General features: G+C 52.4%; 429 protein-coding genes, 4 tRNA genes, 4 rRNA genes, 1 other RNA gene and 13 pseudogenes (2 of these 451 only partly in view). 290 read left to right on the forward strand and 161 right to left on the reverse strand.

Features of this window, described 5'->3' with window-relative positions; translation table 11 throughout:
• From bcsC to U0026_RS01080, 4 genes are all read left to right on the forward strand, one after another.
• Positions 1–2,706, forward strand: the 3' portion of a protein-coding gene (gene bcsC / locus U0026_RS01065) for a cellulose synthase complex outer membrane protein BcsC (protein WP_062778791.1). It extends 600 nt beyond the left edge of the window; only the last 2,706 of its 3,306 coding nucleotides appear in the window; its start codon lies off the left edge, out of view; it ends in the stop codon at positions 2,704–2,706.
• A gap of 148 nt (positions 2,707–2,854) precedes the next feature.
• Complete coding sequence (gene hmsP, locus U0026_RS01070; RefSeq protein WP_062778793.1) at positions 2,855–4,873, forward strand: biofilm formation regulator HmsP; 2,019 nt, start codon at positions 2,855–2,857, stop codon at positions 4,871–4,873.
• Between the two features lie 142 nt (positions 4,874–5,015).
• Positions 5,016–6,302, forward strand: coding sequence for a dicarboxylate/amino acid:cation symporter (locus U0026_RS01075; protein WP_062778795.1), 1,287 nt, complete (start codon positions 5,016–5,018; stop codon positions 6,300–6,302).
• Positions 6,303–6,589: 287 nt separating this feature from the next.
• Complete coding sequence (locus U0026_RS01080; protein WP_062778796.1) at positions 6,590–8,080, forward strand: M16 family metallopeptidase; 1,491 nt, start codon at positions 6,590–6,592, stop codon at positions 8,078–8,080.
• 333 nt (positions 8,081–8,413) lie between these two features.
• On the opposite strand, the gene kdgK is transcribed toward U0026_RS01080, so the two are convergent.
• On the reverse strand, positions 8,414–9,343 hold the full coding sequence (gene kdgK / locus U0026_RS01085; protein ID WP_062778798.1) for a 2-dehydro-3-deoxygluconokinase: 930 nt from the start codon (positions 9,341–9,343) through the stop codon (positions 8,414–8,416).
• Positions 9,344–9,563: 220 nt separating this feature from the next.
• Between kdgK and pdeH the strand changes: the two genes are divergently transcribed.
• Positions 9,564–10,331: a cyclic-guanylate-specific phosphodiesterase gene (gene pdeH, locus U0026_RS01090; protein WP_062778800.1), complete on the forward strand. Its 768-nt coding sequence runs from the start codon at positions 9,564–9,566 to the stop codon at positions 10,329–10,331.
• Positions 10,332–10,396: 65 nt separating this feature from the next.
• Positions 10,397–12,439 (forward strand): AsmA family protein, encoded by a 2,043-nt coding sequence (locus U0026_RS01095; protein ID WP_062778802.1) that lies wholly within the window; start codon positions 10,397–10,399, stop codon positions 12,437–12,439.
• Positions 12,440–12,531: 92 nt separating this feature from the next.
• Here the strand turns inward: U0026_RS01095 and U0026_RS01100 are convergent, their stop codons facing one another.
• From U0026_RS01100 to U0026_RS01110, 3 genes are all read right to left on the reverse strand, one after another.
• Entirely contained in the window at positions 12,532–13,848 is a 1,317-nt protein-coding gene (locus U0026_RS01100; RefSeq protein ID WP_062778804.1) for an MFS transporter, read from the reverse strand.
• Positions 13,849–14,111: 263 nt separating this feature from the next.
• On the reverse strand, positions 14,112–15,074 hold the full coding sequence (gene yhjD, locus U0026_RS01105) for an inner membrane protein YhjD (protein WP_228552176.1): 963 nt from the start codon (positions 15,072–15,074) through the stop codon (positions 14,112–14,114).
• A gap of 138 nt (positions 15,075–15,212) precedes the next feature.
• Complete coding sequence (locus U0026_RS01110; protein ID WP_062778807.1) at positions 15,213–16,112, reverse strand: LysR family transcriptional regulator; 900 nt, start codon at positions 16,110–16,112, stop codon at positions 15,213–15,215.
• A gap of 118 nt (positions 16,113–16,230) precedes the next feature.
• Here U0026_RS01110 and U0026_RS01115 point away from each other — a divergent pair, with 118 nt between their 5' ends.
• Together U0026_RS01115 and U0026_RS01120 are read left to right on the forward strand one after the other, a co-directional pair.
• A complete protein-coding gene (locus U0026_RS01115) occupies positions 16,231–16,989 on the forward strand; it encodes an SDR family NAD(P)-dependent oxidoreductase (protein ID WP_062778809.1) in 759 nt (252 codons plus the stop codon).
• A 351-nt stretch (positions 16,990–17,340) separates the two neighbouring features.
• A complete protein-coding gene (locus tag U0026_RS01120; protein WP_062778811.1) occupies positions 17,341–17,967 on the forward strand; it encodes a response regulator transcription factor in 627 nt (208 codons plus the stop codon).
• Here the strand turns inward: U0026_RS01120 and U0026_RS01125 are convergent.
• Positions 17,923–18,387, reverse strand: a complete 465-nt coding sequence (locus U0026_RS01125; protein ID WP_062778813.1) for a lysozyme — start codon at positions 18,385–18,387, stop codon at positions 17,923–17,925. The genes U0026_RS01120 and U0026_RS01125 overlap by 45 nt on opposite strands.
• A 56-nt stretch (positions 18,388–18,443) precedes the next feature.
• Positions 18,444–18,986, reverse strand: a complete 543-nt coding sequence (locus tag U0026_RS01130; RefSeq protein ID WP_062778815.1) for a GNAT family N-acetyltransferase — start codon at positions 18,984–18,986, stop codon at positions 18,444–18,446.
• A 136-nt stretch (positions 18,987–19,122) separates the two neighbouring features.
• On the opposite strand from U0026_RS01130, the gene U0026_RS01135 reads away from it, so the two are divergent.
• A complete protein-coding gene (locus U0026_RS01135) occupies positions 19,123–20,715 on the forward strand; it encodes an STY4199 family HEPN domain-containing protein (protein WP_062778816.1) in 1,593 nt (530 codons plus the stop codon).
• A 72-nt stretch (positions 20,716–20,787) separates the two neighbouring features.
• Here the strand turns inward: U0026_RS01135 and U0026_RS01140 are convergent, their stop codons facing one another.
• The 3 genes from U0026_RS01140 to U0026_RS01150 form a co-directional block, all read right to left on the reverse strand.
• On the reverse strand, positions 20,788–21,615 hold the full coding sequence (locus tag U0026_RS01140) for a bestrophin family protein (RefSeq protein WP_241973928.1): 828 nt from the start codon (positions 21,613–21,615) through the stop codon (positions 20,788–20,790).
• A gap of 62 nt (positions 21,616–21,677) precedes the next feature.
• On the reverse strand, positions 21,678–22,094 hold the full coding sequence (locus U0026_RS01145) for a hypothetical protein (RefSeq protein WP_062778820.1): 417 nt from the start codon (positions 22,092–22,094) through the stop codon (positions 21,678–21,680).
• Between the two features lie 564 nt (positions 22,095–22,658).
• Positions 22,659–23,750, reverse strand: coding sequence for a YncE family protein (locus U0026_RS01150; RefSeq protein ID WP_062778822.1), 1,092 nt, complete (start codon positions 23,748–23,750; stop codon positions 22,659–22,661).
• A gap of 402 nt (positions 23,751–24,152) precedes the next feature.
• On the opposite strand from U0026_RS01150, the gene fhuE reads away from it, so the two are divergent.
• A complete protein-coding gene (gene fhuE / locus U0026_RS01155) occupies positions 24,153–26,291 on the forward strand; it encodes a ferric-rhodotorulic acid/ferric-coprogen receptor FhuE (RefSeq protein WP_241973929.1) in 2,139 nt (712 codons plus the stop codon).
• 808 nt (positions 26,292–27,099) lie between these two features.
• On the opposite strand, the gene U0026_RS01160 is transcribed toward fhuE, so the two are convergent.
• Together U0026_RS01160 and U0026_RS01165 are read right to left on the reverse strand one after the other, a co-directional pair.
• Positions 27,100–27,804, reverse strand: a complete 705-nt coding sequence (locus U0026_RS01160; protein ID WP_001067855.1) for an IS6-like element IS26 family transposase — start codon at positions 27,802–27,804, stop codon at positions 27,100–27,102.
• Between the two features lie 63 nt (positions 27,805–27,867).
• Positions 27,868–28,002 (reverse strand): annotated as a pseudogene (locus tag U0026_RS01165) (helix-turn-helix domain-containing protein); the annotation flags it as partial.
• Positions 28,003–28,063: 61 nt separating this feature from the next.
• Here U0026_RS01165 and U0026_RS01170 point away from each other — a divergent pair.
• Positions 28,064–29,233, forward strand: a pseudogene (locus U0026_RS01170) (IS3-like element ISKpn38 family transposase); the annotation flags it as partial.
• A gap of 17 nt (positions 29,234–29,250) precedes the next feature.
• Here U0026_RS01170 and U0026_RS01175 read toward each other — a convergent pair.
• Both U0026_RS01175 and U0026_RS01180 read right to left on the reverse strand, forming a co-directional pair.
• A protein-coding gene (locus U0026_RS01175; RefSeq protein WP_126440740.1) for an IS3 family transposase occupies positions 29,251–30,398 on the reverse strand; the annotation gives its coding sequence in 2 pieces (ribosomal slippage) (positions 29,251–30,161 and positions 30,161–30,398; 1,149 coding nt in all).
• Positions 30,399–30,457: 59 nt separating this feature from the next.
• Positions 30,458–31,960 (reverse strand): annotated as a pseudogene (locus U0026_RS01180) (DUF4158 domain-containing protein); the annotation flags it as partial.
• Between the two features lie 65 nt (positions 31,961–32,025).
• Here U0026_RS01180 and U0026_RS01185 point away from each other — a divergent pair.
• The 11 genes and pseudogenes from U0026_RS01185 to U0026_RS01240 all read left to right on the forward strand — a co-directional run.
• Entirely contained in the window at positions 32,026–32,730 is a 705-nt protein-coding gene (locus U0026_RS01185) for an IS6-like element IS26 family transposase (RefSeq protein WP_001067855.1), read from the forward strand.
• 51 nt (positions 32,731–32,781) lie between these two features.
• A pseudogene (gene istA, locus U0026_RS01190) lies at positions 32,782–33,780 on the forward strand (IS21 family transposase); the annotation flags it as partial.
• Between the two features lie 429 nt (positions 33,781–34,209).
• Positions 34,210–34,731, forward strand: a complete 522-nt coding sequence (fecI, locus tag U0026_RS01200) for an RNA polymerase sigma factor FecI (protein WP_016236495.1) — start codon at positions 34,210–34,212, stop codon at positions 34,729–34,731.
• Entirely contained in the window at positions 34,728–35,681 is a 954-nt protein-coding gene (gene fecR / locus U0026_RS01205; RefSeq protein WP_004118237.1) for a ferric citrate uptake sigma factor regulator FecR, read from the forward strand. Before fecI ends, fecR begins: the two co-directional genes overlap by 4 nt.
• Positions 35,682–35,767: 86 nt before the next feature.
• On the forward strand, positions 35,768–38,092 hold the full coding sequence (gene fecA / locus U0026_RS01210) for a TonB-dependent Fe(3+) dicitrate receptor FecA (RefSeq protein ID WP_062779787.1): 2,325 nt from the start codon (positions 35,768–35,770) through the stop codon (positions 38,090–38,092).
• A 44-nt stretch (positions 38,093–38,136) separates the two neighbouring features.
• A complete protein-coding gene (gene fecB, locus U0026_RS01215; RefSeq protein WP_004118241.1) occupies positions 38,137–39,039 on the forward strand; it encodes a Fe(3+) dicitrate ABC transporter substrate-binding protein FecB in 903 nt (300 codons plus the stop codon).
• Positions 39,036–40,034, forward strand: a complete 999-nt coding sequence (gene fecC, locus U0026_RS01220; protein WP_062779789.1) for an iron-dicitrate ABC transporter permease FecC — start codon at positions 39,036–39,038, stop codon at positions 40,032–40,034. The genes fecB and fecC overlap by 4 nt, the downstream gene beginning before the upstream one ends.
• Positions 40,031–40,987: a Fe(3+) dicitrate ABC transporter permease subunit FecD gene (gene fecD, locus U0026_RS01225; protein ID WP_004118246.1), complete on the forward strand. Its 957-nt coding sequence runs from the start codon at positions 40,031–40,033 to the stop codon at positions 40,985–40,987. The genes fecC and fecD overlap by 4 nt, the downstream gene beginning before the upstream one ends.
• On the forward strand, positions 40,988–41,755 hold the full coding sequence (gene fecE, locus U0026_RS01230; RefSeq protein ID WP_004152282.1) for a Fe(3+) dicitrate ABC transporter ATP-binding protein FecE: 768 nt from the start codon (positions 40,988–40,990) through the stop codon (positions 41,753–41,755).
• 98 nt (positions 41,756–41,853) lie between these two features.
• Complete coding sequence (tnpB, locus tag U0026_RS01235) at positions 41,854–42,147, forward strand: IS66 family insertion sequence element accessory protein TnpB (RefSeq protein ID WP_062779791.1); 294 nt, start codon at positions 41,854–41,856, stop codon at positions 42,145–42,147.
• Between the two features lie 49 nt (positions 42,148–42,196).
• A pseudogene (locus tag U0026_RS01240) lies at positions 42,197–42,455 on the forward strand (IS66 family transposase); the annotation flags it as partial.
• A gap of 22 nt (positions 42,456–42,477) precedes the next feature.
• Here the strand turns inward: U0026_RS01240 and U0026_RS01245 are convergent.
• The 3 genes and pseudogenes from U0026_RS01245 to U0026_RS01255 all read right to left on the reverse strand — a co-directional run bounded on the left by U0026_RS01245 (position 42,478) and on the right by U0026_RS01255 (position 45,436).
• Positions 42,478–42,906, reverse strand: coding sequence for an EAL domain-containing protein (locus tag U0026_RS01245; protein WP_309401587.1), 429 nt, complete (start codon positions 42,904–42,906; stop codon positions 42,478–42,480).
• A gap of 111 nt (positions 42,907–43,017) precedes the next feature.
• Positions 43,018–44,022 carry an IS110-like element IS4321 family transposase gene (locus U0026_RS01250; RefSeq protein WP_000427623.1) on the reverse strand — a complete coding sequence of 335 codons (1,005 nt, stop codon included), beginning with the start codon at positions 44,020–44,022 and terminating at the stop codon, positions 43,018–43,020.
• Positions 44,023–44,425: 403 nt separating this feature from the next.
• Positions 44,426–45,436 (reverse strand): annotated as a pseudogene (locus tag U0026_RS01255) (zinc-binding alcohol dehydrogenase family protein).
• Positions 45,437–45,788: 352 nt separating this feature from the next.
• Here U0026_RS01255 and lacI point away from each other — a divergent pair.
• From lacI to U0026_RS01275, 4 genes and pseudogenes are all read left to right on the forward strand, one after another.
• Complete coding sequence (gene lacI / locus U0026_RS01260; RefSeq protein ID WP_016809493.1) at positions 45,789–46,871, forward strand: DNA-binding transcriptional repressor LacI; 1,083 nt, start codon at positions 45,789–45,791, stop codon at positions 46,869–46,871.
• A gap of 120 nt (positions 46,872–46,991) precedes the next feature.
• Positions 46,992–50,066, forward strand: a complete 3,075-nt coding sequence (gene lacZ, locus U0026_RS01265; protein WP_039184234.1) for a beta-galactosidase — start codon at positions 46,992–46,994, stop codon at positions 50,064–50,066.
• Between the two features lie 51 nt (positions 50,067–50,117).
• Positions 50,118–51,371, forward strand: a complete 1,254-nt coding sequence (gene lacY, locus U0026_RS01270) for a lactose permease (protein ID WP_039184238.1) — start codon at positions 50,118–50,120, stop codon at positions 51,369–51,371.
• 65 nt (positions 51,372–51,436) lie between these two features.
• Positions 51,437–51,577: pseudogene (locus U0026_RS01275) on the forward strand (maltose acetyltransferase domain-containing protein); the annotation flags it as partial.
• A gap of 14 nt (positions 51,578–51,591) precedes the next feature.
• On the opposite strand, the gene U0026_RS01280 reads toward U0026_RS01275, so the two are convergent.
• Positions 51,592–52,289, reverse strand: a protein-coding gene (locus U0026_RS01280; protein ID WP_241973930.1) for an IS1 family transposase whose coding sequence is annotated in 2 segments (ribosomal slippage) — positions 51,592–52,040 and positions 52,040–52,289 — 699 coding nt in all. Because the reading frame shifts where the segments join, the coding sequence is not laid out codon by codon here.
• Positions 52,290–52,381: 92 nt separating this feature from the next.
• Here U0026_RS01280 and U0026_RS01285 point away from each other — a divergent pair.
• The 3 genes and pseudogenes from U0026_RS01285 to U0026_RS01295 all read left to right on the forward strand — a co-directional run.
• Positions 52,382–52,746: pseudogene (locus U0026_RS01285) on the forward strand (Tn3 family transposase); the annotation flags it as partial.
• 78 nt (positions 52,747–52,824) lie between these two features.
• Positions 52,825–53,829: an IS110-like element IS4321 family transposase gene (locus U0026_RS01290; protein ID WP_000427623.1), complete on the forward strand. Its 1,005-nt coding sequence runs from the start codon at positions 52,825–52,827 to the stop codon at positions 53,827–53,829.
• Positions 53,830–54,221: 392 nt separating this feature from the next.
• Entirely contained in the window at positions 54,222–55,859 is a 1,638-nt protein-coding gene (locus U0026_RS01295; protein ID WP_338418577.1) for a TrlF family AAA-like ATPase, read from the forward strand.
• 207 nt (positions 55,860–56,066) lie between these two features.
• Here U0026_RS01295 and U0026_RS01300 read toward each other — a convergent pair whose 3' ends face one another.
• Entirely contained in the window at positions 56,067–56,564 is a 498-nt protein-coding gene (locus U0026_RS01300; protein WP_062778825.1) for a GNAT family N-acetyltransferase, read from the reverse strand.
• A 101-nt stretch (positions 56,565–56,665) separates the two neighbouring features.
• Between U0026_RS01300 and U0026_RS01305 the strand changes: the two are divergent.
• Positions 56,666–56,881, forward strand: a pseudogene (locus U0026_RS01305) (transposase); the annotation flags it as partial.
• Between the two features lie 205 nt (positions 56,882–57,086).
• Here the strand turns inward: U0026_RS01305 and U0026_RS01310 are convergent.
• From U0026_RS01310 to U0026_RS01325, 4 genes are read right to left on the reverse strand one after another with little or no spacing between them, the layout of a single operon-like run.
• On the reverse strand, positions 57,087–57,548 hold the full coding sequence (locus tag U0026_RS01310) for a hypothetical protein (protein WP_062778827.1): 462 nt from the start codon (positions 57,546–57,548) through the stop codon (positions 57,087–57,089).
• Positions 57,541–59,637 carry a hypothetical protein gene (locus U0026_RS01315; protein WP_126440952.1) on the reverse strand — a complete coding sequence of 699 codons (2,097 nt, stop codon included), beginning with the start codon at positions 59,635–59,637 and terminating at the stop codon, positions 57,541–57,543. Before U0026_RS01315 ends, U0026_RS01310 begins: the two co-directional genes overlap by 8 nt.
• Positions 59,634–61,355: a hypothetical protein gene (locus U0026_RS01320; RefSeq protein ID WP_062778831.1), complete on the reverse strand. Its 1,722-nt coding sequence runs from the start codon at positions 61,353–61,355 to the stop codon at positions 59,634–59,636. Before U0026_RS01320 ends, U0026_RS01315 begins: the two co-directional genes overlap by 4 nt.
• A gap of 1 nt (position 61,356) precedes the next feature.
• Positions 61,357–62,667 (reverse strand): site-specific integrase, encoded by a 1,311-nt coding sequence (locus U0026_RS01325; RefSeq protein ID WP_062778833.1) that lies wholly within the window; start codon positions 62,665–62,667, stop codon positions 61,357–61,359.
• Positions 62,668–62,832: 165 nt separating this feature from the next.
• Here U0026_RS01325 and U0026_RS01330 point away from each other — a divergent pair.
• The 4 genes and pseudogenes from U0026_RS01330 to U0026_RS01345 form a co-directional block, all read left to right on the forward strand.
• Positions 62,833–62,946: pseudogene (locus U0026_RS01330) on the forward strand (IS30 family transposase); the annotation flags it as partial.
• 304 nt (positions 62,947–63,250) lie between these two features.
• Positions 63,251–63,808: an OsmC family protein gene (locus U0026_RS01335; protein ID WP_016246490.1), complete on the forward strand. Its 558-nt coding sequence runs from the start codon at positions 63,251–63,253 to the stop codon at positions 63,806–63,808.
• 155 nt (positions 63,809–63,963) lie between these two features.
• Positions 63,964–64,533 carry a TetR/AcrR family transcriptional regulator gene (locus tag U0026_RS01340; RefSeq protein ID WP_062778835.1) on the forward strand — a complete coding sequence of 190 codons (570 nt, stop codon included), beginning with the start codon at positions 63,964–63,966 and terminating at the stop codon, positions 64,531–64,533.
• A gap of 16 nt (positions 64,534–64,549) precedes the next feature.
• Positions 64,550–64,888: a carboxymuconolactone decarboxylase family protein gene (locus tag U0026_RS01345; RefSeq protein ID WP_016246488.1), complete on the forward strand. Its 339-nt coding sequence runs from the start codon at positions 64,550–64,552 to the stop codon at positions 64,886–64,888.
• 29 nt (positions 64,889–64,917) lie between these two features.
• Here the strand turns inward: U0026_RS01345 and U0026_RS01350 are convergent, their stop codons facing one another.
• A complete protein-coding gene (locus U0026_RS01350; RefSeq protein ID WP_016246487.1) occupies positions 64,918–65,247 on the reverse strand; it encodes a thioredoxin family protein in 330 nt (109 codons plus the stop codon).
• 219 nt (positions 65,248–65,466) lie between these two features.
• Between U0026_RS01350 and U0026_RS01355 the strand changes: the two genes are divergently transcribed.
• The 3 genes from U0026_RS01355 to U0026_RS01365 all read left to right on the forward strand — a co-directional run bounded on the left by U0026_RS01355 (position 65,467) and on the right by U0026_RS01365 (position 68,177).
• Positions 65,467–66,573 carry an alkene reductase gene (locus U0026_RS01355; protein ID WP_016246486.1) on the forward strand — a complete coding sequence of 369 codons (1,107 nt, stop codon included), beginning with the start codon at positions 65,467–65,469 and terminating at the stop codon, positions 66,571–66,573.
• A gap of 65 nt (positions 66,574–66,638) precedes the next feature.
• Positions 66,639–67,340, forward strand: coding sequence for a DsbA family oxidoreductase (locus tag U0026_RS01360; RefSeq protein ID WP_062778837.1), 702 nt, complete (start codon positions 66,639–66,641; stop codon positions 67,338–67,340).
• Between the two features lie 63 nt (positions 67,341–67,403).
• Positions 67,404–68,177, forward strand: coding sequence for an SDR family NAD(P)-dependent oxidoreductase (locus tag U0026_RS01365; RefSeq protein ID WP_016246484.1), 774 nt, complete (start codon positions 67,404–67,406; stop codon positions 68,175–68,177).
• A 137-nt stretch (positions 68,178–68,314) separates the two neighbouring features.
• Here U0026_RS01365 and U0026_RS01370 read toward each other — a convergent pair whose 3' ends face one another.
• On the reverse strand, positions 68,315–69,160 hold the full coding sequence (locus U0026_RS01370; RefSeq protein ID WP_062778838.1) for a DMT family transporter: 846 nt from the start codon (positions 69,158–69,160) through the stop codon (positions 68,315–68,317).
• Between the two features lie 721 nt (positions 69,161–69,881).
• On the opposite strand from U0026_RS01370, the gene U0026_RS01375 reads away from it, so the two are divergent.
• The 5 genes from U0026_RS01375 to U0026_RS01395 all read left to right on the forward strand — a co-directional run bounded on the left by U0026_RS01375 (position 69,882) and on the right by U0026_RS01395 (position 74,978).
• Positions 69,882–71,081, forward strand: a complete 1,200-nt coding sequence (locus tag U0026_RS01375; RefSeq protein WP_126440954.1) for an MFS transporter — start codon at positions 69,882–69,884, stop codon at positions 71,079–71,081.
• Between the two features lie 45 nt (positions 71,082–71,126).
• A complete protein-coding gene (locus tag U0026_RS01380) occupies positions 71,127–71,615 on the forward strand; it encodes a cysteine hydrolase family protein (protein ID WP_016246481.1) in 489 nt (162 codons plus the stop codon).
• Positions 71,616–71,887: 272 nt separating this feature from the next.
• On the forward strand, positions 71,888–72,667 hold the full coding sequence (locus U0026_RS01385; RefSeq protein ID WP_016246480.1) for an MBL fold metallo-hydrolase: 780 nt from the start codon (positions 71,888–71,890) through the stop codon (positions 72,665–72,667).
• Positions 72,668–72,795: 128 nt separating this feature from the next.
• Positions 72,796–73,770: a GlxA family transcriptional regulator gene (locus U0026_RS01390; protein WP_034496757.1), complete on the forward strand. Its 975-nt coding sequence runs from the start codon at positions 72,796–72,798 to the stop codon at positions 73,768–73,770.
• A 95-nt stretch (positions 73,771–73,865) separates the two neighbouring features.
• On the forward strand, positions 73,866–74,978 hold the full coding sequence (locus U0026_RS01395) for an HNH endonuclease (protein ID WP_255265585.1): 1,113 nt from the start codon (positions 73,866–73,868) through the stop codon (positions 74,976–74,978).
• A gap of 181 nt (positions 74,979–75,159) precedes the next feature.
• On the opposite strand, the gene U0026_RS01400 is transcribed toward U0026_RS01395, so the two are convergent.
• Entirely contained in the window at positions 75,160–75,471 is a 312-nt protein-coding gene (locus U0026_RS01400; RefSeq protein WP_062778840.1) for a helix-turn-helix domain-containing protein, read from the reverse strand.
• Between the two features lie 99 nt (positions 75,472–75,570).
• Here U0026_RS01400 and U0026_RS01405 point away from each other — a divergent pair, with 99 nt between their 5' ends.
• On the forward strand, positions 75,571–76,140 hold the full coding sequence (locus U0026_RS01405; RefSeq protein ID WP_073971225.1) for a hypothetical protein: 570 nt from the start codon (positions 75,571–75,573) through the stop codon (positions 76,138–76,140).
• Complete coding sequence (locus U0026_RS01410) at positions 76,134–77,516, forward strand: DEAD/DEAH box helicase (RefSeq protein WP_062778843.1); 1,383 nt, start codon at positions 76,134–76,136, stop codon at positions 77,514–77,516. Before U0026_RS01405 ends, U0026_RS01410 begins: the two co-directional genes overlap by 7 nt.
• A 149-nt stretch (positions 77,517–77,665) precedes the next feature.
• Here the strand turns inward: U0026_RS01410 and gorA are convergent, their stop codons facing one another.
• Positions 77,666–79,021 (reverse strand): glutathione-disulfide reductase, encoded by a 1,356-nt coding sequence (gene gorA, locus U0026_RS01415; RefSeq protein ID WP_062778845.1) that lies wholly within the window; start codon positions 79,019–79,021, stop codon positions 77,666–77,668.
• A gap of 105 nt (positions 79,022–79,126) precedes the next feature.
• Positions 79,127–79,969 carry a 23S rRNA (adenine(2030)-N(6))-methyltransferase RlmJ gene (locus U0026_RS01420; protein WP_062778847.1) on the reverse strand — a complete coding sequence of 281 codons (843 nt, stop codon included), beginning with the start codon at positions 79,967–79,969 and terminating at the stop codon, positions 79,127–79,129.
• A gap of 203 nt (positions 79,970–80,172) precedes the next feature.
• On the opposite strand from U0026_RS01420, the gene prlC reads away from it, so the two are divergent.
• Complete coding sequence (prlC, locus tag U0026_RS01425; protein ID WP_062778849.1) at positions 80,173–82,215, forward strand: oligopeptidase A; 2,043 nt, start codon at positions 80,173–80,175, stop codon at positions 82,213–82,215.
• An 8-nt stretch (positions 82,216–82,223) separates the two neighbouring features.
• Entirely contained in the window at positions 82,224–82,976 is a 753-nt protein-coding gene (gene rsmJ, locus U0026_RS01430) for a 16S rRNA (guanine(1516)-N(2))-methyltransferase RsmJ (protein ID WP_062778851.1), read from the forward strand.
• A gap of 148 nt (positions 82,977–83,124) precedes the next feature.
• Here the strand turns inward: rsmJ and U0026_RS01435 are convergent, their stop codons facing one another.
• A complete protein-coding gene (locus U0026_RS01435) occupies positions 83,125–84,324 on the reverse strand; it encodes an NAD(P)/FAD-dependent oxidoreductase (protein ID WP_062778853.1) in 1,200 nt (399 codons plus the stop codon).
• Positions 84,325–84,554: 230 nt separating this feature from the next.
• On the opposite strand from U0026_RS01435, the gene U0026_RS01440 reads away from it, so the two are divergent.
• Positions 84,555–85,058: an RrF2 family transcriptional regulator gene (locus U0026_RS01440; RefSeq protein ID WP_062778854.1), complete on the forward strand. Its 504-nt coding sequence runs from the start codon at positions 84,555–84,557 to the stop codon at positions 85,056–85,058.
• A gap of 123 nt (positions 85,059–85,181) precedes the next feature.
• Here U0026_RS01440 and dtpB read toward each other — a convergent pair whose 3' ends face one another.
• Both dtpB and uspA read right to left on the reverse strand, forming a co-directional pair.
• Complete coding sequence (dtpB, locus tag U0026_RS01445) at positions 85,182–86,654, reverse strand: dipeptide/tripeptide permease DtpB (protein WP_062778856.1); 1,473 nt, start codon at positions 86,652–86,654, stop codon at positions 85,182–85,184.
• Positions 86,655–86,910: 256 nt separating this feature from the next.
• Complete coding sequence (gene uspA, locus U0026_RS01450; protein ID WP_062778858.1) at positions 86,911–87,348, reverse strand: universal stress protein UspA; 438 nt, start codon at positions 87,346–87,348, stop codon at positions 86,911–86,913.
• A 380-nt stretch (positions 87,349–87,728) separates the two neighbouring features.
• On the opposite strand from uspA, the gene uspB reads away from it, so the two are divergent.
• Positions 87,729–88,064 (forward strand): universal stress protein UspB, encoded by a 336-nt coding sequence (gene uspB, locus U0026_RS01455; RefSeq protein ID WP_062778860.1) that lies wholly within the window; start codon positions 87,729–87,731, stop codon positions 88,062–88,064.
• Positions 88,065–88,116: 52 nt separating this feature from the next.
• Here uspB and pitA read toward each other — a convergent pair whose 3' ends face one another.
• The gene (pitA, locus tag U0026_RS01460) at positions 88,117–89,604 is read right to left on the reverse strand and encodes an inorganic phosphate transporter PitA (RefSeq protein ID WP_062778863.1); all 1,488 of its coding nucleotides are present in this window, start codon (positions 89,602–89,604) and stop codon (positions 88,117–88,119) included.
• Between the two features lie 230 nt (positions 89,605–89,834).
• On the opposite strand from pitA, the gene U0026_RS01465 reads away from it, so the two are divergent.
• The 4 genes and pseudogenes from U0026_RS01465 (at position 89,835) to U0026_RS01480 (ending at position 93,944) form a co-directional block, all read left to right on the forward strand.
• A complete protein-coding gene (locus U0026_RS01465) occupies positions 89,835–91,037 on the forward strand; it encodes a BaiN/RdsA family NAD(P)/FAD-dependent oxidoreductase (RefSeq protein ID WP_062778865.1) in 1,203 nt (400 codons plus the stop codon).
• 142 nt (positions 91,038–91,179) lie between these two features.
• A pseudogene (locus U0026_RS01470) lies at positions 91,180–91,503 on the forward strand (TnsA endonuclease N-terminal domain-containing protein); the annotation flags it as partial.
• A 51-nt stretch (positions 91,504–91,554) separates the two neighbouring features.
• Positions 91,555–92,252, forward strand: a protein-coding gene (locus U0026_RS01475; protein ID WP_095033700.1) for an IS1-like element IS1B family transposase whose coding sequence is annotated in 2 segments (ribosomal slippage) — positions 91,555–91,804 and positions 91,804–92,252 — 699 coding nt in all. Because the reading frame shifts where the segments join, the coding sequence is not laid out codon by codon here.
• Between the two features lie 21 nt (positions 92,253–92,273).
• Positions 92,274–93,944 (forward strand): ATP-dependent nuclease, encoded by a 1,671-nt coding sequence (locus U0026_RS01480; RefSeq protein WP_000642528.1) that lies wholly within the window; start codon positions 92,274–92,276, stop codon positions 93,942–93,944.
• Positions 93,945–94,112: 168 nt separating this feature from the next.
• Here U0026_RS01480 and copM read toward each other — a convergent pair whose 3' ends face one another.
• The 4 genes from copM to silR all read right to left on the reverse strand — a co-directional run bounded on the left by copM (position 94,113) and on the right by silR (position 97,441).
• Positions 94,113–94,463 carry a CopM family metallochaperone gene (gene copM / locus U0026_RS01485; protein WP_000647571.1) on the reverse strand — a complete coding sequence of 117 codons (351 nt, stop codon included), beginning with the start codon at positions 94,461–94,463 and terminating at the stop codon, positions 94,113–94,115.
• Positions 94,464–94,610: 147 nt separating this feature from the next.
• Entirely contained in the window at positions 94,611–95,042 is a 432-nt protein-coding gene (gene silE, locus U0026_RS01490) for a silver-binding protein SilE (protein ID WP_000790485.1), read from the reverse strand.
• Positions 95,043–95,286: 244 nt separating this feature from the next.
• Complete coding sequence (gene silS / locus U0026_RS01495) at positions 95,287–96,768, reverse strand: copper/silver sensor histidine kinase SilS (RefSeq protein WP_000555736.1); 1,482 nt, start codon at positions 96,766–96,768, stop codon at positions 95,287–95,289.
• Positions 96,761–97,441 (reverse strand): copper/silver response regulator transcription factor SilR, encoded by a 681-nt coding sequence (gene silR / locus U0026_RS01500; protein ID WP_000697968.1) that lies wholly within the window; start codon positions 97,439–97,441, stop codon positions 96,761–96,763. Before silR ends, silS begins: the two co-directional genes overlap by 8 nt.
• A 189-nt stretch (positions 97,442–97,630) precedes the next feature.
• Between silR and silC the strand changes: the two genes are divergently transcribed.
• The 7 genes from silC to U0026_RS01535 all read left to right on the forward strand — a co-directional run bounded on the left by silC (position 97,631) and on the right by U0026_RS01535 (position 107,299).
• Positions 97,631–99,016 (forward strand): Cu(+)/Ag(+) efflux RND transporter outer membrane channel SilC, encoded by a 1,386-nt coding sequence (silC, locus tag U0026_RS01505; RefSeq protein ID WP_327030272.1) that lies wholly within the window; start codon positions 97,631–97,633, stop codon positions 99,014–99,016.
• 27 nt (positions 99,017–99,043) lie between these two features.
• Positions 99,044–99,397: a cation efflux system protein CusF gene (gene cusF, locus U0026_RS01510; RefSeq protein ID WP_001246155.1), complete on the forward strand. Its 354-nt coding sequence runs from the start codon at positions 99,044–99,046 to the stop codon at positions 99,395–99,397.
• 113 nt (positions 99,398–99,510) lie between these two features.
• Positions 99,511–100,803 (forward strand): Cu(+)/Ag(+) efflux RND transporter periplasmic adaptor subunit SilB, encoded by a 1,293-nt coding sequence (gene silB / locus U0026_RS01515; RefSeq protein ID WP_000157620.1) that lies wholly within the window; start codon positions 99,511–99,513, stop codon positions 100,801–100,803.
• A gap of 10 nt (positions 100,804–100,813) precedes the next feature.
• Positions 100,814–103,960, forward strand: a complete 3,147-nt coding sequence (silA, locus tag U0026_RS01520; RefSeq protein ID WP_000574029.1) for a Cu(+)/Ag(+) efflux RND transporter permease subunit SilA — start codon at positions 100,814–100,816, stop codon at positions 103,958–103,960.
• A gap of 86 nt (positions 103,961–104,046) precedes the next feature.
• Positions 104,047–104,487 (forward strand): DUF411 domain-containing protein, encoded by a 441-nt coding sequence (locus U0026_RS01525; RefSeq protein ID WP_000758228.1) that lies wholly within the window; start codon positions 104,047–104,049, stop codon positions 104,485–104,487.
• Positions 104,488–104,613: 126 nt separating this feature from the next.
• Positions 104,614–107,061, forward strand: coding sequence for an Ag(+)-translocating P-type ATPase SilP (silP, locus tag U0026_RS01530; protein WP_062779793.1), 2,448 nt, complete (start codon positions 104,614–104,616; stop codon positions 107,059–107,061).
• A gap of 40 nt (positions 107,062–107,101) precedes the next feature.
• Entirely contained in the window at positions 107,102–107,299 is a 198-nt protein-coding gene (locus tag U0026_RS01535) for a DUF2933 domain-containing protein (RefSeq protein WP_000843494.1), read from the forward strand.
• A 33-nt stretch (positions 107,300–107,332) separates the two neighbouring features.
• On the opposite strand, the gene U0026_RS01540 is transcribed toward U0026_RS01535, so the two are convergent.
• Positions 107,333–108,070, reverse strand: coding sequence for a peptidoglycan DD-metalloendopeptidase family protein (locus U0026_RS01540; RefSeq protein WP_000287501.1), 738 nt, complete (start codon positions 108,068–108,070; stop codon positions 107,333–107,335).
• 288 nt (positions 108,071–108,358) lie between these two features.
• On the reverse strand, positions 108,359–108,808 hold the full coding sequence (locus U0026_RS01545; protein ID WP_001023257.1) for a copper resistance protein: 450 nt from the start codon (positions 108,806–108,808) through the stop codon (positions 108,359–108,361).
• A 234-nt stretch (positions 108,809–109,042) separates the two neighbouring features.
• Here U0026_RS01545 and pcoA point away from each other — a divergent pair, with 234 nt between their 5' ends.
• The 7 genes from pcoA to pcoE all read left to right on the forward strand — a co-directional run bounded on the left by pcoA (position 109,043) and on the right by pcoE (position 115,894).
• Positions 109,043–110,860, forward strand: a complete 1,818-nt coding sequence (pcoA, locus tag U0026_RS01550) for a multicopper oxidase PcoA (protein ID WP_000925240.1) — start codon at positions 109,043–109,045, stop codon at positions 110,858–110,860.
• A gap of 5 nt (positions 110,861–110,865) precedes the next feature.
• A complete protein-coding gene (gene pcoB / locus U0026_RS01555) occupies positions 110,866–111,756 on the forward strand; it encodes a copper resistance outer membrane transporter PcoB (protein WP_001378118.1) in 891 nt (296 codons plus the stop codon).
• 39 nt (positions 111,757–111,795) lie between these two features.
• Positions 111,796–112,176: a copper resistance system metallochaperone PcoC gene (gene pcoC, locus U0026_RS01560; RefSeq protein WP_000025662.1), complete on the forward strand. Its 381-nt coding sequence runs from the start codon at positions 111,796–111,798 to the stop codon at positions 112,174–112,176.
• A gap of 55 nt (positions 112,177–112,231) precedes the next feature.
• Positions 112,232–113,110 carry a copper resistance inner membrane protein PcoD gene (gene pcoD / locus U0026_RS01565; RefSeq protein WP_229692861.1) on the forward strand — a complete coding sequence of 293 codons (879 nt, stop codon included), beginning with the start codon at positions 112,232–112,234 and terminating at the stop codon, positions 113,108–113,110.
• Positions 113,111–113,164: 54 nt separating this feature from the next.
• Positions 113,165–113,845, forward strand: a complete 681-nt coding sequence (pcoR, locus tag U0026_RS01570; RefSeq protein WP_001188930.1) for a copper response regulator transcription factor PcoR — start codon at positions 113,165–113,167, stop codon at positions 113,843–113,845.
• A complete protein-coding gene (gene pcoS, locus U0026_RS01575) occupies positions 113,842–115,242 on the forward strand; it encodes a copper resistance membrane spanning protein PcoS (RefSeq protein WP_001211180.1) in 1,401 nt (466 codons plus the stop codon). The genes pcoR and pcoS overlap by 4 nt, the downstream gene beginning before the upstream one ends.
• A 217-nt stretch (positions 115,243–115,459) precedes the next feature.
• Entirely contained in the window at positions 115,460–115,894 is a 435-nt protein-coding gene (pcoE, locus tag U0026_RS01580) for a copper resistance system metallochaperone PcoE (protein WP_000723069.1), read from the forward strand.
• A 333-nt stretch (positions 115,895–116,227) separates the two neighbouring features.
• On the opposite strand, the gene U0026_RS01585 is transcribed toward pcoE, so the two are convergent.
• A complete protein-coding gene (locus U0026_RS01585; RefSeq protein ID WP_062779631.1) occupies positions 116,228–117,094 on the reverse strand; it encodes a LysR family transcriptional regulator in 867 nt (288 codons plus the stop codon).
• A 99-nt stretch (positions 117,095–117,193) separates the two neighbouring features.
• Between U0026_RS01585 and U0026_RS01590 the strand changes: the two genes are divergently transcribed.
• From U0026_RS01590 to U0026_RS01630, 9 genes are all read left to right on the forward strand, one after another.
• Positions 117,194–117,700 carry a phenolic acid decarboxylase gene (locus U0026_RS01590; RefSeq protein WP_062779633.1) on the forward strand — a complete coding sequence of 169 codons (507 nt, stop codon included), beginning with the start codon at positions 117,194–117,196 and terminating at the stop codon, positions 117,698–117,700.
• A 382-nt stretch (positions 117,701–118,082) separates the two neighbouring features.
• Positions 118,083–119,222 carry a UDP-4-amino-4-deoxy-L-arabinose aminotransferase gene (gene arnB, locus U0026_RS01595; RefSeq protein WP_062779634.1) on the forward strand — a complete coding sequence of 380 codons (1,140 nt, stop codon included), beginning with the start codon at positions 118,083–118,085 and terminating at the stop codon, positions 119,220–119,222.
• A gap of 1 nt (position 119,223) precedes the next feature.
• Positions 119,224–120,204 carry an undecaprenyl-phosphate 4-deoxy-4-formamido-L-arabinose transferase gene (gene arnC / locus U0026_RS01600; protein WP_062779636.1) on the forward strand — a complete coding sequence of 327 codons (981 nt, stop codon included), beginning with the start codon at positions 119,224–119,226 and terminating at the stop codon, positions 120,202–120,204.
• Positions 120,204–122,189 carry a bifunctional UDP-4-amino-4-deoxy-L-arabinose formyltransferase/UDP-glucuronic acid oxidase ArnA gene (gene arnA / locus U0026_RS01605; RefSeq protein ID WP_062779637.1) on the forward strand — a complete coding sequence of 662 codons (1,986 nt, stop codon included), beginning with the start codon at positions 120,204–120,206 and terminating at the stop codon, positions 122,187–122,189. Before arnC ends, arnA begins: the two co-directional genes overlap by 1 nt.
• Complete coding sequence (gene arnD, locus U0026_RS01610) at positions 122,186–123,088, forward strand: 4-deoxy-4-formamido-L-arabinose-phosphoundecaprenol deformylase (protein WP_062779639.1); 903 nt, start codon at positions 122,186–122,188, stop codon at positions 123,086–123,088. The genes arnA and arnD overlap by 4 nt, the downstream gene beginning before the upstream one ends.
• On the forward strand, positions 123,085–124,740 hold the full coding sequence (gene arnT, locus U0026_RS01615; protein ID WP_062779640.1) for a lipid IV(A) 4-amino-4-deoxy-L-arabinosyltransferase: 1,656 nt from the start codon (positions 123,085–123,087) through the stop codon (positions 124,738–124,740). Before arnD ends, arnT begins: the two co-directional genes overlap by 4 nt.
• Positions 124,737–125,075 carry a 4-amino-4-deoxy-L-arabinose-phosphoundecaprenol flippase subunit ArnE gene (gene arnE, locus U0026_RS01620; RefSeq protein ID WP_062779642.1) on the forward strand — a complete coding sequence of 113 codons (339 nt, stop codon included), beginning with the start codon at positions 124,737–124,739 and terminating at the stop codon, positions 125,073–125,075. Before arnT ends, arnE begins: the two co-directional genes overlap by 4 nt.
• Complete coding sequence (gene arnF / locus U0026_RS01625) at positions 125,075–125,461, forward strand: 4-amino-4-deoxy-L-arabinose-phosphoundecaprenol flippase subunit ArnF (RefSeq protein WP_062779644.1); 387 nt, start codon at positions 125,075–125,077, stop codon at positions 125,459–125,461. Before arnE ends, arnF begins: the two co-directional genes overlap by 1 nt.
• Before the next feature lie 174 nt (positions 125,462–125,635).
• On the forward strand, positions 125,636–126,826 hold the full coding sequence (locus U0026_RS01630) for an MFS transporter (protein WP_062779646.1): 1,191 nt from the start codon (positions 125,636–125,638) through the stop codon (positions 126,824–126,826).
• A 33-nt stretch (positions 126,827–126,859) separates the two neighbouring features.
• Here the strand turns inward: U0026_RS01630 and U0026_RS01635 are convergent, their stop codons facing one another.
• Together U0026_RS01635 and U0026_RS01640 are read right to left on the reverse strand one after the other, a co-directional pair.
• Entirely contained in the window at positions 126,860–127,417 is a 558-nt protein-coding gene (locus tag U0026_RS01635; protein ID WP_062779648.1) for a DcrB family lipoprotein, read from the reverse strand.
• 73 nt (positions 127,418–127,490) lie between these two features.
• A complete protein-coding gene (locus tag U0026_RS01640; protein ID WP_062779650.1) occupies positions 127,491–128,156 on the reverse strand; it encodes a 7-cyano-7-deazaguanine/7-aminomethyl-7-deazaguanine transporter in 666 nt (221 codons plus the stop codon).
• 181 nt (positions 128,157–128,337) lie between these two features.
• On the opposite strand from U0026_RS01640, the gene tusA reads away from it, so the two are divergent.
• Positions 128,338–128,583 carry a sulfurtransferase TusA gene (gene tusA / locus U0026_RS01645; protein ID WP_061282604.1) on the forward strand — a complete coding sequence of 82 codons (246 nt, stop codon included), beginning with the start codon at positions 128,338–128,340 and terminating at the stop codon, positions 128,581–128,583.
• A gap of 198 nt (positions 128,584–128,781) precedes the next feature.
• Positions 128,782–130,677, forward strand: a complete 1,896-nt coding sequence (locus U0026_RS01650) for a bifunctional metallophosphatase/5'-nucleotidase (protein ID WP_062779652.1) — start codon at positions 128,782–128,784, stop codon at positions 130,675–130,677.
• Between the two features lie 122 nt (positions 130,678–130,799).
• Here U0026_RS01650 and zntA read toward each other — a convergent pair whose 3' ends face one another.
• Together zntA and U0026_RS01660 are read right to left on the reverse strand one after the other, a co-directional pair.
• Positions 130,800–133,001, reverse strand: a complete 2,202-nt coding sequence (gene zntA, locus U0026_RS01655) for a Zn(II)/Cd(II)/Pb(II) translocating P-type ATPase ZntA (RefSeq protein ID WP_062779654.1) — start codon at positions 132,999–133,001, stop codon at positions 130,800–130,802.
• Between the two features lie 78 nt (positions 133,002–133,079).
• Positions 133,080–133,706 carry a lysoplasmalogenase gene (locus U0026_RS01660; RefSeq protein WP_062779656.1) on the reverse strand — a complete coding sequence of 209 codons (627 nt, stop codon included), beginning with the start codon at positions 133,704–133,706 and terminating at the stop codon, positions 133,080–133,082.
• A 141-nt stretch (positions 133,707–133,847) separates the two neighbouring features.
• Here U0026_RS01660 and U0026_RS01665 point away from each other — a divergent pair, with 141 nt between their 5' ends.
• From U0026_RS01665 to U0026_RS01690, 6 genes are all read left to right on the forward strand, one after another.
• Positions 133,848–134,204, forward strand: coding sequence for a DUF2500 domain-containing protein (locus U0026_RS01665; RefSeq protein ID WP_062779658.1), 357 nt, complete (start codon positions 133,848–133,850; stop codon positions 134,202–134,204).
• 282 nt (positions 134,205–134,486) lie between these two features.
• Positions 134,487–134,966 (forward strand): Hcp family type VI secretion system effector, encoded by a 480-nt coding sequence (locus U0026_RS01670; RefSeq protein WP_062779660.1) that lies wholly within the window; start codon positions 134,487–134,489, stop codon positions 134,964–134,966.
• A gap of 11 nt (positions 134,967–134,977) precedes the next feature.
• The gene (locus U0026_RS01675) at positions 134,978–135,859 is read left to right on the forward strand and encodes a hypothetical protein (protein ID WP_153741977.1); all 882 of its coding nucleotides are present in this window, start codon (positions 134,978–134,980) and stop codon (positions 135,857–135,859) included.
• Position 135,860: 1 nt separating this feature from the next.
• Positions 135,861–136,370: a hypothetical protein gene (locus tag U0026_RS01680; protein ID WP_126440955.1), complete on the forward strand. Its 510-nt coding sequence runs from the start codon at positions 135,861–135,863 to the stop codon at positions 136,368–136,370.
• 39 nt (positions 136,371–136,409) lie between these two features.
• Positions 136,410–137,300, forward strand: coding sequence for a hypothetical protein (locus U0026_RS01685; RefSeq protein ID WP_241973934.1), 891 nt, complete (start codon positions 136,410–136,412; stop codon positions 137,298–137,300).
• 1 nt (position 137,301) lies between these two features.
• Positions 137,302–137,805: a hypothetical protein gene (locus U0026_RS01690; protein ID WP_062775563.1), complete on the forward strand. Its 504-nt coding sequence runs from the start codon at positions 137,302–137,304 to the stop codon at positions 137,803–137,805.
• Positions 137,806–137,857: 52 nt separating this feature from the next.
• On the opposite strand, the gene U0026_RS01695 is transcribed toward U0026_RS01690, so the two are convergent.
• Together U0026_RS01695 and rsmD are read right to left on the reverse strand one after the other, a co-directional pair.
• Entirely contained in the window at positions 137,858–138,139 is a 282-nt protein-coding gene (locus U0026_RS01695; RefSeq protein WP_062775564.1) for a DUF1145 family protein, read from the reverse strand.
• Positions 138,129–138,725: a 16S rRNA (guanine(966)-N(2))-methyltransferase gene (rsmD, locus tag U0026_RS01700; protein WP_062775565.1), complete on the reverse strand. Its 597-nt coding sequence runs from the start codon at positions 138,723–138,725 to the stop codon at positions 138,129–138,131. The genes U0026_RS01695 and rsmD overlap by 11 nt, the downstream gene beginning before the upstream one ends.
• Positions 138,726–138,904: 179 nt before the next feature.
• Here rsmD and ftsY point away from each other — a divergent pair, with 179 nt between their 5' ends.
• The 6 genes from ftsY to livJ all read left to right on the forward strand — a co-directional run bounded on the left by ftsY (position 138,905) and on the right by livJ (position 146,366).
• Positions 138,905–140,551, forward strand: coding sequence for a signal recognition particle-docking protein FtsY (ftsY, locus tag U0026_RS01705; protein WP_062775567.1), 1,647 nt, complete (start codon positions 138,905–138,907; stop codon positions 140,549–140,551).
• A gap of 2 nt (positions 140,552–140,553) precedes the next feature.
• On the forward strand, positions 140,554–141,222 hold the full coding sequence (gene ftsE / locus U0026_RS01710) for a cell division ATP-binding protein FtsE (protein WP_062775568.1): 669 nt from the start codon (positions 140,554–140,556) through the stop codon (positions 141,220–141,222).
• Positions 141,215–142,273, forward strand: a complete 1,059-nt coding sequence (gene ftsX / locus U0026_RS01715; protein ID WP_062775570.1) for a permease-like cell division protein FtsX — start codon at positions 141,215–141,217, stop codon at positions 142,271–142,273. Before ftsE ends, ftsX begins: the two co-directional genes overlap by 8 nt.
• A gap of 253 nt (positions 142,274–142,526) precedes the next feature.
• Positions 142,527–143,381, forward strand: a complete 855-nt coding sequence (gene rpoH, locus U0026_RS01720; RefSeq protein ID WP_062775572.1) for an RNA polymerase sigma factor RpoH — start codon at positions 142,527–142,529, stop codon at positions 143,379–143,381.
• Between the two features lie 332 nt (positions 143,382–143,713).
• Positions 143,714–144,919 carry a 4-aminobutyrate--2-oxoglutarate transaminase gene (locus U0026_RS01725; RefSeq protein ID WP_412099050.1) on the forward strand — a complete coding sequence of 402 codons (1,206 nt, stop codon included), beginning with the start codon at positions 143,714–143,716 and terminating at the stop codon, positions 144,917–144,919.
• A 343-nt stretch (positions 144,920–145,262) separates the two neighbouring features.
• Positions 145,263–146,366 carry a branched chain amino acid ABC transporter substrate-binding protein LivJ gene (gene livJ / locus U0026_RS01730; protein ID WP_153741984.1) on the forward strand — a complete coding sequence of 368 codons (1,104 nt, stop codon included), beginning with the start codon at positions 145,263–145,265 and terminating at the stop codon, positions 146,364–146,366.
• Between the two features lie 87 nt (positions 146,367–146,453).
• Here the strand turns inward: livJ and panM are convergent, their stop codons facing one another.
• Complete coding sequence (gene panM / locus U0026_RS01735; RefSeq protein WP_062775577.1) at positions 146,454–146,825, reverse strand: aspartate 1-decarboxylase autocleavage activator PanM; 372 nt, start codon at positions 146,823–146,825, stop codon at positions 146,454–146,456.
• A gap of 443 nt (positions 146,826–147,268) precedes the next feature.
• On the opposite strand from panM, the gene livK reads away from it, so the two are divergent.
• The 10 genes from livK (at position 147,269) to ugpQ (ending at position 157,427) form a co-directional block, all read left to right on the forward strand.
• Positions 147,269–148,378: a high-affinity branched-chain amino acid ABC transporter substrate-binding protein LivK gene (livK, locus tag U0026_RS01740; RefSeq protein ID WP_062775578.1), complete on the forward strand. Its 1,110-nt coding sequence runs from the start codon at positions 147,269–147,271 to the stop codon at positions 148,376–148,378.
• 54 nt (positions 148,379–148,432) lie between these two features.
• Complete coding sequence (livH, locus tag U0026_RS01745; RefSeq protein WP_062775580.1) at positions 148,433–149,359, forward strand: high-affinity branched-chain amino acid ABC transporter permease LivH; 927 nt, start codon at positions 148,433–148,435, stop codon at positions 149,357–149,359.
• A complete protein-coding gene (livM, locus tag U0026_RS01750) occupies positions 149,356–150,636 on the forward strand; it encodes a branched chain amino acid ABC transporter permease LivM (RefSeq protein WP_062775581.1) in 1,281 nt (426 codons plus the stop codon). The genes livH and livM overlap by 4 nt, the downstream gene beginning before the upstream one ends.
• Positions 150,633–151,400, forward strand: a complete 768-nt coding sequence (gene livG / locus U0026_RS01755) for a high-affinity branched-chain amino acid ABC transporter ATP-binding protein LivG (protein WP_035892174.1) — start codon at positions 150,633–150,635, stop codon at positions 151,398–151,400. Before livM ends, livG begins: the two co-directional genes overlap by 4 nt.
• Position 151,401: 1 nt before the next feature.
• On the forward strand, positions 151,402–152,115 hold the full coding sequence (gene livF, locus U0026_RS01760) for a high-affinity branched-chain amino acid ABC transporter ATP-binding protein LivF (RefSeq protein ID WP_126440957.1): 714 nt from the start codon (positions 151,402–151,404) through the stop codon (positions 152,113–152,115).
• A gap of 325 nt (positions 152,116–152,440) precedes the next feature.
• Positions 152,441–153,757, forward strand: coding sequence for a sn-glycerol-3-phosphate ABC transporter substrate-binding protein UgpB (gene ugpB, locus U0026_RS01765; RefSeq protein ID WP_062775583.1), 1,317 nt, complete (start codon positions 152,441–152,443; stop codon positions 153,755–153,757).
• Between the two features lie 130 nt (positions 153,758–153,887).
• A complete protein-coding gene (gene ugpA, locus U0026_RS01770) occupies positions 153,888–154,775 on the forward strand; it encodes a sn-glycerol-3-phosphate ABC transporter permease UgpA (RefSeq protein ID WP_062775585.1) in 888 nt (295 codons plus the stop codon).
• Positions 154,772–155,617, forward strand: a complete 846-nt coding sequence (gene ugpE, locus U0026_RS01775; protein ID WP_062775587.1) for a sn-glycerol-3-phosphate ABC transporter permease UgpE — start codon at positions 154,772–154,774, stop codon at positions 155,615–155,617. The genes ugpA and ugpE overlap by 4 nt, the downstream gene beginning before the upstream one ends.
• Positions 155,618–155,619: 2 nt before the next feature.
• A complete protein-coding gene (locus U0026_RS01780) occupies positions 155,620–156,690 on the forward strand; it encodes a sn-glycerol-3-phosphate import ATP-binding protein UgpC (RefSeq protein WP_062775589.1) in 1,071 nt (356 codons plus the stop codon).
• Positions 156,687–157,427 carry a glycerophosphodiester phosphodiesterase gene (ugpQ, locus tag U0026_RS01785; protein ID WP_062775591.1) on the forward strand — a complete coding sequence of 247 codons (741 nt, stop codon included), beginning with the start codon at positions 156,687–156,689 and terminating at the stop codon, positions 157,425–157,427. The genes U0026_RS01780 and ugpQ overlap by 4 nt, the downstream gene beginning before the upstream one ends.
• Before the next feature lie 8 nt (positions 157,428–157,435).
• Here ugpQ and U0026_RS01790 read toward each other — a convergent pair.
• Positions 157,436–157,750 (reverse strand): annotated as a pseudogene (locus U0026_RS01790) (DUF2756 family protein); the annotation flags it as partial.
• Positions 157,751–157,871: 121 nt separating this feature from the next.
• On the opposite strand from U0026_RS01790, the gene ggt reads away from it, so the two are divergent.
• From ggt to U0026_RS01810, 4 genes are all read left to right on the forward strand, one after another.
• Positions 157,872–159,611, forward strand: a complete 1,740-nt coding sequence (ggt, locus tag U0026_RS01795; protein ID WP_062775593.1) for a gamma-glutamyltransferase — start codon at positions 157,872–157,874, stop codon at positions 159,609–159,611.
• 196 nt (positions 159,612–159,807) lie between these two features.
• A complete protein-coding gene (gene tssD / locus U0026_RS01800; protein ID WP_062775596.1) occupies positions 159,808–161,802 on the forward strand; it encodes a type VI secretion system tube protein TssD in 1,995 nt (664 codons plus the stop codon).
• On the forward strand, positions 161,799–162,479 hold the full coding sequence (locus U0026_RS01805; RefSeq protein ID WP_062775598.1) for a DUF2931 family protein: 681 nt from the start codon (positions 161,799–161,801) through the stop codon (positions 162,477–162,479). The genes tssD and U0026_RS01805 overlap by 4 nt, the downstream gene beginning before the upstream one ends.
• 21 nt (positions 162,480–162,500) lie before the next feature.
• On the forward strand, positions 162,501–163,184 hold the full coding sequence (locus tag U0026_RS01810) for a DUF2931 family protein (RefSeq protein WP_062775600.1): 684 nt from the start codon (positions 162,501–162,503) through the stop codon (positions 163,182–163,184).
• Between the two features lie 52 nt (positions 163,185–163,236).
• On the opposite strand, the gene yhhY is transcribed toward U0026_RS01810, so the two are convergent.
• Positions 163,237–163,737, reverse strand: coding sequence for an N-acetyltransferase (gene yhhY, locus U0026_RS01815; RefSeq protein ID WP_062775602.1), 501 nt, complete (start codon positions 163,735–163,737; stop codon positions 163,237–163,239).
• A 267-nt stretch (positions 163,738–164,004) separates the two neighbouring features.
• Here yhhY and U0026_RS01820 point away from each other — a divergent pair, with 267 nt between their 5' ends.
• The 5 genes from U0026_RS01820 (at position 164,005) to gntU (ending at position 168,974) form a co-directional block, all read left to right on the forward strand.
• Positions 164,005–165,036 (forward strand): oxidoreductase, encoded by a 1,032-nt coding sequence (locus U0026_RS01820; protein WP_062775603.1) that lies wholly within the window; start codon positions 164,005–164,007, stop codon positions 165,034–165,036.
• 126 nt (positions 165,037–165,162) lie between these two features.
• Positions 165,163–165,858 (forward strand): pirin family protein, encoded by a 696-nt coding sequence (locus tag U0026_RS01825; protein ID WP_062775605.1) that lies wholly within the window; start codon positions 165,163–165,165, stop codon positions 165,856–165,858.
• Between the two features lie 102 nt (positions 165,859–165,960).
• The gene (gene gntR, locus U0026_RS01830; protein WP_062775606.1) at positions 165,961–166,956 is read left to right on the forward strand and encodes a gluconate operon transcriptional repressor GntR; all 996 of its coding nucleotides are present in this window, start codon (positions 165,961–165,963) and stop codon (positions 166,954–166,956) included.
• Between the two features lie 147 nt (positions 166,957–167,103).
• Positions 167,104–167,637, forward strand: a complete 534-nt coding sequence (gene gntK / locus U0026_RS01835) for a gluconokinase (protein ID WP_062775608.1) — start codon at positions 167,104–167,106, stop codon at positions 167,635–167,637.
• Positions 167,634–168,974, forward strand: a complete 1,341-nt coding sequence (gene gntU / locus U0026_RS01840) for a gluconate transporter (protein ID WP_062775610.1) — start codon at positions 167,634–167,636, stop codon at positions 168,972–168,974. Before gntK ends, gntU begins: the two co-directional genes overlap by 4 nt.
• A gap of 130 nt (positions 168,975–169,104) precedes the next feature.
• Here gntU and U0026_RS01845 read toward each other — a convergent pair whose 3' ends face one another.
• Complete coding sequence (locus tag U0026_RS01845) at positions 169,105–169,698, reverse strand: YhgN family NAAT transporter (RefSeq protein ID WP_062775611.1); 594 nt, start codon at positions 169,696–169,698, stop codon at positions 169,105–169,107.
• A 231-nt stretch (positions 169,699–169,929) separates the two neighbouring features.
• Between U0026_RS01845 and asd the strand changes: the two genes are divergently transcribed.
• From asd to glgP, 6 genes are all read left to right on the forward strand, one after another.
• Entirely contained in the window at positions 169,930–171,036 is a 1,107-nt protein-coding gene (gene asd / locus U0026_RS01850) for an aspartate-semialdehyde dehydrogenase (protein ID WP_062775612.1), read from the forward strand.
• A gap of 253 nt (positions 171,037–171,289) precedes the next feature.
• Positions 171,290–173,476 (forward strand): 1,4-alpha-glucan branching enzyme, encoded by a 2,187-nt coding sequence (gene glgB / locus U0026_RS01855; protein ID WP_062775614.1) that lies wholly within the window; start codon positions 171,290–171,292, stop codon positions 173,474–173,476.
• 2 nt (positions 173,477–173,478) lie between these two features.
• Positions 173,479–175,455 carry a glycogen debranching protein GlgX gene (glgX, locus tag U0026_RS01860; RefSeq protein ID WP_062775616.1) on the forward strand — a complete coding sequence of 659 codons (1,977 nt, stop codon included), beginning with the start codon at positions 173,479–173,481 and terminating at the stop codon, positions 175,453–175,455.
• Positions 175,456–175,536: 81 nt separating this feature from the next.
• Positions 175,537–176,832, forward strand: coding sequence for a glucose-1-phosphate adenylyltransferase (glgC, locus tag U0026_RS01865; RefSeq protein ID WP_062775617.1), 1,296 nt, complete (start codon positions 175,537–175,539; stop codon positions 176,830–176,832).
• Positions 176,832–178,265 (forward strand): glycogen synthase GlgA, encoded by a 1,434-nt coding sequence (gene glgA, locus U0026_RS01870; protein ID WP_062775619.1) that lies wholly within the window; start codon positions 176,832–176,834, stop codon positions 178,263–178,265. The genes glgC and glgA overlap by 1 nt, the downstream gene beginning before the upstream one ends.
• 17 nt (positions 178,266–178,282) lie before the next feature.
• The gene (gene glgP / locus U0026_RS01875; protein WP_062775620.1) at positions 178,283–180,730 is read left to right on the forward strand and encodes a glycogen phosphorylase; all 2,448 of its coding nucleotides are present in this window, start codon (positions 178,283–178,285) and stop codon (positions 180,728–180,730) included.
• 144 nt (positions 180,731–180,874) lie between these two features.
• On the opposite strand, the gene glpD is transcribed toward glgP, so the two are convergent.
• Positions 180,875–182,383, reverse strand: coding sequence for a glycerol-3-phosphate dehydrogenase (gene glpD / locus U0026_RS01880; RefSeq protein WP_062775622.1), 1,509 nt, complete (start codon positions 182,381–182,383; stop codon positions 180,875–180,877).
• A gap of 201 nt (positions 182,384–182,584) precedes the next feature.
• Here glpD and glpE point away from each other — a divergent pair, with 201 nt between their 5' ends.
• The 3 genes from glpE (at position 182,585) to U0026_RS01895 (ending at position 184,648) form a co-directional block, all read left to right on the forward strand.
• Entirely contained in the window at positions 182,585–182,914 is a 330-nt protein-coding gene (gene glpE, locus U0026_RS01885) for a thiosulfate sulfurtransferase GlpE (RefSeq protein WP_062775623.1), read from the forward strand.
• A 127-nt stretch (positions 182,915–183,041) separates the two neighbouring features.
• Complete coding sequence (gene glpG, locus U0026_RS01890) at positions 183,042–183,872, forward strand: rhomboid family intramembrane serine protease GlpG (RefSeq protein WP_062775624.1); 831 nt, start codon at positions 183,042–183,044, stop codon at positions 183,870–183,872.
• Between the two features lie 17 nt (positions 183,873–183,889).
• A complete protein-coding gene (locus tag U0026_RS01895; RefSeq protein WP_062775627.1) occupies positions 183,890–184,648 on the forward strand; it encodes a DeoR/GlpR family transcriptional regulator in 759 nt (252 codons plus the stop codon).
• 77 nt (positions 184,649–184,725) lie between these two features.
• Here U0026_RS01895 and U0026_RS01900 read toward each other — a convergent pair whose 3' ends face one another.
• The gene (locus U0026_RS01900) at positions 184,726–186,093 is read right to left on the reverse strand and encodes a glycoside-pentoside-hexuronide (GPH):cation symporter (protein WP_062775629.1); all 1,368 of its coding nucleotides are present in this window, start codon (positions 186,091–186,093) and stop codon (positions 184,726–184,728) included.
• A 178-nt stretch (positions 186,094–186,271) separates the two neighbouring features.
• Complete coding sequence (malT, locus tag U0026_RS01905) at positions 186,272–188,977, reverse strand: HTH-type transcriptional regulator MalT (RefSeq protein ID WP_062775631.1); 2,706 nt, start codon at positions 188,975–188,977, stop codon at positions 186,272–186,274.
• A gap of 621 nt (positions 188,978–189,598) precedes the next feature.
• Here malT and malP point away from each other — a divergent pair.
• Positions 189,599–191,989, forward strand: coding sequence for a maltodextrin phosphorylase (malP, locus tag U0026_RS01910; protein ID WP_062775633.1), 2,391 nt, complete (start codon positions 189,599–189,601; stop codon positions 191,987–191,989).
• A gap of 9 nt (positions 191,990–191,998) precedes the next feature.
• Positions 191,999–194,083, forward strand: a complete 2,085-nt coding sequence (gene malQ, locus U0026_RS01915; RefSeq protein WP_062775635.1) for a 4-alpha-glucanotransferase — start codon at positions 191,999–192,001, stop codon at positions 194,081–194,083.
• A gap of 54 nt (positions 194,084–194,137) precedes the next feature.
• Here the strand turns inward: malQ and gntT are convergent, their stop codons facing one another.
• From gntT to gntX, 3 genes are all read right to left on the reverse strand, one after another.
• Positions 194,138–195,454, reverse strand: a complete 1,317-nt coding sequence (gntT, locus tag U0026_RS01920; protein ID WP_062775637.1) for a gluconate transporter — start codon at positions 195,452–195,454, stop codon at positions 194,138–194,140.
• 443 nt (positions 195,455–195,897) lie between these two features.
• Positions 195,898–196,473 carry a Fe-S biogenesis protein NfuA gene (gene nfuA / locus U0026_RS01925; RefSeq protein ID WP_062775638.1) on the reverse strand — a complete coding sequence of 192 codons (576 nt, stop codon included), beginning with the start codon at positions 196,471–196,473 and terminating at the stop codon, positions 195,898–195,900.
• A 58-nt stretch (positions 196,474–196,531) separates the two neighbouring features.
• A complete protein-coding gene (gene gntX / locus U0026_RS01930) occupies positions 196,532–197,206 on the reverse strand; it encodes a DNA utilization protein GntX (protein ID WP_073971132.1) in 675 nt (224 codons plus the stop codon).
• 37 nt (positions 197,207–197,243) lie between these two features.
• Here gntX and bioH point away from each other — a divergent pair, with 37 nt between their 5' ends.
• The gene (gene bioH / locus U0026_RS01935) at positions 197,244–198,020 is read left to right on the forward strand and encodes a pimeloyl-ACP methyl ester esterase BioH (protein WP_062775640.1); all 777 of its coding nucleotides are present in this window, start codon (positions 197,244–197,246) and stop codon (positions 198,018–198,020) included.
• A gap of 116 nt (positions 198,021–198,136) precedes the next feature.
• Positions 198,137–198,406, forward strand: a complete 270-nt coding sequence (locus U0026_RS01940; protein WP_062775642.1) for a YdgH/BhsA/McbA-like domain containing protein — start codon at positions 198,137–198,139, stop codon at positions 198,404–198,406.
• A 46-nt stretch (positions 198,407–198,452) separates the two neighbouring features.
• Here the strand turns inward: U0026_RS01940 and feoC are convergent, their stop codons facing one another.
• The 5 genes from feoC to greB all read right to left on the reverse strand — a co-directional run bounded on the left by feoC (position 198,453) and on the right by greB (position 204,740).
• Positions 198,453–198,689: a [Fe-S]-dependent transcriptional repressor FeoC gene (gene feoC, locus U0026_RS01945; RefSeq protein WP_062775643.1), complete on the reverse strand. Its 237-nt coding sequence runs from the start codon at positions 198,687–198,689 to the stop codon at positions 198,453–198,455.
• A 9-nt stretch (positions 198,690–198,698) separates the two neighbouring features.
• A complete protein-coding gene (feoB, locus tag U0026_RS01950) occupies positions 198,699–201,017 on the reverse strand; it encodes a Fe(2+) transporter permease subunit FeoB (protein WP_062775644.1) in 2,319 nt (772 codons plus the stop codon).
• A 28-nt stretch (positions 201,018–201,045) separates the two neighbouring features.
• Positions 201,046–201,273 (reverse strand): ferrous iron transporter A, encoded by a 228-nt coding sequence (feoA, locus tag U0026_RS01955; protein WP_062775646.1) that lies wholly within the window; start codon positions 201,271–201,273, stop codon positions 201,046–201,048.
• 558 nt (positions 201,274–201,831) lie between these two features.
• Positions 201,832–204,168, reverse strand: coding sequence for a Tex family protein (locus tag U0026_RS01960; RefSeq protein ID WP_062775648.1), 2,337 nt, complete (start codon positions 204,166–204,168; stop codon positions 201,832–201,834).
• Between the two features lie 98 nt (positions 204,169–204,266).
• Positions 204,267–204,740, reverse strand: coding sequence for a transcription elongation factor GreB (gene greB / locus U0026_RS01965; RefSeq protein WP_062775650.1), 474 nt, complete (start codon positions 204,738–204,740; stop codon positions 204,267–204,269).
• Between the two features lie 231 nt (positions 204,741–204,971).
• On the opposite strand from greB, the gene ompR reads away from it, so the two are divergent.
• Positions 204,972–205,691 carry an osmolarity response regulator transcription factor OmpR gene (ompR, locus tag U0026_RS01970; protein WP_001157751.1) on the forward strand — a complete coding sequence of 240 codons (720 nt, stop codon included), beginning with the start codon at positions 204,972–204,974 and terminating at the stop codon, positions 205,689–205,691.
• Positions 205,688–207,040 (forward strand): two-component system sensor histidine kinase EnvZ, encoded by a 1,353-nt coding sequence (gene envZ / locus U0026_RS01975; RefSeq protein WP_062775652.1) that lies wholly within the window; start codon positions 205,688–205,690, stop codon positions 207,038–207,040. Before ompR ends, envZ begins: the two co-directional genes overlap by 4 nt.
• A gap of 123 nt (positions 207,041–207,163) precedes the next feature.
• Here envZ and pckA read toward each other — a convergent pair whose 3' ends face one another.
• Positions 207,164–208,780 carry a phosphoenolpyruvate carboxykinase (ATP) gene (pckA, locus tag U0026_RS01980; protein WP_062775654.1) on the reverse strand — a complete coding sequence of 539 codons (1,617 nt, stop codon included), beginning with the start codon at positions 208,778–208,780 and terminating at the stop codon, positions 207,164–207,166.
• Positions 208,781–209,148: 368 nt separating this feature from the next.
• Between pckA and U0026_RS01985 the strand changes: the two genes are divergently transcribed.
• Entirely contained in the window at positions 209,149–210,864 is a 1,716-nt protein-coding gene (locus U0026_RS01985; RefSeq protein ID WP_062775739.1) for a DUF4153 domain-containing protein, read from the forward strand.
• Positions 210,865–211,024: 160 nt separating this feature from the next.
• Here the strand turns inward: U0026_RS01985 and hslO are convergent, their stop codons facing one another.
• From hslO to U0026_RS02005, 4 genes are all read right to left on the reverse strand, one after another.
• Positions 211,025–211,903, reverse strand: coding sequence for an Hsp33 family molecular chaperone HslO (gene hslO / locus U0026_RS01990; RefSeq protein WP_062775656.1), 879 nt, complete (start codon positions 211,901–211,903; stop codon positions 211,025–211,027).
• Positions 211,904–211,925: 22 nt separating this feature from the next.
• Positions 211,926–212,327, reverse strand: coding sequence for a ribosome-associated heat shock protein Hsp15 (gene hslR / locus U0026_RS01995; protein WP_062775657.1), 402 nt, complete (start codon positions 212,325–212,327; stop codon positions 211,926–211,928).
• A gap of 2 nt (positions 212,328–212,329) precedes the next feature.
• The gene (gene yrfG, locus U0026_RS02000; protein ID WP_062775659.1) at positions 212,330–213,007 is read right to left on the reverse strand and encodes a GMP/IMP nucleotidase; all 678 of its coding nucleotides are present in this window, start codon (positions 213,005–213,007) and stop codon (positions 212,330–212,332) included.
• Between the two features lie 66 nt (positions 213,008–213,073).
• Positions 213,074–215,221 carry an intracellular growth attenuator family protein gene (locus tag U0026_RS02005; protein ID WP_062775661.1) on the reverse strand — a complete coding sequence of 716 codons (2,148 nt, stop codon included), beginning with the start codon at positions 215,219–215,221 and terminating at the stop codon, positions 213,074–213,076.
• Between the two features lie 304 nt (positions 215,222–215,525).
• On the opposite strand from U0026_RS02005, the gene nudE reads away from it, so the two are divergent.
• Positions 215,526–216,086, forward strand: coding sequence for an ADP compounds hydrolase NudE (nudE, locus tag U0026_RS02010; protein WP_062775663.1), 561 nt, complete (start codon positions 215,526–215,528; stop codon positions 216,084–216,086).
• 69 nt (positions 216,087–216,155) lie between these two features.
• On the opposite strand, the gene mrcA is transcribed toward nudE, so the two are convergent.
• On the reverse strand, positions 216,156–218,708 hold the full coding sequence (gene mrcA / locus U0026_RS02015) for a peptidoglycan glycosyltransferase/peptidoglycan DD-transpeptidase MrcA (protein ID WP_062775665.1): 2,553 nt from the start codon (positions 218,706–218,708) through the stop codon (positions 216,156–216,158).
• Positions 218,709–218,828: 120 nt separating this feature from the next.
• Between mrcA and U0026_RS02020 the strand changes: the two genes are divergently transcribed.
• From U0026_RS02020 to trpS, 12 genes are all read left to right on the forward strand, one after another.
• On the forward strand, positions 218,829–219,617 hold the full coding sequence (locus tag U0026_RS02020; protein WP_062775667.1) for a hypothetical protein: 789 nt from the start codon (positions 218,829–218,831) through the stop codon (positions 219,615–219,617).
• Between the two features lie 176 nt (positions 219,618–219,793).
• The gene (locus U0026_RS02025) at positions 219,794–220,150 is read left to right on the forward strand and encodes a hypothetical protein (RefSeq protein ID WP_126440959.1); all 357 of its coding nucleotides are present in this window, start codon (positions 219,794–219,796) and stop codon (positions 220,148–220,150) included.
• Positions 220,137–220,601, forward strand: a complete 465-nt coding sequence (locus tag U0026_RS02030) for a HofO family protein (RefSeq protein WP_126440960.1) — start codon at positions 220,137–220,139, stop codon at positions 220,599–220,601. The genes U0026_RS02025 and U0026_RS02030 overlap by 14 nt, the downstream gene beginning before the upstream one ends.
• Positions 220,588–221,037, forward strand: a complete 450-nt coding sequence (locus U0026_RS02035; RefSeq protein ID WP_073971133.1) for a HofP DNA utilization family protein — start codon at positions 220,588–220,590, stop codon at positions 221,035–221,037. The genes U0026_RS02030 and U0026_RS02035 overlap by 14 nt, the downstream gene beginning before the upstream one ends.
• Positions 220,931–222,145, forward strand: a complete 1,215-nt coding sequence (hofQ, locus tag U0026_RS02040) for a DNA uptake porin HofQ (RefSeq protein ID WP_241974040.1) — start codon at positions 220,931–220,933, stop codon at positions 222,143–222,145. The genes U0026_RS02035 and hofQ overlap by 107 nt, the downstream gene beginning before the upstream one ends.
• Before the next feature lie 280 nt (positions 222,146–222,425).
• Complete coding sequence (aroK, locus tag U0026_RS02045) at positions 222,426–222,947, forward strand: shikimate kinase AroK (protein WP_062775673.1); 522 nt, start codon at positions 222,426–222,428, stop codon at positions 222,945–222,947.
• 58 nt (positions 222,948–223,005) lie between these two features.
• Complete coding sequence (gene aroB, locus U0026_RS02050; protein WP_062775675.1) at positions 223,006–224,100, forward strand: 3-dehydroquinate synthase; 1,095 nt, start codon at positions 223,006–223,008, stop codon at positions 224,098–224,100.
• A gap of 84 nt (positions 224,101–224,184) precedes the next feature.
• Positions 224,185–225,501 (forward strand): cell division protein DamX, encoded by a 1,317-nt coding sequence (gene damX / locus U0026_RS02055; RefSeq protein WP_062775676.1) that lies wholly within the window; start codon positions 224,185–224,187, stop codon positions 225,499–225,501.
• Positions 225,502–225,625: 124 nt separating this feature from the next.
• Positions 225,626–226,453 (forward strand): adenine-specific DNA-methyltransferase, encoded by an 828-nt coding sequence (dam, locus tag U0026_RS02060; RefSeq protein WP_062775678.1) that lies wholly within the window; start codon positions 225,626–225,628, stop codon positions 226,451–226,453.
• 39 nt (positions 226,454–226,492) lie between these two features.
• Positions 226,493–227,170, forward strand: a complete 678-nt coding sequence (gene rpe / locus U0026_RS02065) for a ribulose-phosphate 3-epimerase (RefSeq protein WP_062775680.1) — start codon at positions 226,493–226,495, stop codon at positions 227,168–227,170.
• On the forward strand, positions 227,163–227,924 hold the full coding sequence (gene gph, locus U0026_RS02070) for a phosphoglycolate phosphatase (RefSeq protein ID WP_062775681.1): 762 nt from the start codon (positions 227,163–227,165) through the stop codon (positions 227,922–227,924). Before rpe ends, gph begins: the two co-directional genes overlap by 8 nt.
• Positions 227,917–228,921, forward strand: coding sequence for a tryptophan--tRNA ligase (trpS, locus tag U0026_RS02075; RefSeq protein ID WP_062775683.1), 1,005 nt, complete (start codon positions 227,917–227,919; stop codon positions 228,919–228,921). The genes gph and trpS overlap by 8 nt, the downstream gene beginning before the upstream one ends.
• Before the next feature lie 67 nt (positions 228,922–228,988).
• Here trpS and U0026_RS02080 read toward each other — a convergent pair whose 3' ends face one another.
• From U0026_RS02080 to tsgA, 5 genes are all read right to left on the reverse strand, one after another.
• The gene (locus U0026_RS02080; protein ID WP_073971134.1) at positions 228,989–229,162 is read right to left on the reverse strand and encodes a DUF4223 family protein; all 174 of its coding nucleotides are present in this window, start codon (positions 229,160–229,162) and stop codon (positions 228,989–228,991) included.
• Between the two features lie 239 nt (positions 229,163–229,401).
• Positions 229,402–230,775, reverse strand: coding sequence for a siroheme synthase CysG (cysG, locus tag U0026_RS02085; RefSeq protein ID WP_062775685.1), 1,374 nt, complete (start codon positions 230,773–230,775; stop codon positions 229,402–229,404).
• 270 nt (positions 230,776–231,045) lie between these two features.
• Entirely contained in the window at positions 231,046–231,372 is a 327-nt protein-coding gene (nirD, locus tag U0026_RS02090; RefSeq protein ID WP_062775686.1) for a nitrite reductase small subunit NirD, read from the reverse strand.
• Entirely contained in the window at positions 231,369–233,912 is a 2,544-nt protein-coding gene (gene nirB / locus U0026_RS02095; protein WP_062775687.1) for a nitrite reductase large subunit NirB, read from the reverse strand. The genes nirD and nirB overlap by 4 nt, the downstream gene beginning before the upstream one ends.
• 867 nt (positions 233,913–234,779) lie before the next feature.
• A complete protein-coding gene (tsgA, locus tag U0026_RS02100; RefSeq protein WP_062775689.1) occupies positions 234,780–235,961 on the reverse strand; it encodes an MFS transporter TsgA in 1,182 nt (393 codons plus the stop codon).
• A gap of 277 nt (positions 235,962–236,238) precedes the next feature.
• Between tsgA and ppiA the strand changes: the two genes are divergently transcribed.
• The 3 genes from ppiA to argD all read left to right on the forward strand — a co-directional run bounded on the left by ppiA (position 236,239) and on the right by argD (position 238,773).
• Positions 236,239–236,811 (forward strand): peptidylprolyl isomerase A, encoded by a 573-nt coding sequence (gene ppiA / locus U0026_RS02105; RefSeq protein ID WP_062775690.1) that lies wholly within the window; start codon positions 236,239–236,241, stop codon positions 236,809–236,811.
• Between the two features lie 96 nt (positions 236,812–236,907).
• The gene (pabA, locus tag U0026_RS02110) at positions 236,908–237,471 is read left to right on the forward strand and encodes an aminodeoxychorismate synthase component 2 (protein ID WP_062775692.1); all 564 of its coding nucleotides are present in this window, start codon (positions 236,908–236,910) and stop codon (positions 237,469–237,471) included.
• Positions 237,472–237,555: 84 nt separating this feature from the next.
• Entirely contained in the window at positions 237,556–238,773 is a 1,218-nt protein-coding gene (argD, locus tag U0026_RS02115; RefSeq protein WP_062775694.1) for a bifunctional acetylornithine/succinyldiaminopimelate transaminase, read from the forward strand.
• Here argD and U0026_RS02120 read toward each other — a convergent pair.
• Together U0026_RS02120 and crp are read right to left on the reverse strand one after the other, a co-directional pair.
• Positions 238,766–240,841: a YccS/YhfK family putative transporter gene (locus tag U0026_RS02120; RefSeq protein ID WP_062775741.1), complete on the reverse strand. Its 2,076-nt coding sequence runs from the start codon at positions 240,839–240,841 to the stop codon at positions 238,766–238,768. The genes argD and U0026_RS02120 overlap by 8 nt on opposite strands.
• Positions 240,842–240,893: 52 nt before the next feature.
• The gene (crp, locus tag U0026_RS02125; RefSeq protein ID WP_039332728.1) at positions 240,894–241,526 is read right to left on the reverse strand and encodes a cAMP-activated global transcriptional regulator CRP; all 633 of its coding nucleotides are present in this window, start codon (positions 241,524–241,526) and stop codon (positions 240,894–240,896) included.
• Between the two features lie 304 nt (positions 241,527–241,830).
• Here crp and U0026_RS02130 point away from each other — a divergent pair, with 304 nt between their 5' ends.
• A complete protein-coding gene (locus U0026_RS02130; RefSeq protein WP_062775696.1) occupies positions 241,831–242,235 on the forward strand; it encodes an OsmC family protein in 405 nt (134 codons plus the stop codon).
• 59 nt (positions 242,236–242,294) lie between these two features.
• Here the strand turns inward: U0026_RS02130 and U0026_RS02135 are convergent, their stop codons facing one another.
• The 3 genes from U0026_RS02135 to U0026_RS02145 are packed head-to-tail and all read right to left on the reverse strand — an operon-like array spanning position 242,295 to position 244,453.
• On the reverse strand, positions 242,295–243,158 hold the full coding sequence (locus tag U0026_RS02135) for a phosphoribulokinase (RefSeq protein WP_062775697.1): 864 nt from the start codon (positions 243,156–243,158) through the stop codon (positions 242,295–242,297).
• 57 nt (positions 243,159–243,215) lie between these two features.
• Positions 243,216–243,434 carry a YheU family protein gene (locus tag U0026_RS02140; RefSeq protein WP_062775699.1) on the reverse strand — a complete coding sequence of 73 codons (219 nt, stop codon included), beginning with the start codon at positions 243,432–243,434 and terminating at the stop codon, positions 243,216–243,218.
• Positions 243,431–244,453 carry a hydrolase gene (locus tag U0026_RS02145; protein ID WP_062775700.1) on the reverse strand — a complete coding sequence of 341 codons (1,023 nt, stop codon included), beginning with the start codon at positions 244,451–244,453 and terminating at the stop codon, positions 243,431–243,433. The genes U0026_RS02140 and U0026_RS02145 overlap by 4 nt, the downstream gene beginning before the upstream one ends.
• A 248-nt stretch (positions 244,454–244,701) precedes the next feature.
• On the opposite strand from U0026_RS02145, the gene mdcA reads away from it, so the two are divergent.
• The 8 genes from mdcA (at position 244,702) to mdcH (ending at position 251,751) form a co-directional block, all read left to right on the forward strand.
• Positions 244,702–246,357 (forward strand): malonate decarboxylase subunit alpha, encoded by a 1,656-nt coding sequence (gene mdcA, locus U0026_RS02150; protein ID WP_062775702.1) that lies wholly within the window; start codon positions 244,702–244,704, stop codon positions 246,355–246,357.
• Complete coding sequence (locus tag U0026_RS02155) at positions 246,357–247,214, forward strand: triphosphoribosyl-dephospho-CoA synthase (RefSeq protein WP_062775703.1); 858 nt, start codon at positions 246,357–246,359, stop codon at positions 247,212–247,214. The genes mdcA and U0026_RS02155 overlap by 1 nt, the downstream gene beginning before the upstream one ends.
• 9 nt (positions 247,215–247,223) lie before the next feature.
• Positions 247,224–247,523: a malonate decarboxylase acyl carrier protein gene (gene mdcC / locus U0026_RS02160; protein WP_062775705.1), complete on the forward strand. Its 300-nt coding sequence runs from the start codon at positions 247,224–247,226 to the stop codon at positions 247,521–247,523.
• Positions 247,516–248,349 (forward strand): biotin-independent malonate decarboxylase subunit beta, encoded by an 834-nt coding sequence (locus tag U0026_RS02165; RefSeq protein WP_062775706.1) that lies wholly within the window; start codon positions 247,516–247,518, stop codon positions 248,347–248,349. The genes mdcC and U0026_RS02165 overlap by 8 nt, the downstream gene beginning before the upstream one ends.
• The gene (gene mdcE / locus U0026_RS02170; protein ID WP_062775708.1) at positions 248,349–249,149 is read left to right on the forward strand and encodes a biotin-independent malonate decarboxylase subunit gamma; all 801 of its coding nucleotides are present in this window, start codon (positions 248,349–248,351) and stop codon (positions 249,147–249,149) included. The genes U0026_RS02165 and mdcE overlap by 1 nt, the downstream gene beginning before the upstream one ends.
• 124 nt (positions 249,150–249,273) lie before the next feature.
• Positions 249,274–250,233, forward strand: a complete 960-nt coding sequence (locus U0026_RS02175; protein WP_062775710.1) for an AEC family transporter — start codon at positions 249,274–249,276, stop codon at positions 250,231–250,233.
• A gap of 3 nt (positions 250,234–250,236) precedes the next feature.
• Entirely contained in the window at positions 250,237–250,854 is a 618-nt protein-coding gene (locus U0026_RS02180) for a malonate decarboxylase holo-ACP synthase (RefSeq protein WP_062775712.1), read from the forward strand.
• Positions 250,855–251,751: a malonate decarboxylase subunit epsilon gene (mdcH, locus tag U0026_RS02185; RefSeq protein ID WP_062775714.1), complete on the forward strand. Its 897-nt coding sequence runs from the start codon at positions 250,855–250,857 to the stop codon at positions 251,749–251,751.
• Positions 251,752–251,834: 83 nt separating this feature from the next.
• Here mdcH and U0026_RS02190 read toward each other — a convergent pair whose 3' ends face one another.
• Positions 251,835–252,767, reverse strand: coding sequence for a LysR family transcriptional regulator (locus tag U0026_RS02190; RefSeq protein WP_062775716.1), 933 nt, complete (start codon positions 252,765–252,767; stop codon positions 251,835–251,837).
• Between the two features lie 16 nt (positions 252,768–252,783).
• Positions 252,784–254,688 carry an ABC transporter ATP-binding protein gene (locus tag U0026_RS02195; protein WP_062775718.1) on the reverse strand — a complete coding sequence of 635 codons (1,905 nt, stop codon included), beginning with the start codon at positions 254,686–254,688 and terminating at the stop codon, positions 252,784–252,786.
• A 132-nt stretch (positions 254,689–254,820) separates the two neighbouring features.
• On the opposite strand from U0026_RS02195, the gene kefG reads away from it, so the two are divergent.
• From kefG to slyD, 4 genes are all read left to right on the forward strand, one after another.
• Complete coding sequence (gene kefG / locus U0026_RS02200) at positions 254,821–255,372, forward strand: glutathione-regulated potassium-efflux system ancillary protein KefG (protein WP_062775720.1); 552 nt, start codon at positions 254,821–254,823, stop codon at positions 255,370–255,372.
• On the forward strand, positions 255,372–257,177 hold the full coding sequence (kefB, locus tag U0026_RS02205; RefSeq protein ID WP_062775722.1) for a glutathione-regulated potassium-efflux system protein KefB: 1,806 nt from the start codon (positions 255,372–255,374) through the stop codon (positions 257,175–257,177). The genes kefG and kefB overlap by 1 nt, the downstream gene beginning before the upstream one ends.
• Positions 257,178–257,187: 10 nt before the next feature.
• Positions 257,188–257,388: a YheV family putative zinc ribbon protein gene (locus U0026_RS02210; RefSeq protein WP_062775724.1), complete on the forward strand. Its 201-nt coding sequence runs from the start codon at positions 257,188–257,190 to the stop codon at positions 257,386–257,388.
• A gap of 95 nt (positions 257,389–257,483) precedes the next feature.
• Positions 257,484–258,092 (forward strand): peptidylprolyl isomerase, encoded by a 609-nt coding sequence (gene slyD / locus U0026_RS02215; RefSeq protein WP_062775726.1) that lies wholly within the window; start codon positions 257,484–257,486, stop codon positions 258,090–258,092.
• A gap of 96 nt (positions 258,093–258,188) precedes the next feature.
• Here slyD and U0026_RS02220 read toward each other — a convergent pair whose 3' ends face one another.
• Complete coding sequence (locus U0026_RS02220) at positions 258,189–258,407, reverse strand: protein SlyX (protein ID WP_061282479.1); 219 nt, start codon at positions 258,405–258,407, stop codon at positions 258,189–258,191.
• A 232-nt stretch (positions 258,408–258,639) separates the two neighbouring features.
• Between U0026_RS02220 and fkpA the strand changes: the two genes are divergently transcribed.
• The 11 genes from fkpA to bfr all read left to right on the forward strand — a co-directional run bounded on the left by fkpA (position 258,640) and on the right by bfr (position 266,847).
• Positions 258,640–259,461 carry an FKBP-type peptidyl-prolyl cis-trans isomerase gene (gene fkpA / locus U0026_RS02225; RefSeq protein WP_062775727.1) on the forward strand — a complete coding sequence of 274 codons (822 nt, stop codon included), beginning with the start codon at positions 258,640–258,642 and terminating at the stop codon, positions 259,459–259,461.
• Between the two features lie 165 nt (positions 259,462–259,626).
• The gene (locus U0026_RS02230; protein WP_062775729.1) at positions 259,627–260,349 is read left to right on the forward strand and encodes a helix-turn-helix transcriptional regulator; all 723 of its coding nucleotides are present in this window, start codon (positions 259,627–259,629) and stop codon (positions 260,347–260,349) included.
• Positions 260,349–260,735, forward strand: coding sequence for a sulfurtransferase complex subunit TusD (gene tusD / locus U0026_RS02235; RefSeq protein WP_062775730.1), 387 nt, complete (start codon positions 260,349–260,351; stop codon positions 260,733–260,735). Before U0026_RS02230 ends, tusD begins: the two co-directional genes overlap by 1 nt.
• Positions 260,735–261,094 (forward strand): sulfurtransferase complex subunit TusC, encoded by a 360-nt coding sequence (tusC, locus tag U0026_RS02240; protein ID WP_062775732.1) that lies wholly within the window; start codon positions 260,735–260,737, stop codon positions 261,092–261,094. Before tusD ends, tusC begins: the two co-directional genes overlap by 1 nt.
• A gap of 7 nt (positions 261,095–261,101) precedes the next feature.
• A complete protein-coding gene (gene tusB, locus U0026_RS02245; protein WP_062775733.1) occupies positions 261,102–261,389 on the forward strand; it encodes a sulfurtransferase complex subunit TusB in 288 nt (95 codons plus the stop codon).
• Between the two features lie 123 nt (positions 261,390–261,512).
• Positions 261,513–261,887: a 30S ribosomal protein S12 gene (gene rpsL, locus U0026_RS02250; protein WP_003023654.1), complete on the forward strand. Its 375-nt coding sequence runs from the start codon at positions 261,513–261,515 to the stop codon at positions 261,885–261,887.
• A 95-nt stretch (positions 261,888–261,982) separates the two neighbouring features.
• Entirely contained in the window at positions 261,983–262,453 is a 471-nt protein-coding gene (gene rpsG, locus U0026_RS02255; RefSeq protein ID WP_052282782.1) for a 30S ribosomal protein S7, read from the forward strand.
• 96 nt (positions 262,454–262,549) lie between these two features.
• Positions 262,550–264,664, forward strand: a complete 2,115-nt coding sequence (fusA, locus tag U0026_RS02260) for an elongation factor G (RefSeq protein WP_062775735.1) — start codon at positions 262,550–262,552, stop codon at positions 264,662–264,664.
• Positions 264,665–264,733: 69 nt separating this feature from the next.
• Entirely contained in the window at positions 264,734–265,918 is a 1,185-nt protein-coding gene (gene tuf / locus U0026_RS02265; protein WP_126440962.1) for an elongation factor Tu, read from the forward strand.
• Between the two features lie 185 nt (positions 265,919–266,103).
• Positions 266,104–266,298: a bacterioferritin-associated ferredoxin gene (gene bfd, locus U0026_RS02270; RefSeq protein WP_035894970.1), complete on the forward strand. Its 195-nt coding sequence runs from the start codon at positions 266,104–266,106 to the stop codon at positions 266,296–266,298.
• 72 nt (positions 266,299–266,370) lie between these two features.
• A complete protein-coding gene (gene bfr, locus U0026_RS02275; protein WP_062779449.1) occupies positions 266,371–266,847 on the forward strand; it encodes a bacterioferritin in 477 nt (158 codons plus the stop codon).
• On the opposite strand, the gene U0026_RS02280 is transcribed toward bfr, so the two are convergent.
• Complete coding sequence (locus U0026_RS02280; RefSeq protein ID WP_062779451.1) at positions 266,831–267,307, reverse strand: prepilin peptidase; 477 nt, start codon at positions 267,305–267,307, stop codon at positions 266,831–266,833. The two genes, bfr and U0026_RS02280, sit on opposite strands and share 17 nt — an antisense overlap.
• Positions 267,308–267,686: 379 nt before the next feature.
• Between U0026_RS02280 and rpsJ the strand changes: the two genes are divergently transcribed.
• The 31 genes from rpsJ to U0026_RS02435 all read left to right on the forward strand — a co-directional run bounded on the left by rpsJ (position 267,687) and on the right by U0026_RS02435 (position 282,559).
• Positions 267,687–267,998 carry a 30S ribosomal protein S10 gene (gene rpsJ / locus U0026_RS02285; protein ID WP_001181005.1) on the forward strand — a complete coding sequence of 104 codons (312 nt, stop codon included), beginning with the start codon at positions 267,687–267,689 and terminating at the stop codon, positions 267,996–267,998.
• Positions 267,999–268,030: 32 nt separating this feature from the next.
• Positions 268,031–268,660, forward strand: a complete 630-nt coding sequence (gene rplC / locus U0026_RS02290; RefSeq protein ID WP_035894971.1) for a 50S ribosomal protein L3 — start codon at positions 268,031–268,033, stop codon at positions 268,658–268,660.
• A 10-nt stretch (positions 268,661–268,670) separates the two neighbouring features.
• Positions 268,671–269,276 (forward strand): 50S ribosomal protein L4, encoded by a 606-nt coding sequence (gene rplD, locus U0026_RS02295; protein ID WP_062779447.1) that lies wholly within the window; start codon positions 268,671–268,673, stop codon positions 269,274–269,276.
• The gene (rplW, locus tag U0026_RS02300; RefSeq protein ID WP_004868363.1) at positions 269,273–269,575 is read left to right on the forward strand and encodes a 50S ribosomal protein L23; all 303 of its coding nucleotides are present in this window, start codon (positions 269,273–269,275) and stop codon (positions 269,573–269,575) included. The genes rplD and rplW overlap by 4 nt, the downstream gene beginning before the upstream one ends.
• 17 nt (positions 269,576–269,592) lie before the next feature.
• Entirely contained in the window at positions 269,593–270,414 is an 822-nt protein-coding gene (gene rplB / locus U0026_RS02305; RefSeq protein WP_062779445.1) for a 50S ribosomal protein L2, read from the forward strand.
• Positions 270,415–270,430: 16 nt separating this feature from the next.
• Positions 270,431–270,709, forward strand: coding sequence for a 30S ribosomal protein S19 (rpsS, locus tag U0026_RS02310; protein WP_001138115.1), 279 nt, complete (start codon positions 270,431–270,433; stop codon positions 270,707–270,709).
• Positions 270,710–270,723: 14 nt separating this feature from the next.
• Positions 270,724–271,056: a 50S ribosomal protein L22 gene (rplV, locus tag U0026_RS02315; RefSeq protein WP_062779443.1), complete on the forward strand. Its 333-nt coding sequence runs from the start codon at positions 270,724–270,726 to the stop codon at positions 271,054–271,056.
• 17 nt (positions 271,057–271,073) lie between these two features.
• On the forward strand, positions 271,074–271,772 hold the full coding sequence (rpsC, locus tag U0026_RS02320; RefSeq protein ID WP_062779440.1) for a 30S ribosomal protein S3: 699 nt from the start codon (positions 271,074–271,076) through the stop codon (positions 271,770–271,772).
• Positions 271,773–271,784: 12 nt separating this feature from the next.
• Positions 271,785–272,195 carry a 50S ribosomal protein L16 gene (gene rplP / locus U0026_RS02325; protein WP_035894979.1) on the forward strand — a complete coding sequence of 137 codons (411 nt, stop codon included), beginning with the start codon at positions 271,785–271,787 and terminating at the stop codon, positions 272,193–272,195.
• Positions 272,195–272,386, forward strand: coding sequence for a 50S ribosomal protein L29 (gene rpmC, locus U0026_RS02330; RefSeq protein WP_002919754.1), 192 nt, complete (start codon positions 272,195–272,197; stop codon positions 272,384–272,386). Before rplP ends, rpmC begins: the two co-directional genes overlap by 1 nt.
• Positions 272,386–272,640, forward strand: a complete 255-nt coding sequence (gene rpsQ, locus U0026_RS02335; RefSeq protein ID WP_062779438.1) for a 30S ribosomal protein S17 — start codon at positions 272,386–272,388, stop codon at positions 272,638–272,640. Before rpmC ends, rpsQ begins: the two co-directional genes overlap by 1 nt.
• A 163-nt stretch (positions 272,641–272,803) precedes the next feature.
• The gene (gene rplN / locus U0026_RS02340; protein ID WP_000613954.1) at positions 272,804–273,175 is read left to right on the forward strand and encodes a 50S ribosomal protein L14; all 372 of its coding nucleotides are present in this window, start codon (positions 272,804–272,806) and stop codon (positions 273,173–273,175) included.
• A 10-nt stretch (positions 273,176–273,185) separates the two neighbouring features.
• Positions 273,186–273,500: a 50S ribosomal protein L24 gene (rplX, locus tag U0026_RS02345; protein ID WP_062779436.1), complete on the forward strand. Its 315-nt coding sequence runs from the start codon at positions 273,186–273,188 to the stop codon at positions 273,498–273,500.
• A gap of 14 nt (positions 273,501–273,514) precedes the next feature.
• Positions 273,515–274,054, forward strand: coding sequence for a 50S ribosomal protein L5 (gene rplE / locus U0026_RS02350; RefSeq protein WP_003031123.1), 540 nt, complete (start codon positions 273,515–273,517; stop codon positions 274,052–274,054).
• Positions 274,055–274,068: 14 nt separating this feature from the next.
• Positions 274,069–274,374, forward strand: coding sequence for a 30S ribosomal protein S14 (gene rpsN / locus U0026_RS02355; RefSeq protein ID WP_003031125.1), 306 nt, complete (start codon positions 274,069–274,071; stop codon positions 274,372–274,374).
• Between the two features lie 30 nt (positions 274,375–274,404).
• Positions 274,405–274,797, forward strand: coding sequence for a 30S ribosomal protein S8 (gene rpsH, locus U0026_RS02360; RefSeq protein WP_062779434.1), 393 nt, complete (start codon positions 274,405–274,407; stop codon positions 274,795–274,797).
• Between the two features lie 12 nt (positions 274,798–274,809).
• Positions 274,810–275,343 carry a 50S ribosomal protein L6 gene (rplF, locus tag U0026_RS02365; RefSeq protein WP_062779432.1) on the forward strand — a complete coding sequence of 178 codons (534 nt, stop codon included), beginning with the start codon at positions 274,810–274,812 and terminating at the stop codon, positions 275,341–275,343.
• 9 nt (positions 275,344–275,352) lie between these two features.
• A complete protein-coding gene (gene rplR, locus U0026_RS02370; protein WP_052284889.1) occupies positions 275,353–275,706 on the forward strand; it encodes a 50S ribosomal protein L18 in 354 nt (117 codons plus the stop codon).
• Positions 275,707–275,720: 14 nt separating this feature from the next.
• Positions 275,721–276,224 carry a 30S ribosomal protein S5 gene (rpsE, locus tag U0026_RS02375; RefSeq protein ID WP_052284890.1) on the forward strand — a complete coding sequence of 168 codons (504 nt, stop codon included), beginning with the start codon at positions 275,721–275,723 and terminating at the stop codon, positions 276,222–276,224.
• A gap of 3 nt (positions 276,225–276,227) precedes the next feature.
• Positions 276,228–276,407, forward strand: a complete 180-nt coding sequence (gene rpmD / locus U0026_RS02380) for a 50S ribosomal protein L30 (RefSeq protein WP_062779430.1) — start codon at positions 276,228–276,230, stop codon at positions 276,405–276,407.
• A gap of 3 nt (positions 276,408–276,410) precedes the next feature.
• Complete coding sequence (rplO, locus tag U0026_RS02385) at positions 276,411–276,845, forward strand: 50S ribosomal protein L15 (protein ID WP_052284891.1); 435 nt, start codon at positions 276,411–276,413, stop codon at positions 276,843–276,845.
• A 7-nt stretch (positions 276,846–276,852) separates the two neighbouring features.
• A complete protein-coding gene (gene secY / locus U0026_RS02390) occupies positions 276,853–278,184 on the forward strand; it encodes a preprotein translocase subunit SecY (RefSeq protein ID WP_062779428.1) in 1,332 nt (443 codons plus the stop codon).
• A 31-nt stretch (positions 278,185–278,215) separates the two neighbouring features.
• A complete protein-coding gene (gene rpmJ, locus U0026_RS02395; protein ID WP_000868187.1) occupies positions 278,216–278,332 on the forward strand; it encodes a 50S ribosomal protein L36 in 117 nt (38 codons plus the stop codon).
• A 146-nt stretch (positions 278,333–278,478) separates the two neighbouring features.
• A complete protein-coding gene (rpsM, locus tag U0026_RS02400; RefSeq protein ID WP_062779426.1) occupies positions 278,479–278,835 on the forward strand; it encodes a 30S ribosomal protein S13 in 357 nt (118 codons plus the stop codon).
• 16 nt (positions 278,836–278,851) lie between these two features.
• Positions 278,852–279,241 (forward strand): 30S ribosomal protein S11, encoded by a 390-nt coding sequence (gene rpsK, locus U0026_RS02405; RefSeq protein WP_062779424.1) that lies wholly within the window; start codon positions 278,852–278,854, stop codon positions 279,239–279,241.
• Positions 279,242–279,273: 32 nt separating this feature from the next.
• On the forward strand, positions 279,274–279,894 hold the full coding sequence (rpsD, locus tag U0026_RS02410) for a 30S ribosomal protein S4 (RefSeq protein ID WP_062779422.1): 621 nt from the start codon (positions 279,274–279,276) through the stop codon (positions 279,892–279,894).
• Between the two features lie 25 nt (positions 279,895–279,919).
• Entirely contained in the window at positions 279,920–280,909 is a 990-nt protein-coding gene (locus U0026_RS02415; protein ID WP_062779420.1) for a DNA-directed RNA polymerase subunit alpha, read from the forward strand.
• 40 nt (positions 280,910–280,949) lie between these two features.
• Positions 280,950–281,336 (forward strand): 50S ribosomal protein L17, encoded by a 387-nt coding sequence (rplQ, locus tag U0026_RS02420; RefSeq protein WP_001216372.1) that lies wholly within the window; start codon positions 280,950–280,952, stop codon positions 281,334–281,336.
• A gap of 104 nt (positions 281,337–281,440) precedes the next feature.
• Positions 281,441–281,812 carry a DnaJ family domain-containing protein gene (locus tag U0026_RS02425; protein ID WP_062779418.1) on the forward strand — a complete coding sequence of 124 codons (372 nt, stop codon included), beginning with the start codon at positions 281,441–281,443 and terminating at the stop codon, positions 281,810–281,812.
• Positions 281,812–282,237, forward strand: coding sequence for a Zn(2+)-responsive transcriptional regulator (gene zntR, locus U0026_RS02430; protein ID WP_062779416.1), 426 nt, complete (start codon positions 281,812–281,814; stop codon positions 282,235–282,237). The genes U0026_RS02425 and zntR overlap by 1 nt, the downstream gene beginning before the upstream one ends.
• 58 nt (positions 282,238–282,295) lie before the next feature.
• A complete protein-coding gene (locus tag U0026_RS02435; protein ID WP_073971238.1) occupies positions 282,296–282,559 on the forward strand; it encodes an alternative ribosome-rescue factor A in 264 nt (87 codons plus the stop codon).
• Here the strand turns inward: U0026_RS02435 and mscL are convergent.
• From mscL to def, 5 genes are all read right to left on the reverse strand, one after another.
• The gene (gene mscL, locus U0026_RS02440) at positions 282,512–282,922 is read right to left on the reverse strand and encodes a large-conductance mechanosensitive channel protein MscL (protein WP_062779415.1); all 411 of its coding nucleotides are present in this window, start codon (positions 282,920–282,922) and stop codon (positions 282,512–282,514) included. The two genes, U0026_RS02435 and mscL, sit on opposite strands and share 48 nt — an antisense overlap.
• Positions 282,923–283,067: 145 nt before the next feature.
• On the reverse strand, positions 283,068–284,444 hold the full coding sequence (gene trkA, locus U0026_RS02445; protein WP_062779413.1) for a Trk system potassium transporter TrkA: 1,377 nt from the start codon (positions 284,442–284,444) through the stop codon (positions 283,068–283,070).
• A 21-nt stretch (positions 284,445–284,465) separates the two neighbouring features.
• Complete coding sequence (rsmB, locus tag U0026_RS02450; protein WP_062779411.1) at positions 284,466–285,755, reverse strand: 16S rRNA (cytosine(967)-C(5))-methyltransferase RsmB; 1,290 nt, start codon at positions 285,753–285,755, stop codon at positions 284,466–284,468.
• A gap of 54 nt (positions 285,756–285,809) precedes the next feature.
• The gene (gene fmt, locus U0026_RS02455) at positions 285,810–286,757 is read right to left on the reverse strand and encodes a methionyl-tRNA formyltransferase (RefSeq protein WP_062779409.1); all 948 of its coding nucleotides are present in this window, start codon (positions 286,755–286,757) and stop codon (positions 285,810–285,812) included.
• 14 nt (positions 286,758–286,771) lie between these two features.
• A complete protein-coding gene (gene def, locus U0026_RS02460; protein WP_062779407.1) occupies positions 286,772–287,281 on the reverse strand; it encodes a peptide deformylase in 510 nt (169 codons plus the stop codon).
• 130 nt (positions 287,282–287,411) lie between these two features.
• On the opposite strand from def, the gene dprA reads away from it, so the two are divergent.
• From dprA to U0026_RS02490, 6 genes are read left to right on the forward strand one after another with little or no spacing between them, the layout of a single operon-like run.
• Positions 287,412–288,536: a DNA-protecting protein DprA gene (dprA, locus tag U0026_RS02465; protein WP_062779405.1), complete on the forward strand. Its 1,125-nt coding sequence runs from the start codon at positions 287,412–287,414 to the stop codon at positions 288,534–288,536.
• Positions 288,508–288,981 (forward strand): DUF494 family protein Smg, encoded by a 474-nt coding sequence (smg, locus tag U0026_RS02470; protein WP_062779404.1) that lies wholly within the window; start codon positions 288,508–288,510, stop codon positions 288,979–288,981. Before dprA ends, smg begins: the two co-directional genes overlap by 29 nt.
• Before the next feature lie 26 nt (positions 288,982–289,007).
• On the forward strand, positions 289,008–289,562 hold the full coding sequence (locus U0026_RS02475) for a DNA topoisomerase family protein (RefSeq protein WP_073971237.1): 555 nt from the start codon (positions 289,008–289,010) through the stop codon (positions 289,560–289,562).
• On the forward strand, positions 289,555–290,127 hold the full coding sequence (gene tsaC / locus U0026_RS02480) for an L-threonylcarbamoyladenylate synthase type 1 TsaC (protein ID WP_062779400.1): 573 nt from the start codon (positions 289,555–289,557) through the stop codon (positions 290,125–290,127). The genes U0026_RS02475 and tsaC overlap by 8 nt, the downstream gene beginning before the upstream one ends.
• A gap of 3 nt (positions 290,128–290,130) precedes the next feature.
• A complete protein-coding gene (gene aroE / locus U0026_RS02485) occupies positions 290,131–290,949 on the forward strand; it encodes a shikimate dehydrogenase (protein WP_062779399.1) in 819 nt (272 codons plus the stop codon).
• Entirely contained in the window at positions 290,946–291,203 is a 258-nt protein-coding gene (locus U0026_RS02490; protein ID WP_062779397.1) for a DUF1488 family protein, read from the forward strand. Before aroE ends, U0026_RS02490 begins: the two co-directional genes overlap by 4 nt.
• Here U0026_RS02490 and U0026_RS02495 read toward each other — a convergent pair.
• Positions 291,179–291,733 carry a gamma carbonic anhydrase family protein gene (locus tag U0026_RS02495; protein WP_062779395.1) on the reverse strand — a complete coding sequence of 185 codons (555 nt, stop codon included), beginning with the start codon at positions 291,731–291,733 and terminating at the stop codon, positions 291,179–291,181. The genes U0026_RS02490 and U0026_RS02495 overlap by 25 nt on opposite strands.
• Before the next feature lie 476 nt (positions 291,734–292,209).
• Between U0026_RS02495 and U0026_RS02500 the strand changes: the two genes are divergently transcribed.
• The 6 genes from U0026_RS02500 to rrf (U0026_RS02525) all read left to right on the forward strand — a co-directional run bounded on the left by U0026_RS02500 (position 292,210) and on the right by rrf (U0026_RS02525) (position 297,494).
• Positions 292,210–293,749: ribosomal RNA gene (locus tag U0026_RS02500) — 16S ribosomal RNA — on the forward strand.
• Between the two features lie 86 nt (positions 293,750–293,835).
• Positions 293,836–293,910: transfer RNA gene (locus tag U0026_RS02505), tRNA-Glu, on the forward strand.
• A gap of 217 nt (positions 293,911–294,127) precedes the next feature.
• Positions 294,128–297,037, forward strand: a 23S ribosomal RNA gene (locus tag U0026_RS02510).
• 97 nt (positions 297,038–297,134) lie between these two features.
• Positions 297,135–297,250 (forward strand): 5S ribosomal RNA (rrf, locus tag U0026_RS02515).
• A gap of 14 nt (positions 297,251–297,264) precedes the next feature.
• Positions 297,265–297,340: transfer RNA gene (locus U0026_RS02520), tRNA-Thr, on the forward strand.
• A 38-nt stretch (positions 297,341–297,378) separates the two neighbouring features.
• Positions 297,379–297,494, forward strand: a 5S ribosomal RNA gene (rrf, locus tag U0026_RS02525).
• The 16S, 23S and 5S rRNA genes sit together here with 2 tRNA genes alongside, the layout of an rRNA operon.
• Before the next feature lie 378 nt (positions 297,495–297,872).
• Here rrf (U0026_RS02525) and U0026_RS02530 read toward each other — a convergent pair.
• The 3 genes from U0026_RS02530 to U0026_RS02540 all read right to left on the reverse strand — a co-directional run bounded on the left by U0026_RS02530 (position 297,873) and on the right by U0026_RS02540 (position 302,677).
• A complete protein-coding gene (locus U0026_RS02530; RefSeq protein ID WP_062774075.1) occupies positions 297,873–298,094 on the reverse strand; it encodes a hypothetical protein in 222 nt (73 codons plus the stop codon).
• Positions 298,095–298,414: 320 nt separating this feature from the next.
• Complete coding sequence (locus U0026_RS02535; RefSeq protein ID WP_062774076.1) at positions 298,415–301,525, reverse strand: efflux RND transporter permease subunit; 3,111 nt, start codon at positions 301,523–301,525, stop codon at positions 298,415–298,417.
• A gap of 12 nt (positions 301,526–301,537) precedes the next feature.
• Positions 301,538–302,677, reverse strand: coding sequence for an efflux RND transporter periplasmic adaptor subunit (locus tag U0026_RS02540; protein ID WP_062774079.1), 1,140 nt, complete (start codon positions 302,675–302,677; stop codon positions 301,538–301,540).
• Between the two features lie 348 nt (positions 302,678–303,025).
• Here U0026_RS02540 and U0026_RS22730 point away from each other — a divergent pair, with 348 nt between their 5' ends.
• From U0026_RS22730 to U0026_RS02550, 3 genes are all read left to right on the forward strand, one after another.
• A complete protein-coding gene (locus tag U0026_RS22730) occupies positions 303,026–303,394 on the forward strand; it encodes a TetR family transcriptional regulator (RefSeq protein WP_373859501.1) in 369 nt (122 codons plus the stop codon).
• On the forward strand, positions 303,319–303,678 hold the full coding sequence (locus U0026_RS22735) for a hypothetical protein (protein ID WP_373859504.1): 360 nt from the start codon (positions 303,319–303,321) through the stop codon (positions 303,676–303,678). Before U0026_RS22730 ends, U0026_RS22735 begins: the two co-directional genes overlap by 76 nt.
• Positions 303,679–303,772: 94 nt before the next feature.
• Positions 303,773–304,606 carry an MBL fold metallo-hydrolase gene (locus U0026_RS02550; protein WP_062774081.1) on the forward strand — a complete coding sequence of 278 codons (834 nt, stop codon included), beginning with the start codon at positions 303,773–303,775 and terminating at the stop codon, positions 304,604–304,606.
• Positions 304,607–304,676: 70 nt separating this feature from the next.
• On the opposite strand, the gene fis is transcribed toward U0026_RS02550, so the two are convergent.
• From fis to acuI, 12 genes are all read right to left on the reverse strand, one after another.
• The gene (fis, locus tag U0026_RS02555) at positions 304,677–304,973 is read right to left on the reverse strand and encodes a DNA-binding transcriptional regulator Fis (RefSeq protein ID WP_000462905.1); all 297 of its coding nucleotides are present in this window, start codon (positions 304,971–304,973) and stop codon (positions 304,677–304,679) included.
• 25 nt (positions 304,974–304,998) lie between these two features.
• Complete coding sequence (gene dusB / locus U0026_RS02560) at positions 304,999–305,964, reverse strand: tRNA dihydrouridine synthase DusB (RefSeq protein WP_062774083.1); 966 nt, start codon at positions 305,962–305,964, stop codon at positions 304,999–305,001.
• Positions 305,965–306,282: 318 nt separating this feature from the next.
• Positions 306,283–307,023, reverse strand: a complete 741-nt coding sequence (locus U0026_RS02565; RefSeq protein ID WP_062774085.1) for a carbonic anhydrase — start codon at positions 307,021–307,023, stop codon at positions 306,283–306,285.
• A gap of 141 nt (positions 307,024–307,164) precedes the next feature.
• Positions 307,165–308,046: a 50S ribosomal protein L11 methyltransferase gene (prmA, locus tag U0026_RS02570; RefSeq protein WP_062774087.1), complete on the reverse strand. Its 882-nt coding sequence runs from the start codon at positions 308,044–308,046 to the stop codon at positions 307,165–307,167.
• A gap of 10 nt (positions 308,047–308,056) precedes the next feature.
• Positions 308,057–309,508, reverse strand: coding sequence for a sodium/pantothenate symporter (gene panF, locus U0026_RS02575; RefSeq protein ID WP_062774089.1), 1,452 nt, complete (start codon positions 309,506–309,508; stop codon positions 308,057–308,059).
• Positions 309,498–309,743 (reverse strand): YhdT family protein, encoded by a 246-nt coding sequence (locus U0026_RS02580; protein ID WP_062774091.1) that lies wholly within the window; start codon positions 309,741–309,743, stop codon positions 309,498–309,500. The genes panF and U0026_RS02580 overlap by 11 nt, the downstream gene beginning before the upstream one ends.
• Before the next feature lie 110 nt (positions 309,744–309,853).
• Positions 309,854–311,203, reverse strand: a complete 1,350-nt coding sequence (gene accC / locus U0026_RS02585; RefSeq protein WP_062774092.1) for an acetyl-CoA carboxylase biotin carboxylase subunit — start codon at positions 311,201–311,203, stop codon at positions 309,854–309,856.
• Positions 311,204–311,213: 10 nt separating this feature from the next.
• The gene (gene accB, locus U0026_RS02590; RefSeq protein WP_062774094.1) at positions 311,214–311,672 is read right to left on the reverse strand and encodes an acetyl-CoA carboxylase biotin carboxyl carrier protein; all 459 of its coding nucleotides are present in this window, start codon (positions 311,670–311,672) and stop codon (positions 311,214–311,216) included.
• Positions 311,673–311,694: 22 nt separating this feature from the next.
• Positions 311,695–312,147, reverse strand: a complete 453-nt coding sequence (gene aroQ, locus U0026_RS02595; RefSeq protein ID WP_052283991.1) for a type II 3-dehydroquinate dehydratase — start codon at positions 312,145–312,147, stop codon at positions 311,695–311,697.
• Positions 312,148–312,381: 234 nt separating this feature from the next.
• Complete coding sequence (gene msrQ, locus U0026_RS02600) at positions 312,382–312,981, reverse strand: protein-methionine-sulfoxide reductase heme-binding subunit MsrQ (RefSeq protein ID WP_062774096.1); 600 nt, start codon at positions 312,979–312,981, stop codon at positions 312,382–312,384.
• Positions 312,981–313,979, reverse strand: coding sequence for a protein-methionine-sulfoxide reductase catalytic subunit MsrP (gene msrP / locus U0026_RS02605; protein WP_062774098.1), 999 nt, complete (start codon positions 313,977–313,979; stop codon positions 312,981–312,983). The genes msrQ and msrP overlap by 1 nt, the downstream gene beginning before the upstream one ends.
• 77 nt (positions 313,980–314,056) lie before the next feature.
• Complete coding sequence (acuI, locus tag U0026_RS02610; protein WP_062774100.1) at positions 314,057–315,031, reverse strand: acrylyl-CoA reductase (NADPH); 975 nt, start codon at positions 315,029–315,031, stop codon at positions 314,057–314,059.
• A 216-nt stretch (positions 315,032–315,247) separates the two neighbouring features.
• Between acuI and csrD the strand changes: the two genes are divergently transcribed.
• From csrD to tldD, 8 genes are all read left to right on the forward strand, one after another.
• On the forward strand, positions 315,248–317,188 hold the full coding sequence (gene csrD, locus U0026_RS02615; protein ID WP_062774102.1) for an RNase E specificity factor CsrD: 1,941 nt from the start codon (positions 315,248–315,250) through the stop codon (positions 317,186–317,188).
• A 304-nt stretch (positions 317,189–317,492) separates the two neighbouring features.
• Positions 317,493–318,536 carry a rod shape-determining protein MreB gene (gene mreB / locus U0026_RS02620; protein ID WP_000913396.1) on the forward strand — a complete coding sequence of 348 codons (1,044 nt, stop codon included), beginning with the start codon at positions 317,493–317,495 and terminating at the stop codon, positions 318,534–318,536.
• Between the two features lie 68 nt (positions 318,537–318,604).
• Positions 318,605–319,609 carry a rod shape-determining protein MreC gene (gene mreC / locus U0026_RS02625; protein WP_062774104.1) on the forward strand — a complete coding sequence of 335 codons (1,005 nt, stop codon included), beginning with the start codon at positions 318,605–318,607 and terminating at the stop codon, positions 319,607–319,609.
• Complete coding sequence (gene mreD, locus U0026_RS02630; protein WP_062774106.1) at positions 319,609–320,097, forward strand: rod shape-determining protein MreD; 489 nt, start codon at positions 319,609–319,611, stop codon at positions 320,095–320,097. Before mreC ends, mreD begins: the two co-directional genes overlap by 1 nt.
• Positions 320,098–320,104: 7 nt before the next feature.
• The gene (locus U0026_RS02635; protein ID WP_062774108.1) at positions 320,105–320,698 is read left to right on the forward strand and encodes a Maf family protein; all 594 of its coding nucleotides are present in this window, start codon (positions 320,105–320,107) and stop codon (positions 320,696–320,698) included.
• Entirely contained in the window at positions 320,688–322,157 is a 1,470-nt protein-coding gene (rng, locus tag U0026_RS02640) for a ribonuclease G (protein ID WP_062774109.1), read from the forward strand. Before U0026_RS02635 ends, rng begins: the two co-directional genes overlap by 11 nt.
• A gap of 31 nt (positions 322,158–322,188) precedes the next feature.
• Positions 322,189–325,995, forward strand: a complete 3,807-nt coding sequence (gene yhdP / locus U0026_RS02645) for an AsmA2 domain-containing protein YhdP (RefSeq protein ID WP_062774111.1) — start codon at positions 322,189–322,191, stop codon at positions 325,993–325,995.
• Between the two features lie 225 nt (positions 325,996–326,220).
• Positions 326,221–327,666 (forward strand): metalloprotease TldD, encoded by a 1,446-nt coding sequence (gene tldD, locus U0026_RS02650; RefSeq protein WP_062774112.1) that lies wholly within the window; start codon positions 326,221–326,223, stop codon positions 327,664–327,666.
• A gap of 52 nt (positions 327,667–327,718) precedes the next feature.
• Here tldD and U0026_RS02655 read toward each other — a convergent pair whose 3' ends face one another.
• Positions 327,719–328,333, reverse strand: coding sequence for a YagU family protein (locus tag U0026_RS02655; RefSeq protein WP_062774114.1), 615 nt, complete (start codon positions 328,331–328,333; stop codon positions 327,719–327,721).
• Between the two features lie 224 nt (positions 328,334–328,557).
• Positions 328,558–329,484 (reverse strand): HTH-type transcriptional activator AaeR, encoded by a 927-nt coding sequence (gene aaeR / locus U0026_RS02660; protein ID WP_062774115.1) that lies wholly within the window; start codon positions 329,482–329,484, stop codon positions 328,558–328,560.
• Positions 329,485–329,613: 129 nt separating this feature from the next.
• On the opposite strand from aaeR, the gene aaeX reads away from it, so the two are divergent.
• The 5 genes from aaeX to U0026_RS02685 all read left to right on the forward strand — a co-directional run bounded on the left by aaeX (position 329,614) and on the right by U0026_RS02685 (position 334,640).
• Positions 329,614–329,817, forward strand: a complete 204-nt coding sequence (gene aaeX, locus U0026_RS02665; RefSeq protein ID WP_035891204.1) for a p-hydroxybenzoic acid efflux pump operon protein AaeX — start codon at positions 329,614–329,616, stop codon at positions 329,815–329,817.
• Between the two features lie 7 nt (positions 329,818–329,824).
• A complete protein-coding gene (gene aaeA / locus U0026_RS02670) occupies positions 329,825–330,757 on the forward strand; it encodes a p-hydroxybenzoic acid efflux pump subunit AaeA (protein WP_062774117.1) in 933 nt (310 codons plus the stop codon).
• 5 nt (positions 330,758–330,762) lie between these two features.
• Complete coding sequence (gene aaeB / locus U0026_RS02675) at positions 330,763–332,730, forward strand: p-hydroxybenzoic acid efflux pump subunit AaeB (protein WP_062774118.1); 1,968 nt, start codon at positions 330,763–330,765, stop codon at positions 332,728–332,730.
• Positions 332,731–332,881: 151 nt separating this feature from the next.
• On the forward strand, positions 332,882–334,336 hold the full coding sequence (locus U0026_RS02680) for an NAD-dependent succinate-semialdehyde dehydrogenase (protein ID WP_062774120.1): 1,455 nt from the start codon (positions 332,882–332,884) through the stop codon (positions 334,334–334,336).
• A 28-nt stretch (positions 334,337–334,364) separates the two neighbouring features.
• A complete protein-coding gene (locus tag U0026_RS02685) occupies positions 334,365–334,640 on the forward strand; it encodes a barstar family protein (RefSeq protein WP_062774121.1) in 276 nt (91 codons plus the stop codon).
• A gap of 54 nt (positions 334,641–334,694) precedes the next feature.
• Here U0026_RS02685 and yhcN-B read toward each other — a convergent pair whose 3' ends face one another.
• The 3 genes from yhcN-B to argR all read right to left on the reverse strand — a co-directional run bounded on the left by yhcN-B (position 334,695) and on the right by argR (position 336,181).
• Positions 334,695–334,961 carry a DUF1471 family stress response protein YhcN-B gene (gene yhcN-B / locus U0026_RS02690; protein ID WP_062774123.1) on the reverse strand — a complete coding sequence of 89 codons (267 nt, stop codon included), beginning with the start codon at positions 334,959–334,961 and terminating at the stop codon, positions 334,695–334,697.
• Between the two features lie 110 nt (positions 334,962–335,071).
• Positions 335,072–335,335 (reverse strand): peroxide/acid stress response protein YhcN, encoded by a 264-nt coding sequence (gene yhcN / locus U0026_RS02695; protein WP_062774125.1) that lies wholly within the window; start codon positions 335,333–335,335, stop codon positions 335,072–335,074.
• Between the two features lie 375 nt (positions 335,336–335,710).
• Positions 335,711–336,181 carry a transcriptional regulator ArgR gene (argR, locus tag U0026_RS02700; protein WP_062774127.1) on the reverse strand — a complete coding sequence of 157 codons (471 nt, stop codon included), beginning with the start codon at positions 336,179–336,181 and terminating at the stop codon, positions 335,711–335,713.
• A gap of 455 nt (positions 336,182–336,636) precedes the next feature.
• On the opposite strand from argR, the gene mdh reads away from it, so the two are divergent.
• Positions 336,637–337,575: a malate dehydrogenase gene (mdh, locus tag U0026_RS02705; RefSeq protein ID WP_062774128.1), complete on the forward strand. Its 939-nt coding sequence runs from the start codon at positions 336,637–336,639 to the stop codon at positions 337,573–337,575.
• Between the two features lie 55 nt (positions 337,576–337,630).
• Here the strand turns inward: mdh and degS are convergent, their stop codons facing one another.
• The 3 genes from degS to zapG form a co-directional block, all read right to left on the reverse strand.
• Positions 337,631–338,698, reverse strand: a complete 1,068-nt coding sequence (degS, locus tag U0026_RS02710; protein ID WP_062774355.1) for an outer membrane-stress sensor serine endopeptidase DegS — start codon at positions 338,696–338,698, stop codon at positions 337,631–337,633.
• Positions 338,699–338,788: 90 nt separating this feature from the next.
• The gene (gene degQ, locus U0026_RS02715; protein ID WP_062774130.1) at positions 338,789–340,165 is read right to left on the reverse strand and encodes a serine endoprotease DegQ; all 1,377 of its coding nucleotides are present in this window, start codon (positions 340,163–340,165) and stop codon (positions 338,789–338,791) included.
• A gap of 139 nt (positions 340,166–340,304) precedes the next feature.
• Complete coding sequence (gene zapG, locus U0026_RS02720) at positions 340,305–340,703, reverse strand: Z-ring associated protein ZapG (RefSeq protein WP_062774132.1); 399 nt, start codon at positions 340,701–340,703, stop codon at positions 340,305–340,307.
• Positions 340,704–340,901: 198 nt separating this feature from the next.
• Here zapG and zapE point away from each other — a divergent pair, with 198 nt between their 5' ends.
• From zapE to sspB, 5 genes are all read left to right on the forward strand, one after another.
• On the forward strand, positions 340,902–342,026 hold the full coding sequence (gene zapE, locus U0026_RS02725) for a cell division protein ZapE (RefSeq protein WP_062774134.1): 1,125 nt from the start codon (positions 340,902–340,904) through the stop codon (positions 342,024–342,026).
• Between the two features lie 328 nt (positions 342,027–342,354).
• Positions 342,355–342,783 carry a 50S ribosomal protein L13 gene (rplM, locus tag U0026_RS02730; RefSeq protein ID WP_052284015.1) on the forward strand — a complete coding sequence of 143 codons (429 nt, stop codon included), beginning with the start codon at positions 342,355–342,357 and terminating at the stop codon, positions 342,781–342,783.
• Between the two features lie 15 nt (positions 342,784–342,798).
• Positions 342,799–343,191, forward strand: a complete 393-nt coding sequence (gene rpsI, locus U0026_RS02735) for a 30S ribosomal protein S9 (RefSeq protein WP_062774136.1) — start codon at positions 342,799–342,801, stop codon at positions 343,189–343,191.
• Between the two features lie 294 nt (positions 343,192–343,485).
• Complete coding sequence (sspA, locus tag U0026_RS02740; protein WP_062774137.1) at positions 343,486–344,124, forward strand: stringent starvation protein SspA; 639 nt, start codon at positions 343,486–343,488, stop codon at positions 344,122–344,124.
• A gap of 4 nt (positions 344,125–344,128) precedes the next feature.
• On the forward strand, positions 344,129–344,626 hold the full coding sequence (sspB, locus tag U0026_RS02745; protein WP_062774139.1) for a ClpXP protease specificity-enhancing factor: 498 nt from the start codon (positions 344,129–344,131) through the stop codon (positions 344,624–344,626).
• Positions 344,627–344,720: 94 nt separating this feature from the next.
• On the opposite strand, the gene U0026_RS02750 is transcribed toward sspB, so the two are convergent.
• From U0026_RS02750 to gltB, 3 genes are all read right to left on the reverse strand, one after another.
• A complete protein-coding gene (locus U0026_RS02750) occupies positions 344,721–345,797 on the reverse strand; it encodes a PDDEXK nuclease domain-containing protein (RefSeq protein WP_062774141.1) in 1,077 nt (358 codons plus the stop codon).
• A gap of 203 nt (positions 345,798–346,000) precedes the next feature.
• Positions 346,001–347,419, reverse strand: coding sequence for a glutamate synthase small subunit (locus U0026_RS02755; RefSeq protein WP_062774142.1), 1,419 nt, complete (start codon positions 347,417–347,419; stop codon positions 346,001–346,003).
• 9 nt (positions 347,420–347,428) lie between these two features.
• Positions 347,429–351,889, reverse strand: coding sequence for a glutamate synthase large subunit (gene gltB / locus U0026_RS02760; protein WP_073971103.1), 4,461 nt, complete (start codon positions 351,887–351,889; stop codon positions 347,429–347,431).
• A gap of 683 nt (positions 351,890–352,572) precedes the next feature.
• Here gltB and U0026_RS02765 point away from each other — a divergent pair.
• From U0026_RS02765 to mtgA, 3 genes are all read left to right on the forward strand, one after another.
• On the forward strand, positions 352,573–353,499 hold the full coding sequence (locus tag U0026_RS02765) for a TIGR01212 family radical SAM protein (RefSeq protein WP_126440963.1): 927 nt from the start codon (positions 352,573–352,575) through the stop codon (positions 353,497–353,499).
• A 293-nt stretch (positions 353,500–353,792) separates the two neighbouring features.
• Positions 353,793–356,132: an aerobic respiration two-component sensor histidine kinase ArcB gene (gene arcB, locus U0026_RS02770; protein ID WP_062774146.1), complete on the forward strand. Its 2,340-nt coding sequence runs from the start codon at positions 353,793–353,795 to the stop codon at positions 356,130–356,132.
• Between the two features lie 231 nt (positions 356,133–356,363).
• A complete protein-coding gene (gene mtgA, locus U0026_RS02775; protein ID WP_164717426.1) occupies positions 356,364–357,077 on the forward strand; it encodes a monofunctional biosynthetic peptidoglycan transglycosylase in 714 nt (237 codons plus the stop codon).
• Between the two features lie 61 nt (positions 357,078–357,138).
• Here mtgA and npr read toward each other — a convergent pair whose 3' ends face one another.
• From npr to U0026_RS02830, 11 genes are read right to left on the reverse strand one after another with little or no spacing between them, the layout of a single operon-like run.
• A complete protein-coding gene (gene npr, locus U0026_RS02780; protein ID WP_062774149.1) occupies positions 357,139–357,411 on the reverse strand; it encodes a PTS phosphocarrier protein NPr in 273 nt (90 codons plus the stop codon).
• Complete coding sequence (gene rapZ, locus U0026_RS02785) at positions 357,408–358,262, reverse strand: RNase adapter RapZ (RefSeq protein ID WP_062774151.1); 855 nt, start codon at positions 358,260–358,262, stop codon at positions 357,408–357,410. Before rapZ ends, npr begins: the two co-directional genes overlap by 4 nt.
• Positions 358,263–358,295: 33 nt before the next feature.
• The gene (ptsN, locus tag U0026_RS02790; protein ID WP_062774152.1) at positions 358,296–358,784 is read right to left on the reverse strand and encodes a PTS IIA-like nitrogen regulatory protein PtsN; all 489 of its coding nucleotides are present in this window, start codon (positions 358,782–358,784) and stop codon (positions 358,296–358,298) included.
• Between the two features lie 56 nt (positions 358,785–358,840).
• A complete protein-coding gene (hpf, locus tag U0026_RS02795; protein WP_052283605.1) occupies positions 358,841–359,128 on the reverse strand; it encodes a ribosome hibernation promoting factor in 288 nt (95 codons plus the stop codon).
• A 22-nt stretch (positions 359,129–359,150) separates the two neighbouring features.
• On the reverse strand, positions 359,151–360,584 hold the full coding sequence (gene rpoN, locus U0026_RS02800) for an RNA polymerase factor sigma-54 (RefSeq protein WP_062774154.1): 1,434 nt from the start codon (positions 360,582–360,584) through the stop codon (positions 359,151–359,153).
• A gap of 44 nt (positions 360,585–360,628) precedes the next feature.
• On the reverse strand, positions 360,629–361,354 hold the full coding sequence (gene lptB / locus U0026_RS02805; RefSeq protein ID WP_062774155.1) for an LPS export ABC transporter ATP-binding protein: 726 nt from the start codon (positions 361,352–361,354) through the stop codon (positions 360,629–360,631).
• Between the two features lie 6 nt (positions 361,355–361,360).
• The gene (gene lptA / locus U0026_RS02810) at positions 361,361–361,915 is read right to left on the reverse strand and encodes a lipopolysaccharide ABC transporter substrate-binding protein LptA (protein WP_062774157.1); all 555 of its coding nucleotides are present in this window, start codon (positions 361,913–361,915) and stop codon (positions 361,361–361,363) included.
• Positions 361,884–362,459 carry an LPS export ABC transporter periplasmic protein LptC gene (lptC, locus tag U0026_RS02815; RefSeq protein ID WP_062774158.1) on the reverse strand — a complete coding sequence of 192 codons (576 nt, stop codon included), beginning with the start codon at positions 362,457–362,459 and terminating at the stop codon, positions 361,884–361,886. Before lptC ends, lptA begins: the two co-directional genes overlap by 32 nt.
• Positions 362,456–363,022, reverse strand: a complete 567-nt coding sequence (kdsC, locus tag U0026_RS02820) for a 3-deoxy-manno-octulosonate-8-phosphatase KdsC (protein ID WP_062774160.1) — start codon at positions 363,020–363,022, stop codon at positions 362,456–362,458. Before kdsC ends, lptC begins: the two co-directional genes overlap by 4 nt.
• Before the next feature lie 15 nt (positions 363,023–363,037).
• The gene (kdsD, locus tag U0026_RS02825) at positions 363,038–364,024 is read right to left on the reverse strand and encodes an arabinose-5-phosphate isomerase KdsD (RefSeq protein WP_062774360.1); all 987 of its coding nucleotides are present in this window, start codon (positions 364,022–364,024) and stop codon (positions 363,038–363,040) included.
• A gap of 14 nt (positions 364,025–364,038) precedes the next feature.
• Positions 364,039–365,013 (reverse strand): calcium/sodium antiporter, encoded by a 975-nt coding sequence (locus U0026_RS02830; protein WP_062774161.1) that lies wholly within the window; start codon positions 365,011–365,013, stop codon positions 364,039–364,041.
• 188 nt (positions 365,014–365,201) lie between these two features.
• On the opposite strand from U0026_RS02830, the gene mlaF reads away from it, so the two are divergent.
• The 7 genes from mlaF to murA all read left to right on the forward strand — a co-directional run bounded on the left by mlaF (position 365,202) and on the right by murA (position 370,024).
• Positions 365,202–366,014, forward strand: a complete 813-nt coding sequence (gene mlaF / locus U0026_RS02835; RefSeq protein ID WP_062774163.1) for a phospholipid ABC transporter ATP-binding protein MlaF — start codon at positions 365,202–365,204, stop codon at positions 366,012–366,014.
• 7 nt (positions 366,015–366,021) lie between these two features.
• A complete protein-coding gene (gene mlaE / locus U0026_RS02840; RefSeq protein ID WP_062774166.1) occupies positions 366,022–366,804 on the forward strand; it encodes a lipid asymmetry maintenance ABC transporter permease subunit MlaE in 783 nt (260 codons plus the stop codon).
• Positions 366,805–366,808: 4 nt separating this feature from the next.
• The gene (mlaD, locus tag U0026_RS02845) at positions 366,809–367,363 is read left to right on the forward strand and encodes an outer membrane lipid asymmetry maintenance protein MlaD (protein WP_062774168.1); all 555 of its coding nucleotides are present in this window, start codon (positions 366,809–366,811) and stop codon (positions 367,361–367,363) included.
• 18 nt (positions 367,364–367,381) lie between these two features.
• Positions 367,382–368,017, forward strand: coding sequence for a phospholipid-binding protein MlaC (mlaC, locus tag U0026_RS02850; RefSeq protein ID WP_062774170.1), 636 nt, complete (start codon positions 367,382–367,384; stop codon positions 368,015–368,017).
• Positions 368,017–368,307, forward strand: a complete 291-nt coding sequence (mlaB, locus tag U0026_RS02855; RefSeq protein WP_062774172.1) for a lipid asymmetry maintenance protein MlaB — start codon at positions 368,017–368,019, stop codon at positions 368,305–368,307. Before mlaC ends, mlaB begins: the two co-directional genes overlap by 1 nt.
• Before the next feature lie 137 nt (positions 368,308–368,444).
• Positions 368,445–368,699 (forward strand): BolA family iron metabolism protein IbaG, encoded by a 255-nt coding sequence (gene ibaG / locus U0026_RS02860; protein ID WP_035891140.1) that lies wholly within the window; start codon positions 368,445–368,447, stop codon positions 368,697–368,699.
• A 65-nt stretch (positions 368,700–368,764) separates the two neighbouring features.
• On the forward strand, positions 368,765–370,024 hold the full coding sequence (murA, locus tag U0026_RS02865) for a UDP-N-acetylglucosamine 1-carboxyvinyltransferase (protein WP_062774173.1): 1,260 nt from the start codon (positions 368,765–368,767) through the stop codon (positions 370,022–370,024).
• A 42-nt stretch (positions 370,025–370,066) separates the two neighbouring features.
• On the opposite strand, the gene sfsB is transcribed toward murA, so the two are convergent.
• Together sfsB and ispB are read right to left on the reverse strand one after the other, a co-directional pair.
• The gene (gene sfsB, locus U0026_RS02870) at positions 370,067–370,339 is read right to left on the reverse strand and encodes a DNA-binding transcriptional regulator SfsB (RefSeq protein ID WP_062774175.1); all 273 of its coding nucleotides are present in this window, start codon (positions 370,337–370,339) and stop codon (positions 370,067–370,069) included.
• 192 nt (positions 370,340–370,531) lie between these two features.
• On the reverse strand, positions 370,532–371,503 hold the full coding sequence (gene ispB / locus U0026_RS02875) for an octaprenyl diphosphate synthase (protein WP_062774177.1): 972 nt from the start codon (positions 371,501–371,503) through the stop codon (positions 370,532–370,534).
• Positions 371,504–371,759: 256 nt separating this feature from the next.
• Here ispB and rplU point away from each other — a divergent pair, with 256 nt between their 5' ends.
• The 4 genes from rplU (at position 371,760) to cgtA (ending at position 374,618) form a co-directional block, all read left to right on the forward strand.
• Positions 371,760–372,071 carry a 50S ribosomal protein L21 gene (gene rplU, locus U0026_RS02880; RefSeq protein WP_062774179.1) on the forward strand — a complete coding sequence of 104 codons (312 nt, stop codon included), beginning with the start codon at positions 371,760–371,762 and terminating at the stop codon, positions 372,069–372,071.
• Between the two features lie 19 nt (positions 372,072–372,090).
• On the forward strand, positions 372,091–372,348 hold the full coding sequence (gene rpmA / locus U0026_RS02885; protein WP_052283637.1) for a 50S ribosomal protein L27: 258 nt from the start codon (positions 372,091–372,093) through the stop codon (positions 372,346–372,348).
• 113 nt (positions 372,349–372,461) lie between these two features.
• Positions 372,462–373,427: a DMT family transporter gene (locus tag U0026_RS02890; RefSeq protein ID WP_062774181.1), complete on the forward strand. Its 966-nt coding sequence runs from the start codon at positions 372,462–372,464 to the stop codon at positions 373,425–373,427.
• Between the two features lie 15 nt (positions 373,428–373,442).
• The gene (gene cgtA, locus U0026_RS02895; RefSeq protein ID WP_062774183.1) at positions 373,443–374,618 is read left to right on the forward strand and encodes an Obg family GTPase CgtA; all 1,176 of its coding nucleotides are present in this window, start codon (positions 373,443–373,445) and stop codon (positions 374,616–374,618) included.
• Positions 374,619–374,749: 131 nt separating this feature from the next.
• On the opposite strand, the gene dacB is transcribed toward cgtA, so the two are convergent.
• The gene (gene dacB, locus U0026_RS02900) at positions 374,750–376,183 is read right to left on the reverse strand and encodes a serine-type D-Ala-D-Ala carboxypeptidase (protein WP_062774185.1); all 1,434 of its coding nucleotides are present in this window, start codon (positions 376,181–376,183) and stop codon (positions 374,750–374,752) included.
• A 246-nt stretch (positions 376,184–376,429) separates the two neighbouring features.
• Between dacB and greA the strand changes: the two genes are divergently transcribed.
• Entirely contained in the window at positions 376,430–376,906 is a 477-nt protein-coding gene (greA, locus tag U0026_RS02905) for a transcription elongation factor GreA (protein WP_062774187.1), read from the forward strand.
• Between the two features lie 154 nt (positions 376,907–377,060).
• On the opposite strand, the gene yhbY is transcribed toward greA, so the two are convergent.
• Positions 377,061–377,354 (reverse strand): ribosome assembly RNA-binding protein YhbY, encoded by a 294-nt coding sequence (gene yhbY / locus U0026_RS02910; RefSeq protein ID WP_035891263.1) that lies wholly within the window; start codon positions 377,352–377,354, stop codon positions 377,061–377,063.
• 125 nt (positions 377,355–377,479) lie between these two features.
• On the opposite strand from yhbY, the gene rlmE reads away from it, so the two are divergent.
• From rlmE to U0026_RS02940, 6 genes are all read left to right on the forward strand, one after another.
• A complete protein-coding gene (gene rlmE / locus U0026_RS02915; RefSeq protein WP_062774188.1) occupies positions 377,480–378,109 on the forward strand; it encodes a 23S rRNA (uridine(2552)-2'-O)-methyltransferase RlmE in 630 nt (209 codons plus the stop codon).
• Between the two features lie 99 nt (positions 378,110–378,208).
• A complete protein-coding gene (gene ftsH / locus U0026_RS02920) occupies positions 378,209–380,140 on the forward strand; it encodes an ATP-dependent zinc metalloprotease FtsH (protein WP_062774190.1) in 1,932 nt (643 codons plus the stop codon).
• A gap of 91 nt (positions 380,141–380,231) precedes the next feature.
• Entirely contained in the window at positions 380,232–381,080 is an 849-nt protein-coding gene (folP, locus tag U0026_RS02925; RefSeq protein WP_062774191.1) for a dihydropteroate synthase, read from the forward strand.
• Positions 381,073–382,410 (forward strand): phosphoglucosamine mutase, encoded by a 1,338-nt coding sequence (glmM, locus tag U0026_RS02930; protein WP_062774193.1) that lies wholly within the window; start codon positions 381,073–381,075, stop codon positions 382,408–382,410. The genes folP and glmM overlap by 8 nt, the downstream gene beginning before the upstream one ends.
• A 223-nt stretch (positions 382,411–382,633) precedes the next feature.
• Positions 382,634–382,966: a preprotein translocase subunit SecG gene (gene secG / locus U0026_RS02935; protein WP_062774195.1), complete on the forward strand. Its 333-nt coding sequence runs from the start codon at positions 382,634–382,636 to the stop codon at positions 382,964–382,966.
• Positions 382,967–382,979: 13 nt separating this feature from the next.
• Positions 382,980–383,066 (forward strand) — tRNA-Leu (locus tag U0026_RS02940).
• A 226-nt stretch (positions 383,067–383,292) separates the two neighbouring features.
• Here U0026_RS02940 and argG read toward each other — a convergent pair.
• Entirely contained in the window at positions 383,293–384,636 is a 1,344-nt protein-coding gene (gene argG, locus U0026_RS02945; RefSeq protein ID WP_062774196.1) for an argininosuccinate synthase, read from the reverse strand.
• A 339-nt stretch (positions 384,637–384,975) separates the two neighbouring features.
• Here argG and U0026_RS02950 point away from each other — a divergent pair.
• The 12 genes from U0026_RS02950 to mtr all read left to right on the forward strand — a co-directional run bounded on the left by U0026_RS02950 (position 384,976) and on the right by mtr (position 398,852).
• A tRNA-Met gene (locus U0026_RS02950) sits at positions 384,976–385,052 on the forward strand.
• Between the two features lie 207 nt (positions 385,053–385,259).
• Positions 385,260–385,712 (forward strand): ribosome maturation factor RimP, encoded by a 453-nt coding sequence (rimP, locus tag U0026_RS02955; protein WP_062774362.1) that lies wholly within the window; start codon positions 385,260–385,262, stop codon positions 385,710–385,712.
• 28 nt (positions 385,713–385,740) lie between these two features.
• Entirely contained in the window at positions 385,741–387,228 is a 1,488-nt protein-coding gene (gene nusA, locus U0026_RS02960; protein WP_062774198.1) for a transcription termination factor NusA, read from the forward strand.
• Between the two features lie 24 nt (positions 387,229–387,252).
• A complete protein-coding gene (infB, locus tag U0026_RS02965; protein ID WP_062774199.1) occupies positions 387,253–389,946 on the forward strand; it encodes a translation initiation factor IF-2 in 2,694 nt (897 codons plus the stop codon).
• An 89-nt stretch (positions 389,947–390,035) separates the two neighbouring features.
• Complete coding sequence (rbfA, locus tag U0026_RS02970; RefSeq protein WP_062774200.1) at positions 390,036–390,437, forward strand: 30S ribosome-binding factor RbfA; 402 nt, start codon at positions 390,036–390,038, stop codon at positions 390,435–390,437.
• Complete coding sequence (gene truB, locus U0026_RS02975) at positions 390,437–391,381, forward strand: tRNA pseudouridine(55) synthase TruB (protein ID WP_062774202.1); 945 nt, start codon at positions 390,437–390,439, stop codon at positions 391,379–391,381. Before rbfA ends, truB begins: the two co-directional genes overlap by 1 nt.
• A gap of 152 nt (positions 391,382–391,533) precedes the next feature.
• On the forward strand, positions 391,534–391,803 hold the full coding sequence (rpsO, locus tag U0026_RS02980; protein ID WP_062774204.1) for a 30S ribosomal protein S15: 270 nt from the start codon (positions 391,534–391,536) through the stop codon (positions 391,801–391,803).
• 348 nt (positions 391,804–392,151) lie between these two features.
• Positions 392,152–394,281 (forward strand): polyribonucleotide nucleotidyltransferase, encoded by a 2,130-nt coding sequence (pnp, locus tag U0026_RS02985; protein WP_062774205.1) that lies wholly within the window; start codon positions 392,152–392,154, stop codon positions 394,279–394,281.
• Positions 394,282–394,392: 111 nt separating this feature from the next.
• Complete coding sequence (gene nlpI, locus U0026_RS02990; protein ID WP_062774206.1) at positions 394,393–395,277, forward strand: lipoprotein NlpI; 885 nt, start codon at positions 394,393–394,395, stop codon at positions 395,275–395,277.
• Positions 395,278–395,382: 105 nt separating this feature from the next.
• Positions 395,383–395,463, forward strand: a complete 81-nt coding sequence (gene yrbN / locus U0026_RS02995; RefSeq protein ID WP_085954934.1) for a protein YrbN — start codon at positions 395,383–395,385, stop codon at positions 395,461–395,463.
• Entirely contained in the window at positions 395,456–397,462 is a 2,007-nt protein-coding gene (locus U0026_RS03000; RefSeq protein WP_062774208.1) for a DEAD/DEAH family ATP-dependent RNA helicase, read from the forward strand. Before yrbN ends, U0026_RS03000 begins: the two co-directional genes overlap by 8 nt.
• Before the next feature lie 145 nt (positions 397,463–397,607).
• Positions 397,608–398,852: a tryptophan permease gene (gene mtr, locus U0026_RS03005; protein ID WP_062774209.1), complete on the forward strand. Its 1,245-nt coding sequence runs from the start codon at positions 397,608–397,610 to the stop codon at positions 398,850–398,852.
• Between the two features lie 273 nt (positions 398,853–399,125).
• On the opposite strand, the gene U0026_RS03010 is transcribed toward mtr, so the two are convergent.
• The 3 genes from U0026_RS03010 to ubiU all read right to left on the reverse strand — a co-directional run bounded on the left by U0026_RS03010 (position 399,126) and on the right by ubiU (position 402,192).
• Positions 399,126–400,133 (reverse strand): luciferase-like monooxygenase, encoded by a 1,008-nt coding sequence (locus U0026_RS03010; protein WP_062774211.1) that lies wholly within the window; start codon positions 400,131–400,133, stop codon positions 399,126–399,128.
• Between the two features lie 176 nt (positions 400,134–400,309).
• On the reverse strand, positions 400,310–401,188 hold the full coding sequence (locus U0026_RS03015) for a U32 family peptidase (protein ID WP_062774213.1): 879 nt from the start codon (positions 401,186–401,188) through the stop codon (positions 400,310–400,312).
• Between the two features lie 8 nt (positions 401,189–401,196).
• Positions 401,197–402,192 (reverse strand): ubiquinone anaerobic biosynthesis protein UbiU, encoded by a 996-nt coding sequence (gene ubiU / locus U0026_RS03020; protein WP_062774214.1) that lies wholly within the window; start codon positions 402,190–402,192, stop codon positions 401,197–401,199.
• Positions 402,193–402,412: 220 nt separating this feature from the next.
• Here ubiU and ubiT point away from each other — a divergent pair, with 220 nt between their 5' ends.
• Both ubiT and U0026_RS03030 read left to right on the forward strand, forming a co-directional pair.
• Complete coding sequence (gene ubiT, locus U0026_RS03025) at positions 402,413–402,937, forward strand: ubiquinone anaerobic biosynthesis accessory factor UbiT (protein ID WP_062774216.1); 525 nt, start codon at positions 402,413–402,415, stop codon at positions 402,935–402,937.
• A complete protein-coding gene (locus U0026_RS03030) occupies positions 402,931–403,434 on the forward strand; it encodes a GNAT family N-acetyltransferase (RefSeq protein ID WP_062774217.1) in 504 nt (167 codons plus the stop codon). The genes ubiT and U0026_RS03030 overlap by 7 nt, the downstream gene beginning before the upstream one ends.
• On the opposite strand, the gene U0026_RS03035 is transcribed toward U0026_RS03030, so the two are convergent.
• A complete protein-coding gene (locus U0026_RS03035; protein ID WP_062774218.1) occupies positions 403,421–403,705 on the reverse strand; it encodes a GIY-YIG nuclease family protein in 285 nt (94 codons plus the stop codon). The two genes, U0026_RS03030 and U0026_RS03035, sit on opposite strands and share 14 nt — an antisense overlap.
• 54 nt (positions 403,706–403,759) lie before the next feature.
• Here U0026_RS03035 and U0026_RS03040 point away from each other — a divergent pair, with 54 nt between their 5' ends.
• On the forward strand, positions 403,760–404,185 hold the full coding sequence (locus U0026_RS03040; protein WP_062774219.1) for a YhbP family protein: 426 nt from the start codon (positions 403,760–403,762) through the stop codon (positions 404,183–404,185).
• Here the strand turns inward: U0026_RS03040 and U0026_RS03045 are convergent.
• Together U0026_RS03045 and U0026_RS03050 are read right to left on the reverse strand one after the other, a co-directional pair.
• Positions 404,182–405,627 carry a Cu(+)/Ag(+) sensor histidine kinase gene (locus U0026_RS03045; RefSeq protein WP_062774221.1) on the reverse strand — a complete coding sequence of 482 codons (1,446 nt, stop codon included), beginning with the start codon at positions 405,625–405,627 and terminating at the stop codon, positions 404,182–404,184. The two genes, U0026_RS03040 and U0026_RS03045, sit on opposite strands and share 4 nt — an antisense overlap.
• The gene (locus U0026_RS03050) at positions 405,617–406,300 is read right to left on the reverse strand and encodes a copper/silver response regulator transcription factor (protein WP_062774223.1); all 684 of its coding nucleotides are present in this window, start codon (positions 406,298–406,300) and stop codon (positions 405,617–405,619) included. Before U0026_RS03050 ends, U0026_RS03045 begins: the two co-directional genes overlap by 11 nt.
• 174 nt (positions 406,301–406,474) lie before the next feature.
• Here U0026_RS03050 and U0026_RS03055 point away from each other — a divergent pair, with 174 nt between their 5' ends.
• The 5 genes from U0026_RS03055 (at position 406,475) to U0026_RS03075 (ending at position 413,394) form a co-directional block, all read left to right on the forward strand.
• Complete coding sequence (locus tag U0026_RS03055) at positions 406,475–407,860, forward strand: Cu(I)/Ag(I) efflux RND transporter outer membrane protein (protein WP_062774224.1); 1,386 nt, start codon at positions 406,475–406,477, stop codon at positions 407,858–407,860.
• A 23-nt stretch (positions 407,861–407,883) separates the two neighbouring features.
• A complete protein-coding gene (locus tag U0026_RS03060) occupies positions 407,884–408,228 on the forward strand; it encodes a copper-binding protein (RefSeq protein ID WP_062774226.1) in 345 nt (114 codons plus the stop codon).
• A gap of 5 nt (positions 408,229–408,233) precedes the next feature.
• A complete protein-coding gene (locus U0026_RS03065; RefSeq protein WP_062774227.1) occupies positions 408,234–409,475 on the forward strand; it encodes an efflux RND transporter periplasmic adaptor subunit in 1,242 nt (413 codons plus the stop codon).
• A 10-nt stretch (positions 409,476–409,485) separates the two neighbouring features.
• Complete coding sequence (locus U0026_RS03070) at positions 409,486–412,629, forward strand: CusA/CzcA family heavy metal efflux RND transporter (RefSeq protein WP_062774229.1); 3,144 nt, start codon at positions 409,486–409,488, stop codon at positions 412,627–412,629.
• A 126-nt stretch (positions 412,630–412,755) separates the two neighbouring features.
• A complete protein-coding gene (locus U0026_RS03075) occupies positions 412,756–413,394 on the forward strand; it encodes an NAD-dependent epimerase/dehydratase family protein (protein WP_062774230.1) in 639 nt (212 codons plus the stop codon).
• An 18-nt stretch (positions 413,395–413,412) separates the two neighbouring features.
• On the opposite strand, the gene dolP is transcribed toward U0026_RS03075, so the two are convergent.
• The 4 genes from dolP to U0026_RS03095 all read right to left on the reverse strand — a co-directional run bounded on the left by dolP (position 413,413) and on the right by U0026_RS03095 (position 417,176).
• On the reverse strand, positions 413,413–413,988 hold the full coding sequence (gene dolP / locus U0026_RS03080) for a division/outer membrane stress-associated lipid-binding lipoprotein (RefSeq protein WP_062774232.1): 576 nt from the start codon (positions 413,986–413,988) through the stop codon (positions 413,413–413,415).
• A 155-nt stretch (positions 413,989–414,143) separates the two neighbouring features.
• Positions 414,144–414,734 (reverse strand): DnaA initiator-associating protein DiaA, encoded by a 591-nt coding sequence (diaA, locus tag U0026_RS03085; protein WP_062774233.1) that lies wholly within the window; start codon positions 414,732–414,734, stop codon positions 414,144–414,146.
• A gap of 19 nt (positions 414,735–414,753) precedes the next feature.
• Positions 414,754–415,140, reverse strand: coding sequence for a YraN family protein (locus tag U0026_RS03090; RefSeq protein WP_062774235.1), 387 nt, complete (start codon positions 415,138–415,140; stop codon positions 414,754–414,756).
• Entirely contained in the window at positions 415,098–417,176 is a 2,079-nt protein-coding gene (locus U0026_RS03095) for a penicillin-binding protein activator (protein ID WP_062774237.1), read from the reverse strand. The genes U0026_RS03090 and U0026_RS03095 overlap by 43 nt, the downstream gene beginning before the upstream one ends.
• A 62-nt stretch (positions 417,177–417,238) precedes the next feature.
• Between U0026_RS03095 and rsmI the strand changes: the two genes are divergently transcribed.
• Entirely contained in the window at positions 417,239–418,102 is an 864-nt protein-coding gene (gene rsmI, locus U0026_RS03100) for a 16S rRNA (cytidine(1402)-2'-O)-methyltransferase (protein ID WP_062774239.1), read from the forward strand.
• Between the two features lie 165 nt (positions 418,103–418,267).
• Here rsmI and U0026_RS03105 read toward each other — a convergent pair whose 3' ends face one another.
• The 10 genes and pseudogenes from U0026_RS03105 to U0026_RS03150 form a co-directional block, all read right to left on the reverse strand.
• Entirely contained in the window at positions 418,268–419,041 is a 774-nt protein-coding gene (locus U0026_RS03105; protein WP_062774241.1) for a DeoR/GlpR family DNA-binding transcription regulator, read from the reverse strand.
• Between the two features lie 110 nt (positions 419,042–419,151).
• Positions 419,152–420,195 (reverse strand): galactitol-1-phosphate 5-dehydrogenase, encoded by a 1,044-nt coding sequence (gene gatD / locus U0026_RS03110; RefSeq protein WP_062774242.1) that lies wholly within the window; start codon positions 420,193–420,195, stop codon positions 419,152–419,154.
• Positions 420,196–420,304: 109 nt separating this feature from the next.
• On the reverse strand, positions 420,305–421,678 hold the full coding sequence (locus tag U0026_RS03115; RefSeq protein WP_062774244.1) for a galactitol-specific PTS transporter subunit IIC: 1,374 nt from the start codon (positions 421,676–421,678) through the stop codon (positions 420,305–420,307).
• A 4-nt stretch (positions 421,679–421,682) separates the two neighbouring features.
• Positions 421,683–421,967 carry a PTS galactitol transporter subunit IIB gene (gatB, locus tag U0026_RS03120; RefSeq protein ID WP_062774245.1) on the reverse strand — a complete coding sequence of 95 codons (285 nt, stop codon included), beginning with the start codon at positions 421,965–421,967 and terminating at the stop codon, positions 421,683–421,685.
• 29 nt (positions 421,968–421,996) lie between these two features.
• Entirely contained in the window at positions 421,997–422,461 is a 465-nt protein-coding gene (gatA, locus tag U0026_RS03125; protein WP_062774247.1) for a PTS galactitol transporter subunit IIA, read from the reverse strand.
• A gap of 13 nt (positions 422,462–422,474) precedes the next feature.
• Entirely contained in the window at positions 422,475–423,746 is a 1,272-nt protein-coding gene (gene gatZ, locus U0026_RS03130; RefSeq protein ID WP_062774249.1) for a tagatose-bisphosphate aldolase subunit GatZ, read from the reverse strand.
• A 176-nt stretch (positions 423,747–423,922) separates the two neighbouring features.
• Positions 423,923–424,738: an HPr family phosphocarrier protein gene (locus U0026_RS03135; RefSeq protein WP_062774250.1), complete on the reverse strand. Its 816-nt coding sequence runs from the start codon at positions 424,736–424,738 to the stop codon at positions 423,923–423,925.
• A gap of 10 nt (positions 424,739–424,748) precedes the next feature.
• Positions 424,749–426,161, reverse strand: a pseudogene (locus U0026_RS03140) (PTS fructose transporter subunit IIC).
• Positions 426,162–426,171: 10 nt separating this feature from the next.
• On the reverse strand, positions 426,172–427,086 hold the full coding sequence (pfkB, locus tag U0026_RS03145) for a 1-phosphofructokinase (RefSeq protein WP_062774252.1): 915 nt from the start codon (positions 427,084–427,086) through the stop codon (positions 426,172–426,174).
• Between the two features lie 23 nt (positions 427,087–427,109).
• The gene (locus tag U0026_RS03150) at positions 427,110–427,964 is read right to left on the reverse strand and encodes a tagatose bisphosphate family class II aldolase (protein ID WP_062774254.1); all 855 of its coding nucleotides are present in this window, start codon (positions 427,962–427,964) and stop codon (positions 427,110–427,112) included.
• A gap of 315 nt (positions 427,965–428,279) precedes the next feature.
• Here U0026_RS03150 and U0026_RS03155 point away from each other — a divergent pair, with 315 nt between their 5' ends.
• Both U0026_RS03155 and U0026_RS03160 read left to right on the forward strand, forming a co-directional pair.
• Positions 428,280–429,110, forward strand: a complete 831-nt coding sequence (locus U0026_RS03155) for a DeoR/GlpR family DNA-binding transcription regulator (protein WP_062774255.1) — start codon at positions 428,280–428,282, stop codon at positions 429,108–429,110.
• Between the two features lie 10 nt (positions 429,111–429,120).
• Positions 429,121–430,071: a sugar kinase gene (locus U0026_RS03160; RefSeq protein ID WP_062774256.1), complete on the forward strand. Its 951-nt coding sequence runs from the start codon at positions 429,121–429,123 to the stop codon at positions 430,069–430,071.
• A gap of 162 nt (positions 430,072–430,233) precedes the next feature.
• On the opposite strand, the gene garD is transcribed toward U0026_RS03160, so the two are convergent.
• The gene (gene garD / locus U0026_RS03165) at positions 430,234–431,805 is read right to left on the reverse strand and encodes a galactarate dehydratase (protein WP_062774258.1); all 1,572 of its coding nucleotides are present in this window, start codon (positions 431,803–431,805) and stop codon (positions 430,234–430,236) included.
• Between the two features lie 413 nt (positions 431,806–432,218).
• Here garD and U0026_RS03170 point away from each other — a divergent pair, with 413 nt between their 5' ends.
• The 13 genes from U0026_RS03170 to tdcG all read left to right on the forward strand — a co-directional run bounded on the left by U0026_RS03170 (position 432,219) and on the right by tdcG (position 449,319).
• Positions 432,219–433,559: an MFS transporter gene (locus U0026_RS03170; protein ID WP_062774259.1), complete on the forward strand. Its 1,341-nt coding sequence runs from the start codon at positions 432,219–432,221 to the stop codon at positions 433,557–433,559.
• A 26-nt stretch (positions 433,560–433,585) separates the two neighbouring features.
• Positions 433,586–434,356 (forward strand): 2-dehydro-3-deoxyglucarate aldolase, encoded by a 771-nt coding sequence (gene garL / locus U0026_RS03175; RefSeq protein WP_062774261.1) that lies wholly within the window; start codon positions 433,586–433,588, stop codon positions 434,354–434,356.
• Between the two features lie 30 nt (positions 434,357–434,386).
• Positions 434,387–435,277, forward strand: a complete 891-nt coding sequence (garR, locus tag U0026_RS03180; RefSeq protein WP_062774262.1) for a 2-hydroxy-3-oxopropionate reductase — start codon at positions 434,387–434,389, stop codon at positions 435,275–435,277.
• An 84-nt stretch (positions 435,278–435,361) separates the two neighbouring features.
• Complete coding sequence (garK, locus tag U0026_RS03185) at positions 435,362–436,507, forward strand: glycerate 2-kinase (RefSeq protein ID WP_062774264.1); 1,146 nt, start codon at positions 435,362–435,364, stop codon at positions 436,505–436,507.
• 32 nt (positions 436,508–436,539) lie between these two features.
• An RNA gene (gene rnpB, locus U0026_RS03190) (RNase P RNA component class A) lies at positions 436,540–436,921 on the forward strand.
• A 557-nt stretch (positions 436,922–437,478) separates the two neighbouring features.
• The gene (locus U0026_RS03195; protein WP_062774265.1) at positions 437,479–438,804 is read left to right on the forward strand and encodes an SLC5/6 family protein; all 1,326 of its coding nucleotides are present in this window, start codon (positions 437,479–437,481) and stop codon (positions 438,802–438,804) included.
• Between the two features lie 16 nt (positions 438,805–438,820).
• Entirely contained in the window at positions 438,821–440,125 is a 1,305-nt protein-coding gene (locus U0026_RS03200) for an L-cysteine desulfidase family protein (RefSeq protein ID WP_062774266.1), read from the forward strand.
• A 680-nt stretch (positions 440,126–440,805) separates the two neighbouring features.
• On the forward strand, positions 440,806–441,729 hold the full coding sequence (gene tdcA, locus U0026_RS03205; protein ID WP_062774267.1) for a transcriptional regulator TdcA: 924 nt from the start codon (positions 440,806–440,808) through the stop codon (positions 441,727–441,729).
• Between the two features lie 100 nt (positions 441,730–441,829).
• A complete protein-coding gene (gene tdcB, locus U0026_RS03210) occupies positions 441,830–442,819 on the forward strand; it encodes a bifunctional threonine ammonia-lyase/L-serine ammonia-lyase TdcB (protein ID WP_062774268.1) in 990 nt (329 codons plus the stop codon).
• Between the two features lie 102 nt (positions 442,820–442,921).
• Positions 442,922–444,253, forward strand: a complete 1,332-nt coding sequence (tdcC, locus tag U0026_RS03215; protein ID WP_062774269.1) for a threonine/serine transporter TdcC — start codon at positions 442,922–442,924, stop codon at positions 444,251–444,253.
• Between the two features lie 30 nt (positions 444,254–444,283).
• Positions 444,284–445,492, forward strand: a complete 1,209-nt coding sequence (gene tdcD, locus U0026_RS03220) for a propionate kinase (protein ID WP_062774270.1) — start codon at positions 444,284–444,286, stop codon at positions 445,490–445,492.
• 34 nt (positions 445,493–445,526) lie between these two features.
• A complete protein-coding gene (pflB, locus tag U0026_RS03225) occupies positions 445,527–447,821 on the forward strand; it encodes a formate C-acetyltransferase (RefSeq protein ID WP_062774271.1) in 2,295 nt (764 codons plus the stop codon).
• Positions 447,822–447,954: 133 nt separating this feature from the next.
• Positions 447,955–449,319 carry an L-serine ammonia-lyase gene (gene tdcG, locus U0026_RS03230; RefSeq protein ID WP_062774272.1) on the forward strand — a complete coding sequence of 455 codons (1,365 nt, stop codon included), beginning with the start codon at positions 447,955–447,957 and terminating at the stop codon, positions 449,317–449,319.
• A 47-nt stretch (positions 449,320–449,366) separates the two neighbouring features.
• Here tdcG and U0026_RS03235 read toward each other — a convergent pair whose 3' ends face one another.
• Together U0026_RS03235 and U0026_RS03240 are read right to left on the reverse strand one after the other, a co-directional pair.
• Positions 449,367–449,525, reverse strand: a complete 159-nt coding sequence (locus U0026_RS03235) for a hypothetical protein (RefSeq protein ID WP_164717427.1) — start codon at positions 449,523–449,525, stop codon at positions 449,367–449,369.
• Between the two features lie 24 nt (positions 449,526–449,549).
• Positions 449,550–450,251 (reverse strand): pirin family protein, encoded by a 702-nt coding sequence (locus tag U0026_RS03240; protein ID WP_062774273.1) that lies wholly within the window; start codon positions 450,249–450,251, stop codon positions 449,550–449,552.
• Positions 450,252–450,355: 104 nt separating this feature from the next.
• On the opposite strand from U0026_RS03240, the gene U0026_RS03245 reads away from it, so the two are divergent.
• Positions 450,356–451,252: a LysR family transcriptional regulator gene (locus U0026_RS03245; protein ID WP_062774274.1), complete on the forward strand. Its 897-nt coding sequence runs from the start codon at positions 450,356–450,358 to the stop codon at positions 451,250–451,252.
• 113 nt (positions 451,253–451,365) lie between these two features.
• On the opposite strand, the gene U0026_RS03250 is transcribed toward U0026_RS03245, so the two are convergent.
• The 3 genes from U0026_RS03250 to U0026_RS03260 all read right to left on the reverse strand — a co-directional run bounded on the left by U0026_RS03250 (position 451,366) and on the right by U0026_RS03260 (position 453,310).
• A complete protein-coding gene (locus tag U0026_RS03250; RefSeq protein WP_062774275.1) occupies positions 451,366–451,731 on the reverse strand; it encodes a DUF805 domain-containing protein in 366 nt (121 codons plus the stop codon).
• 130 nt (positions 451,732–451,861) lie between these two features.
• Positions 451,862–452,848 (reverse strand): glutathione S-transferase family protein, encoded by a 987-nt coding sequence (locus U0026_RS03255; protein WP_062774276.1) that lies wholly within the window; start codon positions 452,846–452,848, stop codon positions 451,862–451,864.
• Between the two features lie 69 nt (positions 452,849–452,917).
• Complete coding sequence (locus U0026_RS03260) at positions 452,918–453,310, reverse strand: DoxX family protein (protein WP_062774307.1); 393 nt, start codon at positions 453,308–453,310, stop codon at positions 452,918–452,920.
• A gap of 327 nt (positions 453,311–453,637) precedes the next feature.
• Here U0026_RS03260 and U0026_RS03265 point away from each other — a divergent pair, with 327 nt between their 5' ends.
• Positions 453,638–453,808, forward strand: coding sequence for a hypothetical protein (locus U0026_RS03265; protein ID WP_156484207.1), 171 nt, complete (start codon positions 453,638–453,640; stop codon positions 453,806–453,808).
• A 15-nt stretch (positions 453,809–453,823) separates the two neighbouring features.
• Here U0026_RS03265 and U0026_RS03270 read toward each other — a convergent pair whose 3' ends face one another.
• From U0026_RS03270 to U0026_RS03305, 8 genes are all read right to left on the reverse strand, one after another.
• A complete protein-coding gene (locus U0026_RS03270; protein ID WP_062774309.1) occupies positions 453,824–454,105 on the reverse strand; it encodes a YqjK-like family protein in 282 nt (93 codons plus the stop codon).
• Positions 454,102–454,500, reverse strand: a complete 399-nt coding sequence (locus U0026_RS03275; protein WP_062774311.1) for a phage holin family protein — start codon at positions 454,498–454,500, stop codon at positions 454,102–454,104. Before U0026_RS03275 ends, U0026_RS03270 begins: the two co-directional genes overlap by 4 nt.
• Positions 454,501–454,502: 2 nt before the next feature.
• Entirely contained in the window at positions 454,503–454,808 is a 306-nt protein-coding gene (locus tag U0026_RS03280; RefSeq protein WP_062774313.1) for an ElaB/YgaM/YqjD family protein, read from the reverse strand.
• Positions 454,809–454,834: 26 nt separating this feature from the next.
• Positions 454,835–455,203 carry a DUF1090 domain-containing protein gene (locus U0026_RS03285; protein ID WP_062774364.1) on the reverse strand — a complete coding sequence of 123 codons (369 nt, stop codon included), beginning with the start codon at positions 455,201–455,203 and terminating at the stop codon, positions 454,835–454,837.
• Between the two features lie 147 nt (positions 455,204–455,350).
• A complete protein-coding gene (gene mzrA, locus U0026_RS03290; RefSeq protein ID WP_062774315.1) occupies positions 455,351–455,719 on the reverse strand; it encodes an EnvZ/OmpR regulon moderator MzrA in 369 nt (122 codons plus the stop codon).
• Between the two features lie 2 nt (positions 455,720–455,721).
• Entirely contained in the window at positions 455,722–456,384 is a 663-nt protein-coding gene (yqjA, locus tag U0026_RS03295) for a DedA family general envelope maintenance protein YqjA (RefSeq protein WP_062774317.1), read from the reverse strand.
• 291 nt (positions 456,385–456,675) lie between these two features.
• Positions 456,676–457,452 (reverse strand): transcriptional regulator ExuR, encoded by a 777-nt coding sequence (exuR, locus tag U0026_RS03300; protein WP_062774319.1) that lies wholly within the window; start codon positions 457,450–457,452, stop codon positions 456,676–456,678.
• A gap of 128 nt (positions 457,453–457,580) precedes the next feature.
• Positions 457,581–458,885 (reverse strand): MFS transporter, encoded by a 1,305-nt coding sequence (locus U0026_RS03305; protein WP_062774322.1) that lies wholly within the window; start codon positions 458,883–458,885, stop codon positions 457,581–457,583.
• A gap of 472 nt (positions 458,886–459,357) precedes the next feature.
• Between U0026_RS03305 and uxaC the strand changes: the two genes are divergently transcribed.
• A complete protein-coding gene (uxaC, locus tag U0026_RS03310; protein ID WP_062774324.1) occupies positions 459,358–460,770 on the forward strand; it encodes a glucuronate isomerase in 1,413 nt (470 codons plus the stop codon).
• A gap of 15 nt (positions 460,771–460,785) precedes the next feature.
• Positions 460,786–461,373, forward strand: partial view of a UxaA family hydrolase gene (locus U0026_RS03315; RefSeq protein WP_062774326.1) — the 5' end (the start) only. Its footprint extends 900 nt past the window's final position; only the first 588 of its 1,488 coding nucleotides appear in the window; the start codon lies at positions 460,786–460,788; the stop codon falls past the right edge of the window.

Genomic DNA, 461,373 nt, shown 5'->3' on the forward strand with positions numbered 1-461,373 from the left:
TTTGCTGTACTTGAGCAGATGGCGAAATCATCGAGCGGACGTGGGCCGGCAAGCGATCTTTGGTTTAATGCCATAAAAGACAGTCCAGCCAGCCCTGCCAGCGTGCAGGCGTTGCAACGTTACCTGATGATTTTCAATACCGGCGAATCGGCCGATAGCGCCCGCGGGATGCTGGCGGAACAGCAAAAACAGATGGCCGATCCGGTATTGCGTGAGAAGGCTGAACAGCAGGTGAAAGCGGACGAAGCGCAAGCCAGCAAACCGCAGTCCTGGCAGCTTTATTGGCCGCTTATCCGCAAAGGTGATGCGGCGCTGAAAACCAACAATCTGGCGCAGGCACAGAGTGCTTATCAACAGGCGCGCCGGCTTGACGCCACGGATAGCTATGCGGTGCTTGGGCTGGGTGATGTGGCACTGGCCAGAAAAGATAGCGCGGGTGCTGAACGTTATTATCAGCAGGCGTTGCGTTTGGACAGAGGCAATAGCAGCGCGATACGCGGGCTGGCGAATATCTATCGGGCGCAATCGCCAGAGCGCGCCACGGCCTTTATCAACGGCCTCTCAGCCAGCCAGCGACGCAGTATTGATGATATCGAACGTAGCCTGACCAACGACCGGCTTTCACAACAGGCTGAAGCGTTTGAGAATCAAGCACGCTGGGCGCAGGCCGCTGAGTTGCAGCGTCGTCGGCTGGCGCTGTCACCGGATGATGTCTGGATAACCTATCGACTCTCGCGTGACCTGGTGAACGCCGGGCAGCGCGCCGAAGCCGATAACCTGATGCTCAATCTGGCGCGCAAAAAACCGACCGATGCTGAGCAGGTCTATGCCTATAGCCTGTACTTGTCTGGTAATGGGCAAGATCAAGCTGCGTTGACGCACCTGGCGGCGTTACCGGCGTCACAGTGGACGGATAATATTCGTGAACTGGATACGCGGTTACGCAGCGATCAGCTTATCGCCCAGGCCAACCGTCTGCGTGATGGGGGTCAGGAAGCACAAGCGATTGCGCTATTAAAACAGCAGCCTGAGTCTGCGCGCCTCCACGCGACGCTCGCCGACTGGGCGCAGCAGCGGGGCGATAACGCTACCGCGCTGGCGGAATACAATGCCGTGTTGGCAAACGATCCGCAGAATGAAGATGCACGCCTTGGGTTGGCTGAGGTGTATGCCGCAAGTGGTAACAGAATGGCGGCACGCCAGCAGCTGGCCGCCTTGCCTGCCGAAGGCGAGCGTTCGCTGGGAACCCAACGCCGTATTGCGCTGGTCAGCGCCCAATTGGGCGACACGGCTGCGGCGCAGAAAATGCTCACCGCCATGGTGCCACAGGCGAAATCTCAGCCGCCGTCAATGGACAGTGCGATGGTGCTGCGTGATGCGGCGCGTTATCAGGCGCTGGACGGCAATCCGCAACAGGCACTGGAAACCTACAAAGACGCGATGGTCGCTGCGGATATCACGCCAGTGCGACCGCAGGATAATGACAGCTTTACCCGTCTCACGCGTAATGACGCGAAAGATGACTGGCTTAAGCGCGGCGTGCGCAGCGATGCCGCCGATCTCTATCGCCAGCAGGATCTGAATGTCACGTTACAGCATGATTTCTGGGGTTCCAGCGGCACGGGCGGTTACTCCGATCTGAAAGCGCACACCACCATGTTCCAGGTGGATGCCCCGCTCTATGACGGGCGCATGTTCTTCCGCTCGGATCTGGTGAATATGGATGCCGGAACCTTCTCCAGTAAAAATAATGCGTATAAAGAACAGTGGGGGACGTGTGACCTCGCCACCTGTTACGGTTCGAAGAACCAAAGTGACAGTGGCGCAAGCGTCGCCATTGGCTGGAAAAATGACACCTGGGACGCGGATATCGGCACCACGCCAATGGGCTTCAAGGTGGTGGATGTCGTCGGTGGGCTGAGCTACAGCAACGATCTTGGGCCGGTGGGCTACACGCTGAACGCGCACCGTCGCCCAATTTCCAGTTCGCTGCTGGCGTTTGGTGGACAGAAAGATAACAGCAGTGGCCTGCATCCGGGCACCACCTGGGGTGGTGTTCGTGCTGACGGCGGCGTGGTTAGCATGAGTTATGACAAAGGTGAGGCCAACGGTATCTGGGCATCACTGGGCGGCGATCAGTTGACCGGCAAAAACGTGGCGGATAACTGGCGCGTGCGCTGGATGACCGGCTACTACTACAAAGTGGTCAACGAAAATAACCGCCGGGTCACGGTGGGGCTGAATAATATGATTTGGCACTACCAGAAAGACCTGAGTGGCTACACGCTGGGTCAGGGCGGTTACTATAGCCCTCAAGAGTACGTGTCCTTTGCAGTACCGGTAAACTGGCGTCAGCGGACGGAAAACTGGTCGTGGGAGCTGGGCGGTTCGGTGTCCTGGTCACACTCGCGAACTAAAACTGAGCCGCGCTATCCACTGTTGAACCTGATTCCTTCGCAGGGGCAAAGTGCCGCCAGTGAAGCGACGAACGGCGGTGGCAGTAGCCAGGGCTTTGGTTATACGGCGCGGGCGATTGTTGAGCGGCGGGTAACATCCAACTGGTTTATCGGCGCGGGTGTCGACATCCAGCAGGCTAAGGACTACACGCCAAGCCATGCGCTGCTCTACGTGCGCTACTCTGCCGCAGGCTGGCAGGGCGATCTCGATATGCCACCACAACCTCTGGTACCTTACGCCGACTGGTAGCTATATCAGCAATCATATAAGTGTTCGTCTTATATAACCCGGTTACATACCGGGTTATAATCTTTGTGTCAGGGTCTATTTTGACTTTGGCGCCAGCCTCGTTATTCTCAATGCCTGAGCAATACGTTCGTATCTGTGGAGAGCTCTTTTGCGCGTCAGCCGTTCACTTACCATAAAACAAATGGCGATGGTTGCAGTCGTAACCATGTTGTTTTTATTTATCTTTTGCTCAATCTTGCTGTTCCATTTCGTCCAGCAGGATCGCTATAACACGGCTGCTCAACTTGAGAGTATCGCGCGTTCTGTGCGCCAACCGCTGTCCGCTGCCATCCTTAAGGCGGATATTCCAGAAGCCGAAACCATTCTTGAGCGTATTCAGCCCGCCGGGATTGTCAGCCGTGCGGACGTGGTGCTGCCGAACCAATTCCAGGCGCTGCGCATGAGCTTTATCCCCGAACGTCCGGTGCCGGTGAATATCACTCGTATCTTTGAATTACCCGTACAAATTTCGCTGCCGCTTTATTCACTAGAACGCCCGGCGAACCCGCAGCCGTTGGCCTATCTGGTGCTTCAGGGTGACTCTTATCGCATGTATAAATTCGTGATGAGTGCGCTGGCAACGATAGTGACCGCTTACTTCCTTTTAGTACTTATTTTGACCGTCGCGCTCACCTGGTGCATCAATCGGTTGATTGTCAGGCCGCTGCGCAAAATTGCTTATGAAATTCACGATCTACCGGGGGCGGATCGCATCGGTCACCAGTTGACGTTGCCGCCTCTGCATCATGACGATGAAATCGGTACGCTGGTGCGCAGCTATAACCGCAATCAGCAGGCATTATTGCGACAGTATGACGAACTTAGCGGCCAATCGACGCGTTTTCCCGTCTCAGACCTGCCGAATAAAGCCTTTTTGCTGGGCCTGTTGGAGCAGAGTCTGGCGCGTAAATCACCGGTAGCGCTACTGACCATTGCCTGTGAGACCCTACAGGATACGGCTGGCGTATTGAAAGAAGAGCAGCGCGAGATGCTGCTGCTCACGCTGGCGGAGAAAATTAAGCAGGTCATTTCGCCCCGCATGGTGCTGGCGCAGATAAGCGGCTATGACTTCGCTATTCTGGCCTACGGCGTTAAAGAGCCGTGGCATGCCATTACATTAAGTCAGCAAGTACTTACTATTATTAATGAACGTCTGCCGCTGCAAGGCATCCAGCTTCGACCGAGTGCCAGTATCGGCATCGCGATGGGAAGCGATGGCCTGACGGCAGAACAGTTCTACCGCCGTTCCATCTCGGCCGCCTTCACCGCACGCCGGAAAGGGAAAAATCAGATTGAGTTTTTCGACCCTGACCAGATGGCGAAAGCGCAGAAACGGCTGACGGAAGAGAGCGATATTCTGACGGCGCTGGATAACCAGCAGTTTTCAGTCTGGCTACAGCCACAGGTTGACACCGTCACCGGCAAAATCTGTAGCGCTGAGGTGCTGCTGCGCCAACGCCAACTCGATGGTAGCTGGGCGCTGCCCAACGATCTTATCGACAATATTGAATCCTGCGGACTGATGGTCACCGTCGGTCATTGGGTGCTGGAAGAGTCGTGCCGTCAGCTGGCGGCGTGGCAATCGCGCGGCATAATGCTGCCGTTGTCGGTGAATATTTCTGCGTTACAGCTTCTGCACCACGATATGGTGTCCGACATGCTGGCGCTGCTAAATCACTACCGCATTGCACCAGGCACGCTGGTGCTGGAAGTGACGGAAAGCCGTCGGATTGATGACCCGAAGGCGGCAGTGGCCATTTTGCGCCCGCTGCGCAATGCCGGAGTGCGTATTGCACTGGATGATTTTGGCATGGGCTATGCCGGACTGCGTCAGCTACAACACATGAAATCTGTCCCGGTCGACATCTTAAAGATCGACAAAATCTTTATTGATACGCTGCCGGAAGATGCCAGCATGGTGGCGGCAATTATTCAGCTTGGGCGCAGCCTTAACCTGAAGATGGTTGCTGAAGGTGTTGAAAATAAAGAACAATATGAATGGCTGAAAGCGGCGAAGGTCGATATTCTGCAAGGCTTCCTGTTTGCGCGCGCGGTGCCGGCAGAGGTCTTTGAGCAGGATTATTTAAGCGAGGAGAAATCACTGCTGCCGGGTGTAATTGACGAGTGATTGTGCGTGTCAGCTCAAGGTTTTAACAATTAAGTATCAAAATCACGTACAAATATTTCGATTATGTTTCTTGGATGTTATTTTGTGCCCACAGGTAAAATTAACCCCTAGTTTTCCTGTGGCTATAGCTTAAGGACATCCTATGAAAACCTCTTTCTTCAAAAGCCTCTATTTTCAGGTGCTGTCGGCGATAGTGATCGGTGTATTAATTGGTCACTACTATCCGGAGCTGGGCGCGCAAATGAAGCCGCTCGGCGATGCCTTCGTTAAACTGATTAAAATGATTATTGCCCCGGTTATTTTTTGTACTGTCGTGACCGGGATTGCTGGCATGGAAAGTATGAAAGCGGTAGGGCGAACCGGTGCCGTTGCGCTGCTCTACTTCGAAGTGGTCAGTACTCTGGCGCTGATTATCGGTCTTGTCATCGTTAACGTCGTACAACCGGGTGCCGGGATGAACGTTGACCCTGCAACGCTTGATGCAAAAGCGGTGGCAATGTATGCCGAGCAGGCTAAAGACCAGGGGATTGTTGCCTTCCTGATGGATGTGATCCCATCGAGCGTCATCGGTGCGTTTGCTAGTGGTAACATTCTGCAGGTTCTGCTGTTTGCGGTGATGTTTGGTTTTGCGCTGCACCGTCTGGGCAACAAAGGCCAACTGATCTTCAACGTTATCGAAAGCTTCTCGCAGGTTATCTTCGGCATTATCAATATGATCATGCGCCTGGCGCCGATTGGTGCGTTCGGGGCGATGGCCTTCACCATTGGTAAATACGGCGTCGGTACACTGGTGCAGTTAGGGCAGCTTATTATCTGTTTCTACATCACCTGTATTCTGTTTGTGGTGGTGGTGCTGGGTTCTATTGCCCGCGCGACCGGCTTCAGCATTTTCAAATTTATCCGCTATATCAAAGAAGAACTGCTGATTGTGCTGGGGACATCATCCTCTGAATCGGCGCTGCCGCGCATGCTTGATAAGATGGAAAAACTGGGTTGCCGTAAATCGGTGGTGGGGTTGGTTATCCCAACCGGCTACTCGTTTAACCTTGATGGGACATCTATCTACTTAACGATGGCGGCGGTGTTTATCGCTCAGGCGACCAACAGCCATATGGATATCTTCCATCAGATAACCTTGTTGGTGGTGCTCTTACTCTCCTCGAAAGGGGCGGCTGGGGTCACCGGCAGCGGATTTATCGTGCTGGCGGCGACCATCTCTGCGGTGGGGCATTTACCGGTAGCTGGGCTGGCGCTGATTTTGGGTATCGACCGCTTTATGTCAGAAGCGCGTGCGCTGACCAACCTGATTGGTAACGGTGTGGCAACCATCGTGGTGGCGAAGCGTGTGAAACAACTTGATGCAAAACAGCTCGACGACGTGCTCAATAACCGTCCGACCGCCAACAAACCGCACGAATTATCCTCTTAATCTTATCACTTAAGCCCGTACTCCCTTGCTGGAGTGCGGGCTCCTGCGCATAATTAGGCGGCGTCATTCATTGACCCTGACAGCCTAAGTCTATCGTAATTTTTATTTTACTTAGCTATGCAACGTTTATACGATTATGTGGTCTAACTGACGTATTTACTTCAATATTTTTTGATAACGGCCTCAGTGCGGTTATATTTTATTCCCTAAAGGGATAGGGCGGCAACTGGCGTTGCGGCAGCCTGAGCCCTTTAGGAAGTCACCAGGAATGTTCATCAGGGGTTCACATGCAGGGCACAACAATTCGACTTTTAGCCGGTGGTTTGCTGATGATGGCAGCAGCCAGCTGTGTGCAGGCAGAAACGCTCCAGCCGGACCCGGCCTGGCAACAAGGTACGCTGCCTAATGGTTTCCAGTGGCAGGTACTCGCTACGCCACAACGTCCGAGTGACCGTGTAGAGATCCGGCTCTCGGTTGATATTGGTTCGCTGAACGAAAGCGCTCAGCAGAGCGGCTACAGCCACCTTATTCCCCGTATTGCGCTGACCCAAAGTGGCAGCCTGCCTGCAGCGCAGGTGCGCTCGATGTGGCAACAGGGAATCGATCCAAAACGCCCGCTACCGCCGGCGATTGTCTCTTATGATTACACCCGTTTTAACCTGAGCCTACCGAATAACCGCAGCGATTTGCAAAAAGAAGCGCTGGTCTGGCTGGCAAGCTCGCTAGGCAAGCCGGTGATCACCGCTGACACCATTGGCCGCGCGCTGGCGGAGCAGGATATGGTTGCCACCTGGCCGCAGGACACGAAAGAGGGCTGGTGGCGTTACCGTCTGAAAGGTTCCACCATGCTGGGACACGATCCGTCCGAGCCGCTGAAGCTGCCGGTTGATGCGAAGCAATTAGCCGAATTTTATCAGAAATGGTACACCCCGGACGCTATGACCCTTGTCGTGGTGGGGAATGTCGACAGCCGTTCGACGATCGAACAGATCGGCAAGATCTTCGGCGAGCTGAAAGGTAAGCGCGAAACGCCAGCCATTGTACCAACGCTGTCACCGCTACGCCCGGAAGCCGTGAGTATTATGACTAATGCGGTAAGTCAGGATCGTTTATCTATTATGTGGGACTCGCCGTGGCAGCCCATCCGCGAGTCAGCGGCCCTTCTGCGCTACTGGCGTGCTGACCTGGCGCGTGAAGCCTTGTTCTGGCACGTTCAGCAAAAGCTGAGCCGTACTAATATGAAAGACATTGGACTGGGCTTCGATTGCCGCGTGCTTTACCTGCGCGCGCAGTGCAGCATTAACCTGGATTCTCCGGGTGAAAAGCTCAACGGTAATCTGGGGCTAGTGGCACGAGAGCTTGCCGCTATCCGCGAAGATGGCCTGCCGCAAGACGAATTTGATGCGCTGATTGCGCAGAAAAAACTCGAGCTGCAAAAGCTGTTTGCCACTTATGGGCGAATGGATACTGATGTGCTGATTAACCAGCGACTGCGTTCACAGCAAAATCAGGTTGTGGACATTGCGCCTGAGCAGTATCAAAAGCTGCGCCAGAGTTTCCTTGATTCGCTGTCGCTGGATATGCTCAATATGGATCTGCGTCAGCAGCTGTCGCAGGATATGGCGCTGATTCTGCAACAGCCTACCGGTGAGCCTGAATTTAATATGAAGGACTTGCAGGAGACCTGGAACAAAATCATGCTGGCGTCAAAACCGGAAGCGGCAGCGGTGGTGGATGAAGGGCATCAGGATGTGACGGATATTCCGCCTGCGCAGTAAGTGTGACGGGGGTTCCCCCTCACCCTAACCCTCTCCCCACAGGGGAGAGGGAACCGATCTAGCGCATGGTACGCCCGGCTTTCCCCCTCGACCCTTTGTGGGGTATACGAGTACATGGCACGGTCGCTTTTCTCCCTCGCCCCTTTGGGGAATATTCGAGTACATGGCACGGTCGTTTTTCTCCCTCGCCCCTGTGGGGAATATTCGAGTACACGGCACGGTCGTTTTTCTCCCTCGCCCCTATGGGGAGAGGGCCGGGGTGAGGGGAAACCCACCCACCAGACGAAAAAAAACCTCTTCCGAACCGGAAGAGGTTTTTTCATATCCGAAACCTTACGCTGGCATCGCATCGCGCGGAATAATCGCCCCGCGGTGCTGAATCACGGTGCTTGCCGTCTGGTGCCCACGTTTCGCTGCAGCAACCGTATCGCCACCGGTTAAGCGCACGGACAAATAGCCTGCGCTAAACGAGTCACCTGCGGCGGTGGTATCCACCACTTTCTCTTTCGGCAACTTAACCGCCGGGACATCAACCAGCGCCTCGCCGACAACCGCAACCAGGCAAGAATCCGCGCCGCGCTTCACAACTACCTCGCTAACGCCTGCGGCATGGGTGCGGGCAATCACTTCATCCACCGGCTTTTCGCCCCACAGCGCATCTTCGTCGTCGAGCGTCAGGAAGGCGATATCAGTGCATTCCAGCATCTGCTGGTATACCCGTTGAGTCTCTTCTTTGCTGGCCCACAGGCGCGGACGGTAGTTGTTATCAAAGATAACTTTCCCGCCGTTAGCGCGACAGGTTTTCAGCAGCGTCAGTAGTTTCTCACGGCTAGCCGGGCTTAAGATAGCCAGGCTAATACCGCTCAAATAGAGGTAGTCAAAACCGGCCAACTGTTCGCAGATAGCGGCAGACTGCTCGCTCTCCAGCCAGAATTTAGCGGCTGCTTCGTTACGCCAGTAGTAGAAAGTACGCTCGCCGGTATCATCGGTTTCGATGTAATACAGACCCGGCATGCGATCGCTCATTCGTTGAATCAGGTCAGTGTTGACGTTCTCCGCCTGCCAGGCATCCATCATCTGTTGGCTGAAGGTATCAGTACCCAGCGCGGTGACGTAATTGACGCTGAGTTCAGCAGGGGAGACCTGACGCGCGATATAGACGGACGTGTTTAAGGTGTCGCCGCCGAAGCCGCGGTTAACTTGTGCGCCCTTCTCGGACAGTTCAATCATGCATTCGCCAATCACGGCAATTTTTTTAGACATAGTCATCAACCTGAATCGGTAAATTTTCGGTAGTGTGCGCTGCGGTCAATCAGTGGTCAACTATATTAAAACATCGTTCCATTATTTTTTTTGAGCTAGCGCGTGTTACGGCGTATTTGTCCCCTACGCAGAAAAATAAAATGGCTCAGTCTGAACATAAAGTTATCAAATACCCCGCCGATAACCTTATGACCAGACCCTCTATTCACAGGAAGCTTAAATGACGTTAAAGCAGGTGAGCCAGCGGGCGAGAGTTCCTGATACGGAGCTAGAAAGCCTACAGCAGCTGCGTTATTGGCAAGAGTGTGAGCGTGTCTATACCTACCAGCCTATCTACACCACCCAGGGTCGCCTGATGGCGATAGAGGTGCTAACGATAGTGACCCATCCCTCTGAACCCCAAAAGCGTATCGCTCCGGATCGTTACTTCGCCGAAGTCTCTATTGGCCAGCGCATCCATGTCATCAAAGAACAGGTGGCAATGCTGGCAAAAAGGAAACAATTCTTTATACAGAACAAGGTGCTAGCCTCGGTCAACGTTGATGCACTAACGCTACTGGAAATGCGCCAGGATAGGATCCTGAAAACGATGATTGAGACGCTGCCCTGGCTGCGTTTTGAACTGGTGGAACATATGGCGCTGCCGAAGGATTCGTCGGCCTCACTGCGCGAATTTGGCCCGCTGTGGTTAGATGACTTTGGCACCGGTATGGCCAATTTCTCGGCGCTCAATGAAGTGCGTTACGACTACATCAAGGTGGCACGTGACCTGTTCATCATGCTGCGTAAAACGCCGGAAGGCCGTAAGTTGTTTATCATGCTGCTGCAATTGATGAACCGTTACTGTGAGGGCGTCATTGTTGAGGGCGTAGAAACACTGGAAGAGTGGCGTGAGGTGCAAAACTCACCCGCCGCCGCTGCGCAAGGCTATTTTCTCTCTCGGCCCGTTCCCATGGACACCCTCGAAAACGTGTTAACCGTTCTGTGAATCGTCCGCTTCCCTTTGTCTGGACTATAGTTTTATAGGCAAGGTCATCAGGAAAGGGGACAAGAATGACAAAAACAACCAGGGTTATTGCCTGGACAGCAGGGATTTTCTTGTTGTTGATCGTGGTCGTCATCATCGTTATCGCGACGTTCGACTGGAACCGTCTTAAGCCGACCATCAACCAGAAGGTCTCAACGGAGCTGAACCGGCCCTTCGCCATACGCGGGGATTTGGGCGTCGTGTGGGAACGTCAGAAAGAGGAGACCGGCTGGCGCAGCTGGGTTCCCTGGCCGCATGTACACGCCGACGATATTATTCTTGGCAATCCAGCGGATATTCCCGATGTCACGATGGTCCACCTGCCGCGCGTAGAGGCCACGCTGGCACCGCTGTCGCTGCTCACCAAAACGGTCTACCTGCCGTGGATCAAGCTCCAGCAGCCCGATGCGCGTCTCATCCGTCTGTCAGAAAAAAATAATAACTGGACGTTTAACCTCGCCAGTAGCGGCGAGAAAGATCCCAATGCGCAACCCTCATCATGGTCTTTCCGCCTCGATAATATTCTCTTCGATCGTGGACGGATCGCCATTGACGATAAAGTCAGCAAGGCCAATGTGGAGATCATGGTCGATCCGCTGGGTAAACCGTTGCCGTTTAGCGAAGTCACCGGGACGAAGGCCAAAGGTGACAACGCCAAAGCCGGCGATTTTGTTTTCGGCCTGACGGCGAAAGGGCGCTACAACGGCCAGCCGCTCACCGGTACTGGTAAAATTGGCGGGATGCTGGCTCTGCGCAGCGAAGGCACTCCCTTCCCGGTACAGGCAGATTTCCGTTCCGGCAATACGCGAGTGGCCTTCACAGGCACGGTAAACGATCCGATGAAAATGGGCGGCGTCGATTTACGGCTGAAGTTTGCCGGTGATTCGCTGGGAGCGCTGTATGAGCTGACCGGCGTACTGCTGCCGGATACTCCGCCGTTTGAAACCGACGGGCGTCTGGTGGCGAAGATCGATACCGAAAAATCATCGGTGTTTGAATATAGGGGATTCAATGGTCGTATTGGCGACAGCGACATCCACGGCTCGCTGACCTACACCACCGGCAAACCGCGTCCGAAGCTGGAAGGCGATCTGGAATCGCGCCAGCTACGCCTTGCCGATCTGGGGCCGCTGATTGGCGTCGATTCTGGTAAAGGTACGAAATCGACAGAGGTGAAAAAGGATATTCAGCCTGCGGGCAAAGTATTGCCTTACGATCGCTTTGAAACCGATAAGTGGAATGTGATGGATGCCGATGTACGGTTTAAGGGGCGTAAAATCGAGCATGGCAGCACGTTACCGATAAGCGACCTCTCAACGCACATCATCCTCAAAAATGCTGACCTGCGTCTGCAACCGCTGAAATTTGGCCTAGCGGGCGGGACTATCTCATCGAACATTCACCTTGAAGGCGATAAAAAGCCGATGCAGGGACGGGCGGACATTCAGGCGCGCAGGCTTAAACTGAAAGCGCTGATGCCAAACGTTGAGCTGATGCAGAAGACGCTTGGCGAAATGAACGGTGATGCGGATATTCACGGCGTCGGCAACTCGGTGGCGGCGCTGCTGGGTAGCAGTAACGGTAATCTGAAGTTGCTGATGAATGACGGGCTGATCAGCCGCAACCTGATGGAGATCCTTGGGCTGAACGTCGGTAACTTTATCATCGGCCAAATCTTCGGCGATGACGAGGTTAGGGTGAACTGTGCCGCGGCAAATCTGGATTTGGTTAACGGTGTGGCACGTCCGCAAATTTTCGCTTTCGATACGGAAAATGCCGTGGTCAACGTGACCGGTTCTGCCAGCATGGCTTCTGAGCAGCTTGATTTGACTATCGATCCGGAAAGTAAGGGATTTCGTATTATCACCCTGCGCTCGCCGCTTTATGTGCGAGGCACCTTCAAAAATCCGCAGGCGGGTGTGAAAGCCGGGCCGCTGATTGCGCGTGGTGCGGTGGCGGCAGCTCTTGCTACGTTGGTGACGCCGGCTGCGGCGCTGCTGGCGTTGATCTCGCCATCGGAAGGGGATGCGAATCAGTGTCGGAACATTTTGTCGCAGATGAAGAAATAAAAATGCCGGGTAGCGCTCACGCTTACCCGGCCTATAAAACCTTCAGCTTCCGTAGGCCGGGTAAGGCGTAGCCGCCACCCGGCATTCATTGACTACAGCGACTGATGTTTCGTTTCGTGCGTCAGCAGCAGTGCAATCAGCGTCAACGCTGCCATGGCCGCCAGATAAACTCCGACGTAGAACAATCCATAGGTGCTCTGCAACCAGGCTGCGATATACGGTGCGACCGATGCGCCGAGAATGGAGGCCACGTTATAAGAGAACGATGCCCCGGTATAGCGAACTTCCGTTGGGAACAGTTCTGGCAGCAACGCGCCCATTGGACCAAAGGTCAGACCCATCAGGCTTAACCCTACCAACAAATACAGCATGATCAGCGATGGATTGCCGGAGCCCAGCAGCGGCTCAAAGAAGAACAGGGCAAAAGCGATAATCAGGCAGGTGATGACAATCATGCTTGGGCGACGACCAAAGCGGTCAGCCAACAGGCCTGCAATCGGCACCATCACGCCAAAACCGATAACTGCTAACATCAGCATCCACAGCACTTCATTGCGCGGCAGACCCAGCCCGTTAGGGGCGGCGGCGGTGCTGTAGGTCATCGAATAAACGGTCATGATATAGAACAGCGTATAGGTCGCCAGCATGATGAAGGTGCCGAGCACCGTCACCCGCACGTGCTTGCTGAGCAGCGTACCCATCGGCACTTTGACCTGTTTTTTGGCCGCGGCGACTTTGGCAAAGACCGGCGTTTCATGCAGTGAGACGCGCACATAAAGGCCAATCAGCACCAGAACTGCAGAGAAGATAAACGGAATACGCCAGCCCCAGCTCATAAACTGCTGGTCAGTCAGAAGCCAGGAGAGCAGCAGGAAAGTACCGTTAGCGAAGAAGAAGCCAATGGGTGCGCCCAACTGTGGGAAAGAACCGTACAGCGCACGCTTGCGCGGCGGCGCGTTCTCGGTGGCTAGCAGCGCAGCACCACCCCATTCACCACCCAACCCCAGACCCTGACCAAAACGCGCCAGTGCCAGCAGCATCGGTGCCAGAATACCAATGGATTCATAGGTTGGCAGCAGGCCAATCAGGACGGTAGAGATCCCCATCGTCAGCAGCGAAGCCACCAGGGTGACCTTGCGCCCAACGCGGTCACCAAAGTGGCCGAAGAGCGCGGAACCGATAGGGCGTGCGACGAAAGCGATAGCGAACGTCGCCAGCGATTGCAGCGTTGCCGCAGTCGGATCGCCCTGTGGGAAGAAAATATGCGGGAACACGATGACCGCGGCGGTGGCATAAATATAGAAGTCGAAGAACTCAATGGCGGTGCCAATGAGTGAGGCCACGACGACTTTATTACGCGAGTTAACCGGAGCGGAAGTCTGTTCGTTATCGAGTGTTGTGCTGGTCATAGTCTTTTCTAATATTTATAGCGAACGAAGGGCCATATTAGACATAGCAAAAGCGACATTTCAATGTGTAACGAGATTGTAAAAAGAGGCAAAGATAACGAAAGAGTGGATAATTTTTATACCAGAAGAATATGAAACATGAAATGCTTCACATTTTTTATGGAATGGATGATAAAACTGGTTTTTGGTTAAATAAAAGTTACGGCCTGGATTTATATGCTGCAATGGCGAGTTGGGCCGAAATTTTCGGCCCAAGCTTGCGTTTAGCGGTGGGTTTTCCCCGGCATTCTTGGGTCATCTTTGTATTCTGCGGTGGCAATCCACGCCGCGCAGAACAGGGTCAGACGTGCAAAGAAGTAGAAGAATGCCATCAGCCCAAGCACGGAACCAAACGCCGCGCCGGACGGGGATTTTACCAGCGTTGGCAGCGTCCAGGTCATGATGATTTTGATCACCTCAAATCCGATAGCGGCGATTAACGTGCCGCGAATCAGCGCCTTCTTACGTGGACGATGGCGCGGCAGTCGCCAGAAAATCCAGAAGAACAGCAGGTAGTTGGCAAAAATTGAAATAGCCAGGCCAATCAGTCGCCAGGCGGGTTTAAGCCATTCGATGTAATCGAGATACAGCGCCGAGATAATCAACTGCTGGGCTGAACCGGCGACCGAGGTGATCGACAGCGTGATAATCAATGCGATAAGCAGACCAATCAGTGACACGAAATCGCGCAGATACTTAATCCACAGTTTTTCCTGATCCTGCGGCGTGCGCTCCCAGACGTCACGCGACTGCGCACGAATCGCCTCGCGCAGGTTACCCATCCAGTTCACGCCGGAATAGAGCGCAACGCCAAGCCCGACCAATCCGACGGTAGTACGCTGCTGCACGGCGGTATTAATGGTGCTTTTAAGCGTTGCGGCAAGCGTTGGATCGCTAACGTTTATGAGGATCTTATTGAAGATATCCTGCAATAGCGTGGGGTGTGACGCGAGGATAAACCCGGCGGCGGCGAACGACACCATCATAATGGGGATCATTGAGAGGAATGAGAAATAGGTAATCGCGGCACCAAACTGATTCCCCATCCTGTCGTTAAAGCGCTCGGCGGCGCGAATCAGGTGAGCGATAATCGGGCGGCGCTGGATCTTCTGCGCCGTGTTGGTGACGGTATCCAGCGCTTTGCTGGCCTTTTGCTGTAGACGTTTGTCGTTATTTTCCGACGTCATCAGGGAGATTTTCCTTTTTATTGCTTTTACTTAAGTATAGAGCAAAACCCGGCGGCGCTGCGCTTGGCCGGGCTACCGTATCTACAGGATGTAGCCCGGCCAAGCGCAGCGCCGCCGGGGCAAACTCCGATACCGAATTCAATCAACGTAATCCTGCAACACGCCAGTTAACCATTCCATCAACAGATGCACCCGACGCGAAAGATTTCGGCGATGCGGGTAAATCAGCGACACCGGCATGGGCTCGGCGCGGTGCTGCGGCAGGATCTGCACCAGCTTGCCGCTGCGCAACGCATCTCGCACCCCAACGCGTGGTACCTGAATAATTCCGAGTCCTGCAAGGCATGCTGCGTGGTAAGTCTCAGTGCTGTTCACCGTCAGCACGCCACCGGTTTTCACCCACTGCGTGCCGTTATCCCTCGCCACTTCAAACCCTTGCGGACGGACGCCAAGATTGGTTGTGTAGTGTACCAGCGCATGGTTACTGAGATCCTCCAGAGACTCCGGGTAGCCGAAACGCGCCAGATACGCCGGGCTGGCACAGTTGATGATGGCAAGCTTGCCAAGCGGTCTGGCGATTAGCCCGGAGTCCTTGAGCGTACCGACGCGAACCACGCAATCAAATCCTTCGCGAATGACATCTACCAGACGGTCGCTGCTGCTCAGTTCCATTTCCAACCCCGGATACTGCTGCAAAAATTCCGGTAGCCTGGGGATAACCACATTTTTAGCAATAGCGACCGGCATATCCACGCGTAGTCGCCCACTCACGCTGCTGGGATCGCTCTGGAACATGCTGTCCAGTTCATCGAGGTTACTCAGCAGATCTTTGGCGCGCTCGTAGTACACCATTCCGTCTTGGGTCAGCAGCACGCGACGGGTGGTGCGGTGCAACAGACGGCAGCCCAGATGGTTCTCCAGCGCCTGTATTTGCCGCGATACGCTACCTTTAGGAAGACCTAATGTGTCCGCCGCACGGGTAAAACTCTCCAGTTCAGCCACGCGGATGAACAGTTGCATTGCGTGAATTTTATCCATCGTAACAGCCTATTGTTGTTGTAGATGAGACAGTGAAGCGTAATGAGCGATATTTATTGTTCTTGTATCACCTAATAAGCTTGTTCTCAACGTACACACCATCGGAAGTGAGGTTCTTATGACCCAACGTATAGCGTTAGTGACAGGCGGCAGCCGTGGATTAGGTAAAAATGCGGTGCTTAAGCTTGCCGCAGCCGGCGTGGATATTATTTTTACCTACCATAGCCAGCATGATGCGGCACTGAAAGTCGTCGCTGAAGTAGAGCAAACAGGCGCGAAAGCGGTAGCATTGCAGCTAAACGTCAGCGAAGTTGCAAGCTTTAACGATTTCGCCCAACAGATGAAGGATCGGTTGCAACAGGTATGGGGACGAGAGAACGTTGATTATTTAGTGAACAATGCAGGAATCGGCCTTTATGCGCCGTTTGCTGAAACTTCAGAAGCGATGTTTGACGAGCTAATGAACATTCATTTTAAAGGACCGTTTTTCCTCACTCAGCAGCTCCTGCCCTTAATCGCCGACGGTGGACGGATCCTCAATGTTTCCACTGGCCTTGCGCGTTTTGCGCTACCGGGTTACGCAGCCTATGCGTCGATGAAGGGGGCGATGGAAGTTCTGACACGCTATCAGGCCAAAGAGCTGGGCGCACGTGGGATTTCGGTCAACAGCATTGCTCCTGGGGCGATTGAAACCGACTTTGGCGGAGGGCATCTGCGCGATAATGAAGAACTCAATCGCTATGTGGCTTCACAAACCGCGCTGGGGCGAGCCGGTTTACCGGATGACATTGGCGATGCCATTGTGGCGCTGCTTAGCGACAACCTGCACTGGATGACTGCGCAGCGTATAGAGGTATCGGGCGGGATGTTCCTGTAACGTCCGTTACGCCATGCCCGCAAACGTGCAGGATGCTAATCGTGCGAAAATAAGTCCTATTCAGGACTTATTTCTTTTTGGGTTTCCCGCCATGACTGAAATGATCTATATTTCCCCCATTAAATATTATTCAAAACCCCCAGTATTAATCCTTTTCTTAATGATAATGTGATGAGTGATGTGAATGCGTAATGGCCACCCGTCGGTTGTAAGCATTCATAATTATGATATTTAGATTATCCAATATCTACGTAGAATGCCCCAGGCCAAACGGCGAGTTCTTATTTTATGCCGCGAGGATTACTCTTCCGGTCATTAGAGAACAGTTTATTTTTTAATGGGGAATCCGTTATGCAGGTAGTCATCTTTGACAGGCAGTCAATATTTATTCATGGAATGAAAATTAGCTTACAGGAACATATTCCAGGAATTGATATTTTTGCCGTTAGTCAGGCAGATGACCTGTGGCGGCAGTTATTACGCCATCCGGATGCACTTTTGATCCTGGACGGTGAAATGGACCACGGCTTTTGCCAGTGGGTGTTGCAGGAAAAACATCAGCAGTTTCCTGACTCCAAAGGCATTATTGTTGTCAACGAGTACAATCGAAGCTGGCTGAACGACATGATGGCCTACAACGTCCAGGCCATTATTGCCCGTGATGCCAGTATTGAAGTCTTTGTGCAGACTATCAAAAGCGTGATGCGCGGATTGATGTGTTTACCGGGCGATTGGCGCATGGAATACGAACAGGAAAAACGCGGGTTGGATAATCTCAGCCAACGCCAGCGGGAGATATTAGCGCTGCTGGCGAATGGTGAATCCAACAAAGAGATTAGCCGGACCTTAAATATCAGTGCGGGTACCGTCAAGGCGCATCTGGAATCATTATACCGACGCCTGGACGTGAAAAATCGGACTCAGGCGGCCATGTTACTCAATAACCGGGATGCTTCGCAGACGGTCGTTCTGGAATAAGGCGGACTCGGCCTGGCGCTGTACGGTCAGGCCGCTTTGCCTCTCACCCTCACGCTGCCACTCGGCTAGCGCTTTGTTGATATCTCCCTGATTAATCCAGTAGACGATGTGCGATTGCTGAACGCCTTCCGGCCCGAGGCTAAATGCGAGCGAGAGCAAGGCATCGAACTGGCTTTGAGTCAGCGGCACGCGAATACATTGGCGGAGTACCTGCTGGTAATAATCCACATCTGCTCGAAAAATAGTCTCAGCCTGTTGCGGGGTGAGTGGTGTATCAAAGTACTCACGATCGCGGATGAGGTGGCCGTAACCAATCAACCACAAGTTATCGGCATCTTGATATTTTTCGAGCGAGAGGCCTTGATAACGTTTAATAAAATCAAGGCCATACAGGCTGGGGTATACGGCAGAAAGTGACATCTTTTATCCTCAATAAACAGGAATCAAAGTGTAAAAGAATGCCCTTTGCGCGGCTATTAGCCGGATGTCGGCGAATTATCATACTCATGACTAAGTAGGCCAAAAAGCCAATCGTTGTGCCATTTTCCCGAAAGCAGGTAGCTTTCACGTAGCTCGCCTTCCAGCTTGAAGCCCATTTTCTCGAGCGTGTGGCGGGAGGCGATATTCCCTACGGTCACCGTTGCGGTCAATCGACGCACTCCACCCTGGCTGAATGCATAATCACATACCGCTCGTAGTGACTCGGTACCATAGCCTTTTCCCTGCGCCTGGGGGGCAAATAAAAAGCCGACTTCAGCGCAGTCTGCCTCCCGATGAATATAGCCCGTGACGCCGAGCGGAATATTCTGCTTATCGCGCACCACGAGACACAGCCAATGTGCCGCCCCCGGTTCCCAGGGTAACAGGCGGGAATTGAAGGTTTCGCGGATTTCGTGCTCGCTTCGGTTATCCGCTACATAGCGCATCACTTGGGGATGCTGCTGTAGCGCCAGAAAAAACGGCCAGTCACTTTCAGTAATAAGAGAACAGTCTAAACGTTTGGTGGTGAGCGCGATCATAGTTTCACATTCTCAACGCGAGGTCAGGACTGTTAATTTGCCTGATTTGCTCTATGGGGTAACGACAAAAATAACAAAATAACAACATGTTAATCCTAAGGTGAAATTGCCTTGTTGTTGATTAAGGAAAGGGAAGATGCCGATGTCATCGCATCAGGTTAGCCAGCAATTTGAGCATTGCCTGAGCGTGATCCGCCAGGCCTCTATCGAAATTCTGACCTTACTGAAAATGAGGGTCACCGAAGGCAAGGATCCTCGCTGGTTCCTCGAGCAGCTTGATCAGGCTCGTCTGAACCTCGGTGGCTGGGGGATAGTGGCAAAGCGTTTGCAGATTAACGACAGCCAATTGAGCGAATTTATGCTTCAGCTGCGCCATCTTCAGCAAGGGATCGCTTCGTACGAACAGGGGCTTGCAGCGACGGAAAACCAGCTGATTGCCGCCCAGCGCTTCATCGTGACCCTTGAACAGGTTAAACAGCAGCAGCCGTTGCTGACGTTTACCACGAGTTATGCCAGCGATGCCTATCAGCTTCAGGAAATGGCGGAGCGGCAGATTCGTACCATTGAGCTGGTGATTAATGGCTTGATTACCCAGATATGGCCAGATGCCCCGCATCTTCACCATTATCTCAAATCCCATTTCGGTGCGCAGGATGTGGCGCGCTGGCAGGCGCGAAGCCCATCAGGTGAGATCCTGGACGGTATGTCGTTTAGCGAGCGGGCATTACTGATTGTCGATAAAAAGGCGTTCGCTCGTCACTACGCCTCGCTGTTTAACTCAGGCGCGGCGCTCACTTTCCTTGCCGAGCAGCGGCTGACGCTACATACCTTTCTGGATGATATCCGGCGGATGCGCAATAAATTGTTGGCTCAGATGCCGCTCACCGAGATGGAATGTCTACTGCTTGAACACTACACGCAGCAGATCACCGCACCGGTGCAGCGTGCTTATGAGCAAGGGCGCGTTCGGGTGAACCCTGCCAGCCTGATGACTGCGGACGGTAGCGAAGTTCAGCACTTCTGGGAACAAGCCACGGAAGTGGCGCAGGCCTGGGGGCCGGATGCGCGGTCAATCGCTGATGGTATTGAAAAGCAGTACCGCAAAATACAGGCGCGAACGGACGCGCGCGAAAAACTTATCGCTGGCGTGCTGTGGGGGGCAGTCGGGGTGACGGTGCTCGGTATTACGCTCGGCGGTATGAGTATTATGATGTCATCCCCGCAAACCCGGACATCGGTTGAGTCGCAGGAGGATATACACATGCGCGAGCCGGCGGTGAGTCTGCCTCCTTCACCGCGCGAAATTCTGGCGCGCCGTGGCATAACCTGGGACAACAACGGGCTGCGTTCGGCGATCGATCGCAATGATATTGAGGTGAGCACGTTGTTTTTACGCGGCGGCATGAACTGGCAACTGAGCTGGACGGATCTCGCGATGTCGTCGCAAAACGAAGCGGTATTGAACTTGTTATTGCGCTACCGGCAGCAAATGGATGAACCGAAGCCTTGTCGACGCTTTATCAATACGCTGACCCACGAGCTGTCACAGGGCGCGCAGTTGACGGCCATTCGTAAATCCTATCTGCAAACGTTTTGTACGCAACCTGCGGTAGTGGCGCGGCAGCGGCTGGCGGTAGAGAACGCCGAGAAGCGCAGCCGGGCGGTTGGCGATGCGCAAAGCAAGAAAGGGTTGCTGATACACAAATCTATCTATGACGTGATTCGATAAGCAAGGTGCGCTACGCGAAATTTGCTAAGTACACCCCCGTACCTCAGCGCCTTTCACGCAGCGCAATTCGAATCAAATCAGCCGGTAATGTGCATCAGGCTTCATTTTTACCGGCACGGTGCTGTCTTTGAGCATTTCACGCAGATCGATTTCTATCGCATTGCAAATCGCACTGAGCGGCAGATCGTTATCCTCGGTGCCGAACGGGTCTTCCAGTTCGGTGGCGATAGCATCAAGCGCTAGCAGGGCATAGGTCGTAAAAATAGAAAACAGCAGCGTCAGAAAGCCGAAATCGTGGATCAGCAGTAGTGGATAGACGGCGCAAAAAATACCGACCGTTCGATGCAGCAGCAGCGAGTAGGCATAGGGGATGGGGGTATTACTGATTCGCTCGCAGCCGCCCTGAATAGTGCTTATCTGATTGAGGTAAGTATTGAAATTACGATAGACGAATTCATTCGGACGATGCAGATAAAGCCACTGTCCGATATCCTGCAATAGCGCGTTACAAGGCGTGGTGAGGTGTTGATAATCCAGCGCGCGTGAGACCGGTACTGGCCCGTGACGTAATTTGGCTTTTAGCGTCATGCAATAGGTGACCATTAAATCAAGCACCACCTGTTTTTCTTCCCGACGGGTTTGCGTGGTGTTGATTATCTCCCGCATAAGCGAACGGTTGACGATCAACAGATCGCCCCATAGCTTCCGGGCCTCCCAATAGCGTAGCCATGCCGTATTATTGCGAAAACCCAGGAACACCGATATCGAAATAGAAATGCCGATGAAATAGAACGAACTCTCTTTGGCAATAATCCCGCGCAAATGTAATAACGGTAGCGTGAACAGATAGACGATGTTCAGGACGATAAAAAAACACAGCTGCGGCGATATTTTTCGCATAATCGATCCGCGCCATGAAAACAATTTCCTGAACCAGGTTTGCTCCGGCCTGACGATCATGATTACGCCTTATCCTGCGATAGCGCTAAAATAGTGTCGTAAACCACCTGCAGGCGTTCCAGATAGTGTGCAAAGACCTGAGTTTTATCATTCACAGGAATGGTGTGGTCAAGATTGCCGTGCACGTCAATACAGGAGCGTTGAAGTTCAATGTTGCCAAGTTCTTCCGACACGACCTGAAAATCGATCCGCACTTCGCCAAACACCCGTGAGCGGATGATGTTGATATTGACCCCACCAAAAACATTCACGCTTAATCGACCTTTTTCACTCGGTTGAATCTGATGGTGATAAAGGCGCTCGGTAGCAGTAATTTGCGTGATTAACTCCATGGAATAGGTATTCCAGTATTTATCCATTTTGTTTTTATGACTGAAAATTTGGTTGGATTTTTCTTCCAGAGAAATCGAGCTATTCATTATCGTATGCTTATTAATAGAAGGCGTTGGTAAATATTTGATGTAATAGATGAACGTAATCTGGCGTTATCGGTAGTACATCGACCGGGCTTTAAATCTCCACGGATATAAAATACCATAATTCCACGAGCTGCGTCGGGTCGTTGGACGTCAATAATAAAGTAGTTAGTCCGTGCCTATTATTGGTTAGCGGTGTAATCAATCGGGGTTATGTTTTTTGTAAAACCGTCAACAGGTTAATAAATACGATAACATTATGAGTGCCAAGCGTATTTTCCCCAGAGAGATCCCTGGTAAATTTTTATAATTTAACGAATAGGCTAATGTAGTGCTCTGAAAGGGAAATTAGCACTGTTCGGTTCCCTCGCCCCTTTGGGGAGAGGGTTAGGGTGAGGGGCTGTCTGGATCGGAAAAGGAAATTAAATTCACTTTAATAACAGTGTATTAACCCTCACCCCAGCCCTCTCCCTTAAAAAGGGAGAGGGAGCACACCGTGCCTGACCTTATTTCTGGGGATACCTCAGGGGTGTCCCCTCCCTACTGGAAGGGGGACGAACTGAGATATTAATCCAGCTGAATACGCGCGACGCTATCCAACCCTTTGGTTGAATAATCCTTGTTGAAATCCTGTTTGAGCGTAACGAACAGCGTTTTGCCATCGTCTGACAGCAGCAGGCTGTTTGGACGGCTGGTGAAGTCCCAGGTCTGCTTCACGGCGTAGCTGGTGGCATCCAGACGCAGCACTTTTTTCGATTCGCGCTGGCTGATAAAGATCTCATTACGTTGTGCGTCGAACTTAATGCCCAGCGCGTCGCCTTCGATGCGCTTCACGACTTTGCCCGTGTGCTCATCAAATACCAGCGTGGTTTTGGCTTTGGAGTCGTCGGTGACGAACAGGCGACCGGTTTTCGGATCTTCAGCCATATTCAGCAGCAGGTACTCTTTGCCATCGCCCGGCGTCCAGCGTTGTTCAATTTTGTGGCTTTCTGGATTAATCACCAGCACTTCACCGGCACCGTTGGTGGCGTAAATACGCTTCGTCAGCGGTGAATAGATAATACCGGTGACCCATTTACCTGCGTTATCAATACGCCCCTTCAAGGTCATGGTTTTGGCATCAACAATCGAGATGAAACCAGGCTCTGCGACGCGTCCGATAAACAGCAAGCCGTCGTGGAACAACACTTCACGTGCGCCCGTTGGGTCGCCATCCTTATCTTTTTTGCCGTCCAGCACTAAACGCTGAAGCACTTTCCCGCTTTTCGCATCGACCTTCGATACCGCACCGTCCAGTGAGTTAGTGGTGTAGAACACCTTGCCGTTGTCATCGACGGCCATGCCAAAGTTTTTCAGGTCGGTATGCGTTGTGCCTTTGGTGGCAAGCGTCTGCGGGTCGAGGCGGTAAATCACGCCTCCGTTGACGTCTTTGAAGCTTTGCGCGCTGGCAACATACAGCGCATTTTCTGCTGACACATACGCCATTTCATACAGGCCATCGCCCAGCTCACGCTGGTCTACGGAGGCGGCTGTTTTCAGCGCAGCAGCGTTCTCAGCGGGCTGTGCATTTTCGGCAGCGGCGGGCAGTGCGGTCAGAGTAAAAGCGGCAATTAACGCGGCGGAGAGTGCCGTTTTACGCGGGCTGAATAACGATACCATTCGAAACTCCATCATTGGATAAGCGATTCCCGGAAGAGGTCACCCTGGACGGGATAGTTTTAATAAGAATGAGAATAATAATTATTTATAAGAAATGAGCAAATCAGTTACGTGTGCCGGGCGGTAATATCTGCCTGCTTGAGGCTTTTCATTCCGATTTTTTTACGGTGACATGGCTGGAATATCTATGTAATAAACTGATATATAACATGTATACATTTGCTTACATTTAACTGACGAAACAGCCTGTGTTATTTAAAGCGAGTAATTATCATTAGCGTTCTCATTTGTTGCCGTTATTGCTTTTTATGCAGGTTAAATGCTTACAGAAATACTGGGTATTTTTCGTGGCTTTGGGCACAAGGGCTTCACTCACAATTACAAGATCTGATGGGAATACTTATGCATTTTTATGGCAGGGAAATCAGCGGCAGACCGTTTACCGTTTCACTTTTGGCGCTGGTCATTCACGGTTTTATTCAGCAAGCGCATGCGGAAGAAAAAAGCCAGGAGATGGTGGTGTACGGCAGTGCTGAAAGTGCGGCGGATGAACAGCAGGATTATGCGGTGAAAACCACCCATGCGGGCACCAAAATGGAAATGGCGCCGCGCGATATTCCGCAGTCCGTTACCGTGGTGACGCGCCAGCGGATGCAGGATCAGGATTTGCAAACCGTGGACGATGTGCTGACCAATGCCACCGGCGTCTCCTCGCAGCAGATAGACTCAGAGCGTACTTACTTCTACTCACGCGGCTTTGAAATCACCAACTTCTCTTACGATGACATTCCAACCTCAATTGGCGATGCGTGGAACTATGGCGATGCGGCGGCCGATACCGCTATCTATGACCGCATTGAAGTCGTGCGTGGAGCCAATGGTCTGATGACCGGTGCCGGTGACCCGGGGGCAACGGTGAATATGGTGCGTAAACGGGCCGACAGCAAAACGGCGACCGGAAACATCAGCGCCAGCTACGGTAGCTGGAATACCCAGCGCTACGTGGCCGATCTCTCAACGCCGCTTAACGCAGACGGCAGCCTGCGTGGCCGCATCGTCACTGGCTATCAGGATCAGGACAGCTGGCTCGACCGCTATCATAAAACCAAGAAATTCCTCTACGGCGTAGTGGATGCCGACCTGACCGAAAACACCACCGTGTCATTGGGCTGGGACTACCAGAAATCCAACACCGGCAACCCGACCTGGGGCGGCTTACCGAGCCTATTCAGCAACGGCACGCGGACCCATTATGATCGCAGTACTAACACGGCGGCAGACTGGACGCGCTATCAGGTCGAATCACGCAAGGTCTTCGTCGACCTGACCCACAACTGGGATAACGGCTGGTCATATCGCTTTAATGGCACCCATGGTGAGCAAACCTTCAACGATACGCTGTTATACGTGATGGGTAATCCGGATGCGGATACCGGAGAGGGCACAACCGGCTGGGGCAGCAAAGACAAAGGCAAACGTACCGTTGATTCTTTCGATACCTACGCCAACGGGCCGTTCACGCTGCTGGGGCGTCAGCATCAACTGATGGCCGGCGCGAGCTACAGTCGTCAGCATAATGCAACCTCCAGCCAGGACGGGTCGATGGAAGCTAGCCAGATGGGCATCTTCGACAACAACTGGAACGGTAGCGTGTCGCAGCCGACGTGGGGCGACTGGTATCAGAATGCCAATGATATCGTCCGCCAAAAATCGGCCTACACCGCGGTACGCTTGTCACTGGCCGATCCGCTTTCACTGATTCTTGGCGCGCGTTACACCCAGTACAGCACCGATGGCAGCAGTGGCGATATGCGCAAGTACAACACCACGCCGTATGGCGGCCTGGTTTATGATCTGACCGAAAGTCTGTCAGCCTACGCCAGTTATACCTCGATTTTTGCGCCGCAAACCAAGCGTTCCGTTGACGGTAAATGGCTGTCGCCGATTACCGGTAAAAACTACGAAACTGGCCTGAAGGCCGACTGGATGGACGGGCGCTTAACCACCAACGTTGCGGTGTTCCGTATCGAGCAAGAAAACGTCGCGGAAGCGCTGAGTGGCGTATTCGTCAACGGCAGCAGCGAGCAGGCGTATCGTGCGACCAGCGGTGCGGTGAGTAAAGGCGCGGAGTTTGAGGTTAATGGCGCGGTGACTGATAACCTGCAACTGACCTTTAGCGCGACGCGCTTTGTCGCCCAGGATAGCGATGGTCGTTACAACAGCTTTGCGCCGCAAACGCAGCTCAAACTGTTCAGCCGTTATCGGGTTCCGGTTATGCCAGAGCTGACGATAGGCGGTGGGGCAAACTGGCAAAATGGCGTGTACAAGGACGTGACCGGGCCAGATGGCGAGACGCAGCGCCTCCATCAGAGCAGCTACCCGCTGGTGAGCCTGTTTGCCCAGTATCAGGTGACTAAAGCGCTGGCGGTGCAGGCTAACGTCAACAACCTGTTTGATCGTGAGTATTACTCTTATCTGGATGATTCAGCGGTCTACGGTGAGCCGCGCAATGTGTCAGTCAGTATGAGCTACGCGTTCTAATTTACACGGTGGTGCCTGATGGCGCGCAGCTTCCAGGCCATCCGACGTCAGTGTAACGTGGGGGGGAGCCCGGCCGAGTGTAGCGACGCCGGGATTGTGCACCTAGCCCCGGGGGCGGCGTAGACGCCTTGCCCGGGCTACGAGAGACCGTGGCGCATAAAAAAGCCAGATGTAGGCCGGATAAGGCTAAGCCGCCATCCGGCAACCCGCGCCGCTGTGCCTGCTACCATAAAAAAAGCCAGACCGAAGTCTGGCTTTTTATCATCAGTGCTCCACGCTTAGCGCATGGTGACGCAATACCCATACATGATTAAAATGTAGAAAAATTGGAAAGCCTTGTGGGAGAAGGCTTGCATGGGTGGTAATGGTTTTTCCAGAGTTTTGCATTCGACATTCCCTCTTCCTTTTTGTTGGTAAGCTCAAATCAAAAAATGCCACAACTGTTTCGGCACACAGGTTGTTCATGTTGATTAGCTATTAACCTGGATTGTTTCTCTATGTTCATGGTGTTTTTCACGAGGGATCGCATCACTAGTCCCTGAGTTCATAATGCTATCATTTGCTTGGGAGGGTTCCTGGCCGTTTAGCAGCTTATTATTGTTCTATTTAATTGTTATTTTTGCTTCATATCAGGCCATAGAATCTGGTCAAGGATAGATTGATCTCACAGCGAATTGCGGACATTGGACTTTCCAACCTTACAAGGTAATCTAGTTTTCAAGGTTAGCGACCTTGCACAGTCGCACTAATAAAAAGGGCACTGTTGCAAAGTTAGCGATGAGGCAGCCTTTTGTCTTATTCAAAGGCCTTACATTTCAAAAACTCTGCTTACCAGGCGCATTTCGCCCAGGGGATCACCATAATAAAATGCTGAGGCCTGGCCTTTGCGTAGTGCACGCATCACCTCAATACCTTTGATGGTGGCGTAAGCCGTCTTCATGGATTTAAATCCCAGCGTGGCGCCGATTATCCGTTTCAGTTTGCCATGATCGCATTCAATCACGTTGTTCCGGTACTTAATCTGTCGGTGTTCAACGTCAGACGGGCACCGGCCTTCGCGTTTGAGCAGAGCAAGCGCGCGACCATAGGCGGGCGCTTTATCCGTGTTGATGAATCGCGGGATCTGCCACTTCTTCACGTTGTTGAGGATTTTACCCAGAAACCGGTATGCAGCTTTGCTGTTACGACGGGAGGAGAGATAAAAATCGACAGTGCGGCCCCGGCTGTCGACGGCCCGGTACAGATACGCCCAGCGGCCATTGACCTTCACGTAGGTTTCATCCATGTGCCACGGGCAAAGATCGGAAGGGTTACGCCAGTACCAGCGCAGCCGTTTTTCCATTTCAGGCGCATAACGCTGAACCCAGCGGTAAATCGTGGAGTGATCGACATTCACTCCGCGTTCAGCCAGCATCTCCTGCAGCTCACGGTAACTGATGCCGTATTTGCAGTACCAGCGTACGGCCCACAGAATGATGTCACGCTGAAAATGCCGGCCTTTGAATGGGTTCATGTGCAGCTCCATCAGCAAAAGGGGATGATAAGTTTATCACCACCGACTATTTGCAACAGTGCCGGCCATTTTGTGGCGTGTTTTTCTGGCCGGAGGTTCCGGGTATTTCAGGTACCGCCTGACAGTCCGCTCAGAGCAACCAACCTGAGTGGCAATATCAACAATATACGCACCCTGCTGGCGCATTTGCTTTATCATGTAAAAGTCCTCATGAGCATGGGGAGTGCGGACGAATTCCTGGACCTTCAGGGGTTAATTTATGCATTCATACGAGGACCGGATCCGGGCCGTCGAACTCTATTACCGGTACGGAAAGAAAGCCTCCGTTGTCGTCATGGAGCTGGGATATCCTTCCACAAAACAGCTGGGCCGTTGGGTTCGGATTTATGAAGAGAAGGGCGATTTACCCAGGGAATTAAAGCCAAGAGAACGCTATTCACGGACACAGAAAATTGCTGCTGTTGAGCATTATCTTACTCACGGTGGTTGCCTGTCGTACACTCGCCGAGCCATCGGCTACCCCAGTAACGAAATTCTAAAGCGCTGGATTGAAGAGTTTTACCCAAATGCGCGTCCCCTGGTCATTCGCTCAGGCACAAACAAATGCTTCAGCCCGGAAGAGAGGTCTCAGGCCGTCCGGGAGCTCTGTAACCGACGTGGAACCGCGCGTAAAGTTGCACAAAGCATAGGCGTCAGCGTCCCGGTCCTGTACAAATGGAAGAAAGACCTTATCAGTGACGAGGCTTATCAATCCATGCGCAAACGAAAGGCAGCCCCTCAAGATAAAAATCAGGATGCTTTACTCGGTGAAATCCAGCGACTCAGGCAGCAGGTTCATCAGCTGCAGCTCGAACGTGACATACTGATAAAGGCGAATGAACTGATAAAAAAAGATCTGGGCATCAGCTTTCTGACACTGAAAAACAGGGAGAAAACCCTGATAGTTGATGCCCTTAAGAAAAAGTACCCCGTTGCTGAGTTGCTAAGCGTTCTGCAACTTGCCCGCAGCTGTTATTTTTACCACAAAGCCAGCAAACGTCTGTGCGATAAGTATGCGGAAATACGCGTGATCATGGCCGATATCTTTGAGGAGAATTACCGCTGTTACGGCTACCGGCGCCTTCACGCGATGCTTCGCGGTAACAACAGGGTTATTTCTGAAAAGGTTGTCCGCAGACTGATGGCAGAAGAGCAGCTCGTTGTTAAGCGCACCAGGCGACGACGATACAACTCTTACTGTGGCGAAATCGGCCCGGCACCGGAAAATTTACTCGCCCGGGATTTTAGTTCCTGCAGGCCAAATGAGAAGTGGCTGACCGATATTACGGAGTTCCAGCTTCCGGCTGGAAAAGTCTATCTGTCGCCGGTTATCGACTGCTTTGATGGCCAGGTTGTAAGCTGGTCGATAGGAACACGCCCGGACGCGACTGAATCGCCACGGATAATCTAGACACTTCCTAGCCGTTGATAATACTGGTTTTCATATTCTGTCGGTGACATCTGATCGCTGGAACCATGCCGACGCTTACTGTTATAAAACATTTCGATGTAATCAAAAATATCGCTGCGGGCTTCTTCCCGCGTTCCGTAGCTCTTTTTCTTTATCCGTTCGCGTTTCAACAACTGGAAAAAGCTTTCTGCAACCGCATTATCATGGCAGTTACCGCGACGGCTCATGCTGCCCTCCAGGCCGTGTGATTTCAGGAACGACTGCCACTCATGGCTTGTGTACTGACTGCCCTGATCCGAATGAACCAGCACCTGTTTTTGGGGATTACGGCGCCATACAGCCATCAGCAGTGCGTTCAGGACAATGTCCTTTGTCATCCGGGATTGCATGGACCAGCCGATAATTTTGCGTGAGAACAGATCAACAACCACGGCAAGATACAGCCAGCCTTCGTGGGTCCTGATGTAGGTTATGTCCGTTACCCAACGCTTATCCGGAGCATCCGGATTGAACTGTCGCTGGAGCCTGTTGGGCGACACGATACTGGGCTCGCCTTTACGTGCCCGCGGGCTCCGGTATCCGACCTGAGCCTTTATCCCGACACGTTTCATCAGTCGCCAGACTCTGTTCACTCCGCACTGTTGCCCGCTGTCCCGCAGATCCAGATGGATTTTGCGATAACCATAGACGCATCCCGATTCCAGCCAGAACTGTTTAATCTGTCCTGTCAGTCTCAGGTCTGCCTGATGGCGTTGTGAATGCGGCTGCTGAAGCCAGGCGTAAAAACCACTGGGATGAACATCCAGCACCCGACAGAGCAGGCGAACAGGCCAGCAACAGGTGTTGTCACGGATAAAGGCGTACCTCAGTCGGACAGCTTTGCGAAGTACGCCGCGGCTTTTTTTAATATGTCCCGTTCGTCGGTAACCCGCTTCAGCTCTTTCTGGAGACGGCGGATCTCGGCCTGAGCATCTGACTGTTCTTTATTAGCGGAAGAATCCGGACCGTACTTCTTTATCCAGGCGTAAAGGCTGTGGGTGGTGATATCGAGACGTGTTGCAACGCTGGCAACAGAATAACCGCGATCAACAACCTGTTTGACTGCTTCAGTTTTAAACTCTTCGGGATAACGCTTACCGCTCATGGGCACCTCTCTTTAAGCCATCTTAAATGACTCTGAGGTGTCTGTTAAACCCGTGGCGATTCAAAACGTGATGCCACCGTTTTCCAGGTTTCATCCAACCGTGCTGCCAATTGCACCGATGCTTTACTGCCATTGGTGGGGTGACCCAATGCCCGGCACACTGGAACCCGCTGCGCCTGCCATTCCTCCCCCTGAAGAAGTTTTTGGCGCGGATCACCCCAACGATCGCTGTTTTCCAACCAGATGTCACGACGGCGTAGCGCATCCTGAAGTCGCTCCAGCAGACACAACGAGTAACCCGCTCGCTGTATCCGACCTTCAGCATCGTACACCAGGCGTTTCCAAGGGCCTGAAATGATATGCTCAGGTGCATCGTCCAGGATCCGTTTTTTCGAGCCGTTTAGCTCTGCCAGGTAATGGATGGCCGCGAGGGTATGTTCACCGTCTGGGGCCGCCCGGAAGTGCAGATCGCGCAGTAGTGCGGGCAAAAAACGCCTTACCCGTCCGTACTGCTCCACCATTTCATCCTGAAAGTTTGTATCCTGGGGGCGGGCCAGTTCATTCACTTTTTCCACTGACTCTGCCAGTCTGGCGACAGGTACACTGCTGAATATGGTCTTTCGCAGCAAATCATCACCAGTATCTTCATCAAGTAAAAGTGCACATGCCCGCGCCAGCAACAACGCCGCACGGTCAAGATCCTTGAGCGTCCTAAGTCGCTTTTTCTGCCCGGTTTTCTTCGCCTCCCTGGTAATATTGAGGATCAGCATATCCAGCACGTCAACGGCCTCGTCCAGCGCCGAGATTTCTTGCGCTTTCACGAACGCGGTAAGGATAGCCAGCCGCCGTTCTTCTGGCATTCTGCTGATATATTTCACCGATGCCATTCCGGCATAGCGTGCCAGGTTGCGGAGCTGTATGGCAGGCAGCCCAGTGAAATTCAGGCAGGAAAATTCCAGGCTGCGCAGGCGAGTGTAACGTTCAAGTGCTTCAGTGAATGCGGGGCCGCTGATAGTGACAGGGCCTCTTTTTAGGTGCTCCATCACTGAGAGTCGCTGTCCTTCGGGGATTTCAAGTAACCCAGCCAGTTGTGCGGCCTGCCAACGGTTTGGCAGCGCGGCCAATTTTCGCCATAAGCGGCGGGTCGCACGCTCACGGATTTCACCAATGACCCTCGTAAGGGTGGATGCGGCTGGCAACAACACTTTATTTTGAAGCAACCACGCGGTGGCAAAATCGAACATCAGTCCGGGGCGTTCATTACTGAGCCATGCACGAGTATACAGCAATCGCTTCAGTCTGAACGACCACGGGAAATCACCGAAATCATGATAGCTGTAGTGCTGCCTGATAAGCCCGTGGTGCTCCCAACGTGTATTTTCCCTTTGAGCATAGCGGGAGATGATCTCTGGATAGCGGATGTTAAGTTGCCTTGCGACATAAAACTGGACACCGGGCGGTATTTGCATGAGATCGGGCAAGAAGGTTCCCAGAAAGCGGGCGGTTGTGAGTTGAAGGGCAATCCCCAACCGGTTATGCCTGCCCCTACGTAGGTTGATGAAAGGGCACTGTTGCAAATAGTCGGTGGTGATAAACTTATCATCCCCTTTTGCTGATGGAGCTGCACATGAACCCATTCAAAGGCCGGCATTTTCAGCGTGACATCATTCTGTGGGCCGTACGCTGGTACTGCAAATACGGCATCAGTTACCGTGAGCTGCAGGAGATGCTGGCTGAACGCGGAGTGAATGTCGATCACTCCACGATTTACCGCTGGGTTCAGCGTTATGCGCCTGAAATGGAAAAACGGCTGCGCTGGTACTGGCGTAACCCTTCCGATCTTTGCCCGTGGCACATGGATGAAACCTACGTGAAGGTCAATGGCCGCTGGGCGTATCTGTACCGGGCCGTCGACAGCCGGGGCCGCACTGTCGATTTTTATCTCTCCTCCCGTCGTAACAGCAAAGCTGCATACCGGTTTCTGGGTAAAATCCTCAACAACGTGAAGAAGTGGCAGATCCCGCGATTCATCAACACGGATAAAGCGCCCGCCTATGGTCGCGCGCTTGCTCTGCTCAAACGCGAAGGCCGGTGCCCGTCTGACGTTGAACACCGACAGATTAAGTACCGGAACAACGTGATTGAATGCGATCATGGCAAACTGAAACGGATAATCGGCGCCACGCTGGGATTTAAATCCATGAAGACGGCTTACGCCACCATCAAAGGTATTGAGGTGATGCGTGCACTACGCAAAGGCCAGGCCTCAGCATTTTATTATGGTGATCCCCTGGGCGAAATGCGCCTGGTAAGCAGAGTTTTTGAAATGTAAGGCCTTTGAATAAGACAAAAGGCTGCCTCATCGCTAACTTTGCAACAGTGCCAAATGGCCAAACTCAGGCCGTTCATGGACTATATCGACATGCGTCTGGCTGAGAATGTCTGGAACGGCGAGGTCATCCTCGCGGAAATCAAAGCGATGGGTTATACCGGCGGACGCTCCATGTTGCGTTACTACATCCAGCCAAAACGTAAGATGCGGCCATCGAAGAAAACGGTTCGCTTCGAAACTCAGCCCGGTTACCAGCTCCAGCATGACTGGGGAGAAGTTGAGGCTGAGGTTGCCGGGCAACGATGCAGGGTTAACTTCGCGGTTAACACGCTGGGGTTCTCACGTCGCTTCCATGTCTTCGCGGCACCAAAGCAGGATGCTGAACATACCTATGAGTCACTGGTCCGCGCCTTCCGCTACTTCGGCGGCAGCGTGAAAACCGTGCTGGTCGATAATCAGAAAGCCGCAGTGCTGAAAAATAACAACGGGAAGATGGTGTTCAACTCCGGGTTCCTGCTGCTGGCCGATCACTATGGCTTCCTGCCACGGGCATGCCGTCCACGAAGGGCCAGAACCAAAGGTAAGGTGGAGCGGATTGTGAAATACCTCAAGGAGAACTTCTTCGTCCGGTACCGCCGGTTCGACAGCTTCGCCCAGGTTAATCAGCTACTGGAGCAGTGGATGGCTGACGTTGCCGACAGGCGGGAATTTCGCCAGTTCAGGCAGACACCGGAACAGCGCTTCACGCAGGAACAGGAGCATCTGCAGCCGTTGCCGGATACGGACTTCGATACCAGCTACTTCGATATCCGTCATGTCTCCTGGGATGGCTATATCGAGGTTGGCGGAAACCGTTACAGCGTGCCGGAAAGCCTGTGTGGCCAGCCGGTATCAATACGGATCTCGCTGGATGATGAACTGCGGATCTACAGTAATGAGCAGCAGATGGCATCGCACCGTCTCTGTTCGGCTGCATCCGGCTGGCAGACCGTGCCGGAGCATCACGCCCCGCTCTGGCAGCAGGTCAGTCAGGTGGAACCCGAAATCTGATTTATTCAACAAAGCCGCACCAAATCATCACTCGAAGATATTCAGGCATGGTACATCCGCGGCAAGCCCCTAATTTGTACTGAGGGGCAAAGTGAAAAAAGTTACTTTTTGTTGAAACGACAGTTAGCAATAACCCCCGCTTGCGGGGGCCATACCCACCAGGAGCAAACGCAGAAAGCCCGAGATACTTCTGCTGTACCGGGGGCTGGCGACATTTCAGGCAACACTCATAGTTGACCACATCATGATGTCATTCTGACCGACAGATGCCAGAAGCAGAGGATCCATCCCATTTTATACCTACCTTATAACACTTAGAAAAACAACATGTTAAAAATGTTTATTGGAAACAATTTTATTTCCAATTGTAATGATAACCATTCTCATATTAATATGGCTACGTGATAATTAACTTTTGATGCACTCCGCATGTCTGACCGTGCCACTACCACAGCTTCCTTAACGTTCGAGTCGCTTTATGACACCCATCACGGCTGGTTGAAAAGTTGGCTGACGCGCAAACTCCAGTCTGCCTTTGATGCAGATGACATTGCCCAGGACACTTTTTTGCGGGTAATGAGCAGCGAAACGCTCTCGACGATCCGCGATCCTCGCTCTTTCCTGTGCACTATCGCCAAACGCGTGATGGTGGACCTGTTTCGCCGAAACGCGCTGGAAAAAGCGTATCTGGAGATGCTGGCGCTTATGCCGGAGGGGGTAGCGCCTTCACCTGAGGAACGCGAAAGCCAGCTCGAGACCCTACAACTCGTCGACAGCATGCTGGACGGGCTAAACGGAAAAACACGTGAAGCGTTTCTGCTTTCGCAACTGGATGGCCTGACATACAGCGAGATTGCGCACAAACTCGGTGTTTCCGTCAGCTCCGTGAAAAAATACGTGGCGAAAGCCGTCGAGCACTGCCTGCTGTTTCGTCTGGAGCATGGGTTATGAATCCTTCGTTAACCGATTCCCGCCGTCAGGCGCTGCGTTCAGCTTCCCACTGGTATGCCGTGCTAAGCGGCGAGCGCGTCAGCCCACAACAGGAAGCGCGCTGGCAACAGTGGTATGAACAGGATCAGGATAACCAGTGGGCCTGGCAGCAGGTTGAAAACCTGCGCAACCAGCTTGGCGGTGTGCCTGGCGACGTTGCCAGCCGGGCGCTGCACGATACCCGCCTCACCCGCCGTCACGTGATGAAAGGATTACTGCTGTTGCTCGGCGCTGGCGGAGGCTGGCAACTCTGGCAGTCGGAAACCGGCGAAGGTCTGCGGGCAGATTACCGCACCGCCAAAGGCGCAGTCAGCCGTCAGCAACTGGAAGATGGCTCCCTGCTCACGCTGAATACCCAAAGCGCGGCGGATGTGCGTTTTGATGCGCATCAGCGCACCGTCCGGCTCTGGTACGGTGAAATCGCCATTACTACCGCGAAAGATGCGCAGCAACGCCCCTTCCGCGTCCTGACCCGTCAGGGCCAACTCACCGCTTTAGGGACAGAATTTACCGTCCGCCAGCAGGATAATTTCACGCAGCTTGACGTGCAGCAGCACGCCGTGGAAGTGCTTCTCGCCAGTGCCCCCGCGCAAAAACGCATCGTGAACGCTGGTGAAAGCCTGCAGTTCAGCGCCTCTGAGTTTGGCGCAGTGAAACCGCTGGATGACGAGAGTACAAGCTGGACGAAGGGCATCCTGAGCTTCAGCGATAAACCGCTGGGTGAGGTGATAGCCACGCTAAGCCGTTACCGCAACGGCGTGCTGCGCTGCGATCCCGCCGTTGCCGGGCTGCGCCTGAGCGGGACGTTCCCGCTGAAAAATACCGATGCGATCCTGAACGTTATCGCTCAAACGCTTCCCGTTAAAATTCAGTCTATTACGCGGTACTGGATAAACATTTCACCGCTGTAAGAAAAATAATTCTCATTTCGATTGTCCTTTTTACCCTTCTCGTTCGACTCATAGCTGAACACAACAAAAATGATGATGGAGAAGGTATGACGCCGTTACGCGTTTTTCGTAAAACAACACCTTTGGTTAACGCCATTCGCCTGAGCCTGCTGCCGCTGGCCGGTCTCTCGTTTTCCGCTTTTGCTGCACAGGTTGATATCGCACCGGGATCGCTCGACAAAGCGCTCAATCAGTATGCCGCACACAGCGGAATTACCCTCTCGGTTGACGCCAGCCTGACGCGCGGCAAGCAGAGCAACGGCCTGCACGGAGATTACGACGTCGAGAGCGGCCTGCAACAGCTGCTGGACGGCAGCGGACTGCAGGTAAAACCGCTGGGAAATAACAGCTGGACGCTGGAGACCGCGCCCGCGCCAAAAGAAGATGCCCTGACCGTGGTCGGCGACTGGCTGGGCGATGCGCGTGAAAACGACGTATTTGAACATGCTGGCGCGCGTGACGTGATCCGCCGTGAGGATTTCGCCAAAACCGGCGCAACCACCATGCGTGAGGTGCTTAACCGCATCCCTGGCGTCAGCGCGCCGGAAAACAACGGCACCGGCAGCCACGACCTGGCGATGAACTTTGGCATCCGGGGCCTGAACCCACGCCTCGCCAGCCGCTCGACCGTCCTGATGGACGGCATCCCCGTCCCCTTTGCCCCTTACGGTCAGCCGCAGCTTTCACTGGCTCCCGTTTCGCTCGGCAACATGGATGCCATTGACGTGGTGCGCGGTGGTGGTGCGGTGCGTTACGGACCGCAGAGCGTGGGCGGCGTGGTGAACTTTGTTACCCGCGCCATTCCGCAGGACTTTGGTATCGAGGCGGGGGTGGAAGGTCAGCTCAGCCCAACCTCTTCACAAAACAACCCGAAAGAGACGCACAACCTGATGGTGGGCGGCACAGCGGACAACGGTTTTGGCACCGCGCTGCTCTACTCCGGCACGCGCGGCAGTGACTGGCGCGAGCACAGCGCCACCCGCATCGACGACCTGATGCTGAAAAGCAAATATGCGCCGAATGAGGTGCACACCTTCAACAGCCTGCTGCAATATTACGATGGTGAAGCCGACATGCCCGGCGGCCTGTCCCGCGCGGATTACGACGCCGATCGCTGGCAATCCACCCGCCCGTATGACCGCTTCTGGGGCCGTCGCAAGCTGGCGAGCCTGGGCTACCAGTTCCAGCCGGACAGCCAGCATAAATTCAACATTCAGGGGTTCTACACCCAAACCCTGCGCAGCGGCTACCTGGAGCAAGGCAAACGCATCACCCTCTCGCCGCGTAACTACTGGGTGCGCGGTATTGAGCCACGCTACAGCCAGAGCTTTATGATCGGCCCTTCCGCGCACGAAGTGGGCGTGGGCTATCGCTATGTGAATGAATCAACGCATGAAATGCGTTACTACACCGCCACCAGCAGCGGGCAGTTGCCGTCCGGCTCAAGCCCTTACGACCGCGACACGCGTTCCGGCACCGAGGCGCACGCCTGGTATCTGGATGACAAAATCGACATCGGCAACTGGACCATCACGCCGGGTATGCGTTTCGAACATATCGAGTCATACCAGAACAACGCCATCAAAGGCACGCACGAAGAGGTGAGCTATAACGCACCGCTTCCGGCGTTGAACGTGCTCTATCACCTGACTGATAGCTGGAATCTTTATGCAAACACTGAAGGCTCGTTCGGCACCGTACAGTACAGCCAGATTGGCAAGGCTGTGCAAAGCGGCAATGTGGAACCGGAAAAAGCGCGAACCTGGGAACTCGGTACCCGCTACGACGACGGCGCGCTGACGGCGGAAATGGGGCTGTTCCTAATTAACTTTAACAATCAGTACGACTCCAACCAGACCAACGACACCGTCACTGCACGTGGCAAAACGCGCCATACCGGGCTGGAAACGCAGGCACGTTACGACCTGGGTACGCTAACGCCAACGCTTGATAACGTTTCCGTCTACGCCAGCTATGCGTATGTGAAAGCGGAAATCCGCGAGAAAGGCGACACCTATGGCAATCAGGTGCCATTCTCCCCGAAACATAAAGGCACGCTGGGCGTGGACTACAAGCCGGGCAACTGGACGTTCAATCTGAACAGCGATTTCCAGTCCAGCCAGTTTGCGGATAACGCCAATACGGTGAAAGAGAGCGCCGACGGCAGTACCGGCCGCATTCCCGGCTTCATGCTCTGGGGCGCACGCGTGGCGTATGACTTTGGCCCGCAGATGGCAGATCTGAACCTGGCGTTCGGTGTGAAAAACATCTTCGACCAGGACTACTTCATCCGCTCTTATGACGACAACAACAAAGGCATCTACGCAGGCCAGCCGCGCACGCTGTATATGCAGGGGTCGTTGAAGTTCTGATGTGTTAACGCCCGGCTTGCCGGGCTTTTAGCTGGAATGTGACTATGTTGGCATTTATCCGTTTTCTTTTTGCAGGCCTGCTGCTGGTGATCGGCCACGCCTTTGCCGCCACGGTTCAGGACGAACACGGCACGTTTACACTCGATAAAACGCCACAACGGATTGTGGTGCTGGAACTCTCGTTCGCCGATGCGCTGGCCGCCGTGGACGTCAGCCCGATCGGTATTGCCGACGATAACGATGCAAAACGCATCCTGCCCGAAGTGCGTGCGCACCTGAAACCGTGGCAGTCCGTCGGAACGCGCGCGCAGCCGAGCCTGGAAGCCATTGCTGCCCTGAAACCAGACCTGATCATTGCCGACAGCAGTCGCCATGCGGGGATTTACACCGCCTTGCAGCAAATCGCGCCGGTACTGCTGCTTAAGTCCCGCAACGAAACCTACGCTGAAAATTTGCACTCAGCGGCTATCATCGGCGAAGTGGTAGGTAAAAAACGAGAGATGCAGGCGCGTCTGGAACAACATAAAGAGAAGATGGCGCAGTGGGCCAGCCAGCTTCCCACAGGGACACGCGTGGCCTTTGGCACATCACGCGAACAGCTATTCAACCTGCATACCCAGGAGACCTGGACCGGCAGCGTGCTGGCTTCTCTGGGGCTGAACGTTCCCGCTGCGATGGCGGGCGCGTCCATGCCGTCCATCGGCCTGGAGCAACTGCTGGCGGTCAATCCTGCCTGGCTGCTGGTTGCCCACTATCGCGAAGAGAGCATTGTTAAACGCTGGCAACAAGATCCGCTCTGGCAGATATTAACCGCCGCGCAGAAGCAGCAGGTTGCTTCAGTCGACAGTAACGCCTGGGCGCGGATGCGCGGTATTTTTGCCGCAGAGCGTATTGCCGCTGACACGGTAAAAATCTTCCACCATCAGCCGCTTACCGATGTGAAATGACCGCGCTAAAACACCCGGTGCTGCTGTGGGGGCTTCCCGTTGCAGTACTTATTATTATTTTCTGGCTGAGTCTGTTTTGCTACTCGGCCATTCCTGTTTCCGGAGCAGACGCAATCCGCGCCCTGCTGCCTGGACACACGCCAACGCTACCAGAAGCGCTGGTGCAAAACCTTCGTTTGCCGCGAAGCCTGGTCGCCGTTCTGATCGGCGCAAGCCTGGCGCTCGCGGGCACGCTGCTGCAAACCCTGACCCACAACCCAATGGCCTCTCCTTCACTGCTCGGCATTAACAGCGGCGCGGCGCTGGCTATGGCGCTTACCAGCGCGCTGAGTCCGACGCCGGTTGCAGGCTATTCCCTGTCGTTCATCGCGGCATGCGGGGGCGGCGTGAGCTGGCTGCTGGTCATGACCGCAGGAGGCGGGTTTCGTCATACCCAGGACAGAAACAAACTGATCCTCGCGGGTATCGCGCTGTCGGCCTTTTGTATGGCCCTGACCCGCATCACCCTACTGCTGGCCGAAGATCATGCTTACGGCATCTTTTACTGGCTGGCAGGCGGAGTGTCCCACGCCCACTGGCAGGATGTCTGGCAGCTCTTGCCGGTGGTGGTCACTACAGTCCCTGTCGTGTTGCTGCTGGCGAATCAACTGAACCTGCTCAACGTCAGCGACAGTACCGCCCATACGCTGGGAGTGAACCTGCCGAGACTACGTTTGATAATCAATATGTTAGTGCTGCTTCTGGTTGGCGCGTGCGTCAGTGTGGCAGGTCCGGTGGCGTTTATCGGCCTGCTGGTGCCACATCTGGCGCGCTTCTGGGCAGGCTTCGATCAGCGCAACGTACTGCCGGTGAGCATGCTGCTGGGGGCCACGCTGATGCTGATGGCAGATGTACTCGCACGCGCGCTGGCCTTCCCCGGCGATCTGCCCGCAGGCGCAATGCTGGCGCTGATTGGCAGTCCTTGCTTTGTCTGGCTGGTGAGGAGGCGAGGATGAAAATTGCGCTGGTCATTTTCATCACCCTTGCCCTGGCAGGCTGTGCGCTGTTATCACTCCATATGGGGGTGATCCCCGTGCCGTGGCGCGCGCTGCTGACCGACTGGCAGGACGGACGCGAGCATTATTATGTATTGATGGAGTACCGACTGCCGCGCTTGCTGCTGGCACTGTTTGTCGGTGCAGCCCTCGCCGTGGCGGGCGTGCTGGTACAGGGGATTGTGCGTAACCCGCTAGCATCACCGGATATTCTCGGCATTAACCATGCCGCCAGCCTTGCCTCTGTGGGAGCACTGCTTCTTATGCCATCACTATCCGTGATGGTGCTGCCGCTGCTGGCCTTTGCGGGCGGTATGGCGGGGTTGATCTTGCTGAAGATGCTGGCAAAGACCCACCAGCCGATGAAGCTGGCGCTCACCGGCGTGGCGCTTTCCGCCTGCTGGGCGAGCCTGACGGATTACCTGATGCTCCTGCACCCGCAGGATGTAAACAGTGCCCTGCTGTGGCTGACGGGTAGCTTATGGGGGCGCGACTGGCACTTTGTGAAGATTGCCGTGCCGTTGCTCATTCTGTTTTTGCCGCTGAGCCTGCGCTTTTGTCGCGATCTCGACCTGCTGGCGCTGGGCGATGCACGAGCAGCCACGCTCGGCGTGTCGGTTCAGCGCACCCGGTTCCAGGGGCTGATGCTGGCTGTCGCGATGACAGCAACCGGCGTGGCCGTCTGTGGCCCGATAAGTTTTATTGGTCTCGTCGTGCCGCACATGGTGCGCAGGATCGCCGGCGGGCGTCACCGCTGGCTGATGCCCGTTTCGGCCCTGACGGGCGCGTTGTTGCTGGTCATTGCCGATCTGCTGGCACGAATCATTCATCCGCCGCTGGAGCTTCCGGCAGGCGTGCTGACCGCCATTATCGGCGCACCGTGGTTTGTCTGGCTGCTTGTGAGAATGCGATAAATGAGATTACGTACTGAAAATCTGACCGTCAGCTATGGCGCACAAACCGTGCTGGATGGACTTTCTCTCGCCCTGCCTGCCGGAAAAATCACGGCCCTGCTCGGCCCTAACGGTTGCGGGAAATCGACGCTGTTGAACTGTTTTTCTCGCCTGTTAACACCAGACTCTGGCGAGATATTGCTTGATGAAAAACCCATAGCCGGTTTTTCCGCCCGCCAGCTGGCTCGCCGCCTGGCTTTACTGCCGCAACACCATTTATCCCCCGAGGGGATCACTGTACGGGAACTGGTTTCCTACGGCCGCAGCCCGTGGCTGTCGTTGTGGGGGCGACTCTCCGCGGAAGACAACGAGCGGGTCAACGTGGCAATGAGTCAGACCCGGACGCGCAATCTGGCTGACCGCAGGTTAACCCAGCTTTCCGGCGGCCAGCGCCAGCGTGCGTTTCTGGCGATGGTGCTGGCACAGGATACCCCACTCATTCTTCTTGATGAGCCTACGACCTACCTCGATATCAATCATCAGGTTGAACTGATGCGCCTGATGGTTGAACTCAAAAGGCAGGGGAAAACCGTAGTGACGGTACTCCACGATCTGAATCAGGCCAGCCGCTATTGCGATCATCTGGTGGTACTGGCAAGCGGTCGCGTGATGGCGCAAGGTGCTCCGGAAGCAGTGATGAAACCAGAGCTTCTAAAGACGGTGTTCAGCGTAGAAGCGGAAATCCATCCCGAACCGGTATCTGGCAGACCCATGTGTGTGGTGAAGTAGTCTGGCGAAGTCATAAGGATCATCACAGGACAGATAAAGGAAGTGATAACCACCTGCCAACAGGCACCAAAATCTGGCTGGTTGCCGGTATCACCGACATGCGCAACGGCTTCAATGGTCTCGCCGCAAAGGTGCAGACGATGCTGAAAGATGACCCGATGTCCGGCCATGTCTTCATCTTCCGGGGCCGCAGCGGCAGTAAGGTCAAACTGCTGTGGTCCACCGGCGACGGGCTGTGCCTGCTGACCAAACGGCTGGAACGCGGCCGCTTCGCCAGGCCCTCTGCCCGCGATGGCAAAGTGTTCCTGACCCCGGCGCAGCTGGCAATGCTTCTGGAAGGCATCGACTGGCGGCAGCCTAAAAGACTGCTTACGTCCCTGACCATGTTGTAGGCCTCTTTATCCTGGTTGTCGTTGAATAAGCCTGGTAAAATGCGGGCTTATGAACAACACCTCCCCCTGACGACATCCTTCTGCTGAAACAGCGCCTGTCCGAACAGGAAGCGCTGAACCGCGCCCTGCTGGAAAAGCAGGCCGACCGGGAGCGCGAAATAGACCATCTGCAGGCGCAGCTGGATAAGCTTCGCCGGATGAACTTCGGCAGTCGTTCTGAATAAATCTCCCGCCGCATCGCGCAGATAGAAGCCGACCTGAACCGGCTTCAGACAGAAAGCGATACGCTGACGGGTCGGGTTGCCGATACGGGCCGGGCCCCGTATCGTTTTAACCCTGAATATTCATCGCAGATATTGTTTCGGGTTTTCCGGTATACCAGCCCTGAACTAGGTAACCGGGGCCAAGAGAACGGACGAATTCAAACTGTCCTGGCGTTTCCACCCCTTCAAACATCAGTGGTTTGCCAGTACCACGTAACCCTTTCACCACAGAAACAAGTAGCGCTCGCTTCACCGGGTCATCAATATTGGCAATAAAAATACGGTCTATTTTTATCTCATCGAAATCCAGTACCGTCAGCCATTCAATATGGGGGCCGCTTGGAAAACGGAATCTATGGTCACTCCCGTTTTTGCAACACCGATTTTGACGACAAGTTGGCTTGCTTGAATCTATCCGGCGTCTGAATGGGATTTTATTCCCGCGCCTTGATGAGTTCCGCGCCTGATGAACCTCCAGAAAATATACGGCTTCAATGAGCCTTTCCGTTTTACAGGTTCCTCAACAGGCCGGTGGGCCGTTAGTATCATCAATATCAGTATTCGCAAAACCAGATCAGTAATTCTTTAAACCGGTGTATTTCTGCCGTTATGCTACATAAGTTTGCTGTCGTGCCGTTAGGGCCCAGGCTATTCTGGCCAGCTTGTTTGCCAGAGCACAAGTGACGACAAAGTTGCTTTTCCGGCACAGTAAATCCCTGACCCAATCGGCCAATTTGCCAGACTGGTGTTCCAGTTTTTGTATGAATACCCTGGCACATTGAACCAACAAAGTTCGGATCTTTTTATTACCTCGCTTACTAATTCCCAGCAATGTCGTCCTACCTCCCGTGCTGTACTGCCGAGGTACAAGCCCTGTTGCCGCCGCAAAGTCACGGCTGCTGGCGTACTGCTTCCCGTCGCCAATCTCAGTTGAAATAGTACTCGCTGTCAGTGTTCCGACGCAGGGAATGCTCAGCAAGCGCTGTCCAACCTCATCTTCGTCCAACTTTCGTTTCAACTGGGATTCCAAATCTTTAATCTGCTCAACAAGATAGTGATAATGCTGTTGTAATTTCAGCAATAACTGGCTGAGGTAAAGAGGCAAACTATTATCCTCAAGAATGGTACTCAGTCGGCTAATAACGGCAGCTCCTCGGGGAACGCTAATGCCAAATTCCAGCAGAAAAGCATGCATTTGATTGGTTGTTTTTACCTTATCCTGAACCAGGGATTCACGGACACGATGCAGAGCCCGCATTGCCTGCTGAGATTCCGTTCTGGGCTGCACAAAACGCATAGACGGACGCGATGCAGCTTCACAAATAGCTTCGGCGTCGACAAAGTCGTTTTTATTGCTTTTAACGAACGGGCGGACAAATTGTGGTGATATCAGCTTTGGGGAATGCCCCAACTCTTCCAACTTGCGTGCCATAAAGTGAGAACCGCCACAGGCTTCCATTGCGATGGTTGTAGCGGGGCATGTCGCCAAAAATTCGATCAACTTTGGCCGGGTAAATTTTTTACGGTAAACAGCCTTCCCGCGACGATCCTGGCAATGAATATGGAAAGAGTTTTTACCCAGATCGATACCAATGAGCGCAATGTTTTCCATGATAGTTCTCCGAATGAAAGCCTGTCCTCAGCATAGTACCGGGAAGGAGGGAGTGACCATCTCATTAAATATCCTACGTTAAGCCTGTTTTTTGAGCTGGCATGACGGGCAGCTATGAGCGAAGTATAGTCATTCGCCCTATCTCTTTTGTCGCACTTTCAACAAGGGGGTCGCTTGGAAAGCGGAACGAGGTCAGTCTCCGCCCGGACTGCTCAGCTCTTTAAACAGCAAAAGAGAGGCATCTTATGAGAAGGGATTGTTCAGTATGTCAGGGCAGACTGCTTTTTCATCCGCAGGTACTGAGGGTAAATGCTCAATTCCGGTACGATTCTTACTCTATAGCCAGACAGAATTCAGCATTGTGCTGAACCCGAATCTTTTTTTACTCTGACAGGCCTGTTCATCAGAACCCTGAAAAAACAATTTTCCCGTTCACATTTTTATTTTCCATGTCCTCATGAGCCCGGCGAAGTGCTTTAGCATTCAGCCTGCCATACTCTGCCAGCAACGGAGGTTTGAGCTTACCGGAATCCAGCATGCATGAGAGTTTGTTAAGAATATCATGTTGTTTAGACATGTCCGCAGTAGCATGCATGGGGCGGGTAAACATTGCCTCCCAGTGAACAGAAACGCTCTTAAATTTGATCAAACGCAGATCCAGTGGTTCAGGGTCGTCGATGAGTCCGATACGGCCTTGTGGGGCAATAATTTCGGCCATATTTTCCCAGGCAGATGGCGTGGTGTACGTTGAGAAAATCCGGGTAATGGGAGGGAGTCCAGCAAGGCTGGCAACCTGTGGCGCAAGCGCACATGAATGATCCAGGACATAATGCGCACCAAACCCGCGAACCGCTCTGACACTCTCCTGCCGGGAGGCAGTCCCGATGATGTTCACCCGACTCAGAGTGCGGGCAAGCTGTATAGCCATACAAGGGACTCCGCCCGCACCGCCAAGCATCAACAGGGTCTGATCAGCATCTCCGTTCACTGACAACTGCAGACGATCAAATAACATTTACCAGGCTGTCAGACCGGTCAGAGGAACCGACGCTGCAGCTTCAAAACTTAGTGCTGCCGGCTTTATCCCCGTAATGCGTTCGTCAACCAGCTGAAACTCTGCGTTGGCTCCCTGGCGATCGAGCACACCGGCATAGAAAACGTGGTCACCTGGCCTGAACAGCGTCACATCTGGTCCGGTTGCTTCAACAACACCGGAAGCGTCGTATCCCATAACTACCGGATTGCCTGCAGAGGGACTGATGTTTCGCCGGCTTTTCAGGTCCCGTGGGTTAACCGCGACCGCCCTGACTCTGATCAAAAGATCACGCCCCTTGGGCATGGATGGGTGGGGAAGCGACAAATCTTCAATAACGGATGTACTTTCCCCGGGTTGCCAGAAACCAACGGCTTTCATTCTGTCTCCTTAAAAAGGTCAGTCACCAGATAAATAAATGTAAAAGTGTGCGGAACGCGATACCCGCCAGTGCCCCCGGCAGTGCAAATCGAAAAATACGCGGAAAGCGGGCGCTGGGTAATGCTGTCAACCTGTTGATGACTATTTTAATCTGTAGTCATTCAATCCTTGTAACATCAGGATGATCCTGGTGTCAGTGAAAATACGAAATCAACACGTTGGTATCATTACCCACCTGTGAACTGACGTCGGCATTTTGAATCTCACTTCGGCGTGCCCCCTCCGAATGGCGCAAAACATTTCGTGGTATGGCATGATAGCACCCGAAGAGAGTCAATTCAGGGTGGTAAATGTGAAACCAGTAACGCTATACGATGTCGCAGAGTATGCCGGTGTCTCTTATCAGACCGTTTCCCGCGTGATGAACCAGGCCAGCCACGTCTCTGCGAAAACGCGGGAAAAGGTGGAAGCGGCGATGGCGCAGCTGAACTACATTCCCAACCGCGTGGCACAACAACTGGCGGGCAAACAGTCGTTGCTGATTGGCGTTGCTACCTCCAGTCTGGCCCTGCACGCGCCGTCGCAAATTGTCGCGGCGATTAAATCTCGCGCCGATCAACTGGGTGCCAGCGTGGTGGTGTCGATGGTAGAACGAAGCAGCGTCGAAGCCTGTAAAGCGGCTGTACATAACCTTCTCGCGCAACGCGTCAGTGGTCTGATCATTAACTATCCGCTGGATGACGAGGATGCCATTGCTGTGGAAGCTGCCTGCGCTAATGTTCCGGCCCTATTTCTTGATGTCTCTGACCAGACTCCCATCAACAGTATTATTTTTTCCCATGAAGACGGTACGCGACTGGGCGTGGAGCATCTGATCGCATTGGGTCACCAGCAAATCGCGTTGTTAGCCGGTCCATTAAGTTCTGTCTCGGCGCGTCTGCGTCTGGCGGACTGGCATAAATATCTCACACGCAATCAAATTCATCCGATAGCGGAACGGGAAGGCGACTGGAGTGCCATGTCCGGTTTTCAACAAACTATGCAAATGCTGAATGAGGGCATCGTTCCCACTGCGATGCTGGTTGCCAACGATCAGATGGCGCTGGGCGCAATGCGCGCTATTACCGAGTCCGGGCTGCGCGTTGGTGCGGATATCTCGGTAGTGGGATACGACGATACCGAAGACAGCTCGTGTTATATCCCGCCGTTAACCACCATCAAACAGGATTTTCGCCTGCTGGGGAAAACTAGCGTGGACCGCTTGCTGAAACTCTCTCAGGGCCAGGCGGTGAAGAGCAATCAGCTGTTGCCCGTCTCACTGGTGAAAAGAAAAACCACCCTACCGCCCAATACGCAAACCACCTCTCCCCGCACGTTGGCAGATTCCTTAATGCAGCTGGCACGACAAGTTTCCCGACTTGAAAGCGGGCAGTGAGCGCAACGCAATTAATGTGAGTCAGCTCACTCATTAGGCACCCCAGGCTTTACACTCATGTGTCCGGCTCGTATGTTATGCGAAAATGTGAGCGGATAACAATTCACACAGGATACAACTATGACAATGATTACGGATTCACTGGCCGTCGTATTACAACGTCGTGACTGGGAAAACCCTGGCGTTACCCAACTTAATCGCCTTGCGGCACATCCCCCTTTCGCCAGCTGGCGTAATAGCGAAGAGGCTCGCACCGATCGCCCTTCCCAAGAGTCGCGCAGCCTGAATGGTGAATGGCGCTTTGCCTGGTTTCCGGCACCAGAAGCGGTACCAGAAAGCTGGCTGGAGCGCGATCTTCCTGACGCCGATACTGTCATCGTCCCCTCAAACTGGCAGATGCACGGTTACGATGCGCCTATCTACACCAACGTGACCTATCCCATTGCGGTCAATCCACCGTATGTTCCCACGGAGAATCCGACGGGTTGTTACTCGCTCACATTTAATATTGATGAAAGCTGGCTACAGGAAGGCCAGACGCGAATTATTTTTGATGGTGTTAACTCGGCGTTTCATTTGTGGTGCAACGGGCGCTGGGTCGGTTACGGACAGGACAGTCGTTTGCCGTCTGAATTTGACCTGAGCGCATTTTTACACGCCGGAGAAAACCGCCTCGCGGTGATGGTGCTGCGCTGGAGTAACGGCAATTATCTGGAAGATCAGGATATGTGGCGGATGAGCGGCATTTTCCGTGACGTCTCGTTGCTGCACAAACCGACCACACAAATCAGCGATTTCCATGTTGTTACTCACTTTAATGATGATTTCAGCCGCGCTGTACTGGAGGCAAAAGTTCAGATGTACGGCGTGCTGCGCGATGAGCTGAGGGTGACGGTTTCTTTGTGGCAGGGTGAAACACAGGTCGCCAGCGGCACCGCGCCTTTCGGCGGTGAAATTATCGATGAGCGTGGCGGTTATGCCAATCGCGTCACGCTACGTCTGAACGTCGAAAACCCGGCGCTGTGGAGCGCCGAAATCCCGAATCTCTACCGTGCGGTGATTGAACTGCACACCGCCGACGGCATGCTGATTGAAGCAGAAGCCTGCGATGTCGGTTTCCGCGAGGTGCGGATTGAAAATGGCCTGCTGCTGCTGAACGGCAAGCCGTTGTTGATTCGCGGTGTTAACCGTCACGAGCATCATCCTCTGCATGGTCAGGTCATGGATGAGCAGACGATGGTGCAGGATATCCTGCTGATGAAGCAGAACAACTTTAACGCCGTGCGCTGTTCGCATTATCCGAATCATCCGCTGTGGTACACGTTGTGCGACCGCTACGGCCTGTACGTGGTGGATGAAGCCAATATTGAAACCCACGGCATGGTGCCAATGAATCGTCTGACCGATGATCCGCTCTGGCTACCCGCGATGAGCGAACGCGTAACGCGAATGGTGCAGCGCGATCGTAATCACCCGAGTGTGATCATCTGGTCGCTGGGGAATGAATCAGGCCACGGTGCTAATCACGATGCGCTCTATCGCTGGATTAAATCTGTCGATCCTTCCCGCCCGGTACAGTATGAAGGCGGCGGAGCCGACACCTCCGCAACCGATATTATTTGCCCGATGTACGCGCGTGTGGATGAAGACCAGCCCTTCCCGGCTGTGCCGAAATGGTCCATCAAAAAATGGCTTTCGCTGCCTGGAGAACTGCGTCCGCTGATCCTTTGCGAATATGCCCACGCAATGGGTAACAGTCTTGGTGGCTTCGCTAAATACTGGCAGGCGTTTCGTCAATACCCCCGTTTACAGGGCGGCTTCGTCTGGGACTGGGTCGATCAATCACTGATTAAATATGATGAAAACGGCAACCCGTGGTCGGCTTACGGCGGTGATTTTGGCGATACGCCGAACGATCGCCAGTTCTGCATGAACGGTCTGGTCTTTGCAGACCGCACGCCGCATCCAGCGCTGACAGAAGCAAAACACCAGCAGCAGTTTTTCCAGTTCCGTTTATCCGGGCAAACCATCGAAGTGACCAGCGAATACCTGTTCCGTCATAGCGATAACGAGCTCCTGCGCTGGATGGTGGCGCTGGATGGCAAGCTGCTGACAAGCGGTGAAGTGCCTCTGGATGTCGCTCCACAAGGAAAACAGTTGATTGAACTGCCTGAACTACCGCAGCCGGAGAGCACCGGGCAACTCTGGCTAACGGTTCACGTAGTGCAACCGAACGCGACCACATGGTCAGCAGCCGGGCACATCAGCGCCTGGCAGCAATGGCGTCTGGCGGAAAACCTCAGCGTGACACAACCCTCCGCGCCCCACGCCATCCCGCAACTGACCACCAGCGAAACGGATTTTTGCATCGAACTTGGTAATAAGCGTTGGCAATTTAACCGGTTGTCAGGTCTTCTTTCACAAATGTGGATCGGCGATGAAAAACAACTGCTGACGCCGCTGCGCGATCAATTCACCCGTGCACCGCTGGATAATGACATTGGCGTAAGTGAAACGACCCGCATTGACCCTAACGCCTGGGTCGAACGCTGGAAGGCGGCGGGCCATTACCAGGCCGAAGCAGCGTTGTTGCAGTGCACGGCAGATACACTTGCCGACGCGGTGCTGATTACCACGGTCCACGCGTGGCAGCATCAGGGGAAAACCTTATTTATCAGCCGGAAAACCTACCGGATTGATGGAAGTGGTCAAATGGCGATTACCGTTGATGTTGAAGTGGCGAGCAATACGCCACATCCGGCGCGGATTGGCCTGACCTGCCAGCTGGCGCAGGTAGCAGAGCGGGTAAACTGGCTCGGATTAGGGCCGCAAGAAAACTATCCCGACCGCCTTACTGCGGCCTGTTTTGACCGCTGGGATCTGCCATTGTCAGACATGTATACCCCGTACGTCTTCCCGAGCGAAAACGGTCTGCGCTGCGGGACGCGCGAATTGAATTATGGCCCACACCAGTGGCGCGGCGACTTCCAGTTCAACATCAGCCGCTACAGTCAACAGCAACTGATGGAAACCAGCCATCGCCATCTGCTGCACGCGGAAGAAGGCACATGGCTGAATATCGACGGTTTCCATATGGGGATTGGTGGCGACGACTCCTGGAGCCCGTCAGTGTCGGCGGAATTCCAGCTTAGCGCCGGTCGCTACCATTACCAGTTGCTCTGGTGTCAAAAATAATAATAACCGGGCAGGCCATGTCTGCCCGTATTTCGCGTAAGGAAATCCATTATGTACTATTTAAAAAACACAAACTTTTGGATGTTCGGTTTATTCTTTTTCTTTTACTTTTTTATCATGGGAGCCTACTTCCCGTTTTTCCCGATTTGGCTACATGACATCAACCATATCAGCAAAAGTGATACGGGTATTATTTTTGCCGCTATTTCTCTGTTCTCGCTATTATTCCAACCGCTGTTTGGTCTGCTTTCTGACAAACTCGGGCTGCGCAAATACCTGCTGTGGATTATTACCGGCATGTTAGTGATGTTTGCGCCGTTCTTTATTTTTATCTTCGGGCCACTGTTACAATACAACATTTTAGTAGGATCGATTGTTGGTGGTATTTATCTAGGCTTTTGTTTTAACGCCGGTGCGCCAGCAGTAGAGGCATTTATCGAGAAAGTCAGCCGTCGCAGTAATTTCGAATTTGGTCGCGCGCGGATGTTTGGCTGTGTTGGCTGGGCGCTGTGTGCCTCGATTGTCGGCATCATGTTCACCATCAATAATCAGTTTGTTTTCTGGCTGGGTTCTGGCTGTGCATTCATCCTCGCCGTTTTACTCTTTTTCGCCAAAACGGATGCGCCCTCTTCTGCCACGGTTGCCAATGCGGTAGGTGCCAACCATTCGGCATTTAGCCTTAAGCTGGCGCTGGAACTGTTCAGACAGCCAAAACTGTGGTTTTTGTCACTGTATGTTATTGGCGTTTCCTGCACCTACGATGTTTTTGACCAACAGTTTGCTAATTTCTTTACTTCGTTCTTTGCTACCGGTGAACAGGGTACGCGGGTATTTGGCTACGTAACGACAATGGGCGAATTACTTAACGCCTCGATTATGTTTTTTGCGCCACTGATCATTAATCGCATCGGTGGGAAAAACGCCCTGCTGCTGGCTGGCACTATTATGTCAGTACGTATTATTGGCTCATCGTTCGCTACCTCAGCACTGGAAGTGGTTATTCTGAAAACGCTGCATATGTTTGAAGTACCGTTCCTGCTGGTGGGCTGCTTTAAATATATTACCAGCCAGTTTGAAGTGCGTTTTTCAGCGACGATTTATCTGGTCAGTTTCTGCTTCTTTAAGCAACTGGCGATGATTTTTATGTCTATTCTGGCGGGCAATATGTATGAAAGCATCGGTTTCCAGGGCGCTTACCTGGTGCTGGGTCTGGTGGCGCTGGGCTTCACCTTAATTTCCGTGTTCACGCTTAGCGGCCCCGGCCCACTTTCCCTGCTGCGTCGCAAGGTGAATGAAGTCGCTTAAGAAATTAATGTCGGATACGGCGCGAGCGCCTTATCCGACCAACTTATCAGGACGGAATGTTAAAAATGAACATGTCGATGACAGAAAAAATAAAAGCAGGCAAGCTATTTACCGATATGTGCGAAGGCTTACCTGAAAAAAGACTTCGTGGGAAAACATTAATGTATGAGTTCAATCACTCGCATCCATCAGAAGTTGAAAAAAGGGTAATGACTCCAACTTATTGATAGTGTTTTATGTTCAGATAATGCCCGATGACTTTGTCATGCAGCTCCACCGATTTTGAGAGCGACAGCGACTTCCGTCCCAGCCGTGCCAGGTGCTGCCTCAGATTCAGGTTATGCCGCTCAATTCGCTGCGTATATCGCTTGCTGATTACGTGCAGCTTTCCCTTCAGGCGGGATTCATACAGCGGCCAGCCATCCGTCATCCATATCACCACGTCAAAGGGTGATAGCAGGCTCATAAGACGCCCCAGCGTCGCCAGAGTGCGTTCACCGAAGACGTGCGCCACAACCGTCCTCCGTATCCTGTCATACGCGTAAAACAGCCAGCGCTGACGTGATTTAGCACCGACGTAGCCCCACTGTTCGTCCATTTCAGCGCAGACAATCACATCACTGCCCGGTTGTATGCGCGAGGTTACCGACTGCGGCCTGAGTTTTTTAAGTGACGTAAAACCGTGTTGAGGCCAACGCCCATAATGCGTGCACTGGCGCGACATCCGACGCCATTCATGGCCATATCAATGATTTTCTGGTGCGTACCGGGTTGAGAAGCGGTGTAAGTGAACTGCAGTTGCCATGTTTTACGGCAGTGAGAGCAGAGATAGCGCTGATGTCCGGCAGTGCTTTTGCCGTTACGCACCACCCCGTCAGTAGCTGAACAGGAGGGACAGCTGATAGAAACAGAAGCCACTGGAGCACCTCAAAAACACCATCATACACTAAATCAGTAAGTTGGCAGCATCACCCATTTTTGTGCATTACGTCGCATGTATATTCCTCGTTAAAATACAGGCGGGGCTGAATAAAGGTGAGGCTCGCAATGCCCTTGCGCGAGCGGTCTTTATGCATCGGCTGGGTGAAATCAGAGATCGGGGGCTGGAGAATCAGAGCTATCGAGCCAGCGGTCTGACGTTGCTGACTGCGGCGATCTCACTGTGGAATACGGTATATATAGAAAGAGCGATAGATTCTTTGAGACGAAAAGGGATCCCGATTAATGAGCAACTGATTACCATCTGTCACCACTGGGATGGGAACATATCAACCTGAGCGGGGATTACGTCTGGAGAACGAACCTCAAACTGGGACAGGGTAAATACCGCGCATTACGCTCAGTGAATAGTAATATGTACAAAAAACAGGCTTAGCGTAGGATAATTAATGAGATGGTCACTCCCTCCTTCCCGGTACTATGCTGAGGACAGGCTTTCATTCGGAGAACTATCATGGAAAACATTGCGCTCATTGGTATCGATCTGGGTAAAAACTCTTTCCATATTCATTGCCAGGATCGTCGCGGGAAGGCTGTTTACCGTAAAAAATTTACCCGGCCAAAGTTGATCGAATTTTTGGCGACATGCCCCGCTACAACCATCGCAATGGAAGCCTGTGGCGGTTCTCACTTTATGGCACGCAAGTTGGAAGAGTTGGGGCATTCCCCAAAGCTGATATCACCACAATTTGTCCGCCCGTTCGTTAAAAGCAATAAAAACGACTTTGTCGACGCCGAAGCTATTTGTGAAGCTGCATCGCGTCCGTCTATGCGTTTTGTGCAGCCCAGAACGGAATCTCAGCAGGCAATGCGGGCTCTGCATCGTGTCCGTGAATCCCTGGTTCAGGATAAGGTAAAAACAACCAATCAAATGCATGCTTTTCTGCTGGAATTTGGCATTAGCGTTCCCCGAGGAGCTGCCGTTATTAGCCGACTGAGTACCATTCTTGAGGATAATAGTTTGCCTCTTTACCTCAGCCAGTTATTGCTGAAATTACAACAGCATTATCACTATCTTGTTGAGCAGATTAAAGATTTGGAATCCCAGTTGAAACGAAAGTTGGACGAAGATGAGGTTGGACAGCGCTTGCTGAGCATTCCCTGCGTCGGAACACTGACAGCGAGTACTATTTCAACTGAGATTGGCGACGGGAAGCAGTACGCCAGCAGCCGTGACTTTGCGGCGGCAACAGGGCTTGTACCTCGGCAGTACAGCACGGGAGGTAGGACGACATTGCTGGGAATTAGTAAGCGAGGTAATAAAAAGATCCGAACTTTGTTGGTTCAATGTGCCAGGGTATTCATACAAAAACTGGAACACCAGTCTGGCAAATTGGCCGATTGGGTCAGGGATTTACTGTGCCGGAAAAGCAACTTTGTCGTCACTTGTGCTCTGGCAAACAAGCTGGCCAGAATAGCCTGGGCCCTAACGGCACGACAGCAAACTTATGTAGCATAACGGCAGAAATACACCGGTTTAAAGAATTACTGATCTGGTTTTGCGAATACTGATATTGATGATACTAACGGCCCACCGGCCTGTTGAGGAACCTGTAAAACGGAAAGGCTCATTGAAGCCGTATATTTTCTGGAGGTTCATCAGGCGCGGAACTCATCAAGGCGCGGGAATAAAATCCCATTCAGACGCCGGATAGATTCAAGCAAGCCAACTTGTCGTCAAAATCGGTGTTGCAAAAACGGGAGTGACCATAGATTCCGTTTTCCAAGCGGACCCCTCAAACGTCGAAAGACCGCCAGGATGAAGGGCTGTTAAAAGATGCCACGAAAATTACCGTCGGCTTTCGAAAAGACGGTGGCCGTTTTCGAATCACCTGGTCTAACACCGACAACATCTACGGCATAGAGGAAGAGACCGCGCCCGGAATCTGGAGCACTTCGGAGGGAGACATAGCACAACGATTTCCTGTCAGGATTTACAGCCAGAAACAGATATTCGAACTGGCGAAGCATCCCCAGGCACTCTTGCAGGTTGTCGATGATGCCCCAGCGGTCAATCATCGTGATTGGCAGCTTAAGTGGGAGGAATTGCTTTCCAAATATCTCTCGATTCGCGCCCAGGAGCGTGAAGTTCAGGCCGGACTTCAGGAGGAATCCGTAACCAAAGGTCAGCTTGAGGACGTCAAACGCAAGCTCGATGTTTTTGAAAAGGCGGGCCACGCGGATGTCCTGAAGACTTACCAGCTCAGACAGAACCAGAGTAAGGCTATGGACTCTTGGGGAAAGACCTGGGAAGGTTCCGCCGAACAGGTCCGGGATATTTCAGGAAGTCTGTTGCCACCAGAATTGGATTTACAACATTTCGACGTTGGGAATGCGGATGACAAAGAACTCATCGATAACGTCGAGGGCATCCGTGCGACTTTTGAGAAGCTCCAGATAGAGATGAATTCAATCGCGCAGCGGATTGATGATGCGAAGAGCGCATGGAATCAAGCGCGGCCAGACTTGAGAATATCGAAAAAAATCACAACGGCGAACCAGGAATACACCGACCTCCTCGGTCAACTCAGTGCAGCAGATGCGGGCGATCCATCTGCATATAGTGTTCTGGTTAAGCAGCGGCAAGATTTCGAAGATAAGCTCAAAGGATTCAACAAAAAGAGAGAAACTCTTGCGCAACATCAGAAGAGCGCAGAAGAGTGCTTGGTCAAGCTCCATGAGCATCGGGCCATGATAACCAAGCTTCGCGAGGACTTTCTCAAGGAGACCCTCGTCGGCAATTCATATGTACAGATCAATGTCATTCCGTTTGGAAACAAGCTCACGGTTGAGGAAGAATTCCGTAACCTGATCGGCCGCGGCAGTGGCGGCTTTGATCGCGATATTGGGGTAGTTGACGGGGATGAGGGCTTGCTGGCTAATCTAACGCAAGAGCAATCCAGAACTATGGATGAAAAAATTGAGACATTGAAATCATTGCTACTTGCAATCCATGCAAACGATACTATAGCGGTGGCTTCCTCCAAAGATCGACGCTTTGTATCCCACATTCAGGGGCTAACTCCGGAACAGATAGATCGAATTCAATGCTGGTTTCCAGGTGATTCTCTGGATATCAGATATAGCCTTAAGAATGGCGAGAGCTTCAAACCCGTAGAGCAAGGATCTCCGGGTCAAAAAACGGCTGCTCTCCTTGCATTTATCCTTTCATATGGCAATGAGCCTCTCGTACTTGATCAGCCTGAGGACGATCTTGACAACCACTTGATCTATGACCTGATCGTGACGCAATTGCGGGAGATCAAACAGAAACGGCAGGTTTTAGTGGTCACGCACAACGCCAACATCGTTGTGAATGGTGACGCGGAAAACGTCATTGCCCTTGATATTAGGTCTGGCCAAACCAGAATTGTGACGCAAGGGGGTCTTCAAGAGCCTTCCATACGCGATGAGATATGCCGAGTGATGGAAGGTGGCAGAGAGGCCTTTACCCAAAGATATAAAAGAATCAATGCAGTAATCACATAAAAAGGCGCTGCACTCGGACGGCAATTCCGCTGCGCTCAATTGCCGCCGATGCTTGATCGTTAACGTCCGCTCCTGGCACAAAGTTGACAGCTAAAAGTTGGCAACTCTGCCTTTGGCGAGGAGCGGATTTTGAAATGTTTAGCTTCGTACTCAATTTCATTGTATTAAAGATGTATGCCCGTTGTTACATAGGAATGTTTGGGCTGATTATGCTTTTACATATAGATCTAGGAAATAATCGCCCCTTCCACTTTTGTATGAATGACCGATTTTTGAAAAATTATACTTTACGAACAAATGCTGCATACGAGTATTAATTTGACGAACAGTGGCAAAGCATCCCTTGTCTGATAAATTCTCAGATATGTAATGACATATTGATTCCATTAATTTACTTCCTAGTTGTAGTCCTCTCATTTTTTCATTGACGTAGACCCATCCTAACTCAAAATCGTATTTTTCTTGCTCGGAAACTCCAGCCTTTTCAAAAGAACCTAATTTATACCCTGCTCCTGGACGCTTAATTGCACCAATACCAACGCATCGTTCCTTGGTATAGATAAAGAACAGATGCTCAGCATCCAATATCCTTCCACTTAGCCCCACAGGATCGACTTCCGACCCCTCGATTACTAGTTTTTCAAATGTTTTTAACTCATTTGCGTCGCAATTTTTAGGGCTCTTGGCTATTAATATTACTTCCATCTTCGAGACTCTCTTTACATATAATTGACTAATTTAAACTATGAATATTACGCTTTTTTTATCCATTTAAAATATAAAAAGTAACAGTGAGTAAGCGATTTTATTTTTGTGATCCTCAATCCCCCTGGCAGCGTGGTTCAAATGAAAATACGATTAGATTGCTCAGAGAGTATTTTCCAAAAGGAACAAGCCTTTCAGTTCACAGCCAGCAAAGATTAAATAGTATTGCTAGGCAACTTAACGAGAGGCCGACAAAAACACTAGACTTTGAATCACCCGCAGAGCGATTTAACCAGTGTGTTGCATCCATTGCTTGAGCTCACAGCACAGGACTGCCTGTCAGATTAGGTTTTACTCTGCGCCATAGCTGTGTCAGCACAAATACAGCTTACAACTCCTCCAATTCTTAAAATATAGTCCAAAATTTTTACGGAGTGGAGGTTGATCAGCTATTTAAAATGTTAAATTGAGAACGTCAGATTAAATTTGCTATACACATTAACTGTGTTTTACAGTACTTTACTATTTGAGTAGGGTAATGTTTTTTCTTTTCGTCTCAATAAGTTCTGAATTTAGTCTGTCAATTATTTTTTCAAGTTCCAATATATGATGTAATGCATCTCTTAAAGAACTCATTTGCTTGTATTGGTCCGCGGCAATTTGTGCATTAAAAGTTTTCAATGCAATGTTTTCATCTCGGAATTTGTTTTTTAATCGTTCCGCTTCAAGTGCTTTCTGCTTCCATTTTTTTTGTTGATTTTTTGGACTGCTTACGGCAAAGGGAGAATTACTCTCTTGCTTGATTTTCGTGATTTTTTCAATAATTTCAGGGTAGTAATATGCACTTCCATTACCGAGGCCAGATTCAACCTCTACAGCACGAACACTAAGTTTCCGAGATTGTAAAATTCTCTTTGGCTCGCCACATAAAATTCGGTCTAAGGCTGTCTCAAGTCTTAAGAGTGTGTTGTCTTTCTTATTCATCTGTCCTGATCTCTATTTCAGGTTGATAGGGTCGATATTCTATTGAAAAGTCAGACATCACTTTCTCAGCCGCACGAATTTGCGTAATGCAATGAGTATAAACCGCCATTGATACTCCTGTGTTTTCAGTTAGGTATAAGACTAAAGTTTCATGTTTGCTTTTCCACCATGCTGCCTGCTCGCTATCTATAATACTTCCATGTGTACTGCAATCTACGCAGAATGCAGGGTTGACGACCCCATCCATCTCACAGTCATATCCATTCTTACAATAGCCATGTAGCGTTCCGTGCAAAGTGATTTTTTTATCTTTCACCAGTTTATAAACTTGATCCCAACTGTTAAACATGACTGGTAAATCATCCCTCAATTTAAGAATATCTTTCCCATGACTTCCAGAGAGTACTTCAGTACCATGAAACCAAGACCAGTACTTTTGGGTAATTTGCTCATTACCTATTGTATCTATCATTTTCTGTAATTCTTGGTCAGCTTCTACTTCATCCAGGCGTGAAGGGATACCACCTTCGCAATACCATTCAGACATCTGTAGATAGAGATGCTTAAATTGTTGTTTGATGGCTATAGCATTCCCCAATCTGTTTTTAATTGTAAAAAAAGCAAGAGTTCTTCTGAATTGATGAGGGGAAAGTTTCCAGTGTATTCCAACATGAACATGGTTCTTAATCTTTTCTTGGCTATTGGGGTTGGCTCGAAGACATTCTGCATAATCTTTTTCCGAAACTATTGCACCAGCATATTTGGAGAAATTCCTAAGCCGTAAAATCCAGCACGATATTCTTTTGGGGTCAGTAGAGCGCTGCCCTTGGGAAAGCCAAAGGCATTGTGCAAGTTCTTTGTCCCTCTCGGTTAATGCTTCTTGTAGCAAGAACTCTCTTAAATGTTTTGTTAATACGCTCATAAGTTCCACCGCTTTTTGAACGATAGGAGCTACAACCCACTCAGTATGCTTTTCCCCTATTTTATGGGTTTTCCCTTTTAGAAAATGAAAGGTTCTACCGCTGTATATAGCATTGTAATAACTATCCGAAGTTAGCTCAAAAAGTTCACTTTCGCGCATACCGGAGAATGCTGCGCAGCAAACAAAACAAGCGGCCGTAAGATTCCCGCGCTGCAGATGCCACCAGGCTCCATTAGCATCGGTCGGCCGGTCAGGGTATTCACCAAGAAGTTCTGAAATGATATCGGATGGTTTGAAGGGGGAAAAATGGGAAGTTTCTTTGGCAAAATGATGCCTAAATTCAGGGGTACCTTCTTGAACCGTTAGCCATTTCCATTGTCCCGATTTTATTTTATTATGAACTTCTTGTTCTCCTAGTTTGTAGTTTTCCTGAAGACGTCGCTCCGTTTCACCCAGCTTGTCTCTATGTTGCCACGCAGTTTCGACGAGATTTACCGCATTGTGTAATAATTTATCTGCGATACCTTCCGGTATGGCTAATGTCTGTTCTCTTTCGGTTGCTTCTTCTCGGCATATCTTTTTACTTAAAGGTGTTGGTTTGAATATTATTTCAGGGTAATCAAATCCCATCCAAGGGAACATCTGATGAGCTTGTTGAAGAGCAGAAAGTATATGAACTATTGTTCCTGCGCTCATTCTTTCACCTTCAAGGAAAGATAAATATTTTTCCCATGTTGCAGGTTCGCTTATGCGAGAAATGCTGTCGAGATTATTTAACATAAGAAAATTATAACTTTTCTTCAAACCTGATGATCTGGAAATGATTGTTGATGTTTTTGTGGGGGAACTGTATTTCATATTTTTTGTAAATAACCAACCATAACAGATAAGTTTCATTTCGTATAATAGTGATGAATGAGACTTAAGTTCGGAGAAATTAATTTGTTTATGTGTTAAGTTTTTAGTTATTATTAAAGGGGAGCAATTCCAGATAATATCACCAAACTTGGCAGCTATACTCCCCTTGTCATCCATACAAATAGCAACATCATTTAACTCTTTGAAGCATTGAGCTCTATGAAGAGAGACTACATCACAAGTTTCTGGACAATGATTCTCATTAATATTGTCAGGCAAATAGATTTCCAGAGTATGTTTTCTCATCATGCTTCCTTACTATTAAATGGGTAAAGAAATGATTGATCTTGCCATAAAGGATGAGGCCCCTCGTCCAGCAATTTTTGAGTTGCTTTTGAAAGGGTTTTTTTATCAATATTCAGCAATATCTTTTCTATTAATGTCAAGACAGAGTCATAATTTTGGTGGAAATGGTAGTGATTAACGTGCTTATAAATACTCTCTTCTATACATTCTTTAAAACTTAATAAACACCAGATGTCAGTAGGTTCGGCAACAATAACTTGATGAGGGCAGGAGAAGCATATCAACAGATCTGAGCAGGCAAACTTTTCTGTAGAAATTAAGTCATGTCTTTGTGCTCGTTGTAAAAATCTTTTCGCTTGTTCCCCAAACGGGTTTTTGCAATAACTACCATGGGCTTGTCGCATCGGGGGTGACTTCATTTTAAGCATGTTTTCATATGTTAAAATTTCAACATTAAGTTCATTTTTTATTCTTGATTTTGATTGCTGTACGTTTCCACCATGCTTTGCTTTATCTGCTAAAATAGATACTGTCTCTTGGATCATTGACTGATTTTCGTATTCATTTCCTTCAGAGTAATATCTGCGGGTCGTTTGCGGTAAATTCCCTAAGAGAGATGCACTCTGTATGTGAGAGTGATGTAATTGTATCAATTGACTGCCAGTTGCACGGAACCTCGATACAATAGGTGTTAAGCTAAATCCTTTATCATCGGTTAAATTAAATGTCTCATACAGGAATTTATTGAAGTTTTGCATATGATATGCTGTTAATCGAGCGGTACGATTAAGTGACGCAGTCTGAAAAAGTAAATTGCTACTAACTGAAATTGCTTTTGAAACTTTAAGAAGTTGGTTGAAAAATTCCAGTGAATATTTTGGGACGTTTAGTTGTCCGTGATCTCCAATTTGAACTGTGATAACTCTAAATGCTCGGCGTTTAAATGCGGGCATTTGGTACCAAACTTCATTTAAATTGTTTTTTGTTATTCTGGGCCTTTCAATTGCAAGCAGTGTAGTAGTGTTGGCCCAAGTATAGTATGACATTAAATATACACCACAAGTCATTAATTGACTGATGCTTCCATATATAGAGTATACTCTCCCTTCCCATATAAAATTCATTGGCGTATTATTTTTACCTTGTGACATATAAATCTTTGGCTTCTGAAGAAATTGTTTGGAAAGTTGTTTGAAAAAAGCCCGTAGCAATGGAAGTAATTTTTTTAAATCGTTATCGCTGTAGGATTTATATGACTCTGACTGAGATCTTCCTAATGTTGGGAGTTCATCAAACCATCTCTCAGGTAAATCAAGCAAAGCGAAAAGTTTCTTAGTGGTACTTATTGCAGTAGTGTATGAACTGTTTTTTATTTCCCCACATTTATTTTTATATATAAGGTAATCACTATAAGCGAACACGGATTTATTAGTAAAGGTTGGGTGATTGTTTGCATCGCAAAAATAGATGTATTGTCTAAAAGCCTCAAACAAAGAAAATTTTGAAGCCGGAGCATAGCTGCTATCTTTGAAAGCAATGTATATACTTTCAGCGCTAATTTCTCTGGGTACAACAACGCATTCCCCTCTTAGAATAGTGCGAAATGACGGGAAATATAAATAGTTGTAGCGATTGAAATATAGATTTTTTAAACAGTTACCTCCGTCAGTAACTTGTATTGATAAAATTTCATCAGAAAGAGGGGGTCTTTTTTCAATCATTTTAATTGCCCCTTATGGCATTATCCATCACTGAATCCAGCAGTGAGAAGACATATTTGAACATTTCATTTTTTTTCAAGTAGCGGATATATTTAAATGTAGTTCTTTCGTTATTATGCCCCATCCATCCCATAATGCAGTCAAGAGCCTCTCCCTCGGTAAGACTACTTTCCAGCAGGTCTTGTAGTCTGTATGTGGCATAAGTACTTCGGAGGTCATGAAACCGATAGCGAAAGCCAGGCTCTTTTTTAGCGAGTTCATTCCTGAATGCTACCCATCGTGAGTTTAGAACTTCTGGTTGGCTGCAATTTCCTTGCTGACTGATAAAAAGAGGTTCAAATCGAGAGGCTTTCTTAAGGGATTTCTTAATATTGTCCGAAATTTTGACCCTAGATATTTCTTGCTTGGCTATTTTTGCATGTAATTTTGAAAGTCTTTTTTGCCTTCTTTCTGACAAGGCGTAGCGTTGTAATGCGTTTAATAGGGGAGAGGGTACTTCTATCGTCCTTTTTTTTCTGAATTTTGTCTCAACCCCATTTTGAGGGCCAATGGTGATCATATAACGCAACTTTAGTTCGTTGGCGGGCCTAGCTTGAGACAGTGCTTCAATTGTGAGGCTGCACACTTCACGAAGTCTCAATCCACTTTTACAAGCAAGCAAAACCATAAGCATAAATTCGGTAGATTGATGACACAGGTTCGATGAAAGTAAGGAAAGATGTTCTTGAGATAATGGCGTTAATGACTGAACTTCGGCATTGGCGACTTTGGGGACACGGATACGTAAATCGCTTGTTTGCACGCTAACTTTCGGTCGAAGATGAGCTAGTACATCATTGTTCCTACGTTCAACAAACTCAATGGTAAAAGGAGCTTCTTTTTCATCTGAAATAACAAGGTGATGATTTTCAATTGTCCATAGATAAAATTGAACCACATGCCCTATATAAGTATTTGCTGTTGTGAAAGCGAGAGTCCCTTCTTTAACAGCATTTAATAAGTCATTGGTGCGGAAGCGGTATGTGGGCTTCAAACGCTTAACTGGAGGGAAATGATTCCATTCAAGCTCTTCACGTTCTAGAAACGACCAGTAACGAAGCAGTGCCCTGGCAGAAGAGCTTATATCTTCTAACCTTTTGACTGTCTTAAGATCCAAAAACCACAAATTTACAATTTCAACAAACTGACCATGTTCATTGTAAAGCGTAGGCAGGCTGCCTATTTCAATGCCATCGCAATAATCTATTGAGTCGAAACTGATTTTTGCCCTAGCACCATGTGTGACTCTGGCAGAATGTATAATTCGGGCCATCACCTTTGCTCCCAAAATTCAACTCTAGATAAGTTATCACCTTGCTTAATATAGTACAAAAATTGACCTAAACTTCGGGTGGATGTGATATGTACTTCAGTTGATGCGTTCCATGCCTCTTGGTGGGAAGAGTTGTCGGTGGGAATTGCGGTGTAGGTTTACGATAGCCAGCAAAGGCTAAACAGTGTTGCCAGACAGCTCAACGAGAGGCCGAGAAAAACGCTAGACTATGAATCACCCGCAGAGCGGTTCAATCAATGTGTTGCGTCCATCAGTTGAACTCACAGCCGATAACGGACATAGTAAGTACAACTGAGGTGATAATAAACTGGAGTAGGTCGGTGGCAATCGACGTGATATCCAGGCAGGGTTGGTTTTTTTGAGGTTTGAACCGCAATGAGCTATTTGCGCTCAATAAAGTAATCAAATGATTACCTTGAAATTAAACTTTTAGCTGGGGCTTCCAGTCCCCTTTTTCATAAAAGAGTGGACAAAGATAGTTTCTCACACTAACCTACCTACTAGTTGATTGGTTGTCGGTAACGATAACTACACTCTTTCTTAATAAATCCCTGGAGCCATTATGTCTACTACCGTTAAACCTTCTGCAGCCGCAAATGCTATCCGCAATACCCGTGAAGCCGTTCGCCTTCAGCCTGGCCTGGGTAATCTGACTTTCCAGATGAAAGCCCGTTCCAACGGCGGGTTAACCGTTCGCACGGAAACCGGCGCCACTATTCAGAACGGTATTGTTGATGACAGCCGTGTGGGTAAATTCTCCAATATCGGGGATGAACCTGCAGGTTTACTGGGTACCGATACCGGTATGAGCCCGACCGAATACATTATGCAGGCGCTGGCGGGTTGTTATACCGCAACCCTGACTATGATGGCTGCTGAAAAAGGTATTGACCTCGAAGGCATTGAGTTGGATCTGAATTTTGATATTGACCTCAATGGCTTCCTGGGTCTCAACAGCAGTGTGCGTAAAGGTGCTAAAGCCATTCGCGTTGATGTTCACCTGACGAGCAAGACCGCAAGTCGCGAGGAATTAGAAGCGCTGGTCAGCGAAATGAAAAATACTTCCCCTATCCATGACACGCTGGCTAACCCTGTAGAAATGATTACACGCTTAGTGTGAATGATTGATTTGATGTCAAAAACGTAACGATGCCATCCCGAAAAGCAGGATGGCCGTTACCCTCAGGACAGAACAATAATTAGTCAGTGATACACCTTGCTACCCCAAAAATGCAGGAATATAATCTACCAACTAGTAGATTATATGGAGCAATTATGACAACCATGACGCGGGAAAGGCTGCTCAGTGAGGCCGAATATCTGATGCGCGAAAAAGGCTATTCGGCATTCAGTTATGCTGATTTGTCTAAAATTGTCGGCATTACCAAGGCCAGCATTCATCACCATTTTCCGACCAAAGATATTCTGGGCGAAGAAGTGGTGATTCAGGCATTGGCGGATACTCAACGCATGTTTGAACAGATTGAGGCCTCAGAAAAAACAGCCGCGCAAAGAATAGCTGCTTATGTTGACCTTTTTGCCCAGAGTCATCGCGCATCATTGTTACCGCTGTGCTGTGCATTGTCAGCTGAGACAGCCAATCTGCCCAGCAATATCACTGACCAGACGTCGCGCTATTTCGATATGCAGATTGAGTGGCTGATGAGCGTTGTTTCACGTGGAATTGCTGCCGGTGAGATTGCGCCGCAAGGTGAAGCCTCTGACCTGGCTTTGATGATCATTAACCTTTGCGAAGGTGCAAGCGTCGTGGCCCGTGCTACGGCGAGGCCAGAAGTTTTTAGTAGCAGCCTCAAATACATAAAGCTGCTCCTTAATACCCGTTAATCCGGAGATTGACAAAATGTTAGACTGGAACAATTACCGCACAGATTTAATGCAACGCCTGGGTGAACTCGGCAAGCTAACCCCGGATACCATGAAAGGCGTGGTTGCTCTGGGAAATGCAGGCAACAAAACAGATCTTCTGGGTGCTAAAGTTCGCGAACTTATTGCACTGGCGTGCGCAGTTACCACGCGCTGTGACGGTTGTATTGCCTTCCACGCTGACGCTGCCGTTAAAGCCGGCGCAACGGATGCGGAAATCGCCGAAGCACTGGGCGTTGCGATCAACCTTAATGCGGGCGCGGCTGTCATTTATTCAGCACGTACCCTGGATGCAGTAAGCCAGGCTCGCGGTTAAGCGTTAAATATTTCCTCTTTAAAAGGGCATTATTGCCCTTTTTTAATGTCCGCAATTGCCTGCGCATATACCGCAGGCGATTTCACACCCGGTATGCGTTTTACCAGTTGTCCTTCATGAAATATCAGTACCGACGGTAGTCCCCATATTTCATATTTGGTCGTCAACACCGGCGCCTGATCGACATTGACCTTTCCTGTCTGGATATCATCATCGAGCCGTTCTACAAACAGACTGAACATCTCTTCGCTTGCCTGGCAGGGCGGACACCACGGAGCAGAAAAACGCACGACTGATATCCCCTCGTACTGTTCTATCTGCCGGAAATTATCTTCGTTATAAGATGTTAAGTTACGCATGTTGATGACCTCAATGAGTTCGCGGGCGTTTACGCAGGTGGCCGTTGCGTTAAACAAGTATCGTAATGGTTTTCGTTGACCTACCTACTAGATGGTTGGTATAGTGCCAGCCATCAGATGTTTACGCAACTGCAATCCGACGATGTTCAGTCGGTGAGTCTGCCGGACGTTGTCATTCCCCTGTGGGGATAAACCATTTTTGTCTTTGTGAGGTACACGATGAGTAAGCTGTTCACCCCCTACAACCTGTCTGGCATGACATTAAAAAATCGTGTGATCATGGCGCCGATGACGCGCACCCGCACCATGAATGACGTACCGGACGAGGTCGTGGCTTTGTATTATGCACAGCGTGCTTCCGCTGGTCTGCTCATCACCGAAGGTATGCCTGTTTCAGAAGAAGGCCGTGGCTATCTCTATACTCCGGGCATTTACAATGACGCACACGTTCAGGGCTGGCGTAAGGTGACGAAAGCGGTTCATGCCAAAGGTGGCCGTATTTTCGCCCAACTCTGGCACGTCGGCCGTATGTCTCACACCACTCTTCAGCCGGGCCACATTGCACCGGTTTCAGCGGGCACCGTTCAGGCGGTCAATACCACTGTTTTTGCGCTGACCGAATCCGGCGAGCCGGGCCCGGTTGTGCCAAGCCAGCCACGCGCACTGGAAACCCATGAAGTGAAACGCATCACCGCCGACTTTGTACATTCCGCGCGTCTGGCAATGGAAGCCGGTTTTGACGGCGTGGAAATCATGGCGGCGAACGGGTTCATCTTTGACCAGTTCCTCAGCAGCGAATTAAACACCCGCACCGATGAATACGGCGGCTCCGTGGAAAACCGTCAGCGCTTCCTGCTGGAAACTATTGATGCCGTGGCTGACGCGGTGGGTAACAGCCACGTTGCCGTGCGCCTTTCTCCCTTCGGCCGTATTTATGACCTCGCGCCGTATGAGGGGGAAGAGGAAACCTGGGAAGCCATCACTGACGCTCTCGGTCAGCGCGAACTTGCCTATGTGCACCTTTACTATCAGCCGGTGTACACCAAAGCCCCGCTGCCGGAAGAATTCCGCCGCCGTTTCCGCAACTCTTTTAAAGGCACCATTATCGCTGCAGGTGGTTTCACTCGCGATATCGCCGAACAGGCACTTGAAGCCGATGAGCTGGATTTAGTGGCGTTTGGCGTCCCTTACATCGCCAACCCTGATCTGGTCGAAAGAATGCAAAACGGCTGGCCGCTGGCAGAAAGTGACCGTACCACGTACTACGGCGTCAGTGGTTCTCCGGAAAAAGGCTATACCGATTATCCGGTCTGGCAGGCTGAATAAATCCAGTGCAGGCGCCGTTCTTCAGGAAGTTAACGCGTCTGTCCCACAATCTTTGAGGAGTCATCATGAAAACGCTTAAACCTACTCTCACCATTGATATCTGGTCAGATTTAGTCTGCCCGTGGTGCTGGATTGCTAAAAAACGATTTGAACAGGGGCTGAACAGTTTTGAGTTTCACGATCAGGTGGTGATCCGTCATCACAGCTACCGTCTGGCTGGCGGTAGCTCAACAATGCCTTTCAGAGAGGCCATCGTGAAAAAGCTGGGTAGCCAGCATTCGGCAGAACTGATGATGAATCAGGTGGAGACCGCCGGTAAATCTGAAGGCCTCACCTACAACTTCGACACCATGATGTTTGGTGATACCGAAGATGCTCACACCCTTCTGACTGCCGCGCGTAAAGCTGGAATAGCGGATGCCGTCGAAGAACGCTTTTACCGCGGCAGTATCACTGAGGGTCGCTCTCTCTTCGACCGTAATGAACTGGTTGCACTGGCCGTTGAAGCGGGCATGGCAAAAATCGACGCTGAAGCCGCTCTTGAAAACGACGATTTCCGTGCTTCCGTTGCCGGAGATGAAGCTCATGCACGCTCCATCGGCGTCAGCGGTGTCCCGGTCTTTGTGATGAACGAAAAATACGCTATCAGCGGTGCTCAGAGCGCAGATAACTTTTTGAACGCCCTGCGTCAGGTATGGGATGAGCAGCAAACTGAGTTTTCAGCCACTGCGGGTCAGACCTGCGGAACCGAAGGCTGCAGCATTTAGCCCGTCAACCGTCGGCACTGACCGTGCCGTCAACTTCTTACCTGTAAATAGAGGAGTATGAAAATGAGTGAATTTTTTAAAGGTAAAAAACTACTCGTCGTCGGCGGCACCAGTGGCATGGGACTGGCTGTCGCACGCATGGTGCTCGAAGCAGGCGGTAGTGTTGTTCTGACCGGCAATAAAAAAGACAAAGCGGAAGCCGTGCAAAAAGAGCTGAGCCCACTGGGCCCGGTTGCGGTTATTGCGGCAAACCTGATGACCGAAGAGGGCATGGAAACCATTCGTCAGGAAATCAACACCAACCACCGAGATATCAGCCTGATGGTCAATGCTGCCGGGATTTTCATTCCCAAAGATTTCACCGAGCACAGCTTTGCCGATTACGACATGTATCTTTCGCTTAACCGCGCCACGTTCTTCATAACGCAGGACGTCGTAAAGAACATGCTGGCGGCGAAGCTGGAAGGATCTATCGTCAACGTCGGGTCGATTGGCGCACAGGCTGCGCTGGGTGACTCGCCGTCTTCTGCCTATTCCATGGCAAAAGCGGGTCTGCATGCCCTGACGCGTAATCTGGCGATAGAGCTGGCCAGTGCCGGGATTCGAGTGAATGCCGTATCACCGGGAATCGTGCATACGCCAATTTATGAAGGGTTCATGGATAAAGCCGACATCGCCGATGCGATGAAGTCTCTGAACGACTTCCATCCGTTGGGGCGTGTCGGGACAGCGGAGGATGTAGCCAATACCATGCTGTTCCTGCTGTCTGATAAAGCATCATGGGTCACCGGAGCTATCTGGGACGTCGATGCCGGCATCATGGCCGTCAGACGCTAATCAAAGCACGTTCAAATGAGCCGCCCCTCACCGGGCGGCATTTTTTTGCAGGCCTGACGCTGGATCCCCCGCGCCTGACTATCGCATCGGAAAATCACAATATCCGCCAGACCGCTACTTCCACCAACCGTCGAGGGTCAGACTGTCGGTTTCTTTTCCTGAGTCACCATCACTATACCAACCAGTACGGCGAGGGCTGAAAATACCATTCTGGAAGTCAACGATTCACCGAGAAACACGACCCCTCCCAGCATGGCAAGGCAAGGGACGCTGAGCTGAAGTGTGCTTGCCGTAATCGAGGCGAGGGAGGGTAAAAGGGTGTACCACAGCACGTAGGCTCCGGCTGATGCGACGGCTCCTGATAGCAATGACAGACTAATTCCCGCGGCATCGTAGTGACCCTCTTTTATAGACAGCACTGAAAGAATGAGCGCCATTGGAACGGCCATAACAAAGTTTGCCGCCGTGGATGCACCCGCGTTTTGTGTCTTCCTCCCCGTTATCGAATATGCAGCCCAGGCTAACCCGGCCACAATCATCAGAACCGCGCTAAAAATGGGGGGCGCTTTAGCTCCGGGTAACAAAAGTATGGCAATGCCCGCTAATGCGAGCATAAGACCGCTTGCTCGCAATACTGACAGTGACTCTCCCTTAAATAATCCGTACATCACCATCGCAAACTGCACGGCACCAAAAAGTAACAACGCCCCGGCGCCCGTATCGAGGTGGATGTAGGCGACTGAAAAGAGAACCGCATACACCATCAGATAGAACCCACTTAATGGACGCCATACGGACAGGGAGGTGCGGGTGTGAAGAAACAGAAAAGGCAGCAGAACCAACGCACCGCTAAGCAAGCGTAAGCTGCTGAAGGAAAAAGGGTCAATATGTCCACCCTTGAGTGCCAACCGGCAAAGAATAGAGTTTGCCGCGAAAGCCAACATGGCCAGACATACTTTCAGGGCGAGTGCAGTTTTAGCCATTCAGTGAATCCTCAGGAAAAAATTTAGCTACCAATTAGTTGGTAGTTTACATTGGATTTTGAAAGATTAGAAAGCACAACTTTCGGTACTCGCATTCTCACGAGAACGTCTAACTTCAGACATCATCGTCGTGTGTTTCGGATGGCTAGAGTTAAATAACGTCATGTAAAATACGTTGCCGATAATATCATTTCATGGGTTGCATGTTATTTGTCAAAAAGAGGTTTCAGTCCAGATAAAATGAGTGGTTTAGCTGTGTACATCCTACATTGTAGTTCCATCGACTTCTGGTGATTTAAGTCTATACAGATTGTCTTACGTCTGCTGATCGCTCACAGCTGACCTCCCGCACAGTTAGCTATTCCGCTTAGTGCCAGGAGCGGACACCCAGATAAAAAAGCATATTAACGTTGAATGATTTCCTGGATGGCATTGGCTGATTAGGTCTTTACTCGACCGCATGACATATTGGCCCAATTTCATTGATTCCTGGCGTGCAGCCCACTCACTGACTACTCATCACTCTCCCTATAATGGCAACGTCAGCAGGCCATTAGCTCATCTTTCTCATGAAAAATCGCCTTGTTCAAACCTGATCGCCATCCTGACCCAGCATCTTTCTGAGTGACGCAACCTTAACTCAGTCAGTAATAGTCACTGAGACTGAAATTGTATTGATGCTTAATTTCGTGTCTTTCGGAGCTTCAAAAAAATGAGGAATATGCATCGACAGGTCCTGATACTTGCAGGTTCTCAGGCCATCTTTCAATCCATAGCGGTACTGATAATGACTATCGGTGGGCTTGCAGGTGCGCTTCTTGCCCCCGGCCCCGCGCTGAGCACCGTACCGCTCGCAATGGCAAGTCTTGGCACTGTGTTAGTGATGTTTCCTGCATCGTTATGGATGAGCCGGATAGGCAGGAAAACCGGCTTTATAACCGGTGCTCTGAGCGGAATTATGTCGGCTATTATTTCCATGGCGGCAATGATCCAATATTCCTTCATTCTGCTGTGTATTGGTATGTTCTTTCTGGGGATTTATCAGGCGTTCGCTCAGTTTTATCGCTTTGCCGCCGGTGAAGTCGTTCTCCCGGCATTCCGGACTAAAGCTATTTCGCTGGTATTGGCTGGAGGTGTCGTTGCCGCTCTGCTTGGCCCGTTTCTGGCAAGCTTCGGAAGCGCATTTTTTAGCGTTTCCTATGCAGGGTCATTCCTCTTTATGGGAATAATGGCTTCGGTGGGTCTGTTGCTATTATCACGTTTACAGATACCGGTTCAGTCAATGGAAGCTTCTGAACACGTTATCGCGAGGTCATGGAAAAAAGTCGTTTTTCAGCCCGCTTATCTTGTTGCCCTTTTTTCCGGCGCGTCAGGATTTGGAATTATGGTACTGGGCCTGACCGCGACACCTATCGCGATGAAGCACTACGATTTTGACTTGCCTCAAATTGCTACCGTGATACAGCTCCACATACTGGGCCGGTTTGTACCGTCATTCTTCACCGGAAAACTGATCGACCGATTTGGCGTCATTAACATTATGCTGGCGGGCATTCTTCTCATGCTTGCTTACCTTGCTCTGGCGTTTTCAGGCGTCACCTGGGGAGTGTTTACGGGTGCATTAATATTGATGGGAATCGGTTGGAACTTTCTCTATGTCGGCGGAACCAGCTTATTGGCAACAACTTACACTACAGAGGAAAAGGGGGTTGCGCAGGCGACCAATGACATGAGCGTCTTTATCTTCAGCCTGATTTGTTCGCTGGGTGCCGGCCCACTGCTAAATGCTTATGGCTGGAAAACCATGCACCTCCTTTTAGTACCCTGGGTCCTGTTTCTTATGGTGCCGCTACTGTGGCTCGCTGTGCGTAAAAAACGTCAGGATAACGCTGAGAATGAGGTCACTTTACCACTGCAGTAAATTGACTCTGTGAACCTTCCAACCAATAAACCCCAAGGACTCAACATGAAAAATGCTCTGATTGTTATTGATATTCAGAATGATTATTTCCCGGGCGGAGCCTTTCCGCTTGAGGAGCCTGAGCTAGCCTGTAAAGCTGCAATGACTGCGATTGAAAAAGCGCGCAAAGAAGGTTGGCTTATCGTCGGCATCCAGCATATTGCAACGCCCGAAGCTCCTTTCTTCAAACCTGACAGTAAAGGCGCGAACATTCATCCGGATGTTGTTGCTGCACTGGGAAATGCACCCGTGATTATCAAGAAAGAGGCAGACAGCTTCTTCGAAACCAGCCTTGAGCAGTTGCTACGTGAGAATGGCATCACTGATATCTATCTTACCGGCATGATGACGCAGCACTGTGTCACACATACTGCGCTTTCCCCGCAAGCTCAGGGCATGAAGATGCATATCATTGCGCAAGCATGCGCTGCACCCACCAAAGCTCTGAGCGATCTTGCCCTGTTCGGACTGAGTGCACGCTGCAATGTGAGTTAACCAACTGATTTTGTTAAGTACAGGCCTATCCAGGGGATGTGTTTTTTCAGATAACACATCCCTTTTTTATTTCATTTGAACCGTCATTGGGTTGTAACGGAATACCACTAAACCCTGCGCATTACGATTGACCTGATTTCATCGGTTAATGACCAGAGAGCATGTCACGACCTCTCCCTTCCTCATTTTATAGTAAGCCCACTCGCATCCCCCCGGCAGCACAACAGCCAATACGGTGGGTGAATAAATCTGATTAATGACTGGAGCAATAAATGAAATTAACGCAAATCCGCAACGCCACGCTGGTACTGGAATATGCCGGTAAAAAATTCCTTATCGATCCTATGCTGGCCGAAAAAGAAGCCTGGGACGGCTTTGCTGGAAGTGCACGCCCACATCTGCGTAATCCAATGGTGGCCTTGCCTGTGGCCGTTAAGGATTTACTGACGGTTGATGCCGTTATCCTGACTCACACCCATACCGATCACTGGGATGAGGCTGCCCAGCAGGCTATTCCCAAAGACATGCTTATCTACACGCAGGATGAAAAAGATGCGGCACTTCTCCGCTCTCAGGGCTTTCTCAACATTCGCGTTCTGAAAGAGGAAAATCATTTCGTAGACGGCATGACTATTTACAAAACCGACGGCCAGCATGGCAGCAACGAATTGTACGCTGATGCCCAGTGGGGTGAGCTACTCGGTGATGCATGTGGGCTGGTCTTCACTCACCATGATGAAAAAACGTTGTATATCGCGGGTGATACTGTCTGGGTTAAGCCTTACGCAAAAAACCTGCAACGTTTCAAACCGGAGATTGTGGTGCTGAACACCGGTTATGCGGTAAATGACCTTTACGGTCCGATTATCATGGGCAAAGAGGACACACTGCGCACACTGAAAATGTTGCCCAATGCCACCGTCGTGGCGTCTCATATGGAATCGATTAATCATTGCCTTCTTACCCGTGCGGAACTTCGCGAGTTCACGCTTGAACATGGTATTGAAGATAAGGTTCTGATTCCCGCAGACGGCGAGACAATGGCTTTCTGACAGGCCATCCCACCTGACCTGATGAGGAATGCCATTACTACTGGTCACCTGTTATTGTTTGGTCAGTTAAAATAAGCGTTTTAGCCGCCGGTAAGCCGGTGGCTATCATTTACGGTAAGGTTAACGTTATGTCTGCACTGACGGTCGCCGTGATTGCCACGGCCGGATTTAGCCCATTTCACTTTTCAGTCCCTTGTATTATTTTCGGGCAGTCTATGCCGCAACCGGATTTATTCTGCGTCGAAATCTGCGCTGAAAACCCTGGCGTTGTTATGTCTGATATGGGCCTGTCCATCAACGTGGAGCATGGACTTGAGCTGCTGGACACCGCAGACATTATTATCGTGCCTTACTGGAATCATCCGGAAGAAAAACCATCTCAGGCCCTGCTGGATGGGTTAATAAAAGCATGGCAGCGTGGTGCAGAAGTGGTGGGACTTTGTCTCGGTGCTTACGTACTTGCCTATTCCGGCTTACTGGATGGGCACCGTGCTGCCACACACTGGGAATACGAACAGGACTTTATTGAACGATTTCCTGCTGTCCATCTGGACAGCAACTCGCTGTATACCAGTGATGAACGTCTGATTACCTCAGCGGGCACCGCCGCCGGTATTGATTGCTGCCTGAATATTATCCGTGACCATTACGGTTCTGCTATAGCTAACCGGGTGGCAAGAAGAATGGTTGTTCCACCTTACCGGGAAGGTGGCCAGGCCCAGTTTATTGAACGCCCGGTCCCGGTATCGACCCGGGATAGCAAAATGAATGAACTGATAGAGTATCTGCGCCGTAACCTGGACAAGCCTCATGATCTCGACTCACTTGCCGGGTTTGTCAGCATGAGTCGACGAACGTTAACGCGTCATTTTTTCAGGGCAACCGGAACGACGCTTGGCGATTGGCTGAACGCGGAACGCCTTCAGAGAAGTCAGGAGTTACTGGAAACGACAAACATTAGTATTGAACGTGTATCCGAAATGGTGGGTTTTCAGTCGCCAGTCTCATTTCGTCAGAGCTTCAAAGCGAGATTCAGCGTCAGTCCAAGCGAATGGCGTAGAGCTTTTCGAGGGCCTGCGCCTGTTGATGTCGACGTGAAGTGAGAGCCAACCCCTACCAGTTTAAATCCTCTTAGCTAGAAGGTTTGTATCACGTCCGTTCCTCGCTCATAACCGCCTGATGCTATGCGGGGGATTTAGTGTCAGAATTGGATATTGCTATTCTCATGATATGTTCGTTGACGGAGAACACTTTGAACCAGAGCAAAGATGGATACCCACAGGGCCCATTAGTACGAGCTGTGTGGGACTGCTGTGATGAGCTTTATCAGAAACTAGGTCGAGCACCCTCGCGACAGGAATTCAATGATGAAATTGGCAAACGCGAACCTCATCGCATAGGTATTAGCACCCATTCCCGCCAGTGGGGAGAATGGATGCGTCATCATAATCTCTCAACGTATGTTGTTGATGTGCCAGGTATAATTCCTGAAGAAATGCATTATCCGCAATATCTCCGCGTATGGTATGCCGTGACACAACTAAATTCCGCTTCTGCTAAAAATATTGTTCAGTGGATCCGTAACAGCAACGCCCCCCTGAAAGAGAGCGAGATTCGTATTCAACTGGATGCATTAACCGTTAATAGCAACTCCCGATATCGATATCTTGGTAGCCGAAAAAGCGCCCGGACTGACCTGGGTAGCCCATACGACTTGTTATTTCGTAGCGGAAACCTACGAAATACACGGTATGAACAGTATGTGCAGGAGCTGCACGGCATATGGGACATTGGCGATGATGGTAGGACGCCAATTCAGATTGCCGCCCCAAGGCCAGGCGATCGGATGGTAGTTGAAGCGAGAGATGAATTATTCAATGAATTGCCTGACGATGAAGGTGACTTTCGCCTCAAAGCACTACGTGAGGTCATTATTCGAGAAGGGCAACCAGTATTTAGACGAAAGCTCATTGAAGCTTATGAGGGTAAATGCGCAGTAACGGGCTGTTCAATCCAAGTGTTGCTTGAAGCTGCACATATCACCCCCTACGCAGGAGCTTGGCATACCCGTGCTCAGCATGGCCTGTTACTGAAAACAGATATCCATACTCTATTTGACCGTGGTTTGCTCTGGATTGATACCGAGTTGAAAATAAGGATATCAGAACAGTTGGCCGGGACAGAATATGCAGAGTTAGATGGCCGATATCTCAGGTTACCTAAAGATAAGCAAAACTGGCCGTTAACAACTCATCTGATAAATCATCGGCAATATTGGATTGAAAATCGTAATGATGTTGAAAGTGCTTAACGCTACTACTGTCTGCATCTCGCTCAAAGCTGCCCGTCAATTTGGGTTTCTCTGTCCCAGTTTTTTTGGAAACGACCAAATAATTTGCAAACAGGTAGTCAAGTAAAATGAACTAGTGATCAATTGGATGCGAATATCTAAGATGCTTAAATAATATTCCGAAATAAGCCCTGTAAATAATCTAAGACTGATTTTTCTTCAACAAAGTAATCAATTCGGTTTGTTGCTCTTCTGTCATGTTAGCGATCAGACGAGCTAGCTCCGCTGTCGTTTCGTTCTCACAAAAGAAGTAGTTAATCGGTACCCCAAGCTCATCAGCCATACGTTTGAGAGTATCAATGTCAGGAGTATGTCTCCCCTTCTCGTAATGATTCATGCGGCCGCTCGCTGAACTTGGCTCCATGCCAATTCGGATACCCAATTCTTTCTGAGTGATCCCGGCTTTCGTTCTGGCTGCTTTGAGCCTCTCAGGTATCGGGTTTGGGTGAGCCACGTAGTCATCATCATTGCCTTAGAGTGCTTAGATTGTCTAAGTTTCGTTGGTTTCTGTATACTTAGCAATTCTAAGTTTCCTGATTTGGATTTTTTGACAATGAAGTCTGCAGTGAAATTGCACCCGTATATTTATAATTTGTTGATAGAAAAAGATTTTGATGAGTTCGGTGCTATCCATCTCAGGGACGCTTTGCTGAAAACTACAGATGACTATGCTGATGTGACAGAAGCCAGAAAATTCATTCGCCGACAACTTCTTCGGTTAGAGGCATTAGGATTCATACATAAAATTGAAAATAGTGGTAAGCATTCGAAGAACTTGTACAAGAAAACGGACAGCTTTTATTCAACTACTTTCATACCAAGAAAATTGCCGAAAAACTCACGCCTTATAGTTGTGCCTGAAGAAGTGAAACCTTCAGTTTCGGATGTCGATCTTTTCTTAGTAGACCTGAGGAAAGAAAAAATTGTCCATGAGGCCAAACTTGCCGTCATTCTTAGTGAAATTGAAGAGTACCAGTCCCTGATGGTGCGTTTCCCTAACAGAAAGGGATGCTTTATGGGTCTCTATCAGCAGGCAAAAAATCAGTCCGCAGTTTTGCTTGGCAGGGTTACTGCATTATCAAATGTGCTTGGGCAGCATAACGATGAGCATCGTATATGTTAAGGGAATGGCAGAAACAATGCGCTGACGCAGCGATAGAAAAATACAAATCGGGATCACCTCACTTCCTATGTCTTGCCAGCCCTGGTGCTGGGAAAACTATGATGGCTGCTGAAGTTGCCAGGAGAATGCTGGAGCTTAATCTGGTAGATCTCATCATATTCTTCGCACCTTCATCTGCCGTGGTTTCATCCGTTGAAAGTACGTTCTCTAATATTCTTGAAAGGAACTTCAATGGCGGCCTTGGGGCAGTTGGCGCAGCGTATACTTATCACAGCCTGATGTATTTCGATAAGACCTTCTGGGATTCTTTGCAGAGACATCGTGTGTTGGTCATTTTCGACGAAATTCACCATTGTTCGGGGGATTCTTTGGATAATGCCAACATGTGGGGTGGCGAAATTCTTACTCAAGTTCAACTCTGTGCCAGTTACACCATGGCACTAACAGGAACCCCATGGAGAACAGATAATACGCCTATAGTACTTTCCAAATACACTGATCCGGATGGCGAGATCTGTTGTGATTATGTATATGGCTTACAACAAGCTATTGTCGACAATGTTTGTCGTAAGCCTAAAATTGTACTGATAAATAGTAATAATTTAGTTTTTTCTTCAGATGAAGTAGTAAAAAATTTTAGTTCCATCTCAGATTTGTTGAGTGAAACCATTACTTCTTACCAATCTATAATTTGGCATCCAGATGCAATGAAGTATGTGCTCAAAGCTGGGTGTGAAAAACTTCGTGAAATACGAAAAGTTAATTCCGATGCAGGCGGTTTGATTGTTGCTTCTTCAGTTGAGCATGCATACCAGCTACTGAGCATTTTAGAAAGCGAGTTTGCCCAAACGGCAACCATTGTGACGTACCATGATCGAGATGCTCTTTCTAAGATAGCGTATTACAGGCACTCGGCAACCCAATGGATTGTTAGTGTTGGCATGATTAGCGAAGGTACCGATATCCCCAGGCTTCAGGTCTGTTGCCACCTAAGTACTATCAAAACTGAACTTTATTTCAGACAAGTGTTGGGTAGGATCTTACGAGTGAACCAAAGCAAAAATCAGGAAGCTTGGTTATTCACACTGGCAACTGATGAACTGACTTTATTCTCCAATAGATTGGCTGAAGATTTACCGGAAGACTATAAAATTTTGCAGCAACAATCGGATGATTGGTCGTTTTCAGCTCATGGGTCTGTATCTCAAAATTTTATGCAAAGAAATAGTAAAAATAAAGTTGGAGAGGTAGATATCAAAATGGATTTCGGCGAAATGAATACTTCAGATTTTGCTATTTCAGATAATTCAAAGCAGCTGAAAATGGGTTCACTATATCAACAAGTGATTGATGCGTTTTTATTCTCAACAGTGTAGTTTTTGGATCGATATAAAAGAATTCAACTATATCAAGATAGTTATTTGAAGATTAACAAGAATATGAAACATAAATAATAGCCATAAAAAAACTGGCTTCAAAAGCCAGTTTTCCAGATTTTTAAAGGTGTGGAGATGACTTTCCTACACTAACCCCTCATGGTAACAAACTCTTCCGATCCTGTCGGGTGAATCGCCACGGTATTGTCGAAGTCTTTTTTCGTCGCGCCCATTTTCAGCGCCACGGCGAAGCCTTGCAGCATTTCATCCATGCCGAAGCCGATGCCGTGAATGCCGACAATCTTCTCTTCTGGCCCCACGCAAACCAGCTTCATACGGCACGGCTGGCGGTGTGAGGTGACGGCGGTGTACATCGCGGTGAAGGAGGATTTGTAGACCTTCACGGCGCCGTCGCCGTACTGCTCACGCGCCTGCGGTTCGGTTAACCCGACGGTGCCGATTGGCGGATGGCTAAAGACCACGGTCGGAATATTGCTGTAGTCCAGATGCTCGTCCGGCTTGTTATTAAACAGGCGCTCAGACAGGCGACGGCCTGCGGCAACGGCGACTGGCGTCAGTTCAACAGCGCCGGTGTTATCGCCAACGGCGTAAATACCTGAAACGTTAGTGTTCTGGAATTTATCGACGACGATATAGCCTTTATCGTTGGTTTTCACACCCGTTGCTGCCAGGTTGAAATCATCGGTAGCAGGTTCACGACCAATCGCCCAAATCAGGCAATCGACGGTCTGGCTGCGGCCATCTTCCAGCTCCAGGGTCAGGCTGCCATCGGCATTTTTGACCACGGCTTTCGGCAAGGCGTTAGTGTGCAACTGCGGGCCTTCGGCGTTCATCACTTCAACCAGCGTCTCGACGATCAGCGGATCGAAGCTGCGCAGCGGCGCATGTTTACGCACGAACAGGTGAGTCTCAGCGCCCAGACCATTAATCACGCCCGCCAGCTCAACGGCAATATAGCCCGCGCCAACGACCGCAACGCGTTTTGGCAACGCGGGCAGTTCGAAGAAACCGTTGGAGTCGATACCAAATTCAACGCCCGGAATATTCGGGTGGCTTGGACGACCGCCGGTGGCGATCAGGATATGATCGGCGGTGATCGTTTCCCCATTCACTTCAATGGTTTTCGCATCGACGAAGCGCGCAAAGCCTTTAATCACATCGACATTGTTTTTACCCAGTACGTTGTCGTAAGAGGTATGAATACGGTCAATGTAAGCGGTACGGCTGGCAATCAGCTTGTCCCAGTCGAAGTTATTGATTGTGGTATCAAAACCGTAGTCAGGGCCATACAGGTTGATGGCTTCGCGAATTTGCGCGGCATGCCACATCACTTTCTTCGGCACGCAACCGACGTTGACGCACGTACCGCCCAGGTCTTTGGCTTCAATTAACGCGCATTTCTGGCCATACATGGCCGCACGGTTAATGGAGGCGATACCGCCACTGCCGCCGCCGATGGCGATGTAATCGTAATGTTTGGTCATGGGCGCTCCTCAAACGTTCAATGTCGGACGGGTGAGCGTCATGCTCCCCGTCAAAATATTCGCGATTGTATACCTGAAGTTAATAGGTTCCACCGATGTCTGCGATTACTCCGGCACAATCCAGTTGACCAGCGTATGGCCGATTCCGGTTGGAACCAGTTTGCTGTGCAGCCACGGCAGCACGTTATTCATCTGCGCTTCCAGCTTCCACGGTGGGTTAATCACAATCATGCCGGAAGCGGTCATGCCGCGCTGATCGCTGTCTGGACGTACTGCCAGTTCAATCTGCAAAATTTTACGGATGCCGGTGGACTCAAGATCTTTGATCATGCGTTTGATCTGCGCGCGCAGCACAACGGGATACCACAATGCGTAGGTGCCGGTGGCAAAACGCTTATAGCCTTCGTGAATACCCGCAACGACCGCCTGATAGTCAGATTTAATTTCGTACGGCGGATCGATAAGGATCAGGCCGCGACGAGAAGCGGGTGGCAACTTGGCTTTCAACTGCTGGTAGCCATCGGATTTTGCCACACGTGCGCGGTTATCTTTCTGGAATTCGGAACGCAGCAGCGGGAAGTCGCTTGGGTGCAGCTCGGTCATCTCCAGGCTGTCCTGCTCACGCAGCAGCTGGCGGGCAATCAGCGGGGAGCCCGGGTAGTAGCGCAGCTGGCCGCTACGGTTGAAGTGTTCCAGCACGGAGATATACGGCTTCAACTCTTCCGGCAGATCGTCTTGCTGCCAGATACGGGCGATACCTTCCAGATATTCACCGGTACGCTCGGCGTGCTCGCCGCTCAGCTGATAGCGGCCTGCACCGGCGTGAGTGTCCAGATAGAGAAACGGCTTATCTTTCTCTTTGAGTGATTCAATGATCAGACTCTGAACGGTATGTTTTAGGACGTCGGCGTGGTTGCCTGCGTGAAAGCTGTGGCGATAACTGAGCATGGATGCAGAGATTCCGGGAATTAAACAAGATAGCTGATAGTTTACCGCAGAACGGGGCAGATTACCGCTATTGCGCTCTATCCTGCGTGGGAGAGGATATCATCCGGTGCTAACATTGAAATTCACCTGACTATCCCCCATTCTAGATCCATCGCTAAAGCGCCGTTGAGTGCTTCATTTATTTCTTAGACCAGGATGTGCATATGACCAATCCATTACTGACGCCCTTTGAACTTCCGCCGTTTTCCCAAATTCAGCCAGAGCATGTCGTTCCTGCCGTCACGAAGGCGCTGAACGATTGCCGTGAAAATGTTGAGCAGGTGGTTGCACAGGGCGCGCCGTACACCTGGGAAAACCTCTGCCAGCCGCTGGCGGAAGTGGACGATGTGCTGGGGCGAATCTTCTCGCCAATCAGCCACCTGAACTCGGTCAAAAACAGTCCTGAGCTGCGTGAAGCCTATGAGCAGACGCTGCCGCTGCTGTCAGAGTACAGCACCTGGGTTGGGCAGAATGAAGGGCTGTACAAAGCCTATCGCGACCTGCGCGATGGCGATAACTACGCCACGCTGAGCCAGGCACAGAAGAAAGCGGTGGATAACGCACTGCGTGATTTTGAACTCTCCGGTATTGGTCTGCCAAAAGACAAACAGCAGCGCTATGGTGAAATCGCCACTCGCCTGTCTGAACTTGGCAACCTGTACAGTAACAACGTGCTCGATGCCACCATGGGCTGGACCAAGTTAGTCTCCGACGAAGCTGAACTTGCCGGGATGCCGGAAAGTGCGCTGGCGGCAGCAAAAGCGCAGGCCGAAGCGAAAGAGCAGGAAGGTTACCTGTTGACGCTGGATATCCCAAGCTATCTGCCGGTGATGACCTACTGCGATAACCAGGCGCTGCGTGAAGAGCTGTACCGCGCCTATTCCACCCGTGCGTCCGACCAGGGGCCGAACGCGGGCAAATGGGACAACAGCCCGGTGATGGAAGAGATCCTCGCGCTGCGCCACGAACTGGCACAGCTGCTGGGCTTTGAAAGCTATGCCTTTAAATCACTCGCCACCAAAATGGCCGAGAACCCACAGCAGGTGCTCGATTTCCTGACCGACTTAGCCAAACGCGCGCGCCCGCAGGGTGAAAAAGAGTTAGCTCAGCTGCGCGCCTTCGCTAAAGCCGAATTTGGTGTCGACGAACTGCAACCGTGGGATATCGCTTACTACAGCGAAAAACAGAAACAGCACCTGTACAGCATCAGCGATGAGCAGTTGCGCCCGTACTTCCCGGAAAACAAAGCGGTCAACGGCCTGTTCGAGGTGGTTAAGCGTATTTACGGTATCACCGCCAAAGAACGTACCGATGTCGATGTCTGGAACCCGGAAGTGCGTTTCTTCGAACTGTACGACGAGCACAACGAACTGCGCGGCAGCTTCTACCTCGACCTGTACGCGCGTGAGCATAAACGCGGCGGGGCGTGGATGGATGATTGCGTCGGCCAGATGCGTAAACTCGACGGTACGCTGCAAAAACCGGTCGCTTACCTGACCTGTAACTTCAACCGCCCGGTTAGCGGCAAGCCTGCGCTGTTTACCCACGATGAAGTGATTACCCTGTTCCATGAGTTCGGTCACGGTCTGCATCATATGCTCACCCGTATCGAAACCGCCGGTGTATCTGGCATCAGCGGGGTACCGTGGGATGCGGTCGAACTGCCAAGCCAGTTTATGGAAAACTGGTGCTGGGAGCCGGAAGCGCTGGCGTTTATCTCCGGCCACTTTGAGACTGGTGAACCGCTGCCGAAAGAGCTGCTGGATAAAATGCTGGCGGCAAAAAACTATCAGGCGGCGCTGTTCATTCTGCGTCAACTGGAGTTTGGCCTGTTCGACTTCCGCCTGCATGCGGAATTTAGTCCACAGCAAGGGGCGAAAATCCTCGACACCCTGGCTGAGATTAAAAAGCAGGTCGCCGTGGTACCAGGCCCGACCTGGGGCCGCTTCCCGCACGCGTTTAGCCATATCTTCGCTGGTGGCTATGCGGCTGGGTATTACAGCTATCTGTGGGCTGACGTGCTGGCGGCGGATGCCTTCTCTCGCTTTGAGGAAGAGGGGATCTTCAACCGTGAAACCGGCCAGTCGTTCCTCGATAACATTCTAACGCGTGGGGGTTCTGAAGAGCCTATGGAGCTGTTCAAACGCTTCCGTGGCCGCGAACCGCAGCTGGACGCGATGCTGGCACATTACGGCATCAAAGGCTGAAGACTGGCGTGAAGATTTGTTTACTGGATGAAACGGGCGCCGGAGACGGCGCCTTATCTGTTCTGGCCGCCCGCTGGGGGCTAGAGCACGATGAAGACAACCTGATGGCGCTGGTGATGACACCGGAGCACCTGGAGCTGCGCAAGCGCGATGAGCCGAAGCTTGGCGGGATCTTTGTTGATTTCGTCGGCGGTGCAATGGCGCACCGGCGTAAATTTGGCGGTGGTCGCGGTGAAGCGGTGGCGAAAGCCGTTGGTGTCAAAGGCGATTATCTGCCGGACGTCGTGGATGCGACGGCTGGGCTAGGGCGCGATGCGTTTGTGCTGGCGTCGGTGGGCTGCCATGTACGCATGCTGGAGCGTAACCCGGTGGTGGCGGCCTTACTTGATGATGGCTTAGCGCGTGGTTATGCCGATGCGGAAATTGGCCGCTGGTTGCAGGATCGTTTGCAGTTGATTCACGCTTCGAGTCTAACGGCGCTAACGGATATTACCCCGCGTCCGCAGGTGGTGTACCTCGACCCGATGTTCCCGCATAAGCAGAAGAGTGCGCTGGTGAAAAAAGAGATGCGGGTGTTTCAGTCGCTGGTGGGGCCTGATTTGGATGCTGATGGGCTGTTGGAACCGGCGCGTCAGTTAGCGACCAAACGCGTGGTGGTGAAGCGCCCGGATTATGCGCCGCCGTTGGCGGATGTCGCGACACCGAACGCGGTAGTGACCAAAGGGCATCGGTTTGATATTTATGCGGGGACGGCGGAGTAGTTTTCCCCTCACCCCGGCCCTCTCCCCAAAGGGGCGAGGGAGAAAACCATCGCCTCTTCGGGATAGGCAGAAAACCTAATTAGCGTGCGCGCTCAATCGGTCCCCTCGCCCCTTTGGGGAGAGGGTGAGGGGGCGTCCTCGCTTATGCTTAAACAAACGGGGCCAGCGGGTCGGCAATCTCAAATGCCACCGCGCGGTCTGCCTTCGGTGGGTAAATCAGTTCGCTCACAATCGACACCTTCAACTTCTTCGCCTCTTCACGCGTCAGTTTCACCTGTTGATCCCAGCCTTCGCTGTAAACCGCACCCCATGCGCCCAGATCCAGACAGGTGACGTACATCTCCTGACGATACGGCAACGGCTCGACGTTCAGCAGGCTGGCCGCGACGTTGTTCCCGGCAAATTTGCCCAGCAGAATCGCGTGCTGGCAGGTCATCAGCGCATGGTTGCCTTTATCATCGGTGGCGGCGTAAGCCACATCGCCGGTGGCGTAGATATCCTCATGACCCAGCACCTGAAGATTGGCATTTACGTGCAGGCGACCCTGACGATCGCGCGGCGCATCAATTTGCGTCGTCAAACCGTTAGCCTGGACACCTACAGTCCAGATAACCGTCTGTGAGGCAATAATCTGACCGTCTTTTAGCGTCACGCCAGAGGCATCAACGCTTTCCACTTCGGTATTCACCATCCACTCAACGCCAAGCTCCGCAGAAGCCTCGGCAATAACATCGCGCAGTTCCTGACTCCAGCGCGCACCCGGCTGTGCACCGCGTTCAACTACGACTACTCTGGTCTTAGCATCTGCACCGAGGATTTCACGCAGACGACCCGGAAGTTCCAGCGCCATTTCAATCCCGGTGAAGCCACCGCCGCAGACCACCACGGTATTACGCGCTTCGCTCTCCGGCTGCTGGGCCAACGCCTGCAAGTGTTGCTCCAGTACATTCGCGCTCTCCAGTTGGTCGAGGTCGAATGCATGCTCTGCGGCACCTGCAACTATGTTGCGGTTCACATTGCTGCCGCTGGCCAGTACCAGACGGTCATAGCGACGCAGGCGAATCTCGCCGTTAGCATCTTTCCAGCTCACCTCTTTAGAAGCCGGGAGAATTTGCTCGACGGTACCGCGCAGGAAGTTAACGCCGGTAACGTCGAATAATGGTTGCAGTGGTGCAACCAGCGTCTGGACAGCGCTTTCATAAAAACGGGGACGCACGCGCAGCTCAGGCTGTGGCGCAATCACCGTAATATCAATGTCCTGCTGATTTTTATCTGCCAGACGTGCGGCGCTCAGTGCGGCCCACATGCCGGCAAAGCCAGCGCCTACGATCAGAATTTGTTTACGCATTGTATGTTCTCATTGGTGACTACGAATTATTGACTCGGATTTTATTAGTCGTAGTTAAGGATTGCAACGGGGTTCTGCATAACACCGGTTTTGAATGCGTGAATTTTGCATTATCTATCTGATATTTAACTGATTAAAAATTACAAAAATAGATTAAACACTGAGCATCTAGAATCTGTATTCTGAAAAAGCTACAATTAACTCAGATTAATTTTGGCTGAGATAAGTGAATGGCATTCTACAGTTCTGGGGTTGAGTACGGCATCCATAGCCTGATGTGTATGGTGGACAGCAAAGGCGATGCTCGCGATATGAGCGTGCGTGAAATTGCTGAGCTGCAAAGCGTGCCCTACGATTACCTGGCCAAAATCTTCACGCGTCTGTCTAAGGCCGGACTGGTACGTAGCATTGAAGGGAAGGGCGGCGGTTTCCAACTGGCGAAACCAGCGGAACACATTACGGTGCTGGATGTGGCGAACGCCATTGACGGTGACAAGCGTATTTTTGAATGCCGTGAAATTCGCCAGCGCTTAGCCGTTTTTGAAGAACAGCCGCCAGAGTGGGCTTGCGAAGGGATTTGCGGCGTGCGCTCGGTCATGGATATGGCACAGCAGCGGATGGAAGAAGCGTTAGGTCAGCACACCATTCTCGACCTGGCGCGCAAGATGTACCGCAAAGCGCCGGATACTTTTGTGGTTGAAGTGCAGGATTGGATTGCTGCGCGAAAAGCGTAGTCAGGTAGCCCGGCCAAGCGCAGTGCCGCCGGGAAACTCCCGGAGTCGGCGCCATCGCACCTCGTCCGGGCTACAGTGAAATGCAGGCCGGATAAGGCGTTAGCCGCCATCCGGTAATGATCATTACTGTTCGCCATCCGGCGTATTAATCATCCGATTTAGCCACGGCACCATCATCGCCATCACCACCGTTACCGCCAGCGTCACCAGACCGATTTTGCTGAAGACGTTGGTGTAGATTGGCAGCGTCTGTAGCGGGTCGGTAATATTGTCCGGCACGGCGGTGAAGGTGGCGACGTAGCCACCCATCAGGAATGCGGCGGCTTGGGTCAGGAACCACATCCCGAGAATAAAGCCCATCAAATGCTGCGGTACCAGCGCGGCGACCATCGCCAGCCCCAGGGCGCTAATCAGCAGTTCTCCCAGGCTCTGGAACAGATAGACCAGCACGATAAACCACGGTGAGGTCAGCCCCTGCGCATCGGCAAACCACATTCCCGCCGCCGCAGCGGTCAGAAACCCGAGCGAGCACAGGAACATACCGAGCGTAAACTTCATCGGCATGGTCAGGTCTTTGCCTTTGTTACCCAAACGCGTGTAGATAGCAGCCAGAAGCGGGCTGGCAACCACCACCCAGAACGGGTTTAGCGCCTGGAAGCTCACCGGATTAATGGCGAAACCGAGTATTTCATGATGAACGTTATTGATAGCGAAGAAGTTCAGTGAGGTCGGCATCTGCGCGTACAGAATGTAGAACAGCACGGCTTCCAGCATCAGGATAAACGCGACGAACATTTTGTTGCGCCCGGTTTTATCGAGCTTGAAGGCCTCGCGGAAGAAGAAAATCGTCACTACCAGGGAGAGAAAAATCAGCACCAGGTTGGCGATTTTAACGTTGTGCATCAGCCAGGCGCAGAGGTAAATCATGACCACAGTGCCCGCCAGTACCAATAGCAGATTACGCAAATTCAGCGGCTTGTGGTCCGGCTCGGAACCGATGTCTTTCACCATTCCACGACAGGCGAAGTAAACCAGCAGAGCGACGATCAGCCCCGCCCCGCAAAGGTTGTAGGTCACCGCGTAGCCGTACTTTTCAGCAATGACTGGTGCCAGCGATAGCGACAGCAGCGAGCCAATGTTAATCGACATATAAAACAGGGTGAACGCGCCATCCAGGCGGGTATCTTTCGGCGGGTAGCACTTAGACAACAGGCTTGCCGGGTTGGCCTTAAACAACCCGTTCCCCACCGCAATGGTCCCCAGTGCGATAAAAATCAGGTTAGGTTTTAGCAGCGACATCCCGGCCATAAAGTAGCCAATTGCCAGCACGACAGCACCCAGTACCAGCGTGCGTTTGGTACCGAGAAGATGGTCGCCGACATAGCCGCCAATGGAAATCAGGCCATACACCAGGGCGGCAAACGCGCCGAAGGTAATAAACGCCTGTTCTTGGGAGAACCCAAGCTGTTTAACAAAGAAAACGGCCAGGATGCCCTGAACGCCGTAATAGCCAAATCGCTCCCATAACTCCACAAAGAAGATCATGAAGAATGGGCGGGGCTGTTGTAGTAAGCCTGTCGGTGCGGGTGAGGTCATCTTTCTTCGCCTTTTTATCCTGTCCGGAAAAGTATGAACGCGTATGCCAAAACGCGCTGAAAAAGTCCTGTGGTGCGCAATGATGTGATTATTTTATAAGTTGACGGATTATTATATGGCTATAAAGCGGTTGAATTGGTTGATCAATCTAACATTGTGTTAATTTTTTGGATTTATATTCTTTGAGAGGAGTGGGGTGTGGCGGGAAGAAACAAAAACGCCCGCATATGCGGGCGTTGGTCAGCAAGGAAAAAGGTTATTCGTCTTCTTCGTCGCGTAGCGGAACAATCAGCATATCGACGTGAACGGTATTGATCAGCTGGCGAGCAGACGACATCAGCTTGCTCCAGAAGTCCTGATGGTGACCACAAACCACCAGATCCATATCGTATTTCTTGATGGCATCAACCAGCACCTGACCCAGGTCGCCGCTACCACTCAGGGTTTCGGTGATAGGGTAGCCTGCGCCGGTAGACAGTTCGCTCAGCGCGTGGTGAGTCTCTTCAGAGATACGTTTTTGCATATCGCCCAGATTGACGTCGATAAGACCGGTGTAGAGGTCTGAATAGTTCACATCGACATGAATCAGTGAGACTTTCGCATTGTAGGGACGAGCCATTGATACCGCTTTTTCAACCAGCACTTTGCTCTCTGGTGAAAGGTCGACCGCGATAAGAATATGTTTGTAAGCCATAGTGTTACTCCTTCCATAAAGTTGTCGATGACTGTTGGACCAGACAGCCCATGCGCTGTCCCTTGCCCGCGTCCTGCGTGCCACATGCGCGGGGTTTGCCCTTAAAGACCTAATTGTAGTAGATATTTCTACCTTATCTTGGCCTTTAGGCGCCGTCAATGCATCCGGTTCGCCAATTAGTTAAACAAATTTTTCCGTGTTACGTATTGATAACGATTAACCTTGTGGTAAAAAATTTAACTGATCTCCTACACTATTAGATAAGCCGGTCGAATAATTAAACGTGATCGGTATCGCACTCTTTCATTGAGCGGTTATTGGGTATGGTAAGCGGGATGTTCCTGGAGAGGTCTTTGGGAATTGGTCGCCGGGGAGGCGTTATGATCAGCACGATTGCGCTGTTTTGGGCCCTGTGTATCGTTTGTGTTGTGAATATGGCACGTTACTTCTCATCGTTACGTGCATTATTGGTTGTACTACGTGGTTGCGATCCCTTGCTTTATCAGTACGTTGATGGCAGTGGTTTCTTTACCTCCCACGGCCAACCTGGCAAGCAGGTACGCCTGGTCTGGTACATTTACGGCCAGCGTTATCGCGATCATCATGACGACGAATTTATCCGTCGTTGCGAGCGGCTGCGTCGGCAATTTATTTTGACCAGCTCCCTTTGCGGGCTGGTATTTATTAGCTTGATTGGCCTGATGATTTGGCACTAAGCAAAAAAAAACGGGCCAGTTTCCTGACCCGTTTCTTCTTTGTGTCTGACGCTTAGATAAGCTTCAGAGACAACCAGTACAGTACACCAGACAGAATAATCGACGCAGGCAGCGTGAAGACCCAGGCCATCAGAATGTTGGTCACGGTCTTTCTTTGCAGCCCACCGCCGTCAACCACCATGGTACCTGCCACAGAGGACGACAGTACGTGGGTTGTTGAGACCGGCATCCCGGTATAACTTGCCAGACCGATGGACACCGCAGATGTCATCTGCGCCGCCATGCCCTGTGCGTAGGTCATACCTTTCTTACCGATTTTCTCACCGATAGTGGTCGCTACACGACGCCAGCCGATCATCGTACCGCAGCCTAACGCCAACGCGACGGCCATGATAATCCACACTGGAGCGTACTCAATGGTGCTCAGCATGTCGGTTTTCAGCTTTTTCAGCAGGCGCTGGTCGTCGGCATTCACTTCCGGCATCTTCGCCACTTTATCCGTGGTATCAGAGATGCACAGCATGATGCGACGCAGCTGACCGCGCTGTTCTACCGAGAGCTTATCGTAGCTTTCGATATTAGCCAGCATCGCTTTGGTGCGATCGAGCGCGTTGAGGGTATTCGTCGGATGACAGTGGAACTCAACCGCGGCCAATGCTTCTGGCGTCAATTTCTCAGCGTTGTTTGCGACTTTCAGCAGCAGCTCAGGGCGCTGTTGGAAGAAGATTTCAACGTTGTTGACCGCATCGCGGGTACGGGTGATTTCGTAACCGGAGGCGTTCATATTGACCACGAAACCTGCCGGGGCGACGCCAATCAACACCAGCATTACCAGACCAATGCCTTTCTGACCGTCGTTTGCGCCGTGGGAGAATGCCACGCCAATCGCCGAGATGATCAGAGCAATACGGGTCCAGAATGGCGGTTTTTTCTTACCGTCTTTCTTTTCACGTTCAGCAGGAGTCAGGTGGATACGGGCGCGTTTTTTGGTTCCGCTCCAGTAACGACGCAGCAGGAAAATCAGGCCACCAGCCACAACCAGACCCACGATTGGTGAAATGATCAATGAACCGAAAATATTAATCACTTTCGGGATATTGAGCGCTTCAACCACAGAGGTGCCGGTCATCAGCGCATTGGTTAAACCAATCCCGATGATAGCGCCAATCAGCGTGTGGGAACTGGACGCAGGCAGACCGAAGTACCAGGTGCCGAGGTTCCAGATAATCGCAGCCAACAGCATGGAGAAGACCATGGCAAGGCCGTGTGCGGAGCCCATATTGAGCAGAAGATCCGTCGGTAACATATGCACAATCGCATAGGCTACACTCAGACCGCCCAACAGAACGCCGAGGAAGTTAAAGATTGCTGCCATTGCAACCGCAAGCTGCGAGCGCATGGCACGAGTATAAATCACTGTGGCAACCGCGTTAGCCGTATCATGGAAACCGTTAATGGCTTCATAGAAGAGAACAAACACAAGTGCCAGAACTAATAACAGCCCGGTATGTAAATCCAGGCCAGCGAACAAATGTAACATAGGACGTTACGCCATTTTGAGGTCATGAACGCGCGGCATTATCAGGGACATTGGCTGCGCGGGCAAAGTGAAATCTCTATTTTTTTTGATATTTATCTGCAAGCTGTCAGTGGCTGCAAATAATTATTTCCCTTGTATCAATCAGATAAGTCGGCTTTGTGGATATTTCACTGGTATGACATCCGTGAAAAATTTACACTTCCCGACAATACCTATGTTGAGGATAGTGCGTGGAAAGGTTTGATGCCATTGTAGTGGGTGCCGGAGCGGCAGGAATGTTTTGTGCAGCCATGGCTGGGCAGGCAGGCCGCCGCGTTTTGCTGCTGGACAACGGTAAAAAACCGGGGCGTAAAATCCTGATGTCCGGTGGTGGTCGCTGCAATTTCACTAATCTTTATGTCGAGCCTGCGGCTTATCTCAGCCAAAACCCGCATTTTTGCAAATCTGCGCTGGCGCGTTATACCCAGTGGGACTTTATCGACATGGTCGGCAAACACGGCATTGCCTGGCATGAAAAAACCTTGGGCCAGCTGTTCTGTGATGATTCTGCCGAGCAGATAGTGACGATGCTGGTGGCCGAGTGCGAGAAAGGTAACGTCACCACTCGCCTGCGTAGCGAAATCCTCAGCGTTACCCGTGATGATGCAGGTTACACCCTGCAACTTAACGGCGATGTCGTTTCGGCAGATAAGCTGGTGATCGCCAGCGGTGGCCTGTCGATGCCGGGACTGGGTGCCTCGCCTTTAGGCTATAAAGTCGCGGAACAGTTCGGACTCAACGTTCTGCCAACGCGCGCCGGTCTGGTGCCCTTTACCTTACACAAACCGATGCTGGAACAGTTCCAGGTGCTGTCTGGGGTTTCCGTACCGTCGGTGATTACCGCCGAAGACGGCACCGTCTTCCGCGAGAGTCTGCTTTTCACCCATCGTGGCCTTTCCGGCCCGGCAGTGTTGCAAATTTCGAGCTTCTGGCAAGCGGGCGAATTCGTCAGCATCAATCTCTTACCTGATATCGATCTGGCGGCGTTCCTCGACACTCAACGCGCTGAGCACCCAAATCAAAGCCTGAAAAACACGCTGGCGATGCAGCTGCCAAAACGACTGGTTGAATGTCTGCAACAGCTTGGGCAGGTTCCTGACGTCACTCTGAAGCAGCTCAACGCACGCGATCAGCAGGCGCTGGTTGAAACGCTGATTAACTGGCGCGTCCAGCCAAACGGCACCGAAGGCTATCGTACGGCGGAAGTGACGTTGGGCGGTGTAGATACCAATGAACTGTCGTCGCGCACCATGGAAGCGAAGAAAGTGCCGGGGCTGTTCTTTATTGGCGAAGTGATGGACGTCACCGGCTGGCTGGGCGGCTATAACTTCCAGTGGGCGTGGTCGAGCGCCTGGGCGTGTGCGCAGGCGCTGGCTGATGTCCGAGGACAATAAAGTTGTACACAAAGCACTAAAGTTGTAACCATTCTCAAAAAACGACGCTAATGTTGTATACTTACTGAATGTGTGGTTATAGGGTTGGAGACTATAAAATGCACATATAGGTACGTATCAATGTCGTTTTTAGGGTACGATCATGGCTAGGGGTAGGCGTCTCAAATCCTATTTGGATTATGAAAATGCGCTAGGTGACGGCATAGGAGTGGGCTATGGCCAAAGTTATCAGCCCTGGCTTAGAGCTCAGGACGTTAAATCCCGTGGAAACCGTTCGATAGTCTTTGGCCTTAAGACGTTTCGAAACCATCATCTCCTTTCTTCTGTCGAAAGTAACTTTTTCTATCTGGCTGAGTTTAATGACTCGGTGATTGATATCCGGGAACAATTCCCACTCTTTCCTCTCCGGCTTACCCAACAAATAGCAAATCATCTACATTTTCAACATCCTATGGTGAGGGGGGTGATGCTGCCAACTTACTGATTTAGTGTATGATGGTGTTTTTGAGGTGCTCCAGTGGCTTCTGTTTCTATCAGCTGTCCCTCCTGTTCAGCTACTGACGGGGTGGTGCGTAACGGCAAAAGCACTGCCGGACATCAGCGCTATCTCTGCTCTCACTGCCGTAAAACATGGCAACTGCAGTTCACTTACACCGCTTCTCAACCCGGTACGCACCAGAAAATCATTGATATGGCCATGAATGGCGTTGGATGCCGGGCAACCGCCCGCATTATGGGCGTTGGCCTCAACACGATTTTCCGCCATTTAAAAAACTCAGGCCGCAGTCGGTAACCTCGCGCATACAGCCGGGCAGTGACGTCATCGTCTGCGCGGAAATGGACGAACAGTGGGGATACGTCGGGGCTAAATCGCGCCAGCGCTGGCTGTTTTACGCGTATGACAGGCTCCGGAAGACGGTTGTTGCGCACGTATTCGGTGAACGCACTATGGCGACGCTGGGGCGTCTTATGAGCCTGCTGTCACCCTTTGACGTGGTGATATGGATGACGGATGGCTGGCCGCTGTATGAATCCCGCCTGAAGGGAAAGCTGCACGTAATCAGCAAGCGATATACGCAGCGAATTGAGCGGCATAACCTGAATCTGAGGCAGCACCTGGCACGGCTGGGACGGAAGTCGCTGTCGTTCTCAAAATCGGTGGAGCTGCATGACAAAGTCATCGGGCATTATCTGAACATAAAACACTATCAATAAGTTGGAGTCATTACCGAAGGAATGAAGGCTGACAAGAATGACATGAACTGTTTCAGCCTAAGAGAAGGGGACGGCCGTTTTGAAATAGCCTGTGAATTTGATGACCTGCCCGATTTTATCATGATCGACGACAGGGTGCAGACCACGCTCGCCTCAGAACATCTGCTGAATGAGGACGGCAATTTTGAAATCGTCAAAACGTTTAAAGCAACGACCTCAGGAAAACCGGAGCAGACCTGCATCCGCTGCATCCACCCGGATGAGGAGCCCCTGAGAAATTTACTGGGCATGAAAATTTCTGAGCTCAAGGCGGTGGGAAAAGAAGTTGAAAAAAATGTGGCGGATAAACGCACTGCATCGTTATGGCGTCAGGCCATCAGGGAAGCCGCAGCCCCCTATACCTGTTCGGAAATTATGCTGGATGTCGATAAAGAGTTCGGAACCGACACAAAATCATTATGGGGTAAGATCCTCGATTTGCTGCCCACGTATGCGATTTTCAAAGCCGACAGGGAAAGCAGCGACGGGGATTCCGAAGCTAAAAACCCCTTACAGCAGGCCGTAAAAGACGCTCAGGCTGCGCTGCAGGACAAAATTACAGCGCTGGAAAATGAGATTCAGGACAGCGTCCTGGATGTCGCACAGAGAACGCTGGATAAATTACGTGAAATGGCCCCCGAACTCGCCAGTGAACTGACTCCACGATTTAAGGAGAAACCCAAGTGGACCTTCAATTTCACCCTGGACGGGGAAAATGGCATCCCCATCAATAAGCGCGGCAGCGGGATAAGGAGGCTTATCCTGTTGAATTTTTTTCGGGCTGAGGCTGAAAAGAATGTCGCGGGGACGCCCAGAAATGTGATTTATGCCATAGAGGAGCCTGAAACGTCACAGCATCCGAACTATCAGATGATGCTGATGAAAGCGTTACTGGCACTGGCAGGCCAGCCGCACCGTCAGATTATCGTCACCACCCATGTCCCGGCGCTGGCCGGATTAATCCCTGTCGAAGGCGTACGTTATGTTACCCGAAATGAGGCGGGTGAACCCGTAGTAAAAATGCCGGATGACGCAGTGCTGAAGGAAGCCACTGAAAGCCTGGGGGTGCTGCCAGAGACCGGTATGGAAAGGGCGCAGGGGATTGTTCTGGTAGAGGGAAAGTCGGATGTTACTTTCCTGAGGCATGCGGCCAGTTCATTAAAACAGTCAGGTGCGCTGCCAGCCTCTCTGGAGGACGTGAAAATAGTGCCAGTCCTCATAGGAGGGTGTGGTAGCGTCAAACACTGGGTTACATTGAATCTGGCCAAAGATCTGGGGCTTCCCTGGTGCGTATTTCTGGACTCCGATATTGGGGGAGACCCTGCACAGGTTCTGTCCATCCAGAAGCGTAAAAAAGAAGTAGAGGAGGCCGGTAAGGTATTTTTCGCTACGCGCAAACGTGAGATAGAAAACTATCTGTGCCCGGATCTTATCGAGGAAATTACTGGTGTAGCCGTCACGTTTACGGACACCTGTGACGCTAAAAAAATAATCGGCCGGGCTGTGGGAATGAAACCCGATAATGTACTAGATAAATTCTGGCCTCAGATGACATCAGAAAGAATCATCTCAAGATCAACCTATCATGACGGAACGCAGGAGAGAAGCGAGCTGGTTGAGATCCTGAGCGACATTGTATCCATGACGAGATAATGTATTAAATAAGCATCTCAGGTGCATATATTCCGGTCCTCAACAAAGGACCGGAGTACAGAGTAGTAAAAACCCGAAATTAATCGGGTTTGAATTATATAAAGATTAACCGACTCCCGCGCCCAGGAACGATGTAAAATCACGCTTGTCGTGACATTTCTACAATGTTTACTTTTGACTATCAAGCCATTTATTCATCTGCTCAATTTCACCTTTTTGAGCTTTAATGATGTCCTGCGCGAGCTTTCTCATTTTCGGATCTTTTCCGTATTTGAGCTCGGTCTCAGCCATTGCTATTGCCCCTTCATGGTGCGCTACCATGCCTTTCGCAAAAGCCTTGTCGGGATCGGACTCATTTACGGCAGCCATCATTTTGTCATGCATGTCTTTCATGCCAGCCATATATTCCTGTGACGAAGCCGAGGTAGACATATCAGTCATTTTCATTTCTGAATGTTCTGCTGAAATCGCTGGCAGGGATAACATTAATACTGCAAATAAAGTGTTTCTGGCTTTCATAAAAAATATCCTTTTAGCGTTGATGCCCGTTAACTGTAGCAGAATCTGATAAAAATGCCCCCTGTAGGGGGCAAAGATGTTGCCATATATCCGGTTACGGAAAAATCTATCAAGGAAATAAGGACAGCACAGATACTTCCCTCGCCGTCAGCCTGCACTGAGCATGCGACGATGCGCTTCGGCCATGGCCTGATGTGGGCCAGACTGACCGTTATTCATAAATTCATGGGCAACTGCAGCTCTTTCATGCTCATTCATTGCCGCTAATGACTTCGACGGCCCGGTAGGGGAAACGGTCTGACTTCCCATCATCCTCTGATGACTTTCCACCATTTTCTGGTGCGCATCCGCCGACCCGTTCGTCATGGTTTCATGAGCAATAATGGCCTGTTCATGCTGGTCCATACCGGCCATACGAGGTGCAGTCCCCTGGATCCCGACAGGAGCCGCAGCAGACTGCATCTGGTGAGCAGGTGCCTGTGCATTGTTGACCCGCTCATGGATATTCACGGTTTCAGTGGCCCAGGCCGAAGAAATTAAGCCAAAGCCCAGCAAGGATGCTAATACGATATTTTTCATGATAACTCTCCATTTCTTAATTAGTGATGTCCGGGGGAGTACAACCGGTGTTTTCAGTTCCATAACTGAAACAGGTTCGGAAGTGTTTATTTCTCCGGGAGGGGACTGGATATTCATTTCCTGGCGTCCACTGACGCCGGATATTGATAAAGCAATCCAGCCTTCCTGATAAGTTGCACTAATTATATCGAATGGCTTCTGTTTGCTGCATGACAGGCTAATGACATCTTTGTCATTTAAATCTTTATTCCCAGCACTGGGTGTCCGGAATCATTTTCTCCAGTCTGGGCACGGATAAGATAAAACGCGTTGAGTGTACGTCCGATTCCACCTGCACTCTTCCGTGATGTGCTTCCACGATTGACTTCACAATCGCAAGGCCGATGCCGCTGCCTTCTCCTTTTCGTTGTCTGGACGGATCCACCCGATAAAAACGGTCAAACAACCTTGATAAATGCTCTTCAGGGATTGGTTTCCCCGGATTTTCAATCACAAGGTCAAAAAAGCTCTCCTGCTCTCTTATTGAGACGGTGATTGCCTGTCCCTCCGGGGTATAACGCAGGGCATTGGATAACAGATTATTGATCGCCCTTCTGAACATTTGTGGATCTCCCTCAACCAGGCAGGGCATCCCGTTAAATTTGAGCGTGATATTGCGTTCTTCGGCCCAGGCTTCGAAAAACTCGAAGACTTTCATGACTTCCGCTCTGAGGTCAAACATGACCCTGTCAGGTATCAGCTGATTATTATCTGCCTGTGCCAGGAACAGCATATCGCTGACCATTTTGGTCATCCGGTTATACTCTTCAAGACTGGAATAGAGGACATCCTCAAGTTCCCTCTGTGTTCGATCCTGACTCAGTGCGATTTCAGTCTGCGTCACCAGATTGGTGATGGGCGTTCTGATCTCATGCGCGATATCGGCAGAGAAATTGGCCTGGCGGGTAAAGACATCCTCAATCTTTCCAATCATATGATTGAACGAGATAACCAGTTGCTCCAGCTCAATGGGAACGCGTGTCGGTTCCAGTCGCGCATCAAGATTCTCGGAGGTGATGTTTTTAATGGCATTGCTGACATTACGAAGGGGCAGGTGCCCCTGACGGACAGCGATTCGAATGATCAGAACAATCAACAGGCTTATCACGACGGCAATCGCAATCAGGTTCTTTTTCAGCGCATCGAGGTAATGGAGATGGAAATTAATGGATAGGCCAGTCAGCATGACATAGTTCTGCTGTTTGCCCTGAAATATCGCCTGACCAGAGGAGGCGATAATCCTGTATGTTTCCATCTTCATTTCGGACCCGGTATCCATCGGTCCCGCAGGATCCTCCACCGTCCAGAGAAAGACATCCCGTGCGCGGCTGTGCTCGCTAAAATCTGCTGAATTCACTGCCGGGCGTAGTGCCGCCCCCTGAGCTGAGCTAAAGAGCACTTCCCCCCTGGGATTGAGGAGCAAAAGGGCAACGTTGCGGTAGCTGGCAATTGATTCCTTTATTTTGCTTATTTTTTTATCATCCGGATCCACCGGGGACTGCAGTATACGGTTCAGTGTGGTGCTGATTTGTTGAAGATCGCTGACATCCTGCTCGGCAAAATGATTTTCAACAGAATGCAGCATAAACCAGGTGAATGCGATAAAAGCCAGTATCGTGGACAGGCTGATAAAAAAGGTCAGCCGCAGAGCGAGTGAGAAAGGGCGTCTGGAAGGTTTGCTATGCATCCGGGACCTCCAGCATGTAGCCCACGCCCCGGACTGTCTGGATCAGCTTTGTCTCGTAATCGTTGTCTATTTTAGCGCGGAGTCGCTTTACTGCGACATCGATCGCATTAGTGTCGCTGTCAAAATTCATGTCCCAGACCTGAGAGGCAATCAGGGAGCGGGGAAGAACCTCTCCCTGATGGCGAATGAAGAATTCCAGCAGGCTGAACTCTTTACTGGTGAGCACAATGCGGTTTCCGGCGCGACTGACTTTTCTGGATACGAGATCAATCGAGAGGTCAGCCACCTTAAACTGGCTTTCCGTGATCATCGTGTTTCCCCGCCTCAGAAGGGTTCTCACCCGGGCGAGCAGTTCGGCAAACGCAAAGGGTTTAACCAGATAATCGTCCGCACCCAGTTCCAGTCCTTTGACCCTATGTTCGATCGTGCCGAGGGCTGTCAGCAGTAAGACCGGCATACCCTTTCCGGCAGTGCGCAGCATGCGGATGATATCCCAGCCGTTCACATCAGGTAGCATGATATCCAGAATGACTAAATCATACTCGGCTGTCATGGCGAGATGATATCCGGTAAGACCATTATCAGCGTGATCCACTACGAACCCTGCCTCTGTAAGCCCTTTGCTGAGATATTCACCTGTTTTAATTTCGTCTTCGACGATCAATATTTTCATCTTGCTCCCCGGCTGGCTGCTAATGTCATTCTATTGCGCCCACGATCGTTATCAACGGATTACAGCAAAAATGACAACATTGTCATTATCCTGTCACCCGGCAAACAGAGAGCGTTAGGTAAAGTACCCCTATCAATACTCTGGACTTCATTTGAACCATTTACCAGGTCTGCCTGGACGAGAAGCGTTATGTTCAAATTAAAATTACTCAGCATTAGCACGATATTCATCCTGGCAGGCTGCGTGTCGCTTGCGCCTGAATATCAGCGGCCCGCAGCACCGGTACCCCAGCAGTTTTCACTGTCCCATAACAGCCTGACGCCAGCGGTAAATGGCTATCAGGATACGGGCTGGCGTAACTTTTTTGTCGATCCCCAGGTTACCCGGTTGATCGGTGAAGCTCTGACTAATAACCGTGATTTGAGAATGGCTGCCCTGAATGTTGAAGAGGCCCGAGCCCAGTTCAACGTCACGGATGCAGATCGTTATCCCCAGCTGAATGCCTCATCCGGGATAACATACAGCGGTGGTCTGAAAGGTGACAAGCCGACCACACAGGAGTACGACGCGAGACTGGAGCTCAGCTATGAGCTCGATTTTTTCGGCAAACTTAAGAACATGAGTGATGCTGATCGCCAGAACTACTTTGCCAGCGAAGAAGCCCGTCGGGCCGTACACATCCTGCTGGTATCCAACGTTTCACAAAGCTATTTCAGCCAGCAACTGGCGTACGAACAACTTCGTATTGCGCGGGAAACGCTGAAAAATTATCAACAGTCCTATGCTTTCGTTGAGCAGCAGCTCGTGACCGGGAGTACGAACGTTCTGGCACTTGAACAGGCGCGAGGACAAATCGAAAGTACCCGCGCCGAAATAGCCAAACGAGAAGGCGATCTGGCTCAGGCAAACAATGCCCTGCAACTGGTGCTGGGAACGTACCGCGCACTTCCGTCAGAAAAAGGGATGAAAGGCGGGGAGATAGCCCCAGTAAAATTGCCACCAAATCTGTCTTCACAAATTTTGCTGCAGCGACCGGATATTATGGAAGCGGAATATCAGCTGAAAGCGGCTGATGCCAATATTGGCGCAGCGCGAGCGGCCTTTTTCCCCTCAATTACCCTGACCAGTGGTCTTTCCGCAAGCAGTACGGAGCTGTCCAGCCTGTTTACGTCAGGAAGTGGAATGTGGAATTTTATCCCTAAAATTGAAATTCCTATATTTAATGCTGGCAGGAATAAAGCCAATCTGAAGCTGGCTGAAATTCGCCAGCAACAGTCGGTGGTTAATTACGAACAAAAAATTCAGTCAGCCTTTAAGGATGTTTCCGACACGCTTGCGCTGCGCGACAGCCTTAGCCAGCAACTTGAGTCACAGCAGCGTTATCTTGATTCACTTCAGATAACTCTCCAGCGTGCCAGAGGATTGTATGCAAGTGGTGCTGTCAGTTACATCGAAGTGCTGGATGCAGAACGTTCCCTCTTCGCTACCCAGCAAACCATTCTCGATCTTACCTATTCCCGGCAGGTTAACGAAATTAATCTGTTTACCGCGCTGGGTGGCGGTTGGGTAGAGTAAATTTATTTAATTAATCAGGAAATTAAAATGCGTAATTCACTTAAAGCCGTTTTATTTGGTGCCTTCTCTGTCATGTTTTCTGCCGGTCTTCATGCTGAAACACATCAGCATGGCGATATGAATACTGCCAGTGATGCTTCGGTACAGCAAGTTATCAAGGGCACCGGTGTCGTTAAAGACATTGATATGAATACTAAGAAAATCACCATTTCGCATGAAGCAATTCCAGCGGTGGGCTGGCCTGCAATGACCATGCGCTTTACTTTTGTTAATGCAGACGATGCTATTAATGCCCTGAAAACAGGCAACCATGTCGATTTCTCGTTTATTCAGCAGGGCAATATCTCCTTACTCAAAAGCATTAACGTGACGCAGTCCTGATTGGCTGTCCGGAGCGATTACATCCTGTGCGCCTGTACATTCACATAGGTATATGTGTGAGTTAACCGTCAGGCGCATATGCCAGGTGTTTTGATTTTTTAGCGGAAAATTGTATGGCTTCTTTAAAGATAAAATATGCTGCAATAATTATCAGCAGCCTCATAGCAGGGGGGCTGATATCGGTTACTGCCTGGCAGTATGTAAACTCAGCACAAAAGACAGAAAAAACAGAACAAAAGGCACCGGAACGAAAGGTGCTTTTCTGGTATGACCCAATGAAACCGGATACCAAATTTGATAAACCCGGAAAATCGCCCTTTATGGATATGGACCTGGTGCCAAAATATGCTGATGACAGTGGCGATAAAAGCAGTGGCGGGATCCGTATCGACCCAACCCAGGTTCAGAATCTGGGATTAAAAACGCAAAAAGTCACGCGAGGAATGCTGAATTATTCTCAGACAATCCCGGCTAATGTCAGCTATAACGAGTATCAGTTTGTTATTGTGCAGGCGCGTTCTGACGGGTTTGTCGAAAAAGTCTACCCCATGACGATTGGCGATCATGTGAAGAAGGGGACGCCACTTATCGATATTACCATTCCGGACTGGGTGGAAGCACAGAGTGAATTCCTTCTGTTATCCAGCACCGGTGGTACTTCCACGCAAATTAAAGGCGTTCTGGAACGGCTTCGCCTGGCAGGTATGCCGGAAGAGGATATTCAGAGACTGCGTTCTACCCGGAGCATTCAGACCCGTTTTACCATTAAAGCACCTATTGATGGTGTCATTACTGCATTTGACCTGCGCACCGGCATGAATATTTCGAAAGATAAGGTGGTGGCTCAGATTCAGGGAATGGACCCGGTCTGGATCAGCGCTGCAGTGCCAGAATCTATCGCCTATCTGCTGAAAGATACGTCGCAGTTTGAAATTTCGGTACCGGCTTATCCGGATAAAACATTCCATGTCGAAAAATGGAATATTCTTCCCAGCGTGGATCAGACAACCCGTACGCTTCAGGTCCGTCTCCAGGTTTCTAATAAGGATGAGTTTCTCAAGCCGGGCATGAATGCCTATCTGAAACTGAATACCAGAAGCCAGGAGATGCTGCTGATACCAAGCCAGGCCGTTATCGATACCGGCAAAGAACAGCGCGTGATTACTGTTGATGATGAAGGCAAGTTTGTGCCGAAACAGATCCACGTTCTGCATGAGTCACAGCAACAGTCCGGCATCGGCTCCGGCCTGAATGAAGGCGATACCGTGGTGGTCAGTGGCCTGTTCCTCATTGACTCTGAAGCCAATATTACGGGCGCACTGGAACGTATGCGCCACCCTGAAAAAACAGAAAGCAGTATGCCAGCAATGTCTGACCAGCCTGTAAATATGCATTCAGGGCACTGAGGAGACGACGATGATTGAATGGATTATCCGGCGCTCTGTCGCCAACCGTTTCCTGGTCATGATGGGGGCCCTGTTTCTCAGCATCTGGGGCACATGGACGATTATTAACACGCCTGTCGATGCCTTGCCTGACCTGTCAGATGTGCAGGTCATTATCAAAACCAGCTATCCCGGCCAGGCCCCGCAGATTGTAGAAAACCAGGTCACCTATCCACTTACCACCACCATGCTGTCCGTGCCTGGCGCAAAAACCGTGCGTGGTTTTTCACAGTTCGGTGATTCGTATGTGTATGTCATTTTTGAAGACGGCACCGATCTGTACTGGGCCCGTTCCCGCGTGCTGGAGTACCTGAACCAGGTACAGGGAAAACTGCCCGCCGGTGTGAGTTCTGAAATCGGTCCGGACGCCACGGGGGTGGGCTGGATATTTGAATATGCCCTTGTCGATCGCAGCGGAAAACACGACCTTTCAGAACTGCGTTCTCTGCAGGACTGGTTCCTGAAATTTGAGCTGAAAACCATCCCGAACGTGGCTGAGGTCGCTTCGGTTGGCGGCGTGGTGAAACAGTACCAGATTCAGGTCAATCCGGTAAAATTGTCTCAGTATGGTATCAGCCTGCCCGAAGTGAAACAGGCCCTTGAATCGTCTAACCAGGAGGCCGGTGGCTCATCCGTTGAAATGGCCGAAGCTGAGTATATGGTCCGTGCCAGCGGTTATCTTCAGAGCATTGATGATTTTAATAACATCGTCCTGAAAACAGGCGAGAACGGCGTGCCGGTTTATCTGCGGGATGTTGCCCGCGTGCAGACCGGGCCTGAAATGCGGCGTGGTATTGCCGAGCTGAACGGCCAGGGCGAAGTCGCTGGCGGCGTGGTGATCCTGCGGTCGGGTAAAAATGCACGCGACGTTATCACGGCAGTGAGGGATAAACTTGAGACGCTGAAGGCCAGCCTGCCGGAAGGCGTTGAAATCGTGACCACCTACGATCGCAGCCAGCTCATCGACCGGGCGATTGATAACCTCAGTTCCAAACTTCTGGAAGAGTTTATCGTGGTGGCCATCGTCTGTGCCCTGTTCCTGTGGCACGTACGTTCTGCCCTGGTGGCGATTATCTCTCTGCCGCTTGGTCTGTGTATCGCCTTTATCGTCATGCACTTCCAGGGACTGAACGCCAATATCATGTCGCTGGGAGGGATAGCGATTGCCGTCGGTGCGATGGTGGATGCCGCCATTGTGATGATTGAGAATGCGCATAAGCGGCTTGAGGAGTGGGATCATCAGCATCCGGGTGAGCAGATTGACAACGCCACCCGCTGGAAGGTGATTACCGATGCCTCCGTTGAAGTGGGACCCGCACTGTTTATCAGCCTGCTGATCATCACCCTGTCCTTTATTCCTATCTTTACCCTGGAAGGTCAGGAAGGACGTCTGTTTGGCCCGCTGGCATTCACGAAAACGTACTCCATGGCGGGCGCGGCCGCGCTGGCCATCATCGTCATTCCGATTCTGATGGGATTCTGGATCCGGGGGAAAATTCCTGCAGAGACCAGTAACCCCCTGAACCGGGTACTGATCAAAGCGTATCATCCATTGCTGTTGCGGGTTCTCCACTGGCCAAAAACAACCCTGCTGGTTGCGGCCTTGTCCATTTTCACCGTTATCTGGCCGCTGAGCCAGGTGGGCGGTGAGTTTCTGCCGAAGATTAACGAGGGCGACCTGTTGTATATGCCGTCGACCCTGCCGGGTGTCTCTCCGGCTGAAGCTGCAGCGCTCCTGCAGACGACGGACAAGTTAATCAAAAGCGTTCCTGAAGTGGCCTCTGTATTTGGCAAGACCGGTAAAGCAGAGACCGCCACGGATTCCGCACCGCTCGAAATGGTTGAAACCACGATCCAGCTCAAACCTGAGGATCAGTGGCGTCCAGGCATGACGATTGACAAGATTATTGAAGAACTCGACAGGACCGTCCGTTTACCGGGGCTGGCAAACCTCTGGGTGCCGCCAATCCGTAACCGTATTGATATGCTCTCAACCGGGATCAAAAGCCCGATAGGTATCAAGGTGTCCGGAACGGTTCTGTCCGATATCGATGCAACGGCGCAGAGTATCGAAGCGGTCGCCAAAACCGTACCCGGCGTAGTGTCTGCTCTCGCAGAGCGACTGGAAGGCGGGCGCTACATTGATGTGGATATCAACCGGGAAAAAGCCTCCCGCTACGGAATGACGGTGGGCGATGTGCAGCTGTTCATCTCATCAGCCATCGGCGGCGCGACGGTAGGGGAAACGGTTGAAGGCGTGGCCCGGTACCCGATTAATATCCGCTATCCGCAGGATTACCGGAACAGCCCGCAGGCCCTGAAACAGATGCCGATCCTGACCCCGATGAAGCAGCAGATCACGCTGGGCGATGTTGCGGATATTAAGGTCGTTTCCGGGCCGACTATGCTGAAAACGGAAAATGCCCGTCCAGCCAGCTGGATTTACATTGACGCGCGCGGCAGGGATATGGTGTCGGTGGTTAATGACATTAAAACGGCGATCAGTCAGAAAGTGAAACTGAGACCGGGTACCAGCGTGTCATTCTCCGGACAGTTTGAACTGCTTGAGCATGCCAACAAGAAACTGAAGCTGATGGTGCCGATGACGGTGATGATCATCTTCATCCTGTTGTATCTGGCATTCCGCCGGGTTGATGAAGCCCTGCTGATCCTGATGAGCCTGCCGTTCGCCCTGGTTGGCGGGATATGGTTCCTGTACTGGCAGGGCTTCCATATGTCTGTCGCAACCGGAACGGGGTTTATCGCTCTGGCCGGGGTGGCAGCAGAGTTTGGCGTGGTCATGCTGATGTATCTGCGTCATGCCATTGAAGCGCACCCGGAATTGTCCCGTAAAGAGACGTTCACACCGGAAGGCCTTGATGAAGCCCTCTATCATGGTGCCGTACTGCGTGTCCGGCCGAAAGCCATGACCGTGGCGGTGATCATTGCGGGTCTGCTGCCAATACTCTGGGGAACCGGTGCAGGTTCAGAAGTCATGAGCCGTATCGCGGCACCCATGATTGGTGGGATGATCACGGCTCCGCTGCTGTCCCTGTTCATTATTCCTGCCGCCTACAAATTAATCTGGCTGCGCAGACATAAAAAAAGCGTGTCCTGAACCTGAAAGGGCACCCCCTGTGGGTGTCCTTCTTTACTGATTCACCCTGACGTCAGGGTTTAAATCGATAATATACAGAGGTGAGTATGAAAAAAGTGGTTCTGATGGCGCTGGCTCTCGGCCTTTCACTGCCCGCGATGGCGAGTGAAAAAGTGATTGATATGTACAAATCTGAAAACTGTGGCTGTTGTTCCCTGTGGGGCAAGGCGATGGAAAAAGACGGGTTTGAAGTACGAACTCACGTCATGAATGATCAGGCGCTGTCAGCCCTGAAAGAAAAGCATGCTATTCCTGCAGGACTGCGAAGTTGTCATACCGCGGTTGCCGGTAATTTGATCATTGAAGGCCATGTGCCTGCGACAACGATACATAAGGCAATGCAGTCTGGTTCAGGTATATACGGTCTCGCCACCCCCGGTATGCCAGCAGGAAGTCCTGGAATGGAGATGGGAGCCCGAAAAGAGGCTTACGATGTTATCGCATTCTCACCGGATGGAAGTAAAAAAGTCTTCCAGCGAATCGAATAGTCAGCGGAACGGCTGATAACGGGACGCCGGCAGCAGGCACTCTTATGCCGGCGGCATTCGTGGTAATCGCATCCATGACATACCCTGAAGACAGAAGATGCTTCGGTATGCATAAGGAGAGTTACTGTGAAAAATGACAATGCAGTGCAACACAACAACCAGACTGCTTCTGAGCAGACATTATCCCCGGACGAGGGCCACGTATTGCATAAGGTGAGAGATCCCGTGTGCGGGATGGACATCCTGCCCGACAGGGCGCACAGCAGCATTCGATACCAGGACCATCAACTTTATTTCTGCTCCGCCAGCTGTGAGAGTAAATTTAAAGCCCATCCCGATCGTTATCTTACCGAAGATGCCAGTGAACATTCCCATCACCATCACCACGATCATCACGAAGTCAGCCCTGATCAGATAAAACAGCCTCACCACCAGGCGGAGAAAGAGAATTCTGAAGGTGTGTGGACATGTCCGATGCACCCGGAGATACGCCGCAGTGGTCCCGGAAGCTGTCCTGTCTGTGGAATGGCACTGGAGCCGCTCGTAGCTACGGCATCCACGGGGGCAAGTGATGAACTTCGCGACATGACAAGACGCTTCTGGCTGGGGTTGTTGCTGGCGTTTCCGGTTCTGGTACTCGAAATGGGATCTCATCTGTTTCCCGCCTTGAGGAATACAGTACCGCCACAGTACAACACATGGCTGCAGCTGCTTCTGGCCTCTCCTGTCGTGTTGTGGTGTGGCTGGCCATTCTTCGCCCGGGCCGGAATGTCGTTACGTAACCGCTCCCTGAATATGTTTACCCTTGTTGCAATGGGCACCGGCGTAGCCTGGGTGTACAGCGTCATTGCAACCGTCTTCCCCTCCTGGTTTCCTGCATCGTTCAGAAACATGGATGGCCTGGTGGCCGTTTATTTTGAAGCCGCAGCAGTTATTACGGTGCTTGTTCTGCTGGGACAGGTTCTTGAGCTGCGGGCACGGGAACAAACCTCAGGCGCCATTACTGCGCTTCTGAACCTTGCCCCCAAAACCGCCAGACGGCTGGATCATGACGGTCATGAAACGGATATTAATGCGGAAGATGTCCTGCCTGGCGATAAGCTCCGCATCAGACCAGGAGAGAGTATTCCGGTCGACGGTATCGTGATCGAAGGCAAAACAACCGTTGATGAATCGATGGTGACCGGGGAATCTATGCCGGTTACCAAAACGGAGGGTGACCCTGTCATCGGGGGGACCATTAATCAGACAGGGAGTCTCATCATCCGTGCAGAGAAAGTCGGTGATGAAACAATGCTCTCACGAATTGTTCAGATGGTCGCTGATGCACAGCGTTCGCGTGCCCCCATCCAGAGAATGGCTGACAGCGTTTCAGGCTGGTTTGTTCCTCTGGTGATACTTATCGCGGTTGTTGCTTTCGTGATCTGGTCTGTCTGGGGGCCCGAGCCCAGGATGGCGCACGGTCTCATTGCGGCTGTGTCGGTCCTGATTATTGCCTGTCCCTGCGCGCTGGGGCTGGCCACGCCGATGTCGATAATGGTGGGGGTGGGCAAAGGAGCCCAGGCCGGGGTGTTAATCAGGAATGCCGAAGCCCTTGAGCGTCTTGAAAAAGTGGACACGCTGGTTGTCGACAAAACAGGCACGCTCACGGAAGGTTCGCCTACGGTGACAGGGATTATCAGTCTCAATCCGGGTGGGGAAACATCTCTTTTGCGTGTAACAGCCGCAGTGGAAAAAGGCTCGCAGCATCCGCTGGGTATGGCAGTAGTTAAAGCAGCACAGGAAAAGGGGATCGCAATACCCGCAGTCACTCATTTCGATGCACCGTCGGGTAAAGGTGTCTCAGGCGATGTCGAAGGTCAACGGGTTGTTATTGGTAATGAACTGGCTATGCAGGAAAACAGTATCGTTATTGATAATCAAAAGGCCGTTGCGGATACGTTGCGGATGGAAGGCGCTACCGTTATCTATGTGGCCACAGACGGGGACCTTGCAGGCCTGATAGCTATCTCGGATCCCGTGAAAACAACCACGCCGGATGCGCTTAAAGCTTTGCGTCAGGCGGGGATCCGCATCGTTATGCTCACCGGGGATAACCAGCTTACTGCTGAAGCAGTCGCACGGAAACTGGGAATAGATGAGGTTGAAGCCGGAATTCTGCCGGATGGCAAAAAAGCAGTGATAACCCGACTGAAAGAGTCTGGCCATGTGGTTGCGATGGCCGGAGACGGTGTGAATGATGCCCCGGCGCTGGCAGCGGCTGACGTGGGTATAGCCATGGGAACGGGTACAGATGTGGCAATTGAAAGTGCCGGAGTCACCCTTCTCAAAGGCGACTTGATGATACTGAACAGGGCCCGTCATCTGTCAGAGATCACCATGAAAAATATCCGTCAGAATCTGTTTTTTGCATTTATCTACAACGCACTTGGCGTGCCTGTGGCTGCAGGTCTGCTTTATCCTGTGTATGGAATACTGCTGTCGCCAGTTATTGCGGCGGCGGCCATGGCTCTTTCCTCCGTCAGCGTCATTGTGAATGCGTTGCGTCTGAAAAGTGTCAGGCTCGGGAAATAACACTGAGTGAAGGGTCAGTTACGAACAGAAGGAGTCCAGTATGAAAAGTACCACCTATGCGCTTATTGCTGTCGCCGCGATCGCGGCATTTGCCCTCCTGCGCGAACACTGGTCACATGTGGCAGGTTACTGGCCATATCTGTTATTGCTGGTCTGCCCGCTAATGCATCTTTTCCACGGCCACGGAGGGCATGGAGATCATCAACATCACGGAAGTGAAAACGATAAAAAAAATTAATCCGGCAGACGGGGCCGCGTCGCGGTCCCGTTATCAGTCCAGGTATCGTTCGTAGTCTCTGGCATGCGCAAAGGCATGCTGTTCGAGTTTGTTATCAGCGGGTGCCGCTGCCCGGAACGCCAGAGAGTTAACAGGGTTGTTATTGATGACCAGCTCGTAATGCAGATGAGGACCGGATGAACGTCCGCTGTTACCGGATAACGCAATAGCACCTCCCCGTGTAACCCTGGCCCCTTTAGTAACGAGTATTTTATTGAGGTGGAGATAGCGAGTTTTAACACCGGCTTTTCCCGTTACTTCAACAAAATATCCCATGGTACTGTTGTATTCGGCCCGGGTGATTTTTCCGTCGATGACGCTGACTATTTTCGTGTTCATGGGCATGGAATAATCAATGCCATTATGGGGACTCACTTTTCCCGATACCGGGTTAAGTCTTGCAGGATTGAAAGGCGAACTGAGTCTTGCTGTGGCCGGTAACGGATAATCGAGACTGCCTTTCCCGGAAGTATCGGAAAGGTTATAGAACTTTTTATCTGATATACGATACGCCGTGTAATTAAATGAACCGGACGTAAATTTATAGGCCACGACACGTGATTTTCCCGCTTTCTTTTGCAGTACGAGTTTTAATGATTCATTTTTTTTCAAATGCCGCAGATTAAACCGGGAAGGCAAGGAGCGCTGAAGAGTAGCGATCTCGTTCGATTCCAGCCCCGAGCGGGTGGCTGAAAGGTAGGCATTTTCTTTTACGACATCGGTAGAATACATTTACTGGAATTCGCCGTTAGCATGAACACTGCGGCGTATGCTAGGGGTTTTCAGGAGGCGTGTCATCTGTCAGTTAATCGGGAGCACCGTTGATGGTCGTCATTTTTGTAACATATCTTGTTTCCCGTTTGCTCCTGAAGCTCTGGGAACTGTATGACCAGCCCGACGGTGATGATTAACGGGACTGAAACAGGTTACGGCAGAGCAATATGGGGCTCATGTCCTGCTACGTAACCCGTCAGTAAAGCCCTGCTGCGCACCTGACGCTAAGCACTAACCCGCCTGCAGTTACCTGGTCGAATACAGCCCGCGAAGCTTTCTTGCCTGCGTCTGATGTGCTTCCGCACCGGCATTATTGACCTGCTCATGCACGAGAGCGGCTTTTTCTCCGGCATTCAGTTCGTTAAAAGAAGAAGACGAGGTCTTTGAATTTGCATCACTGCCGGACAGCATTTTTTTATGTTCCTCAATCATTTTCTGATGCGCATAGGACGCGCTGTTGTTCATAAATGAATGAGCAACAATGGCCCTTTCATGTTCATTCATTTCAGAGAATGAGGGCGTGTTGTTTTTATTAACCCTGTCCGGTAAGTTTTCATGCGTCGAGGAATTCACATGACTGACGGCTGAGGCATTATTAACAAATCGATGTGCTTCATGGGCAATATCACTGGACTGAGCAAAAGCTGCCCCACAAAATAAAGCTGTAAACGCAGTGGTCGTGATTAATATATTCATGTGTAATTACCTTCTGAGGTACATAAAAGATGTCCTTATGATCATATATAAAAATAATCAACCTGTGGGGAAGATGACGTAAATGTAATACAGCTATGTACATTACACGATTGTAATGAATTTGTTTCTTAAGGTGTGCTAGATTCATTTCATTGTAAGTGGATGAACCAGTAATTTAATTTAAATCGGTTCTCGAATTCTGTCAGTAACCATACTTTAAATAAGGGAATGCGCATGCTGTTGAAAACGTCTCGACGAACTTTCCTGAAGGGGTTAACCCTCTCTGGCGTAGCCGGAAGTCTTGGCGTATGGAGTTTCAATGCGCGTTCCAGTCTGAGCCTGCCAGTTGCCGCATCCCTGCAGGGTACTCAGTTTGACCTGACCATTGGTGAAACGGCCGTCAATATCACGGGCAGTGAGCGTCAGGCCAAAACAATCAATGGAGGCCTGCCGGGGCCCGTTCTTCGCTGGAAAGAAGGTGACACCATTACCCTGAAGGTCAAAAACCGTCTTAATGAACAGACGTCCATTCACTGGCACGGCATTATTCTTCCGGCCAATATGGATGGTGTTCCGGGGCTGAGTTTTATGGGCATAGAGCCTGATGATACCTACGTTTACACCTTTAAGGTTAAGCAGAACGGGACTTACTGGTACCACAGCCATTCCGGTCTGCAGGAACAGGAGGGGGTATACGGTGCCATTATCATCGATGCCGGGGAGCCAGAACCGTTTACTTACGATCGTGAGCATGTGGTCATGTTGTCTGACTGGACCGATGAAAATCCTCACAGCCTGCTGAAAAAATTAAAAAAACAGTCGGATTACTACAATTTCAATAAACCAACCGTTGGCTCTTTTTTCCGCGACGTGAATACCAGGGGGCTGTCAGCCACCATTGCCGATCGGAAAATGTGGGCTGAAATGAAAATGAATCCGACTGACCTCGCGGATGTCAGTGGCTACACCTACACCTATCTCATGAACGGGCAGGCCCCGCTGAAAAACTGGACCGGACTGTTCCGTCCCGGTGAAAAGATACGCTTACGGTTTATCAACGGCTCGGCAATGACCTATTTCGATATCCGTATCCCCGGGCTGAAAATGACGGTCGTGGCTGCAGATGGCCAGTATGTAAACCCGGTTACCGTTGACGAATTCAGGATTGCCGTTGCCGAAACCTATGATGTCATTGTGGAGCCTCAGGGTGAGGCCTATACCATCTTCGCACAATCCATGGACAGGACCGGTTACGCTCGAGGGACACTGGCCACGAGAGAGGGGTTAAGTGCTGCCGTTCCCCCCCTCGATCCCCGTCCTCTGTTGACCATGGAAGATATGGGTATGGGGGGAATGGGACATGATATGGCAGGAATGGACCACAGCCAGATGGGAGGCATGGATAACAGCGGAGAGATGATGTCTATGGACGGTGCTGACCTTCCGGATAGCGGGACATCCTCCGCGCCCATGGATCACAGCAGCATGGCCGGTATGGATCATTCCCGGATGGCCGGAATGCCGGGTATGCAAAGTCATCCTGCGTCAGAAACGGATAACCCACTGGTTGATATGCAGGCGATGAGCGTCTCTCCGAAATTAAATGATCCGGGTATTGGTCTTCGAAATAACGGAAGAAAGGTTCTCACGTACGCGGATTTGAAAAGCCGCTTTGAGGATCCTGACGGACGTGAACCTGGCCGTACCATAGAACTGCATTTAACCGGCCACATGGAAAAGTTTGCCTGGTCATTTAACGGAATCAAGTTTTCAGATGCCGCACCGGTGCTGCTGAAATACGGTGAGCGGCTCAGGATCACGCTGATCAACGATACCATGATGACTCACCCCATTCACCTGCATGGTATGTGGAGCGATCTGGAAGATGAAAACGGTAATTTCATGGTTCGTAAACACACAATAGATGTTCCCCCTGGTACAAAACGCAGTTACAGAGTGACAGCAGATGCGCTTGGCCGCTGGGCGTATCACTGCCATTTGCTCTATCACATGGAAATGGGAATGTTTCGTGAAGTCCGGGTGGAGGAATGATGCGAATGAAGAGAAATTTGAAGGCCATACCTGTTCTGGTCGCCGGTTTGTTTACCTCACAGCTTTCTATTGCGGCGGGCTCCGTCTCTGCAGATCCCCACGCCGGGCACGACATGTCTGCCATGCAGATGCCAGCAGATGAGAATTTCACTGAGATGACGTCAATGGAGCCCATTGTAACTGAGAGCAGAACGCCAATTCCGCCTGTTACCGATGCCGACCGGAAGGCTGCATTCGGCAATTTACAGGGGCATGCGATTCACGACAGTGCGATTAATTATCTGGTTCTGCTGGATCAACTGGAATGGCAACGGTCGGATAACACCAACAATTTCAGCTGGAGTGTTAACAGCTGGATTGGAGGCGACACAGATCGGATTTGGCTAAAGAGTGAAGGTGAACGAAGCAATGGGGAAACGGAGGCGGCTGAAGCGCAGTTACTCTGGGGACATGCGGTTGGCCCATGGTGGGATTTGGTTGCGGGTGTCAGGCAGGATTTCAGACCTGCTTCTGCCCGGACCTGGGCTGCTGTCGGTTTTCAGGGGCTGGCACTCTATAATTTTGAGTCTGAAATTACGGGTTTTGTCAGTAATGGCGGAAAAGCAGCCCTTCGTCTGGGAGGAGAATACGACGTTTTACTGACTAACCGGCTCATACTCCAGCCATCCTATGAGGTGAATTTCTACAGTCAGGATGATGAATCGCGGGGTCGCGGCAGGGGACTGACTGACACAGAGCTGGGGCTCCGGCTGCGCTATGAAATACGCCGTGAGTTTGCACCCTATATAGGCGTTTCCTGGAATCAACTTTACGGGAAAACATCCGATATGGCGAAAAGAGAAGGTGAGAAAGACCATCAGGTAGTATTCCTGGCGGGAGCCAGAATCTGGTTTTAACGCACTGATATAAAACACTCAACTAAACAGGTAAATAAAATGTCGATTTTAAATAAAGCCATTCTTACAGGTGGCCTCGTTATGGGCGTTGCTTTCTCTGCTATGGCCCATCCGGAATTAAAAAGCTCTGTGCCACAGGCTGATTCAGCCGTAGCGGCCCCGGAAAAGATTCAGCTTAATTTCTCGGAAAATCTGACCGTGAAATTCTCAGGTGCAAAATTAACGATGACGGGTATGAAAGGCATGTCATCACATTCTCCGATGCCGGTCGCGGCAAAAGTGGCGCCAGGCGCTGACCCTAAATCGATGGTCATTATTCCGCGAGAGCCTTTACCCGCTGGCACTTATCGTGTTGACTGGCGCGCGGTTTCTTCAGATACGCACCCTATTACCGGTAATTACACCTTTACAGTGAAGTAATATTATGAACGACCTGATTATGATTGTTATTCGTTTTCTTCTTTATCTGGATTTGATGGTAATATTTGGATTGCCATTTTTTCAGATATATGGAATAAGCGGTGTCAGACATGAAACCTATAACCTGACTAATTTCAGGTCGTTTATAACTTTTGCTGTTGTTACAGGCATCATTCTTACTGGCATTAATATGCTCCTGGTATCTAATGCCATGAGTGGAGTAACTGACCTCAGAGAATTATCCATCCATGTTATCGAGATGGTGATAGAAGAAACTGATGTGGGTATTAGCTGGATTGTCAGGCTCTGTGCCCTGTTTACCACACTCGGTGCTTTGTTCCTTTACACTAATAAGAGAGTATTGTCCTGCCTGCTGATGACGATGAGTGGGGGCGTGGCGCTGGCTACACTTGCCTGGGGAGGACACGCCGTTATGCATGACGGTCTGCATTACTATCTCCATTTACTGAGCGATCTGACCCATCTCGGCGCTGCAGGTGCCTGGACAGGTGCTCTGGTTGCATTTGCTATCCTGCTGATGCGCAGAAACGAGCATAATGCACAGAGCGTCATTGTGATATCTGACTCCCTGGCAAAATTTGCCACGGCAGGAACGGTGATTGTTGTAGCCCTGATCCTGAGTGCGCTGGTCAACTATCTGTATATTGCTGAGGGTAACTTAACTCCCTTATTCAACAGTTCCTGGGGGAGGATATTGCTTGCCAAGACGGCTCTGTTTGTTCTGATGCTTCTTCTGGCTGCAGCAAACCGGTTTCACCTGGGTCCCCGGCTTGAAGTTATGGTCAGGGAAGGGAATTATGATCGCAGCGTTGCCCTGATGCGAAACAGCATCCTGACAGAATTCGTTGTTGCGATTATCATTCTGGGCGCCGTAGCGTGGCTCGGAATGCTTGCTCCGTCTCAGGTCAGCTAGGGGACAGCCAAAGCTCATGCGTGAGATTTTTACTTTCATATCAGCGAGTTGACCATGCAGCGTATTTTAATCGTTGAAGACGAACAAAAAACAGGTCGTTACCTGCAGCAGGGACTGGTTGAGGAAGGCTATCAGGCCGATCTCTTTAATAATGGCCGCGATGGTCTCGGGGCCGCGTCGAAGGGACAGTATGATTTGATAATACTGGACGTGATGCTGCCTTTCCTCGACGGGTGGCAAATCATCAGCGCACTGAGGGAGTCCGGGCACGAAGAACCGGTCCTGTTTTTAACCGCAAAGGACAACGTGCGGGACAAAGTGAAAGGACTGGAGCTTGGCGCAGATGACTACCTGATTAAGCCCTTTGATTTTACGGAGCTGGTTGCACGTGTAAGAACCCTACTGCGCCGGGCACGCTCGCAGGCCGCAACAGTCTGCACCATCGCCGATATGACCGTTGATATGGTGCGCCGGACCGTGATCCGTTCGGGGAAGAAGATCCATCTCACCGGTAAAGAATACGTTCTGCTTGAGTTGCTGCTGCAACGCACCGGAGAAGTGTTACCCAGGAGTCTTATCTCGTCCCTGGTCTGGAACATGAATTTTGACAGTGATACGAATGTGATTGATGTCGCCGTGAGACGTCTGAGAAGTAAAATTGATGATGACTTTGAGCCAAAACTGATCCATACCGTTCGCGGTGCCGGATATGTCCTGGAGATCAGAGAAGAGTGAGGTTCAAAATTTCCCTGACCACACGCCTGAGCCTGATTTTTTCTGCGGTGATGCTTACGGTATGGTGGTTATCAAGTTTTATCCTGATTAGCACCCTTAATGGCTATTTCGATAATCAGGACCGCGATTTTCTGACAGGTAAACTTCAGCTCACCGAAGAGTTTCTTAAAACAGAGACGTTCAGGAACAAAACGGATATTAAGTCATTATCAGAAAAAATAAACGATGCGATGGTGGGGCACAATGGCTTATTCATTTCTATAAAAAACATGGAAAATGAAAAAATTGTTGAACTCTATGCCAAAAATTCTGTTGTTCCAGCGGTCCTGCTTAATAAGTCGGGTGATATTCTCGACTATATGATCCAGACGGAAGAAAATAACACCGTGTACCGCAGTATCTCGCGGCGGGTTGCCGTGACGCCGGAACAGGGTAAAAGCAAACATGTCATCATTACGGTTGCCACGGATACTGGGTATCACACCCTGTTTATGGACAAACTCAGTACCTGGCTGTTCTGGTTCAATATCGGTCTGGTCTTTATTTCTGTTTTTCTGGGCTGGCTGACCACACGTATTGGTCTGAAACCGCTACGGGAAATGACCAGTCTGGCTTCCTCCATGACCGTACACAGCCTGGATCAGCGTCTAAATCCCGATCTGGCTCCGCCGGAAATCTCTGAGACCATGCAGGAGTTCAATAATATGTTTGATCGCCTGGAGGGGGCATTCCGGAAACTGTCAGATTTCTCGTCTGACATCGCGCATGAGCTGCGCACACCAGTCAGTAATCTGATGATGCAGACGCAGTTTGCACTGGCTAAGGAAAGGGATGTTTCGCATTACCGCGAAATTTTATTCGCTAACCTGGAAGAACTGAAAAGGTTGTCACGAATGACCAGTGACATGCTTTTTCTGGCACGTTCAGAGCATGGTCTGCTGCGGCTGGATAAACATGATGTGGATCTGGCAGCCGAACTGAATGAATTACGTGAGTTGTTCGAGCCCCTGGCAGACGAAACAGGAAAGACAATCACGGTTGAAGGAGAGGGCGTTGTTGCCGGAGACAGCGATATGCTCCGACGTGCTTTCAGTAACCTGCTTTCCAATGCAATCAAGTATTCTCCCGATAACACCTGTACAGCGATACACCTTGAGCGTGACAGTGACTGTGTGAACGTGATGATTACGAATACGATGTCCGGCCAGGTTCCCGCTAATCTGGAACGTTTGTTTGACCGGTTCTATCGCGCAGACTCATCAAGGTTCTACAACACGGAAGGCGCGGGGCTGGGATTATCAATTACAAGGTCGATCATTCATGCTCACGGCGGCGAGCTGTCAGCAGAACAGCAGGGGCGTGAAATTGTGTTCAAAGTGCGCCTGTTAATGGATTAATCCCGTTGTTCAGGAGAAACCTGGAAGGTGACAAAATTGTCATCATTCAGTCACGCGATAAACAGAGGCGGTTTTTTATAATTATTCATAAATCAGGAGCAGCGTGATAACACAATCACCTGGTTCCTGGAGTGATGATTAACCCGCCCTGAGATCAACTGCTTTCTCTGTTATAAGCCATTGATTGTTTGGGTATGTAAACACCGGAGACCCAACCATGAAAAAGATTCTCGTATCATTTGTTGCCATTATGGCTGCCGCTTCATCTGCCATGGCTGCAGAGACAATGAACATGCATGACCAGGTAAATAATGCACAGGCACCTGCCCACCAGATGCAGTCATCTGCTGAAAAAAGTGCAATTCAGGGAGACAGCATGACAATGATGGATATGAGCAGTCACGATCAGGCCGCAATGTCCCATGACATGATGCAAAACAGCAATTCTGCTGCCCACCAGGACATGGCTGAAATGCATAAAAAAATGATGAAAGCTAAACCCGGAGCTACCAACGAAACAGCAAAGTCATTTTCTGAAATGAGCGAGCATGAGAAGGCCGCAGCTGTACATGAGAAGGCGAATAATGGTCAGTCTTCCGTTGTTCACCAGCAGCAGGCTGATAAGCATCGCAGTCAGATCACCCAGAATTAACCCGCAGCTCCACTTGTTAGACCCTCATTTGACGCCGAAGTCACTGGCTTACGCTCCCGTCCGGGAGCGTTTTTTTTCCCATATATCAAACTTTAACTCTGAAGAGGTGGAAGTATCTGACCAACACTGTCACGTAACGCCAGATAACTACAAAAACACCTTTTTCCTCCTGTAAATTGCAGTTCCTGCAAGAACATCAAGGCATAATGTTGGAACAGCGTGTGATACACACTTAGCATCATGTTTTGTATGTGTTTTTTTAAAACTTTACAACTTTAAAGTCTTTTTCAGGTTAAAGGATACAACTTTAATGTCTCTACACAGCTGAGTAAGCTATTTTTCCTGCTGGCTAAACAACGCCAGCAGCATCTCCACCTGTTCATCAAGCGGGGCCAAATCCTGTTTGACGATCAGATGCAGCGGCGTGGCGCGTCGGACGCCATGACGCAACGGTAGCGGTTTTAAAATACCCTGCGCCAGTTCCGCCTGAATCCTCTCCTCCGGCAGCCAGCCATAACCTACCTGATACATCACCGCATCAATAGCCGCATCAATCGTCGAGAACGTCCACGCGTCGCGCCCGGCCTGGCGGTCGTTATCGCTATCGGCAATACGGATAAGCGGCCAGGGGCGGAGCTGCTCATCATTAAACGGCGTTTCGTTCTCAAATAGAGGGTGATCGCGGTGGGCGACGGCGACGAAATCAATATTCATCAGCCACTCTCCGCGCCCGGTAATATCCTGGCGGCGGGTCAGCACCATCACGTCAGCTTCGGCCTGAATGACGTCGTTGCCGTGGGCGTTCTCAAGCACCTCCGTCAGTCGTACCTGAGTCTGCGGATACCGCTGTTGAAACTGACGCAGAATGGCGAACAGCCGCTCGCGCGGGAAGATGCTATCGACCACTAAATCCAGCCGGGTACGCATCCCCTCACGCAGCGTGGCAGCGCGAGTCTCGACCCAGGCAAAGGCTTTGAGCAGTGGCTTGACCTGGTTTAGCAGTAGCTCACCCGCCGGGGTTAACACCGCGCGACGACCTTCCGGTACCAGTAGCGCCACGCCTAAGCGTTCTTGTAATAGCGCCAGGTTATAGCTGACGGATGACTGGCTGCGGTTTGTCTCATCGGCGGCTCTGGCAAAGCTGCCCAGCTCCACCACTTTTTCCAACAGCGCCCATTGTTCCAGGGTGGTTTTGTGCATAATTGATTTAAAATTTAGATGGGTTTCATTAAAACATAGCGTTATTCATTCGATTTTTAAAGTAATAAGATCTCTGCATCGACACAAGGAGATTTCATTATGAGCAACTTTGATAAACATGATTTGAGCGGTTTCGTTGGCAAACATCTGGTCTATACCTACGATAACGGCTGGAACTACGAAATTTATGTGAAAAACGACAGCACTCTGGATTACCGCATTCACAGCGGCCTGGTTGCTAATCGTTGGGTGAAAGATCAGCAGGCGTACATTGTTCGCGTAGGTGAAAGCATCTATAAAATTTCCTGGACTGAACCGACCGGCACCGATGTCAGCCTGATTGTGAACCTTGGCGACAAACTGTTCCACGGCACCATCTTCTTCCCTCGTTGGGTGATGAACAACCCGGAAAAAACGGTCTGTTTCCAGAACGATCATATTCCGCTGATGAATGCCTATCGTGATGCTGGCCCGGCGTATCCGACCGAAGTGATTGATGAATTTGCGACAATTACCTTCGTCCGTGACTGCGGTGCCAATAATGATAGCGTGATTGACTGTGCCGCCAGTGAATTACCAAAAGATTTTCCGGCTAATTTGCGTTAATAGTTAAGCAAAGCTACATGCATTATTTATTACACTAATATGCAACGAAAGTTAATTTACTCACTAAATAAAATTCTCGTTTAGACAGCGTTGAATAATGTTACGTTGCGCCCAGCTATTATGTAGGCTGGGCGCTTTATTTTTAAATTTCATTCTATTTAACAAATTGATAAGTAATCAGTTTTGTTTATTAATCATTTATTGCGTCCACCCTCTCTCCTTTCTTAATCTTATCCTAAGATAACACTGTTACTTTTACCGCAATCGAATGTTGCTGGTTTAAATATCATGTCTATCCATTCCTGATTTTAACAAATAACTATCGTTACGTTTTATTCACCAGTCAGGCGTACTCATTTGAGTAATAGGATAAGGACCCTTCATGAGTGATTTTCTACCGTTTTCACGCCCCTCAATGGGTGATGCGGAATTTGCTGCGATAAAGGACGTGCTGCAATCCGGTTGGATAACCACTGGGCCAAAAAATCAGGCGCTGGAAGAGGCGTTTTGCACCTTAACGGGTAACCGTTTTGCGATTGCTGTTAGCTCCGCGACCGGTGGGATGCACGTGACGCTCATGGCGCTTGGTATTGGCCCCGGTGATGAAGTTATCACACCGTCTCAGACCTGGGTTTCTACGCTCAATATGATCGTCTTGCTCGGTGCGACGCCGGTAATGATCGATGTCGATCCCGACACGCTAATGGTGACGCCGCAGGCCGTCGAAGCTGCCATTACCCCGCGCACCAAAGCAATTATCCCCGTGCATTATGCAGGTGCACCGGCTGATATCGATGCTATTCGCGCCGTTGCACAGCGTAAGGGCATTCCGGTGATTGAAGATGCCGCGCACGCGGCGGGTACTCACTATAAAAACCGCCACGTCGGCTGGCAGGGAACGGCAATTTTCTCCTTCCATGCCATCAAGAACATGACCTGTGCCGAAGGCGGCCTGATTGTTACCGACGATGAAGATCTGGCGAATCGCATTCGCAGCCTGAAATTCCACGGTCTGGGCGTCGACGCCTACGACCGACAAACTCTGGGGCGCGCGCCGCAGGCCGAGGTGATAAGTCCGGGTTTTAAATACAACCTGGCCGATATCAACGCTGCGCTGGCGCTGGTACAGCTGGGGAAACTGGGTCAGGCCAATCAACGCCGCAGTGAAATTGCCGCACGCTATACCGCTGAGCTTGCCGATACACCATTTCAGCCGCTCGCTGTTCCTGAATGGTCGCATCTGCACGCCTGGCATCTGTTTATTATCCGTGTTGATGAGCAGCGCTGTGGCATCAGCCGCGATGCGTTAATGGAACAGTTGAAAGCCAAAGGTATTGATACCGGCCTGCATTTCCGCGCGGCCCACACCCAGAAATATTACCGTGAGCGCTTCCCGCAAGTGTCGTTGCCGAATACCGAATGGAACAGCGCGCGCATCTGTTCGATCCCACTGTTCCCGGATATGACCGATGACGACACCACTCGCGTGATTACCGCGCTCCATCAGTTAGCAGGACGTTGATATGTTTGAATATCCGAAAGTAAAAAAAGTCTCGGTGGTGATCCCGGTATACAACGAGCAAGAGAGTCTGCCGGAGCTGATTCGCCGTACCGACGCGGCCTGCCTTCTGTTGAACCGGGATTATGAAATTCTGCTGGTCGATGACGGTAGCGCGGATGACTCCGCACGTATGTTGGTGGAGGCGGCCGAAGCGCCAGACAGCCATGTTGTCGCGGTACTGCTTAACCGCAACTACGGCCAGCACTCGGCGATTATGGCCGGCTTCAGCCACGTGACCGGCGACCTGATTATTACGCTTGATGCCGACCTGCAAAACCCGCCGGAAGAGATCCCGCGTTTGGTGGAAAAAGCCGACGAAGGCTACGACGTGGTCGGTACCGTTCGGCAAAACCGCCAGGACAGCGTGTTCCGCAAAACTGCCTCGAAGATGATCAATCGTCTGATCCAACGCACCACCGGTAAAGCGATGGGCGATTACGGCTGCATGCTGCGTGCCTACCGCCGCCATATCATTGATGCGATGCTCAACTGTCATGAGCGCAGCACCTTCATCCCAATACTGGCGAACACGTTCGCCCGTCGTGCCGTGGAAATTCCGGTACATCACGCCGAACGCGAGTTTGGCGACTCGAAATACAGCTTTATGCGCCTGATTAACCTGATGTACGACCTGGTGACCTGTTTAACCACCACGCCGCTGCGTCTGTTAAGCGTGGTCGGCAGCGTTATCGCCGTGCTGGGTTTTGCCTTCTCACTTCTGCTGGTTGTCCTGCGTCTGACGCTCGGCGCGGAATGGGCGGGCGATGGCGTGTTCATGCTATTTGCCATTTTATTCATGTTTATCGGTGCCCAGTTTATCGGCATGGGCCTGCTTGGGGAGTATATCGGGCGCATCTACAACGATGTCCGCGCGCGTCCCCGCTACTTTATTCAACGTGTTGTTCGCCAGGAAAGCCTGGTTTCTGAAGAGGAAGATCGCTAATGAAAGCTGTTGTTTTTGCCTACCATGATATGGGGTGTACCGGGATTCAGGCTTTGCTGGACGCCGGTTACGATATCGAGGCGATTTTCACTCATCCGGATAACGCCGGTGAAAACCATTTCTTCGGTTCCGTCGCGCGTCTGGCGGCTGAGCAGGGCATTACCGTTTATGCGCCGGAGGACGTGAATCACCCGCTGTGGGTTGACCGTATCCAGGCGATGGCGCCGGAGGTGATTTTCTCCTTCTACTATCGCAACCTGATTGGCAACGACATTCTGGGGCTGGCGCCAAAGGGCGCGTTTAACCTGCACGGTTCGCTGCTGCCAAAATACCGTGGTCGTGCGCCGCTGAATTGGGTGCTGGTTAACGGTGAGAAAGAGACCGGAGTCACCCTTCATCGCATGGTTCAGCGCGCTGATGCCGGCGATATTGTGGCCCAGCAAGTGGTGACGATTACCGATAGCGATGTTGCGTTGTCGCTGCACCGTAAGCTCTGTTCTGCCTCACAAATGCTGTTAGGCGACGTACTGCCGAAAATCCGCAGCGGTCAGACGCAGGAATGCGCGCAGGACGAGACTCAGGCTACCTATGTGGGACGTCGTACGCCGGAAGATGGTCGTCTGGACTGGGAAAAACCGGCGCAGGTACTGCATAACCTGGTGCGTGCGGTCAGCGACCCGTGGCCGGGCGCGTTTGGGTTTGTCGGTACTTGCCAGTTTATTGTCTGGAGCTCGCGTGTGCGTAGCGATCTGCCTGCCGCGAAGCCGGGTACCGTACTCTCCGTTGCGCCGCTGGTGATCGCTTGTGGCGAAGGGGCGCTGGAAATCGTGACCGGGCAGAGCGCTAACGGCGTTTATATGCAGGGCACCCAACTTGCACCAGCAATGGGCCTGGTGGCAGGGGCGCTGCTCTCCAGCCGTCCGTTTACCGCCGTCAAGCGCCGCACCCGTGTACTGATCCTCGGGGTGAACGGTTTTATCGGTAACCATCTGACGGAGCGCCTGTTACAGGACGACAATTACGAAATTTACGGCCTGGATATTGGTTCTGATGCGATTGGCCGTTTCCTCGATTGCCCGCGCTTCCACTTTGTCGAAGGGGATATCAGCATCCACTCCGAATGGATTGAATATCACATCAAGAAATGTGATGTGGTGCTGCCGCTGGTGGCGATAGCTACGCCAATTGAGTACACCCGAAACCCGCTGCGCGTGTTCGAGCTGGATTTTGAAGAGAACCTGAAGATTATCCGTGACTGCGTGAAGTACAACAAACGCATCATCTTCCCGTCGACCTCGGAAGTTTACGGTATGTGTACCGACGACAGTTTTGATGAAGACACGTCAAACCTGGTGGTGGGGCCAATCAATAAGCAGCGCTGGATCTACTCGGTATCCAAGCAGTTGTTGGATCGCGTGATCTGGGCTTACGGTGACAAAACGGATCTCAAATTTACGCTGTTCCGCCCGTTTAACTGGATGGGGCCGCGTCTGGACAACCTGAACGCCGCGCGTATCGGCAGCTCTCGTGCTATTACCCAGCTTATCTTAAACCTGGTGGAAGGATCGCCGATTAAGCTGATTGAAGGTGGCAAGCAGAAACGCTGCTTCACCGATATCAGCGATGGTATTGAAGCGCTGTTCCGCATTATCGAAAACAAAGATGGCCGCTGCGACGGGCAGATTATCAATATCGGTAACCCGGATAACGAAGCGAGTATTAAGGAGCTGGCGGAAATGCTGCTCAACTGCTTCGAGCGTCACCCGCTGCGCGACCGCTTCCCACCGTTTGCCGGTTTTCGCGAAGTGGAAAGCAGCGACTATTATGGTAAAGGTTATCAGGACGTTGAGCACCGTAAGCCGAGCATCCGCAACGCTAAACGTTTACTCGACTGGCAGCCGACGATAGAGATGCAGCAAACGGTGGAAGAGACGCTGGACTTCTTCCTGCGCACGGTTGAATTAACGGATGAAAAAGCATCATGAAAAAAGTCGGTTTGCGCGTTGATGTGGATACTTTCCGCGGGACGCGTGAGGGCGTACCACGACTGATGTCGGTGCTGAAAAAACACCGCGTGCAGGCCAGCTTTTTCGTAAGCGTTGGGCCGGACAATATGGGGCGCCACCTGTGGCGCCTGATAAAACCGAAGTTCTTGTGGAAGATGCTGCGCTCACGCGCGGCCTCGCTGTATGGCTGGGATATTTTGCTTGCTGGTACCGCCTGGCCGGGAAGACGCATCGGTGCGGCCAATGCGGAGATTATCCGCAATGTGGCGCAGGTGCATGAAGTCGGTTTGCATGCCTGGGATCATCATCGTTGGCAGCAGTGGAGCGGGGTGTGGAAAGAACAGCCGCTGGTGGATGAAATTAGCCGCGGGTTGCGCGAGCTAGAGGCGATTCTGGGCCGTCCAGTCTCCTGTTCCGCCGTGGCGGGTTGGCGTGCCGACCAGCGCGTGGTGAAAGCCAAAGAGTCGTTCGATTTTCTCTATAACAGCGACTGCCGCGGCACGCAGCCGTTTCGCCCACAGTTGAGCGACGGTACGTTGGCAACGGTACAAATACCGGTCACCTTACCGACCTGGGATGAAGCGGTGGGAACGCGGGTTAGCGCCGACAACTACAACCGCTGGCTGCTGGAACAGATCCGTCTCGATACGGGGACTCCGGTGTATACCATTCACGCTGAGGTGGAAGGCGGTGTCTGCGCCGAACAGTTTGATGACCTGCTGACCCTGGCGGCAAAGCAGGATATTCACTTTTGCCCACTGAGCCAGCTTTTACCGGATGACTTTAGTCAACTGCCGGTTGGCAAGGTGGTGCGTGGAGAAATTGCCGGTCGCGAAGGCTGGCTGGGTTGCCAACAACTGTTGAGTCCTGATGTATGAAATCCCTGCGCTATGGAATCTCGTTAGTAGCATTGTTCGTACTGTATTACCTGGTCCCACTCAATTTCCGTCTGCTGTGGCAGCCGGATGAAACGCGCTATGCGGAAATCAGCCGTGAAATGCTGGCGACCGGTGATTGGGTCGTTCCTCATTTTCTCGGGCTTCGTTATTTCGAAAAACCGATAGCCGGTTACTGGATTAACAGTATTGGCCAGTGGCTGTTTGGGCACAATAATTTTGCCGTCCGCTTTGGCGTGGTGTTCTCCATTACCGTCTCTGCGCTGCTGGTGGTTTGGCTTGCGTGGAAAATCTGGCGCGACCAGAAGGTGGCGCTGCTCTCCGGGGTGATTTTTTTAACTGCGTTTCTGGTCTACGGAATTGGTACTTACGCCGTTCTTGACCCGATGATCACCCTGTGGATGACGCTGGCGATGTTCAGTTTCTGGCTTGCGGCATCGGCCAAAAATACCGGTCAACGGTTCTGGGGTTACGTGCTGCTGGGTATCGCCTGCGGCATGGGGGTGATGACTAAAGGTTTCCTGGCTCTGGCGGTGCCGGTGATTGGCGTACTGCCGTGGGTGGTCGCCCAAAAACGCTGGCGGGAAGTGCTGACCTGGGGCTGGCTGTCGGTGCTGGTTTGTGTGCTGACCGTGCTGCCGTGGGGGCTGGCGATTGCTGCGCGCGAAGGCGATTTCTGGCGCTATTTCTTCTGGGTGGAACATATTCAACGTTTCGCGCAGAGCGATGCTCAGCATAAAGCGCCGTTCTGGTATTACCTGCCGTTCCTGATTGCCGGAAGCTTGCCGTGGCTGGCCCTGCTGCCGGGGGCGCTCAAGCGTGGTTGGCGCGAGCGTGAAGGGCAAGGCGGGGCGTTCTATTTGCTGGGCTGGGTGGTGATGCCGCTGCTGTTCTTCAGTATCGCCAAAGGTAAGTTGCCGACCTATATCCTGCCGTGTTTTGCTCCGTTAGCTATTCTGATGGCGCGCTATGCGGTAGATGTGGCGAAAACCGGCGGGCGAGCGCTGCGGGTAAACAGCATTATCAATATCGTTTTCGGTGTGGTTGGCCTGGTGGCGGTAGCGGTGGTGTCACCGTGGGGGCCGATGAAACACCCGGTATGGATGCCGATTGAACTGTATAAATGCGTGCTGGCAGCGATCGCGTTCTTTGTCTGGGCGCTGATGGGCTGGCTGTCGATAAAACCGGGAGCTCAGCGCTGGACGCTAGCGGCGCTCTGCCCATTGGGGCTGGCGCTATTGGTCGGTTTTGCGATTCCTGACCGCGTAACCAACAGTAAACAGCCGCAGTTCCTGGTGGATATCGTCAGCGAATCGCTGGCCCCGAGCCGTTATGTGCTGAGTAACAGCGTAGGCGTCGCCGCAGGGCTTGCCTGGGAGCTCAAACGTAGCGATGTGATGCTGTACGGGCAGCAGGGAGAGCTAAAATATGGCCTCTCATACCCTGATGCAAAAGGTCGCTATATCTCCACGGATGATTTTCCGCAGTGGCTGGAAGCGCACCGCCAGGAGGGGCCAATTTCGCTGGTGCTGCTGTTGTCCCGCAATGCACAGGTGGCGGATTTACCGCTGCCAAAACCGGATGAGGTATATGTGATGGGCCGAAACGTATTTATTCAGTACCGTCCGCAATGATGGTCTGGGCTTGCCTGTTGCTCGCCAGCCTGTTGAGCTGCGCCGGGCAACTGTGCCAAAAACAGGCAACGCGGCCCGCCCCGAAAGGTCAGCGTGGACGCCATTTACTGACCTGGCTTGTGCTGGCGCTGGCGCTACTTGGGCTGGGAATGCTGCTATGGCTGCTGGTGCTCCAGCAGATCCCGGTCAGCGTGGCCTACCCGATGCTGAGTCTGAACTTTGTCTGGGTGACGCTGGCGGCGCGCGCCATCTGGCGTGAACCGGTCAGTCGCCGTCACTGGGTTGGCGTGGGGCTGATAATGGTCGGCATTATGCTTGTGGGGAGCAGCGTCTGATGGGGCTTTTCTGGGCATTAATGAGCGTGATGCTGGTGAGTGTTGCACAGCTAACGTTGCGTGTGGCTATGACCACGCTGCCATCGGCGGAGCAGCCGTGGGCATTGTTGTTGCACCTACTGCACGTGGGCGACGGTACGCTAATGTTATTGTTGGGATTACTGGGCTACGTGGCCTCGATGGCCTGCTGGTTCTTTGCCCTCAAGCGGCTGCCGCTGGCGAAAGCCTACGCGCTGCTCAGCCTGAGCTATATGGTGGTGTGGCTCGCTGCCATCTGGCTGCCGGGCTGGCATGAGCCGTTCTCCTGGCGCGGGCTTCTGGGTGTTGTGGTGATAGTTGCCGGTGTGATAACTATCTTTTGGCCGAATAAAGCCTCGTGTCGCTGAGCGTGCGTTACTTCCCCGGGGGCGGCGTAAACGCCTTGCCCGGGCTACCGGTGCTTCGTCTGCGGGCGCTACGCTGTAGCCCGGCCAAGCGCAGCGCCGCCGGGAAAACTCGCAATGCCCTGCTGACAAAATATGCAATAATGCCCTTTTCGTTGCACCTATAAAGGATTATCTATGTCTGCGGCCGACGCAGAGGGGCAGCTTAGCGGCTTGCGTCTCAACCTGCGTATTGTCTCCGTCGTTATCTTTAACTTCGCCAGCTATCTCACCATTGGCCTGCCGTTGGCGGTGTTGCCCGGCTATGTCCATGACGTCATGGGATTTAGCGCTTTCTGGGCGGGGTTGGTTATCAGTCTGCAATATTTTGCCACGCTGCTCAGCCGTCCTCATGCCGGACGCTATGCGGATCAGCTCGGGCCGAAAAAAATCGTCGTCTTTGGCCTGTGTGGCTGCTTCCTCAGTGGGCTGGGATATCTGCTGGCGTCATTGGGTAGCGACTGGCCGCTTATCAGCCTGGTGCTGCTGTGTTTAGGTCGCGTGATTCTCGGTATCGGCCAGAGTTTTGCTGGCACTGGCTCCACCCTGTGGGGCGTAGGCGTGGTAGGCGCGCCGCATATTGGACGAGTGATCTCGTGGAACGGAATTGTCACCTACGGAGCGATGGCACTGGGCGCGCCGCTGGGCGTGCTCTGCTATAGCTACCTTGGCCTGCAAGGATTGGCGCTGGCGATTATGGCGGTGGCCGCGGTGGCGATTCTGGCGGCACTGCCGCGCGACGAAGTGAAAGCAGCGAAGGGCAAGCCGATGTCGTTTCGCGCCGTGCTGGGCCGCGTGTGGCCTTACGGGATGGCGCTGGCGCTCTCATCTGCCGGGTTTGGCGTTATCGCCACCTTTATCACCCTGTTTTACGATGCCAAAGGCTGGGATGGTGCGGCCTTCGCGCTCACCCTGTTTAGCTGTGCGTTTGTCGGCACGCGCCTGCTGTTCCCTAACGGCATTAACCGGCTGGGCGGGTTGAATGTGGCGATGATCTGTTTCTCGGTCGAGATTCTTGGCCTGTTACTGGTGGGTTTTGCGACGATGCCACTGCTAGCGAAAATTGGTACATTTCTGGCGGGAGCGGGTTTCTCACTGGTTTTCCCGGCGCTTGGCGTAGTGGCGGTAAAAGCTGTGCCACAGCAAAACCAAGGGGCGGCACTGGCGACCTACACCGTCTTTATGGATTTGTCGCTGGGGATAACCGGGCCGCTGGCCGGGCTGATGATGGCGTATATGGGCGTGTCGACTATCTATATCGCGGTGGCGGGGTTGGTGGCGTTAGCCTTATTGCTGGGATGGCGATTAAAAAAATGGCCCCTGGCGTAACGACGCGAGAGGCCATGTCATCATCATACTGACTTAGTTGATCACTAAAGTATTAATGATGCTTTCAGCAGCGGTTTGCGCCTGCTGCTGATTGTCCGCAGGCAGGGTGACCTGAAGGGTCAGCAGTTTGCCGTCGACTTTACCGAGAACCACGGAAGAGTAAGCGGTCTGCCCTTTAGCAGAAATGATGCTGTCGAGCTGCTGAAGGGTATGGCCTTTCACGTCGATAGATTTATTAGTGACAACCTGCAACTGCGGATCGCGGTTGCGCTGCTGTTCTTCCAGGCGTTTTGCCATCACCGCCAAATCTTCGTTGGTGCCGTCACCCACGATAACGATGACCGCTTTCTGGCCGGTCGCATCAGAGTAAACGTGCATGTTGTTGCTTTGCGTACCCAGCTTGCCGCTCTGATCGCTCATACCGGCGGGCAGCGTGAAGCCGACCTTACCGTCTAACAGGCTGATGGCCTGCCCGGCGGCGTCACTTGCGGTAGCCGAACCCTGTGCAGGGGTGCTGGTATCGCTGTTATCACAGGCAGCAAGACCTGCAACCAGCAGGCCAATACCAACATATTTCACCAATTTGCGCATTGACTTCTTCCTTTCGATAAACAGCCACTAACGGCTCATTCATCTATCTTATCACAACCAATGTCATGAACTCTTAGCCGGGCTGTGCTGCGGATAAATCAGATTTATCTGCCAGCCTTTTCATCAGCATATTCAACAACACGCCGTACATCGGCAGGAAGAATGCAATGCTAATCAGCACCTTAAAGGTATAGTCCACAAGGGCGATTTCTACCCAGTGCGCCGCCATAAAAGGATCGGTGCTGCGCCAGAAGGCGATAAAGAAGAATGCCAGTGTGTCACTGATATTACCGAACAGCGTGGAGGCCGTTGGGGCCAGCCACCAATGGCGGCTTTGACGCAGACGGTTAAACACGTGGACATCAAGGATCTGCCCCAGTGCGTAGGCCATAAAACTTGCGGCGGCAATACGAGCAACGAACAGATTGAAGTGTGCCAGCGCGCCAAAGCCCTGCCACTCACCCATGTAAAACAGGGCAGAAATGACGTAGGAGATCATCAGCGCTGGGATCATCACGGCGAACACAATGCGTCGTGCCAACGGTGCGCCAAAAATCCGCACGGTGAGGTCGGTGGCCAGGAAAATAAACGGAAAGCTAAACGCGCCCCAGGTGGTGTGGAAGCCGAAAATAGAGACCGGCAGCTGCACCAGATAGTTACTGGAGGTGATCACCAGTAAATGGAATAGCGATAGCCAAACCAGCGCATGACGGCGCTGTATGGAGGTAAAGGGAGCCATATTGTACCTTTTTAGTGGTTGGGGTGAGGGAACCCAATAAACTGCAAACCTATTGCAGGGGCGGAATAATACTGCTTTCCCGCCTCATTGCAATGGTTGTTTTTCGCGCAATCGTTAACCTGGTTGCGTTGCGAGCCTGTCAGCGTAAACTAAGGCCGTTTTTTCTGACCACGAGATTCTCATGACCGATTTGTTTTCCAGCCCCGACCACACCTTAGATGCGCAAGGGCTACGCTGTCCGGAGCCGGTGATGATGGTGCGCAAAACCGTGCGCACGATGCCGGTGGGTGAAACGCTGTTGATTATTGCCGACGATCCCGCAACAACGCGTGATATACCCGGCTTTTGTCGTTTTATGGAACATGAGCTGATTGCCGAGCAGACCGAATCGCTGCCGTATCAATATCTGTTGCGTAAAAGTCATTAATACAGGCTGCGCCTGAAACAACGTACAATTTATTGATTTTTAGTTGTTTAAAAGGCGCGGCGGCAATCCAACTCCATCGAACGGCTTAAGCTTGAGCTGTCTCTCAGTTTCATTGTTTGCCCTGTAAAGTTGCTAGTAAAAATATTGATGTGAATCGCATAATTTCCCCTCGATTCCCTTTCGGCACATCAAATAACAATGAAAAAATCGTTTCTTGCGCTTTTACTTTGCTTAGGTACCTCTGCGGCGATGGCTGAACCCGTCAATATCACGATCCTCGGCACCTCCGATCTGCATGGCACTTTTGTCCCGTGGGACTACTCCACGGATACCGAAAATCTGGCAGGTAGTTTGAGCCAGATTGCCACCCAGATACGTCAGGTGAGAAAGGAACAGCCCAACGTCATTCTGGTCGACGCGGGGGACACCATTCAGGGTAACTTTGTCGAAACCTTTAAGAACGACAAAACCAGCCCGATGATCCTCGGGTTTAACGCCCTGGACTATGACGTCTGGGTGATGGGTAACCATGAATTCGATTTCGGCCTGAAATCGCTGTCGACCTCGCTAAATCAGTTTAAAGGCACGGCGCTTGCCGGGAATATCCTGTGGGATAGCGGAAAAACCTATCTGCCTGCGTATAAGATTATTGAACGCCAGGGCGTGAAGATTGGTGTTATCGGCATGGATACGCCGATGACCGCCGAGTTTGCTAAAGGTACCGATCGGGTAAAAGGACTCAACTTTACCGATCCGGTTGGCGCGGTGAAGCAGACCATCCAGCAGATTCAGGGGCAGGTGGATGCCATCGTGCTGGTGGCGCATATGGGGATCGATAACGAGAACCAGCGGCCAGGCACCGGCGTGGGCGATATTGCCCGTGCCAACCCAGAACTGGCGGCTATCGTCGCTGGGCATATGCATGTGAAAGTGGATAAAGAGGTGATTAACGGCGTTATTGTCACCGAACCAGATAAATATGGCCGCGCGCTGTCGCGTATCGACCTGCAGTTTGAGCAGCACAACGGCAAGTATGTGCTGATCAACAAAGACAGCTACACCTATTCCATTAAAGGAATGAAATCGGATGAGCCTCTGGAAGCGATTTACCAGCCTTATCATAAGATATTGCGCGCTAACGCCAATCGGCCGATTGCCCAACTAACGGGTCAGGATCTGGTGCCGCCAGACGCGGTGAAGGGCATTCCGCAGGTGCATATTCAGGATACCGGCATCAGCAAGCTGTATCAGGAGGCCAGCCGTCATTACGCGCCAAAAGCGCAGGTGATTGCGCTGCAAATTGATAACGACCGGCCGAAATTAAACGTCGGCACCATCACGGCAAAAGACATTGCCTTCAACTATCAGTATGCGGGCGGTGAAATCACCGTTTATCAACTGACGGGCAAAGAGTTGAAAAAATATATGGAATGGTCGGCGGGCTACTTTAATCAGCTCCATGATGGCGACGTGACCTACAGTTTTAACCCGCAGCGCCGGGCCTCTAAATATTCCACCAATGATTTCTTCGACGGTGTGACCTATAAGATCGACCTGCGTCAGCCTGTCGGGCAGCGTATTCGCGACCTGAAGATGGTGGATGGTTCGCCGGTGACGGACAGCACGCCAATTCGCCTGGGGATGAACAGCTACCGCATGGGGCACCTGACGCAAAAAGGGGGTGCACTGGAGGGGATGCAGTTCCCGGTACTGTCGGATACGAAAGCGGAATATGGTGAAGAAGCGGGTACGATCCGCAATCTGACTATTCGTTATCTGAGTGAGGTGAAAAAGGGTCAGTATCAGGGGCAAGCGGTGCAGCGCTGGCAGTTGGTCGGTCTGGAAGGTTATGACCGCGAACGTAAGATCGTCGAAAAACTGCTGAATGACGGCAAAATCAGCGTCCCAACCAGCGATGATGGGCGTTATGGCAACGTCGCATCGTTCAATGTGAAAGGGCTGTTGTTTAGCGACCCGCAGGCGAAAAAACAAAAGCAGGCAGCGTTACAGGCCGAGCTGGCGGCGGCTAACTCGCCGGTAGCGAAAAAGCGAGTGAGCGATGAGCTGGTGATTCTTGAGGCGGTTAACCCTTAGGCGTTTGAACCGGGGGTAAACCTGATGCCTGATGGCGCGCAGCTTTCAGGCCTACAGGATAAGGGTTATCCACTTGTAGGCCGGGTAAGGCGGAGCCGCCACCCGGCATCATGGTTGCACGGCTATTTCCTGCGCAGCAGGCGCAGCGCGTTGAGCGTCACCAGCACGGTTGCGCCGGTATCCGCCAGCACTGCCAGCCACAACCCGGTCATCCCCAGCAGGGTGGTGATAAGGAAAATCCCTTTCAACCCCAGCGCAATGGTGATGTTCTGACGCACGTTGGCGTGGGTGGCGCGTGCCAGACGAATCATCTGTACCAGCCCGATTAAACGGTTGTGAGTCAGCGCCGCATCGGCGGTCTCAAGCGCCACGTCAGTGCCGCTGCCCATCGCAATCCCCATCGCCGCCGCTTTCATCGCCGGGGCGTCATTGATACCGTCACCGACCATTACCAGCGGGCCTTGTGCGTTTAGCGCCGTCACTTCTTTGACCTTATCGGCGGGCAGCAAATTGGCGCGGTACGCCATGCCCAGCTCGTCGGCAATCGCTGCCGCAGCACGTGGGTTATCGCCGGTGAGGATAATCCCCTGAATCCCCAGTTCCCGCAGCCCTTCAACCGCCTGACGGGCATCCTCACGCACGGTGTCGCGCAGTGCCAGAATCCCCAGCAGGGTATCGTCGCGGGTCACCAATACAACGGTGTTACCCTGGCTTTCTAGCTGCTGAATCTGTTCAAGCTGCGCGGCTGCCGGGAATTTCCCTGCCGCGCAGATAACGATGCGTTGCCCGTCTACCTCTGCTTCTATCCCGGAGCCAACCAGCGTACGCTGTGACGTTGCCTGTGGGATGTTCAGATTACGCTGCTGCGCCTCACGCACTACCGCCTGCGCCAGCGGATGGGTGGAGCCTTGTTCAACGGCTGCGGCTATCGCCAGCAGGGTTCCTTCATCCAGATCGGACGTTGGAATAATCGCTGTGACCTGTGGTTTGCCAAGCGTTAAGGTACCGGTTTTATCAAACGCCATTTGCGTAACGCGACCCAGTTGTTCCAGCGCCGCGCCGCCTTTAATCAGTGCGCCATAACGCGCTGCGGTAGCAAGACCTGAAGTGATCGCTGCCGGTGTCGAGATGACCAGCGCACACGGGCAGCCAATAAGCAGCAGAGTCAGACCTTTGTAAATCCACTCTTCCCATGAGGCGGAGAGCAGCAGCGGTGGAACCAGAGCGACCAGCAACGCAATCGCCATAATCACCGGAGTGTAGATGCGGCTGAAACGATCGATAAAACGCTCGATAGGGGCGCGGCGTTCTTCCGCTTCTTCAATCAGACGTAGAATACGGTCGATGGCACTGTCACCAGGCTTCGAGATAACGCTAAGCTGTACCAGACGATCGGCGCTGGTGGCCCCCGCAGGAACGCTTTCCCCCGCGTTGCGTTCAACCGGAATTGACTCGCCGGTTAAAGCGCTTTCATCAAAGCTGGCAAACGGCGTGATGAGTTTACCGTCAGCAGGCAAACGCCCACCGGCCGCGACTTCAATCACATCGCCCGGCTGTAAATCTTTTTGTGCAACGGTTTCGCGTTGACCATCACGTACCCGTACGGCAGTATCCGGTTTCAGCGCCATCAGCGCGCTCACGCCCTGACGTGCGCGGTTTGCCGCCCAGCCTTCGAGTCGTTCGCCGATTAAAAATAGCAGCAGTACCATCGCGGCTTCTGCCGTCGCACCGATAAACAGCGCGCCGATGGCGGCCACGCTCATCAACGTTTCAATCGCAAACCAACTGCCGCTTTTAATCAAACGCAAAGCCTGACGGGCAATGGGGAACAGGCCGACGAGGGTGGTGGCGATAAATGCCAGATTACCGAGCGGATGGTTGAACTGCTCAAGCCCCCAACTGATCGCCATCATCACGATAAGTGCTATCAGTGGCAGGTTTTCTTGCAGACGAGAGGCTTTGGCTTCAGGTTGATCCTGGTCTTCGCCGCGCAGCGTGTAGCCTGCGGCAGTGACGGCTTTTTCAATTTGCGCGCGGACATCTTCATCGGCATCGACCAGCAATTTTTCGGTGGCAAAGAGTACTTTGGCCTGCTTTACCCCAGATACCTGGCGGGCGGCGGTTTCCACCTTACGCGCGCAGGCAGCACAGTCCATCCCGTTAATTACCCAGCTGTAACGTGCGGCAAGTTCGGTTTCGACCGTCGGCTCTGCCGTGGCGCACTGGCTGTCACAGCAGCAATCGTCCTGCGCTTGTGGGGCAGGAGCGAGCTTGAATGAGGAAAACTGTGGGGCTTTTTTGTCATGCGTCTCTGGAGTCGACATCGTATCCTCCGGTTAATGATCGTTGTTTCATTAAGCGCAGCATACACTCTGGAGTCGACTCCAGAGTCAAGCGAAGAACTACAAATAAAGTGCGCGAACGATAAAGAAATGTCCGGCAAAGTAGCAGGCGGCGTAAATCGCGGTATCCGCACGGAAACGGCGACGATAATGACTCCCCAGCCACACAATGTTACCGAGCAGCAGTAGCGAAGCACCGAAGAACCCGGACAGCGCGGTATCGGTTGGACGCAGGAACCACAGCTCGCCCGCTACCCACACCATCACCAGCGTCATACCCACAAATGCCAGCACCGGTAGCTTCATTTCTTCAAGCCGCGTCCAGATGACCGCCAACAGCAGCACGCCAATCACCAGTAATATCAGCGGCAGCGGCCAGAAGAAGGTAAAGGTCAGTTGTCCGGCAAACCAGATGGTATAAAGCAGGTGCGAGAGGAAAAATGCTCCAATGGCATAAAGCGTCCGTTCGCGAGGGAGAAGCGTAAGCGCATCACCGACCAGCGAAGCGCACAGACCCGCCAGCACCAGATAGCTGATGGCGTTGAACATCGGTGCCTGCCAGGCAAGCAGGAGCAGTAGGATTAAGGTGATAGGCTTGAACACCCAGCGCTGCCAGGTTGGGCCACGGTAGGAGGCATCCACGTAGAGCCATCCGGAGAAAACAACTGCGATAAACGACCAAAGCATATTAAGTCCCTGTATCCGCTATCATTAGTAGGCATTGTGTCGCTAGCCCTGAATGTCCAGTGTAGTAGTGTGGACGACCAGATGACAATGGCTGGATGCGTCGTTTACTATGATTTGCGTAAATTCTTATGAGAACCTGATATGAGTAAGATGCCTCTGTTTTTTGTTGCCGTAGTCGCGGTTATCGTCATTGCCGCCTCTTTTCGTTACGTTCAGCAGCGCCGGGAAAAAATGGATAACGACGCCGCGCCGCTGATGCAAAAGCAGGTGGTGGTGAGTAACAAGCGGGAGAAGGTGCTGAATGACCGCCGTTCACGTCAGCAGGCAGTGCTGCCCGCGGGCAGTGAAATGCGTTACGACGTCAGCTTTAAACCGCAGCAGGGCGGTCTGGAGATGAGTTTTCGCGTCGAGGCTGAGCAGTATCATCAACTGACGGTGGGGGATAAGGGGACGCTGAGTTATAAGGGTTCGCGCTTTGTTGGATTTGTAGTGGAGTAAGGAGCGTTATCGTGACTTTGGGCGATACCGCCCAAGTGACGAAATGATTTTATATACTGATAACTATATTAACTCTTTGTGATGTATTGAAGTTAAATATACCAATCTCATTTTTTCTTTTGCTTTACTTTCTTTTGTAGTTAAAAGTATAGGAATAACCACTATTTTTTTATACGCTATAGGTGTTTTTTTTATCAGGCGTAAGTCACGCTGTAATTTCAATATTGTTAACGTTATTTATTATGGTGAGTTATTATTCGTATCTATGAGTAAGGGTATTATATGGCAAATACAATCTGGTTAACTTTGAATGGTCAATCCCAAGGGTTAATTTCAGCAGGCTGTGCAACGGTTGATTCAATTGGCAATAAAGCTCAGATAGCACACTGCGATCAGATTATGGTGATGGAAATTTCACATGGAATGACGCGTGAGCAGAATGTAGGGCACCAGTCATTAACATTCGTAAAACCTATAGATAAGGCTTCACCTTTGCTGGGAAAAGCGATCAATGAAAATGAAACGCTGACCTGTGACTTTAGTTTCTATCGGACCAACCGGATGGGGTTTAACGAGCTTTATTACACAATAAAGTTGACCAATGCCAGAATTTCAAGCATCCACCTGCATGTCCCACACACTATTGATGATAGCGCAGGACAACCCGAGGAATCGATCGAGTTGTCTTATGAATCAATTAATTGGGAACACCATGTCGCGGGCACCAGTGGATATAGCTTTTGGGAAGATCGTGTTTATTAAGGGAGTGCTAGATGGTGGGTTATACCGATTGGATTGATAAAAATGCGAATGACCTTCTACGGGGGAACAACCGGGAGCTTGTCCGTCGTTTTGAGGATGATATCCGAGCATTCAAAGAGCGATTAGATAAAGATGCGCAACACATCATGTTGCTAACGCTTGAGGAAGCGCAGAGTGTTATCGACGATCTGCTAAGAAGCGATGGTATGTCTCGGGTTACCACTTATGCAGGGAATATTAAAGATGCGGCGGGCGGCACGACCAATATTTTAAAACTGTTTTCGTATCGGGATGCTGGCAGGATTGTATTCACGCTTAAGGGGCGGGGGATTAAAGCTATTCAATACTCTTATGGCGGGAAGATGTATGTGAAAATTACTGGCTATCCCTCTCTACGACGGATTCTTAACGGTACCCGTTATGGCATCAACCACCCAAAAGTTCTGGAGCTAGGTATTGGTAAGGCCGGACTCCGAGCCGGATTGATTACTGGGGCAAGGTTTTGCATCTGGTTTTCGGCTTGCTGGCGGTTGATAGAGTTAATCTTCCGATCCGATCATGATGTTGCCGCCTTTTTGGGGAATATCACCATGGATGTGGCTAAGGTGGTGGTGACTATTTTTTCTACTGAGGTGATTATGGGGGGAGTATCTATTTTTTCTGGTTTTTTACCGGTAAGTTTGGTTGTACCAATATGGGGGGGGATTGTTATTGTTGTTATGCTTGGTGTAGGTATTGTTGTAGGTCTTGACTATCTGGATAAGAGATATAAGTTATCAGAGAAACTCATAAACTGTATTCGTACTGGTTTTAAAGAAAGACAAAGAATTGAAGATTATAATTTACGAAATAGTACGCCGTTCACTAACTCAATACTTCGCGGGTTTTATTAAGATGAACGGTTTTACTCAAATGATAAATGTCGACAATCTAAAAAAACGCGGGCAACTTTTTACTGCTGGTTGTGTCTGCATCGGATTTACATGGTTAGCCTACTGCAGCAGCATAACGGGTGTTATGGATTTATTGGTGTCAAGGAGTATTGTTTATTATCACTGGTATTACCCTTCAATAATTTTATTCATCCCGACAATGGTTTATTTTGATTTTTTGTTTATATTTGCTTTCCTTTCGTATAATTTAAAGTTGCCAGCAATACTTGGAAAGGGATTGCTTGTTTCATATTACTACGCTGGTGCGGCATTTATAATGGGTAATGTAATATCATTTGTTGTTATGTTTTATCCTCTTGGTACAAATTACGTTCAATGTTTACGTTCTGGCCCAATGGCTGGAACGTATTACACCAAAACAGAGCAGATTTGCGATCAACTGAAAATTGCACAAGAAAATGAAAATTATTTTGCCATTCAAATGCTAAATGACAAGTTGGACTCTATTTGATTCCATGAATGGTAATTATTTAACCCTCAAAGTTTAGGTGTGAGCAAAGTGGAAAACTATTCAAACTGGGCTGATAAGAATGCACAAAGCATTCTTCGGGGAAATAACTGGCAACTTGCGAAACGTTTTGAGGATGATATCCGAGCATACAAAGAGCGATTAGATAAAGATGCGCAACACATCATGTTGCTAACGCTTGAGGAAGCGCAGGGTGTTATCGACGATCTGTTAAGAAGTGATGGTATGTCTCGGGTTACCACTTATGCAGGGAACATTAAAGATGCGGCAGGCGGTACGGCGAATATTTTAAAACTGTTTTCATATCGGGATGCTGGCAGGATTGTATTCACGCTTAAGGGGCGGGGGATCAAAGCGATTCAATACGCTTATGGCGGGAAGATGTATGTGAAAATTACTGGCTATCCCTCTCTACGGCGGATTCTTAACGGTACCCGTTACGGCATCAGCCACCCTAAAGTTCTGGAGCTAGGTATTGGTAAAGCCGGGCTTCGAGCTGGATTGATGACTGGGGCAAAATTTTGCATCTGGTTTTCGGCTTGCTGGCGGTTGATAGAGTTAATCTTCCGATCCGATCATGATGTTGCCGCCTTTTTGGGGAATATCACCATGGATGTGGCTAAGGTGGTTGTGACGATTTTTGCGACTAAAGTGATTGCTGGGGCCGTGGCGCTATTCACAGGGGCATTACCTGCAAGTTTGGCTGTGCCAATATGGGGTGAGATTGTTATTGTTGTCGCTATTGGAATATTAATTACTGGTCGATTGAATCGTCTCGATAAAAATAATGATTTATCTGAGAAATTGATTGAGTGTATTCGTAGTGCATTAATAGAACAACAACGGATCGAAGAGTGGAATAATAAACACTCATTGGGTATTGGTAAGGATATATTGCGAGGGGAGTATTAACTTGGACTTACATACACCCATAAAAAAAAGGCTTATAATTTTGATGGGTATGGCGTTTATTTCTTATGGACTTTATGATGCCTACGAAATAGCAATTGATGATATTATGGGGATTGTGAAATCAAGAAGCATTGTCTACCTTAACTGGCGTTCAATACCTATTTTTCTTTTTCTTCCTACTGGCATTTATTATGTTTTTTTCTATTTGTGCGCAGTTTGCTCAAGGGGCCTGATGCCCTACAGGTTTCTCTACCGTGGGTTGATTATTGCTCTGGCATATGGAGGTATCGCCCTTGTGTTAGGTACCGTTCTTTCAATCGTGCTAAACATCTACCCACTCAGTACTGATTATACTTACTGTGATGGTAGCGGGGCATTTTCAGGTATCTACTACGCAAAAAATAAATCAATTTGCGAGCAAATGAAAAAAGCTAGGAAGAGTGGAGGAGTCAAAGCGGTAAATGAACTGAATGACAAACTCGATTCCATCCCTCCACATGAATAGAAACGTTGTGGCGCTTAACGCCCGATAAGTTCATCCTCATCGGGCCTTCCCATTATTTTTTCTTCTTCAGATCCGCGCTAATTTTCTTCTGCCATATCAGCAGTTCAAACACGCCGAACAGGAAGATGCGTACCTTCTCGCCACGCGTCATCTGCGGACCGTCTTTGGGCATCGTAGACTGCAATAACGCCATCTGCATGCCGTGCATCAGCACCATAAAGATCAGCGCGACGTTGACGAAAATATTCAGCGGGCGCGGGAACGGCTGGAATAAATTCAACAGCAGGAATCCCCATACGCAGAGCATCAACAAACGACCCAGATTAATCAGCATCCTTTTCTCCCTGCACTTCACGATGATAGAGGCGATATGCCACCTGCCCGGCAATTTTTTCCCGATGCAGATCCCAACTGGCGGGAACCGGTGGCAGGCCGTTTTCCACTTCGCTTTCTACGTAGATTAGCGCGTTATTCGCCAGCCAGCCGTTTGTTTCCAGCAGGTTTAACGTCTCTTCAAGTAATCCTTTACGAAACGGCGGGTCGACAAACACCACATCGTGCGGCGTCCCGTTTTGGGCAAGGAAAGTGAGAGTGTTGGTGTTCACCACTTTTCCCTGCGTTGCCTTGAGCGTCGCGAGATTTTTTTGCAGTTGCTGAGCAACGTGGCGCTCCATCTCCAGCAGCGTCGCGCTGGCGGCGTAGCGAGAGAGGGCTTCGAGCCCCAGCGCACCGCTTCCAGCGAAGAGATCCAGGCAGCGGGCGTCAACCATCGACGGGGCCAGCCAGTTAAAAAGGGTTTCACGCACGCGGTCGGTGGTGGGTCTAAGACCTGGGCTGTCGGGGACAGGAAGTTTACGGCCGCGCCACTGCCCGCCAATAATGCGGATCTGGCCACTGCCGCCGGAGGTTGGTTTTTTCATTTGCTCGCTCTGATCGCTCTTTCAGCCTGCTATTCTAGCGATCTGGTCGGCCGGGTGAAAGCGGTGAAGCCAGGGAAGTTAAGTGGTAGACTAACCGACTAATTTCATCATTATTTCAGCCTTCGCGTCGATTATGGCGAAGTGGCGCCATCAATTAGCAACGGGGAGTGTGGTCGCAAATGGCAAAAGAGAAAAAACGTGGTTTTTTTTCCTGGCTGGGCTTTGGTCAAAAAGAACAGGATCAGGTTGTTGAATCAGAAGAAAAAATTGAAGAGCAGCCGACGGTAGACGAGTCGGCTGTTGTCGCTGAAACACCGGTTGTTGAAGAGACTCCAGCAAACGTCGAGTCGGAAACGATCGCTGAAGAGACACCTGCGCCGCATACGGTTGACGAGAGTGAAGTTTTCGCCGCCGATGTCGTTGAAGTGACCGAGCAGGTTGCCCAGAGTGAAGCCTTACAGCCAGTGGCTGAAGACGCTACGCCGGTTCTGGTGGAAGAACTGCCGGTCGTGGAAGACAACGTGCCAACTGCCGTTGAAGAGCCGCTGGTAGCTGAAGATGTCGCGCCCGTGCTGGTGGAAGAACTGCCGGTCGTGGAAGACAACGCGCCAGCCGCTGTCGAAGAGCCGACGGTAGCTGAAGATGTCGCGCCGGTTCTGGTGGAAGAACTGCCCGTTGTTGAAGATAACGCGCCAGCCGCCGTTGAAGAGCCGCCGGTAGCTGAAGATGTTACGCCCGTACTGGTTGAAGAACTCCCGGTTGTTGAAACCGTTGCGCCAGAAGAGATCGCAGAAGCCGAGCTGACTGACGAAGAACTCGAAGCCCAGGCACTGGAAGCCCAGCCGCAAGCTGAAACTGTGGAAGAAGAGTCCGTAGCCCAGCAGCAAGAACAGGAAAAACCGACGAAAGAAGGTTTCTTCGCGCGTCTGAAACGCAGCCTGTTAAAAACCAAAGAAAATCTCGGTTCCGGATTTATCAGTCTATTCCGCGGCAAGAAAATAGACGACGATCTGTTTGAAGAGCTGGAAGAGCAGTTGCTGATTGCCGACGTCGGCGTGGATACCACCCGTAAGATCATCGCCAGCCTGACGGAAACCGCCAGCCGCAAACAGCTGCATGATGCCGAGGCGCTTTACGGCTTGCTGAAAGATGAAATGGGTGAAATCCTCGCAAAAGTGGACGAACCGCTTAATATTGAAGGCAAAACCCCGTTTGTTATTTTAATGGTGGGTGTGAACGGTGTGGGTAAAACCACCACCATCGGCAAGTTGGCGCGTCAGTTCGAGCAGCAGGGCAAAACGGTGATGCTGGCGGCAGGCGATACCTTCCGTGCGGCCGCCGTTGAGCAACTCCAGGTTTGGGGTGAGCGTAACAACATTCCGGTGATTGCCCAGCATACCGGTGCGGATTCCGCTTCGGTGATTTTCGATGCCATTCAGGCGGCGAAAGCGCGTAACGTCGATGTGTTGATTGCAGATACCGCCGGGCGCTTGCAGAACAAGTCGCATCTGATGGAAGAACTGAAGAAAATTGTCCGCGTGATGAAAAAACTGGACGTCGATGCGCCGCATGAAGTGATGCTGACGCTTGATGCCAGTACCGGGCAGAATGCTATCAGCCAGGCCAAACTGTTCCATGAAGCGGTGGGCCTGACCGGCATCACGCTGACCAAACTCGACGGGACTGCCAAAGGTGGGGTGATATTCTCCGTGGCAGACCAGTTCGGCATCCCGATTCGTTATATCGGTGTCGGCGAACGTATTGAGGACTTACGTCCGTTTAAAGCGGGCGATTTTATTGAGGCACTTTTTGCCCGAGAGGATTAATCATGATTCGCTTTGAACACGTCAGCAAAGCCTATCTCGGCGGGAGACAAGCGCTGCAGGGTGTCACTTTCCACCTGCAGCCAGGCGAGATGGCATTCCTGACCGGTCATTCCGGTGCAGGTAAAAGTACTTTGCTGAAGCTTATCTGTGGGATTGAGCGGCCAAGCGCCGGGAAAATTTTATTTGGCGGCCATGATATCAGCCGCCTGAAAAACCGTGAGGTGCCGTTTTTGCGTCGCCAGATCGGTATGATTTTCCAGGATCACCATTTGCTGATGGACCGTACCGTGTTTGATAACGTGGCAATCCCGCTGATTATCGCGGGTGCTAGCTACGATGACATTCGTCGTCGCGTCTCGGCGGCGCTGGATAAAGTCGGTCTGCTCGATAAAGCGAAAAACCTCCCGATTCAGCTCTCCGGCGGTGAACAGCAGCGCGTAGGGATTGCCCGCGCGGTGGTGAATAAACCCGCCGTACTGCTGGCGGATGAACCGACCGGTAACCTTGATGATGCGCTATCGGAAGGTATTCTGCGCCTGTTTGAAGAATTTAACCGCGTCGGCGTAACGGTGCTGATGGCCACGCACGACCTGAACCTGATCTCGCGTCGTTCGTACCGCATGCTGACGTTGAGCGAAGGTCACTTGCATGGAGGCCTGACGAGTGAATAAGCGCGATGCAATCAACCAGATTCGCCAGTTCGGCGGTCGTCTTGACCGTTTCCGTAAATCGGTGACGGCCTCTGGCGATAACGGACGTCAGGCACCAAAGCGCGGCAAGCCGGCACCTAAACCGAACTCGCGTAAAACCAACGTTTTCAACGAGCAGGTACGTTACGCCTGGCAGGGCGCCGTTCAGGATCTGAAAAGCAAACCGCTTGCCACCTTCCTGACGGTGATGGTTATCGCCATCTCACTGACGCTGCCAAGCGTGTGTTACATGGTCTACAAAAACGTCAATACCGCGGCTTCACAGTACTATCCGTCACCGCAGATCACCGTCTATCTGGAAAAAACGCTGGATGACGATGCGGCCGCCAGAGTCGTGGGGCAGCTTCAGGCCGAACAGGGCGTCGATAAGGTCAATTACCTTTCGCGCGATGAAGCATTGGGTGAATTCCGGAACTGGTCGGGCTTTGGCGGTGCGCTGGATATGCTCGAAGAGAACCCGCTGCCCGCTGTGGCGGTGGTGATCCCGAAAATCGACTTCCAGACAACCGATGCTTTAAATACCCTGCGTGACCGTGTGGCGCAGGTGCAGGGCGTTAACGAAGTGCGTATGGATGACAGCTGGTTCTCCCGTCTGGCGTCGATAACCGGTCTGGTAGGGCGTGTGTCGGCAATGATCGGCGTACTGATGGTGGCGGCAGTCTTCCTCGTCATTGGTAACAGCGTGCGTCTGAGCATCTTCGCTCGTCGTGACAGCATCAACGTGCAGAAACTGATTGGTGCGACGGATGGCTTTATCCTGCGTCCGTTCCTTTACGGCGGTGCGTTGCTCGGCTTCTCCGGCGCATTCTTGTCGTTGATTTTGTCGGAAATTCTGGTGATGCGTCTGTCATCGGCAGTCACCGAAGTGGCGCGGGTATTTGGCACGCAGTTTGAGCTAAGCGGCCTGTCGTTTGACGAGTGTTTGCTGTTACTGCTGCTGAGTTCAATGATTGGCTGGGTGGCAGCGTGGCTTGCCACAGTACAACATTTACGCCACTTTACCCCCGATTAAAAAAGTTCTGTTATAATCATCCCCTGCGACGACTTCCGTCCGCGGGGGATGTGTTATAAACCCCATCTTTCTGCCCTCGCGGCTATCGCGTGTCACATTTTGTGCGTAATTTGTTCACACTGTTGCACTGAACTTGTGGATAAACTCACTGTCTGATAAAAGAGCGGATGTTATTCTCGCAGCTAGAGCCTGGCATGTTTGTTGCGTATGTCGACAAGCCTCCGCCAGCATGAAGTGAATTGAGAGGATTTGAATGATCAAAGATATGCGTAATTTAGCGTTAGCCCCTGTCGGTAACCTGGAATCTTATATCCGGGCTGCGAACACATGGCCGATGTTGACGGCTGATGAAGAAAAGGCGCTGGCTGAAAGACTGCATTATGAGGGCGATCTGGAAGCAGCGAAAACGCTGATCCTGTCACACCTGCGCTTTGTTGTTCATATTGCTCGTAATTATTCGGGCTATGGCCTTCCGCAGGCAGACTTGATTCAGGAAGGTAACATTGGCCTGATGAAAGCAGTGCGTCGCTTCAACCCTGAAGTGGGTGTGCGCCTGGTCTCCTTTGCCGTGCATTGGATCAAAGCCGAAATCCACGAATACGTGCTGCGTAACTGGCGTATTGTGAAAGTCGCCACCACCAAAGCACAGCGTAAGCTGTTCTTTAACCTGCGTAAAAACAAGCAGCGTTTGGGCTGGTTTAACCAGGATGAAGTTGAGATGGTAGCGCGTGAGCTGGGCGTCTCCAGCAAAGACGTGCGCGAAATGGAATCTCGTATGTCGGCACAGGACATGGCGTTTGATATGTCTTCCGACGACGATTCCGAAAGCCATGCTGTGGCACCGGTGCTCTATCTGCAGGATAAATCGTCCAACTTTGCCGACGGCATTGAAGACGATAACTGGGAAGAGCAGGCAGCGAACAAGCTGACCGACGCGATGCAGGGCCTGGACGAACGTAGCCAGGACATCATCCGCGCCCGCTGGCTGGACGAAGACAACAAGTCTACGCTGCAAGAACTGGCCGACCGTTATGGCGTTTCCGCCGAGCGTGTTCGCCAGCTTGAAAAGAATGCGATGAAAAAACTGCGTGCGGCTATCGAAGCCTGATTTTTTCAACGCGCCCAATGAACCCTCGAATGTAAATTCGGGGGTTTTGTTTTTTGTAGGCCGGATAAGGTACAGCCGCCATCCGGCAATCTGCGCCGATCTGCCCGATGGCGCTACGCTTATCGGGCCTACGGGTTCGTCACTCCGATAATCCCACCGTCATCACGCTTTCCTCTGTTTATTTCCCTTTTACCGCTGGCGCTAATGAAGCCGATGGCAAAGACTAAATAAGCGCTATGTATTTTTCCGTCTTTTAACGGCAGGGGGTATACGTGAGTAACGAGTCACTGAATCATCGGCGTTTACAGGCCACGCCACGCGGTGTTGGCGTGATGTGTGGTTTCTACGCGGAACGCGCGGAAAACGCCACGCTGTGGGATATTGAAGGTAATGAGTATATTGATTTTGCCGCCGGGATTGCGGTGCTCAATACCGGTCACCGTCATCCGCAGGTGATTGCGGCCGTCGAGAACCAACTCAAGGCATTCACCCATACCGCCTACCAGATTGTCCCCTATGAAAGCTATGTATCATTAGCAGAACGTATTAATGCCGTAGCGCCCATTGAAGGAGATGCTAAAACGGCATTCTTTAGCACAGGCGCGGAAGCGGTAGAAAATGCGGTGAAAATTGCCCGCGCCTACACTAAACGTCCAGGACTGATTACCTTTGGCGGCGGCTTCCATGGACGCACCTTTATGACCATGGCGCTGACCGGCAAAGTGGCGCCTTATAAAATCGGCTTCGGCCCGTTCCCCGGCTCGGTTTACCATGGAATCTACCCGAATGCTGCCCACGGTATTACTACGGAGATGGCGTTAAAAAGCCTGGCCCAGATTTTTAAAGCGGATATTAGCCCGGATCAGGTCGCCGCGATTATTCTTGAGCCAATCCAGGGGGAAGGGGGCTTTGTTGTCGCACCTGCTGATTTTATGCAGGGATTGCGCGCGCTATGCGATACCCACGGCATTTTGTTGATTGCCGACGAAGTGCAGACCGGCTTTGCCCGCACCGGTAAGCTGTTTGCGATGGAGCACCATAGCGTTAAGCCCGATCTCATCACTATGGCAAAAAGCCTGGCAGGGGGATTCCCGCTCTCCGGCGTCGTTGGGCGTGCGGACGTGATGGATGCTCCCGCTCCCGGTGGGCTTGGTGGTACCTACGCCGGTAATCCGCTGGCGATTGCGGCTGCGCTCGCGGTACTGGACGTGATTGAAGAAGAGGCACTGTGTACTCGGGCAAATCATCTGGGCCAGCATCTGATTGAAGTATTGAATGCCGCGCGCGTGAGCTGCCCGGCGATTGCCGATGTGCGCGGTGTGGGTTCAATGGTGGCGGTCGAGTTTATTGACCCGCAAACCCAGGAGCCGTCGCCGGAGTTCACCAAACTCGTTCAGGAACGCGCGCTGGCTGAAGGCGTGCTGCTGCTGAGCTGTGGTGTCTACGGTAACGTGATTCGCTTCCTGTATCCGCTCACCATCCCTGAGAAGCAGTTCCAGCAAGCGCTGGAGGTGATTCGTCGGGCATTAACCGAATAATTGAGCCCTTCCCGGCGGCGCTGCGCCTGGCCGGGCTACATTGCCTGCAACAAAATGAAATCACTTTCCGTAGCCCGGCCAAGCGCAGCGCCGCCGGGGATACACCCAACATTTCATCCACCCCGGCTCGCCGTTTTTTGTCATTTTTACGTTACAAATCCGTCAAAATAAACGTTTCAAATCCATAAAAATGGGGTATGTTTTAGCAGAGTATGCTGCAAAAGCACCCGCATACTCCCACTATACTAATATCTTATACTCACCGTAATAGTGATGTAAGAATAATGTGCTAAATAACAACATCACAACAAATGCAATAACCATAACAATGGGGAACCTCAGGATGAATATGAAGGGTAAAGCGTTACTGGCAGGATGTATTGCACTGGCATTCAGCAATATGGCATTAGCAGAAAATATTAAAATTGCTGTCGTGGGGGCAATGTCTGGCCCGGTTGCGCAGTATGGCGATCAGGAATTTAGCGGTGCAGAACAAGCAGTATCCGACATTAACGCCAAGGGCGGCATCAAAGGCAACAAGCTGGAAATCGTCAAATATGATGATGCCTGTGACCCGAAACAAGCGGTGGCTGTCGCGAACAAAGTGGTCAACGACGGCATCAAGTACGTCATCGGTCACCTGTGCTCCTCTTCCACCCAGCCTGCGTCCGATATCTATGAAGACGAAGGTATTCTGATGATCACACCGGCGGCGACTGCACCGGAGCTGACCGCGCGTGGTTATAAACTGATTCTGCGCACCACCGGTCTGGACTCTGACCAGGGCCCAACGGCGGCAAAATACATCATCGACAAAGTGAAGCCACAGCGCATTGCTATTGTGCATGACAAGCAGCAGTACGGTGAAGGTCTGGCGCGTTCGGTGCAAGACGGTCTGAAGAAAGGCGGCGCGAATGTGGTCTTCTTTGACGGTGTCACTGCCGGTGAAAAAGATTTCTCCACCCTGGTGGCGCGTCTGAAGAAAGAAAATATCGACTTCGTGTACTTCGGTGGCTATCACCCGGAAATGGGGCAGATTCTGCGTCAGGCTCGTGCGGCTGGCCTGAAAACCCAATTCATGGGTCCAGAAGGTGTAGCGAATGTGTCGCTGTCTAACATTGCCGGTGAATCTGCGGAAGGCCTGCTGGTGACTAAGCCGAAGAACTACGACCAGCTTCCGGCAAACAAACCGATTGTCGATGCGATCAAAGCCAAGAAACAGGATCCAAGCGGAGCATTCGTCTGGACGACTTACGCGGCGCTGCAATCTCTGCAGGCGGGTCTGAACCATTCAGACGATCCGGCTGAGATTGCCAAATACCTGAAGGCCAGCACCGTTGATACCGTGATGGGGCCGCTGTCATGGGATGAGAAAGGTGACTTGAAAGGCTTCGAATTCGGCATCTTCAACTGGCATGCCAACGGTACGGCGACCGACGCTAAGTAATATTTGAGCTTTCCCGGCGGCGCTGCGCTTGGCCGGGCTACCGATCCTTCGTAGCCCGGCCAAGCGCAGCGCCGCCGGGATCGGGCTCTACTCTTTAACCCAATCTTCACCTTGTAAAACAAACCCTAACGCTTTAGCAAATGCCGCCATTTCCAGACTCGCCTTCGTTAGAACCCAACGACTAATCTGCGGATTATCAGCCATCACTTCTTCCACCAGATACTGACCCACACCACGACGGCGGGTAATTTCGCGTACGCATAAATCCTCCATAACGCCCTGTGTTTCGCCAAGCGTCACGCGCACGGCGGCGAGCAGACGCTCGTTAAAGCGAGCGGCGTAAAGACGGTGCGCGTCATCAAGAGACCGCTCGTCAGGGATGGAAGTGGGCCAAATCTTACTCAGGCAGATTGTGTCCTGGTCGCTAAAGGTCTCTAAACGGATGATGGTCAGTTTCATTTGCGGCTTGCTCGAATCTAAAAAATTGCGGCCAGTGTACTCAATTTATTCTGCTGGAGGCTTTCTCTTTTTGGCGCTTCAGACAGGTGATTAATTTTTCGATACTCGCTCAGGCAGTTTGAAACATTATGGATCGAAAAATACCCAGTATTTTAACCTGATAACCAGCGTTTTATTCGGCCCTTTATGTCGTTATTTTATGCTGAAAAGTGGACTTATTTTTGTTTATCTATGGTAAAAATCAGAATATTATCTTTTCTTAATAGACTGAAAAATAGAGAATTTAGTCTGTATTTGGTCAAAAAGCTTCGCTAACCCATTAAAGATAATGGCAAAAATAGCGTTGTATAGTAAAAGTACAGAATGCTTTTTAACCATGTAATTACAAAATATATACACGCCACGACGTGTAAACACGACATCACGAATGGGGATCCCGAAGTATGAAAAGGAATACAAAAACAGTAATCGCAGGGATGATCGCGCTGGCTATGTCTCAGACGGCGATGGCTGACGATATCAAGGTTGCGGTGGTTGGGGCGATGTCCGGCCCGGTCGCGCAGTGGGGCGATATGGAGTTCAATGGCGCACGTCAGGCCATTAAAGACATCAATGCCAAGGGCGGTATCAAGGGCGACAAGCTGGTCGGCGTTGAGTACGACGACGCCTGCGATCCAAAACAAGCGGTGGCGGTGGCCAACAAAATCGTCAACGACGGCATTAAATACGTTATCGGCCACCTGTGTTCTTCCTCCACGCAGCCAGCTTCAGATATCTATGAAGACGAAGGCATTCTGATGATCTCTCCGGGGGCGACCAACCCAGAGCTGACTCAGCGCGGCTATCAATACATCATGCGTACCACAGGTCTCGACTCTTCTCAGGGGCCGACGGCTGCAAAATATATCGTGGAAAAAGTAAAGCCTCAGCGCATCGCTATCATCCACGACAAACAGCAATACGGTGAAGGCCTGGCGCGTTCTGTTCAGGAAAGCCTGAAGGCAGCGAAAGCCAATGTCGTCTTCTTCGACGGCATTACCGCCGGTGAAAAAGATTTCTCCGCGCTGCTCGCCCGTCTGCAAAAAGAGAACATCGACTTCGTGTATTACGGCGGCTACTACCCGGAAATGGGGCAGATGCTGCGCCAGGCGCGTTCGGTTGGCCTGAAAACCCAGTTTATGGGCCCAGAAGGTGTGGGTAACGCTTCGCTGTCGAACATTGCGGGCGATGCGGGTGAAGGCATGCTGGTGACCATGCCAAAACGTTATGACCAGGATCCGGCAAACAGCGCTATCGTCGATGCCCTGAAAGCGCAGAAGAAAGATCCAAGCGGCCCGTATGTTTGGATCACATACGCTGCCGTCCAGTCTCTGGCTACCGCCATGGAACGCACCGGCAGTGATGAGCCGCTGGCGCTGATTAAAGACTTAAAAGCGAACGGCGCGAAAACCGTGATTGGGCCGCTTTCCTGGGATGACAAAGGCGATCTGAAAGGATTTGAATTTGGTGTCTTCCAGTGGCATGCCGACGGCTCGTCCACGGTGGCGAAGTAACCTTCATTTTCCCCTGGCGGGCGTAGATCCGCGGGGGTAGCAAAAGGCTAATTTATGTCAGAGCAAGTTCTCTACTTCGTGCAGCAGATGTTTAACGGCGTAACGCTGGGAAGCACCTATGCACTGATCGCCATCGGTTACACCATGGTGTACGGGATTATCGGCATGATCAACTTCGCCCACGGCGAGGTGTACATGATCGGTAGTTATGTCTCCTTTATGATCATAGCCGCGCTGATGATGATGGGCATCGACACCGGCTGGCTGCTGGTTGCCGCGGGCTTCGTCGGGGCAATTGTGATTGCCAGCGCCTATGGCTGGAGCATCGAACGGGTGGCCTACCGCCCGGTGCGTAGCTCCAAGCGTCTGATTGCGCTGATCTCCGCTATCGGGATGTCAATCTTCCTGCAAAACTACGTCAGCCTGACTGAAGGCTCACGCGACGTGGCGCTGCCAAGCCTGTTTAACGGCCAGTGGATTGTTGGCAGCAGCGAGAACTTCTCTGCATCTATCACCACTATGCAGCTGGTTATCTGGATTGTGACCTTTGTTGCCATGCTGGCGCTGACGCTGTTTATCCGTTATTCACGCATGGGGCGCGCTTGTCGTGCCTGTGCGGAAGACCTGAAAATGGCCAGCCTGCTCGGCATTAACACCGACCGCGTGATTGCGTTGACGTTTGTTATCGGCGCGGCAATGGCGGCGGTGGCGGGCGTGCTGCTGGGCCAGTTCTACGGCGTGATTAACCCATACATCGGTTTTATGGCCGGGATGAAAGCCTTTACTGCCGCCGTACTTGGTGGCATCGGTAGCATTCCAGGGGCGATGATTGGCGGGCTGATCCTTGGCATCGCAGAAGCGCTGTCGTCGGCGTATTTGAGTACTGAATACAAAGACGTGGTGTCGTTCGCGCTGCTGATCGTGGTGCTGCTGGTGATGCCGACTGGCATCCTGGGTCGCCCGGAGGTAGAGAAAGTATGAAACCGATGCAATTTGCGATGGCGCTGCTGTCGGCGGCGATGTTCTTTGTGCTGGCGGGCGTCTTTATGGGCGTTCAACTGCAACTCGACGGCACCAAACTGGTGGTCGGTAGCGCGGCGGATATCCGCTGGCAGTGGATCTTTATCGGCACGGCGGTGGTGTTCCTGTTTCAGATGCTACGCCCGCTGTTCCAGAAAGGGCTCAAAAGCGTCTCCGGGCCGAAGTTTATTCTGCCCGCGATCGACGGCTCAACCGTAAAACAAAAGCTGTTCCTGATTGCGCTGCTGGTGATTGCCGTGGCGTGGCCGTTTATGGTGTCGCGCGGCACGGTGGATATTGCCACCCTGACCATGATTTACATCATCCTCGGCCTGGGGTTGAACGTGGTGGTGGGGCTGTCTGGCCTGCTGGTGCTGGGTTACGGCGGCTTCTATGCCATAGGTGCTTACACCTTTGCGTTGCTGAACCATTATTACGGTCTGGGTTTCTGGACCTGTCTGCCAATAGCTGGGCTGGTTTCGGCAGCGGCCGGCTTCCTGCTCGGCTTCCCGGTACTGCGGCTGCGCGGTGACTATCTGGCGATTGTGACCTTAGGCTTTGGTGAAATTGTCCGTATCCTGCTACTTAACAATACCGAAGTGACCGGCGGCCCGAATGGTATCAGCCAGATCCCGAAACCGACTCTGTTCGGTCTGGAGTTCAGCCGCAGCGCCCGTGAAGGCGGCTGGGATACCTTCAGTAATTTCTTTGGCATGAAGTACGACCCGTCCGACCGCGTGATTTTCCTCTATCTGGTGGCACTGCTGCTGGTGGTCTTCTCGCTGTTTGTGATTAACCGTCTGCTGCGTATGCCGCTGGGGCGTGCGTGGGAAGCGCTGCGTGAAGATGAAATTGCCTGCCGCTCGCTGGGCTTAAGCCCGACGCGCATCAAGCTGACCGCCTTTACCATCAGTGCCGCGTTTGCTGGTTTTGCCGGAACGCTGTTTGCTGCGCGCCAGGGCTTTGTCAGCCCGGAATCGTTCACCTTTGCCGAGTCGGCCTTCGTGCTGGCGATTGTGGTGTTGGGCGGTATGGGCTCGCAGTTTGCGGTGATCCTCGCGGCCATCCTGCTGGTGGTATCGCGTGAGCTGATGCGTGACTTCAATGAATACAGCATGTTGATGCTCGGTGGATTGATGGTGCTGATGATGATCTGGCGCCCTCAGGGGCTTCTGCCGATGACCCGTCCACAGTTGAAACTGAAAAGCGGGAAAGCGAAAGAAGGAGAGCAGGCATGAGTCAGCCATTATTATCCGTTAACGGCCTGATGATGCGTTTTGGCGGCCTGCTGGCGGTCAACAACGTGGCGCTGGAGCTGCATCCTCAGGAAATTGTTTCGCTGATTGGCCCGAATGGGGCCGGTAAAACCACGGTCTTTAACTGCCTGACCGGTTTCTACAAACCGACTGGCGGCACCATTATGTTGCGAGACCAGCATCTTGAAGGATTGCCGGGTCAGCAAATCGCCCGTATGGGCGTGGTGCGTACCTTCCAGCACGTGCGTCTGTTCCGCGAAATGACGGTGATTGAAAACCTGCTGGTGGCGCAACATCAGCAACTGAAAACCGGCGTCTTCTCCGGCCTGCTGAAAACCCCGTCTTTCAAGCGCGCACAGAGTGAAGCGCTGGACCGCGCCGCCACCTGGCTTGAGCGTATTGGCCTGCTTGAGCACGCTAACCGTCAGGCCAGTAACCTGGCCTACGGTGACCAGCGTCGGCTGGAGATCGCTCGCTGCATGGTGACGCAGCCAGAAATTCTGATGCTGGACGAACCGGCGGCAGGGCTGAACCCGAAAGAAACCAAAGAGCTGGATGAACTGATTGCCGAGCTGCGTAATCATCACAACACCACTATCTTGTTGATTGAACATGATATGAAGTTGGTAATGGGCATTTCTGACCGTATTTACGTGGTGAACCAGGGGACCCCGCTGGCGAACGGCACACCGGAAGAGATCCGTAACAACCCGGACGTGATCCGTGCTTATCTTGGCGAGGCATAAAATGGATAAAGTGATGTTATCGTTTGGTAAAGTCAGCGCCCACTACGGCAAGATTCAGGCGCTGCACGATGTCAGCCTGCATATCAATCAAGGTGAAATCGTCACCCTGATTGGCGCGAACGGCGCGGGTAAAACCACGCTGCTCGGTACTTTGTGCGGCGACCCGCGCGCCACCAGCGGTCGGATTGTCTTTGATGATAAAGACATTACCGACTGGCAGACGGCGAAAATCATGCGCGAAGCGGTGGCGATTGTCCCGGAAGGGCGTCGTGTCTTCTCGCGCATGGCCGTGGAAGAGAACCTGGCGATGGGCGGTTTCTTTGTCGAACGTGATCAGTTCCAGGAACGCATCAAGTGGGTGTACGACCTGTTCCCGCGTTTGCATGAGCGCCGTATTCAACGTGCGGGCACTATGTCCGGCGGTGAACAGCAGATGCTGGCGATTGGTCGTGCGCTGATGAGCCAACCACGCCTGCTGTTGTTGGATGAGCCTTCTCTTGGGTTAGCTCCGATCATCATCCAGCAGATCTTCGACACCATCGAACAGTTACGTGAACAGGGCATGACCATCTTCCTCGTCGAGCAGAATGCTAACCAGGCGCTGAAGCTTGCTGACCGTGGCTACGTGCTGGAAAACGGCCACGTGGTGCTATCTGATACCGGTGATGCGTTGCTGGCGAACGAGGCGGTACGTAGCGCCTACCTCGGTGGTTAATTTACAGCAAACCCGGCGGCGCTTCGCTTAGCCGGGCTACCTATGGCATTGTAGGCCGGATAAGATGCGCCAGCATCGCCATCCGGCAACCCGTCGTCCGGGCGAGGCGCTTGCGCCGACCCCGGGAACAGAACATCCCCTATTCGTGTCTTAGCTCCCACTTTCCTCTCTTAGAACCGTCACCGCCTTGCCATCCCTTTGTCGCCTTACTATCTTTTTTTTGTAATAAAAAAGTTATTTTTCTGTCATTCGAGCATGTCATGTTACCCCCGCGAACATAAAACGCGTGATATCGCGCATCCCGGCACAAAAAGAGAGATAACCGATGATATCGTTACGACATACAGCTTTAGGGTTGGCAATGAGCCTGGCCTTCGCAAGTCAGGCTATGGCTGTTACCACTATTCCATTCTGGCATTCTATGGAAGGGGAACTGGGTAAAGAGGTGGACTCTCTGGCGCAGCGCTTTAACGCCGCCAACCCGGATTACAAAATTACGCCGGTGTACAAAGGTAACTATGAGCAGAACCTGAGTGCAGGTATTGCCGCCTTCCGTACCGGTAATGCTCCAGCACTTTTACAGGTGTATGAAGTGGGTACCGCGACCATGATGGCCTCGAAGGCGATTAAGCCGGTGTACCAGGTCTTCAGCGATGCCGGTATTAAGTTCGATGAGTCTCAGTTTGTGCCGACCGTTTCCGGTTACTACACCGACGCTAAAACCGGCCATCTGCTCTCCCAGCCGTTTAACAGCTCTACTCCAGTGCTGTATTACAACAAAGATGCCTTCAAGAAAGCGGGCTTAGACCCTGAGCAGCCGCCGAAAACCTGGCAGGATCTGGCCGACTACACCGCTAAGCTCAAAGCGGCAGGTATGAAGTGCGGCTATGCCAGCGGTTGGCAGGGTTGGATCCAGATTGAAAACTTCAGTGCCTGGCACGGCCTGCCGGTCGCGACCAAAAATAACGGCTTCGACGGCACTGATGCAGTGCTGGAGTTCAATAAGCCAGAGCAGGTTAAACATATTGCGCTGCTGGAAGAGTTGAACAAGAAGGGCGACTTCAGCTACTACGGACGCAAAGACGAATCCACCGAGAAATTCTATAGCGGTGAATGTGCCATCACTACTGCCTCTTCCGGCTCGCTGGCGGCTATCCGTGAGTACGCTAAGTTCAACTACGGTGTCGGCATGATGCCATACGATGCCGACGTGAAGGGCGCGCCGCAAAACGCCATCATCGGCGGGGCAAGCCTATGGGTGATGCAGGGCAAAGACAAAGAGACTTACACCGGCGTGGCGAAGTTCCTCGAGTTCCTGGCGAAACCGGAAATTGCCGCCGAATGGCATCAGAAAACGGGCTACCTGCCGATTACCACCGCTGCGTACGACCTGACTCGTCAGCAGGGCTTCTATGAGAAGAACCCCGGCGCGGATATTGCAACCCGTCAGATGCTGAATAAGCCGCCGTTGCCGTTCACCAAAGGGCTGCGTCTGGGCAATATGCCGCAGATTCGCACCATCGTTGATGAAGAGCTGGAAAGCGTGTGGACTGGCAAGAAAACGCCTCAGCAGGCGCTGGATTCCGCGGTTGAGCGTGGAAATCAGTTGCTGCGTCGTTTTGAGAAGTCGACCAAGTCTTAATTTTATAGCCTGAACCCCTCACCCTAGTCCTCTCCCCATAGGGGAGAGGGGACCGCTCGGCACCATCTTTTATCCCTCGCCCCTTTGGGGAGAGGGCCGGGGTGAGGGGAAACCAACGCAGAGTTTAACTATGTCCTCATCCCGTCCGGTGTTTAAATCCCGCTGGCTGCCCTACGCGTTAGTCGCGCCACAGCTGGTCATCACCGTTATCTTCTTTATCTGGCCTGCGGGTGAAGCGTTGTGGTACTCACTGCAAAACGTCGATCCATTTGGTCTCTCCAGCGAATTCGTTGGCCTGGATAACTTCATTACGCTGTTCCACGACGGCTACTACCTCGACTCGTTCTGGACGACCATTAAGTTCAGCACAATGGTTACGGTCAGCGGCCTGCTGGTCTCGCTATTCTTCGCCGCGCTGGTGGATTATGTGGTACGCGGCAGCCGTTTGTATCAAACGCTGATGCTACTGCCTTACGCCGTCGCCCCGGCGGTTGCCGCCGTGCTGTGGATCTTCCTGTTTAACCCCGGACGTGGGCTGATTACCCATTTCCTCGGCGAGTTTGGCTATGACTGGAACCACGCGCAGAACAGCGGCCAGGCGATGTTCCTTGTGGTCTTCGCCTCGGTGTGGAAGCAGATAAGCTACAACTTCCTGTTCTTCTTCGCCGCGCTACAGTCCATTCCCCGCTCGCTGGTCGAAGCCGCCGCTATTGACGGTGCTGGCCCGATTCGCCGCTTCTTCAAGCTGGCGCTGCCGCTGATTGCGCCGGTGAGCTTCTTCCTGCTGGTGGTGAATCTGGTTTACGCCTTCTTCGACACCTTCCCGGTGATTGACGCCGCCACCGCCGGTGGGCCGGTACAGGCTACTACCACGCTTATCTATAAGATTTACCGCGAAGGTTTTGCTGGCCTTGATCTCTCGGCCTCTGCTGCGCAATCGGTGGTGCTGATGTTCCTCGTCATCATCCTGACCGTGGTGCAGTTCCGCTACGTGGAAAGAAAGGTGCGCTACCAATGATTGAGAACCGTCGCGGGCTGACGATATTCAGCCACACCATGCTTATCCTCGGCATTATCGTGATTCTGTTCCCGCTGTATGTGGCCTTTACGGCGGCAACGCTGGATAACAAAGCGGTGTTTGAAACGCCGATGACGCTGATTCCTGGCAGCCATCTGCTGGAGAACATGAAGGCGATTTGGGTCAACGGCGTCGGGGCCAACAGTGCCCCGTTCTGGTTGATGATGCTCAATAGTTTCATCATGGCTTTCGCCATCACCGTCGGCAAAATCACGGTGTCGATGCTCTCCGCTTTCGCCATTGTCTGGTTCCGCTTCCCGCTGCGTAACCTGTTCTTCTGGATGATTTTTATCACCCTGATGCTGCCGGTTGAGGTGCGTATTTTCCCGACGGTGGAGGTGATCGCCAACCTGAAAATGCTTGATAGCTACGCAGGCTTAACCTTGCCGCTGATGGCGTCGGCTACCGCCACTTTCCTGTTCCGTCAGTTCTTTATGACCTTGCCGGACGAGCTGATTGAAGCCGCGCGCATCGATGGCGCTTCGCCAATGCGCTTCTTCCGCGACATCGTGCTGCCGCTGTCGAAAACCAATCTGGCGGCACTATTTGTTATCACCTTTATCTACGGCTGGAACCAGTATCTGTGGCCGCTGTTGATTGTTACCGACGTTAACCTCGGCACCGCCGTTGCGGGCATCAAAGGGATGATCGCCACCGGTGAAGGCACCACGCAATGGAATCAGGTCATGGCAGCGATGCTGCTGACGTTAATCCCTCCGGTTGTCATCGTTTTAGCCATGCAGCGCGCGTTTGTGCGTGGCCTGGTCGATAGTGAGAAATAAAAATGGCTGGTTTAAAACTACAAGCAGTAACCAAGAGCTGGGACGGCAAGACCCAGGTGATCCAACCGCTGACGCTGGACGTGGCGGACGGGGAATTTATTGTCATGGTTGGCCCGTCGGGCTGTGGTAAATCGACGCTGCTGCGCATGGTGGCGGGGCTTGAGCGGGTGACCAGCGGTGATATCTGGATCGACCGCAAACGCGTCACCGATATGGAGCCGAAAGATCGCGGTATTGCGATGGTGTTCCAGAACTATGCGCTCTATCCACATATGAGCGTGGAAGAGAACATGGCCTGGGGCCTGAAAATTCGCGGCATGGGCAAAGCGCACATTGCTGAAAAAGTGCAGGAAGCGGCGCGTATTCTCGAGCTGGACGGGCTTTTAAAACGCCGTCCGCGCGAGCTCTCCGGCGGACAGCGCCAGCGTGTCGCCATGGGCCGTGCCATCGTGCGTGACCCAGCGGTGTTCCTGTTTGATGAACCGCTCTCCAACCTCGACGCTAAGCTGCGCGTGCAGATGCGCCTGGAACTCCAGCACCTTCATCGTCGCCTGAAGACCACATCGCTGTATGTGACCCACGACCAGGTCGAGGCGATGACCCTTGCCCAGCGCGTGATGGTGATGAATAAAGGCATTGCCGAGCAAATTGGTACACCGGTGGAAGTATACGAGAAGCCCGCCAGCCGCTTTGTGGCAAGCTTCATTGGTAGCCCGGCGATGAACCTGCTGGAAGGGCAGATGGATGATTCCGGCACGCGCTTCGTGCTGGAAAATGGTATGCAATTCCCTCTGCCGGGCTCGCGCGATCAATTTGCCGGGCGACGCATGACGCTGGGTATCCGCCCGGAACATATTGCGCTAAGCTCGCAGGCGGAAAACGGCGTGCCGATGGTCGTTGAAACACTGGAGATTTTAGGGGCCGATAACCTTGCCCATGGACGTTTTGGCGAACAAAAAATGGTGGTGCGACTGCCGCATCAACTACGCCCAAACGCAGGCACCACGCTGTGGCTGCATATTCCGGACGACCATCTGCATCTCTTTGAAGGTGAAACAGGATTACGTGTATGAGTAACTGGCCTTATCCCCATATCGTCGCCCACCGTGGCGGCGGTAAGCTGGCACCGGAAAACACCCTAGCGGCGATTGATGTTGGCGCGCACTACGGTCATTTGATGATCGAATTTGATGCCAAGTTGTCGAAAGATGGGCAGATTTTCTTGCTGCATGATGACAATCTCGAACGCACCAGCAACGGTTGGGGCGTCGCGGGCAATCTCAACTGGCAGGATCTGCTGCGTGTGGATGCCGGTAGCTGGTTTAGCAGTGGTTTTAAAGGTGAACCGTTGCCGCTGCTTTCACAGGTGGCGGAGCGTTGCCGCCAGCATGGCATGATGGCCAATATTGAGATTAAACCGTCCACCGGCACCGGGCCGCTGACCGGTAAAGTGGTGGCGCTGGCGGCGCGTGAGCTGTGGGCCGATATGACCCCGCCGCTGCTGTCTTCGTTTGAGATTGATGCACTGGAAGCGGCACAGCTTGCCGCTCCCGAACTGCCGCGCGGTCTGCTGCTCGACGAGTGGCGCGACGACTGGCGTGAACTCACCGCGCGTCTGGGCTGCGTCTCTATTCACCTTAACCATCGTCTGCTGGATGAAAATCGGGTGGATGCGTTGCATGACGCCGGGCTAAAAATTCTGGTTTACACCGTGAATAACCCCCAGCGCGCGGCAGAGCTTTTGCGCTGGGGCGTGAACAGCATCTGTACCGATGCGATTGACGTGATTGGCCCGAACTTCCAGCCTTAATATTGCTTCAACATGCCGCTGTTCGAACTGGGCAGAGGTTGTGGCTGCTTAGGGCTATTGAGCATTCGGGGCTGGTTTTGCTCAATACGCTGCTGATTGCTGTTCATCTGATTTTGCAGATGCTGCTGTTGTTGCTGCGTTTGCGTCTTAAGCTGCTGATTCAACATCCCTTTATTTTGCTGCTGCTGGTTCAGCATCTTCGACTGCATCCGCTGCTGACTGGGGATCTCATAACCCGGTTGGTTGGGGTTGTTATCGATATTCAACGGTGCGGCCAGTGCGGTAAACGGCAGCAGTAGCACCAGGATCGGTAATCGTTTCATCTTCTGTCCTCCTTTGAGGGATTTCTTAAGTTTACTCCGTTCCGGGGATAACGAGGATTATTTCAGCATTATGAACCAGGCTTAGTGCGGGGCTTCCCCTCTACTCTGGAGAATTATGCTAATGATAAAGCCGACATTTTTATGCCGGGTGGCGCTTGCTGCTCTGCTCGCAGGAAGCTGTTTTAGCGCCGTGTCTGCACCACCACCGCCGGTTTCTTACGGCGTTGAGGAGGATGTATTCCACCCCGTTCGCGCCCAACAGGGAATGGTGGCCTCGGTGGATGCAATGGCCACGCAGGTGGGGGTCGATATTCTGCGTCAAGGTGGTAATGCAGTCGACGCCGCCGTTGCCGTGGGATATGCGTTGGCGGTCACCCATCCACAGGCGGGAAATCTGGGCGGCGGTGGCTTTATGATGCTGCGCACCAAAGCGGGCAAAACCGTTGCGATAGACTTCCGCGAAATGGCGCCAGAGCAGGCAACCCGCGATATGTTCCTCGACGGCGAAGGTAATCCAGACGCTAAGAAATCGCTGACCTCGCATCTCGCTTCCGGTACGCCGGGCACCGTGGCGGGCTTCTCGCTGGCACTGGAGAAATACGGCACTCTGCCGCTGAATAAAGTGATTCAGCCCGCCATCAAGCTGGCGCAAGACGGATTTATCATCAATAGCGCACTGGCTGACGATCTCAAAACCTACGGCAGTGAAGTACTGCCTCATCATGCCAATAGCAAAGCGATTTTCTGGAAAGATGGCGAGCCGCTCAAGCAAGGTGAAAAACTGGTACAGACCAATCTGGCCAACAGCCTGACGTTGATTGCCCAAAATGGCCCGGATGCTTTCTACAAGGGGGCGATTGCCGAACAGATTGCCGACGAGATGCATCAAAACGGCGGCCTGCTGAGTAAAGCGGATTTAGCCAACTACAAAGCGATTGAGCGTACGCCAATTAGCGGGGAATACCGTGGCTATGAGGTCTTCTCCATGCCGCCACCGTCTTCCGGCGGGATTCATATCGTGCAGATCCTTAACATCCTAGAAAATTTTAACCTGCACAAATACGGTTTTGGCAGTGCCGACGCGATGCAGCTGATGGCCGAAGCGGAAAAACAGGCCTACGCCGACCGCTCGGAGTACCTCGGTGACCCGGATTTTGTGAAGGTGCCGTGGCAGGCGCTGACCAACAAAGCTTACGCCAAATCGATTGCCGAGCGGATTGACCTCAATAAAGCTAAACCCTCCAGTGAGATAAAACCGGGTAAATTGGCCCCGTATGAGAGCAACCAGACCACCCACTTCTCGGTGGTGGATAAAGACGGCAATGCGGTGGCGGTGACCTATACGCTGAACACCACTTTTGGTACCGGCATCGTGGCGGGTAATACCGGTATTCTGATGAACAATGAGATGGATGACTTCTCCGCCAAGCCCGGCGTCCCCAACGTCTACGGGCTGGTGGGCGGTGATGCTAACGCTGTGGGGCCGAAAAAGCGGCCATTGTCATCCATGTCGCCAACCATCGTGGTAAAAGATGGCAAAACCTGGCTGGTGACCGGCAGCCCGGGCGGTAGCCGAATTATTACCACCGTACTGCAAATGGTGGTGAATACCGTTGATTTCGGCATGAACGTAGCCGAAGCCACCAATGCGCCGCGCTTCCACCACCAGTGGCTGCCTGACGAACTTCGCGTTGAGAAGGGCTTTAGCCCGGACACGCTGAAGCTTCTGGAAGGTAAGGGACAAAAGGTAGTATTGAAAGAAGCGATGGGCAGCACGCAAAGCATTATGGTTGGCCCGGACGGAACGCTGTACGGTGCGTCGGATCCTCGCTCCCCGGATGATTTAACCGCAGGGTATTAAATTTCACGACGGCCCAACTCGGGCCGTATTTATCTCGTGAATGTATTAATTGTTTATATTCACCTTAATATCGATGATGTTGTTTCATTATTATTAATGATGCTTAAATGATATTTATATTTGACCGTTAGCAGGTTATTTTCTGGGGATATTACTTACTCTCTATGGTAATAAAGTATTCATGGATGGGTGAGTGATGAGTGATATTATTTATGTGACGATTAATGGTGAGGTTCAGGGGGAAATATCTAAAGACTGTGGCTCTGATGCATCGGTTGGTAATCGCTACCAGCACGGACATGAAGATGAGGTTTTTGTCTTTAGCCTGGTGAAGTCGTTTAGCAGCACGGGGGCGGGTGTTAATGCACAGGGGATAACTTTTTGTAAGATTATCGATAAAAGTTCGCCGTTGCTGATGAATGCGATTAATAACAATGAATCATTAAATATGGTGTTTAGTATTTATCGTGTTAATCGTTTTGGCAGAATGGAAAAGTATTATCTTATTGAGGTTCGAGGCGCAAGGATAAGCGGTGTTGACACCCGAGTTGATACCAATACTTTACACTATGAATATATTACTGTGAATTATGATTATATTCATAGCCGCCATCTGATGGCCGGCACGGAATTTGATTATCTGGTGGCGCCGGAGAATTATAGCCGACTGTTTCCACCCACACCTATTTCGCCTGAGCCAAAACCCCCGGAAGAGCCGCCGGTACGTCATGTCACGCTGGTGCTGGGGATCTTTTTCGACGGCACGGGGAATAACGCGGCCAATACGGAGAATATGCTGGCCTCATGCTCGGCGCAGGGTTTTGACCTGGCGAGCCCGGATGCGGAAAGCATTCTTAAGCGTAGCGCGTCTGAATTAATGGGGCTAAGTGGGGCCGAAGCGACCAGTTATTCGGGGTATTACACGAATATTCATTGGTTGCATGAACTGTATAACCGAACATTTTCGGCAACTGATGGCTATTTGCAGCAGGCAATTTATGTCGAAGGAATCGGCACTCAGGCTGGTAAGCCCGATAGTGTGATAGGGATGGGGCTTGGCTTGGCGGAGTGTGGGGTGATTGCGAAAACGGATGATGCTGTGCAACAGGTCAAGTTAACAATAGAGGCAGCCGCAGATTTATTAAAAGGTAAATTTGTTGTCGACACCTTGCTGTTTGATATCTTTGGTTTTAGCCGTGGCGCGGCGGCGGCACGCCATTTTGCAAACCGTATCCAGTGTGAAGACCGTGACATTATCAACGCGATTGCGTCGGGAATGGGTCAGCACGAGTACATTGGAACAGCGGCAGGTAAAACCCGCTTTATCGGTCTGTTTGATACCGTTGCGGCAATTGGAACACCGGCAAATGGTATGGATCCCCACAGTGCCGACACGGGTGACGCTAATCTCGCCCTTCGTCCCGGCGTCGCTCAGAAGGTCTTTCATATCACTGCCCAGAATGAATGCCGCTATAACTTCGCCTTAAATAGCGTCTCTCCCGCGTGGCCGGAGTTATCTCTGCCTGGAGCACATTCGGACATCGGCGGCGGTTACCTACCGCAAACTCGCGAAGATCTTTTCCTCTCTCGTCCATTAGTCGAAACGTTACCCGTCGACACGCCAAACGAGCGTTCGCGCGTGTACCGGCAGGCGGCTGCCCAACTGCCGGAACTGGAGCGTTCTGCCGCTATTGCCCCCATTGTTCGCACCAATACGGTCACCACGCACACCTGGGAAGATGGTTTCGTACCCGCCGACCGCTATGGGCAAATGCAAAAACGCAGTTTTGCCGCGCTGGCGCTGCGTCATCGGATTGTCAAACACGACTGGTCGATGGTGACGCTACGGGTGATGCTGGATGCTGCGAAGGATGCAGGAGTGTTGTTTGATGATGTGGCACGAAAAAGAGGAACTGAAATGCCAGCCTCACTTTCTCTACTCAGTGAAAAGGCGAGAGCAATGGGCAAAGCGGCTCGTTTACGGACATCGGCCATTGGGTTCAGCCCAGAGGAGATTGATACCCTTGCAAGGTCATATATCCATTGCTCGGCGAGCTGGAATGCAGTTGCGACAGATCAGTATGGAGAACTTCGGGGAGGTGCTTCTGCCTCAGAAACGGTGGGGTTTGTGAACAGGCCTGATGAAGACTGGGTGCGAACGGTTTACAACATGGATGGAATAAAGCAATGAACTTCCCCAAAACGCTGATAATGGTGGCACTCCTGATCGCAGGTTGCAGTCAACCTAAAATTCACCCACTGCAGTCAAAACAAGCTGCCAGCGGTGACTGGTCGCTACCCTACGGAAAATGGAGTTTCTCATTTATTACACCTTGGCAGTTACCTGCTGAGGTTACTTTAGTGAGAGTACTTGATACTGATGGACGTCTGTATACCTTCCGCACGATAGACCAGACATCCCGTGATCCTGACTCGGTAACTTCATGGACAGAATGGGCCCACGGCGGCAGCGTGAATTTTAATAACGTAAAAATGCCGCCCCAGTACATGATTTTCTGCTGGGATTCCTTTATCGATAAAAAAACCTACGAAACCAGCGTGATGTTTTCGCCCGCCACATGGCAGAGGATGAAAACGCCAGCCGACCACTTATTCAGCGGAAAAACACTTTGGTACGACAATATGCTGTTTGGACTTTCTCCTGGCGGTAAGGTCAGGATTTGGTTCCCAGATGCAGGCTCTCACCCCGCGCTAATCGTCACCCCCTACAAAATCAGCACCGTCTCAGGTGCTGATCTCACAATCTGCAAAGACGGTGCCGACAGCGATTTCCTGCGCAACTATCGCTATTCCCAGGAAATACAGGATTCAATGAAAGGAAAAACCTATCCCTACGGGGAGTGGTGATTGCATGGACGGAATAAAACAATGAACTTACCCAAAACGCTGATACTGGCCGTGCTCATGACCGCAAGTTGCAGTCAGTCTAATACCCACCCTGTACAGTCGAAACAGGCTGCCAGCGGTGACTGGTCGCTACCTTATGGAAAGTGGAGTTTTTCGTTTATTACCCCATGGCAGCTACCGGCTGAGGTGAGTCTTGTCAGAGTGCTTGATACCGACGGACGTCTGTATACCTTCCGCACGCTTGATCCGACATCCCGCGATCCCGACTCGGTAGATTCATGGACGAAATGGACACACGGCGGAGGGGCTCAATTCAACCAGGTAAAAATGCCACCTCAGTACATGATTTTCTGCTGGGATTCCTTCATTGATAAAAAAACCTATGAAACCAGCGTGATGTTTTCGCCCATTATCTGGCTACGAATGAAGACTCCTGCTGCGCATGCCCGTCGGAATGGCGAGCCTATCTGGTATCGTAATATGTTGTTTGGCCTTTCTCCTGGCGGCAAAGTGAGAACCTGGTTTCCGGATATCAATGACTATCCCGCCATCGCCTTCACCCCCTACAAAATCAACACTGTCTCAGGCGCTGATCTCACAATCTGCAAAAACGGTGCTGACAGCGATTTCCTACGCAATTACCGCTATTCCCAGGAAATACAGGATTCAATGAAGGGAAAAACCTATCCGTACGGGGAGTGGTAAAAGGCCGCTACAGAGGGGAAAACCGAGCATCTCGGGTTTCCCCTCCAATCTTTTAGCCAAGAGACGGCTTCAATCGCGCCATAAAGTACGCATCCACGTACTCGCCGTTGCGCAGTGCGTATCGTTTGCCGGTGCCTTCAATCTCAAAGCCGTGTTTCTGATACAGCGCCACCGCAGGGGCGTTATCGGTGAATACGGTCAATTCAATACGATCGACACGCAGCCAGTTATCACACATATCGATCATCGTACGCATCAGCGCGCTGGCGACGCCACGATTGTGCCACCGCGAGTCAACGCTAATGCCAAAATCGGCGACATGGCTGCGGCGTGGACGCTGAGGAATCTGGAGTGCGAGGTGGCCGACCACCTGTTCATCAATGCAGGCGACCAGTTGTTTAACGCCGGGCTGGTCGGCTAGCCGCTCATTCCACATTTGGCTTGAAGGATGAGGAACTTGTAGCGTGTTGTGGTACACCTCCGGCTGGGCGCCGATCTGACGGATAGCGTCGTAATCTTTCGGTTCAGCATGGCGTATCACGATGTCACTCATTCTTCATTTCCTTTGTCGATGAAAAGTCCCTTTTAACATCATTGATTATGAAACTTGCGTCAATTAGCTTTTTTTGCAAAAAGTGTTGGACAAGTGCGAATGAGAATGATTATTATTGTCCTGCTTTCAGGGCGTCCTTGCGGAGCTTCTGAAAGCACGACATTGCTCACATTGCTTCCAGTATTACTTTAGCCAGCTTAATGCTGGCTTTTTTTTGCCTGTCGTTGCGCTATGGTGTTCAGCAATTATTTTCAAAAGGACTGAACCATGACCCTACACTGTGCCTTTATCGGCTTTGGCAAAAGCGCCACGCGTTACCATCTTCCTTACGTCCTCCACCGCAAAGCCGACTGGCATGTCGCACATATCTATCGTCGTAGCCCGAAGCCTGACGAGCAACTGCCACAGTACGCGCATATCCATTTCACCAGCGAACTTGACGATATCCTCAATGACCCGCAGGTAAGGCTGGTGGTGGTCTGCACTCATGCCGATAGCCACTTTGATTATGCGAAGCAAGCGCTGGAAGCGGGGAAAAACGTGCTGGTGGAGAAACCCTTCACCCCAACGCTTTCGCAGGCAAAAGAACTGTTTGCGTTGGCGAAAAGCAAAGGCTTGACGATTTCGCCGTACCAGAACCGCCGCTTTGATTCTTGTTTCCTGACCACCAAAAAAGTGATTGAGAGCGGCAAACTGGGGCGGATTATTGAAATTGAAAACCACTTCGACAGCTACCGTCCGGTGGATGCTGGAAAGCCGGGTCTGCCGCAGGATGGCGTATTTTATGGGCTGGGCGTGCATACCATGGACCAGATCATTTCGCTGTTTGGCCGCCCGCAGCAGGTGTCTTACGATATTCGCCACCTGCGTAATAAAGCGAATCCGGACGATACCTTTGAAGCCCAGCTGTTCTACGGCGACCTGAAAGCGATCGTCAAAAGCAGCCATCTGGTGAAGCTCGAATACCCGAAATTTATTGTTCACGGCCACAAGGGATCGTTTATCAAATACGGTATCGATCAGCAGGAAACCAGCCTGAAGGCCAATATTATGCCGGGTGAGCCGGGCTTTGGCGCTGACCATAGTATCGGCATTCTGGAATACGTGGACGATGCGGGGAACACCGTACGCGAAGAGGTTGCGGTGGAAACCGGTGACTACGGGCGTGTCTACGATGCGCTGTATCAAACGCTGGTCAATGGCTGTGAAAACTTCGTCAGTGAATCTGATGCTCTGACAAATATGGAGATCCTCGAGCACGGTTTCGCCCAGCCATCTCCAGCCACTGTGACCCTCTAAAATAAGCCTTATTGACGCCTCTCATCTTGTTCATATTTTTTGACTAGAGGCGTCAATTTTCACCCACTATCATCCTTAGCGGTTTGCGTCCAAACTTGTTTCATCGAAAACATGAGGGGGTAGCAAATGATTTTCTTACGCAAAGCAAACGAACGTGGTCACGCAAATCATGGTTGGCTGGATTCCTGGCATACCTTCTCTTTTGCAGACTATTACGATCCGAATTTTATGGGCTTCTCCGCGCTGCGCGTCATTAACGATGACGTGATTGACGCAGGGCAGGGGTTCGGTACTCACCCGCACAAAGACATGGAAATCCTGACCTACGTTCTGGAAGGTGCCGTTGAACACCAGGACAGCATGGGCAACAAAGAACAGGTTCCGGCGGGCGAGTTCCAGATTATGAGTGCGGGTACCGGGGTGCGTCACTCTGAGTACAACCCAAGCGCGACCGACAAATTACACCTGTATCAAATCTGGATTATTCCAGAAACCACCGGCATCACGCCGCGCTACGAACAGCGCCGGTTTGACGCTGCGCAGGGCAAACAACTGGTGCTGTCACCGGATGCGCGTGAAGGTTCGCTGAAAGTGTATCAGGACATGGAACTGTACCGCTGGGCGCTGGCAAAAGGTGAACAGTCGGTTCACCAGATTGCTGCCGACCGCCGCGTGTGGATCCAGGTGGTGAAAGGGGAAGTCTCCATTAACGGTACCAAAGCCACCACCAGCGATGGCCTGGCAATTTGGGACGAGCAGGCGATTTCAGTCCATGCAGACAGCGAAAGTGAGATTTTACTCTTCGATCTGCCACCAGTTTGATCCGGCTTAAATAAATCACACAACCTCCCTAATCTTGCGGGGAGGTTGTGCCATCTCCGTGGTAAACTTGAGAAATATTTCACTTTTGTTTGCCTCTGGACGATGAAAAAGAAAAGACCCGTACTTCAGGATGTTGCCGATCGCGTTGGCGTGACCAAAATGACGGTTAGCCGTTTTTTACGTAACCCGGAACAGGTTTCCGTGGCGTTGCGCGGTAAAATTGCGGCGGCTCTTGATGATCTGGGTTACATCCCCAATCGGGCTCCCGACATTCTCTCAAACTCCACCAGCCGGGCTATCGGCGTGCTGTTACCGTCATTAACCAACCAGGTTTTTGCCGAAGTGCTGCGCGGCGTGGAAAGCGTTACCGACGCTTACGGTTACCAGACGATGCTCGCACACTACGGTTATAAGCCGGAGATGGAGCAGGAGCGTCTGGAATCTATGCTCTCGTGGAATATTGACGGTCTTATCCTCACCGAACGGACCCACACTCCCCGCACCCTGAAGATGATTGAAGTCGCCGGGATCCCCGTGGTGGAGCTGATGGACAGCCAATCTCCGTGTCTCGACATTGCCGTCGGTTTTGATAACTACGAAGCCGCACGCCAGATGACGGCGGCCATTATTGCCCGCGGTCACCGACACATCGCCTATTTGGGCGCACGTCTCGACGAACGTACTATCATCAAGCAGAAGGGTTACGAGCGGGCGATGCTGGATGCCGGTTTAACGCCGTACAGCGTGATGGTCGAGCAGTCTTCTTCTTACACCTCGGGCATTGAACTCATGCGCCAGGCGCGGCGTGAATTCTCACAGCTTGACGGAATCTTCTGTACCAACGATGACCTGGCGGTCGGCGCGGCGTTTGAGTGCCAACGTCTGGGGCTGAAAATTCCCGACGATATCGCGATTGCCGGTTTCCACGGCCATGACATCGGCCAGGTGATGGAACCGCGTCTCGCCAGCGTGCTGACGCCGCGTGAGCGCATGGGCCGCATTGGTGCAGAACGTTTGCTGGCACGAATTCGTGGTGAGACTGTTACCCCTAAAATGTTAGATTTAGGTTTCACGTTGTCACCGGGTGGATCTATTTAGCCCTAACAACTTTGAACTAGATCACACAAATTCACTTAGCATTCGCTTCCGGCACGAATGGTTATTGCTTATCCATTTGCCCGGCAGGACAATGTTACCGATAACTGTTACCCGTAACAATTCTTTAGTGCCCAACAGGAGGACGCCTTGAGCACGACTAACCACGATCACCACGTCTATGTACTGATGGGCGTTTCTGGCAGCGGTAAATCTGCGGTTGCCAGCGAAGTTGCGCATCGTTTAAATGCCGCGTTTCTGGATGGCGACTTCCTGCATCCGCGTAGCAATATCGTCAAAATGTCCTCCGGCGAACCGCTGAACGACGACGATCGCAAACCATGGTTGCAAGCGCTGAATGACGCGGCGTTCGCTATGCAACGTACCAATAAAGTCTCGCTGATTGTCTGCTCTGCGCTGAAAAAAGCGTACCGCGATATTCTGCGCGAAGGTAACCCGAATCTCTCTTTCGTCTATCTGAAAGGGGATTTCGAAGTGATTGAAAGCCGCCTGAAGGCGCGCAAAGGCCACTTCTTCAAAACACAGATGCTGGTGACCCAATTCGAAACCCTGCAAGAGCCGGGCGCTGACGAACGTGACGTGCTGGTGGTTGATATCGATCAGCCGCTGGATGGCGTTATCGACAGCACGATTGAAGTGATTAACAAAGGCCGTATCGCGTGACAACTTTAACGCTCGTTTTAACCGCAGTGGGTTCTGTTTTACTGCTGCTGTTTTTGGTCATGAAGGCGCGTATGCACGCCTTCCTGGCATTGATGGTGGTTTCTATTGGTGCAGGCCTGTTCTCCGGTATGCCGTTGATTAAAATCGCGGAAACTATGGAGAAAGGCATGGGCGGCACGCTAGGGTTCCTGGCGATTGTCGTTGCTTTAGGCGCAATGTTCGGCAAGATTCTGCATGAGACCGGCGCGGTCGATCAGATTGCCGTCAAGATGCTGAAATCGTTTGGTCACAGCCGCGCACACTACGCGATTGGCCTGGCCGGTCTTATCTGTGCGCTGCCGCTGTTCTTTGAAGTGGCTATCGTGCTGCTGATTAGCGTAGCGTTCTCCATGGCACGCCACACAGGTACCAATCTGGTTAAGCTGGTGATCCCACTGTTTGCCGGCGTAGCAGCAGCTGCTGCGTTCCTGGTACCGGGTCCAGCGCCGATGCTGCTGGCATCCCAGATGCACGCTGACTTTGGCTGGATGATTCTGATTGGCCTGTGTGCCGCGATCCCGGGCATGTTGATTGCCGGGCCGCTGTGGGGCAACTTTATCAGCCGTTACGTTGAGCTGAATATTCCTGAAGACGTCACCGAGCCGCACCTGGGCGAGGGCAAAATGCCATCCTTCGGCTTTAGCCTCGCGCTGATCCTGCTGCCGCTGGTGCTGGTGGGTCTGAAAACCGTCGCTGCGCGTTTCGTGCCGGTGGGGTCAGAAACCTATCAGTGGTTTGAATTTATCGGCCACCCGTTCACCGCGATCCTGATTGCCTGCCTGGTGGCTATCTATGGTCTGGCGTTCCGTCAGGGCATGGAAAAAGACAAAGTGATGGCGATTTGCGGCGCGGCGCTGCAGCCTGCGGGGATTATTCTGCTGGTGATTGGTGCCGGTGGCGTGTTCAAACAGGTGCTGGTGGATTCAGGCGTTGGCCCGGCATTGGGTGAAGCCCTGACCGGGATGGGTCTGCCGATTGCGCTGACCTGCTTCATCCTGGCAGCGGCAGTACGTATTATTCAGGGTTCTGCCACGGTTGCCTGTTTGACCGCAGTGGGTCTGGTGATGCCGGTTATTGAACAACTGCATTACAATGGCGCTCAGCTTGCAGCACTGTCTATTTGTATCGGTGGCGGCTCTATCGTCGTCAGCCACGTGAACGACGCTGGCTTCTGGTTGTTCGGTAAATTTACCGGCGCGACCGAAGCACAAACCCTGAAAACCTGGACCATGATGGAAACCATCCTCGGTACGGTTGGCGCGATTGTCGGTATGGTGGCGTTTACGTTATTAAGCTGATGCATCGTTTGTAGGACGGATAAGGCAAAGCCGCCATCCGGCAATGAGTGCCAGACCACCTGATTGCGCTGCGCTTATCAGGCCTACAAACCAGACACATTCGGCCGGGCAATTGCCCGGCCGAATTGTTTTATCCTTTCATCCACATCCGAATGCCATCCAGGAACATCTGGGTTGCCATCATCACCAGAATTAATCCCATCAGACGCTCTAACGCGTTCACCCCTTTCTCACCCAGCAGACGCAAGAACAGCGACGACTGCAGCAAAATCACCACCGTACCGCCCCAGGCAATCAGCAGCGCAATCACCAGGTGCGACAAATTATTGGGATATTGATGCGACAGCAGCATTAATGTCGCCAGCAGCGTCGGCCCGGCAACTAAGGGAATGGCAAGCGGCACAATAAACGGTTCTTCACCCGCGGGCAGACCGGAGCTATTTCCCGTCGCACTTGGGAAAATCATCTTAATGGCAATCAGGAATAAAATGATGCCGCCGGAGATAGAAACCGTCTCTGCGCGCAGGTTTAAAAACGCCAGAATCTTCTCGCCAGCGAAGAGGAAAATCAGCATGAGTAGAAGTGCGATTAAAAGCTCACGTATCATGATCGCCTTGCGGCGCTTGGGTTCCGTGTGTTTTAGCACTGACATGAAAATGGGTAGATTACCCAGTGGATCCATAATCAGGATCAATAAAACAGCGGCGGAAAAGATATCACTCATTACTCAAATTCCCTGATAATCGTTAAGGACTTTCTGCTCTACACCTCACCCTAATCACGGATTTAGACGCGGGTAAATGTGCTCCCCATCGTACGGGGATAAGTTGCATTTCTGATTGCGACGCAATCATTGATTAATTTCACTTGCGACTTTAGCTGCTTTTTGTAATGTGATGGGATGCCCAGTGGAACTGGTAAGCATTAACAGCACATATTCGCAGGATAATACGCTATGAAAAATGTTGGTTTTATCGGCTGGCGCGGGATGGTCGGCTCTGTACTCATGCAACGCATGGTGGAAGAGCGCGATTTTGACGCCATTCGCCCGGTCTTCTTCTCCACTTCCCAGTTAGGGCAAGCTGCGCCAACCTTTGGCAGCAACGGTGGAGGTACGCTTCAGGACGCTTACGATCTTGAGGCGCTGAAGGCGCTCGACATTATTGTCACCTGTCAGGGCGGCGATTATACCAACGAAATCTACCCGAAGCTTCGTGAAAGCGGCTGGCAGGGTTACTGGATTGATGCGGCCTCTTCGCTGCGTATGGACGATAGCGCCATTATCATCCTCGACCCGGTAAACCAGCAAGTGATCACTGATGGTCTGAACAACGGCGTGAAGACCTTCGTTGGCGGTAACTGTACCGTCAGCCTGATGCTGATGTCCCTGGGCGGGCTATTTGCAAACGATCTGGTTGAGTGGGCCTCTGTGGCAACCTACCAGGCCGCTTCCGGCGGCGGCGCGCGCCACATGCGTGAACTGCTGACCCAAATGGGCCAATTGCACCATCATGTTTCCGGCGAGCTGTCTAACCCGGCTTCCGCAATCCTTGATATCGAACGTAAGGTGACCACCCTGACGCGCAGCGGTGACCTGGCGGTAGATAACTTTGGCGTTCCACTGGCGGGCAGCCTGATCCCATGGATCGACAAACAGCTCGATAACGGCCAGAGCCGCGAAGAGTGGAAAGGCCAGGCCGAGACCAACAAAATCCTCGCCACCTCGTCGGTTATCCCGGTTGATGGCCTCTGCGTACGCGTAGGCGCGCTGCGTTGCCACAGTCAGGCATTCACCCTGAAATTGAAAAAAGATATTTCCATAAGTTCTGTGGAAGAATTGCTGGCAGCACACAACCCGTGGGCAAAAGTGGTTCCAAACGACCGTGAAATCACCATGCGTGAATTAACGCCAGCAGCCGTCACCGGCACGCTGACCACGCCAGTCGGGCGCTTACGCAAGCTGAACATGGGGCCGGAATATCTGTCAGCGTTTACCGTTGGCGACCAGCTGCTGTGGGGTGCTGCGGAACCGCTGCGTCGTATGTTGCGCCAGCTGGCGTAAACATTTGTTCATTGATGAGGGGTGGAAGACCATCCCTTTTTTTTGCGTAATACAAGGAGTAAACGCAAAGATGTTTAATTTTATCCCAGGAGTCAGGTAAAGCGTTGGCTATGCTTTAATCAAGGTCTGTCGCCTTGACTGAAGGTTGAATGGAGTTGAAAGAGCACTCTTCTTTGTGCTGCACCGTTCGAGTCACAAATGTCGCCACTTATAGTGGATTGAGGCGACACAAAAAAATAAAGGATGATGAAGCATGTCCGATCGTATTGATAGAGACGTGATTAACGCGCTGATTGCAGGTCATTTTGCGGACCCTTTCTCTGTATTGGGGATGCACCGAACGGAATCAGGACTGGAAGTCCGGGCGTTACTGCCTGATGCGACCGACGTATGGGTGATTGAACCTAAAACCGGGCGTAAAATCGGCAAACTGGAGTGCATAGACGCTCGCGGTTTCTTTTGTGGCATCCTGCCGCGTCGTAAAAATTTCTTCCGTTATCAGTTGGCTGTCGTCTGGCATGGCCAACAGAATCTTATTGATGATCCCTATAGCTTTGGCCCACTGCTTAAGGATTTAGACGCATGGTTGCTGTCTGAAGGTACCCACTTGCGGCCCTACGAAACGCTGGGCGCACATGCGGATACCATGGACGGCATCACCGGGACGCGCTTTGCCGTTTGGGCACCGAACGCCCATCGAGTATCGGTTGTCGGCCAGTTCAACTACTGGGACGGCCGCCGTCATCCAATGCGGCTGCGTCGGGAGTCCGGTATTTGGGAGTTGTTTATCCCCGGCGCGCACAACGGTCAGTTGTACAAGTTCGAAATGATCGATGCGAACGGCACCTTACGCGTGAAGGCTGACCCGTATGCTTTTGAGGCGCAAATGCGCCCGGATACGGCCTCGCTGATCTGCGGCCTGCCGCCGAAAGTGGTGCAGACCGAAGAACGCAAAAAGGCTAACCAGCTTGATGCCGCTATCTCTATCTACGAAGTCCACCTCGGTTCCTGGCGCCGTCATACTGACAACAATTTCTGGTTGAGCTACCGGGAGCTTGCGGATCAATTAGTCCCGTATGCCAAATGGATGGGATTCACCCATCTGGAACTGTTGCCGATTAACGAACACCCGTTCGATGGTAGCTGGGGTTATCAGCCAACCGGGCTGTATGCACCGACCCGCCGTTTCGGCACCCGTGAAGATTTCCGCTACTTTATCGATGCGACCCATGCCGCCGGGCTCAGTGTGATCCTCGATTGGGTGCCAGGGCACTTCCCGTCGGATGACTTCGCGCTGGCGGAATTTGACGGGACCAACCTCTACGAGCATAGCGACCCGCGCGAAGGCTACCACCAGGACTGGAATACCCTGATTTACAACTACGGTCGCCGTGAAGTGAGTAATTTCCTGGTGGGCAATGCCTTGTATTGGGTTGAACGTTTTGGCATTGACGCGCTGCGTGTCGATGCGGTGGCGTCAATGATCTACCGCGACTACTCTCGTAAAGCGGGCGAGTGGATCCCCAACGAATTTGGCGGTCGCGAAAACCTCGAAGCAATTGAGTTTCTGCGCAACACCAACCGCGTGCTGGGCGAACAGGTACCGGGTGCGGTCACCATGGCGGAAGAGTCAACGGACTTCCCGGGCGTCTCGCGACCTTCTGACATGGGTGGGTTGGGCTTCTGGTTTAAGTGGAACTTAGGCTGGATGCACGACACCCTGGATTACATGAAGCTCGACCCGATTCATCGTCAATTCCATCACGACAAAATGACCTTCGGGATGCTGTACAACCACACCGAGAACTTCGTGTTACCGCTGTCGCATGACGAGGTGGTTCACGGTAAGAAATCGATTCTCGACCGCATGCCTGGCGATGCGTGGCAGAAGTTTGCCAACCTGCGCGCCTACTACGGCTGGCTGTTTGCCTTCCCGGGTAAAAAACTGCTGTTTATGGGCGACGAGTTTGCTCAGGGCCGTGAATGGAATTTTGACGGCAGTCTCGACTGGCATCTGCTGGAAGGGGGCGATAACTGGCATAACGGGGTACAGCGTCTGGTACGTGACCTCAACCATACCTATCGCCACCACAAAGCCATGCATGAGCTGGACTTCGATGAGTATGGCTTCGAATGGTTAGTGGTTGATGACCATGAGCGCTCGGTGTTTGCCTTTGTCCGCCGTGATAAAGCGGGCAACGAGATTATTGTGGTCAGCAACTTTACCCCGGTACTACGTCATGGCTATCGCTTCGGTATTAATCAGCCGGGCCGCTGGCGTGAAGTGCTCAATACCGACTCTGGCCACTATCACGGCAGCAATGCGGGTAATGGCGGTGAGGTACGTAGCGACGACATCGAAAGCCATGGCCGCGCGCAGTCGCTTAGCCTGACGCTGCCGCCGCTGTCGACCGTCTGGCTAGTTCGGGAAGGGGATTAAGCATGCATCAACTCGCTGAAGGAAAACCCGCGCCGCTGGGCGCAAGTTTTGATGGTGAAGGGGTGAATTTCACGCTCTTCTCCGCGCATGCTCAGCGAGTCGAGCTCTGTGTGTTTGATGATGAAGGCAATGAAACGCGCCACGACTTACCCGCGCGCAGCGGTGATATCTGGCATGGCTATTTGCCACAGGCGCGTCCCGGACTGCGTTACGGCTACCGCGTACACGGCCCATGGGAGCCGCATCAGGGGCACCGTTTTAATCCGACCAAGCTGCTGCTTGATCCATGTTGTTTCAGCGCCGAAGGCGAGCCGCTTGATGACCCGCATTATCATGGTGGTTACGACGCACCGGATGTTCGTGATACGGCGGAGATTGCGCCTAAATCGGTGGTCACTTGTCTGGAATATGATTGGCAGGATGACGTTGCGCCGCGCATTGCGTGGGGCAATACGGTCATCTACGAAGCACATGTGAAGGGGCTGACATACCGCCACCCGGGGCTGCCGGAAGAGATCCGGGGTACTTACAAAGCGCTCAGCCACCTGGTGATGATTGACTACTTTAAGCGACTGGGCATTAGCGCGCTGGAACTGTTGCCGGTGGCCCATTTTGCTGACGAACCACGCTTGCAGCAAATGGGGTTGAAAAACTACTGGGGTTACAACCCGCTGGCACTGTTTGCGCTGTCACCGCGTTATGCCAGCAAGCCTGGTCAGGCGCTGAATGAGTTTCGCGATGCGGTCAAAGCCCTGCACAAGGCCGGTATCGAGGTGATCCTCGACGTGGTGTTAAATCACAGCGCCGAGCTAGATCTGCATTGTCAGACCTTATCTCTGCGGGGGATCGATAACCGCAGCTATTATTGGTTAAGGGACGATGGCGATTATCAAAACTGGACGGGCTGCGGTAACACGCTGAACCTCAGCCACCCGGGCGTGGTTGAGTATGCCCGGCAGTGCCTGCGGTTTTGGGTTGATGTCTGCCATGTTGATGGTTTTCGCTTTGATTTAGCGTCGGTGATGGGCCGTACGCCGGACTATCGCCAGGATGCGCCGTTGTTTAACGCTATCCACCAAGACCCGGTGCTCTCCACGGTGAAGCTGATTGCTGAACCCTGGGATATTGGCGCTGGGGGCTATCAGGTCGGGAATTTCCCGCCGCCGTTTAGTGAATGGAATGACCGTTTCCGTGATGGTATGCGTCGCTTCTGGCTTGAGGAGTCGATATCGCTGGGTGAATTTGCCCAACGTTTCGCCGCCTCTAGCGACATCTTCCAGCGTCAGGAACGCCATCCCAGCGCTGCCATTAATCTGGTGACCGCACACGACGGATTCACCTTGCGTGACTGTGTCAGCTTCAACAGTAAACACAATGACGCCAACGGTGAAGAAAACCGCGATGGTAGCAACAATAACCATAGCAATAATCATGGTATAGAAGGATTGGAAGGGAGCCCTGAGGTTATGGCGCATCGGCAGGCAAGCGTTCAGGCGCTGCTGGCTACGCTGCTGTTATCACAGGGAACGCCAATGTTGCTGGCCGGTGACGAACACGGTCACAGCCAGCAAGGTAACAATAATGCCTATTGCCAGGACAACGCGTTGACCTGGCTTGATTGGGAAACTGCGGATTCTGCGCTCACCGACTTTACCGCCGCTCTCATTCATCTGCGCCAGCAAATCCCGGCGCTGACGGATGACCGCTGGTGGCAGGAGGGCGATGGCAACGTTCAGTGGCTGAATCAGGATGCACAACCGTTGTCTGCCTTCGAATGGCAGCAAGGCGTGCGCCGGATACAGATCCTGCTTTCCCAGCATTGGCTTATTACGCTCAACGCAACGCAAAACGAAGCAAGTATCACGTTACCCGAGGGGGAATGGCGCGCCGTTCCTCCGTTCACCGGAGAGGATACTCCGGTGGTCATGGCTGTCTGGCATGGGCCCGCGCACGGAGTGTGCGTATTTCAAAGGTCATAGTCTCTGAACTACCCGGAACCCTACGTTAACGTAGGGATAACCCAAATTCCCCGGAAGGACGAGCAACAAAAGGAGTTAATCATGGTTAGGCTAGAACACAACGATCCCTTAATGCTGGCTCGCCAGTTACCCATCAAATCTGTCGCCCTGATTCTGGCTGGCGGACGCGGCTCGCGACTGAAAGATCTGACCAATAAACGCGCCAAACCGGCCGTCCACTTTGGTGGCAAATTCCGTATTATTGACTTCGCGCTGTCGAACTGCCTGAACTCCGGGATCCGCCGTATTGGCGTGATCACCCAGTATCAATCGCATACGCTGGTGCAGCATATCCAACGCGGATGGTCATTCTTTAGCGAAGAGATGAATGAATTTGTCGATCTGCTACCCGCTCAACAGCGTATGCACGGTGAAAACTGGTATCGCGGTACTGCGGATGCGGTAACCCAGAACCTTGATATTATTCGCCGCTACAAAGCGGAATATGTGGTTATCCTGGCAGGTGACCATATCTACAAACAAGATTACTCGCGCATGCTTATCGACCATGTCGAAAAAGGCGCGCGCTGCACCGTGGCGTGCATCCCTGTGCCCATTGAAGAGGCACCGGCGTTCGGCGTGATGGCGGTAGATGAGAATGAAAGGATCATCGACTTCATCGAAAAGCCGACCAATCCGCCGGCGATGCCGGGTGATCCGACCAAATCTCTCGCCAGCATGGGTATCTATGTCTTTGATGCAGATTACCTTTATGAGTTGTTGGAGCAAGATGATAACGATGAAAACTCCAGCCACGATTTCGGCAAAGATTTAATTCCCAAAATTACCAAAGCTGGCGCGGCTTATGCACATCCTTTCCCACTGTCTTGCGTGCAGTCTGACCCGCAGTCTGAACCGTACTGGCGTGATGTGGGTACGCTGGAAGCTTACTGGAAAGCCAACCTCGACCTGGCATCTGTGACGCCTGAACTGGATATGTACGACCAGCACTGGCCGATCCGGACGCATATGGAATCACTGCCTCCGGCGAAGTTCGTTCAGGACCGCTCGGGCAGCCATGGGATGACTCTGAACTCGCTGGTGTCTGGCGGCTGTATTATTTCCGGTTCCGTAGTAGTGCAGTCGGTGCTGTTCCCTCGGGTGCGCGTGAACTCATTCTGTAACATTGATTCGGCAGTCTTATTGCCAGACGTTTGGGTTGGGCGCTCCTCGCGTCTGCGCCGTTGCGTGATTGACCGTGCTTGTGTGATCCCTGAAGGGATGGTGATTGGTGAGGATGCGGAAGAAGATGCGCGTCGTTTCCACCGGTCGGAAGAGGGGATTGTGCTGGTGACGCGCGAAATGCTGCGTCAACTAGGGTACAAACAGGAGCGATGATGCAGGTCTTACACGTTTGTTCTGAGATGTTCCCGTTATTAAAAACGGGTGGCCTTGCGGATGTCATTGGCGCGCTACCGGCAGCACAAATTGCTGATGGGGTTGACGCCCGCGTATTGTTACCGGCGTTCCCCGACATTCGTCGTGGGATCCCGGATGCCAAAGTTGTCGCCCGTCGCGACACTTTCGCCGGGCACATGACGCTGTTATTCGGCCGCTTTAACGGCGTCGGTGTTTATCTGATTGATGCGCCGCATCTCTACGATCGCCCGGGGAGCCCGTACCACGACGGCTACCAGAATGCCTACGCGGATAATGTGCTGCGCTTTGCGCTGCTGGGCTGGGTGGGCTGTGAAATGGCCTGTGGGCTGGATCCGTTCTGGCGCCCGGATGTCGTGCACGCGCACGACTGGCATGCAGGGCTTGCTCCGGCTTACCTGGCAGCGCGCGGTCGCCCGGCAAAATCGGTCTTTACCGTACACAACCTGGCGTATCAGGGATTGTTCTACGGCCACCATATGAATGAAATCCAGCTACCTGGAGAGTTCTTCAATATGCATGGCCTGGAGTTCCACGGACAGATCTCGTTTTTGAAAGCAGGGCTTTATTACGCCGATCATATCACCGCGGTTAGCCCAACCTACGCGCGGGAAATTACGGAACCACAGTTTGCGTATGGAATGGAAGGTTTGCTGCGTCAGCGCCACCGTGAAGGGCGGCTGTCGGGGATCCTCAATGGTGTGGATGACACTATCTGGAGTCCTGAAAAAGATCTGCTACTGCCAGCGAGCTACAGCCGCGATACGTTAGAGTTGAAGGCAGAAAACAAACGCCAGCTCCAGGTGGCGATGGGACTGAAAGTCAGCGACACCGCGCCGCTGTTTGCTGTGGTCAGCCGCCTGACCAGCCAGAAAGGGCTGGATCTGGTACTGGAAGCGCTGCCGGGCCTGCTGGAGCAGGGCGGTCAATTGGCGCTGCTGGGTGCAGGCGACCCGGTATTGCAGCAAGGTTTTCTTGCCGCCGCTGCGGAACATCCGGGGCAGGTCGGGGTACAGATTGGCTACCACGAAGCGTTCTCGCACCGAATTATTGGCGGCGCAGACGTTATCCTGGTGCCGAGTCGCTTTGAACCCTGCGGCTTAACGCAGCTTTATGGTCTGAAATACGGCACGCTGCCGCTGGTTCGCCGTACCGGTGGCCTGGCAGATACTGTTGCAGACAGTTCGCTGGAGAACCTGGCCGATGGCATTGCCAGCGGTTTTGTCTTCGAAGATAGCAACGCCTGGTCGCTGCTCAGGGCTATCCGACGTGCTTTCGTATTATGGTCTCGTCCTTCACTCTGGCGCTATGTTCAGCGTCAGGCGATGAATATGGATTTTAGCTGGCAGGTTGCCGCGCACTCTTATCGCGAGCTGTATCAACGCCTGGTCTAACTACGGGGATCTGATTTATGAATGCACCTTTTACCTATTCATCACCGACCCTCAGCGTTGAGGCATTAAAACATTCCATTGCCTATAAGCTGATGTTCATCATCGGGAAAGATCCGGCTATCGCCAACAAACATGAGTGGCTGAACGCCACCTTGTTTGCCGTTCGCGATCGTCTGGTCGAGCGTTGGCTGCGTTCGAACCGTGCCCAGCTTTCCCAGGAAACGCGACAGGTTTACTACCTGTCGATGGAATTTCTGATTGGCCGCACGCTTTCTAACGCGCTGTTATCCTTAGGGCTGTATGAGGATGTCAAAAACGCGCTGGAAGGGATGGGGCTCGATCTTGAAGAACTGATTGATGAAGAGAATGACCCCGGTTTAGGCAACGGCGGTTTAGGCCGTCTGGCGGCTTGCTTCCTTGATTCACTAGCCACGCTGGCGCTGCCGGGCCGTGGGTACGGGATTCGCTACGATTATGGGATGTTCAAACAGAACATTGTCGATGGTCGTCAGAAAGAGTCACCTGACTACTGGCTGGAATACGGCAACCCGTGGGAGTTCCCGCGCCACAACACGCGCTATAAAGTTCGCTTTGGCGGACGTGTGCAGATGGAAGGCAAAGCCAGTCGCTGGCTAGAGACCGAAGAGATCCTTGCGGTCGCCTACGATCAAATTATCCCCGGCTACGATACCGATGCCACCAACACGCTGCGTTTGTGGAATGCCCAGGCCAGTAGCGAAATCAACCTCGGTAAATTTAACCAGGGTGACTACTTCGCCGCCGTGGAAGATAAAAACCACTCGGAAAACGTGTCGCGCGTGCTTTACCCGGACGACTCCACCTATTCCGGGCGCGAGCTGCGTCTGCGTCAGGAATATTTCCTGGTGTCGGCGACGGTGCAGGATATTTTAAGCCGCCACTATATGCTGCATAAAACCTATGCCAACCTGGCGGATAAAATTGCCATCCACCTGAATGACACGCACCCGGTGCTGTCGATTCCTGAGTTGATGCGCCTGCTGATAGACGAGCATAAATTCAGCTGGGATGACGCGTTCTCGGTGGCGTGTCAGGTCTTCTCCTACACCAACCACACGCTGATGAGCGAGGCGCTGGAAACCTGGCCGGTGGATATGCTGGGCAAAATCCTGCCGCGCCATCTGCAAATTATCTTTGAGATTAACGACTACTTCCTGAAGACCTTACAGGAACAGTACCCGAACGATACCGGGCTGTTGAGTCGCACCTCGATTATTGACGAATCCAACGGTCGCCGCGTGCGTATGGCCTGGCTGGCGGTGGTGGTCAGTAAGAAGGTGAACGGGGTTTCTGAGCTGCACTCAAATCTGATGGTGCAGTCGCTGTTTGCTGACTTCGCCGCCATTTTCCCAATGCGTTTCACCAACGTCACTAACGGTGTGACGCCGCGTCGCTGGCTGGCGCTGGCAAACCCGGCGCTCTCCGGCGTGCTTGATGAGAACATTGGCCAGACCTGGCGCTCTGACTTAAGCCAGCTTAAAGAGCTGGAACAGCATATTGATTATCCGAAAGTGAATCAGGCGGTGCAACACGCCAAGCTGGAAAACAAAAAACGTCTTGCGGCGTTAATTGCCCAGAATCTGGATGTGGTGGTGAACCCTAACGCCTTGTTTGATGTACAGATTAAGCGTATTCACGAGTACAAGCGCCAGCTGATGAATGTGCTGCACGTGATTGCTCGCTACAATCGGATCAAGGCTGACCCCGAGGCGAATTGGGTGCCGAGGGTGAATATTTTTGCCGGTAAAGCCGCATCGGCTTACTACATGGCGAAGCATATTATTCATCTGATAAACGATGTGGCGGATGTTATCAATAACGATCCGCAAATTGGCGACAAGCTCAAAGTGGTGTTCATCCCGAACTACAGCGTGAGTCTGGCGCAGGTGATCATTCCGGCAGCAGATCTTTCCGAGCAGATTTCATTGGCGGGGACGGAAGCTTCCGGCACCAGTAATATGAAGTTTGCGCTAAATGGTGCATTAACCATTGGCACGCTTGACGGGGCAAACGTGGAGATGCAGGAACACGTGGGAGCGGAAAACTTCTTTATCTTTGGCAACACAGCTGAAGAGGTTGAGGCGTTGCGTCGTAAGGGCTACAGCCCACGTGACTACTATGAGCAGGATACCGAACTGCGTCAGGTACTCACGCAAATTGCCACCGGCGTCTTTAGCCCTGGTGAGCCGGGACGCTATCGCGACCTGGTCGATTCACTGATTAACTTCGGCGATCACTATCAGGTGCTGGCGGACTTCCGCAGCTATGTTGACTGTCAGGACAAGGTTGATGAGCTGTATCGTGAACCGGAACAGTGGACCACCAAAGCGATGCATAACATCGCCAATATGGGCTACTTCTCCTCCGACCGAACGATTCAGGAGTATGCCGAGAATATCTGGCATATTGAGCCGGTGAGGTTGTAAAAAAAGAGACGGGGCCGATTGGCCCCGTTTCTTTTCCCAGCGTCGCATTCTGCTCGCCCGGCCTACATTTCGCACATTGTAGCCCGGCCAAGCGCAGCGCCGCCGGGAAAGCACCGGGCGCACATGCTCGCCCAGCCATACCCCTTACGACGCCAACGACATCTCAGGCTTTCCCAGCGTTTTCACCAGCCATTCGCTAATACGCGACTGCTGCTCAGCATTCAGCCACATTCCCTGCTTAGTTCGACGCCAGATTGCATCATCCAGGCGGCGAACCCATTCGTGCTCTACCAGGTAACGCAGCTCGGCTTCATAAAACTCATGACCGAAATCTTCGCCCAGCCCGGCAATATCACGCGCGTCACCGATAATCAGCTCGCTGTTGCTGCCGTAGGTGCGGGCATAATGACGCGCCAGTGATTCGCTGATAAATGGGTAACGACGACGCAGTTTGGCGGCGTAATCGTCACGGTCATTGCCAATCTCTCCGCCGGGTAATACCGCGCCTTTGGTCCATGCTGCGCCAATACCGTGATAGTACGGCGTCAGTTTTTCTAGCGCATGTTCCGCCAGTTTACGATAGGTGGTCAGCTTGCCGCCAAAGACTGACAGCAGCGGAGCTTTACCCTGATCATCATGAATATCCAGCGTGTAGTCGCGGGTGATGGCCTGCGGTGAGTCGGATTCATCGTCACACAGCGGACGCACGCCGGAGTATGTCCAGACGATATCTTCGCGAGTCAGTTGCTTTTTAAAGTGGCCGTTGTAGACCTTCAGCAGATAGTTAATTTCGCTTTCATCGATCTCGACATTTTTGGGATCTCCCTGATATTCGACGTCGGTCGTGCCGATAATGGAAAACTCGTCCATCCATGGGATCACAAACACGATGCGTTTATCTTCGTTTTGCAGGATGTAGGCCTGCTTTTGCGTATGCACGCGTGGCACCACGATATGGCTGCCCTTGATCAAGCGGATACCGTACGGTGACGGCAACTGCATGCCGTCATCGAAGAACTGTTTGACCCATGGGCCGGTAGCATTAACCAAGCCACGCGCCTGCCAGCGGAAGGTTTCGCCGCTGTCGATATCTTCAGCTTCCACAATCCACAGGCCGTTTTCGCGTTTTGCGGAGATGGCGCGCGTGCGGGTTCGCACTTCACCGCCTTTTTTCACTACCATCTGGGCGTTAGCTAATACCAGGCGGGCATCATCAACCCAGCAGTCGGAATATTCGAAACCGCGCACGATTTCTGGTTTCAGTACGGAATCTGCGCCAAAGCGCACACCCTTCGATGCGGGCAGGCTGGTGCGTTTTCCCAGATGGTCGTACATAAACAGGCCGGTGCGAATCATCCAGGCCGGACGCAGATGCGGCTGGTGCGGCAGTCGAAAACGCATAGGAATGGCAATATGCGGGGCCATTTTCAGCAACACTTCGCGCTCGGCCAGCGCTTCGCTGACCAGGCGGAATTCGTAGTGTTCAAGGTAGCGCAGGCCGCCGTGGATAAGTTTGGAGCTGGCGCTGGAGGTGGCGCAGGCCAGATCTCTGGCTTCCAGCATCAGCACTGATAATCCGCGCCCTGCTGCATCCGCCGCAATGCCTGCACCGTTGATACCGCCACCTATCACAATCAGATCTTTGGTTTCCATTATTGCTACCTCAGGGACTTTCGTTATAGCTCATTAATGCTCGATAACGCTCATAATAGCAAGCAATCGCGCTTTTGGTAACATAGAAAAAACAATTTAGAGTGATGTGCATAACATATTGGCGTTTACGTGGCCTGAAGACGTACACTTGGCGGTAAAATATCGTCTGTAAGACACCTGCCATAACGATAAGAGAGCACCATGGATCAGTTTGAATGTATTAACGTAGAACAGGCGCATCAGAAGCTGCAGCAAAGCTCCGCGGTACTGGTGGATATTCGTGACCCGCAAAGCTATGCCGTTGGGCACACGCCGGGCGCGTTTCATCTGACCAACGACACACTGGGTGCGTTTATGCGCGATAACGATTTTGAAACGCCAGTGATGGTGATGTGCTATCACGGCAACAGCAGTAAAGGTGCGGCACAGTACCTGCTGCAACAGGGTTATGACCGGGTTTATAGCGTGGATGGAGGCTTTGATGCCTGGCATCGCCACTTCCCGGCTGAAGTTGAACACGCGACCTTTTAACGCTGAGGCATCATCTTGCCCCTGAAACCGCCTCGTTGTGGGCGGTGTTTACGCGCTGATGCAACATATCCGTAAGGGTTTCAGTATATACTGTCCTCTTTTGTGTGGAATATGAGCGACCTGCTGTATGTTGATGATCACCTCTTTTACTAACCCTCGCGTGGCTCAAGCCTTTGTGGATTACATGGCGACGCAGGGCGTTATTCTGACAATCCAGCAGCATGAGCGCAGCGATGTCTGGCTTTCTGACGCTTCGCAGGAGACGCGCGTTCGCGAAGAACTGGAACGTTTCCTCGCCAATCCTGCCGACCCGCGCTATTTAGCCGCCAGCTGGCAATCCGGGCAGACCAACAGCGGTCTGCACTATCGTCGCTTTCCCTTCCTGGAAACCTTAAAAGCGGGCGCAGGCCCGGTGACGATAAGCGTGATGGCCGCGTGTATTCTGGTGTTTATCCTGATGAGCGTCATCGGCGATCAGCCGGTGATGTTGCTGCTGGCCTGGCCGTACGATGATTCTCTGAAATTTGAGGTCTGGCGCTACTTTACCCACGCTTTAATGCATTTCTCCTTCGTCCATATCCTCTTCAACCTGCTATGGTGGTGGTATCTCGGTGGCGCAGTAGAGAAGCGAATTGGCAGCGGTAAGCTGGTGGTCATCACGCTTATCAGTGCGTTACTCAGCGGCTTTATTCAGCACCAGTTCAGCGGCCCGTGGTTTGGCGGATTGTCCGGCGTCGTTTATGCATTAATGGGCTATGCCTGGCTTCGCGGCGAGCGTGACCCGCAAAGCGGCATCTTCCTGCCGCGTGGGCTGATTATCTTTTCGCTAATCTGGCTGGTGGCCGGATGGTTTGATGTATTAGGCATGTCGATTGCGAACGGCGCGCATGTCACCGGGCTGGTGATTGGTCTGGCAATGGCCTTCGTCGATACGCACAATGTGCGAAAACGAGCATAATTTTCCAGGGATTTATCATGAAACAAACACAACGTCATGACGCGATAATCGAGCTGGTAAAACTGCAGGGTTATGTCAGCACGGAAGAGCTGGTGGAGCATTTCTCGGTGAGCCCGCAGACGATTCGTCGTGATTTGAACGACCTTGCCGAACAGAAAAAAATTCTGCGCCATCACGGCGGCGCGGCGCTGCCGTCCAGCGCGGTGAATACTCCCTGGCACGATCGTAAGGCGACGCAGACTGCTGAGAAAGAACGCATCGCGCACAAGGTTGCCAGCCAGATCCCCAATGGCTCTGCGTTGTTTATTGATATCGGCACCACCCCTGAAGCCGTTGCACACGCATTACTCAATCACAGCGACCTGCGGATCGTCACCAATAACCTCAACGTGGCTAACACGCTGATGGTCAAAGAGGACTTCCGTATTATCCTCGCGGGTGGTGAACTGCGAAGCCGCGATGGCGGCATTATTGGCGAGGCCACGCTGGACTTTATTTCCCAGTTCCGCCTGGACTACGGCATTCTGGGGATCAGCGGTATTGATAGCGATGGTTCGCTGCTGGAGTTTGATTATCATGAAGTTCGTACCAAGCGGGCGATTATTGACAACTCCCGGCACGTTATCCTGGTGGTCGACCATTCGAAGTTTGGTCGTAATGCGATGGTGAACATGGGCAGCATTAGCATGGTTGATGCAGTCTATACCGACGTTTTACCACCGCCGGGCGTCATGCAGGTGATTGCCGAAAACGAAGTGCAGCTGGAGCTGTGCTAAACGTAGCCCGGACGAGGCGTGTTAATGCCGACTCCGGGGAATTCCCGGCGGCGCTACGCTTGGCCGGGCTACCCTGTTTATGACATCTGCTGCTGGAATTTCCCTTCGCTCAGATCGGCCACGATACCGTTCATACGATCTTCGGTCAGCCGGTAATAGCGGATAGAAACTGCGGTAATCAGGTAGAAGATAGCCGGCAGTACCGTAAACAGGATTAACACCCCACGGATAGCTTCCGCTGATTGCTGCTCGACGCCCGCCTGGTAGCCGTAGAAAGCTAATCCCCAACCGGTTAATGCGCCGCCAATCGCCACGCCCAATTTAATAATGAAGATATTCGCTGCGACGTTCATTCCGGTAATACGCCGCTGGGTTTTCCATTCGCCGTAATTATTCGCATCGGTGATCATCGACCATTGCAACGGCGCGTTAATACCCTGCAAAATATTCAGGATAATATGCACGATAAACGCCGGAATCCAATAATTTGCGGGCAGTACCAGGAATGCCAAACCCAATAAAGCGCTGAGGATATTTATCCATACCGAGGCGCGAATTTTACACATCCTTGAGCCGAGTTGTTTAGCCGCCAGACTACCCACTACAGCGGCAACGGTGGTGGCCAGCATAAACAGAGAAATAATATTGCTGCCTTGATTAAGGATATATTGAACGAAATAGACCAGCAGACTGCCGCGTACCACTACGCCACACAGCATCGCGAGGTTGTATATTGACAGTATCCGCCACTGATCGTTTTTCATCAAAATACGCACATCGCGTAAAATGTTCAGGTTTTCTTCTTTGACCGGCGTAATACGCTCGCGAGTGGTCATAAAGCAAATCAGGAACATGACACAACCGATAGCACCAAAAATCCCCATCGCCCACTGCATCCCGCTCGCTCTATCGCCCGGTGCGATAAGGTCTGCAAGTGGCAGGATAAGCGCGGTACCCATTGCCCCACCAATCGGTGCGACGGCAAAGCGCCAGGATTGCAGCGACAGGTTTTCTTTCGGGTCGGCGGTAATGGCTGCACCTAAAGAGCAGTAAGGGATATTAATCGCCGTGTACATGAGAGTCATAAATATATAGGCGACAACTGCATAAACAATTTTACCGGTTTGTTCGAAGTTAGGCGTCGAATAAACCAATACACAGCTGACGGCAAACGGTACGCAAATGATTAATAACCAGGGACGGAAACGCCCCCAGCGGCTTTTGGTCTGATCGGCAATCGCACCCATAATCGGGTCGGTAATGGCATCCAGAACCCTAACGACTAAAAATAATGTCCCCATAACTGCCGGGGGTAAACCATAGATGTTCGTATAAAAATAGGCCAGGATGGCCACAGAGGAGTCGAAGACGATATGGCTTGCGGCATCGCCCAAACCAAAACCAAACTTCTCTTTATTACTGATTCTTGCGGTTAATGCCGACATAGGGTCACCTTTTTATTATTACGTGCCAACATACGACATCATTTATAAAAGGTGGCCTTAAGGCTGAGTATTCTAATTTTTCGCTTTACGGTTACGTTAATTCTCTATTGTGACGTAGCTATCTCTTTGTGCTGCGGTGTAGGCATTGCCTGATGAGCGTAGCGCCATCAGGCAGAAGTTAAACGCCGTAGCCCATCATCTTCAGCAGGTTCTGCGCATGCAGCACCGCATCCTGGCGATGTGCCACGCCAAGTTTCTGATAGAGATTACGAATATGGGTTTTGATGGTGGTTGCCGCCACGTCCAGTTCACCGGCAATCTGCTCGTTGCTGTAGCCTGAATAGATAAGTCCCAACACCTGCCACTCGCGTTGAGTGAGCGGGCTGGTGCGGATAAGCTCCGGCACTTCCGGGTGGTTAAGCAGACGCTCAACGAAGCTTTCATCAAAGTGGGCGAACTTGTGACGATGATGCTGGTTAATCTCACGCAGAATGCGTTGGGCACGGTGCTGATCGAGCTCCGGCAGCGTATTGAGCTGGATGAGCTGGCGCAGCTGTTGCGCCATGGCTTCGCCTTCAATCACAAAGTGGCTGATAAATCCGGTACGGTTCGCTAGCTGTAGCGCTTCGAGCAGAACACGCTGGGCTTGATTTTTATTACCCGACTGCCAATAGAGCTGGTTTAGCAGCAGCAGGTTACGGTTGAGATCGCTCATCAGGCGCAGAGAGCGAGCGTTTTCGTTCAGCTCCTCAAGCACCATCTCAGCGGAATCAAACTCACCGAGTAAAATCTGTACCCGCGCAATGTTGCGCCATTGGCCTTGCAGGAAATGGTTATTGGCAAATTCTGGCTTCGGCGTATGACGCAGCCAGTTGGCGGCCGATTTTTTATCGCCGACCATCTGCCAGTAAATCACCCGGACTTTATCAGCGTTGGAGACCCAATCGCTGTGGTATGCGCCGTTACCCAGTAAATTTTCCAGACGGTTCAGGTGATTGCGGGCGTTATCTAAATCACCGCGTGCTAACGAACACTGAACCAATAAGCTCAAACACTGAAGCTGCTGCTGCGGCTGGAAGGTTCGTAGCACTTCAATACCGGTACGCGCGGCGGTTTCGGCTTCGTCCAGACGCGCCCACGCCCACAGCAGCTGTGAGCGAATGCGCAGTAAGAATTCGTGCATCGGCAGCTGTTCAAGATGCTGCTCGTGGATCAACTGGAAGCCTTTTTCCTGGCACTCCCAGGCGGCTTGCAGGAAGCCCTGAGCAAAGAGAATCTCGCTTTGCTGGATAAGGCTCCACAGTGCGTAGTGCCAGATATCATGGCGACGGGCCATCTGTTCCGTCTGTTGCATGACGGCGATGGATTGCCCCAGCAACCCTTTACAGTGCAGCACTTCACCATGAACTGAGGTCGCGACGATACGGCTGTAGAAATTCGCCAGCGGCAGCTCTTCGAGCGCCACGTTGGACAGCCTTTCGGCTTCATCCTGATCGCCGTCGTTAATGGCAACCTGTGCACGCAGCGCGTTGAAATCACCGTGCAAAGAGGCGTCCATTTCTGACGTCATCTCTTGTTCGGCGCGAGCCAGCAGGGTGTTCACTTCGCTGTAACGGTGCTGGCTTTGCATCAGCCATGCCTGCAATAGCACCAGACGCGGGTTTTCCAGCAGACTTTCCCACGGCAGCGCGGAAAGCGACTCTTCAAGTAGCGCCAGTTCGCTGTGGTGGAACAATCCCCAGGCGTGATTTAACAAGATATCGCGCAGCATTTTGGGATCGCCGGCTGCCAGCGCGTGATGAATGGCTTCGCTTGGGAAACCTTGCGCCATCCAGCTTTCCGCCGCTGCACGGTGAATATTCGGCAGTTCGGCCGCCAGTTCCCACTGGCAGCGCTGGCGCAGGAAACTGCAAAACAGCGGGTGGTAGTTAAACCATTCGCCGGAGTTGTCCATTCGCTGAATAAACAGCCCCTGACGCTCAATCTCTTCCAGCCGCATCTGGCCGTTTTCTTCACCGGTCACGCGGGCGATGAGTGAGTCATTCATGGAGCGCAGCAGGGAGCTTTTTAGCAGGAAATTGCGCGTCTCCTGGTCGACGTTATCGAGAACTTCATCAACCAGATAGTCAGATAAATGGCTAGCATTAATGCCCGCCAGACGACGCGCAGAGTGCTGAGTAGCGTTATTGCGCTGACGTGCGGATAAGGCAATCAGCTGCAACGCGGTGGCCCAGCCTGCGACATCATCACAAAGACGGCTGCTTTCCGCCGCTTCAATCGGCGACGCTAAGCGGCAGTCAAAAAATTGTTTGGTTTCGGCGTGCGTAAAGGAGAGCTGTTGGCTGCCCACTTCAAGGAGTTGATCGCGCACACGAAGGTTAGCGATGCCTAATTGCGGCAGATTGCGCGACAGCACAACCAGCGTCAGATTTTCCGGCTGATGGCGCAGGAAGAAACGCATCGCATCGTGGATAACCGGGTTGGTTATCAGGTGGTAATCATCGATGACTAAAAAGAGTGGGCGCTGCCATTCGCTGAGTTCAATGAAAAGCTGCGAGAAAAGCGAACTCAGGCCCGCGTATTGGCGTTTTTGCACCATATTTTCGCTGGCTTCACAATGACCCCCCGTCGCCTGTTGAATCGCGGCGATAAGGTAGCTGGCAAAACGCTCTTGCTGGTTATCGCCCTCATCAAGCGAGTACCAACCAAGATCTTTCATCCCTGCCGCCCATTGTGACACGAGCGTTGTTTTTCCATAGCCAGCCGGACTGGTTATCAGCGCCAGACGATAATTGTTCGCGCCGGAAAGTTTCGCCAATAGCCTCTCGCGAACAACGGTGTGCTCGAGACGGATTGGTCGACTTAGTTTTGACGGAATCAACATAGCTAATCACTTCACTGTGAGGATTGAGAAATGGGATTTTTTCGCGCTTCGTAATTAATCCATACAAAGGTCGGTCAAATGGCTATGTATTGCAAGTTATGTCCTGTTTGGATGCTTGCGAATTTGCTATATGTCACAATTCTATCTATTTAATACCATCCTCGTAGAAAGTCTGTCAGCACGCGGAAATTCAGGTTTTCGTAACTGCTTGTCGTGGCGGGTGAAATCAATTTTTGCGACTGCTACTAATAGAATGCATAAGAACATACGGTACCTAAGGTAATTTCCGTAGAAACAATACGTATTAATTTGTTGCTTATTTTAGCGACGTAATAGTTTCCTTATTTGCATATATATTGCAAAACACGATTTCATTTTATGAGCGGACACGAAGATCTTTCTGACTCAATCCTGGACACTGGTTCCGCTTTTCGGGGGTGATGATGTTGATTGAAAAATACACAAATTCATCCTTGACGGTTCGCGTTATAGTGTCGTTGATCACACTTTTCGCTCATCCCTGCGACTCCTCCCCGGCTAATCCGGGACAGGAGGAGGAAGTCGCGCAATCAGCCCGGCACACTAGCGCTAATGTTTATGTAAAAAGGATTCTAATTCGCTATGTCACAGCCTACTTTCAATCACGATTCATTCCAGGCTGCCCTGACGCGTCAGTGGCAGCGATTTGGCCTACAGGCCGCATCCGAAATGACGTCTCACCAGTGGTGGCAGGCTGTGAGCGGCGCGCTGGCGGAACAACTTTCCGCACAGCCGGTAGCAAAACCAGCAAAAAACCAGCGTCATGTGAACTATATCTCCATGGAGTTCCTGATCGGTCGCCTGACCGGTAACAACCTGCTTAACCTCGGCTGGTATGAAGGTGTTAGCGAGACGCTCAAAGGCTACAACATTAATCTGACCGACCTGCTGGAAGAAGAGACTGACCCGGCGCTGGGTAACGGCGGTTTGGGTCGTTTGGCAGCTTGCTTCCTCGACTCAATGGCTACTGTCGGTCAGTCAGCAACGGGCTACGGTCTTAACTATCAGTATGGCCTGTTCCGTCAGTCCTTTGACGACGGTCACCAGATGGAAGCGCCGGACGACTGGAAGCGCGGCAGCTACCCGTGGTTCCGCCATAACGCGGCGCTGGATGTGCAGGTCGGCATCGGCGGTAAAGTAGTGAAAGGGGAATGGCAACCGGCCTTTACCATTACCGGTGAAGCCTGGGATCTGCCGGTGCTCGGCTACCGTAACGGCGTGGCGCAGCCGCTGCGTTTGTGGCAGGCCACGCATGCGCATCCGTTTAACCTGACCAAATTCAACGACGGCGACTTCCTGCGTGCAGAACAGCAGGGTATCGACGCCGAAAAACTGACCAAAGTGCTCTACCCGAACGACAACCACACGGCGGGTAAGAAACTGCGTCTGATGCAGCAGTATTTCCAGTGCGCGTGCTCCGTGGCTGACATTCTTCGTCGCCACCATCTGGCAGGCCGTAAACTGCATGAACTGGCTGACTTCGAAGTTATTCAATTAAACGATACCCACCCGACCATCGCCATTCCTGAGCTGTTGCGCGTGCTGATTGATGAGCACCAGCTGAGCTGGGATGATGCCTGGGCTATCACCAGTAAAACCTTCGCCTACACCAACCACACCCTGATGCCAGAAGCGCTGGAGTGCTGGGATGAGAAGCTGGTGAAAGCGCTGCTGCCGCGTCACATGCAGATAATCAAAGAGATTAACGACCGCTTTAAGAAACTGGTCGATAAAACCTGGCCGGGCGATGAAGCCGTCTGGGCGAAGCTGGCGGTGGTGCATAACAAACAGGTACGCATGGCGAACATGTGTGTGGTGAGCGGCTTTGCGGTCAACGGTGTTGCTGCGCTGCACTCGGATTTAGTGGTGAAGGATCTGTTCCCGGAATATCACCAGCTTTGGCCGAACAAATTCCATAACGTCACTAACGGCATCACGCCGCGCCGCTGGATCAAACAGTGCAACCCGGCGCTTGCCGCACTGCTGGATAAAACGCTGAAGAAAGAGTGGGCGAACGATCTAGACCAGCTGATCAATCTCGAAAAATACGCCGACGACGCCAAATTCCGTCAGAAGTATCGCGATATCAAGCTGGCGAACAAGCAACGTCTGGTCAGCTTTATCAAAGCGCGTACCGGTATTGAAATTACCACTGACGCTATTTTTGATATTCAGATCAAGCGTCTGCACGAATACAAACGTCAGCACCTGAACCTGCTGCACATTGTGGCGCTCTATAAAGAGATTCGTGAAAACCCACAGGCTGACCGCGTACCGCGCGTATTCCTGTTTGGTGCGAAAGCCGCGCCGGGCTACTACCTGGCGAAGAACATTATCTTTGCTATCAACAAAGTCGCTGAGGTTATCAATAACGATCCTGCGGTTGGCGATAAGCTGAAAGTGGTGTTCTTGCCGGATTACTGCGTGTCGGCCGCCGAGATGCTGATCCCGGCCGCTGATGTTTCTGAGCAGATTTCTACCGCCGGTAAAGAGGCCTCCGGTACTGGCAACATGAAGCTGGCACTGAACGGTGCGCTGACCGTGGGTACGCTGGACGGCGCGAACGTCGAAATCGCCGAGCAGGTGGGTGACGAGAATATCTTCATCTTCGGTCATACCGTTGAACAGGTGAAAGATATTAAGGCCAAAGGTTACGATCCGCTGAAATGGCGTAAAGCTGACAAGCAACTGGACGCCGTGTTGAAAGAGCTGGAAAGCGGGAAGTACAGCGACGGCGACAAGCATGCGTTCGACCAGATGCTGCACAGCATTGGCAAACAGGGCGGTGACCCGTACCTGGTGCTGGCTGACTTTGCCGCCTATGTAGAAGCGCAAAAGCAGGTTGATGTGCTGTACCGCGACCAGGAAGCCTGGACCCGTGCCGCTATCCTGAATACCGCGCGCTGCGGCATGTTCAGCTCCGATCGCTCTATCTGCGATTATCAGAAACGTATTTGGCAGGCAAAACGCTAAGGACAGGCCATGGAAAGCAAACGCCTCGATAATGCCGCGCTAGCGGCGGGTATTAGCCCAAATTACATCAATGCCCACGGTAAGCCGCAGTCTATCGGCGCCGACACCAAACGGCGTTTGCTTGACGCTATGAACCACGGAGTCGCCACGTCCGTGGCGGCTACGCCAGTACCTAACGTGATGGTCTGGACATACGGTAAGAAAATGGCGCTGCCGGTGGACGGCAAAGGTGAGTTTAGCTGGATCCTCACTACCGAAGAGGGCAAGCAGCATCAGGGGCAGGTGGCGGGCGGGAAGAGCCTCAGCCTGCCGACTCGTCTGTCGGAAGGGTATCACTCGTTAACGTTGACTCAGAATGATGAGCGCTGGCACTGCCGGGTGATTATCGCGCCTGAGCGCTGTTATGAGCCGCAGCCGCTGAAAGAGGCAAAAAAGCTGTGGGGAGCTTGTGTTCAGCTTTACACCCTGCGCTCGGAGAAAAACTGGGGCATCGGTGATTTTGGTGACCTGAAAGTGATGCTGCCGGAAGTGGCCAAGCGCGGCGGCGCGTTTATCGGCCTCAACCCGATTCACGCGCTCTACCCGGCGAACCCGGAAAGCGCCAGCCCGTACAGCCCGTCTTCGCGCCGTTGGATGAACGTTATCTATATCGACGTCAATGCGGTAGACGACTTCGCCAAAAGCGAAGAGGCGCAGGCGTGGTGGAAACAGCCCGCGACGCAGCAGAAACTGAAAGCCGCGCGTGACGTGGCACAAGTGGACTACACGGCGGTCACTGAGCTGAAAATGACGGCGCTGCGCCTGGCGTGGAAACGCTTTGCCAAACGCAATGATGAGCTGATGACGGCTTTCCGCTACTTTGTCGATAAAGAAGGCGAGAGTCTCTACTGGCAGGCGGCGTTTGATGCGCTGCATGCTCATCAGGTGAAAGAAGATCCGATGCGCTGGGGCTGGCCAGCCTGGCCGAAGGCGTATCAGACGATTGAAAGCCCGGAAGTTAAGGCCTTTTGCCAAAAACATGTCGATGAAGTGGATTTCTACCTCTGGATACAGTGGCTGGCGTATACCCAATTTGCCGACTGCTGGGAAACCAGTCAGCGCGACAATATGCCGATTGGCCTCTACCGCGATCTGGCGGTGGGCGTGGCGGAAGGGGGAGCGGAAACCTGGTGTGATCGTGAACTCTACTGTCTGAAAGCCTCCGTCGGTGCGCCACCGGATATCCTCGGGCCGTTGGGGCAAAACTGGGGGCTGCCGCCGATGGATCCGCATATCATCGCCGCGCGGGCCTATGAACCGTTTATCGAACTGCTGCGCGCGAACATGAAAAACTGCGGTGCGCTGCGTATCGACCATGTGATGTCCGTATTGCGTCTATGGTGGATCCCGTACGGCGAAACGGCTGACCACGGTGCTTACGTGCAGTACCCGGTGGATGCACTGCTGTCGATTCTGGCGCTGGAAAGCAAACGTCACAATTGCATGGTGATAGGTGAAGATCTGGGGACGGTGCCGGTTGAGATCGTCAGCAAGCTCCGCAAAAGCGGCGTCTACTCGTACAAAGTGCTCTATTTTGAAAGCGATCATGAGAAGACTTTCCGCGCGCCGAAGGCATATCCGGAACAGTCGATGGCGGTTGCCACCACTCACGACCTGCCGACGCTGCGCGGTTACTGGGAAAGCGGTGACCTGACGCTGGGTAATGAGCTGGGCCTGTATCCTGACGCTGATGTCCTGCGTGGGTTGTATCAGGATCGCGAACTCGCCAAGCAGGGGCTGCTGGATGCGTTACACAAATACGGCACGCTGCCAAAACGTGCGGGGCATAAGGCATCGCTGATGTCGATGACCGATACCCTCAGCCGTGGTATGCAGCGCTATATTGCCGACAGTAACAGTGCGCTGCTGGGGTTACAGCCGGAAGATTGGTTGCAGATGGCGGCACCAGTGAATATTCCGGGCACCAGTACCGAATATCCAAACTGGCGGCGTAAGCTTTCCACTTCGCTGGAGGCGATGTTTGCCGATGATGGGGTGAATAAGCTGATTAAAGATTTGGATAAGCGCCGCAAAGCCGCGAGCAAGAAGAAGTAACCCATAAAAAATGCCGGGGCAAGCCCGGCATTTTTGTATCGAGAGTTCGTGGTGTTACACCACCATCCCCAGCAGTAAACAACCCACCAGACCACATACCGAGATAATGGTTTCCAGCATCGACCAGGACTTGATGGTCTCGCCGATTGTCAGGTTGAAGTACTCTTTGAACAGCCAGAAGCCTGGGTCGTTCACGTGGGAGAAGATAACGGAGCCGGAACCGACTGCGATAACCATCAGTTCTGGGCTGACGCCAGTGGTGGCAATCAGCGGTGCCGCGATACCGCCTGCGGTAATGGCCGCAACGGTTGCAGAACCCAGCGCAATACGCAGAACGGCGGCAATAGACCAGGCCATAAACAGCGGAGAGACATTGGATTCGTGCATGATAGAGGCGATGTATTTGTCGACGCCGCTATCAACCAGAACCTGTTTGAACGCACCGCCACCACCGATAATCAGCAGCATCATCGCGATGATCTTAATGGAAGAGATCAGCGTGTCGTTGATGTCGTCCATTGAACGGCCACGGTTCAGACCGAAGGTGAAGATAGCAATCAGTACTGCAATCAGCGTCGCCATCACCGGGTCACCGAAGAACTCAGCGGCAGGCAGCAGGGCGTGACCTTTTGGCAGCACCATTTCAGCCACGGCGCGCAGCGCCATCAGGATAACCGGAACCAGAGAAGTCCAGACGCTCACGCCGAAGGATGGCATTTCAGCATCGGTGAAGGTTTTTGGGTTGTGCAGACCTTCAGGAATCGGTTTGTCGATACCTTTCAGGCAGCGTGCGTAAACCGGGCCCGCCAGGATAACGGTTGGGATTGCCAGCAGCGTGCCGTACAGCAGAGTTTTACCCATATCCGCATGGAAGATGGTCGCAATCGCAGTTGGACCTGGGTGCGGTGGCAGGAAACCGTGGGTCACGGACAGTGCCGCAGCCATTGGCACACCGACGTACAGCAGCGGAATACGTGCGTTAGCGGCGATGGTGAAGACCAGCGGCAGCAACAGGACGAAACCTACTTCATAGAACAACGCAAAGCCGACGGTGAAACCGGTCAGAACAACGGCCCACTGGATATGCTTGCGACCAAATTTTTCAATAAGGGTGGTGGCGATACGCTGCGCACCGCCGCAGTCTGCCAGCATTTTACCGAGCATGGCGCCAAAGCCCATGATCAGCGCCAGGCTGCCAAGGGTGCCGCCGACGCCGTTTTTAATGGAGACGATAACTTTGTCCAGGGGCATGCCCTGCATCAATCCGACGGCGAGTGCCACCAGAACCAGTGCGATGAAGCCGTTCATTTTGAAACGGATCATCAGCAGTAATAAGAGGATAACCCCGATTGCTACGATGATTAATGGCATAATTTTTCCAGCCTTTAATTTGTTATGGGTAACGTCACTGTTGTTGCGACAACTTCCAATTGTCCCTACAGAGGGAATAGGTACTGATTTCTTCACACCATCGTCATGTTGTATGACCCAGACAAAGAGTAGCTGGCTATTTATTTAACACGATGGTGTATAGCGGGATGATACGGGTAACATGCGGGTCTTGAGAATATCCCCGTGTGTACAAATGTTAATTATGCGACGGTAGTCAAATTATTGGCTGGGGTTTTGCAGATTTACGGAAAGTGAAAAGTGAGAAGTGTTGCGCGGTAACATGGGGATTGGAGATGGAAACTCCCGGCGGCGCTACGCTTGGCCGGGCTACATATGACTACCCTGGGATCGTCGTAAACGTTTCGCCCGGGCTACCGCAATTGTAGCCCGGCCAAGCGTAGCGCCGCCGGGGCAATGCAAACTCAATAGTAAGAGTGTTCGCCGCGCTGGTGTTCCGTGAGATCGCGCACGCCTTTCAGTTCCGGGAACTCAGCCAGCAGCTGCTTCTCGATACCGTCTTTCAAGGTAACGTCGATCATAGAGCAGCCGTTACAGCCGCCGCCAAATTGCAGAATGGCATAACCATCGTCGGTGATTTCCATCAGCGACACGCGGCCACCGTGGCCTGCCAGCTGCGGGTTAACCTGCGCTTGCAGCATGTACTCAACGCGTTCCATCAGCGGCGCATCGTCGGTCACTTTACGCATTTTGGCGTTTGGTGCTTTCAGCGTCAGCTGGGAACCCAACTGGTCGGTGACGAAATCAATTTCCGCATCTTCCAGATACGGCGCGCTCAGCTCATCGACATAGGCGGTGAGTTGTTCAAATTTCAATTCGGTATCACTTGCTTCCACCGCATCCGGCGGGCAATAAGAAACGCCGCATTCTGCATTAGGCGTACCAGGGTTGATCACGAATACACGGATCTGAGTCCCTTCTTCCTGATTAAGCAGAAGTTTGGCAAAGTGCGCTTGCGCAGTATCGGAAATACGGATCATAGCTTTGACCTAATAGTTGACTACTTTAGTTGGTTATAATACGCCCATCGCTGGGGGTCTACAAGGTGCGACAAAGACACCATACCTGAACGCTGGCCGCGCCATTTCGCAAAAGCAGGCGGCAAATCTCGGCGACGGTGCTGCCCGTCGTGACCACATCATCCACAACAACCATATGGCGACCCTCCACCGGCAATTCAAGCCGGAAAGCATTTTTCAGGTTGTGTTTGCGAAGCCTTGCGCTCAACTGGTGCTGGGTGGCGGTAGGGCGTATACGCGTGATGGCTTGGGGGTGATAGTCTGTGGACAACCATTTTGCCAGCGCCTGACAAAGTAGCTCGCTCTGGTTATAGCCCCGCCGCCAGTGGCGTCGCTGCCATAGCGGCACGCTAATGAGTTGCTCGGGCGCAGGCAGCCCGGTGTGTTGACGAACGGCCAGCAATAGCAGGCGTGAAAGTGCCGGGGCGAGCTCCGCTTTACCATTGAACTTGAAGTGATGAATCATCTGACTAAGCGGTGGGAGGTAGTCACTAATGGCGACCAGCCTTTGCCACGGCGGCGGTTTTTGCAGGCAACGTCCGCAAGGCAAACGCGTTGTTGCCGCGGGTAAACCGCACTGCGGGCAAACGCACATCTTGCTAAATAGCGTCGTCGAACAGCGTGAGCAAATTCCCCACGCGGGTATCCCCAGCGGCATTTTACATAGCCAGCATAAGCCGTGGACTGTTAGCATTATCTCTCCTTGAAGCGAAAAATGAGAACAATAGCGGATGAAAGACATCTGGTGGCAAACCACAGGCGAAGGAGATTGTCATCTTGTGCTGCTGCACGGATGGGGGCTGAATGCACAGGTCTGGGATTGCATTACGCTGGAACTCAGCGCGCATTTTACCGTGCATCTGGTAGACCTGCCGGGCTATGGTCGCAGCGTCGGATTCGGTGCGCTGTCGCTTGAAGAGATGGCGGAGCAGGTGTTGATGCATGCGCCTCAAAAAGCTATCTGGCTTGGCTGGAGCCTGGGCGGGCTGGTGGCAAGCCAGGTCGCATTGCAGCATGCTAATCGTGTACAGGCACTCGTCACGGTGGCATCTTCACCTTGCTTTAGCGCTCATGAAGATTGGCCGGGGATTAAACCGGAAGTGCTGAGCGGTTTTCAGCAGCAACTGAGTGAGGATTTCCAGCGTACCGTCGAACGTTTCCTCGCCTTACAAACGCTGGGTACCGAAAGCGCGCGACAAGATGCACGTGCGCTGAAGAAAACGGTGTTGTCGTTGCCGATGCCTTCCACGGAAGTGCTCAACGGTGGGCTGGAAATTTTGAAAACCGCCGACCTGCGCCAGTCGCTGACCACTTTACCGATGCCATTCCTGCGCCTGTACGGGCGTCTTGACGGTCTGGTGCCGCGTAAAATTGTGCCGATGCTGGATGCGCTGTGGCCCATGAGTGAATCTGTGGTATTTGATAAGGCCGCCCATGCGCCGTTTATCTCGCATCCACAGGCCTTCTGCGAGCCGTTGATCGCGTTGAAAATGCAGTTAAATAAATAATTTCATTGGGACGTGGAAAAAAAAAGTTTCCCGGCAATACTTAGGTTGTTGCGGTGGGTGACTATGTCGCCTGGATGCCGCGATCATAAAAACAACACTTATGGAGAGTAGAAGCTATGAAATTTATTACAGGTATTGTTGCATCTCTGGTGATTGGCTCCCTGTCGTTTGGTGTGTTTGCGGCTCAGGAGATTACGAAAGAAGAAGCGGCTAAGCAGAATTTGACCAAAGTCGGCAATATCACCACGTCAAAAACCACGTCGCCAAGTGATGCTAAAGCTGATTTATCCAAGAAGGCCGATGAGCTGGGCGGGAAATACTACGTGATCATCGCCGGTGAGAAAAACGAGCGAAACGTTCACGGTAACGCAGACGTTTATAAATAGTATCGAACATTTTCTCCCCGGCGCTTCGTGACGCCGGGGAGAAGTTTCAGCGCAATGCCCACCACTGACGTAAGCAGGCTTTTCCTTCCGGGCAGCTTTTACAACTGCCGGTCAGGCAACCATCTGGTTCTTCGTTAATCTTTACCACTTTTCCCATCGCCTCCAGGCGGCCTAACATGGCGTCGACCAGCGCCCGTGGCGTATGCAGTTGGGCGCTGAGCTGTGAGGCTTCCATGCGTCCTTGCAGTGCCAACATATCGCGTACTTCGATCAATGACGCCATTATTGCCTCCTAGTGGCAATCGCCAGACGGGCTAGCACAACATGAAGTTGGCGTTTTACGCGTCGCCAGCAGGGAAACCTCCACGCGACTACGAGCGCGGCGCAACAGGCCAAGCAGCACGACGTTGAACAGGATCACCGCCAGAATACACACCAGGCTGTAGCGCGGATGTTGGCTAAAGCTGACGGTCTGGTAGTACAGCGTGGAGAGCGAATAGGCGATGTTCAAACCCCAGAGAATAGAGAATGTCATCCAGCCACGGCTCGACTCGCGGGCAATTGCCCCCATCACCGAAATGCAAGGCACGTACAGCAGCACGAAAATCAGGTAGCTGTATGCGGCGGCTGCGCTGCCGAACTTACTGCTCATTACGCCCATGGCCCCGGTCTCCATCACGCCATCGCCTTTACTGGCTTCGATTGGGTTTGCCAGTACGCTCAGGCTGAAGGTGTCTTTCAGGCCCTGCCAGGTTTCGTCTGCTGCACCTAACAGTTCTTCGCCAAGGTTGAATTCCTGTGGGTTAAACGCCTCATTCTGGATGTTTTCAGCGGTGTAGAGGGTGTTCAGGGTACCCACAACCACCTCTTTCGCCATCGCCCCGGTAAACAGGCCGACGGTCGCCTGCCAGTTATCCTCATGCACGCCAATCGGTTTAAACACCGGCGTAATCGCCCGGCTGACGGAAGCCAGCGCGGAGTCGTTGATGTTGTCGACAATTTTACCGCTGAACGAGAAGCTGTTCAGGGCGCTGAGGAAGATGCTGACGATAACGATAACTTTACCCGCGCGAAGCACGAAGCCTTTCAGGCGTTGCCAGGTCTGGATAATCAGGCTCTTCACGTGCGGCACGTGGTATACCGGCAGCTCCATCACGAACGGCGAAGCTTCACCGCGCATAATGGTGTATTTGAGCATCAGGCCGGTCAGGATAGCGATAGCGATACCCAGCACGTACAGCGAGAATACGACCAATGCGCCGCCCTGACCGAAGAAGGCTGCGGCGAAGACGGCGAAAATCGCCAGGCGTGCGCCACAGGACATAAACGGCGCCATCATGATGGTCATCAGACGTTCACGCGGTGCATCCAGCGTACGGGCACCCATCACCGACGGGACGTTGCAGCCAAAGCCGACAATCAGCGGAACGAAGGATTTGCCCGGCAGACCCAGAGACTGCATCAGGCGGTCCATGACGAATGCCGCGCGCGCCATGTAGCCTGAGTCTTCCAGGAAGGACAGGAACAGGTACATCATGCCGATCTGCGGCACTAAAGGCAGCACGGTGTTAATACCGCCGCCGATCCCTTGGGCCAGGAACACGGTCAGCCAGTCAGGGAAGTGCAAGGTGTAGCCAATCCACTGAATGCCGTGGATAAAGAGGGCGACCGAGCCGCCGTCAAAGATCGGTTGCAGGGCGCCGCCGATGTTGATGGCCAGCAAGAACATCAGATACATGACGAACAGAAACACCGGTAATCCCAGCACGCGATTAAGAACAATTTTGTCCAAAGCAGCGGTAAAACGGCTTGGCTCAGCGGTCAGCGTATTACTGACGGCATCGCAGATGGCGGCAATGCTCTGATAACGTGCATCGGCAATATGCAGCGCCGGATCGTCGAGTTCTTCACTCAGATTGGCGAGTGAGATATCCAGTTTATGTGCGGCGTCGCCCGCATAGGCGCGGCTATAAATATCGCCTTCCAGCATCTGCAAACCCAGCCACTGGCGTTGACGCTCTGGGATATCCTGCGCCATCTCACGCGCCAGATTATCGGCTTCGCGCAGCAGCGGTTTCGGGTAGTGAACCAGTTCCAGTGGGGTATTCGCTTGATGGCGGTCAATGGCCATTTTCAAGGCTTCAATACCGCGGCCACGGGTTGAAACCAGCGGTACGACCGGACAGCCCAGTCGGGCGGAGAGGGCATCAACGTCGATGCGGATTTGTTGCTTTTCGGCAATATCCAGCATGTTCAGCGCCACGACGCAGGGAATACCCAGTTCAAGCAATTGCAGTGTCAGGTAGAGGTTGCGCTCCAGGTTGGAGGCGTCGACCACGTTAATCAGCAGGTCAGCATCACCGCTGAGAATGTAGTGGCAGGCAATTTGTTCATCCAGCGAGGTCTGCGAGGAGATGGTGGTGAGCGAATAGGTGCCTGGCAGGTCGACCAGAGTGACCTGATGGTCGGTGGTTGAGAAAGCCCCTTCTTTGCGTTCAACCGTCACCCCGGCCCAGTTACCCACGCGCTGACGCGCACCGGTTAACTGATTAAATAGGGTGGTCTTGCCGGAATTAGGATTGCCAATTAAACCAATGGTTATTTTTTTCATATTTCAGACTCTTAGTACCGGGCTGGAGTTATTGTGCAACGATTTCTAATTCAATGAGCGCGAGATCTTTTTTACGCAGCACGAGGCTAACGCGACGGGTTTCGATATGAATAGGATCGCCAAGAGGCGCTACGCGGACGACGTTAAATGATGAACCCGGCAGCATCCCCAGAGACAGCAGTTTCTGACGATAAGCGGGGCTAATTTCGCGGGAGAAACCGACAATCTTCCACGCAGTATCAGGTGTAAATTGCATATAACCTACTTGTGTATCGCTAGCTGAATAGAGGGGATACCACGTGCGCTGCGGGCAGCTGCAGGGATATCGTCAACAGATAAAGAATAATGACCTACTGCAAATAATGATAATGAGAATGGTTTCTATCATCAATACATAACATGCGATAGATAGGGAATTTGGCGAGAAATTGCACTTTTTTTGATATGACTCAAGCAAGTCATTGTAGCGGTAAATGAATTAAATATTCATTACGTCACTTAATGTTTAATTAAGGTTTCATTGGTTAATAAAATAAAACACTTTAAGACTGAATATGACAATTGGATAATAAAATAACTTGGTGTCGTTTGGCTGCATCAGCAATTGCCTGGGAGCAATGTAAATTCACAGATGGAGGCCCGGGCTTGTGAATATTCCCGGCGGCGCTGCGCTTGGCCGGGCTACATGTGGTGCGTATTCCCGGCGGCGCTGTGCTCGGGCGCGCTACCTGGTGTAGGCCGGATAAGGCGTTTACGCCGCCATCCGGCAATTTGCATCACCTGATGGTGCTGCGCTTATCGGGCCTACAAAGGGTTAGCGTTTTTTGCCCATGGCGGCGGCGAGTGCGTCCATCATGGCGCTGTTACCGCCAGACTGAGCTTCACGACCACGCGGTTTAGCGGCTTTTGCTGCCGGGCGATTATTGCCCTGGCTGCGTTCGTTGCCGCCAGCACTGCGACGGGCATTGGTTTCGCCCGGCTGTTCGTCCAGACGCATGGTCAGCGCGATGCGCTTACGTTGCAGGTCGACTTCCAGCACCTTCACTTTGACGATATCGCCCGCTTTTACCACGGTGTGAGGATCTTCAACGAACTTATCCGCCAGCGATGAAATGTGTACCAAACCATCCTGATGCACGCCGATATCAACAAACGCCCCAAAATTGGTGACGTTAGTCACCGCGCCTTCCAAAACCATACCCGGTAGCAGGTCATTCATGGTTTCAACGCCGTCGGCGAACTTCGCGGTTTTAAACTCAGGGCGTGGATCGCGGCCCGGTTTTTCCAGCTCTTTGATGATGTCGGTGACGGTTGGCACGCCAAAACGCTCGTCGGTAAACTCGGAGGCTTTCAGACCACGCAGCTCGTTGCTGTTGCCCATCAGGTCTTTTAGTGCCTGCTGGGTCGCGGCCAGAATGCGTTCGACAACAGGATAGGCTTCCGGGTGTACGGTCGAGGCATCCAGCGGGTTATCGCCGTGGTTGATGCGCAAGAAGCCCGCGCACTGCTCAAAGGCTTTCGGCCCCAGACGACTGACTTTCAACAGTTGCTGACGGTTCTGGAACTGACCGTTCTCATCACGCCAGGCGACAATGTTCTGCGCCATCATGCGGGTTAAGCCCGCCACGCGAGTGAGCAACGGTACGGAGGCGGTATTGAGGTCTACGCCCACGGCGTTCACACAGTCTTCTACCACTGCGTCCAGCTTGCGCGCCAGCTGAGTCTGGCTGACGTCGTGCTGATACTGGCCAACACCGATTGATTTCGGATCGATTTTCACCAATTCCGCCAGCGGATCCTGTAAACGACGAGCGATAGATACCGCGCCACGCAGGGAAACGTCGAGGTCTGGGAACTCCAGCGCTGCCAGCTCGGAGGCGGAATAGACGGACGCGCCCGCTTCGCTGACGATCACCTTCTGAGCGGTTACTTTCGGGAACTGTTGCTGCACATCGAGGAAGAAGCGTTCGGTTTCGCGTGAAGCTGTACCGTTACCGATAGCCACCAGTTCAACGTTGTGCTTTTCACACAGCGCCGCCACGGCTACCGCGGCCTTCGCAGCCTGACCGGTATGCGGATAAATTGTATCGGTGGCGACCAGTTTGCCGGTGCCATCCACAACCGCGACTTTAACGCCAGTACGCAGACCTGGGTCGAGTCCCATGGTTGCGCGCAGGCCAGCCGGTGCCGCCATCAGCAGGTCGTGCATATTGCGGGCGAAAACGTTAATCGCTTCATTTTCCGCGCGCTCGCGCACGGTGCCCATCAACTCGGTTTCAAGATGCATCAGCACTTTGATGCGCCACGTCCAACTGATAACCGCTTTACGCCAGCTATCCGCCGGGGCGTTGTTCAGACGCAGGCCGAGGTGATCGATAATAATCTGTTCGCAGTAGCTCTCTTTAGGCGGCTCGTCGAACTGTGGATCGGCGTTTAACGCCAGTTGCAGCACACCTTCATTACGCCCACGGAACATTGCCAACGCGCGGTGAGAAGGGGTGGTAGAAATCGGTTCGTGATGGTCGAAGTAGTCGCGGAATTTTGCGCCTTCCTCTTCTTTGCCGCTGACCACGGTGGCAACCAGATGGGCATTTTTCCACAGGTAGTCACGCACTTTTGCCAGCAGCGCCGCGTCTTCAGCGAAACGCTCCATCAGGATATAACGGGCGCCGTCGAGGGCGGCTTTGGTGTCGGCGATACCTTTATCGGCATCGATATACTTCGCGGCTTCTGTTTCCGGCGTGTGGGACGGCGTGGTCCACAGCAGATCGGCCAGCGGTTCCAGACCGGCTTCAATCGCAATCTGTCCGCGCGTGCGGCGTTTTTGTTTGTAAGGCAGATAGAGATCTTCGAGTTCGGTTTTGTTCAGCGTACCGTTGATGGCTTTTGCCAGCTCATCGGTCAGCTTGCCTTGCTCGCCGATCGATTTCAGGATGGTCTGACGACGATCTTCCAGCTCACGCAAATACCCCAGTCGGGTTTCCAGATTACGCAGTTGCGTATCATCCAGACCGCCTGTGACTTCCTTACGATAACGTGCGATAAACGGCACGGTGTTCCCTTCATCAAGCAGGCGAACGGCGGATTCCACCTGTTCTGCTCTGGCCTGAAGTTCACCCGCAATAATGCGGCAGAGCGAATCATTCAACATGGCTTGGTTTCACTGTTAGGTCATAAAATCAGGGGACAGTTATACGGACTGACCGGCAAAAATGCCAGTCGTCAGCGGGGGCTTCGGAATGTTCCGGCTCATTTCACGTAGTCAATTTCGTTGACGTACCAGCTCGCTTCACCGGCAGGGGTGTTGACTACGGCGAGGTCGCCCACCTCTTTTTTCAGCAGCGCGCGGGCCATTGGCGAGTCGATAGAGATGTAATCCTTGCGACCAAAAATTTCATCGTAACCGACGATGCGAAAACGCTTGGTTTCGCCGTCGTCGTTTTCAATTTCAACCCATGCGCCGAAAAAGACTTTGCCTTCCTGCTGAGGTGAATAATCAACAATCCTCAGATTCTCAAGGCATTTGGTTAAATAGCGCACGCGGCGATCGATTTCTCTTAGGCGTTTTTTATTATATTGGTAGTCCGCATTTTCACTGCGATCGCCGAGGCTGGCGGCCCAGGTCACCTTTTTGGTGACTTCCGGACGCTCTTCACGCCAAAGATAATCCATCTCTTTTTTGAGCTTTTCGTACCCTTCACGGGTGATCAACTGTGTTTTCATCTTTTAGTGCTTACCTGGCTGCCGAGTAATCAATGCGCACAATACGTATTACGCCAGCATACCGACAGAATAAATAATGTGTACTAAGATTCATTGTATACTTAACTTCCTGTTAAATATGCTTTGTAACAATTTAGCCTGGAATATATACCAGATTTTGCTGGTCGTACGTTCAGGCTTTTTTGAGAATACGTACTAATTAATTGTTGCGAACCTTTGGGAGTAAAAACAATGCAAGAGAATTATAAGATTCTGGTTGTGGATGACGACATGCGCCTGCGCGCGCTGCTGGAGCGTTACCTGACCGAGCAGGGCTTCCAGGTTCGAAGTGTCGCGAATGCCGAACAGATGGACAGATTGCTGACACGTGAGTCTTTCCATCTGATGGTGCTCGATTTAATGCTGCCTGGCGAAGATGGTTTGTCTATTTGCCGCCGCCTGCGTAGCCAAAGCAACCCGATGCCAATCATCATGGTGACGGCGAAAGGGGAAGAAGTTGACCGTATCGTCGGCCTGGAAATTGGTGCTGATGACTACATTCCGAAACCGTTCAACCCGCGTGAACTGCTGGCTCGTATCCGTGCGGTGCTGCGTCGTCAGGCGAACGAGTTGCCGGGCGCGCCTTCTCAGGAAGAGGCAGTGATTGCCTTTGGTAAGTTCAAGCTGAACCTGGGTACCCGCGAAATGTTCCGTGAAGATGAGCCTATGCCACTGACCAGCGGTGAGTTTGCTGTTCTGAAAGCATTGGTGAGTCATCCACGTGAGCCGCTGTCTCGTGACAAGCTGATGAACCTGGCGCGCGGTCGCGAGTACTCGGCGATGGAACGTTCCATCGACGTACAGATCTCACGTCTGCGTCGCATGGTAGAAGAAGATCCGGCTCACCCACGCTACATTCAGACCGTTTGGGGTCTGGGCTATGTATTTGTGCCGGACGGTTCTAAAGCATGAGGCGATTGCGCTTCTCGCCACGAAGTTCGTTTGCCCGCACGCTGTTATTGATTGTCACCCTGCTGTTTGTCAGCCTGGTGACAACCTACCTCGTTGTGCTGAACTTTGCGATTTTGCCAAGCCTGCAGCAGTTTAATAAGGTTTTAGCTTACGAAGTTCGTATGCTGATGACCGATAAACTGCAACTGGAAGACGGGACGCAGCTAGTCGTTCCGCCGGCATTTCGCCGCGAGATTTATCGTGAGCTCGGTATCTCACTGTATTCCGATGAGGCCGCAGAGGAAGCGGGGCTTCGTTGGGCGCAGCATTATGAGTTCTTAAGTCAACAGATGGCCCAGCAGCTCGGTGGGCCGACTGAAGTTCGCGTTGAAGTGAACAAAAGCTCCCCGGTGGTCTGGTTGAAGACCTGGCTTTCACCCAATATCTGGGTGCGCGTGCCGCTGACCGAAATCCATCAGGGCGACTTCTCTCCACTCTTCCGTTACACCCTGGCGATTATGTTGCTGGCGATAGGCGGCGCATGGCTGTTTATCCGCATTCAGAACCGACCCTTAGTCGATCTCGAACATGCCGCGCTTCAGGTCGGGAAAGGTATTATTCCACCGCCGCTACGTGAATACGGTGCGTCGGAGGTGCGCTCGGTGACCCGTGCCTTTAACCATATGGCCGCAGGCGTAAAGCAGTTATCTGACGATCGCACATTGCTTATGGCCGGGGTCAGCCACGACTTGCGTACGCCGCTGACGCGTATCCGTCTGGCGACCGAAATGATGAGCGAACAAGATGGTTACCTTGCCGAATCAATTAATAAAGATATTGAAGAGTGCAACGCCATCATCGAACAGTTCATTGACTACCTGCGTACCGGTCAGGAGATGCCGCTGGAGTTTATCGATCTCAACAGTGTGCTCGGCGAGGTGATTGCGGCAGAGAGCGGCTATGAGCGTGAAATTCAAACCGATCTGCTGGAAGACGACATCCCGGTGCGCGTGCATCCGCTGTCCATCAAGCGTGCGCTCGCCAATATGGTGGTGAACGCTGCGCGTTACGGTAATGGCTGGATTAAAGTCAGTAGCGGTCGTGAAGCCCATCGCGCCTGGTTCCAGGTGGAAGATGACGGCCCGGGCATCAAGCCTGAACAGCGTAAGCATCTGTTCCAGCCGTTTGTACGTGGTGACAGTGCCCGTACTATTAGCGGAACAGGGCTGGGGCTGGCGATTGTGCAGCGTATTATTGATAACCATAACGGGCTGCTGGAGTTGGATACCAGTGAACGCGGTGGGTTGTTGATTCGCGCCTGGCTACCGGTACCGGTAAGCCGAGTGCAGGGGCCGACGAAAGAGAGCTAATAAAAAACCGCTGGGGAGACCCGGCGGTTTTTGCTTTTATGTTGTGCTGTCCCGGCGGCGCTGCGCTTGGCCGGGCTACACTCGAAACGTAGCCCGGTCGAACGCAGTGACGCCGTGGAGGTATTACAGCTTCGGACCTGCGCTGACCAGTGCTGCACCCGCTGGCGTATCGGTATACTTCTCAAAGTTTTCGATAAACAGATGTGCCAGTTTCTCAGCCTTCTCTTGCCACTGCTCCGGTGAACCGTAGGTGCTACGTGGGTCAAGAATGTGGGTATCCACGCCCGGCAGCGAGGTTGGGATCTGCAGGTCAAACATTGGCAGGGTGAAGGTTTCTGCGTTATCCAGTGAACCGTCGAGGATGGCGTCAATAATCGCGCGTGTATCTTTAATCGAGATACGTTTTCCGGTGCCGTTCCAGCCGGTGTTAACCAGATAGGCTTGCGCGCCTGCGGCCTGCATACGTTTCACCAGCACTTCAGCGTACTGCGTTGGGTGCAGCGACAGGAATGCCGCGCCAAAGCAGGCGGAGAAGGTCGGGGTTGGTTCAGTCACGCCGCGCTCGGTACCCGCCAGTTTGGCGGTAAAGCCAGACAGGAAGTGGTACTGCGTCTGGTCGGCGGTGAGGCGCGAAACCGGCGGCAATACCCCGAATGCATCGGCTGTCAGGAAAATGACTTTCGTCGCATGGCCCGCTTTTGATACCGGCTTAACGATATTGTCGATATGGTAAATCGGGTAAGAGACGCGGGTATTTTCGGTTTTGGAGCCATTGTCGAAATCAATGGTGCCATCTTCACGTACGACTACGTTTTCCAGCAGCGCATCGCGACGGATAGCGTGATAGATATCCGGCTCTGCGGCTTCAGACAGCTTAATGGTCTTCGCGTAGCAGCCGCCTTCAAAGTTAAATACACCGTCGTCGTCCCAACCGTGTTCGTCATCGCCAATCAGACGACGTTTTGGATCGGTGGACAGGGTGGTTTTACCGGTGCCGGACAGACCGAAGAAGACTGCCACGTCGCCTTTCTCGCCGACGTTTGTCGAACAGTGCATGGAGGCAATGCCTTTCAGCGGCAGCAGGTAGTTCATGATAGAGAACATCCCTTTTTTCATCTCGCCGCCGTACCAGGTCCCGCCAATCAGTTGGATACGCTCTGTCAGGTTAAACGCGACAAAGTTCTCCGAATTCAGACCTTGTTCTTTCCACTGCGGATTAGTACATTTCGCGCCGTTCATCACGATAAAGTCTGGCTTGAATGTCTCAAGCTCTTCGTCGGTCGGGCGAATAAACATGTTTTTGACGAAGTGTGCCTGCCAGGCCACCTCAGTGATAAAACGAACGGACAGTCGCGTGTCTTCGTTGGCGCCACAGAAGGCATCAACGATGAACAGACGCTTGCCAGAAAGCTGCTGAGAGACGAGATCTTTTAGATGTTGCCAAATTTCAGGTGACAGGGGTTTGTTGTCATTTTTGCCGTTACCCTTATCAGACCACCATACGGTGTCGCGAGTTGTCTCATCGCGAACGATATATTTGTCCTTCGGAGAGCGGCCGGTAAAGATACCGGTGTCGACAGAAATTGCACCCAGGCTCGTCAATACACCACGTTCATAACCTTCCAGGTTAGGATCGAGCTCTTCTTGATACAATGTATCGTAGTCGGGGTTGTAGACGATATCCTGTGCGTCATTGATACCATAAGCCTTGAGGTCCTGCGGGGTTATACCGTTGCGCATTTCACTGCTCCTTAGCCAATATGTACTGCCACAAATTCTATGTGTATTTTGGGGTTGTTGACCGCGACCAGGCTCATAGATTTACGTATCCCGACAAACGTCTTACTTACGAAAACATTGTGACTCCTGTCACGAAGCGGCAGGGATTATGACAGGAAAAGCCACATATTTGGCGCGAATGTTCTTAAATGGTTAAAAAATAGTTTGATTAACGGCATAAATGTGAAATTAATCTCATTTATGAAAGAAAACTACGTAATGCTTTCATGTATTAAAACGATTCACCTCGCTGAGCATAATCTGTTTTATTGATGCTGGTGGATACGCAAAAGGGCGTAATTAATGACCTCTGGAACGGGAATCTCGATATGGATGCTGTAAATTCTCTTTCACCGTCTACCCGTTGGGGCATGGTGCTAACAGGCGTGGTACAAGGGTTATTGTGCTATTTGCTGACGGTTTACCTTATCCCCAAACACAGCGGATGGATGTTTTACGCGTTGCCGGGAAGCCTGGCATTATCTTCTGTGGTGCTGTTTACCGTCGTGTCCTTTAAACAGCGCGCGCTGTGGTGCTGGCTGGCGCTGATCCTGGTAGTGGTTTTGGGGATGGGCGGTTGGCTTAAAAGTAATCTTAGCGATGAAGATAGCTGGCGGCAGTACGCTATCCTATGGAATTACGGCTGGTGCCTGATACTGATGGTGCTATTGATGCTGCCGTGGATGCAGTATCACCTTCAACCGGAGCCCGGTGTACCGCGTTACGCCCATTTTTATACGCAGCAGTGGCAGAACATGTTAACGCTGCTGCTGATTGTCGTCGCAAATGGTCTGGTGTGGCTGATTTTGCTGCTGTGGAGCGGCTTGTTTAAGCTAGCGGGCATCGACTTCTTCTCTGAACTGTTCTTTGAAACAGAGTGGTTTGTCTACCTGGTGATTGGCTTGGTGACGTCGCTGACGGTCATTCTCGCGCGTCAACAGACGCGGCTTATCATTGCCATCCAGAAATTGCTGACGCTGATTGCCACCGGCCTGTTACCGCTGGTGTCGCTACTGGTGCTGTTGTTTCTGCTGACGCTACTCTTTACAGGGCTGTCGGTGATTTCTCAGCGTATTTCGGCTGCCGGTTTGCTTTCAGCCCTGGCGCTACTCCAGTTGCTGTTGACGGCTATGGTTTGGGAGCCGCAGAAACCGCAGCTTGCCTACCCGAGAGCGCTACGCTATCTCATCCAGACGGCGATGATATTGACGCCGGTTTATACGCTTCTCGCAGGCTGGGCACTGTGGTTACGCATTGGGCAGTACGGTTGGACAACGGAGCGTTTGCAGGGTGCGCTGGTAGTCATCGTGTTGTTGGTTTGGTCGGTTGGTTATCTGGTTAGCCTGCTGCGCCATCGTGATGACCCATGCGTACTGATGGGCAAGGTACACCTGGGGATATCGCTTCTTGGCGTGGGGCTACTGGTACTGCTTTACACTCCGGTACTGGATAGTTGGCGTATTAGCGTCAACAGCCATATGGCTCGCTACCACAGTGGAAAAATCAATGCTGAGCAAGTCAGCCTGTATATGCTCTCGCACAGTGGTAAACCGGGGCATGAAGCCTTGCTGGAGTTACAAAAAGATCCTGAGTTTATCAAAGATGCTAAACGCCAGCGCCAGCTTAACCAGCTGCTTAACGGTGATTTTAGTCAGGAAAAATTGACGGCATCGATATTGGCGAAAAATGTGGTGGTTGCCGCGGGCAGTGTGCCGCCGGATGACGCGTTGTGGGCGGCGATTATCGAACGGAATTATCTGGTGGAATCCTGTAACGATACGGATAGTTGCGTGCTGGTGAGCCAGGATTTGAACGACGATGGAAAGCCGGAGCAGGTGTTGTATGCGTTTGGTGACCGTATGCTAATGGTGTTCAGCCGGGGTGAGAAGGGCTGGGAGTTTAAAGCCAGTGCGAGTTTGCCTGCTGGCGTGACAAAGGCGGTGCTACTGAAGGCTGTAAGCGAAGGCAAAGTTGGGGCAAAACCGAAAGCCTGGCGTGATATGACCCTGGGGGATGAGACTGTGGTGCTGGAATATCGGCAGTAGTGCCGGAGGCTCCCCGGCGGCGCTCCGCTTGGCCGGGCTACCGATTGGTGTAGGCCGGATAAGGCGTAGCCGCCATCCGGCCTACATATTGCAAGTGTTCGTAGTATCGACCAAACGTGTAGCCCGGCCAAGCGGAGCGCCGCCGGGAGAGGTCTCAGACTTAATGTACCTGCGGATCCGCCGGAGAGGCGTTGTGACGGATCTCGGCAATATTCATCGCGTTGAAAACGTAATGGCTATTGCAGTAATCACAGTGCATATCGATCTCACCTTCTTCAGCCAGGATGCTGTTGATCTCTTCATCCGGCAGCGTTCTCAGCGCATCAGCACAGCGTTCGCGTGAACAGGTGCATTTGAACTCGACATCCTGTGGATCGTACAGCGTGACTTCTTCTTCGTGGTACAGACGCCACAGGACATCGTTCGCCGGCAGCGTAAACAGCTCTTCGGCTTTGATGGTGTCGGTCAGTGTTGCCAGATGTTCGAAATCTTCTGGCTGTGCGTTTTGCGCAGGCATTACCTGCAGCAGCATGCCGCCCGCAGCCGGTTTGCCGTCAGACTCGCCGGTACGAATGATAAGACGTGTCGGCAACTGTTCAGAACGCTGGAAGTAGTCCTCCAGACATGCCGCCAGCGTATCGCCTTCCAGACCCACCACGCCCTGATAACGCTCACCTTCCGCAGGGGAAATGGTGATCACCAGATAGCCATTGCCGACCAGCGTTTTCAGATCTGCATCTTCCGGGATATCGCCCTGAACACGAGCCACGCCGCGCAGTTGCTGGTGATTGTTACCGTTGATAACGGCCAGCGACATCGGGCCATCGCCCTGCAACTGGACGGTAATATCGCCATCAAATTTCAGCGTTGCGGTCAGCAGGCTGGTGGCAACCAACAGCTCTGACAGCACGTTTTTCACCGGCTGCGGATAACTGTGGCCGTCCAGGATCTGTTCGAGCGTTTCGGATACGGTGACCAGTTCGCCACGCACGGCATGGTTTTCAAACAGATAGCGATGTAATTGATCGTGTTGAGTCATAATTTTCTCTCTGGGGTAGCCGTTATTCACGGTCGCCGTGTTTAAATCTCATCAGGTCGCGCCGCTCTTTTTTATCCGGGCGTCTGTCCGGATGCGGCATCGTTAGCGCATTGAGCTTGCGCGCCAGCGCGACTTTTTCACGCTTCTCGATACTTTCCGCCGTCTCTTCGTAGAGCGCCACGGCTTCAGTCGCCGGGCGTCGCTGCTCCGTAATGGCTTTTATCACTACGGTGCGCTCATCGTTTCCTTGACGAAGCGTGAGCTGAGCGTTCAGTTCGACCACTTTGCTGGGCTTACTGCGTTGCCCGTTATAGTGGACTTTACCGCCTTCAACCATTTCTCGCGCCAGCGCGCGCGTTTTATAAAAACGCGCGGCCCAAAGCCACTTATCCAGCCTGACGCCTTCGGTAGGCTTCTCTTTCATGATCACTCCTGGGCGCTAATTGAGGGGATCAAACGGCGGTAATCGTTAAGCGCGGGATGACGCAGGTACTGCTTGTCCGCAAGGCCTGAGTCGGGATTGGTGACGCCGAGGCAATAGCGGATCCCAAAGTGGGCGGCAGCATCCAGAATCGGCTCGCTATCATCGATAAATAACGTACGTTCGGCTTCCAGGCCCGTCTGTTCCTTCACCGCCTGCCATAACCGCTGATCCTCTTTCGGATAACCAAATGTATGGGTGGAAAGTAATAAATCAAGGTGTGCATCCAGGCCTGTGTGTTTAAGTTTCACGGCCAGATTATGCGGATGTGCGTTGGTCAGCAGTATGCGCCGCTTGCCACGGGCCTTAAGCGCATCAAGGAACGGGACCGTATCATCACGCAATGCTGCGCGCGGCCCTTGCTCTGTCGTCATCGCACAGATATCCAAATCCAGACGCTCGCTCCAGTAATCCAGACAGTACCAGTTTAGCGTATGTTGCACCGCTCGGTACTCCTGGCGGATAGCCTCCTGCGCGGCCTGAGGACTTATCCCCAGCTTGGCGCCGTAGGTTTCTGGCACCAGTTTCTGCCAGAAATAGTTATCGAAGGCGAGGTCAAGAAGCGTGCCATCCATGTCTAGAAGAACGGTATCCACCTCTTGCCAGGCGATATCAAAATGCATGGTGAGTCTCCAGACGGAATAAATGCGCGACAGATTAGCACAACCTGTCGCGCGGTGGGATGAGGCTTAGTTTGCCGGGAAATCAGACTTAAAGCTTTCCGGCGCGGAAATCATGACGGGATTAGTGCAACTTTCGTAATATTTCTGAATATCGGCCAGGCGCTCACGGTGGCGCTGATAGCGGCGCAGTGCCTGTATGCCGTTATAAATCGCACACACAATCATCGCCAGCATGAGCAGCGTTATCTCAATGTAGTGCCACAGTCCGCTGCTGTCCGGCATGCGATGCACATTGATGTGTTGGGTGCCGTTGGCGTCGGTGAAGACATTGGTGACAATCCCTTCGGCCTGGAATGGCGTGTGCATCAGCATTCCTGCCAGACGTTGAAACTCTTGCCACTGCTCTCGGGCCGGGTAGTCGTATAACGTGGCTGTTGGATACGGTTGAGTGACCAAGTCGCTACCTTCATCGCTGGTGATGAGGAAACCGCCTGGCGCTGGGCTGTTCAGGGCCTGCGCCGCGCGAGCGGTTTCGCGCAGAATGAACGGCGCGGTGGAGGTATCAACCAAATTATCCAGTGACTCGGCGCTGACCGGACGTAGCAGCACGTTAACGCCATCAAGCTTGCCTGAGTTGGCACGCTTCACCAGCGTCTCCCAGTCGCGGGTATTGCCGAGGTTAACCAGGGCATTTTTCAGACGGACACAGTCATCGGCTGCGGAGCAAAGATCTTTCGTTTTCAGTACGATGTCGGCAAAGTCATCCAGCAGGACCATGCCTGATTTCTGAATAGCGGATCGTAATGCCGGGCTGACGCGAGAGTCATCGTCCGGTGTTGGATGCAACTGCCGACTCACCGCTTGTACCAGCGCCGTGGCTTTATTGACGTTTTCAGACTCAGGCAGCGGCAGTCGAGGGGCGTCATTCCAGATTATCTGAGAACAATCAAACGGCAGGAACGGCGAGTTTTCTTGTGCAGTCCAGGTTCCCGGTGAATGAATATTACACATGCCCACGCCACGAATATGCAGCGTATCGCCCACGCGAACGCCAGCCTGTGATAATTGGCGAACGTCTTTCGCTTCAATGGTTTGTGCACCTTTGAGCCAGGAGACAGTGAACTTAAACGGCATGTTCAGCGGTACGCTGAACCACATCATAACCACCACCAGCAGCGCGCCACCTGCAATCACCATGCTGCGTAGCCAGTGCTGAAGCGGGAAGTTTTTGACTTCATCATGCAGAGAAAGAAAACGACCCTGACGCACAACGTGCCTATCAAGATAAATATCGATATCGGTTTTCTGTCCCAAATCCTGGGCGACAAACGGTTGCCAGTGACGGGGATAAATCAGGTCGATGATGCCAAACGAAATATTGTTGATCTGATCTTGATCGTTTTCGCCAAATAGCCCCCAGCGTTTTGGGGTGCCGCGCAGGCAGTGGATCTCGCGTAATGACGATTTGGCTGGTGGCGCAAATAGCCCCCACAGCCCGCCGCATAACAGTAATACAGCGCTGCCGATGATCCACGCAGAGAACACGGCGGGTGAAATCAGGCTGCAATAAAACAGCAGGAAGGCGGCAACAATCAGCAATGCTTCGCGCAGACCGTCAGGGCGGCTGAGTGCGTGCTCTTCATGGGTCTCCTGGCGAATATTGAGCAGTTCTATCTGCTCACTTTCTTCACCACGAATGGAGGCCTGGGTTGACGATGGTGTTTCAAGCGCCAGCGGCTTATTCTCTGGCGAATAGGTTTTGAGCGAGTGACCGTTCAACGCGATAACCAGCGGTATATCGTCGGTGACAACCAACTCAATGCTGTTTTCGTCGGTGATGTACTGTTCCCAGAACGGCGGTAAATGAACTTCGACAGAGTCGAGGAAGTAGCGCCATTTATTCGGGTCATCTGTCGTGATGCCGTAGCGGGTAATCGCGCGGGTGAGCGTAAAGACGGTATGGCTTTGCGCGCTGAGCATCAGCGCAGACGGGGCGATCGTTGACCCGGAAGCGGGAACCTGCCTGCCTCGGTTGAGTTCATCAAGGTAGTTTTCTACGCCCTGGCGTTCATCATCACTCAGCTTACGCGTGGTCGCGCCTGGGAACAGGTGCAGCCACGGCAGTTGAAGACGTTTAGCCCGTTTACGCAATAGCCAGCCGACCAGCACGGCGCAGATCAGTATCGCTACGGTAGAGATCATCAGTGTGCCCATGCTTTTCCCATCATACTTATTTTAGAGGTCTCTTTAGTTGCCTGCTTTCGTATAAACCATTGGCACGTATTACAGAGTTCATCAATTGAGCCTATAGACTCCCGCAACACGTTAGCATAACAAACCCTTAGCAATGCTAGTATCAGTAAATTCTCAATTTTAATTCAAGCTCTTGACATTTATCCGGAAATGAGAGATGAGAAGTTAAAGGTTGCAATAATGTAAATTAAACGCTTTATGCATTGCTGGAAGCCAATACCTATCGCACAATGATAAAAGTCACTACAGCAAAGATCCCGGCCCAATGAGCAAATCATTACAGAAACCCACCATCCTTCATGTTGAAACCGTCGCGAAGTCTCGCCTTTTTAATGTGGAAAGCGTCGATTTAGAGTTCAGCAACGGCGTACGTCGTGTTTATGAACGTATGAAACCGTCCTCGCGCGAAGCAGTGATGATCGTGCCGATTGTCGATGATCATATTATTTTGATTCGCGAATATGCCGTGGGTACGGAATCCTATGAACTGGGCTTCTCGAAAGGACTTATCGATCCTGGTGAAACGGTAATGGAAGCGGCGAATCGTGAGCTGAAAGAGGAAGTGGGCTTTGGCGCGCACCAGATGGTGTTTCTCAGAAAGTTGAGCATGGCGCCGTCCTATTTTTCCAGCAAAATGAATATCGTCGTGGCAGAAGGCCTCTATCCGGAATCGCTTCCTGGCGATGAACCCGAGCCGTTACCGCAGGTGCGCTGGCCGCTCTCAAATCTGATGGCTCTGTTGGATGACCCGGATTTCAGCGAAGCCCGTAACGTTAGTGCGCTGTTTTTATTGCGTGAGTGGTTACAGGCGCAAGGCCGATTGTAAGATCACTCGCATTAAAAAAGGCGCCGCGGCGCCTTTTTTATTTTGGGGTGAAGCCCCGATGTATCCTAATTAGAACAGTTCGTGGGTTTCGCCATTATCAATCACTTCAGTACCCACCTCGTGAACGGCCTGCTGTGTCGGCTGCGTCCCTTCGATAAAGTACTCCTGGCGACTGTTGCCACCGTTGGCTAACTGACCTGTGCTGCGGTCGATATTGATGGTCACGATACCCGGCGGAGGTGTCAGCGGTTGCTCAGGTACGCCTGCCAGAACCTGCTTCATAAAGGCGTCCCAGGCTGGTTGAGCACTTTTCGCACCGCCTTCGTAGCCAGAGATCTGATCTTTAATCGCCCCGGAGGCACTGGTACGCCCCAGGTTACGGCGGTGATCGTCAAAGCCAATCCATACGGAAGTGACTACGTCCGGACCATAGCCGGAGAACCAGGCATCTTTCGAGCTGTTGGTGGTCCCCGTTTTACCGCCAATATCGTGACGCCCCAAATCGCGCCCGGCGCGCCAGCCGGTGCCTTGCCAGCCTGGCTCACCAAAGATATTGGTGTTTAGCGCACTTTTAATCAGGAACGACAGCGGCGTGTTGATCACGTGTGGAGCGTACTCTTGTGCGCCAACCTGTGCCACTAACTGCTGGTTTGCCTGCTCAAGTTGCGGCATCGGTACCGTTGAGTTTTGCGGCGTTTGCGACAAGGCTACGTCTTCAACGTCTTTGTTTTCCAGTACGTTAGACTTTTGGGTATCGCCGTAAATGACCGGGATATTGCATTCGGCACAGGCGATTTTTGGCTTCGCCTCAAACAATACGCCACCCTGATCGTTTTCGATTTTGCTGATGTAATACGGGTCGACCAGGAAGCCGCCGTTGGCCATAACGGAGTAACCACGAGCAACCTGTAACGGCGTAAACGAGGCGGATCCGAGAGCCAGTGATTCGGTATGGACGATGTTCTCAGCCGGGAATCCGAAACGCTGCAAATACTCCGCCGCATAATCGACGCCCATCGCGCGCATTGCACGAACCATGACCACGTTTTTCGACTGTCCAAGCCCCTGGCGCAGACGAATTGGCCCCGCATACTGGGCCGGTGAGTTTTTCGGTTGCCAGTCAGAGCCTGCGCCCGCATCCCAGCGAGAAATCGGCACATCGTTTAACATGCTCGCAAGCGTTAACCCTTTGTCCATCGCGGCGGTGTAGAGGAAAGGTTTAATATTCGAACCGACCTGACGCAATGCCTGAGTTGCGCGGTTGAACTTGCTCTGGTTAAAGTCAAAGCCGCCGACCAGCGCAATAATGGCACCGTTTTGTGGGTTAATCGACACCAGCGCGGAGTTCACATCAGGAACCTGCCCCAGCCACCAGCTATCCCCGTTCTGACGCACCCAAATCTGTTGTCCAGCCTGCACCACATCGGTGACTTTACGCGGGGTTGGCCCCTGCGCGGTATCGGAACGGTACGGACGCGCCCAGCGCATGCCTTCCATGGTTAATGACACGGAGGTGCCATTGCTCAACTGGACGGTCGCTTCTTGTGGATTCGCCGCCGTGACAACGGCAGGTACGAACGGACCGTAAGAGGGCAGCGGTCGCAAGGATTTGCTGATTTTCTGGCTATCCCAAGGGGTTTCACCCGATTTCCACAGCACGTTAGACGGCCCACGGTAGCCATGACGCATATCGTAGTCCATCACGTTCGTACGCAGCGCTAACTGAGCCGCCTGCTGATTCTTACGAGTGATGGTGGTGTAAACGCGATAACCGTCTTCGTAGGCCTGCTCGCCGTACTGTTTAACCATATCCTGACGAACCATTTCCGTCAGATACGGTGAAGAGAAGGCAATCTCTGGCGCGTGGTAGTTCGCATCAATCGGCTGGCTACGCGCCTCGTCGTACTGTTGCTGAGTGATATAGCCTTCGCTCAGCATACGTGACAGCACCACGTTACGACGTGCGGTTGCGCGGTCAAGCGAGTAGAGCGGGTTGAAGGTCGACGGCGCTTTTGGCAGACCAGCAATGACCGCTATTTCGCTTAAGCTAAGTTGATCAGCAGGTTTACCGAAGTAGACCTGAGCCGCCGCTCCGACGCCATAGGCGCGGTAACCGAGGTAGATCTTATTCAGATACAGCTCAAGGATTTCATCTTTACTCAGCAACTGTTCAATGCGGATAGCAAGGAACACTTCCTTAATTTTACGCATCAGCGTTTTTTCAGGGCTGAGGAAGAAGTTACGCGCTAGTTGCTGAGTAATGGTACTCGCACCTTGCGAAGCATGGCCGTTGACCAGCGCGACGCTAGCCGCACGGAAGATACCAATCGGGTCAATCCCGTGGTGCTCATAGAAGCGGCTATCTTCGGTGGCAATAAACGCTTTCACCATCACCGGTGGGATCTGGTCAAGCGTCATCGGAATACGACGTTTCTCGCCGTATTGCGCAATGAGCTCACCTTCCGCGCTATAGACCTGCATCGGCACCTGTAGGCGCACGTCTTTGAGCGTCGCCACGTCGGGCAACTGTGGCTCAATATATTTGTAGAGGCCATAAATCGAGCCTGCTCCCAGCAGAATGCAACAGACTGCAAGGATGATTAAATACTTTACGAACTTCACCGGAGATTTCCCATTGAGTGTCATTTGGGCAGTTTATAAACAAACGCGCGGTAGTATAAAGGCAAGCCTGGATCATTGATATAGCCGTCACCATGATGGTGGCGTAAGGATAATCGTGAAATGGCTTTCAAATGCTGGCAGTTAGGTCTTCATCTTCAGCAAGATACCGTCTATATCGTTGCCCTGCAGCACGCGCGTTGCGGCTGGGCGTTAAAGCGCTGGTGGCAGTTGCCGTTGCCGGCGGCAAATCCCACCGAGAAGGCCGATGAGGCACTGATAGCCGCGCTCATGCCGTGGCGACGGCAGTTACCCAGACAGCACACGGTCAGCATCGCTTTTCCCGCCAACAGAACCTTACAAAAAAGGCTGCCGCGTGCGGCGATGACGTTGAGAGAAAGCGAACAAAAGCAGTGGGTTGCCAGCGCGATGTCGCAGCAACTGGAGATGACCGCTAACACGCTTTGCTTTGACTACCATCTGGCCGAACCGCAACAGATGTGGAACGTCACGGCGGCTCAACAGCATGAGGTTTCCCGTCTCCAGAGGCTCGCGCATCGGCTGCAACTGCAGATTGTCGCTATCACGCCGGATGCCTGTGCGTTGCAGACTTTGCTGCCTTTTTTGACGGTGAACGATGCTGTTCTGACCGTCCCCGAACGCAATCAGTGGCTGTGGGCTAGCCGGGAAGCGTGGGGACACATAACGCGTGATGAAGCCCCTTCGCTTTCGCGGCTGGGTGAGAAACTGGGCGTCGAACCGCATCAGCTGGTGTGCTGTACCACTGAGGCTAATATAGGCACCCGTTTTGACCCGTGGTCCGCCATCACCCAAAAGCAGCCGCCGCTGCCGGTGAATGACGCTGAATTCGCTGTCGCGATTGCGCTGGCTATGGTGGCGTCATGGTCATGAATGATTCTGTGAATTTTCTTCCCTGGCGGCGAACGCGGCTCCTTCGGCAACTTCGATATTGGGGATTGTGTGTATGCGCAGTCTGGCTGGTGTGCGGTGTGGTGGTATGGGCGGCCTGGGGGCATTGGCAAGATGAGCAACGTGTTCATGAGATACATGCCCGAATGGCACAATACATGAGCCAGCAGCTTGTCGAGCGGGTGCAGCAGCGTAACGCTCAGAGACTGCAACACGCGCAACTGCGCCAGCGTCAGGCGGGCAGACAGAAAACGCAGGCCTGGTCTTCACGATTAACGCAATTGGCGGAAAAACTGCCTGCGCCAGCGTGGCTAACGGCGTTGAGCTACCGCGATGGCGTGCTCTCACTCACCGGAACGCTTACGCAGTTTTCTGCGTTTTCTATCCTGGATGAGGGCTTCGCGTCCGTGGCGGATTTTTTGCCCGGACAGGCTGAAAAAATCCAGCGGGACAGCGAGGGGCTTTGGCTGTTTGAGTATCAGCTAAGGGAGGATGTCGGGTATGAAACTCCCTGACGGCTGGCGGCAATTATCACTAACAGCACGTGTGAGAGTCTCTGCACTACTGGCGATGAGTATCGGCATTTATGTCTGTTTTCAGGCGGGATACCCGGCGTTTCTCAGCGCGCAAAAAAGCCGTGAAATAAGGCAAATACAGCACACGGGCATGATGTCGAGCTGGCAGCGGTTGCTATCGCTACCGGCCTCGACGGATGTGTCATTGCAGCCATCGGTCAAAGCTATTCCCTTTTCCCCAGTTTCATTCCAGCGAGCCGGTGCCCGATTAAAAGGTTGGTTGCCATCTGGGAAAGGCGGGGAAATGGTGCTGGAGACCGCCTGGCAGCAAGTGCCGTCCACTTTTGCGATGTTGGCTGAGCGCGATATGCGGGTGGTGAACTTTACCCTTACCGCTGAAAACGGTGTGCTGCGTTTAACGCTCCAGTTGGTATCCGATGATGAACATTAACTCCGCAATGCTCTTCGTCTTTATCACTCCGCTGCTTTGCGGGATGCGCGACCCCTTCGCACCGGTTGCTGACCTGTGTCAAACCGCGCAGCTTCCGCTGTGGCACTACCGGGGAGTCGCACAATCGGCAGATCGGCTTATTGCGATGGTGCAAAGTCCTGAGGGGAAATGGCAGCGCATCGAGCCAGGACAAACTATTCATTCAGATTGGCAGGTGAGCGGGATAACGCCGGAGAGTTTGAGCGTTGAGACCGGCCAGGGATGCGAGCCAGACCGTTGGCAATGGAAAAGAGAAGGAACAAACCATGATAAAAAGGATAAGCCTGCTGATGCTGATGCTGCTGGGATGGCCGAAGTTCTGCCTGGCGAAAAACATCACGCTGGTGGTGGACGACGTGCCGGTAGCGCAGGTGCTACAAAGTCTGGCCGACCTTGAACAGAAAAATCTGGTGATCGCTCCCGATGTACAGGGTGTTGTTTCGCTTCAACTGCGCAATCTGCCGTGGAAGCAGGCGGTGCAAACGGTGATCAACAGTAGCGGGTTGCTACTTAGCCATGAGAATGGCGTGATGTATGTCCATTCGCCGCGCTGGCGTGCAGAAAAACAGGCGCAAGCACAGGCGGAAAAAGAGCAGCGCCAGCAGACAAGAGCGCTGAGTAATCGCAGCATTGTGTTGCATCATGCGGATGCCAGTGAACTGGCAAAGGCCGGTGAGAAACTGCTGAGCAAGCGGGGCACACTGACCGTGGATAAACGCACCAACCGGTTGATTGTGCGCGATGACGACGACCATCTTCCTGAGTTTGCCACATGGGCGAAGGAGATGGATCTCCCGGTCGGTCAGGTTGAAATAGCGGCGCATATTGTCACTATTAATGAGACGAGTCTGCGGGAACTCGGTGTGAAATGGAATCTCGCTGACGCGAGCGGAACGCCAGGTTCTGGCAAATTCACCACGCTTAGCAGCAATCTGGCGGTAGCCGATGCCGCCACGCGTACCGGTTTTAATATTGGGCGCATCAACGGCCGTTTACTGGAGCTGGAACTGTCGGCGCTGGAGCAAAAACAGAAGGTTGATATCATCGCTAGCCCTCGACTTCTGGCGTCACACCTACAGCCTGCTAGCATTAAGCAGGGCAGCGAGATCCCGTATCAGGTTTCCAGCGGCGAAAGTGGCGCGACCTCGGTAGAGTTTAAAGAGGCGGTGCTGGGTATGGAGGTGACGCCGACGGTTCTGCAAAGCAATCGCATTCGGCTGAAGCTGCATATCAGCGAAAATATGCCGGGGCAGGTCCTCCAGCAGGCGGATGGGGAGGTTCTGGCGATTGATAAACAGGAAATCGAAACCCAGGTTGAGGTTCGTAGCGGTGAAACGCTGGCATTAGGAGGGATCTTTTCGCAGAAAAATAAAAATGCCAGCGACAGCGTTCCCTTACTTGGCGACATTCCCCTGTTAGGGCATCTTTTCCGTCGAGATGGGAAGGATAATGAACGTCGTGAGCTGGTGGTATTTATCACACCACGTATTATTTCTGCACAATAGCGGTAGGTAAACGGGATAATTTGGGGGGTAAGATACGCCCCGGGTTTGACGTGGCGTCAGATTTAGCATACAAGGAGTACCGATTTGAGAGTCAACGGGCTCTACTCCTTCTCCAGCAGTCTGCTGATTTAATCTGTTGCCAAACCAGCCGGAGTATTGAGATAATTTTCAGTCTGACTCTCGCTCTATTGCATAAGAGGTTTCAGTTCATGTCCTGCGGCGTGCGAAGTTATGCGGCGCGGATTTATCATTAACGAATAGTCTTAGTAGTACCAAAAAAATGGCAGAGAAACGCAATATCTTTCTGGTTGGGCCCATGGGTGCCGGCAAAAGCACCATTGGGCGCCAGCTAGCTCAACAGCTCAATATGGAATTTTACGATTCTGATCACGAGATTGAGAAACGAACAGGCGCTGACGTGGGCTGGGTCTTCGATGTCGAAGGCGAAGAAGGTTTCCGTGACCGTGAAGAAAAAATCATCAATGAGTTAACGGAAAAGCAGGGTATCGTTCTGGCGACAGGCGGTGGCTCAGTAAAATCACGTGAAACGCGCAATCGTCTCTCCGCTCGTGGCGTCGTTGTGTATCTGGAAACGACCATCGAAAAACAGCTGGCACGTACTCAGCGCGATAAAAAGCGCCCGCTGCTGCAGGTTGAAACGCCGCCTCGTGAAGTGCTTGAAGCGCTGGCTGATGAACGTAATCCTCTTTATGAAGAGATTGCTGACGTCACCATCCGCACAGACGATCAGAGTGCAAAAGTTGTCGCCAACCAGATTATTCATATGCTGGAAAGCAACTAATACTGGCCCGAATGGTAGAACGCCAGCGAATATAAGTTACTAAGGTGGACGTCGCGTTATGGAGAGACTTACTGTCACCCTCGGGGAACGTAGTTACCCGATAACCATCGCGGCTGGTTTGTTTAACGATCCAGCTTACTTCTTACCGCTAAAGTCTGGCGATCAGGTTATGCTGGTCACCAACGAAACGCTGGCACCACTCTACCTGGACCAGGTTCGCTCCATGCTGGAGCAGATTGGCGTGAAAGTTGATAGCGTCATTCTGCCGGACGGCGAACAGTATAAAAGCCTGTCGGTAATGGACACCGTCTTTAGCGCGCTTTTGCAAAAACCACACGGTCGTGACACCACCCTCGTTGCATTGGGTGGCGGTGTGATTGGCGACTTAACCGGTTTTGCTGCGGCAAGCTATCAGCGCGGCGTGCGTTTTATCCAGGTTCCTACCACCTTGCTGTCTCAGGTGGATTCTTCGGTTGGCGGCAAAACCGCGGTCAACCATCCTCTCGGTAAAAACATGATCGGCGCATTCTGGCAGCCTGCCTCCGTGGTGGTTGACCTTAATTGCCTGAAGACATTGCCAAAACGAGAGCTCTCCTCTGGCCTTGCCGAAGTAATTAAATACGGCATCATTCTCGATGCGCCGTTCTTCGACTGGTTAGAGAACAACATCGATGCGCTAATGGCGCTGGATGAAAAAGCAATGGCGTACTGTATCCGCCGTTGTTGTGAGCTAAAAGCCGATGTTGTCGCGGCAGACGAGCGCGAAACCGGGTTACGTGCTTTACTCAATCTTGGGCATACGTTCGGTCATGCGATCGAAGCCGAGATGGGCTACGGTAACTGGCTACACGGTGAAGCGGTTGCTGCGGGCATGGTGATGGCAGCGCATGCCTCCGAACGCCTGGGGCAGTTTGCTTCTCAGGATACGCAGCGGATTATCACCCTGCTCAAGCGTGCAGGGCTGCCGGTTACCGGTCCACAAGAAATGTCTGCAGAAGCGTATCTGCCGCACATGATGCGAGATAAAAAAGTCCTGGCGGGCGAAATGCGGTTAGTACTGCCGCTAGCCATCGGGAAAAGTGAGGTACGCGGTGGCGTCTCTCACGATGTGGTTCTTGGTGCTATTGCTGATACTCAGCGGGCGCAACTATAAGAAAGGTCTAGCCGCATTTGCGCGGTGTTTTAACTTCAGGCGATGTGCAAAAGTCGTAGCATAAGCCTTTTAGTGGGGTGTTAAATGGATGAATTTAAACCAGAAGACGAGCTGAAACCCGATCCCAGCGATCGTCGTACTGGTCGTTCTCGTCAGGCTTCCGATCGTGACAGCGAGCCACAGATCAATTTTGATGATGTGGAACTCGATGCTGACGAGCGTCGCCCTTCTCGTAGCCGAAAAGCGCGTGAAGAAGATGAGCCAGAGGACGAATATTATGAATCCGATGATGATGGTGAGGCTGATGACGAAGTCGTAGAGCGTCGCCCACGTCAACGTAAAAATGCTGCGCCGCGTAAACCTGCCTCTCGTCAGTACATCATGATGGGGCTGGGGATTGTGGTATTGCTGGTGCTGATTGTCGGCATTGGCTCGGCATTAAAAGCGCCGTCATCGTCAAACGATCAAAGTACATCAGCCGAAAAGAGCATCTCTCTTTCTGGTGATGCTGCCGATCAGGCTAATGCGGCAGCTCCTGCGCCGGGAACGAGCACGCAGCAGGATGTTTCTTTACCTCCAATTTCCTCCACGCCGACTCAGGGCCAGGAAACGGCAGCACCAGACGGCCAGCAGCGCGTCGAAGTGCAGGGTGACCTGAATAATGCGCTGACTCAACAGCAAGATCAGATCGACAACGCGGTGGTCAATTCAACACTGCCGACCGAGCCTGCGACTGTTGCACCAATCCGTAATGGCGCGCGTCCGGCTACGAATGCAGCGGAAACACCTCGCCAGACTACGGCAACAACGCGTCCTGAGCGTAAGAATACGGTGATTGAATCTAAGCCACAGCCTACAGCAACGGTGAAAACCCCAGCCGCGCAGAGCAAACCTGTTGCCCAAAGCAAACCTGTGACGGCGGCGCCTAAGCAAACTGAAACTGCGGCGGCCACGACTCCAGCTAAAGCACCTGCAACGCAATCTGCTAAACCGGCTGCAACGACGGCTGCACCTGCCGCCACGGCTGCACCTGCCGCCACGGCTGCAACTACGGCACCAGCTGCAACTGCTAAAGCGACGCCAGCTCCTGCAACGGCTGCGACCGGTAAGTCTGCGGGCGATGTCAATTCACTGAAATCCGCATCGGGTTCGCATTACACCCTGCAGCTCAGCTCCTCTTCAAACTACGACAACCTCAGCGGTTGGGCGAAGAAAGAGAATCTGAAAAACTACGTGGTGTATGAGACGTCCCGTAACGGTCAGCCATGGTATGTGCTGGTAAGCGGTATTTACGCCTCAAAAGATGATGCGAAACGTGCCGTGACCACGCTGCCAGCTGACGTCCAGGCGAAGAACCCGTGGGCGAAACCGCTGCGTCAGGTTCAGACCGACCTGAAATAATCGCCGTTTCTTGACAGAAACCGTCCCTTCGCGCAGCCTTGAGGCCGCGCGAAGTGGACGTAGAAGCGCAGTATGCTGTCGGAGCTTTTTCCACAGCCGGAGACAGTGTAATTAGTCAGGCCGCATGAAAAAAAATCGCGCTTTTCTTAAATGGGCGGGGGGAAAGTACCCTCTGCTCGACGATATAAGACATCATCTGCCTGATGGCGATTGTCTGGTTGAACCTTTCGTTGGTGCTGGATCGGTATTCCTGAATACCGATTTTTCGCGTTATATCCTCGCTGATATCAACAGCGACCTCATTGAACTCTATAAAATAGTCAAAACGCGCGCCGATGAGTATATCGAGCAGGCGCGGGTGATGTTTGTGCCTGAAACAAACAACGCCGAATGCTACTACCTGCTGCGTGAAGAGTTTAACCGCAGTAGTGACCTGTTCCGTCGCGCCGTGTTGTTTTTATACCTTAATCGCCACGGCTATAACGGCCTGTGTCGCTATAACCTGCGCGGTGAGTTTAACGTCCCGTTTGGGCGTTATAAGAAACCTTACTTCCCGGAAGCTGAGCTGCGTCACTTTGCCGTGAAGGCACAGTATGCTGAATTTTATTGTGAATCGTATGAAGCGTGTATGACGCGTGCCGATGCGCGTTCGGTCGTGTATTGCGATCCGCCATATGCACCCTTAACGGCGACGGCGAACTTCACCGCATACCATACCAACAGCTTCAGCCTTGAACAGCAGGCTTTTCTGGCTCAAAAGGCAGAAGAGCTGGTGTCCCAGCGTATTCCGGTACTCATTTCTAATCATCGCACCCCGATGACGTTAGATTGGTATAAAAACGCGGCAGAAACGTATACCGTAAAAGTTCGACGCAGCATTAGCCGCAATGGCGGCACGCGTAAAAAGGTGGAAGAGCTGTTGGCGCTGTATCGGCCACCAGGGAAAAAATAACGTTAATAGCCTAATGGGATAGGCTTTGAGGAGATGCGGATGAAACAGTACCTTATTGCCCCTTCAATTTTGTCGGCTGACTTTGCCCGTCTGGGGGAAGACACTGCCCGTGCGCTAGCCGCCGGGGCGGATGTGGTTCATTTCGATGTTATGGATAACCATTACGTGCCGAACCTGACCATCGGACCGATGGTGTTAAAATCGCTGCGTAATTACGGCATCACCGCACCTATTGACGTGCATCTGATGGTGAAGCCCGTTGACCGTCTGGTCCCGGATTTTGCTGCCGCAGGTGCTAGCATTATCACTTTCCACCCTGAAGCCTCCGAGCATGTCGACCGTACCTTACAGCTGATTAAAGAAAATGGCTGTAAGGCTGGTCTGGTGTTTAACCCGGCCACGTCGCTTAGCTATCTCGACTATGTGATGGATAAGCTTGACGTTATCCTGCTGATGTCGGTAAACCCTGGCTTTGGTGGACAATCCTTTATCCCTCACACCCTGGAAAAACTGCGTGAAGTCCGTCGCCGCATTGATGAATCCGGCTATGACATTCGCCTTGAGGTGGATGGCGGTGTGAAGGTAAACAATATTAGTGAAATTGCGGCAGCCGGGGCGGATATGTTTGTCGCCGGTTCGGCGATTTTCGACCAACCAGACTACAAAAAAGTCATTGATGAAATGCGCAGTGAACTGGCAAAGGTAAGTCATGGATAAATTACAAACCATTCGCGGCGTCGCGTTTGATCTCGATGGCACGCTGGTAGACAGCGCGCCAGGGCTTACAGCGGCGGTGGATAACGCCCTGTATGCACTCGAACTTCCGGTTGCTGGCGAAGAGCGTGTCATTACCTGGATCGGCAATGGCGCTGACGTATTAATGGAGCGGGCGCTGAATTGGGCCCGTCAGGAACGCGCGACGCTGCGCGCTTCACAGGGGAAACCCTCCGTCGATAGTGACGATATCCCACAGGAAGAGCAGCTACGTGTGCTGCGCAGCCTGTTTGACCGTTATTATGCCGACTTCGCCGAAGAAGGCAGCTTCCTGTTCCCGCACGTTGAACAGACGCTGGCTGCGCTGCATGACAGTGGATTACCGCTGGCGCTGGTGACCAACAAGCCGACGCCATTCGTTGCCCCTATTCTGGAATCGCTGGGCATTGCCCGCTATTTCTCTGTCGTCATCGGCGGTGACGATGTGCAGAACAAAAAGCCGCACCCGGAGCCACTGCTGAAAGTGGTCGAGAAACTGGCGTTGACCCCAGAAGCACTGCTGTTTGTCGGCGATTCACGTAACGATATTCAGGCAGCCAAAGCGGCGGGCTGTACTTCCGTTGGTCTGACCTACGGCTATAACTACGGCGAAGCGATTGCAAAAAGCGAACCGGACGTTGTCTTCGACCACTTTAATCAACTTTTGCCCGCTCTTGGGCTTGCGAATAGTGAACATCAGGAATCAAACAATGACTAAGCCCATCGTCTTTAGCGGCGCGCAGCCGTCAGGTGAACTGACCATCGGTAACTACATGGGTGCATTGCGTCAGTGGGTTAACATGCAGGATGATTACCACTGTATCTACTGCATCGTAGACCAGCACGCGATCACCGTTCGCCAGGACCCACAGGCGCTGCGTAAAGCGACGCTGGATACGCTAGCCCTGTACCTTGCTTGTGGCATTGACCCAGAAAAAAGCACCATCTTCGTTCAATCCCACGTACCTGAGCATGCACAGCTCGGCTGGGCGCTGAACTGCTACACCTATTTCGGTGAACTGAGCCGTATGACTCAGTTCAAAGATAAGTCAGCTCGTTATGCAGAAAACATTAACGCCGGTCTGTTTGATTACCCGGTACTGATGGCGGCAGATATTCTGCTGTACCAGACCAATCAAGTTCCGGTAGGCGAAGACCAGAAACAGCATCTGGAGTTGAGCCGTGACATCGCCCAGCGCTTCAATGCGATTTACGGTGATGTGTTTAAGGTTCCTGAGCCGTTTATTCCTAAGTCTGGTGCTCGCGTGATGTCCCTGCTGGAGCCGACCAAGAAGATGTCCAAGTCGGACGACAACCGTAATAACGTGATTGGCCTGCTTGAAGACCCGAAATCGGTCGTGAAGAAGATCAAACGTGCGGTGACCGATTCCGAAGAGCCGCCTGTTGTGCGCTATGACCTGAAAGAGAAAGCGGGTGTGTCTAACCTGCTGGATATTCTTTCGGGTGTCACTGGGCAGAGTATCCCTGAGCTGGAACAACACTTCGAAGGCAAGATGTACGGCCACCTGAAAGGGGAAGTTGCGGATGCGGTGTCTGGTATGCTGACTGAGTTACAGGAGCGTTATAACCGCTACCGTAACGATGAAGCATTCCTGCAGAAGATCATGAAAGACGGGGCCGAGAAATCCAGCGCCCATGCATCGCAAACGCTGAAAGCGGTATATGAAGCTATTGGTTTTGTCGCTAAACCGTAATTGGCTTTATTCATAAGAAAACCGGGATATTCCCGGTTTTTTATTATCGACACAAATATATATTCGATTAGTTGACGGATGCTACGTCGCCACAGCCGCCAATAATTTTGGAAATAGAAATAGCGGGGTGCAGCAGATAATCATAAGAACAGGTTTTATTTTTGTTCTGAATAGTACCAGTACAAGCCGTCAGAGTAGACAGTGCCAGCACCACAGCCGCAGCTTTGAGCATGTTCTTCATTTATAATCCCTTTTAATTAAATAATTTTATTTATGCATAATTCCGTATGCTTTAAAAACATGATTGAATTAAGCTGAAATATATAAGCTCAAAATCAAGTGCTGTGTCAATTAAGTTAGTTGTTTGATTAATTAAAGATTGAATTAAGTAATTATAATAATTGGGAATATATAAGGTAAAACAACAGGGAAGTGTGCTATACGCAAAGGTATAGCACGGATATAAAGTCTGGATTCAGATTAATGATTGGAGAACCAGTTTAGCTTATTACGTAGCCCTACCACGCGACCAACGATAATCAGCGCCGGGCTTGCCATCTGCTGTGCCAGTTCGCCCAGCTGTGACAGTTCACCATCCACGACGCGCTGGGTAATTGCTGTACCGTTCTCTACGATAGCCACCGGCATATTGGCCTGCATACCGTGCTCAATCAGCTTCTGCTGGGTAGTGGCAGCCTGATTCAGTCCCATATAAAACACCAGCGTCTGTTTTTCAGCCGCCAGATTTTCCCAATCTAGCTCGCCACCGGTTTTCAGGTGCCCGGTAACCAGGCGTACACTTTGGGCATAATCGCGATGGGTCAGCGGAATACCGGAGTAAGCCGAGCAACCAGAAGCCGCGGTGATACCGGGCACCACCGAGAATGGGATACCGGCTTCGCACAGCGTTTCAAGTTCTTCACCGCCACGGCCAAAGATGAATGGGTCGCCCCCCTTCAGACGGACAACGCGTTTACCTTTCTGCGCTTCATTTAGCAGGATCTGGTTAATTTCATCCTGCGGCACACAATGGTAACCCGCACGTTTACCGACGAAGATGCGATCGGCATCGCGGCGTACCAGATTCATAATGTCGTCTGACACCAGCCGGTCGTAGACCACCACGTCCGCTTGTTGGATTTGCTGTAAGCCTTTTAGCGTCAGCAGCCCAGCATCGCCAGGACCTGCGCCTACCAGCACCACTTCACCGCGATGATCCAGCGGTGTATTCAGTAGCTGCTCGGTCGCTTGTGTAATAGCCTGCTTATCCTGATTCGCCAGTGATTGTGCCAGACGGTCGTTGATAAACAGCTTCTCCCAGAAGCGACGACGCTCACCCATGGTGGCAAACTGTTGCTTCACGCGTGCGCGTAATTGCCCAGCGTAAAGGGCAACTTGCCCAAGATGCTGCGGCAGAACGGATTCCAGCTTTTCACGCAGCAGACGCGCCAGCACCGGCGAGGTACCGCCGGAAGAGACGGCGACCATTAGCGGCGAGCGGTCGATAATCGATGGCATAATGAAGCTGGCCGCCTTCGGTGCATCCACTACGTTGCAGAAAATCCGCCGTGCTTCAGCTTCATCGCTCACCTGTTGATTTACCGCATCATCGTCGGTGGCGGCAATCGCCAGCCAGCATGGTTCGAGCAGCGCAGGTTGAAAATCACCTTCTACCAGCGTCAGCATTCCCGCTTCTGCCCAAACGTGGAACTGTGGAACGTATTCCCGTGCGTTTACCGTCAGACGTGCCCCTGCATCCAGCAGCAGGCGTGCTTTACGCTCGGCGACATCACCGCCGCCGACCAGCAAACAATCACGATCGCGCAGTTGGCAAAAAATGGGTAAGTGATCCAAGGGGCAACCTCACGGAATAGAGAAATTCGGGGGGGTGAATAATGCGGGTAAGGATAACAGCAGTCATCGTATGGAATATACGAATTTTCCTGCTGTTACCCCTTTAAGGTCATAAGTTTTAGCTATTACTTATATACACTTCATCTTTCAAGCTGCCTCGGCGTTGGCTGCGCTCGCTCACCCCAGTCACGTACTTATGTACGCTCCGGGGATTAGCTCCCTTGCCGCCTTGATGCAACTTGAATGATTTTGTGTATATAGCAAAAATGATCAGGCTTTTAACTGCACCTGGCCATCTTTAACGCGAACATCATAATGGGCGACGGAATGGCTTTCGTCTTCCATGCACAGGCCGTCACTCAAACGGAAACGCTGTTTTTTCAACGGACTGGCAACCCATAGTTCGCCCTGGTGTTCAGCAATCAGGCCACGAGACAGTACGCTCGACTCGAAGAACGGGTCGATGTTGCTGATGGCGAACACCTGGTTGTCGGCGTATGGGCGGAAGAGGGCAACCTGTTTGTCGCCCAGCAGTGCGCAGACACCTGTTGCAGGCAGGATGGCGTCAATCTTGCAGATATTTATCCACTGGCTCATGCGTTTTCCTCCACCAGAGTAACCGGAATGCGTTCATACGGTGTCGCCGGACGATGCTGAGCACGCTCGGAGACCACCTGGACATTCGGGTCACGCTGTTCGCTGTTGATAAAGTGTTTGAAACGAACCTGCGCTGCGGGATCGTTAACGGTTTCAGTCCATTCACAGGCAAAGGCTTCACGCAGACGGGCGATCTCTTCTTCCAGATGCTGATTCAGGCCCAGCTTGTCGTCGATGATCACTGAACGCAGATAGTCGATCCCGCCTTCCAGGTTATCCAGCCACGGCGCGGTACGCGTCAGTTTATCGGCGGTACGGATGTAGAACATCATGAAGCGGTCGAGGTACTTGATAAGCGTATCGCGGTCGAGGTCAGCCGCCAGCAGATCCGCGTGGCGCGGTTTCATGCCGCCGTTGCCGCAGACGTACAGGTTCCAGCCTTTCTCGGTGGCGATGATGCCCACGTCTTTACCCTGAGCTTCCGCACATTCGCGAGTACAGCCAGAGACGCCAAACTTCATCTTATGCGGCGTACGAATGCCCTTGTAGCGGTTTTCCAGCTCAACGCCGAAGCCTACGCTGTCGCCGACGCCATAACGGCACCACGTGCTGCCTACGCAGGTTTTTGCCATACGCAGCGCTTTAGCGTAGGCATGACCGGTTTCGAAGCCCGCTTCAATCAGCTGACGCCAGATTTCTGGCAGGTCATCTTTTTGTGCACCGAACAGGCCGATACGCTGAGAACCGGTGATTTTGGTGTACAGATTAAATTCGCTGGCGATACGGCCGACGGCAACCAGGCCTTCCGGGGTGATTTCACCACCCGCAGAGCGCGGGATGACGGAATAAGTCCCGTCTTTCTGGATGTTAGCCAGGAAGTTATCGTTGGTATCCTGCAGCGGTGTGTGCTGCGGCTTGAGGATGAACTCGTTCCAGCAAGAGGCCAGCAGGGAACCGACGGTCGGTTTACACACTTCACAGCCGTAGCCTTTACCGTATTTTGCCAGCAGTTCGTCGAAGGTTTTGATGCCTTCTACGCGGATCAGGTGGTAGAGCTCCTGACGGGTAAACGCAAAGTGTTCACACAGGCTGTGGTTGACTTCGATGCCTTGTTTCGCCAATTCGGCATTGAGCACCTGAGTGACCAGCGGGATACAGCCGCCGCAGCCGGTACCGGCTTTGGTTTCTGCTTTCAGCGCGGCGACGGTGTGGCAACCTTTGTTGATAGCGGCGATCAGTGCGCCTTTGGTGACGTCAAAGCACGAACAAATCTGTGCGCTGTCCGGCAGTTTATCGACGCCGATAGAGGGCTTACCGCCGCTCGCATGGGCAGGCAGGATCAGCGCGTCTGGGTTTTCCGGCAATTCAATGGTGTTCAGCGCCAATTGCAGTAGGTTGCCGAAGTCGCTGGTGTCACCCACCAGTACCGCGCCAAGCAGCGTTTTATTGTCCGGGCTGACGATAAGACGTTTGTAGACCTCTTTGTTTTCGTCGAGGTAAACGTAGCTGCGTGCGCCCGGCGTACGGCCGTGTGCATCGCCAATACCACCGACGTCTACGCCCAGCAGTTTCAGCTTGGCGCTCATGTCCGCACCCTGGAAGCTGTTTTCGTTACCGAGGATATGGTCAACGGCAACCTGCGCCATTTTATAGCCTGGTGCGACCAGGCCGTAAACGCGGTTTTTCCAGCTGGCGCATTCGCCGATAGCGTAGATATCCGGGTCAGAGGTCTGGCAGCTGTCGTTGATCATGATGCCGCCGCGCTGACCGACTTCCAGACCACATTGGGTGGCCAGTTTGTCGCGTGGGCGAATACCGGTGGAGAAGACGATAAAATCGACTTCCAGCTGGCTGCCGTCGGCGAAACGCATGGTTTTACGCGCTTCTTCGCCTTCCTGCACGATCTCTTTGGTGTTCTTATTGGTGTGAACTTTCACACCCATGCTTTCGATTTTGCGTTTGAGCTGTTCGCCGCCCATCTGATCGAGCTGTTCAGCCATCAGCATTGGGGCAAATTCGATAACGTGCGTTTCGACGCCGAGGTTTTTCAGCGCGCCTGCGGCTTCGAGGCCGAGCAGACCACCGCCGACTACCGCACCGCGTTTGCTACGGCGGGCGCAGGATTCAATGGCGTTCAGATCTTCAATGGTACGGTAAACGAAGCAATCTTGAGTTTCAGACCCTTTGATCGGTGGGATCCACGGGTAAGATCCGGTCGCCATGATCAGTTTGTCATAAAAGACGGTACGGCCAGCGCTGGAGTGGATCACCTTTTCTTTACGGTTGATGGTGATAGCGCGTTCGCCGACCAGAACTTTGACACCGTGCTTCTCGTAGAAACCTTCACGGACCAGCGACAGTTCTTCTGCCGTGTGGTGAGAGAAGTAAGAAGAAAGGTGGACGCGGTCGTAGGCGATGCGGGGTTCTTCACAGAAGACGGTAATATCAAGCTGGCTTGCGTCGGTTTTATCGAGAATGTCCTCGATGAAACGGTGGCCGACCATGCCATTACCGATAATTGCGAGTCTGACTTTGCTCATTTTTGCCTCGATTTCTATTCTAATACTGCCTACCTTAACGATTCAGCTATTGGGATTATTGATTCAAATCAATTCAGCCTTTACCTACCACTTAATGAGTAGTGTGATGATTTTTAAGTGGTTTTGTAAGTTGCGGAAAATACTCAACTTTATGGGGTGGGTGTTTTTTGAGCGAAAAGTGTGAAAAATCGGCAGGGGTGGGAGGGGGTTTTTTGTTGGGGTGGAGTGGGGTTCCGTCCACCCGAAGTTGGGCAGAACATGTCGCTTCATCACCTGTGAACGGGTTAAGGGGGGCGGCCGCGCCCCCCTTAACAATCCCCGCGGCCCCGCAAGGAAATCGGTGCTTCGCACTGCGCTCGCCTCCGAACTCCAGCCTGCGGCACGGCGAAACTCGACGTCCCTGTCTCGCTTCGCCTCAGTCCGCCATCCAGGCGGACTGACCTTGTCTTCCATTCTCCGACTCGCCGATTTCAGCGGGGACTCACCGGTTTCAGAACGATTGGTAAATTAAAGGCGGACTGACTGATTTAAGAGAGATTGTTTTTAGCTTTTATCTAAAAGACTGCTCGGGCTTGAGTGGCGTCTAAATCGCCGAAGCGTTCCCTGTAGGCCGGGGCAGCCCACATGGATGTGGGCTGAGGGCGTGGTTTACATGGATGTAAACTCGCGCCCGACCCGAAGCCGGAAGGGATAAGCTGAGGGAACCGCGCAGCGGCGATTTTGCCGCCAGAGCCTGGGGGTGCAGGGGGCGGCGGCGATTGGCCGCCCCTTGCGTGCTCCCTGCGCCCGCGCGTTGTATATGGCGAGATCTTTAAGGGAGCGCAACAGGGTGACTAATCCAAAAATTTCACCCTCAAGCCAGAAAGATTAGTGAGAAGCTCCCACCGCATGCTGACGATGACGACTAACAAACCCAAGCACCAGACACATCACAAACACCACCGCATAAAGCGCATTAGAAGTCGTCAATGCCGCCAGCGGCCCGCTGCTCGCCACAATCGGCCCAGTCACAACAAACGTCAGCATCGTGCCGATGGTGCCGCAGGTCAGCACAAAGTTAACCAGTTTGGGTGAGGCGATTTTGGTCTGCAAAGAACCCAACGTAATAATTGAGGTGTAGATAGCGCTGGAGAAAAAGCCCAGCGTCAGGATAAACCAGGCCAGATGCTGCGGCTCGCCGTGGTTAAACAGATACATCATCACCGTCGCAATCCCCGCCAGCACCGTCAGAATGCGTTGCAGATCGAAGAAACGCAGAATGAAGCTAAACGCCCACATGCCGAACATATAAGACATCCAGAAATCGCTGACCAGTTTACCGGCATCGTTCAGGCTCATACCCAGACCCTTGGCATACTCTGGAACCCACGAAATAAAGCCCAGTTGACCGAGGATGTAGCACAGCGCGGCAACGGACAGGAACAGCACGCCGATACCCCATTTCTCCTTCGCCACCGGCTGGTCTTCCTGCTGCGCTTTTTTGCCCAGCACCGGGAAGTCACAACCGAAGGTCAAAACAAAGATAGCCACGTAGATCAGGCCAATACACGCGTAAACCCAGTACCACTCAATGGTACGCGCCAGCAGCCAGGCGGCCAGCATCGGGAAGATCATCCCGGCCATGCTGAAGAAGGAGTCGGTGAACAGCAGACGCGCGCCGCGCTGACGACCTTCATACATATGGGTAATCAGGAACGTACCGATGGACATGGTGATACCGCTGACCAGACCCAGCACGAACATCGCCGCGGAGAACAGCGCCAGGCTGTGGCTGGTCATCAGCCCGGCGACCGCCAGCAACATCAGAATAAAGCCAAAACGCAGCTGCGTTTTCAGTGGGACAATTTCCATCAGCCAGGCATTCAGGAAAATCGAGATCAGGATCCCAGCGTTCAGGAAGGTAAAGGTGTTACTCATGCTGGAAACCGGCAGATTAAAATAATCGGCAATATTTCCCATCACCATCCCGGTGACAATTACCAACGCACCGGTAAGGGCGTAGGAGAAGAAGCTGATCCATGTGAGCTTGATACGGTTGCTGTTAGTCATGACTGGCCTGTGAATAGTTGTGTAAAGCGCGTTGACTCTGCGCTGAGCAGGCAGATTTTATTCACTGTAGTGATGTATTCATAGTTTTATTACGCAAACGATGACGTATTACACTTTTCTATGTGATCCAGATCACAAAAATAAATGCATCGATTCTTAGCTTGATCATTATGAACGTTACATACATGTAAACTTTGGTAAAGCACTGGCCTGAGGGGCTAAGCCTCTTTAGAATCAAGCCACTTGCTTCCCTACTGCACTCGTTAAAGGATTTCTCATGCTCAAATCAACTCTGGCGGCCGTGGCGGCTGTTTTCGCTCTTTCCGCGATGGCTCCTGCAGCTTTAGCAGCAACCAATGACCCGCATGTTCTGCTGACCACGTCGGCTGGCAACATCGAGCTGCAGCTGGATAGCCAGAAAGCGCCCGTTTCTGTTGAAAACTTCCTGAAGTATGTCAACAGTGGTTTCTATAACAACACCACGTTCCACCGTGTGATCCCGGGCTTTATGGTTCAGGGCGGCGGCTTTAACGAGCAGATGCAGCAGAAGCAACCAAATCCACCGATTAAAAACGAAGCCGATAACGGCCTGCGTAATACCCGTGGCACTATCGCGATGGCGCGTACCGCCGATAAAGACAGCGCAACCAGCCAGTTCTTTATCAACGTGGCCGACAATGCTTTCTTAGATCACGGCCAGCGTGATTTTGGCTATGCCGTATTCGGCAAAGTGGTTAAGGGGATGGATGTGGCAGACAAAATTTCCCAGGTGCAGAGCCATAACGTAGGGCCGTACCAGAATGTGCCGTCCAAGCCTATCGTTATCCTGTCAGCAAAAGTCTTACCGTAAGCTTTGTGGGGCGGCGTTGTGCATGAGGCTGCCGCCCTTATCGCTAAAGCAGTAAGCACCCGGTAGAATGGCGGCAGATAAACGACCGGAGCCGCCATGATCCTGCTGATTGATAACTACGATTCCTTTACCTGGAACCTCTACCAGTATTTTTGTGAGCTGGGGGCCAGCGTAACGGTCAGACGTAACGATGACATCACCCTCGATGATATCGCTCAGCTCGCACCGGACAAAATCGTTATCTCCCCCGGCCCCTGCACGCCAGATGACGCCGGTATCTCCCTTGATGTGATTCGCCACTATGCGGGAAAAGTACCGCTGCTCGGTGTTTGCTTAGGCCATCAGGCCATCGCGCAGGCATTTGGGGCGCGTATCGTTCGTGCGGCGAAAGTGATGCACGGGAAAACCTCACCGATTACCCACCAGCAGCAGGGCGTGTTTCGGGGTTTGAATAACCCGCTAACCGTCACTCGCTACCATTCTTTGTTGATTGACCCTGATACGTTAGCCGATTGTTTTGAGGTAACCGCACGTAGTGAGGCGGGGGAAATTATGGGGATTCGTCACCGACAGTGGGATTTGGAAGGCGTGCAGTTCCACCCGGAGAGTATCCTTAGCGAGCAAGGGCACGAACTACTGGCAAACTTTCTCAACCGATAGTCGTTGCTATCAAGTGATTTTTTATGCATATTTTATGGATATAATTTCACAACTATCGCGACATCGTTTGAAGAAGGGCATGACATGGAAACCAAACAACCTGCAATCACCCGCGCGACCTTCGATCAGGTCATTTTGCCCATTTATGCACCGGCAGAGTTTATCCCGGTCAAAGGCAAAGGGAGTCGCGTGTGGGATCAGCAAGGCAAAGAGTACATCGATTTTGCCGGCGGCATCGCGGTCACGGCATTGGGGCACTGTCATCCGGCGTTGGTTGAGGCGCTGAAAAGTCAGGGTGAAACGCTGTGGCATACCAGCAACGTCTTTACCAACGAGCCTGCGCTGCGTCTGGGGCAGAAGTTAGTGGATGCCACCTTTGCCGAGCGCGTGGTGTTTATGAACTCCGGTACAGAAGCGAACGAAACCGCCTTTAAACTGGCGCGTTACTATGCCTCGACTCGTCATAGCCCTTACAAAACAAAAATTATCGCCTTCCATAATGCCTTCCATGGACGTTCGCTGTTTACCGTCTCCGTGGGCGGTCAGCCGAAGTATTCCGATGGATTTGGTCCGAAACCAGCCGATATTATCCATGTGCCGTTTAACGACCTGCATGCGGTAGAAGCGGTGATGGACGACCATACCTGCGCGATAGTTGTCGAGCCGATTCAGGGTGAAGGTGGCGTACTGGCGGCAACTCCGGAGTTCCTGCAAGGCCTGCGCGCGTTGTGTGATAAGCATCAGGCGCTGCTGGTCTTTGATGAAGTGCAGAGCGGTATGGGCCGCACCGGTTCGTTGTTTGCCTACATGCACTATGGCGTGACGCCGGACATTCTGACCAGCGCCAAAGCGCTGGGCGGCGGTTTCCCGGTCAGTGCGGTGCTGACCACCGAAGATATTGCCAATGCGTTCCACGTCGGTTCACACGGCTCAACCTATGGCGGTAACCCGCTGGCCTGCGCCGTCGCCGGTGCGGCATTCGATATTATCAACACGCCAGAAGTGCTGAACGGCGTCAATGCGAAACGTGAACGGTTTGTGCAGCATTTGCAGCAGATTAATTCGAAGTACGATCTGTTCAGCGATGTACGCGGGATGGGCCTGTTGATTGGTGCTGAGTTGAACGCGAAGTACAAAGGGCGCGCGCGTGATTTCCTCTACGCGGCGGCAGACGTCGGTGTAATGGTACTGAATGCCGGCCCGGACGTGATGCGCTTTGCGCCATCGCTGGTGGTGGAAGAAGTGGATATTGACGAAGGGATGCAGCGCTTCTCGCAGGCCGTGGCGAAAATCGTTAGCTAGCTCGTCGCTTTAACCAGCCGCCATGACGTGGGCGCTGACGCCAGGCCACCGATGAGATGGTGTGCATGGTGTTCAGATGCCCCAGAATACGCTGGAGATGCTGTTCCATGGTGCTTAACGCCCCATGGGACAGCGCGTCCGGCGACTCCATAATGTTCACCTCGCCGCCACTGCCCGCCTCATCATACTCCAGACGCTGCTGACAGCGTTGTAGGGCAATTTCGCACGACTCCAGATACTGTTGCGCCAGATTCGGCGTCAGCATGGTGTGCTCGCGCGCAAGCGTCGTCATCGCGTTGATATGCTCGACGATAAACTGACTGTGGGTGACCCACAGTTTCATGTCTTCCAGATAACGCGGGTTAAAGCCCGGCTCCTGCATGGCCTGATTAAGGGTGTTGAACAGCGTATTGTGGGCCTGGTTTACGCGCATGCGCTGATACGCAAGCTTAGGGGCCTGTGGGTCTGGGCTTAGGATCAGACGAATGGCTTCCTGATCGGCCTCCAGCGCTGCCTGGGCACTTTGTCGCAGTTGACCGCTTTGCCATTGTGGCCACAGCCAGAGCATACCGCCGAAGGCAATCAGGCAGCCGATGATGGTGTCGATAAAGCGGGCAACGATAAACTGTTCACCATTTAACGTGAGAATTTGTAGGGTATATACCGCCGTGACGGTAAAACCAACGGTGGCCCAACCATAGCTGCGGCGAATAATCAGGTAGCTGCTGAGTGTGATAACCAGCATCCCGGCAAGCGCTAGCCCTTGTGGTGCGTGGAAGTGCAGGGCGATGGCTGCAATCACCAGACCAGCAAGCGTACCTGCTGCCCGATGGAAAATTCGTACGCGGGTTGCGCCATAGCCGTTTTGCGTTACCAGCAGTACCGTCATCAGGATCCAATACGGTTTTGGCAGATGCAGCGCTGTGCCCATCAGGCTAGCGATACTCAGCATGACGCTTAGCCTGCCCGCGTTGCGCAGGGCGGGGGATTTTAGCGACAGGTAGCTCTTGATTGCCGGGAACAACGGCAGGCGACGTTCTTTATCCGCCATCAGGTCTCGCGGATACAGTGGGCGCTGGGCTCGTAACACTCTGGCGATTCGGCTGAAGTGCCAGGCGCAGAACTGGCCGACCGGATTATCAGGATGTTGGTCAGCGATTTTTTCCAGCGCGCCAATCTGCTTGTCCATGGTGAAACGGCTAGGGTAGCGGTGGTAGAGAATATCATCCGCCAGCACGCGCAAACGTGCGGCGACGGTCTGAGCGTTCCAGCGGATCACTGCTTCCGCGTGGCTACGCTCAACGAGCTTTTGCACCTCTTCCGGCTGGTGCAGGCTAACGGAGATATGCTCCTGTAAATCCAGCCCTACCTGAAAAGCGCGCAGCAGGCGTTTGTAATCGTTGTGCTGGTTCGCCGCCAGCATGTGCAGCTGCTGGTAGCATTGGGAGATTAAATCCACCACCTTTTGCTGACGGTTTAACAGCGGTGGCAGCGCAGTGCTGGGGTCAGTATGCTGAGTCAGCAGGCTGTACTTGGCTTCACAGTAGTCGGCGAGCTGGCGATAGAGCAGGCTCAGCGATTCGCGCAGCGGCTGTTCGCGCCACATCCAGAACCACCACCAGTTAAATAATCCGTACCACAGTGTGCCGAGCGCATAGAGCAGTAGCGGCTGCCAGATAGGCATATTGCCCGCAAGACTGAGGGTGAAAATAGCGGCAATCAGCGAGGCGGGTAGCAGTCGTCCATGTAACGCGCTGATTTCAGCTGTCACCCCAAGTAAAAGGGCGAGCACGGTCAGGATGAGCGGTAGCGGGACCTCTTTTGCCAGTAATAGCTGTACCGCCAGACTGCATCCGGCAAACAGGCAGCCGCCGATAGTCAGACGTTTGAAAAAACGTTTATGCGGGGTATCAAGACCGGCGATATTGCAGCAAGCGGGAACTAACGAGAACAGCAGGCCTTGTTGAAGATGGCCGAAGAGCAGGCCAATGGCGACCGGCAAACATAACACCAGCGTTTGCCGCAGTGCATAGTTGACTTCCGGGTGGTAAATCAGCCTGCGCCACATGAGGGGAAACAAAAACGGCATACTGCGTTAGCACTATGCCGTTTTGGCTGGATCAGCGGGTGCCGTAGACGACAATCGTTTTGCCGTGTGCGGAGATCAGATTTTGATCTTCCAGCATTTTCAGAATACGGCCCACGGTTTCGCGGGAACAACCAACGATCTGACCGATTTCCTGACGGGTGATTTTAATCTGCATACCGTCTGGGTGGGTCATTGCGTCCGGCTGTTTGGCCAGATTCAGCAGGGTCTGGGCGATACGTCCGGTCACGTCCAGGAATGCCAGGTTGCCGACTTTTTCAGAGGTAATCTGCAGACGACGTGCCATTTGCGAAGACAAACGCATCAGGATGTCTGGGTTTACCTGAATCAGCTGACGGAATTTTTTATAAGAGATTTCAGCAACTTCACAAGCGGTTTTTGCCCGTACCCATGCGCTGCGTTCCTGGCCTTCTTCGAACAGGCCTAACTCGCCGATAAAGTCACCCTGGTTGAGGTAAGAGAGGATCATCTCTTTGCCTTCTTCATCCTTGATGAGTACAGCCACTGAGCCTTTGACGATGTAATACAGCGTTTCAGCTTTTTCACCCTGGTGAATCAGCGTGCTCTTCGATGGGTACTTATGAATATGGCAATGAGACAAGAACCATTCGAGAGTCGGGTCTGTTTGCGGTTTGCCAAGCACCATGCGCGGTTATCCTCTGTTATAAGCTCTTCCCAGCGGCAAAAACATTGCAGCCACTGGTTGCAATAGTATCCTTCCCGTTACCTGGGAAGTCGGCTGTCGAATCGTGCCGCAGCCTGTAATGTGATGTCCTCTGCATACATGCAGTACGTTTATGTATTACCGTAGCATCCCGACTGTTTTAGCATAGCTTTCGGCGCGTGTCTCCTGGTGTCTCGCTTCAGCATGACGGCGATCGCCTTCCATTGCGAGAATTGTTATGTACGCGTAATCTGAGAAGAAAATTGCAACCTGGGAGTTAAATAATATGCAAGCGCGTGTGAAATGGATTGAAGGCTTAACCTTCCTCGGTGAGTCCGCTTCAGGCCACCAGATTTTGATGGACGGCAACTCGGGTGATAAAGCCCCAAGCCCGATGGAAGTGGTCCTGATGGCAGCCGGTGGCTGTAGTGCAATTGATGTGGTTTCCATTTTGCAAAAGGGTCGCAATGACGTCACTGATTGCGAAGTGAAACTGACTTCCGAACGTCGTGAAGAGGCGCCGCGCCTGTTCACACATATCAACCTGCACTTCATCGTGACGGGTAAGGATCTTAAAGATGCCGCGGTTGCTCGTGCGGTGTCCCTGTCTGCTGAGAAATACTGCTCGGTTGCGCTGATGCTCGAAAAAGCGGTGAATATCACCCACTCTTATGAAGTGATTGAAGGCTAATTGCATATGACACGTAGCCCGGCCAAGCGCAGCGCCGCCGGGAACGCTGTTAACGCCGTTTAGCTTCTTCCTTCCATCAAACGCTGCACCAGCGGCATCATGATGAGCTCCATCGCCAGCCCGAGCTTGCCGCCGGGAACCACCAGCGTATTCATGTGCGAAATAAACGATCCTTGCAGCATCGCCAGCAGCCACGGGTAATCGATGTTATCAAGATTACGGAAGTGAATGACCACAAAGCTCTCATCGAGCGATGGAATGCTTTTGGCGGCGAAAGGGTTTGAAGTATCGACCGTCGGGACGCGCTGGAAGTTGATATGTGTGCGGGAAAATTGCGGCGTAATGTAGTTGATGTAGTCCTCCATCGAACGCACCACCGAATCCATCACCGCTTCACGCGAGTGCCCGCGCTCGCTGGTGTCGCGGATCATTTTCTGGATCCACTCAAGGTTAACGATAGGCACCACGCCCACCAACAAATCCACATGGCGCGCGACATCATTTTGTGGCGTCACTACGCCGCCGTGTAGCCCTTCATAGAACAAGACATCGGTTGGCTCCTGCAAGGGTTGCCAGGGGGTGAACGTTCCCGGCACCTGATTCCACGGCACGGCTTCATCGTAAGTGTGTAAATACTTGCGCGACTGGCCGCTACCGTTAACACCATAGTCGCGGAAAGTTTGTTCCAGCAGGCCAAAGTCGTTGGCGTCTGGGCCGAAATAGCTGATATGCCGACCGGCATCGCGTGCCTTACGGATTGCCATGTCCATTTCCGGACGGGTATAACGGTGGAAGCTGTCACCTTCAACTTCTGCGGCACGCAGGTTAAGTTGACCAAAAATTTTTCGGAATGCCAGGCTGGTGGTGGTGGTTCCTGCACCGCTGGAGCCGGTCACGGCAATAACTGGGTGTTTGGCAGACATGCGAATAACTCCTGAACAGACTACAGGAAGCCAATTAGCCTCCTGCAATAAGTATAGTTAACCGCGAAATTGGTTACGGGGCATGATGTTGACGGTCTCGTGAAGTTCAGACCAGACCAGCACCGCTTCGCCTGTTTGTAACTGGTGTTTGACGTCGGCGACCTTTTGCGCAAGTGAACGTTCATATTCACCATAATCAGTGCCTTCGCGCAAGACAAAGCTTTCAATCAATCTATCCAGCGTGTCCGGGTCGAGGTCCTGCCAGGGGATCATCATGCCTTCACTCCTAACCAGGTCATCAGCCAGGCGGGGATGCGTTTTTCCAGCCACATTTCCGGGTGGCGGAGGGTGCCACCGATAAATCCGACGTGGCCGCCGTGTTCGGTTAGCTGATACTCAACGTTATCCGGCAGTTCTTCCTGTGCGGGAATAGAGTGATGATCCATAAAGGGATCGTCTTTTGAATGGATAATCAGCGTTGGCTTGGTGATTTTGCTTAACGTCGGCATCGCGCTGCACTGACGATAGTAGTCGATAGCATCGGCAAAACCGTGGATCTTCGAGGTGATCGAATCATCGAACTCACGGATCCGGCGCATGCTTTTTAGCTGGCGCAGATCCACCGGCAGCGAGCCGGGATAAGCCTTGAGCTTGCGCGCCGCGTTGCCTTTTAACAGGTTCAGCAGATAGCGTTGATAAACGCGTGAGAAGCCTTTATCCATATGATAGCTACAAGCTTCGAGCATAAACGGTGCCGAGACAATCACCGCCGCGTCTATTGGCACATCATCGCCTTCTTTTGCCAGCAGACAGGCCAGCATGTTACCGCCCAGCGAATAGCCAACCGCCGCGGTTGGTGCTTCACCAAACTCGCGCTTAAGCCACTGCAAGAACCAGGTGCCATCTTCCGTTTCACCGGAGTGATAAATACGGTTCAGGCGGTTGGGTTCACCGCTACAGCCGCGAAAATGCATCACCACACCCAGCCAGCCCTGTTGTCTTGCGGCATTAATCAGACCGTGAGCATAGGGGCTGTGCAGGCTACCTTCCAGACCATGAAACACCACCAGACGCGGTTTATGGCGTGCTGCTTGCGGATCTTCGCTCCAGGCGAGATCGACAAAATCACCGTCCGGCAGTTCCAGGCGCTGCCAGCAGGGCGTGAATTGCAGCTTACGACGGATAAGGCGCGGCAGCATCGTCTGTAAATGACGATTGCTCACGCCGCGCATCGGCACGAAATCCGCGCTGCTTGTAATGTCGATACTGAGATCGTGATGGGTTGTTTCAGTCATAACTCGGCGATGTTCACAAAAATCTGGCGCCTACTATACCGCCACTTTGCCATCGTGTTTATGAAAATGAGGGGTGGGTAGCCCTTTTTATCCCTTTCGGATCTGATCCTCATCACAAATTGTTACTTCAATTATTACTCTCAAGCTAATGATTCACGCCTACGCTTAATTGATGACTTTCTCACCAGAGCGCACACTCTTTCCAGTGTTAAGCAATCAAAATGATTCGCTGAATCAGGAGGTTAATAATGTTATCTGGGCAAACACCAGCACGAGTCTGGAACACCCGCCGCACAGAAAAACAGCGGCGTCTGGCTTCCGTTCCGGTGCAGGGCAAGGTTCTGCCGACCGCAGACCTGACCGCGATGCTGGAATTACTTATCGCGCCGGGTGACCGCGTGGTATTAGAAGGGAATAACCAAAAGCAGGCAGATTTCTTATCTCGCATGCTGGCTGAAGTTAACCCGCAAAAAGTGCACGACCTGCACATGATTATGCCAAGCGTCGGACGCAGCGAGCATCTGGATATCTTCGAAAAAGGTATCGCTCGCAAGCTGGACTTCTCTTTCTCCGGTACCCAAAGCCTGCGTATTTCGCAGCTACTGGAAGATGGTCAGCTGGAAATTGGCGCCATCCACACCTACATCGAACTTTACTCCCGTCTGTATGTTGACCTGTCGCCGAACGTGGCGCTGATTGCCGGTTTCAAAGCCGACCGCAAAGGTAACCTCTACACCGGGGCGAGTACCGAAGATACCCCGGCGCTGGTAGAAGCCGCCGCGTTCCATGACGGTATCGTCATCGCGCAGGTTAACGAACTTGTCGACGATGAATGCGACCTGCCGCGCGTTGATATTCCGGGCTCATGGATTGATTACGTGGTTGTCGCCGATAAGCCGTTCTTCATTGAACCGCTGTTCACCCGTGACCCACGCCTGATCAAACAAGAACATATCCTGATGGCGATGATGGCCATTAAAGGTATCTACGCAGAACACCAGGTCCAGTCGCTCAACCACGGTATCGGCTTTAACACTGCGGCAATCGAGCTGCTGTTGCCGACCTACGGCGAACAGCTGGGTCTGAAAGGCAAAATCTGTAAACACTGGACGCTGAACCCGCATCCAACGCTGATTCCTGCTATCGAAAGCGGCTGGGTTGAAAGCGTGCACTGCTTCGGCGGTGAATTAGGGATGGAAGAGTACATCCGTGCCCGCCCAGACGTGTTCTTCACCGGTGCCGATGGTTCAATGCGTTCTAACCGTGCTTTCTGTCAGCTGGCGGGTCAGTACGCGGTCGATATGTTTATCGGTTCCACTTTGCAGGTTGATGGCTATGCCAACTCCTCAACGGTCACCCGTGGACGCCTGTCCGGTTTCGGCGGCGCACCAAACATGGGCCATGACCCGCACGGCCGTCGTCATGCAACACCCGCATGGCTGAACATGATTACCGAACCTGACCCAATGCAGCGCGGTAAAAAACTGGTTGTTCAGATGGTCGAAACCTTCCAGGCCGGCGTTAAACCGACCTTCGTCGAGAAACTTGATGCGGTTGAAGTCGCCAAAACCTCCGGGATGCCGCTGGCACCGGTGATGATTTATGGCGATGACGTTACCCACGTCCTGACCGAAGAAGGGATCGCTTACCTCTACCGTGCAAAAGATCTTGAAGAGCGCCGGGCGATGGTGGCTGCGGTTGCCGGGATCACCGATATCGGTCTGGGCGTTGATGCGAAACGCGTCGCTGAGCTGCGTCAGAGTGGCAAGGTGGTGTATCCAGAAGATATGGGCATTCGTCGTACCGACGCAACCCGTTCTCTGCTGGCCGCCGGTAGCGTGTCCGATCTCGTTGAATGGTCTGGCGGTCTTTACAACCCACCTGCGAAATTCCGGAGCTGGTAATGAAACTTCTGTCCCCGATTCAGGTTGAAGGCGGTGCCGAATGGCTGGCGCGAACCGCCACGCAGTGTCTGATTGACGAAGCGCGACTAAGCCCGAAACCCGGTCTGGTGGACAGTCGGGGGAATGGCGCGCATCACGACTTGTCGCTTGCGTTAATGGAGCGCTCTGCGCACAGCCTGACCTCTACATTTCAGTCGTTGGCGCAACAAAGCTGGCAGCGTCCAGCGGATATTGCGCTCAGACAAACCATAGGGCGACTCGGTCGCGAAGGCGAGCAACAGATGATGGCGGCCACGGACGGTGTGAACACCCACCGTGGCGCGATTTGGGCACTGGGATTGTTGGTGAGCGCGGTGGCAATGCACGGTGGCACTGTTCATGCGCAGCAGGTCGCGGCGACTGCCGCCGAGCTGGCCAAACTACCGGATGCCGCCGCACCCAAAGTGTTCAGCAAAGGGCTGCGTGCGACGCACCGTTATCAGGTGCCGGGTGCACGTGAAGAGGCACAGCAGGCTTTTCCGCATGTGATGCAACGTGCGCTGCCGCAACTGCGTTTAAGCCGGTTTAACGGCAGCAGTGAAACGCACGCCAGACTCGACGCGCTGATGGCGATCATGACCTCGCTGACCGATACCTGTGTGCTGTCTCGCGCAGGTATGGAAGGGCTGGATGCCATGCAGGACGGTGCCCGTGCGGTGCTGAATGCTGGCGGCAGCGCTCATCCAGCAGGTCAGGCGGCATTGGCGGCACTCGATAGCCATATGCTGGCGCTGAACGCCTCGCCGGGCGGTGCGGCAGATTTACTCGCCGCCACCCTGTTTGTTGACCGCATCGATTCGCCGTATTTAAAGCATTAAGAGGATGTTATGGAACACATTACGTTAACCGTACCGGCCAGCCGCACCTTAAGCGGTAAAGCGCTGGCAGGCGTTGTGGGCTCCGGGGATATGGAGGTGTTATTCACCGCCGACCAGAGCCAGACGTTAACCATTGATATCACCACTTCTGTCGATAACAGCCGTAGTCGCTGGGAAGCGTTGTTGAACCGTCTGCAAACGGTCAGCAGCCTGCCTGCGGGAAAACTGACGATCCACGACTTTGGCGCAACCCCAGGTGTTGCACGTATTCGTATCGAACAGGTATTTGAAGAGGTGAGCCATGCGTGATGACAGCAGTTTTATCGAATTAAAAGCACGCCAGCGTGCCCACGCGCTGCTTGATGAAGGCAGCTACCGCGAACTGCTCGACCCGTTTGACGGCGTGATGTCGCCTTGGCTTGGCGCGCAGGGCATCGTTCCGCAGTCTGATGACGGCATGGTCGTTGCTAAAGGCACCATCAACGGCAAACCGGCCGTGGTGGTGGCGATTGAAGGTGCATTCCAGGGTGGCAGCATGGGCGAAGTGTCCGGTGCCAAAATGGCAGCGGCGCTGGAGTTGGCGGCGGAAGATAACCGCAACGGCATCCCAACTCAGGCTGTCCTGAGCCTGGAAACCGGCGGCGTGCGTTTGCAGGAGGCCAACCTTGGCCTGGCGGCGATTGCCGATATTCATGCGGCTATTGTTGACCTGCGTCGTTACACCCCGGTAGTCGGCATTGTCGCCGGTACCGTGGGCTGCTTTGGCGGGATGTCTATCGCTGCGGCACTGTGTAGCTACCTGATTGTGACCCGTGAAGCGCGTCTGGGGCTAAATGGCCCGCAGGTTATCGAACAGGAAGCGGGGATTGAAGAGTATGACTCCCGTGACCGTCCGTTTATCTGGAGCATGACCGGTGGTGAAATTCGCTACCAAAGCGGGCTGGTGGAAGCGCTGGTCGGCGATGGCGTGAACGCCGTGAAAGCGGCAATGAACGACGCGCTGGCAAAAGGCGTACCGGCAAAACACCGCACCGATAACTATGACTGGTATCTCGACCGTTTAACGAATTTCGACACCCGTAAACAGGCCGATACCGAACAGATTCATACGCTTTTCGCCCGGGAGGTGAAATGATGAGTAACTCAATAAGCCGTGGCGAATTATGGCTGGAAAACCTCGTACCGAACGCTAAACGTATTGCCGGGCTGTGCCCGTCCGTACAGGCCGCTGATGGTGAACTGAACGGTGAAACGGTGCGCTTTATTGCCGTTGTCCCGGATGCCAATAACCATTACCCACGCGCCGCTGGCGGTGAAGTCGGTCTGCTGGAAGGCTGGACACTGGCGAAAGTGGTGAGCGAAACCATCGCAGCCGACGCCAATAACGCGGTGAAACGTCCGATTGTGGCGGTGATTGATGTGCCAAGCCAGGCATACGGTCGTCGTGAAGAAGGCTTCGGTATTCACCAGGCGCTGGCCGGTGCTGCGGCGGCGTATGCCAATGCACGTCTGGCGGGCCACCCGGTCATTGGACTGATTGTCGGTAAAGCCATGTCCGGTGCCTTCCTGGCACACGGTTACCAGGCAAACCGTCTGATTGCGTTCAACGACAAAGGTGTGCTGATTCATGCGATGGGTAAAGAATCCGCCGCGCGTATCACGCTGCGTACCGTTGAAGCACTGGAAAAACTGGCGGCAACCATTCCGCCAATGGCGTACGACATCAGCAACTACGCCACGCTGGGGCTACTGGAAAATCTGCTGGATATCAGCAACCCAGATGCGCCATCTGCAAACGATCTGACGCAGGTTAAAAACACCCTGCAACAGGCCATCAATGACGCTCGTCAGGATCCAACGCTGAAAAGTCGTCTGGGCGCTGACAATCGCCGCAGCTCTGCCCTCGTACGCGAACGTATGCGAGCAAGCTGGTAAGTAAAAAGAGACCTGCCAGATGTAAGACTCCGCGGGCGCAGACGTTGCGCCCGCGTGGGTCACTGCATCTGAAAAATAATAATCATCGCGTCAGTGCTACTTTTTTTTATATTACAGGTGAATTATGACTTACGTAATTGTTCATGCTCTTGCTCCGATTTTCGTCATCATGCTACTAGGATTCTGGGCCGGGAAGGCCAAAATGGTGGACAACAAAAACGTCTCCCTACTCAATATCTTCGTGATGGACTTTGCTTTACCCGCTGCGCTGTTTAGCGCGACGGTACAAACCCCATGGGCAGGTATTGTTGCGCAGTCGCCGCTGATTGTGGTGCTGACGTTGGCGATGTGGATTACCTATGCCGCTATCTACTTTATGGCGACCAAAGTCTTCAAAAAATCTCCACAGGATGCGGCCGTGCTGACGCTGACCGTCGCGCTGCCGAACTACGCGGCGCTAGGCCTGCCGATTCTGGGCAGCGTGCTGGGTGAAACATCATCCACTTCGCTCTCTGTGGCGGTGTCCATTGCCTGCGGTTCCGTACTGATGACGCCGTTCTGCTTACTGATTCTGGAACGCGAAAAAGCGCGCGCTGAAGGCGGTAATTCTGGTTCCACGCTGTCAATGCTGCCGGTGCTGATGTGGCGTTCTATCAAGAAACCTATTGTGATGGGTCCGCTGCTGGGGGTTATTCTCTCGGCTATCGGCATCAAAATGCCGGAACTGGTACTGGCGGCCATTAAACCGCTGGGCCTGTCTGCAACCGCCGCCGCGCTGTTCCTGACCGGGGTTATCTTGTCTGCACGTAAACTGCAGATCAACACCGTGGTGATTTCCTCCACCATCGCCAAGCTGCTGATTCAGCCTGCGATTGCCTGGGGTATCGTGCTTATCTTCGGTCTGCATGGTTCCGTGGCGATTACCGCTATTTTGATGATTGCGCTGTCTGCCGGTTTCTTCGGCGTGGTGTTCGGTAACCGCTTTGGTGTTCAGTCACCCGATGCAGAAGCCGTACTGCTATTAAGCTCAGTACTGAGTATCCTGTCGCTGCCGCTGTTTATCTCGCTGACTTCAGGAATGTAAATTATGACCTCAACATTACGCCCACACGACCTTATCTGGCTCAATGCGCGTGACGCGCTGGAAGGAATTGCTGAATCCTGGGTGGATAGCGTCTGGCATACCAGCCTACCGGTGGTTGTGCGGCGTGATGTTGACGAGGCGGGGCGTATCCCCGTCGGTGTGCGCGGCATGAAGCGCTGTCAGCGGGCGGCGGGTTGGGTGAACCCTGATGCCGTCACCCGCGTTTGCGCGCCGGAGTCGCTGGTTTACCCGCAGGCGCTGCTGCGTTCACCGTTTATCTCTCAGCCACCGGTTCAGGTGGCTTTGTTGCTGTCACAGCAAGCGTGGCCGTGGATATGGGGTATTACCGGTAGCACCGGTTATGCGCTGGCGACCGGGATCCCGGTGATTCATGCCAGTAGCGATTTGGATTTGCTGATCCGTGCCCCGCAGGCGCTATCACGCGAGGTGCTGGAAAAATGGCAGCAACAGCTCACGGACGGTCTGTGCCGTGCGGACACTCAGGTAGAAACGCCGTATGGCGCGTTTGCCCTAAACGAATGGCTGCGCGACGGCAGGGCACTGTTAAAAACATCGCAGGGGCCGCGGTTGGTGAGCGACCCGTGGAGCAGGGAGGAGTAAATGAAAATTCTGTTCACCTTTCCGGGACAGGGAACCCAGCATCCAGGGATGCTGCATAAACTGCCGGGAAGCGAATTAGCACAAGCACGTGAGGTGCTGGGTGCCGAAGCCGATACGCTGGATTCCCCTGACGCATTGCAACACACCCGGGCGGTACAGTTAGCGCTGTTGATTGCCGGGGTTGCCTGGGCGCGCGAACTGGAACGTCGCGGCGTTTCGCCAGATATTGTGAGCGGGCTGTCGATTGGTGCATATCCGGCAGCGGTGGTGGCCGGGGCGCTCGACTTTACCGACGCGCTTAAACTGGTGGCGTTGCGCGGTGATTTGATGGAGCAGGCCTATCCACATGGCTACGGCCTGACGGCGATCATGGGGCTGACGTTATCGCAGGTGGAATCGCTGGTAGCGGGTAGCGGAACGTATATCGCCAACCTCAATGCCGAAACGCAGATTGTGATTGCCGGGGCTGATGAGGCAATGGCTGGAGTGGCAAAACAGGCGTTGGAGAAAGGGGCGAGCAAAGCGCATCGTCTGGCGGTTAGCGTACCGTCACACTGCGAACTCCTGGCAGAACCTGCACAAAAACTGGCAGAGGCGTTTAGCCAGGTGACGCTTTCGCGTCCTCGCTACGCTTATCTCAGCGGCAGCACTGGACGCGTGCTGTGGCAACCGGAGCGCATTGCTGACGATTTGGCCATGAATATGGCGCGCACCGTGCGCTGGCAGGAGGCGGTGGTCTCCGCTAATGAACGTGAAGCCCGGCTGGCGATTGAAATGCCACCCGGCGGTGTGCTGACCTGCCTGACGCGTCAGGCGGCGTGGGAAGGAGAGTCAATTTCGCTCGAACGCAGCGGCGTGGACGTTGCTGTACATCTGGCGAAACGGCTGCGTGCATAGTGGTATTGCCCGATGGCGCTGCGCTTATCGGGCCTACAAAATCGGTAGGTCGGATAAAACGCGTGAGCGTTGCCATCCGGCAATCAGGCTCCGTTCTTCAAACTCCGCGCATACATCCGCCCTTCGGCGGCTAACGCCAGCAAACTCGGGTCGCGCTCGCGGTTGCGGGCAAAGACGATCGCGATAAGCTGCCGCATCTGGTAAGGATCCGCCAGCTTTTGCAGATGCACCGTATTCTCATACATCTTTTTCATTCGCCCTGGCATCAGGGTAAAGCCCACGCCCGCTTGTACCAGACTGAGCATCGAGAAAATATCGTTCACGCGGGTGACGATTTCCGGCTCAAACCCGGCGACATGAAACGCTTCCTGGAAGCCCGCATAGGTGGCAAAGCCTTCCGCCAGTGAGACGAACTTCTCATTGCGATAATTGCGAAGATCCGCCGTTTTGCTGGGATCCAGCGCGGCAGTGATCGGCGCAGCAAGGTAGATATCATCGTGGAACAGCGGCAACACTTCCAGACTGTTACGGTCGATCTCGCTTTCAGAAATAGAGATCAGAATCGCATCCAGTGTGCCGTTCTCCAGCATATTTAGCAGGGCTTCGTTCGATCCCATCGTCAGATCCATTTCCAGATCCGGACGACGTAGCTTCATGCCCATAATCAGGCGCGGCACTGTTTCCAGCGTTAACGAGTAGAGCGTGCCGACACGCAGACGGCCCTGACCGACGCCCGCCGTTTTGCGCGTCTCTTCCAGCCCACGTTCCATCAACTGGGTCACTTCCTGACAGTACTCCAGCAGCGTCCACGCCGCCGGTTGCGCAATCAGGTTACGCCCTTTGTGTACAAACAGCGGACAACGAACGTTCTCTTCCAGCGTATGCAGCGCCCGATGCACGCTCACGCCGCTGATGTCCAGCGCCTCGGCGGTACGGGCGATGTTGCCCTTCTCCATAAAAGTCATGAAGATGGTCAGTTTACGGAAGGTAATATCGTCGGTGATTGATAAGTTCATCGTCCGCCTTTCGTGGTTAGTCGTTCTGCATCATTTGCTCAAGTTGCTCTTGCGCGTCGAGCCACGCCATTTCGCACTCTTCCAGCCCGGATTTGGCGCTGGCCTGCAGTTGCAGACACTCGGTCATTTCAGCTTTGCGGCTTGGGTCGTACAGACCGCTGTCGCCGAGCTTCTCTTCCGCCTTCGCTAACTGGGCGTTGAGCTTCTCCATCTCTTTTTCCAGACGGGTAATCTCTTTACGCAACGGCTGCGTCAGTGTGCGCAGTTCGGCTTCGCGACGTTTTTGATCTTTACGCGATTGGGCGCTGTTGGCGTTGTCTTTTGCCGGTTCGTCGCTCTGATTTTCCTGCTTTTGCACGTCGCTCAGCCACTGCTGATAATCTTCCAGATCACCGTCGAACGGCTCAACTTTTTTATCATGAACCAGATAGAGATCGTCAGTAGTGGAGCGGATCAGGTGACGGTCGTGCGACACCACGACCAGCGCGCCTTCAAAGTCGATTAACGCTTCGGTCAGCGCCTGACGCATGTCGAGATCCAGGTGGTTAGTCGGTTCATCGAGCAGCAGAAGGTTAGGGCGCTGCCAGACAATCAGCGCCAGCACCAGACGTGCTTTTTCGCCGCCGGAGAAGCGAGCGGTCTGTTCGGTCACTTTATCGCCCTGGAAGCCGAAGCCGCCGAGATAATCGCGCAGCTTCTGCTCCAGCTCCTGTGGCGCCATGCGGGCCAGGTGCTGAATTGGCGATTCATCTGCGCGCAGGAATTCCAACTGATGCTGGGCGAAGTAGCCAAGCTTAATGCCTTTAGCGAGACCAATTTCACCGTGCAGCGGTGCCAGTTCACCGGCGAGCATCTTAATCAGCGTAGATTTGCCCGCGCCGTTACGGCCCAGCAGGCCAATACGCGAACCCGGCACCAGGTTTAGCTTGATGGACTCCAGGATGACGTTATCGCCATAGCCTGCGCTCACCTTCTCCATCTTCAGCAGCGGGTTAGGCAGACTTTCGGGCGCGCGGAAGCTGAAGCGGAATGGGTTATCGACGTGCGCCGGGGCAATCAGCTCCATGCGCTCCAGCATCTTAATGCGGCTCTGCGCCTGTTTGGCTTTGGTGGCCTGGGCGCGGAAACGGTCGATATAGCTTTGCAGGTGCGAGACGCGTTCCTGCTGGCTTTCATACAGCGCCTGCTGTTGCGCCAGGCGAGTGGCGCGCTGACGCTCGAACGAGCTGTAGTTACCGGTGTACTCGAACATCGTTTGCTGTTCGATATGGATAATTTTGTCGACAACCGGGTCGAGGAAATCACGGTCGTGGGAAATCAGAATCAGCGTGCCCTGGTAGCTCTTGAGCCATCTTTCCAGCCAGATAACGGCATCGAGATCGAGGTGGTTAGTCGGTTCATCAAGCAGTAACAGATCGGAACGACAAATCAGCGCCTGCGCCAGGTTAAGACGCATACGCCAGCCGCCGGAGAAGTCGCTGACCGGACGCTCAAGCTGTTCGTTACTAAAGCCCAGGCCGTGTAGCAGGCTGGAAGCGCGAGAGCGGATAGTCCACGCGTCAATCGCATCCAGTTTGCCGTGTACGGTGGCAATGGCATGCCCGTCATTACGTTCGTTGGCATCGTGCAACTGGGCTTCCAGTTGACGGAACTCGCGGTCGCCGTCAATCACATAGTCCAGCGCCGGTTCAGCCAACGCAGGCGTTTCCTGGTTGACCCATGCCAGTTGCCAGTTTCCGGGAAAGGTAAAGTTGCCGCCATCGGCGCCAATCTCGTTTTTCAGTAGAGCGAGCAGCGTGGATTTGCCACAGCCATTTTTCCCCACCAGGCCAATTTTTTGCCCAGGGTTGATGGTGGCCGTTGCGTTATCCAGCAGGACACGCACGCCACGACGAATTTGTAACGAGGAGAAAACAATCATAAGGCGCCGTATGTTCTGACTATGTTAAATTGTCATTGTGATAATGTAATGTGTGAGCAGTATGCCTCACCGAGGCGCAATGGTAGCCTAAAACGCCAACAATAGACAAAAGACAAAACCGGGAGGGGAATGATGTCTCAGACAGCGAAAGTGTTGCTGCTGTATGCCCATCCGGAATCACAGGACTCGGTAGCTAACCGGGTTTTGCTTAGACCGGCTTCGCAACTCAGTAACGTCACCGTGCATGATCTTTATGCGCACTACCCAGATTTTTTTATCGATATTCCCCGAGAACAGGCGTTGTTGCGTGAGCATGATGTGATTGTGTTCCAGCATCCACTCTATACCTACAGTTGCCCGGCGCTGCTCAAAGAATGGCTCGACCGGGTGCTTAGCCGCGGCTTTGCCAGCGGAGTCGGGGGCAATGAACTGGCGGGAAAGTACTGGCGTAGCGTCATTACGACCGGAGAGCCTGAGAGCGCCTATCGTCATGATGGTCTGAACCGCTATCCGATGAGCGATATTCTGCGTCCGTTTGAACTGACCGCCGCGATGTGCCATATGCACTGGATGAGTCCAATTATCGTCTACTGGGCGCGCCGTCAGCCGCCCAATGAGCTTGCAAACCACGCAAAAGCCTATGCCGACTGGCTGGCAGCGCCGATTACGGCAGGGGGACGATGATGGAAGGTTCTGATTTATTACTGGCGGGTGTGCTGTTTCTCTTTGCCGCTGTCGTGGCGGTACCATTGGCTGCAAGGCTGGGTATCGGTGCGGTTCTGGGTTATCTACTGGCGGGGATTGCCATCGGCCCATGGGGATTAGGCTTTATCAGCGATGTGGATGAAATCCTCCACTTCTCTGAGCTGGGCGTGGTGTTCCTGATGTTCGTGATTGGGCTTGAGCTGAATCCGGCGAAGCTGTGGCAATTACGGCGTCCTATTTTTGGTATTGGCGCCGCTCAGGTCATTTTTAGTGCAGCCATTCTTGGCGGGTTGCTGATGCTGACCAACTTCTCCTGGCAGGCCGCAGTGATTGGCGGTATTGGCTTGGCGATGTCGTCCACGGCAATGGCGTTGCAGTTGATGCGTGAAAAAAGCATGAATCGCAATGAGTCCGGCCAGTTGGGTTTTTCTGTCCTGCTGTTCCAGGATTTAGCGGTGATACCAGCGCTAGCGCTGGTGCCGTTATTGGCGGGAGCCGGTGATGACCACTTCGATTGGCAGACCGTTGGCTTGAAGGTGCTGGCTTTTGCCGGGATGTTAATTGGTGGGCGCTACCTGCTACGCCCGGTATTCCGCTTTATCGCCAGCTCTGGCGTGCGTGAAGTGTTTACCGCCGCGACGCTGTTGCTGGTGCTTGGCTCCGCGATGTTTATGGACGCTCTGGGACTGTCGATGGCGCTGGGGACTTTTATCGCCGGTGTGCTGCTGGCGGAAAGTGAATATCGCCATGAGCTGGAAATTGCCATCGAACCGTTCAAAGGTCTGCTGTTAGGGCTGTTCTTTATTTCGGTGGGCATGTCACTCAACCTCGGGGTGCTTTACAGCCATCTTTTGGTGGTGATTGGCTGCGTCGCCGGGCTGGTGGCGGTGAAAACGCTGGTGCTCTATCTTCTGGCTCGATTGCACGGCTTACGTAGCTCAGAACGGATGCAATTTGCTGGCGTGTTGAGTCAGGGTGGGGAGTTTGCTTTCGTGCTGTTCTCGGCGGCCTCATCATTCAAAGTCTTTAAAGGCGACCAGATGTCGCTATTGCTGGTGACTGTTACGCTCTCGATGATGACCACCCCGCTGCTGATGAAGCTTATCGATCTCGTGCTCTCCCGTCGTTTTAATGCGCCGGAAGAGGAGGATGAAGCGCCGTGGGTTGAGGACGATAAGCCGCAGGTTATCGTGGTCGGTTTTGGTCGCTTCGGTCAGGTGATTGGTCGTTTGTTGATGGCCAATAAGTTGCGTATTACCGTACTCGAGCGCGATATCAGTGCGGTCAACCTGATGCGTAAATACGGTTACAAGGTTTACTACGGCGATGCGACGCAGGTTGAACTTCTGCGTTCCGCGGGGGCTGAACAGGCGAAGTCGATAGTCATCACCTGTAATGAACCGGAAGATACGATGAAGCTGGTGGAGATCTGCCAGCAGCATTTCCCGCATCTGAATATTATGGCGCGTGCGCGGGGACGTGTGGAGGCGCACGAACTGCTACAGGCGGGCGTGGTACAGTTTTCCCGAGAAACATTTTCCAGTGCGCTGGAACTTGGACGCAAGGCACTTATCTCCACCGGCATGCATCCGCACCAGGCGCAGCGCGCGCAACTGCACTTCAAACGGCTGGACATGCGAATGCTGCGTGAGTTGATGCCGGTACACAGCGATACCCAACAAATTTCGCGCGTGCGTGAAGCCCGGCGAGAGCTGGAGGAAATCTTCCAGCGAGAGATGCAACAAGAGCGACGGCAGTTGGACGGCTGGGACGAATTTGAATAGAAGGTGAGATATGGCGGTACGTAAACGTTTTATTGCGGGCGCGAAATGCCCGTCGTGTCAGGCGCAGGATTCCATGGCAATGTGGCGCGAGAATAATATTGATGTGGTTGAATGCGTTAAGTGTGGGCACCAGATGCGAGAGGCGGATAAAGAAGCGCGCGATCATGTGCGTAAAGACGAACAAGTTATCGGTATTTTCCATCCAGAGTAGCGATCCGTGCTGTCTTTTTTTAAGCTTATGGGTACACGGGTGTAGAATTCCGCTACAATCTGCGCCACGAAATATTCCCAAGCTCAGGAGATATCATGAAAGTAGCAAAAGACCTGGTGGTCAGCCTGGCCTATCAGGTACGTACAGAAGACGGTGTATTGGTTGATGAGTCTCCGGTAAGTGCACCGCTTGACTACCTGCATGGTCACGGTTCCCTGATCTCCGGCCTGGAAAATGCGCTGGACGGTCACGATGTGGGTGACAAATTCGACGTAGCTGTTCAAGCAAATGACGCTTACGGCCAGTACGATGAAAACCTGGTACAACGCGTTCCTAAAGACGTGTTCATGGGTGTTGATGAACTGCAGGTTGGCATGCGCTTCCTGGCAGAAACCGACCAGGGCCCAGTACCGGTTGAAATCACTGAAGTTGAAGATGAGCACGTTGTGGTTGACGGTAACCACATGCTGGCTGGTCAGAATCTGAAATTCAACGTTGAAGTTGTCGCTATCCGCGAAGCAACCGAAGAAGAACTGGCTCATGGCCACGTTCACGGTGCAAACGGTCACGACCACGACCACGATCATGAAGGTTGCTGCGGTGGTCACGGCCACGATCACGACCATGATCACGGTCACGAGCACGGCGGCGAAGGCTGCTGCGGCGGTGGCGGTAAAGGTCACGGCGGCTGCGGTTGCCACTAAGCCGTATGTTTGCCTGATGGCACTACGCTTATCAGGCCTACGGTAGTCGGATGTTATTCGGCACAAAAAAGCGGGTTTCCCCGCTTTTTTTTCGTCTCAATAATGAGGCGGTGGCGTCTCTTCAGACTGGGACGCAATGTTTGATGGCTGGCTGGCCTTTAGCTTATCGGTCAGTAGACGCAGGTGCTCGCGCAGTTTTGCCATTTCCAGTTCATGGGCGGTGACCGTTTGGTTGAGGTCATCAATGGTTACCTCCTGGAAGGCCAGTCGGCTTTCAAGCTCAGCCAAACGCACTTCGATAGTTGTTTCCTTCATGATGTCTCTCTCTACTGTTATCGCCAAAAGCGTTTCTGACGCGCGGATTCTACTCAACTTTTTTCGACTGTGCAGCACTCCTGTGCAGAGGGTGGAAACTAATTTAAACAAAAAGAGTCTGAAAAGAGTCGATATAAGAAGCGTTCATATGTAGATTTCCTCTACAACGTTCTATAGTACGCTTCTCAATTAGTTAACATTGGGGCGAGAGGCCCCGGTCCTGGAGAGATGGATGAAATCACTGTTTAAAGTAACGCTTCTGGCAACCACAATGGCCGTTGCACTGAATGCGCCACTGACTTTTGCTGCTGACACTGCGGCGAAAGCAGCCCCGGCAGCCCAAAGCAAAGCTGCATTCAAAAATGACGACCAGAAATCTGCCTATGCATTGGGCGCATCGCTGGGTCGTTACATGGAAAACTCTCTGAAAGAACAGGAAAAGCTGGGCATCAAACTGGATAAAGACCAGTTGATCGCAGGCGTTCAGGACGCTTTTGCTGATAAGAGCAAACTGTCCGATCAGGAAATTGAACAAACTCTGCAGGCGTTTGAAACTCGCGTGAAGACCTCCGCTCAGGCGAAGATGGAAAAAGATGCAGCGGACAACGAAGCTAAGGGTAAAACCTTCCGTGAGAAATTCGCGAAAGAGAAGGGCGTGAAAACCGCGAAATCTGGCCTGCTGTACAAGGTTGAGAAAGAAGGTACCGGCGATGCGCCGAAAGATACAGATACCGTTGTGGTTAACTACAAAGGCACCCTGACCGACGGCAAAGAGTTCGATAACTCTTACACCCGTGGCGAACCTCTGTCCTTCCGTCTGGACGGTGTTATCCCAGGCTGGACCGAAGGTCTGAAAAACATCAAGAAGGGCGGTAAAATCCAGCTGGTCATCCCACCAGATCTGGCTTACGGCAAAACCGGCGTTCCGGGTATCCCAGCTAACTCTACGCTGGTGTTTGATGTAGAACTGTTAGACATCAAACCGGCACCGAAAGCGGATGCGCAGCCTGAAGCTGCACCGGCTGCGAAAGCTGCTGAAGCGAGCAAAAAATAAGAGTATGACAGCCGCCGCCCACTGGGCGGCGGCTTTTTATTATCTGCCGGATATAATTAATGCTGGAAAGCGCCTTATGCGCTGTATTACTTTAGATGCCCCTAATAGTGATGAGCCTGCCCTGACAACATAACGACAGGCTCCTGAAAAGGAGTGCTTTTTTTCATGTCCAGGTCGCTTTTAACCAACGAAACCAGTGAACTTGATTTACTGGATCAACGTCCTTTCGACCAAACCGATTTCGATATCCTCAAATCCTACGAAGCGGTAGTGGACGGGTTGGCGATGCTCATTGGCTCCCACTGCGAAATCGTGTTGCACTCACTACAAGATCTCAAGTGTTCGGCAATACGCATTGCGAACGGCGAACATACCGGCCGAAAAATCGGTTCCCCGATTACTGATTTAGCGCTGCGGATGCTGCACGATATGACCGGGGCAGATAGCAGCGTTTCCAAATGCTACTTTACTCGCGCCAAAAGTGGCGTGCTGATGAAGTCTGAAACCATCGCTATCCGCAACCGTGATCACCGTGTCATCGGCTTGCTGTGCATCAACATGAATCTCGATGTGCCATTCTCGCAGATTATGAACACCTTCATTCCGCCGGAAACGCCGGAAGTGGGCTCTGCGGTTAACTTTGCCTCCTCGGTTGAGGATCTGGTTACCCAGACGCTGGAGTTCACCATCGAAGAGGTCAATGCCGATCGTAACGTTTCAAATAACGCTAAAAATCGTCAAATCGTGCTTAACCTCTACGAGAAAGGGATCTTTGATATCAAAGATGCGATAAACCAGGTTGCCGATCGCCTGAATATCTCGAAACATACGGTCTATCTCTACATTCGCCAGTTCAAAAGTGGTGATTTCGTGGGGCAAGATAAGTAATGCGATTTGCCCTGATGGTGACCGGGCCGGCGTACGGCACGCAGCACGCAAGCAGCGCGCTGCAGTTTGCACAAGCGGCGCTGGCGGAAGGTCACGAGATAGCCTGTGTATTCTTCTATCGCGAAGGGGTTTATAACGCGAATCAGTTGACCGCTCCTGCTAGCGATGAATTCGACCTTGTCCGCGCATGGCAGTCGCTGCATGACATGCATGGCGTGGCACTGCATATTTGCGTAGCGGCAGCGCTTCGTCGCGGCGTGACCGATGAGAAAGAAGCGGGGCAACTGGGATTGCCGGCCTTCAATTTACAGCCGGGATTTTCGTTAAGTGGTTTAGGTGCCCTGGCTGAAGCCGCGCTGACCTGCGATCGGATGGTACAGTTTTGATGAAACGCGTTGCCTTTGTTTTTTCCAGTGCGCCGCACGGCAGCACGGCCGGCCGCGAAGGTCTGGACGCATTGCTGGCGACGTCGGCCTTAAGTGAAGACCTCGGCGTCTTTTTTATCGGAGACGGCGTGTTTCAACTGCTGAGTCAGCAAAAGCCCGGTGTGATTCTGGCGCGAGATTATATCGCCACTTTCAAATTGTTGGCGTTATACGACATTGAAAACTGTTGGGTTTGTGCCGCCTCGATGCGTGAGCGCGGACTGACGGCTAACACCGCATTTGTGAGCGATGTAGAACAGCTTGAACCCGCCGCCCTGCGCCAGCAGCTTAATGATTACGACGTGATTCTCCGTTTCTGAGGCCCCTATGCTATTTACGCTCAGTACTTCTCCCTGGCATGCTGATATCGCTGGGATGCTTCGTCTGATGGGCGAAGGTGATGATTTGCTGCTGATGGCTGATGGTGTGCTCGCGGCGGTAGAACACAGCCATTTTGTTGAAATTCTTCGCGCCGCCCCAATATCTATCCACGTGCTAAATGAAGATGCGCAAGCGCGCGGTCTGTGTGCTCAAATTTCGAGCGATGTCATCGTGGTCAGCTATACTGACTTCGTCAGGTTAACGGTAAAACACGCGGCTCAAATCAGCTGGTAACGTTTGACCGTTGTATATTTCTTGACACCCTATCGGCATAGCCCTAAAATTTCGCGTCCTCATATTGCATGAGGCGATTTATTACGTGTTTACGAAGCGAAAGCTACAACCAGGAGCTATTTAATGGCAACAGTTAACCAGCTGGTACGCAAACCACGCGCACGCAAAGTTGCAAAGAGCAACGTGCCTGCACTGGAAGCATGCCCGCAGAAACGTGGCGTATGTACTCGTGTATATACTACCACCCCTAAGAAACCAAACTCCGCACTGCGTAAAGTATGCCGTGTGCGTTTGACTAACGGTTTTGAAGTGACTTCCTACATCGGTGGTGAAGGTCACAACCTGCAGGAACACTCCGTGATCCTGATCCGTGGCGGTCGTGTAAAAGACCTTCCGGGTGTTCGTTACCACACCGTTCGTGGTGCGCTTGACTGCTCCGGCGTTAAAGACCGTAAGCAATCTCGCTCCAAGTATGGCGTGAAACGTCCTAAGGCTTAATGGTTCTCCGTTAAGTAAGGCCAAACGTTTTATATTAATGTCAAACTAAACTCTTAGAGTTTTGGACAATCCTGAATTAACAACGGAGTATTCCCATGCCACGTCGTCGCGTCATTGGTCAGCGTAAAATTCTGCCGGATCCTAAGTTCGGATCAGAGCTGCTGGCTAAATTTGTAAATATCCTGATGGTAGATGGTAAAAAATCTACTGCAGAAACCATCGTATACAGCGCCCTGGAGACCCTGGCTCAGCGCTCTGGTAAAGATGGCCTGGAAGCTTTCGAAGTAGCCCTCGAAAACGTGCGCCCGACTGTCGAAGTTAAGTCTCGCCGCGTTGGTGGTTCTACTTATCAGGTTCCAGTTGAAGTCCGCCCGGTTCGTCGTAATGCTCTGGCAATGCGTTGGATCGTTGAAGCCGCTCGTAAACGCGGTGATAAATCCATGGCACTGCGCCTGGCGAACGAACTTTCTGATGCTGCAGACAACAAAGGTACTGCAGTTAAGAAACGTGAAGACGTTCACCGCATGGCAGATGCCAACAAGGCGTTCGCACACTACCGTTGGTAATCCCTTCGGAGTCATAGTCACCAGGCGGGCGCTTCAGAGAAGCTGCCCGCTTTGGGTTACTTAACTGAACGCCTAAAAAGATAAACGAGGAATCAAATGGCTCGTACAACACCCATCGCACGCTACCGTAACATTGGTATCAGTGCGCACATCGACGCCGGTAAAACCACTACTACCGAACGTATTCTGTTCTACACCGGTGTAAACCATAAAATCGGTGAAGTTCATGACGGCGCGGCTACCATGGACTGGATGGAGCAGGAGCAGGAACGTGGTATCACCATCACTTCCGCTGCGACTACTGCATTCTGGTCTGGTATGGCTAAGCAGTATGAACCACACCGTGTAAACATCATCGACACCCCAGGGCACGTTGACTTCACTATCGAAGTTGAACGTTCTATGCGTGTGCTTGATGGTGCGGTAATGGTTTACTGCGCAGTTGGTGGTGTTCAGCCACAGTCTGAAACCGTATGGCGTCAGGCAAACAAATATAAAGTTCCACGCATCGCGTTCGTTAACAAAATGGACCGTATGGGTGCTAACTTCCTGAAAGTTGTTGGTCAGATCAAATCCCGTCTGGGCGCGACTCCGGTTCCGCTGCAGCTGGCAATTGGTGCTGAAGAACATTTCACCGGTGTTGTTGACCTGGTGAAAATGAAAGCCATCAACTGGAACGAAGAAGACGCAGGCGTAACCTTCACTTATGAAGATATTCCAGCAGACATGCAGGAACTGGCTGACGAATGGCACCAGAACCTGATTGAGTCCGCTGCTGAAGCTTCAGAAGAGCTGATGGAGAAATACCTGGGTGGTGAAGAACTGACTGAAGCTGAGATCAAAACTGCTCTGCGTCAGCGTGTTCTGAACAACGAAATCATCCTGGTAACCTGTGGTTCTGCGTTCAAGAACAAAGGTGTTCAGGCGATGCTGGATGCGGTAATTGATTACCTGCCATCCCCAGTCGACGTACCTGCGATCAACGGTATGCTGGACGACGGTAAAGACACTCCAGCTGAGCGTCACGCTAGCGATGAAGAGCCGTTTGCTGCTCTGGCATTCAAAATTGCTACCGACCCGTTTGTTGGTAACCTGACGTTCTTCCGTGTGTACTCAGGTGTTGTTAACTCCGGTGACACTGTATACAACCCAGTGAAATCGGCTCGTGAACGTTTTGGTCGTATCGTACAGATGCACGCTAACAAGCGTGAAGAGATCAAAGAAGTTCGCGCGGGCGACATTGCTGCGGCAATCGGCCTGAAAGATGTGACCACTGGTGACACCATTTGTGATCCAGACAACGTGATCATTCTTGAGCGTATGGAATTCCCAGAACCGGTAATCTCCATCGCAGTAGAACCGAAAACCAAAGCTGACCAGGAAAAAATGGGTCTGGCTCTGGGCCGTCTGGCTAAAGAAGACCCATCATTCCGCGTATGGACTGATGAAGAATCTAACCAGACCATTATCGCCGGTATGGGTGAACTGCACCTCGACATCATCGTTGACCGCATGAAGCGTGAATTCAACGTTGAAGCGAACGTCGGTAAACCTCAGGTTGCTTACCGTGAAGCGATTCGCGCGAAAGTTACCGATATCGAAGGTAAACACGCTAAGCAGTCTGGTGGTCGCGGTCAGTACGGTCATGTTGTTATCGACATGTACCCACTGGAGCCGGGTTCAAACCCGAAAGGCTACGAGTTTGTCAACGACATTAAAGGTGGTGTAATTCCTGGCGAATACATCCCTGCTGTTGATAAAGGCATCCAGGAACAGCTGAAATCTGGCCCACTGGCCGGTTACCCGGTTGTTGATCTGGGCGTGCGTCTGCACTTCGGTTCTTACCACGACGTTGACTCCTCTGAACTGGCGTTTAAACTGGCTGCTTCTCTTGCCTTCAAAGATGGCTTTAAGAAAGCAAAACCAGTTCTGCTTGAACCTATCATGAAGGTTGAAGTTGAAACTCCAGAAGAGAACACTGGCGACGTTATCGGTGACCTTAGCCGTCGTCGTGGTCAGCTGAAAGGTCAGGAATCTAACGCTACTGGTGTTCAGATTCATGCTGAAGTTCCGCTGTCTGAAATGTTTGGTTATGCAACTCAACTGCGTTCACTGACCAAAGGTCGTGCTTCTTACTCCATGGAGTTCCTGAAGTATGATGATGCGCCGAACAACGTTGCTCAGGCCGTAATTGAAGCCCGTGGTAAATAAGCCACAGGATTAAAACCCAAATCCCGTGCTCTCTCCAAAGGGGAGAGCACTATAGTAAGGAATATAGCCGTGTCTAAAGAAAAATTTGAACGTACAAAACCGCACGTCAACGTCGGCACCATCGGCCACGTCGACCACGGTAAAACTACCCTGACCGCTGCAATCACCTCCGTACTGGCTAAAACCTACGGCGGTTCTGCTCGCGCATTCGACCAGATCGATAACGCACCAGAAGAAAAAGCTCGTGGTATCACCATCAACACTTCCCACGTTGAATATGACACCCCGACTCGCCACTACGCACACGTAGACTGCCCAGGCCACGCCGACTATGTTAAAAACATGATCACCGGTGCTGCGCAGATGGATGGCGCTATCCTGGTTGTTGCTGCGACTGATGGCCCTATGCCACAGACTCGTGAGCACATCCTGCTGGGTCGTCAGGTAGGCGTTCCTTACATCATCGTGTTCCTGAACAAATGTGACATGGTTGATGACGAAGAGCTGCTGGAACTGGTAGAAATGGAAGTTCGTGAACTTCTGTCTCAGTACGATTTCCCAGGCGATGATACCCCAATCATCCGTGGTTCAGCTCTGAAAGCGCTGGAAGGCGAAGCAGAGTGGGAAGCGAAAATCATCGAACTGGCTGGCTTCCTGGATTCTTACATCCCAGAACCAGAACGTGCGATTGACAAGCCATTCCTGCTGCCTATCGAAGACGTATTCTCTATCTCTGGCCGTGGTACTGTTGTTACCGGTCGTGTAGAGCGCGGTATCATCAAAGTTGGTGAAGAAGTTGAAATCGTTGGTATCAAAGATACTGCGAAATCTACCTGTACCGGCGTTGAAATGTTCCGTAAGCTGCTGGACGAAGGTCGTGCAGGCGAGAACTGTGGTGTTCTGCTGCGTGGTATCAAGCGTGAAGAAATCCAGCGTGGCCAGGTTCTGGCTAAGCCGGGCTCTATCAAGCCACACACCAAGTTCGAATCTGAAGTGTACATCCTGTCCAAAGATGAAGGCGGCCGTCATACTCCGTTCTTCAAAGGCTACCGTCCACAGTTCTACTTCCGTACTACTGACGTGACTGGTACCATCGAACTGCCAGAAGGCGTTGAGATGGTAATGCCGGGCGACAACATCAAAATGGTTGTTACCCTGATCCACCCAATCGCGATGGATGACGGTCTGCGTTTCGCAATCCGTGAAGGCGGCCGTACTGTAGGTGCGGGCGTTGTTGCTAAAGTAATGAGCTAATTATTTAATAATTAGTTTTGAGCTTAAAAAGGGTGCCTCGGCACCCTTTTTGCTTTTTGAAATCGTTATTTACAGTTCATATTCCGCATATTTGCTGCCTTATTTCGTGCAGTGTCACGTAGTTGTCTATTGTAATCATAACTATTCTCAATTACACTTTGTTCAGAAATTGAACGGGAGTGGTTATGTACGTTTGTTTATGTAATGGCGTCAGCGATAAAAAAATTCGCCAGGCGGTACGCCAGTTTCATCCGCAGTCTTTTCAGCAATTGCGAAAATGCATTCCTATTGGAAATCAATGTGGTAAGTGCGTTCGCGCGGCAAGAGAAGTCATGGAAGATGAATTAATGCAAATGCCAGAGTTTAAAGAGATCGCCTGACCGCTATTTCTTTTTTTGACATCCCGGTAGCCCGATCTACGCTTCAATAAGTGGAAGCGGAGGGTCTATATAATGAAAGGTGATGTTAAGATTATAAATTATCTCAATAAATTATTGGGAAATGAGCTTGTCGCAATAAACCAATACTTTCTCCACGCGAGAATGTTCAAAAACTGGGGCCTGATGCGCCTCAACGATATTGAATATCACGAATCCATTGACGAAATGAAGCACGCCGATTTGTACATCGAGCGAATTCTTTTCCTTGAAGGGATCCCCAACCTGCAGGACCTCGGCAAATTACACATCGGCGAAGATGTTGAAGAGATGCTGCAATCCGACCTCAAACTAGAATTAGACGGTGCTAAAGATTTGCGGGAAGCCATCGCCTATGCCGATAACGTTCACGACTACGTAAGCCGAGACATGCTGATAACAATCCTCACCGAGGAAGAGCATCATATCGATTGGCTGGAAACCGAACTCGAACTTATTAGTAAAATTGGTCTGCAGAATTACCTGCAATCACAGATTAAAGTCGCAGACTAAACGGCGAGATGCCTACCAGAATAAAACCCGCTGCTCCCATAAATGGACCAAATGGCAGTGGGTTTTTCATATCCGTCAACGATCGTCGGTAAAGTACTTTGCCCAGGAGAAAGGCACAGGCTAAACCACAGGCCATCAGCATTAATAGCGGTAATTGCTGCCAGCCGTGCCAGGCTCCGAGAGCTGCAAGATACTTTACGTCCCCATACCCTAATCCTTCATACCCACGAATCAATCGATAGCCCCAGTATAAAAGCGCCAGACTGCCGTAGCCTGCAAATACGCCCCATAGTGCATTGCTGAGGAGTTCTGGATAAAGGCACAGCTGATACAACAGGCCAAGCCACAGTAATGGACAGGTTAGTCGGTCGGGCAATAACCCGGTCCTTACATCGTGCCAGCACAGGTTTACGCTAAGTAACGCATAAAGGATTAAGAAAGGGAGTGTGGTCAATGCCATTGTGATGGTATCCGTTTTGTCACGAGGCATCAGTTTGTCGGCAGGTAGGGCAGGGGGCAAAGGTAAATATTATCCTTTGCGAGGCGGTACCCAATGAATGGCGCCGCGTTGCACTATGCGCATAGCTCTGCACGTTGAACCTCGCATAATCATGTGGGTAATTTATAAACACGACTTGCTTCATGTGGCAATTTGTGTATAATGCGCGGGCTTGTCTAATATTGACAGCGGCTCGATATGAGCCACCGGTGCTGCGAAAGCGGTACCAGACAATGTTCCCAATCGGGGAACTCTGTAAGAACGGTTACACTCTCCCATCAATCGTAATGGGTTTGAGGAGTAACTATTTCGTCTATAAAATAATTGGAGCTCTGGTCTCATGCAGAACCAAAGAATCCGTATCCGTTTGAAAGCGTTTGATCATCGTCTGATCGATCAATCAACCGCGGAAATCGTCGAGACTGCTAAGCGCACTGGTGCGCAAGTCCGTGGTCCGATCCCGCTGCCGACCCGCAAAGAGCGTTTCACCGTTCTGATCTCTCCGCACGTCAACAAAGACGCGCGTGATCAGTACGAGATTCGTACTCACAAGCGTCTGGTTGACATCGTTGAGCCAACTGAAAAAACCGTTGATGCTCTGATGCGTCTGGACCTGGCTGCCGGTGTAGACGTGCAGATCAGCCTGGGTTAATCAGGTCATCGAGCGATTGAGAGGTTGATACAATGATTGGTTTAGTCGGTAAAAAAGTGGGTATGACCCGCATCTTCACTGAAGATGGCGTATCTATCCCAGTAACCGTAATCGAAGTCGAAGCAAACCGCGTTACTCAGATCAAAGATCTGGCTAACGATGGATACCGCGCTGTTCAGGTGACCACTGGTGCTAAAAAAGCTAACCGTGTAACCAAGCCGGAAGCTGGCCACTTTGCTAAAGCTGGCGTAGAAGCTGGTCGCGGCCTGTGGGAGTTCCGTCTGGCAGATGGTGAAGAATACACCGTTGGTCAGGACATTAGCGTTGAACTGTTTGCAGACGTTAAAAAAGTTGACGTAACCGGTACCTCTAAAGGTAAAGGTTTCGCTGGTACCGTTAAGCGCTGGAACTTCCGTACCCAGGACGCTACTCACGGTAACTCCTTGTCTCACCGCGTTCCGGGTTCTATCGGTCAGAACCAGACTCCGGGCAAAGTGTTCAAAGGCAAGAAAATGGCAGGTCAGATGGGTAACGAACGTGTCACTGTTCAGAGCCTTGATGTAGTACGCGTTGACGCTGAGCGCAACCTGCTGCTGGTTAAAGGTGGTGTTCCGGGTGCAACCGGTTGCGACCTGATCGTTAAACCAGCTGTGAAGGCGTAAGGGGATAGCAATGGAATTAGTAGTGAAAGACGCGCAGAGCGCGCTGACTGTTTCCGAAACTACCTTCGGTCGTGATTTCAACGAAGCGCTGGTTCACCAGGTTGTTGTTGCTTATGCAGCTGGTGCTCGTCAGGGTACTCGTGCTCAGAAGACTCGTGCTGAAGTAACTGGTTCTGGTAAAAAACCATGGCGTCAGAAAGGTACTGGCCGTGCGCGTGCAGGTTCTATTAAGAGCCCAATCTGGCGTTCAGGTGGTGTAACCTTCGCTGCTCGTCCACAGGACCACAGTCAAAAAGTTAACAAAAAGATGTACCGCGGCGCGCTGAAAAGCATCCTGTCCGAACTGGTACGTCAGGATCGTCTGATCGTTGTCGAATCATTCTCTGTAGAAGCGCCTAAAACTAAGCTGCTGGCACAGAAACTGAAAGACATGGCTCTGGAAGATGTGTTGATCATCACCGGTGAGCTGGACGAAAACCTGTTCCTGGCTGCACGCAACCTGCACAAGGTTGACGTACGCGATGTTACTGGTATCGACCCGGTTAGCCTGATCGCCTTCGACAAAGTCGTAATGACTGCTGAAGCTGTTAAGCAAGTTGAGGAGATGCTGGCATGATTCGTGAAGAACGTCTGCTGAAGGTGCTGCGTGCACCGCACGTTTCTGAAAAAGCGTCTGCTGCGATGGAAAAAACAAACACCATCGTTCTCAAAGTTGCTAAAGACGCGACCAAAGCAGAAATCAAAGCTGCTGTGCAGAAACTGTTTGAAGTCGAAGTCGAAGTCGTTAACACCCTGGTTGTTAAAGGGAAGGTTAAACGTCACGGACAGCGTATCGGTCGTCGTAGCGACTGGAAAAAAGCTTACGTCACCCTGAAGGAAGGCCAGAATCTGGACTTCGTCGGCGGCGCTGAGTAAGTCGGAGGAGTAATACAATGGCAGTTGTTAAGTGTAAACCGACATCTCCGGGTCGTCGCCACGTTGTTAAAGTGGTCAACCCAGAGCTGCACAAGGGCAAACCTTTTGCTCCGCTGGTTGAAAAAAACAGCAAATCCGGTGGTCGTAACAACAATGGCCGCATCACCACGCGTCACATTGGTGGTGGTCACAAGCAGGCTTACCGTATTGTTGACTTCAAACGCAACAAAGACGGTATCCCGGCAATTGTTGAGCGTCTTGAGTACGATCCGAACCGTTCCGCGAACATCGCGCTGGTTCTGTACAAAGATGGCGAACGCCGTTACATCCTGGCCCCTAAAGGCCTGAAAGCTGGCGACCAGATTCAATCTGGCGTTGATGCTGCAATCAAAGCAGGTAACACCCTGCCGATGCGCAATATCCCGGTTGGTTCTACCGTTCATAACGTAGAAATGAAACCAGGTAAAGGCGGTCAGCTGGCACGTTCCGCTGGTACTTACGTTCAGATCGTTGCTCGTGATGGTGCTTATGTCACCCTGCGTCTGCGTTCTGGTGAAATGCGTAAAGTCGAAGCAGACTGCCGTGCAACCATGGGCGAAGTTGGCAATGCTGAGCATATGCTGCGCGTTCTGGGTAAAGCAGGTGCTGCACGCTGGCGTGGTGTTCGTCCTACCGTTCGTGGTACTGCGATGAACCCAGTCGATCACCCACATGGTGGTGGTGAAGGTCGTAACTTTGGTAAGCACCCTGTATCACCATGGGGCGTTCAGACCAAAGGTAAGAAGACCCGCAGCAACAAGCGTACTGATAAATTCATCGTACGTCGCCGTAGCAAATAATTTTAGAGGATAAGCCATGCCACGTTCTCTCAAGAAAGGTCCTTTTATTGACCTGCACTTGCTGAAGAAGGTAGAGAAAGCGGTGGAAAGCGGAGACAAGAAGCCCCTGCGCACTTGGTCCCGTCGTTCAACGATCTTTCCTAACATGATCGGTTTGACCATCGCTGTCCATAATGGTCGTCAGCACGTTCCAGTATTTGTTTCCGACGAAATGGTTGGTCACAAACTGGGTGAATTCGCACCGACTCGTACTTATCGCGGCCACGCTGCTGATAAAAAAGCGAAGAAGAAATAAGGTAGGAGGAAGAGATGGAAACTTTAGCTCAACATCGCCATGCTCGTTCTTCTGCTCAGAAGGTTCGCCTTGTAGCTGACCTGATTCGCGGTAAGAAAGTGTCGCAGGCCCTGGATATTCTGACCTACACCGATAAGAAAGCGGCTGTATTGGTTAAGAAGGTACTGGAATCTGCCATTGCTAACGCTGAACACAACGATGGCGCTGACATTGATGATCTGAAAGTTACGAAAATTTTCGTAGACGAAGGCCCTAGCATGAAGCGCATTATGCCGCGTGCTAAAGGTCGTGCAGATCGCATCCTGAAGCGCACCAGCCACATTACTGTGGTTGTGTCCGATCGCTGAGACTCTGGAGACTAGCAATGGGTCAGAAAGTACATCCTAATGGTATTCGCCTGGGTATTGTCAAACCATGGAACTCTACCTGGTTCGCGAACACCAAAGAATTCGCTGACAACCTGGACGGCGATTTTAAAGTACGTCAGTACCTGACTAAGGAACTGGCAAAGGCGTCCGTATCTCGTATCGTTATCGAGCGTCCAGCTAAGAGCATCCGTGTGACTATTCACACCGCTCGTCCTGGCATCGTTATCGGTAAGAAAGGCGAAGACGTAGAAAAACTGCGCAAAGTCGTAGCTGATATTGCTGGCGTTCCTGCCCAGATCAATATCGCCGAAGTGCGTAAGCCTGAACTGGACGCAAAATTGGTTGCTGACAGCATCACTTCACAGCTGGAACGTCGCGTTATGTTCCGTCGTGCTATGAAGCGTGCTGTACAGAACGCAATGCGTCTGGGCGCGAAAGGTATTAAAGTTGAAGTTAGCGGCCGTCTGGGCGGCGCGGAAATCGCACGTACCGAATGGTACCGCGAAGGTCGCGTACCTCTGCACACTCTGCGTGCTGACATCGACTACAACACCTCTGAAGCGCACACCACTTATGGTGTAATCGGCGTTAAGGTATGGATCTTCAAAGGCGAGATCCTGGGTGGTATGGCTGCTGTTGAACAACCGGAACCGGCTGCTCAACCTAAAAAGCAGCAGCGTAAAGGCCGTAAATAAGGAGCGTCGCTGATGTTACAACCAAAGCGTACAAAATTCCGTAAAGTGCATAAAGGCCGCAACCGTGGTCTGGCGCAGGGTACGGATGTTAGCTTCGGCAGCTTCGGTCTGAAAGCTGTTGGCCGTGGTCGTCTGACTGCCCGTCAGATCGAAGCAGCACGTCGTGCAATGACCCGTGCAGTTAAGCGTCAAGGTAAGATCTGGATCCGTGTATTCCCGGACAAACCAATCACCGAGAAACCGCTGGCAGTTCGTATGGGTAAAGGTAAAGGTAACGTGGAGTATTGGGTTGCCTTGATTCAGCCGGGTAAAGTCCTGTACGAAATGGACGGTGTTCCGGAAGAGCTGGCCCGTGAAGCATTCGGCCTCGCTGCAGCGAAACTGCCGATCAAAACCACCTTTGTAACTAAGACGGTGATGTAATGAAAGCAAAAGAGCTGCGTGAAAAAAGCGTTGAAGAGCTGAACGCTGAGCTGCTGAACTTACTGCGTGAGCAGTTCAACCTGCGTATGCAGGCGGCAAGCGGCCAGCTGCAACAGACTCACCTGCTGAAGCAGGTTCGTCGTGATGTTGCACGCGTTAAGACTTTACTGACTCAGAAGGCGGGTGCGTAATGACCGATAAAATCCGTACTCTGCAAGGTCGCGTAGTTAGTGACAAAATGGAGAAATCCATTGTTGTTGCTATCGAACGTATGGTGAAACACCCGGTATACGGCAAATTCATCAAACGTACGACCAAACTGCACGTACACGACGAGAACAATGAATGCGGTATCGGCGATAAAGTCGAGATCCGTGAATGTCGTCCACTGTCTAAGACTAAGTCCTGGACTCTGGTTCGCATTGTAGATAAAGCGATTCTGTAATACAGTAGTCGTTCTCGATACGAATAGACGGCTCAGTAATGAGCCGTCTATTTTTTCTACCCTTATCGTGTAAGCGGTGTTATAATGCCGCGCCCTCGATATGGGGCTTTATAATGACCTGATTTCGGGTCTCAGTAGTAGTTGACATTAGCGGAGCACTAAAATGATCCAAGAACAGACTATGCTGAACGTCGCCGACAACTCCGGTGCACGTCGCGTAATGTGTATCAAGGTTCTGGGTGGCTCGCACCGTCGCTACGCAGGCGTAGGCGACATCATCAAGATCACCATCAAGGAAGCAATTCCACGTGGTAAGGTCAAAAAAGGTGATGTGCTGAAGGCGGTAGTGGTGCGCACCAAGAAGGGTGTTCGTCGCCCGGACGGTTCTGTCATTCGCTTCGATGGTAATGCATGCGTTATTCTAAACAATAACAGTGAGCAACCTATCGGTACGCGTATTTTTGGGCCGGTAACTCGTGAACTTCGTAACGAGAAGTTCATGAAAATTATCTCTCTGGCACCAGAAGTACTCTAAGGAGCGAATCATGGCAGCGAAGATCCGTCGTGATGACGAAGTTATCGTGTTAACCGGTAAAGATAAAGGTAAACGCGGTAAAGTAAAAAATGTCTTGTCTTCCGGCAAGGTCATTGTTGAAGGTATCAACCTGGTTAAGAAACACCAGAAGCCGGTTCCGGCTCTGAACCAACCAGGCGGCATCGTAGAGAAAGAAGCAGCTATTCAGATCTCTAACCTTGCACTCTTCAACACGGCTACCGGCAAGGCTGACCGTGTAGGCTTTAGATTCGAAGACGGCAAAAAAGTCCGTTTCTTCAAGTCTAACAGCGAAACTATCAAGTAATTTGGAGTAGTACGATGGCGAAACTGCATGATTACTACAAAGACGAAGTAGTCGCTAAACTCATGACTGAGTTTAACTACAATTCTGTCATGCAAGTCCCTCGGGTCGAGAAGATCACCCTGAACATGGGTGTTGGTGAAGCGATCGCCGATAAGAAACTGCTGGATAATGCAGCAGCTGATTTGACAGCAATCTCCGGTCAAAAACCGTTGATCACTAAAGCACGCAAATCTGTTGCAGGCTTCAAAATCCGTCAGGGCTATCCGATCGGCTGTAAAGTAACCCTGCGTGGCGAACGCATGTGGGAGTTCTTTGAGCGCCTGATCACTATTGCTGTTCCACGTATCCGTGACTTCCGTGGCTTGTCCGCTAAGTCTTTCGACGGTCGTGGTAACTACAGCATGGGTGTCCGTGAGCAGATCATCTTCCCAGAAATCGACTACGATAAAGTCGACCGCGTGCGTGGTTTGGATATTACCATTACCACTACTGCGAAATCTGATGAAGAAGGCCGTGCTCTGCTGGCTGCCTTTGACTTCCCGTTCCGCAAGTAAGGTAGGGTTACTGAATGGCTAAGCAATCAATGAAAGCACGCGAAGTTAAGCGCGTAGCTTTAGCTGATAAGTACTTCGCAAAACGCGCTGAACTGAAAGCTATCATCTCTGATGTGAACGCGACCGATGAAGATCGTTGGAACGCAGTTCTGAAGCTGCAGTCTCTGCCGCGTGATTCCAGCCCGTCCCGTCAGCGTAACCGCTGCCGTCAAACAGGCCGACCACATGGTTATGTGGGCAAGTTCGGGTTGAGCCGTATTAAGCTTCGTGAAGCCGCCATGCGCGGTGAAGTACCAGGCTTGAAAAAGGCTAGCTGGTAATTACCAATTGAATCACGGGAGTAAAGACAGATGAGCATGCAAGATCCGATCGCGGATATGCTGACCCGTATCCGTAACGGTCAAGCCGCGAATAAAGTTGCGGTCACCATGCCTTCCTCCAAGCTGAAAGTGGCAATTGCCAACGTGCTGAAGGAAGAAGGCTTTGTTGAAGATTTTAAAGTTGAAGGCGACACCAAGCCTGAACTGGAAGTAACTCTTAAGTACTTCCAGGGTAAAGCTGTTGTAGAAAGCATTCAGCGTGTCAGTCGCCCAGGTCTGCGCATTTATAAGCGTAAAGACGAGCTGCCAAAAGTTATGGCTGGCATGGGTATCGCAGTTGTTTCTACCTCTAAAGGTGTTATGACTGATCGTGCAGCGCGCCAAGCTGGTCTTGGTGGCGAAATTATCTGCTACGTAGCCTAATCGGAGGAAAAAATGTCTCGTGTTGCTAAAGCACCGGTCGTTGTTCCTGCCGGCGTTGATGTAAAAATCGACGGTCAGGTTATTACGATCAAAGGTAAAAACGGCGAGCTGACTCGTACTCTCAACGATGCTGTTGAAGTTAATCATGCAGATAATGCACTGACCTTCGGTCCACGTGATGGTTACGTAGACGGATGGGCTCAGGCTGGTACCGCGCGTGCCCTGCTGAACTCAATGGTTATCGGTGTTACCGAAGGCTTCACTAAGAAGCTACAGCTGGTTGGTGTAGGTTATCGTGCAGCGGTTAAAGGGAATTCTGTGAGCCTGGCTTTAGGCTTCTCACACCCAGTTGACCACCAGCTGCCTGCGGGTATCACTGCTGAATGTCCGACTCAAACTGAAATCGTGCTGAAAGGCGCTGATAAGCAGGTGATCGGTCAGGTTGCAGCAGACCTGCGTGCCTACCGTCGTCCTGAGCCTTACAAAGGCAAGGGTGTTCGTTACGCCGACGAAGTCGTGCGTACCAAAGAGGCTAAGAAGAAGTAAGGTAACACTATGGATAAGAAATCTGCTCGTATCCGTCGTGCGACCCGCGCACGCCGCAAGCTCCAGGAGCTGGGCGCAACTCGCCTGGTGGTACATCGTACCCCGCGTCATATTTACGCACAGGTAATTGCACCGAACGGTTCCGAAGTTCTGGTAGCTGCTTCTACTGTAGAAAAAGCTATTACTGAACAATTGAAGTACACCGGTAACAAAGACGCCGCAGCAGCTGTGGGTAAAGCTGTCGCAGAACGCGCTCTGGAAAAAGGCATTAAAGTTGTGTCCTTTGACCGTTCCGGGTTCCAATATCATGGTCGCGTCCAGGCACTGGCAGATGCTGCTCGTGAAGCTGGCCTTCAGTTCTAAGGTAGAGGTGTAAGATGTCTCACATCGAAAAACAAGCTGGCGAACTGCAGGAAAAGCTGATCGCGGTTAACCGCGTATCTAAAACCGTAAAAGGTGGTCGTATTTTCTCCTTCACAGCTCTGACTGTAGTTGGTGATGGTAACGGTCGCGTTGGTTTTGGTTACGGTAAAGCCCGTGAAGTTCCAGCAGCAATCCAGAAAGCGATGGAAAAAGCTCGTCGCAATATGATTAATGTCGCGCTGAATACCGGCACCCTGCAGCACCCAGTTAAGGGTACTCACACAGGTTCTCGTGTATTCATGCAGCCGGCTTCCGAAGGTACCGGTATCATCGCCGGTGGTGCAATGCGCGCCGTTCTGGAAGTCGCTGGAGTTCGTAACGTTCTGGCTAAAGCATATGGTTCCACCAACCCGATTAACGTGGTTCGTGCAACTATTGATGGCCTGGAAAATATGAAATCTCCAGAAATGGTCGCTGCCAAGCGTGGTAAATCCGTTGAAGAAATTCTGGGGAAATAAACCATGGCAAAGACTATTAAAATTACTCAAACCCGCAGTGCAATCGGTCGTCTGCCGAAACACAAGGCAACGCTGCTTGGCCTGGGTCTGCGTCGTATTGGTCACACCGTAGAACGCGAGGATACTCCCGCTGTTCGTGGTATGGTCAACGCGATTTACTTCATGGTTAAAGTTGAGGAGTAAGAGATGCGTTTAAATACTCTGTCTCCGGCCGAAGGCTCTAAAAAGGCGGGTCGCCGCCTGGGTCGTGGTATCGGTTCTGGCCTCGGTAAAACCGGCGGTCGTGGTCACAAAGGTCAGAAGTCTCGTTCTGGCGGTGGCGTACGTCGTGGTTTCGAGGGCGGCCAGATGCCTCTGTACCGTCGTCTGCCGAAGTTCGGCTTCACTTCTCGCAAAGCAGCGATTACAGCGGAAATCCGTCTGTCTGACCTGGCGAAAGTGGAAGGCGGTATTGTTGACCTGAGCACGCTGAAAGCAGCTAACATTATCGGTGTCCAGATCGAGTTCGCGAAAGTGATCCTGGCTGGTGAAGTTTCTACTCCGGTAACTGTTCGTGGCCTGCGCGTGTCGAAAGGCGCTCGTGCTGCTATCGAAGCTGCTGGCGGTAAAATCGAGGAATAAGTAGCAGATGGCTAAACAACCGGGATTAGATTTTCAAAGTGCCAAAGGTGGCTTAGGCGAGCTGAAACGCAGACTGTTGTTTGTAATCGGTGCGCTTATCGTGTTCCGTATTGGCTCTTTTATTCCGATCCCTGGTATTGATGCCGCTGTACTTGCCAAACTGCTTGAGCAACAGCGAGGCACTATCATTGAAATGTTTAACATGTTCTCTGGTGGTGCTCTCAGCCGTGCTTCTATCTTTGCTCTGGGTATCATGCCGTATATTTCGGCATCGATTATTATCCAGCTGCTGACGGTGGTTCATCCAACGTTGGCTGAAATCAAGAAAGAAGGGGAGTCTGGTCGTCGTAAGATCAGCCAGTACACCCGTTACGGCACTCTGGTGCTGGCAATATTCCAGTCGATCGGTATTGCTACCGGTCTACCGAATATGCCTGGTATGCAAGGTCTGGTGTTAAACCCAGGCTTTGCATTCTATTTCACCGCTGTTGTGAGTCTGGTTACAGGGACTATGTTCCTGATGTGGCTCGGCGAACAGATTACTGAGCGTGGTATCGGCAACGGTATCTCAATCATTATCTTCGCTGGTATCGTTGCGGGACTCCCGCCAGCCATTGCCCATACTATCGAGCAAGCGCGTCAAGGCGACCTGCACTTCCTCCTGTTGCTGTTGGTTGCAGTATTAGTGTTTGCAGTGACGTTCTTTGTTGTATTCGTTGAACGTGGTCAACGCCGCATTGTGGTAAACTACGCCAAACGTCAGCAAGGTCGTCGTGTATATGCTGCACAGAGCACACATTTACCGCTGAAAGTGAATATGGCCGGGGTTATCCCAGCAATCTTTGCTTCCAGTATTATTCTGTTCCCGGCGACCATCGCGTCATGGTTCGGGGGCGGTACCGGTTGGAACTGGCTGACAACAATTTCGCTGTATTTGCAGCCTGGGCAACCGCTTTATGTGTTACTCTATGCGTCTGCAATCATCTTCTTCTGTTTCTTCTATACGGCGTTGGTCTTCAACCCACGTGAAACAGCAGATAACCTGAAGAAGTCCGGTGCATTTGTACCAGGAATTCGTCCGGGAGAGCAAACGGCGAAGTATATCGATAAAGTAATGACCCGTCTGACTTTGGTTGGTGCGCTTTACATTACCTTTATCTGCCTGATCCCGGAGTTCATGCGTGATGCGATGAAAGTGCCGTTCTACTTCGGTGGGACCTCACTACTGATCGTTGTTGTCGTGATTATGGACTTTATGGCTCAAGTGCAAACTCTGATGATGTCAAGTCAGTACGAGTCTGCATTGAAGAAGGCGAACCTCAAAGGCTATAGCCGCTAAAAGGTCGCTCGAGAAGTTACGGAGAGTAAAAATGAAAGTTCGTGCTTCCGTCAAGAAATTATGCCGTAACTGCAAAATCGTTAAGCGTGATGGTGTCATCCGTGTGATTTGCAGTGCCGAGCCAAAGCATAAACAGCGCCAAGGCTGATTTATTCGCATATTTTTCTTGCAAAGTTGGGTTGAGCTGGCTAGATTAGCCAGCCAATCTTTTGTATGTCTGTGCGTTACCATTTGAGTATCCTGAAAACGGGCTTTTCGGTATGGTACGTACATATTAAATAGTAGGAGTGCATAGTGGCCCGTATAGCAGGCATTAACATTCCTGATCAGAAACATGCTGTGATCGCGTTAACCTCGATCTATGGCGTCGGTAAGACCCGTTCTAAAGCCATTTTGGCTGCAGCGGGTATCGCTGAAAATGTTAAGATCAGTGAGCTGTCTGAAGCACAAATCGACACGCTGCGTGACGAAGTTGCCAAATTTGTCGTTGAAGGTGATCTGCGCCGTGAAGTTAGCATGAGCATCAAGCGTCTTATGGATCTTGGTTGCTATCGCGGTTTGCGTCATCGTCGTGGTCTTCCGGTTCGCGGCCAGCGCACCAAGACCAACGCACGTACCCGTAAGGGTCCGCGCAAACCGATCAAGAAATAATCGGGGTGATTGAATAATGGCAAAGGCACCAGTTCGTGCACGTAAGCGTGTAAGAAAACAAGTCTCTGATGGCGTGGCTCATATCCATGCTTCTTTTAACAACACCATCGTTACTATTACCGATCGTCAGGGTAATGCGCTGGGTTGGGCAACAGCCGGTGGTTCCGGTTTCCGTGGTTCGCGCAAATCTACTCCGTTCGCAGCTCAGGTTGCAGCAGAGCGTTGTGCTGATTCCGTAAAAGAATACGGCATCAAGAATCTGGAAGTTATGGTTAAAGGTCCGGGTCCAGGCCGCGAATCTACTATTCGTGCTCTGAACGCCGCTGGTTTCCGCATCACTAATATTACTGATGTGACTCCGATTCCTCATAACGGTTGTCGTCCACCGAAAAAACGTCGCGTATAACGCCTCGTTTCTAGGATTGTTGGAGAAAGAAAATGGCAAGATATTTGGGTCCTAAGCTCAAGCTTAGCCGTCGTGAGGGCACCGACTTATTCCTTAAGTCTGGCGTTCGCGCGATCGATACCAAGTGTAAAATTGAACAAGCTCCTGGCCAGCACGGTGCGCGTAAACCGCGTCTGTCTGACTATGGTGTTCAGTTGCGTGAAAAGCAGAAAGTTCGTCGTACTTACGGCGTGCTGGAGCGTCAGTTCCGTAACTATTATCAAGAAGCAGCACGTCTGAAAGGCAACACCGGTGAAAACCTGTTGACTCTGCTGGAAGGTCGTCTGGACAACGTAGTCTACCGTATGGGCTTTGGCGCTACTCGTGCCGAGTCACGCCAGTTGGTTAGCCATAAAGCAATCATGGTAAACGGTCGTGTTGTTAACATCGCTTCTTATCAGGTTAAAGCGAATGACGTTGTTAGCATTCGTGAGAAAGCGAAAAAGCAATCTCGCGTTAAAGCCGCTCTGGAGCTGGCTGAACAGCGTGAAAAGCCAACCTGGCTGGAAGTTGATGCTGCTAAGATGGAAGGTACGTTCAAGCGTCAGCCTGAGCGTTCTGATCTGTCTGCGGACATTAACGAACACCTGATCGTCGAGCTTTACTCCAAGTAAAGCTTAGTACCAAAGAGAGGACACAATGCAGGGTTCTGTGACAGAGTTTCTAAAACCGCGCCTGGTAGATATCGAGCAACTGAGTTCGACGCATGCCAAGGTGACCCTTGAGCCTTTAGAGCGTGGCTTTGGCCATACTCTGGGTAACGCACTGCGCCGTATTCTGCTCTCGTCGATGCCGGGTTGTGCGGTAACCGAAGTTGAGATTGATGGTGTACTTCATGAGTACAGCACCAAAGAAGGCGTTCAGGAAGATATCCTTGAAATCCTGCTCAACCTGAAAGGGCTTGCGGTGAGAGTTCAGGGGAAAGATGAAGTTATTCTCACCCTGAATAAATCTGGCATTGGCCCTGTGACTGCCGCCGATATCACCCACGACGGTGATGTTGAAATCGTCAAGCCGCAGCACGTGATCTGCCACCTGACCGATGAGAACGCAGCTATTAGCATGCGTATCAAAGTTCAGCGCGGTCGGGGTTATGTGCCGGCTTCTGCCCGAATTCATTCGGAAGAAGATGAGCGCCCAATCGGACGTCTGCTGGTCGACGCATGCTATAGCCCTGTAGAGCGTATTGCCTACAATGTTGAAGCAGCGCGTGTAGAACAGCGTACCGACCTGGACAAGCTGGTCATCGAAATGGAAACCAACGGTACAATCGATCCTGAAGAGGCGATTCGTCGTGCGGCAACCATTCTGGCTGAACAACTTGAAGCTTTCGTTGACTTACGTGATGTACGTCAGCCGGAAGTGAAAGAAGAGAAACCAGAGTTCGATCCGATTCTGCTGCGCCCTGTTGACGATCTGGAATTGACTGTCCGCTCTGCTAACTGCCTCAAGGCAGAAGCTATCCACTATATCGGTGATCTGGTACAGCGTACCGAGGTTGAGTTGCTGAAAACGCCGAACCTGGGTAAAAAATCTCTTACTGAGATTAAAGACGTGCTGGCTTCACGTGGTCTGTCTCTGGGCATGCGCCTTGAAAACTGGCCACCAGCAAGCATTGCTGACGAGTAACCGGATCACAGGTTAAGGTTTTACTGAGAAGGATAAGGTCATGCGCCATCGTAAGAGTGGTCGTCAACTGAACCGCAATAGCAGCCATCGCCAGGCTATGTTCCGTAACATGGCTGGTTCGCTGGTTCGTCATGAGATCATCAAGACGACCCTACCGAAAGCGAAAGAACTGCGTCGCGTAGTTGAGCCGCTGATTACTCTTGCCAAGACTGATAGCGTTGCTAATCGTCGTCTGGCATTCGCCCGTACTCGTGATAACGAGATCGTGGCAAAACTGTTTAACGAGCTGGGCCCGCGTTTCGCGAGCCGCGCCGGTGGTTACACTCGCATTCTGAAGTGTGGCTTCCGTGCAGGCGACAATGCGCCGATGGCATACATCGAGCTGGTTGATCGCTCTGAGTCGAAAGCAGAAGCAGCTGCAGAGTAATCTGTAGTAAAGTAAAAAAACCCGCTTCGGCGGGTTTTTTTATATCCCCCCTATCATCATGCTCCTACAATAGCCCTATCCTTTCTTGTCACTCGGAGGAAGTTATGTGGTTACTTGATCAATGGGCTGAGCGTCATATTGCTGATGCACAACGCAAAGGTGAGTTTGACAACCTTCCCGGTCAGGGTGAACCCCTCACTCTTGATGATGACTCCTTCGTTCCAGAAGAACTCCGCGTGGGTTTTAGACTACTCAAAAATGCAGGTTGTTTGCCCCCTGAAATTGAGCTGCGTAAGGATGCTATTGCGTTATCTGATTTATTAAAGGGTATCCGTCAGGATGATGCGCGCTATCAGGAGATCGGCCGTCAGTTGGTTCTGCTTGAGATTAAGTTGCAGCAAGCAGGGCTTAGTACAGCGTTTCTGCATGGTGATTATGCGGATAAGTTGCTGAACAAAACTAAAGAGGAACCGTGATGTTCAAGATTGGCGAACTGGCAAAACTAGCGAGCGTTACCCCAGATACTGTCCGCTATTATGAAAAGCAGCAGATGATGAGCCACGATATACGCACCGAAGGTGGTTTTCGACTTTATACTGCCGACGATCTTCAGCGTTTGAAGTTTATCCGACATGCCCGGCAATTGGGTTTTACACTGGAATCGATCCGTGAACTGCTATCGATCCGTGTGGATCCTGAACACCATACCTGCCAGGAATCAAAAGGTATTGTGCAAGCACGTTTGAGCGAAGTTGAATCACGTATTGCAGAGTTGCAAGCCATGCAGCAGGCGCTGAGTAAGCTCAATGATGCTTGCTGCGGCACATCCCACAGCAGTGAATTCTGTTCTATCCTTGGCATCCTTGAGCAGGGGGCAGGGGCGAGCACAAATGGTTGTTGAGTGTTGAGGGGTTTAGAATTACACTCAGCGCGTATTTATTACCCAATCAGGAGAAATTATGAGCCGCTATCAGCATACGAAGGGGCAGATAAATGACAATGCCCTGGAAGCGTTACTACACGATCCACTATTTCGTCAGCGTGTTGAAAAGAATAAGAAGGGGAAAGGAAGCTATTTACGTAAAGACAAACACGGTAAACAGTATGGTCGGGAGGCCAGTGGCAAACAAGCGATGCGCTTTTTTACCACTGGCCTTCTGCTTTCTACGGCCAGTTTAAGAACGGTTATTTTGTTCTTTCAGCAGGTCGCGAATTTCAGATAACAGCACTTCTTCTTTTGTAGGAGCAGGAGCGGCGGCCGGCTCTTCTTTCTTACGATTCAGCTTGTTGATTAGCTTAATCGCCATAAAGATGGCAAAAGCGACAATGATAAAATCAAAAATATTCTGGATAAACACGCCGTAGTGCATAACAACTGCTGGCACATCGCCCTGCGCATCACGCAGCGTGACGGCAAACTGCTTAAAATCAATCCCACCAATTAAAAGCCCCAGTGGCGGCATGATGATATCCGCAACCAGAGACGATACGATCTTACCAAATGCGGCACCAATAATGACACCCACCGCCAAATCAACAACATTCCCGCGCATCGCGAATTCGCGAAACTCTTTAATCATGCTCATTTTATTCTCCCTTGGGCAACTGACGCTTATAAGTTTAACAAATGTTTATTTATTTTCCATTGGTGATAATAAATATGAGTATATTAATTAGCCCTTTTAATTGAGAGGGTTAATAAAAAGGCGCCCATTGAGCGCCCGGCAAAAATTAAAGGAAGAAGGGACTTGGCTGGAAGAGTCTTTCCACATCGGATATATATTTTTTATCAGTCAGGAACATGATGACGTGGTCACCTTGTTCAATTCGCAGATTATCATTAGCAATCATGACGTCATTTCCGCGAACAACCGCACCGATAATTGTACCCGGGGGCAGCTTGATTTCATCAATTACACGGCCAACGACGCGAGATGTACTTTCATCACCATGGGCGACGGCTTCGATGGCTTCGGCAACACCACGACGTAATGATGAAACGCCGACAATATCCGCTTTACGTACGTGGCTCAGTAGGGCGGAGATCGTTGCCTGCTGCGGTGAAATTGCAATATCAATCACACTGCCTTGTACCAAATCGACATACGCCTTACGTTGAATAAGCACCATTACTTTTTTGGCACCCATCCGTTTCGCCAGCATGGCTGACATGATATTGGCTTCATCATCGTTGGTGACGGCAATAAACAGATCAACTTGATCGATATGCTCTTCTGCCAGTAACTCTTGATCCGATGCATCCCCAAAGAAAACGATGGTATTTTGTAGTTTTTCAGCCAGCTCAGCCGCGCGCTGCTGATTACGTTCAATCAGCTTCACGCTATAATCTTTTTCCAACTGACGAGCCAGGCCTGCGCCGATATTTCCACCGCCAACCAGCATAATTCTCTTGTAGGGCTTCTCCAGACGCTGTAACTCACTCATTACGGCCCGAATGTGCTGAGACGCGGCAATAAAGAAGACCTCATCTCCGGCTTCAACAATGGTTGAACCTTGCGGCCTGATGGGACGATCGTGGCGGAATATAGCCGCAACTCGAGTATCAATATGCGGCATATGATCGCGCATGGTAGAGAGCGCATTACCGACTAAAGGGCCGCCATAGTAGGCTTTCACCACTGCCAGGCTAACCTTGCCTTCGGCAAAATTAACGACCTGTAATGCGCCTGGATACTCAATTAGCCGGTAGATATTGTCGATAACCAGCTGTTCTGGTGCGATCAGGTGATCAATCGGCACGGCATCGCTTTGGAACAGCTTATCGGCATCACGGACGTAGTCAGGGGAGCGAATGCGTGCGATACGATTTGGTGTATTAAAGAGCGAATAGGCAACCTGGCAGGCCACCATATTCGTTTCATCTGAGCTGGTAACGGCAACCAGCATATCGGCATCATCAGCACCTGCTTCGCGTAAAACACGTGGATGGGAAGCATGGCCCTGAACAACACGCAGATCGAATTTATCCTGCAGGCTGCGAAGACGCTCGCCGTTAGTATCGATAATTGTGATGTCGTTATTTTCCCCGACCAGGTTTTCCGCAAGCGTTCCGCCGACTTGCCCGGCGCCCAGAATGATAATTTTCATCAGTTGTGACCCGTTATCTCATCATTTCTTGATTAGCTTAGCGTAGAAGAACCCGTCTCCTTCCTCCGCACCTGGTAAATTCTGACGTCCTGGCTGCTCTGGTGTACCGGTTTCGCTTAATACGGCATCCGGGGTTCGTGCCAGGAAAGCGGCTATCTGCTGCTGATTTTCTTCCGGCAAAATTGAACAAGTGGCATAGACCAGAGTGCCGCCCGTCTTGAGGTGTAACCAGGTTGCATTGAGGATCTCGGCCTGGAGCTGTGCGAGCTCGATGATATCGCGATCGCGACGTAACCATTTAATATCCGGATGACGGCGGATAACCCCGGTTGCTGAGCAGGGCGCATCCAGCAAGATACGGTCAAATTGCTGCTCGCCACACCATTGTGCTGGATGACGCCCGTCACCTTGTTTAACCGTTGCCTTCATACCAAGGCGTTTCAGGTTGTCGTAGACGCGTGATAGACGTTTTTCATCGACGTCGACGGCCATCACATCGGCTTGTGGAGCAACTTCCAGTATGTGGGTTGTCTTGCCGCCAGGTGCGCAGCACAGATCGAGGATTTGCTCACCATTTTGCGGTTGTAAATAGCTAACGCAGCCTTGAGCCGAGGCATCCTGAACGGTCACCCATCCCTGCTCGAAGCCAGGTAGTGCCAGCACTGAGGTTGGTGTTTCCAGGCGGACGGCGTCCGGATAATCCGGGTGCGGGAATCCATTAAGACCTGCTTCAGCGAGCAGCGCAAGCCAGGCATCGCGAGTGTGGAAGTTACGGTTTACACGCAACCACATCGGCGGGCGCTGATTATTAGCTTCAAGAATGCTTTCCCACTGTTGCGGGTAGGCGTCCCTGATACGCTTCACTAACCATGAAGGATGTAAATAACGCAGCTCAGTTTGAGCAAATTCGTTCAGGAGTTCTTCCTGACGACGCTGGAACTGACGAAGTACGCCGTTAATCAATCCCTTCAGCTGTTGACGCTTGATGACGACAGCGCCCTCAACGGTTTCGGCAAGCGCAGCGTGTGGAGGTATACGGGTATAAAGCAGCTGATAAAAGCCCACCATGATCAAATAATGGACCGTACGCTGTTTGCCCGTCATCGGACGTTCCATCAGCTGTTTAATCATCCATTCCAGCTGGGAGAGCGAGCGCAGCACGCCAAAGCAGAGCTCCTGTAGCAACGCTTTATCTTTATCGCCTACTTTTTGCTGTAGGGCGGGGAGTACGTTACTTAACGATTGCCCTTTTTCGACGACCTGCTCAACGGCCTGAGCCGCCATACTGCGTAAATTCAGTTGTTTTTTCATAACCGTAAAAATAAAAATGCCCGGAGACTCTGGGCTTTAAAAAGGGATGAACCGTCAGAGAAGGCGGTTTCCGGGTACAAACCACTCCCGGCGCGAATTCAGGAGATCCTGAGCGCTCATGGCTTTTTTACCTGCCGGTTGCAGCGAGATAAGATTCAAAATACCGTCCCCCGTAGCCACCTGAATACCCTGACGGGTTGCATCCAGAATGGTGCCTGGTTCAGCATTTGCGGGTTTATCTATCACCGTCGCTTGCCAGATCTTGACTGGCTGATCGTCAATGACGATATAGCTCATAGGCCATGGATTAAAGGCGCGGATACAGCGTTCCAGCTGAGCGGCGCTTAGCGTCCAGTCAACCCGAGCTTCTTCTTTGCTGAGCTTCTCCGCGTAGCTGACATGCGCTTCGTCCTGAACTTCAGGTTTTGCCGTACCGGTCGCCAACAGGCTTAGCGTATGTAAAAGACCCTGTGGGCCAAGCTCCGCCAGTTTGTCGTAGAGGCTGGCGCTGGTGTCGTCAGCGGTAATTGGACAGGAGAGCTTATGCAGCATATCGCCCGTGTCTAACCCTACGTCCATCTGCATGATAGTCACGCCAGTTTCCGTATCGCCAGCCCACAGTGAGCGTTGAATTGGCGCAGCACCACGCCAGCGTGGTAGCAAAGAGCCATGGACGTTAATGCATCCAAGACGCGGCATCGCCAGTACGGTTTTCGGGAGAATCAGACCATAGGCCACAACGACCATCACGTCGGCTTGTAACTCGGCTACCAGCTTCTGGTTTTCTTCTGGGCGCAGTGAGGCCGGCTGGAAGACAGGAATTCCTTTCTCCTCGGCCAATACTTTCACCGGGCTTGGCATCAGCTTCTTACCGCGACCCGCAGGGCGGTCCGGCTGGGTGAATACACCGACCACCTGGTGCTCAGACGACAGCAGCGCGTCGAGATGACGCGCTGCAAAATCAGGAGTGCCTGCAAAAATAATACGTAGTGAATCTGACACGTTAATCCTTATCCTTACGGACGCGCGTTCAGGCGATCCAGTTTTTCAACTTTCTGACGAATACGTTGCTGTTTAAGCGGCGACAGATAATCGATAAACAGCTTACCGACTAAATGGTCCATTTCATGCTGAATGCAGATAGCGAGCAGCTCGTCAGCTTCAAGTTCAAATGGGTTACCGTTACGGTCAAGAGCGCGGATTTTCACGCGTTCGGCGCGAGGAACCAGCGCTCGCTGTTCAGGAATCGACAAGCAGCCTTCTTCAATGCCGGTCTCGCCGTCTTTTTCCAGCAGTTCTGGATTAATGAGCACCAGTTGCTGGTCGCGATTCTCGGAAACATCAATCACGATAATACGTTTATGGATATCGACCTGTGTTGCAGCCAGACCAATACCTTCCTCTGCGTACATCGTCTCGAACATGTCGTCGACAATACGCTGGATTTCTTCATTCACTTCTTTTACCGGTTCGGCGACTTTGCGAAGACGCTCGTCCGGAATATGTAACACTTGCAAAACTGCCATAAATATCCAGAGTTGTGTTCAGGAGTAGGAAAGATTATTACCTCTATTCTAGACAAAACCCCCTCTAATTGACAGCATCAGTGACCAATCGCAAGGATTGCTGATGCCGCATGTGGCAAGGGAGAAAAGGATGTCACCAGAAGAGGTAGCCTTCCGTCTGCTGAAGGTTAATAATTTATACGGCGATGAAATGCTGAACGCATTACACGTTTTATCCCAGCAGGTTGATATTACTCGTCAGACACTGTCAGCATTGGGTTTTAGCGCCAAACAGGTTGAGCGTTTTTTCTCTTTTACGTCCGCGGAAATGGACGCGGCCAACAGTTGGTTGTTGGATCCTGAAAACACGCTGCTGCTGGCTGATTCTCCAGACTACCCTGAACCTTTGCGCGCGATTCGCGATTATCCGGCGGTATTGTGCGTGCGCGGTAATACGCAATTGTTAAGTTCATTGCAATTGGCTGTGGTTGGAAGCCGTCAGCACTCACTCTACGGCGAACGCTGGGGGCGATACTTCTGCGAGGCGCTTGCATCGCTGGGGCTGACGATTACTAGCGGTCTGGCGCTGGGCATCGATGGTGTTGCTCATCGCGGCGCGTTGCAAGCCGGTGGGAAAACGGTGGCGGTGCTGGGCAGCGGTCTACAACATATTTATCCCCATCGTCATCGCGCGCTGGCCGAAAATATTGTGGCTGGCGGTGGTGCTCTTGTCTCGGAGTTCCCGCTTGCAGCCACTCCCACACCGTATAATTTTCCTCGCCGAAACCGAATTATTAGTGGGTTAAGCCTTGGTGTCCTGGTGGTCGAGGCCGCGCTGCGTAGCGGCTCTCTTGTTACCGCACGTTGTGCATTGGAGCAAGGGAGGGAGGTTTTTGCTATTCCGGGGCCACTTGGCCATCCGGGCATGGAGGGTCCACATTGGCTGATCAAACAGGGGGCGGTGCTGGTCACCGAACCTGAGGATATTCTGGCGTTATATCCCGTCCTCAATAGGCTTTTACCTAATGAGTCTGAAATGACAAATTATTGTGCAGATAAGGAATCTGTAGCATTGCCATTTCCTGAGCTCCTGGCTAACGTAGGAGATGAGGCAACACCTGTTGACGTCGTCGCTGAACGTGCCGGCCAACCTGTGCCAGTGACCGTGGCTCAGCTACTTGAACTGGAGTTAGCAGGATGGATCGCAGCAGTACCCGGCGGCTATGTCCGATTAAGGAGGGCAGGCCATGTTCGACGTACTAATGTATTTGTTTGAGACCTACATCCATAACGAAGCAGAGATGCGAGTAGATCAGGACAGACTGACTCGGGATCTTACCGATGCGGGGTTTGAACGTGAAGATATCTTCAACGCATTAATGTGGCTGGAAAAGCTCGCCGACTATCAGGAAGGCCTCGTAGAACCGATGCAGCTTGCGTCCGATCCTCTCTCCGTGCGTATTTTTACATACGAAGAGAGTCAACGTCTTGATGCTAGCTGCCGTGGATTCCTGTTATTCCTGGAGCAGATTCAGGTGCTGAACCTCGAAACGCGGGAGATGGTGATTGAGCGCGTGATGGCTCTGGATACCGCGGAGTTTGAGCTGGAAGAACTGAAATGGGTCATTTTAATGGTTCTTTTCAATCTTCCGGGCAGTGAAAACGCGTATGAACAAATGGAAGAATTACTCTTCGAAACGAATGAAGGTATGCTGCATTAATCATTTTTGCGGCATCAAGAGTTGTTATGGTCAAATCAGCACTATTTTCGGTGCCTAAAAACGAGCCCTGTCCACAATGTGGGGCTGAACTGGTCATACGGTCCGGTAAACACGGGCCGTTTCTTGGCTGTTCTCATTATCCGGAATGCGATTATGTCCGCCCCCTGAAAAATCAGGCGGACGGACATATCGTGAAAGTCCTGGAGGGGCAGTCGTGTCCTGAGTGCGGAGCCGATCTGGTGCTGCGCCAGGGGCGCTTTGGCATGTTCATTGGGTGCAGCCAGTATCCTGAATGTGGACACACAGAAGTTATCGATAAACCAGATGAAACGGCAATCACTTGCCCAGCATGTCAGCAAGGACATCTGGTGCAACGTCGTTCCCGTTTTGGTAAAAACTTCCATTCCTGCGATCGCTATCCGGAATGTCAGTTTGTTATTAACTTCACTCCGCTAGCGGGAGAATGCCCTGAGTGCCATTACCCGCTACTTATCGAAAAGAAAACGGCGCAGGGCGTAAAACGTTTTTGTGCCAGTAAACAATGTGGAAAGCCGGTACCGGCGAAACAAATCAGTGAATAAAAACCTGCCATCAGAGACCGTGCAGCGTGCGGTAGTTGCTCTGAATAATAAAGAAGTCATCGCTTATCCCACCGAAGCTGTATTTGGCGTCGGCTGTGATCCCGACAGTGAAGAAGCCGTAATGAATCTGCTCGCGCTGAAACAGCGCCCGGTAGATAAAGGCCTCATTTTGATTGCAGCGAGTTTTGAACAGCTTCAACCTTATATAGATGACAGCATGCTGAGTGAAGAGCAAAGAGCCACCGTCTTTTCCCGTTGGCCGGGCCCGGTGACATTTGTTTTCCCCGCGAAGACAACGACGCCTGGTTGGTTAACAGGACGTTTTAGCTCCCTGGCCGTTCGCGTTAGCGATCATCCAGTGGTTATCGAACTGTGTAAGGCTTACGGTAAACCACTGGTTTCAACCAGTGCTAATCTGAGCGGCCAGGAGCCGTGCCGAACTACAGCTGAAGTGCTTGCGCAGTTTGGCGATGATTTCCCGGTGGTTGATGCACTAACGGGTGGCCGGTTGAATCCGTCAGAAATTCTCGATGCCCAGACGGGCGAACGTTTTCGCCAGGGATAATGTATGGAAAGCTACGTCGTTTTTGGCAACCCGATAGCCCACAGTAAATCGCCATTCATTCATGAGCAATTTGCGCAGCAGTTGCAAATTACTCATCCATATGGACGCATGCTGGCGCCGCTTGATGAGTTTACCGCGACATTGGACACCTTTTTCCAGCAAGGCGGCAGGGGAGCCAACGTCACCGTTCCTTTTAAAGAAGAGGCGTTTGCCAGAGCGGATGAGCTAACCGAGCGCGCGGCGCTAGCGGGTGCAGTCAATACACTCAAACGACTCGATGACGGTCGTATTCTTGGAGATAACACCGACGGTATCGGTTTGTTGAGCGATCTTGAACGACTGAAGTTGATAAAACCTGGATACCGTGTGCTGTTAATTGGGGCTGGTGGCGCGGCGCGCGGCGTGCTGCTGCCATTACTCTCACTTGATTGTAGTGTGACGATTACCAACCGTACTGAAGAGCGAGCACAGACCCTGGCCGATCTGTTCCGTCATACGGGTAGTGTGAGCGCGTTGTCGATGTCAGCATTGGGTGGCCATGAATTCGATCTCATCATTAATGCAACCTCGAGTGGTATTGCCGGTGAAATGCTGCCGATCCCGGCGTCGTTAGTGAATGCACATGTATGTTGCTATGACATGTTCTATCAAAAAGGGAATACTGCATTTTTAGCGTGGTGCGCGGAGCATGGCGCTAAGCATTATGCTGATGGGTTGGGAATGCTGGTGGGGCAGGCGGCGCATGCCGTCTTACTGTGGCACGGTGTTTTGCCAGATATTGAACCAGTGATCAAATTACTCAAACGCGAGTTGGGTGTATGAATCAGGCTATCCAGTTCCCGGACAGAGAAGAGTGGTGTGCCGATATTCATGCGGTCTGTTTCCCGGCGCTGGTCAACGGAGTACAGCTTATGTGTGCCATGCGCGCTGAGGTCATAGTGCGTCGCTTTGGCGGTGAAGAGCCGCAACGGTGGCTCGCGCTAGTTTGCGAAAATCGCTGGGATCTAGAAGAAGAGGCCAGCGATCTTATTCGCGATCAGCAAGAAGACAATCAAGGCTGGGTTTGGCTGTCCTGACTCAGATAATCGTCTTTCCACTTCACGTAGTTATTGGCCGAATAGCGTAATCCTTCGAGTTCGGCCTCTTTCAAGGGCCTGATTTGCTTAACTGGGCTACCCAGATAAAGATAACCACTCTCCAGCCTCTTATGCTGTGGTACCAGACTACCGGCGCCAATCATCACGTCGTCTTCAACAATCACGCCATCCAGTAATATAGAACCCATACCGACAAGAACCCTATTTCCAATCGTGCAGCCATGAAGCATGACTTTATGCCCGACGGTAACATCCTCGCCTACGATGAGAGGGTTCCCTTGCGGATTTTTAGCAGATTGATGCGTAACGTGCAGTACGCTGCCATCCTGAATATTACTGCGAGCGCCTATCTGGATATAGTTGACGTCACCGCGTGCGGCAACCAATGGCCAGATGCTGACGTCATCAGCCAGTCGGACGTCACCGACGATCACACTGGAGGCATCGATCATCACGCGATCGCCTATTACGGGGAATAAATCTTTATAGCGGCGTAAAACGGCAGACATATTGACCTCTTTAAAACGGTGTCACTCTCGGGGTTCTTCTCATTATCAGCCCAAATTGTGGGATTCTCATCTCAAAAATTAAGCAAATCGCACACTTACAATGTAAAAAGATTGAAAAAACGACACTTGGAAAAAAATGTGAGAAAAGGGGTTGTGCTAAAAACAAAGTTCCCTATAATGCGCACCCACTGAGACGGCAAACGTGAATCACTTCACATTAACTAGCCGGTTCGGTTGAAGAGAAAAACCTGAAAATAAACGGTTGACTCTGAAAGAGGAAAGCGTAATATACGCCACCTCGCAACAGTGAGCGAAAGCCGTGTTGCACTGCTCTTTAACAATTTATCAGACAATCTGTGTGGGCACTCGAAGATACGGATTCTTAAACGTCGCAAGACGCTAAATGAATACCAAGTCTCAACGAGTGAACATACGTAATTCATTACGAAGTTTAATTTATTGAGCATCAAACACTTAAATTGAAGAGTTTGATCATGGCTCAGATTGAACGCTGGCGGCAGGCCTAACACATGCAAGTCGAACGGTAGCACAGAGAGCTTGCTCTTGGGTGACGAGTGGCGGACGGGTGAGTAATGTCTGGGAAACTGCCCGATGGAGGGGGATAACTACTGGAAACGGTAGCTAATACCGCATAACGTCGCAAGACCAAAGTGGGGGACCTTCGGGCCTCACACCATCGGATGTGCCCAGATGGGATTAGCTAGTAGGTGGGGTAATGGCTCACCTAGGCGACGATCCCTAGCTGGTCTGAGAGGATGACCAGCCACACTGGAACTGAGACACGGTCCAGACTCCTACGGGAGGCAGCAGTGGGGAATATTGCACAATGGGCGCAAGCCTGATGCAGCCATGCCGCGTGTATGAAGAAGGCCTTCGGGTTGTAAAGTACTTTCAGCGAGGAGGAAGGCATTGTGGTTAATAACCGCAGTGATTGACGTTACTCGCAGAAGAAGCACCGGCTAACTCCGTGCCAGCAGCCGCGGTAATACGGAGGGTGCAAGCGTTAATCGGAATTACTGGGCGTAAAGCGCACGCAGGCGGTCTGTCAAGTCGGATGTGAAATCCCCGGGCTCAACCTGGGAACTGCATTCGAAACTGGCAGGCTAGAGTCTTGTAGAGGGGGGTAGAATTCCAGGTGTAGCGGTGAAATGCGTAGAGATCTGGAGGAATACCGGTGGCGAAGGCGGCCCCCTGGACAAAGACTGACGCTCAGGTGCGAAAGCGTGGGGAGCAAACAGGATTAGATACCCTGGTAGTCCACGCCGTAAACGATGTCGACTTGGAGGTTGTGCCCTTGAGGCGTGGCTTCCGGAGCTAACGCGTTAAGTCGACCGCCTGGGGAGTACGGCCGCAAGGTTAAAACTCAAATGAATTGACGGGGGCCCGCACAAGCGGTGGAGCATGTGGTTTAATTCGATGCAACGCGAAGAACCTTACCTACTCTTGACATCCAGAGAATTTAGCAGAGATGCTTTAGTGCCTTCGGGAACTCTGAGACAGGTGCTGCATGGCTGTCGTCAGCTCGTGTTGTGAAATGTTGGGTTAAGTCCCGCAACGAGCGCAACCCTTATCCTTTGTTGCCAGCGGTTCGGCCGGGAACTCAAAGGAGACTGCCAGTGATAAACTGGAGGAAGGTGGGGATGACGTCAAGTCATCATGGCCCTTACGAGTAGGGCTACACACGTGCTACAATGGCATATACAAAGAGAAGCGACCTCGCGAGAGCAAGCGGACCTCATAAAGTATGTCGTAGTCCGGATCGGAGTCTGCAACTCGACTCCGTGAAGTCGGAATCGCTAGTAATCGTAGATCAGAATGCTACGGTGAATACGTTCCCGGGCCTTGTACACACCGCCCGTCACACCATGGGAGTGGGTTGCAAAAGAAGTAGGTAGCTTAACCTTCGGGAGGGCGCTTACCACTTTGTGATTCATGACTGGGGTGAAGTCGTAACAAGGTAACCGTAGGGGAACCTGCGGTTGGATCACCTCCTTACCTTAAAGAACCGACCTTTGAAGTGTCCACACAGATTGTCTGATAGAAGTAATGAGCAAGACGGCTGCGAAGTCGTGACACATCGTGTCCCCTTCGTCTAGCGGTTAGGACTCCGCCCTTTCACGGCGGCAACAGGGGTTCGAATCCCCTAGGGGACGCCACTTGCTGGTCGTGAGTGAAAGGCACAACCCATCGATATCTCAAAACTAACTCAGTGAGTTACGTTTGAGATATTTGCTCTTTAAAAATCTGGATCAAGCTGAAAATTGAAACGACACACTGTATCTGTTCTCCGTAATAAGAACAGATAAGCGGTGTGTTCGAGTCTCTCAAATTTTCGCAACGCGGAATGTTTTACGAAACATCTTCGGGTTGTGAGGTTAAGCGACTAAGCGTACACGGTGGATGCCCTGGCAGTCAGAGGCGATGAAGGACGTGCTAATCTGCGATAAGCGTCGGTAAGGTGATATGAACCGTTATAACCGACGATTTCCGAATGGGGAAACCCAGTGTGTTTCGACACACTATCATTACGTGAATACATAGCGTAATGAAGCGAACCGGGGGAACTGAAACATCTAAGTACCCCGAGGAAAAGAAATCAACCGAGATTCCCCTAGTAGCGGCGAGCGAACGGGGAGCAGCCCAGAGTCTGAATCAGCATGTGTGTTAGTGGAACGGTCTGGAAAGTCCGGCGATACAGGGTGATAGCCCCGTACACAAAAATGCATGTGTTGTGAACTCGAAGAGTAGGGCGGGACACGTGGTATCCTGTCTGAATATGGGGGGACCATCCTCCAAGGCTAAATACTCCTGACTGACCGATAGTGAACCAGTACCGTGAGGGAAAGGCGAAAAGAACCCCGGCGAGGGGAGTGAAACAGAACCTGAAACCGTGTACGTACAAGCAGTGGGAGCCTTGATTTATCAGGGTGACTGCGTACCTTTTGTATAATGGGTCAGCGACTTATATTCTGTAGCAAGGTTAACCGAATAGGGGAGCCGAAGGGAAACCGAGTCTTAACTGGGCGTTAAGTTGCAGGGTATAGACCCGAAACCCGGTGATCTAGCCATGGGCAGGTTGAAGGTTGGGTAACACTAACTGGAGGACCGAACCGACTAATGTTGAAAAATTAGCGGATGACTTGTGGCTGGGGGTGAAAGGCCAATCAAACCGGGAGATAGCTGGTTCTCCCCGAAAGCTATTTAGGTAGCGCCTCGTGAACTCATCTTCGGGGGTAGAGCACTGTTTCGGCTAGGGGGTCATCCCGACTTACCAACCCGATGCAAACTACGAATACCGAAGAATGTTATCACGGGAGACACACGGCGGGTGCTAACGTCCGTCGTGAAGAGGGAAACAACCCAGACCGCCAGCTAAGGTCCCAAAGTCACAGTTAAGTGGGAAACGATGTGGGAAGGCTCAGACAGCCAGGATGTTGGCTTAGAAGCAGCCATCATTTAAAGAAAGCGTAATAGCTCACTGGTCGAGTCGGCCTGCGCGGAAGATGTAACGGGGCTAAACTGTGCACCGAAGCTGCGGCAGCGACACTATGTGTTGTTGGGTAGGGGAGCGTTCTGTAAGCCGTTGAAGGTGTCCTGTGAGGGGTGCTGGAGGTATCAGAAGTGCGAATGCTGACATAAGTAACGATAATGCGGGTGAAAAACCCGCACGCCGGAAGACCAAGGGTTCCTGTCCAACGTTAATCGGGGCAGGGTGAGTCGACCCCTAAGGCGAGGCCGAAAGGCGTAGTCGATGGGAAACAGGTTAATATTCCTGTACTTGGTGTTACTGCGAAGGGGGGACGGAGAGGGCTATGTTAGCCGGGCGACGGTTGTCCCGGTTTAAGCATGTAGGCGGAGAGTTTAGGTAAATCCGGACTCTTATTAACGCTGAGGTGTGATGACGAGGCACTACGGTGCTGAAGTAACAAATGCCGCACTTCCAGGAAAAGCCTCTAAGCATCAGGTAACATCAAATCGTACCCCAAACCGACACAGGTGGTCAGGTAGAGAATACCAAGGCGCTTGAGAGAACTCGGGTGAAGGAACTAGGCAAAATGGTGCCGTAACTTCGGGAGAAGGCACGCTGATATGTAGGTGAAGTGGTTTACCCATGGAGCTGAAATCAGTCGAAGATACCAGCTGGCTGCAACTGTTTATTAAAAACACAGCACTGTGCAAACACGAAAGTGGACGTATACGGTGTGACGCCTGCCCGGTGCCGGAAGGTTAATTGATGGGGTTAGCTGTAAGGCGAAGCTCTTGATCGAAGCCCCGGTAAACGGCGGCCGTAACTATAACGGTCCTAAGGTAGCGAAATTCCTTGTCGGGTAAGTTCCGACCTGCACGAATGGCGTAATGATGGCCAGGCTGTCTCCACCCGAGACTCAGTGAAATTGAACTCGCTGTGAAGATGCAGTGTACCCGCGGCAAGACGGAAAGACCCCGTGAACCTTTACTATAGCTTGACACTGAACACTGGTCCTTGATGTGTAGGATAGGTGGGAGGCTTTGAAGTGTGGACGCCAGTCTGCATGGAGCCAACCTTGAAATACCACCCTTTAATGGCTGGTGTTCTAACGTAGACCCGTTACCCGGGTTGCGGACAGTGTCTGGTGGGTAGTTTGACTGGGGCGGTCTCCTCCTAAAGAGTAACGGAGGAGCACGAAGGTTAGCTAATCCTGGTCGGACATCAGGAGGTTAGTGCAATGGCATAAGCTAGCTTGACTGCGAGAGTGACGGCTCGAGCAGGTGCGAAAGCAGGTCATAGTGATCCGGTGGTTCTGAATGGAAGGGCCATCGCTCAACGGATAAAAGGTACTCCGGGGATAACAGGCTGATACCGCCCAAGAGTTCATATCGACGGCGGTGTTTGGCACCTCGATGTCGGCTCATCACATCCTGGGGCTGAAGTAGGTCCCAAGGGTATGGCTGTTCGCCATTTAAAGTGGTACGCGAGCTGGGTTTAGAACGTCGTGAGACAGTTCGGTCCCTATCTGCCGTGGGCGCTGGAGAATTGAGGGGGGCTGCTCCTAGTACGAGAGGACCGGAGTGGACGCATCACTGGTGTTCGGGTTGTCATGCCAATGGCATTGCCCGGTAGCTAAATGCGGAAAAGATAAGTGCTGAAAGCATCTAAGCACGAAACTTGCCCCGAGATGAGTTCTCCCTGACTCCTTGAGAGTCCTGAAGGAACGTTGAAGACTACGACGTTGATAGGCTGGGTGTGTAAGCGTAGCGATACGTTGAGCTAACCAGTACTAATGAACCGTGAGGCTTAACCTTACAACGCCAAAGGTGTTTTGTTGGTGATGAGACACGATATTCAGCTTGAGACAGATTAAATCGACATGCAGAGATGCGTGTTGATAAACAGAATTTGCCTGGCGGCAACAGCGCGGTGGTCCCACCTGACCCCATGCCGAACTCAGAAGTGAAACGCCGTAGCGCCGATGGTAGTGTGGGGTCTCCCCATGCGAGAGTAGGGAACTGCCAGGCATCAAATTTAGTGTGCTGATATGGCTCAGTTGGTAGAGCGCACCCTTGGTAAGGGTGAGGTCCCCAGTTCGACTCTGGGTATCAGCACCAGTTTTTAGGTTAAAGTTCGGCGCTAGTAAAAGAATTTGTCTGGCGGCAACAGCGCGGTGGTCCCACCTGACCCCATGCCGAACTCAGAAGTGAAACGCCGTAGCGCCGATGGTAGTGTGGGGTCTCCCCATGCGAGAGTAGGGAACTGCCAGACATCAATTAAAACAAAAGGCTCAGTCGAAAGACTGGGCCTTTTGTTTATCTATTATCAGATAAAAGACAAGGCCCATCCTGACGGATGGGCCTTTTTGTATCCGTAAGCTGCGACAAGATGTATTCATCCCTTTATCTTTGAGCTAGAAGCTAGGGCAGTATGTTTATATTCAGTGTTGGCGGATGGCTTCGGGTATTAAATGAGTATCTGATAGAAATAGAACTGTTCGTACTATCTATTTATTATGATTGGCTATTTTGAGAGTCATTCAAGAGTAGCGAGGTAGGGATGATTTAATATCATCACCCCGCGCTTATGCATTTTAGAACTGCAGATAAGCGCGGGTGAAGTACCGACAGGAATATTATCGCCGCGGTATTATTTAGTGAGAGCGACAATACCCAGCGTCAAGCCAGCCAATGCGGCTGCACCGCCAGCAATAGCTCCAGCTGTCTCCCAGTTGTCCTGCGTTGTTCCTTTCATACAGGTGTTAGTATGAACCAGGCGGCCCTGATCGTCGTAAACAGGAACACAAGGTGAATCATGTGCACAGCCGGCCAGCAAGGTAGCCAGCAGTGTCACCAGAATGAGTTTTTTCATGATGTTGCCTCTAAAGAATCCGTTTCAATACGTCATAAATATGCCGCATTTCGGAATGGCTTATTTTATCACCTATGGCATGGTCCCTTGATAGGGGAAATAATCTCAATTTATGTGTTACGTAAATATAATGGAGAATACACCTGTAAGGTGTTCACATTATGCAGAAATAATGTAGAGGAAAATAAGGTTTATGCGTATTACGTAGCAAAATTGGCGGTGATATAGCGTAACGTATTGAGGATGAAACTTTTATACTTGTTGGTTTCGCAGATACAAAAAAAGGCGCCCGAAGGCGCCCTTGAAGATACCTTCAGGTTTTATTCTTTATGCTTTGTAAACCGACGTCTGACGACGACGAAGAACACCGGTACAAAGAAGATCGCTAGCAGGGTTGCCGTAAGCATCCCCCCCATAACGCCGGTTCCGACCGCATTCTGCGCACCACTACCCGCGCCGCGACTAATAACCAGTGGCATAACGCCAAGGATAAAGGCCAGTGAAGTCATCAGGATAGGACGTAGGCGCATACGAGAAGCCTCGAGTGTCGCCTCGATGATCCCTTTCCCTTCTTTATCCATCAGATCTTTGGCGAACTCGACGATCAAAATGGCGTTCTTAGCCGACAAGCCAATCGTCGTTAGCAGGCCCACCTGGAAGTAAACATCATTATTCATGCCGCGTAGTGACGCTGCCAGTAACGCACCAACGACACCCAGCGGAACAACCAACATGACAGAGAATGGAATAGACCAGCTCTCATAGAGTGCGGCAAGGCACAGGAAAACGACAATTAATGAGATAGCGTACAGTGCCGGAGCCTGGTTACCGGATAAACGTTCCTGATAAGACATCCCGGTCCAGTCAAAACCAATCCCCGCCGGTAGCTTAGTGGCGAGCTGCTCCATTAATGCCATGGCTTCACCGGTACTTTTACCCGGTGCGGCCTCGCCAAGAATCTCCATAGAAGGTAGACCGTTGTAACGCTCTAGTCGTGGAGAACCATAGACCCAGTGAGATGTTACAAAGGCCGAGAATGGCACCATCTCGCCGTTAGCGCTACGGACATACATGTTATTGACATCGCCTGGCAGCATACGGAACTTCGCATCTGCTTGAACGTACACCTTCTTCACGCGACCATTATCGATAAAGTCGTTAACGTAGTAGCCCCCAAGTGCCGCCGATATCGTCTCGTTAATATCAGACAGCGAAACGCCCAGCGCCTGCGCTTTTTCCTGATCAACATCCAGCTTGAACTGGGCGGTATCTTCCAATCCATTTGGACGTACGCGTACGAGCTGGTCAGTATGCTGGTGAACCATCCCCAAAAGCTGATTACGGGCTTGAGTGAGCGCCGTATGTCCGAGGTTGCCCTGATCGATTAACTCAAAGTCAAAACCGGTCGCCGTGCCCAGTTCAATAATAGCCGGCATATTGAATGGGAAGACCATTGCATCTTTAATCTGGCTAAACGCCATCGTTGCGCGTTTGATAATTGACTCTGCACCGTTCTCCTCACCACTACGTTCATCCCAGGGTTTCAGACTCACGAACGCCATACCGGAGTTCTGCCCCTGGCCACTGAAGCTAAAGCCATTAACGGTAAAGACGCTCTCAACGTTCGCCTTCTCATTATTCAGATAGTAGTGGGTCACTGAATCCAGAACTTTTTGCGTGCGCTCTTGTGTTGCGCCTGCAGGCAACTGCACCATGGTCAGAAATACGCCCTGATCCTCATCAGGCAAGAAGGATGTTGGTAAACGCATAAACAGTACCGCCATACCGGCCACAATCAGCAGGTAGATAACCAGATAGCGCCCGGTGCTGCGAAGAATACCGCTCACGCTGTTGGTGTAGTGGTTTACGCTGTTATCAAACTTAGCATTGAACCAGCCGAAGAAACCTTTCTTCTCACCGTGCTCGGTAGAAGCTGGTTTTAGCATTGTGGCGCAAAGTGCTGGCGTCAGGATTAACGCAACAAATACCGATAGCGCCATTGCGGAGACGATGGTGATAGAGAACTGGCGATAGATAGCGCCGGTTGATCCGCCAAAGAAGGCCATCGGTATAAATACCGCTGAGAGCACCATTGCGATACCGACCAGAGCCCCTTGAATCTGCGACATGGATTTCTCCGTCGCCTCAATGGGGGATAGCCTCTCCTCAACCATCACACGCTCGACGTTTTCTACCACCACGATGGCATCGTCGACCAGTAGGCCTATCGCAAGCACCATCCCGAACATGGTTAGGGTATTTATCGAGTAGCCAAATATTGCCAGCACTGCGAATGTTCCCAACAACACAACGGGCACTGCAATTGTCGGAATCAGCGTCGCCCGGATATTCTGCAAGAACAGGTACATCACGAGGAAGACGAGGATAATCGCTTCAAATAGCGTCTTGATAACTTCATGGATAGAGAGGGTAACAAACGGGGTGGTGTCATAGGGATACACCACTTTCATACCCTGAGGGAAATAGGGCTGTAGTTCTGCCAGCTTGGCTTTAATGGCGTTTGCTGTATCCAGCGCATTCGCCCCTGTTGCCAGCTTTATCCCAAGCCCCGAAGCCGGTTTCCCGTTGATACGAGCAACGACGTTGTAGTTCTCACCACCCAGTTCAATCCGCGCGACGTCGCTTAAATGAACCACTGAACCGTCGGCGTTAACGCGCAGTGTGACCTTTCCAAACTCCACCGGATCTTTCAGGCGTGTCTGGGCAATAATTGAAGCGTTGAGCTGCTGGCCTTTTACTGCGGGGGTTCCCCCCAATTGCCCAGCCGCAATCTGGTCGTTCTGAACCTTTAGTTGGTTGATGACATCAACCGGCGTCAGTTTATATTTATTCAGCAAATTACCGTCAAGCCAGATGCGCATCGCGTATTGAGCGCCAAATAGCTGCACATCACCTACACCATTAAGGCGGCTGATAGGATCTTTCACGCTAGAGGCGATATAGTCAGAAATATCATCCTGCACCGTACTTGGGTTGTCCGAAATAAAGCCTGCAACCATTAGGAAGCTACTACTTGATTTCTCAACGCTGATCCCTTGTTGCTGCACTTCTTGCGGTAGCAAAGGTGTCGCCAGCTGTAGCTTGTTCTGTACCTGGACCTGGGCAATATCCGGATCGGTACCCGACTCAAAGGTCAGGGTAATCGTCACCGAGCCCGCAGAGTCGCTGGTTGAAGACATATACATCAGGTTATCGATACCGTTCATGTTCTGTTCGATAACCTGGGTAACGGTATCCTGAACCGTTTGGGCATCAGCACCTGGATAGGTCGCAGAAATAGCCACGGCAGGTGGTGCAATCGTCGGATACTGGGCGATGGGGAGCTGTAAAATTGCCAGACCACCGGCAATCATCATGATGATTGCCAGCACCCAGGCAAATACCGGTCGATGGATAAAAAACTTAGACATGGGGTCGGTACCTTATTGCGCGGCTGGAACCGCGGTCTCTTCTTCTGCTTTCACGGTTGCGCCTGGATGCACCTTCTGCAGCCCGCTAACAATCACTTTATCGCCGGATTTCAAACCGCTGGTGATCAACCACTGATCCCCAATGGCCTGAGAGGCAACAACATTGCGCATTTCGACCTGATTTTTATCGTTCACCAGCAAGACCGTCGCATCACCACGTGGCGTGCGGGTAACGCCTTGTTGTGGAACCAGCATCGCGTTCGGATTCACACCTTCATCAATACGGGCACGAACAAACATGCCTGGTAGCAGGGTATGTTGTGGGTTCGGGAAAATAGCCCGTAGCGTAATTGACCCGGTACTTTCATCAACGGTGACATCAGAGAATTGCAACGTGCCTTTTAGCGAGTACGCTTGACCATTTTCCATCAGTAACTGAACGCTTTTTGCCTCGCCGCCGTGTTGAAGGCTTTCCTGTTTAAGGCGCATAAAATCGCTGCTGGATTGCGTGACATCGACATAAATAGGATCAAGCTGTTGTACGGTGGCCATTGCATCAGACTGTCCGTTGGTGACCAGTGCACCTTCGGTCACGCTAGACTTACCGATACGACCGGTGATTGGTGAGGTCACTTTGGTATAGGCCAGATTAATGCGCGCGCTTTCAACAGCGGCTTTAGCGGCCATAACGTCAGCATCAGCCTGGCGGGCAGTGGCGACAGCCTGGTCGTAATCTTGCTGACTGATATATTTTGTACCCAGTAGTGGGACATAGCGTTTCACCGTCAGGTGAGCGATAGCTGCGGCCGCCTGGGCTTTTGACTCATCACCTTTGGCGCTGTCATAAGCTGCCTGATAGGTAGCAGGGTCAATTTGGTACAGAGATTCACCGGCCTGTACGTCGCTGCCTTCGATGAAGTGGCGTTTCAGGATGATTCCGCTCACCTGTGGGCGCACTTCAGCGACGCGGAATGCGGAGGTCCGCCCCGGCAGTTCTGTTGTGATGGATAATGGGGCATTATTCACAACATGCACGGTGACCTGGGGCGTTGGTGCATGCGCTTGTTGATCTGCCGAATTATCGCACCCGCTGAGTAAAATGGCGGAGAAAATTAAGCTGGATAAAAGTGTAACCCTGGCATGACTCGTCATTGCTATTCCTTATAGATTGATAGCCAGATTTGACTACAAATCTGTCAAAGAAAGGATGAATAAAAAACAGTTCGTTATCCTACAAATAAATACAGGCTGATGTAAGGGATAGTTATTTTGTGATGTTCAACAAAGGCACGGAAACACAAAGATATCAGGGGCGACGCATTTGAAGTTGGAATATATATTGATGGTGTGAATGTTATTCAGTGAAACATCACTTAATATTATTTGTTATTTTCAAGCCTCATCAAACTTTTTGTTAAGCATTCTGGTTATCCTGAATGGTAAATTTGATTCAATTAATCATCCTCATCGCTGAGTCATCAGCGGCAAGTGACGTGTTATATGGCAAGAAGAACGAAAGATGATGCTCTCAAGACGCGCCAGATGCTGCTTGATGCGGCAATCGAACAATTCGCGCAGCGTGGCGTCAGTAGTACCACCTTGACCGATATTGCTGACGCAGCTGGAGTTACGCGTGGTGCTGTTTATTGGCATTTTGCCAGTAAAAGTGAACTGTTTAACGCCATGTGGCTGGAACAGACACCGTTGAGAGAATTAATTCATCATAAATTGAAACAAATAGAGGGAGCGAACCCGTTAATAAATTTGAGGAACAAATTCATTATCGGATTGCAATATATTGCAGAAACACCGAAGCAACGTGCATTGATGCAAATACTCTATCACAATGTGAATTTAGTAGTGATATGATGTCAGAGCCTGAAATCAGAAGACAAATTGGTTTCAATTACGATTATATGCGAACGGTATTACAGGGTTGTGTGCGTAACAAGATATTACCTGATGATGCAAATATTGAGATTATTTTAATCATATTACATAGTGCATTCAGCGGTATTATCAAAAACTGGTTAATGAACCCCCAGCAATTCGATCTCTATCAACAGGCCCCGCTTTTAGTTGATAACCTGATGACCACGCTCTGTACACAACAGCACAGGATATCCCAGCCTATGTTGGTCGCTAATCCGTAGCGAGTCGATAATTCATCTACCTAATCTGGCACTGTTTTCTGCCCGCCGCATCTGTCATTCTGTATTTACTTACCACGCTCATAATGAGATTTTTATGAATGATGAATTTCGTCAGGTTGGGGATTTCCAGGTTACCGCGTTAAGCGATGGCTGTATGGTCGCCAGCCTGGCTTTGCTTTCTGGTATTGATGTGACTGATGCGGGTGAGATTCAGCATCGTGCAGGGATTACCGATCCCGATAGCCTGCATATCTTCGGCTACTTGATCCGCGGATGCGGGCGCACGATCCTTGTGGATTCAGGAACGGGTGGGGCCAATAACATTGGCGGTCAGTTGCAAACGAATCTACAGGCCTGTGGTGTTATGCCTGATGAGGTCGATACGGTGTTGCTGACGCATGCGCATCCCGATCATATTGGGGGACTGCTAGACGAGAAGGGTGATGTGATGTATCCACGGGCACATCTTTACCTGCATCCCGATGAGCTTGAGTATTGGCTGGATGACAATCTGATGGCGCAAGCAAATGAGCGACAGCAACGTAATTTCGAACGCGCGCGTCGTACGCTGTCGGCCTATCAACCGCGTCTACATCTACTGGATGAAAGCCCGATTGTTGAAGGGATACGAGCTGTCCCGCTGCCAGGCCATACGCCGGGGCATACAGGGTTCAGAATTGACTCCAGGCAATCGAGTCTGATTATCTGGGGGGACATTGTCCATTTTCCCTTTATTCAGACGGCGCGGCCAGATGTCACCATTGCTTTTGATATTGACCCGGCTCAGGCGCAAGCTTCGCGGAAACGGCTCCTGGCGCAGATTGCAGAGGAAGGGACGCTGGTGGCGGGTATGCATTTTGCAGGAACGGGGTTCGCGCAGGTGTATCCTGTCGGTAGCGGCTACCGAATCGTTTATTCACTGGCGTAAAAAGACAATAAAAAAGGCGCTTCCCCATGCCGAGTAGCGCCTTCTTAAACAACAACTTAACTGATTAGTATCAGTTCATGCCGTATTTTTTCAGTTTTTTACGCAGAGTTCCACGGTTGATGCCCATCATTAAGGCCGCGCGGGTCTGGTTACCACGGGTGTATTGCATCACCATGTCCAACAGGGGCTGTTCTACTTCAGCCAGTACCAGCTCATACAGATCATTAACATCCTGACCATTCAGTTGAGCAAAATAGTTCTTCAGTGCCTGTTTAACCGAGTCACGCAGGGGCTTTTGAGTCACCTGGTCCTGAGAGTTAACGGTAGAAACGGTCAGTACGTCAGAATTTACGCGTTGTTCGAACATAGTTCTGTCAGCTCTTTATTTCTAATTACGCAAAATTTTCGAAGTATGCCTCCAACGCCGCCAGCTGTTCGCCGGCATCTTCAATGGCGTTGAATGTGCGCCGAAACTGGTCATCCGGAGCGTGTTCCTGGAGATACCAGGATACGTGTTTACGCGCAATTCGGTACCCTTTAGCTTGACCATAAAAGTCATGCAGTTCCCGAATATGCGAACAAAGCAAGCGCTTCACCTCTGCCAGAGGCAGTGGAGGCAGCAGCTCCCCAGTGTCCAGATAGTGCTGGATTTCCCGAAAGATCCAGGGTCTTCCCTGAGCCGCACGTCCTATCATCAGGGCATCAGCCCCCGTATAGTCCAGTACAGCCCTGGCTTTAAGCGGGTCAGTAATGTCACCATTCGCGATAATCGGAATGGAGACGTTCTGCTTAACTACCCGAATGCTGTCGTACTCAGCGTCTCCGTTAAACAAGCAGGCGCGTGTGCGTCCGTGAATAGTCAGAGCTTGAATGCCACAGTCTTCAGCCAGTTTGGCAATTTCTAAACAGTTACGGTGCTCTGGTGCCCAGCCAGTGCGAATCTTAAGAGTGACAGGAACGTCCACTGCCTTAACAACCGCATTCAGGATAGCCTTCACCTGATCCGGGTATTGCAGTAGGGCTGAACCCGCAAGCTTGCGATTCACCTTTTTTGCCGGACAGCCCATATTGATATCAATAATTTGGGCACCGCTTTCCACATTAATGCGGGCGGCTCCGGCCATCTCGTCAGGATCACTACCGGCAATTTGCACGGTACGAATACCTGGTTCATCCACGTGCACCATACGTAAACGAGATTTGTCACTTTCCCAAACCTGAGGGTTGGATGACATCATCTCGGAAACGGTCAAACCTGCTCCCATCTCGTAGCACAGCGTCCTGAATGGTCTGTCAGTGATGCCAGCCATAGGTGCTGCGATCAGGCGATTTCTAAGCTGGTATTGTCCAATGCGCATGAGTTAAGAAATGACCATACTGTGACTGCAAGGCGGCGTATATTACGCATTTTTCGCACGAGATGAAAGGCCAAACTTTGACCAATCCCCTGCGGTGGATCAAAGAATTGCCGTTGAAGTGAGCAGGTTTAAATAATTCGCTTTTTAAATCATTGGATTATGAAAATGTGTCGATTTTATCTACACATATAATTTTGCGTAACTTCTCATTTTTTCTTCAGTGGAGGTGAGGAAAGCAAGATAATCTGCTGAATTAATCAGCAAATTATCGTAGCTTACTGTGACGATACTCGCATTTCAGAACATGATCGTGAAGGTCTATTCGACGACGACGCGACCATTAAGAGGCTGTGCCGGACGATTATTATCGTGGTGCATGGTATGGGTGAATTTTTTAAGCTGCGTCTCAGAAAGCGTCAGAGGATGCTTCATCACAATCCAGGTTACCCCCTCAGAGCAAGGCGGTGTTGTCAGAGAACCGCTGAAACGCCAGAAAGTCTTATCGCCAGGCAGTTGGGCATTAAGATTCATTTGGGCTGCAATGCTGGCGCTCTGGTCGGTTTTTTCGGGCATTGTTGCCCACAGTTTGTTGAGCTCTGAGTTCTCTGCGCCTTTATTGAACATCACGGCGACAACGGCAATGGCGCCACTCGCATCTTTATGGACAAGGTGCATCTCCATCGCGTAATGCTTGCCATGGATAGTGTTCTCACTGGGTGCATGGAAGTGGAACTGCTGAAGTGTGAAAGTTTTACCGTCGATCGTAATCGTATCCGCTGTGGTCGTTTTTAACCCTGCCTGAATGGTATGGCCATTGTTAATGAGCGTTACTGGCCCATCTGAATAATGGACTTCCAGCGGCGAAAGATGCGCATTAAGCGTTGTCTCAATATTAATTGGGGATTGATTCATACCGGTTTGGCAGGTTTTGTTCTCTTCACTGAGTGTGCCCCAGTGTTCAGGAGCACCTTCCCCTACGTAGCCCCAGTGAGATGCAAAAGATGTAACAGGAATAATGCTCAACGCTAGCAGCGCAGCCTTGCCGAAAGTTGTTTTCATTTAATTCGCCCAGTGAATATAAAATAAATATTTATTAGTAACTTAACTGTTCTACGAAGATATTTTATCTCAGGGCGAAGGGGAGTTTTATACAGAAAACGCGGAAAAAAATATGGCCTCCAGAGAGGCCACGATGGGGGGTTATTTCTTGCGTCCGGTAATCCGGCACCACTCTTCTTTCTCAACCACAGGATCGAGGTCAAAAAGATCGGAATAGGCTTCGCATACGCTTTCAGCCTGGCTTGCAAGGATGCCCGAAAGGCCCAGCAGGCCGCCTGTAACCGGCAGCACGCTGATTAAAGGGGCCAGCTCGCGTAATGGGCCCGCCAGAATGTTAGCGACCACCACATCGGCTTTCATGGCCTCTGGCTGATCCTGCGGCAGATAGAGTTCCAGGCGTTCAGAGACGCCGTTACGCTGTGCGTTGTCGCGGCTTGCCTGAATGGCCTGCGGATCGATATCGATCCCGATAGCTTTTGCGGCACCAAGCTTCAGTGCGGCGATCGCCAGGATCCCAGAGCCACAACCAAAATCAATCACCGTCTTGCCGACTAAATCTAAGCCGTCGAGCCATTGCAGGCACAGGGAGGTCGTTGGGTGGGTGCCGGTGCCGAATGCCAGACCCGGATCCAGCATGACGTTAACGGCGTTCACGTCCGGCACGTCGCGCCAGCTTGGGCAGATCCACAGACGCTCGCCGAAACGCATCGGATGGAAGTTATCCATCCACTCGCGTTCCCAGTCTTTATCTTCAAGCTGTTCGATTTTATGCGCAAAGCCCGCGCCCAGCAGTGGATGCTGCTCCAGGATGGCAACAACCTCTTTCATGTCGGTTTCTGCGTCGAACAGACCGATAACGTCGGTATCACCCCACAGGCGAGTTTCGCCCGGCAGCGGCTCAAAAACCGGCGTGTCATGCGTATCCTGGAAGGTGATGGATACAGAACCGGCCTCCATCAGCGCATCGCTAAGATCTTCGGCATTCGCGCCGGTAGTATTCAGTTTTAGTTGGATCCACGGCATGGCAAACTCTTTATTTATCAGTAGAAATTACGGCAGTCTGTGGCACCGGTTGACCGAAACGGTTCCCGACCACAAACGCCAGAAAACTTAGCAGTAACGAAGGCACAATCGGATGGAAGCCCAGGTACTGAACATTCAATGTGGCGAGCACGGCATAGAGCACGCCGCCGACGATCATCGCGCTCAGCGCGCCCGTCGCATTTGCCCGTTCCCAATACAAGCCGAGTACCAGTGGCCACAGGAATACGGCCTCCAGCCCCCCAAACGCGAGCAGGTTTAGCCAGATAATCATCTCTGGTGGACGCCAGGCAGCCAGCAGCAGCAGTGCCCCCAAAATCAGCGTGATCACGGCTGACATTCGCTTGAGGCGACGCTCATTTTGCATATGTTCAGGGTGCAGATTCAAATACAGATCTTTGATGATCGTAGCGGAACTTTGCAATAATTGGGCGTTAATTGTCGACATAATCGCCGCCATCGGCGCCGCCAGGAATATGCCTGCGGCAAACGGTGGGAGCACTTTCACCATCAGCGTTGGAATCACCAGGTCTGGCACCGTGAGGTCAGGAATCACGGCTCGGCCCAATGCGCCCGCGAGGTGCATCCCAAACATCAGAATCGCCACAACGATGGTGCCAATAATCATGCCCCGATGAACTGCTTTACTGTCTTTGTAAGAAATGCAGCGTACAGCCGTATGCGGAAGCCCGATAACACCAAAGCAGACCAGTACCCAGAATGAGGTCATAAAGGTGGGAGAGAGAATATCCTCTGCGCCTTGTGGTGAAACCAGCTTGGGATCGATAGTTTCAAGCGTCTGCACTGCATGGGTTAGCCCGCCAGCGGCATGAACAACCCCCACCAGCAACACAATGGTGCCAATTAGCATCACCATGCCCTGCATCGTATCGTTGAGGACGCTGGCACGAAAGCCGCCAAACGCGGTATACAGCGCAATACTGATGCCGAAAATCAGCAGGCCGGTTTCATAAGGAATACCGGCCGCGGTTTCCAGGAGACGTGCACCGCCAATAAACTGCACGGTCATGGCGCCGACAAAGGCCACCAGCAGACTCACGCTTGCCAGCCAGACCAGCAGACGGCTTTGATAGCGGGCAAACAGCATATCATTGAGGGTGACGGCGTTATAACGGCGCGCAAGGATGGCGAATTTCTTCCCCAGAATGCCAAGCGATAGCCATATTGCCGGAAGCTGAATCATTGCCAACAGCACCCAACCAAGGCCGTATTTATACGCGGCACCGGGGCCACCAATAAATGAACTGGCGCTGATATAAGTTGCCGTCAGCGTCATGGCCAGAACAATTCCGCCCATGGAACGACTACCGAGAAAATACTCGTTGAGGAAATTCCCCGTGACCCGTTTACGCATGGCGTAAATTGACAAGCCAAATACCACCACCAGATAGGCGATAAGCGGCAGGATAACTTCAAGCTGCATTATCGTCATCCTCCAGCGAAATATCACGATAGATAAACTTGACCATCGCCCAGCACAGCAGAATAAACACCAGCGGCGTTAACAGACAGGCCATCTCAAACCAGTGCGGCAGACCTGTAAAACCCTGAACTGAGTTAGGTATGTAAGCACTCGCCAACCATGCAGCAAGATAGAGAAGGGTTAGCCACAGCGCCCAGCGCGCCTCTTTATGGGCCTGAACAAAACGTTTGTCCATTTTTTGTCCCTTGTGGATGAAGAAAGCGGGGATTGTACCGCAAGGAAAAGATGAGGGGAGAGAAAAAGAAAAAAGGCCGGAAAATCCGGCCTTTTGCTGCAATAACAGGATTATTTTTCCTGCAATCCGAGTTTTTTCTCCAGATAGTGGATGTTGGTCCCACCATGCTGGAAGTGCTCGTCGCTCATAATACGCATTTGCAGGTCAACGTTGGTTTTGATGCCATCGATGATCAATTCCTGCAACGCATTCTTCATGCGAGAAATCGCAATATCACGGGTCTCACCGTAGCAGATGAGTTTGCCGATCATTGAGTCATAGTACGGTGGTACGGTGTAGCCAGCGTAGATATGAGATTCCCAACGAACGCCAAAGCCGCCCGGAGCGTGGAAACGAGTGATTTTGCCCGGGCTCGGCAGGAAGGTGTTCGGATCTTCGGCGTTGATACGGCATTCGACCGCATGACCGCGAACCTGAACTTCTTCTTGCTTGATGGACAACGGCTGACCGGCAGCAATACGCAGCTGCTCTTTGATCAGGTCAACGCCGGTGATCATCTCGGTAACCGGGTGCTCTACCTGAATACGGGTGTTCATTTCAATGAAATAGAACTCGCCGTTTTCGAACAGGAACTCGAAAGTACCCGCGCCACGGTAGCCGATATCCACACACGCTTTCGAGCAGCGTTCGCCGATGTAGCGACGCAGTTCCGGCGTGATGCCTGGTGCTGGTGCTTCTTCGACGACTTTCTGGTGACGACGCTGCATAGAGCAGTCGCGCTCTGCCAGATAGATAGCGTTACCCTGACCATCAGCCAGTACCTGGATCTCGATATGACGAGGATTTTCCAGGTATTTCTCCATGTAGACCATATCGTTGCTAAAAGCGGCTTTCGCTTCTGCTTTAGTCATGGAGATGGACTGCGCCAGGTCGGAGTCGCTGCGCACAACGCGCATACCACGACCGCCGCCGCCACCGGAGGCTTTGATGATAACCGGGTAGCCGATGCGTTTAGCATGGGCGCGGTTAGCGTCCATATCATCGCCCAGCGGGCCGTCAGAGCCAGGAACAGTGGGTACGCCAGCTTTCTTCATGGCGGTGATTGCAGACACTTTGTCGCCCATCAGGCGAATCGTTTCTGCTTTCGGGCCAATGAAGATAAAGCCTGAACGTTCAACCTGCTCGGCAAAGTTGGCGTTCTCAGAGAGGAAGCCATAGCCTGGGTGAATTGCTACTGCCCCGGTGATCTCAGCTGCGCTGATGATTGCCGGAATGTTCAGGTAGCTTTTTACGGACTGAGCAGGGCCAATACAAACCGTCTCATCCGCCAGTAATACGTGTTTTAAATCGCGATCCGCAGTGGAGTGTACAGCGACGGTCTTAATGCCCAGTTCTTTACAGGCACGAAGAATACGCAGTGCGATCTCGCCACGGTTAGCGATGACAATTTTATCCAGCATCTTCGCCTCGTTACTCGATGACGACCAGAGGCTCGTCAAATTCAACTGGTTGACCGCTTTCGACCAGGATTGCTTTCACAGTCCCTGATTTATCAGCTTCAATCTGGTTCATCATTTTCATCGCTTCAACGATGCACAGGGTGTCGCCCACGTTAACTTTCTGACCAACTTCCACGAATGCTTTAGCATCCGGGCCTGGAGTGCGATAGAAAGTACCAACCATCGGGGAACGTACGATGTGACCACTGATTTCAGCTTTAGCCGGGGCTTCAGCTGCAGCTGGTGCTGCCGCAACAGGTGCTTGCGCTTGCATAACAGGTGCTGCGTAAGCCTGCTGCATCACTGGATAACCGGTGTTTGGCGCTGAACGGCTGATGCGCACAGACTCTTCACCTTCAGAAATTTCCAGTTCGTTGATGCCAGACTCTTCGACCAGCTCGATCAGTTTTTTAATCTTACGAATATCCATGAGTGGGTTCCGTACTCTTTGTTTAGTGTGATTGTGACAGGCGTTTGACCGCCGTCTGTAAAGCGTATGAATAGCCGTCAGCTCCAAGTCCGCAGATAACGCCTGAGGCGATATCAGACAGATACGAGTGATGGCGGAATGGTTCGCGCGCATGCACGTTGCTTAAGTGAATCTCGATAAACGGGATACTCACTGCCAGCAACGCATCGCGAATGGCAACGCTCGTGTGCGTGAACGCGGCCGGATTAATCAGGATATAGTCAATGTTGTCTTTAGCCTGATGAATACGGTCGATGATGACGTACTCGGCGTTAGATTGCAGACTGTCGAGCGTGACGTTAAGCGTTTCGGCTTCCGCGTTCAAGCGGCTAACGATCTGGGAAAGCGTCAGCGTGCCGTACTTCTCTGGCTCACGGGTGCCTAACATATTCAGGTTCGGGCCGTTTAAAAGCAAAATGCGAAACTTGTCAGTCATTGTGCTGCTATCTCCTGCTATTCTCGGGTAAAAAACAAAATATACCTTCGATGCGCGATTGTCACCTTTTCAGAGGCTCAAAAACCCCTCCAGGAAAACCAAGGTCGCACATTATAACTATTTCGTAGCATTTGGCAGCTAAATACTGGTCCTATCAGGGAAGATTATCAACTGCAATCGTGTAAAGAGCGTCGAACGTTAAAAGAATTGCGGTAAACCGCACACATCATGACGCTATCGCCACCACTGGCGGAACTTCTTATAACGACACAAAAGCAGGGCGATGGCGGCCCCGGTGTATATCAATGGTTGAGGCGAGATAATTTTCACTGACCACAGATAATGTATCGGTGCGAGGATCGCGACAAGATAGACGAAGTTATGCAAAAGCTGCCAGCGTCGCCCTAATTTTCGCTGCATCGCCTGCGTTGAGGTCACAGCCAGCGCGAACAGAATCACAAAGCTAACCAGCCCCAGCAGTAAATAGGGCCGAGTGATGATCTCTTGACCGAGTAAAGATAAATTTTGAATGCCTAACTCCAGCACACTGTAGCTGGTGAGATGGACACAGGCCCACGCAAAGCACCAAAGCCCGAGCAATCGGCGCGTGCGGATCAGCAAAGGTTGTTTAGCGTAGCGCGCCAGTGGCGAAATTAACAAGGTTGCCAGCAGAAATTTCAGAGCCATCCTACCGGTAAAATGCTGGATATCTTTGACCGGATCGGCGCTTAATTGCCCCTGAGATACAGCCCAAAACAGCCAGACAAAAGGCAGAAATGCCGCAAGATGCAGCAAAACTTTCAGCCAGACCACCTGCTTAGCCGTTATCCTCATTAGAAATTCTCCCGCAAATTCATCCCGCGATATAACGACGCCACCTCATCGGCATAGCCGTTAAACAGCAACGTTGGCTGACGCTGAACATCCAGAATGCCACCTGAGCCGATAAAGCGTTCTGTCGCCTGTGACCAGCGCGGGTGATCCACGTGCGGGTTCACGTTGGCATAAAAGCCATATTCGTTCGGTGCGGCAAGGTTCCAGGTTGAGTCCGGGCGTTCACGGGTGAGTGTGATGCTGACGATGGATTTAATGCCTTTAAAGCCATATTTCCACGGCACGGTCAGGCGAATCGGTGCCCCATTTTGTGGCGGCAGCGCTTTGCCATAAACGCCAACGGTGAGTAATGTCAGAGGATTCATCGCCTCGTCCAGACGCAATCCTTCTATATAAGGATAGGCAAGTCCACCGCCGATAAATCGGTCCTTCTGCCCGGGCATATGTTCCGGTGAATAAAGCGTTTTAAACGCGACGTATTTGGCATTGCTGGTGGGTTCAACGGCGGCCAGCAGTTTATGCAACGGGAAGCCAATCCACGGGACCACCATCGACCACGCTTCAACGCAGCGCATACGGTAAATTCGCTCCTCCAGTGGGAAGCGTTTTGTCAGGTCGTCGTGATCGAGCGTCAGGGGTTTGGCGACTTCCCCCCCAATGGTTAATTTCCACGGGTTTGTGGGCAAACTTCCGGCGTTGGCCGCAGGGTCAGCTTTGTCGAGACCAAACTCATAGAAGTTATTGTAGCCGGTGACTTTATTTTCCGGCGTTAGAGCGAGCTTGCTCTGCCATTGCATGGGCTTATCAAAGGTTAGCGCGGGGCCAGATGGCGCAGGAGGTCGGTCGTTACCTTTAAACCAGTCGGTAAGGCTGGAGGCGTGAAGTGGGAGAGAAGCCGCAGCGGTGCCAATGCCCAACATCTTCAGGACCTGGCGGCGTTTTAGCATAAATACAGACTCGGCGGTGACGTCTGATTCGGTTAATTTTTTAGGGGTCATGATGCTCTCCGTCAGGCTTTTTTTTAAGCATGACGGAGGCAAAGTGTTATTGCGAATATATCACGAAAAATTGCAGATTAAGCAATCCTGACCAGCGTACGACCCTGGATCTGGTTGTTGATAATTTTGTCCGCGAAGGCTGGAGCCTGATCAAGGCTAATCTCCGTCGCGCTCTGGGCGAAGAATGATTCAGGCAGGTCAGTGACTAAACGCTGCCATGCCTGTGCACGACGCGCGGCAGGCGTCATGACCGAGTCGATGCCCTGTAAACGGACATTACGTAGAATAAATGGCATGACGGTTGTTGGCAGTGCGAAGCCGCCAGCTAAACCGCAGGCCGCCACGCAGCCACCGTAGTTCATCTGCGCCAGCACTTTAGCCAGCACTTTATCGCCTACGGTATCAACGGCGCCGGCCCAAATTTGTTTTTCCAGCGGACGAGTTTCGGCAAACTCGGCGCGGTCAATAATGCGGTTTGCGCCGAGAGCACGCAGGTAATCATGGGTACTCTCACGGCCAGAGACGGCTGCAACCTGATAGCCCAGTTTGTGCAGCAAAGCGATGGCGGTGCTGCCAACGCCACCGCTGGCGCCAGTCACCACAATTTCACCGTCTTCAGGACGAACGCCAGCATCTTCCAGCGCCATCACGCACAGCATGGCGGTAAAACCTGCTGTACCGATAATCATGGCCTTACGCCCATCTAAACCTGCCGGTTGTGGCACCAGCCAGTCACCGTTCACGCGTGCACGGCTGGACAGGCCGCCCCAATGGTTTTCGCCGACACCCCAGCCGGTTAGCAATACTTGCTGACCTGGCGTGTAACGAGCGTCGTCGCTGGCGTAAACTGTCCCGGCGAAATCAATGCCAGGCACCATTGGGAAATTGCGGATGATTTTGCCTTTGCCGGTGATGGCTAGCGCATCTTTATAGTTCAGGCTAGACCACTGTACATCGACGGTGACATCACCTTGCGGAAGCAGGCAGTCGTCAACGGCCTGCACTGTGGCGATGGTTTTGCCATCCTGCTGTTCTAAAATGAGTGCCTGCATAATCCTTCCTTACATGAACTGATAGTGAAAAAATCTACCAGGACTATACTCGTTTATCATCATTTGATGGCGATTTGGCGCAATAAATTGCCAGATCCGCCAGGTTTGGTAGTATGCCGACCTGGTACGATATGTTAGTGCTTACTTCTGGTAAGACACGGACGCTAGCTCCCGATATTCTATCGGGCACGATTAACCTACGGAGTTAACTCAGGGATGCGATTAACGACGAAGTTCTCAGCTTTTTTCACGCTCTTAACCGGGCTCACCATATTTGTAACGTTAATCGGTTCCTCACTGAGTTTTTATAACGGCATACAGTACAAGATAGCCAATCGTGTGCAGGCCGTTGCCACCGTGCTGGATAACCGTTTAATCAACACCTCCTTCGATGAGCTGGATACTCAGCTTGATGAAATCATGGTGCCGCTCGATATCGTTCGCATCGACTTTACGCTTGATGGTAAGTCGCTATTCCACCACTCGCGGAACAGCAGTTACCTACCGATGGGCAGCCATTATCAGTTCCGTGAGATGGATGTCCCCTCACTCAAGCACCCTGGCATGACTATCCATCTGGTCTATCAGGATCCGATGGCAAACTACTTCCGCTCGCTAATGACTACCGCCCCGTTGACCGTGACCATTGCTTTTATGGTGCTGGTGGTATTTATCGCCGTGCGTTGGCTGCGTCGACAATTGGCGGGTGAAGAGTTACTGGAACTGCGCGCGATTCGTATTCTGAATGGTGAGCGTGGCGCGAAGGCGAAAGGTAATATCCACGAATGGCCGACCCGTACCAGTAGTGCGCTGGATACGCTGCTTTCTGAAGTTCAGTTCGCCGGTGAACAGCGCAGCCGCCTCGACACCCTTATTCGCTCTTATGCTGCGCAGGATTCAAAAACGGGCCTCAGTAACCGTCTGTTCTTTGATAACCAGCTCGCGACGCTGCTTGATGATCAGGAAAATGTCGGTTCGCACGGTATTGTCATGATGATCCGCCTGCCTGATTTCGACTTCCTGCGTGACAACTGGGGACGTGCGGCGGCGGAGGAACATGTCTTTACGCTGATTAATCTGCTCTCCACCTTTATTATGCGCTACCCGGGCGCGTTGCTGGCGCGCTACCGCCGCAGTGATTTCACCGTTTTGCTCCCGCACCGTACCTTAAAAGAGGCGGACAGCATCGCCGGACAATTGCTAAAAGCGATCGATGGATTGCCCCTGACGAAAATCCTCGACCGTGACGACATGATGCATATCGGTATTTGTGCCTGGCGAAGCGGGCAGACGACCGAGCAGGTGATGGAGCATGCCGAGGCTGCCGTGCGTAACGCGGTGCTTCAGGGCAGTAATAGCTGGGCAATCTACGATGATTCACTACCGGAAAAAGGTCGTGGTAACGTCCGCTGGCGCACCCTAATTGAGCAGATGCTTAGCCGCGGCGGCCCGCGTATCTACCAAAAACCGGCGGTAACGCTCGACGGTAACGTGCATCACCGGGATCTCCTGTGCCGAATATTTGATGGTAAAGAAGAGGTGATTGCCGCTGAATATCTGCCGATGGTACTAGAGTTTGGGCTGGGTGAAGAATATGACCGTCAGCAGATTGGTCGGCTGATCCCATTCCTTGGATTCTGGCCGCAAGAAAATCTGGCAATTCAGGTGACGGTAGAGTCGTTGATCCGCCCTCGTTTTCAACGTTGGTTGCGTGATACTTTAATGCAGTGCGAAAAATCGCAACGCCGACGGATTATTTTTGAACTTGCAGAGGTAGATGTCTGTCAACATATCACTCGGTTACAACCAGTCGTCCGATTAATTCATGCATTAGGCGTTCGGGTTGCGGTAACTCAGGCGGGTTTAGCCTTAGTGAGTACTAGCTGGATTAAGCAGCTTGAGATTGAACTGATTAAGATTGATCCTGTGCTAGTGCGAAATATTGAAAAACGGAGTCAAAACCAACTGCTGGTTCAAAGTCTGGTGGAAGCGTGTAAAGGAACGTCAATACAGGTTTTCGCGGCTGGCGTCCGCAGTCGGGGTGAGTGGCAGGTGCTGACTGAATGCGGAGTTTTCGGCGGTCAGGGTGATTTTTTTGCCGCCTCACAGCCACTTGACTCAAATGTGAAAAAATATTCGCAAAGATATTCGGTTTGACCTGCTGTTTAACGTGTTTATCACGTAGAATGACGCGCGCGGTTTTTTCTGGGAGTGTGCATGTCTGCTCGCCGGTAAAACCACGCATCACGCATGTAACGACCTTTGACAGGTACAAATCCAGGATGGAGCGGCAGTGAGTCTCCCTGCACTGAAGGAGTCAGGTTGGATTTGTAATAAAGGTAACGAACTGCACTAATTTTCACCGTTGCAGATGATTTTTGCGCCTTGTCGCTGCCACGTGTGGTTGGTAAAGTAAGCGGATTTTATTTTTCCGCCCCAGCTTTCAGGATTATCCCTTAGTATGTTGAAAAAATTTCGTGGCATGTTTTCCAATGACCTGTCCATTGACCTGGGTACCGCGAATACCCTGATTTACGTAAAAGGACAAGGCATCGTATTGAATGAGCCTTCCGTTGTCGCCATTCGTCAGGACCGTGCCGGTTCTCCGAAAAGCGTGGCTGCCGTTGGTCATGACGCCAAACAGATGCTGGGCCGTACACCGGGCAACATCGCGGCAATTCGTCCGATGAAAGACGGCGTTATCGCTGACTTCTTCGTCACCGAGAAAATGCTCCAGCACTTCATCAAACAGGTTCACAGCAACAGCTTTATGCGCCCAAGCCCGCGTGTACTGGTGTGTGTACCGGTTGGCGCAACTCAGGTTGAACGTCGTGCAATCCGTGAATCCGCTCAGGGTGCCGGTGCGCGTGAAGTGTTCCTGATCGAAGAGCCAATGGCTGCGGCAATCGGTGCGGGTCTGCCAGTTTCTGAAGCAACCGGTTCTATGGTTGTGGATATCGGTGGTGGTACCACTGAAGTGGCCGTTATCTCCCTGAACGGTGTGGTTTACTCCTCTTCCGTGCGTATCGGCGGCGACCGCTTCGATGAAGCCATCATTAATTATGTGCGTCGTAACTACGGCTCACTGATTGGTGAAGCGACTGCAGAACGAATCAAACACGAAATCGGCTCTGCTTATCCGGGCGACGAAGTGCGTGAAATCGAAGTGCGTGGTCGTAACCTGGCTGAAGGCGTTCCGCGTGGCTTTACGCTGAACTCCAACGAGATCCTCGAAGCGCTGCAGGAACCACTGACCGGCATCGTGAGTGCAGTCATGGTTGCACTGGAACAGTGTCCACCAGAGCTGGCTTCTGATATCTCCGAGCGCGGTATGGTGCTGACCGGCGGTGGTGCGCTGCTGCGTAACCTCGATCGTCTGTTAATGGAAGAAACCGGTATTCCAGTCGTTGTTGCTGAAGATCCGCTGACCTGCGTAGCGCGTGGCGGCGGCAAGGCGCTGGAAATGATCGACATGCACGGCGGCGACTTGTTTAGCGAAGAGTAGTCAGCATGAAGTTCAGGGTAGCCAACGGGCTACCCTTAATTTCACTGACACGAGAATACGCATAGCCTATGAAGCCCATTTTTAGCCGTGGCCCGTCGCTACAGATTCGCCTTATCCTGGCGGTGCTGGTGGCGCTGGGTGTCATTATCGCCGACAGTCGTCTGGGTATGTTCAGTCAAATTCGAACGTACATGGATACTGCCGTCAGTCCTTTCTACTTTATCTCTAATGGTCCTCGTGAATTGCTCGATAGCGTTTCTCAAACGCTGGCTTCACGCGATCAGCTTGAGCTTGAAAACCGCGCATTACGTCAGGAGTTACTGTTAAAAAACAGCGACCTGCTGATGCTCGGTCAATACAAACAGGAAAATGCCCGTTTACGTGAACTGTTAGGTTCACCGCTGCGCCAGGATGAACAAAAAATGGTGACGCAGGTGATCTCAACGGTTAACGACCCTTACAGTGACCAGATGGTTATTGACAAGGGTAGCGTGAACGGTGTCTATGAAGGTCAGCCGGTTATCAGTGACAAAGGCGTTGTCGGCCAGGTTGTTGCGGTAGCAAAACTGACCAGCCGGGTGCTGCTGATTTGCGATGCCACCCATGCGCTACCGATTCAGGTTTTACGTAACGATATCCGCGTCATTGCTGCTGGTAACGGCTGCACTGACGATCTGCAACTGGAACACCTGCCTGCCAATACCGACATTCGTGTCGGCGATGTGCTGGTGACTTCAGGTTTAGGCGGACGCTTCCCGGAAGGCTATCCGGTTGGCGTGGTTTCCTCCGTTAAGCTGGACACGCAGCGTGCGTACACGGTAATTCAGGCGCGTCCAACCGCGGGTCTGCAACGCTTGCGCTACCTGCTGTTGTTGTGGGGAGCAGACCGTAACGGCTCCAACCCAATGACGCCGGAAGAGGTGCACCGCGTGGCCAACGAACGTCTGATGCAGATGATGCCTCAGGTTCTGCCATCGCCTGAAACGATGGGCCCGCAACTGCCCGCACCGGCGACAGGTATCACCACACCGCCAGCGGTGACGACGCCACCACCTCCAGCAAGGGGGCAATAGTGGCAAGTTATCGCAGCCAGGGACGCTGGGTCATCTGGCTCTCGTTTCTTATTGCACTGCTGCTACAGGTCATGCCCTGGCCGGAAAACCTGACGGTTTTCCGGCCGAATTGGGTTCTGCTTATTCTGCTTTACTGGTCGCTGGCGCTGCCGCACCGTGTGAATGTAGGTACCGGCTTTGTGATGGGTGCCATACTGGACTTAATCAGTGGTTCAACGCTTGGCGTACGCGCGCTCTCGTTGAGCATCGTGGCCTATCTGGTGGCGCTCAAATATCAGCTGTTTCGTAACCTGGCGCTCTGGCAACAGGCGCTGGTGGTCATGATGCTTTCTCTCGCCACGGATATTATTGTTTTCTGGTCAGAGTTTTTAGTGATCAACGTCTCTTTCCGTCCGGAAGTGTTCTGGAGTAGTGTAGTTAATGGCGTGCTCTGGCCGTGGATCTTTCTTCTGATGCGTAAAGTTCGCCAGCAATTTGCCGTTCAATAAGGTCGTTATGGTATCTCTCTATCTTGCTTCAGGTTCTCCACGTCGCCAGGAACTTCTCACACAGCTCGGTATTTCGTTTGAGAAAGTGGTTCCCGGTATTGAAGAACTGCGCCGTCCTGATGAGTCGGCGCAGCACTATGTGGCACGACTGGCGCGAGAGAAAGCCCAGGCTGGCGTGGCGTTAACTCGCGACGATCTCCCTGTCCTGGGAGCCGATACCATTGTCATCCTTAACGGCGAAGTGCTGGAGAAACCGCGTGATGCTGCTCATGCAGCGGTCATGTTGCGTATGCTCTCTGGGAAGACCCACCAGGTGATGACCGCCGTCGCGCTGGCGGATAGCCAGCACACGCTCGACTGCCTGGTGGTGACCGAAGTCACTTTCCGGACGCTGTCAGATGATGACATCACAGACTATGTTTTGAGCGGCGAACCTTTAGATAAAGCAGGTGCATACGGTATTCAAGGGCTGGGTGGCTGTTTCGTCAGGAAGATAAATGGCAGCTATCACGCCGTAGTCGGCTTACCGCTGGTGGAAACGTATGAGTTGCTGAGTAACTTTAACTCGCTACGTGATAAAAGGGATAAACATGACGGCTGAACTATTAGTGAACGTGACGCCATCGGAAACGCGAGTGGCGTATATCGATGGCGGCATTTTGCAGGAAATTCATATTGAGCGTGAGGCGCGACGTGGAATAGTAGGCAATATCTACAAAGGTCGCGTCAGTCGGGTTTTACCGGGTATGCAGGCGGCTTTTGTAGATATTGGCCTCGATAAGGCGGCATTCCTCCATGCCTCCGACATTATGCCGCATACCGAATGTGTTGCCGGTGAAGAGCAAAAACAGTTCACCGTTCGCGATATCTCCGAATTGGTTCGTCAGGGCCAGGATCTGATGGTGCAGGTGGTCAAAGATCCTCTCGGCACGAAAGGTGCGCGTCTGACTACCGACATCACCTTACCATCCCGCTATCTGGTCTTTATGCCCGGCGCTTCGCACGTCGGTGTTTCCCAACGTATTGATAGTGAAGTCGAACGTGACCGTTTAAAGAAGGTCGTCGCTGACTACTGTGATGAGCAGGGCGGCTTTATTATACGTACCGCTGCTGAAGGGGTGTGCGAAGAGGATTTAGCCTCTGACGCCGCCTACCTGAAACGCGTCTGGACGAAAGTGATGGAGCGTAAAAAACGCCCGCAGACGCGTTACCAGATGTATGGTGAACTGGCGCTGGCGCAGCGTGTGCTACGTGATTTTGCCGATGCTAAGCTTGATAAAATCCGCGTCGACTCGCGCCTGACCTATGAAGCGCTGCTGGAATTTACCGCTGAGTACATTCCAGAGATGACCCGCAAGCTGGAACATTACAGCGGTCGCCAACCGATTTTCGACCTCTACGACGTGGAAAATGAAATCCAGCGGGCGCTGGAACGTAAGGTGGAACTGAAGTCCGGCGGCTACCTGATTATCGACCAGACCGAAGCGATGACCACCGTCGACATCAACACCGGGGCCTTTGTCGGTCACCGAAATCTTGATGACACCATTTTCAATACTAATATTGAAGCGACGCAGGCGATTGCGCGTCAGCTCCGTCTGCGCAATCTCGGCGGTATTATCATCATCGACTTTATCGATATGAGTAACGAAGATCACCGCCGCCGGGTGCTGCACTCTTTAGAGCAGGCGCTCAGTAAAGACCGGGTGAAAACCAGCGTCAATGGCTTCTCGCCGCTGGGCCTGGTGGAGATGACCCGTAAGCGGACGCGTGAAAGCGTCGAGCATGTGCTGTGCAATGAATGCCCGACCTGCCACGGCCGAGGGACGGTGAAAAGCGTTGAGACGGTATGCTACGAAATCATGCGTGAAATTGTCCGTGTTCATCACGCTTATGATTCCGATCGCTTCCTGGTGTATGCGTCACCTTCGGTTGCCGATACGCTGAAGGGGGAAGAGTCCCACGCGCTTGCGGAAGTGGAAATATTTGTCGGCAAGCAGGTTAAAGTCCAGATCGAACCGCTCTATAACCCGGAGCAGTTTGACGTGGTTATGATGTAAACGCAGCCTGCTGCAACCCAAGGAGAGATGCGTGAGGCGATTGCCGGGGATTTTACTGCTCACTGCTGCCACACTGATTGTGATCATCGCGCTGCTGGTGAGTGGCCTGCGTCTTGCCTTGCCGCATCTGGACGCCTGGCGCCCGACGCTATTGGGGAAAATTGAGGCGGCAACCGGGCTACCGGTGTCCGCTTCGCAGCTCAATGCCAGCTGGCAGACTTTCGGCCCGACGCTGGATGTACGTGATATTAAAGCCGGGCTGACCGATGGCGGTGAGCTGTCCATCAAACGCGCCTCAATGGCGCTGGATGTCTGGCAAAGTTTGCTTCATATGCGCTGGCAGTTCCGCGAACTGACCTTCTGGCAGCTGCAAATCCACACCAATACTCCACTGCAAAAAAACGACGGCGGCGAGAGTCTTAAAAGCGATCGCGTGGCCGATCTCTTCCTGCGCCAGTTCGATCACTTCACCCTCCGTGACAGCCACTTAAGTTTCCTGACCCTTTCAGGCCAGCGTGCTGAGCTGGCGATCCCGCAACTGACCTGGGTCAACGATAAAAACCGTCACCGCGCTGAAGGTGAACTGAGCCTTTCTAGCCTCACCGGTCAGCACGGGGTGATGAAAGTGCGTATGGACATGCGCGATGAAAATGGCCTGCTGAATAAGGGCCGTCTGTGGTTGCAGGCTGACGATATTGACGTCAAGCCGTGGCTGGGTCGCTGGATGCAGGACAATATTGCGCTGACCAGCGCTCGCTTTAGCCTCGAGGGCTGGGCATCGCTGGATAAAGGCGAAATCTCTGCCGGCGACGTCTGGCTTAAGAAAGGCGGCGCGAGCTGGCAGGGCGACAAGCAGGAACACCGTCTAACAGTTGATAACCTGACCGCGCACCTGTCGCGGGAAAAAGAAGGGTGGGAATTCCGTATTCCCGACACCCGTATCACCATTGACGATACCCCGTGGCCACGGGGTGCTTTGGCGCTGGCGTGGATCCCAGAACAGGAAGTGGGTGGGCCGAATAACCAACGTAGCGACGAGCTGCGTATCCGCGCCAGTCACCTGTCACTGGCCGGGTTGAACGGGCTGCTGCCGATCGCTGAAAACTTGTCGCCAGAGATGGCGGATATCTGGCGAACCACCCAGCCGACCGGCATGGTAGATGCGCTGGCGATTGATATCCCCTTACAAAATGCGAATAAAATCCGCTTTAACGCGAGCTGGGACGATCTGGCCTGGAAACAGTGGAAGCTGCTACCCGGGGCTGAGCATGTCTCCGGAAACGTCGCGGGCAGTGTCGAAAACGGTTCTCTGCATGTGGCGATGCAAAAAGCGCTCATGCCGTACGAACACGTCTTCCGCGCACCGCTGGAGATTGCCGACGGTGTGGCGACCCTCAATTGGGTGAATAACGACAAAGGCTTTATGCTTGACGGTCGCAATATCGACGTGCAGGCGACCGGCGTACGAGCGGCGGGCGGTTTCCGCTATCTGCAACCGAAAGATGACCAGCCGTGGCTTGGCATTCTGGCGGGGATCAGCACCAACGATGGCGGTCAGGCGTGGCGTTACTTCCCTGAAAATCTAATGGGGAAAGAGCTGGTGGATTACCTGAGCGGCGCGATACAAGCCGGTAAGGCCGAGAATGCGACGCTGGTTTATGGCGGCAACCCGCACCAGTTCCCGTATCCACATAATGAAGGGCAGTTCCAGGTCTATGTCCCACTAAAAGACGCGACCTTTGAGTTTCAGCCAGACTGGCCGGCCTTAACGCACCAGGACATTGATCTTAATTTTATCAACGCTGGTCTGTGGATGAAGGCAGATAAAGCCACGCTGGGCGGCGTGACCGCCACTCATCTTGACGCCTCGATTCCCGACTACGCCAAAGAGAAGCTGCTGATTAGCGCAGATATCAATGGGCCGGGTAACGCAGTTGGCCCGTATTTCAAAGAGACACCGCTCAGTAAGTCATTAGGCGCGACGCTCGACGAGCTACAGCTCGATGGCGACGTGAGTGCTCGCTTACATCTGGACATTCCGCTGGACGGAAAACTGGTTACCGCGACCGGGGATGTGGCGCTCGATAACAACAGTCTGTTTATCAAGCCGCTAGACAGTACCCTGCACAACCTTAAAGGCCGGTTCAGCTTTAACAATGGCAACCTGACCAGCGAGCCGATGACTGCGACCTGGTTTAACCAACCGCTTAACGTCAATTTCACCACCACTGAAGGGGCGAAAGCCTATCAGGTTGGCGTGGATATGCAGGCGGATTGGCAGCCTGCGCGCACCGGCGTGTTGCCAAAACAGCTTAGCGATGCGCTGAAAGGCAATGTACCGTGGAAAGGGAATGTTGCCATCGAACTGCCTTATAACGGTAGTGCGACCTATAAAGTGGGAATTACCGGTGACTTGAAAAATGTAAGCAGTCACTTACCTTCTCCAGCAGACAAAGCTGCTGGGGAGCCTTTGCCGCTGAAAATGAATGTCGACGGTAACCTACGCAGTTTCAATCTGACCGGGAATGTCGGTTCAACGAATCATCTCAACAGCCGCTGGCTATTGGGTAACAAGCTGAAGCTGGAGAACGCTATCTGGGCATCGGATAGCCGAACCATTCCACCGCTGCCGCCAACGCCAGGCGTGGAACTTAACCTCCCGCCGATGGATGGTGCACAGTGGTTGGCGCTGTTCCAGAAGGGGGCGGCGGATAGCGTCAGTACCGCTGCTGTTTTCCCGCAACATATCACCTTACGCACGCCATCGCTGACCTTTGCTGGTCAGCAGTGGAATAACCTGAGCCTTGTGTCACAGCCGACGGCGGGCGGTACTCGCGTAGAAGCGCAGGGGCGTGAAATTAACGCAAGCCTGACGATGAAAGACGCCACGCCATGGCAGGCAGCGGTGCGCTATCTCTACTATAACCCGTCGGTAAACCCGATAGCGGCGCCTGCAACGGTGACGGCAAAGAGCCAGCCGACGAGTAATCCGATAGATTTCCACGGCTGGCCGGATCTTCAGTTGCGCTGTGTTGAGTGCTGGTTGTGGGGACAGAAGTATGGGCGAATTGACGGCGATTTCAGCGTCAAAGGCGACACCTTATCGCTGGATAACGGTTTGATCGACACCGGGTTTGGACGGCTGACTGCCGATGGGGTCTGGGTGAACTCACCTGCGGGTCAGCGTACGTCGCTGAAGGGAAAAATTCACGGTAATAATATTGACGACGCGGTAGGTTTCTTTGGTGTTTCTACGCCGATTCGCGATTCTTCCGTTGATGTGGACTACGATTTACATTGGCGGGATAAACCGTGGCAACCGGACATTGCCTCGCTAAACGGTATTCTGAAAGCGCATGTTGGCAAAGGGCAGTTTACCGATATCTCGACTGGACATGCCGGGCAACTGCTGCGTCTTCTGAGTGTTGATGCGCTGCTGCGTAAGCTGCGCTTTGATTTTAGCGACACTTTTAGTGAAGGTTTCTACTTTGACTCCATCCGCAGTACCGCGTGGATCAAAGACGGTGTATTGAATACAGACGACACGTTGGTGGACGGCCTGGAGGCAGATATTGCCATGAAAGGCTCGGTCAACCTGGTGCGTCGTGAACTGAATATGGAAGCGATCGTAGCGCCTGAAATCTCGGCCACAGTGGGCGTCGCCACGGCCTTTGTGGTGAACCCGATCATTGGCGCGGCGGTCTTTGCGGCAACGAAGGTTCTGGGGCCGCTGTGGAACAAGGTGTCGATTCTGCGCTACCGCATCACCGGCCCGATTGATAAGCCGCAAATTAATGAAGTGCTGCGCCAGCCGCGTAGCAATGATAAAAAGCCATGATTTGACGCAAGCTTCGAATTGCCTCAATCTCATAACACTATACACAAAATCATTCAAGTTGCCTCAAGGCGGCAAGGGAGTGAATCCCCAGGAGCGTACATAAGTACGTGACTGGGGTGAATGAGCGCGGCCAACGCAGAAGCCACTTGAATGATGAAGTGTATAACACCCGGAATACAGGCCCGAAATGCGTAAGACGCGCGGGCATCAACGAGTAGCGAAATAATGAGTCTAAATCTGGTAAGTGAACAATTGCTGGCGGCAAATGGCCTGAATCATCAGGATCTTTTTGCCATTCTTGGTCAACTCACTGAGCGCCGTCTTGACTATGGCGATCTCTATTTTCAGTCCAGCTATCACGAATCCTGGGTTTTAGAAGACCGCATCATTAAAGATGGCTCTTACAATATCGACCAGGGCGTTGGGGTTCGCGCGGTGAGCGGCGAGAAAACCGGTTTTGCCTACGCCGATCAGATCAGCCTGCTGGCGCTGGAGCAAAGCGCGCAAGCCGCGCGTACGATTGTGCGTGATACCGGCAATGGCAAGGTGCAGACACTCGGCGCGGTAGAATACTCGCCGCTGTACACCACGCTTGACCCGCTGCAGAGCATGACTCGTGAAGAGAAGCTAGATATTCTGCGTCGCGTCGACAAAGTTGCCCGTACTGAAGACAAGCGGGTGCAGGAAGTGACCGCCAGCCTGACCGGCGTGTATGAGCTTATCCTGGTGGCTGCGACTGACGGTACGCTGGCGGCGGATGTTCGCCCACTGGTGCGCCTGTCGGTGAGCGTGCAGGTTGAAGATGATGGTAAACGTGAACGCGGCGCGAGCGGCGGCGGCGGTCGTTTTGGTTACGACTATTTCCTCGCTGACCTCGACGGTGAAGTTCGTGCCGATGCGTGGGCGAAAGAAGCCGTGCGCATGGCGCTGGTTAACCTGTCGGCGGTCGCGGCTCCAGCCGGAACGCTGCCGGTTGTGTTGGGCGCTGGCTGGCCGGGTGTACTGCTGCATGAAGCCGTTGGTCATGGTCTGGAAGGCGACTTTAACCGTCGTGGCACGTCAGTATTCAGCGGTCAGATGGGGCAGTTAGTTGCCTCCGAGCTGTGTACTATCGTTGATGACGGTACGATGACCGACCGTCGTGGATCCGTGGCGATTGACGATGAAGGCACGCCGGGTCAGTACAACACGCTTATCGAAAACGGCATCCTCAAAGGGTACATGCAAGACAAGCTCAACGCGCGTCTGATGGGTGTTGCGCCTACCGGTAACGGTCGTCGCGAATCCTACGCACACCTCCCGATGCCGCGCATGACCAACACCTATATGCTGGCGGGTAAATCAACGCCGCAGGAAATTATCGAATCCGTTGAGTATGGCCTGTATGCGCCGAACTTCGGCGGCGGTCAGGTGGATATCACCTCCGGTAAGTTCGTCTTCTCCACCTCAGAAGCTTACCTGATTGAAAACGGTAAGGTGACTAAAGCGGTAAAAGGCGCGACGTTGATAGGTTCCGGTATCGAAACCATGCAGCAGGTGTCGATGGTCGGTAATGACCTGAAGCTGGATAACGGCGTGGGCGTGTGTGGCAAAGAAGGTCAAAGCCTGCCGGTTGGCGTGGGTCAACCCACGCTGAAGGTGGATAATTTGACGGTGGGCGGCACGGCCTGACCTGAACTGTTTTGAAAGCGAATGGCGCACCTCTAAAAGGTGCGCCATTTTTTTATCGTGAATGGTCCAAAGGTATCTCAGGATCGGGTTCGTGAGTGATGCGGTTACGCAAGTCACGACGAATAATTTCAATAGACCAGAACCAAATCAGATGGCCCACGATTTCTGATACATGTTCGTACCATGGAAGTTCGAAGAGTGGGGGCGTCAGACCCATCAGAGGGAACGAGAGCATATGGACAAAAAGCTGAGCTAAAGCACCGGCGAACAAACCTTGCCAGAGTTTTATTTTAGGGAAAACTTCGGCGACTACACAATAGCCTAATGCGAACACGATTGAGAAAATAATATGTGTCACGCCGACCCAGTTAAATATATGTCCAGCGAATGTGTAAACGGTTGCATTAGGGTCAACGACACCCAGCCAATCACGTAAAAATACATAAGGTGGATTGAGGAAATTACGCGAACAATCAATTTGCCCTGCTGCCCGGATTAATTGTTCTGGCGCGCATGCACCGCTGAATAAATCGGTTGGGCTACGTGGAGGTAACGGAACTTCTGCTCCCCATTTCACAAAGGCGGAGACAATCCCGGCAATGAGCCCAATGAATGCGGCAAGTCCATAGCGCCTACGTGAAGGCGGTGTTTGTTCAAATAAGTTCATTCTGTGTCCTTGTTTTAAAGTGGCCTAAAAAATACCTTTATTATTTCTATTTTTAATAAAAAACTGTCTAAGTATCAGACAACGTAGAAGATAGTCTCGGAATGATAACCGTGTCAATTCGCTAAACATGATAGTCGTCCTGAATTACCATGGCGGAAATTCAGGAAATATTCATGTAAGACATGTCACTTGAGTTATTTAGTTTGGAAGGATGTGTTTTTGAATTACGGCTTTCCTCGCCCTCTCATTTCTTGAAACAATGCCGCCACTTCTACAAAATATTCAGTGAGATAGTTAATACAGACCTGGACCTTCAGCGGAAGTTTGTCCTTTTCGGTATACAGTGCGTACACAGGGCGCGGGTCGGATTGATAACGCGGTAATAAGATCTCCACCTCCCCTCGGTTGATCTCATCAATGGCCCACATCAGCGGCACGTAGGCGAGCCCAGCACCGGCGGATAGCCAACGGGTTAGCGTCATCGGATCGTTAGTCACAAAACGTCCTTGTGGGATGAGACGCGTGGAGATCCCTTCCGGAGCGATCAGTTCAAATTCGTTATCCGGGCGCACGCTGTATTCTAGCCATGAGTGGTTGGCTAAATCGGCCGGTTTTTCAGGAATCCCCGCATGCTGTAAATAACTTTTTGCCGCGCAGACCACCATCGGCATTGCGCCGATACGGCGTGAGAAAAGGCTGGAATCCTGCAACGCTCCTACGCGGATGACCACATCCAGACCATCGGCGATAAGATCCGGCGCTGGGATCCCGGTGACTAGGTTTATCGACAGGCCCGGGTATTTTTTCAACATATCGGCGGTGATCCGGGCGAGGACATTTTGTGCCATAGTTGAAGAACACCCCACGCGCAGGGTACCAATGGGGGTGTTGTTAAATGCGTAAAGCTGCTCATGCACTTCCTGTGCTTCGAAAAGCATGCGGCGGCAGCCCTGATAGTAAATTTTACCGGCTTCTGTCAGACCAATGCTGCGTGTACTGCGGTTAAGCAGTTTTACCTGGAGTTCATCTTCCAGTTTAGAGACAGTCTGGCTGATGGATGAAACGCTCATTTGTAGCTGTCGTGCCGCGGCGGTAAAGGAGCCTTGCTCAACAACTTTGGCAAATACCGACATCCGTTTTAATCGTTCCATTGTTCACTCTGGCTTAAAAGTGATTTGCATCACACTATGTAGATAAGGCTATAACAGTTACGCTAAAATACTGTTAGTTGCATAACTAAATTTCCAATCTCACCTGCATGCTAGTCTAGTAAGGTCAACATGAGCCTGTTTCCTGTGATCGTGATTTTCGGTCTCTCTTTCCCACCGATCTTTTTTGAGCTGCTTTTATCGCTCGCTATTTTTTGGCTGGTGCGTCGAGTGCTGACGCCAACCGGGATCTATGATTTTGTCTGGCATCCCGCGTTGTTCAACACTGCACTGTATTGCTGCCTGTTTTATTTGATATCACGTTTGTTTGTTTGAGGTAGATGTGAAAACACTAACAAGAAATATCTCCCGTACCGCTATTACGGTGATACTGGTCATCCTGGCGTTCATCGCAATTTTCCGCGCCTGGGTCTATTACACCGAATCCCCATGGACGCGCGATGCCCGCTTTAGCGCAGATGTCGTTGCCATTGCCCCGGATGTCTCGGGTCTGATTACCGAGGTGCAGGTAAAGGATAACCAACTGGTAGCGAAAAATCAGGTTCTGTTTGTGATTGACCAGCCACGTTATCAAAAAGCGCTCGCCGAAGCACAAGCTGATGTGTCGTACTACCAGGCGCTGGCTGAAGAGAAAAATCGTGAAGCCGGACGTCGTAACAAGCTGGGCATCAGCGCCATGTCGCGCGAAGAAATTGACCAGTCTAACAACGTGCTGCAAACCGTCTTACACCAGTTAGCGAAAGCCGAGGCGACGCGTGACCTCGCGCGTCTCGACCTTGACCGCACGGTAATTCGTGCACCTGCTGATGGTTGGGTGACGAACCTTAACGTCTACACCGGCGAATTTATTAACCGTGGTTCAACGGCGGTTGCGCTCGTCAAACAGCACTCCTTCTACGTGATGGCCTACCTGGAAGAGACCAAACTTGAAGGCGTACGTCCGGGCTATCGTGCGGAAGTCACGCCGCTGGGCAGCAATCATGTGCTCAAAGGCACCGTCGATAGCGTCGCGGCAGGCGTGACCAACGCCAGCAGCAGCGTCGATAGCAAAGGCATGGCGACCATCGACTCCAATCTGGAGTGGGTTCGTCTGGCGCAGCGCGTGCCGGTACGCATTCATCTCGATCAGGAACCAGGCAATTTGTGGCCTGCGGGCACCACCGCGACAGTGGTTATCACCGGTGCAAAAGATCGTGATGCCAGCCAGATGAGCTTCTTCCAGAAGCTGGCCCTACGCCTGCGTGAATTCGGTTAATCACCATGGGCATTTTCAGTATTGCCAACCAGCATATCCGCTTTGCCGTCAAACTGGCTTGCGCGGTGGTGCTGGCGCTGTTCGTCGGCTTCCATTTTCAGCTTGAAACGCCCCGTTGGGCGGTGCTGACCGCGGCTATCGTGGCGGCAGGCCCTGCGTTTGCGGCGGGGGGAGAACCCTACGCGGGGGCGATTCGCTATCGCGGGATGCTGCGTATTGTCGGGACGTTTATCGGCTGTATCGCTGCGCTGGTGATTATCATCACCATGATCCGCGCGCCGCTGCTGATGCTACTCGTCTGTAGCATCTGGGCCGGATTCTGTACCTGGATCTCTTCGCTCGTGCGCGTTGAGAACTCATACGCGTGGGGACTGTCCGGTTATACGGCGCTCATTATCGTCATTACTATTCAGGCAGAACCACTGCTGACGCCGCAGTTTGCGGTGGAGCGGTGCAGTGAGATCGTGTTGGGGATCATCTGCGCGATCGTTGCCGATCTGCTGTTCTCGCCGCGATCGATCAAAAAAGAGATCGACAACGAACTCGATGCGATGCTTATCGATCAATATCGCCTGATGCAGCTGTGTGTGCAGCATGGCAATAGCGATGAAATGGATAAAGCCTGGCATGCGCTGGTTCGCCGCACCACTGCGCTGGAAGGGATGCGCAGCAACCTCAAGATGGAATCTTCACGCTGGGCGCGTGCGAGCCGTCGCTTGAAGGCACTGAATACTGTGTCGTTGACCATGGTAACCCAGGCCTGTGAAACCTTCATTATGCAGAACTCGCGACCGGAGCTGGTGACGGATGCGTATCGTGAGCTGTTCGAAGAACCGGTCGAAACGGTGCAGGACGTACATCGACAACTGAAACGTATGCGCCGCGTGCTGGCGTGGACGGGGGAACATGATACGCCCGTCACCATCTACAGCTGGGTGGGAGCGGCGACGCGTTATCTGCTGCTCAAACGCGGGGTGATTGGCAATGCCAAAATCAGCGCCCGCGAAGAAGAGATCCTACAAAGCGAAGTGGTTGTGCGCCCGGACTCTGCCGAGCGTCATCATGCGATGATTAACTTCTGGCGTACCACGGTCTCGTGTGCGCTGGGGATCTTGTTCTGGCTGTGGACCGGCTGGACATCGGGTAGCGGCGCGATGGTGATGATAGCCGTCGTGACCTCACTGGCGATGCGCCTGCCGAATCCGCGCATGGTGGCGATCGACTTTATCTACGGAACAATTGCCGCGCTTCCGCTTGGCGCACTCTACTTCCTGGTGATCATCCCTGCTACCCAGCAAAGTATGCTGCTGTTGTGTATTAGCCTGGCGGCAATGTGTTTCTTTATTGGGATTGAGGTACAAAAACGCCGACTGGGCTCGATGGGGGCGCTAGCCAGTACCATCAACATCCTGGTGCTGGATAACCCGATGACCTTCCACTTCAGCCAGTTCCTCGATAGTGCATTAGGTCAGATTGTCGGCTGCTTCATGGCGTTCCTCGTCATTCTGCTTATCCGCGATAACTCACGGCTGCGCACGGGGCGCGTGCTCCTGAACCAGTTCGTGTTTGCAGCGGTATCGGCAATGACGACCAACATGGCGCGGCGTAAAGAAAACCATCTTCCAGGGCTCTATCAGCAACTCTTTTTGCTGTTGAACAAGTTCCCCGGTGATATTGCCAAGTTCCGCCTGGCGCTGACGCTGATTATCGCTCACCAACGCCTGCGTGATGCGCCCATACCGGTGAATGACGATCTCTCAGCCTTCCACCGCCAGCTTCGCCGCACCGCTGACCGGGTAATCTCTGCCAGCAATGATAATAAACGCCGCTACTACTTTACCCGCTTACTGGGCGAGTTAGAGGTGTATCAGCAGAAGCTTCGTACCTGGGATGCGCCAGCGCAAGTCACCGAGCCGGTTGAGCGACTGGTATTAATGCTGCATAAATACCAGAGTGCGCTCACCATTAATTAAGTTTTTATCCATTATGTAGCCCGGCCAAGCGCAGCGACGCCGGGTTAGCCACCACACATCCCCGATGTAAATGTCACTTTCAGCATTCTGGCAACTGTCCCCCTAAAAGCGATAGCTATACTTAAACTGAGACACTTTTCAGGAGGATGTAATGACAACGCTTGCACTGCATGACAACGATCTTTTTCAGACCGGTTATCTGGTTAATGGTGAATGGCGCAAGCTTGATACCACCTTTGACGTCCTCAACCCGGCAACGGGCGAGGTGGTAGCCAAAGTGGCTAAAGCCGGAAAAAAAGAGACGGAAGAGGCGATAGCGGCAGCCGCTAAGGCCTTTCCATTGTGGCGAGCGAAAACCGCGAAGGCACGCTCAGAGCTGCTTTATAGCTGGTACCAACTGATTATCGACAATAAAAGCTGGTTGGCGCGTCTGATGACCGAGGAGCAGGGCAAACCGCTGAAAGAAGCGGAAGGTGAAGTCGACTACGCGGCGAGTTTTATCCAGTGGTTTGCAGAGCAAGGCAAACGGGCAAACGGTGAAATTATCCCACCGGCCAAGCCCGGTTCACGCATTCTGGCCACACGCGAGCCCATTGGTGTGGTAGCGGCAATTACGCCATGGAACTTCCCGATGGCGATGCTGACCCGTAAGCTTGGCCCGGCGCTGGCCGCAGGCTGCACCGGGGTCATTAAACCCGCCAATAACACCCCATTATGCGCCTTCGCTCTGCTGGCCCTTGCGAAAAAAGCGGGGATCCCGGACGGCGTATTGAACGCCGTCGCCGGTAATACGTCAGAAATTAGCGATGCCATCATGGCAAGCCACGCAGTGCGTAAAATCTCTTTCACCGGTTCAACATCGGTAGGGAAAACGCTGGTACGCAACGCAGCAGAGACCATGAAGAAAGTCTCAATGGAACTTGGTGGTAATGCGCCGTATATCGTATTTGAGGATGCGGATATTGATGCCGCCGTGCAGGGGGCAATTGCCAACAAATTCCGTAATGCCGGACAGGTTTGCGTCAGCGTGAACCGTTTTTACATTCATGATGACGTGTATGATCGCTTTGTCAGCCAACTGGTGAGCGCTGTGAAAGCGCTGAAAGTGGGTAATGGACTGGATGACGGTGTCGTCGTCGGGCCGCTTATCGAAGCGTCAGCGGTGAAAAAAGTGCGCGAACACGTCGAAGATGCGATTGCAAAAGGCGCTGAAATCCTCGCGGGCGGTGAACCGCATAGCTTGGGTGGCAACTTCTGGCAACCGACGGTGCTGGGTGAGTGCCATGAGCAGATGCAACTGGCGCAAGAAGAGACCTTCGGCCCGCTGGCGGCCTGCTTCCGCTTTAGCGATGAAGAGGACGTTATTCAGCGTGCGAATAATACTCCATATGGTCTGGCCGCTTACTTCTACACGCAAAACCTGTCCCGCGTGTTCCGGGTCTCTCAAGCTTTAGAAAGCGGAATGATCGGCATTAACGAATGTGCGGTTTCCACTGAATTAGGGCCGTTTGGCGGCGTGAAAGAATCTGGCCTGGGCCGCGAAGGGTCGGTACTGGGGTTAGAAGAGTACCTTGAAGTCAAAACGCTGCACATTGGGGGGCTATAGACATATGGTATTGGAAGAGGGCGTGGAGATGAAAATCTATACTTTTGATTTTGACGAGATAGAGGATCAGGGGGATTTCTACCGTGAATTTGCCCGACTCTTTGCCCTCGAAGGTGAGCCGATCCGCGATCTGGATGCGCTTTGGGAGGTGGTTATTAGCCCGGAGATGCCGCTGCCGCTGGAGATTGAATTCATCCACCTTAATGATAAGCAGCGTCGACGCTATGGGGCGCTGATCTTGTTGTTTGATGAGGCAGAAGAAGAGCGGGAAGGGATGTTGCGCTTTAACGTTCAGCGCGGGTAAAAAAAAGCCCTCGCAAAAGGGCGAGGGCAAGTCGTCGGTCAAGACGACGAGGGTTTATTTGTACAACTCTGCGGTAGCGTGCCAGCTGTCGCCGGTACGTGCTTCAATAATGCGATAGCTGCTAGCGCCTTGTTTTTCAGCTTTTGCGGCTAACTCGCTACGCATGTCCATCGGAGTACTCCCTACCTGTGATAGAGAAATGGTACCCAGGGATTGTAGGTTTTGCGCCTGGTCGGCGTTAATTTGTTGTGCTGCGGCGTTTGCGCCGAAAGAGAGTACTGATGCCAGACCAAGGGATGCGATGATAATTGCTCTTTTCATACTCTTAACTCCTCACCTTATTGTGCAGCGGTGAGAGGACGTTTTTTCTAATTCCTGGACCGCTGTAGATATTTGATTGACTGATTTTTAACGCATTATTACACGCGAGCTTATTTGTACAGCTCAGCCGTTGCGTGCCAATGAGAACCGGTACGCGCCTCAATGATGCGATAAGAAGAAGCCCCTTCTTCCTGTGCTTTTTTGTTCAGCATTTGATGCATATCCATCGGAGTTGAGCCAACGGAACCGATTGATACGGTGCCAAGGGACTCACGCGTCTGGGCCTGGTCGCTGTTAATAGAATCAGCGGCGAATGCGCCAAAAGAGATAACGGAAAGGATGCTTAAAGCGGCAACGGTTGTTTTGATTTTCATGATACTTACCTCGTCGAATTTTTTTGGAAGGCCTTTATTCTGTGACCCTCATCACGAAATTAAGTATACACTAATCACATAAAATATTAATACCTGACTAATGGTTGCGCGTGTAATTACATGTCAAGAACCGTCATTTTTAGAACGTATATGTATAAGAAAGCGCATAATCTGGCAAAGCTATGCTGCAATAATGCGTAAAATCAAAAAGATAGAATAATTTGATATTTTGTGCGCTTAAGTCAGGATATATTCACTGTGTATATGTATCAGGGTGAGGGATCGCACTAAATGCTAACGAAACGGCAGTTTAAGATGTGGGGATGGCGGGGATAAGCCGCTCCTCTGGAAATCCAGAGGAGGCAGCAGAAGGGATTACAGTTCCTGCTCGAACAGAATCTGGATAGCCTCAAAGAGATCTTTAACGCTAAAGCCTCTGGCCGGGGTAGTGAAAATGGTGTCATCGCCAGCAATGCTGCCGAGAATGCCCTCAGCTTTACCCAATGAGTCCAGCAGGCGCGCGATCAACTGTGCGGCGCCTGGGCTGGTGTGGATAACGACCACGGAATCGTTGTAATCAATGTCCAGCACCAGGTTTTTCAGTGGGCTGGTGGTGGTTGGTACGCCCAGTTCGGCTGGCAGGCAATAAACCATCTCCATTTTGGCGTTGCGCGTACGCACGGCGCCAAACTTAGTCAGCATACGAGAGACTTTGGATTGGTTAATATTATCGAAGCCCTCTTCCTGTAAGGCCTGAACAATTTCGCCCTGAGAGCTAAATTTTTCTTCCTTCAGTAACGCTTTAAAGGCTTTAACTAATTCTTCTTGTTTGGTCGAACTTCGCATAAGTCACCCGAGTATGGTGGTGAAATTAACATTATTATGCATATAGGTGAATTTTTATGCAAAACAATTTGCCCCAAGAGGCTAAATAAAATAGAGAAAGGCAAGATTTTAGCAAAAATTAGCCCTAAGAAACATGCTTATGTCACGGGAAGCAAATAAGTTAAAAGTAAATGAAATGTTATTAAATTGCTGTTGTTTTACGCAACATGCTGAGTATATTGTAATCGATAGTTGATGAAAATTTGGTTTCGTAGACAGACCTTTTTCTGGAAGTCATGCGGTTCAACCAACAATGCTGTTGGATAACCCGCATTCTGTAAGCAATTATATTGTAATTAATTACCTCGTGAATTAAGGTCGCCGCAACGGAGTAACAACAGGTCTCTCCTGCGTTGGTTATGCGGTCCACAGCAGGTTGCTACCTGAATGTCATTAACCACAATAAGGAGTTTAGGATGAAAGTCGCAGTCCTTGGTGCCGCCGGCGGAATCGGTCAGGCGCTTGCCCTACTACTAAAGACCCAACTTCCTTCAGGTTCAGAACTCTCTTTGTATGATATCGCCCCCGTCACGCCTGGTGTCGCGGTCGATCTCAGCCATATTCCAACGGATGTTAAAATCAAAGGTTTCTCGGGTGAAGATGCGACGCCAGCGCTAGTTGGGGCTGATGTCGTTTTGATCTCAGCAGGTGTTGCACGTAAACCCGGTATGGATCGCTCCGATCTGTTTAACGTTAACGCCGGGATTGTGAAAAACCTGGTGCAACAAGTCGCCAAAACCGCGCCAAAAGCCTGCATTGGTATTATTACCAATCCGGTCAACACGACGGTGGCCATTGCCGCTGAAGTGCTGAAAAAGGCGGGCGTGTATGATAAGAACAAACTGTTCGGCGTAACGACGCTGGATATCATCCGCTCCAATACCTTTGTTGCCGAGCTGAAAGACAAAAACTGTGGCGACGTGGAAGTGCCTGTCATTGGCGGCCACTCCGGCGTGACCATCCTGCCTTTACTGTCGCAAATTCCTGGCGTCAGCTTTTCCGATCAGGAAGTGAATGACTTAACCAAACGCATCCAGAACGCGGGCACCGAAGTGGTGGAAGCGAAAGCGGGTGGTGGGTCAGCAACGCTCTCTATGGGACAGGCGGCGGCGCGTTTTGGTCTGTCGCTGGTACGCGCTCTACAGGGCGAAAAAGGCGTGGTGGAATGCGCTTATGTTGAAGGTGACGGCGAATATGCCCGTTTCTTCTCACAGCCGCTGCTGCTCGGTAAAAACGGCGTTGAAGAACGTCAGTCAATCGGCAAACTGAGTGCCTACGAACAGCAGGCGCTGGAAGGGATGCTGGAAACGCTGAGAAAAGATATTCAGTTGGGTGAAGAGTTTATCAACAAATAAGACCATTAGTCTTATTGTCACAAAGGGGCCGAATGGCCCCTTTGCTTTTGCTTCATTAGTCTGATGCCGGGTATTCCTGAATCGTCACCTGCATCGTCATCTTCTTATCATCACGCATCACCACGACCGGAATGATTGAACCCGGGCGAATCTCCGCCACCTGATCCATTGTCTCCAGCGCGGAAACCGCCTGCTTGCCGTTCACCGAGATAATCACGTCGTTATTCTGGATCCCCGCCTGGGCTGCCGGGCCGTTCGGCGACACATCATTAACCACGATCCCCTGGATCGGGTCGATACTGCTGCCCTGCGCGTGCAGCGGTGCAATTTCACGCCCGCTGATGCCGATGAAGCCACGGATCACTCGGCCATCGCGAATCAACTTATCCATGATCTTGGTTGCCAGCTGGAACGGGATCGCAAAACTGAGCCCTTCAGGCGTTTCGCCATCGTTGCTTTTATCAAAGGAGAGGGTGTTGATCCCCATCAGCTCGCCCAGCGAGTTCACCAGCGCACCGCCAGAGTTACCGTGGTTGATCGAGGCATCGGTTTGCAGGAAGTTCTGCCGACCGCTTGGGTTCAGGCCAATACGGCCGGTGGCGCTGATAATCCCCTGAGTGATGGTCTGCCCAAGGTTGTATGGGTTACCAATCGCCAGTACCACGTCGCCAATATGCGGAATGCGTGCCGGATTAATCGGGATAACCGGTAGGCCTCCGGTTGCGTTAATTTTGAGTACCGCCAGGTCGGTCAGGCTATCGGAGCCTACCAACAGGGCTTCAAACACACGACCGTCCTGCAACGCGACGATGATTTGATCGGCGTTGTTGATCACGTGTTTGTTGGTAATGATGTAGCCGCGTTCATCCATAATCACCCCGGAGCCAAGTGTTTTGATCTCCAGTTGATTATTGGTGCTGTTGTTTACGCTGCGATTGTAGACGTTGACCACCGCAGGCGCGGCGCGGCGCACCGCAGAGTTATAGCTCGTCGGCGTTTCATCCGTGCTGCTAAAGTGCTGGGTGGATAACGGGTTCCACTGGCGCAAAGAGGGGACGGTGGCAATCAAAATGCCGCCGACCAATAAACCGAGTGCGACCGAACGTAAGAGCTTTACTAGCATGATACCGGCATCGTTGATAAGGAAACTGAAACGAAGCATACCACGAGTTAACCGGACATACATTCCATGCTATGTCCGGTTTAACCCGGATTACCGCATAAGCAGATAGATGCTCTCATTACCGCGCATGACGTTCACTGCAATCACGGCGGGCTTGGCTTCCAGCACTTTGCGCAGTTCGGCAATCGACTGAGTTGGCTGGCGGTTAATGCCAATAATGACATCATCCTTATGCAGACCAACCTGAGCCGCCGGGCTGCCTTTCTCGACATCTGAAATGACGACCCCTTTGGTACCGTCTTTTGCCTGGCCATCGCTCAATTGAGCCCCTTCCAGTGCAGGGATAATCAACTGGGCGCTGGCGGTGGATGAAGTGCTCTTATCCAGCGTGACTTCCACCTCCATCGGCTTGCCGTTACGCAGCAGGCCCAATTTGACCTTAGAGCCTGGCTCTGTGGTGGCAATACGTGAACGCAGTTCGGCAAAACTGTTGAGAGGTTTACCGTTCAGGCTGGTAATGACATCGCCGGATTTTATCCCTGCTTTAGCGGAACCCGAACCCGGCAACACTTCACTGATGAATGCTCCGCGCTGCACATTGAGATTAAAGGCTTTAGCAATATCCGCCGTCATCTCCATGCCGCGAATACCCAGCAGGCCGCGTTTGATTTCACCAAACTGAATCAGTTGCTGTGCCAGGGTCTGCGCCATATTGCTAGGGATGGCAAAGCCTATACCAACGCTGCCGCCGCCGGGCGCCAGAATGGCGGTATTGATGCCAATCAGTTCGCCGTTGAGGTTTAGCAGGGCGCCGCCGGAGTTACCACGGTTAATGGCGGCGTCGGTCTGAATAAAGTTTTCCAGCCCTTCCAGATTCAGGCCGCTGCGCCCCAGGGCCGAAACGATCCCTGAGGTTACGGTCTGCCCGAGGCCGAAGGGGTTACCGACGGCGACGGCGAAATCACCGACGCGCAGCTTGTCAGAGTCGGCGATGGCTATTTGGGTTAAGTGGCTGGCTTTTTGAATTTGCAGCAAGGCGATGTCGCTTTGATCGTCACTGCCAATGAGTTTGGCATCGAACTCACGACCATCGTTTAGCTGGATGCTAATCTTCTGCGCATCGCTGACCACATGGTTGTTGGTCAGTACATAGCCTTTTATGGCATCAATAATCACGCCGGAACCCAGCCCTTCAAATTTCTGCGAAGGTTCGTTCGTGGCGTTACCGCCGTCGTCACCAAAGAATTTCTTTAGCTCCTCTGGCACCTGCTGATTCACCGGCGCGGTTCCCTCTACTTTCACACTCACTACCGCAGGCAGGACTTTCTCCAGCATTGGCGCAAGGCTTGGCAGGCTACCCTGGCCAGGAACCTGCGTAGGTAATGACGCCATCACTGGCGCGGGTACGGCAAGAGAGAGTCCGATGCTTAACGCTAACGCACTTAACAGTAAAGTCGATTTGCTCATTGATGCTGGCCCTCATGACCCTGAAGATAAGGACAATGCTTCCCGAAAAGGCTGATGTTATTGAATTAAATATAGTCGGCGTGAACAGAAGAGGACGGGCGCATATCATGCGCCCGTAGAAAAATACTGAAAATGCAGATTAATCGCGTTTGGCACCGCTACGCAGCAGGCCAGATGCGCCATCTGAATAGTCGCGTGGCATCTGTACCGGCGCCTGGTCGTTACCGGCTTCGGACTCCGCCAGGCGATTGCGGAACGGGTTGGCCTCAGGCGACATCCCCGGCAGCAAGTTGCTGGAGCTTTTCGCCATGTGCTGGTAAATCTGGCGATAGTCATCGGCCATGTTATCGAGCAACTCGGCGCTGCGGGCAAAATGGCTGACCAGCTCTTCGCGGTACTCTTCCAGTTCGGCTTTGTTTTTTTCCAGTTCGTACTGCAAGGCCTGCTGCTGGCGTAATTTGCGATTACCGAAACGCATGGCCACGGCACCGATGATGATACCGACAACTAACCCAATTAGCGCGTATTCCCAGGTCATGAACATCTCCCATTGTTTTGTTGTTCCGTAGGGTATTGGCGACTTCGGCAACTCCATGCCTGCACCCGATAGTGCCACTATAACCGCTAATCCCGTAGAAGTGGAATCCTGACGCATCATCGCGTAGTGTAGAACGGACTTTTTTTAGTCAATCGTGAAGTAAGACATACCGGTTTTCAAAGGAATAACAATTAGATCATGCAAAGCCTGTCCCCCACATTGCGCTATCTTCAGGCCCTCGAACAGGGCAGCCATCAACCAGATGATGTCCAGCGTGAGGCGGTAAGCCGCCTCGATACCATTTACCAGGAACTTCAAACAAAAATAACGGCACCTGCCGCTGGTGGCGGGCTAAAAGCGCGCTTTGGTAAACTGCTGGGCAAGAAAGACAACGACACACCGACCGCCGTTCGCGGCCTTTATATGTGGGGCGGCGTAGGGCGCGGGAAAACCTGGCTGATGGATATGTTTTACCAAAGCCTGCCGGGCACCCGTAAACAACGCCTGCATTTCCACCGTTTTATGCTGCGAGTGCACGAGGAGTTGGCGGCGCTGCAAGGGCATAGCGATCCGCTGGAAATTGTTGCCGAACGCTTTAAAGCGGAGACGGACGTCCTGTGTTTCGACGAATTTTTTGTTTCGGATATCACCGACGCCATGCTGCTTGGCGGCTTAATGAAAGCGCTGTTTGCTCGCGGTATTACGCTGGTGGCAACGTCGAATATTCCGCCGGATGAGCTTTATCGCAACGGGCTACAGCGTGCGCGCTTTATGCCCGCCATTGAGGCGATTAAAGAACATTGTGACGTCATGAATGTCGATGCGGGTATCGATTACCGTCTGCGTACCTTGACTCAGGCGCACCTGTGGCTCTCGCCGCTCAATAGCGAGACGCGTCAACAGATGGATAAGCTATGGCTGGCGCTGGCGGGTACCGCGCAGCACAATGCCAGCACGCTGGAAATTAATCATCGTCCGCTGCCGACGCTGGGCGTTGAGAATCAAACGCTGGCGGTGTCGTTTACGACGCTATGCGTGGATGCGCGTAGCCAGCATGACTATATCGCGCTGTCGCGTCTGTTCCATACGGTGATGCTGTTTGATGTCCCGGTGATGACGCCCTTGCTTGAGAGTGAAGCACGACGCTTTATTGCTTTGGTGGATGAGTTTTACGAGCGCCACGTGAAGCTGGTGGTGAGCGCGGAAGTTGAGCTGTACAACATCTATCAGGGCGAACGACTGAAGTTTGAGTTCCAGCGCTGCCTATCGCGTTTGCAGGAGATGCAGAGCGAAGAGTATCTGAAGCGCCCGCACATGCCTTAATTAATGCATAGCCTATGTAGCCCGGGCGAGGCGTTCACGCCGACCCCGGGAAACCCTCCGCACGAATTCCCAGCATCGCTTCGACCGACCGGTCTACATGGGCAAACAAAACCCATCGCAAATCACATAAAGGGGTCGATCTTTGACCCTGACTTCTCTATACTCTTGCGACCCCACGTTACGAGAGAGTTTTTTTCCCAAAACTTTCTATGTGCCGGCATAGGCTATTCGAAGGGGTAGGTTTGCTGGACAATGTCGTGTGAACCTCATCTGACTAAACGTTTGGGTGTTCACCAACGTGTAACTAATTTATTTGGGTAAGCTTTTAATGAAAACTTTTACAGCTAAACCAGAAACCGTAAAACGCGACTGGTATGTTGTCGACGCGACCGGTAAAACTCTGGGCCGTCTGGCTTCCGAACTGGCTCTGCGCCTGCGCGGTAAGCATAAAGCGGAATACACTCCGCACGTAGATACCGGTGATTACATCATCGTTCTGAACGCTGATAAAGTTGCTGTAACCGGCAACAAGCGTACTGACAAAGTGTACTATCGTCACACTGGCTACGTCGGTGGTCTTAAAGAAGCGACCTTTGAAGAGATGATTGCTCGCCATCCTGAGCGTGTGATTGAAATCGCGGTTAAAGGCATGCTGCCAAAAGGCCCGCTGGGTCGTGCAATGTACCGTAAACTCAAAGTTTACGCGGGCAATGAGCACAACCACGCGGCACAGCAACCGCAAGTTCTTGACATCTAATCGGGATTATAGGCAATGGCTGAAAATCAATACTACGGCACTGGTCGCCGCAAAAGTTCTGCAGCTCGCGTTTTCATCAAACCGGGTAGCGGTAAAATCGTAATCAACCAACGTTCTCTGGAACAGTACTTCGGTCGTGAAACTGCCCGCATGGTAGTTCGTCAGCCGCTGGAACTGGTCGATATGATTGGTAAACTGGACCTGTACATCACCGTTAAAGGTGGTGGTATCTCTGGTCAAGCTGGTGCTATCCGTCACGGTATCACCCGTGCACTGATGGAATATGACGAGTCACTGCGTGGCGAACTGCGTAAAGCAGGCTTCGTTACTCGTGATGCTCGTGAGGTTGAACGTAAGAAAGTCGGCCTGCGTAAAGCACGTCGTCGTCCTCAGTTCTCCAAACGTTAATTGGTTTCTGCTTCGGCAGACAACAATTTGCGAAAAAACCCGCTTCGGCGGGTTTTTTTATGCCCGTAGAATGGGGATTGTAGGTTCTTTTTCTGCTTTTCCAGAATCGCCTCACCACAAGTCATTCAAAATCTGGTAGACTATCATCCAATTTTCTGCCCAATTGCGCGCGATTGTTCATTTTATGTTTAGTTTATGAACGAGAATGTTGTCTAACGTGCAGAGGCTTATCATCTGGCTAGCCGCCGTTGTGGCTGGTAGCAGTACAAATTCTGATTACACCTGGAGGTTTTCATGGCTGTCGCTGCCAACAAACGTTCGGTAATGACGCTGTTTTCTGGTCCTACTGACATCTATAGCCATCAGGTCCGCATTGTGCTGGCTGAGAAAGGTGTTAGTTTTGAAATCGAGCTCGTGGAAAAGGACAATCCACCACAGGATCTGATTGACCTCAACCCGAATCAAAGCGTTCCGACACTGGTCGATCGTGAGCTGACCCTTTGGGAATCTCGCATCATTATGGAATATCTGGATGAGCGTTTCCCTCATCCGCCGCTGATGCCGGTTTATCCGGTTGCACGTGGTGAAAGCCGCCTGTACATGCACCGTATCGAAAAAGACTGGTACTCACTGATGCACACTGTGATGTCCGGTTCTGCCGCTCAGGCCGATGCCGCTCGTAAACAGCTGCGCGAAGAACTGCTGGCGATTGCCCCAGTGTTCACTCAGAAGCCATTCTTCCTGAGCGATGAGTTCAGCATCGTTGACTGCTACCTGGCTCCACTGCTGTGGCGTCTGCCGGTCATGGGTATTGAGCTGGTAGGTGCGGGTGCTAAAGAGCTGAAAGGCTATATGACCCGCGTCTTCGAGCGTGATTCTTTCCTCGCGTCCTTAACGGAACCTGAGCGCGAAATGCGCCTTGGCCGGGGTTAATTGAATGGATGTTTCACAGCTTTCTCCGCGTCGTCCGTATCTGCTTCGCGCGTTTTATGAGTGGCTGCTGGATAACCAACTGACGCCACATCTGGTGGTTGACGTGATGCAGCCCGGTATAAACGTACCGATGGAGTATGCGCGCGATGGTCAGATTGTGTTGAACATCGCGCCGCGCGCGGTAGGCAACCTCGAACTGTCCAACGAAGAAGTGCGCTTTAATGCGCGCTTCGGCGGCGTTCCACGTCAGGTTTCGGTCCCACTGGCTGCCGTGCTGGCTATCTATGCCCGTGAGAACGGCGCTGGGACGATGTTTGAAGCAGAAGCGGCCTATGATGAAAACGCTGAAGGCTTCAACGATGATGCTGTGGAAGAGAGTGGTAACGAAACGGTGATGTCAATCATTGATGGTGATAAGCCTGATAGCGATGACGATACCGATCCAGACGACACTCCGCCACCGCCACGCGGTGGACGCCCGGCGTTACGCGTAGTGAAATAAAATCAGGCCCTTTAGGGCCTGATTTGTTTTGTAGGGATTAACGCGCCACACACTCTTTTATTCCCAGAATATCATCACCCTATCGTTCACCCCGTTAATTGGTTTTATGAGCCTCAAGCATGGTTTGCGAGCGGACGAGTTCATCCGCCAACAACTTCTCGTCAGGTAACTGCATTTTGTACTCACTGGTAAGCACTTTATGAGGTAAACCCGTCAGGGCATAGTGAGCCTCGCCAGCACCTTTTTCCGCGCACAGGATTAAGCCTACAGGTGGATTCTCTCCAGGCATTGTCCAGTGCTCCTGGGCGTAATTCAGATACATGTTCATTTGCCCTGCATCGGCGTAGCTAAATTTGCCGACCTTAAGGTCAACGATGAGCAGGCAGCGTAAGCGGCGGTGGAAGAACAGCAGGTCAATGCGAAACCAGCTATCGTCAATGCGTAATCGACGCTGACGACCCACAAAGGCAAAGTCATCACCGAGTTCCAGCATAAAATCCATCAGGTGGTTTATCAGCGCTTCTTCAAGATCGGATTCAGAATACTCATCCTTCAGATCGAGGAATTCGAGAATGAACGGGTCACGTATTGCTTGTTCTGGCGTAACATCAGCGACGGTGGGGGCGGCCTGCTGCAACATGGTGGTTTTATCGTGGGACAGTAATGTTCGTTCGTAAAATTGGGTGGTGATTTGCCTATCAAGCTGCCTTACTGACCAGCCGTTACGTAACGTCTCTTTCTCGTAAAAAGCGCGGGCATCAGGATTTTTAACCGATAGCAGGCGGACATAAGCTGACCAGGGAAGCAGGAAAATTTTGGCGAGTTGTGCCAGACGGGAAGATTCACCAGACACTGTCTGCTGAATTCCAATGCTCTGAAAATAAAGATAAAAAGCCCGTATCTGTCGCAAGTTTCCCGTTGAAAACCCCCGTTTGTATCGCTGATTTAAATCGACGGACAAACGTTCAATCAGTTGAGTTCCGTAAGCCGCTCGCGCTTCACCGCCTTGTTCAAATTCGACAATTCGGCGGCCAATCTCCCAATAAGTTGCCGTCATAATTGCGTTGATGCTGCGGACCGTTTCTGTCCGGGCGTTATCCAATAAATGAATTATACCGTCATGGATTTGCTGATAATCCTCAGCACGGGATGTAGAGGTGAGTGTATTCATGTCTTCCCTGGCGTGATAGTTACGAGGTGAAAATATATCGCTATCAATACGCTCGGGGTCTTATGTCGTCAATCCATGCCGATTGGATTACATGGACTTGCATCAGTACTTGCGAGTTGCTTTCCAGGAATGTCGTGAATGTGCGAAGAAGAAAACAGGCCCCCATCCAGCAATGTGAATTTGGCAGGGGGCCAGAGAGGTTTTTACACTTCCAGGTAATTCATAATCCCGTCAGCCGCTTTACGACCTTCGGCAATCGCCGTGACCACCAGGTCCGAACCGCGCACGATGTCACCACCGGCGAAGATTTTCGGGTTGCTGGTCTGGAATGCATTCTCGCTGCCTTCCGGGGCAATAACACGACCCTGAGAGTCCAGCTCAACGCTGTGTTTTGCCAACCATTCCATGCTGTGAGGACGGAAACCAAATGCCATTACTACTGCATCGGCTGGCACCACGTGTTCGGAACCGGCAACGATCTCCGCACGACGACGGCCTTTCGCATCCGGCTTGCCCATTTCAGTACGTGCCATTTTTACGCCGCATACTTTGCCGTTCGCATTCACTTCCACACCCAGTGGCTGGACGTTGAACTGGAACTCGACGCCTTCTTCACGCGCATTTTTCACTTCGCGTTTAGAACCTGGCATATTCTCTTCATCACGACGGTAGGCGCAGATAACATGCGCGGCGTTCTGACGAATAGAAGTCCGTACGCAGTCCATCGCGGTATCGCCGCCGCCCAGCACAACAACGCGTTTGCCTTCCATGCTGACATACGGCTCGTCAGGCGTTTCGCCGAAGCCCATCAACTGCTTGGTATTGGCAATCAGGAACGGCAGGGCATCGAATACGTCAGAAGCGTCTTCGTTTTCCAGACCGCCGCGCATCGACTGATAGGTGCCCACGCCGAGGAATACGGAATCGTAATCCTTCAGCAGGTCATCGATCTGTACATCGCGGCCGACTTCTACGTTGAGTTTGAACTCAATACCCATGCCGGTGAAGATTTCACGGCGGCGGGTCATAACTTCTTTCTCCAGCTTAAAGGCCGGGATACCGAAGGTCAGCAGACCGCCGATTTCCGGGTGACGGTCAAAGACCACCGCCTTCACGCCGTTGCGGGTCAGCACATCGGCACACGCCAGGCCAGCCGGGCCGGCACCGATGATGGCGACTTTCTTGTCGGTCTGCTTAACGCCGGTCATGTCTGGACGCCAGCCCATCTCAAACGCTTTATCGTTGATATAGCGCTCGATGTTGCCGATGGTCACCGCGCCGAACTCATCGTTCAGGGTACAGGAACCTTCGCACAGACGATCCTGCGGGCAAACGCGCCCACAGACTTCCGGCAAGGTATTGGTCTGGTGTGACAGCTCTGCTGCCTCAAAAATACGTCCCTCGTTGGCCAGTTTCAGCCAGTTAGGGATGTAGTTATGTACCGGACATTTCCACTCGCAATACGGGTTGCCGCAGGACAGGCAGCGGTCTGCCTGTGCTTTGGCCTGGCCTTCGGAAAACGGCTCATAGATCTCGATAAACTCGATCTTACGGATCTTCAGCGGTTTCTTTGGCGGATCAACGCGCTGGAGGTCGATAAATTGATATACGTTCTGACTCATGATGACCCCTTACTGCGCCTGCACACGCAGCTCAGCTGCGCTACGACTACGATGACCCAACAGTGCTTTCACATCACTGGACTTCGGTTTAACCAGCGCGAATTTCGCTGAGAATGCCGGCCAGTTCGCCAGGATCTCTTCGCCACGGGATGAACCGGTCAACTGCACGTGCTCGGTAATAAGCCCACGCAGATGCTCTTCGTGAATAGCCAGCGTTTCAACATCCAGCACCTCCACCAGTTCCGGGTTCACGCGTTTGCGGAAATCACCGCTTTCATCCAGTACGTAGGCGAAGCCGCCCGTCATACCGGCACCGAAGTTGACGCCCGTTTTCCCCAGCACGCAGACGATCCCGCCAGTCATGTATTCACAACCGTTGTCGCCAATACCTTCCACGACGGTGATGGCCCCGGAGTTACGCACACCGAAACGTTCACCTGCGCGGCCTGCGGCGTACAGACGACCACCGGTCGCGCCGTAAAGGCAGGTGTTGCCGATAATGCTGGCTTCATGACTGCGGAAGGCAGAACCGACCGGAGGACGAATCGCCAGCAGACCGCCAGCCATGCCTTTACCGACGTAGTCGTTGGCATCGCCGGTCAGATACAGCTCAACGCCGCCGGCGTTCCACACGCCGAAGCTCTGGCCTGCGGTACCGCTGAAGTGCGCTTTAATCGGATCTGACGCCAGCCCTTGGTCGCCGTGCGTCTGGGCGATGTAGCCCGACAGCGATGCGCCCACGGAACGGTCGGTGTTGCGGATATCGAACCAGAAGGTTTTGCTCTGGCGCTCATCCACAAACGGTTTTGCCTGCTGCAACAGTTGAGCGTTCAGCACACCGTTATCAAACGGTGGGTTGTTCTCAGTGCAGAACAGCGCTTTGCCAGGATGCGGCTCGGCGGTTTCCAGCAGACGAGACAGCTCCAGCTTCTGCTGCTTGGCGGTGAACCCGTCCAGCTCTTTGAGCAGGTCGGTACGGCCAATAAGATCCACCAGGCGGGTCACGCCCAGGCTTGCCATTAGCTCGCGCACTTCACGGGCGATAAATTCAAAGTAGTTGGTCACTTTGAACGGCAGGCCGTGATAGTGGTTCTTACGCAGTTTTTCGTCCTGGGTTGCTACACCGGTTGCGCAGTTGTTCAGGTGACAAATACGCAGGTATTTACAGCCCAGCGCGACCATTGGGCCGGTGCCGAAGCCGAAGCTTTCCGCGCCGAGAATCGCCGCTTTAATGATGTCGACGCCGGTCTTAAGACCGCCATCCACTTGTAAACGGATCTTGTGACGCAGACCGTTAGCCACCAGTGCTTGCTGAGTTTCCACCAAGCCCAGTTCCCACGGACAGCCTGCATATTTCACGGAAGAGAGCGGGCTTGCGCCGGTACCACCGTCGTAACCGGCGATGGTGATGAGATCCGCATAGGCTTTCGCCACGCCGGTCGCGATGGTGCCAACGCCCGGTTCGGAGACCAGCTTCACGGAGATCAGTGCTTTCGGGTTGACCTGTTTTAAGTCGAAAATCAGCTGCGCTAAGTCCTCGATAGAGTAGATATCGTGGTGCGGTGGCGGGGAAATCAGCGTCACGCCCGGTACCGAATAACGCAGTTTAGCGATGTACGGCGTGACTTTATCACCCGGTAACTGACCGCCTTCGCCCGGTTTTGCGCCCTGAGCAACTTTAATCTGAATGACGTCAGCGTTCACCAGATACGCCGGGGTTACACCAAAGCGACCAGAAGCAACCTGCTTAATACGCGACACTTTATTGGTGCCGTAGCGCGCAGGGTCTTCACCACCTTCGCCGGAGTTGGAGTTACCGCCAATGCTGTTCATCGCTTCCGCCAGCGCTTCGTGCGCTTCCGGGCTCAGTGCGCCGATAGACATCGCTGCCGTATCGAAGCGCTTGAACAGTGAGCTTGCCGGTTCAACGTCAGACACGCTCACCGCTTCGCCATTCGGGGCAATCGCCAGCAGATCGCGCAGCGTGGCGGCCGGACGGTTATTCACCAGTGCGGCATATTCTTGATAATCGCTGTACTCGCCGCTTTGTACCGCCTGTTGCAGGGTGCGCACTACGTCCGGGTTATAGGCGTGGTATTCGCCACCGTGGACGTATTTGAGCTGACCGCCCTGATCCAGTGGCTTACGCGCAAGCCAGGCACGTTTCGACAGGTTCAGCAGATCTTGCTGGAAGTCGTCGAACGACGCCCCGCCGATACGGCTGACCACGCCCTGGAAGCAGTTCTCAACCACGTCATCGTGCAGGCCAACCGCTTCAAACAGTTTGGAGCAGCGATAAGATGCGATAGTCGAGATGCCCATTTTGGACATGATCTTGTACAGACCTTTGTTGATTCCGTTACGGTAGTTCAGCATCACCGTGCGGTAATCTTTTTCGATAGCGTGGGTATCAATCAGACGTCCCAGCGTTTCGTAGGCCAGATACGGATAGATTGCCGTGGCACCGAAACCGAGCAGCACCGCGAAGTGATGCGGGTCACGGGCGCTTGCCGTTTCAACGATGATGTTGGCGTCGCAGCGCAGGCTCTTATCTACCAGACGTGCTTGAACGGCGCCGACGGCCATCGGTGCCGGAACCGGCAGACGGTTTTTGGCAATGTTACGGTCAGACAGCACCAGCAGGACGGTACCGTCACGAACCATCTGTTCGGCTTTATCGCACAGCGCTTTGACCGTCTCTTCGAGGTTGGATTCCGTCACATCGAAAGTGATATCCAGCGTATCGGCGCGGTAGTGCTCCTCTTTCATCGTGGTGAGCTGATTGAAATCGGAGTACAGCAGAATTGGTGATTTGAAGCTCAGACGGTGCGCCTGGCCTTCCGCTTCGCAGAAGACGTTCATCTCACGACCGATGCTGGTCGCCAGCGACATGACGTGCGCTTCACGCAGCGGATCGATTGGCGGGTTGGTCACCTGCGCAAACTGCTGGCGGAAGTAGTCATAAATAATGCGTGGCTGGCTGGAGAGCACGGCAAACGGGGTATCATCGCCCATTGAACCGACCGCTTCCTGGCCATTTTCACCGAGTACGCGCAGGATGGAGTCAAGCTCTTCGGCGCTGTAGTTAAACTGTTTTTGGTAGCTGGCGAGCGTATCGTCGTCCAGCTCGCGGCTGCCGACCTGATCGTCTGCCAGATCTTCAAACGGCACCAGTCGACGGACGTAGTTCTCCATCCACTCTTTGTACGGATGGCGGCTTTTCAGATCGTCATCGGTTTCCGCCGAGTGCAGAATGCGGCCTGAGCGGGTATCGATAACCATCAGTTCGCCTGGCCCCACACGACCTTTTTCCACCACTTCATCAGGCTGGTAGTCCCAGATACCGACTTCAGAGGCGCAGGTAATCAGCTTATCTTTGGTGATAACGTAGCGTGCCGGGCGCAGACCGTTACGGTCAAGGTTACAGGCGGCGTAGCGACCGTCGGACATGACAATGCCCGCCGGGCCGTCCCACGGCTCCATGTGCATGGAGTTAAAGTCGAAGAACGAACGCAGGTCTGGATCCATATCCGGGTTGTTCTGCCAGGCCGGTGGCACCAGAAGACGCATGGCGCGGATAATGTCCATCCCGCCCGCCAGCAGCAGCTCAAGCATGTTATCCATGGAGCTGGAGTCAGAGCCGGTTTCGTTAACGAACGGTGCGGCGTCGTGCAGATCCGGGATCAGCGGGGTCTGGAATTTATAAGTACGTGCACGCGCCCACTGGCGGTTACCGGTGATAGTGTTGATCTCACCGTTGTGCGCCAGATAACGGAACGGCTGCGCCAGCGGCCAGCGCGGCACGGTGTTGGTGGAAAAGCGCTGGTGGAACAGGCAGATAGCCGACTCCAGACGCAAATCCGCCAGGTCCAGGTAGAAGCGCGGCAAATCTGCCGGCATACACAGACCTTTATAGATGTTGACCAGGTTAGACAGGCTACAGACGTAGAAGTCTTTATCTTCCTGGAGACGTTTTTCGATACGGCGACGCGCAATAAACAGACGGCGTTCCATATCGCGTGGACGCCAGCCCGCAGGGGCGTTGACAAAAATTTGCTCGATACGTGGCAGAGAGGAGAGGGCGATTTCACCCAGCACGCCTTCGTTGGTCGGCACATCGCGCCAGCCCACGATAGACAGGGTCTCGCGCTGTAGCTCTTCTTCGACAATACGGCGAGAAGCTGCGGCAAGCTCAGGATCTTTATTCAGGAACAGCATCCCGACAGCGTAGTTTTTCGCTAAGCGCCAGCCGCGCTCTGCAGCGACGATGCGAAAGAAACGGTCAGGTTTTTGAAGCAGCAGACCACAACCATCGCCGGTTTTACCATCGGCGAGGATTGCCCCACGGTGCTGCATGCGGGCCAGTGCGTGTATAGCGGTACGCACTACCTTGTGGCTAGGTTCGCCTTCTATGTGGGCGATCAGGCCGAAACCACAGTTATCCCTCTCAAGGGATTTATCGTACAACATATCAGTGAACCTCCCCAGGCTCTACGGGACGCCCCCTTAATCGATTGCGCGCAAGGCACAGCAAGAGCATGGCGACGGGGTATGGCATTCATTGCCTACCTCGCATTCGCCCTCTTCTATCCTTTTCGCGTAGGTCACACAAGTTTGAGGACTTGCTTAAGAGGGAATCTCAATTACTGCATAAATATGATGAGCAGGCTGCTCATCCAGAAAGCTTCCAGCGGATTCCCAACTTATCGGGAATCGGTACATAGGTCAAATGGCAAACTTATTTATACAGAAATGTGCTATAGGGTAATTAACGATATGAATAATAAAAGAAATGTGATGTTTTTGTTGTGTGTTGACCTGCAGGGGAAGGGATAGGGAGTGTGATCTGTCTCACTATATGAAAGCGCTGTGATAATCGTCATGCGCTGTTAATTTAATGAAAGGCAGAATTTAATGCTGGCATTGAGTGTGGGGGTATAGGATCACTCTGTTTTTCAACGGCAGGTGGATTATGACTAATTTGACGTCAGACATAAGGAAAAATAATCTCATTGTCGATGAATGAAATTGCAGTAATTTTGATTGGTTATGCAATAAGGTAAAAGGTCTACATGGCGATTGATCCAGGTCATCGCCGATCGAGACTAAAAGTGGCAGGCTTGGCCCCTTTCTTCAGGCCGGTCTATCAGATTATGCAGTTACAAAAATTAGTCAATATGTTTGGTGGGGATCTTTCGCGTCGTTATGGTGAAAAGGTTCATAAACTGACGCTGCATGGTGGATTTAGCTGCCCAAACCGCGACGGCACTATTGGCCGCGGCGGTTGTACGTTCTGCAATGTGGCTTCATTTGCCGATGAAGCGCAGCAGCATAAGTCGATTGCCGACCAGCTAGCGCATCAGGCGCAACTGGTGAACCGCGCTAAGCGCTACCTGGCCTATTTCCAGGCCTATACCAGCACCTTTGCGGAAGTGCAGGTGTTGCGTTCGATGTATCAGCAGGCGGTGAGCCAGGCCAATATCGTCGGGCTGTGTGTGGGAACGCGTCCGGACTGCGTGCCGGAAGCGGTACTCGATTTGCTGAGCGAATACCACGAGCAGGGCTATGAAGTGTGGCTGGAGCTGGGTCTGCAAACCGCGCACGATAAAACGCTGCACCGTATTAACCGTGGCCATGATTTTGCCTGTTACCAGCGAACGACGCGTCTGGCTCGTGAGCGCGGTCTGAAGGTGTGCAGCCACCTTATCGTCGGTTTGCCGGGTGAAGGGCAGGGTGAGTGTCTGGAGACGCTTAAACAGGTAGTTGAGACCGGTGTTGACGGCATTAAACTGCACCCGCTGCATATTGTCACCGGTAGCATTATGGCGAAAGCGTGGCAGGCGGCAAGGTTGAGTGGGATTGAACTTGATGATTACACTGTGACTGCCGGTGAAATGATTCGCCACACACCGCCTGACGTGATTTACCACCGTATCTCCGCCAACGCTCGTCGCCCAACGCTGCTGGCACCGTTGTGGTGTGAAAATCGCTGGACCGGGATGGTCGAGCTGGATAAATACCTCAACGAAAACGGCGTTCAGGGTTCGGCATTGGGTATGCCGTGGGTGCAGCCCGCTTAATGTCTGTGCATCATCGATAATCCGCCACGTATTCGTCGATACGGTGAATGCGTGCCGACTGCCGGATGGCGGCTACGCCTTATCCGGCCTACATCCGTCGGTAGCTGGTAGCCCGGGCAAGGCGTTTACGCCGCCCCCGGGATGTGTGCCGGAGCCTCCCAGGGCCAGGGCGACCAAACCTTAAGAATCCACACGACTCATTTCACAGATAATCCTCGCATTTTTTGTACAACCTACCGCGCCGTGCTCAGAATTGGGTATGATTGAACGATGAAGTCGTTAAGGAACTCCTCATGAAGCAAATCCGTATGCTGGCGCAGTATTACGTCGACCTGATGATGAAGCTGGGTCTAGTACGTTTTTCCCTGCTGCTGGCGCTCGCGCTGGTGGTGTTGGCTATCGTGGTACAAATGGCGGTGACCATGGTGCTGCATGGTCAGGTAGAAAGTATTGACGTCATTCGTTCAATCTTCTTTGGCCTGCTGATCACCCCATGGGCGGTCTATTTTCTCTCGGTGGTCGTTGAACAGCTAGAGGAATCACGACAACGACTTTCCCGCCTGGTGGAGAAGCTTGAAGAGATGCGCGAGCGCGATCTCAAGCTGAACGTACAGTTAAAAGACAATATTTCACAGCTTAATCAGGAAATCAGCGATCGTGAAAAAGCGGAAGCCGAGCGCCGGGCAACGCTTGAGCAGTTGAAGGTTGAGGTGCAGGAACGTGAAGAGACGCAGATCCGCCTCGAACAACAGTCCTCCTTCTTGCGCTCTTTCCTTGATGCCTCACCGGATTTGGTTTTCTACCGTAATGAAGATAAAGAGTTCTCTGGCTGTAACCGCGCCATGGAGTTGCTGACCGGCAAGAGTGAAAAGCAGCTGATTCACCTGCATCCCGAAGAGGTCTATACCCCTGAGGCGGCAGCGAAAGTGATTGAAACCGATGAGAAAGTCTTCCGCCATAATGTCTCGTTGACCTATGAACAGTGGCTTGACTATCCGGACGGACGCAAAGCCTGCTTTGAGATCCGCAAAGTGCCTTACTACGACCGTGTGGGCAAGCGCCACGGATTGATGGGCTTTGGCCGCGATATTACCGAACGTAAGCGTTATCAGGATGCGCTGGAGCGCGCTAGCCGTGATAAGACCACCTTCATCTCCACGATTAGCCACGAACTCCGTACACCGCTAAACGGCATCGTGGGGTTAAGCCGCATTCTGCTCGATACCACTCTGACCGGCGAGCAGGAGAAATACCTGAAAACCATTCATGTCTCAGCGATAACGCTGGGTAATATCTTCAACGATATTATCGATATGGACAAAATGGAACGTCGTAAAGTCCAACTGGATAACCAGCCTGTCGATTTTACCGGCTTCCTGGCTGACCTGGAAAACCTCTCCGGTTTGCAAGCGCAGCAAAAAGGGCTGCGTTTTGTGATGGAGCCGACGTTACCGCTGCCGCATAAGGTGATTACCGATGGCACCCGTCTACGTCAGATCCTGTGGAACCTGATCAGTAATGCCGTGAAGTTTACCCAGCAGGGTAACGTGGTTGTTCGCGTTCGTTATGACGCGGGCGATATGCTGCACTTTGAAGTGGAAGATTCCGGTATCGGCATTCCGCAGGGTGAGCAGGACAAGATTTTTGCCATGTACTATCAGGTCAAAGATAGCCAGGGCGGTAAACCGGCGACCGGCACCGGCATCGGTCTTGCCGTGTCGAAGCGTCTGGCAAAAAGTATGGGTGGTGATATCGAGGTTTCAAGCCAGCCTGGCCATGGTTCAGTCTTTACGCTGACGGTTCATGCCCCAGCGGTGGCGGAAGAAGTGGAAGATGCCTTTGAAGACGACGATATGCCGCTGCCGGCGTTGCACGTCTTGCTGGTGGAAGACATAGAACTGAACGTCATTGTTGCCCGTTCGGTGCTGGAGAAACTCGGCAATAGCGTGGATGTTGCCATGACCGGCCAGGCGGCGCTGGAGATGTTCACCCCGGGTGAGTATGACCTGGTGCTGTTGGATATCCAGCTTCCGGATATGACCGGTCTGGATATTTCCCGCGAGCTGACGCGCAAATATCACGCTGACGACCTGCCGCCGCTGGTGGCGTTGACAGCGAACGTCTTGAAAGACAAAAAAGAGTATATGGACGCAGGCATGGACGATGTACTGAGCAAACCGCTTTCAGTACCGGCCCTGACGGCGATGATCAAGAAGTTCTGGGATACCGTTGAAGACGAAGAGGAGAGTGCCGTGACCCCTGTTGAAAGTGGTAAAACGCAACAGCTGCTGGATATTGCCATGCTGGAGCAGTACATCGAGCTGGTTGGCCCTAAACTGATTACCGATGGTCTGGCGGTATTCGAGAAAATGATGCCGGGTTATCTGTCGGTGCTGGAATCTAATCTCACCGCCCGGGATCAGAAAGGCATCGTTGAAGAAGGACACAAAATTAAAGGTGCCGCGGGCTCTGTTGGCCTGCGCCATCTGCAACAGTTAGGACAGCAGATCCAATCACCGGATTTACCTGCTTGGTGGGATAACGTTGGTGAATGGGTTGAAGAGATGAAGTCTGAGTGGCGTAACGATGTCGCGGTGCTGAAAGCTTGGGTGGCGAGTGTTCCTAAAAAATGACCCCGGTCTAGCCGGGGTGCGCGAATACTGCGCCAACACCAGGGAACCGGTGGCTGCGTCAGATGATTAATATGATTTTGATTTTTTGACACAACCTGAAATACGATTGCACGTTCAATAAGATAGCAAATCTTAAATTATTTGTTACATGAATCAGTAAAATGTGTGAACCGTAGCGTCTTAATCAGAAATATTAATCGGCGTCAGAGGGTTAGCGTGAGGAAGAAGGCTGTGTGGAGAGTCGCAGGACTTAAGCGTCTGGTAGGGCGTTTGTTACTGCTGCTGGCGCTGTTCTGGGGGGGCGGTATTGCGCTGTTCAGCATTCTGCCCGTTCCGTTTTCTGCCGTGATGGTGGAACGTCAGGTCAGTGCCTGGCTTGGCGGAAACTTTGGCTATGTCGCCCATTCTGATTGGGTCAGCATGGATGAGATTTCGCCGTGGATGGGGCTTGCGGTGATTGCCGCAGAAGATCAGAAATTCCCGGAGCATTGGGGATTTGATGTTTCGGCAATTGAGAAAGCGTTAGCGCATAACGAACGTAATGAAAGTCGTATTCGCGGCGCATCGACGTTGTCACAGCAGACGGCGAAAAACCTGTTCTTGTGGGATGGACGCAGTTGGGTGCGCAAAGGGCTGGAGGCAGGTCTGACGCTGGGCATCGAGACGGTATGGAGTAAGAAACGCATTCTGACGGTGTATCTGAATATCGCCGAGTTTGGCGACGGGGTCTTTGGTGTTGAAGCCGCATCACAGCGCTATTTCCATAAACCCGCCAGCAAACTGACGATGTCTGAAGCTGCGTTGTTAGCGGCGGTATTGCCGAATCCGATTCGCTTTAAAGCCAGCGCGCCGACGGGTTATGTACACAGCCGTCAGGCCTGGATTATGCGCCAGATGCGCCAGTTGGGCGGGGAAGGGTTTATGCGAGAGCATAAGCTGTATTAGCCGTGGTTTGTCGGCCGGTAGCCCGGGCAAGGCGTTTACGCCGCCCCCGGGGCGCAGCAGCCTAGTCTTCGTCAAACCCGGCGTTAAACAATGCAATCACCGCTGCCAGCGCTTCCACTTCCTGCGGGCCGGTGGCTTCTACCTCAATCTGGCGACCCTTGGCAGAGTCCAGCATCAGCAGAGCAATCACGCTATTGGCTTCCGCGACGGTGCCTTCATCGTTACGCAGCAGCACTTCCGCATCAAAATCTTGCATCAACTCAAAAAGCTTCATTGCCGGGCGCGCGTGCATGCCCAGCTTATTGGTGATTTCAACGGTTTGCTTTACGGTCATGATTTACGTTTTTCCAGCGTCCGATGACGAGACTGCACGTTCTTACCGCGTGAGCGGAAATAGTCAGCCAGCTGTTCAGCGACATACACCGAACGGTGCTTCCCGCCGGTACAACCAATGGCGACCGTTAAGTAGCTACGGTTATTGGTTTCCAACATAGGTAACCATAGCTCAAGATAGCTGCGCGTCTGGTAAATAAAGTTGTGAACTTCCGTGTGCCTGTCGAGGAAAGCGGCCACGGGCTTATCAAGGCCGGTCATCGGTCGCAGTTTAGGATCCCAGTGTGGGTTTGGCAGGAAACGCACGTCAAAAACATAGTCAGCATCGATAGGAATACCGTGCTTGAAGCCGAACGATTCAAACACCATCGTCAGCTCGCGTTCACGTTTACCCAACAGACGGGTACGCAGCATTTCGGCCAACTCGTGAACGGACATTTCGGAGGTATCGACGATAAGGTCGGCGCGTGAGCGCAACGGCTCCAACAGGTTACTTTCTTCATCGATGGCGCTTTCCAGCGACAAATTTTTGCTGGAAAGTGGGTGAAGACGACGCGTATCACTGTAGCGGCGAATCAGCGTATTGCGGTCGGCATCGAGGAACAGCAACTGAGGGGAGAAGTTTTCCGGCAGGCTTTCCATTGCCCGTTCAAAAATTTCCGGCGTCTCCGGCATGTTACGTACGTCAATACTGACTGCCGCAGAAATTTCGCGATCAGCCAGCGTTTTCGCCAGCTCCGGCAGCAACACGACCGGTAGGTTATCGACGCAGTAAAACCCCATATCTTCCAGCGCACGCAGGGCAACAGATTTTCCCGAGCCAGAGCGGCCGCTGACGATCATCAGTACCATGTACCGTTTCTCCTCAGTACGATGTGATGTCCATTACGCATCATCGTGAGTTTCTGTATCGGTGATGATTTGATACAGTTCTTCGTCACTCTGCGCAGAACGCAGACGACGGCAAATAGTTTTGTCCGCCAGACGTTTCGCCACCAGGGAAAGCGTATGCAGGTGGGTTTTGGTCTGGTCTGCAGGCACCAGAAGCGCAAACAGTAAATCAACAGGCTGATTGTCGATAGCATCGAAGGCAATCGGTGTTTCCAGTTGCACGAAAACGCCTACCGCGCGCGTCGTATCCTCTTCCAGTTTACCGTGTGGAATCGCGATGCCATTGCCAATGCCGGTACTGCCCATTTTTTCACGGGTCAGAATGGCTTCAAACACCACCTGCGGAGGCAGACTTAACTGTTTGGCCGCCAGCTCGCTAATGATTTCCAGCGCACGTTTTTTACTCTGACAGTGCACAGCACTGCGGGTACATTCCTGGTTAAGGACATTGCTCAGTTGTAGAGCTGAATCAGTATTTGTCATAATTTCACCTAAGCACCGCCCAATCTGCAGAGCACATCGGGCGGTCGCTCGGACAATCAATGTTGTTTTAGTTTATCTTTATGCTTGTTTAACTGTCTCGACAGTTTGTCGATCAAGCCGTCGATGGCGGCGTACATATCTTTGCCTTCTGCGCTAGCATGAAGTTCGCCCCCGTTAACATGCAATGTTGCATCCGAGATGTGCGTCAATTTCTCCACTTTTAACACAATGTAGACCTGATTGATCCTCTCGAAATACTGTTCGAGTTTAACGAATTTCGTATTGACGAATTCGCGCATCGCTTCGGTAATTTCGACGTTGTGTCCAGTGATGTTGAGCTGCATAGTGTCTTCCTTATCAGTAGAGTCAGACCAGCTGTTTACGCTGGTTCGACGGCGGGATGGATAAAGACTCTCGGTACTTTGCAACCGTACGCCGGGCCACCATGATACCCTGATTGGAGAGTAGGGTGGTCAGTTTACTGTCGCTCAGTGGTTTTGCGGGATTCTCCGCAGCAATTAACTTCTTCACCAACGCACGGATGGCCGTGGACGAGGCTTCGCCGCCGCCTTCGGTACTGACGTGGCTGGAGAAGAAATACTTAAGCTCAAAAATGCCCCGTGGGCTATGCAAATACTTCTGCGTGGTAACACGCGAAATCGTGGACTCGTGCATCTCGACGGTCTGGGCGATATCGGCCAGCACCATCGGTTTCATGTGTTCTTCGCCAAGATCGAAAAAGGCCTGCTGCTGCTCAACAATGCAGCGGCTTACGCGCAACAGCGTGTCATTACGGCTCTCAAGGCTTTTAATCAGCCACTTAGCATCCTGCAGATTACTGCGGATGAACTGGCTGTCAGCGTCGTTGCGGGCATTGTTGCACATCCCCGCATAATGCTGGTTTATCTGCAGGCGCGGGATGCTGTCGGAATTAAGCTCAACCATCCAATGACCGTTCACTTTGCGCACCAGCACATCAGGGATCACATATTCCGGCTCGCCGGTCTGGATCGATTGCCCAGGACGTGGATCGAGTGATTGAATCAGATCGACTGCTTCTTTGAGCACATCTTCTTTTAAGCGCGTAACGCGCATAAGTGAACGAAAGTCGTGGTTGGCGAGAAGATCGAGATGATCGCTGATGATTAAGCGCGCTTCAGTAATGCGTGGCGTATCAGGTGAGAACTGAGAAAGTTGGATCAGCAGACAGTCGCGGAGATCTTTGGCGGCGACGCCGACCGGATCGAATCGTTGGATCCGTTTAAGCACGGCCTCTACTTCATCGAGACCAATCTCGTCATCGCCAATGCCTTCATGGATATCTTCCACCGTAACGGTGAGATAGCCGGTATCGTCTACCGCATCGACTATCGAAGTGGCAATCGCCCGGTCAGTATCGGTAAACGGCGTCAGCTCGACCTGCCACATCAGGTAATCCTGCAGTGACTGAGTGGTTTCGCCCTGGTAAACCGGCAGTTCGTCGTCTTGGTAATCGACCCCGTTGCCCGATGGCGTGCCGGCAGTGTAGATTTCATCCCAACTGGCGTCGAGCGGTAGTTCTTCCGGCATGTCCGGCTTTTCCAGTGCATCTACGCTGTCGAGCGTTTCGGTATCGACGGGTTCCTGGGTTTCTACTTCCTCGTGAAGATCGGTTTGCTCGAGCAGGGGGTTACTCTCCAGCGCCTGCTGGAGTTCCTGCTGAAGTTCCAACGTAGACAACTGCAACAGACGGATTGCCTGCTGCAACTGCGGCGTCATGGCAAGCTGTTGGCTGAGCCTTAATTGCAAACCTTGCTTCATATTCAGAGCGAATCTCTCCCACTTACGTCGTTAACCATACCCTATCAGAGTCTGAAGTCTTCCCCAAGATACACGCGTTTAACATGTTCGTCTTGTAGGATCTCCTGAGGGGTACCGTGGGCAATCAGATGCCCCTGGCTGACGATATAGGCGCGTTCACAGACGGCTAACGTTTCACGCACGTTGTGGTCAGTAATCAGCACGCCGAGACCGCTGTCACGCAGATGTTCGATAATGCGTTTGATGTCGATAACCGAGATTGGGTCAACCCCTGCAAACGGTTCATCCAGCAGGATAAATTTCGGGTTTGCCGCCAACGCGCGTGCGATTTCTACACGACGTCGTTCACCACCGGAAAGCGCCTGACCCAAGCTGTCGCGCAGGTGTTCGATGTGGAACTCTTCCATCAACTCTTTGGCGCGGTCTTCACGCTGCTCGTTGCTGAGATCGTCGCGGATCTGCAGCACCGCCATCAGGTTGTCATACACGCTCAGGCGACGGAAGATGGATGCTTCCTGCGGCAGATAGCCAATCCCGCGACGGGCACGAGCATGCAGCGGCAGCAGGCTGATATCTTCGTCATCAATGATGATATTACCCGCATCACGCGAAACGATCCCAACCACCATGTAGAAGGTAGTGGTTTTACCCGCACCGTTTGGCCCAAGCAGACCGACAATCTCACCGGAATTCACGGTCAGACTGACATCTTCCACCACGCGACGGCCTTTATAGGCCTTCGCCAGATTTTTTGCAGTTAATGTCGCCATAACGAATTAGTTACTCTTCTTCTGGGCCGGGGCCTGATCTTTAGATTTGTCCTGCAACTGCGACGGAACCAGAACGGTGGTGACGCGTTTGCCTTTGTCGCTAAACGCCTGCATTTTTTGCTCTTTTACCAGATAGGTAATTTTGTCACCCTTGATATTGCTATCAAGCTGCTCAAGGTAAGCATTGCCGGTCAGGATCACGAAATCGTTCTGCAATTCATAATGCATTTTTGAGGCATGGCCTTTTACCGGCTTGCCGTTATCCTGCATCTGATAGAAGGTCGCGGGGTTACCGTAACCGTCGATCACTTCTTTACCTTTTTGATCCGCAGGACGGGTCACCACCACTTTATCAGCGTTGATTTTGATCGTGCCCTGGGTCACCACAACGTTGCCGGTAAAGGTGACGATGTTGCCCTGCATATCCAGCGACTGCTGATCGGATTCGATATGAATCGGCTGATCGGTATCCCCGGTGAGCGCCATTGCTGGAAGGCTGGCCGCCAGCAAAGTACCGGCGAGCGCAAGCTTAAGGCTGAGTTTGTTTTTTCTGAATTTCATAAGAGGTTCTAACCTTTTCAATCAGCTCGGCGTTTTTGCTGCGTAAATTGCCGCGCATTTTCAGGCCGCTGGAATTAAATGTTGTTCCGTATAACGTCACCAGATCGTCAGAGGCAACATCCTGAGTAATCAGGTTTACCTGGGCATTATCCGTCGTAATCTTACGCAGTTGCGCATCTTCTGTCAGCGCGTTGATTTCAACGTGCCCGTAAAGGTACAGCATGCGATCGTTGGTCAGCTTGGCTTTATCAGCTTTAATCGACCAGGTTGGTACTTTGTTTGCGTCAAAAGTGGTCAATACCGGATGGGTAAACCACGAGACAGCCTGATCGGAAAAATACTCCACATGCTCGGCGATGAGCCGATAGCTAAGGGCACCTTCCGGGCTGTACACCACCGTATCGGTATGTTCACTTTTATAGGTTGGGTCGCTGGTGTTGACCGCCTGCGGGCCGACATCGTCGTTATCGGCAAGATTCAGGCCGATAAGGACAAGCGCTATCAGCGCCAGCACAATAATAACCCAACGTCTGGTTTTACTCATATCGATTGCCCTTTGGCTTCTTCAAGCTTTCCTTGCGCCAATAGCAGCAGGTCGCAGACCTCACGAACCGCGCCGCGTCCACCGGCAATACGAGTGACGTAATCAGCGCGAGGCAGCAACAGTGGATGCGCATCCGCTACCGCAACGCTTAGGCCGATTTCGGCCATGACCGGCCAGTCAATCAGATCGTCACCAACGTAAGCGACCTGGTTTGGCTGGAGCTCCAGCTTCGCAAGCAGTTCGCGATAGGCGATCAGTTTATCCGACTGCCCTTGATAGAGATGGCTAATGCCAAGCGTAGCGCAGCGGTCTTCTAACAGTTTAGCTTTTCGTCCGGTAATAATCGCCACCTCAATGCCTGAGGTGAGGGCGCAGCGAATTCCATAGCCGTCACGCACGTTGAAGGCTTTCAGCTCCTCGCCGTTGTTGCCCATGTAAATCAGGCCGTCCGAGAGCACCCCGTCAACATCGAGGATAAGCAGGCGAATTTGCTCCGCCTGAGTAATAAATTGTGGGCTCACCGGGCCATAACAGGTGGCAACCGGGGCGACAGCATGACTCATTCTTTATATCCTTGATTACACTACGCCTGCGCGCAGTAGGTCGTGCATATGTATCACACCTAGCAGATGGTCGCCATCGGCAACCAATACGCAGGTGATATGACGTGATTGCATCAGGTTCAATGCATCAACCGCCAGCATCTCTGGACGAATGCGGATACCGCCCGATGTCATCACGTCGGCAATGCCGAGAGTGCGGACGTCAACGCCGTTATCGAAGATTCTTCGCAGGTCACCGTCGGTGAAAATACCCTTAATCTGCATATTGTCGTCGCAGATGGCGGTCATGCCCAGATTTTTACGCGTGATCTCTAAAAGTGCGTCACGCAGCGAGGCATCGATGCTCACCTGGGGAATTTCATCGCCGGTGTGCATAATATCGTTAACCCGCAGCAACAGCTTGCGACCAAGTGCGCCGCCGGGGTGCGACAGGGCAAAATCTTCCGCCGTGAAGCCACGCGCTTTGAGCAGCGCAACCGCGAGGGCATCACCCATAACCAGCGCGGCGGTTGTGCTGGTGGTTGGCGCCAGGCCAAGTGGGCACGCTTCACGTGGAACTTTCACGCATAAATGAATATCGGCGGCGCGTCCCATACTGCTCTCCGGACGGCTGGTCATGCAGATAAGCGGTACGCGCAGACGCTTCAATACCGGGATCAGCGCCAGAATTTCGTTGGACTCGCCGGAGTTTGACAGGGCGATGACTACGTCCTGTGGGGTCACCATACCTAGGTCGCCGTGGGCCGCCTCGCCGGGATGAACGAAGAACGCCGATGTCCCCGTGCTGGCGAAAGTGGCCGCCATTTTACGACCAATATGCCCAGATTTGCCCATACCCATGACGACCACTTTGCCGCCACAGTAAAAGATCTTCTCGCAGGCGTTGCTGAAATCCTGATTAATGTATTGACCAAGCTGCTCCAGCCCTTCCCGTTCAATCTCCAGAACCTCTCTTCCTGCTTGTTGGAAGTCGAAGTTTGGCTGCAAATCTATTTGCGACATAATGATATCCCGATTCATTCGATGAAAAGCGGCGCGCCCCAATAGAGCACTGCCAGCCATACAACAAACCCGCTGATTAACAGCAGTCCCGCGCCGCGGCCGACCTGCCTACGACGCCAGCACAGTAGAGCAAACACCACGCTCACCAGTACCATGACGCCATAGTCGCGGGAGAACGCGAGCGGGTTGAAGGTTCCCGGCGCGATAAGCGCGGGGAGCCCCAGTACAATGGCGATATTAAAGAAATTGGAGCCGATGATATTGCCGACGGCGATATCATTCTCACCCTTGCGTACACCGGCAATCGCGGTGGCAAGCTCCGGTAAACTGGTGCCCAGCGCGATAATCGTTAAGCCGATGGTCAGTTCACTCATGGCAAAATAGTTTGCTAGCACCGTTGCGTTATCAATCACCATCCGTGTCGCCATTGGCATGATGATTAAGGCTACGCCCAGCCATAAACAGGCGACGGGTAAGGAGCCATCGCGCGGCAGCTCGGCAAGCTGCTGTTGCGTAAACTTATCGTTGCCCTGGCGTTCGGCCAATCTGGCTATTTTAATAATAAACAACAGCCAAAGGGCGGTGAGAATAAATAAAAATATGCCGTCAAGACGGGAAAGCTCACCATCATACAACACATACCCTGCCAGCAGGCTCACTACCAACATTAGCGGTATTTCGCGGCGCAGGATATCAGAATGCACGGTAAATGGGTGGAACAGGGCGGTCAGTCCGAGGATCAGTAGAATGTTGACAATGTTTGATCCGATGGCGGTTCCGACAGCGACATCCACCTGCCCATGGAGCGATGCGGCGGCGGCAACAATAATTTCTGGTAGCGATGTGCCTATACTGACAACAGTCATGCCGATAATCAGCGGCGGGATCCCTAGAGCACGGCACAAAATGGAGGCGGAATACACCAGGCGGTCAGCGCTATAGACCACCAGAAGTAAACCAATAATTAACAGAGCCGTGGCTAAGAGCATCTAAAGTCCTTTATTCGGGTATAATCGCCGGTCCGCATTTCTGAACATGGCGAATTCCTAATTTTGACTTTATGCGCAGGAAAAGTAAAACAAATGCCAGATTTCGTTAACCAGAGCGGTTAGGATTCTGTAAGAATGCAGGGGCAAGCAGGAGTTTGCTCTACTTAAGGACCTGGAAAGGTAAGCCTATGAGCCAAAATCTAGCGAATTTAGTCGATATGCACGACGTCACCTTTACGCGTGGCAATCGGGTTATCTTCGACAACATCTCGCTTTCGGTGCCGCGCGGTAAAATCACTGCGATTATGGGGCCGTCGGGGATTGGCAAGACCACCCTGTTACGCCTGATTGGCGGGCAGATCCCCCCGGATAGCGGAGAAATCCTCTTTGATGGCGAGAATGTGCCGCAGATGTCACGATCTCGTCTTTACACCGTGCGCAAGCGCATGAGTATGCTGTTTCAGTCTGGGGCATTGTTCACAGACCTGAACGTGTTTGACAACGTGGCTTATCCGATTCGCGAGCACACTAATCTGCCCGCGCCGCTGCTAAAAAGCACGGTGATGATGAAACTGGAAGCCGTTGGTCTGCGCGGGGCGGCGAAGCTGATGCCGTCTGAACTGTCCGGCGGGATGGCGCGGCGTGCGGCGCTGGCCAGAGCCATTGCGCTGGAGCCGGATCTCATCATGTTTGATGAACCGTTTGTCGGCCAGGATCCGATAACCATGGGCGTACTGGTGAAGCTGATTTCTGAACTCAACAGTGCGCTGGGTGTCACTTGTATTGTGGTTTCCCACGATGTACCGGAAGTGCTGAGCATTGCCGATTTCGCCTACATCATGGCAGACCGAAAAATCATCGCTCATGGGAGCGCAACGTCGTTGCAGGAAAACGCCGATCCTCGTGTGCGTCAGTTCCTCGACGGTATCGCCGACGGCCCGGTGCCGTTCCGTTATCCGGCGGGCGACTACCGCCGCGATCTCATTGGTACAGGGAGTTAAACGACTCATGCTGTTAAATGCACTGGCAGCGCTGGGACATCGCGGGATTAAGACCATCGCGACGTTTGGGCGCGCCGGGTTAATGTTATTCAATGCCGTCGTCGGCAAACCCGAATTCCGCAAGCACGGACCGTTGCTGGTTCGTCAGCTTTATAACGTTGGCGTGCTTTCTCTGGTTATCATTATTGTGTCGGGCGTGTTTATCGGCATGGTGCTGGGGTTGCAAGGGTATCTGGTGCTGACCACTTACAGCGCTGAGACCAGTCTCGGTATGCTGGTCGCGCTCTCGTTACTGCGTGAGCTGGGGCCGGTGGTTGCCGCGCTGCTGTTCGCCGGGCGCGCGGGTTCGGCATTGACCGCTGAAATTGGCCTGATGCGCGCCACCGAGCAACTCTCCAGCATGGAAATGATGGCAGTCGATCCGCTGCGTCGCGTAATTTCTCCGCGCTTTTGGGCGGGCGTCATCTCTTTGCCGCTGTTGACCATTATTTTCGTCGCTGTGGGTATTTGGGGCGGCTCTCTGGTCGGCGTCAGTTGGAAAGGGATTGATGCCGGGTTCTTCTGGTCGGCAATGCAAAATGCGGTGGACTGGCGTCTTGATCTGGTGAACTGCCTGATTAAGAGCGTTGTTTTCGCCATTACGGTGACATGGATTGCGTTATTTAACGGTTACGATGCGATCCCCACTTCTGCCGGAATCAGCCGCGCGACCACCCGTACCGTGGTGCATGCGTCGCTGGCGGTTCTTGGGCTGGACTTTGTGCTGACGGCACTGATGTTTGGGAATTGAGTGAATGCAAACGAAAAAGAGTGAAATCTGGGTCGGTATTTTTCTGTTGGTTGCCCTGCTGGCGGCGCTGTTTGTCTGCCTGAAGGCGGCGGACGTGTCGTCGATGAAATCTGCGCCAACCTACCGTGTTTACGCCACCTTCGATAACATCGGCGGCCTGAAAAGCCGTTCGCCGGTGCGTATTGGTGGCGTGGTGATTGGGCGTGTCGCCGATATCTCACTGGATCCAAAAACATACTTACCGCGTGTGGCTATCGACATTGAAGACAGCTATGACCATATTCCCGATACCAGTTCGCTGGCGATTCGTACTTCGGGCCTGCTGGGCGAGCAGTACCTGGCGCTGAACGTAGGTTTTGAAGACCCGGAACTGGGAACGTCTATCCTTAAAGACGGCAGCATCATCCAGGATACTAAATCAGCAATGGTGCTCGAAGATTTGATTGGTCAGTTCCTTTACAACAGTAAAGGCAGCGACAATCAGAATTCAGGCGATGCGAAAACGTCAACTGACGAACATACTGATACGGCAGCGCCTGCTACTGGCTCGACGAATTAATCTCAGGAGATACTCGACATGTTTAAACGTTTACTGATGGTCGCCATGCTGGTGATTGCGCCATTAACGGCAGCCACGGCGGCAGACCAGACTAACCCTTACAAGCTGATGAACGAAGCGGCGCAGAAAACATTCGATCGCCTGAAGACCGAACAACCGAAGATTCGTTCTAATCCTAACTACCTGCGTGATGTTGTTGATCAGGAACTCCTGCCGTATGTGCAGGTGAAATATGCCGGTGCACTGGTTCTTGGCCGCTACTACAAAGACGCGACTCCAGCACAGCGTGAAGCTTACTTCATCGCGTTCCGTGAATACCTGAAACAGGCTTACGGCCAGGCGTTGGCGATGTATCACGGTCAGACTTATCAGGTTGCTCCAGAACAATCGTTGGGTGATGCCACGATCGTTCCTATCCGTGTGACCATCAACGATCCGAATGGTCGCCCGCCGGTACGTCTGGACTTCCAGTGGCGTAAAAATACCCAGACGGGTAACTGGCAGGCTTACGACATGATTGCGGAAGGGGTGAGCATGATCACCACCAAACAAAATGAGTGGAGCGATCTGCTGCGTACCAAAGGTATCGATGGTCTGACTGCACAGCTGAAAGCTATCTCTGCACAGCCAATTACCCTGGAACAGAAAAAATAATGGCCGAACAGTTAAGCTGGACACGCGAAGGCGAACGCCTGGCGCTGCACGGTGAGTTGGATCAGGACTTTCTGGTGTCTCTATGGGACGCCAGAAAGGACGCAACGCAGGGTGTATCAGTGATTGATCTCAGTGGCTTGAGCCGCGTGGATACGGCGGGTCTGGCACTGCTGGTGCATCTGGTCGATCTGATTCGTGCCGAGGGCCGGACGGCGAGCCTCGAAGGCGTAAGCGAAAAAGTGGCCACCCTGAAAGGGTTATATAATCTGCCTGAAGATATGATCCCTTAAAAATTTCAGTACGTTATTGCTTCCAATATTCTTAAAGCCCCATCAATCTCAAGGATGGGGCTTTTTGCTTGTTTAAGACTGCGCCACTTTCCTCTAAGATGTGGGGCTGTTTTCACTCTCAAATGAAATGCGAACCTATGGAAAATAATGAAATTCAGACCGTGCTGATGAACGCACTCTCCCTTCAGGAAGTTCTCGTTTCTGGTGATGGCAGCCACTTCCAGGTGATTGCTGTGGGTGAGATGTTTGATGGCATGAGCCGGGTTAAGAAGCAGCAGACTATCTATGGCCCGCTGATGGAGTACCTTGCGGACAACCGCATCCATGCCTTGTCGATCAAAGCGTATACCCCGCAAGAGTGGGCACGCGATCGCAAACTCAACGGTTTTTGAGCCAGGGGAAAAGTGGCATCACTTTTCCGGTGGCGAACGTGAATACTTAACAGAGATTAGATTTGATGGATAAATTTCGTGTGCAGGGGCCGACCCGCCTTCAGGGTGAGGTCACCATTAGTGGTGCTAAAAATGCTGCCCTGCCGATTCTTTTTGCCGCTTTGCTGGCAGAAGACCCGGTTGAGATCCAGAACGTACCAAAACTGAAAGATGTTGATACTTCCATGAAGCTGTTGACGCAGCTGGGTGCGAAGGTTGAGCGCAATGGTTCAGTATGGATTGACGCAAGTTCGGTGAACGTATTTTGTGCACCATACGATCTGGTGAAAACCATGCGTGCTTCTATCTGGGCGCTGGGCCCGCTGGTGGCGCGTTTTGGTCAGGGGCAGGTTTCTCTGCCTGGCGGCTGCACCATTGGTGCGCGTCCGGTTGACCTGCACATTTCTGGCCTGGAGCAGTTAGGCGCGGAAATTAAACTGGAAGAAGGCTACGTCAAAGCGTCCGTTAATGGTCGTCTGAAAGGTGCACATATCGTGATGGACATGGTCAGCGTTGGCGCGACCGTCACCATCATGGCTGCTGCTACGCTGGCGGAAGGGACTACTGTTATCGAAAACGCCGCGCGTGAGCCGGAGATCGTCGATACTGCGAACTTCCTCAACGCCATGGGCGCGAAGGTGACAGGTCAGGGCACCGACCGTATCACTATCGAAGGCGTTAAGCGTTTGGGCGGCGGTGTTTATCGCGTTCTGCCTGACCGTATTGAAACCGGCACCTTCCTGGTGGCGGCGGCGATTTCCGGTGGCAAAATTGTCTGTCGTAACGCTAAACCTGACACGCTGGATGCGGTGCTGGCTAAGCTTCGTGAAGCCGGCGCTGATATTGAAGTCGGTGAAGACTGGGTCAGCCTGGATATGCACGGCAAACGCCCGAAAGCAGTCAATGTGCGTACCGCGCCACATCCTGCATTCCCGACCGACATGCAGGCGCAGTTCACCTTGCTGAACCTGGTGGCAGAAGGTACCGGTGTTATCACCGAAACGGTATTTGAAAACCGCTTTATGCACATTCCGGAGCTTATACGTATGGGCGCGCGTGCGGAAATTGAAAGCAATACCGCAATTTGTCACGGCGTTGAGCAGCTCTCCGGCGCTCAGGTCATGGCAACCGACCTGCGTGCATCTGCAAGCCTGGTCCTGGCGGGCTGCATCGCTCAGGGCACTACGATCGTTGACCGTATCTATCACATCGACCGTGGCTATGAGCGCATTGAAGATAAGCTCAGCGCGCTAGGCGCGAATATCGAGCGTATTAAGGGCGAGTAATCGCGACACGTGATAAACGCCCTCTGGCCTGTCTGGAGGGCGTTATTTTGCCTCTACAGATCGACGCATTGCTTTCGTTCTATCAATAAACTCATGGGTTATTGGATCGTGATAGCGCGATGGCCAGATTATCCACGGTTCGGTTTCAAGCACCTTTGCAATAATCACTTCACCTTTCGGCCATGGGCGGGATAGCACGTTGGCTAACGTCGACGAACTGAGGCCGTTCTTACGTGATTCTGCGGCCATCGACGTCCCTTTTTTGTGTAACCCCGCGATAATATCTGCCGGATGCCAATCGATAAACTTATCCATACTTCCTCCCTGAGAATACTGTTTAAATCATCATGTCGAATGAGGAATGTACTGTATCGCTCTTTTCAGTAACTTTCTAAAAAGTTCTAGTAAGTTTCTTTAAATTCGGAATAAGTTAATTTTTGCCATCAAAAATGGGCATTTTGGGCATTTTCAGGAAATTTCCCGCGCGAGTGTGCGCGGGAACAGATTTTAACGATCGCGTTGAACGGCGATATGGGCGAGGGCGATCAGCGCCTCACGGTATTGAGTATCTGGCAGAGGGGAGAGGGCGGCAATGGCTTTATCGGCTTCTTCTTCGGCACGCTGACGCGTCCATTCCAGAGAACCACACGCTGCCATCGCTTCAAGCACCGGTTCAAGCAGATGACGCCCGTTGCCTTGCTCAATCGCACCGCGAATCATAAGCGCCTGTTCTGGCGTACCGTTACGCATAGCGTGCAGCAAAGGCAGGGTAGGTTTGCCTTCGTTAAGATCATCACCGACGTTTTTACCCAGTGTTTCGCCATCAGCGCTGTAGTCGAGTAAATCATCGATCAGCTGGAAAGCGGTGCCCAGATAGCGGCCATAGTCCTGTAGCCCTTTCTCCTGCTCTGATGTGCAGTTAGCGAGTAGACCAGAGCATTGCGCCGCTGCTTCAAACAGGCGCGCAGTTTTACTGTAGATCACGCGCATGTAGTTTTCTTCGGTAATGTCCGCATCGTTGACGTTCATCAACTGAAGAACTTCACCTTCAGCAATGACGTTTACCGCTTCAGACATCACTTCCAGCACTTTCAGCGAACCGAGGCTGGTCATCATCTGAAATGCGCGCGTGTAAATGAAGTCGCCAACCAGCACGCTGGCCGCGTTCCCAAAGGCAGCATTCGCCGTTGCCTTGCCACGGCGCATATCCGACTCATCGACGACGTCATCGTGCAACAAGGTCGCGGTATGAATAAATTCGATAAGCGCGGCAATATTGACATGGGCATTGCCCTGATAGCCAACGGCGCGAGCGGCAAGCACGGCAATCATCGGGCGGATACGTTTTCCGCCACCGCTGACGATGTAATAGCCTAGCTGATTGATCAACTGGACATCCGAGTTGAGCTGCTCAAGAATCGTCGCATTGACACCCGCCATATCCTGCGCGGTTAACTCATTGATTTGTTGTAAATTCATCGCAAAAGCCGGGCTTAGTGTCCTGTTTACCATTTATCCATACAGGATAATGAAGGTTTTACGTTAGCGTTGTGACTACGATTGTACTGAAAAAACGCCTCAGATAAACGTTGTCGTGCCGGTTGTCTTTTTTTTCTGCATCTATTGATGGTAGCACTTGTCAAAGGCTCGCGTTTTGCGTAATATTCGCGCCCTATTGTGAATATTTATAGCGCACTCTGAATCACATAAAGTTGTGCGCGGAAGCGGAGTTTATATGTACGCGGTTTTCCAAAGTGGTGGTAAACAACACCGAGTAAGCGAAGGTCAGACCATTCGCCTGGAAAAGCTGGACATCGCAACTGGCGAATCTATCGAATTCGCTGAAGTTCTGATGATCGCAAACGGTGAAGAAGTCAAAATCGGCGTTCCTTTCGTTGATGGCGGCGTAATCAAAGCTGAAGTTGTTGCTCATGGTCGTGGCGAGAAAGTTAAAATCGTTAAGTTTCGTCGTCGTAAACACTACCGTAAGCAGCAAGGCCATCGTCAGTGGTTCACTGATGTGAAAATCACTGGCATCAGCGCTTAAGTTAAGGGGAGCAGATTAAATGGCACATAAAAAGGCTGGTGGCTCGACTCGTAACGGTCGCGACTCAGAAGCTAAACGTCTGGGCGTAAAACGCTTCGGCGGCGAATCCGTTCTGGCTGGTAGCATCATCGTTCGTCAACGTGGTACTCAGTTCCACGCTGGTTCTAACGTAGGCTGCGGCAAAGACCACACACTGTTTGCTAAAGCAGACGGTAAAGTGAAATTCGAAGTGAAAGGCCCGAAAAACCGTCGTTTTATCAGCATTGTTGCTGAATAAGTTTTTCGCGTCCCGGTAACGGATGAAAGCCCCGCAACGTGTTGCGGGGCTTTTTACATTCGACGCCAGGAAAATGATGGGTAGTACCACCGTTTCAAGGCAGGGAATCCGGTATGAAGCAGCAGGCGGGGATTGGCATTCTTTTGGCGCTTACTACGGCAATATGCTGGGGCGCATTACCGATTGCCATGAAACAGGTTCTGGAAGTTATGGAACCACCTACCGTCGTGTTCTACCGATTTTTGATGGCGAGCTGTGGTCTTGGCCTCATTCTGACATGGAAGCGCAAACTGCCTTCTCTGCAGATTTTCCGCAATCCACGCTGGTTGGTATTGCTGCTCATCGCTACCGGTGGGCTGTTCGGTAATTTCGTGTTGTTTAGCTCATCGCTTCAGTACGTTAGCCCAACGGCATCGCAGGTGATAGGCCAACTCTCGCCTGTCGGCATGATGATTGCCAGCGTCTTTATCCTTAAAGAGAAGATGCGCGGCACGCAGATAATCGGCGCTATCATGCTTATCTGTGGCTTGCTGATGTTTTTCAACACCAGCCTGCTCGAAATTTTTACTCGTCTAACTGACTATACCTGGGGCGTTATCTTCGGGGTGGGGGCGGCGATGGTTTGGGTGAGTTACGGCGTCGCGCAAAAGGTGTTATTGCGGCGAATGGGCTCACAGCAGATCCTCTTTTTATTGTACACTTTATGTACTATTGCATTGTTGCCGTTAGCGAAGCCTGAGGTTATCAGGCAACTGAGCGACTGGCAGCTAGCCTGTCTGATCTTCTGTGGTCTGAACACTCTGGTCGGTTATGGTGCCCTGGCGGAAGCCATGGCGCGCTGGCAGGCGGCGCAGGTGAGTGCGTTAGTGACGCTGACTCCCCTGTTTACACTGTTATTTTCAGATCTATTATCAATGGCCTGGCCCGATTTCTTCGCCCGACCGATGCTTAACCTATTAGGTTACCTCGGTGCGGTTATCGTGGTTGCGGGCGCGATGTATTCCGCCATTGGTCATCGTCTTTGGGGGCGGTGGCGTAAGCGTGAAACGGTTGTTCCGTTACCCCGCGCAGGCGAATGATTTACGGAGAGTAAAATGAAGTTTGTTGATGAAGCAACGATCCTGGCAGTCGCAGGTGATGGCGGTAATGGTTGCGTAAGCTTCCGCCGCGAAAAATATATCCCACGTGGCGGCCCTGATGGTGGCGACGGTGGTGATGGTGGTGACGTCTGGATGGAAGCGGACGAGAACCTGAATACCCTGATCGACTACCGTTTCGAAAAATCTTTCCGTGCAGAACGAGGTCAGAATGGCGCAAGCCGTGATTGTACCGGTAAGCGCGGTAAAGACGTCACCATTAAGGTGCCGGTCGGTACGCGTGTTATCGACCAGGGTACCGGCGAAATCATGGGCGACATGACCAAACACGGTCAGCGTCTGATGGTCGCGAAAGGCGGCTGGCACGGTCTGGGCAACACCCGCTTTAAATCCTCCGTTAACCGTACGCCGCGTCAGAAGACAATGGGTACGCCGGGTGATAAGCGTGACCTGCAGCTCGAACTGATGCTGCTGGCAGATGTCGGGATGCTGGGGATGCCAAATGCTGGTAAATCTACCTTCATTCGTTCCGTCTCTGCGGCGAAACCAAAAGTGGCGGACTATCCGTTTACTACCCTGGTGCCAAGCCTCGGCGTGGTGCGTGTAGATAACGAGAAGAGCTTTGTGGTTGCCGATATCCCGGGCCTGATTGAAGGGGCAGCCGAAGGCGCAGGTTTAGGTATTCGCTTCCTGAAACACCTGGAACGTTGCCGCGTACTGCTGCACATCATTGATATCGATCCAATCGATGGCTCTGATCCGGCAGAAAACGCACGCATCATCATTGGTGAGCTGGAGAAATACAGCGATAAACTGGCGGGCAAACCACGCTGGTTGGTCTTCAACAAGATCGATACCATGGATAAAGCGGATGCTGAAGCGAAAGCGAAGGCCATTGCTGAAGCTATGGGTTGGGAAGACAAGTATTACCTGATCTCTGCCGCAAGCCAGATTGGCGTCAAAGACCTGTGCTGGGACGTGATGAACTTCATCATTGAGAACCCAATCGTGCAGGCTGAAGAAGCCAAACAGCCAGAGAAAGTCGAATTCATGTGGGATGACTACCATCGTCAGCAGCTTGATGAAGTCGCCGCTGAAGCGGAAGAAGACGACGAAGATGACGACTGGGATGAAGACGACGAGGAAGGCGTAGAGTTTATCTACAAACGCTAATCCTGGCGCCGGATGGCGACGCTAACGCGTCTTATCCGGCCTATAATATTGCAACGGGCCGCATCTGCGGCCCGTTTTTTTATGTGCGTAGTAGGCCGGATAAGCGCAAGCGCCATCCGGCAGCACCATATTTAGTTGTTCTGATAGATATCTTTATACAATCGGCTTTCAAAGCGAACCAACGGAATCCGACGATTCCTCTGGTCGGCAGGTGAGACCGCATAGCCCGAAAGATATTGCACAAACGCCATTTTTTGACCGCTGGCGGTAGTGATAAAGCCGGCCAGATTATACACGCCTTGCAGCGAGCCGGTTTTAGCCGAGACTTTGCCATCAACCCCTGCCTGATGTAGACCCGCACGGTACTGCAACGATCCGTCATGTCCGGCGAGAGGCAGCATGGAAATGAAATCCAGCTCATTGTCGTGCTGTGCGATGTACTGCAACGCCTGCATCATAGTGGCAGGAGCAATCAGGTTGTGCCGGGACAGACCTGAGCCATCGGCAATAATGGTATTGCCCAAATCAACGCCGGCTTGCTGACGTAAGATCTGCCGGACGGCATCGGATCCTGCACGCCAGGTGCCTGGTACGCCAAAGCGTGAGTGACCCACCATGCGAAATACGGTATCGGCAATCATGTTGTCCGATTTTTTCAGCATGATTTTTAATAAATCATGCAGTTGGGCAGACTGCTTACTGGCGATCACGGTTCCAGGTTCGTTCACCAGAGTCTGACGAAGTAAGGTGCCGCTATAGGTGATTCCAGCCTGCTTGAGTTCGTCTTTAATTATCGCCCCGGCATAGCTTGCGCCATCCTGGATTGCAAACGCTAGCGGCAGAGGCTCTGCACGCTGCGGTAGGCATCCGGTCAGCGTAAAGCGGTTGAGATCGCCTGGTACCACATCCAGTTCGCAATATTGTGCATCCGGTGAGCCTTTCGCAAGTGTGCGCACCTGGCTGAACATGGTTACCGGGTAGTACGATGCGATACGGATAAACGCCAAATCATTGGCCTTTTGGGCGCTGTAGAGCGAAATGGAGAAGCAGTTTCGGTCGATAATCGCGGCCGCTGGCGGAGCGCTAAAGCACTGCGTCATATCATTCCACGGCCAGCCAGGAGCTTTATCATGGCTTGCAAAAATGGAGGTATCGATAAGTACGTTACCGTCGATATTTTGCACGCCCGCCTTTTTAAGCGTCGCCACCATATTGCGAATATCCTGACGTCTTAACGTCGGATCGCCGCCAAATCGCGCAATAAGGTCGCCTTTTAGCGTGCCATTATCGATGCTACCTTTGGTCTCAAGTGTGGTGGTGAAACGAAAATCAGGGCCGAGTTGCAGCAGCGCCGCTAACGCAGTGAGAACCTTTTGGGTACTGGCGGGAAGCGCCATCTGCTGGCCGTGATAATCCACCAACGGCGCAGGAGCACCGACCTTCTGCACTAACAGTGCAAGGTTGGCCCCGGCAGGGAGCTGATTGATGTATTCATCAACATTCGCAGCCTGAACGCTAAACGCTATACTGGTGGTCAATCCGATGATAAATCTGGAAAATCGCATAATCTCGCGCTAACAACCTGGAAACAAGCCGTCATACTACGGTGCAAAGCCCTGTAAAGTAAACGATGACCCGTAGTGAACTTCAGGGTAAAATACGTATCAAATAAAAAATTACTGCTGACCTGGGGCTTTGCACCCGGGTCGGTTTTCTTTTGCTTCTGGCCTGGCACTAATAGCGAACCAGGCGGGCTTTACAGCCGGAGCGGGGCGAACCGCTCCCTACAGGAATGTTTAAGAGGTATAACGATGCAAGCTATCCCTATGACCCTTGGTGGGGCAGAAAAACTGCGTGAAGAACTGGATTTTCTCAAATCTGTACGTCGCCCAGAAATCATTGCTTCCATTGCTGAAGCGCGTGAACACGGCGACCTGAAAGAGAATGCGGAATACCATGCTGCACGTGAGCAGCAGGGCTTTTGCGAAGGTCGTATCAAAGATATCGAAGCGAAGCTGTCTAATGCGCAGGTTATCGATATCAGCAAGATACCGAACACCGGTCGTGTGATTTTTGGCTCAACGGTGCAGGTACTGAATCTGGACAACGATGAAGAACAAACTTATCGTATCGTTGGCGATGACGAAGCAGATTTCAAACAGAATCTGATTTCCGTGAACTCCCCAATTGCTCGTGGCCTGATTGGCAAAGAGCAAGATGATGTTGTCGTCATCCGTACGCCGGGTGGTGAGGTCGAGTTCGAAATCCTGAAAGTGGATTATCTGTAAGATATGTTCGACACTCAAAATGTTGATTGAGTGTAAAGATAAGAAAAAGGCCGCATAGCGGCCTTTTATCAAGCTTGAGAGCGTGGCATGTTGCTAGCCTTCGTAAAGAAAATCCCTCATTTAACACAATCTTGTGTCAGAAATTAGGATATTCTTAACGTGGCAGCGAGATTTTGCGTTCTTTACCAGGGCGATAAAGTACCAGCATCTTACCGATGACCTGTACGTTACAGGCGCCGGTTTCGCGCACGATAGCGTCCACGATCAAGGTTTTGGTTTCGCGATCTTCCGAGGCGACTTTCACCTTGATAAGTTCATGGTGCTCTAACGCTTGTTCAATCTCGGCCAGTACCCCTTCGGTCAAACCATTATTGCCAAGCATAACTACTGGCTTGAGCGGATGTGCTAGACCTTTCAGGTGCTGTTTTTGTTTAGTACTCAGATTCATCGTATATTTTTGCTTACGTTGGGATTGAAAACGGGTCATTCTACCGCCATCTCCCTTATATCACCAAATGATGCGTAGAAATTTACGCCAAAGGTTACGATGAACTGCCCCTATGGGAATGTTAAATGACAGGTAAAAAGCGTTCTGCCAGCTCAAGCCGCTGGCTCCAGGAACACTTTAGCGATAAATATGTTCAACAGGCACAGAAAAAGGGGTTACGTTCCCGTGCCTGGTTTAAACTTGATGAAATACAGCAAAGTGACAAACTTTTTAAGCCGGGGATGACAGTAGTTGACCTCGGTGCTGCCCCAGGAGGCTGGTCACAGTACGTGGTCACGCAGATTGGTGGCAAAGGCCGCATTATCGCTTGCGATCTTTTACCTATGGATCCAATCGTTGGTGTGGACTTCCTTCAAGGCGATTTTCGTGATGAACTCGTGGTGAAGGCATTACTGGAGCGAGTGGGTGACAGTAAGGTACAAGTTGTCATGTCAGATATGGCACCAAACATGAGCGGAACGCCGGAGGTTGATATCCCCCGGGCCATGTATCTGGTGGAGCTGGCGCTTGAAATGGTTCGTGATGTGCTAGCGCCAGGCGGAAATTTTGTAGTGAAAGTGTTCCAGGGCGAAGGTTTCGATGAGTATCTAAGGGAAATTCGCTCCCTGTTTACGAAGGTCAAAGTTCGTAAGCCGGACTCTTCTCGTGCGCGTTCACGTGAAGTGTACATTGTAGCGACCGGGCGAAAACCATAACCGGAAGATTTCAAACGAAAGTTTGAATGAAGACGGATATAGCGTATCCTGACGCTGTTTTTAACACAGTTGTAATAAGAGGTTAATCCCTTGAGTGACATGGCGAAAAACCTAATACTCTGGCTGGTCATTGCCGTCGTGCTGATGTCAGTATTCCAGAGCTTTGGGCCCAGCGAATCGAACAGCCACAAGGTGGATTATTCTACCTTCCTGCAAGAGGTCAATAACGACCAGGTTCGCGAAGCGCGTATCAACGGACGTGAGATCAACGTTACCAAGAAAGATAGTAACCGTTACACGACTTACCTTCCGGTTAACGATCCGAAGCTGCTTGATAACCTGCTGACTAAGAACGTCAAGGTTGTAGGCGAACCACCTGAAGAACCGAGCCTGCTGGCTTCTATCTTCATCTCATGGTTCCCGATGCTGCTGCTGATCGGTGTCTGGATCTTCTTCATGCGTCAAATGCAGGGCGGCGGTGGCAAAGGTGCCATGTCGTTCGGTAAGAGCAAAGCGCGCATGTTGACGGAAGACCAGATCAAAACCACTTTTGCTGACGTTGCAGGTTGTGACGAGGCGAAAGACGAGGTAGCCGAACTGGTTGAATATCTGCGTGAACCGAGCCGTTTCCAGAAATTGGGCGGTAAAATTCCGAAAGGCGTCCTGATGGTCGGCCCTCCGGGTACCGGTAAAACCCTGTTGGCAAAAGCCATCGCGGGTGAAGCGAAGGTTCCGTTCTTCACTATTTCTGGTTCTGACTTCGTGGAAATGTTTGTGGGTGTCGGCGCATCACGTGTGCGTGACATGTTCGAACAGGCCAAGAAAGCAGCACCGTGCATCATCTTCATCGATGAAATCGACGCCGTAGGCCGCCAGCGTGGCGCAGGTCTGGGCGGTGGTCACGATGAGCGTGAACAGACGCTGAACCAGATGCTGGTTGAGATGGATGGCTTCGAAGGTAACGAAGGTATTATCGTTATCGCAGCAACTAACCGTCCAGACGTACTTGACCCAGCGCTGCTGCGTCCAGGCCGCTTTGACCGTCAGGTTGTGGTCGGGCTGCCAGATGTTCGCGGTCGTGAACAGATTCTGAAAGTGCATATGCGTCGCGTACCGCTGTCTCCGGATATCGATGCGGCAATTATCGCTCGTGGTACCCCTGGTTTCTCCGGTGCAGACCTGGCGAACCTGGTGAACGAAGCGGCACTGTTTGCGGCACGTGGCAACAAGCGTGTGGTATCAATGGTTGAGTTCGAGAAAGCGAAAGACAAAATCATGATGGGTGCGGAACGCCGCTCCATGGTGATGACGGAAGCGCAGAAAGAATCCACCGCGTATCACGAAGCAGGCCACGCCATTATCGGTCGCCTGGTGCCTGAGCACGATCCGGTGCACAAAGTGACGATTATTCCGCGCGGTCGTGCGCTGGGTGTGACCTTCTTCCTGCCTGAAGGCGACGCGATCAGCGCCAGCCGTCAGAAACTGGAAAGCCAGATCTCTACCCTGTACGGTGGCCGTCTGGCAGAAGAAATTATCTATGGCGTAGAGCATGTTTCTACCGGTGCGTCGAACGACATTAAAGTGGCGACTAACCTGGCACGTAACATGGTGACCCAATGGGGCTTCTCCGACAAACTCGGTCCTCTGCTGTATGCGGAAGAAGAGGGTGAAGTATTCCTGGGCCGTTCTGTTGCCAAAGCGAAGCATATGTCCGATGAAACGGCTCGTATCATCGACCAGGAAGTGAAATCGCTCGTGGAACGTAACTACAACCGCGCGCGCCAGCTTCTGAACGAAAACATGGACATCCTGCATTCGATGAAAGACGCGCTCATGAAATATGAGACTATCGATGCGCCGCAGATTGACGATCTGATGGCTCGCCGCGATGTGCGTCCGCCAGCGGGTTGGGAAGAACCTGGTTCATCCAACAACTCCGGCAGCACGGGCAAACCAACTGCTCCGCGTCCGGTTGATGAGCCACCTGCGCCAGACTCTGGCACCATGTCAGAGCAGCTGGGCGACAAATAAGTTCTCCTTCGTGGATGACCGTGCTTTACCTAAAACCCTGGGGCTTGCCCCGGGGTTTTTTCTATTCAACAAGACATGAAAAGGATTCGCTATGAAACTCACCGCCCAGGGCTCCATCCTGGATCTCTCCCATCCGCACGTCATGGGAATACTCAACGTTACGCCAGATTCATTCTCTGATGGCGGCACACATAACACGCTGGTTGAGGCGGTAAAACATGCGAATCTGATGATTAATGCCGGGGTGACAATCATTGATGTTGGTGGTGAATCCACGCGTCCTGGTGCGCTGGATGTGAGTGTTGAAGAGGAACTGGCTCGCGTGATTCCCGTGGTGGAAGCCATTGCCCAGCGTTTTGAAGTCTGGATTTCTGTTGATACCTCCAAGCCTGAAGTCATCCGCGAATCCGCCCGTGTTGGCGCGCATATCATCAATGATATTCGTTCGTTAAGCGAACCGGGGGCGTTGGAAGCTGCTGCAGAAACAGGGTTGCCTGTGTCGATAATGCACATGCAGGGCAACCCGAAAACCATGCAGGACGCGCCAAAATACGCTGACGTTTTTGCTGAAGTTAATCGCTACTTTGCCGAACAGATCGCCCGCTGCGAGAAAGCCGGGATCTCAAAAGATAAATTGCTGCTCGACCCCGGCTTTGGTTTCGGTAAAAATCTCTCCCATAACTATGCATTATTGGCGCGCTTGTCAGAATTTCATCATTTTGGCTTACCGCTGTTTGTCGGTATGTCGCGTAAATCGATGATTGGCCAACTGCTGAACGTGGGGCCGTCAGCGCGTCTTAGCGGCAGCCTGTCGTGTGCTGTTATTGCAGCTATGCAGGGCGCGCATATCGTTCGCGTCCACGACGTAAAAGAAACTGTTGAAGCGATGCGAGTGGTGGAAGCCACCCTGTCTGCGAAAGGAAAAAAACATTATGAGTGATCGCAAATATTTTGGTACCGATGGGATCCGTGGCCGTGTGGGAGACTCACCGATTACCCCTGAATTTGTTCTGAAGCTAGGCTGGGCGGCAGGTAAAGTTCTGGCGAGCCACGGCTCGCGTAAAATCATTATCGGTAAAGACACTCGTATTTCCGGCTACATGCTGGAATCTGCGTTAGAAGCTGGGCTGGCTGCTGCGGGATTATCCGCTTCATTCACCGGTCCAATGCCGACGCCTGCGGTAGCCTACCTGACTCGCACTTTCCGTGCGGAAGCCGGTATTGTGATTTCGGCATCCCACAACCCATTCTACGATAACGGCATCAAATTCTTCTCCATCGATGGCACCAAACTGCCGGACGAAGTTGAAGAAGCGATTGAAGCTGAAATGGAAAAAGAGCTGACCTGCGTTGACTCCGCAGAACTGGGTAAAGCAAGCCGTATTGTGGATGCGGCCGGTCGTTACATTGAGTTCTGCAAAGGCACTTTCCCGAATGAACTGAACCTTAACGCGCTGAAAGTCGTGGTGGACTGTGCCAACGGCGCGACCTACCACATTGCGCCGAACGTGCTGCGTGAGTTGGGTGCTAACGTTATTGCAATCGGCTGCGAGCCGAATGGCGTGAACATTAACGAAGAAGTGGGTGCGACCGATGTGCGTGCGTTGCAGGCACGTGTGCTGGCAGAGAAAGCCGATCTCGGTATTGCGCTGGATGGTGATGGCGACCGCGTCATTATGGTTGATCACGAAGGCAATAAAGTCGATGGCGATCAAATCATGTACATCATCGCCCGTGAAGCATTGCGTCAGGGCCAACTGCGCGGCGGTGTCGTCGGGACGCTGATGAGTAACATGGGTCTGGAAGTGGCGCTCAAACAACTGGGTATTCCTTTCACGCGTGCCAAAGTCGGCGACCGCTACGTGCTGGAAAAAATGCAGGAGAAGGGGTGGCGAATTGGGGCAGAAAACTCCGGCCACGTTATCCTGCTGGATAAAACCACCACCGGTGACGGTATCGTCGCAGGCTTACAAGTAGTTGCGGCTATGGTGCGTAACCATATGAGTTTGCATGACCTGTGTAGCGGAATGAAGATGTTCCCACAGGTGCTGGTGAACGTGCGCTATACCGACGGCAAATCTAATCCGTTAGAAAATGACGCGGTGAAAACGGCGGCGGCGGAAGTGGAGAGCGCGCTGGGAAATCGTGGGCGAGTACTGTTACGTAAATCTGGCACCGAGCCGTTAATTCGTGTGATGGTGGAAGGCGAGGACGCCGAACAGGTGACTGCGTTTGCTCACCGGATTGCTGATGCGGTAAAAGCAGTATAGTTATTGCTAAGTGACTAAAAAGGCGGCGCTTGCTGCCTTTTTATGAAGGATTCACCGTTGTTTTGCTGTTTTTTTCCGCAGTTGATACAATGTGTCGAAATTGCCCTTGCGAAGGTCATTCGCTTTGGTTAGTATTCACACCCGCTTCAGTGGGAAAATAAGTCTCCCGCTTTATTGGTTGAGGCACTTGGTACGCGGTGACCCCGCAAGGAACAGGTTGATTATGTACGAAGCTCTTTTAGTAGTTTTCCTTATTGTAGCAATTGGCCTTGTGGTCCTCGTTATGCTGCAGCAAGGTAAAGGCGCTGATATGGGAGCCTCCTTTGGAGCAGGCGCTTCCGGCACGCTGTTTGGTTCAAGTGGTTCTGGTAACTTCATGACCCGTATGACCGCCGTGTTTGCGACACTGTTCTTCATTATCAGTCTGGTGCTGGGCAACATCAACAGCAACAAGACCAATAAAGGAAGTGAGTGGGAAAATCTGACTGCACCGGCTAACACCGAGCAGACTCAGCCAGCTGCACCGGCCCAGCCGACCAGCGATATCCCGCACTAATAGCAGTATCTGTACCGAGGTGGTGGAATTGGTAGACACGCTACCTTGAGGTGGTAGTGCCCTAACGGGCTTGTGGGTTCGAGTCCCATCCTCGGTACCAATATTCCGAAAAAAAGACGCTGAAAAGCGTCTTTTTTTTCGTCTGTAGTCTGTACGCCCGGTGCCCCGATATTGTAGGCCGGATAAGGCGGTTACGCCGCCATCCGGCAATGTGCGCTGTTGTGCCTGATGGCGCTTCGCTTATCAGGCGTACGGTCTACACACCACGCAAACTCCTAACGCAAAAAAGGCCGCATACGCGGCCTTTCACTCATTTTCTTACTCGCTTATTTGCTTTTGTTTTCCAGGTTCTCGACCTGTGGCAGACCGGTTGCGGCAGAGGCGGTCAACAGACCGGACTTCGCATAGCCGAACAGCTTCTCACGGGTATCGGTAATATCCAGGTTACGCATGGTTAACTGGCCGATACGATCGTCTGGAGAGAATACGGATTCACCTTTCTCCATCGTCAGACGCTCTGCCTTGTAGGTCAGGTTGCCGGACACGGTGTTCATGATCGAGTAGTCATTACCACGACGTAGCTCCAGCGTCACTTCACCGGTGATCTGGCTGGCAACCCAACGTTGCAGACCGTCACGCAGCATCAGTGCCTGAGAATCGAACCAACGGCCCTGGTACAGCAGGCGACCCAACTGACGACCGTGGGCGTGATACTGCTCAATGGTATCTTCGTTATGGATACCAGTCAGCAGACGCTCATAGGCGATATGCAGCAGCGCCATCCCCGGGGCTTCGTAAATACCACGGCTTTTCGCTTCAATGATACGGTTCTCAATCTGGTCACTCATGCCCAGACCGTGACGTCCGCCAATGCGGTTTGCTTCCATCATTAATTCAACGTCATCGCTGAAGGTTTTACCGTTCAGTGCGACGGGATGACCCTGCTCAAAACGGACGGTCACTTCTTCCGCTGGAATTTTGACGTTCTCATCCCAGAATTTCACGCCCATGATAGGGTTAACAATCTTCAGACTGGAGTTCAGGAACTCAAGGTCTTTGGCTTCATGCGTTGCGCCCAGCATGTTGGAGTCAGTTGAATAAGCTTTCTCAACGGACATCTTATAGTCAAAACCGCAGGCAATCATAAACTCGGACATCTCGTGGCGTCCGCCCAGTTCATCAATGAAATCGGTATCCAACCACGGTTTGTAAATCTGCAATTCTGCATTGGTCAGCAGGCCATAACGATAGAAACGTTCAATATCGTTGCCTTTATAGGTGCTGCCATCACCCCAGATGTTCACGCCATCTTCTTTCATGGCGGCAACCAGCATGGTACCGGTCACTGCACGGCCCAGCGGGGTGGTGTTGAAGTAGGTCAGGCCGCCGGTAGTATTATGAAAAGCACCACATTGAATAGCGGCAATACCTTCTGCAACCAACTGCTTGCGGCAGTCGATCAGTCGAGCATTCTCTGCACCATATTCCATAGCACGACGAGGAATTGCATCATAATCATCTTCGTCTGGCTGACCCAGATTTGCAGTATATGCATATGGGACCGCGCCTTTTTGTCGCATCCACAGCAGCGCTGCGCTGGTGTCAAGACCGCCAGAGAAGGCGATACCAATACGTTGACCTGCTGGAAGATGCTTGAGAATCGTCGTCATAAAGTAAAACCCTGCTTAAGTGACTGAAGGTGAAATCGCTTTCCGCTGTCAGTGAATTTTTATGCAAAATAAATGAGTTTTAATTTAATCATCTTTTGCCGGAGACTGGAAGTGATTCATGCATTTTTATTCAAAAAATCCGCGCTATCAGCGTAGACCGCAGTGATTACCATACCGTGATGCCAAACGCATTTCTTCTGCATAGAATGTGAGGTTGACAAGCTGTGAGCCACATCACTATACTGTAGGTCGATTTTACGTCCCGTCCTCGGTACCAAATCCCAGCATTATTTGCATTTTTTACTCAAAACGCGTAAAATTTGCCACGTTCGTTTCAGGCGCGGGGTGGAGCAGCCTGGTAGCTCGTCGGGCTCATAACCCGAAGGTCGTCGGTTCAAATCCGGCCCCCGCAACCACTTTCCCTTAGAGTTCTTTTTCAAATATACTGTGAAGACTTAGGCCTTCGTCGTTGGATTTGAAAAAAATTCTTTCGGAAGGTTCTCCAGGCCGCAGTTGCGGCTATAGGGTTCAGTTATCTAAAGCCCCGATTTATCGGGGTTTTTTGTTATCTGACTACAGAATAACTGGGCTTTATGCCCTTTTTTTATGTCTTGGGGGTGGGTTTGTCCACATTAGAGCAAAAATTAACAGAGATGATTACAGCGCCGGTTGAAGCCCTGGGCTACGAGCTGGTCGGCATCGAATTTATTCGTGGCCGCACTTCCACACTGCGCATCTATATTGATAGTGAAAATGGCATCAATGTTGATGATTGTGCTGATGTGAGCCACCAGGTAAGTGCTGTGATGGATGTCGAAGATCCAATCACCGTTGCTTACAACCTGGAAGTTTCCTCTCCGGGCCTCGACCGTCCTATGTTCACCGCTGAACACTATGTACGCTTCCTGGGTGAAGAGGTGACGCTGGTCCTGCGCATGGCGGTTCAGAACCGTCGTAAATGGCAGGGCGTTATCAAAGCGGTGGATGGTGAAATGATCACCGTTACAGTCGAAGGTAAAGATGAAGTGTTCGCGCTGAGTAATATCCAGAAGGCGAACCTGGTTCCCCACTTTTAACAGTCTGGATTGAGGTGAAAAGCCCGCGATGAACAAAGAAATTTTGGCCGTTGTTGAAGCCGTTTCCAACGAAAAATCACTGCCACGCGAGAAAATTTTCGAAGCGCTGGAAAGTGCGCTGGCTACAGCAACGAAGAAAAAATACGAACAAGAAATTGACGTACGTGTAGAGATTGACCGTCGTAGCGGTGATTTCGACACGTTCCGCCGTTGGGTTATTGTCGAAGAAGTGACCCAGCCAACTAAAGAAATCACGCTGGAAGCCGCACGTTACGAAGACGAAAGTCTGAACGTGGGTGAGTACGTTGAAGATCAGATTGAATCTGTCACCTTTGACCGTATCACCACCCAGACGGCAAAACAGGTTATCGTCCAGAAAGTACGTGAAGCTGAACGTGCGATGGTCGTTGAGCAGTTCCGTGAACACGAAGGTGAAATCGTCACCGGCGTGGTAAAAAAAGTAAACCGCGATAACATCTCTTTGGATCTCGGCAGCAATGCTGAAGCCGTTATCCAACGTGAAGATATGCTGCCGCGCGAAAACTTCCGCCCAGGCGACCGTATTCGTGGTGTTTTATACTCTGTACGTCCAGAAGCTCGTGGCGCACAGCTGTTTGTCACCCGTTCTAAGCCGGAAATGCTGATCGAACTGTTCCGCATTGAAGTGCCGGAAATTGGCGAAGAAGTTATTGAAATCAAAGCCGCCGCTCGCGATCCAGGCTCTCGTGCGAAAATTGCCGTTAAAACTAACGACAAACGTATCGATCCAGTTGGTGCTTGCGTAGGTATGCGTGGCGCACGTGTTCAGGCGGTTTCTACCGAACTGGGCGGCGAGCGCATTGATATCGTCCTGTGGGATGATAACCCGGCGCAGTTTGTCATCAATGCGATGGCACCGGCTGATGTTGCATCCATCGTGGTTGACGAAGACAAGCACACCATGGATATCGCCGTTGAAGCCGGTAACCTGGCACAGGCGATTGGTCGTAATGGCCAGAACGTCCGTCTGGCCGCTCAACTGAGTGGTTGGGAACTCAACGTGATGACCGTTGATGACCTGCAGGCTAAGCACCAGGCTGAAGCACATGCTGCTATCGATACCTTCACCAAATATCTCGATATTGATGAAGATTTCGCAACCGTGCTGGTTGAAGAAGGCTTTGCAACGCTTGAAGAGCTGGCTTATGTGCCAATGAAAGAGCTGCTGGCTATCGACGGCCTGGATGAAGACACCGTTGAAGCGCTGCGCGAGCGTGCTAAAAACGCACTGACCACTCTGGCACTGGCCCAGGAAGAAAGCCTCGGTGACAACAAACCGGCTGACGATCTGCTGAATCTGGAAGGATTGGATCGTGAAATGGCCTTCAAACTGGCTGCCCGTGGTGTTTGTACGCTGGAAGATCTCGCCGAACAGGGCATTGATGATCTGGCTGATATCGAAGGGTTAACCGACGAAAAAGCCGGTGAGCTGATTATGGCTGCCCGTAATATTTGCTGGTTCGGTGACGAAGCGTAATAAACTGTAGCAGGAAGGAACAGTATGACTGATGTAACCGTAAAATCGCTGGCTGCAGAAATTCAGACCTCCGTGGACCGCCTGGTACAGCAATTTGCTGACGCAGGTATCCCGAAGGCTGCTGATGACTCTGTGTCCGCACAAGAGAAGCAAACCTTACTGGCGCATTTGAACCGTGAAAACGGCTCGACGCCGGATAAGTTGACTTTGCAGCGCAAAACGCGCAGTACTCTCAACATTCCAGGTACCGGTGGAAAAAGTAAATCGGTACAAATCGAAGTCCGCAAGACACGCACCTTTGTGAAACGCGATCCGCAAGAGGCTGAACGCCTGGCCGCGGAAGAGCAGGCGCAGCGTGAAGCGGAAGAGCAAGCCCGTCGTGAAGCAGAAGAAACTGCTAAACGCGAGGCGCAACAAAAAGCCGAACGTGAGGCCGCAGAACAAGCTAAACGTGAAGCCGCTGATAAAGCGAAACGTGAAGCTGCGGAAAAAGACAAAGTGAGCAATCAACAGACCGACGATATGACAAAAACCGCCCAGGCCGACAAAGCCCGCCGTGAAAATGAAGCCGCTGAGCTGAAGCGTAAATCTGAAGAAGAAGCGCGTCGTAAGCTCGAGGAAGAAGCCCGCCGCGTAGCGGAAGAGGCTCGCCGTATGGCTGAAGAAAATGAAAAAAATGGTGTGAATACCGCTGCTGAACCAACTGAAGATACCAGCGATTATCACGTTACCACTTCTCAGCATGCCCGCCAGGCTGAAGACGAAAACGACCGCGAAGTTGAAGGTGGCCGTACTAGCCGTACTCGCCCAGCGAAAGCTGCTCGTCCAGTCAAGAAAGGCAACAAACACGCCGAATCTAAAGCTGACCGCGAAGAAGCACGTGCTGCGGGTCGTGGTGGTAAAGGTGGCAAGCGCAAAGGTTCTTCCTTGCAGCAGGGCTTCCAGAAGCCCGTTCAGGCCGTTAACCGTGACGTCGTGATTGGCGAAACCATCACCGTTGGCGACTTAGCGAACAAGATGGCTGTTAAAGGTTCTCAGGTCATCAAAGCGATGATGAAGCTGGGCGCAATGGCGACCATCAACCAGGTCATCGATCAGGAAACCGCACAGCTGGTTGCCGAAGAGATGGGCCACAAAGTTACCCTGCGTCGTGAAAACGAGCTGGAAGAAGCGCTGATGAGTGACCGTGACACTGGCGCTGCGGCTGAACCGCGTGCACCAGTTGTGACCATCATGGGTCACGTTGACCACGGTAAAACCTCTCTGCTCGACTACATTCGTTCAACGAAAGTGGCCTCTGGCGAAGCGGGTGGCATTACCCAGCATATCGGTGCATACCACGTTGAAACTGACAACGGTATGATCACCTTCCTGGATACCCCAGGGCACGCCGCGTTTACCTCCATGCGTGCTCGTGGTGCGCAGGCAACGGATATCGTTGTTCTGGTTGTTGCAGCAGATGACGGCGTGATGCCGCAGACTATCGAAGCTATCCAGCATGCGAAAGCAGCGCAGGTACCGATGGTTGTTGCAGTGAACAAAATCGATAAGCCAGAAGCCGATATGGATCGCGTTAAAACCGAACTGTCTCAGTACGGCGTTATGCCGGAAGAGTGGGGCGGCGAATCACAGTTCATCCCAGTTTCTGCGAAAGCAGGTACCGGTATTGATGACCTGCTGAATGCTATCCTGCTGCAGGCTGAAGTTCTGGAGCTGAAAGCGATTCGTAAAGGTATGGCAAGCGGTGCGGTCATCGAATCCTTCCTCGACAAAGGTCGTGGCCCAGTGGCTACCGTCCTGGTGCGTGAAGGCACCCTGAATAAGGGCGATATCGTGCTGTGTGGCTTCGAATATGGCCGCGTTCGTGCAATGCGTAACGAACTGGGTCAGGAAGTCCTGGAAGCAGGTCCATCTATTCCAGTAGAAATCCTCGGTCTGTCCGGTGTTCCGGCTGCGGGTGACGAAGTTACTGTTGTACGTGACGAGAAAAAAGCCCGTGAAGTTGCACTGTATCGTCAGGGTAAATTCCGTGAAGTTAAGCTTGCTCGTCAGCAGAAATCTAAACTTGAGAACATGTTTGCTAACATGACTGAAGGCGAAGTTCACGAAGTGAACATCGTACTGAAAGCTGACGTTCAGGGTTCTGTAGAAGCTATCGCTGACTCCTTGCTGAAACTGTCGACTGACGAAGTGAAAGTAAGAATCATCGGTTCTGGCGTAGGTGGTATCACCGAAACTGACGCGACCCTGGCAGCAGCATCCAACGCCATCCTGGTTGGCTTCAACGTACGTGCCGATGCATCTGCGCGTAAAGTCATTGAATCCGAAAGCCTGGATCTGCGCTACTACTCCGTCATCTACCATCTGATTGACGAAGTGAAAGCGGCAATGAGCGGTATGCTGTCTCCAGAGCTGAAACAGCAGATTATCGGTCTGGCTGAAGTTCGTGACGTGTTCAAATCACCGAAATTTGGTGCAATCGCGGGCTGTATGGTTACCGAAGGTACCATCAAACGTCACAACCCAATCCGCGTTCTGCGCGACAACGTGGTTATCTATGAAGGCGAGCTGGAATCCCTGCGCCGCTTCAAAGATGACGTCAACGAAGTCCGTAACGGCATGGAATGTGGTATCGGCGTTAAGAACTACAACGATGTGCGTACTGGCGATATGATCGAAGTCTTCGAAATTATCGAAATCCAACGTACCATCGATTAATGACCGATCGTAGGCCGGGTTAGCGAAGCGCCACCCGGCAATTATTTCAAAAGGGGCTGATAGCCCCTTTTTTGTCTGGAGAATTTATTATGGCGAAAGAATTTGGTCGCCCACAGCGCGTGTCTCAGGAGATGCAGAAAGAAATTGCTATCATCCTGCAGCGCGAAATTAAAGACCCACGTCTGGGCATGATGACCACTGTTTCCGGTGTCGAAATGTCTCGCGACCTGGCGTATGCCAAAGTATTCGTGACCTTCCTGAACGACAAAGATGAAGCAGCCGTTAAAGCTGGCATCAAAGCGCTGCAGGAAGCTTCTGGCTTCATCCGTTCGCTGCTGGGTAAAGCCATGCGCCTGCGTATCGTGCCGGAACTGACCTTCTTCTACGACAACTCGTTGGTTGAAGGGATGCGCATGTCCAACCTGGTCAGCAACGTGGTAAAACATGACGATGAACGTCGTGTGAACCCGGACGACAGCAAGGAGGACTGATGAGTCGTCCTCGTCGTCGCGGCCGTGATATCCACGGCGTATTGTTGTTGGATAAACCGCTTGGCGCCTCTAGCAATGATGTGCTGCAGAAGGTTAAGCGTATTTTTAACGCTAACCGTGCCGGGCACACGGGTGCGCTGGATCCGCTGGCTACCGGCATGCTGCCGATTTGCCTCGGGGAAGCCACCAAGTTTTCCCAGTACCTGCTGGACTCCGACAAACGTTATCGGGTGGTTGCGCGCTTAGGGCAGCGTACCGATACTTCGGATGCCGAAGGGCAGATCGTGGAAGAGCGTCCGGTTAACGTCAGTGAGTCCCAACTGGCGGATGCGCTTGAAAGTTTCCGTGGTGACACCCAACAGGTGCCATCCATGTACTCTGCGCTGAAATACCAGGGGAAAAAGCTCTACGAATACGCACGTCAGGGAATTGAAGTTCCGCGTGAAGCGCGCCCGATTACCGTTTACGAGCTGCTGTTTATTCGCCACGAAGGTAACGAGGTTGAGCTGGAAATTCACTGCTCTAAAGGCACCTATATTCGTACCATCATTGACGATCTTGGTGAGAAGCTTGGTTGTGGCGCGCACGTGATTTTCCTGCGCCGCCTGGCAGTCAGCAAATACCCGGTTGAACGAATGGTGACGCTGGAGCATCTGCATGAGCTGGTTGAACAAGCTGAACAGCAGGGCATCCCGGCGGCGGAGCTGCTTGACCCATTATTGATGCCGATGGACAGTCCTGCGTCGGACTATCCGATAGTCAATATTCCCCTTACCTCGTCGGTTTACTTTAAAAACGGTAACCCCGTACGTACCACCGGTGCGCCGCTGGACGGGCTGGTTCGAGTCACTGAAGGCGATGAAGGGAAATTTCTTGGTATGGGTGAAATCGATGACGAAGGCCGCGTGGCACCACGTCGCCTGGTGGTCGAGTACACTGAGTAAGCCTGACTCTGTAGCTTGCGATAACAGAGCGCTGCGGGTAGAATATCGCGGCTTAACGTCTGCTTAATTGTTTAACAATTGGCGAGCGTTATATCGGGGGTCGCTGAATTAGAGATCGGCACCCTTTCTTTCTTTTAAATTTGGAGTTCAAAATGTCTCTAAGCGTTGAAGCTAAAGCAAAAATCGTTTCTGAGTTCGGTCGTGGCGAAAACGACAGTGGTTCTACCGAAGTTCAGGTTGCACTGCTGACTGCACAGATCAACCACCTGCAGGGTCACTTCTCTGAGCACAAAAAAGATCACCACAGCCGTCGTGGTCTGCTGCGCATGGTTTCTCAGCGTCGTAAACTGCTGGACTACCTGAAACGTAAAGATGTTGCACGCTACACCGCGCTGATCGAGCGTCTGGGTCTGCGTCGCTAACTCTAGCGAGTTTCAGAAAGAGGGGCCTTTATGGCCCCTTTTTTCCACCAGATGCACCAAGCTATGAGAATAATGTACCCGCAAAATCGCTGACCTGATGCCCTGGTAATCCCATCTTGTTTAGACAAAATTGGGCTGGAATTGCCAACACAGCAGTATTTTGAAAGATAACGGGTATAATGTATTGTTGTTGTACATATTCTTCGTTGCAGAGGTTCGCGCGGCTAATGAGAGGCTTTACCCAGACCGGGTTAGGGTTGTCATTAGTCGCGAGGATGCAAAGAAGATCGGTTTCATTGGCTGACACACCACAGGGTGTTCTGCCACACATTAAGAAAGGATAGAATTTTGCTTAATCCGATCGTTCGTAAGTTCCAGTACGGCCAACACACCGTCACGCTGGAAACCGGCATGATGGCGCGTCAGGCGACTGCAGCCGTTATGGTTAGCATGGATGACACCGCGGTATTCGTGACCGTTGTTGGTCAGAAAAAAACCAAGCCAGGCCAGGACTTTTTCCCGCTGACCGTTAACTATCAGGAGCGTACCTACGCTGCTGGCCGTATTCCAGGAAGCTTCTTCCGTCGTGAAGGCCGTCCAAGCGAAGGCGAAACCCTGATCGCGCGTCTGATTGACCGCCCGGTTCGTCCGCTGTTCCCGGAAGGTTTCATTAACGAAGTTCAGGTTATCGCAACCGTGGTTTCCGTTAACCCTCAGATCAACCCAGATATCGTGGCAATGATCGGTGCATCTGCTGCGCTGTCCCTGTCCGGCCTGCCGTTCAACGGCCCGATCGGCTCTGCACGCGTTGGTTATATCAATGACCAGTACGTACTGAACCCGACTCAGGATGAGCTGAAAGAAAGCAAACTGAACCTGGTTGTTGCCGGTACTGAAGCCGCCGTACTGATGGTTGAATCCGAAGCAGAACTGCTGAGCGAAGACCAGATGCTGGGTGCTGTCGTGTTTGGTCACGACCAGCAGCAGATTGTTATCAAAGAAATCAACGAGCTGGTAAAAGAAGCCGGCAAACCACGTTGGGATTGGCAGCCTGAAGCCGTCAACGAAGCGCTGAACGCGCGCGTTGCTGCGCTGGCTGAAGCGCGCTTGAGCGACGCTTACCGCATCACCGACAAACAAGAGCGTTATGCTCAGGTTGGCGTGATCAAATCTGAAACCATCGACGCACTGGTTGCAGAAGACGAAACCCTGGACGCTAACGAACTGGGTGAAATCCTGCACGCTATCGAGAAAAATGTTGTTCGTAGCCGCGTGCTGGCAGGCGAGCCACGTATCGATGGCCGTGAAAAAGACATGATCCGTGGTCTGGACGTTCGTACTGGCGTACTGCCACGTACTCACGGTTCTGCACTGTTCACCCGTGGCGAAACTCAGGCGCTGGTTACCGCGACCCTGGGCACCACCCGTGATGCACAGAACCTCGACGAGTTGATGGGCGAGCGTACTGACAACTTCCTGTTCCACTACAACTTCCCTCCGTACTGCGTAGGCGAAACTGGCATGGTAGGCTCTCCTAAGCGTCGTGAAATTGGTCACGGTCGTCTGGCGAAGCGCGGCGTGCTGGCAGTGATGCCGGATCTGGACAAATTCCCGTACACCGTACGTGTTGTGTCTGAAATCACCGAATCCAATGGTTCTTCTTCCATGGCTTCCGTGTGTGGTGCTTCTCTGGCGCTGATGGACGCAGGTGTGCCAATCAAAGCAGCCGTTGCCGGTATCGCGATGGGTCTGGTGAAAGAAGGCGACAACTACGTTGTTCTGTCTGACATCCTGGGCGACGAAGATCACCTGGGTGATATGGACTTCAAAGTTGCGGGTTCCCGCGACGGTATCTCTGCGCTGCAGATGGATATCAAAATTGAAGGCATCACCAAGGAGATCATGCAGGCTGCACTGAACCAGGCTAAAGGTGCGCGTCTGCACATCCTGGGTGTGATGGAACAGGCGATTAACGCGCCACGTGGCGATATCTCTCAGTTCGCTCCGCGTATCCACACGATCAAAATCAGCCCAGACAAGATCAAAGACGTTATCGGTAAAGGCGGTTCTGTTATCCGTGCTCTGACCGAAGAAACCGGCACCACCATCGAAATCGAAGATGATGGTACCGTGAAGATCGCAGCAACCGACGGTGAAAAAGCGAAATACGCGATTCGTCGTATCGAAGAGATCACCGCAGAAATCGAAGTGGGTCGTATCTACAACGGTAAAGTGACCCGTATCGTTGACTTTGGTGCATTCGTTGCCATCGGTGGTGGTAAAGAAGGTCTGGTACACATCTCTCAGATCGCTGACAAGCGCGTTGAGAAAGTGACCGATTATCTGCAGATGAACCAGGAAGTGCCGGTTAAAGTTCTGGAAGTTGACCGTCAGGGCCGCGTACGTCTGAGCATCAAAGAAGCAACTGAACAGTCTTCTACCGCACCGGTTGAACCGGCAGCGGAACAAGGCGAGTAAGGTTTGCCTTTTGCCCTCCGCGTTTGCGGAGGGCACATTTCGCTGGCAGGATGCCTTGTTTGCAGGCGGGGAACAGGACGTTCATCCATTTGTTGTCTTCGGGAGTGGGAAATGAAGCCTTTTTTGCGCTGGTGTTTCGTGGCGACAGCACTCACGCTGGCAGGATGCAGCAGTTCTGCCTGGCGTAAAAGTGAAGTCCTCGCGGTACCATTGCAACCGACTTTACAGCAGGAAGTGATCCTGGCACGCATGGAACAAATTCTTGCCAGTCGGGCTTTAACCGATGACGAACGCGCACAGCTTTTATATGAGCGCGGAGTGTTGTATGATAGTCTAGGTTTGAGAGCATTAGCGCGTAACGATTTTTCGCAAGCGTTGGCTATCAGACCTGATATGCCTGAAGTATTCAATTACTTAGGCATTTATTTAACGCAGGCAGGCAATTTTGATGCTGCCTATGAAGCGTTTGATTCTGTACTTGAGCTTGATCCAACTTACAATTATGCGCACTTGAACCGCGGCATCGCACTTTATTACGGTGGCCGTGCGAAATTAGCGCAAGATGATCTGCTAGCGTTTTATCAAGACGATCCCAATGATCCTTTCCGCAGCCTGTGGCTATATCTCGCTGAGCAGAAGCTCGATGAGAAGCAGGCCAAAGATGCGTTGAAGCAACGCTTCGACAAGTCGGATAAAGAGCAATGGGGATGGAACATTGTCGAGTTCTACCTGGGCAACATTGACGAAAAAACGTTAATGGAACGCCTGAAGGCGGACGCAACGGATAACACCTCGCTCGCTGAGCATCTCAGTGAAACCAACTTCTATTTAGGTAAGTACTACCTAAGTCTGGGGGACAAGGACAGCGCTACGGCACTGTTCAAACTGGCGGTTGCCAACAACGTACACAACTACGTTGAGCACCGATACGCATTGTTGGAATTAGCGCTCTTGGGCCAGGAGCAAGATGACCTGGCAGAATCGGACCAGCAATAGCTGACGTACACATCAGCCCATAATCACTTTTGATTGTCATCACCTTAACGGGTGAGGGCGTTGTTGTTCGTCAATACACCTACTTTGAGCCGGTTCACACTTTTAATGAAAATTACCGAAAATTTTCACGATGAGTTATGTAGACTGGCCGCCATTAATTTTGAGGCACACGTACTACATGGCTGAATTCGAAACCACTTTTGCAGATCTGGGGCTTAAGGCTCCTATCCTTGAAGCCCTTAACGATCTGGGTTACGAAAAACCATCTCCGATCCAGGCTGAGTGTATCCCACACCTGCTGGGCGGCCGCGATGTTCTGGGTATGGCCCAGACCGGTAGCGGTAAAACAGCAGCGTTCTCTTTACCGCTGCTGAACAACCTTGATCCTGAGCTGAAAGCACCACAGATTCTGGTGCTGGCACCGACCCGCGAACTAGCAGTTCAGGTTGGTGAGGCAATGACTGAGTTCTCTAAACATATGCGCGGCGTGAACGTGGTAGCCCTTTACGGCGGCCAGCGTTATGACGTGCAGTTACGCGCCCTGCGTCAAGGGCCACAGATTGTCGTCGGTACTCCAGGTCGTCTGCTGGACCACCTGAAGCGCGGTACTCTGGATCTCTCTAAACTGAGCGGTCTGGTACTGGACGAAGCTGACGAAATGCTGCGTATGGGCTTTATCGAAGACGTTGAAACCATCATGGCTCAGATCCCAGAAGGTCATCAGACCGCTCTGTTCTCTGCAACCATGCCGGAAGCAATCCGTCGTATTACCCGTCGCTTTATGAAAGATCCGCAGGAAGTGCGCATTCAGTCTAGCGTCACAACCCGCCCAGACATCAGCCAGAGCTTCTGGTCTGTCTATGGCATGCGTAAAAATGAAGCGCTGGTACGTTTCCTGGAAGCGGAAGACTTTGATGCGGCGATTATCTTCGTTCGTACCAAAAACGCGACTCTGGAAGTGGCTGAAGCACTGGAACGTAGCGGTTATAGCAGCGCTGCGCTGAACGGCGACATGAACCAGTCTCTGCGTGAGCAGACTCTGGAACGTCTGAAAGACGGTCGTCTGGACATCCTGATCGCAACTGACGTTGCAGCACGTGGTCTGGACGTTGAGCGTATTAGCCTTGTTGTTAACTACGACATCCCAATGGACTCCGAGTCTTATGTTCACCGTATTGGCCGTACCGGTCGTGCGGGTCGTGCTGGCCGTGCGCTGCTGTTCGTTGAGAACCGCGAGCGTCGTCTGCTGCGCAACATCGAACGCACCATGAAGCTGTCCATTCCAGAAGTAGAACTGCCTAACGCAGATCTGCTGGGCAAACGCCGTCTGGAAAAATTCGCCGCGAAAGTACAGCAGCAGCTGGAAAGCAGCGATCTGGATCAGTACCGTGCACTGCTGGCTCAAATCAAGCCAACCGCAGAAGGCGAAGAGCTGGATGTTGAAACGCTGGCCGCTGCACTGTTGAAAATGGCACAGGGCGAACGTTCCCTGATCGTTCCACCTGATGCGCCAATGCGTGCTAAGCGTGAATTCCGTGAGCGTGACGAGCGTTTCGAACGTCGTAACGATCGTAATGACCGTAACGATCGCGGCGATCGCAATGACCGTGGCCCACGTGGTGACCGTCCTGAGCGTAGCGGCGAAGACCGTCCAAAACGCGAACGTCGTGAAGTTGGCGATATGGAACTGTACCGTATTGAAGTCGGCCGTGATGATGGTGTTGAAGTTCGTCATATCGTTGGCGCGATCGCTAACGAAGGCGATATCAGCAGCCGTTACATCGGTAACATCAAGCTGTTCGGTACTCACTCTACTATCGAATTGCCAAAAGGTATGCCGGGCGAGATCCTGCAACACTTTACGCGTACTCGCATCCTGAACAAGCCGATGAACATGCAGCTGATGGGCGATGCTCAGCCGCGTCCTGGTGGTCGTGGTGCTGCGGGTGGCGAACGTCGTGAAGGCGGTCGTGCATTCGGTGGTGAACGTCGTGAAGGCGGTCGCGAAGGCGGTCGTGGTTTCGGCGGTGAGCGTCGTGAAGGCGGCCGTGGTGATGGTCGTCGTTTCAGCGGTGAACGTCGCGACGGTGGCAATGGTAACCGTGCGCCACGCCGTGATGATGCTGGTGCTGCACCGCGCCGTGACGACTCTACCGGTCGTCGTCGTTTCGGCGGTGACGCATAAGCCTCACAGCTTATTAGCGTAAAGTAATAATTACAGCCCCGATCTTGATGATTGGGGCTTTTTTTATTTCTTTTGTACTCATGTACTGGTACAGTGCGACACATTAAAATGCGGTAGCAAAATAATACACTGGAGATAAGGCTGTATGGCGACACTAACCACCACCCAAACGACACCTTCGCTGCTTGGCGGCGTGGTGATCATTGGCGGCACAATCATTGGTGCTGGGATGTTTTCCTTGCCGGTGGTGATGGCAGGTAGCTGGTTCTTCTGGTCAATGGCGGCGCTGGTGTTTACCTGGTTCTGCATGCTGCACTCAGGGCTGATGATTCTCGAAGCGAACCTGAATTACCGCATTGGTTCAAGCTTCGATACCATCACCAAAGATTTGCTGGGCAAAGGCTGGAACGTCGTGAACGGTATCTCCATCGCCTTTGTGCTCTATATTCTGACTTACGCCTACATTTCAGCGAGTGGCTCGATTCTGCACCATACTTTTGCCGAGATGTCACTGAACGTTCCGGCACGCGCCGCCGGTTTTAGCTTCGCGCTGCTGGTCGCGTTTGTGGTGTGGTTGAGCACCAAGGCAGTAAGCCGGATGACGGCTATCGTGCTGGGTGCCAAGGTCATCACCTTCTTCCTGACCTTCGGTAGCTTGATGGGCCACGTCACGCCAACCACGTTGTTTAACGTTGCCGAGAGTAACGCTTCTTACACCCCCTATCTGCTGATGACACTGCCGTTCTGTCTGGCCTCGTTTGGCTATCATGGTAACGTGCCGAGCCTGATGAAGTACTACGGCAAAGATCCGCGCACCATCGTGAAATGTCTGATCTACGGTACGCTGCTGGCGCTGGGGCTCTACACCGTATGGTTGCTCGCGACCATGGGTAATATCCCGCGTCCTGAGTTTATCGGTATTGCGCAGAAGGGCGGTAATATTGATGTGCTGGTACAGGCGTTAAGCGGCGTGCTGAACAGCCGCAGTCTGGATCTTCTGCTGGTGGTGTTCTCAAACTTTGCGGTAGCCAGTTCATTCCTTGGCGTAACGTTAGGGCTGTTTGACTACCTGGCCGATCTGTTCGGCTTTGATGACTCCGCGCTGGGCCGTTTCAAAACCGCACTGCTGACCTTCCTGCCGCCGATTATCGGTGGCCTGCTGTGGCCGAACGGTTTCCTGTATGCCATTGGCTACGCAGGGCTGGCGGCAACTATCTGGGCGGCTATCGTTCCGGCGTTGCTGGCGCGTAAATCCCGTAAGCGGTTTGGTAGCCCGAAATTCCGCGTCTGGGGTGGCAAGCCGATGATTGCGTTGATTCTGGTGTTTGGTGTCGGTAACGCACTGGTGCATGTGCTGTCGAGTTTTAATTTACTGCCGGTTTATCAGTAACGAGTCTTACCCCTCACCCCGGCCCTCTCCCCAAAGGGGCGAGGGGGAAAACCTGATTGGTGCTTGCGGTAAAAACTGCACCGAACAGTCCCCTCTCCCCAAAGGGGCGAGGGAGAAAACCTGATTGATGCTTGCGGTAAAAACTGCACCGAACAGTCCCCTCTCCCCAAAGGGGCGAGGGAGAAAACCTGATCGGTGCTGGCGGTAAAAACTGCACCGAACAGTCCCCTCGCCCCTTTGGGGAGAGGGTTAGGGTGAGGGGAACAAACCGCACTATCCCAACAATTCCTGCTTCACATCCATCGCCAAATCAAACGAATGCAAACGCGCCTGATGGTCAAAGATTTGTCCGTTAACCATAATCTCATCTGCCTGAGTTTCACGCAGAATCGACTCCAGCCCGTGACGCACCTTCGCTTTATCACCCACCAATGACATGCCGAGCGCCTGGTCAACGCCATACTTCTCAGACGGTGACCAGAACTTGCTCATATCCTCAATCGGTGGCGGCAGCTGCCCGGTTTCACCACGACGCAGCTTGGTAAACGCCTGCTGCATGGAGGTGAAGAGGAATTCCGCATCGCGATTGCTGTCGGCGACGATAATGTTGATACAGACCATCGCGTATGGTTTTTCCAGTCGCGCTGATGGTTTGAAGTGAGTGCGGTACAGATTCAGCGCCTGGAACAGCATGTCTGGGGCGAAATGTGAGGCAAAGGCAAATGGCAGGCCAAGCTGGGCCGCCAACTGCGCACCGTAAAGGCTTGAACCGAGCAGCCATACCGGGATTTTCTCACCGTAGCCCGGTACCGGACGCACCTGTGGGTTAGGATCGCGGGCATCAAACCAGTCCACCAGTTCTGTCACATCGCGCGGGAAGTTATCAATGTCGCCGCCCATATGACGGCGCAGCGCTCGCATAGTGGGCTGATCGCTGCCCGGAGCACGGCCAAGACCGAGATCGATACGCCCCGGATACAGCGTGTTAAGCGTGCCAAACTGTTCAGCAATCACCAGCGGCGAATGGTTCGGCAGCATGATCCCACCAGAACCTAAATGCAGCGTAGTGGTGTTCGCCGCCAGATAGCCAATCAACACCGAAGTGGCGGCGCTGGCGATGCCGGTCATATTGTGGTGTTCGGCCAACCAATAACGATGATAGCCACGCTTTTCAGCAAGCTTTGCGAGATCGAGTGAATGGGAGAAGGCTTCTCTGGCAGAGGAACCCTGTGGGATCGGTGCAAGGTCGAGCACCGAATACGCAACGGTTTTGTCAGTCATAAAGGCTCACTTTGTTACCTGCTAATCTTTCAATACTGCATTAAAGAATAGTGAATGTTGTTAACAAAGTGAGCTTTATAAGGTGGGTGACGAACATAAAATGCCTGAAGGCGCTACGCCTTATCAGGCCTACAAACGCATTGTAGCCCGGCCAAGCGCAGCGCCGCCGGGAATGCTTATGCCTGCAATTCCAGACCCGCCAACCGTTTCCAGTAGCCGTTACAGTCGCTATTTGCCGTCAGCGGCAACGGTGCATTGCCGTTTTCGTTAGCGCGGAAGGCATCGAGCATCGCAAACGTCTCATTGCCCATCGGCGACAGGCGCACCATATCGACCAGCCCGTGCATTGAGGTCAGCTCATTACCCAGGTTATAAACATAGCCGCTCATGGTCTGAATACCGTTCAGCACGAACACCTGTTGGTTCTCCTGCGATAACACGTTGCGCCCGGTGGGGTACTTGATGCAGCAGGTTTCGCACTCATCCTTTGGCTTATCTTCCGAGCGTGCGGTAAAGCAGCGAGCGGAGTAGGCCAGCGGCAGATGACCGTAGCTCAGCACCTCCACTTCAAACTTATCGCGGATGCCCAGTTCTTCGCACTGATTCAGCAGATTGACCAACCAGTCGCGTGACAGTTCAACCGGCATACACCAGCGCGTCATGCCCTGTTTTTGCAGTAGGCGCAGGGTCACCGCGTTATAGCAGTTAAGCGCATGACCGGCGACAAACGGCAGCTTACGGTCAGCGCACATGTTGACCACGCCGAGATCGCTGGCTTCCACCAGAAAATCACCGTTTTCAACATAGCGCTTCAATTCGCCCAGCTCTGATGAGGCCTGCACCAGTGCCAGAGTAGAAAGCACCACCTGCTTACCGCTACCGGCGAGGGATTTTGCCATATCCAGCCAATCCCCCACTTTCGTGGCGCGGCGCTTGCTGCATACCGCTTCGCCCAGATAAATCGTGTCGGCGCTGCTCGCCGCGGCCTGCTGATAAAAATCTTCCAGCGTCTCTTTTGACCAGTAGTAAAGCACCGGCCCTAATGAATATTTCATTGCTGTTCCTACTGCCATTTACGGTGATACGCGCCGAGGGTGGTCTGAGTGCCTTCGGACATTGAGCCAAGCGCCTCCATCCACGAAGCCTGCGGGACGAAGTTCTGCGGGTCAGCCATACAGCGATCAATCGCCTGACGCCAGACTTTAGCCACCTGGCTGACATACGCCGGACTACGCTGACGGCCTTCGATTTTGACCGACGCGATATTAGCGGCCAGCAGTTCCGGCAGTAACTCTAGCGTGTTGAGACTGGTGGGTTCTTCCAGCGCGTGATAGCGCTCGCCGTCGACCTTATAACGACCTTTGCACAGCGTCGGATAACCGGCGTTTTCGCCATCCTGGTAGCGGTCGATCAACACTTCGTTGAGGCGTGACTCCAGCCCCTGCGGCGTTTGCTGCCAGCGCACATAGCGCGCCGGAGAGCACGCGCCCACGGTATTCGGTGACTCACCGGTCAGGTAAGAAGAAAGATAGCAGCGGCCTTCCGCCATAATGCACAGGCTACCAAAGGCGAACACTTCCAGCGGCACTGGCGTCACACGCGCCAATTGCTTGACCTGATGAATAGACAGGACGCGTGGTAGCACCACGCGGGCGACGTCAAAGTTGCGATGATAGAAATTAATCGCCTCTTCGTTGGTCGCAGATGCCTGAACGGAGACATGGCGCTCAATATGCGGATAGCGCTCTGCGGCATACTCAAGCATAGCGATGTCGGCGAGGATCAGGGCATCGGCACCCAGCTGCGCGGCCATATCCACGGCGCGTTGCCAGCGAACGTAACCGTCCGGGTGCGCAAAGGTATTGATAGCGATATGCAGCTTGCGGTTATGCTGGTGTACGAAGTTCACCGCTTCCTGCAGCTTCTTCTCGGTGAAGTTAAGACCGGCGAAATGGCGGGCGTTGGTATCATCCTTCAGCCCGATATACACCGCATCGGCACCGTTTTCGATAGCCGCCTTCAGCGCCGGAAGGTTTCCGGCAGGGCAGAGCAACTCCATAATTCTTCCTGAGTTTGCGGCCCAGCAGGGGCGCATTATTGTTAATGAATGGAGATTTTAGTTAACCTATCGCTAATCATTTTTGATTTGAGGCAGACAAAAGCGTATTGATGACGCCAATAATCCCTCTGCCTCACGACATAATTGTTGATTTACGCCGCTATGTCGTTTAACTGATATGGCAAAATAACGGAACTATTGCATTCAGGGAGTAAAGCTTGTGTTGGATAAACTGCGTTCACGTCTGGTTCATGTAGCGCCTACTTTGATGAGCGTCCCGGTGAAATTGACGCCGTTCGCGCTGAAACGCCAGGTTCTGCAGCAGATGTTAAGCTGGCAGTTCAGCCAGGCGCTCAATGATGGCGAACTGGATTTTCTTGAGGGTCGTTGGTTGAGCATTGAGGTGCGCGATATCGGCCTCAAGTGGTTTACCTCGGTGCAAAACGAGCGCTTAATTGTTAGCGACGCCGAACAGGCAGACGTGAGCTTCAGCGCGGATGCCAGCGACTTGCTGATGATCGCCGCGCGCAAACAGGATCCGGACACGCTCTTCTTCCAGCGTCGTTTGGTGATTGAAGGGGACACGGAGCTGGGGCTCTATGTCAAAAACCTGATGGATGCCATTGAGCTTGAGCAGATGCCAAAAGCGCTGCGCGTGATGCTGATGCAGCTGGCTGATTTTGTCGAAGCTGGCCTAAAATCACCATCAGAAACTAAACATACATCGGTAGGTGAGCCATGCTGATTCGAGTCGAAATTGGAATTGATGCCCCGGGCATCGACGCGCTGCTGCGTCGTACTTTCAACCGTGAAGGCGAAGCCAATCTGGTACGCGAGCTGCGCGAAGACGGCCTGATTACGTTAGGCCTGGTGGCGACGGATGATGAAGGCCATGTTGTTGGCTATGTCGCCTTCAGCCCGGTCAGCATTGAAGGCGAAGAGTTGCAGTGGGTGGGCCTGGCGCCGCTGGCTGTTGACGCTGAATATCGCGGTCAAGGTCTGGCTCGTCAGATGGTCTACGAAGGGCTGGATTCACTCAACGAATTCGGTTACGCCGCCGTCGTCACGCTGGGTGAACCGGCAATGTACAGTCGTTTTGGTTTTGAGCGCGCGGCACAGTACGATCTGCGTTGTCGCTGGCCGGGCACCGAAGAGGCGTTTATGGTGCACCCTCTGGCGGATGATGCGTTAAATGGCGTTCATGGTCTGGTGGAGTATTCCGACCACTTTAATCGTGTTTAAGACTGCCCAGTAACGTTTCAAATGAACCATCTCCGTTGACGAGGCGCTCTTTCTGGCGCTTCGTCAGCTGTTTGATGCGGTACTCCAGGCGTAGCGCCAGTGAGTGCTCGCCGACCTCACCAGAGAATGCTAGCCGCAGCTCGCCTTTACCGCGCAGCGCTTTCGCCCCTTTCCCACTCTGATGCTGGTGGAATCGCCGTTCAACATCGGTGGTGATACCGGTGTACAATTTGTCGTCCGCGGTCCGGACCAGATACAAAAACCAACGCACGTGTGCCAACCTGTCTGTGATGATGGACGCACCATAGCATAACGGAGAGAACAGATGGAAACGCTTGCTGCCATTAGCCGCTGGCTGTCAAAACAACATGTGGTGACCTGGTGCGTGGCGAGCGAAGGCGAGCTGTGGTGCGCCAACGCTTTCTACATCTATGACCCGCAGCGCGTGGCATTTTATTTGCTCAGTGAAGAGACAACGCGCCACGGCCAAATGACCGGCAAACAAGCGCCGGTGGCGGGTACGGTGAACGGCCAACCGAAGACGGTAGCACTGATTCGTGGCGTCCAGTTCAAAGGCGAAATTCGTCTGCTGGAAGGGGATGACGCTGCAGAAAAACGCGCGCGCTACGTTCGCCGTTTTCCGGTTGCCCGGATGCTCTCAGCTCCGGTCTGGGAGCTGCGACTCGATGAAGTCAAGTTCACCGACAACACCCTCGGTTTCGGCAAGAAATTGCACTGGTTGCGCGACTAACGACCGATCTTCGATAGCTCAATGATAAAGCGTGTGGCGACGGTATCCGACGTCACGCGGATCCTGCCACCGTGCGCTCGCACGATCGATTTAACGATAGCCAGCCCGATCCCACTATTTTCCCCTTTACGCTGGCGTGAAGGATCGACGCGATAAAAGCGATCGAACAGACGCGGCAGATGTTCAGCTGGAATCGGTGTTCCCGGGTTCTCAACGCTATACACGATCGTGTCATCATGTTGGGTGGCCTGCACGGTAACCGACATCCCGCGAGGCGTATAGCGGATAGCATTCGAGAGCAGATTATTGATAACCCGACGGATCATCAGCGGATCGCCTTCAATCAGCATCGACGTGCCGACAAAATTCAGCCTGACCTCGCGCTCTTCCGCCCAGGCCTCGAAGAACTCAAACACCTTGAGGGTTTCCGTTTGCAGATCCAACGGCATACGCTCGGGGACCAGCAGATTTTCATCGGCCTGCGCCAGAAACAGCATATCGCTGACCATTTTCGCCATTCGGTTATATTCCTCAAGACTGGAATAGAGCACATCTTCCAGCTCTTTCACCGAGCGTGGCTGGCTTAAGGCGATTTCCGTTTGCGTCACCAGGTTGGTGATTGGCGTGCGGATCTCATGGGCAATGTCAGCTGAGAAGTTGGCCTGGCGGCGGAAAACGTCTTCGATCCGCCCGATCATCTGGTTAAACGACACCACCAGTTGTTCCAGCTCAATCGGTACACGTTCCGGCTCAAGGCGTACATCGAGATTTTCTGAGGTGATATTCTTGATCTTCATACTGACATTTCGCAGCGGCTGGTGGCCTTTGCGAACGGCGATCAGCACGATCCCGATAATCAGCAGGCTGATGACGGCAGCGATCATCATCAGATTACGTTTAAGTTCATCAAGATAGTGTAGATGGAAGTCGATCGACAGCGCGATCAGTAACGTATAGGTGCGATCGCCAGCAGGGATCGTTGAGGCGATAACCCGGTAAGTCGTCGTCGGTCTGGCGCTGGCTTCATGACCGGGCATCGGAGGCATGCTGCTCCCTTCCCAGCGGAACATACGTCTGGATTTGAGCTCCTGAGCAAAGTCTTGTGTCGCTAAAATAGAGGATAGATCCGGCCCATTTGGCGAGTGGTATAGCTGCGGATTATCGGCGCTACGCAGCAGCACAGCGATATTTCGATAGCTTGCCAATGCGCTGCTGATATTGGCTACCTTTTCCGTCTCCGGCGTATCCGGTGCGGTCAACAGGGTGCTGAGCGTGGCATTAACCTGCTTTAAATCGCTGACGTCCTGCTCGGCGAAATGTTTCTCCACCGAATACAGCATCATTCCGGTAAAGGCCGCAAAGGCAATGATGGTGGCGAGGCTGATGAAAAAGGTCAGACGGGTCGCCAGCGAAAAGGGTCGCCGATGCAGGTTAACCTTCATCGCGTACCTCAAGCACATAGCCGACGCCGCGCACGGTTTGAATCAGCTTCGGTGTAAAATCGTTATCGATTTTAGCGCGCAGGCGCTTGATGGCCACGTCGATGGCGTTGGTATCGCTATCAAAATTCATGTCCCACACCTGAGAAGCGATGAGTGAGCGTGGCAGCACTTCTCCTTGATGGCGCAGGAAAAATTCCAGCAGGGTAAACTCTTTACTGGTCAGCGTGATGCGGGTATCGCCACGCGTCACCTTGCGGGAGACCAGGTCGAGAGTGAGATCGGCCACCTGAAACTGGCTTTCGACAATCACTGAGTTACCCCGGCGCAGTAGGGTTCTGACGCGCGCCAGCAGCTCGGCGAAGGCGAACGGTTTCACCAGATAATCATCCGCACCCAACTCGAGGCCTTTCACCCTGTGCTCAATGGTACCGAGCGCGGTCAACAGCAGGATCGGCATCCCTTTATTGGCGGCGCGCAGCATCCGCACGATATCCCAGCCGTTAACGTCCGGCAGCATGATATCCAGCACCAGAAGATCATAATCGGCGGTCATTGCCAGGTGATAACCGTTGAGGCCGTTGTCGGTGTGATCAACCACAAAGCCCGCTTCTGTTAGCCCCTTGCTCAGGTACTCGCCCGTTTTGACCTCATCTTCCACCACCAGAATTTTCACGCGCCCTCCGTCGCCGCTGTGTGATGGAGTCATTCTAATGGAGCGAGCGTTGATGGCAACGACTGAGGGCTTAAATGACAACTTTGTCATTAACCTGTCACCGAGCAAACAGAGTCACTCCCGTAAGGTATGCGCATGACCAGCCTTTAAAATTTCGGCTGAACAGGACGTGACATGTTTAATGCAAAACAACTGATGCTGATGATGGCGTTTATTCTGGCCGGATGTACTTCCCTGGCACCGGACTATCAGCCGCCGGAAAACGTGGTGCCGGAGCAGTTTTCGCTCTCGCAAGGGGCATTGGTACCGACCGGTGGTAACTGGCAGCAAACCGGCTGGCAAACCTTTTTCGCCGACCCGCAAGCAAAGCACCTGATTGACGTAGCGCTACGCAACAACCGCGATTTACGCATGGCAGTACTGAACGTTGAAGCCGCGCGAGCGCAGTATAACGTCACCGATGCCGGGCGTTATCCGCAGCTCAATGGCACTACCGGTGCAACCTACGAAGGCGATCTGCAAGGCCAAAAATCTACCAGTAAAAGCTACGAAATTGGGCTGAATCTCAGCTATGAACTCGACTTTTTCGGCAAACTGAAAAATATGAGCGAGGCGGATAAACAGAACTTTTTCGCCAGCCAGGCCGCTCAGCGCGCGGCGCAAATTGTGGTGGTCACCAATGTTTCGCAGGCCTACTTCAACCAGCGTCGGCTAACGGAACAGATGGCCATTGCCAAACAGACGCTGAAAAACTACCAGCAATCCTACGCGTTTGTGGAGCAGCAGCTCATCACCGGCAGCACCAACGTGCTGGCGCTCGAGCAGGCGCGCGGCGTGATTGAAAGCACCCGTGCTGATATCGCCAAGCGAGAAGGCGAACTGGCACAGGCCAGCCACGCGCTTCAGCAGCTTTTGGGTTCCTACAGCACGCCGCTCGACGAAAACGTAATGTCGACAACGGCGGTGAACCCACTGACGCTCCCGCCTAATCTGCCGTCCACCATCTTGCTTCAGCGCCCTGACATCATGGAAGCGGAGCACCAGTTGCGTGCGGCTGATGCCAATATTGGCGTGGCGCGCGCGGCATTCTTCCCGTCAATTACGCTCACCAGCGGCATATCTTCTGGCAGCTCATCGCTCTCAAGCCTGTTTAATGCTGCCAGCGGAATGTGGAACTTCGTGCCCAAGCTCGACTTGCCTATCTTCAACGCCGGACGTAACGAAGCCAACCTCGCGCTGGCGAACGTCAAGCAGCGCCAGGCGGTGGTGAATTATGAACAGAAAATCCAGGCGGCGTTTAAAGCTGTGGCCGATACGCTCTCTCTGCGCGACAGCATTCAGGGACAACTGGCGGCACAGCAGCGTTACTTCGCCTCGCTGCAAATCACCTTACAACGTGCCCAGGCGTTATATGCCAGCGGGGCGGTGAGCTATATCGAAGTGCTTGATGCGCAGCGTTCACTGTTCACCACCCAGCAGGCCATCCTCGATTTACGGTATTCCCAGCAGGTTAACGAAATTAATTTATTCAGCGCGCTTGGCGGCGGCTGGAAAGCCTAACTTTTATTCAGGAGTCTTGAGATATGCGTAATGTAACCACTCTGATTGGCGGCGTTTTTATGTTGTTGGCAGCGAACGTGCAGGCAGCGGAAATGCAGCACGATGGACACGGCCAGATGATGGAGATGAACACCCAGCAGCAGGTTATTGAGGGAACCGGTGTGGTGAAACACGTCGATACGGATGCGAAGAAAATTACCATCGCTCATGAAGCCATCCCGGCTATTGATTGGCCAGCGATGACTATGCGCTTTACGTACAGCGCGCCTACTGAAGCCATTAAACAACTTAAAGACGGCGAGAAGGTGAATTTCAGCTTCATCCAGCAGGGCAATCTCTCTCTTCTTCAGGATATTAAGGCGCAGTAATCACCATGACGACAGCCAAAATAAAATATACGGCGGCGATTGTCGGGATCCTGATAATTGGTGGGCTGTCGACAGTCGCGGTTAGCTACTTTCTGGCACCTAATACACAGGCGGAATCTGCACCACCGGAGCGTAAGGTGCTCTACTGGTACGATCCGATGAAGCCCGATGTGCGTTTCGACAAGCCGGGTAAATCGCCGTTTATGGATATGGATCTGGTGGCGAAATACGCCACGGAAGGCGGCGATACACAGTCGAGTGGCGTGCGTATCGACCCGACTCAGGTTCACAATCTGGGGCTGCGTACCGCGAAGGTGAGTAAAGGGCGCCTCGACTACGCGCAAACTCTTCCGGCAAACGTCAGCTATAACGAATACCAGTTTGTTATTGTCCAGGCGCGTGCTGAAGGATTTATCGAAAAAGTCTATCCGCTGACGGTTGGCGATAAAGTGCGTAAGGGCACCCCGCTGGTGGTGGTGACGATCCCGTCGTGGGTTGAAGCGCAGAGCGAATACCTGCTGCTGGCCAACTCCGGCGGCACGGCGACCCAATTGGAAGGCGTACTCGAACGTCTGCGGCTGGCGGGAATGCCGGAAGCAGATATCCAGCGTATGCGTGCCACTCGCCGCGTACAAACGCAGTTTACGCTTACTGCACCCATTGACGGCGTGCTCACCGCTTTTAGCCTGAAGAGCGGCATGAACATCGCCAAAGACAACGTGGTCGCGCAAATTCAGGGCATGGACCCGGTGTGGGTTAGTGCCGCCGTGCCGGAATCCATCGCTTATCTGCTAAAGGACACCACCCGGTTCACGGTCGCCGTCCCAGCCTATCCCGGCAAAACGTTCACCGTCCAGAAAACCTCAATTCTGCCCAGCGTTGACCCCGCTACCCGTACTTTACAGGTACGCCTACAGGTCAATAACCCAGACGAATTGCTAAAGCCAGGAATGAACGCCTACCTAAAACTCAGCGCGCAAAGCGATGAGATGCTGCTGATTCCCTCACAGGCGGTGATTGATACCGGTGATGAACAGCGGGTGATTACGGTGGATAGCAACGGCGAGTTTGTGCCGAAGACAATTCAGGTGCTGCATGAATCCCGACACCAGACGGGAATCGGTGGCGGGCTGTCGGAAGGCGAGTCGATTGTCGTCAACGGCCTGTTCCTGATTGACTCGGAAGCGAATATCAGCGGCGCGCTGGATCGTATGCGGCATTCCGCCGACGCCCATGTCGGACATTAAGGAGACGGTGATGATTGAATGGATTATCCGGCGCTCGGTCGCCAACCGTTTTCTGGTCATGATGGGCGTGCTGTTCCTCGGCCTGTGGGGCGGCTGGACGATTGTGAATACGCCGGTCGATGCGCTGCCGGATCTCTCAGACGTGCAGGTCATCGTCAAAACCAGCTACCCGGGTCAGGCGCCGCAGATTGTCGAAAACCAGGTGACCTACCCGCTGACCACTACCATGCTGTCGGTGCCGGGGGCGAAAACCGTGCGCGGTTTCTCGCAGTTTGGCGACTCTTACGTGTATGTCATTTTTGAAGATGGTACAGACCTGTACTGGGCGCGTTCGCGCGTGCTGGAATACTTAAATCAGGTGCAGGGCAAACTGCCGCAGGGCGTCAGTTCGGAGATTGGCCCGGATGCGACCGGTGTGGGCTGGATTTTTGAATATGCGCTGGTGGATAAAAGCGGCAAGCACGATCTCTCTGAACTGCGTTCATTACAGGACTGGTTCCTCAAATACGAGCTGAAAACCATCCCCAACGTGGCGGAAGTGGCTTCGGTAGGCGGCGTGGTGAAACAGTACCAGGTGCAGGTCGACCCGCTGAAACTTGCCCAGTACGGTATCAGCTTAAGTGAAGTAAAGCAGGCGTTGACCACCTCCAACCAGGAAGCTGGTGGTTCATCGGTAGAGATTGCCGAAGCGGAATATATGGTGCGGGCGACGGGTTATCTTGCAAGCCTGGAAGATTTTAACCACATCGTATTAAAAGCCGGAGAGAACGGCGTACCGGTGTATTTAAAAGACGTCGCGCGGGTGCAGATAGGCCCGGAGATGCGCCGTGGCATCGCCGAGTTTAACGGTGAGGGCGAAGTCGCGGGCGGCGTGGTACTGCTGCGATCCGGCAAGAACGCGCGTGAAGTGATTACGGCGGTCAAAGAGAAACTCGCCTCGTTGCAAAAAAGCCTGCCGGCGGGCGTTGAAGTGGTGACCACCTACGACCGTAGCCAACTTATCGATCGGGCTATCGACAACCTGCGCTCAAAGTTGATTGAAGAATTTATTGTGGTCGCCGTGGTCTGTGCGCTGTTCCTCTGGCATCTGCGTTCGGCGCTGGTGGCGATCGTCTCTCTGCCGCTGGGGCTGTGCATTGCCTTTATCGTTATGCATTTCCAGGGGCTAAACGCCAATATCATGTCGCTGGGTGGTATCGCTATCGCGGTGGGGGCGATGGTGGATGCGGCGATCGTGATGATCGAAAACGCCCATAAACGGCTCGAACACTGGCAGGAGGCACATCCAGAAGCGCAGATGGATAACGCCACGCGCTGGAAAGAGATCACTGATGCTGCCGTAGAAGTCGGGCCTGCGTTGTTTATCAGCCTGCTGATCATTACGCTGTCGTTCATTCCCATCTTCACCCTTGAAGGGCAGGAAGGGCGACTGTTTGGCCCACTGGCCTTCACTAAAACCTACGCTATGGCGGGCGCGGCGGCACTGGCTGTCGTGGTGATCCCAATCCTGATGGGCTTTTGGATCAAAGGTAAGATCCCGGCGGAGGCGAGCAACCCGCTCAACCGTTTTCTGATTGCGCTCTACCATCCGCTACTGCTGAAAGTGCTGCGCTGGCCGAAGATGACGCTGCTGGTGGCGCTGCTCTCAATCTTCACCGTGCTGTGGCCGCTCAGTAAAGTTGGCGGTGAATTTCTGCCGAAGATTAACGAAGGCGATCTGCTGTATATGCCCTCGACGCTACCGGGCATTTCACCGGGGCAGGCGGCAGTGTTGTTACAGCAAACCGACAAGCTGATTAAAACGGTGCCCGAAGTTGCCTCGGTATTTGGTAAATCAGGCAAGGCGGAAACGGCAACCGACTCCGCGCCGCTGGAGATGATTGAAACCACCATCCAATTGAAGCCGCAGGATCAATGGCGGCCGGGGATGACAATTGACAAGATCATCGACGAACTCGACGCCACCGTGCGCCTGCCGGGGCTGGCAAACCTGTGGGTACCGCCGATTCGTAACCGCATTGATATGCTCTCCACCGGCATTAAAAGCCCGATTGGTATCAAGGTGTCGGGCACAACGCTTGCCGATATTGACGCCGCGGCACAGCAGATTGAAACGGTGGCAAAAACGGTACCGGGCGTGGTCTCCGCGTTGGCGGAGCGGCTGACGGGTGGGCGTTATATTGATGTCGATATCAACCGCGAGAAGGCCGCACGCTATGGCATGACCGTGGGTGATGTGCAGCTGTTTGTCTCGTCGGCCATCGGCGGTGCGACGATAGGTGAGACAGTCGAAGGCGTGGCGCGTTACCCGATTAATATTCGCTATCCGCAGGGTTTGCGCGACAGCCCGACGGCGCTGCGCGAACTGCCAATTCTGACACCAGCAAAGCAGCAGATCACACTGGGTGATGTGGCGCAGGTGGCGGTGGTTTCTGGCCCAACAATGTTGAAAACCGAAAACGCCCGTCCGGCGAGCTGGATCTACATCGATGCGCGTGATCGCGATATGGTGTCGGTGGTGCATGACCTGCAAACCGCCATTAGCCAGAATGTGACCCTGAAGCCAGGCACCAGCGTGGCGTTCTCCGGTCAGTTTGAGCTGCTGGAACACGCCAACAAAAAGCTCAAACTGATGGTGCCGATGACGGTGATGATTATCTTCATCCTGCTGTATCTGGCTTTCAGGCGGGGAGAAGAGGCGCTGCTGATCCTGATGAGTCTGCCGTTTGCGCTGGTGGGCGGTATCTGGTTCATTTATTGGCAGGATTTCCATATGTCGGTGGCTACCGGAACCGGGTTTATCGCGCTGGCGGGCGTAGCAGCAGAGTTTGGGGTGGTGATGTTGATGTACCTGCGTCATGCCGTGGAAGCCGACCCGATGCTGCGAAGTGCGCAAACCTTTAGCGAAGCGCGGCTGGATGCGGCGTTGTATCACGGTGCAGTCCTGCGCGTGCGGCCTAAAGCGATGACGGTCGCCGTGATTATTGCCGGTCTATTACCCATCCTCTGGGGAACCGGTGCCGGTTCTGAAGTGATGAGCCGCATTGCCGCGCCGATGATTGGCGGCATGATCACCGCGCCGCTGCTATCGTTGTTTATTATTCCTGCAGCTTATAAATTGATAGAAATACAGCGCAATAAACGCAAAGGATAACGGCCGCTGGCTGCGTTTTGCCGTATCGTATTAGACCTTGTTGCATCCCCAGCGGCGCTACAATTAGGATACTGATCTTGTAGCCCGGCCAAGCGCAGCGCCGCCGGGAGAACACGGAGCGAAAATATGCACAACGTACTCATCACCGGTGCCACCGGCCTAGTCGGTGGGCACTTACTTAACCTACTGCGTCGAGAATCGCAGGTCGAATCCATCACCGCACCCACGCGGCATCCCCTGGAACACGCTTTCGGCATCGCGAATCCCCATCACCCTGATCTCACTGAGGCGCTGGCGCAGGTCTCAACACCGATAGACACCGTCTTTTGTTGCCTGGGAACCACCCAGCGTGAAGCTGGTTCGAAGTCAGCGTTTACTCACGTAGATTACGATCTGGTACTGGAAACCGCGCAGACCGGCTTACGGCTTGGCGCACAGCAAATGCTGGTGGTCAGCGCGATGGGCGCAAATACTCAATCGCCGTTCTTTTACAATCGGGTGAAAGGTGAAATGGAAGCCGCGCTGATTGCCCAAGGGTGGCCGAGATTAACGCTTGCTCGTCCTTCCATGCTGCTGGGTGAACGCGGTTCGCCGCGCCTGAGCGAGCGCCTGCTGGGGCCGTTATTTAGTCTGCTGCCGGGGAACTGGAAGTCAATCAACGCAGAAGATGTGGCAAAAGCGATGCTGATGACGGCGAAGAATCCGGGCACGGTGCCGGTTACAATATTGACGTCAAGACAGCTTAGAGAAATGGCCCGGCAGTGAATCTGCCGGGCAGTATTATCACTGAATAAAGGTAAACGCAGTGGTCACGCGCTTAACACCGCTGACGCGGCTGGCGATATCGGCGGCCGCTTTACCTTCACGGTCGGTGACCAGACCCATCAGGAACACTTCGCCGTTCTCCGTCGTCACCTTCACGTTTGAGGATTTCACCTGATCGCTCGTTAATAGCTGAGAGCGAACTTTGGTGGTGATCCACGTGTCGGAAGACGAGGTGCCAAGGCTGATTGGCTGGCCCTGACGCACTTCGTTGAACACCTCGGTTGTGCCATCAACGCCAACGGCAATCTGTTTCGCACGAGCGGCGAGACTGAGATCCGGCGCCTGACCGGTCAGCAGGACTTTGCCCTGATACGCGGTCACGTTAATACGCGCTTCTTTCTTAATCTGGGCGTCTTTCGACAGCGCGCTGTTTACACGCACTTCTAGCGTACTGTCATCCACCTGAGTTCCCACGGTACGCGGGTCAGTGGCGGCTTTGGTCCCCACTGCGGCCGTGCCGACAACGGCGGCTGCAATACATCCTTGAAGCAGCAATGCGGAAACAAGCACTGCGAGGGCAGGAATGACCTTCATTTATTCTCCTTAGAGCCTATCCCATTAGGCTATTTTATTCGCCATTTTGGCATCGGGCAGTGCTCAAAATCCTCACGTACTCCAGTACGCTCCGGTTTTTGCGCGCTGTCCGCTGTCAAACTGTCTTCAACAACTACGCCTACTGGGATAGGCCCTTAGTCGTCCTGGTGCGGGAAAAGAGTGTTATCAATCAGATCGCATAAACAGTTAACCGTGAGCATATGCATCTCCTGGATGCGCGCGCTGCGGTGCGACGGAATGCGAATTTCTACATCCTGTTGTCCGAGCAGGCCCGCCAGTTCACCGCCGTCATAGCCGGTCAGGGCGACGATGGTCATATCACGTGTCACGGCAGCTTCAACCGCTTTTACGATATCGCGACTGTTACCGCGCGTTGAGATAGCCAACAGCACATCACCGGCGTGACCCAGTGCGCGCACCTGCTTGGCGTAGATCTCCTCGTGCAGGCGATCGTTGGCAATCGCTGTTAAGACCACGTTATCACTATTAAGTGCAATCGCCGGTAAACTTGGCCGTTCTGTTTCATAACGGTTAATCATACAGGCAGCAAAATGCTGTGCGTTGGCACCGGACGAACCGTTACCACAACAGAGAATTTTGTTGCCGTTAAGCAGCGACTGTACCAGGGTCATCGCGGCTCGGGAGATAGCGTCCGGGAGCGCTTCTGCTGCGGCGATTTGGGTTTGAATGCTTTCGGTGAAGCACACTTTAATTCTTTCGAGCACGATATCCCTTTACATTCTATTAGCTAAAAGCGTTCTGGAACCATTCGATCTCATTGCCCGTGAAGGCTATCACATCGAAACGGCAATCCACAGTATCAAAACTCCCATTGTGCCGGGCAAGCCACAAGCGGGCAGTCTGTAATAATTTCTGTTGTTTGCTCCGGGTCACACTGGCAGCCGCGCCGCCGTATGCCTTCGATGCGCGGAAACGGACTTCTACAAAAACCGTTACCGCGCCGTCGCGCATAATCAGGTCAATCTCGCCGCAACGTTCACGCACGTTGGCGGCGACAAAATACAGGCCCTGATTTTCCAGCCAGCGACGGGCGCGAAGCTCCGCGTCGTCGCCAGTCTGCTTAGTGGTTAATTGGCGGGAACGATTTGTCCCTGCTGGTATTTGAGCCATGATAACTTCCTGTTAATCACGCAGTCCGGGTTAGCGCTCAGATCGCCTGTATTGCCGTTAAGCTCAAAGCCTGGCATTCCGCGCATCTGGGCGAAATGGTTGGCTAGTGCCCAGGCATCAACGCCCATGGCGTACAGACGCGCCAGAGAGTAGTCGTTATTGACCGCGCTCAGCGCCTGTTGCATCAGTGCCGGGTTGCTGCCTGCCAGCATCGGGATTTCGCTGTATTGCAGACCTTCCATCTCCAGACGGAAGTCCGGGCCAGCGGTGCCTTGTGCGCTGCGTGAGCTGGCGTACAAAAGCGAGCCGCTCTGGCTGCCGTTACGCATCGCAATCATCGGTTTGATAAAGGCGATCTCATCCGGCGTTGCCAGAATATAGGCCGCGTCCACTTTACCGCTGCCGGTAATCTGCGCGTCGGTCGGTGCTGGTGGAATGGTCAGGCCACCAATGGTCACGCCTTGCGGTTGTGACTGTGCTGAAACCACCGGCGTACCGGACAGCGCAATACCAGAACCGCCGTTCACGCCACCGCGCAATTCAGAGAGCGAACCAAATTTCTGCTGCAATACGGTGCCGCCGCCCAGCTTATGCCACTCATCCGCAAAAGCCTGAGTCACACGGTCGCCAAGGGCATTACGCGGCACCAGCAGCAGCGGAGACTGTTTACCCTGGTCGTGAATGTGGCGTGCTGCGTCGCGCGCTTCATCTTCTGGCGACAGCGCGAAGTAGCAGATGTTGACTTGATTCTTCACCGCTTCCGGCTGATTAAGCGCCAGCACGTTCAGTGAGGTGTTGCTTTTCAGCAACTCATCAACGTTGTTTTTCAACAGCGGGCCGACCACCAGACTCACACCATCCTGCTGTGCCTGCGCCAGGATCTGATTCAGCGGCTGCGTGGAGGTGTCATAAATTTTCAGCTCAGCCGATGGATTCGCCGCGACGCTTGCCACCGCCTGTGGCTGTGCGGCCGGGGTAGTTTGCGGATTGGTTGTTTCCGGCGCCGTCGTAGAGGTCGCTGCCTGAACTGGCGCGGTGGCCGCTGGTGCCTGAACCGGTGCCTGAGTTTGCGGGCTAGTCAGATCGGTAACTTCCACCTGTGACGGGCTCACCACGTCCGTAGAGGCCGCCTGTGCAACCTGCTCCGGTACGGCGCTACCGTTGACCGGTGTCGTTCCGTTTTTCGCCGCTTCAAAGCCTTTCTGGATGGTACGGCCAAACACGGCAGCCTGGCCGCTTAACGGCAGCAGCAGGGCGATTTTATTCACTGACGCCGGTTTAAAGTTCTGCACGTTCGCTAATTGCGAAGGCAATACCTTCGCCCCCGGATTTTGCGGGTAGCGGGTCTGCCAGTCTTTGATCCCGGCTTTCATCATGTCAGGATCGTTACGGTTATCGAACCACACGCGCTGCAGATCCAGCCAACCCTGCAGCACGTTCTCATCGGCATTGATTACCAGCGCGTTAGCTTGCGCCTGAGTCATTGATGAGAGCGCCTGCCAGGTCGCATCGCTGTTCTGCTGCTTTTCCGGCTGAGCGGTCAGCAACGGTGCCTGCGCGATTAACGCTCGCAGCAACGTCAGGGACGGTTTACCCTGCTCGGCGGTGATGGTGTCTTGCCAGAAACGTGCCTGCAATGCGCTGTCGAAGTCATCGGCTTTCAGTTTTTGCAGCAGCGCCTGAGCACCGGCAAAATCTTTCTGTGCCAGCTTCAATTCCACCGCCAGCAGAGACTGCTCTTGACGCTGCGCCGCGTTAAGCTCTTGCGGCAGCTGATTGTACAATTCTAGCGCCTGCTGACTCTTGCCTTCCTTCAGCAGTGAACGAATGGCGAGTAATTGCCAGTTGGTCTTGCTATCATTCGAGCTTTGCTGCATCTGTTGCAGATAAAAGCCGGAATCAGCCTGCGTCGCGCCCTGAAGTTGGGCGGCACTCTGATCGGGGGCCTGGGTTCCACAGCCTGCAAAAATCAGCGCAGCCAGGATAACAGGCAGACAGCGCGCGGCTTTCATACGAGAAAATGTTGAGGGTACCATTCTGTATCCAGTGATATTTTTTACGCAATGCTCAATATTAAATCGGCAATACGGACTAAACAATGAAACAACACGAATCGGCGGATAAATCTCAAGGCCAACTCTTTATTGTACCTACTCCTATCGGAAATTTGGCTGATATTACCCAACGAGCGCTAGAAGTATTGCAAGCTGTTGATTTAATTGCGGCTGAAGACACACGTCATACCGGTTTACTGCTGCAACACTTCGCGATCAGCGCCCGTATGTTTGCGTTACACGATCACAATGAGCAACAAAAAGCTCAAATGCTGGTGGCAAAACTCAAGGAAGGGCAAAACATCGCGCTGGTTTCCGACGCCGGAACGCCGCTGATCAACGATCCTGGCTACCATTTAGTGCGTACCTGTCGCGAAGCGGGCATCCGCGTGGTGCCGTTGCCGGGGCCGTGTGCAGCGATTGCCGCCTTAAGCGCCGCAGGTCTGCCTTCGGACCGTTTTTGCTACGAAGGCTTCTTACCGGCCAAATCGAAAGGCCGTCGTGATGCGATGAAGGATATCGAAGCCGAACCGCGTACGCTCATTTTCTACGAATCAACCCACCGCCTGCTCGACAGCCTGGAAGATATGGTCGCGGTATGGGGGGAATCCCGCTATGTGGTGTTGGCGCGCGAGCTGACTAAAACCTGGGAAACCATTCACGGCGCACCGGTCGGCGAGCTGCTGGCATGGGTGAAAGAGGATGAAAACCGTCGTAAAGGCGAGATGGTGCTGATTGTCGAAGGCCACAAAGCCCAGGACGACGAGCTGCCAGCCGACGCGCTGCGCACGCTGGCGCTGTTGCAGGCCGAACTGCCGCTGAAGAAAGCGGCGGCGCTTGCGGCGGAAATTCACGGCGTGAAGAAGAATGCGCTGTATAAGTATGCGCTGGAGCAGCAGGGGGAGTAAGTGTGAGTGCCTGCCTCAGTAAAAGGGGCGGGCAAACGGAGGCGTTTGTCGGAAGAAATGTCGGAAGAAATGTCGGAAGAAATGTCGGAAGAATCAGCCAGGACTGAACGTCCAACAAATTGTGGTGGGTGCTGTAGCCTTCACACCCACCCTGCGTTTTGTCACTTAAACAATCTGTAGCTCAACCCCGGTTTCAGCCAGCGACGCAATGTCCGCTTCGCCGATCTCATTATCGGTCATCACGCAATGGATCTTCTCCATTGGCAGCACCTGATTGAAGCCACGGCGATTGAATTTTGTCGCGTCCAGCACGGCGATCACTTTATGTGCCGCAGCGGCCATTACGCTGCTTATCGAATAGCCTTCGTTAAATGTGGTTATACCATTTGTCGCATCAATACCGTCCGCCCCGACAAACATTAAGTCGGCGCAGATTCCTTGTAATGCGCGCTCAGCTATCGTTCCGTGCATAGAGTGCGTTTTGTGGCGCACTGTGCCGCCGCAGACCACCAGCGTAATGTCTTTGTTTTCTGATAGCGTAAACGCCGCTGGCAGGCTGTTGGTAATGACGGTGATATTGTTCATATTCACCAGCTCCTCGGCGATCAGTAGCGTCGTGCTACCGCTGTCGAGGATCACCGTCATACCTTCTTTAATCAGCAAAGCTGCGGCCTTGGCAATACGTTTTTTGGGATCGCTGGCGAGCTGGTAGCGGTCTTCCAGCATCACTTCTTGATTATCGGTTTCGGTGAGATTGCTGCCAGGACGAGCTGCGCCGCCGTGAAAACGGGTCAGTAGCCCTTTTTCTTCCAATAGACGCAGGTCGGCGCGGATGGTGACCTCAGAAATACCAAAGAGATTCGAAAGGTCTAATACCAGGACGCTGCCCTGCGTATTCACCATATCGACGATTTTGTTCCTTCGTTCAAATGAATTCATATCAATTTGCCTGATAATTAACTGAAGTTAGTTTAAACGAAGGTTAATGAAAGTTATATGGTAATTTTCGAAAGGTAATGTGAGCCAGCTCTGATTGCTGGCTCGAATCATTACGCCAGTTTGAGCAGGATTTTTCCCTGCATTGGTGCGCCGTTAAGCGCCTGAACTTCGCGAGCAAAACTTTCAGCATCGCCCTGGTGTGCGATGAGCGGAGCAAGCTGAATACGTTTTTCTGTTAACAGTCGAGCGGCGGTGTCCCACTCTTCGCCCGGCCACGGCGCGGAGTAGTTCATCCAACTGCCGATAAGCGTCAACTCTTTACGCAGAATCAGACCGAAGGTTGCGGAGAGTAAGGTGAGATCGTGATGTAACGTACCCACTAACGCCACTTGTGCGCGAGGGCCGGCGGCCTCAATGGCAAGGGCCACGGTTTGCGGTGTCCCTGCGGTTTCCAGAACCAATTGATCGAACTGAACCTCTTCCAGTGCTGCCTGGATTGCTTTGCTGTTCATCTCGCGGCTATTGAAAACGTATGTTGCGCCAAGTGATTTTGCCAATTCTAGCTTTTGCGGGTTGATATCAATAGCAGTCACGCTTTTGGCCCCCAGCTCGCGGGCGCATTGCAGTGCCAGCAGGCCGATGGTCCCGGCACCGATGATAATGACATTTTTCCCTTCGCAGCCTTGTGCCAGATGGAAGGCATGCAGCCCAACGGTAATCGGTTCAATAAACGCACCATCATCTATCGGCATTTCACTCGGTAGACGGAAGATATTTGCGCGTTTGACCACCACATATTCGGCATTGCCGCCTTCGCTACGCGAGCCGACGAACTGGTACTGTTTGCATAATGAGAAGTAACCGCGTGCGCACTGCGGACAGTCAAAGCACGGCAGGAGCGGTACGCAGGCAACGGCATCACCCGGCTGCATATCGGTGACGGCGCTGCCATAGGATTCGACATAGCCGCTGAACTCATGCCCCAGCGTAATCGGATAATAGTGCGCGCCTTTCGCGAAAATGCGCGGAATATCTGAACCGCAAAGTCCCGAACAGATGACTTTGACCAGCACATCATCGTCGTTCTTTAAGGTTGGCATTGGGCGTTCTTCAACGCGCACGTCTCCCTCAGCGTGAATCACCACTGATTTCATAACAGTCTCCATAAATTTAAAAGGGGGCCCGGAGTTGGTGCTAACGCACCTTGTCCGGGCTACCGGTCGGTGTAGGCCGGATAAGGCGAAGCCGCCATCCGGCAATCTGTTAGGACACCGTCTGGCTTTGCTGCGCGACAGCGGCTTTTTCAGCGGCCTCGAAACGGCGGGCCCGACGCCAGGTCAACATAACGCCAAGCAGATAGATAACGGCTATGACCAGGAAGCCCACAAGATTCTGCCAGGTGAACAACTGAATCAGCAGCCAGGTGATAGGGGAACCGCCCTGATCCAACGAGGCGACCTGGCCGCCGGCCGTCAGTGCACCGGCATTAGCGGCTAACTGGGTATGAAGCCCAATGGTTTGGGTCGCAATCCACAAGGTCATGCCCATGATGATGACGCCGGAAATCAGCGTACGGAACAGATTGCCCTGGTGTACTGCCACCGCCATCGCCACAAAGAAGCCGATGGTTGCGAGGTCACCAAACGGCAGTACCTGGTTACCCGGCACCAACACGGCAATGAGGATGGTTAGCGGGATAAAGATCAGGCTGGCGGATACTACGGAGGTATGACCCAACAGCAGTGCTGGATCGAGACCGATTAAGAACTCCTGACCACCAAACTTAGCCTGTAAACGCTTACGGGCATGTTTAGCAATCGGCGTTAAACCATCCATAATCGGTTTAATGACGCGTGGCATCAGCAGCATCACGGCGGCGGTTTTGACTGCCAGTTGAAGGACGGCTTTCAGGTCGTAGCCTGCCAGCATGCCGATAACCAGACCCATTACAAAACCGACGGTGACTGGTTCACCAAACGGCCCGAAGCGTTTCTGAACGTCGTCAGCGCTAAAGTGAATGCGGTTGAGCCCGGGGATTTTATCGATGATGGTGTCCACGAGTACCGCAATGGGGCCAAACCAGGCCGAAGAGCCGTGCGGTATGGCGATGCCATCGAGGCCAAAGAAGTCCCGCGTATCTTTGGCAAACCAGTCACCCAGTTTGTAGACAAAGGCGGCATGAACGACCACGCCCAGAATCCCCAGCCAGTAGGAGCCGGTTGCCAGATGCAGCATCGCGCCGGTAAAGGTCATGTGCCAGATATTCCAGATATCGACGTTCACCACCCGCGTCATGCGCGTCACCAGCATCAGAATGTTGACGCCGATAGCCACTGGAATCGCCACCAGCGCAATCTGAGAGGCCCAGGTCATCGGTGACGACCCCGGCCAGCCCACGTCAATCACGTGCAGGTTTATCTCAAAATGTTCTGCCATCGCTTTCGCGGCAGGCCCGATAGAGTCGAGCATCAGGCCAATGACCAGCCCGATACCAACAAAGCCAATCCCGATATGCAGACCTGATTTAAAGCAGTCCCCGAGCTTCATCCCCAACAATTTAGAGAAGATGATGATCACCAGCGGCAGCATAACCGTTGGGCCTAAGTCGAGGATATAACGCATTATTTCGCTAAACATGACGTTACCCCACGAGGATGGTCAGGATTTTTTGTTGCAGCGCTTCGATACCCACTCCGGAAACAAACGGCATACCGTGAACCACGGGAATATCACCAAAAGTCCGGTCAACACGGGCGGTGGTGCAGATAAGGTCCGCGCCATCCATATAGGTTTCAATTTCAGTCACCCGACACTGGACTAAATCGAGAGTGATATTGTGGGCTTCGCACAGTTCTTTAATCTCTTCAGCGGCCATTGTTGAGGTCGCTACAGCACCGCCACAGGCGACAATGACTTTACGTTTCATAGGGTATTCCTTTTATTATCAGTTTATTATCAAGCCGGATTACACAATTCAGGCTCGAGGATGGTTTCCCGAAAACGCACGGCAAGCTCAGCATCAGGGGCACTCAGCAAGGCGTCGAGGACATTCGGGTTTTGCAGCTCACTAAACAAACGACGCAGCAGCTTCAACTGCGCCGTCGGATTTTCCACAATCAGAGCGATAATCAACGAGACACCAATTTCTGCGTCATCGTCTGCTTGCTGGAAATGCACCGGTTTATCCGGGCGAATCAGATAAATAGCGGGCGAAATAGCGTGCGTCGCCTCGCAATGGGGAATAGCGACCGCATGACGCTCGAGAGCAATCCCGGTTGGGAAGACGGCTTCTCGTTCAAGCAGCGCCTGCGGATAGCTGTCATGCACTACCCCTTTCGCCAGCATCTCCTCACCAATGTGTGCCAGCGCCTGCTGGCAGGTGTTGAATTCAATTCCGGTACGGACAAATAGTTGGCTCATAGGGGCTCGTGTATCAGGCGGCTTCGGCGACGCAACCGAAACGGTATGCACGCAAAACGTCCTGAATCTTGTCGATGATGAGGTTATGCGGCGTCGCGGTTAGCGTGCCAGCGGACAGGCGTTCAAACTGCATCGGCAGGTACTGACTAATCAGCCCCAGAGGCAGTGATACGTCATTAAGGTTGGCGATCAACTTCTCTACGCTTTGACGAATACGTGGGTGTGGCCAGTAATAGCGGATACGATCGGAGAGGCTGAAATGGATATCGACCATCGCTTGGCTCCAGGTTGGGCGATAGTATTTTTTCCAGTAGCCCGGTTCGTTCAGCATCACTTCATCAATCACCTCCAGCACGTGGCTGCGCTGTTCAGGTGACACCAGTTGGGTTTCCATTTGTGCCAGCGCAAAAATGGCTTCGCGCAGGGCGAAGGTGAGGGCGGGGCCGACTTTCAGAATGGCGTAGTGATCGCGAACCAGCGAACGATAGGCCTGACGGGTCTGGTAATCGGTTGAATGCGCTTCATAGACCATCGGCGTGTTTCTCACCCAGGCTGACAGCGCTTCTGCGGCGTTCGGCTGATAGTGAATAATCTGGGTATGGTCGAATTCAACGCCAGGCTGAACCACGATTGCAATCACCCTGTCCAGTGCAGCTTCAAGGCCTAATGCCTGGAAGGCGACCTGATGCGTTTCCAGCGTCCGTGCGGCGTCTTCTTCACGAGTAACGTGGACGGTACCAATGGTGCTGGCTTCACCACCGGGAACCGGAACTTCCGTACCGATAACGTAGGTTAGCTGGCGTTTTTGCTCGTCAGTGGCAATGTCCTCTGCGGCCTGGCAAAGAATGGCGGCGCGTTCTGCAACCACTTTTGGATCAAGCGGGGTAGGATCGTCTGCACATGACATCGAGGCATCAAGGTGAATTTTGCTAAATCCGGCACTGACATAGGCTTTGATCAGCGCGACCGATTTTTCCATGGCCTCTGCGGCAGTCTCATCCTGCCAGCAGTTGGGCCCGAGGTGATCGCCACCGAGGATCAATCTGTCGCGAGGGAAGCCAACTTCCTGGGCGATGTTGTAGACGAAGTCGCGGAAGTCTGCGGGTTTCATGCCGGTGTAGCCGCCAAACTGATTGACCTGGTTAGAGGTCGCTTCAATCAGGACCTTTTGGTCACTGCGTAAATCAAACCGTAATGCGGCTTCAATCACGAGGGGGTGCGCGGAACACACGGAACAGATACCAATGTGCTCGCCTGCTTTATGTCTGGAAATTATCTCTTTCATTTAAATCCTCCGTTTTCTTTCGAATATATTCGTTATGTTTTGTTTGTATCGCAAACACCTTTGTTTTATTTTGTGATCGTTCTCTGAAAATCGAGCGATATCGACATAAACGGAGATTCTGGAGATGAAAAAAACGCCCTGACGTAAACGGCAGGGCGTTATTAAGTAACTGAAAATTAGTTAAATAATCTGGAAAGCCAACTGCGACGGTCTTTTGGGGCTGGCTGGGCGGCCTGTTGTGGCTGTGCGGCAATTTCGCCTAACCCCGCATCGAAAGCTACGCCAATGGCTGATAGCGCTTGATGGGCATCGTCACCGCTGGCCATAAAGTGCAGGCGATGCCCCTGTTTTGCCCCCAGCGAAACGACGCGCATCAGATTCTTGGCATCCACTATGGCGGAATGGGTATCAAGATTTTCTACCCGTATTTGTGATTGCCATTGCTTTACCGCTTTCACCAGCACAGCGCTTGGACGCGCGTGCAGGCCGTGCGGATTGCGCAGTGTGAAAGTCGCATCTTCATCGAACACTGGCGGCGGTTCGGCGGTATCTCCTTCGCCCGGGATAATCTTTCCGGCAAGAATATCCAGAACCGCCTGAGCGTTTTCGGCGCGAGACAACGCCTCGGGTACGCGATCGTCACTCAGCGCATGGGTCAACTGGCGCAGAATATCCAGATGCTCGTTATCCTGGGCGGCAATTCCGACAATCAGGTACGCGGTTTGCGCTTCTCCCCAATCAACACCCTGCGGGCAAGCCAGCACCTTCACCCCGGTTTTCAGGACAGAATCGCGGCTTTGTGGCGTACCGTGGGGAATAGCGATCCCGTTCCCCAGATAGGTGCTGATTTGCCCTTCGCGGTCGCGCATTCCGTGCAGGTAAGCGGGCCGAGTATGCCCGGCGTCGGTGAGCGTGCCGGCAATCTGCGTCAGCGCCTCGTCTTTCGTTTTGACCTGATGGTCGAAATGGATATCAGCAAGAGTCAGTTGCATAGTGCTTTCCTTATTTGACCGCGTTGGCAAGCGCCAGCGCTTCCTGAGAACGTTTCTGCCACAGTCGCCAGCATCCCAGCATCACCGCGCCACAGGCGGACCCGGCCAGGATGCACAGCACCCAAATAAGGGGTTTGTTGACCAGCGGCAGGATTAAGAAGCCACCGTGTGGGGCCGGGACTTCGATATGCAGGCTGTAGCTAAGCACGGCGGAGATTGATGAAGCGATCATCATCATCGGGATCACTCACAGCGGATCTTTCGCGGCAAATGGAATCGCCCCTTCGGTAATATGCGTACAGCCGAGGATGTAGTTCACCATGCCAGCCGCGCGTTCTTCCTCACTGAAGCCTTTAGGGAAAAAGGTGGTTGCCAGCGCGATAACCAGAGGCGGTGTGATGCAGGCGGCAGAGACGCCCGCCATAAAGAAGAAGTTCCCCTGACCGAGCAGCAGCGTTCCGGTGACGTAAGCTGCCTTATTGACCGGGCCACCGAAGTCAAAGGAGCACATCGCGCCGACCACAATTCCCAGCAGAATCGGGTTCGCCTGCAGTAATGAGCTTAACCAACTCATCATGCCGTTATTGATCGCTGCAACGGGTTGACCGAGCAGTACCATCAAGACACCAATGACCAGCACGCCAACCAGCGGCATGATAAAGATGGATTTCAGCCCCTCATACTGACGGGGTAGCCCGTTGAGCAGGTTGCGTATCAGCAACATAAAGTAGCCCGCGGCGAAACCGGCGATGATCCCACCTAGGAATCCGGCACCGGTGGCATTTGCCAGTAAACCGCCGACGAAGCCCGCCACCATCCCAGGACGCCCGGAAATCGACCAGGCGATATAGGCCGTAAACACCGGCACCATAATCGAAAAGGCCTGCTGGCCGACTTTCATCAGCGTAGCGGCAATCACGTTGTACTGTGGTGAATTGGGATCGGCTGAATAGATCCCCCAAAGGAAGGAGAGGGCAATCAGGATACCGCCAGCCACCACGAAGGGCAGCATATTCGATACGCCGCTCATCAGGTGTTTATAAATTTGTCGCCCGAATGACTCCTGCTCATATTTTTCATCCGTCGCTGACGATGATGATATTCCCTGACGGCGTGATGCTTTGCCACTGACGACTTTATTAATTAAATCGATGGGATGATGAATGGCTTCTTTTACCGGCACTTCAATTACCGGGAGACCATTAAAACGCTCGGCATTAACATCTTTATCAGCGGCAATAATGACGCCGTAAATATCGATAAGATCGTCTGGTGTAATAGAATTTTCAACGCCAGAGGCACCGTTAGTTTCGATTTTAATTTCAATATTTAATTTTTTTGCTGCGGTCTTTAAGGCTTCTTCCGCCATAAAAGTATGGGCAATACCTGTAGGGCAGCCGGTCACTGCAATAATTTTTTTCATAATCGGGCCTTTATAATTGGACGATTTGAACCTGTTGTTTTAATTCTTCTGTACGACTGAGTTTTCCAAGACCTGCGGAGCTTGCGACATCCGCACCGATTGCGCTGGCAAGCGCTAACGCGTGAGTAACGTCATCATCATTAAGCCATTTGCTTAAGAATGCGCCGAGTGCAGCATCGCCTGCGCAGGCGGAACTGACCAACTCGATTTTTGGTGCTGAGCAGAACCACAGCGCTGTGCCGCTTGAGAAATAGAGTCCTTTAGCACCCAGCGTCAGCAGCACGTTGCGTGCGCCGAGCTGGTGTAATGTCTGCATGGCTTCACGCACCTGCTGCGTGCTGCCAACGTCGAGGTTAAAGATCTCCTTTAATTCATCGTCGTTGGGTTTGATCAGTAGCGGCTGAAACTCGAGCAGTTGTTGTAGCGACGGATGGCTAATATCCAGAATCACTTCGCAACCCTTTTGCTGACACAGCGCCATTATCTCAGCATAAAAACGGCTTTCAATTCCCGGTGGTAAACTGCCGCTAATGACCAGGTAATCACCGGCACTGACGCAATCTAAATGGTGAATGATCTGCTGTTTACAATCATCATCAATACGAGCACCAGGATTCACCAGCTTATATTCATCCTGACCGTCATTAATAAAAATATTAATGCGTGTCGGTTCTGATACCCACGCTGGTGTGACTTTTATATGCTGCTTTCTAAGCTCTTCTACAATATAGCGACCGGTAAAACCGCCAAATATTCCCAGCACATGGGTGGGCTGCTGAAGATGATTAAGCACGAGGGAAACGTTAACCCCTTTTCCATTAGGGCAGTATTCGGTGTGCTGTGTTCGGTTAACCGCCGAGGGCCGTAGCGGCTGACAGAAAATATTCATATCAATGGCGGTGTTTAACGTCAGGGTATGGATCACGACAAAGCTCCTTGCGCCGGATTTTACAGTTGCCCTTCGCAACCGCAGACATGAATGACTTTGCGGACAACCTCTTTCATCGCTTCTTTCGCAGGCTTCATGTAATAGCGTGGGTCATTAGCGTCGGGTTTATCAATGAAGTACTGCTTGAGTGCGTCAGAGAAAGCAATTTTCAGTTCGGTTGCCACGTTGACTTTGCACACGCCTAGCGAAATGGCCCGGCGGATATCCGCATCTGGCAGGCCGGAAGCGCCGTGCAGTACCAACGGTACATCAACACGGTCGCGGATAGCCGCCAGACGGTCAAAGTCGAGTTTTGGCTCGGCGGCATACATTCCGTGAGCGGTACCGATAGCAACGGCCAGCGAGTCGATGCCAGTACGAGTGACGAATTCACGCGCTTGTTCCGGGTTGGTGTACAGCGCATCTTTGGCATCAACAACCAGGTCATCTTCCACGCCGCCTAGGCGACCCAGCTCAGCTTCTACGCTGGCATCGTAGCGATGGCTAAGCTCAACCACGCTTTTTACCAGCGCAATATTTTCCTCAAATGGCGAGTGGGAACCGTCGATCATGACCGAACGGATCCCGGCCTGTACCTTACGGGTGATATCTGTGAGATCTTCGTGATGATCAAGGTGCAACGCGAGTGGATGATCCCAAAGTTTCGCCAGATCGTGGGCGATCGCCACCACGTTGCCGGTACCTGCATAGCTATAGGTTCCCGGCGTGCCTGCGAGGATCAGCGGGGCGCGAAGTTCAGCCGCAGCTTCTACAACCACCTGCATTGTTTCCAGATTGTGAATGTTAAAAGCGGGAACGGCGTAGCCTTTGCGTTGCGCTTTTAACAACATGTTTTTGCTAGAGATGATGTACATATTCTATCCTATGGTTTCAAAATTAAAGTTATGATTTGTTAAATTGCTTCATTTTGAAAGTAATGTAGCGATCGTTCCGGGAACGCGTTGTGATCGAACGCACATAACAGCGGATTGATTTTAAAAATGAAAGTTATAAGTGATAAGGTATTTTCGTTTTAAAGCGTGCCAGACAAACGAAGAAATTTTATATATCATTGATAAATATGATTTATTTTTATTTAAAGACACGTCACCTTATCTTGACGTTTGACAAGGGATAATGAAAATTTAAAAATGAAAGTTATTCATTAAGATCATAAAAGGCACAACACCGTGGCAAAACCGTCAACCAGCCTGCTGAAAAGACGCTTAGATATTGCGGAGATCGTCCGTAAAAACGGAGAGATAAAAGTCGACGATCTGGCTGAGATGCTTGCCGTTTCTGGAGTCACGATTCGTAATGACCTGAATTATCTGGAGCAACAAGGCTATCTGAAGCGGTCTTTTGGCGGCGCGATTTATACCGCGCAGCAGGGGGCGTCGGCGGCTCAAATCCACGAGCCTGCTGCTGTTGTTGATAAAGCGCTGGAAACTGAAATGGCGCGCCAGGTTGCCGTGCAAATTGATGAAGGTGAGACAGTTTTCTTAGGGCCAGGTGCGATCCTGCGCAAAGTAATCCCTTTTCTTGCCGGTTATGAAGATCTTTGCCTGCTGATGAACGATCTGGCGCATGTGCCGCTCGCGCAGGAGTTTCTTAATGGTGAAAGCGTGCTGCTTGGCGGAATACTAAATGGTGAAGGTAGCGAAGTTGAAGGCGAACTGGCGTTAAACGCTTTTCGCCATTATCGCCCTTCGCGGACGCTCATTACCGTCGATCATATTGCTGAAGACGGCACGCTTAGCGTGAGAAATGAAACGCGTGGGCGTTTACTTCATGAAGCCGTCACCCACAGTGAACGCGTGATTGCAGTCGTTGCGCGGCGGCCCGTTTATGGCGAGAAACGTTATGCCGTCGCCGAGTTACAGCAGCTAAGCGGCATCGTAACGCCGCAGGTCGTGGCGGCCGAGTATCATGCCCGTTTTCTCGCGGCTGGGCTGACTAACAGCTATACCAACAATGAATGCCTGACATGGCTCAACCCTGCGTTGCAAAAAACGAAGTGAAGGAGCGGTGATGAACGTGACCATATGTACCATCGGTGAGCTGTTGGTGGAGTTCCTCGCCAAGGAAGAAAATCAGGGATTCTCACGACCGGGAGAGTTCTGGGGTCCTTATCCCAGCGGTGCCCCGGCGATTTTTGCCGATCAGGTGGCAAAATTAGGTTTCGGATCTGTTCTGTTTAGCTGCGTGGGTAGCGATGCTTTCGGTGAAATGAATATCGCGCGGCTGGAAAAAGGTGGCGTTAACGTCGATGGTATCGCGATGCTGCAAAAGGCGACTACCGGCAGCGCCTTTGTAAGCTATCGCAATCAAGCGCAGCGGGATTTTATTTTTAATATGCCCAATAGTGCCTGCGGTCTGCTGACGGCTGACCACATTGATGAAACGCTGTTAAACCAGTGCAATCACTTTCATATCATGGGCTCATCGCTGTTTTCGTTTCGGATTATCGACGCTATGCGAAAGGCGATTGAGAATGTGAAATCGCGCAATGGCACGGTGTCCTTTGATCCGAATATTCGTAAAGAGATGCTCAATATTCCGGAGATGTCACAGGCCTTTGAGTACATACTGGATTACACAGATATCTTTTTACCGAGCGATGGTGAACTGGATTATTTTGGCCTGAATCGTGGGCGCGATGAGCAGGTGTTGGTCGACAAACTGCTTAAACGTGGCGTGAAACACGTGGTGATTAAACGTGGGCCACGGGGGGCGAGCTATTTTAGCGGCGAAGAGACTCACCATGTTGCGGGCTTTAATGTTCCGGTGGTTGACCCTACCGGTGCGGGCGATTGTTTCGGGGCGACGTTTGTGAGTCTGTTCTTGTCTGGTGTTTTGCCGCCAGAAGCACTGAAGTGGGCTAATGCTAGCGGTTCACTGGCAATTGCGCAGCGTGGGCCGATGGAAGGCACCTCTACGCGTGTGCAAATTGAAGCGTTCCTTGCACGACAATCAGGTTGAGAGGCGTAAAAGCGCTAGCTTTGGAGATAATCCCGGCGTCGCTGCGCTCGGCCGGGGTACAATACGATACATATTGCCGGATGGCGGCTTTGCCTTATCCGGCCTACGCCACGGGTAGCCCGGGCAAGGCGTTACGCCGCCCCCGGGGATTGTAGGTGTATATCAAGTCACCGGCGCCGGGTTAAACACCGCCAGCTGGTTATGCAGCCCCCACTGATCCGAGAAGGTTTTCTTCCTTCCGCTCGCCACATCAAGAATGAACTCGAACAGCTTCAAGCCCACATCTTCAATCGTCTCTTCGCCCGTTGCGATGGTGCCCGCGTTGATATCCATTAAGTCATACCAGCGGTTGGCAAGCTCGGTACGGGTCGCCATTTTAATCACCGGCACCGCCAGCAGGCCGTACGGTGTACCGCGACCGGTGGTGAACACCTGCACGGTGATCCCGGAGGCGACCTGTTGTGTACCGCACACAAAGTCACTGGCCGGTGTGGCTGCGTAAATCAGGCCGCGTTTGGTCGGGCGCTGGCCCGGCGATAACACTTCGACAATGGCGCTCTTGCCGGATTTGGCAATCGATCCCAGCGCTTTTTCGACCACGTTTGCCAGACCGCCTTTTTTGTTGCCAGGGGATGGGTTGGCGCTGCGGTCGGTTTGCCCTAAATCGAGATAGTTATCGTACCAGGCCATCTCTTCGAGCAGACGTTTGCCGACTTTTTCATTGATAGCGCGCGGCGTTAACAGGTGGATGGCGTCACGTACTTCGGTGACTTCTGAGAACATCACGGTGGCACCGCAGCGAACCAACAGGTCGGACGCGTAGCCCACCGCCGGGTTGGCGGTGACGCCGGAGAACGCATCGCTGCCACCGCACTGCATGCCGACTACCAGTTCTGAAGCCGGGCAGGTTTCACGCTGGCGTTGGTTAAGTTTTTCCAGATGACGCTCGGCGACCTGCAGAATATCTTCAACCATCGATTTAAAGCCGACATGTTGCTCGTCCTGCAAACGCACGATGCTGGCGCTATCAACCGGGATGCTCTGCACATCTTCCGTCCCTTCGAGCAGACGTTCCGGCTGTAATTTTTCGCAACCCAGGCCAACGACCATCACTTCACCGCCGAAGTTCGGGTTGAGCGCGAGGTTGTGAATGGTGCGAATTGGCACTACCGCTGCCGGAGCGTTAATGGCCACGCCGCAGCCGTACAGGTGGTTGAGGCCAACCACGCCGTCGACATTCGGGTATTTTGGCAGCAGATCGCGCTCAATAATTTTGACCACGTAATCCACCACGCCTGCGACGCAGTGTACGCTGGTGCTAATCCCCAACAGGTTTTTGGTGCCTACGCTGCCGTCGGCATTGCGGTAGCCTTCAAAGGTATAGCCTTCGAGCACCGGCAAAGGTTCCGGGACTTTGGTTGCCAGCGGCAGGGTATTTAACGGTGGCGCTTTTGGCAGCGTAACCGTGGACTCATCGATCCAGCTACCTTTGACGATATCGCGCACCGCGTAGCCGATGACTTCGCCGTAGCGAATAATGTCACCATTTTGCGGAATATCAACCAATGCCACTTTATGGCCTTGGGGAATATGTTCGATTAATTCCAGGCCGTCAGGAAAACGCGTGCCTGCTTTTAATCCGTTGTCGTTGACAATGATCGCAACATTATCGGTTGCATGTACCTTTATATAAAAGGCCGTTGGTGACTCTTGTCGGATTTCAATGTTCGCCATTGTCCAGCACTCTCCAGCTACGGGGTAAATAGAATAATATATAAGTGCTTCGCTTCTGATTATTTTAAATAGAAACACCTTCAGAATGGAATAAATAATGTCAGGTGTTTGAATATGAAAATGTGATAAAGATCACCTATCATCTCCATGCCCGGCAGGGCAAGGGTATCAATCGTTGAAATTGTGCATTAGCGCCCAGCGTTATGTGCAGATGTTCAACTAAACGAATTTATAAAGTAATTATATTGGATGATTGCACAATGTGCGGCGGTGGGTTCATGATTATACTGAATCTCGATTTCATGGTGTCTTATTTTTTATTAGACAGCCCGTTATCAATTTAAATAATCAGCGAAATACACCTTAATAAAAAACTAATAAAATTAAGGTAGCCTGTACCCGAGGATAATAAAATGATACACGATACTGCTGATGTGACTGAGTCAAAAAAGGGTATGCCTACCCGATATTTAATTTTATTCATTATTTTTATTGTTACGGCCGTTAACTACGCAGACCGCGCAACACTCTCCATTGCCGGCACTTCTGTTGCGAACGAGTTAGGTCTTAGCGCAATCTCAATGGGGTACATTTTCTCTGCATTTGGTTGGGCGTACCTGCTCATGCAGATCCCCGGTGGTTGGTTACTGGATAAATTTGGCTCGAAGAAAGTCTATACCTATAGCCTGTTCTTCTGGTCGCTGTTTACCTTCTTGCAGGGCTTTGTTGGCTTCTTCCCACTGGCGTGGGCTGGTGTCTCAATGTTCTTCATGCGCTTTATGTTGGGCTTCTCTGAAGCGCCATCCTTCCCGGCAAACGCCCGTATTGTGGCGGCCTGGTTCCCAACCAAAGAGCGCGGTACAGCCTCCGCTATCTTTAACTCCGCGCAGTATTTCTCTTTAGCGCTGTTCTCTCCATTGCTCGGCTGGTTGACCTTTGCCTGGGGCTGGGAGCATGTCTTTACCGTGATGGGGGTGATTGGCTTCCTGTTGACCGGTATGTGGGTGAAGTTCGTGCATAACCCAACCGATCATCCGCGGATGACCAAAGAAGAGCTGAAGTTTATTGCGGATAACGGTGCCGTGGTCGATATGGACCATAAAAAGCCGGGTAGTGATGCGGCCAAAGGTCCGAAACTGGATTACATCAAACAGTTGCTTAGCAGCCGTATGATGTTAGGTATTTTCTTCGGCCAGTACTTCCTGAACACCATCACCTGGTTCTTCCTCACCTGGTTCCCGATTTATCTGGTGCAGGATAAAGGCATGTCGATTCTGAAAGTGGGGATGGTTGCCTCCATTCCAGCGCTGTGCGGTTTTGCCGGTGGCGTGTTGGGCGGGTTGTTCTCTGACTCCTTGATTCGCCGCGGTTGTACGCTGACCTTTGCGCGTAAGCTGCCTATCGTATTGGGCATGTTGCTGGCCTCAACGATTATTCTGTGTAACTACACCGATAACACGGCCTTAGTGGTGGCGCTGATGGCGCTGGCGTTCTTCGGTAAAGGCTTTGGTGCACTGGGCTGGCCGGTTATCTCCGACGTGGCACCGAAAGAAATTGTTGGGTTGTGCGGCGGGCTGTTTAACGTCTTCGGTAACGTGGCCTCTATCGTTACCCCGCTGGTGATTGGCTATATCGTCAGCGAGTTGCACTCCTTTAATGGCGCACTGATTTTTGTAGGCTGTTCCGCGCTGATGATGATGGTGTGCTACCTGTTCGTGGTAGGCGACATCAAACGTCTGGAATTGCGGAAGTAAGTCACGACTAACTTAAGGTACAGAAAATGGATAACGCGATTTTCCCTAACAAATTCAAAGCAGCGCTGGCTGCAAAACAGATTCAGATTGGTTGCTGGTCAGCACTGTCCAGCCCGATCAGCACCGAAGTGTTAGGCCTGGCTGGGTTCGATTGGTTGGTTCTGGACAGTGAGCATGCGCCGAACGATGTGACGACGCTAATCCCACAGTTGATGGCCTTAAAAGGCAGCTCCAGCGCCCCTGTGGTTCGTATCCCGACTAACGAGCCGGTGATTATCAAACGCATGCTGGATATCGGTTTCTACAACTTCCTGATTCCGTTCGTGGAAACTGAAGAAGAGGCAGCACAAGCGGTCTCCTCCACCCGTTATCCACCGGAAGGGATTCGCGGCGTCTCCGTTTCTCACCGCGGCAACATGTTTGGCACCGTGCCGGATTATTTCGCACAGTCGAATAAGAACATCACCATCCTGGTACAAATTGAAAGCCAACTGGGTGTTGATAACGTTGACGCCATTGCCGCCACCGACGGCGTGGATGGCATCTTCGTTGGCCCAAGCGATCTGGCGGCAGCATTAGGCCACCTGGGCAATGCGTCACACCCGGAAGTGCAAAAAGCGATTCAACATATTTTTGCCCGTGCCAAAGCGCACGGTAAACCAAGCGGCATCCTGGCACCGGTTGAAGCCGATGCGCGCCGTTACCTGGAATGGGGCGCCACCTTTGTGGCCGTGGGCAGCGATCTGGGCGTGTTCCGCGCCGGAACCCAGAAGTTAGCCGACGCATTTAAAAAATAACCCCTACCGAATTAATGCAAAATTGAGGAAATGACGATGAAAGTTGGCTTTATTGGTCTGGGCATCATGGGTAAACCAATGAGTAAAAACCTGCTGAAAGCGGGTTACTCGCTGGTGGTTTCTGACCGTAATCCTGAAACGGTTGCTGAACTGATTGCAGCGGGCGCTGAATCGGCGACTACGGCAAAAGCCATTGCCGAGCAGTGCGATGTGATTGTCACCATGCTGCCAAACTCTCCGCATGTTAAAGACGTTGCGCTGGGTGAAAACGGCATTATTGAAGGGGCAAAACCGGGCACCGTACTGATTGATATGAGCTCTATCGCACCGCTGGCAAGCCGTGAAATTAGCGAGGCGCTGAAGGCGAAAGGCGTCGAGATGCTCGACGCGCCGGTCAGCGGCGGCGAACCAAAAGCTATCGACGGTACCCTGTCGGTGATGGTCGGCGGCGAGAAGGCGATTTTTGATAAGTACTATGACCTGATGAAAGCGATGGCGGGCTCCGTGGTTCATACCGGTGATATCGGTGCGGGTAACGTGACCAAGCTGGCAAACCAGGTCATTGTGGCGCTGAACATTGCTGCTATGTCTGAAGCGCTGACTCTGGCGACCAAAGCGGGCGTTAACCCGGATCTGGTGTTCCAGGCAATCCGCGGTGGTCTGGCTGGTAGCACCGTACTGGAGGCGAAAGCGCCGATGGTGATGGACCGTAACTTCAAGCCGGGCTTCCGTATCGATCTGCACATTAAAGATCTAGCGAACGCGCTGGATACTTCCCACGGCGTCGGCGCACAGCTGCCGCTGACGGCGGCGGTGATGGAGATGATGCAGGCGCTGCGTGCCGACGGTCTGGGAACCGCCGATCATAGCGCGATTGCGTGCTACTACGAGAAGCTGGCAAAAGTGGAAGTTTCTCGCTAAGGACGTGGTGCCCGGTGGCGGTACGCTTACCGGGCCTACACAGTAGGCCACGCCATCCGGCGTCGTGCGCGAATAGGCTCAGATATGAAAATCGTAATCGCCCCAGACTCTTATAAAGAAAGCCTTTCTGCCACCGAGGTAGCACAGGCAATAGAAAAAGGATTTCGGGAAATCTTTCCGGAAGCACAGTTTGTCTCTGTGCCGGTCGCCGACGGTGGAGAAGGCACGGTTGAGGCGATGATCGCGGCGACTCAGGGTCGGGCAGTGACGTCGACCGTCACCGGCCCACTTGGCGACACCGTCGAGGCGCAGTGGGGTATTTCAGGCGACGGCAGTACGGCATTTATTGAAATGGCGGCCGCCAGTGGTTTGGCGCTAGTCCCTCCTGAGTTACGTAACCCTTTGATTACCACCTCTTACGGCACTGGGGAGCTTATCCTCCAGGCGCTGGAAAGCGGGGTGAAAAAAATCATCATCGGTATCGGCGGTAGCGCCACTAACGACGGCGGTGCCGGGATGGTGCAGGCGTTAGGTGCGAAGCTTGGCGATGCCAACGGCGCTGATATTGGCTTTGGCGGCGGTAGCCTGATGAGCCTTAATTATATTGATATCAGCGGTCTTGATGCTCGCCTACAGAATTGCAGTATTCGGGTTGCTTGTGATGTCACTAACCCGTTAACCGGGGAATTTGGTGCATCCTGTATTTTTGGGCCGCAGAAAGGAGCCTCCGAGGCGATGATCGGCGAGCTTGACCGAAATCTTGCCCACTACGCCGAGGTGATTAAACAATCGCTGCGGGTCGATGTGAAGGATGTTCCAGGCTCTGGTGCAGCAGGCGGTATGGGGGCGGCGCTGATGGCGTTTCTCGGCGCGGAGCTGCTCAGCGGTATTGAGATTGTCACGCAGGCACTCAATCTGGAAGAGCACATTCACGACTGTACGCTGGTGGTGACGGGTGAAGGGCGTCTTGATAGCCAAAGTATTCACGGAAAAGTGCCGGTTGGCGTGGCTAGCGTGGCGAAGAAATACCACAAGCCGGTTATCGGTATTGCCGGCAGTTTGACCCGCGATGTCGGGATTGTGCATCAGTACGGCATTGATTCGGTATTTAGCGTGCTAAACCGCATTGGCTCGTTGGAAGAAGCATTCCGCGATGCTGCGGACAATATTTATCTCACTTCACGTAACGTTGCGGCGACTATTCGCGTGGGGATGCAGACGCAAGGGTGACATTGGTACGCAAACCCTCTATACTTCGCGCCGAAGCTGACCAGACAGTCGCCGCTTCGTCGTCGTCCTCTTCGGGGGAGACGGGCGGAGGGGAGGAAAGTCCGGGCTCCATAGGGCGAGGTGCCAGGTAACGCCTGGGGGGTGTAACAGCCCACGACTAGTGCAACAGAGAGCAAACCGCCGATGGCCCACGCAAGTGGGATCAGGTAAGGGTGAAAGGGTGCGGTAAGAGCGCACCGCGCGGCTGGTAACAGTCCGTGGCACGGTAAACTCCACCCGGAGCAAGGCCAAATAGGGGTTCATAAGGTACGGCCCGTACTGAACCCGGGTAGGCTGCTTGAGCCAGTGAGCGATTGCTGGCCTAGATGAATGACTGTCCAACGACAGAACCCGGCTTATCGGTCAGTTTCACCTCTTAAAAAACCCCGCCTCGGCGGGGTTTTTGCTTTCTGGGGGGAGTGCAGCCAGCGTAGGGGCATCTTGATGGATGAGGTGTATATTATGCTGAATGTTTACCATATCCTTACAAACAATAGAGTTATTGACTAAACCTGTTTAAAGCTGTGATAAACATCATTTTTCACCCTCTTTGAAATTCACATTTTATTAACATTAACTTATGCGCTATCTCACAAAATGGTTACTTCAAATGTTGATGCATAAAAGGGTTAAATAAATAAAGTCATTATAAAACAATGTGTTAAGTTTTGTCTGTGTCAGTTAAAAACAATCCATTCCTCTCTTTTTTCGCTAAAAGAGAAATAACAGGGTCGATATTCCGCTGATAGGGGAAATATCTTCTCTTTTCGGCTTTTCCTTGCGCAATAACCGGCAATCTTTTTCTCCTTAACCCGCGCTATTATTTACTCATTCTGAAAAAGGCAGTGAATAAAACTGCAATATTCAGTCTTTCTGGAATATCAAACCGCATTAGAACAATAAACCCTACACACCAAGAGTGAGACTTTGTCATGGAAACAATCTCAGTGGCACCCGTGCACACTTCGCCCGCTGCGGCGCGAGCGGGCATGTCGGAAAGTGAGTGGCAGACGGCAATAAAGTTCGACAGTACCGACGTTGGCTGGATCATTATGAGTATCGGGATGGCGATAGGCGCCGGGATCGTGTTCTTGCCTGTTCAGGTTGGGTTGATGGGCCTGTGGGTCTTCCTGCTCTCTTCGATTGTAGGCTATCCGGCGATGTATCTTTTCCAGCGTCTGTTTATTAACACCCTCGCTGAATCGCCAGAGTGTAAAGACTACCCAAGCGTTATCAGCGGCTACCTCGGTAAAAACTGGGGGATTTTATTAGGCGCGCTCTACTTCATTATGTTGGTTATCTGGATGTTTGTTTATTCCACCGCCATCACCAATGACAGCGCTTCTTATCTGCATACCTTCGGCGTGACCGAAGGGCTGTTATCCGAAAATCCGTTCTATGGCCTGGTGCTGATCTGCGTGCTGGTTGCTATCTCATCGCGCGGCGAAAAGCTGCTGTTTAAAGTCTCAAGCTTTATGGTGCTGACCAAGCTGCTGGTGGTTGCGGCATTAGGGGCGTCGATGGTGGGAATGTGGCATCTGTATAACGCCGGGACGCTGCCACCGATGGGGCTGCTGATTAAAAATGCCATTATCACACTGCCGTTTACGCTGACCTCTATCCTGTTTATTCAAACCCTCAGCCCGATGGTTATCTCCTATCGCTCAAAGGAAAAATCACGCGAAGTTGCCCGCCATAAAGCGCTACGCGCCATGAATATCGCCTTCGGCATTCTGTTTGTGGTGGTCTTTTTCTATGCCGTCTCGTTCACGTTAGCGATGGGTCATGATGAAGCGGTTAAAGCCTATGAGCAGAACATCTCGGCGCTGGCGATTGCTGCACAGTTTATCAACGGTAGCGCCGGGGCTTGGGTCACCGTAGTCAGCGTTATCCTCAATATCTTTGCCGTAATGACCGCCTTCTTTGGCGTGTACCTGGGCTTTCGTGAAGCCACGCAGGGGATTGTGATTAACCTGCTGCGCCGCAAAATGCCGGAAGAGAAAATTAATCAGAAGCTGGTACAGCGCGGGATCATGTTATTCGCCATCCTGCTGGCCTGGAGCGCGATTGTGCTCAATGCGCCAGTGCTGAGCTTCACTTCAATCTGTAGCCCTATCTTTGGGATGGTGGGCTGTCTTATCCCGGCCTGGCTGGTCTACAAAGTCCCTGCGCTGCATAAATATAAAGGCACCTCGTTGGTGATTATTGTCATCACCGGTTTACTGCTGTGCGTCTCTCCGTTCCTGGCATTTTCCTGATTAATTGGTGGCAAAAATGGTTGAAGTCAAAATGAACCCTCTATGGGATGCGCTGATTAAGGCGGTAAAGCAGAACGTTAAACCGGCGCTGGGCTGTACTGAACCGGTATCGCTGGCCCTGGCAAGCGCAATCGCCGCCTCGCACCTCGCGGGTCGTGTGAGCCATATTGATGCCAAAGTCTCACCCAATCTGATGAAGAACGGGATGGGCGTGACCGTACCGGGTACCGGGATGGTTGGGCTGCCAATTGCCGCTGCGATTGGTGCGTTAGGCGGCGATCCGCAGGCTGGCCTGGAGGTGCTGAAAAGTGCTTCGGTGGAGGCGATTGCGGCAGGAAAAGTCCTGCTGGCAAGCGGTAAGGTATCGGTCGCTATTGAAGATCCGTGCGACGAAGTGCTCTATGCCAGCGCGACTGTCTATACGGCAGACGAATCCGCGACTGTCACCATCGCGGGGGGCCATACGCGGGTTATTCGTATCGTTAAAAATGGCGTCACGTTGCTGGATGCCAGTCGCTGTAGCGGTGAAGAAGAAGAGCAGGCGGTTTCGCTGACGGATGTGACGCTGACGCAGGTGGTGGAGTTCGCTGAGCAGGCCCCGTTTGAAAAAATCAGCTTTATTTTGGATGCGGCCTTGCTCAATAACGCGTTATCTCACGAGGGGCTACGGGCGCAGTATGGCCTGCATATTGGCGTGACGTTACAGCGTCAGCGTGAGCGCGGCCTGTTGGCGAAAGATCTGCTGAGCGACATCATGATCCGTACCTCGGCGGCGTCAGATGCGCGCATGGGAGGGGCGTGCTTACCTGCGATGAGCAACTCAGGCTCGGGTAATCAGGGGATTGCGGCCACCATGCCGGTGGTGGTGGTCGCTGAGCATCTAGGGTGTTCGCAGGAGAAAATGGCGCGAGGGCTGATACTGTCACACATGACGGCTATCTATATCCACCATCAGCTGCCTATGCTGTCGGCATTGTGTGCCGCAACGACAGCGTCAATGGGCGCGGCGGCCGGTATTTGTTGGCTCATTGATGGCAGCTATCGCAGCATCTCAATGGCGATTAGCAGCATGATTGGAGATGTAAGCGGGATTATTTGTGATGGTGCCTCCAATAGCTGTGCGATGAAAGTGTCTACCAGCGTCTCGTCGGCGTGGAAAGCGGTGCTGATGGCGCTGGATGAAACCGCAGTAACGGGCAATGAGGGCATTGTCGCGAACGATGTGGAGCAATCGATCAGTAACCTCTGTTCGCTGGCCTGCCATTCTATGCAGCAAACGGATAAACAGGTGATTGAAATCATGGCCAGCAAGCTGGCATAACCCATTGCCCCGGCGCTGAGCCGGGGTCATTTTTACCGCTGAAATTTCCTTCTCACTTCATTACGCACATCTATTTTCCCATCGCCCAAAACCATCATTTCGTAGAAATGCGACACTACGCACAAAACGCTGTTTATGATATTTTCGGCGGTTTTTATGGTGGCCATTGTCTTTTGATTTGGTTTTTTTGTTCGTGAATTGTCAGGTATGCAGTATTTCTGTGTGCGTCGATGTGTGAGTTTTTTGTTAAATGAAATGATGTATAGATGCTGTCTTTTATCACTTTGCTGGCCGGATAATGTGATGCTAAGCGAATAAATAGGCCAATAAAACATTTTTTATTGTTTTATTTTATAAATTAAAAATAATATTAACTTATCTGAAAGCCTATAAAATAGACGTTTTGCGGTTGATTGGTGATCTGTTTTCTATATTTTTGTCAGGATATAACTGTATTTATTATCGCCATAAAATAAATTTATACACCAATTTTTCGTTGATGAAAATCATCATAACACCACTTGATTTAATCGTTATAGTTTTGAATTTAAAGGATTTTGTTGTTATTTTTTATGATGTGTAAGAGAGTGTTAAACTAAATTGTGAGTGATAGCACATATCTTTTGTACCTATATTTATTAAAATCTATCTCGCCAAGTGAAAATAACGGGGAGAGAAAAATGGATAATGTTCTTCTACCAAAGACACAACAACTTGTTGTGTTTCAGGAAGTCATTAGAAGTGGCTCTTTCGGTTCTGCGGCAAGGCAACTTGGTCTTACCCAGCCCGCAATCAGTAAAATCATTAACGATATCGAATCCAACTTTGGTATTGAGTTGATGATTCGAAAAAATACTGGTGTGACGCTCACCAGCGCCGGCCAGGTGTTGCTCAACTACTCAGAATCCATCACCCGTGAAATGACCAATATGGTCAACGAGATGAACAGCCTAAGTTGCAGCAGCGTGGTCGATGTCTCATTCGGCTATCCATCGCTTATCGGTTTCACCTTCCTCCCTGAAATGATCAAAACGTTCAAAGAGGTGTTTCCGGCAGCCCAGGTGACGATGTTTGAAAACCAGCTCTCTTCCCTCCTGCCTGCGCTGCGCGATGGTCGTCTGGATTTTGCCATTGGGACCCTGAACGATGAAATGCAGCTTCAGGATTTACAGGTTGAGCTGCTTTTTGAGTCTGAATTTGTGGTCGTCGCTTCAAAATCACGAACGTGTACGTCAACGCTATCCCTCGAATCGCTCTCAAACGAGCAGTGGGTTTTACCGCAGACGGACATGGGCTACTACAAAGAATTACTCAACACCCTTCATCTTCACCACATCAATACTGAAAACATCGTCAAAACCGACTCGGTCGTCACTATCTATAACCTGGTATTAAACGCGGGCTTTTTAACCGTCATCCCGAAAGATATGATTGCGCCCTTCGGTTCAGACCAATTTATTATGCTGCCGGTTGAAGATTATTTGCCAGTTGCACGCTACGCAGCAATTTGGTCAAAAAATTACCGCATCAAAAAATCGGCCTCAGTGCTGGTTGATCTTGCGAAGAAATACTCTTCACGAAATGAGGCTGTTGCGGTGAATTAAATAATGCTGCTACTAAATTTAAAAGAAACCCAGAGAGACTTATTACTCTGACACTTTATTATTGTCTAAAATCAGAAGGCTATTCTGATAAGAGGATATAATGCATATTACATACGACCTGCCTGTTACTCTTGATGATATTAAAACCGCAAAAAAAAGACTTGCCGGTAAAATTTATAAAACCGGGATGCCGCGTTCAAACTATCTCAGTGAAAAATGCAAAGGTGAGATATTCCTCAAATTTGAAAATATGCAGCGTACGGGTTCGTTTAAGATCCGCGGTGCCTTCAATAAATTAAGCGCTCTGTCTGATGCTGAACGTCGTAAAGGGGTAGTGGCGTGTTCGGCGGGTAATCACGCGCAGGGCGTTTCTCTCTCCTGTGCCATGCTGGGCATTGATGGCAAAGTTGTGATGCCGAAAGGGGCGCCAAAGTCTAAAGTCGCAGCGACACAGGATTACTCGGCAGAGGTGATTCTGCACGGTGATAACTTCAACGATACCATCGCTAAAGTCAGCGAAATCGTTGAGATGGAAGGGCGTATTTTCATTCCGCCATACGATGATGCACTCGTCATCGCGGGGCAAGGAACTATTGGCCTGGAAATCCTTGAAGATCTTTATGATGTGGATAACGTGATTGTGCCGATTGGCGGCGGCGGACTGATTGCCGGGATTGCGACGGCGATAAAATCCATCAACCCAACGATTAAAATCATCGGCGTACAGTCTGAGAATGTCCATGGTATGGCCGCGTCATTCTACGCGGGCGACATTACTAATCATCGCACCAGCGCCACGCTGGCGGACGGCTGTGATGTTGCTCGTCCGGGTAATTTAACTTTCGAGATTGTTCGTCAGTTAGTCGACGATATTGTACTGGTCACTGAAGATGAAATTCGCAACAGTATGATTGCATTGATTCAGCGTAATAAAATCATCACTGAAGGTGCGGGGGCACTGGCATGTGCGGCATTATTAAGTGGCAAGCTTGATGATTATATTCAGGGGCGGAAAACAGTAAGTATTATTTCTGGCGGGAATATTGATCTTTCACGCGTTTCTCAAATTACTGGGTTTGTTGCAGCTTAAATTATTTCTCTGACTATTACAGGCAGCATTTAAAAGATACACGCTTAGTGTAGGGCTGCCTGTCGTTTTAAAATAACGAAAAAATTAATCAAAGGATATGTTATGAGTACAACAGAAAGTATTAATGTTAGTCCGGCAAAAGAGTCCTCCTGGCGCAAATCAGATACCACGTGGACATTAGGATTATTTGGTACGGCAATTGGTGCTGGGGTTTTATTCTTCCCTATTCGCGCCGGTTATGGCGGCCTTATCCCGATACTGTTAATGCTGGTGCTGGCTTATCCTATCGCGTTTTATTGCCACCGGGCCCTGGCGCGCCTGTGTCTGTCTGGTTCAAACCCTTCCGGCAACATCACCGAAACGGTTGAAGAGCACTTTGGTAAAATGGGGGGCGTAGTCATCACGTTCCTCTACTTCTTCGCTATTTGTCCGTTGCTGTGGATTTACGGTGTAACCATTACCAACACCTTTATGACCTTCTGGGAAAACCAGCTGCAAATGCCTGCGTTGAATCGAGGGCTGGTGGCGATGTTCCTGCTGTTGTTGATGGCGTTCGTTATCTATTTCGGTAAAGACCTGATGGTTAAGGTGATGAGCTTCCTGGTCTTCCCGTTTATCGCAAGCCTGGTGTTAATTTCTCTGTCGCTAATCCCTTACTGGAACTCAGCTGTTATCAGTCAGGTGAATCTGAGTGAAATCTCGCTGGTCGGCCACGACGGTATCCTGATCACCGTATGGTTGGGGATTTCCATTATGGTGTTCTCCTTTAACTTTTCGCCGATTGTCTCCTCGTTTGTGGTCTCAAAACGTGAAGAGTATGAAGGCGAGTTTGGCCGTGAGTTTACCGAGCAGAAATGTTCAAAAATTATCTCTCGCGCCAGTATGTTGATGGTAGCGGTGGTGATGTTCTTTGCCTTTAGCTGCCTGTTTACCCTCTCTCCACAAAATATGGCCGAAGCTAAGGCACAGAATATTCCGGTGCTGTCTTATCTGGCGAACCACTTCTCTTCGATGACGGGTGAGAAATCGACCTTTGCTACCACGCTGGAATATGGGGCTTCTATTATTGCGCTGGTCGCTATCTTCAAATCTTTCTTTGGTCACTATCTGGGAACGCTGGAAGGCTTAAATGGCCTGGTGCTGAAGTTCGGTTACAAAGGCGACAAAACGAAGGTCACTACCGGTAAGCTCAATATCATCAGCATGATTTTCATCATGGGCTCAACCTGGGTTGTGGCCTACGCCAACCCGAATATCCTTGACCTGATTGAAGCGATGGGCGCGCCGATTATTGCTTCCCTGCTTTGTCTGCTGCCAATGTTTGCTATCCGCAAAGTCCCGGCACTGGCGAAATATCGTGGCAAGCTGGATAACGTCTTCGTTACCGCCATTGGCCTGCTAACCATTCTGAATATCGTTTATAAGTTATTTTAATTACCTTGCTCAGGATGAGTGGAGTTTTATATGAATGAATTTCCGGTTGTATTGGTTATTAATAGTGGTTCGTCATCTATTAAATTCTCCGTGTTGGATGTTGATACTCACGATGTATTACTGGCATGTATCGCGGAAGGTATTAATACAGAACATGCTGGATTATCTATCAACGGTGGCGAGGTATCCGCACTATCCCAACCGACTTATGAAGTGGCATTAAAAGCCATTTCATTGGAACTGGAAAAGCGTGATTTGATGGACAGTGTGGCCTTAATTGGCCACCGCATCGCGCACGGTGGGGATATATTTACCCAGTCGGTGGTGATAACGGATTCGGTCATTGAGAGCATCCGTAAGATTTCGCCACTGGCACCGCTGCATAACTACGCCAACCTGAGCGGTATCGAGTCTGCAAGGCAACTGTTCCCGTGTGTCCCACAGGTGGCGGTCTTTGATACCAGCTTCCATCAGACGCTGCCACCAGAGGCTTATCTCTATGGGTTACCGTGGAAATATACCGAAGAACTGGGTGTACGCCGTTACGGTTTCCACGGCACGTCACACCGTTACGTCTCCCGCCAGGCCTATGAATTACTGGGCCTTACGCAGCAGGACTCTGGGTTAGTGATTGCTCACTTAGGTAACGGTGCATCCATTTGCGCGGTGCATAACGGCAAGAGCGTGGATACCTCAATGGGGATGACGCCGCTGGAAGGCCTGATGATGGGTACGCGCTGTGGCGATGTGGATTTTGGTGCCATGGCATGGATTGCCAGCCAGACCCAGCAAACCATGAGCGACCTTGAGCGCGTGGTCAATAAGGAGTCCGGTTTATTAGGTATCTCAGGCCTGTCATCTGATTTACGGACGCTGGAAAAGGCCTGGCACGAAGGACATGAGCGTGCGCAGTTGGCGATTAAAACCTTTGTCCATCGTATTGCCCGCCATATCGCCGGGCACGCGGCTTCCCTGACGCGTCTGGATGGCATTATTTTCACCGGCGGCATTGGCGAAAATTCGGTGCTAATTCGTCAACTGGTCATTGAGCATTTAAAGGTATTGGGTATTGAGCTGGATGCCCAGATGAATAAACAACCTAATTCCCACGGTGAACGGATCATTTCTGACAAACATTCACGGGTACTGTGTGCTGTTATTCCCACGAATGAAGAGAAAATGATTGCGCTGGATGCTATCCGTTTAGGGAACATGAATACGGTTGCGGAATACGCCTGACCTAATCACTTTTATTATTAAGAGAAGAGTTTTCATGAAGGTAAATATCGATATTAACGATATGCATTTTGCCGATGCATGGCGTGGTTTTAACGGTAGCGAATGGCAGCAAGAAATAAATGTTCGCGATTTCATCCAGCGTAACTATACGCCTTATGAAGGGGATGAGTCTTTCCTGGCTGATGCCACGCTTGCCACCACCGCATTGTGGGAAAAAGTACTGGCGGGGATTCGCATTGAAAACGCAACCCATGCGCCGGTGGATTTTGATACCAATATCGCGACCACGATTACCGCACACGATGCCGGATACATCGATAAAGAACACGAAAAAATTGTTGGTCTGCAAACCGATAAGCCGCTGAAGCGCGCGCTGCATCCGTTTGGTGGCATCAATATGATTAAGAGTTCGTTTGACGCCTACGGGCGTGAAATGGATGCTGATTTCGAATATCAGTTTACGGCGCTGCGTAAAACCCATAATCAGGGGGTATTCGACGCTTACTCGCCGGATATGCTGCGCTGTCGTAAATCCGGCGTGCTGACCGGTTTGCCGGACGGTTACGGACGCGGGCGCATCATCGGCGATTATCGTCGTGTTGCCCTCTATGGTATCGGATATCTGGTGCGCGAACGTGAGCTGCAGTTTGCTGATTTACAGTCCAACCTGGAGTGGGGGCAGAATCTGGAGGCCACGCTGCGCCTGCGTGAAGAGCTGTCGGAACAGCGTCGTGCGTTGCTGCAAATGCAGGAGATGGCGGCAAAGTATGGTTGCGACATCTCACGCCCAGCCGTCAGCGCGCAGGAAGCGGTGCAATGGCTCTATTTTGCCTATCTGGCGGCGGTGAAATCACAAAATGGCGGCGCGATGTCGCTGGGACGCACCGCAACGTTCCTCGATATCTATATCGAACGTGATATGAAAGCCGGTCTGTTAACCGAGGAACAGGCGCAGGAACTTATCGATCACTTCATTATGAAGATCCGCATGGTGCGCTTCCTGCGTACGCCTGAATTCGACACGCTCTTCTCCGGCGATCCGATTTGGGCGACGGAAGTGATTGGCGGGATGGGGTTAGACGGCCGCACGCTCGTGAGTAAGAATTCTTTCCGCTATCTGCATACGCTACACACCATGGGGCCAGCCCCTGAGCCAAATCTGACTATCCTGTGGTCGGAAGCTCTCCCGGCTGCTTTTAAACAGTACGCCGCTCAGGTCTCTATCGTCACCTCATCGTTGCAATATGAAAATGACGATTTGATGCGCGCGGATTTCGACAGCGATGACTACGCGATTGCCTGCTGCGTTAGCCCGATGGTTATTGGTAAACAGATGCAGTTCTTCGGTGCACGCGCCAACCTGGCGAAAACGCTGCTGTATGCAATAAACGGCGGGGTGGATGAAAAACTGAAAATCCAGGTGGGGCCGCAAACGGCACCGCTGATGGATGAGGTGCTGAATTACGACACCGTAATGGAAAGTCTGGATCACTTTATGGACTGGCTTGCGGTGCAGTATATCAGTGCGCTAAATGTCATCCACTACATGCATGATAAGTACAGCTACGAAGCCTCGCTGATGGCGCTACACGAGCGGGATGTCCATCGCACGATGGCGTGTGGAATGGCCGGGTTATCAGTCGCTGCAGACTCCCTGTCGGCTATCAAATATGCTCGCGTCAGACCGATCCGTGATGAGAATGGACTGGCGGTAGATTTTGACATCGAAGGGGAGTATCCGCAGTACGGCAACAATGACGAACGTGTAGACAGTATTGCCTGCGCCCTGGTTGAACGCTTTATGAAGAAAATTAAAGTGTTGCCAACTTACCGGCAGGCGGTACCGACCCAGTCGATTCTGACCATTACCTCGAACGTGGTCTACGGCCAAAAAACAGGGAATACCCCAGACGGACGCCGTGCGGGTACACCGTTTGCACCAGGAGCGAACCCAATGCATGGGCGCGACCGTAAAGGCGCCATTGCCTCGCTAACGTCGGTGGCGAAACTGCCGTTTACCTATGCGAAAGACGGGATCTCCTACACCTTCTCTATCGTTCCAGCGGCGCTGGGGAAAGAAGAGACGGTACGTAAAACCAATCTGGTTGGGCTATTGGACGGCTACTTCCACCATGAGCAATCGGTAGAAGGGGGCCAGCATCTTAACGTCAACGTGATGAACCGCGACATGCTGTTGGATGCTATCGCGCACCCGGAAAATTACCCAACCCTGACCATCCGCGTGTCTGGCTATGCCGTGCGCTTTAACGCGCTGACGCCAGAGCAGCAGCAGGATGTTATCTCACGTACTTTCACCCAGGCGATTTGACCGCGGTAGCCCGGGTAAGCGCAAGCGACCCCGGGAATATCACCGTTCTCTACACAGGGGTTCCCGGCGGCGCTGTGCTTGGCCGGGCTACCTTACGGAAGCTCTTCTTTTAAGTTGGATCGAGGTTGCGGATATGATTAGTACATTCGACATGTTCAAAATCGGTGTAGGACCATCAAGTTCACATACCGTCGGGCCGATGAATGCTGGGAAAGCCTTTATTGATGAGCTGAGCGCACAGGGCTTTTTGTCGCGAACCAGCCGTCTGTTGGTCGATCTCTACGGCTCACTGTCTCTCACGGGTAAAGGCCACGCAACTGATGTGGCGGTCATTATGGGATTGGCAGGTAACAGCCCCGATCGTGTTGATATTGATGCTATTCCGGCTTTTATTCGCGCTGTGGAACGCAGCGGACGCCTGTCTGTCGCTCAGGGCGCGGCGGTTGTGCCTTTCTCCGTGAGCGATGACGTTGTTTTCCATGATCAATATCTTCCTCGCCATGAGAATGGGCTGCGTTTTACCGCGTGGGAAGGGGGGAGCACGCTGCTGAGTAAAACCTATTACTCCATTGGCGGTGGTTTTATTGTTGAGGATTCAAAGTTCGGTCAGGAGTTCGAGGTTGAACAGCCGGTTCCCTATCCTTTTCATTCTGCCAGCGAACTGTTAGCACAATGCAAAGAGCACGGTCTGTCAGTGTCGGGCTTAATGATGCAAAACGAATTAGCGCTCCGCAGCCAGGAAGAGATCGATACTCGATTAGCGCGGATCTGGCATGTGATGCAAACGGGGATCGAACGCGGTATGAATACCGAGGGCACGCTTCCTGGCCCGCTGAAAGTCCCGCGTCGTGCGGTGGCTTTGCGTCGGCGATTGGTGTCCAGCGATAGCACCTCCAGCGATCCGATGAACGTTATCGACTGGATCAACATGTTCGCCCTCGCGGTCAGCGAGGAAAATGCGGCGAACGGTCGAGTGGTCACGGCGCCAACGAACGGCGCTTGCGGTATCGTCCCGGCGGTGCTGGCCTATTATGATAAATTCAGGCGCACGGTGAACGGTAACTCCGTGGCGCGTTTTTTACTGACGGCGGGCGCGATTGGCGGTTTGTATAAGCAAAATGCGTCTATTTCCGGTGCCGAAGTGGGCTGTCAGGGTGAAGTGGGTGTGGCGGCTTCTATGGCGGCGGCGGGCCTTGCAGAGCTACTGGGCGGTAGCCCGCAGCAGGTTTGCATGGCGGCGGAAATTGCGATGGAGCACAACCTCGGATTAACCTGCGATCCGGTCGGTGGACAGGTGCAGATCCCCTGCATTGAACGTAATGCGATTAACGCCGTGAAGGCGGTTAATGCGGCGAGAATGGCGATGCAGAGAACCAGCGAAGCCCGGGTTTCACTCGATAAAGTGATTGAGACGATGTATGAAACGGGCAAAGATATGAATGATAAATACCGTGAAACATCGCGCGGTGGGCTGGCGATAAAAGTGCTGTGTAGCTAAGCCATTCAGGCGGCATCGTGGTCAAAAACGGTGCCGCTTAATGGGCCTTAAGCGGCGTGTTCTTCAGCCAGTTGGCTTGCCTGGGCAGCAACGACGATGGCTTCCAGTTCGCTCAGCATCTCTTCAAATCCAAACTCGGCAGACGCCGCTTTAGCGGGTGGTGCAGATTTCACAACCCGTTGCTTTTTATGGCTTCTCTTACTCATTTGCGTTTATCTTCCTGATAATGACTATATCGGTAAATCTATCAGTAAAGCGCGCAACGGGGTATCAGCCACCAGTGTGATATTCGCTTCATCACGAATAAATGCGCCGTCACCACAGGTTAAGGCCTGTTTTTGGGCATCAAAAGTCTGCGCATGTACCGTGCCATGGATCGACTGCAAATAGGCACGCGGCCCGTGCAACGGTAGGGTGACCTGCTCACCTTTATCCAGATCGATATGGTGCAGCCAGACCTGCTGACGCAGTTGCAGACTCCCCTCCTGACCGTCAGGTGAGGCCAGCAGCTGATGTGCGGTGTCGTGCAATTTGATCTTCTGCACGCGTGAATTTTCACGTTCCGGGCAGGCGTCCAGCCAGATTTGAATCCGGGTTAATGACTTGTCTTTACTGAGATTATGCTCGCTGTAGCTCACGCCGGGCTGGGTAGCGATAAGCAATGCCTCACCGGCTTTCACTTTTATATGGTGTCCATCGTTGTCACGATATTCGGCTTCACCTTCTAAAATGAGATTCAGGATATCTACTTTTGGGTAGGTTCTCGGCTGGAAGGCCGCGCCAGGCGCGAGAACTTCTTGATTCAGCACGCGCAGAGAAGCGTAACCCAACAGCTTTGGATCAAAGTAGTGCCCAAAAGAGAAGGTGTAGCGCGCCTGTAACCAACCGAAGTCGGCCTGCCCGCACTGTTTTGCTGTTCTTGTGGTAATCATCTTCTTGACCCTCCTTTACACTAAATCAATGGTAAAGGTATGGACGCTGCATTGTTAGCCAGATATTCTGCCCGGTATGTTCAAATTTCCTGAATGAGAACGCCATGGCTAAAGAGAGAGCACTGACGCTGGAAGCACTACGAGTAATGGACGCCATCGACAGACGCGGCAGTTTTGCCGCCGCCGCTGATGAGCTGGGGCGAGTACCTTCTGCATTAAGTTACACCATGCAAAAGCTGGAAGAAGAGCTGGACGTGGTGTTATTTGACCGTTCAGGTCATCGAACAAAATTCACCAACGTGGGACGTATGCTGCTGGAGCGTGGACGCGTTCTGCTGGAAGCGGCAGACAAGCTGACGACCGATGCTGAAGCGCTGGCGCGCGGTTGGGAAACGCATCTGACGATTGTGGCAGAAGCCCTCATCCCTACGCCGACGCTGTTCCCGCTGGTGGAGAAGCTGGCGACAAAATCCAATACCCAACTGTCGATTATTACAGAAGTGCTGGCGGGAGCCTGGGAACGTTTGGAGCAAGGGCGCGCAGATATCGTGATTGCCCCGGATATGCATTTCCGTTCATCTACCGAGATCAACTCTCGCAAGCTTTATTCGGTGATGAACGTTTACGTTGCCGCGCCGGATCACCCGATCCACCAGGAGGCGGAGCCGCTTTCAGAAGTGACGCGAGTGAAATACCGTGGGGTGGCGATTGCCGATACCGCGCGTGAGCGTCCGGTGCTGACGGTACAGCTGTTGGATAAACAGCCTCGCTTAACGGTGACCTCTATGGAAGAAAAGCGTCAGGCGCTGCTGGCCGGATTAGGGGTCGCGACCATGCCGTATCCGCTTGTTGAAGAGGATATTGCGCAGGGGCGTTTGCGCGTTGTCAGCCCGGAATATACCAGTGAGATCGACATCATCATGGCCTGGCGTCGTGACAGCATGGGCGAAGCCAAATCCTGGTGCTTGCGCGAAATTCAGAAGTTATTGATGGTCAAATAGTCAGTAGGCCTGATAAGCAAAGCGCCATCAGGCACAACGGTGCAGGGATGCCGGATGGCGGCGAAACGCCTTCCCCGGCCTACAACAGGTAGACCGGAGAAGGGGCGGCAGGATCAGGAAAGACGCTTAGGATCCGGCCCGAAACGGTTATCGCCCGGCGTCCCATTCTGGCAGTTGAAAATAATAATGATTATCCAACCCACCACCGGAATGAGCAGCAATAGCAGCCACCACGCGGTGCGGTCGGTGTCATGCAGACGACGGAACTGTACTGCCCACCAGGGCAGGAAAATCAGAATGCCGTAAATCGTGGTGAGGATCCCCTCTCCACCGGCTCGCTGCCAGCCGAGCATTTTGTCCACCACGCTCAGCACAGCCGTCAATATGACGTTCACCAGAATGAACATCCAATACTCTTTGCGACGGGCGCGACCGCCAAACCCAATGTAGTTACGTAGAACGTTGAGATACCAATCCATTTTTTTGCCTCAGTTGATCATTAATCACTTGTTTTTAAAGCGATCAATCTAAGGATAGTCGTGAATGAATTGGTGGTAAATATTGATGGGGTGAATTAATTGGGCATCGCATCAACGATGCCCGGTGCACTTAGCGAAAACGTTCATCGCGTCCGTGGGGTTCATCCAGATCCTGCCACGGCCCGATGGAGATAATGCCTGTCGGATTGATGGTTTTGTGGCTGCGGAAATAGTGGGTGCGAATATGATCAAAGTTAACGGTTTCGGCGATCCCTGGCATCTGATAGATATCCCGCAGGAAACCGTGCAGATTCAGATAATCGCTGATGCGGTGTTTGTCACACTTAAAGTGGGTGACGTAGACCGGGTCGAAGCGGATGAGCGTGGTCCACAAACGAATGTCCGCTTCGGTTAGCCTATCGCCGGTGAGGTAGCGATGCTGACCGAGGATTTTTTCCAACCTATCCAGCGAGCTAAAGACCTTTTCCACCGCTTCATCATAGGCTGCCTGGCTGGTGGCAAAACCGGCCTTATAGACGCCATTATTCACGGTGTCGTAAATCCAGGTATTCAGCTCATCAATTTGTTCGCGCAGCGCAGGTGGATAGTAATCACCGGCTTTCGCGCCCAGCGCGTCAAATGCGGTATTAAACATGCGGATAATTTCCGCAGATTCGTTGCTGACAATGGTTTGATTTTTTTTATCCCACAGTACCGGGACGGTCACGCGGCCTGAATAGCCTGAATCAGCATGCTGGTAAAGCTGATACAGGAATTGATGTTGGTAGAGCGTATCACCGGTTGCAGCCGGGAAGTCGGCGTCAAACGTCCAGCCATTTTCCAGCATTAATGGGTTAACGACGGAAACAGAGATAAAAGGTTCAAGCCCTTTGAGTGTGCGTAGCATTAGGGTTCGGTGCGCCCACGGACAGGCCAGAGAGACGTACAGATGATAACGATCTTTTTCTGCGGCAAAGCCACCGTGGCCGGTTGGGCCGGGTTCACCGTCGGCGGTAAGCCAATGGCGAAAAGCGGAGACCGAACGCTGGAAACGTCCGCCGGTGGATTTGGTGTCATACCAGACGTCTTGCCAGACGCCGTCAACTAATTGTCCCATTTCATCCCCCTTCAGATAGCAAAAGCGAGGAGACATCTCCTCGCTTTTTGTTTACTCAGTATAGTGCGCTTACCACTTTTTATTCAGAACACGGTCGATACTGAATGCGCCTGGACCGGTGATGCCAAGCAGCAGGTAGCCGCCAGCGATAGTCAGGTTTTTCATGAACATCAGAGAGTTCATGCCTTCCGCAAAGTTGCTGTGGAAGAGGAACGCGGTCAACAGGGTAAAGCCTGCGGTGAACAGCGCGGTGGTGCGGGTCAGGAAACCGAACAGAATGGCCAGACCGCCGCCGAACTCAAGCAGGATGGTCAGTGGCAGCAGGAACCCTGGGACGCCCATTGCTTCCATATACTGCTGTGTACCCGCATACCCGGTGATTTTGCCCCAGCCAGCAGTAATAAACAGAATTGGCATCAGAATACGAGCAACCAGGAAACCAACATCTTCTAATTTTTTCATCTTTCTCTCCAGAGAACCTTGCGGGTAGTTAAACCATATTATTGAGCGTTTACACGTCGATAGCGTGTATCTGCTGTCGATGGAGAGAAATATAACCGCCGCGAATAACAATTGTTAGCAAGGAAAACTGTTGAACTTCTTCAAAGAATCTGAGCAACGATGTATGGCAGGGTGATTTTTTCCGATTCGCTACCCAGGTTTTGGCTTTCCCGGTAGTGCACTTACCGGTTTTTGGGATACCCGGCGCAGGCTTTACTTCAATGACGAAATGACGCTGTGGGAGTGATACTAGAAATAGCATCAGAATGATTTTAAAGACTTTTTTAAGTGGGTATTAATGATGGCAGGAATAAAGGGCTTACTGAAGGAATTACCGAAGGCGAGAAGCAGGCAACGCTAAAAATCGCTCAAGCTTTATTGCGTAATGGTATTGCGCTTAATACCGTGTCTCAATCCACGGGGCTTTCCGTTGAGCAGCTCAATGAATTGAGCTGCTAACGAAAGTAGGGCCGTTTAATGCAGTAAGTTTTTAGCCATACGCCATGTGCTCCAGACGCCAAAACCGCGTCGGGCCCATCGAACCAGAAAACGCGGATGGCGTACGGAAACAACGGCCATAGCGCTTGTGGCAACGACTGCCCACGAACGCAGGCTAACGAGCTTGTTCCACCTGCGATCGTAGACTTGTGTGACATCCAGCCAGTCGCGTCGACTGGCGCTCAGGTCGAGACGTTGCTGTTGAATCTGTCGTAGCAGAAACGCCTTACGTGTATCTCGATCGCTTAATGGGGTCATTTCTCGTCGTTCTCCAGCAGAGCACGATCGTTTGCCAGTTCATTGCGCGTATGCAGTAACAGCGTTGAACGGCGCGCACGGCGGATCGTCAATATTCCGCCAATTAACGCCAGCAGTAACAGCGTACCGGTAGTCGCAATCATAACGGGTAAACGATACTGAGGATCGACGGCCCAGATAATCAGCACAAGTAGGCTCATCAAGCCAAAAGCGGTAAACAGCAGGGTAAGCCCTGCCATCAACAGCAGCTGGATAAGGTTTGATTTCTCCTCCTCCAGCTCCACGACGGCCAAACGCAGCCGTGTTTCCACCGTCTGAACCACCAGTGTGACAATGCGTTGACCAATGCCCAGGATGTTTTTTCCTGGGCATTGTGCGTGGTGAGAATCGCTCATACTTAACGGCGAGACAGCAGAACGCCCAGCACCAGGCCGACCGCTGCGCCAATACCGACGCCTGTCCATGGGTTTTCACGCACATAGCCGTCAGCTTTTGCCGCCGCTTCACGGGTTTGTTTTGCCAGAGCTTCACTGGTTTCACCCAGACGATCGCGGCTCTCTTTAAGCGCGCTTTCCGCTTTAATACGCAGTTTGCTCAGCTCTTCTTTGGATTTATCGGTGGAAGTATTCAGGACTTCTTCCAGCGTATCGGACAGGGCTTTAAGTTCTGCGCGCAACTGATCTGATGTTGTATCTTTAGCCATCGTATCTCTCCTGTAAGGGTTTCCACTCAATACGCGCGGGATTCCAGCGCGTTAAGTTCTTTTTGGGCCTCTTTGAGCTTGCGCTCACGTTTAGCCACTTTGTCCGCATCACCGGTTTGTTCTGCTTCTTTCAAATCCTGCTCGCGTTCGCGGATCTCATCTTTCTGATCGGCAATTTTTTCCTGGTGATCGGCACGCAGTTTGCTATCAGTACAGTTAGCTTTCACTTCACTCAGCGCTTTTTTCAGCCCGTCGATACGGTGCTGATTGTTATGTTTTTCGGCATAACCAATTTCACGTTGAATATCCTGCTCTTTTTCCTGACACAGGGAGGTTGCCGCCGCGCTCGCGCTAAGCGAAGCAAGAGTAAGAGCAAAGATGATGCGGTATTTCATGTTTAGGCCTTCCATTGTGCGTAGTACATTCGGCTGTACTTTCCTCAGTGCGTGGATGACAACGTAAGGCCACCACAACACTAAGCATAGTAAGTAAAATACAAAATCACCAAAGTTAGTGAAATTATTCAGATTCCTGGAAGTTTGCTAGCCAAATCGATGTGAGGTATCACGAAGAAGGGACAGCCAACTTGCAGGGTTGTTATTTTCATCCCCAAGCGCGATGACGTAGACGTGCGGTAGGGAGATATCCAGCACGCGCTTCGCTGCTGCGCTTTGTTCGCTGGATTCAAAAGTGATAAGCAGAGCATCATCCTGTGGCGTAATGCTCTTAAAGCGGATGCCATTAGCATCCAGATGGTGTGAGATAGCAAAGCCATCTGGCATGTTAGCCTGGTTCATAGGGCGGATGGCGAGAGTCGATTCCTCGCGTTGCAGCGCCGCCCAAAGCCAGAGCATCAGCATAACGCTCAGGCTGAGTGCAAATCGGCGGCGGAGAATGTGGTTTGGCCCCATTATTATCCTCGATTACCGTACTTTTTCTTCCACACCACGACCAGCGAGCCAACCAGGCCGAATACCAGCAGAACCACCGGTAACAGCATCAGACATGACATCAGGGCGTCTTCATATTTCTGGAAGACCGGCGTTTTACCCAGCAGATAGCCCAGCGTGGTCAAAATCAACACCCACAGCAGTCCGCTCATCCAGTTGAAAAACTGGAAGCGTGCGTTGTTCAAACCAGACAGGCCGGCGATGGTGGGGAGTAGGGTACGAACAAAGGCGATAAAACGCCCGACGAGCAATGCGGAAAGGCCGTGCTTGTGGAATAAATGATGCGCACGCTGATGGTAGTGGGCGGGCAGGTGCGAAAGCCAGTTCTGAACGAGCCGGGTATTGCCTAGCCATTTACCCTGGATATAACTCACCCAGCAGCCGAGACTGGCCGCGACGGTCAGCAGTATGACCGTTTGCGGGAAGCCCATTGCGCCTTTGGCAATCAGCACGCCGACCAACACCAGCAGGCTATCGCCCGGCAGGAAAGCGGCCGGCAGCAGCCCATTCTCAAGGAACAGAATCATAAATAAGACAAAATAGAGCATGCCGATCATGGACGGATTAGCGAGGGTTTCGAAATCCTGGCTCCACAAGGCATTTAAGAGTTGGGTTAGTAGTTCCATTCACGATTCCTGGTACATCGATTAACGTAATGCCTGAACGCGCTGCGATATCTTCTCTGTATTTATTTTAATAGCATCGCGGTAAATACGCGCTGAACAGTCCTTGTTTTGGCGAAATAATTGCAAAACGACAAAATGCATTCGATTGTAACAAAAGGCTCAGATTGTCGTCATAGAAATTGCGATTTGTTGCAGATTGATTTTGCGGCTTAGTGCGGGGAGAGGCTAGGGGATTTACAAAGGCTTACCCATGCTGAATGTCAGGTAAGCCTTAAGATAAGGAAAGCGAACTTACTTGCTGCCGCTAGATGCCGTATCAAGGTGAACGACCGGATTTTCCGCAAACAGATAGCGGTCGGCGTTAAACTCAAAATCATCGCTGGTTTCGTTGAACAGCATCAGCTTGGTGTTTTCCAGATGCTGCCACATGGCGAGTTTGGCCGCATGGGGATCTTTACGAATAAGCGCTTTCAGGATTTGGTCGTGGTCATCACACCAGTTGTCGACGGTACGCGCGTCAATGTGGTCGTGAAGTTTTTTCCAGTACGGGTTATGCACGCGCTGGGTCCACATTTTTTCGACAATAGCGGCGAGCGCCGTATTTTGCGTGGCAAGAGCCACCTGCACGTGGAATTGCAGATCCCATTCAGAATCGCGGAAGCACTTCTCTTTGCGCGCGTTCTCCTGGATCTCCATCAATTTCATGATGTCCTGCTTGGTGACCTGGGTCGCGGCAAATTCCGCGATATTGCTTTCAATTAACTGGCGAGCTTGCAGCAGCTCAAACGGGCCGTAGTTAGCGAACTCCATATTTTCATCTGGTGCCTGATGATGCTTGGCCTGGTTTGAAATGACGTGGATGCCTGAGCCTTTTCGAACCTCAACATACCCTTCGACTTCCAGCATGATAATGGCTTCGCGCACCACCGTACGGCTCACGCCTTTCTCATCGGCAATAAAACGTTCGGCAGGTAACTTATCACCCACAAGGTAAACGCCTTGCTCAATGCGTTCTTTAAGCTCAGCGGCAAGTTGCTGATATAAACGGCGTACGTCGGTGATTTCCATATGCTCTCCAGGCAGGGTACGGCAGATTGAATTTGTTATACCACTTTTACGAGCAGCTAACCATATTTCAGCATGAAAAAAGCCGCCTGTATAAAGGCGGCTTGTGAGGTAAAAAATATCGGTAATGCTTAGTTTTGGGTGGCCTGCTGGGTCGGATGAGGGGTATCCGATTCGTCGTTATCAGCCTGTTTGTTTTGCAGCACGGTCCAGATAACCAATGCCCCTAACAGGTCGAAGATAGCCAACACGGCAAACAGTGGGCTGAAGCCGATGGTATCCGCCAGTGCACCAACCACCAGGGCGAACATGGTACTTGCCATCCATGCTGCCATCCCGGTCAGACCGTTTGCCGTCGCCACTTCATTACGGCCGAAGACGTCAGAAGAGAGCGTAATCAGCGCGCCGGACAGTGACTGGTGAGCAAAGCCGCCAAGGCACAGCAGAGCGATGGCAATATATGGGCTGGTGAACAGACCGATAAGCCCAGGGCCAATCATCAGCAGTGCGCCCATGGTGACCACCATTTTACGGGAAACGATCAGGTTCACGCCAAACCAGCGCTGGAACAGCGGCGGGAGGTAGCCACCCAGTACGCAACCTACGTCAGCGAACAGCATTGGCATCCACGCAAACATAGCGATTTCTTTCAGGTCAAAGCCGTAGACTTTGAACATGAACAGTGGGATCCAGGCGTTGAAGGTCCCCCAGGCAGGTTCTGCCAGGAAGCGCGGCAGGGCGATACCCCAGAAGCGACGAGTCTGAATAATCTGCCATGGCGACATTTTCTTGCCGTTATTGGTCTGGTGCTGTGCTTCCTGACCACCAATAATGTAATCACGCTCTTCATCAGTTAATTTTTTCTGATCGCGAGGGTGTTTGTAGAAGACCAGCCAGCACATTGCCCAGATGAAGCTCAGTACGCCGGAGATGATAAACGCCATCTGCCAGCTGTGCATCACGATTGCCCAGACCACCAACGGTGGTGCAATCATGCCGCCGATTGAAGAACCGACGTTGAAGTAACCTACCGCGATAGAACGTTCTTTAGCCGGGAACCATTCGGAACTGGCTTTCAGACCCGCAGGGATCATTGCCGCTTCTGCTGCACCGACCGCACCACGCGCAATTGCCAGTCCACCCCAGCTGCCTGCCAGCGCGGTCGCACCGCAGAAAACTGCCCAGGCTACGGCGAAGAAGGCATAACCAATTTTGGTACCCAGAACGTCCAGAACGTAGCCCGCGACGGGCTGCATAACGGTGTAAGCTGCGGAGTAAGCAGCGATGATGTACGAATATTGCTGTGTGGAAATGTGCAGCTCTGCCATCAGAGTTGGCGCAGCTGCTGCCACGGTATTACGCGTCAGGTATCCCAGCACGGTGCCCATTGTCACCAGTGCGATCATGTACCAACGTAATCCTTTAATTTTACGCATGTAAACCTCATCGTGTAGTTATCTCTGCGAGTTCCGCAGTCATCATCGGTACCGCTAAATGATGTCTCACCAAGGGGCTTACCAGGGAAGGGGTTCCCGGTACGGCCCGAACTTGCCATTAGTAAGTGTGCTGAATTCGGTATCCGTACCGCTTAATCAGGTGTCTATATCGACCACCGCTAATGCATTCCGTCGTTCTATGTGTTTCGACGGGGAGGGAAGATAACTTGTCATACAACTTTAAAAGGTGAATGCCGTCACAAAAGAGGTATTTACCATAGTGTTTAAGGGGTAGATATTGCAGGCCAGTAACGGCGCGGCTTGTAGCGATTTTTTGCCATTTCCCGTGTCATTTTTTGTCAGTGTTTATTGATCTAACTCACGAAAAAATCTTCGGCTCAATGAAATTGGTGTGATAACTTTGACGGCATTACAGATAAACATCTGACCCACTCGTTGAGAGGAAGACGATATGACCCCGTTTATGACTGAAGATTTCCTGTTAGACACCGAATTTGCTCGCCGTTTGTACCATGACTACGCAAAAGACCAGCCGATTTTCGATTATCACTGCCATTTACCGCCGCAGCAGGTGGCTGAAGATTACCGCTTTAAAAATCTGTATGACATCTGGCTGAAAGGTGACCACTACAAGTGGCGCGCAATGCGTACCAATGGTGTTGCTGAACGCCTGTGTACCGGCGATGCGTCTGACCGCGAGAAGTTTGAAGCGTGGGCAGCGACCGTCCCGCACACTATCGGAAATCCGTTATACCACTGGACTCATCTTGAGCTGCGTCGTCCATTCGGCATCACCGGTAAACTGCTGTCACCGACCACTGCGGGCGAAATCTGGGACGAGTGTAATGAGTTGCTGGCACAAGACCAGTTCTCGGCACGCGGTATCATGAAGCAGATGAACGTGAAAATGGTCGGCACCACTGATGATCCTATCGACTCTCTGGAACATCACGCGTCGGTTGCTAAAGACACCACCTTCGATGTGAAAGTCCTGCCAAGCTGGCGCCCGGATAAAGCCTTCAACATTGAGCAGGCGACCTTCGGCGACTACATGGCGAAACTGGCAGAAGTGTCTGACACCGAAATCCGCCGCTTTACTGACCTGCAGACCGCGCTGACCAAACGTCTGGATCACTTCGCGGCCCACGGTTGTAAAGTGTCTGACCACGCGCTGGACGTGGTGCTGTTCGCGGAGTCTAACGAAGCCGAGCTGGATAGCATCCTGGCGCGCCGTCTGGCTGGCGAAACGCTGAGCGAACACGAAGTTGCCCAGTTTAAAACCGCTGTCCTGGTCTTCCTCGGTGCGGAATATGCTCGCCGCGAATGGGTACAGCAGTACCACATTGGCGCGCTGCGTAATAACAACCAGCGTCAGTTCAAACTGCTGGGCGCGGACGTTGGCTTCGACTCCATCAATGACCGCCCAATGGCGGAAGAGCTGTCTAAGCTCCTGAGCAAGCAGAACGAACAGAACCTGCTGCCAAAAACCATTCTGTACTGTCTGAACCCACGCGATAACGAAGTGCTGGGCACCATGATCGGTAACTTCCAGGGCGAAGGCATGCCTGGCAAGATGCAGTTTGGCTCCGGCTGGTGGTTCAACGACCAGAAAGACGGTATGGAACGTCAGATGACGCAGCTGGCACAACTGGGCCTGCTGAGCCGCTTCGTCGGTATGCTGACCGACAGCCGTAGCTTCCTGTCTTATACCCGTCACGAATACTTCCGCCGTATTCTGTGCCAAATGATTGGCCGTTGGGTTGCTGCGGGCGAAGCGCCTGCTGACATCCAATTGCTGGGTGAGATGGTGAAAAATATTTGCTTTAACAATGCGCGTGACTACTTCGCCATTGAATTGAACTAAGGTCTGGGTGAAGGTATGCAATACATCAAGATCCATGCGCTGGATAACGTCGCGGTAGCGCTCGCTGACTTGGCTGAAGGAACCGAAGTGACTGTGGATGGCCAGGCGGTAACCCTGCGCCAACCGGTGACGCGTGGCCATAAATTTGCTTTACGCGACATTGCGAAGGGCGAAAACGTCATTAAATATGGTTTGCCAATCGGTCACACGCTGGTCGATGTTGCGGCGGGTGAGCATATTCATGCTCACAATACCCGTACTAATCTGAGCGATCTGGACACGTATAGCTACCAACCTGATTTCCAGGCTGACGTCGCTCAACCCGCCGATCGTGATGTGCAGATTTATCGCCGTCCGAACGGCGAGGTTGGGGTACGTAACGAACTGTGGATCCTACCGACCGTGGGCTGCGTCAACGCGATGGCGCGTCAAATGCAAACGCGTTTTCTTAAAGAGAGTAATGACGCGGAAGATATCGACGGCGTGCATCTCTTTAGCCACACCTATGGCTGTTCGCAGTTAGGCGATGACCACATCAACACTCGCACCATGCTGCAAAACATGGTGCGTCACCCGAACGCGGGTGCAGTGCTGGTGGTCGGC

Source organism: Kluyvera intermedia, from assembly GCF_034424175.1.
Lineage (GTDB): Bacteria > Pseudomonadota > Gammaproteobacteria > Enterobacterales > Enterobacteriaceae > Kluyvera > Kluyvera intermedia.

What these genes read in the sequence shown, in the direction of transcription:
- U0026_RS01075 (WP_062778795.1), top strand. Translation starts at nt 5,016, where the DNA reads ATGAAAACCTCTTTCTTCAAAAGCCTCTATTTTCAGGTGCTGTCGGCG.
- U0026_RS01080 (WP_062778796.1), top strand. Translation starts at nt 6,590, where the DNA reads ATGCAGGGCACAACAATTCGACTTTTAGCCGGTGGTTTGCTGATGATG.
- kdgK (WP_062778798.1), bottom strand. Translation starts at nt 9,343, where the DNA reads ATGTCTAAAAAAATTGCCGTGATTGGCGAATGCATGATTGAACTGTCC.
- pdeH (WP_062778800.1), top strand. Translation starts at nt 9,564, where the DNA reads ATGACGTTAAAGCAGGTGAGCCAGCGGGCGAGAGTTCCTGATACGGAG.
- U0026_RS01095 (WP_062778802.1), top strand. Translation starts at nt 10,397, where the DNA reads ATGACAAAAACAACCAGGGTTATTGCCTGGACAGCAGGGATTTTCTTG.
- U0026_RS01100 (WP_062778804.1), bottom strand. Translation starts at nt 13,848, where the DNA reads ATGACCAGCACAACACTCGATAACGAACAGACTTCCGCTCCGGTTAAC.
- yhjD (WP_228552176.1), bottom strand. Translation starts at nt 15,074, where the DNA reads ATGACGTCGGAAAATAACGACAAACGTCTACAGCAAAAGGCCAGCAAA.
- U0026_RS01110 (WP_062778807.1), bottom strand. Translation starts at nt 16,112, where the DNA reads ATGGATAAAATTCACGCAATGCAACTGTTCATCCGCGTGGCTGAACTG.
- U0026_RS01115 (WP_062778809.1), top strand. Translation starts at nt 16,231, where the DNA reads ATGACCCAACGTATAGCGTTAGTGACAGGCGGCAGCCGTGGATTAGGT.
- U0026_RS01120 (WP_062778811.1), top strand. Translation starts at nt 17,341, where the DNA reads ATGCAGGTAGTCATCTTTGACAGGCAGTCAATATTTATTCATGGAATG.
- U0026_RS01125 (WP_062778813.1), bottom strand. Translation starts at nt 18,387, where the DNA reads ATGTCACTTTCTGCCGTATACCCCAGCCTGTATGGCCTTGATTTTATT.
- U0026_RS01130 (WP_062778815.1), bottom strand. Translation starts at nt 18,986, where the DNA reads ATGATCGCGCTCACCACCAAACGTTTAGACTGTTCTCTTATTACTGAA.
- U0026_RS01135 (WP_062778816.1), top strand. Translation starts at nt 19,123, where the DNA reads ATGCCGATGTCATCGCATCAGGTTAGCCAGCAATTTGAGCATTGCCTG.
- U0026_RS01140 (WP_241973928.1), bottom strand. Translation starts at nt 21,615, where the DNA reads ATGCGAAAAATATCGCCGCAGCTGTGTTTTTTTATCGTCCTGAACATC.
- U0026_RS01145 (WP_062778820.1), bottom strand. Translation starts at nt 22,094, where the DNA reads ATGAATAGCTCGATTTCTCTGGAAGAAAAATCCAACCAAATTTTCAGT.
- U0026_RS01150 (WP_062778822.1), bottom strand. Translation starts at nt 23,750, where the DNA reads ATGGTATCGTTATTCAGCCCGCGTAAAACGGCACTCTCCGCCGCGTTA.
- fhuE (WP_241973929.1), top strand. Translation starts at nt 24,153, where the DNA reads ATGCATTTTTATGGCAGGGAAATCAGCGGCAGACCGTTTACCGTTTCA.
- U0026_RS01160 (WP_001067855.1), bottom strand. Translation starts at nt 27,804, where the DNA reads ATGAACCCATTCAAAGGCCGGCATTTTCAGCGTGACATCATTCTGTGG.
- U0026_RS01185 (WP_001067855.1), top strand. Translation starts at nt 32,026, where the DNA reads ATGAACCCATTCAAAGGCCGGCATTTTCAGCGTGACATCATTCTGTGG.
- fecI (WP_016236495.1), top strand. Translation starts at nt 34,210, where the DNA reads ATGTCTGACCGTGCCACTACCACAGCTTCCTTAACGTTCGAGTCGCTT.
- fecR (WP_004118237.1), top strand. Translation starts at nt 34,728, where the DNA reads ATGAATCCTTCGTTAACCGATTCCCGCCGTCAGGCGCTGCGTTCAGCT.
- fecA (WP_062779787.1), top strand. Translation starts at nt 35,768, where the DNA reads ATGACGCCGTTACGCGTTTTTCGTAAAACAACACCTTTGGTTAACGCC.
- fecB (WP_004118241.1), top strand. Translation starts at nt 38,137, where the DNA reads ATGTTGGCATTTATCCGTTTTCTTTTTGCAGGCCTGCTGCTGGTGATC.
- fecC (WP_062779789.1), top strand. Translation starts at nt 39,036, where the DNA reads ATGACCGCGCTAAAACACCCGGTGCTGCTGTGGGGGCTTCCCGTTGCA.
- fecD (WP_004118246.1), top strand. Translation starts at nt 40,031, where the DNA reads ATGAAAATTGCGCTGGTCATTTTCATCACCCTTGCCCTGGCAGGCTGT.
- fecE (WP_004152282.1), top strand. Translation starts at nt 40,988, where the DNA reads ATGAGATTACGTACTGAAAATCTGACCGTCAGCTATGGCGCACAAACC.
- tnpB (WP_062779791.1), top strand. Translation starts at nt 41,854, where the DNA reads ATGCGCAACGGCTTCAATGGTCTCGCCGCAAAGGTGCAGACGATGCTG.
- U0026_RS01250 (WP_000427623.1), bottom strand. Translation starts at nt 44,022, where the DNA reads ATGGAAAACATTGCGCTCATTGGTATCGATCTGGGTAAAAACTCTTTC.
- lacZ (WP_039184234.1), top strand. Translation starts at nt 46,992, where the DNA reads ATGACAATGATTACGGATTCACTGGCCGTCGTATTACAACGTCGTGAC.
- lacY (WP_039184238.1), top strand. Translation starts at nt 50,118, where the DNA reads ATGTACTATTTAAAAAACACAAACTTTTGGATGTTCGGTTTATTCTTT.
- U0026_RS01290 (WP_000427623.1), top strand. Translation starts at nt 52,825, where the DNA reads ATGGAAAACATTGCGCTCATTGGTATCGATCTGGGTAAAAACTCTTTC.
- U0026_RS01300 (WP_062778825.1), bottom strand. Translation starts at nt 56,564, where the DNA reads ATGGAAGTAATATTAATAGCCAAGAGCCCTAAAAATTGCGACGCAAAT.
- U0026_RS01310 (WP_062778827.1), bottom strand. Translation starts at nt 57,548, where the DNA reads ATGAATAAGAAAGACAACACACTCTTAAGACTTGAGACAGCCTTAGAC.
- U0026_RS01315 (WP_126440952.1), bottom strand. Translation starts at nt 59,637, where the DNA reads ATGATGAGAAAACATACTCTGGAAATCTATTTGCCTGACAATATTAAT.
- U0026_RS01320 (WP_062778831.1), bottom strand. Translation starts at nt 61,355, where the DNA reads ATGATTGAAAAAAGACCCCCTCTTTCTGATGAAATTTTATCAATACAA.
- U0026_RS01325 (WP_062778833.1), bottom strand. Translation starts at nt 62,667, where the DNA reads ATGGCCCGAATTATACATTCTGCCAGAGTCACACATGGTGCTAGGGCA.
- U0026_RS01335 (WP_016246490.1), top strand. Translation starts at nt 63,251, where the DNA reads ATGTCTACTACCGTTAAACCTTCTGCAGCCGCAAATGCTATCCGCAAT.
- U0026_RS01340 (WP_062778835.1), top strand. Translation starts at nt 63,964, where the DNA reads ATGACAACCATGACGCGGGAAAGGCTGCTCAGTGAGGCCGAATATCTG.
- U0026_RS01345 (WP_016246488.1), top strand. Translation starts at nt 64,550, where the DNA reads ATGTTAGACTGGAACAATTACCGCACAGATTTAATGCAACGCCTGGGT.
- U0026_RS01350 (WP_016246487.1), bottom strand. Translation starts at nt 65,247, where the DNA reads ATGCGTAACTTAACATCTTATAACGAAGATAATTTCCGGCAGATAGAA.
- U0026_RS01355 (WP_016246486.1), top strand. Translation starts at nt 65,467, where the DNA reads ATGAGTAAGCTGTTCACCCCCTACAACCTGTCTGGCATGACATTAAAA.
- U0026_RS01360 (WP_062778837.1), top strand. Translation starts at nt 66,639, where the DNA reads ATGAAAACGCTTAAACCTACTCTCACCATTGATATCTGGTCAGATTTA.
- U0026_RS01365 (WP_016246484.1), top strand. Translation starts at nt 67,404, where the DNA reads ATGAGTGAATTTTTTAAAGGTAAAAAACTACTCGTCGTCGGCGGCACC.
- U0026_RS01370 (WP_062778838.1), bottom strand. Translation starts at nt 69,160, where the DNA reads ATGGCTAAAACTGCACTCGCCCTGAAAGTATGTCTGGCCATGTTGGCT.
- U0026_RS01375 (WP_126440954.1), top strand. Translation starts at nt 69,882, where the DNA reads ATGCATCGACAGGTCCTGATACTTGCAGGTTCTCAGGCCATCTTTCAA.
- U0026_RS01380 (WP_016246481.1), top strand. Translation starts at nt 71,127, where the DNA reads ATGAAAAATGCTCTGATTGTTATTGATATTCAGAATGATTATTTCCCG.
- U0026_RS01385 (WP_016246480.1), top strand. Translation starts at nt 71,888, where the DNA reads ATGAAATTAACGCAAATCCGCAACGCCACGCTGGTACTGGAATATGCC.
- U0026_RS01390 (WP_034496757.1), top strand. Translation starts at nt 72,796, where the DNA reads ATGTCTGCACTGACGGTCGCCGTGATTGCCACGGCCGGATTTAGCCCA.
- U0026_RS01405 (WP_073971225.1), top strand. Translation starts at nt 75,571, where the DNA reads ATGAAGTCTGCAGTGAAATTGCACCCGTATATTTATAATTTGTTGATA.
- U0026_RS01410 (WP_062778843.1), top strand. Translation starts at nt 76,134, where the DNA reads ATGTTAAGGGAATGGCAGAAACAATGCGCTGACGCAGCGATAGAAAAA.
- gorA (WP_062778845.1), bottom strand. Translation starts at nt 79,021, where the DNA reads ATGACCAAACATTACGATTACATCGCCATCGGCGGCGGCAGTGGCGGT.
- U0026_RS01420 (WP_062778847.1), bottom strand. Translation starts at nt 79,969, where the DNA reads ATGCTCAGTTATCGCCACAGCTTTCACGCAGGCAACCACGCCGACGTC.
- prlC (WP_062778849.1), top strand. Translation starts at nt 80,173, where the DNA reads ATGACCAATCCATTACTGACGCCCTTTGAACTTCCGCCGTTTTCCCAA.
- U0026_RS01435 (WP_062778853.1), bottom strand. Translation starts at nt 84,324, where the DNA reads ATGCGTAAACAAATTCTGATCGTAGGCGCTGGCTTTGCCGGCATGTGG.
- U0026_RS01440 (WP_062778854.1), top strand. Translation starts at nt 84,555, where the DNA reads ATGGCATTCTACAGTTCTGGGGTTGAGTACGGCATCCATAGCCTGATG.
- dtpB (WP_062778856.1), bottom strand. Translation starts at nt 86,654, where the DNA reads ATGACCTCACCCGCACCGACAGGCTTACTACAACAGCCCCGCCCATTC.
- uspA (WP_062778858.1), bottom strand. Translation starts at nt 87,348, where the DNA reads ATGGCTTACAAACATATTCTTATCGCGGTCGACCTTTCACCAGAGAGC.
- uspB (WP_062778860.1), top strand. Translation starts at nt 87,729, where the DNA reads ATGATCAGCACGATTGCGCTGTTTTGGGCCCTGTGTATCGTTTGTGTT.
- pitA (WP_062778863.1), bottom strand. Translation starts at nt 89,604, where the DNA reads ATGTTACATTTGTTCGCTGGCCTGGATTTACATACCGGGCTGTTATTA.
- U0026_RS01480 (WP_000642528.1), top strand. Translation starts at nt 92,274, where the DNA reads ATGAAGGCTGACAAGAATGACATGAACTGTTTCAGCCTAAGAGAAGGG.
- copM (WP_000647571.1), bottom strand. Translation starts at nt 94,463, where the DNA reads ATGAAAGCCAGAAACACTTTATTTGCAGTATTAATGTTATCCCTGCCA.
- silE (WP_000790485.1), bottom strand. Translation starts at nt 95,042, where the DNA reads ATGAAAAATATCGTATTAGCATCCTTGCTGGGCTTTGGCTTAATTTCT.
- silS (WP_000555736.1), bottom strand. Translation starts at nt 96,768, where the DNA reads ATGCATAGCAAACCTTCCAGACGCCCTTTCTCACTCGCTCTGCGGCTG.
- silR (WP_000697968.1), bottom strand. Translation starts at nt 97,441, where the DNA reads ATGAAAATATTGATCGTCGAAGACGAAATTAAAACAGGTGAATATCTC.
- silC (WP_327030272.1), top strand. Translation starts at nt 97,631, where the DNA reads ATGTTCAAATTAAAATTACTCAGCATTAGCACGATATTCATCCTGGCA.
- cusF (WP_001246155.1), top strand. Translation starts at nt 99,044, where the DNA reads ATGCGTAATTCACTTAAAGCCGTTTTATTTGGTGCCTTCTCTGTCATG.
- silB (WP_000157620.1), top strand. Translation starts at nt 99,511, where the DNA reads ATGGCTTCTTTAAAGATAAAATATGCTGCAATAATTATCAGCAGCCTC.
- silA (WP_000574029.1), top strand. Translation starts at nt 100,814, where the DNA reads ATGATTGAATGGATTATCCGGCGCTCTGTCGCCAACCGTTTCCTGGTC.
- U0026_RS01525 (WP_000758228.1), top strand. Translation starts at nt 104,047, where the DNA reads ATGAAAAAAGTGGTTCTGATGGCGCTGGCTCTCGGCCTTTCACTGCCC.
- U0026_RS01535 (WP_000843494.1), top strand. Translation starts at nt 107,102, where the DNA reads ATGAAAAGTACCACCTATGCGCTTATTGCTGTCGCCGCGATCGCGGCA.
- U0026_RS01540 (WP_000287501.1), bottom strand. Translation starts at nt 108,070, where the DNA reads ATGTATTCTACCGATGTCGTAAAAGAAAATGCCTACCTTTCAGCCACC.
- U0026_RS01545 (WP_001023257.1), bottom strand. Translation starts at nt 108,808, where the DNA reads ATGAATATATTAATCACGACCACTGCGTTTACAGCTTTATTTTGTGGG.
- pcoA (WP_000925240.1), top strand. Translation starts at nt 109,043, where the DNA reads ATGCTGTTGAAAACGTCTCGACGAACTTTCCTGAAGGGGTTAACCCTC.
- pcoB (WP_001378118.1), top strand. Translation starts at nt 110,866, where the DNA reads ATGAAGAGAAATTTGAAGGCCATACCTGTTCTGGTCGCCGGTTTGTTT.
- pcoC (WP_000025662.1), top strand. Translation starts at nt 111,796, where the DNA reads ATGTCGATTTTAAATAAAGCCATTCTTACAGGTGGCCTCGTTATGGGC.
- pcoD (WP_229692861.1), top strand. Translation starts at nt 112,232, where the DNA reads ATGGTAATATTTGGATTGCCATTTTTTCAGATATATGGAATAAGCGGT.
- pcoR (WP_001188930.1), top strand. Translation starts at nt 113,165, where the DNA reads ATGCAGCGTATTTTAATCGTTGAAGACGAACAAAAAACAGGTCGTTAC.
- pcoE (WP_000723069.1), top strand. Translation starts at nt 115,460, where the DNA reads ATGAAAAAGATTCTCGTATCATTTGTTGCCATTATGGCTGCCGCTTCA.
- U0026_RS01585 (WP_062779631.1), bottom strand. Translation starts at nt 117,094, where the DNA reads ATGCACAAAACCACCCTGGAACAATGGGCGCTGTTGGAAAAAGTGGTG.
- U0026_RS01590 (WP_062779633.1), top strand. Translation starts at nt 117,194, where the DNA reads ATGAGCAACTTTGATAAACATGATTTGAGCGGTTTCGTTGGCAAACAT.
- arnB (WP_062779634.1), top strand. Translation starts at nt 118,083, where the DNA reads ATGAGTGATTTTCTACCGTTTTCACGCCCCTCAATGGGTGATGCGGAA.
- arnC (WP_062779636.1), top strand. Translation starts at nt 119,224, where the DNA reads ATGTTTGAATATCCGAAAGTAAAAAAAGTCTCGGTGGTGATCCCGGTA.
- arnA (WP_062779637.1), top strand. Translation starts at nt 120,204, where the DNA reads ATGAAAGCTGTTGTTTTTGCCTACCATGATATGGGGTGTACCGGGATT.
- arnD (WP_062779639.1), top strand. Translation starts at nt 122,186, where the DNA reads ATGAAAAAAGTCGGTTTGCGCGTTGATGTGGATACTTTCCGCGGGACG.
- arnT (WP_062779640.1), top strand. Translation starts at nt 123,085, where the DNA reads ATGAAATCCCTGCGCTATGGAATCTCGTTAGTAGCATTGTTCGTACTG.
- arnE (WP_062779642.1), top strand. Translation starts at nt 124,737, where the DNA reads ATGATGGTCTGGGCTTGCCTGTTGCTCGCCAGCCTGTTGAGCTGCGCC.
- arnF (WP_062779644.1), top strand. Translation starts at nt 125,075, where the DNA reads ATGGGGCTTTTCTGGGCATTAATGAGCGTGATGCTGGTGAGTGTTGCA.
- U0026_RS01630 (WP_062779646.1), top strand. Translation starts at nt 125,636, where the DNA reads ATGTCTGCGGCCGACGCAGAGGGGCAGCTTAGCGGCTTGCGTCTCAAC.
- U0026_RS01635 (WP_062779648.1), bottom strand. Translation starts at nt 127,417, where the DNA reads ATGCGCAAATTGGTGAAATATGTTGGTATTGGCCTGCTGGTTGCAGGT.
- U0026_RS01640 (WP_062779650.1), bottom strand. Translation starts at nt 128,156, where the DNA reads ATGGCTCCCTTTACCTCCATACAGCGCCGTCATGCGCTGGTTTGGCTA.
- tusA (WP_061282604.1), top strand. Translation starts at nt 128,338, where the DNA reads ATGACCGATTTGTTTTCCAGCCCCGACCACACCTTAGATGCGCAAGGG.
- U0026_RS01650 (WP_062779652.1), top strand. Translation starts at nt 128,782, where the DNA reads ATGAAAAAATCGTTTCTTGCGCTTTTACTTTGCTTAGGTACCTCTGCG.
- zntA (WP_062779654.1), bottom strand. Translation starts at nt 133,001, where the DNA reads ATGTCGACTCCAGAGACGCATGACAAAAAAGCCCCACAGTTTTCCTCA.
- U0026_RS01660 (WP_062779656.1), bottom strand. Translation starts at nt 133,706, where the DNA reads ATGCTTTGGTCGTTTATCGCAGTTGTTTTCTCCGGATGGCTCTACGTG.
- U0026_RS01665 (WP_062779658.1), top strand. Translation starts at nt 133,848, where the DNA reads ATGAGTAAGATGCCTCTGTTTTTTGTTGCCGTAGTCGCGGTTATCGTC.
- U0026_RS01670 (WP_062779660.1), top strand. Translation starts at nt 134,487, where the DNA reads ATGGCAAATACAATCTGGTTAACTTTGAATGGTCAATCCCAAGGGTTA.
- U0026_RS01675 (WP_153741977.1), top strand. Translation starts at nt 134,978, where the DNA reads ATGGTGGGTTATACCGATTGGATTGATAAAAATGCGAATGACCTTCTA.
- U0026_RS01680 (WP_126440955.1), top strand. Translation starts at nt 135,861, where the DNA reads ATGAACGGTTTTACTCAAATGATAAATGTCGACAATCTAAAAAAACGC.
- U0026_RS01695 (WP_062775564.1), bottom strand. Translation starts at nt 138,139, where the DNA reads ATGCTGATTAATCTGGGTCGTTTGTTGATGCTCTGCGTATGGGGATTC.
- rsmD (WP_062775565.1), bottom strand. Translation starts at nt 138,725, where the DNA reads ATGAAAAAACCAACCTCCGGCGGCAGTGGCCAGATCCGCATTATTGGC.
- ftsY (WP_062775567.1), top strand. Translation starts at nt 138,905, where the DNA reads ATGGCAAAAGAGAAAAAACGTGGTTTTTTTTCCTGGCTGGGCTTTGGT.
- ftsE (WP_062775568.1), top strand. Translation starts at nt 140,554, where the DNA reads ATGATTCGCTTTGAACACGTCAGCAAAGCCTATCTCGGCGGGAGACAA.
- rpoH (WP_062775572.1), top strand. Translation starts at nt 142,527, where the DNA reads ATGATCAAAGATATGCGTAATTTAGCGTTAGCCCCTGTCGGTAACCTG.
- U0026_RS01725 (WP_412099050.1), top strand. Translation starts at nt 143,714, where the DNA reads ATGTGTGGTTTCTACGCGGAACGCGCGGAAAACGCCACGCTGTGGGAT.
- livJ (WP_153741984.1), top strand. Translation starts at nt 145,263, where the DNA reads ATGAATATGAAGGGTAAAGCGTTACTGGCAGGATGTATTGCACTGGCA.
- panM (WP_062775577.1), bottom strand. Translation starts at nt 146,825, where the DNA reads ATGAAACTGACCATCATCCGTTTAGAGACCTTTAGCGACCAGGACACA.
- livK (WP_062775578.1), top strand. Translation starts at nt 147,269, where the DNA reads ATGAAAAGGAATACAAAAACAGTAATCGCAGGGATGATCGCGCTGGCT.
- livH (WP_062775580.1), top strand. Translation starts at nt 148,433, where the DNA reads ATGTCAGAGCAAGTTCTCTACTTCGTGCAGCAGATGTTTAACGGCGTA.
- livM (WP_062775581.1), top strand. Translation starts at nt 149,356, where the DNA reads ATGAAACCGATGCAATTTGCGATGGCGCTGCTGTCGGCGGCGATGTTC.
- livG (WP_035892174.1), top strand. Translation starts at nt 150,633, where the DNA reads ATGAGTCAGCCATTATTATCCGTTAACGGCCTGATGATGCGTTTTGGC.
- livF (WP_126440957.1), top strand. Translation starts at nt 151,402, where the DNA reads ATGGATAAAGTGATGTTATCGTTTGGTAAAGTCAGCGCCCACTACGGC.
- ugpB (WP_062775583.1), top strand. Translation starts at nt 152,441, where the DNA reads ATGATATCGTTACGACATACAGCTTTAGGGTTGGCAATGAGCCTGGCC.
- ugpA (WP_062775585.1), top strand. Translation starts at nt 153,888, where the DNA reads ATGTCCTCATCCCGTCCGGTGTTTAAATCCCGCTGGCTGCCCTACGCG.
- ugpE (WP_062775587.1), top strand. Translation starts at nt 154,772, where the DNA reads ATGATTGAGAACCGTCGCGGGCTGACGATATTCAGCCACACCATGCTT.
- U0026_RS01780 (WP_062775589.1), top strand. Translation starts at nt 155,620, where the DNA reads ATGGCTGGTTTAAAACTACAAGCAGTAACCAAGAGCTGGGACGGCAAG.
- ugpQ (WP_062775591.1), top strand. Translation starts at nt 156,687, where the DNA reads ATGAGTAACTGGCCTTATCCCCATATCGTCGCCCACCGTGGCGGCGGT.
- ggt (WP_062775593.1), top strand. Translation starts at nt 157,872, where the DNA reads ATGATAAAGCCGACATTTTTATGCCGGGTGGCGCTTGCTGCTCTGCTC.
- tssD (WP_062775596.1), top strand. Translation starts at nt 159,808, where the DNA reads ATGAGTGATATTATTTATGTGACGATTAATGGTGAGGTTCAGGGGGAA.
- U0026_RS01805 (WP_062775598.1), top strand. Translation starts at nt 161,799, where the DNA reads ATGAACTTCCCCAAAACGCTGATAATGGTGGCACTCCTGATCGCAGGT.
- U0026_RS01810 (WP_062775600.1), top strand. Translation starts at nt 162,501, where the DNA reads ATGAACTTACCCAAAACGCTGATACTGGCCGTGCTCATGACCGCAAGT.
- yhhY (WP_062775602.1), bottom strand. Translation starts at nt 163,737, where the DNA reads ATGAGTGACATCGTGATACGCCATGCTGAACCGAAAGATTACGACGCT.
- U0026_RS01820 (WP_062775603.1), top strand. Translation starts at nt 164,005, where the DNA reads ATGACCCTACACTGTGCCTTTATCGGCTTTGGCAAAAGCGCCACGCGT.
- U0026_RS01825 (WP_062775605.1), top strand. Translation starts at nt 165,163, where the DNA reads ATGATTTTCTTACGCAAAGCAAACGAACGTGGTCACGCAAATCATGGT.
- gntR (WP_062775606.1), top strand. Translation starts at nt 165,961, where the DNA reads ATGAAAAAGAAAAGACCCGTACTTCAGGATGTTGCCGATCGCGTTGGC.
- U0026_RS01845 (WP_062775611.1), bottom strand. Translation starts at nt 169,698, where the DNA reads ATGAGTGATATCTTTTCCGCCGCTGTTTTATTGATCCTGATTATGGAT.
- asd (WP_062775612.1), top strand. Translation starts at nt 169,930, where the DNA reads ATGAAAAATGTTGGTTTTATCGGCTGGCGCGGGATGGTCGGCTCTGTA.
- glgB (WP_062775614.1), top strand. Translation starts at nt 171,290, where the DNA reads ATGTCCGATCGTATTGATAGAGACGTGATTAACGCGCTGATTGCAGGT.
- glgX (WP_062775616.1), top strand. Translation starts at nt 173,479, where the DNA reads ATGCATCAACTCGCTGAAGGAAAACCCGCGCCGCTGGGCGCAAGTTTT.
- glgC (WP_062775617.1), top strand. Translation starts at nt 175,537, where the DNA reads ATGGTTAGGCTAGAACACAACGATCCCTTAATGCTGGCTCGCCAGTTA.
- glgA (WP_062775619.1), top strand. Translation starts at nt 176,832, where the DNA reads ATGCAGGTCTTACACGTTTGTTCTGAGATGTTCCCGTTATTAAAAACG.
- glgP (WP_062775620.1), top strand. Translation starts at nt 178,283, where the DNA reads ATGAATGCACCTTTTACCTATTCATCACCGACCCTCAGCGTTGAGGCA.
- glpD (WP_062775622.1), bottom strand. Translation starts at nt 182,383, where the DNA reads ATGGAAACCAAAGATCTGATTGTGATAGGTGGCGGTATCAACGGTGCA.
- glpE (WP_062775623.1), top strand. Translation starts at nt 182,585, where the DNA reads ATGGATCAGTTTGAATGTATTAACGTAGAACAGGCGCATCAGAAGCTG.
- glpG (WP_062775624.1), top strand. Translation starts at nt 183,042, where the DNA reads ATGTTGATGATCACCTCTTTTACTAACCCTCGCGTGGCTCAAGCCTTT.
- U0026_RS01895 (WP_062775627.1), top strand. Translation starts at nt 183,890, where the DNA reads ATGAAACAAACACAACGTCATGACGCGATAATCGAGCTGGTAAAACTG.
- U0026_RS01900 (WP_062775629.1), bottom strand. Translation starts at nt 186,093, where the DNA reads ATGTCGGCATTAACCGCAAGAATCAGTAATAAAGAGAAGTTTGGTTTT.
- malT (WP_062775631.1), bottom strand. Translation starts at nt 188,977, where the DNA reads ATGTTGATTCCGTCAAAACTAAGTCGACCAATCCGTCTCGAGCACACC.
- malP (WP_062775633.1), top strand. Translation starts at nt 189,599, where the DNA reads ATGTCACAGCCTACTTTCAATCACGATTCATTCCAGGCTGCCCTGACG.
- malQ (WP_062775635.1), top strand. Translation starts at nt 191,999, where the DNA reads ATGGAAAGCAAACGCCTCGATAATGCCGCGCTAGCGGCGGGTATTAGC.
- gntT (WP_062775637.1), bottom strand. Translation starts at nt 195,454, where the DNA reads ATGCCATTAATCATCGTAGCAATCGGGGTTATCCTCTTATTACTGCTG.
- nfuA (WP_062775638.1), bottom strand. Translation starts at nt 196,473, where the DNA reads ATGATCCGTATTTCCGATACTGCGCAAGCGCACTTTGCCAAACTTCTG.
- gntX (WP_073971132.1), bottom strand. Translation starts at nt 197,206, where the DNA reads ATGCTAACAGTCCACGGCTTATGCTGGCTATGTAAAATGCCGCTGGGG.
- bioH (WP_062775640.1), top strand. Translation starts at nt 197,244, where the DNA reads ATGAAAGACATCTGGTGGCAAACCACAGGCGAAGGAGATTGTCATCTT.
- U0026_RS01940 (WP_062775642.1), top strand. Translation starts at nt 198,137, where the DNA reads ATGAAATTTATTACAGGTATTGTTGCATCTCTGGTGATTGGCTCCCTG.
- feoC (WP_062775643.1), bottom strand. Translation starts at nt 198,689, where the DNA reads ATGGCGTCATTGATCGAAGTACGCGATATGTTGGCACTGCAAGGACGC.
- feoB (WP_062775644.1), bottom strand. Translation starts at nt 201,017, where the DNA reads ATGAAAAAAATAACCATTGGTTTAATTGGCAATCCTAATTCCGGCAAG.
- feoA (WP_062775646.1), bottom strand. Translation starts at nt 201,273, where the DNA reads ATGCAATTTACACCTGATACTGCGTGGAAGATTGTCGGTTTCTCCCGC.
- U0026_RS01960 (WP_062775648.1), bottom strand. Translation starts at nt 204,168, where the DNA reads ATGTTGAATGATTCGCTCTGCCGCATTATTGCGGGTGAACTTCAGGCC.
- greB (WP_062775650.1), bottom strand. Translation starts at nt 204,740, where the DNA reads ATGAAAACACAGTTGATCACCCGTGAAGGGTACGAAAAGCTCAAAAAA.
- ompR (WP_001157751.1), top strand. Translation starts at nt 204,972, where the DNA reads ATGCAAGAGAATTATAAGATTCTGGTTGTGGATGACGACATGCGCCTG.
- envZ (WP_062775652.1), top strand. Translation starts at nt 205,688, where the DNA reads ATGAGGCGATTGCGCTTCTCGCCACGAAGTTCGTTTGCCCGCACGCTG.
- pckA (WP_062775654.1), bottom strand. Translation starts at nt 208,780, where the DNA reads ATGCGCAACGGTATAACCCCGCAGGACCTCAAGGCTTATGGTATCAAT.
- U0026_RS01985 (WP_062775739.1), top strand. Translation starts at nt 209,149, where the DNA reads ATGGATGCTGTAAATTCTCTTTCACCGTCTACCCGTTGGGGCATGGTG.
- hslO (WP_062775656.1), bottom strand. Translation starts at nt 211,903, where the DNA reads ATGACTCAACACGATCAATTACATCGCTATCTGTTTGAAAACCATGCC.
- hslR (WP_062775657.1), bottom strand. Translation starts at nt 212,327, where the DNA reads ATGAAAGAGAAGCCTACCGAAGGCGTCAGGCTGGATAAGTGGCTTTGG.
- yrfG (WP_062775659.1), bottom strand. Translation starts at nt 213,007, where the DNA reads ATGCATTTTGATATCGCCTGGCAAGAGGTGGATACCGTTCTTCTAGAC.
- U0026_RS02005 (WP_062775661.1), bottom strand. Translation starts at nt 215,221, where the DNA reads ATGGGCACACTGATGATCTCTACCGTAGCGATACTGATCTGCGCCGTG.
- nudE (WP_062775663.1), top strand. Translation starts at nt 215,526, where the DNA reads ATGAGCAAATCATTACAGAAACCCACCATCCTTCATGTTGAAACCGTC.
- U0026_RS02020 (WP_062775667.1), top strand. Translation starts at nt 218,829, where the DNA reads ATGGCTTTCAAATGCTGGCAGTTAGGTCTTCATCTTCAGCAAGATACC.
- U0026_RS02025 (WP_126440959.1), top strand. Translation starts at nt 219,794, where the DNA reads ATGAGCCAGCAGCTTGTCGAGCGGGTGCAGCAGCGTAACGCTCAGAGA.
- U0026_RS02030 (WP_126440960.1), top strand. Translation starts at nt 220,137, where the DNA reads ATGAAACTCCCTGACGGCTGGCGGCAATTATCACTAACAGCACGTGTG.
- U0026_RS02035 (WP_073971133.1), top strand. Translation starts at nt 220,588, where the DNA reads ATGATGAACATTAACTCCGCAATGCTCTTCGTCTTTATCACTCCGCTG.
- hofQ (WP_241974040.1), top strand. Translation starts at nt 220,931, where the DNA reads ATGCTGATGCTGCTGGGATGGCCGAAGTTCTGCCTGGCGAAAAACATC.
- aroK (WP_062775673.1), top strand. Translation starts at nt 222,426, where the DNA reads ATGGCAGAGAAACGCAATATCTTTCTGGTTGGGCCCATGGGTGCCGGC.
- aroB (WP_062775675.1), top strand. Translation starts at nt 223,006, where the DNA reads ATGGAGAGACTTACTGTCACCCTCGGGGAACGTAGTTACCCGATAACC.
- damX (WP_062775676.1), top strand. Translation starts at nt 224,185, where the DNA reads ATGGATGAATTTAAACCAGAAGACGAGCTGAAACCCGATCCCAGCGAT.
- dam (WP_062775678.1), top strand. Translation starts at nt 225,626, where the DNA reads ATGAAAAAAAATCGCGCTTTTCTTAAATGGGCGGGGGGAAAGTACCCT.
- rpe (WP_062775680.1), top strand. Translation starts at nt 226,493, where the DNA reads ATGAAACAGTACCTTATTGCCCCTTCAATTTTGTCGGCTGACTTTGCC.
- gph (WP_062775681.1), top strand. Translation starts at nt 227,163, where the DNA reads ATGGATAAATTACAAACCATTCGCGGCGTCGCGTTTGATCTCGATGGC.
- trpS (WP_062775683.1), top strand. Translation starts at nt 227,917, where the DNA reads ATGACTAAGCCCATCGTCTTTAGCGGCGCGCAGCCGTCAGGTGAACTG.
- U0026_RS02080 (WP_073971134.1), bottom strand. Translation starts at nt 229,162, where the DNA reads ATGAAGAACATGCTCAAAGCTGCGGCTGTGGTGCTGGCACTGTCTACT.
- nirD (WP_062775686.1), bottom strand. Translation starts at nt 231,372, where the DNA reads ATGAGCCAGTGGATAAATATCTGCAAGATTGACGCCATCCTGCCTGCA.
- nirB (WP_062775687.1), bottom strand. Translation starts at nt 233,912, where the DNA reads ATGAGCAAAGTCAGACTCGCAATTATCGGTAATGGCATGGTCGGCCAC.
- tsgA (WP_062775689.1), bottom strand. Translation starts at nt 235,961, where the DNA reads ATGACTAACAGCAACCGTATCAAGCTCACATGGATCAGCTTCTTCTCC.
- ppiA (WP_062775690.1), top strand. Translation starts at nt 236,239, where the DNA reads ATGCTCAAATCAACTCTGGCGGCCGTGGCGGCTGTTTTCGCTCTTTCC.
- pabA (WP_062775692.1), top strand. Translation starts at nt 236,908, where the DNA reads ATGATCCTGCTGATTGATAACTACGATTCCTTTACCTGGAACCTCTAC.
- argD (WP_062775694.1), top strand. Translation starts at nt 237,556, where the DNA reads ATGGAAACCAAACAACCTGCAATCACCCGCGCGACCTTCGATCAGGTC.
- U0026_RS02120 (WP_062775741.1), bottom strand. Translation starts at nt 240,841, where the DNA reads ATGTGGCGCAGGCTGATTTACCACCCGGAAGTCAACTATGCACTGCGG.
- crp (WP_039332728.1), bottom strand. Translation starts at nt 241,526, where the DNA reads ATGGTGCTTGGCAAACCGCAAACAGACCCGACTCTCGAATGGTTCTTG.
- U0026_RS02130 (WP_062775696.1), top strand. Translation starts at nt 241,831, where the DNA reads ATGCAAGCGCGTGTGAAATGGATTGAAGGCTTAACCTTCCTCGGTGAG.
- U0026_RS02135 (WP_062775697.1), bottom strand. Translation starts at nt 243,158, where the DNA reads ATGTCTGCCAAACACCCAGTTATTGCCGTGACCGGCTCCAGCGGTGCA.
- U0026_RS02140 (WP_062775699.1), bottom strand. Translation starts at nt 243,434, where the DNA reads ATGATGATCCCCTGGCAGGACCTCGACCCGGACACGCTGGATAGATTG.
- U0026_RS02145 (WP_062775700.1), bottom strand. Translation starts at nt 244,453, where the DNA reads ATGACTGAAACAACCCATCACGATCTCAGTATCGACATTACAAGCAGC.
- mdcA (WP_062775702.1), top strand. Translation starts at nt 244,702, where the DNA reads ATGTTATCTGGGCAAACACCAGCACGAGTCTGGAACACCCGCCGCACA.
- U0026_RS02155 (WP_062775703.1), top strand. Translation starts at nt 246,357, where the DNA reads ATGAAACTTCTGTCCCCGATTCAGGTTGAAGGCGGTGCCGAATGGCTG.
- mdcC (WP_062775705.1), top strand. Translation starts at nt 247,224, where the DNA reads ATGGAACACATTACGTTAACCGTACCGGCCAGCCGCACCTTAAGCGGT.
- U0026_RS02165 (WP_062775706.1), top strand. Translation starts at nt 247,516, where the DNA reads ATGCGTGATGACAGCAGTTTTATCGAATTAAAAGCACGCCAGCGTGCC.
- mdcE (WP_062775708.1), top strand. Translation starts at nt 248,349, where the DNA reads ATGAGTAACTCAATAAGCCGTGGCGAATTATGGCTGGAAAACCTCGTA.
- U0026_RS02175 (WP_062775710.1), top strand. Translation starts at nt 249,274, where the DNA reads ATGACTTACGTAATTGTTCATGCTCTTGCTCCGATTTTCGTCATCATG.
- U0026_RS02180 (WP_062775712.1), top strand. Translation starts at nt 250,237, where the DNA reads ATGACCTCAACATTACGCCCACACGACCTTATCTGGCTCAATGCGCGT.
- mdcH (WP_062775714.1), top strand. Translation starts at nt 250,855, where the DNA reads ATGAAAATTCTGTTCACCTTTCCGGGACAGGGAACCCAGCATCCAGGG.
- U0026_RS02190 (WP_062775716.1), bottom strand. Translation starts at nt 252,767, where the DNA reads ATGAACTTATCAATCACCGACGATATTACCTTCCGTAAACTGACCATC.
- U0026_RS02195 (WP_062775718.1), bottom strand. Translation starts at nt 254,688, where the DNA reads ATGATTGTTTTCTCCTCGTTACAAATTCGTCGTGGCGTGCGTGTCCTG.
- kefG (WP_062775720.1), top strand. Translation starts at nt 254,821, where the DNA reads ATGTCTCAGACAGCGAAAGTGTTGCTGCTGTATGCCCATCCGGAATCA.
- kefB (WP_062775722.1), top strand. Translation starts at nt 255,372, where the DNA reads ATGGAAGGTTCTGATTTATTACTGGCGGGTGTGCTGTTTCTCTTTGCC.
- U0026_RS02210 (WP_062775724.1), top strand. Translation starts at nt 257,188, where the DNA reads ATGGCGGTACGTAAACGTTTTATTGCGGGCGCGAAATGCCCGTCGTGT.
- slyD (WP_062775726.1), top strand. Translation starts at nt 257,484, where the DNA reads ATGAAAGTAGCAAAAGACCTGGTGGTCAGCCTGGCCTATCAGGTACGT.
- U0026_RS02220 (WP_061282479.1), bottom strand. Translation starts at nt 258,407, where the DNA reads ATGAAGGAAACAACTATCGAAGTGCGTTTGGCTGAGCTTGAAAGCCGA.
- fkpA (WP_062775727.1), top strand. Translation starts at nt 258,640, where the DNA reads ATGAAATCACTGTTTAAAGTAACGCTTCTGGCAACCACAATGGCCGTT.
- U0026_RS02230 (WP_062775729.1), top strand. Translation starts at nt 259,627, where the DNA reads ATGTCCAGGTCGCTTTTAACCAACGAAACCAGTGAACTTGATTTACTG.
- tusD (WP_062775730.1), top strand. Translation starts at nt 260,349, where the DNA reads ATGCGATTTGCCCTGATGGTGACCGGGCCGGCGTACGGCACGCAGCAC.
- tusC (WP_062775732.1), top strand. Translation starts at nt 260,735, where the DNA reads ATGAAACGCGTTGCCTTTGTTTTTTCCAGTGCGCCGCACGGCAGCACG.
- tusB (WP_062775733.1), top strand. Translation starts at nt 261,102, where the DNA reads ATGCTATTTACGCTCAGTACTTCTCCCTGGCATGCTGATATCGCTGGG.
- rpsL (WP_003023654.1), top strand. Translation starts at nt 261,513, where the DNA reads ATGGCAACAGTTAACCAGCTGGTACGCAAACCACGCGCACGCAAAGTT.
- rpsG (WP_052282782.1), top strand. Translation starts at nt 261,983, where the DNA reads ATGCCACGTCGTCGCGTCATTGGTCAGCGTAAAATTCTGCCGGATCCT.
- fusA (WP_062775735.1), top strand. Translation starts at nt 262,550, where the DNA reads ATGGCTCGTACAACACCCATCGCACGCTACCGTAACATTGGTATCAGT.
- bfd (WP_035894970.1), top strand. Translation starts at nt 266,104, where the DNA reads ATGTACGTTTGTTTATGTAATGGCGTCAGCGATAAAAAAATTCGCCAG.
- bfr (WP_062779449.1), top strand. Translation starts at nt 266,371, where the DNA reads ATGAAAGGTGATGTTAAGATTATAAATTATCTCAATAAATTATTGGGA.
- U0026_RS02280 (WP_062779451.1), bottom strand. Translation starts at nt 267,307, where the DNA reads ATGGCATTGACCACACTCCCTTTCTTAATCCTTTATGCGTTACTTAGC.
- rpsJ (WP_001181005.1), top strand. Translation starts at nt 267,687, where the DNA reads ATGCAGAACCAAAGAATCCGTATCCGTTTGAAAGCGTTTGATCATCGT.
- rplC (WP_035894971.1), top strand. Translation starts at nt 268,031, where the DNA reads ATGATTGGTTTAGTCGGTAAAAAAGTGGGTATGACCCGCATCTTCACT.
- rplD (WP_062779447.1), top strand. Translation starts at nt 268,671, where the DNA reads ATGGAATTAGTAGTGAAAGACGCGCAGAGCGCGCTGACTGTTTCCGAA.
- rplW (WP_004868363.1), top strand. Translation starts at nt 269,273, where the DNA reads ATGATTCGTGAAGAACGTCTGCTGAAGGTGCTGCGTGCACCGCACGTT.
- rplB (WP_062779445.1), top strand. Translation starts at nt 269,593, where the DNA reads ATGGCAGTTGTTAAGTGTAAACCGACATCTCCGGGTCGTCGCCACGTT.
- rpsS (WP_001138115.1), top strand. Translation starts at nt 270,431, where the DNA reads ATGCCACGTTCTCTCAAGAAAGGTCCTTTTATTGACCTGCACTTGCTG.
- rplV (WP_062779443.1), top strand. Translation starts at nt 270,724, where the DNA reads ATGGAAACTTTAGCTCAACATCGCCATGCTCGTTCTTCTGCTCAGAAG.
- rpsC (WP_062779440.1), top strand. Translation starts at nt 271,074, where the DNA reads ATGGGTCAGAAAGTACATCCTAATGGTATTCGCCTGGGTATTGTCAAA.
- rplP (WP_035894979.1), top strand. Translation starts at nt 271,785, where the DNA reads ATGTTACAACCAAAGCGTACAAAATTCCGTAAAGTGCATAAAGGCCGC.
- rpmC (WP_002919754.1), top strand. Translation starts at nt 272,195, where the DNA reads ATGAAAGCAAAAGAGCTGCGTGAAAAAAGCGTTGAAGAGCTGAACGCT.
- rpsQ (WP_062779438.1), top strand. Translation starts at nt 272,386, where the DNA reads ATGACCGATAAAATCCGTACTCTGCAAGGTCGCGTAGTTAGTGACAAA.
- rplN (WP_000613954.1), top strand. Translation starts at nt 272,804, where the DNA reads ATGATCCAAGAACAGACTATGCTGAACGTCGCCGACAACTCCGGTGCA.
- rplX (WP_062779436.1), top strand. Translation starts at nt 273,186, where the DNA reads ATGGCAGCGAAGATCCGTCGTGATGACGAAGTTATCGTGTTAACCGGT.
- rplE (WP_003031123.1), top strand. Translation starts at nt 273,515, where the DNA reads ATGGCGAAACTGCATGATTACTACAAAGACGAAGTAGTCGCTAAACTC.
- rpsN (WP_003031125.1), top strand. Translation starts at nt 274,069, where the DNA reads ATGGCTAAGCAATCAATGAAAGCACGCGAAGTTAAGCGCGTAGCTTTA.
- rpsH (WP_062779434.1), top strand. Translation starts at nt 274,405, where the DNA reads ATGAGCATGCAAGATCCGATCGCGGATATGCTGACCCGTATCCGTAAC.
- rplF (WP_062779432.1), top strand. Translation starts at nt 274,810, where the DNA reads ATGTCTCGTGTTGCTAAAGCACCGGTCGTTGTTCCTGCCGGCGTTGAT.
- rplR (WP_052284889.1), top strand. Translation starts at nt 275,353, where the DNA reads ATGGATAAGAAATCTGCTCGTATCCGTCGTGCGACCCGCGCACGCCGC.
- rpsE (WP_052284890.1), top strand. Translation starts at nt 275,721, where the DNA reads ATGTCTCACATCGAAAAACAAGCTGGCGAACTGCAGGAAAAGCTGATC.
- rpmD (WP_062779430.1), top strand. Translation starts at nt 276,228, where the DNA reads ATGGCAAAGACTATTAAAATTACTCAAACCCGCAGTGCAATCGGTCGT.
- rplO (WP_052284891.1), top strand. Translation starts at nt 276,411, where the DNA reads ATGCGTTTAAATACTCTGTCTCCGGCCGAAGGCTCTAAAAAGGCGGGT.
- secY (WP_062779428.1), top strand. Translation starts at nt 276,853, where the DNA reads ATGGCTAAACAACCGGGATTAGATTTTCAAAGTGCCAAAGGTGGCTTA.
- rpmJ (WP_000868187.1), top strand. Translation starts at nt 278,216, where the DNA reads ATGAAAGTTCGTGCTTCCGTCAAGAAATTATGCCGTAACTGCAAAATC.
- rpsK (WP_062779424.1), top strand. Translation starts at nt 278,852, where the DNA reads ATGGCAAAGGCACCAGTTCGTGCACGTAAGCGTGTAAGAAAACAAGTC.
- rpsD (WP_062779422.1), top strand. Translation starts at nt 279,274, where the DNA reads ATGGCAAGATATTTGGGTCCTAAGCTCAAGCTTAGCCGTCGTGAGGGC.
- U0026_RS02415 (WP_062779420.1), top strand. Translation starts at nt 279,920, where the DNA reads ATGCAGGGTTCTGTGACAGAGTTTCTAAAACCGCGCCTGGTAGATATC.
- rplQ (WP_001216372.1), top strand. Translation starts at nt 280,950, where the DNA reads ATGCGCCATCGTAAGAGTGGTCGTCAACTGAACCGCAATAGCAGCCAT.
- U0026_RS02425 (WP_062779418.1), top strand. Translation starts at nt 281,441, where the DNA reads ATGTGGTTACTTGATCAATGGGCTGAGCGTCATATTGCTGATGCACAA.
- zntR (WP_062779416.1), top strand. Translation starts at nt 281,812, where the DNA reads ATGTTCAAGATTGGCGAACTGGCAAAACTAGCGAGCGTTACCCCAGAT.
- U0026_RS02435 (WP_073971238.1), top strand. Translation starts at nt 282,296, where the DNA reads ATGAGCCGCTATCAGCATACGAAGGGGCAGATAAATGACAATGCCCTG.
- mscL (WP_062779415.1), bottom strand. Translation starts at nt 282,922, where the DNA reads ATGAGCATGATTAAAGAGTTTCGCGAATTCGCGATGCGCGGGAATGTT.
- trkA (WP_062779413.1), bottom strand. Translation starts at nt 284,444, where the DNA reads ATGAAAATTATCATTCTGGGCGCCGGGCAAGTCGGCGGAACGCTTGCG.
- rsmB (WP_062779411.1), bottom strand. Translation starts at nt 285,755, where the DNA reads ATGAAAAAACAACTGAATTTACGCAGTATGGCGGCTCAGGCCGTTGAG.
- def (WP_062779407.1), bottom strand. Translation starts at nt 287,281, where the DNA reads ATGGCAGTTTTGCAAGTGTTACATATTCCGGACGAGCGTCTTCGCAAA.
- dprA (WP_062779405.1), top strand. Translation starts at nt 287,412, where the DNA reads ATGTCACCAGAAGAGGTAGCCTTCCGTCTGCTGAAGGTTAATAATTTA.
- smg (WP_062779404.1), top strand. Translation starts at nt 288,508, where the DNA reads ATGTTCGACGTACTAATGTATTTGTTTGAGACCTACATCCATAACGAA.
- U0026_RS02475 (WP_073971237.1), top strand. Translation starts at nt 289,008, where the DNA reads ATGGTCAAATCAGCACTATTTTCGGTGCCTAAAAACGAGCCCTGTCCA.
- aroE (WP_062779399.1), top strand. Translation starts at nt 290,131, where the DNA reads ATGGAAAGCTACGTCGTTTTTGGCAACCCGATAGCCCACAGTAAATCG.
- U0026_RS02490 (WP_062779397.1), top strand. Translation starts at nt 290,946, where the DNA reads ATGAATCAGGCTATCCAGTTCCCGGACAGAGAAGAGTGGTGTGCCGAT.
- U0026_RS02495 (WP_062779395.1), bottom strand. Translation starts at nt 291,733, where the DNA reads ATGTCTGCCGTTTTACGCCGCTATAAAGATTTATTCCCCGTAATAGGC.
- U0026_RS02530 (WP_062774075.1), bottom strand. Translation starts at nt 298,094, where the DNA reads ATGAAAAAACTCATTCTGGTGACACTGCTGGCTACCTTGCTGGCCGGC.
- U0026_RS02535 (WP_062774076.1), bottom strand. Translation starts at nt 301,525, where the DNA reads ATGTCTAAGTTTTTTATCCATCGACCGGTATTTGCCTGGGTGCTGGCA.
- U0026_RS02540 (WP_062774079.1), bottom strand. Translation starts at nt 302,677, where the DNA reads ATGACGAGTCATGCCAGGGTTACACTTTTATCCAGCTTAATTTTCTCC.
- U0026_RS22730 (WP_373859501.1), top strand. Translation starts at nt 303,026, where the DNA reads ATGGCAAGAAGAACGAAAGATGATGCTCTCAAGACGCGCCAGATGCTG.
- U0026_RS02550 (WP_062774081.1), top strand. Translation starts at nt 303,773, where the DNA reads ATGAATGATGAATTTCGTCAGGTTGGGGATTTCCAGGTTACCGCGTTA.
- fis (WP_000462905.1), bottom strand. Translation starts at nt 304,973, where the DNA reads ATGTTCGAACAACGCGTAAATTCTGACGTACTGACCGTTTCTACCGTT.
- dusB (WP_062774083.1), bottom strand. Translation starts at nt 305,964, where the DNA reads ATGCGCATTGGACAATACCAGCTTAGAAATCGCCTGATCGCAGCACCT.
- U0026_RS02565 (WP_062774085.1), bottom strand. Translation starts at nt 307,023, where the DNA reads ATGAAAACAACTTTCGGCAAGGCTGCGCTGCTAGCGTTGAGCATTATT.
- prmA (WP_062774087.1), bottom strand. Translation starts at nt 308,046, where the DNA reads ATGCCGTGGATCCAACTAAAACTGAATACTACCGGCGCGAATGCCGAA.
- panF (WP_062774089.1), bottom strand. Translation starts at nt 309,508, where the DNA reads ATGCAGCTTGAAGTTATCCTGCCGCTTATCGCCTATCTGGTGGTGGTA.
- U0026_RS02580 (WP_062774091.1), bottom strand. Translation starts at nt 309,743, where the DNA reads ATGGACAAACGTTTTGTTCAGGCCCATAAAGAGGCGCGCTGGGCGCTG.
- accC (WP_062774092.1), bottom strand. Translation starts at nt 311,203, where the DNA reads ATGCTGGATAAAATTGTCATCGCTAACCGTGGCGAGATCGCACTGCGT.
- accB (WP_062774094.1), bottom strand. Translation starts at nt 311,672, where the DNA reads ATGGATATTCGTAAGATTAAAAAACTGATCGAGCTGGTCGAAGAGTCT.
- aroQ (WP_052283991.1), bottom strand. Translation starts at nt 312,147, where the DNA reads ATGACTGACAAGTTTCGCATTTTGCTTTTAAACGGCCCGAACCTGAAT.
- msrQ (WP_062774096.1), bottom strand. Translation starts at nt 312,981, where the DNA reads ATGAGGATAACGGCTAAGCAGGTGGTCTGGCTGAAAGTTTTGCTGCAT.
- msrP (WP_062774098.1), bottom strand. Translation starts at nt 313,979, where the DNA reads ATGACCCCTAAAAAATTAACCGAATCAGACGTCACCGCCGAGTCTGTA.
- acuI (WP_062774100.1), bottom strand. Translation starts at nt 315,031, where the DNA reads ATGCAGGCACTCATTTTAGAACAGCAGGATGGCAAAACCATCGCCACA.
- csrD (WP_062774102.1), top strand. Translation starts at nt 315,248, where the DNA reads ATGCGATTAACGACGAAGTTCTCAGCTTTTTTCACGCTCTTAACCGGG.
- mreB (WP_000913396.1), top strand. Translation starts at nt 317,493, where the DNA reads ATGTTGAAAAAATTTCGTGGCATGTTTTCCAATGACCTGTCCATTGAC.
- mreC (WP_062774104.1), top strand. Translation starts at nt 318,605, where the DNA reads ATGAAGCCCATTTTTAGCCGTGGCCCGTCGCTACAGATTCGCCTTATC.
- U0026_RS02635 (WP_062774108.1), top strand. Translation starts at nt 320,105, where the DNA reads ATGGTATCTCTCTATCTTGCTTCAGGTTCTCCACGTCGCCAGGAACTT.
- rng (WP_062774109.1), top strand. Translation starts at nt 320,688, where the DNA reads ATGACGGCTGAACTATTAGTGAACGTGACGCCATCGGAAACGCGAGTG.
- tldD (WP_062774112.1), top strand. Translation starts at nt 326,221, where the DNA reads ATGAGTCTAAATCTGGTAAGTGAACAATTGCTGGCGGCAAATGGCCTG.
- U0026_RS02655 (WP_062774114.1), bottom strand. Translation starts at nt 328,333, where the DNA reads ATGAACTTATTTGAACAAACACCGCCTTCACGTAGGCGCTATGGACTT.
- aaeR (WP_062774115.1), bottom strand. Translation starts at nt 329,484, where the DNA reads ATGGAACGATTAAAACGGATGTCGGTATTTGCCAAAGTTGTTGAGCAA.
- aaeX (WP_035891204.1), top strand. Translation starts at nt 329,614, where the DNA reads ATGAGCCTGTTTCCTGTGATCGTGATTTTCGGTCTCTCTTTCCCACCG.
- aaeB (WP_062774118.1), top strand. Translation starts at nt 330,763, where the DNA reads ATGGGCATTTTCAGTATTGCCAACCAGCATATCCGCTTTGCCGTCAAA.
- U0026_RS02680 (WP_062774120.1), top strand. Translation starts at nt 332,882, where the DNA reads ATGACAACGCTTGCACTGCATGACAACGATCTTTTTCAGACCGGTTAT.
- U0026_RS02685 (WP_062774121.1), top strand. Translation starts at nt 334,365, where the DNA reads ATGAAAATCTATACTTTTGATTTTGACGAGATAGAGGATCAGGGGGAT.
- yhcN-B (WP_062774123.1), bottom strand. Translation starts at nt 334,961, where the DNA reads ATGAAAAGAGCAATTATCATCGCATCCCTTGGTCTGGCATCAGTACTC.
- yhcN (WP_062774125.1), bottom strand. Translation starts at nt 335,335, where the DNA reads ATGAAAATCAAAACAACCGTTGCCGCTTTAAGCATCCTTTCCGTTATC.
- argR (WP_062774127.1), bottom strand. Translation starts at nt 336,181, where the DNA reads ATGCGAAGTTCGACCAAACAAGAAGAATTAGTTAAAGCCTTTAAAGCG.
- mdh (WP_062774128.1), top strand. Translation starts at nt 336,637, where the DNA reads ATGAAAGTCGCAGTCCTTGGTGCCGCCGGCGGAATCGGTCAGGCGCTT.
- degS (WP_062774355.1), bottom strand. Translation starts at nt 338,698, where the DNA reads ATGCTAGTAAAGCTCTTACGTTCGGTCGCACTCGGTTTATTGGTCGGC.
- degQ (WP_062774130.1), bottom strand. Translation starts at nt 340,165, where the DNA reads ATGAGCAAATCGACTTTACTGTTAAGTGCGTTAGCGTTAAGCATCGGA.
- zapG (WP_062774132.1), bottom strand. Translation starts at nt 340,703, where the DNA reads ATGACCTGGGAATACGCGCTAATTGGGTTAGTTGTCGGTATCATCATC.
- zapE (WP_062774134.1), top strand. Translation starts at nt 340,902, where the DNA reads ATGCAAAGCCTGTCCCCCACATTGCGCTATCTTCAGGCCCTCGAACAG.
- rplM (WP_052284015.1), top strand. Translation starts at nt 342,355, where the DNA reads ATGAAAACTTTTACAGCTAAACCAGAAACCGTAAAACGCGACTGGTAT.
- rpsI (WP_062774136.1), top strand. Translation starts at nt 342,799, where the DNA reads ATGGCTGAAAATCAATACTACGGCACTGGTCGCCGCAAAAGTTCTGCA.
- sspA (WP_062774137.1), top strand. Translation starts at nt 343,486, where the DNA reads ATGGCTGTCGCTGCCAACAAACGTTCGGTAATGACGCTGTTTTCTGGT.
- sspB (WP_062774139.1), top strand. Translation starts at nt 344,129, where the DNA reads ATGGATGTTTCACAGCTTTCTCCGCGTCGTCCGTATCTGCTTCGCGCG.
- U0026_RS02750 (WP_062774141.1), bottom strand. Translation starts at nt 345,797, where the DNA reads ATGAATACACTCACCTCTACATCCCGTGCTGAGGATTATCAGCAAATC.
- U0026_RS02755 (WP_062774142.1), bottom strand. Translation starts at nt 347,419, where the DNA reads ATGAGTCAGAACGTATATCAATTTATCGACCTCCAGCGCGTTGATCCG.
- gltB (WP_073971103.1), bottom strand. Translation starts at nt 351,889, where the DNA reads ATGTTGTACGATAAATCCCTTGAGAGGGATAACTGTGGTTTCGGCCTG.
- U0026_RS02765 (WP_126440963.1), top strand. Translation starts at nt 352,573, where the DNA reads ATGCAGTTACAAAAATTAGTCAATATGTTTGGTGGGGATCTTTCGCGT.
- arcB (WP_062774146.1), top strand. Translation starts at nt 353,793, where the DNA reads ATGAAGCAAATCCGTATGCTGGCGCAGTATTACGTCGACCTGATGATG.
- npr (WP_062774149.1), bottom strand. Translation starts at nt 357,411, where the DNA reads ATGACCGTAAAGCAAACCGTTGAAATCACCAATAAGCTGGGCATGCAC.
- rapZ (WP_062774151.1), bottom strand. Translation starts at nt 358,262, where the DNA reads ATGGTACTGATGATCGTCAGCGGCCGCTCTGGCTCGGGAAAATCTGTT.
- ptsN (WP_062774152.1), bottom strand. Translation starts at nt 358,784, where the DNA reads ATGACAAATACTGATTCAGCTCTACAACTGAGCAATGTCCTTAACCAG.
- hpf (WP_052283605.1), bottom strand. Translation starts at nt 359,128, where the DNA reads ATGCAGCTCAACATCACTGGACACAACGTCGAAATTACCGAAGCGATG.
- rpoN (WP_062774154.1), bottom strand. Translation starts at nt 360,584, where the DNA reads ATGAAGCAAGGTTTGCAATTAAGGCTCAGCCAACAGCTTGCCATGACG.
- lptB (WP_062774155.1), bottom strand. Translation starts at nt 361,354, where the DNA reads ATGGCGACATTAACTGCAAAAAATCTGGCGAAGGCCTATAAAGGCCGT.
- lptA (WP_062774157.1), bottom strand. Translation starts at nt 361,915, where the DNA reads ATGAAATTCAGAAAAAACAAACTCAGCCTTAAGCTTGCGCTCGCCGGT.
- lptC (WP_062774158.1), bottom strand. Translation starts at nt 362,459, where the DNA reads ATGAGTAAAACCAGACGTTGGGTTATTATTGTGCTGGCGCTGATAGCG.
- kdsC (WP_062774160.1), bottom strand. Translation starts at nt 363,022, where the DNA reads ATGAGTCATGCTGTCGCCCCGGTTGCCACCTGTTATGGCCCGGTGAGC.
- kdsD (WP_062774360.1), bottom strand. Translation starts at nt 364,024, where the DNA reads ATGTCGCAAATAGATTTGCAGCCAAACTTCGACTTCCAACAAGCAGGA.
- U0026_RS02830 (WP_062774161.1), bottom strand. Translation starts at nt 365,013, where the DNA reads ATGCTCTTAGCCACGGCTCTGTTAATTATTGGTTTACTTCTGGTGGTC.
- mlaF (WP_062774163.1), top strand. Translation starts at nt 365,202, where the DNA reads ATGAGCCAAAATCTAGCGAATTTAGTCGATATGCACGACGTCACCTTT.
- mlaE (WP_062774166.1), top strand. Translation starts at nt 366,022, where the DNA reads ATGCTGTTAAATGCACTGGCAGCGCTGGGACATCGCGGGATTAAGACC.
- mlaD (WP_062774168.1), top strand. Translation starts at nt 366,809, where the DNA reads ATGCAAACGAAAAAGAGTGAAATCTGGGTCGGTATTTTTCTGTTGGTT.
- mlaC (WP_062774170.1), top strand. Translation starts at nt 367,382, where the DNA reads ATGTTTAAACGTTTACTGATGGTCGCCATGCTGGTGATTGCGCCATTA.
- mlaB (WP_062774172.1), top strand. Translation starts at nt 368,017, where the DNA reads ATGGCCGAACAGTTAAGCTGGACACGCGAAGGCGAACGCCTGGCGCTG.
- ibaG (WP_035891140.1), top strand. Translation starts at nt 368,445, where the DNA reads ATGGAAAATAATGAAATTCAGACCGTGCTGATGAACGCACTCTCCCTT.
- murA (WP_062774173.1), top strand. Translation starts at nt 368,765, where the DNA reads ATGGATAAATTTCGTGTGCAGGGGCCGACCCGCCTTCAGGGTGAGGTC.
- sfsB (WP_062774175.1), bottom strand. Translation starts at nt 370,339, where the DNA reads ATGGATAAGTTTATCGATTGGCATCCGGCAGATATTATCGCGGGGTTA.
- ispB (WP_062774177.1), bottom strand. Translation starts at nt 371,503, where the DNA reads ATGAATTTACAACAAATCAATGAGTTAACCGCGCAGGATATGGCGGGT.
- rplU (WP_062774179.1), top strand. Translation starts at nt 371,760, where the DNA reads ATGTACGCGGTTTTCCAAAGTGGTGGTAAACAACACCGAGTAAGCGAA.
- rpmA (WP_052283637.1), top strand. Translation starts at nt 372,091, where the DNA reads ATGGCACATAAAAAGGCTGGTGGCTCGACTCGTAACGGTCGCGACTCA.
- U0026_RS02890 (WP_062774181.1), top strand. Translation starts at nt 372,462, where the DNA reads ATGAAGCAGCAGGCGGGGATTGGCATTCTTTTGGCGCTTACTACGGCA.
- cgtA (WP_062774183.1), top strand. Translation starts at nt 373,443, where the DNA reads ATGAAGTTTGTTGATGAAGCAACGATCCTGGCAGTCGCAGGTGATGGC.
- dacB (WP_062774185.1), bottom strand. Translation starts at nt 376,183, where the DNA reads ATGCGATTTTCCAGATTTATCATCGGATTGACCACCAGTATAGCGTTT.
- greA (WP_062774187.1), top strand. Translation starts at nt 376,430, where the DNA reads ATGCAAGCTATCCCTATGACCCTTGGTGGGGCAGAAAAACTGCGTGAA.
- yhbY (WP_035891263.1), bottom strand. Translation starts at nt 377,354, where the DNA reads ATGAATCTGAGTACTAAACAAAAACAGCACCTGAAAGGTCTAGCACAT.
- rlmE (WP_062774188.1), top strand. Translation starts at nt 377,480, where the DNA reads ATGACAGGTAAAAAGCGTTCTGCCAGCTCAAGCCGCTGGCTCCAGGAA.
- ftsH (WP_062774190.1), top strand. Translation starts at nt 378,209, where the DNA reads ATGGCGAAAAACCTAATACTCTGGCTGGTCATTGCCGTCGTGCTGATG.
- folP (WP_062774191.1), top strand. Translation starts at nt 380,232, where the DNA reads ATGAAACTCACCGCCCAGGGCTCCATCCTGGATCTCTCCCATCCGCAC.
- glmM (WP_062774193.1), top strand. Translation starts at nt 381,073, where the DNA reads ATGAGTGATCGCAAATATTTTGGTACCGATGGGATCCGTGGCCGTGTG.
- secG (WP_062774195.1), top strand. Translation starts at nt 382,634, where the DNA reads ATGTACGAAGCTCTTTTAGTAGTTTTCCTTATTGTAGCAATTGGCCTT.
- argG (WP_062774196.1), bottom strand. Translation starts at nt 384,636, where the DNA reads ATGACGACGATTCTCAAGCATCTTCCAGCAGGTCAACGTATTGGTATC.
- nusA (WP_062774198.1), top strand. Translation starts at nt 385,741, where the DNA reads ATGAACAAAGAAATTTTGGCCGTTGTTGAAGCCGTTTCCAACGAAAAA.
- infB (WP_062774199.1), top strand. Translation starts at nt 387,253, where the DNA reads ATGACTGATGTAACCGTAAAATCGCTGGCTGCAGAAATTCAGACCTCC.
- rbfA (WP_062774200.1), top strand. Translation starts at nt 390,036, where the DNA reads ATGGCGAAAGAATTTGGTCGCCCACAGCGCGTGTCTCAGGAGATGCAG.
- truB (WP_062774202.1), top strand. Translation starts at nt 390,437, where the DNA reads ATGAGTCGTCCTCGTCGTCGCGGCCGTGATATCCACGGCGTATTGTTG.
- rpsO (WP_062774204.1), top strand. Translation starts at nt 391,534, where the DNA reads ATGTCTCTAAGCGTTGAAGCTAAAGCAAAAATCGTTTCTGAGTTCGGT.
- nlpI (WP_062774206.1), top strand. Translation starts at nt 394,393, where the DNA reads ATGAAGCCTTTTTTGCGCTGGTGTTTCGTGGCGACAGCACTCACGCTG.
- yrbN (WP_085954934.1), top strand. Translation starts at nt 395,383, where the DNA reads ATGAAAATTACCGAAAATTTTCACGATGAGTTATGTAGACTGGCCGCC.
- U0026_RS03000 (WP_062774208.1), top strand. Translation starts at nt 395,456, where the DNA reads ATGGCTGAATTCGAAACCACTTTTGCAGATCTGGGGCTTAAGGCTCCT.
- mtr (WP_062774209.1), top strand. Translation starts at nt 397,608, where the DNA reads ATGGCGACACTAACCACCACCCAAACGACACCTTCGCTGCTTGGCGGC.
- U0026_RS03010 (WP_062774211.1), bottom strand. Translation starts at nt 400,133, where the DNA reads ATGACTGACAAAACCGTTGCGTATTCGGTGCTCGACCTTGCACCGATC.
- U0026_RS03015 (WP_062774213.1), bottom strand. Translation starts at nt 401,188, where the DNA reads ATGAAATATTCATTAGGGCCGGTGCTTTACTACTGGTCAAAAGAGACG.
- ubiU (WP_062774214.1), bottom strand. Translation starts at nt 402,192, where the DNA reads ATGGAGTTGCTCTGCCCTGCCGGAAACCTTCCGGCGCTGAAGGCGGCT.
- U0026_RS03030 (WP_062774217.1), top strand. Translation starts at nt 402,931, where the DNA reads ATGCTGATTCGAGTCGAAATTGGAATTGATGCCCCGGGCATCGACGCG.
- U0026_RS03040 (WP_062774219.1), top strand. Translation starts at nt 403,760, where the DNA reads ATGGAAACGCTTGCTGCCATTAGCCGCTGGCTGTCAAAACAACATGTG.
- U0026_RS03045 (WP_062774221.1), bottom strand. Translation starts at nt 405,627, where the DNA reads ATGAAGGTTAACCTGCATCGGCGACCCTTTTCGCTGGCGACCCGTCTG.
- U0026_RS03055 (WP_062774224.1), top strand. Translation starts at nt 406,475, where the DNA reads ATGTTTAATGCAAAACAACTGATGCTGATGATGGCGTTTATTCTGGCC.
- U0026_RS03060 (WP_062774226.1), top strand. Translation starts at nt 407,884, where the DNA reads ATGCGTAATGTAACCACTCTGATTGGCGGCGTTTTTATGTTGTTGGCA.
- U0026_RS03065 (WP_062774227.1), top strand. Translation starts at nt 408,234, where the DNA reads ATGACGACAGCCAAAATAAAATATACGGCGGCGATTGTCGGGATCCTG.
- U0026_RS03070 (WP_062774229.1), top strand. Translation starts at nt 409,486, where the DNA reads ATGATTGAATGGATTATCCGGCGCTCGGTCGCCAACCGTTTTCTGGTC.
- U0026_RS03075 (WP_062774230.1), top strand. Translation starts at nt 412,756, where the DNA reads ATGCACAACGTACTCATCACCGGTGCCACCGGCCTAGTCGGTGGGCAC.
- dolP (WP_062774232.1), bottom strand. Translation starts at nt 413,988, where the DNA reads ATGAAGGTCATTCCTGCCCTCGCAGTGCTTGTTTCCGCATTGCTGCTT.
- U0026_RS03090 (WP_062774235.1), bottom strand. Translation starts at nt 415,140, where the DNA reads ATGGCTCAAATACCAGCAGGGACAAATCGTTCCCGCCAATTAACCACT.
- U0026_RS03095 (WP_062774237.1), bottom strand. Translation starts at nt 417,176, where the DNA reads ATGGTACCCTCAACATTTTCTCGTATGAAAGCCGCGCGCTGTCTGCCT.
- rsmI (WP_062774239.1), top strand. Translation starts at nt 417,239, where the DNA reads ATGAAACAACACGAATCGGCGGATAAATCTCAAGGCCAACTCTTTATT.
- U0026_RS03105 (WP_062774241.1), bottom strand. Translation starts at nt 419,041, where the DNA reads ATGAATTCATTTGAACGAAGGAACAAAATCGTCGATATGGTGAATACG.
- gatD (WP_062774242.1), bottom strand. Translation starts at nt 420,195, where the DNA reads ATGAAATCAGTGGTGATTCACGCTGAGGGAGACGTGCGCGTTGAAGAA.
- U0026_RS03115 (WP_062774244.1), bottom strand. Translation starts at nt 421,678, where the DNA reads ATGTTTAGCGAAATAATGCGTTATATCCTCGACTTAGGCCCAACGGTT.
- gatB (WP_062774245.1), bottom strand. Translation starts at nt 421,967, where the DNA reads ATGAAACGTAAAGTCATTGTCGCCTGTGGCGGTGCTGTAGCGACCTCA.
- gatA (WP_062774247.1), bottom strand. Translation starts at nt 422,461, where the DNA reads ATGAGCCAACTATTTGTCCGTACCGGAATTGAATTCAACACCTGCCAG.
- gatZ (WP_062774249.1), bottom strand. Translation starts at nt 423,746, where the DNA reads ATGAAAGAGATAATTTCCAGACATAAAGCAGGCGAGCACATTGGTATC.
- U0026_RS03135 (WP_062774250.1), bottom strand. Translation starts at nt 424,738, where the DNA reads ATGCAACTGACTCTTGCTGATATCCATTTCGACCATCAGGTCAAAACG.
- U0026_RS03150 (WP_062774254.1), bottom strand. Translation starts at nt 427,964, where the DNA reads ATGTACATCATCTCTAGCAAAAACATGTTGTTAAAAGCGCAACGCAAA.
- U0026_RS03160 (WP_062774256.1), top strand. Translation starts at nt 429,121, where the DNA reads ATGAACGTGACCATATGTACCATCGGTGAGCTGTTGGTGGAGTTCCTC.
- garD (WP_062774258.1), bottom strand. Translation starts at nt 431,805, where the DNA reads ATGGCGAACATTGAAATCCGACAAGAGTCACCAACGGCCTTTTATATA.
- U0026_RS03170 (WP_062774259.1), top strand. Translation starts at nt 432,219, where the DNA reads ATGATACACGATACTGCTGATGTGACTGAGTCAAAAAAGGGTATGCCT.
- garL (WP_062774261.1), top strand. Translation starts at nt 433,586, where the DNA reads ATGGATAACGCGATTTTCCCTAACAAATTCAAAGCAGCGCTGGCTGCA.
- garR (WP_062774262.1), top strand. Translation starts at nt 434,387, where the DNA reads ATGACGATGAAAGTTGGCTTTATTGGTCTGGGCATCATGGGTAAACCA.
- garK (WP_062774264.1), top strand. Translation starts at nt 435,362, where the DNA reads ATGAAAATCGTAATCGCCCCAGACTCTTATAAAGAAAGCCTTTCTGCC.
- U0026_RS03195 (WP_062774265.1), top strand. Translation starts at nt 437,479, where the DNA reads ATGGAAACAATCTCAGTGGCACCCGTGCACACTTCGCCCGCTGCGGCG.
- U0026_RS03200 (WP_062774266.1), top strand. Translation starts at nt 438,821, where the DNA reads ATGGTTGAAGTCAAAATGAACCCTCTATGGGATGCGCTGATTAAGGCG.
- tdcA (WP_062774267.1), top strand. Translation starts at nt 440,806, where the DNA reads ATGGATAATGTTCTTCTACCAAAGACACAACAACTTGTTGTGTTTCAG.
- tdcB (WP_062774268.1), top strand. Translation starts at nt 441,830, where the DNA reads ATGCATATTACATACGACCTGCCTGTTACTCTTGATGATATTAAAACC.
- tdcC (WP_062774269.1), top strand. Translation starts at nt 442,922, where the DNA reads ATGAGTACAACAGAAAGTATTAATGTTAGTCCGGCAAAAGAGTCCTCC.
- tdcD (WP_062774270.1), top strand. Translation starts at nt 444,284, where the DNA reads ATGAATGAATTTCCGGTTGTATTGGTTATTAATAGTGGTTCGTCATCT.
- pflB (WP_062774271.1), top strand. Translation starts at nt 445,527, where the DNA reads ATGAAGGTAAATATCGATATTAACGATATGCATTTTGCCGATGCATGG.
- tdcG (WP_062774272.1), top strand. Translation starts at nt 447,955, where the DNA reads ATGATTAGTACATTCGACATGTTCAAAATCGGTGTAGGACCATCAAGT.
- U0026_RS03235 (WP_164717427.1), bottom strand. Translation starts at nt 449,525, where the DNA reads ATGAGTAAGAGAAGCCATAAAAAGCAACGGGTTGTGAAATCTGCACCA.
- U0026_RS03240 (WP_062774273.1), bottom strand. Translation starts at nt 450,251, where the DNA reads ATGATTACCACAAGAACAGCAAAACAGTGCGGGCAGGCCGACTTCGGT.
- U0026_RS03245 (WP_062774274.1), top strand. Translation starts at nt 450,356, where the DNA reads ATGGCTAAAGAGAGAGCACTGACGCTGGAAGCACTACGAGTAATGGAC.
- U0026_RS03250 (WP_062774275.1), bottom strand. Translation starts at nt 451,731, where the DNA reads ATGGATTGGTATCTCAACGTTCTACGTAACTACATTGGGTTTGGCGGT.
- U0026_RS03255 (WP_062774276.1), bottom strand. Translation starts at nt 452,848, where the DNA reads ATGGGACAATTAGTTGACGGCGTCTGGCAAGACGTCTGGTATGACACC.
- U0026_RS03260 (WP_062774307.1), bottom strand. Translation starts at nt 453,310, where the DNA reads ATGAAAAAATTAGAAGATGTTGGTTTCCTGGTTGCTCGTATTCTGATG.
- U0026_RS03270 (WP_062774309.1), bottom strand. Translation starts at nt 454,105, where the DNA reads ATGACCCCATTAAGCGATCGAGATACACGTAAGGCGTTTCTGCTACGA.
- U0026_RS03275 (WP_062774311.1), bottom strand. Translation starts at nt 454,500, where the DNA reads ATGAGCGATTCTCACCACGCACAATGCCCAGGAAAAAACATCCTGGGC.
- U0026_RS03280 (WP_062774313.1), bottom strand. Translation starts at nt 454,808, where the DNA reads ATGGCTAAAGATACAACATCAGATCAGTTGCGCGCAGAACTTAAAGCC.
- U0026_RS03285 (WP_062774364.1), bottom strand. Translation starts at nt 455,203, where the DNA reads ATGAAATACCGCATCATCTTTGCTCTTACTCTTGCTTCGCTTAGCGCG.
- mzrA (WP_062774315.1), bottom strand. Translation starts at nt 455,719, where the DNA reads ATGGGGCCAAACCACATTCTCCGCCGCCGATTTGCACTCAGCCTGAGC.
- yqjA (WP_062774317.1), bottom strand. Translation starts at nt 456,384, where the DNA reads ATGGAACTACTAACCCAACTCTTAAATGCCTTGTGGAGCCAGGATTTC.
- exuR (WP_062774319.1), bottom strand. Translation starts at nt 457,452, where the DNA reads ATGGAAATCACCGACGTACGCCGTTTATATCAGCAACTTGCCGCTGAG.
- U0026_RS03305 (WP_062774322.1), bottom strand. Translation starts at nt 458,885, where the DNA reads ATGCGTAAAATTAAAGGATTACGTTGGTACATGATCGCACTGGTGACA.
- uxaC (WP_062774324.1), top strand. Translation starts at nt 459,358, where the DNA reads ATGACCCCGTTTATGACTGAAGATTTCCTGTTAGACACCGAATTTGCT.